406 protein-coding genes, 10 pseudogenes and 1 riboswitch (2 of these 417 cut by a window edge) are annotated in these 455,753 nt (G+C 62.5%); of the genes and pseudogenes, 220 read left to right on the top strand and 196 right to left on the bottom strand.

Annotated elements, in window-relative coordinates:
• The 3 genes from REH59_RS17420 to REH59_RS17410 form a co-directional block, all read left to right on the top strand.
• Positions 1-1,591 carry the 3' portion of an efflux RND transporter permease subunit gene (locus REH59_RS17420; protein ID WP_014860261.1) on the top strand. The gene continues 1,517 nt to the left of window position 1, outside the view, so 1,591 of the gene's 3,108 nt are visible here — the last part of the coding sequence; its start codon lies off the left edge, out of view; its stop codon occupies positions 1,589-1,591.
• Positions 1,588-3,078, top strand: a complete 1,491-nt coding sequence (locus REH59_RS17415) for an efflux transporter outer membrane subunit (RefSeq protein ID WP_012052084.1) — start codon at positions 1,588-1,590, stop codon at positions 3,076-3,078. The genes REH59_RS17420 and REH59_RS17415 overlap by 4 nt, the downstream gene beginning before the upstream one ends.
• Positions 3,079-3,208: 130 nt before the next feature.
• A complete protein-coding gene (locus tag REH59_RS17410) occupies positions 3,209-5,296 on the top strand; it encodes a putative bifunctional diguanylate cyclase/phosphodiesterase (RefSeq protein WP_064614243.1) in 2,088 nt (695 codons plus the stop codon).
• 51 nt (positions 5,297-5,347) lie between these two features.
• Here REH59_RS17410 and REH59_RS17405 read toward each other — a convergent pair whose 3' ends face one another.
• Positions 5,348-5,608 (bottom strand): DUF1652 domain-containing protein, encoded by a 261-nt coding sequence (locus REH59_RS17405; protein WP_003247746.1) that lies wholly within the window; start codon positions 5,606-5,608, stop codon positions 5,348-5,350.
• A gap of 274 nt (positions 5,609-5,882) precedes the next feature.
• Positions 5,883-6,530 (bottom strand): DUF1345 domain-containing protein, encoded by a 648-nt coding sequence (locus REH59_RS17400; protein WP_003247748.1) that lies wholly within the window; start codon positions 6,528-6,530, stop codon positions 5,883-5,885.
• A gap of 173 nt (positions 6,531-6,703) precedes the next feature.
• Here REH59_RS17400 and pgm point away from each other — a divergent pair, with 173 nt between their 5' ends.
• The 4 genes from pgm to REH59_RS17380 all read left to right on the top strand — a co-directional run bounded on the left by pgm (position 6,704) and on the right by REH59_RS17380 (position 12,346).
• Positions 6,704-8,341 (top strand): phosphoglucomutase (alpha-D-glucose-1,6-bisphosphate-dependent), encoded by a 1,638-nt coding sequence (pgm, locus tag REH59_RS17395; protein WP_012052086.1) that lies wholly within the window; start codon positions 6,704-6,706, stop codon positions 8,339-8,341.
• 78 nt (positions 8,342-8,419) lie between these two features.
• Entirely contained in the window at positions 8,420-8,932 is a 513-nt protein-coding gene (locus REH59_RS17390; RefSeq protein WP_320450334.1) for a sigma-70 family RNA polymerase sigma factor, read from the top strand.
• Entirely contained in the window at positions 8,929-9,873 is a 945-nt protein-coding gene (locus REH59_RS17385) for a FecR domain-containing protein (protein WP_320450333.1), read from the top strand. Before REH59_RS17390 ends, REH59_RS17385 begins: the two co-directional genes overlap by 4 nt.
• 67 nt (positions 9,874-9,940) lie before the next feature.
• Positions 9,941-12,346 (top strand): TonB-dependent receptor, encoded by a 2,406-nt coding sequence (locus REH59_RS17380; RefSeq protein WP_014860264.1) that lies wholly within the window; start codon positions 9,941-9,943, stop codon positions 12,344-12,346.
• A gap of 125 nt (positions 12,347-12,471) precedes the next feature.
• On the opposite strand, the gene REH59_RS17375 is transcribed toward REH59_RS17380, so the two are convergent.
• Positions 12,472-13,410 (bottom strand): LysR family transcriptional regulator, encoded by a 939-nt coding sequence (locus REH59_RS17375; RefSeq protein WP_014860265.1) that lies wholly within the window; start codon positions 13,408-13,410, stop codon positions 12,472-12,474.
• A gap of 148 nt (positions 13,411-13,558) precedes the next feature.
• On the opposite strand from REH59_RS17375, the gene REH59_RS17370 reads away from it, so the two are divergent.
• The gene (locus REH59_RS17370; protein WP_014860266.1) at positions 13,559-14,386 is read left to right on the top strand and encodes an amidohydrolase family protein; all 828 of its coding nucleotides are present in this window, start codon (positions 13,559-13,561) and stop codon (positions 14,384-14,386) included.
• A 177-nt stretch (positions 14,387-14,563) separates the two neighbouring features.
• Complete coding sequence (locus REH59_RS17365) at positions 14,564-15,304, top strand: SDR family NAD(P)-dependent oxidoreductase (protein WP_014860267.1); 741 nt, start codon at positions 14,564-14,566, stop codon at positions 15,302-15,304.
• 202 nt (positions 15,305-15,506) lie between these two features.
• Here REH59_RS17365 and REH59_RS17360 read toward each other — a convergent pair whose 3' ends face one another.
• A complete protein-coding gene (locus tag REH59_RS17360) occupies positions 15,507-15,923 on the bottom strand; it encodes a RidA family protein (RefSeq protein ID WP_014860268.1) in 417 nt (138 codons plus the stop codon).
• Positions 15,923-17,242 (bottom strand): flavin-containing monooxygenase, encoded by a 1,320-nt coding sequence (locus REH59_RS17355; protein WP_003247765.1) that lies wholly within the window; start codon positions 17,240-17,242, stop codon positions 15,923-15,925. The genes REH59_RS17360 and REH59_RS17355 overlap by 1 nt, the downstream gene beginning before the upstream one ends.
• Positions 17,243-17,559: 317 nt before the next feature.
• On the opposite strand from REH59_RS17355, the gene REH59_RS17350 reads away from it, so the two are divergent.
• On the top strand, positions 17,560-18,237 hold the full coding sequence (locus REH59_RS17350) for a DUF1028 domain-containing protein (protein WP_014860269.1): 678 nt from the start codon (positions 17,560-17,562) through the stop codon (positions 18,235-18,237).
• Positions 18,230-19,390: an acetylornithine deacetylase gene (gene argE, locus REH59_RS17345; protein WP_012052093.1), complete on the top strand. Its 1,161-nt coding sequence runs from the start codon at positions 18,230-18,232 to the stop codon at positions 19,388-19,390. The genes REH59_RS17350 and argE overlap by 8 nt, the downstream gene beginning before the upstream one ends.
• A 42-nt stretch (positions 19,391-19,432) precedes the next feature.
• Here the strand turns inward: argE and REH59_RS17340 are convergent, their stop codons facing one another.
• The 3 genes from REH59_RS17340 to REH59_RS17330 all read right to left on the bottom strand — a co-directional run bounded on the left by REH59_RS17340 (position 19,433) and on the right by REH59_RS17330 (position 23,832).
• Positions 19,433-20,701, bottom strand: coding sequence for a carbohydrate porin (locus tag REH59_RS17340; protein WP_003247771.1), 1,269 nt, complete (start codon positions 20,699-20,701; stop codon positions 19,433-19,435).
• A gap of 100 nt (positions 20,702-20,801) precedes the next feature.
• Entirely contained in the window at positions 20,802-23,219 is a 2,418-nt protein-coding gene (locus tag REH59_RS17335) for a glucose/quinate/shikimate family membrane-bound PQQ-dependent dehydrogenase (protein WP_014860270.1), read from the bottom strand.
• 262 nt (positions 23,220-23,481) lie between these two features.
• Complete coding sequence (locus REH59_RS17330; protein WP_003247774.1) at positions 23,482-23,832, bottom strand: cupin domain-containing protein; 351 nt, start codon at positions 23,830-23,832, stop codon at positions 23,482-23,484.
• Positions 23,833-23,949: 117 nt separating this feature from the next.
• On the opposite strand from REH59_RS17330, the gene REH59_RS17325 reads away from it, so the two are divergent.
• A complete protein-coding gene (locus REH59_RS17325) occupies positions 23,950-24,855 on the top strand; it encodes a LysR family transcriptional regulator (RefSeq protein ID WP_054889313.1) in 906 nt (301 codons plus the stop codon).
• Between the two features lie 106 nt (positions 24,856-24,961).
• Entirely contained in the window at positions 24,962-26,161 is a 1,200-nt protein-coding gene (locus REH59_RS17320; RefSeq protein ID WP_014860272.1) for an MFS transporter, read from the top strand.
• Between the two features lie 47 nt (positions 26,162-26,208).
• Here REH59_RS17320 and REH59_RS17315 read toward each other — a convergent pair whose 3' ends face one another.
• Entirely contained in the window at positions 26,209-26,820 is a 612-nt protein-coding gene (locus tag REH59_RS17315) for a LysE family translocator (protein WP_010954419.1), read from the bottom strand.
• A 104-nt stretch (positions 26,821-26,924) separates the two neighbouring features.
• Between REH59_RS17315 and REH59_RS17310 the strand changes: the two genes are divergently transcribed.
• Complete coding sequence (locus REH59_RS17310) at positions 26,925-27,902, top strand: GlxA family transcriptional regulator (protein ID WP_003247781.1); 978 nt, start codon at positions 26,925-26,927, stop codon at positions 27,900-27,902.
• Position 27,903: 1 nt separating this feature from the next.
• Here REH59_RS17310 and REH59_RS17305 read toward each other — a convergent pair whose 3' ends face one another.
• The 8 genes and pseudogenes from REH59_RS17305 to REH59_RS28800 form a co-directional block, all read right to left on the bottom strand.
• Complete coding sequence (locus REH59_RS17305) at positions 27,904-28,755, bottom strand: CAP domain-containing protein (RefSeq protein ID WP_014860273.1); 852 nt, start codon at positions 28,753-28,755, stop codon at positions 27,904-27,906.
• 206 nt (positions 28,756-28,961) lie between these two features.
• Positions 28,962-29,573 (bottom strand): cell wall hydrolase, encoded by a 612-nt coding sequence (locus REH59_RS17300; protein WP_014860274.1) that lies wholly within the window; start codon positions 29,571-29,573, stop codon positions 28,962-28,964.
• 34 nt (positions 29,574-29,607) lie between these two features.
• Positions 29,608-30,525, bottom strand: a complete 918-nt coding sequence (locus REH59_RS17295) for an AEC family transporter (protein ID WP_014860275.1) — start codon at positions 30,523-30,525, stop codon at positions 29,608-29,610.
• Positions 30,526-30,660: 135 nt separating this feature from the next.
• On the bottom strand, positions 30,661-31,524 hold the full coding sequence (locus REH59_RS17290; protein WP_003247790.1) for a LysR family transcriptional regulator: 864 nt from the start codon (positions 31,522-31,524) through the stop codon (positions 30,661-30,663).
• 93 nt (positions 31,525-31,617) lie between these two features.
• Positions 31,618-32,466, bottom strand: coding sequence for an ABC transporter permease (locus tag REH59_RS17285; protein WP_003247791.1), 849 nt, complete (start codon positions 32,464-32,466; stop codon positions 31,618-31,620).
• Complete coding sequence (locus REH59_RS17280; protein ID WP_014860276.1) at positions 32,463-33,479, bottom strand: ABC transporter substrate-binding protein; 1,017 nt, start codon at positions 33,477-33,479, stop codon at positions 32,463-32,465. The genes REH59_RS17285 and REH59_RS17280 overlap by 4 nt, the downstream gene beginning before the upstream one ends.
• 95 nt (positions 33,480-33,574) lie before the next feature.
• A pseudogene (locus REH59_RS28805) lies at positions 33,575-34,087 on the bottom strand (methyl-accepting chemotaxis protein); the annotation flags it as partial.
• Between the two features lie 393 nt (positions 34,088-34,480).
• Positions 34,481-35,398, bottom strand: a pseudogene (locus tag REH59_RS28800) (chemotaxis protein); the annotation flags it as partial.
• A gap of 568 nt (positions 35,399-35,966) precedes the next feature.
• Between REH59_RS28800 and REH59_RS17270 the strand changes: the two are divergent.
• Positions 35,967-37,286, top strand: a complete 1,320-nt coding sequence (locus REH59_RS17270) for a Na+/H+ antiporter family protein (RefSeq protein WP_003247798.1) — start codon at positions 35,967-35,969, stop codon at positions 37,284-37,286.
• A 14-nt stretch (positions 37,287-37,300) separates the two neighbouring features.
• Here REH59_RS17270 and REH59_RS17265 read toward each other — a convergent pair whose 3' ends face one another.
• The 3 genes from REH59_RS17265 to REH59_RS17255 all read right to left on the bottom strand — a co-directional run bounded on the left by REH59_RS17265 (position 37,301) and on the right by REH59_RS17255 (position 42,054).
• Positions 37,301-38,308: a FecR family protein gene (locus REH59_RS17265; protein WP_014860278.1), complete on the bottom strand. Its 1,008-nt coding sequence runs from the start codon at positions 38,306-38,308 to the stop codon at positions 37,301-37,303.
• A gap of 261 nt (positions 38,309-38,569) precedes the next feature.
• Positions 38,570-40,339, bottom strand: coding sequence for an acyl-CoA dehydrogenase C-terminal domain-containing protein (locus REH59_RS17260; RefSeq protein WP_014860279.1), 1,770 nt, complete (start codon positions 40,337-40,339; stop codon positions 38,570-38,572).
• 92 nt (positions 40,340-40,431) lie between these two features.
• A complete protein-coding gene (locus REH59_RS17255) occupies positions 40,432-42,054 on the bottom strand; it encodes an acyl-CoA synthetase (protein WP_003247805.1) in 1,623 nt (540 codons plus the stop codon).
• A gap of 193 nt (positions 42,055-42,247) precedes the next feature.
• On the opposite strand from REH59_RS17255, the gene REH59_RS17250 reads away from it, so the two are divergent.
• From REH59_RS17250 to REH59_RS17225, 6 genes are all read left to right on the top strand, one after another.
• Entirely contained in the window at positions 42,248-43,654 is a 1,407-nt protein-coding gene (locus REH59_RS17250) for a sensor histidine kinase (protein WP_014860280.1), read from the top strand.
• 9 nt (positions 43,655-43,663) lie between these two features.
• On the top strand, positions 43,664-44,296 hold the full coding sequence (locus tag REH59_RS17245; protein WP_320450332.1) for a response regulator transcription factor: 633 nt from the start codon (positions 43,664-43,666) through the stop codon (positions 44,294-44,296).
• Positions 44,297-44,476: 180 nt separating this feature from the next.
• Complete coding sequence (locus REH59_RS17240; protein WP_003247811.1) at positions 44,477-44,950, top strand: MarR family winged helix-turn-helix transcriptional regulator; 474 nt, start codon at positions 44,477-44,479, stop codon at positions 44,948-44,950.
• 30 nt (positions 44,951-44,980) lie between these two features.
• Complete coding sequence (locus REH59_RS17235; RefSeq protein ID WP_003247813.1) at positions 44,981-46,174, top strand: HlyD family secretion protein; 1,194 nt, start codon at positions 44,981-44,983, stop codon at positions 46,172-46,174.
• A complete protein-coding gene (locus REH59_RS17230; RefSeq protein ID WP_003247815.1) occupies positions 46,171-47,706 on the top strand; it encodes a DHA2 family efflux MFS transporter permease subunit in 1,536 nt (511 codons plus the stop codon). Before REH59_RS17235 ends, REH59_RS17230 begins: the two co-directional genes overlap by 4 nt.
• 903 nt (positions 47,707-48,609) lie before the next feature.
• Positions 48,610-49,356, top strand: a complete 747-nt coding sequence (locus REH59_RS17225) for an SDR family oxidoreductase (RefSeq protein ID WP_128573542.1) — start codon at positions 48,610-48,612, stop codon at positions 49,354-49,356.
• Positions 49,357-49,365: 9 nt separating this feature from the next.
• Here REH59_RS17225 and REH59_RS17220 read toward each other — a convergent pair whose 3' ends face one another.
• From REH59_RS17220 to REH59_RS17200, 5 genes are all read right to left on the bottom strand, one after another.
• Positions 49,366-51,432, bottom strand: a complete 2,067-nt coding sequence (locus REH59_RS17220) for a PAS domain-containing protein (protein WP_014859030.1) — start codon at positions 51,430-51,432, stop codon at positions 49,366-49,368.
• Between the two features lie 62 nt (positions 51,433-51,494).
• A complete protein-coding gene (locus REH59_RS17215; RefSeq protein ID WP_014859029.1) occupies positions 51,495-53,156 on the bottom strand; it encodes a PAS domain-containing sensor histidine kinase in 1,662 nt (553 codons plus the stop codon).
• Positions 53,157-53,213: 57 nt separating this feature from the next.
• Positions 53,214-54,623 (bottom strand): GntR family transcriptional regulator MpaR, encoded by a 1,410-nt coding sequence (gene mapR / locus REH59_RS17210; protein ID WP_003247831.1) that lies wholly within the window; start codon positions 54,621-54,623, stop codon positions 53,214-53,216.
• A gap of 49 nt (positions 54,624-54,672) precedes the next feature.
• Positions 54,673-56,076 (bottom strand): cytochrome c oxidase accessory protein CcoG, encoded by a 1,404-nt coding sequence (gene ccoG, locus REH59_RS17205; protein ID WP_012052113.1) that lies wholly within the window; start codon positions 56,074-56,076, stop codon positions 54,673-54,675.
• A 121-nt stretch (positions 56,077-56,197) separates the two neighbouring features.
• A complete protein-coding gene (locus REH59_RS17200) occupies positions 56,198-56,437 on the bottom strand; it encodes a DUF3203 family protein (RefSeq protein ID WP_003247835.1) in 240 nt (79 codons plus the stop codon).
• 169 nt (positions 56,438-56,606) lie between these two features.
• On the opposite strand from REH59_RS17200, the gene REH59_RS17195 reads away from it, so the two are divergent.
• On the top strand, positions 56,607-57,125 hold the full coding sequence (locus tag REH59_RS17195; protein ID WP_012052114.1) for an MgtC/SapB family protein: 519 nt from the start codon (positions 56,607-56,609) through the stop codon (positions 57,123-57,125).
• A gap of 532 nt (positions 57,126-57,657) precedes the next feature.
• On the opposite strand, the gene REH59_RS17190 is transcribed toward REH59_RS17195, so the two are convergent.
• The 3 genes from REH59_RS17190 to REH59_RS17180 form a co-directional block, all read right to left on the bottom strand.
• Positions 57,658-58,557: a hydroxymethylglutaryl-CoA lyase gene (locus tag REH59_RS17190; RefSeq protein ID WP_014859028.1), complete on the bottom strand. Its 900-nt coding sequence runs from the start codon at positions 58,555-58,557 to the stop codon at positions 57,658-57,660.
• A 19-nt stretch (positions 58,558-58,576) separates the two neighbouring features.
• On the bottom strand, positions 58,577-58,975 hold the full coding sequence (locus REH59_RS17185; RefSeq protein WP_003247847.1) for a MerR family transcriptional regulator: 399 nt from the start codon (positions 58,973-58,975) through the stop codon (positions 58,577-58,579).
• Between the two features lie 75 nt (positions 58,976-59,050).
• Entirely contained in the window at positions 59,051-59,929 is an 879-nt protein-coding gene (locus REH59_RS17180; protein ID WP_003247849.1) for a helix-turn-helix domain-containing protein, read from the bottom strand.
• 172 nt (positions 59,930-60,101) lie between these two features.
• Between REH59_RS17180 and pobA the strand changes: the two genes are divergently transcribed.
• The 3 genes from pobA (at position 60,102) to REH59_RS17165 (ending at position 64,156) form a co-directional block, all read left to right on the top strand.
• Positions 60,102-61,289: a 4-hydroxybenzoate 3-monooxygenase gene (gene pobA, locus REH59_RS17175; RefSeq protein ID WP_014753390.1), complete on the top strand. Its 1,188-nt coding sequence runs from the start codon at positions 60,102-60,104 to the stop codon at positions 61,287-61,289.
• A gap of 150 nt (positions 61,290-61,439) precedes the next feature.
• A complete protein-coding gene (gene ggt, locus REH59_RS17170; RefSeq protein WP_014859027.1) occupies positions 61,440-63,230 on the top strand; it encodes a gamma-glutamyltransferase in 1,791 nt (596 codons plus the stop codon).
• A 44-nt stretch (positions 63,231-63,274) separates the two neighbouring features.
• Entirely contained in the window at positions 63,275-64,156 is an 882-nt protein-coding gene (locus REH59_RS17165) for a LysR substrate-binding domain-containing protein (protein WP_003247855.1), read from the top strand.
• 152 nt (positions 64,157-64,308) lie between these two features.
• Here the strand turns inward: REH59_RS17165 and REH59_RS17160 are convergent, their stop codons facing one another.
• A complete protein-coding gene (locus tag REH59_RS17160; RefSeq protein ID WP_320450331.1) occupies positions 64,309-65,361 on the bottom strand; it encodes an ornithine cyclodeaminase in 1,053 nt (350 codons plus the stop codon).
• 187 nt (positions 65,362-65,548) lie between these two features.
• Between REH59_RS17160 and REH59_RS17155 the strand changes: the two genes are divergently transcribed.
• A complete protein-coding gene (locus REH59_RS17155) occupies positions 65,549-65,971 on the top strand; it encodes an Lrp/AsnC family transcriptional regulator (protein WP_010954389.1) in 423 nt (140 codons plus the stop codon).
• 74 nt (positions 65,972-66,045) lie between these two features.
• On the opposite strand, the gene REH59_RS17150 is transcribed toward REH59_RS17155, so the two are convergent.
• From REH59_RS17150 to REH59_RS17135, 4 genes are all read right to left on the bottom strand, one after another.
• Positions 66,046-66,645 (bottom strand): START domain-containing protein, encoded by a 600-nt coding sequence (locus REH59_RS17150; protein WP_014859024.1) that lies wholly within the window; start codon positions 66,643-66,645, stop codon positions 66,046-66,048.
• 89 nt (positions 66,646-66,734) lie between these two features.
• Positions 66,735-67,571 carry a bifunctional allantoicase/(S)-ureidoglycine aminohydrolase gene (locus REH59_RS17145; RefSeq protein WP_003247865.1) on the bottom strand — a complete coding sequence of 279 codons (837 nt, stop codon included), beginning with the start codon at positions 67,569-67,571 and terminating at the stop codon, positions 66,735-66,737.
• A gap of 133 nt (positions 67,572-67,704) precedes the next feature.
• The gene (locus tag REH59_RS17140) at positions 67,705-69,069 is read right to left on the bottom strand and encodes an LLM class flavin-dependent oxidoreductase (protein WP_014859023.1); all 1,365 of its coding nucleotides are present in this window, start codon (positions 69,067-69,069) and stop codon (positions 67,705-67,707) included.
• Positions 69,070-69,085: 16 nt separating this feature from the next.
• A complete protein-coding gene (locus tag REH59_RS17135; protein ID WP_014859022.1) occupies positions 69,086-70,066 on the bottom strand; it encodes an aliphatic sulfonate ABC transporter substrate-binding protein in 981 nt (326 codons plus the stop codon).
• Positions 70,067-70,326: 260 nt separating this feature from the next.
• Here REH59_RS17135 and REH59_RS17130 point away from each other — a divergent pair, with 260 nt between their 5' ends.
• Complete coding sequence (locus REH59_RS17130; RefSeq protein WP_014859021.1) at positions 70,327-71,211, top strand: hypothetical protein; 885 nt, start codon at positions 70,327-70,329, stop codon at positions 71,209-71,211.
• Positions 71,212-71,359: 148 nt separating this feature from the next.
• Positions 71,360-72,043, top strand: a complete 684-nt coding sequence (locus REH59_RS17125) for a TetR/AcrR family transcriptional regulator (RefSeq protein ID WP_003247872.1) — start codon at positions 71,360-71,362, stop codon at positions 72,041-72,043.
• A gap of 38 nt (positions 72,044-72,081) precedes the next feature.
• On the opposite strand, the gene REH59_RS17120 is transcribed toward REH59_RS17125, so the two are convergent.
• A complete protein-coding gene (locus tag REH59_RS17120) occupies positions 72,082-73,089 on the bottom strand; it encodes a GlxA family transcriptional regulator (protein WP_014590744.1) in 1,008 nt (335 codons plus the stop codon).
• Between the two features lie 161 nt (positions 73,090-73,250).
• On the opposite strand from REH59_RS17120, the gene REH59_RS17115 reads away from it, so the two are divergent.
• Together REH59_RS17115 and REH59_RS17110 are read left to right on the top strand one after the other, a co-directional pair.
• Positions 73,251-73,721 carry a hypothetical protein gene (locus REH59_RS17115; RefSeq protein WP_012052122.1) on the top strand — a complete coding sequence of 157 codons (471 nt, stop codon included), beginning with the start codon at positions 73,251-73,253 and terminating at the stop codon, positions 73,719-73,721.
• Between the two features lie 103 nt (positions 73,722-73,824).
• On the top strand, positions 73,825-74,037 hold the full coding sequence (locus REH59_RS17110; protein WP_003247877.1) for a PLDc N-terminal domain-containing protein: 213 nt from the start codon (positions 73,825-73,827) through the stop codon (positions 74,035-74,037).
• A gap of 44 nt (positions 74,038-74,081) precedes the next feature.
• On the opposite strand, the gene REH59_RS17105 is transcribed toward REH59_RS17110, so the two are convergent.
• Positions 74,082-74,408 carry a hypothetical protein gene (locus REH59_RS17105; protein ID WP_003247879.1) on the bottom strand — a complete coding sequence of 109 codons (327 nt, stop codon included), beginning with the start codon at positions 74,406-74,408 and terminating at the stop codon, positions 74,082-74,084.
• Positions 74,409-74,914: 506 nt separating this feature from the next.
• Between REH59_RS17105 and REH59_RS17100 the strand changes: the two genes are divergently transcribed.
• Together REH59_RS17100 and REH59_RS17095 are read left to right on the top strand one after the other, a co-directional pair.
• On the top strand, positions 74,915-75,337 hold the full coding sequence (locus REH59_RS17100; RefSeq protein WP_014859020.1) for a RidA family protein: 423 nt from the start codon (positions 74,915-74,917) through the stop codon (positions 75,335-75,337).
• 151 nt (positions 75,338-75,488) lie between these two features.
• A complete protein-coding gene (locus tag REH59_RS17095; protein WP_014859019.1) occupies positions 75,489-76,361 on the top strand; it encodes a DMT family transporter in 873 nt (290 codons plus the stop codon).
• Here REH59_RS17095 and REH59_RS17090 read toward each other — a convergent pair.
• Entirely contained in the window at positions 76,358-77,077 is a 720-nt protein-coding gene (locus REH59_RS17090) for a TorF family putative porin (protein WP_003247889.1), read from the bottom strand. The genes REH59_RS17095 and REH59_RS17090 overlap by 4 nt on opposite strands.
• An 81-nt stretch (positions 77,078-77,158) precedes the next feature.
• A complete protein-coding gene (locus REH59_RS17085; RefSeq protein ID WP_012052127.1) occupies positions 77,159-77,410 on the bottom strand; it encodes a hypothetical protein in 252 nt (83 codons plus the stop codon).
• A 245-nt stretch (positions 77,411-77,655) separates the two neighbouring features.
• Here REH59_RS17085 and REH59_RS17080 point away from each other — a divergent pair, with 245 nt between their 5' ends.
• Together REH59_RS17080 and REH59_RS17075 are read left to right on the top strand one after the other, a co-directional pair.
• Entirely contained in the window at positions 77,656-79,122 is a 1,467-nt protein-coding gene (locus REH59_RS17080) for a DUF3300 domain-containing protein (RefSeq protein WP_265536663.1), read from the top strand.
• Positions 79,119-80,012 (top strand): DUF2950 domain-containing protein, encoded by an 894-nt coding sequence (locus tag REH59_RS17075; RefSeq protein ID WP_014860990.1) that lies wholly within the window; start codon positions 79,119-79,121, stop codon positions 80,010-80,012. The genes REH59_RS17080 and REH59_RS17075 overlap by 4 nt, the downstream gene beginning before the upstream one ends.
• Positions 80,013-80,071: 59 nt before the next feature.
• Here REH59_RS17075 and REH59_RS17070 read toward each other — a convergent pair whose 3' ends face one another.
• From REH59_RS17070 to REH59_RS17055, 4 genes are all read right to left on the bottom strand, one after another.
• A complete protein-coding gene (locus REH59_RS17070) occupies positions 80,072-81,028 on the bottom strand; it encodes a helix-turn-helix domain-containing protein (protein WP_003247896.1) in 957 nt (318 codons plus the stop codon).
• Positions 81,029-81,176: 148 nt separating this feature from the next.
• Positions 81,177-83,261: a hydantoinase/oxoprolinase family protein gene (locus REH59_RS17065; RefSeq protein WP_014860991.1), complete on the bottom strand. Its 2,085-nt coding sequence runs from the start codon at positions 83,259-83,261 to the stop codon at positions 81,177-81,179.
• A gap of 13 nt (positions 83,262-83,274) precedes the next feature.
• Positions 83,275-84,954: a hydantoinase B/oxoprolinase family protein gene (locus REH59_RS17060; protein WP_014860992.1), complete on the bottom strand. Its 1,680-nt coding sequence runs from the start codon at positions 84,952-84,954 to the stop codon at positions 83,275-83,277.
• Positions 84,955-85,174: 220 nt separating this feature from the next.
• Positions 85,175-86,029 carry a LysR family transcriptional regulator gene (locus REH59_RS17055; protein ID WP_128573754.1) on the bottom strand — a complete coding sequence of 285 codons (855 nt, stop codon included), beginning with the start codon at positions 86,027-86,029 and terminating at the stop codon, positions 85,175-85,177.
• A gap of 92 nt (positions 86,030-86,121) precedes the next feature.
• Here REH59_RS17055 and REH59_RS17050 point away from each other — a divergent pair, with 92 nt between their 5' ends.
• Entirely contained in the window at positions 86,122-86,550 is a 429-nt protein-coding gene (locus REH59_RS17050) for a multidrug/biocide efflux PACE transporter (RefSeq protein WP_004577017.1), read from the top strand.
• Between the two features lie 467 nt (positions 86,551-87,017).
• On the opposite strand, the gene REH59_RS17045 is transcribed toward REH59_RS17050, so the two are convergent.
• The 4 genes from REH59_RS17045 to REH59_RS17030 form a co-directional block, all read right to left on the bottom strand.
• Positions 87,018-88,037, bottom strand: coding sequence for a branched-chain amino acid aminotransferase (locus tag REH59_RS17045; RefSeq protein WP_003247906.1), 1,020 nt, complete (start codon positions 88,035-88,037; stop codon positions 87,018-87,020).
• A 136-nt stretch (positions 88,038-88,173) separates the two neighbouring features.
• On the bottom strand, positions 88,174-89,751 hold the full coding sequence (locus REH59_RS17040) for an ATP-binding cassette domain-containing protein (protein ID WP_320450330.1): 1,578 nt from the start codon (positions 89,749-89,751) through the stop codon (positions 88,174-88,176).
• A gap of 171 nt (positions 89,752-89,922) precedes the next feature.
• The gene (locus REH59_RS17035) at positions 89,923-90,285 is read right to left on the bottom strand and encodes a hypothetical protein (protein ID WP_004577131.1); all 363 of its coding nucleotides are present in this window, start codon (positions 90,283-90,285) and stop codon (positions 89,923-89,925) included.
• Entirely contained in the window at positions 90,282-90,434 is a 153-nt protein-coding gene (locus tag REH59_RS17030; protein WP_004577132.1) for a hypothetical protein, read from the bottom strand. The genes REH59_RS17035 and REH59_RS17030 overlap by 4 nt, the downstream gene beginning before the upstream one ends.
• A 100-nt stretch (positions 90,435-90,534) precedes the next feature.
• A riboswitch (cobalamin riboswitch) is annotated at positions 90,535-90,752 on the top strand.
• 99 nt (positions 90,753-90,851) lie between these two features.
• Here REH59_RS17030 and cobW point away from each other — a divergent pair.
• From cobW to REH59_RS17010, 4 genes are all read left to right on the top strand, one after another.
• Entirely contained in the window at positions 90,852-91,919 is a 1,068-nt protein-coding gene (gene cobW / locus REH59_RS17025; protein WP_003247913.1) for a cobalamin biosynthesis protein CobW, read from the top strand.
• Positions 91,920-91,922: 3 nt separating this feature from the next.
• The gene (gene cobN, locus REH59_RS17020; protein WP_014860000.1) at positions 91,923-95,684 is read left to right on the top strand and encodes a cobaltochelatase subunit CobN; all 3,762 of its coding nucleotides are present in this window, start codon (positions 91,923-91,925) and stop codon (positions 95,682-95,684) included.
• Between the two features lies 1 nt (position 95,685).
• Entirely contained in the window at positions 95,686-96,699 is a 1,014-nt protein-coding gene (locus REH59_RS17015) for an ATP-binding protein (RefSeq protein ID WP_004577135.1), read from the top strand.
• A 77-nt stretch (positions 96,700-96,776) separates the two neighbouring features.
• Positions 96,777-97,367 carry a vWA domain-containing protein gene (locus tag REH59_RS17010; protein WP_012052138.1) on the top strand — a complete coding sequence of 197 codons (591 nt, stop codon included), beginning with the start codon at positions 96,777-96,779 and terminating at the stop codon, positions 97,365-97,367.
• 106 nt (positions 97,368-97,473) lie between these two features.
• On the opposite strand, the gene REH59_RS17005 is transcribed toward REH59_RS17010, so the two are convergent.
• A complete protein-coding gene (locus REH59_RS17005; RefSeq protein ID WP_003247923.1) occupies positions 97,474-97,740 on the bottom strand; it encodes a hypothetical protein in 267 nt (88 codons plus the stop codon).
• Between the two features lie 341 nt (positions 97,741-98,081).
• On the opposite strand from REH59_RS17005, the gene REH59_RS17000 reads away from it, so the two are divergent.
• On the top strand, positions 98,082-99,407 hold the full coding sequence (locus REH59_RS17000) for a sigma-54 dependent transcriptional regulator (protein ID WP_003247925.1): 1,326 nt from the start codon (positions 98,082-98,084) through the stop codon (positions 99,405-99,407).
• Positions 99,408-100,235: 828 nt separating this feature from the next.
• Here REH59_RS17000 and REH59_RS16995 read toward each other — a convergent pair.
• Both REH59_RS16995 and REH59_RS16990 read right to left on the bottom strand, forming a co-directional pair.
• Positions 100,236-102,236, bottom strand: coding sequence for a peptidase U32 family protein (locus REH59_RS16995; RefSeq protein ID WP_003247926.1), 2,001 nt, complete (start codon positions 102,234-102,236; stop codon positions 100,236-100,238).
• 213 nt (positions 102,237-102,449) lie between these two features.
• Complete coding sequence (locus tag REH59_RS16990) at positions 102,450-102,830, bottom strand: RidA family protein (RefSeq protein WP_014860143.1); 381 nt, start codon at positions 102,828-102,830, stop codon at positions 102,450-102,452.
• Positions 102,831-102,966: 136 nt separating this feature from the next.
• On the opposite strand from REH59_RS16990, the gene REH59_RS16985 reads away from it, so the two are divergent.
• Positions 102,967-103,659, top strand: coding sequence for a tRNA (adenine(22)-N(1))-methyltransferase (locus REH59_RS16985; protein ID WP_004577523.1), 693 nt, complete (start codon positions 102,967-102,969; stop codon positions 103,657-103,659).
• Between the two features lies 1 nt (position 103,660).
• On the opposite strand, the gene REH59_RS16980 is transcribed toward REH59_RS16985, so the two are convergent.
• The gene (locus tag REH59_RS16980; protein ID WP_003247932.1) at positions 103,661-103,921 is read right to left on the bottom strand and encodes a DUF2790 domain-containing protein; all 261 of its coding nucleotides are present in this window, start codon (positions 103,919-103,921) and stop codon (positions 103,661-103,663) included.
• A gap of 124 nt (positions 103,922-104,045) precedes the next feature.
• On the opposite strand from REH59_RS16980, the gene REH59_RS16975 reads away from it, so the two are divergent.
• On the top strand, positions 104,046-104,978 hold the full coding sequence (locus REH59_RS16975) for a LysR family transcriptional regulator (protein ID WP_003247933.1): 933 nt from the start codon (positions 104,046-104,048) through the stop codon (positions 104,976-104,978).
• Positions 104,979-105,079: 101 nt separating this feature from the next.
• On the opposite strand, the gene REH59_RS16970 is transcribed toward REH59_RS16975, so the two are convergent.
• Both REH59_RS16970 and REH59_RS16965 read right to left on the bottom strand, forming a co-directional pair.
• The gene (locus REH59_RS16970) at positions 105,080-106,231 is read right to left on the bottom strand and encodes an acyl-CoA dehydrogenase family protein (RefSeq protein WP_014860142.1); all 1,152 of its coding nucleotides are present in this window, start codon (positions 106,229-106,231) and stop codon (positions 105,080-105,082) included.
• A gap of 16 nt (positions 106,232-106,247) precedes the next feature.
• On the bottom strand, positions 106,248-107,321 hold the full coding sequence (locus REH59_RS16965) for an enoyl-CoA hydratase/isomerase family protein (protein ID WP_012052142.1): 1,074 nt from the start codon (positions 107,319-107,321) through the stop codon (positions 106,248-106,250).
• Between the two features lie 328 nt (positions 107,322-107,649).
• On the opposite strand from REH59_RS16965, the gene mnxG reads away from it, so the two are divergent.
• From mnxG to REH59_RS16870, 19 genes are all read left to right on the top strand, one after another.
• On the top strand, positions 107,650-113,487 hold the full coding sequence (gene mnxG / locus REH59_RS16960; RefSeq protein WP_265536662.1) for a manganese-oxidizing multicopper oxidase MnxG: 5,838 nt from the start codon (positions 107,650-107,652) through the stop codon (positions 113,485-113,487).
• 18 nt (positions 113,488-113,505) lie between these two features.
• Entirely contained in the window at positions 113,506-115,482 is a 1,977-nt protein-coding gene (locus REH59_RS16955; RefSeq protein ID WP_003247941.1) for a cytochrome D1 domain-containing protein, read from the top strand.
• Positions 115,479-116,135, top strand: coding sequence for an SCO family protein (locus tag REH59_RS16950; RefSeq protein ID WP_004577519.1), 657 nt, complete (start codon positions 115,479-115,481; stop codon positions 116,133-116,135). The genes REH59_RS16955 and REH59_RS16950 overlap by 4 nt, the downstream gene beginning before the upstream one ends.
• Positions 116,132-116,797 carry an SCO family protein gene (locus REH59_RS16945; RefSeq protein WP_012052145.1) on the top strand — a complete coding sequence of 222 codons (666 nt, stop codon included), beginning with the start codon at positions 116,132-116,134 and terminating at the stop codon, positions 116,795-116,797. Before REH59_RS16950 ends, REH59_RS16945 begins: the two co-directional genes overlap by 4 nt.
• Positions 116,798-116,982: 185 nt before the next feature.
• Positions 116,983-118,473: an ABC transporter substrate-binding protein gene (locus tag REH59_RS16940; protein ID WP_014859954.1), complete on the top strand. Its 1,491-nt coding sequence runs from the start codon at positions 116,983-116,985 to the stop codon at positions 118,471-118,473.
• A 12-nt stretch (positions 118,474-118,485) separates the two neighbouring features.
• Positions 118,486-119,127 (top strand): SurA N-terminal domain-containing protein, encoded by a 642-nt coding sequence (locus REH59_RS16935; RefSeq protein WP_014859953.1) that lies wholly within the window; start codon positions 118,486-118,488, stop codon positions 119,125-119,127.
• A 249-nt stretch (positions 119,128-119,376) separates the two neighbouring features.
• The gene (locus tag REH59_RS16930) at positions 119,377-119,910 is read left to right on the top strand and encodes a response regulator (protein ID WP_019437656.1); all 534 of its coding nucleotides are present in this window, start codon (positions 119,377-119,379) and stop codon (positions 119,908-119,910) included.
• Between the two features lie 183 nt (positions 119,911-120,093).
• Positions 120,094-121,767, top strand: coding sequence for a GspE/PulE family protein (locus REH59_RS16925; RefSeq protein ID WP_014859951.1), 1,674 nt, complete (start codon positions 120,094-120,096; stop codon positions 121,765-121,767).
• The gene (locus REH59_RS16920; RefSeq protein WP_004577514.1) at positions 121,751-122,530 is read left to right on the top strand and encodes a hypothetical protein; all 780 of its coding nucleotides are present in this window, start codon (positions 121,751-121,753) and stop codon (positions 122,528-122,530) included. The genes REH59_RS16925 and REH59_RS16920 overlap by 17 nt, the downstream gene beginning before the upstream one ends.
• Before the next feature lies 1 nt (position 122,531).
• Positions 122,532-123,074, top strand: coding sequence for a pilus protein (locus REH59_RS16915; RefSeq protein ID WP_014859950.1), 543 nt, complete (start codon positions 122,532-122,534; stop codon positions 123,072-123,074).
• Positions 123,061-123,624, top strand: a complete 564-nt coding sequence (gene pilO, locus REH59_RS16910) for a type 4a pilus biogenesis protein PilO (protein ID WP_014859949.1) — start codon at positions 123,061-123,063, stop codon at positions 123,622-123,624. Before REH59_RS16915 ends, pilO begins: the two co-directional genes overlap by 14 nt.
• Entirely contained in the window at positions 123,624-124,130 is a 507-nt protein-coding gene (locus tag REH59_RS16905; RefSeq protein ID WP_014859948.1) for a hypothetical protein, read from the top strand. The genes pilO and REH59_RS16905 overlap by 1 nt, the downstream gene beginning before the upstream one ends.
• Entirely contained in the window at positions 124,127-125,992 is a 1,866-nt protein-coding gene (locus tag REH59_RS16900) for a secretin N-terminal domain-containing protein (RefSeq protein ID WP_014859947.1), read from the top strand. The genes REH59_RS16905 and REH59_RS16900 overlap by 4 nt, the downstream gene beginning before the upstream one ends.
• The gene (locus REH59_RS16895) at positions 125,989-126,468 is read left to right on the top strand and encodes a type II secretion system protein (RefSeq protein WP_003247963.1); all 480 of its coding nucleotides are present in this window, start codon (positions 125,989-125,991) and stop codon (positions 126,466-126,468) included. The genes REH59_RS16900 and REH59_RS16895 overlap by 4 nt, the downstream gene beginning before the upstream one ends.
• Before the next feature lie 5 nt (positions 126,469-126,473).
• Complete coding sequence (locus REH59_RS16890; protein ID WP_014859946.1) at positions 126,474-126,848, top strand: type II secretion system protein; 375 nt, start codon at positions 126,474-126,476, stop codon at positions 126,846-126,848.
• Complete coding sequence (locus tag REH59_RS16885; RefSeq protein ID WP_003247967.1) at positions 126,823-127,350, top strand: type II secretion system protein; 528 nt, start codon at positions 126,823-126,825, stop codon at positions 127,348-127,350. Before REH59_RS16890 ends, REH59_RS16885 begins: the two co-directional genes overlap by 26 nt.
• Positions 127,347-127,748, top strand: a complete 402-nt coding sequence (gene csgE / locus REH59_RS16880; RefSeq protein ID WP_014859945.1) for a curli production assembly/transport protein CsgE — start codon at positions 127,347-127,349, stop codon at positions 127,746-127,748. The genes REH59_RS16885 and csgE overlap by 4 nt, the downstream gene beginning before the upstream one ends.
• Entirely contained in the window at positions 127,745-128,158 is a 414-nt protein-coding gene (locus REH59_RS16875) for a curli assembly protein CsgF (protein ID WP_003247970.1), read from the top strand. The genes csgE and REH59_RS16875 overlap by 4 nt, the downstream gene beginning before the upstream one ends.
• Positions 128,159-128,192: 34 nt before the next feature.
• Positions 128,193-129,044: a CsgG/HfaB family protein gene (locus REH59_RS16870; RefSeq protein WP_012052154.1), complete on the top strand. Its 852-nt coding sequence runs from the start codon at positions 128,193-128,195 to the stop codon at positions 129,042-129,044.
• Positions 129,045-129,225: 181 nt separating this feature from the next.
• Here REH59_RS16870 and REH59_RS16865 read toward each other — a convergent pair whose 3' ends face one another.
• Entirely contained in the window at positions 129,226-129,993 is a 768-nt protein-coding gene (locus REH59_RS16865) for an RHS repeat-associated core domain-containing protein (protein WP_240459521.1), read from the bottom strand.
• Between the two features lie 777 nt (positions 129,994-130,770).
• Here REH59_RS16865 and REH59_RS16860 point away from each other — a divergent pair.
• The 5 genes from REH59_RS16860 to REH59_RS16840 all read left to right on the top strand — a co-directional run bounded on the left by REH59_RS16860 (position 130,771) and on the right by REH59_RS16840 (position 136,903).
• Positions 130,771-131,007 carry a hypothetical protein gene (locus REH59_RS16860; protein ID WP_029380666.1) on the top strand — a complete coding sequence of 79 codons (237 nt, stop codon included), beginning with the start codon at positions 130,771-130,773 and terminating at the stop codon, positions 131,005-131,007.
• A 277-nt stretch (positions 131,008-131,284) separates the two neighbouring features.
• Positions 131,285-133,195 (top strand): sigma-54-dependent Fis family transcriptional regulator, encoded by a 1,911-nt coding sequence (locus REH59_RS16855; RefSeq protein ID WP_014859944.1) that lies wholly within the window; start codon positions 131,285-131,287, stop codon positions 133,193-133,195.
• A 1-nt stretch (position 133,196) separates the two neighbouring features.
• Positions 133,197-134,930, top strand: a complete 1,734-nt coding sequence (locus REH59_RS16850; RefSeq protein WP_014859943.1) for an ABC transporter ATP-binding protein — start codon at positions 133,197-133,199, stop codon at positions 134,928-134,930.
• Positions 134,920-135,597, top strand: coding sequence for a subtilisin-like serine protease QhpE (locus tag REH59_RS16845; RefSeq protein WP_014859942.1), 678 nt, complete (start codon positions 134,920-134,922; stop codon positions 135,595-135,597). The genes REH59_RS16850 and REH59_RS16845 overlap by 11 nt, the downstream gene beginning before the upstream one ends.
• The gene (locus REH59_RS16840) at positions 135,590-136,903 is read left to right on the top strand and encodes an NAD(P)/FAD-dependent oxidoreductase (RefSeq protein ID WP_320450329.1); all 1,314 of its coding nucleotides are present in this window, start codon (positions 135,590-135,592) and stop codon (positions 136,901-136,903) included. The genes REH59_RS16845 and REH59_RS16840 overlap by 8 nt, the downstream gene beginning before the upstream one ends.
• 61 nt (positions 136,904-136,964) lie before the next feature.
• On the opposite strand, the gene REH59_RS16835 is transcribed toward REH59_RS16840, so the two are convergent.
• From REH59_RS16835 to REH59_RS16825, 3 genes are all read right to left on the bottom strand, one after another.
• Positions 136,965-137,954: an RHS repeat-associated core domain-containing protein gene (locus REH59_RS16835; protein WP_082423820.1), complete on the bottom strand. Its 990-nt coding sequence runs from the start codon at positions 137,952-137,954 to the stop codon at positions 136,965-136,967.
• A gap of 356 nt (positions 137,955-138,310) precedes the next feature.
• A complete protein-coding gene (locus tag REH59_RS16830) occupies positions 138,311-139,624 on the bottom strand; it encodes a hypothetical protein (protein WP_014859939.1) in 1,314 nt (437 codons plus the stop codon).
• Between the two features lie 139 nt (positions 139,625-139,763).
• Positions 139,764-141,257, bottom strand: a complete 1,494-nt coding sequence (locus tag REH59_RS16825; RefSeq protein ID WP_014859938.1) for an aldehyde dehydrogenase family protein — start codon at positions 141,255-141,257, stop codon at positions 139,764-139,766.
• Positions 141,258-141,660: 403 nt separating this feature from the next.
• On the opposite strand from REH59_RS16825, the gene peaA reads away from it, so the two are divergent.
• The 5 genes and pseudogenes from peaA (at position 141,661) to REH59_RS16800 (ending at position 147,991) form a co-directional block, all read left to right on the top strand.
• Positions 141,661-143,226 carry a quinohemoprotein amine dehydrogenase subunit alpha gene (gene peaA, locus REH59_RS16820; protein ID WP_014859937.1) on the top strand — a complete coding sequence of 522 codons (1,566 nt, stop codon included), beginning with the start codon at positions 141,661-141,663 and terminating at the stop codon, positions 143,224-143,226.
• Between the two features lie 48 nt (positions 143,227-143,274).
• Positions 143,275-144,705, top strand: a complete 1,431-nt coding sequence (gene peaB / locus REH59_RS16815) for a quinohemoprotein amine dehydrogenase maturation protein (protein WP_014859936.1) — start codon at positions 143,275-143,277, stop codon at positions 144,703-144,705.
• 1 nt (position 144,706) lies between these two features.
• Complete coding sequence (gene qhpC, locus REH59_RS16810) at positions 144,707-145,030, top strand: quinohemoprotein amine dehydrogenase subunit gamma (protein WP_003248007.1); 324 nt, start codon at positions 144,707-144,709, stop codon at positions 145,028-145,030.
• A gap of 31 nt (positions 145,031-145,061) precedes the next feature.
• Positions 145,062-146,183 (top strand): quinohemoprotein amine dehydrogenase subunit beta, encoded by a 1,122-nt coding sequence (gene peaD, locus REH59_RS16805; protein ID WP_014859935.1) that lies wholly within the window; start codon positions 145,062-145,064, stop codon positions 146,181-146,183.
• Between the two features lie 134 nt (positions 146,184-146,317).
• Positions 146,318-147,991 (top strand): annotated as a pseudogene (locus REH59_RS16800) (fatty acid CoA ligase family protein).
• Between the two features lie 261 nt (positions 147,992-148,252).
• Here the strand turns inward: REH59_RS16800 and REH59_RS16795 are convergent.
• Both REH59_RS16795 and REH59_RS16790 read right to left on the bottom strand, forming a co-directional pair.
• A complete protein-coding gene (locus REH59_RS16795) occupies positions 148,253-148,846 on the bottom strand; it encodes a DUF4157 domain-containing protein (protein WP_014859933.1) in 594 nt (197 codons plus the stop codon).
• A complete protein-coding gene (locus REH59_RS16790; RefSeq protein WP_012052551.1) occupies positions 148,833-149,396 on the bottom strand; it encodes a TetR/AcrR family transcriptional regulator in 564 nt (187 codons plus the stop codon). The genes REH59_RS16795 and REH59_RS16790 overlap by 14 nt, the downstream gene beginning before the upstream one ends.
• Before the next feature lie 89 nt (positions 149,397-149,485).
• Between REH59_RS16790 and REH59_RS16785 the strand changes: the two genes are divergently transcribed.
• Both REH59_RS16785 and REH59_RS16780 read left to right on the top strand, forming a co-directional pair.
• Positions 149,486-150,217 carry an SDR family oxidoreductase gene (locus REH59_RS16785; RefSeq protein WP_014859932.1) on the top strand — a complete coding sequence of 244 codons (732 nt, stop codon included), beginning with the start codon at positions 149,486-149,488 and terminating at the stop codon, positions 150,215-150,217.
• A gap of 29 nt (positions 150,218-150,246) precedes the next feature.
• Positions 150,247-150,861 (top strand): 2-hydroxychromene-2-carboxylate isomerase, encoded by a 615-nt coding sequence (locus REH59_RS16780; protein ID WP_014859931.1) that lies wholly within the window; start codon positions 150,247-150,249, stop codon positions 150,859-150,861.
• On the opposite strand, the gene REH59_RS16775 is transcribed toward REH59_RS16780, so the two are convergent.
• The 5 genes from REH59_RS16775 to REH59_RS16755 all read right to left on the bottom strand — a co-directional run bounded on the left by REH59_RS16775 (position 150,834) and on the right by REH59_RS16755 (position 154,632).
• Positions 150,834-151,133: a DUF7693 family protein gene (locus REH59_RS16775; protein WP_245150120.1), complete on the bottom strand. Its 300-nt coding sequence runs from the start codon at positions 151,131-151,133 to the stop codon at positions 150,834-150,836. The genes REH59_RS16780 and REH59_RS16775 overlap by 28 nt on opposite strands.
• Before the next feature lie 2 nt (positions 151,134-151,135).
• Complete coding sequence (locus REH59_RS16770; protein WP_003248033.1) at positions 151,136-151,681, bottom strand: cupin domain-containing protein; 546 nt, start codon at positions 151,679-151,681, stop codon at positions 151,136-151,138.
• A gap of 81 nt (positions 151,682-151,762) precedes the next feature.
• Positions 151,763-152,968, bottom strand: coding sequence for an MFS transporter (locus tag REH59_RS16765; protein ID WP_003248036.1), 1,206 nt, complete (start codon positions 152,966-152,968; stop codon positions 151,763-151,765).
• Positions 152,969-153,049: 81 nt separating this feature from the next.
• Positions 153,050-153,583, bottom strand: a complete 534-nt coding sequence (locus REH59_RS16760) for a cytochrome b (protein WP_003248038.1) — start codon at positions 153,581-153,583, stop codon at positions 153,050-153,052.
• The gene (locus REH59_RS16755) at positions 153,580-154,632 is read right to left on the bottom strand and encodes a catalase family peroxidase (RefSeq protein ID WP_014859965.1); all 1,053 of its coding nucleotides are present in this window, start codon (positions 154,630-154,632) and stop codon (positions 153,580-153,582) included. The genes REH59_RS16760 and REH59_RS16755 overlap by 4 nt, the downstream gene beginning before the upstream one ends.
• A 124-nt stretch (positions 154,633-154,756) precedes the next feature.
• On the opposite strand from REH59_RS16755, the gene REH59_RS16750 reads away from it, so the two are divergent.
• Positions 154,757-155,278 carry a sigma-70 family RNA polymerase sigma factor gene (locus REH59_RS16750; RefSeq protein ID WP_014859966.1) on the top strand — a complete coding sequence of 174 codons (522 nt, stop codon included), beginning with the start codon at positions 154,757-154,759 and terminating at the stop codon, positions 155,276-155,278.
• Positions 155,275-156,027 carry an anti-sigma factor family protein gene (locus REH59_RS16745; RefSeq protein ID WP_012052546.1) on the top strand — a complete coding sequence of 251 codons (753 nt, stop codon included), beginning with the start codon at positions 155,275-155,277 and terminating at the stop codon, positions 156,025-156,027. Before REH59_RS16750 ends, REH59_RS16745 begins: the two co-directional genes overlap by 4 nt.
• Before the next feature lie 40 nt (positions 156,028-156,067).
• Here the strand turns inward: REH59_RS16745 and xthA are convergent, their stop codons facing one another.
• Positions 156,068-156,880, bottom strand: a complete 813-nt coding sequence (gene xthA, locus REH59_RS16740) for an exodeoxyribonuclease III (RefSeq protein WP_003248046.1) — start codon at positions 156,878-156,880, stop codon at positions 156,068-156,070.
• A gap of 162 nt (positions 156,881-157,042) precedes the next feature.
• Here xthA and REH59_RS16735 point away from each other — a divergent pair, with 162 nt between their 5' ends.
• The 3 genes from REH59_RS16735 to REH59_RS16725 are packed head-to-tail and all read left to right on the top strand — an operon-like array spanning position 157,043 to position 163,159.
• Positions 157,043-157,693, top strand: a complete 651-nt coding sequence (locus REH59_RS16735; RefSeq protein WP_004576713.1) for a GNAT family N-acetyltransferase — start codon at positions 157,043-157,045, stop codon at positions 157,691-157,693.
• Between the two features lie 52 nt (positions 157,694-157,745).
• Positions 157,746-159,488: an autotransporter assembly complex protein TamA gene (locus tag REH59_RS16730; protein ID WP_029380664.1), complete on the top strand. Its 1,743-nt coding sequence runs from the start codon at positions 157,746-157,748 to the stop codon at positions 159,486-159,488.
• Positions 159,485-163,159: a translocation/assembly module TamB domain-containing protein gene (locus REH59_RS16725; RefSeq protein WP_128573791.1), complete on the top strand. Its 3,675-nt coding sequence runs from the start codon at positions 159,485-159,487 to the stop codon at positions 163,157-163,159. Before REH59_RS16730 ends, REH59_RS16725 begins: the two co-directional genes overlap by 4 nt.
• A gap of 19 nt (positions 163,160-163,178) precedes the next feature.
• Here REH59_RS16725 and REH59_RS16720 read toward each other — a convergent pair whose 3' ends face one another.
• From REH59_RS16720 to REH59_RS16705, 4 genes are all read right to left on the bottom strand, one after another.
• On the bottom strand, positions 163,179-163,733 hold the full coding sequence (locus REH59_RS16720) for a DUF2589 domain-containing protein (protein ID WP_014861323.1): 555 nt from the start codon (positions 163,731-163,733) through the stop codon (positions 163,179-163,181).
• 74 nt (positions 163,734-163,807) lie between these two features.
• Positions 163,808-164,452, bottom strand: a complete 645-nt coding sequence (locus REH59_RS16715; protein ID WP_012052541.1) for a DUF2589 domain-containing protein — start codon at positions 164,450-164,452, stop codon at positions 163,808-163,810.
• A gap of 65 nt (positions 164,453-164,517) precedes the next feature.
• Entirely contained in the window at positions 164,518-164,898 is a 381-nt protein-coding gene (locus REH59_RS16710; protein WP_003248057.1) for a Mor transcription activator family protein, read from the bottom strand.
• Between the two features lie 251 nt (positions 164,899-165,149).
• Positions 165,150-165,608 carry a hypothetical protein gene (locus REH59_RS16705; protein WP_014861322.1) on the bottom strand — a complete coding sequence of 153 codons (459 nt, stop codon included), beginning with the start codon at positions 165,606-165,608 and terminating at the stop codon, positions 165,150-165,152.
• Between the two features lie 151 nt (positions 165,609-165,759).
• Between REH59_RS16705 and REH59_RS16700 the strand changes: the two genes are divergently transcribed.
• Positions 165,760-165,948 (top strand): hypothetical protein, encoded by a 189-nt coding sequence (locus tag REH59_RS16700; protein ID WP_003248064.1) that lies wholly within the window; start codon positions 165,760-165,762, stop codon positions 165,946-165,948.
• Between the two features lie 36 nt (positions 165,949-165,984).
• On the opposite strand, the gene REH59_RS16695 is transcribed toward REH59_RS16700, so the two are convergent.
• A complete protein-coding gene (locus tag REH59_RS16695; protein WP_003248065.1) occupies positions 165,985-166,359 on the bottom strand; it encodes a hypothetical protein in 375 nt (124 codons plus the stop codon).
• Between the two features lie 217 nt (positions 166,360-166,576).
• On the opposite strand from REH59_RS16695, the gene REH59_RS16690 reads away from it, so the two are divergent.
• A complete protein-coding gene (locus REH59_RS16690; protein WP_209019183.1) occupies positions 166,577-168,868 on the top strand; it encodes an acylase in 2,292 nt (763 codons plus the stop codon).
• Between the two features lie 81 nt (positions 168,869-168,949).
• Here REH59_RS16690 and REH59_RS16685 read toward each other — a convergent pair whose 3' ends face one another.
• A complete protein-coding gene (locus tag REH59_RS16685) occupies positions 168,950-169,672 on the bottom strand; it encodes a UDP-2,3-diacylglucosamine diphosphatase (RefSeq protein WP_004576710.1) in 723 nt (240 codons plus the stop codon).
• Positions 169,669-170,169, bottom strand: coding sequence for a peptidylprolyl isomerase (locus tag REH59_RS16680; RefSeq protein ID WP_010953805.1), 501 nt, complete (start codon positions 170,167-170,169; stop codon positions 169,669-169,671). The genes REH59_RS16685 and REH59_RS16680 overlap by 4 nt, the downstream gene beginning before the upstream one ends.
• Before the next feature lie 248 nt (positions 170,170-170,417).
• Between REH59_RS16680 and REH59_RS16675 the strand changes: the two genes are divergently transcribed.
• Both REH59_RS16675 and cysS read left to right on the top strand, forming a co-directional pair.
• Positions 170,418-172,121: a glutamine--tRNA ligase/YqeY domain fusion protein gene (locus tag REH59_RS16675; protein WP_003248073.1), complete on the top strand. Its 1,704-nt coding sequence runs from the start codon at positions 170,418-170,420 to the stop codon at positions 172,119-172,121.
• A 9-nt stretch (positions 172,122-172,130) separates the two neighbouring features.
• Positions 172,131-173,513 (top strand): cysteine--tRNA ligase, encoded by a 1,383-nt coding sequence (gene cysS, locus REH59_RS16670; RefSeq protein ID WP_014861319.1) that lies wholly within the window; start codon positions 172,131-172,133, stop codon positions 173,511-173,513.
• 129 nt (positions 173,514-173,642) lie between these two features.
• Here cysS and REH59_RS16665 read toward each other — a convergent pair.
• The 5 genes and pseudogenes from REH59_RS16665 to csiR form a co-directional block, all read right to left on the bottom strand.
• A pseudogene (locus tag REH59_RS16665) lies at positions 173,643-173,789 on the bottom strand (two-component sensor histidine kinase); the annotation flags it as partial.
• Positions 173,790-173,876: 87 nt separating this feature from the next.
• Positions 173,877-174,023: pseudogene (locus REH59_RS16660) on the bottom strand (two-component sensor histidine kinase); the annotation flags it as partial.
• Between the two features lie 87 nt (positions 174,024-174,110).
• Positions 174,111-175,502: a sensor histidine kinase gene (locus REH59_RS16655; protein WP_014859286.1), complete on the bottom strand. Its 1,392-nt coding sequence runs from the start codon at positions 175,500-175,502 to the stop codon at positions 174,111-174,113.
• Positions 175,480-176,160, bottom strand: a complete 681-nt coding sequence (locus tag REH59_RS16650; protein WP_003248078.1) for a response regulator transcription factor — start codon at positions 176,158-176,160, stop codon at positions 175,480-175,482. Before REH59_RS16650 ends, REH59_RS16655 begins: the two co-directional genes overlap by 23 nt.
• A 74-nt stretch (positions 176,161-176,234) precedes the next feature.
• A complete protein-coding gene (gene csiR / locus REH59_RS16645) occupies positions 176,235-176,930 on the bottom strand; it encodes a DNA-binding transcriptional regulator CsiR (RefSeq protein WP_003248079.1) in 696 nt (231 codons plus the stop codon).
• 195 nt (positions 176,931-177,125) lie between these two features.
• On the opposite strand from csiR, the gene glaH reads away from it, so the two are divergent.
• From glaH to proP, 6 genes are all read left to right on the top strand, one after another.
• The gene (gene glaH / locus REH59_RS16640) at positions 177,126-178,103 is read left to right on the top strand and encodes a glutarate dioxygenase GlaH (protein WP_014859285.1); all 978 of its coding nucleotides are present in this window, start codon (positions 177,126-177,128) and stop codon (positions 178,101-178,103) included.
• Positions 178,104-178,217: 114 nt separating this feature from the next.
• The gene (gene lhgO / locus REH59_RS16635) at positions 178,218-179,468 is read left to right on the top strand and encodes an L-2-hydroxyglutarate oxidase (protein ID WP_014859284.1); all 1,251 of its coding nucleotides are present in this window, start codon (positions 178,218-178,220) and stop codon (positions 179,466-179,468) included.
• Positions 179,469-179,618: 150 nt separating this feature from the next.
• Positions 179,619-181,010 carry a GABA permease gene (gene gabP, locus REH59_RS16630; protein ID WP_014859283.1) on the top strand — a complete coding sequence of 464 codons (1,392 nt, stop codon included), beginning with the start codon at positions 179,619-179,621 and terminating at the stop codon, positions 181,008-181,010.
• 87 nt (positions 181,011-181,097) lie between these two features.
• Entirely contained in the window at positions 181,098-181,991 is an 894-nt protein-coding gene (locus REH59_RS16625; RefSeq protein WP_003248085.1) for a PA4780 family RIO1-like protein kinase, read from the top strand.
• Positions 181,992-182,186: 195 nt separating this feature from the next.
• On the top strand, positions 182,187-183,161 hold the full coding sequence (gene hemB / locus REH59_RS16620) for a porphobilinogen synthase (RefSeq protein WP_003248087.1): 975 nt from the start codon (positions 182,187-182,189) through the stop codon (positions 183,159-183,161).
• 158 nt (positions 183,162-183,319) lie between these two features.
• On the top strand, positions 183,320-184,822 hold the full coding sequence (proP, locus tag REH59_RS16615; RefSeq protein ID WP_014859282.1) for a glycine betaine/L-proline transporter ProP: 1,503 nt from the start codon (positions 183,320-183,322) through the stop codon (positions 184,820-184,822).
• Here the strand turns inward: proP and REH59_RS16610 are convergent, their stop codons facing one another.
• From REH59_RS16610 to REH59_RS16595, 4 genes are all read right to left on the bottom strand, one after another.
• A complete protein-coding gene (locus tag REH59_RS16610) occupies positions 184,823-185,524 on the bottom strand; it encodes a YoaK family protein (protein WP_003248091.1) in 702 nt (233 codons plus the stop codon).
• Between the two features lie 9 nt (positions 185,525-185,533).
• Complete coding sequence (locus REH59_RS16605; RefSeq protein WP_003248093.1) at positions 185,534-186,163, bottom strand: riboflavin synthase; 630 nt, start codon at positions 186,161-186,163, stop codon at positions 185,534-185,536.
• A 172-nt stretch (positions 186,164-186,335) separates the two neighbouring features.
• Positions 186,336-188,402: a maltose alpha-D-glucosyltransferase gene (gene treS, locus REH59_RS16600; protein WP_014859281.1), complete on the bottom strand. Its 2,067-nt coding sequence runs from the start codon at positions 188,400-188,402 to the stop codon at positions 186,336-186,338.
• Positions 188,403-188,593: 191 nt separating this feature from the next.
• Positions 188,594-189,511 carry a LysR family transcriptional regulator gene (locus tag REH59_RS16595; protein WP_014861075.1) on the bottom strand — a complete coding sequence of 306 codons (918 nt, stop codon included), beginning with the start codon at positions 189,509-189,511 and terminating at the stop codon, positions 188,594-188,596.
• A gap of 120 nt (positions 189,512-189,631) precedes the next feature.
• Between REH59_RS16595 and REH59_RS16590 the strand changes: the two genes are divergently transcribed.
• From REH59_RS16590 to REH59_RS16580, 3 genes are all read left to right on the top strand, one after another.
• Positions 189,632-190,390, top strand: coding sequence for a 5-oxoprolinase subunit PxpA (locus REH59_RS16590; protein WP_004576703.1), 759 nt, complete (start codon positions 189,632-189,634; stop codon positions 190,388-190,390).
• A 92-nt stretch (positions 190,391-190,482) separates the two neighbouring features.
• Entirely contained in the window at positions 190,483-191,370 is an 888-nt protein-coding gene (locus REH59_RS16585) for a 5-oxoprolinase subunit B family protein (protein WP_014861076.1), read from the top strand.
• Entirely contained in the window at positions 191,367-192,338 is a 972-nt protein-coding gene (locus REH59_RS16580) for a biotin-dependent carboxyltransferase family protein (protein ID WP_014861077.1), read from the top strand. Before REH59_RS16585 ends, REH59_RS16580 begins: the two co-directional genes overlap by 4 nt.
• A gap of 61 nt (positions 192,339-192,399) precedes the next feature.
• On the opposite strand, the gene REH59_RS16575 is transcribed toward REH59_RS16580, so the two are convergent.
• Both REH59_RS16575 and REH59_RS16570 read right to left on the bottom strand, forming a co-directional pair.
• Positions 192,400-193,248, bottom strand: coding sequence for a TIGR03915 family putative DNA repair protein (locus REH59_RS16575; protein ID WP_014861078.1), 849 nt, complete (start codon positions 193,246-193,248; stop codon positions 192,400-192,402).
• On the bottom strand, positions 193,239-194,459 hold the full coding sequence (locus tag REH59_RS16570; protein ID WP_003248106.1) for a putative DNA modification/repair radical SAM protein: 1,221 nt from the start codon (positions 194,457-194,459) through the stop codon (positions 193,239-193,241). The genes REH59_RS16575 and REH59_RS16570 overlap by 10 nt, the downstream gene beginning before the upstream one ends.
• Before the next feature lie 141 nt (positions 194,460-194,600).
• Here REH59_RS16570 and mqo point away from each other — a divergent pair, with 141 nt between their 5' ends.
• Positions 194,601-196,220 carry a malate dehydrogenase (quinone) gene (gene mqo, locus REH59_RS16565; RefSeq protein ID WP_014861079.1) on the top strand — a complete coding sequence of 540 codons (1,620 nt, stop codon included), beginning with the start codon at positions 194,601-194,603 and terminating at the stop codon, positions 196,218-196,220.
• 9 nt (positions 196,221-196,229) lie between these two features.
• On the opposite strand, the gene REH59_RS16560 is transcribed toward mqo, so the two are convergent.
• A complete protein-coding gene (locus REH59_RS16560; protein WP_014861080.1) occupies positions 196,230-197,558 on the bottom strand; it encodes a UDP-glucose dehydrogenase family protein in 1,329 nt (442 codons plus the stop codon).
• Positions 197,559-197,802: 244 nt separating this feature from the next.
• On the opposite strand from REH59_RS16560, the gene REH59_RS16555 reads away from it, so the two are divergent.
• Positions 197,803-198,849: a class I SAM-dependent methyltransferase gene (locus REH59_RS16555; RefSeq protein WP_014861081.1), complete on the top strand. Its 1,047-nt coding sequence runs from the start codon at positions 197,803-197,805 to the stop codon at positions 198,847-198,849.
• Positions 198,850-198,994: 145 nt separating this feature from the next.
• Here the strand turns inward: REH59_RS16555 and REH59_RS16550 are convergent, their stop codons facing one another.
• From REH59_RS16550 to yghU, 6 genes are all read right to left on the bottom strand, one after another.
• Complete coding sequence (locus tag REH59_RS16550) at positions 198,995-200,239, bottom strand: saccharopine dehydrogenase family protein (RefSeq protein WP_003248123.1); 1,245 nt, start codon at positions 200,237-200,239, stop codon at positions 198,995-198,997.
• 32 nt (positions 200,240-200,271) lie between these two features.
• Positions 200,272-201,369, bottom strand: a complete 1,098-nt coding sequence (locus tag REH59_RS16545) for a carboxynorspermidine decarboxylase (protein WP_014756455.1) — start codon at positions 201,367-201,369, stop codon at positions 200,272-200,274.
• Positions 201,370-201,554: 185 nt separating this feature from the next.
• Positions 201,555-202,472 carry a pyridoxal-phosphate dependent enzyme gene (locus REH59_RS16540; protein WP_003248127.1) on the bottom strand — a complete coding sequence of 306 codons (918 nt, stop codon included), beginning with the start codon at positions 202,470-202,472 and terminating at the stop codon, positions 201,555-201,557.
• Positions 202,469-203,143, bottom strand: a complete 675-nt coding sequence (locus REH59_RS16535) for a helix-turn-helix transcriptional regulator (RefSeq protein WP_047604983.1) — start codon at positions 203,141-203,143, stop codon at positions 202,469-202,471. The genes REH59_RS16540 and REH59_RS16535 overlap by 4 nt, the downstream gene beginning before the upstream one ends.
• Positions 203,144-203,225: 82 nt before the next feature.
• Entirely contained in the window at positions 203,226-204,929 is a 1,704-nt protein-coding gene (locus tag REH59_RS16530) for an amidase (RefSeq protein ID WP_014861084.1), read from the bottom strand.
• Positions 204,930-205,513: 584 nt separating this feature from the next.
• The gene (gene yghU / locus REH59_RS16525) at positions 205,514-206,356 is read right to left on the bottom strand and encodes a glutathione-dependent disulfide-bond oxidoreductase (protein ID WP_003248134.1); all 843 of its coding nucleotides are present in this window, start codon (positions 206,354-206,356) and stop codon (positions 205,514-205,516) included.
• Between the two features lie 201 nt (positions 206,357-206,557).
• Here yghU and REH59_RS16520 point away from each other — a divergent pair, with 201 nt between their 5' ends.
• Complete coding sequence (locus tag REH59_RS16520; protein ID WP_128573764.1) at positions 206,558-207,604, top strand: alpha/beta hydrolase family protein; 1,047 nt, start codon at positions 206,558-206,560, stop codon at positions 207,602-207,604.
• Here REH59_RS16520 and REH59_RS16515 read toward each other — a convergent pair.
• From REH59_RS16515 to REH59_RS16500, 4 genes are all read right to left on the bottom strand, one after another.
• Positions 207,566-208,759, bottom strand: a complete 1,194-nt coding sequence (locus REH59_RS16515; RefSeq protein WP_004576697.1) for an MFS transporter — start codon at positions 208,757-208,759, stop codon at positions 207,566-207,568. The two genes, REH59_RS16520 and REH59_RS16515, sit on opposite strands and share 39 nt — an antisense overlap.
• 175 nt (positions 208,760-208,934) lie before the next feature.
• Positions 208,935-210,521, bottom strand: a complete 1,587-nt coding sequence (locus tag REH59_RS16510) for an ABC-F family ATPase (RefSeq protein WP_003248141.1) — start codon at positions 210,519-210,521, stop codon at positions 208,935-208,937.
• A gap of 32 nt (positions 210,522-210,553) precedes the next feature.
• Positions 210,554-210,973: an integrase gene (locus tag REH59_RS16505; protein WP_014756461.1), complete on the bottom strand. Its 420-nt coding sequence runs from the start codon at positions 210,971-210,973 to the stop codon at positions 210,554-210,556.
• A gap of 176 nt (positions 210,974-211,149) precedes the next feature.
• Positions 211,150-211,623 carry an OsmC family protein gene (locus REH59_RS16500; RefSeq protein ID WP_017147656.1) on the bottom strand — a complete coding sequence of 158 codons (474 nt, stop codon included), beginning with the start codon at positions 211,621-211,623 and terminating at the stop codon, positions 211,150-211,152.
• Between the two features lie 448 nt (positions 211,624-212,071).
• On the opposite strand from REH59_RS16500, the gene REH59_RS16495 reads away from it, so the two are divergent.
• Both REH59_RS16495 and REH59_RS16490 read left to right on the top strand, forming a co-directional pair.
• Positions 212,072-212,401 carry a hypothetical protein gene (locus tag REH59_RS16495; protein ID WP_080634978.1) on the top strand — a complete coding sequence of 110 codons (330 nt, stop codon included), beginning with the start codon at positions 212,072-212,074 and terminating at the stop codon, positions 212,399-212,401.
• Positions 212,402-212,487: 86 nt separating this feature from the next.
• Positions 212,488-212,745: a hypothetical protein gene (locus REH59_RS16490; RefSeq protein WP_004576696.1), complete on the top strand. Its 258-nt coding sequence runs from the start codon at positions 212,488-212,490 to the stop codon at positions 212,743-212,745.
• A gap of 270 nt (positions 212,746-213,015) precedes the next feature.
• On the opposite strand, the gene REH59_RS16485 is transcribed toward REH59_RS16490, so the two are convergent.
• Together REH59_RS16485 and REH59_RS16480 are read right to left on the bottom strand one after the other, a co-directional pair.
• Positions 213,016-213,681, bottom strand: coding sequence for an SOS response-associated peptidase (locus REH59_RS16485; protein WP_014861088.1), 666 nt, complete (start codon positions 213,679-213,681; stop codon positions 213,016-213,018).
• Positions 213,682-213,801: 120 nt separating this feature from the next.
• A complete protein-coding gene (locus REH59_RS16480; RefSeq protein WP_014861089.1) occupies positions 213,802-215,172 on the bottom strand; it encodes an HD domain-containing phosphohydrolase in 1,371 nt (456 codons plus the stop codon).
• Positions 215,173-215,369: 197 nt separating this feature from the next.
• Here REH59_RS16480 and REH59_RS16475 point away from each other — a divergent pair, with 197 nt between their 5' ends.
• From REH59_RS16475 to REH59_RS16465, 3 genes are read left to right on the top strand one after another with little or no spacing between them, the layout of a single operon-like run.
• A complete protein-coding gene (locus REH59_RS16475) occupies positions 215,370-216,368 on the top strand; it encodes a cytochrome-c peroxidase (RefSeq protein ID WP_014861090.1) in 999 nt (332 codons plus the stop codon).
• Positions 216,365-218,179 carry a DAHL domain-containing protein gene (locus REH59_RS16470; RefSeq protein ID WP_014861091.1) on the top strand — a complete coding sequence of 605 codons (1,815 nt, stop codon included), beginning with the start codon at positions 216,365-216,367 and terminating at the stop codon, positions 218,177-218,179. The genes REH59_RS16475 and REH59_RS16470 overlap by 4 nt, the downstream gene beginning before the upstream one ends.
• Positions 218,176-219,579, top strand: a complete 1,404-nt coding sequence (locus tag REH59_RS16465) for an ATP-binding protein (RefSeq protein ID WP_014861092.1) — start codon at positions 218,176-218,178, stop codon at positions 219,577-219,579. The genes REH59_RS16470 and REH59_RS16465 overlap by 4 nt, the downstream gene beginning before the upstream one ends.
• Positions 219,580-219,651: 72 nt before the next feature.
• On the opposite strand, the gene REH59_RS16460 is transcribed toward REH59_RS16465, so the two are convergent.
• The 6 genes from REH59_RS16460 to REH59_RS16435 all read right to left on the bottom strand — a co-directional run bounded on the left by REH59_RS16460 (position 219,652) and on the right by REH59_RS16435 (position 225,157).
• Positions 219,652-220,128 (bottom strand): GNAT family N-acetyltransferase, encoded by a 477-nt coding sequence (locus REH59_RS16460; protein WP_014861093.1) that lies wholly within the window; start codon positions 220,126-220,128, stop codon positions 219,652-219,654.
• A gap of 211 nt (positions 220,129-220,339) precedes the next feature.
• A complete protein-coding gene (locus tag REH59_RS16455) occupies positions 220,340-221,041 on the bottom strand; it encodes a VIT1/CCC1 transporter family protein (protein ID WP_003248160.1) in 702 nt (233 codons plus the stop codon).
• 69 nt (positions 221,042-221,110) lie between these two features.
• Positions 221,111-222,076 carry an FAD:protein FMN transferase gene (locus REH59_RS16450; protein ID WP_014861094.1) on the bottom strand — a complete coding sequence of 322 codons (966 nt, stop codon included), beginning with the start codon at positions 222,074-222,076 and terminating at the stop codon, positions 221,111-221,113.
• Entirely contained in the window at positions 222,066-224,246 is a 2,181-nt protein-coding gene (locus REH59_RS16445; protein ID WP_014861095.1) for a PepSY domain-containing protein, read from the bottom strand. Before REH59_RS16445 ends, REH59_RS16450 begins: the two co-directional genes overlap by 11 nt.
• A 25-nt stretch (positions 224,247-224,271) precedes the next feature.
• Entirely contained in the window at positions 224,272-224,742 is a 471-nt protein-coding gene (locus tag REH59_RS16440; protein ID WP_003248166.1) for a DUF2271 domain-containing protein, read from the bottom strand.
• A 91-nt stretch (positions 224,743-224,833) separates the two neighbouring features.
• Positions 224,834-225,157: a PepSY domain-containing protein gene (locus REH59_RS16435; RefSeq protein ID WP_003248168.1), complete on the bottom strand. Its 324-nt coding sequence runs from the start codon at positions 225,155-225,157 to the stop codon at positions 224,834-224,836.
• Positions 225,158-225,289: 132 nt separating this feature from the next.
• Here REH59_RS16435 and REH59_RS16430 point away from each other — a divergent pair, with 132 nt between their 5' ends.
• Both REH59_RS16430 and REH59_RS16425 read left to right on the top strand, forming a co-directional pair.
• Positions 225,290-225,949, top strand: coding sequence for a response regulator transcription factor (locus REH59_RS16430; protein WP_014861096.1), 660 nt, complete (start codon positions 225,290-225,292; stop codon positions 225,947-225,949).
• Positions 225,946-227,280, top strand: a complete 1,335-nt coding sequence (locus tag REH59_RS16425) for an ATP-binding protein (RefSeq protein ID WP_014861097.1) — start codon at positions 225,946-225,948, stop codon at positions 227,278-227,280. The genes REH59_RS16430 and REH59_RS16425 overlap by 4 nt, the downstream gene beginning before the upstream one ends.
• 128 nt (positions 227,281-227,408) lie before the next feature.
• On the opposite strand, the gene REH59_RS16420 is transcribed toward REH59_RS16425, so the two are convergent.
• Positions 227,409-228,791 (bottom strand): PLP-dependent aminotransferase family protein, encoded by a 1,383-nt coding sequence (locus REH59_RS16420; RefSeq protein WP_060544974.1) that lies wholly within the window; start codon positions 228,789-228,791, stop codon positions 227,409-227,411.
• Positions 228,792-228,912: 121 nt separating this feature from the next.
• Between REH59_RS16420 and REH59_RS16415 the strand changes: the two genes are divergently transcribed.
• Complete coding sequence (locus tag REH59_RS16415; RefSeq protein ID WP_003248175.1) at positions 228,913-229,779, top strand: DMT family transporter; 867 nt, start codon at positions 228,913-228,915, stop codon at positions 229,777-229,779.
• Between the two features lie 112 nt (positions 229,780-229,891).
• On the opposite strand, the gene REH59_RS16410 is transcribed toward REH59_RS16415, so the two are convergent.
• From REH59_RS16410 to REH59_RS16400, 3 genes are all read right to left on the bottom strand, one after another.
• Entirely contained in the window at positions 229,892-230,368 is a 477-nt protein-coding gene (locus REH59_RS16410) for a DUF1348 family protein (RefSeq protein WP_003248177.1), read from the bottom strand.
• A gap of 47 nt (positions 230,369-230,415) precedes the next feature.
• Positions 230,416-231,000: a TetR/AcrR family transcriptional regulator gene (locus REH59_RS16405; RefSeq protein ID WP_416146203.1), complete on the bottom strand. Its 585-nt coding sequence runs from the start codon at positions 230,998-231,000 to the stop codon at positions 230,416-230,418.
• Between the two features lie 112 nt (positions 231,001-231,112).
• A complete protein-coding gene (locus REH59_RS16400) occupies positions 231,113-232,003 on the bottom strand; it encodes a LysR family transcriptional regulator (protein ID WP_003248181.1) in 891 nt (296 codons plus the stop codon).
• A gap of 105 nt (positions 232,004-232,108) precedes the next feature.
• On the opposite strand from REH59_RS16400, the gene REH59_RS16395 reads away from it, so the two are divergent.
• Positions 232,109-233,116 carry a zinc-binding alcohol dehydrogenase family protein gene (locus REH59_RS16395; protein ID WP_003248183.1) on the top strand — a complete coding sequence of 336 codons (1,008 nt, stop codon included), beginning with the start codon at positions 232,109-232,111 and terminating at the stop codon, positions 233,114-233,116.
• 118 nt (positions 233,117-233,234) lie between these two features.
• Complete coding sequence (locus REH59_RS16390) at positions 233,235-233,621, top strand: putative quinol monooxygenase (protein ID WP_121784261.1); 387 nt, start codon at positions 233,235-233,237, stop codon at positions 233,619-233,621.
• Positions 233,622-233,933: 312 nt separating this feature from the next.
• On the opposite strand, the gene REH59_RS16385 is transcribed toward REH59_RS16390, so the two are convergent.
• From REH59_RS16385 to REH59_RS16375, 3 genes are all read right to left on the bottom strand, one after another.
• Entirely contained in the window at positions 233,934-234,689 is a 756-nt protein-coding gene (locus REH59_RS16385; RefSeq protein ID WP_003248187.1) for a DUF4239 domain-containing protein, read from the bottom strand.
• Positions 234,690-234,868: 179 nt separating this feature from the next.
• Entirely contained in the window at positions 234,869-235,780 is a 912-nt protein-coding gene (locus tag REH59_RS16380; protein WP_265536660.1) for a magnesium transporter CorA family protein, read from the bottom strand.
• 3 nt (positions 235,781-235,783) lie between these two features.
• Entirely contained in the window at positions 235,784-237,364 is a 1,581-nt protein-coding gene (locus REH59_RS16375; RefSeq protein ID WP_014861102.1) for a RimK family alpha-L-glutamate ligase, read from the bottom strand.
• A gap of 94 nt (positions 237,365-237,458) precedes the next feature.
• Here REH59_RS16375 and REH59_RS16370 point away from each other — a divergent pair, with 94 nt between their 5' ends.
• Positions 237,459-238,553, top strand: coding sequence for a GNAT family N-acetyltransferase/peptidase C39 family protein (locus REH59_RS16370; RefSeq protein WP_014861103.1), 1,095 nt, complete (start codon positions 237,459-237,461; stop codon positions 238,551-238,553).
• Positions 238,554-238,644: 91 nt separating this feature from the next.
• On the opposite strand, the gene grxC is transcribed toward REH59_RS16370, so the two are convergent.
• Together grxC and REH59_RS16360 are read right to left on the bottom strand one after the other, a co-directional pair.
• The gene (gene grxC / locus REH59_RS16365) at positions 238,645-238,899 is read right to left on the bottom strand and encodes a glutaredoxin 3 (RefSeq protein WP_003248196.1); all 255 of its coding nucleotides are present in this window, start codon (positions 238,897-238,899) and stop codon (positions 238,645-238,647) included.
• Positions 238,900-238,912: 13 nt separating this feature from the next.
• On the bottom strand, positions 238,913-239,431 hold the full coding sequence (locus REH59_RS16360) for a carboxymuconolactone decarboxylase family protein (RefSeq protein ID WP_010953859.1): 519 nt from the start codon (positions 239,429-239,431) through the stop codon (positions 238,913-238,915).
• A 129-nt stretch (positions 239,432-239,560) separates the two neighbouring features.
• Here REH59_RS16360 and REH59_RS16355 point away from each other — a divergent pair, with 129 nt between their 5' ends.
• Complete coding sequence (locus tag REH59_RS16355; RefSeq protein ID WP_014861104.1) at positions 239,561-240,382, top strand: AraC family transcriptional regulator; 822 nt, start codon at positions 239,561-239,563, stop codon at positions 240,380-240,382.
• Between the two features lie 62 nt (positions 240,383-240,444).
• On the opposite strand, the gene REH59_RS16350 is transcribed toward REH59_RS16355, so the two are convergent.
• Complete coding sequence (locus REH59_RS16350) at positions 240,445-241,323, bottom strand: LysR family transcriptional regulator (RefSeq protein ID WP_003248202.1); 879 nt, start codon at positions 241,321-241,323, stop codon at positions 240,445-240,447.
• 107 nt (positions 241,324-241,430) lie between these two features.
• On the opposite strand from REH59_RS16350, the gene REH59_RS16345 reads away from it, so the two are divergent.
• Positions 241,431-242,432 (top strand): zinc-dependent alcohol dehydrogenase family protein, encoded by a 1,002-nt coding sequence (locus REH59_RS16345; RefSeq protein WP_014861105.1) that lies wholly within the window; start codon positions 241,431-241,433, stop codon positions 242,430-242,432.
• A gap of 230 nt (positions 242,433-242,662) precedes the next feature.
• Here the strand turns inward: REH59_RS16345 and REH59_RS16340 are convergent, their stop codons facing one another.
• From REH59_RS16340 to REH59_RS16330, 3 genes and pseudogenes are all read right to left on the bottom strand, one after another.
• Positions 242,663-243,178, bottom strand: coding sequence for a GrpB family protein (locus REH59_RS16340; protein WP_014861107.1), 516 nt, complete (start codon positions 243,176-243,178; stop codon positions 242,663-242,665).
• Between the two features lie 118 nt (positions 243,179-243,296).
• Positions 243,297-243,428, bottom strand: a pseudogene (locus REH59_RS16335) (histidine phosphatase family protein); the annotation flags it as partial.
• A gap of 51 nt (positions 243,429-243,479) precedes the next feature.
• Positions 243,480-244,508: an SDR family oxidoreductase gene (locus REH59_RS16330; RefSeq protein ID WP_128573766.1), complete on the bottom strand. Its 1,029-nt coding sequence runs from the start codon at positions 244,506-244,508 to the stop codon at positions 243,480-243,482.
• Positions 244,509-244,817: 309 nt separating this feature from the next.
• On the opposite strand from REH59_RS16330, the gene REH59_RS16325 reads away from it, so the two are divergent.
• Positions 244,818-245,717, top strand: coding sequence for a LysR family transcriptional regulator (locus tag REH59_RS16325; protein WP_128573767.1), 900 nt, complete (start codon positions 244,818-244,820; stop codon positions 245,715-245,717).
• Between the two features lie 143 nt (positions 245,718-245,860).
• Here REH59_RS16325 and REH59_RS16320 read toward each other — a convergent pair whose 3' ends face one another.
• Entirely contained in the window at positions 245,861-246,421 is a 561-nt protein-coding gene (locus REH59_RS16320) for a winged helix-turn-helix transcriptional regulator (RefSeq protein WP_230623088.1), read from the bottom strand.
• On the opposite strand from REH59_RS16320, the gene REH59_RS16315 reads away from it, so the two are divergent.
• From REH59_RS16315 to REH59_RS16305, 3 genes are all read left to right on the top strand, one after another.
• Entirely contained in the window at positions 246,420-247,418 is a 999-nt protein-coding gene (locus REH59_RS16315) for an NADP-dependent oxidoreductase (RefSeq protein ID WP_014861112.1), read from the top strand. The genes REH59_RS16320 and REH59_RS16315 overlap by 2 nt on opposite strands.
• 46 nt (positions 247,419-247,464) lie before the next feature.
• Entirely contained in the window at positions 247,465-248,259 is a 795-nt protein-coding gene (locus tag REH59_RS16310; RefSeq protein ID WP_012052472.1) for an SDR family NAD(P)-dependent oxidoreductase, read from the top strand.
• A 137-nt stretch (positions 248,260-248,396) separates the two neighbouring features.
• Positions 248,397-248,876: a MerR family transcriptional regulator gene (locus tag REH59_RS16305; protein WP_004576673.1), complete on the top strand. Its 480-nt coding sequence runs from the start codon at positions 248,397-248,399 to the stop codon at positions 248,874-248,876.
• Between the two features lie 15 nt (positions 248,877-248,891).
• Here the strand turns inward: REH59_RS16305 and REH59_RS16300 are convergent, their stop codons facing one another.
• Both REH59_RS16300 and REH59_RS16295 read right to left on the bottom strand, forming a co-directional pair.
• The gene (locus tag REH59_RS16300; protein ID WP_128573935.1) at positions 248,892-249,818 is read right to left on the bottom strand and encodes an acetoacetate decarboxylase (ADC); all 927 of its coding nucleotides are present in this window, start codon (positions 249,816-249,818) and stop codon (positions 248,892-248,894) included.
• A 114-nt stretch (positions 249,819-249,932) separates the two neighbouring features.
• Complete coding sequence (locus REH59_RS16295; RefSeq protein ID WP_014861114.1) at positions 249,933-250,736, bottom strand: type 1 glutamine amidotransferase domain-containing protein; 804 nt, start codon at positions 250,734-250,736, stop codon at positions 249,933-249,935.
• A 301-nt stretch (positions 250,737-251,037) separates the two neighbouring features.
• On the opposite strand from REH59_RS16295, the gene REH59_RS16290 reads away from it, so the two are divergent.
• The 4 genes from REH59_RS16290 to REH59_RS16280 all read left to right on the top strand — a co-directional run bounded on the left by REH59_RS16290 (position 251,038) and on the right by REH59_RS16280 (position 253,782).
• Entirely contained in the window at positions 251,038-252,294 is a 1,257-nt protein-coding gene (locus REH59_RS16290; RefSeq protein WP_014861115.1) for an NADH:flavin oxidoreductase/NADH oxidase family protein, read from the top strand.
• Positions 252,266-252,490: a DUF6196 family protein gene (locus REH59_RS28670; RefSeq protein WP_128573768.1), complete on the top strand. Its 225-nt coding sequence runs from the start codon at positions 252,266-252,268 to the stop codon at positions 252,488-252,490. The genes REH59_RS16290 and REH59_RS28670 overlap by 29 nt, the downstream gene beginning before the upstream one ends.
• 211 nt (positions 252,491-252,701) lie before the next feature.
• Positions 252,702-253,463 carry an SDR family NAD(P)-dependent oxidoreductase gene (locus tag REH59_RS16285; RefSeq protein WP_128573769.1) on the top strand — a complete coding sequence of 254 codons (762 nt, stop codon included), beginning with the start codon at positions 252,702-252,704 and terminating at the stop codon, positions 253,461-253,463.
• 40 nt (positions 253,464-253,503) lie between these two features.
• The gene (locus tag REH59_RS16280; protein WP_128573770.1) at positions 253,504-253,782 is read left to right on the top strand and encodes a hypothetical protein; all 279 of its coding nucleotides are present in this window, start codon (positions 253,504-253,506) and stop codon (positions 253,780-253,782) included.
• Between the two features lie 105 nt (positions 253,783-253,887).
• On the opposite strand, the gene REH59_RS16275 is transcribed toward REH59_RS16280, so the two are convergent.
• From REH59_RS16275 to REH59_RS16235, 9 genes are all read right to left on the bottom strand, one after another.
• Positions 253,888-254,781, bottom strand: coding sequence for a LysR family transcriptional regulator (locus tag REH59_RS16275; RefSeq protein WP_014861117.1), 894 nt, complete (start codon positions 254,779-254,781; stop codon positions 253,888-253,890).
• 81 nt (positions 254,782-254,862) lie between these two features.
• Complete coding sequence (locus REH59_RS16270; RefSeq protein ID WP_014861118.1) at positions 254,863-255,915, bottom strand: alpha/beta hydrolase; 1,053 nt, start codon at positions 255,913-255,915, stop codon at positions 254,863-254,865.
• A 49-nt stretch (positions 255,916-255,964) separates the two neighbouring features.
• Complete coding sequence (locus tag REH59_RS16265; protein ID WP_176393446.1) at positions 255,965-256,909, bottom strand: alpha/beta hydrolase; 945 nt, start codon at positions 256,907-256,909, stop codon at positions 255,965-255,967.
• Positions 256,910-257,030: 121 nt separating this feature from the next.
• Positions 257,031-257,804 carry a carboxymuconolactone decarboxylase family protein gene (locus REH59_RS16260; protein ID WP_014861120.1) on the bottom strand — a complete coding sequence of 258 codons (774 nt, stop codon included), beginning with the start codon at positions 257,802-257,804 and terminating at the stop codon, positions 257,031-257,033.
• Positions 257,805-258,033: 229 nt separating this feature from the next.
• On the bottom strand, positions 258,034-258,501 hold the full coding sequence (locus tag REH59_RS16255; protein WP_003248227.1) for a (R)-mandelonitrile lyase: 468 nt from the start codon (positions 258,499-258,501) through the stop codon (positions 258,034-258,036).
• A 59-nt stretch (positions 258,502-258,560) separates the two neighbouring features.
• Positions 258,561-259,553 (bottom strand): aldo/keto reductase, encoded by a 993-nt coding sequence (locus REH59_RS16250; protein ID WP_014861121.1) that lies wholly within the window; start codon positions 259,551-259,553, stop codon positions 258,561-258,563.
• A gap of 24 nt (positions 259,554-259,577) precedes the next feature.
• On the bottom strand, positions 259,578-260,168 hold the full coding sequence (locus REH59_RS16245) for a flavodoxin (protein ID WP_014861122.1): 591 nt from the start codon (positions 260,166-260,168) through the stop codon (positions 259,578-259,580).
• A complete protein-coding gene (locus tag REH59_RS16240; protein ID WP_014861123.1) occupies positions 260,165-261,154 on the bottom strand; it encodes an aldo/keto reductase in 990 nt (329 codons plus the stop codon). The genes REH59_RS16245 and REH59_RS16240 overlap by 4 nt, the downstream gene beginning before the upstream one ends.
• A gap of 346 nt (positions 261,155-261,500) precedes the next feature.
• Entirely contained in the window at positions 261,501-262,400 is a 900-nt protein-coding gene (locus REH59_RS16235) for a LysR family transcriptional regulator (protein WP_003248234.1), read from the bottom strand.
• A 93-nt stretch (positions 262,401-262,493) separates the two neighbouring features.
• On the opposite strand from REH59_RS16235, the gene REH59_RS16230 reads away from it, so the two are divergent.
• The 8 genes from REH59_RS16230 (at position 262,494) to REH59_RS16195 (ending at position 268,961) form a co-directional block, all read left to right on the top strand.
• Positions 262,494-263,441, top strand: coding sequence for a ketopantoate reductase family protein (locus REH59_RS16230; protein WP_003248236.1), 948 nt, complete (start codon positions 262,494-262,496; stop codon positions 263,439-263,441).
• A complete protein-coding gene (locus REH59_RS16225; RefSeq protein ID WP_003248238.1) occupies positions 263,438-263,836 on the top strand; it encodes a VOC family protein in 399 nt (132 codons plus the stop codon). The genes REH59_RS16230 and REH59_RS16225 overlap by 4 nt, the downstream gene beginning before the upstream one ends.
• Positions 263,833-264,288, top strand: coding sequence for a MaoC family dehydratase (locus REH59_RS16220; RefSeq protein ID WP_004576665.1), 456 nt, complete (start codon positions 263,833-263,835; stop codon positions 264,286-264,288). The genes REH59_RS16225 and REH59_RS16220 overlap by 4 nt, the downstream gene beginning before the upstream one ends.
• On the top strand, positions 264,285-265,517 hold the full coding sequence (locus tag REH59_RS16215; protein ID WP_014861124.1) for a CaiB/BaiF CoA transferase family protein: 1,233 nt from the start codon (positions 264,285-264,287) through the stop codon (positions 265,515-265,517). The genes REH59_RS16220 and REH59_RS16215 overlap by 4 nt, the downstream gene beginning before the upstream one ends.
• Complete coding sequence (gene aroE, locus REH59_RS16210; RefSeq protein WP_014861125.1) at positions 265,514-266,332, top strand: shikimate dehydrogenase; 819 nt, start codon at positions 265,514-265,516, stop codon at positions 266,330-266,332. The genes REH59_RS16215 and aroE overlap by 4 nt, the downstream gene beginning before the upstream one ends.
• Before the next feature lie 4 nt (positions 266,333-266,336).
• A complete protein-coding gene (gene aroQ, locus REH59_RS16205; RefSeq protein WP_003248245.1) occupies positions 266,337-266,774 on the top strand; it encodes a type II 3-dehydroquinate dehydratase in 438 nt (145 codons plus the stop codon).
• Positions 266,775-266,914: 140 nt separating this feature from the next.
• A complete protein-coding gene (locus REH59_RS16200; protein ID WP_320450328.1) occupies positions 266,915-268,312 on the top strand; it encodes an MFS transporter in 1,398 nt (465 codons plus the stop codon).
• A gap of 391 nt (positions 268,313-268,703) precedes the next feature.
• Positions 268,704-268,961 carry a hypothetical protein gene (locus REH59_RS16195; protein ID WP_003248248.1) on the top strand — a complete coding sequence of 86 codons (258 nt, stop codon included), beginning with the start codon at positions 268,704-268,706 and terminating at the stop codon, positions 268,959-268,961.
• 53 nt (positions 268,962-269,014) lie between these two features.
• Here the strand turns inward: REH59_RS16195 and REH59_RS16190 are convergent, their stop codons facing one another.
• From REH59_RS16190 to REH59_RS16180, 3 genes are all read right to left on the bottom strand, one after another.
• Positions 269,015-269,707, bottom strand: coding sequence for an anti-sigma factor (locus REH59_RS16190; protein ID WP_014861127.1), 693 nt, complete (start codon positions 269,705-269,707; stop codon positions 269,015-269,017).
• Positions 269,704-270,252, bottom strand: coding sequence for a sigma-70 family RNA polymerase sigma factor (locus REH59_RS16185; RefSeq protein ID WP_104961796.1), 549 nt, complete (start codon positions 270,250-270,252; stop codon positions 269,704-269,706). Before REH59_RS16185 ends, REH59_RS16190 begins: the two co-directional genes overlap by 4 nt.
• A 103-nt stretch (positions 270,253-270,355) precedes the next feature.
• Positions 270,356-270,883 (bottom strand): DUF3455 domain-containing protein, encoded by a 528-nt coding sequence (locus REH59_RS16180; protein ID WP_004576661.1) that lies wholly within the window; start codon positions 270,881-270,883, stop codon positions 270,356-270,358.
• 217 nt (positions 270,884-271,100) lie between these two features.
• On the opposite strand from REH59_RS16180, the gene REH59_RS16175 reads away from it, so the two are divergent.
• The 3 genes from REH59_RS16175 (at position 271,101) to REH59_RS16165 (ending at position 272,668) form a co-directional block, all read left to right on the top strand.
• Positions 271,101-271,388, top strand: a complete 288-nt coding sequence (locus REH59_RS16175) for a hypothetical protein (protein WP_012052457.1) — start codon at positions 271,101-271,103, stop codon at positions 271,386-271,388.
• A 403-nt stretch (positions 271,389-271,791) separates the two neighbouring features.
• Complete coding sequence (locus REH59_RS16170; RefSeq protein ID WP_014859212.1) at positions 271,792-272,160, top strand: hypothetical protein; 369 nt, start codon at positions 271,792-271,794, stop codon at positions 272,158-272,160.
• 199 nt (positions 272,161-272,359) lie between these two features.
• Positions 272,360-272,668, top strand: coding sequence for a hypothetical protein (locus REH59_RS16165; protein ID WP_019438490.1), 309 nt, complete (start codon positions 272,360-272,362; stop codon positions 272,666-272,668).
• A 223-nt stretch (positions 272,669-272,891) separates the two neighbouring features.
• On the opposite strand, the gene REH59_RS16160 is transcribed toward REH59_RS16165, so the two are convergent.
• A complete protein-coding gene (locus tag REH59_RS16160) occupies positions 272,892-273,092 on the bottom strand; it encodes a hypothetical protein (RefSeq protein WP_014756518.1) in 201 nt (66 codons plus the stop codon).
• 167 nt (positions 273,093-273,259) lie between these two features.
• Between REH59_RS16160 and REH59_RS16155 the strand changes: the two genes are divergently transcribed.
• Positions 273,260-273,619 (top strand): hypothetical protein, encoded by a 360-nt coding sequence (locus REH59_RS16155; RefSeq protein WP_012052453.1) that lies wholly within the window; start codon positions 273,260-273,262, stop codon positions 273,617-273,619.
• A gap of 42 nt (positions 273,620-273,661) precedes the next feature.
• On the opposite strand, the gene REH59_RS16150 is transcribed toward REH59_RS16155, so the two are convergent.
• Positions 273,662-273,868, bottom strand: a complete 207-nt coding sequence (locus REH59_RS16150; RefSeq protein WP_003248274.1) for a hypothetical protein — start codon at positions 273,866-273,868, stop codon at positions 273,662-273,664.
• Between the two features lie 228 nt (positions 273,869-274,096).
• Here REH59_RS16150 and REH59_RS16145 point away from each other — a divergent pair, with 228 nt between their 5' ends.
• The 6 genes from REH59_RS16145 (at position 274,097) to REH59_RS16120 (ending at position 279,441) form a co-directional block, all read left to right on the top strand.
• Complete coding sequence (locus tag REH59_RS16145; RefSeq protein WP_014860242.1) at positions 274,097-275,077, top strand: quinone oxidoreductase family protein; 981 nt, start codon at positions 274,097-274,099, stop codon at positions 275,075-275,077.
• A gap of 13 nt (positions 275,078-275,090) precedes the next feature.
• Positions 275,091-275,939, top strand: a complete 849-nt coding sequence (locus REH59_RS16140) for a TauD/TfdA dioxygenase family protein (RefSeq protein WP_014860241.1) — start codon at positions 275,091-275,093, stop codon at positions 275,937-275,939.
• Between the two features lie 54 nt (positions 275,940-275,993).
• Complete coding sequence (locus REH59_RS16135) at positions 275,994-277,046, top strand: 3-keto-5-aminohexanoate cleavage protein (protein ID WP_014860240.1); 1,053 nt, start codon at positions 275,994-275,996, stop codon at positions 277,044-277,046.
• 127 nt (positions 277,047-277,173) lie between these two features.
• A complete protein-coding gene (locus REH59_RS16130) occupies positions 277,174-278,454 on the top strand; it encodes an MFS transporter (RefSeq protein ID WP_014860239.1) in 1,281 nt (426 codons plus the stop codon).
• Between the two features lie 4 nt (positions 278,455-278,458).
• Complete coding sequence (locus REH59_RS16125) at positions 278,459-279,112, top strand: DsbA family protein (RefSeq protein WP_014860238.1); 654 nt, start codon at positions 278,459-278,461, stop codon at positions 279,110-279,112.
• Positions 279,109-279,441, top strand: coding sequence for a Rieske (2Fe-2S) protein (locus REH59_RS16120; RefSeq protein ID WP_012052447.1), 333 nt, complete (start codon positions 279,109-279,111; stop codon positions 279,439-279,441). Before REH59_RS16125 ends, REH59_RS16120 begins: the two co-directional genes overlap by 4 nt.
• Here the strand turns inward: REH59_RS16120 and REH59_RS16115 are convergent.
• Positions 279,404-280,435 carry an AraC family transcriptional regulator gene (locus REH59_RS16115; RefSeq protein ID WP_014860237.1) on the bottom strand — a complete coding sequence of 344 codons (1,032 nt, stop codon included), beginning with the start codon at positions 280,433-280,435 and terminating at the stop codon, positions 279,404-279,406. The two genes, REH59_RS16120 and REH59_RS16115, sit on opposite strands and share 38 nt — an antisense overlap.
• Positions 280,436-280,682: 247 nt before the next feature.
• Between REH59_RS16115 and REH59_RS16110 the strand changes: the two genes are divergently transcribed.
• From REH59_RS16110 to REH59_RS16070, 9 genes are all read left to right on the top strand, one after another.
• Entirely contained in the window at positions 280,683-281,258 is a 576-nt protein-coding gene (locus REH59_RS16110) for an RBBP9/YdeN family alpha/beta hydrolase (protein WP_014860235.1), read from the top strand.
• 77 nt (positions 281,259-281,335) lie between these two features.
• Positions 281,336-283,291, top strand: coding sequence for a DUF1302 domain-containing protein (locus tag REH59_RS16105; RefSeq protein WP_014860234.1), 1,956 nt, complete (start codon positions 281,336-281,338; stop codon positions 283,289-283,291).
• 38 nt (positions 283,292-283,329) lie between these two features.
• Entirely contained in the window at positions 283,330-284,688 is a 1,359-nt protein-coding gene (locus REH59_RS16100; protein ID WP_014860233.1) for a DUF1329 domain-containing protein, read from the top strand.
• Between the two features lie 21 nt (positions 284,689-284,709).
• Positions 284,710-285,705, top strand: a complete 996-nt coding sequence (locus REH59_RS16095; protein ID WP_014860232.1) for a WD40/YVTN/BNR-like repeat-containing protein — start codon at positions 284,710-284,712, stop codon at positions 285,703-285,705.
• 15 nt (positions 285,706-285,720) lie between these two features.
• A complete protein-coding gene (locus REH59_RS16090) occupies positions 285,721-288,186 on the top strand; it encodes an efflux RND transporter permease subunit (protein ID WP_320450327.1) in 2,466 nt (821 codons plus the stop codon).
• Positions 288,179-289,957 carry an acyl-CoA dehydrogenase C-terminal domain-containing protein gene (locus tag REH59_RS16085; protein WP_320450326.1) on the top strand — a complete coding sequence of 593 codons (1,779 nt, stop codon included), beginning with the start codon at positions 288,179-288,181 and terminating at the stop codon, positions 289,955-289,957. Before REH59_RS16090 ends, REH59_RS16085 begins: the two co-directional genes overlap by 8 nt.
• A gap of 11 nt (positions 289,958-289,968) precedes the next feature.
• Positions 289,969-291,609 carry a fatty acid--CoA ligase gene (locus REH59_RS16080; protein WP_405124576.1) on the top strand — a complete coding sequence of 547 codons (1,641 nt, stop codon included), beginning with the start codon at positions 289,969-289,971 and terminating at the stop codon, positions 291,607-291,609.
• Positions 291,610-291,815: 206 nt separating this feature from the next.
• The gene (locus tag REH59_RS16075; RefSeq protein WP_014860227.1) at positions 291,816-292,616 is read left to right on the top strand and encodes a lipopolysaccharide biosynthesis protein; all 801 of its coding nucleotides are present in this window, start codon (positions 291,816-291,818) and stop codon (positions 292,614-292,616) included.
• A 70-nt stretch (positions 292,617-292,686) separates the two neighbouring features.
• Positions 292,687-293,187 carry a methylated-DNA--[protein]-cysteine S-methyltransferase gene (locus REH59_RS16070; RefSeq protein ID WP_004576657.1) on the top strand — a complete coding sequence of 167 codons (501 nt, stop codon included), beginning with the start codon at positions 292,687-292,689 and terminating at the stop codon, positions 293,185-293,187.
• A 4-nt stretch (positions 293,188-293,191) separates the two neighbouring features.
• Here REH59_RS16070 and REH59_RS16065 read toward each other — a convergent pair whose 3' ends face one another.
• Both REH59_RS16065 and REH59_RS16060 read right to left on the bottom strand, forming a co-directional pair.
• Positions 293,192-293,434 carry a hypothetical protein gene (locus REH59_RS16065; RefSeq protein WP_012052437.1) on the bottom strand — a complete coding sequence of 81 codons (243 nt, stop codon included), beginning with the start codon at positions 293,432-293,434 and terminating at the stop codon, positions 293,192-293,194.
• The gene (locus tag REH59_RS16060) at positions 293,431-294,174 is read right to left on the bottom strand and encodes a carbon-nitrogen hydrolase family protein (protein WP_014860226.1); all 744 of its coding nucleotides are present in this window, start codon (positions 294,172-294,174) and stop codon (positions 293,431-293,433) included. The genes REH59_RS16065 and REH59_RS16060 overlap by 4 nt, the downstream gene beginning before the upstream one ends.
• A 214-nt stretch (positions 294,175-294,388) precedes the next feature.
• On the opposite strand from REH59_RS16060, the gene REH59_RS16055 reads away from it, so the two are divergent.
• On the top strand, positions 294,389-295,114 hold the full coding sequence (locus tag REH59_RS16055) for a serine/threonine protein phosphatase (RefSeq protein ID WP_088512138.1): 726 nt from the start codon (positions 294,389-294,391) through the stop codon (positions 295,112-295,114).
• Here the strand turns inward: REH59_RS16055 and REH59_RS16050 are convergent.
• Together REH59_RS16050 and REH59_RS16045 are read right to left on the bottom strand one after the other, a co-directional pair.
• Entirely contained in the window at positions 295,062-295,676 is a 615-nt protein-coding gene (locus REH59_RS16050; protein ID WP_128573658.1) for a LysE family translocator, read from the bottom strand. The two genes, REH59_RS16055 and REH59_RS16050, sit on opposite strands and share 53 nt — an antisense overlap.
• Positions 295,677-295,758: 82 nt before the next feature.
• Positions 295,759-296,568: a helix-turn-helix transcriptional regulator gene (locus REH59_RS16045; protein WP_014860223.1), complete on the bottom strand. Its 810-nt coding sequence runs from the start codon at positions 296,566-296,568 to the stop codon at positions 295,759-295,761.
• Positions 296,569-296,699: 131 nt separating this feature from the next.
• On the opposite strand from REH59_RS16045, the gene REH59_RS16040 reads away from it, so the two are divergent.
• A complete protein-coding gene (locus REH59_RS16040) occupies positions 296,700-297,323 on the top strand; it encodes a LysE family translocator (RefSeq protein WP_003248288.1) in 624 nt (207 codons plus the stop codon).
• Here the strand turns inward: REH59_RS16040 and REH59_RS16035 are convergent.
• The 15 genes from REH59_RS16035 to REH59_RS15965 all read right to left on the bottom strand — a co-directional run bounded on the left by REH59_RS16035 (position 297,320) and on the right by REH59_RS15965 (position 314,971).
• On the bottom strand, positions 297,320-299,797 hold the full coding sequence (locus tag REH59_RS16035; protein ID WP_265536659.1) for an autotransporter outer membrane beta-barrel domain-containing protein: 2,478 nt from the start codon (positions 299,795-299,797) through the stop codon (positions 297,320-297,322). The genes REH59_RS16040 and REH59_RS16035 overlap by 4 nt on opposite strands.
• 112 nt (positions 299,798-299,909) lie before the next feature.
• Entirely contained in the window at positions 299,910-300,185 is a 276-nt protein-coding gene (locus REH59_RS16030; RefSeq protein ID WP_014860332.1) for a peptidylprolyl isomerase, read from the bottom strand.
• Between the two features lie 87 nt (positions 300,186-300,272).
• A complete protein-coding gene (locus tag REH59_RS16025; protein ID WP_014860333.1) occupies positions 300,273-302,225 on the bottom strand; it encodes an acetoacetate--CoA ligase in 1,953 nt (650 codons plus the stop codon).
• A 92-nt stretch (positions 302,226-302,317) separates the two neighbouring features.
• Complete coding sequence (gene eco / locus REH59_RS16020) at positions 302,318-302,797, bottom strand: serine protease inhibitor ecotin (protein WP_012052429.1); 480 nt, start codon at positions 302,795-302,797, stop codon at positions 302,318-302,320.
• Positions 302,798-302,852: 55 nt separating this feature from the next.
• Positions 302,853-303,623 (bottom strand): 3-hydroxybutyrate dehydrogenase, encoded by a 771-nt coding sequence (gene hbdH, locus REH59_RS16015; protein ID WP_014860334.1) that lies wholly within the window; start codon positions 303,621-303,623, stop codon positions 302,853-302,855.
• 10 nt (positions 303,624-303,633) lie between these two features.
• Positions 303,634-305,025 carry a GntP family permease gene (locus tag REH59_RS16010; protein WP_014860335.1) on the bottom strand — a complete coding sequence of 464 codons (1,392 nt, stop codon included), beginning with the start codon at positions 305,023-305,025 and terminating at the stop codon, positions 303,634-303,636.
• Between the two features lie 224 nt (positions 305,026-305,249).
• Positions 305,250-306,632 carry a sigma-54 interaction domain-containing protein gene (locus REH59_RS16005; protein ID WP_014756594.1) on the bottom strand — a complete coding sequence of 461 codons (1,383 nt, stop codon included), beginning with the start codon at positions 306,630-306,632 and terminating at the stop codon, positions 305,250-305,252.
• A gap of 59 nt (positions 306,633-306,691) precedes the next feature.
• On the bottom strand, positions 306,692-307,708 hold the full coding sequence (locus tag REH59_RS16000; protein WP_014860336.1) for an ABC transporter permease: 1,017 nt from the start codon (positions 307,706-307,708) through the stop codon (positions 306,692-306,694).
• On the bottom strand, positions 307,708-308,766 hold the full coding sequence (locus REH59_RS15995; protein ID WP_014860337.1) for a microcin C ABC transporter permease YejB: 1,059 nt from the start codon (positions 308,764-308,766) through the stop codon (positions 307,708-307,710). Before REH59_RS15995 ends, REH59_RS16000 begins: the two co-directional genes overlap by 1 nt.
• Positions 308,763-310,562 (bottom strand): extracellular solute-binding protein, encoded by a 1,800-nt coding sequence (locus REH59_RS15990; protein WP_014756595.1) that lies wholly within the window; start codon positions 310,560-310,562, stop codon positions 308,763-308,765. The genes REH59_RS15995 and REH59_RS15990 overlap by 4 nt, the downstream gene beginning before the upstream one ends.
• A gap of 142 nt (positions 310,563-310,704) precedes the next feature.
• On the bottom strand, positions 310,705-310,986 hold the full coding sequence (locus REH59_RS15985; RefSeq protein WP_003248318.1) for a peptidylprolyl isomerase: 282 nt from the start codon (positions 310,984-310,986) through the stop codon (positions 310,705-310,707).
• A gap of 80 nt (positions 310,987-311,066) precedes the next feature.
• Positions 311,067-312,128, bottom strand: coding sequence for a 3-deoxy-7-phosphoheptulonate synthase (locus REH59_RS15980; protein ID WP_014860339.1), 1,062 nt, complete (start codon positions 312,126-312,128; stop codon positions 311,067-311,069).
• A 554-nt stretch (positions 312,129-312,682) separates the two neighbouring features.
• Positions 312,683-313,234 carry a YbhB/YbcL family Raf kinase inhibitor-like protein gene (locus REH59_RS15975; RefSeq protein WP_014860340.1) on the bottom strand — a complete coding sequence of 184 codons (552 nt, stop codon included), beginning with the start codon at positions 313,232-313,234 and terminating at the stop codon, positions 312,683-312,685.
• A 48-nt stretch (positions 313,235-313,282) separates the two neighbouring features.
• The gene (locus REH59_RS15970; RefSeq protein WP_014591066.1) at positions 313,283-313,591 is read right to left on the bottom strand and encodes a hypothetical protein; all 309 of its coding nucleotides are present in this window, start codon (positions 313,589-313,591) and stop codon (positions 313,283-313,285) included.
• Positions 313,592-313,672: 81 nt separating this feature from the next.
• Positions 313,673-314,971, bottom strand: a complete 1,299-nt coding sequence (locus REH59_RS15965) for an MFS transporter (RefSeq protein WP_003248327.1) — start codon at positions 314,969-314,971, stop codon at positions 313,673-313,675.
• A gap of 427 nt (positions 314,972-315,398) precedes the next feature.
• Here REH59_RS15965 and REH59_RS15960 point away from each other — a divergent pair, with 427 nt between their 5' ends.
• Entirely contained in the window at positions 315,399-316,274 is an 876-nt protein-coding gene (locus REH59_RS15960; RefSeq protein WP_003248329.1) for an AEC family transporter, read from the top strand.
• 36 nt (positions 316,275-316,310) lie between these two features.
• On the opposite strand, the gene REH59_RS15955 is transcribed toward REH59_RS15960, so the two are convergent.
• The 19 genes from REH59_RS15955 to REH59_RS15865 all read right to left on the bottom strand — a co-directional run bounded on the left by REH59_RS15955 (position 316,311) and on the right by REH59_RS15865 (position 343,266).
• On the bottom strand, positions 316,311-316,913 hold the full coding sequence (locus tag REH59_RS15955; protein WP_014860341.1) for a hypothetical protein: 603 nt from the start codon (positions 316,911-316,913) through the stop codon (positions 316,311-316,313).
• A 103-nt stretch (positions 316,914-317,016) separates the two neighbouring features.
• Entirely contained in the window at positions 317,017-318,150 is a 1,134-nt protein-coding gene (locus REH59_RS15950) for an HlyD family secretion protein (RefSeq protein ID WP_014860342.1), read from the bottom strand.
• Positions 318,147-319,796 carry an MFS transporter gene (locus REH59_RS15945; RefSeq protein ID WP_014860343.1) on the bottom strand — a complete coding sequence of 550 codons (1,650 nt, stop codon included), beginning with the start codon at positions 319,794-319,796 and terminating at the stop codon, positions 318,147-318,149. Before REH59_RS15945 ends, REH59_RS15950 begins: the two co-directional genes overlap by 4 nt.
• An 84-nt stretch (positions 319,797-319,880) precedes the next feature.
• Positions 319,881-322,397, bottom strand: coding sequence for an excinuclease ABC subunit UvrA (locus tag REH59_RS15940; RefSeq protein ID WP_014860344.1), 2,517 nt, complete (start codon positions 322,395-322,397; stop codon positions 319,881-319,883).
• A gap of 167 nt (positions 322,398-322,564) precedes the next feature.
• Positions 322,565-323,650, bottom strand: a complete 1,086-nt coding sequence (tssA, locus tag REH59_RS15935; protein WP_014860345.1) for a type VI secretion system protein TssA — start codon at positions 323,648-323,650, stop codon at positions 322,565-322,567.
• 95 nt (positions 323,651-323,745) lie between these two features.
• Positions 323,746-324,264 carry an Hcp family type VI secretion system effector gene (locus REH59_RS15930; protein WP_012052417.1) on the bottom strand — a complete coding sequence of 173 codons (519 nt, stop codon included), beginning with the start codon at positions 324,262-324,264 and terminating at the stop codon, positions 323,746-323,748.
• Between the two features lie 143 nt (positions 324,265-324,407).
• Positions 324,408-326,903, bottom strand: coding sequence for a type VI secretion system membrane subunit TssM (gene tssM / locus REH59_RS15925; protein ID WP_014860346.1), 2,496 nt, complete (start codon positions 326,901-326,903; stop codon positions 324,408-324,410).
• Positions 326,900-327,808 carry a type VI secretion system-associated protein TagF gene (gene tagF / locus REH59_RS15920; RefSeq protein WP_014860347.1) on the bottom strand — a complete coding sequence of 303 codons (909 nt, stop codon included), beginning with the start codon at positions 327,806-327,808 and terminating at the stop codon, positions 326,900-326,902. The genes tssM and tagF overlap by 4 nt, the downstream gene beginning before the upstream one ends.
• The gene (locus REH59_RS15915; RefSeq protein ID WP_014860348.1) at positions 327,805-331,608 is read right to left on the bottom strand and encodes a type VI secretion protein IcmF/TssM N-terminal domain-containing protein; all 3,804 of its coding nucleotides are present in this window, start codon (positions 331,606-331,608) and stop codon (positions 327,805-327,807) included. Before REH59_RS15915 ends, tagF begins: the two co-directional genes overlap by 4 nt.
• Positions 331,609-331,638: 30 nt before the next feature.
• Entirely contained in the window at positions 331,639-332,355 is a 717-nt protein-coding gene (icmH, locus tag REH59_RS15910; protein ID WP_004576640.1) for a type IVB secretion system protein IcmH/DotU, read from the bottom strand.
• Complete coding sequence (gene tssK, locus REH59_RS15905) at positions 332,352-333,695, bottom strand: type VI secretion system baseplate subunit TssK (protein WP_003248343.1); 1,344 nt, start codon at positions 333,693-333,695, stop codon at positions 332,352-332,354. The genes icmH and tssK overlap by 4 nt, the downstream gene beginning before the upstream one ends.
• Positions 333,692-334,414, bottom strand: coding sequence for a type VI secretion system lipoprotein TssJ (tssJ, locus tag REH59_RS15900; RefSeq protein ID WP_014860349.1), 723 nt, complete (start codon positions 334,412-334,414; stop codon positions 333,692-333,694). The genes tssK and tssJ overlap by 4 nt, the downstream gene beginning before the upstream one ends.
• 24 nt (positions 334,415-334,438) lie before the next feature.
• Positions 334,439-337,036: a type VI secretion system ATPase TssH gene (gene tssH / locus REH59_RS15895; RefSeq protein ID WP_012052412.1), complete on the bottom strand. Its 2,598-nt coding sequence runs from the start codon at positions 337,034-337,036 to the stop codon at positions 334,439-334,441.
• The gene (gene tssG, locus REH59_RS15890) at positions 337,033-338,103 is read right to left on the bottom strand and encodes a type VI secretion system baseplate subunit TssG (RefSeq protein ID WP_012052411.1); all 1,071 of its coding nucleotides are present in this window, start codon (positions 338,101-338,103) and stop codon (positions 337,033-337,035) included. Before tssG ends, tssH begins: the two co-directional genes overlap by 4 nt.
• The gene (tssF, locus tag REH59_RS15885; RefSeq protein ID WP_003248352.1) at positions 338,067-339,887 is read right to left on the bottom strand and encodes a type VI secretion system baseplate subunit TssF; all 1,821 of its coding nucleotides are present in this window, start codon (positions 339,885-339,887) and stop codon (positions 338,067-338,069) included. Before tssF ends, tssG begins: the two co-directional genes overlap by 37 nt.
• Complete coding sequence (tssE, locus tag REH59_RS15880) at positions 339,887-340,369, bottom strand: type VI secretion system baseplate subunit TssE (protein WP_003248355.1); 483 nt, start codon at positions 340,367-340,369, stop codon at positions 339,887-339,889. The genes tssF and tssE overlap by 1 nt, the downstream gene beginning before the upstream one ends.
• 26 nt (positions 340,370-340,395) lie before the next feature.
• Entirely contained in the window at positions 340,396-341,898 is a 1,503-nt protein-coding gene (gene tssC, locus REH59_RS15875) for a type VI secretion system contractile sheath large subunit (RefSeq protein WP_003248356.1), read from the bottom strand.
• A gap of 14 nt (positions 341,899-341,912) precedes the next feature.
• Positions 341,913-342,452 (bottom strand): type VI secretion system contractile sheath small subunit, encoded by a 540-nt coding sequence (tssB, locus tag REH59_RS15870; RefSeq protein WP_003248358.1) that lies wholly within the window; start codon positions 342,450-342,452, stop codon positions 341,913-341,915.
• A gap of 64 nt (positions 342,453-342,516) precedes the next feature.
• Complete coding sequence (locus REH59_RS15865) at positions 342,517-343,266, bottom strand: hypothetical protein (protein WP_014860350.1); 750 nt, start codon at positions 343,264-343,266, stop codon at positions 342,517-342,519.
• An 817-nt stretch (positions 343,267-344,083) separates the two neighbouring features.
• Here REH59_RS15865 and tri1 point away from each other — a divergent pair.
• Complete coding sequence (gene tri1 / locus REH59_RS15860; RefSeq protein WP_014860351.1) at positions 344,084-345,199, top strand: ADP-ribosylarginine hydrolase Tri1; 1,116 nt, start codon at positions 344,084-344,086, stop codon at positions 345,197-345,199.
• A gap of 84 nt (positions 345,200-345,283) precedes the next feature.
• On the opposite strand, the gene REH59_RS15855 is transcribed toward tri1, so the two are convergent.
• From REH59_RS15855 to REH59_RS15830, 6 genes are all read right to left on the bottom strand, one after another.
• Complete coding sequence (locus REH59_RS15855; protein ID WP_014860352.1) at positions 345,284-345,592, bottom strand: hypothetical protein; 309 nt, start codon at positions 345,590-345,592, stop codon at positions 345,284-345,286.
• 141 nt (positions 345,593-345,733) lie between these two features.
• Positions 345,734-346,243 carry a hypothetical protein gene (locus tag REH59_RS15850; protein WP_014860353.1) on the bottom strand — a complete coding sequence of 170 codons (510 nt, stop codon included), beginning with the start codon at positions 346,241-346,243 and terminating at the stop codon, positions 345,734-345,736.
• Positions 346,244-346,677: 434 nt separating this feature from the next.
• Positions 346,678-346,974, bottom strand: a complete 297-nt coding sequence (locus tag REH59_RS15845) for an immunity protein Tsi6 family protein (protein ID WP_014860355.1) — start codon at positions 346,972-346,974, stop codon at positions 346,678-346,680.
• A 148-nt stretch (positions 346,975-347,122) separates the two neighbouring features.
• Complete coding sequence (locus REH59_RS15840; protein ID WP_014860356.1) at positions 347,123-347,254, bottom strand: hypothetical protein; 132 nt, start codon at positions 347,252-347,254, stop codon at positions 347,123-347,125.
• Positions 347,255-347,379: 125 nt separating this feature from the next.
• Entirely contained in the window at positions 347,380-347,643 is a 264-nt protein-coding gene (locus tag REH59_RS15835) for a hypothetical protein (protein WP_014860357.1), read from the bottom strand.
• 9 nt (positions 347,644-347,652) lie between these two features.
• Positions 347,653-349,077, bottom strand: a complete 1,425-nt coding sequence (locus REH59_RS15830; RefSeq protein ID WP_265536674.1) for a DUF6861 domain-containing protein — start codon at positions 349,075-349,077, stop codon at positions 347,653-347,655.
• A gap of 124 nt (positions 349,078-349,201) precedes the next feature.
• On the opposite strand from REH59_RS15830, the gene REH59_RS15825 reads away from it, so the two are divergent.
• From REH59_RS15825 to REH59_RS15715, 23 genes and pseudogenes are all read left to right on the top strand, one after another.
• A complete protein-coding gene (locus REH59_RS15825; protein WP_014861446.1) occupies positions 349,202-349,438 on the top strand; it encodes a hypothetical protein in 237 nt (78 codons plus the stop codon).
• Between the two features lie 351 nt (positions 349,439-349,789).
• Entirely contained in the window at positions 349,790-351,643 is a 1,854-nt protein-coding gene (locus REH59_RS15820; protein ID WP_014861445.1) for a type VI secretion system tip protein VgrG, read from the top strand.
• Between the two features lie 11 nt (positions 351,644-351,654).
• Entirely contained in the window at positions 351,655-352,239 is a 585-nt protein-coding gene (locus tag REH59_RS15815) for a hypothetical protein (protein ID WP_135007195.1), read from the top strand.
• 41 nt (positions 352,240-352,280) lie between these two features.
• On the top strand, positions 352,281-352,742 hold the full coding sequence (locus tag REH59_RS15810; protein WP_014861443.1) for a DcrB-related protein: 462 nt from the start codon (positions 352,281-352,283) through the stop codon (positions 352,740-352,742).
• 3 nt (positions 352,743-352,745) lie between these two features.
• Complete coding sequence (locus REH59_RS15805; RefSeq protein ID WP_320450324.1) at positions 352,746-356,942, top strand: RHS repeat-associated core domain-containing protein; 4,197 nt, start codon at positions 352,746-352,748, stop codon at positions 356,940-356,942.
• A gap of 13 nt (positions 356,943-356,955) precedes the next feature.
• Positions 356,956-357,486: a DUF4303 domain-containing protein gene (locus REH59_RS15800; protein WP_231138372.1), complete on the top strand. Its 531-nt coding sequence runs from the start codon at positions 356,956-356,958 to the stop codon at positions 357,484-357,486.
• Positions 357,487-357,601: 115 nt separating this feature from the next.
• Positions 357,602-357,727, top strand: a complete 126-nt coding sequence (locus REH59_RS15795) for a hypothetical protein (protein ID WP_014756626.1) — start codon at positions 357,602-357,604, stop codon at positions 357,725-357,727.
• Positions 357,728-357,889: 162 nt separating this feature from the next.
• Positions 357,890-358,300: an NTF2 fold immunity protein gene (locus tag REH59_RS15790; protein ID WP_320450323.1), complete on the top strand. Its 411-nt coding sequence runs from the start codon at positions 357,890-357,892 to the stop codon at positions 358,298-358,300.
• A gap of 139 nt (positions 358,301-358,439) precedes the next feature.
• Positions 358,440-360,290, top strand: a pseudogene (locus tag REH59_RS15785) (RHS repeat-associated core domain-containing protein); the annotation flags it as partial.
• Positions 360,291-360,389: 99 nt separating this feature from the next.
• Positions 360,390-360,665, top strand: a complete 276-nt coding sequence (locus REH59_RS28795; RefSeq protein ID WP_240459597.1) for an HNH/ENDO VII family nuclease — start codon at positions 360,390-360,392, stop codon at positions 360,663-360,665.
• A 9-nt stretch (positions 360,666-360,674) separates the two neighbouring features.
• Entirely contained in the window at positions 360,675-361,145 is a 471-nt protein-coding gene (locus REH59_RS15780) for an SMI1/KNR4 family protein (RefSeq protein ID WP_121783545.1), read from the top strand.
• A gap of 216 nt (positions 361,146-361,361) precedes the next feature.
• Positions 361,362-362,926 (top strand): annotated as a pseudogene (locus REH59_RS15775) (RHS repeat-associated core domain-containing protein); the annotation flags it as partial.
• Positions 362,927-363,293: 367 nt separating this feature from the next.
• Positions 363,294-363,722 (top strand): hypothetical protein, encoded by a 429-nt coding sequence (locus REH59_RS15765; RefSeq protein ID WP_014861437.1) that lies wholly within the window; start codon positions 363,294-363,296, stop codon positions 363,720-363,722.
• Between the two features lie 3 nt (positions 363,723-363,725).
• Positions 363,726-364,151, top strand: coding sequence for a tetratricopeptide repeat protein (locus tag REH59_RS15760; RefSeq protein ID WP_014861436.1), 426 nt, complete (start codon positions 363,726-363,728; stop codon positions 364,149-364,151).
• A 121-nt stretch (positions 364,152-364,272) separates the two neighbouring features.
• Complete coding sequence (locus REH59_RS15755) at positions 364,273-364,683, top strand: NTF2 fold immunity protein (RefSeq protein ID WP_240459517.1); 411 nt, start codon at positions 364,273-364,275, stop codon at positions 364,681-364,683.
• Between the two features lie 134 nt (positions 364,684-364,817).
• Positions 364,818-365,087: pseudogene (locus REH59_RS15750) on the top strand (hypothetical protein); the annotation flags it as partial.
• Between the two features lie 266 nt (positions 365,088-365,353).
• Positions 365,354-365,989: a PAAR domain-containing protein gene (locus REH59_RS15745; RefSeq protein WP_320450322.1), complete on the top strand. Its 636-nt coding sequence runs from the start codon at positions 365,354-365,356 to the stop codon at positions 365,987-365,989.
• 260 nt (positions 365,990-366,249) lie between these two features.
• Positions 366,250-366,939 carry a hypothetical protein gene (locus REH59_RS15740; protein WP_014861434.1) on the top strand — a complete coding sequence of 230 codons (690 nt, stop codon included), beginning with the start codon at positions 366,250-366,252 and terminating at the stop codon, positions 366,937-366,939.
• Between the two features lie 349 nt (positions 366,940-367,288).
• Positions 367,289-367,603 (top strand): annotated as a pseudogene (locus REH59_RS15735) (hypothetical protein); the annotation flags it as partial.
• A 171-nt stretch (positions 367,604-367,774) separates the two neighbouring features.
• Positions 367,775-368,950, top strand: a complete 1,176-nt coding sequence (locus tag REH59_RS15730; RefSeq protein ID WP_004374190.1) for a M20 aminoacylase family protein — start codon at positions 367,775-367,777, stop codon at positions 368,948-368,950.
• Positions 368,951-369,033: 83 nt separating this feature from the next.
• Positions 369,034-370,344, top strand: coding sequence for a citrate-proton symporter (locus REH59_RS15725; RefSeq protein ID WP_014862055.1), 1,311 nt, complete (start codon positions 369,034-369,036; stop codon positions 370,342-370,344).
• Entirely contained in the window at positions 370,341-371,798 is a 1,458-nt protein-coding gene (locus REH59_RS15720) for an amidase (protein ID WP_014862054.1), read from the top strand. The genes REH59_RS15725 and REH59_RS15720 overlap by 4 nt, the downstream gene beginning before the upstream one ends.
• A gap of 64 nt (positions 371,799-371,862) precedes the next feature.
• Positions 371,863-372,636, top strand: a complete 774-nt coding sequence (locus REH59_RS15715; RefSeq protein WP_004576295.1) for an IclR family transcriptional regulator — start codon at positions 371,863-371,865, stop codon at positions 372,634-372,636.
• A gap of 78 nt (positions 372,637-372,714) precedes the next feature.
• On the opposite strand, the gene REH59_RS15710 is transcribed toward REH59_RS15715, so the two are convergent.
• Positions 372,715-373,587: a helix-turn-helix domain-containing protein gene (locus REH59_RS15710; protein ID WP_128573949.1), complete on the bottom strand. Its 873-nt coding sequence runs from the start codon at positions 373,585-373,587 to the stop codon at positions 372,715-372,717.
• Positions 373,588-373,763: 176 nt separating this feature from the next.
• Between REH59_RS15710 and REH59_RS15705 the strand changes: the two genes are divergently transcribed.
• Genes REH59_RS15705 through REH59_RS15690 form a run of 4 tightly spaced genes read left to right on the top strand, consistent with a single transcriptional unit; the run spans position 373,764 to position 378,059 of the window.
• On the top strand, positions 373,764-374,591 hold the full coding sequence (locus REH59_RS15705) for an SDR family NAD(P)-dependent oxidoreductase (RefSeq protein WP_014862052.1): 828 nt from the start codon (positions 373,764-373,766) through the stop codon (positions 374,589-374,591).
• Positions 374,588-376,303 carry an FAD-dependent oxidoreductase gene (locus REH59_RS15700; protein ID WP_320450321.1) on the top strand — a complete coding sequence of 572 codons (1,716 nt, stop codon included), beginning with the start codon at positions 374,588-374,590 and terminating at the stop codon, positions 376,301-376,303. Before REH59_RS15705 ends, REH59_RS15700 begins: the two co-directional genes overlap by 4 nt.
• The gene (locus REH59_RS15695; RefSeq protein ID WP_004374204.1) at positions 376,303-376,629 is read left to right on the top strand and encodes an NIPSNAP family protein; all 327 of its coding nucleotides are present in this window, start codon (positions 376,303-376,305) and stop codon (positions 376,627-376,629) included. Before REH59_RS15700 ends, REH59_RS15695 begins: the two co-directional genes overlap by 1 nt.
• A gap of 44 nt (positions 376,630-376,673) precedes the next feature.
• Positions 376,674-378,059: an MFS transporter gene (locus REH59_RS15690; protein ID WP_014862050.1), complete on the top strand. Its 1,386-nt coding sequence runs from the start codon at positions 376,674-376,676 to the stop codon at positions 378,057-378,059.
• Here the strand turns inward: REH59_RS15690 and REH59_RS15685 are convergent.
• Entirely contained in the window at positions 378,056-378,739 is a 684-nt protein-coding gene (locus REH59_RS15685; protein WP_320450320.1) for an HAD family phosphatase, read from the bottom strand. The genes REH59_RS15690 and REH59_RS15685 overlap by 4 nt on opposite strands.
• A gap of 91 nt (positions 378,740-378,830) precedes the next feature.
• On the opposite strand from REH59_RS15685, the gene lexA reads away from it, so the two are divergent.
• Genes lexA through REH59_RS15665 form a run of 4 tightly spaced genes read left to right on the top strand, consistent with a single transcriptional unit; the run spans position 378,831 to position 384,570 of the window.
• On the top strand, positions 378,831-379,448 hold the full coding sequence (gene lexA, locus REH59_RS15680; RefSeq protein ID WP_014862048.1) for a transcriptional repressor LexA: 618 nt from the start codon (positions 378,831-378,833) through the stop codon (positions 379,446-379,448).
• Positions 379,448-380,068 carry a translesion DNA synthesis-associated protein ImuA gene (imuA, locus tag REH59_RS15675; protein WP_004374214.1) on the top strand — a complete coding sequence of 207 codons (621 nt, stop codon included), beginning with the start codon at positions 379,448-379,450 and terminating at the stop codon, positions 380,066-380,068. The genes lexA and imuA overlap by 1 nt, the downstream gene beginning before the upstream one ends.
• Before the next feature lie 6 nt (positions 380,069-380,074).
• A complete protein-coding gene (locus tag REH59_RS15670) occupies positions 380,075-381,493 on the top strand; it encodes a Y-family DNA polymerase (RefSeq protein ID WP_014862047.1) in 1,419 nt (472 codons plus the stop codon).
• Positions 381,490-384,570, top strand: a complete 3,081-nt coding sequence (locus tag REH59_RS15665; RefSeq protein ID WP_014862046.1) for an error-prone DNA polymerase — start codon at positions 381,490-381,492, stop codon at positions 384,568-384,570. Before REH59_RS15670 ends, REH59_RS15665 begins: the two co-directional genes overlap by 4 nt.
• A 402-nt stretch (positions 384,571-384,972) precedes the next feature.
• On the opposite strand, the gene REH59_RS15660 is transcribed toward REH59_RS15665, so the two are convergent.
• Positions 384,973-385,794 (bottom strand): aldo/keto reductase, encoded by an 822-nt coding sequence (locus tag REH59_RS15660; protein WP_012052390.1) that lies wholly within the window; start codon positions 385,792-385,794, stop codon positions 384,973-384,975.
• On the bottom strand, positions 385,782-386,687 hold the full coding sequence (locus REH59_RS15655) for a LysR family transcriptional regulator (RefSeq protein ID WP_004374224.1): 906 nt from the start codon (positions 386,685-386,687) through the stop codon (positions 385,782-385,784). Before REH59_RS15655 ends, REH59_RS15660 begins: the two co-directional genes overlap by 13 nt.
• A 140-nt stretch (positions 386,688-386,827) precedes the next feature.
• Here REH59_RS15655 and REH59_RS15650 point away from each other — a divergent pair, with 140 nt between their 5' ends.
• From REH59_RS15650 to REH59_RS15610, 9 genes are all read left to right on the top strand, one after another.
• Complete coding sequence (locus REH59_RS15650) at positions 386,828-387,526, top strand: CoA transferase subunit A (protein ID WP_004374230.1); 699 nt, start codon at positions 386,828-386,830, stop codon at positions 387,524-387,526.
• A 35-nt stretch (positions 387,527-387,561) separates the two neighbouring features.
• Positions 387,562-388,218 carry a CoA transferase subunit B gene (locus REH59_RS15645; RefSeq protein ID WP_004576290.1) on the top strand — a complete coding sequence of 219 codons (657 nt, stop codon included), beginning with the start codon at positions 387,562-387,564 and terminating at the stop codon, positions 388,216-388,218.
• Between the two features lie 154 nt (positions 388,219-388,372).
• Complete coding sequence (locus tag REH59_RS15640) at positions 388,373-389,791, top strand: short-chain fatty acid transporter (protein ID WP_004576289.1); 1,419 nt, start codon at positions 388,373-388,375, stop codon at positions 389,789-389,791.
• Between the two features lie 76 nt (positions 389,792-389,867).
• A complete protein-coding gene (locus tag REH59_RS15635) occupies positions 389,868-390,410 on the top strand; it encodes a helix-turn-helix domain-containing protein (RefSeq protein ID WP_004374236.1) in 543 nt (180 codons plus the stop codon).
• Between the two features lie 248 nt (positions 390,411-390,658).
• Positions 390,659-390,835, top strand: coding sequence for an EPS-associated small membrane protein EppA (eppA, locus tag REH59_RS15630; protein ID WP_004374238.1), 177 nt, complete (start codon positions 390,659-390,661; stop codon positions 390,833-390,835).
• A gap of 261 nt (positions 390,836-391,096) precedes the next feature.
• Positions 391,097-391,654, top strand: coding sequence for a polysaccharide biosynthesis/export family protein (locus tag REH59_RS15625; protein WP_004374240.1), 558 nt, complete (start codon positions 391,097-391,099; stop codon positions 391,652-391,654).
• 24 nt (positions 391,655-391,678) lie between these two features.
• Positions 391,679-392,794, top strand: a complete 1,116-nt coding sequence (locus REH59_RS15620) for a hypothetical protein (protein WP_121783539.1) — start codon at positions 391,679-391,681, stop codon at positions 392,792-392,794.
• A 19-nt stretch (positions 392,795-392,813) separates the two neighbouring features.
• On the top strand, positions 392,814-394,376 hold the full coding sequence (locus REH59_RS15615) for a GumC family protein (RefSeq protein WP_012052386.1): 1,563 nt from the start codon (positions 392,814-392,816) through the stop codon (positions 394,374-394,376).
• A gap of 11 nt (positions 394,377-394,387) precedes the next feature.
• Positions 394,388-395,194, top strand: a complete 807-nt coding sequence (locus REH59_RS15610) for a CpsD/CapB family tyrosine-protein kinase (protein WP_004374244.1) — start codon at positions 394,388-394,390, stop codon at positions 395,192-395,194.
• A gap of 63 nt (positions 395,195-395,257) precedes the next feature.
• Here REH59_RS15610 and galE read toward each other — a convergent pair whose 3' ends face one another.
• The 3 genes from galE to REH59_RS15595 form a co-directional block, all read right to left on the bottom strand.
• Positions 395,258-396,223 (bottom strand): UDP-glucose 4-epimerase GalE, encoded by a 966-nt coding sequence (galE, locus tag REH59_RS15605; RefSeq protein WP_004576286.1) that lies wholly within the window; start codon positions 396,221-396,223, stop codon positions 395,258-395,260.
• Between the two features lie 105 nt (positions 396,224-396,328).
• Positions 396,329-398,929, bottom strand: coding sequence for a cellulase family glycosylhydrolase (locus REH59_RS15600; RefSeq protein ID WP_014859602.1), 2,601 nt, complete (start codon positions 398,927-398,929; stop codon positions 396,329-396,331).
• Between the two features lie 5 nt (positions 398,930-398,934).
• Complete coding sequence (locus tag REH59_RS15595) at positions 398,935-400,461, bottom strand: O-antigen ligase family protein (RefSeq protein WP_012052382.1); 1,527 nt, start codon at positions 400,459-400,461, stop codon at positions 398,935-398,937.
• A 95-nt stretch (positions 400,462-400,556) separates the two neighbouring features.
• Here REH59_RS15595 and REH59_RS15590 point away from each other — a divergent pair, with 95 nt between their 5' ends.
• The 11 genes from REH59_RS15590 (at position 400,557) to REH59_RS15540 (ending at position 412,623) form a co-directional block, all read left to right on the top strand.
• A complete protein-coding gene (locus tag REH59_RS15590) occupies positions 400,557-401,933 on the top strand; it encodes an oligosaccharide flippase family protein (RefSeq protein ID WP_121783538.1) in 1,377 nt (458 codons plus the stop codon).
• Between the two features lie 236 nt (positions 401,934-402,169).
• Complete coding sequence (locus REH59_RS15585; protein WP_014859600.1) at positions 402,170-403,636, top strand: GMC oxidoreductase; 1,467 nt, start codon at positions 402,170-402,172, stop codon at positions 403,634-403,636.
• A gap of 103 nt (positions 403,637-403,739) precedes the next feature.
• A complete protein-coding gene (locus REH59_RS15580; protein ID WP_014756650.1) occupies positions 403,740-404,348 on the top strand; it encodes an acyltransferase in 609 nt (202 codons plus the stop codon).
• A gap of 1 nt (position 404,349) precedes the next feature.
• Complete coding sequence (locus tag REH59_RS15575) at positions 404,350-405,306, top strand: glycosyltransferase family 2 protein (RefSeq protein WP_047602871.1); 957 nt, start codon at positions 404,350-404,352, stop codon at positions 405,304-405,306.
• A gap of 8 nt (positions 405,307-405,314) precedes the next feature.
• Positions 405,315-405,839, top strand: a complete 525-nt coding sequence (locus REH59_RS15570) for a serine O-acetyltransferase (protein WP_014859598.1) — start codon at positions 405,315-405,317, stop codon at positions 405,837-405,839.
• Between the two features lie 5 nt (positions 405,840-405,844).
• Positions 405,845-406,822 (top strand): glycosyltransferase family 2 protein, encoded by a 978-nt coding sequence (locus tag REH59_RS15565; protein ID WP_014859597.1) that lies wholly within the window; start codon positions 405,845-405,847, stop codon positions 406,820-406,822.
• A gap of 9 nt (positions 406,823-406,831) precedes the next feature.
• Positions 406,832-407,836 carry a VirK/YbjX family protein gene (locus REH59_RS15560; RefSeq protein ID WP_014859596.1) on the top strand — a complete coding sequence of 335 codons (1,005 nt, stop codon included), beginning with the start codon at positions 406,832-406,834 and terminating at the stop codon, positions 407,834-407,836.
• A 49-nt stretch (positions 407,837-407,885) separates the two neighbouring features.
• A complete protein-coding gene (locus tag REH59_RS15555) occupies positions 407,886-409,088 on the top strand; it encodes a glycosyltransferase (protein ID WP_014859595.1) in 1,203 nt (400 codons plus the stop codon).
• Positions 409,085-410,272 carry a glycosyltransferase family 2 protein gene (locus REH59_RS15550; RefSeq protein ID WP_014859594.1) on the top strand — a complete coding sequence of 396 codons (1,188 nt, stop codon included), beginning with the start codon at positions 409,085-409,087 and terminating at the stop codon, positions 410,270-410,272. The genes REH59_RS15555 and REH59_RS15550 overlap by 4 nt, the downstream gene beginning before the upstream one ends.
• A complete protein-coding gene (locus tag REH59_RS15545) occupies positions 410,272-411,024 on the top strand; it encodes a WecB/TagA/CpsF family glycosyltransferase (protein WP_004374277.1) in 753 nt (250 codons plus the stop codon). The genes REH59_RS15550 and REH59_RS15545 overlap by 1 nt, the downstream gene beginning before the upstream one ends.
• Positions 411,025-411,201: 177 nt before the next feature.
• On the top strand, positions 411,202-412,623 hold the full coding sequence (locus tag REH59_RS15540) for an undecaprenyl-phosphate glucose phosphotransferase (RefSeq protein WP_004374281.1): 1,422 nt from the start codon (positions 411,202-411,204) through the stop codon (positions 412,621-412,623).
• 33 nt (positions 412,624-412,656) lie between these two features.
• Here the strand turns inward: REH59_RS15540 and REH59_RS15535 are convergent, their stop codons facing one another.
• Positions 412,657-413,598 carry a LysR substrate-binding domain-containing protein gene (locus REH59_RS15535; RefSeq protein WP_014859593.1) on the bottom strand — a complete coding sequence of 314 codons (942 nt, stop codon included), beginning with the start codon at positions 413,596-413,598 and terminating at the stop codon, positions 412,657-412,659.
• A 146-nt stretch (positions 413,599-413,744) separates the two neighbouring features.
• Between REH59_RS15535 and REH59_RS15530 the strand changes: the two genes are divergently transcribed.
• Positions 413,745-415,121 carry an L-serine ammonia-lyase gene (locus tag REH59_RS15530; RefSeq protein WP_014859592.1) on the top strand — a complete coding sequence of 459 codons (1,377 nt, stop codon included), beginning with the start codon at positions 413,745-413,747 and terminating at the stop codon, positions 415,119-415,121.
• A 69-nt stretch (positions 415,122-415,190) separates the two neighbouring features.
• Here the strand turns inward: REH59_RS15530 and REH59_RS15525 are convergent, their stop codons facing one another.
• The 4 genes from REH59_RS15525 to REH59_RS15510 all read right to left on the bottom strand — a co-directional run bounded on the left by REH59_RS15525 (position 415,191) and on the right by REH59_RS15510 (position 419,846).
• The gene (locus REH59_RS15525) at positions 415,191-415,868 is read right to left on the bottom strand and encodes a DUF3313 domain-containing protein (RefSeq protein WP_014756658.1); all 678 of its coding nucleotides are present in this window, start codon (positions 415,866-415,868) and stop codon (positions 415,191-415,193) included.
• Positions 415,869-416,008: 140 nt separating this feature from the next.
• Entirely contained in the window at positions 416,009-417,304 is a 1,296-nt protein-coding gene (locus REH59_RS15520) for an NAD(P)/FAD-dependent oxidoreductase (protein ID WP_014859591.1), read from the bottom strand.
• 13 nt (positions 417,305-417,317) lie between these two features.
• Positions 417,318-418,406, bottom strand: coding sequence for a polyamine ABC transporter substrate-binding protein (locus REH59_RS15515; RefSeq protein WP_014859590.1), 1,089 nt, complete (start codon positions 418,404-418,406; stop codon positions 417,318-417,320).
• An 81-nt stretch (positions 418,407-418,487) separates the two neighbouring features.
• Positions 418,488-419,846, bottom strand: coding sequence for a glutamine synthetase family protein (locus REH59_RS15510; RefSeq protein ID WP_004374294.1), 1,359 nt, complete (start codon positions 419,844-419,846; stop codon positions 418,488-418,490).
• A gap of 183 nt (positions 419,847-420,029) precedes the next feature.
• Here REH59_RS15510 and REH59_RS15505 point away from each other — a divergent pair, with 183 nt between their 5' ends.
• Together REH59_RS15505 and REH59_RS15500 are read left to right on the top strand one after the other, a co-directional pair.
• Complete coding sequence (locus REH59_RS15505) at positions 420,030-420,929, top strand: helix-turn-helix domain-containing protein (protein ID WP_014859589.1); 900 nt, start codon at positions 420,030-420,032, stop codon at positions 420,927-420,929.
• Positions 420,930-421,115: 186 nt separating this feature from the next.
• The gene (locus REH59_RS15500) at positions 421,116-423,026 is read left to right on the top strand and encodes an AAA family ATPase (RefSeq protein ID WP_004576279.1); all 1,911 of its coding nucleotides are present in this window, start codon (positions 421,116-421,118) and stop codon (positions 423,024-423,026) included.
• Positions 423,027-423,063: 37 nt separating this feature from the next.
• Here the strand turns inward: REH59_RS15500 and REH59_RS15495 are convergent, their stop codons facing one another.
• The gene (locus REH59_RS15495; RefSeq protein ID WP_320450319.1) at positions 423,064-424,449 is read right to left on the bottom strand and encodes an aldehyde dehydrogenase family protein; all 1,386 of its coding nucleotides are present in this window, start codon (positions 424,447-424,449) and stop codon (positions 423,064-423,066) included.
• A gap of 107 nt (positions 424,450-424,556) precedes the next feature.
• Between REH59_RS15495 and ptrR the strand changes: the two genes are divergently transcribed.
• The 3 genes from ptrR to REH59_RS15480 all read left to right on the top strand — a co-directional run bounded on the left by ptrR (position 424,557) and on the right by REH59_RS15480 (position 426,767).
• On the top strand, positions 424,557-425,423 hold the full coding sequence (ptrR, locus tag REH59_RS15490) for a putrescine utilization regulator PtrR (protein WP_004374302.1): 867 nt from the start codon (positions 424,557-424,559) through the stop codon (positions 425,421-425,423).
• A gap of 126 nt (positions 425,424-425,549) precedes the next feature.
• A complete protein-coding gene (locus REH59_RS15485; RefSeq protein WP_014859588.1) occupies positions 425,550-425,993 on the top strand; it encodes a hypothetical protein in 444 nt (147 codons plus the stop codon).
• A 252-nt stretch (positions 425,994-426,245) separates the two neighbouring features.
• Positions 426,246-426,767 (top strand): acyloxyacyl hydrolase, encoded by a 522-nt coding sequence (locus REH59_RS15480; protein ID WP_014859587.1) that lies wholly within the window; start codon positions 426,246-426,248, stop codon positions 426,765-426,767.
• 31 nt (positions 426,768-426,798) lie between these two features.
• On the opposite strand, the gene REH59_RS15475 is transcribed toward REH59_RS15480, so the two are convergent.
• Both REH59_RS15475 and REH59_RS15470 read right to left on the bottom strand, forming a co-directional pair.
• Positions 426,799-428,919, bottom strand: a complete 2,121-nt coding sequence (locus tag REH59_RS15475) for a TonB-dependent siderophore receptor (RefSeq protein WP_320450318.1) — start codon at positions 428,917-428,919, stop codon at positions 426,799-426,801.
• Positions 428,920-429,175: 256 nt separating this feature from the next.
• Positions 429,176-430,066, bottom strand: coding sequence for a universal stress protein (locus REH59_RS15470; protein WP_004374313.1), 891 nt, complete (start codon positions 430,064-430,066; stop codon positions 429,176-429,178).
• Positions 430,067-430,191: 125 nt separating this feature from the next.
• Between REH59_RS15470 and hisN the strand changes: the two genes are divergently transcribed.
• From hisN to REH59_RS15400, 14 genes are all read left to right on the top strand, one after another.
• On the top strand, positions 430,192-430,983 hold the full coding sequence (gene hisN, locus REH59_RS15465) for a histidinol-phosphatase (RefSeq protein ID WP_014859585.1): 792 nt from the start codon (positions 430,192-430,194) through the stop codon (positions 430,981-430,983).
• A gap of 186 nt (positions 430,984-431,169) precedes the next feature.
• Positions 431,170-431,901 (top strand): hypothetical protein, encoded by a 732-nt coding sequence (locus REH59_RS15460; RefSeq protein WP_012052361.1) that lies wholly within the window; start codon positions 431,170-431,172, stop codon positions 431,899-431,901.
• 300 nt (positions 431,902-432,201) lie between these two features.
• Positions 432,202-433,158, top strand: coding sequence for an AraC family transcriptional regulator (locus tag REH59_RS15455; protein WP_014859584.1), 957 nt, complete (start codon positions 432,202-432,204; stop codon positions 433,156-433,158).
• A gap of 159 nt (positions 433,159-433,317) precedes the next feature.
• A complete protein-coding gene (gene benA / locus REH59_RS15450; RefSeq protein WP_014859583.1) occupies positions 433,318-434,676 on the top strand; it encodes a benzoate 1,2-dioxygenase large subunit in 1,359 nt (452 codons plus the stop codon).
• A complete protein-coding gene (gene benB / locus REH59_RS15445) occupies positions 434,673-435,158 on the top strand; it encodes a benzoate 1,2-dioxygenase small subunit (RefSeq protein ID WP_004576276.1) in 486 nt (161 codons plus the stop codon). The genes benA and benB overlap by 4 nt, the downstream gene beginning before the upstream one ends.
• 72 nt (positions 435,159-435,230) lie before the next feature.
• Positions 435,231-436,241 carry a benzoate 1,2-dioxygenase electron transfer component BenC gene (gene benC / locus REH59_RS15440; RefSeq protein WP_014756669.1) on the top strand — a complete coding sequence of 337 codons (1,011 nt, stop codon included), beginning with the start codon at positions 435,231-435,233 and terminating at the stop codon, positions 436,239-436,241.
• A gap of 145 nt (positions 436,242-436,386) precedes the next feature.
• Positions 436,387-437,148 carry a 1,6-dihydroxycyclohexa-2,4-diene-1-carboxylate dehydrogenase gene (locus tag REH59_RS15435; protein WP_004374331.1) on the top strand — a complete coding sequence of 254 codons (762 nt, stop codon included), beginning with the start codon at positions 436,387-436,389 and terminating at the stop codon, positions 437,146-437,148.
• A gap of 57 nt (positions 437,149-437,205) precedes the next feature.
• A complete protein-coding gene (locus tag REH59_RS15430; RefSeq protein WP_014859580.1) occupies positions 437,206-438,534 on the top strand; it encodes an MFS transporter in 1,329 nt (442 codons plus the stop codon).
• Between the two features lie 29 nt (positions 438,535-438,563).
• A complete protein-coding gene (gene catA / locus REH59_RS15425) occupies positions 438,564-439,478 on the top strand; it encodes a catechol 1,2-dioxygenase (protein ID WP_014859579.1) in 915 nt (304 codons plus the stop codon).
• A 146-nt stretch (positions 439,479-439,624) separates the two neighbouring features.
• Entirely contained in the window at positions 439,625-440,824 is a 1,200-nt protein-coding gene (locus REH59_RS15420; RefSeq protein ID WP_014859578.1) for a benzoate/H(+) symporter BenE family transporter, read from the top strand.
• A gap of 54 nt (positions 440,825-440,878) precedes the next feature.
• Positions 440,879-442,129, top strand: coding sequence for an OprD family porin (locus REH59_RS15415; RefSeq protein WP_014859577.1), 1,251 nt, complete (start codon positions 440,879-440,881; stop codon positions 442,127-442,129).
• Positions 442,130-442,203: 74 nt separating this feature from the next.
• Positions 442,204-443,283, top strand: coding sequence for a metal-dependent hydrolase (locus REH59_RS15410; protein ID WP_014859576.1), 1,080 nt, complete (start codon positions 442,204-442,206; stop codon positions 443,281-443,283).
• A gap of 68 nt (positions 443,284-443,351) precedes the next feature.
• The gene (locus tag REH59_RS15405; RefSeq protein WP_004374343.1) at positions 443,352-444,263 is read left to right on the top strand and encodes a LysR family transcriptional regulator; all 912 of its coding nucleotides are present in this window, start codon (positions 443,352-443,354) and stop codon (positions 444,261-444,263) included.
• A 100-nt stretch (positions 444,264-444,363) separates the two neighbouring features.
• Positions 444,364-445,344 carry an LLM class flavin-dependent oxidoreductase gene (locus tag REH59_RS15400; RefSeq protein WP_004374344.1) on the top strand — a complete coding sequence of 327 codons (981 nt, stop codon included), beginning with the start codon at positions 444,364-444,366 and terminating at the stop codon, positions 445,342-445,344.
• Positions 445,345-445,386: 42 nt separating this feature from the next.
• On the opposite strand, the gene REH59_RS15395 is transcribed toward REH59_RS15400, so the two are convergent.
• The 4 genes from REH59_RS15395 to REH59_RS15380 form a co-directional block, all read right to left on the bottom strand.
• Complete coding sequence (locus REH59_RS15395; protein ID WP_004374351.1) at positions 445,387-446,484, bottom strand: alkene reductase; 1,098 nt, start codon at positions 446,482-446,484, stop codon at positions 445,387-445,389.
• Positions 446,485-446,579: 95 nt separating this feature from the next.
• A complete protein-coding gene (locus REH59_RS15390) occupies positions 446,580-447,590 on the bottom strand; it encodes an aldo/keto reductase (protein WP_014859575.1) in 1,011 nt (336 codons plus the stop codon).
• Between the two features lie 72 nt (positions 447,591-447,662).
• Positions 447,663-449,183, bottom strand: a complete 1,521-nt coding sequence (locus REH59_RS15385) for an apoptosis inducing factor family protein (protein ID WP_014859574.1) — start codon at positions 449,181-449,183, stop codon at positions 447,663-447,665.
• Positions 449,184-449,359: 176 nt separating this feature from the next.
• Positions 449,360-450,688 carry an MFS transporter gene (locus REH59_RS15380; protein WP_004374354.1) on the bottom strand — a complete coding sequence of 443 codons (1,329 nt, stop codon included), beginning with the start codon at positions 450,686-450,688 and terminating at the stop codon, positions 449,360-449,362.
• 163 nt (positions 450,689-450,851) lie between these two features.
• Here REH59_RS15380 and REH59_RS15375 point away from each other — a divergent pair, with 163 nt between their 5' ends.
• Both REH59_RS15375 and REH59_RS15370 read left to right on the top strand, forming a co-directional pair.
• Positions 450,852-451,949 carry a sugar diacid recognition domain-containing protein gene (locus REH59_RS15375; protein WP_014859573.1) on the top strand — a complete coding sequence of 366 codons (1,098 nt, stop codon included), beginning with the start codon at positions 450,852-450,854 and terminating at the stop codon, positions 451,947-451,949.
• A 141-nt stretch (positions 451,950-452,090) separates the two neighbouring features.
• A complete protein-coding gene (locus REH59_RS15370; RefSeq protein ID WP_014859572.1) occupies positions 452,091-453,230 on the top strand; it encodes a glycerate kinase in 1,140 nt (379 codons plus the stop codon).
• 19 nt (positions 453,231-453,249) lie between these two features.
• On the opposite strand, the gene REH59_RS15365 is transcribed toward REH59_RS15370, so the two are convergent.
• Positions 453,250-454,149, bottom strand: a complete 900-nt coding sequence (locus REH59_RS15365; RefSeq protein WP_014859571.1) for a LysR family transcriptional regulator — start codon at positions 454,147-454,149, stop codon at positions 453,250-453,252.
• Positions 454,150-454,276: 127 nt separating this feature from the next.
• Here REH59_RS15365 and REH59_RS15360 point away from each other — a divergent pair, with 127 nt between their 5' ends.
• A complete protein-coding gene (locus tag REH59_RS15360; protein WP_014859570.1) occupies positions 454,277-455,317 on the top strand; it encodes an SMP-30/gluconolactonase/LRE family protein in 1,041 nt (346 codons plus the stop codon).
• On the opposite strand, the gene REH59_RS15355 is transcribed toward REH59_RS15360, so the two are convergent.
• Positions 455,307-455,753: the final stretch of a site-specific integrase gene (locus REH59_RS15355; protein WP_014859569.1), read on the bottom strand. 534 nt of this gene lie beyond the right edge of the window; only the last 447 of its 981 coding nucleotides appear in the window; its start codon lies off the right edge, out of view; the stop codon is at positions 455,307-455,309. The two genes, REH59_RS15360 and REH59_RS15355, sit on opposite strands and share 11 nt — an antisense overlap.

The following is a 455,753-nucleotide window of genomic DNA, read 5'->3' as shown; positions in this document are numbered from 1 at the left end:
GCTGCATCAGCGCATGGTTGCTGCCTATGACCGCAGCCTGGGCTGGGCCCTGCGCCACAAGCGCCTGACCCTGCTCAGCCTGTTGGCCACCATCGGCATCAACATCGCCCTGTACGTGGTGGTGCCCAAGACGCTGATACCCCAGCAGGATACCGGCCAGTTGATGGGCTTCATCCGGGGTGACGACGGCCTGTCGTTCACGGTGATGCAGCCGAAGATGGAAATCTACCGCCGCGCCTTGCTGGCCGACCCGGCAGTACAGAGCGTTGCCGGTTTCATCGGTGGCAACAGCGGTACCAACAACGCCATGGTGCTGGTGCGCCTGAAACCGATCAGCGAGCGCAAGATCGATGCGCAGAAGGTGATCGAACGCCTGCGCAAGGAGCTGCCCAAAGTGCCCGGCGGGCGCCTGTTCCTGATGGCCGACCAGGACCTGCAACTGGGGGGCGGTGGGCGTGACCAGACCTCCTCTCAGTACCTGTATACCCTGCAAAGTGGCGACCTGGCGGCGTTGCGCGAATGGTTCCCCAAGGTGGTCGCGGCGCTGCGTGCACTGCCTGAGCTGACCGCCATTGACGCCCGCGATGGTGCCGGTACCCAACAGGTGACGCTGGTGGTCGACCGTGACCAGGCCAAGCGCCTGGGCATCGACATGGACATGGTCACCGCAGTACTGAACAACGCCTACAGCCAGCGGCAGATCTCCACCATCTACGACAGCCTCAACCAGTACCAGGTGGTGCTCGAGATCAACCCGAAATACGCCTGGGACCCGAGCACGCTGGAGCAAGTGCAGGTGATCACCGCCGACGGCGCCCGGGTACCGCTGTCGACCATCGCCCACTACGAGAACAGCCTGGCCAACGACCGGGTCAGCCACGAAGGCCAGTTCGCCTCGGAAGACATCGCTTTCGACGTCGCCGAGGGCTACAGCCCCGATCAGGCCATGGCGGCACTGGAGCGCGCGGTGGCCAAACTGGGGCTGCCCGAGGAGGTGATTGCCAAGCTCGGCGGCACTGCCGATGCCTTTGCCCAGACCCAGCAGGGCCAGCCATTCATGATCCTTGGCGCACTGCTGCTGGTGTACCTGGTGCTGGGCATTCTGTATGAAAGCTACATTCACCCGTTGACCATTCTCTCGACACTGCCTTCGGCGGGCGTCGGTGCCTTGCTGGCACTTTACGTCACCGGTGGCGAGTTCAGCCTGATCTCGTTGCTGGGGCTGTTCCTGTTGATCGGGGTGGTGAAAAAGAATGCCATCCTGATGATCGACCTGGCGTTGCAACTGGAGCGCCATCAGGGCTTTTCGCCGGAAGAGTCGATCCGCCGGGCCTGCCTGCTGCGCCTGCGGCCGATCCTGATGACCACCCTGGCAGCGATCCTTGGCGCATTGCCGTTGCTGCTGAGCCAGGCTGAAGGCGCAGAAATGCGTCAGCCGCTGGGCCTGACCATCATCGGTGGCCTGGTGTTCAGCCAAATCCTCACCCTTTATACGACGCCGGTGGTTTACCTGTACCTGGACCGCCTGCGCCACCGTTTCAACCGTTGGCGCGGCGTGCGCACCGACGCCGCCCTGGAAACCCCGCTATGACTTTTGCCCAGACCCCACTTCACCGTGCCCTGCAGGCACTGACCCGTGGCCGTGGCTCGCGCCTGCTTGGTGCCGGGTTGTGCGTGGCCTTGCTCAGTGCCTGTACCCTGAGCCCGGACTACCACCGCCCCGAGCTGAACAGCACGGCGGCGCAGTTCAAGCATGCCGAAGGTTGGACCCAGGCCTCGCCGTCCGACGCCATCGCCCGTGGCGCCTGGTGGGAAATCTACGGTGATGCCGGGCTCAACGCGCTGGTCGAAGAGCTTAACCGCAGCAACCAGACCGTGGCGCAATCAGAAGCCCAGTACCGCCAGGCCCAGGCGCTGGTGCGCAGCAGCCGTGCGGCGCTGTTCCCCAGCCTGGACCTGAGCGCCAGCAAGAACCGTTCGGCGCAGGGCACCGGCAGCTCCAGTTCCAGCCTGTCCAATAACAGCAGCGGCATTCGCAACACCTACAACGCGCAGTTGGGCGTGAGCTGGGAGATCGACCTGTGGGGCAAGCTGCGCGAAACCCTGAATGCCAACGAGGCCAGTGCCGAAGCGAGTTTCGCCGACCTTGCGTCGATCCGCTTGAGCCAACAGTCGGAGCTGGTGCAGAACTACCTGCAATTGCGGGTGATCGATGAGCAGAAGCGCTTGCTGGAAGCCACCGTGGCGGCTTATGAGCGCTCGCTGCGAATGAACGAAAACCAGTACCGCGCCGGTGTCGCCGGCCCGGATGCCGTGGCCCAGGCCCGTACGCAGCTCAAAAGCACCCAGGCTGACTTGATTGACCTGATCTGGCAGCGTGCGCAGTTCGAAAACGCCATCGCCGTGCTGCTGGGCAAGACGCCTGCCGACTTCGCCCTGGCCGACAGCAAGGCGATTCCCGCGTTGCCGCAAATACCGGTTTCGCTGCCTTCGCAGCTGCTGGAGCGGCGCCCGGACATCGCGGCAGCCGAACGCAACGTGATGGCGGCCAACGCCAACATCGGGGTGTCGCGGGCAGCCTACTTCCCGGACCTCAGCCTGAGCATGAGTGGTGGTTATTCCAGCAGCAGCTTCAGCAACTGGATCGAGTTGCCCAACCGCTACTGGTCGGTAGGCCCGCAGTTGGCGCTGACCCTGTTCGACGCCGGCAAACGCAGCGCCGAGGTCGACCGCACGGTGGCCGTGTATGACCAGACGGTGGCGCAGTACCGCCAGACCGTGCTGGACGGCTTCAAGGAAGTGGAAAACCTGCTGGTTCAACTGAAGGTGTATGGCGATGAAGCCGTGGTGCGCCAAGAGGCGCTTGACGCCGCCCGTGAGTCGTTGCGCCTGACCGAAAACCAGTACCGTGCCGGGCTGATCGGCTATCTGGATGTGGTCAACGTGCAAACCACGGCGCTGAGCAACGAGCGCAGTGTGCTGAACCTGCTGCAAGGGCGCCTGGTGGCCAGTGTGCAACTGGTGGCTGCGTTGGGCGGCGGCTGGGATGCAGAGCAGGCGTTTGCCGAGCAGAATTGACCAAACGCAGAGGGGGTGGGCTGGGGTTATTGGATCCATTCTCATTCGCAAAAACCCCGTGCGTTTTGCTTAAGCTTGAGTACAATCGTCAGCTTTTGCCGGGCCCCCTGTCCCGGCGCTGGAACTCTCAATGCTGACCGGTAGCTACTCCTCTTCGCTGGTGTTGATTTCGCTGTGCGTGGCGATCCTGGCATCCTATACCGCCCTTGACCTGACCGGCCGCATCGCCACGGCCAAGGGCCGCGCTGCCTGCCTGTGGATGGGCGGCGGTGCGTTGGCCATGGGCATCGGCGTGTGGTCGATGCACTTCATTGGCATGCTTGCCTTCAGCTTGCCCATCGACTTGGGGTACGACCTGGCCCTGACCGCGTTTTCGCTGCTGATCGCTGTGCTGTCCTCGGGCTTTGCCTTGTGGCTGGTCAGCCAGCCGAGCCTGCCAGCGCCGCAGTTGGGGTTTGGCGCGCTGATCATGGGCGCCGGTATCGCTTGCATGCACTACACCGGCATGGCTGCCCTGCGCATGCTGCCGGGCATCGATTACGACCCGACGTTGTTCGGCGCTTCGCTGCTGATTGCCGTAGGCGCCTCGGCGGCGGCATTGTGGATTGCCTTCCGCCTGCGCACACACACACCCTATATACGGCAGATCCGCGGTCTGGCGGCGGTGGTCATGGGCGTTGCCATCGTGGGCATGCATTACACCGGCATGGCAGCGGCAAACTTCCCCGAGGGCAGCTTCTGCGGCGCGCTGGGGGGCGGGTTGCAGGGGGACAGCCTGGTTTACCTGGTGCTGATCACCACGCTGGCAGTACTGGCAGTGGCTTTGCTGACTTCGGTGCTGGACGCGCGTCTCGAGGCGCGTACTGCCGAGTTGGCCCGTTCGCTGACCTTGGCCAACCAGGAACTGACCCAACTGGCCTTGCACGACACCCTCACCGATCTGCCCAACCGTACCCTGCTGGCGGACCGCATCGAACAGGCCATCGCCAAAGTGGCGGAGCAGGGTGGTTGTTTTGCCCTGATGTTCATTGATCTGGACGGCTTCAAACCCGTCAACGATGCCTTTGGCCATCATATCGGTGACCTTCTGCTCAAAGCGGTGGCGGCCCGCCTGCGCGGCCACCTGCACAGCCAGGACACGCTGGCACGGATTGGCGGCGACGAATTCGTGCTGCTGGTGGAACTGCAGGAGCCGAACGATGCCATGGACGTGGCGGTCAAGCAGGTCAACCTGGTGTCCCGGCCTTTCCGCGTGGCCGAGCACGACCTGCAACTGTCGGCGAGCCTGGGCATCGTTCTGTACCCGGGCAACGGCCAGGACCAGCATGAGCTGCTGCGTAACGCCGACGCTGCCATGTACCATGCCAAGAGCGCCGGCAAGAACGGTTACAGCTTCTTCGATGTGTCGATGAACAGCAACGCGCGCCAGCAGTTGCAGCTGCTGCAGGACCTGCGCCTGGCGCTGGAGCAGCGCCAGTTCCGCTTGCATTATCAGCCCAAGTTCGACGCCCAGGCCTGCCAGCCGATCGGTGCCGAAGCGTTGCTGCGCTGGGAGCACCCGCAGCAGGGCCTGCTGCTGCCTGACCGCTTCATCGGCCTGGCAGAAAAGACCGGCCTGATCATCCCCATTGGTGAGTGGGTACTCACTGAGGCCTGCCGTCAGATGCGTCAGTGGCTGGACCAGGGGCACCATGGCTGGCGCATGGCGGTGAACCTGTCGGCCATCCAGTTCTGCCATGCCGGTCTGGTCGACAGCGTGGCCCGCGCCCTGCAGCAGAACGGCTTGCCAGCCAACTGCCTGACACTGGAAATTACCGAAACCACCGCCATGCACGATGCCGACGCCAGCCTGACCGTGCTGCAGCGCCTGTCCGACATGGGCGTGGATTTGTCCATTGATGACTTTGGTACGGGCTATTCCAGCCTGATGTACCTCAAGCGCCTGCCAGCCAACGAGCTGAAAATCGACCGCGGCTTCGTACGCGACCTGGAGCAGGACAGTGACGATGCAGCGATTGTTTCGGCAATCGTCGCACTGGGCCAGGCGTTGGGCCTGCGTATCGTTGCCGAGGGGGTTGAAACCGACAAGCAGCAGGACTTCCTGACCCGTCTGGGGTGTGATTCGTTGCAGGGCTACCTGCTGGGCCAGCCTGTGCCGGCCGAGCAGTTCATGAGCAAATTGCAGGCCATGGGCCCGGAACTCACTGCTGCAGGCTAGGCGCTGTATGAAAAGCCTTGATACTCGGTGAGGCTGCGTTGAAAACAGAGCCTAGACTGCATCGCGCAAGGTAAAGGCGGGTATGAAGGCGTCCATTTCCGCCTCGACGGCCTCGATGATGCGCTCTACATCGGCGGCGGCCATGATCGCTGCACAGGGGATGCCCGCAATCGCCAGCAGGGTTTCACCGCTGGCGCGGTCGAACAGCCGCGCAACCATGCTGCGTGGCGCATCCATGCTGGCCTCGAAACCCAACGGATGGAAATGCCAGCGCATCACCTGGCAGGCGTTGGGGAACGTCATCTTGTTCATGCCAGCCTCCTTGTCCGTACCTGGACATGATGAGCGGGTGGCCACATCGATGCGGCCGCCGGGAAATTAAAGATAGCACCTGCTACGCGCGATTTTCGCTTGCAAGTACGACAAATGTGCGAATGCTTGACACTGGTCACACCCTTGTCATGGGCGCAGTGTGACGACTGGCTGCATGGCAAACGTTTTCCCGGCCGCAAGGTGCCAGGTAACCATCGGGTTTGGTGACTTTCGCGGACGTTCGACGCGCAGGTTTTTCAGACGAGCGGCTTGGTTAACCCAGCAACCCGGCGGCGATGTTGATAGTGAACCCCAGAATCGCCGTATTGAACACGAAGCCCACCAACGAATGCGCCAGCACTACCCGCCGCAACCCACGCCCGGCGACACCCACGTCCGAGGTTTGCACCGCCACGCTGATGGTGAACGAGAAGTAGTGGAAGTCCCAGTAATCCGGGTTGCGCTCGCCATCAGCGAAGCGCAGTGGGGGTTCGTGGTTTTGCCCGGTGTAGAACAGGCGGGCGTAGTGCAGGGTGAATATGCAGCCGATCAGCAGCCAGGAACCGGCGACGGTCAGGCCGGTGTAGAGATAGTGCACGGCCAGGGCCGTGCCTTGCAGGCCGCGGCTGGAGACCAGTTGCAGGGTGACCGCGGCAAGGCTGGCGATGGCGGCGATGCACACGGTCAGCAGGACCAGGCCTGCGTTCTCGTCTTCGACGCCGGCGACTTTGCGGACCTTTTCCGGGCTGGCTGTCCAGCTCAGGTAGAGCACCAGCAGCAGGTACAGCCACACCCCCAGGTTCCAGCCAGCGAGGATGTGCTGCACGGTATCACCGGCGGGGATCAGCCAGGCGCCAGCGAGGCCGACTGCAGCGGCGAGGCTCAGGCGGGGGTGTGTGCGGGTCAGGCGATGGAAAGCCATGGGGCCTCATTCACAAGGGGTATGGCTTGTACTCTAGACCGTCATAGGGTTGGGTGGGAGGCGCAATACCCTGCAGGGCCTGGGGTTTCTTTGAGTCCCCCATCGCACGGCATTGCAACTCTCAGTACACTGCACGTTCCAACACCAACATCCGTTGAACTCGAGGTTTTTGCATGACGCTCAGTCCTTTGGCAGGCAAGCCGGCTCCGGCCAGCGTGCTGGTCGATATTCCCCGGCTGCTTACCGCCTATTACACGGGCCGCCCAGACGCTGCCGTGGCGGCCCAGCGCGTGGCCTTCGGCACCTCGGGGCACCGGGGCAGTTCGCTTGAATTGAGTTTCAACGAGTATCACGTCCTGGCCATTAGCCAGGCGATTTGCCTGTACCGCCAGGAAAAAGGCATCGATGGCCCGCTGTTCATCGGCGCCGATACCCACGCCCTGTCAGCGCCGGCGACCGCCAGCGCCCTGGAAGTGCTGGCCGCCAACGGCGTGCAGGTGATGCTGTCCAAGGATGACGAATACACGCCGACGCCGGCGGTTTCCCACGCCATCCTCTGCCACAACCGTGGCCGCACGCAGGGCCTGGCTGACGGTATTGTCATCACCCCGTCGCACAACCCGCCGCAAAGCGGTGGCTTCAAGTACAACCCGCCCAACGGTGGCCCGGCCGACAGCGACGTGACCAAGTGGATCGAGGGCAAGGCCAACGAGCTGCTGGCGGCTAACCTGGCGGGCGTCAAGCGCATGGACCATGCCCAGGCGCTGCAGGCGCCGACCACCCACCGCCACGATTACGTCAGCAACTATGTGGCCGACCTGGAAAACGTCATCGATTTCGATGTCATCCGTGGCGCCGGGTTGCGCCTGGGCGTCGACCCGCTGGGCGGGGCAGGGGTACGCTACTGGTCGGCCATTGCCAAGCACTACCAGCTGGACCTGGAAGTGGTGAACACCGAGGTCGACCCGACCTTCCGCTTCATGACCGTCGACTGGGACGGCCAGATCCGCATGGACCCTTCCTCGCCGTATGCCATGCAGGGCCTGATAGGCTTGCGTGAGCGCTTTGACGTGGCCTTCGCCTGCGACCCGGACCACGACCGCCACGGCATCGTCACCCCTGACGGCCTGCTGCAACCCAACAACTACCTCGCCGTGGCCATCGACTACCTGTTCCGCCACCGCCCGCAGTGGCGCACCGACGCCGCCGTGGGCAAGACCGTGGTCTCCAGCGGCCTGATCGACCGCGTTACCCAACGCCTGGGCCGCGATCTGTATGAGGTGCCGGTGGGCTTCAAGTTCTTCGCCCAGGGCCTGTTCGACGGTTCGCTCGGTTTTGGTGGCGAAGAAAGTGCAGGGGCTTCGTTCCTGCGCCGCGATGGCTCGGTGTGGGCCACCGACAAGGACGGGTTGATCCCGGCCTTGCTGGCCGCCGAAATGACCGCCCGTACCGGGCGTAACCCGAGCCAGGCTTATGCCGACCTGACCGAGGCGCTGGGCAAGCCGTTCGCCACCCGTGTCGAGGCCAAGGCCGATGCGCGGCAGAAGGCGTTGCTGAGCAAGCTGGCGCCGGAGCAGGTGAAGTCGACCGAACTGGCCGGTGAGCCGATCGTGCAGATCCTCAGCCACGCCCCAGGCAATGGCCAGGCGATTGGCGGGCTTAAGGTGATGACGGCCAATGGCTGGTTCGCCGCGCGCCCGTCGGGTACTGAAGACATCTACAAGATCTACGCTGAAAGCTTCATCGACGAGGCGCATTTGCAGCGTCTGGTGCAGGAAGCACAAGTGCTGGTCGATGAAGCAATTGCCTGACCGGTAACAAACCGCTTGGTTCTGTGGCGTGATGTAAATTAGAATTAATCTTATTTACTCCGCCGCAGGACCCTCCTCATGATCGACGCCGCGCCGCCACCGGAGCCTGGCCTGCCTGCCCTGTACCGGGAGCATCGCGGCTGGCTTGAAACCTGGCTGCGCCGGCGTATGGGCAATGCCTGGGATGCCGCCGACCTCAGTCAGGATACTTTTCTGCGCATTCTGGCCAGCGCCCAGCCGCTGGCAGACATACGCGTACCGCGTGCCTACCTGCTGACCGTGGGCAAGCGTTTGCTCAGCAACTTCCACCAGCGCCGTAGCCTGGAGCGGGCCTACCTTGATGCCTTGGCGCAGTTGCCCGAGCAACACGTGCCGTCGCCAGAACAGCGCTGGGTACTGCTCGAAACCCTGCAAGCACTGGATGAATTGCTCGACGGCCTCAAGCCGCCGATACGCAAGGCCTTTCTCTGGAGCCAGCTGGAAGGCTTGGGCTACGCCGAGATTGGCCAGCGCCTGGGCGTCTGCCAGCGCTCGGTGAAACGCTACATGGCGCAGGCTTACGAACATTGCCTGTTGGCCGAGTTGCAATGAGCCCCCACCCCCCAGAAACCCGCGAGGCGCTGCGTGCTGCAGCCCGTTGGCTAGCATTACTGGATTCTGGCGACGCAAGCGAATCTGACCTGCAGCGTCTGGCGCAATGGCGCGCCAGCAGTCACCTGCACGAAGACGCCTGGCAAAAGGCATCGCTGCTGCGAGCGCGGTTTGCCGGGTTGCCCGGCGCATTGGCGATGGTCGCCCTGGATCGTCCGGATGCCGGTCGTCGGGCACTGCTCAAACAAGCCCTGGGTGTGACGGCGTTGTTGCCGGTGGCCTGGCTGGTGAGCCGTGAGCTGCCGCTGGATGCCTGGACCGCCGACATGCGCACCGCGGTAGGAGAGCGCAGGCAGGCACTGCTGAGCGACGGCACCTTGTTGCAGTTGAACACCGACAGTGCGGTCGATATCGAGCTGGGTGCAGGCCGCGTGGCACTGCTGCGCGGTGAAGTGGCCGTCAGCGTGCCCGCTAACCTGAGCCTCACCTTGCAGGTGCCTTACGGCCGGGTGGTGCTCAGTGAGGGCGAGGCGTGCCTGCGCCTGCTTGATGAGGCCTGCCGGGTGTCGGCGATCAAGGGGGCGGTCAGCCTGCAGCCGTTGCGGGGTCCAGCCGTGATGCTACAGGCCGGCCAACAGGCCAGTTTGCAGGCGGCCGGCGTTGGCCCTGTCAAAGCGTTCGACGCATGGCAACTGGGCTGGCGCGAAGGTGCGCTACGGCTGGACGACCGCCCGCTGGGCGAGTTGCTGCACGAACTGCGCAGGTATCGCCCCGGCGTACTGCGCTGGGCACCAGAACTGGAGCGCTTGCGTGTTACCGGCACGTTCCGCCTTGACGACACCGACCGGGTGTTGGCCCTGCTCGCCGCCAGCCTGCCGTTGCAAGTGCAGACCCGCACGCGTTATTGGGTGAGCCTGACCGCACGAGAACATCGAGCATGAGGCTGTCCCCTTTTTTTCACTCGCCGGTCATTACCGGTAGGAGAAAATAAAAGGGGAGCCTTGTTCAATGCCTGCAGTAAAAACTTGCCGCCTGCGCCCACTGGCGCGCGCAGCACATCCATTGTTCGCGATGAGCCTGCTGTTGTGTGCACCTGCCTGGGCCGATGAGCCGGCCCGGCGTACGTTCCAGGTGGCGCCAGCCAGCCTGGGTGCCGCTTTGACCCATTTCGCCGACCAGGCCGGTGTCAGCCTTTCGCTGGACCCGGCATTGGTAGAGGGCCGGCAAAGTAACGGCTTGTCCGGTCGTTACAGTGTCGATGAAGGCTTCAACCAGTTGCTGCGCAGTAGCGGCCTGCAGGCGCTACCAGTGGGTGAGGGGGCCTTCACCCTGATGCCGGCCCCCCAGGCCAGTGGCGCGCTGGAAATCGCCCCCACCCGCATCGTCGGCGGCCTGGCCGCAGGCAACGAAACGCAGCCGTATGCCGGTGGCCAAGTGGCACGCCAAGGGGCACAAGGTTTGCTCGGTTCGCGCGACTTCATGGAAACCCCGTTCAGCATCACCAGCTACACCAGCGACCTGGTCAAGAACCAACAGGCGCGCACCTTGGGCGAGCTGATTGCCAGTGACCCTTCAGTGCGTGCTACCAACCCGGCGGGCGGGCGTTTCGAGCAGTTCACCATTCGCGGCTTCAGCCTGTTCAACAGTGATGTGGCCTACAACGGTCTCTATGGCATCTTGCCGACCTATTCGATCGACATGGAAATGGCCGACCGGGTCGACATCATCAAAGGCCCCAGCCAGTTGATCAACGGCATTTCGCCGCGTGGCAGCGTGGGCGGCGGTATCAACGTGCAGCCCAAGCGAGCCGCTGACAAGCCGATCACCGAATTCACCGGCAGCTACGCCTCGGCCGGCCAGGCTGGCGGCGCAGTGGACATCGGCCGTCGCTTTGGTGAAGGCCAGCAGTTCGGCGTGCGCTTCAATGGCGTGAAGCAGGCCGGTGATACCGAATGGGACCACCAGCGCGTCGACCGCGAAATGGCGGTGCTGGGCCTGGATTTTCGAGGCGAGCGCCTGCGTCTCTCGGCAGACCTTGGCCACACCGAGCGCGATACCGACGCCCCGCAGGAGCGTGTGCTGGTTGGTGCCAATGCCAAGGTGCCCAATGCCAATGACGTACGCCACAACTACGCCCAGGCCTGGAGCAAGGCGCGTACCAACGACACCTTCGGTGCGCTGAACGCCGAGTACGATATCAGCGAATCGCTGCTGGCCTATGGTGCGGTCGGTGCGCGCAAGAGCAACCACGACTTCCTGCGCCATAACGTGTCGATCACCAACGATGCCGGCGACTTCACCGTGCAGCCGCGTGACTTTACCCGGGACGAGTCGGTGCGCACCGCCATGGCCGGTTTGCGTCACTGGCTCCATACCGGGCCGGTGAGCCACGAGCTGAACCTGGCCGCCACCTATTACTACATGGACTTCACCAACGGCGGGGCGCGCTATGCCTCGGCGCCGAGCAACCTCTACAACCCGGTGGCCGCACCGACACCCGGTACGCCAACCCGCCTCGACCCCGAGGTCTACACGGAAAACCGCTTCTCCGGCGTGGCCCTGGCCGATACCCTTGGCTTTTTTGACGACCGCCTGCTGTTGACCCTGGGTGCGCGCTGGCAACGGGTGCAGGTGGATGACTGGAGCGACGGCGTCAAAGGCGATACGGGCTATGACGAAGAAAAAGTCTCGCCTTCTGGGGGCGTATTGCTCAAGGTCACCGACCAGCTCTCGTTGTATGCCAACTACATGGAGGGCCTGAGCCAAGGCAAGATCGCCCCCTCGACCTCGATCAACGAAGACCAGATCTTCCCGCCGTTCACCAGCCGCCAGATCGAGGTGGGGGCCAAGTACGACCTCGGCCAGGTGGCCTTTACTGCCAGCGCCTTCCGCATTCGCCAGCCGGCCTACGAGACCAACCCCGCCTCGCGGGTGTTCGGCCCCAATGGCAAGCGTGACAACCGCGGCATCGAGCTGAGTGTGTTCGGTGAGCCGGTGCAGGGCGTGCGGGTGTTGGGTGGGGTGATGTATATCGACAGCGAGCTGACCGACACCGTCGGCGGTGCCTACGATGGCAACCGTGCGCCGGCCACGCCCGAATACAACGTCAATCTGGGGGCTGAATGGGACGTGCCAGGGGTGAGCGGGCTGACCTTCACAGCGCGCGGCATTCACTCCAGCTCGCAGTACCTGGACCAGAACAACAGCAAACGCATCGACGGCTGGGAGCGTTATGACCTGGGCGCACGTTACGCCTTCAAGGTGGACGCCACCGAGGTTACCTTGCGGGCCAGTGTCGAGAATGTGCTCGATGATCGCTACTGGAGCTCGGCAGGGGCGTCGGATGACAGTGAGCCGGGGTTGACCCTGTCCACCCCGCGGACCTATCTGCTCTCGGCCACGGTCGGCTTTTAAACCGAACCCTTGTATACCCAGCGGGAGCGGACGTGCCCGCGAATCTGGCGACTCGGTGCATGGCACCGGCTTCGGCAGTGTTCGCGGCTGAAACCTTTCCCACAGGGGGGCAGTTGCGTAGCTGATCAGCCCGGCGCAAGCGCCCGGCCCAGCTTCTGCGCCTGCCCCTGCAACACCCGCATCAACTGCAGCGCTGCATGCGAGGGCGGCTCGAAGCGCGAATAGACGAAGCTGATATCGAAGTGAATCTCATCGGCCAACGGCACCACCGCGAGCCCGCTGTCCTGTGCAACGAACTCGTCGATCACGCTGATGCCCATGCCTTGCTTGACCAACGCCACAGCCTCGTTGGCATTGGTGAACGACAACAGTGATTTCAGCTGTAGCCCGCGGCGCCCGATGTGTTCGGCCAACAGCTTGCCAAACGGCATGTCGGGCCGGAACAGCAGCAACGCATGGCCCTCCAGCTGCTGCAGGGTCAGCGCGGGCTGACCGGCCAAAGGGTGACCTGGCGGCATCACCACCACCATGCGTCCACGCATGAACGCTTGCGAATGCAGGTGGTCGTGCACCACCTGCAGGGCGGCGATCGACAGGTCGACCTTCTTCGACAAGATCTGGTTGGGCATTTCGCCCATCAACGAGGTTTGCCACTCGATATTCAGTGACGGTGATTCACGCTTGAGCTGGGCCAGGGCCATCGGGATCACCACCGTGGACAACGATGCACTGCACGAGATACGCAACTTGCGCTGGCCGCCAGCGCCCAGCGCCAGGGCACATTCGTTGACCTGCAACGCTGCCTGGTACACCCGCTCGACCTCGCGAAACAGCACCTGCGCTTCGGCCGTCGGCACCAGGCGGTTGTTGACGCGCTCGAACAGCGGGTAGGCCAGGCGCGCTTCGATGTACTGGATCAGCTTGCTCACCGCCGGCTGCGACACATACAGCAATTTGGCCGCCGCGCTGATCGAGCCCGTCAGCATCACCGCCCTGAACACTTCCATGTGCCGCAGCTTGAACACCATGGGGCTTGCGTCTGCGCCTTCGTTGCCAAGCAGCATATGTATTACCTTCGGTTATGGTTTTCGCCATCTGGGTATGAGCGTCAAAGCCGGCCACACAGTATCGTTAACCCCAGCCTAACTGCCCTTGCGGCGCACAATAACAAGATCTGCAGACAAGCGCAGTGGCGCTTGACGGGAGTGCTGCGTGAACATATTTGACGAAGCGAAGATCGATTGCCATAACCATTTGTTTGACCCCGCCCGTTTCCCCTATCACCCCGATGCACCCTATGCGCCCTCCGGCCAGGAGGTCGCCACCCAGGCGCAGTTCACCCGGGTGATGGAGGCTTACGGCGTGCAACATGCCTTGCTGGTGGGCCCCAACAGCGGCTACCTCACCGACAACCGCTGCCTGCTGCATGCCTTGGCCAGCGGGCAGGGGCGGTTCAAGGGGGTGGCGGTGGTCAAGGCGGACATCAACCTCGACGCGCTGGCGGCGTTACAGGCGCAAGGCGTGGTGGGTATCGCCTTCAATCCCGCGCTTTACGGGGTAGCCAGCCTCAAGGGCGTTGACGGGCTGTTCGGCAAGCTCGCCGAGCTTGGCATGTTCGCCCAGCTGCAGGTGTGTGACGACCAGTTGCTGGACCTGCACGGCCTGCTGCAAGGCTCGCAGGCTCGTCTGTTGATTGACCATTGCGGCCGCCCGGATGTCGCTGCCGGTGTGCAGCAAGCCGGCTTCCAGGCGTTGCTGCGGCTGGCCGACAGCGGCCGCGCCTGCGTGAAGCTGTCAGGCATGCAGAAGTTTGCCGCAGCGGATGCCTTGTTCGAACAGAGCAGTGCATACGTGCAGGCCCTGCTCGAAGCCTTTGGCGCCCAAGCCTGTGTGTGGGGTTCGGACTGGCCGTTCATTCGCCAGCCCGCGCGGGTGGACTACGGCCCGCTGCTGAAGTTGGCCGAGCGCCTGATGCCGGATGCCCGGCTGCGCCGCACAGTGATGTGGGACACCCCTCGGCGATTGTTCGGGTTTGCCTAGCCCCTCCGTTGTGTGCCCTTCAAACAACAAGCGCGCAATCGTGATGAACACTGAACAGAACACCCGTCCCGGGCGGCATCCTCCATGGCCTGGAGGATCGTCTCGGCTAGCGCCCCAAAAGGCATGTGACCTGCGTCGCTTGCCGGATATTCCTTCTGTCGAAAATGGAGCTGAACAATGAGCCAGTACCTGCAAGGCCAAACCGCTATCGTCACCGGTGGCATGCGTGGCATCGGCCTGGCGATTGCCCGCCGCTTGCATGTCGCCGGCGCCCAGGTGGTGATCTGGGACCTTGCCGTCGATGGCTGGAGCAGTACGGAAAACGGCTTCGAGCCGGTGCTGCGCCAGGCAGTGGATGTGTCGTCGCTGGCCTCGGTGGAGGCGGCTTTTGCCCAGACGCTGGCGCGTTTGGGGCAGGTGCAGATTTTGGTCAACAATGCCGGCATCAACGGCCCGGTGGTGGCGTCTTGGGAGTACCCGCCAGAGGCCTGGGACAAGGTCATCGCCATCGACCTGAACGGTGTGTTCTATTGCTGCCGCACCGCCATCACGCACATGCGTGAGCGCGGCTACGGGCGCATCGTCAATATCGCCTCCATGGCCGGCAAGGAGGGTGTGCAGTACATCTCGGGCTATTCGGCAGCCAAGGCCGGGGTCATCGCCTTCACCAAGGCGGCAGCCAAGGAGCTGGCGCAGGATGGCGTGCTGCTCAACTGTGTGGCACCGGCGATGGTCGAGACCCCGCTGATGGCCGAGATGACGGCCGAGCATATTGCCGCGAGCAAGGCCAAGATCCCCATGGGGCGCTTCCTCAAGGCCGAGGAGATTGCCAACATGGTCAGCTGGATCGCCGGGCCTGAGTGCAGCTTTACCACTGGCTTTGTGTTTGACCTCAGCGGCGGGAGGGCGACCTACTGAGTGGGCTGGGTGTGGTACGCCCGATGGCGTTGGAGCTGCGCCGGGTAGCCAGCCACGCGCGAACTGCGGGCGACGTCTCAGTGTGCAAGTGCCGTCGTCCGTTGGCGTGCCCGCACCTCAACGCTTGCAAGCAGCGGCACGGGCAACCCAGGCGTGGCTGGACGGGCAGGTGGCAGTCACCCGCCGTCATTCAGGCCTGTGGTTATTCATGATCGGGTACCACGGCGATCACGTCGATCTCCATCAGCCACTCGGCCTGGGCCAACCCGGCCACCACCAACCCGGTGGAAATCGGGAACACGCCCTTGAGCCACTTGCCCACCTCTTTGTACACCGGCTCGCGGAAGCGCGGGTCGGTGATGTAGGTGGTGGTCTTGACGATGTGCGACAGGTCCGAGCCGGCTTCTTCAAGCAGTTGCTTGACGTTCTTCATCGCCTGTTCGGTTTGTGCGCGCGGGTCACCCAGGCCTACCAGCTTGCCTTCGAAGTCGGTACCGACCTGGCCACGCACGTAGATGGTATTGCCTGCCCGCACGGCCTGGCACAAGTCGTTGTCCAGGGTCTGGTTGGGGTAGGTTTCCTTGGTGTTGAACATGCGGATGCGAGTATGGGTAGGCATCAGTGGGCTCCGAGGGTGCTGACATTGCTGATCTTGGCGGTTTGCTGCTCATCCGCTGCGCGTTGCTCGCGGTCGCGGTAGGCGGTGTAGGTACGTTGCGTGGCGATGTGGCCGGCGACGTGCTTGGCGTCGTGCCACACCCCCCAGATGAACGATGAACCACGGCGCGACAACCACGGCAGGCCGAGGAAGTACACGCCCGGTTCACGGGCCACACCACGCTGGTGCTGGGGCTTGCCGTTGGCATCGAAGGTGTCTACCTGCAGCCAGCTGAAGTCCACGCCGTAACCGGTGGCCCAGATGATGCTGCTGACGCCGGCCTTGGCCAGGTCCAGCTGCTGCAGCGGGTTGCGCATGCACTCCGGGTCGGCCAGTCGCTGGCGGGCTTCGGGCTCTTCCGGCAGGTCCAGGCCGTTGCGTTCGATGTAGGCATCGGCCGCATCCAGCAGGGCCAGGTAGTTGTCGTCGCCGCGGTTGATGTTCTCGACCAGGTTGTCCTGGAAGCGCGCGACGCCGTTCTCGAACGACTGGGTCAGGCCGACCAGGGTCATGCCCTGGTGGGCGAGGGCGCGGAAGTCCACGGTGTGGCCACCACGGGCGCCGCTGACCGCGATGGTCACATGCTCGCGACCGGGCTTGGCAATTTCCGCGTCCCACTCGCCCAGCACGCCCAGCCACCAGCAGAAGTCACGGTTGCGGTAGGCACGCGGCGGGCGGTCGTGGGCGCCGACCGACAGGTACACCTGGCGCCCGGCGCGCATCAATTCCTCGGCAATCTGCACACCGGAAGAACCGGCACCGACCACCAGTACCGCGCCTTCAGGCAACTGCTCTGGGTTGAAATAAGCGGCGGAATGAATCTGGTGCAGGTTGCTGTCTTTCGGCGCGATGGCTGGGATCACCGGCTTCTGGAATGGGCCGGTGGCAGCGACTACGCGGTTGGCGCGAATCACGCCTTCATTGGTGTCGATGGTAAAGCCTGGGCGGTCGCTGTTCCGCACCACGCGCTTCACTTCAATGCCGGTGCGCACGGGCAGGTTGTACTTGCGTACGTACTGCTCGAAGTAGTCGGCCACCTGGTCCTTGCCGGCGAATGCATCGGCGTCGAGGTTGAATTCCAGCCCCGGGAAGCGGTCGTGCCAGGCCGGGCCGTTGGCGACCAGCGAGTCCCAGCGGCCGGTACGCCAGGCCTGCGCGATGCGGTTGCGCTCCAGTACCAGGTGCGGCACGCCAAGCTTGCTCAGGTGTTCGCTCATGGCCACGCCGGCCTGGCCGGCGCCGACGACGAGGGTGTCGATTTCGAGGTTGTTCAGTGTCATGTCCGAGCCCTTGTTCAGGCGGTTTTTGTCAGGTCGGTTTGGAGGACCGCCGTTGCCTGGAGCCAGACTAGGGATGCCGTGGAAATGGCGAAAATAGTATTTAGCTGGTGCTTGCCGATAAAACGGCGAAGGCCTTGAGTTTTCTGGCCTGTGGGGCGGGTTGGCCGGGTGGGTGACGTGGTTTTTCGAGCGGGTGCAGAGAGCGGGCCCTAGAGCATAGTTTTTTCCTGCCTACCCCCTCGGAAAAAGGTCGTTTCGCCCGCTCGAAGGTTCCACTCAGAATGCCGTGTATCGCACAGCACAACAGGAACCATGACATGACGTTCTCCATCATTGGTCGTTGCCAGGAAACCGGCCAGGTCGGTATTGCCATCAGCTCGTCGAGCATCGCCGTGGGTGCACGTTGCCCCTGGGTGCGTGCCGGTGTGGGCGCGGTCTCGACCCAGAACATCACCCTGCCGGCGCTGGGCCCGCAGATTCTCGATGCCCTGGAGCATGGCCAGTTGCCGCCCGCCGCTGCGCTGGACAGGGTGCTCAGTGCCAATGGCTGGAGTGAGTACCGCCAGGTCACGGTGATCGACAGCCAAGGCCAGGTGGCCCTGTTCACCGGGCGGGAAGCCTTGGGCACACACCATGCAGTGGCCGGCGAACAATGCGCGGCGGCCGGCAACCTGCTGTCCTCGACCCAGGTGATCGAAGCCATGGTGCTGGCCTTCGAGCAGGCCGGCGGCCACTTGGCCGACCGCCTGCTGGCAGCCATGCACGCGGCGATGGCAGCGGGTGGCGAAGCCGGGCCCGTGCACTCGGCGGCGCTGAAGATTGCTGGCGAGCTGACCTGGCCGCTGGTGGACCTGCGCGTCGACTGGGCCGACAGCGACCCGATCGGCGTGCTCGATGGCCTGTGGCAAGCCTATCGCCCGCAGATGCAGGATTACGTCACCCGCGCCCTCAACCCGACCGCCGCGCCAAGCTATGGGGTGCCGGGCGATGAGTGAATTTGCCAGTCGCGCACTGCTGGCCCGGCTGATCGGCTTTGCCACGGTGAGCCGCGACTCCAACCTGGCGCTGATCGGTTTTATCCGTGATTACCTGGCCGAGCTGGGGGTGGCGTGCGAGCTGTTCCATAACCCGGAGGGCACCAAGGCCAACCTGTTCGCCACTGTCGGCCCCAGGGATGTGGGTGGTGTGGTGCTGTCTGGGCATACCGATGTGGTGCCGGTGGATGGCCAGGCCTGGACGGTCGAGCCGTTTGCCCTGAGTGAGCGTGACGGCCGTCTGTATGGCCGCGGCACGGCCGACATGAAAGGCTTTATCGCCTCGGTGCTGGCTGCTGTGCCCGCGTTTCTCGCGCAGCCGCTGCGCATGCCGGTACACCTGGCATTTTCCTATGACGAAGAAGTCGGTTGCCTGGGCGTGCGCTCGATGCTGGCTGCCCTCCAACAGCGCCCGTGTAAACCACGGCTGTGTCTGATCGGTGAACCCACCGAACTCAAACCGGTGCTGGGGCACAAGGGCAAGCTGGCAATGCGTTGCCAGGTACAGGGCGCAGCGTGCCATTCGGCGTACGCGCCGTATGGGGTGAACGCCATCGAGTATGCGGCGAAACTGATTGGCAAGTTGGGTGAAATCGGCGAGGCCCTGGCACTGCCGGCTCATCACGACGAGCGCTTCGATCCGCCGTTCTCCACGGTGCAGACCGGGGTGATCAAAGGGGGCAGGGCGCTGAACATCGTGCCGGCCGAGTGCGAGTTCGATTTCGAAGTGCGCGCGCTCCCTGGGTTCGAGGCGCAGGCGGTGGCCGACCAGTTACAAACCTATGCTGAAGCCGAGTTGCTGCCGCGTATGCGCAAGGTCAATACCGCCAGCGCCATTCGCCTGGCGCCGCTGAGTGCCTATCCGGGGCTGGCGACACCGGAAGACAGCGAGGCTGCGCGCTTGGTGGCGCTACTCAGCGGCTCGGATACGTTCGGCACGGTAGCGTTTGGTACCGAAGGTGGCTTGTTCGACCAGGCGGGCATCCCCACCGTGGTGTGCGGCCCTGGCAGCATGGACCAGGGCCATAAGCCGGATGAGTTTGTCAGTGTCGAGCAGTTGCGCGGCTGTGATGCCATGCTGCTGAGACTAGTGGACTACCTCAAACAGGCTTGAGGGTTGCGCCGGCGGATGGGGCCGCAGTGCGGCCCCGGCGGTTCAGAAGGTCGCCTTGACCTGCAGGCCGACCACGAGTGCATTGTCGATGTCTTTGCCCGAAAACGCCCCTGGCTCGATGATGTATTGCACATCCGGGCGCAGGTTCAGCCATGGCGTGGCCTGGTAGCCGTAGCTCAGTTCGATCAACTGTTCGGCGCTGTCGATATCCGGGAACTGCTGGCCCGCGTTGAACGCGGCATCTTCCAGCACATCGCGGCTACGCGGGTTGGGTACGGCCCGGCCGTAACCCAGTGCCACGGTATCCTTCGGGCGGCCTTCGAACGGCTTGTACAGCACCACGCCGGCGCCATACCACTTGGTGAACGGCGAAGCGGCCTTGCTCGACGCCGAGTACTGGCCGAAGGCGTGCAGGCTTCGGCCTGGGGAGGCCTGGTCGTTCCACACCGCCTGGTCGACCAGCAGGTAATGGCCACCCCGGCCGGACACTTCATCATCGCTGCCGATGCGTTTCACATCAGAGCTGTCGTAGTAGTAACCAAGCTTGTACTCGCCTGGCAGTTCACCCTGCAGCTTGTATACCAGTTCTACCGGTACCACGGTGCCGGTGGTGTGCTTGGGCCCCAGGTGCCAAGCGCGGCTGGAGTTGCCGTTGCTTTCGGGGTCGACGTTGAACGCCGCCACGCGCAACTGCCAGGCAGGTGACAGGTCGTACTTCACGCGCACGCCGAGGTGAGCGTTGGGGTAATTGGTCCAGCCACTGCCGCCGGACATGTTCAGCGGGTGGCCGCAGAAGCCGGCGTTCATGAAGTTGCACAGGATGCCGCTGTCCAGGCCGCCGAGGTCGTTGCCCATGGCCATGTAGCCGAGTTTTACGTTGAGCGCCGGGGTGAACAGCGTGCGCTCGTAGCTCAGCTCGGTCAGGCGGGTGTACAGGCCACCGTAGTTTTCCTGGATTGGCAGGCGGTTGCCGACCAGGTCTTCCGAGGCGCTGTTACCGCGGCGGTCGTTGATGGTCAGCTGGACCTTGCCGCCGTTGTCCAGACCGTACAGTTTCGACAGGTCGAACTGCACACCCAGCTTGACGTTCTGCGAATAGCGCGCCGAACGGTGCAGGCCACCGTGGGCGTTGTAGGCGGTTTCACCGCTGTAGTCGCCGGTGATCTTGACGCCGTCTTCTTCGAGTTGATGGCGCAGGCCGCCCCAGTCACCGGTCAGGGTGCTGCGGGTCATGAGGTCGTCGCTGGCAAGGGCAGTGGTGCTGGCCAGGGCCAGCAGCAGGGTGGGGGTGATGCGAGTTGCGGATGGCATTACAGAATCTCGGGTTGTCTTTGAGGGGCATTCGCGGGCAAGCCCGCTCCTACAGGGGCCTTGTAGGAGCGGGCTTGCCCGCGAAGCAGGCGACGCGGTCTTACGGCAGAGCGTAAGAAATCACATAGTCGCCGCGGTCAGTCGACTGGCGGGCGCCGCCAGCGGTGATCACCACGTACTGCTTGCCGGTCTTCGGCGAGACGTAGGTCATCGGGCCGCCCTGGCTGCCCACGGGCAGGCGAGCCTTCCAGATTTCGTTACCGTTGCTGCTGTCGTAGGCACGCAGGTAGAAGTCCTGGGTACCGGCGATGAACACCAGGCCGCCTTGGGTCGACAGGGTGCCGCCAAGGGTTGGCAGGCCGATCTTGATCGGCAGGTGCATGCGGATGCCGAGCGGGCCGGTGTCTTCAACGGTGCCGACCGGCACCTGCCAGGCCACCTGGCGGGTCTTCATGTCGATGGCGGTCAGGGTGCCGAACGGCGGTGCCTGGCATGGAATGCCGGCGACCGACAGGAAGCGGTTCTTGTTCACGGCATACGGGGTGCCCTTGAGCGGTACCGCGCCCATGCCAGTGTTCAGTGCTTCGCCACCGGAAGCCGCGCCACCTTTGTTCTGCGACGGGATCATCTGGATCCACAGGCCCAGACGCATGTCGTTGACGAAGATGAAGCCATGTACCGGGTCGGTAGAAATGCTGCCCCAGTTCATGCCACCCAGCGAACCCGGGAAGCTCAGCGACAGGTCGGTACCCGGCGCGGTGTACAGGCCGTCGTAGCGCATCTTCTTGAAGTCGATGCGGCACAGCAGTTGGTCATACGGGGTGGCGCCCCACATGTCCGATTCGGTCAGGGTCTGCGCGCCGATCTGCGGCATGCCCACCGACTTGGGCTGGGTAGGGGAGTACGGCTCGTTCGGGATGTTGCTTGGCTTGACCGGTACTTCGTCGACCTGAGTCAGCGGCTTGCCGGTGGCACGGTCGAGCACGTAGATCTGCCCGGCCTTGGTGCCGATCACCACCGCAGGTACCGACTGGCCGTCGTCCTTGGTGAAGTCGATCAGGCTCGGCTGCATCGGCAGGTCGAAGTCCCACAGGTCGTTGTGCACGGTCTGGAACACCCATTTCTGGTTGCCGGTGGTGGCGTCCAGGGCCAGCACCGAAGCGCCGTAAGTGTGGTCCAGTTTGCTGCGCTCTACGCCGTAGATGTCGGTGGACGACGAACCCATGGGCAGGAACACGGTGTTCATCGCCGGGTCGTAGGACATCGGCGCCCAGCTGTTCGGGGTGCTGCGCACGTAGGTGCTGTCGGCCTGTGGTGCCTGGCGATCTTCCGGGTTGCCCGGGTCGAAGGCCCAGCGCATTTCACCGGTGATCACGTCAAAACCACGGATCACACCGCCTGGCATGTCGGTCTGGACGTTGTCGGCAACACGGCCGCCGACCACTACGGTAGTGCCGGCCATCAGCGGTGCCGAGGACAGCTGGTAGTAAGAGTCCGGTACATCACCCAGGCCGGCCTTGAGGTCAACCTGGCCATTGTTGCCGAAGCCCTGGCAGAACTCGCCGTTGTCAGCGTCGACGGCAATCAGGCGGCCGTCGATGGTGTTGGTCAGCAGGCGACGCTGGCAGTTGGCACCGGCCGCTACGCTAACGCCGGTGACCGGCGAGCTGTTCGGCTGGGTCGGTTGGGCGATGGCGGCGGTGGCGTCGAAGTACGCCATGCCACGGCAGCGCTGCCAGACCTTGGACTGGGCGTTGATTTCGTTCTTCCACAGTTCTTTGCCGGTGTCGGCATCGAGTGCGATCAGGTTGTTGTGCGGGGTGCAGATGAACACCTTGTTGCCAATCTGCAGCGGGGTCAGCTGGTCTTCGGCACCGTTGCCGTCGCTGACCGCCACGTCGCCAGTGTGGTAGGTCCAGGCCACTTTCAGCTTGTTGACGTTGTCCCGGTTGATCTGGTCAAGCGCGGCGAAGCGGCTGCCACCTTCGGTGTTGCCGTAGTGGGCCCAGTCTTTCTGTTCTTTGCCGGCTTCGACCGGGGTCATGCCCGGGCCTTTGCCGGTGGGGGCGACGCTTGGGTGGGCAACGAACATGTTGCCGACCGCGATCACCAATACCACGGCCATTACCCCGGCTACGCCGTACGCACCGCGCCCGGCGCTGGCGCCGTTGGCACGCGCCAGCAGCGGGTAAACCAGCGCCACGACCATGCCGATTGCGCCGAACATGAACAGGCGCGAGAACAGCGGCCAGAACACCAGGCCGGCATCGATCAGTGCCCAGACGGCAGTACCGACCAGGAACGCGGCATACAGCCAGGCGCCCGCCTTCTTGCGGCGAGCAATGAGGACACCGGCGATGGCCATGGCCAAGCCGCCGATCAGGAAGTACCAGGAACCGCCCAGACCGGCGAGCTTGACGCCGCCAGCAGCGAGGAGGAGGCCGAGGAGGGCGATGATCACGCCCAGGCCGACGAGGATGAAGTGTGTGGCGCCAGAGGCGCGCGGTGTTTCTTTCATGCCAGGGATCTCAGCAGGTGGAATGCGCGCAGTTTAAGCCCTTAGCTTGCTAATTAACAAGTTGGTACATAATTGAGCGAGGCTGATTGTCGCAGGGCTGAACTTACGAAGATGTGGCTAAAAGTATAGATAAGGTGCTGAAAAACGCATTGAACGGGGCGTTTATGACGCCTCTTCGATTTGTATTCATGCTTTGGTCGTAAGCCCAACCTTGCACGGCGAAGGGACAACTGCGCCTTGTGCACGGGCCGGCATGGCCCCTTCAGGCCGGCCATGGGGTGCTGCTGCTATAAAACACCGCGAGCCAGATGGTGGCCGTGCCGGGCGCGGTCCATTCCACGCGGTGGCGGTCGTGCGGGGGGATGTCCAGACAATCGCCCGGCGCCAGCAGGCGGGTGTGGTGCTCGTGCTCGAAACGCAGGGCGGCAGCACCACTGAGCAACATGATCCACTCGCCTTCGGCCTGGTCGTACCAGAAGCCGGGCGGGCTGGCCTGCCCGCTGGAGACGATACGCTCCACGCGGATGCCCGGGCGGCTGAGCAATTCGTCGACACGTTCGGCGCTGGCGGGATCGCAGGGCGGCAGGGCGGTCAGCAGGTTGTTCAGGGTCATGGTAAGCCTCCTTGGAAATGGGGTGATTCCACTATGGACGCAATCGCCTTGACGCGCGCGGCTTGACCCGCCCGGCTGTTTGTAAGAACTTTCCGAGTTTTGGAAGACGGGCTGAACATGGACAAGCTGCTGGCGATGAAAATGTTCGTGGCCACTGTCGATGCCCAAGGCTTTTCTGCTGCCGCGCGCAGGCTAGGGCTGGCGACATCGTCGGTGACACGTCTGGTCGATGCCCTGGAAGCGTCGCTGGGTGCCACCTTGCTCAACCGCTCGACGCGCCAGGTCAGCCTGACCGAGGCCGGCGCCCGTTACTACCAGCGGGCACGGGGCATTTTTGAAGCACTGGACGAGGCGGATGCCAGCATCGCCGATCGCGGCGAGGAGCCTGTGGGTGTACTGCGCCTGAGCCTGCCAGTGGAGTTCGGCCGGCGGGTCATCGCCCCGCACCTGGGGCCATTCCTGGCGCAACACCCGGCGCTGGAACTGGACATCGACCTCAGCGACCGCCTGGACGACTTGCTTGACGGGCGCTATGACCTGTCGATTCGCCTGGGTGACCCTTCGCCCAATGACGAATTGGTGTGCCGCCGGCTCGGCCGTTTTCAGCGTTGGCTGGTGGCCAGCCCGGCTTACCTGGCCGGGCGTGAGCCACTGCAGCATCCCCGGGAGTTGCTTGACCATGCCTGCCTGCGCTTTCGCTATGGGCAGAAGGCGCGCCCCTGGCGCCTGACCTGTGGCCAGGACAGCCTGGAACTGGACGTAAGTGGGCCACTGCGCAGCGCCAATGCCGACATGTTGCGTGAAACGGCACTGGCAGGCAGTGGTATCGCACTGCTGGCCGACTGGCTGGTACGCGAGGATGTGTTGGCAGGGCGCCTGCAACGGGTATTCCCCGACTGGCAGGCCAGTCCTGGCGCAGCCAATAGCAGCATCAACGCCCTGTATATGCCCAACCACCGGGGCTCACGGCGGGTAAACGCATTCATCGACTTTTGCGAAAATTTGCTCATACACGGTCACTAGTGTTGCGCAGTGCGCAAAGCCGCATTGCGCCACCGCGGGATTCTCGGCGCTGACGTCCATGGGTAAGGTGGCCGGCATATACCCAACCCTTGTCGAGGAACTTCGCATGAACCCCTCCCTTGCGACAGCGCAACCGGCAGCCGCCAGCCTGAGCCGGGCTCTGGTAGTGCTGCTGGCGTTCTGCTGCGGCGCGATTGTCGCCAACATCTACTACGCCCAGCCCATCGTCGGGCTGATCGCCCCGGACCTGGGGCTGTCCACCGAGCATGCCAGCCTGATCGTTTCCCTCACTCAGCTGGGCTATGCCCTGGGCCTTTTATTGCTGGTACCGCTGGCCGACCTGCTGGAAAACCGCCGCCTGATGGTGGCCACCGCGGTCCTGGCCTGCGTCAGCCTGCTGCTGGCGGGCACCAGCAGCAGTGGCCAGGGGCAACTGTTCCTGGGTTACGCACTGCTGATCGGCTTCAGTTCGGTGTCGGTGCAGATGCTCATCCCGCTGGCGGCGCACCTGGCGCCGGAGCAGCAGCGTGGACGTGTGGTCGGTAACATCATGGGCGGCTTGCTGCTGGGCATCCTGCTGGCGCGACCGCTGTCGAGCGTGGTGGCCGACCACTTCGGCTGGCGTGCGGTGTTCATTGGCGCCGCCGGGGTAATGCTGGCGATCATCCTGCTGCTGTCATTGACCTTGCCGCAGCGGCGGCCCGAGCACAAAGCCAGCTATGCCGGGCTGATGCTGTCGCTGCTCACACTGCTGCGTCGTTATCCGCTGTTGCGCCAGCGTTCGTTGTACCAGGCATTGATGTTTGCAGCGTTCAGCCTTTACTGGACGGCAGTGCCGATGGCGCTTGCCGGTGAGCATGGCCTGTCACAGAGCCAGATCGCTGTGTTCGCCCTTGTCGGCGCGGTGGGTGCCGTTGCTGCGCCCATGGCCGGCCGCCTGGCCGATGCCGGGCATGCCCGGGCCGGCTCGCTGCTGGCGCTGCTGCTGGCGCCGGCGGCCTTGTTGCTGGGGCTGACAGTGCCGGGATACAGCGTGATTGGCCTGGGCCTTACCGGCGTGTTGCTGGACTTTGCGGTGCAGATGAACATGGTCATCGGCCAGCGTGAAGTGTACGCACTGGACCCTGCCAGCCGCGGGCGGCTGAATGCGGTGTACATGACCAGCATCTTCCTCGGCGGGGCGCTGGGGTCAGCGGTGGCCAGTGCGCTGTTCAGCCAGTTTGGCTGGCAGGGCGTGGCACTGGTGGGGGCGGGGTTGCCGGGTGTGGCGCTGGTTGTGTTTCTACTCAAAGCACGCCGGGGTTGAACCGTTACGCGGTGGTGGCACGGGTTTCACCCGTGTTCGCGGGCCCGCTATCGGCCAAGCGGCAGCGCCAGGCCAATCAAGGCAAACAGGCTCCCGCAGCAGCGATTGAAACCTTTGCCACCCTTGGCCAGCCATGGCCGAATGCGAAACGCCAGGCGCGCCAGCAGGTATTCGACCAGAAACTCGACGCTGGCAAAGGTCGCGGCCATCACCGCAAATTGCAGCACCAGCCCTCGCTGTGGGTCGATGAACTGCGGCAGGAAGGCACCATAGAACAGCAGCACCTTGGGGTTCGCCATGGCCGAAAGCAGGCCCTGGCGAAACAGCCCGGCATTGCCCAGCCGCGCGCTGTGCGCGGTCAGTTCCAGCTGCAGGCCTGGACTGCGCCACAGTTGAATGCCCAGCCAGATCAAATAAGCCCCACCCACCCACTTCAGGACGCTCAGCACTGCCGCCGAGGTCTGCAGCAGTGCGCTGAGGCCGAACATGGTCAAGGCGATGAGGGCGCTGAAACCCAATACCCCGCCCACGATGGTGAACAGCGTTCGCCGTGCGCCATAAAGCGCGCCATGGGTCAACGCCAACAGGCTGTTGGGCCCTGGGGTCAGCGACAGGCCGATGCTGGCCAGCAGGTAGATGAGCCAGGTGTCCAGTGCCATGTTGAAAACTGCCTTGTTCGAGAGAGGGCGACAGTCTATGGCGCAACGCTCACGCTGAAAGAGTACTATCTGGTCATACAAGAGTCTTTTCTGGACGTGGTTTCATGCCGCCCGACATTCGCTTGCTGATCATGCCGTTACCGGATTTTGCCTTGCTGCCGTTTGGCGCCTTTCTCGACAAATTGCGCTTCAGCGCCGACGACGAGGACTACAGCCAACAACGCTATTGCAGCTGGACGGTGGCGGGGCTCAGTCTTGAGCCGGTACCGTCGAGCAGTGGCGCAGTGCTGCAGGTCGAGGCCATTGCCGATCAGCTTGACCTCGCCCTTTTCGACTACCTGGTGGTGTTCGGCGGTCGCAGTGCCATGGCCACCGCGGCGCTGGCGCCACGTTACCAGGCGTTGCTCAGGCAGGCCGCCAAGGCGGGAGTCAAGCTGGTGGGGGTCGACAATGGCGCCTTCCTGCTGGCTGCCTGCGGCCTGCTGCAGGGGCACAAGGTGGTGGTGCACTGGCGTCACGAAGCCGAGTTTCGTGCTGCTTTTCCGCAGTTGCAGCTGCTGCGCGAGCAGTTGTACTGCATCGATGGCAACCGCATCACGTGCGCCGGTGGCACTGCCGCCATAGACCTGGCTGTTGCACTACTGTCACGCGCTTGCGGGCGAACCCGTGCGCTCAAAGGGCTGGCTGACATGCTGGTGGACGAGACCCGCGACAGCCGTCACGCCTTGCGCTCGCTGGAGCTGGGTGCTGGTCAGGGGCGCCAGGTGCAACGGGCGCAAGCACTGATGCGTCATCACCTGGGCACACCGTTGGCCGTGGAGCAGCTGGCTGCAGAACTGGGCATCAGCCGGCGTCAACTGGACCGGCAGTTCCAGGCCAGCCACGGGATGAGCACCAAGGCCTGGTGGCTGGAGATGCGCTTGCAGCAGGCGCGCTGGCGTTTGCTCAACTCCAGCCACAGCCTGGCGCAGATTGCCGATGAGGTGGGCCTGGGTGATGCCAGCTACCTTGGCAAGTGCGTGCGGCGTCGGTTTGGGTGTACGGCCCTGCAGTTGCGTGCAGGTCATTACCCGTTCACGTGATCTACTGCGGCGTCCCGAACAACCCTGTCCAGTAGATCCCTGCATCGCTCTTGGGGTCCATCGCATAGGCAGCGCCCAGTTCACGGAAGTCCGGATTCATCAGCGTGGCGCAGTGCCCCGGGCTGTCCAGCCAGCCGTTGACGACCTTTTGCGCGGTGTCACGCCCGGCGGTGATATTTTCGCCGATCTGCTGGTACAGGTACCCGGCCAGTTCCGCCCGGTCACCGGGTGTGCGGCCATCTTTGTCGATGTGGTCGAAGAAGTTCTGGTTGGCCATGGCCCGTGTGTGGTTGGCGGCGACCTCCGCCAGCACTGTGCTCCAGCTCAGTGCCGGGGCGGCGGCAAACGGCTGGCCACCGCATTGCCGTGGCACCTTGCGCGCGGCGTTGACCTCCTGCAGCACTTTCTGTCCCTCGGCCTGCCAGTCGCCCAGGCGGCCGCTGAGCAGCGGCCGTGCCAGCACGATGCGCCAGTCGCGGCCCTCCTGGCTGACGCCGATATCGACGAATTGCGGGTCGAGCACCACTTGGCAGAAGCTTTCCTCGATGGCATGCATGGCGGCGCGTGCGTCGCGTGGCCCCGACAGGCTGATGGCCTGGACGCTGACCATGGGGTAGGCGGCGCGGGTCATGGCCTGTTGCAGGTCGCGGGTGCCCTCTGGCGACAGCGCAAGGCGTGTGTCGCTGTTGAGCGGCGGCAGTTCCAACGACGCCTCGCCAGCGCAGGGCTGGGCCTTACTGCGGTAGACATTGATCGAATCGATCAACTGCGCCTCTTCGCCGGTGGCTGCCAGCGCCCCGGTCGAAACGACCAGGCCCAGTGACAAGGCGACAACGGATGTCAGGACGCGCATGTGGATCTCCCTATGACTGGCAGCGTCGTGGTGTGCGCTGCTCATCCTACACAAGCCCGGGGCTTTTGGCCCGAGGTCGTGCAAGGCAATGAAAACACCGGCAATCGTTACTGGCGGCAAAAGAGGGGGTAGACTCCAGGCCCGTGGAAAAGTGCGGTCAGGTGCCAGTCATTCGCATCGGGCCGGCGTTGTCAGCCGTTTACGCGTCAATGGGCCAACGCCTGGTTCGGCTTGTAGAACAGGAAGTGGGTGGTCTGCGCGGTCTTGCGATAAGCCTTCGCCCAGTCGGGGCGCACCGTGCGGTCGTGAAAGTACAACGCACCGCCGGTGGGGTCTTTCAACTGCTGGTTCAGCGCCTTGCGTGCGATCTCTTTGGCAACGTCGTAGCGTTGCGGTTCCTCGACCTGGTCCGGGCGCCCGTCACACCACCATGAGAACTGACAGGCCTTGGTCTCCACACCCTGTTTGACTACCGCGCAGATGGTGTCGGGAAAGCCATCGTGGCCCAGGCGGTTGAGCACCACACTGGCCACTGCGGTCATGTCTTTGGCGTCGGCGCCTTTGGCTTCCCAGTAGATGGTACGTGCCAGGCAGGTGATGCTGTCATCCAGCGGCGCCTGGCCAGCCGGGTCCACTGCCTGCGTTTCGCCTGGGGTCAGTTTCTCTGCCTTCTTGGGGGGCGGCGCATCTTCAACGACCTTTTCTTCAAGCACTTCGGCCTTGTCCTCGGCAACGGCGGCTTTGGCCGGGTCAGCGGCATACAGGGGGCCTGCGAGCAGGGCCGAGGTCAAGCCGATCAGCATCAAGTGAAGGCGCATGGGCACATTACCAGGCGGTGGGCAGAATTTCAGTCTAGCCAAGCGTAAGCATTAATACCAAAGGCAGGGTGGCGGCCGCAGCCACGGTCTGCAGGGCAATGAGGGTGGCCATCAGTGGCGCATTGCCGCCCATTTGCCGGGCCATGACATAAGATGACGAAGCGGTTGGCAGCGCCTGGAACAACACCGCCACCACAGCTGCCTGGCCACTCAGGCCGAGCAGCCGGCAAACGCCCCAGGTGGTCAGTGGCATGACCAGGAACTTGAACGCCGATGCTGCCATGAGCGGCCGTACCTGCTGGCCGAGGCTGGCGCCGCCCAGGGCAGCGCCGACACACAGCAGGCCCAAAGGCAGTGCGGCCTGGCCCAAGGCCTTGACCGTGGCGTCGATACCGGCCGGCAAGCCCAGCCCCGTGGCCCGTAGCATCAGCCCCCCTGCGCAGCCGATGATCAACGGGTTGGCGAAGATCGCCCGAAGCACTGTGGCTGGCGAACTGTGACGGGCGCTGAAGCGGGCGAACACCAGCACGCAGAGCAGGTTGACCAAGGGCACGATGGCAGCGTTGGCCACCGCCGCCAGGGCAATCCCGGCGCTGCCGTAGATGCCCGCAGCCAGGGTGGCACCGATGTAGTTGTTGAAGCGGATACCGCCCTGAAACACCGAGGTGAAGTCGGCACCCTCATGGTTCGCCGCGCCCTGATACAGCATCAGCAATACGGCACCGGCCAGGGTCGAGAGCATCAGTGCGCCGGCCATGCCCAGCACCGGTATGCCATCGAGGTTGGCGGTGGCCAGGCCATGGAGGAACAGCGACGGCAGCAGGACGTAGTAGCTCAGGCGCTCGGCGCCAGGCCAGAAGCTCTCGGCAAGAAAACCGCGAAGGCGCAGGAAGGTACCCAGCGCTATCAGCAGGATGATGGGGAGCAGGGTGGTCAGCAGCAAGTGCAGCATGGTCAGCATTCCGTGGTCGGGTACGTGCACAGACTACGGGGGCGGATCAATCTGTAAAAACGTTGTTTTCTTCAGTGACCGTTGAGGAAAAATGCATGTTGGTGGGTGCAGATCGCGCTTTGGAGCAGCCTGGTGTCAGGCTTCCAGGGCGGTCTTCAACACCGCACTCAAATGCCGCCGCTGGCTTTTTTCATGCTCCAGCAACACCACCCGCCGGGTCAGCTGCGGCTCGCCAAACGGTAGGCAGGTGGCGGGTGGCAAGCGTTGCAGGTCGTCATCCGCCATGGGGATGACCGCCACGCCCAGGCCCATCACCGCCATGCGCGCCAGGGCTTCCTGGCTGTCCAGTTCCATCAGTTCGCTCACCTGCACCTGCTGGCGGCGTAGTTCCTGCTCGATTTGCCGGCCGGCCCAGGCACGCTTGTCGAAGCGCAGGAATGGCTGGCTGGCCAGCAACTGCGGCACGCTATACCCGGCCAGCTCAGGGCTGGCAATGGCCCAGAAACGGTCCTCGAACAGCGGTGTGAAGTCCAGGTTCTGCGGGTAAGGGCTGACCGGTTCGGTGGTGATCGCCGCATCGAGCTCACCGTCTTCCACGCGCCGCGCCAGCTCCGCCGACATGCCCGAGGCCACGCTGATGTGTAGCTGCGGGTGATGGGCCTTGATCCACACCAGCGCCTTGGGCAAGCGCCGCGCCAGCACCGTGTGGATCGCCCCGAGGCGCAAGCGGCCGCGCAGGCTTGGGCCGCTGGCCAGGGCATCGGCCAGTTCGTCATAGGCAGCCAGAAGGCTTTCGGCGCGGGCCACCGCCAACTGGCCGGCTTCGGTCAGCACCACCTGCCTGCGGCTACGGTCGAACAAGGTCACCTTCAGTTCGTCTTCGAGGGTTTTGATGTGCAGGCTGACCGCCGAGGGGGTGAGGCTGAGCAGGTCGGCGGCGCGGGCAAAGGTGCCGTGGCGGGCGATGGTCACCAAGGTGCGCAGGGCTTTCAGGGACATGCGGTTGAGGTCCGGTTCTCAGCTGACAGAGGCATATTGTCAGGCCCGGCCCTCTCGCAGCACAAGGCTGCTCCCAGGCCGTGCCGATACGGCTCAGCGACTGCTACGCCCATAGGCCTGGCTGATCCGGTCGATCACCATGGCCAGGGCGACAATTGCCAGCCCGGCCTCCATCCCTTGGCCAACATTCAAGGTCTGGATCCCCGCCAGCACATCCTCACCCAACCCACGGGCGCCGATCATCGACGCCACGACCACCATCGACAAGGCCATCATGACCGACTGGTTGAGCCCGGCCATGATACTCGGCAGCGCCAGGGGCAGGGCGATGCGCCGCAACCGCTGCCAGCGGCTGGCGCCAAGGCCGTGTGCGGCCTGCAACAACGAGGGGTCGATCTGGCTCAGGCCCAGTTCGGTCAACCGCACCAGCGGCGGCAGGGCGTAGATCAGCGTGGCGAACACGGCAGGCACCTTGCCCAGGCCAAACAGCATCAGCACCGGGATCAGGTAAACGAACGCAGGTAGCGTCTGCATCACATCGAGTACCGGCAACAGCAGCCGCCTGGCCAGTGGCCGGGCGGCCAGCAGGATGCCCAGCGGCACACCCACCAGTACGCACAGGCCGGTACTGACCAGCACCAGGGCCAGGGTCTGCAGCAGCTTGTCCCAGAGCCCGAGCATACCGATCAAGGCCAGCAGCGCGACCAGCACGGCGCTGCGCAGCAGGCTGCGGCTGGCGTGCCAGGCCAGCAGGCCCACCAGCAACAACAACAGCCACCAAGGCAACAGGCGCAACAGGTTCTCCAGGCCGACCAGCAGTTGCAGCAACTGGTCAGAAAAACTGCGCAGGTGGTCGCCGTAGTTCAATACCAACCCGTCGACCAGGCGGTTGATGCTGTCGGCAAAGGAAAACTGCAGGGTCTGCGGGAAACCGCTGCTCACAGGCTGGCCTCGACCTTGGCGGCGATGTCCGCCGGCAGCCAGGCTTTCCACACCTCGCGGTGATCGCGCAGGAAGGTGAGGGCGGCTTCGCGCGGGGGCGTGCGTTTTTCGCTCATGACGGCCAGGGCCTTGTTCAGGCGATCGATGGGCAGGTTGACCTGTTCGAACACACTGACCAAGTCTGGGTAGTTTTCGCGAAAGGCTTTGGACACGCCGATCGACAACTTTGCCGGCAGCGAGCGGCTGCCTTTCGGGTTGGGGTTGGCGGGGTCGGTGAGGGTGGCCCAGGCCTGGGCATCGAACGGGGGTTCTTCCAGCCGGATGAGCTTGTAGCGCCCCATCAGCGGGGTCGGGTTCCAGTAGTAGAACAGCACAGGTTTGCCGCGCCGGATAGCCGAACCGATCTCGGCGTCCATCGCGGCGCCGGAGCCACTGCGGAAGTTGTTGTAGAGGCCATCCAGGCCATAGGCCTTGAGCTTTTGGCTGTTGACGGTTTCAGACGTCCAGCCGCTTGGGCTGTTGAGAAAACGCCCTTTACCGGGCGATTCGGGGTCAGAAAATACCTGCGGGTAACGCTTGAGGTCCTCGACACTGTGCAGCTCAGGCGCCACGGGCTTCAGGTTGCGTGCGGCATCGCCCTCGATCACATAGGCCGGTACCCACCAACCTTCCTCTGCATTTTTGACCGTATCGCCCAGTGCGAACACCTGGCCGGCCTGTTCGGCCTTGACCCAGGCAGGGCTGCGCCCGGCCCATTCCTCGGCGATCACTTGCAGGTCATTGCGCGCCAGGGCCACCTCCATGCTGACCGTGCTGCCAGGCAGGGTGTCGGTGCGGTAGCCGTAGCCGCGCTCCACGATCAGGCGCAGGATCTCGGTGGTGAGGGCGCCGCTTTCCCAGCCGATGGCACCAAAATGGATAGGCGCAGGTTGCTCTGCCGATGTGGCGCTGTCGGTGCTGGCCAGGCCCACCGTCAACAGCAGCCCGGCCAGCAGCGTTGAAATGCTCTTCATGTGAACCTCGTCGTTCGCCATGCCTTGGCGGTGGGGGCAAGTGTAGACGACGAGGTTTTGTCAGTTTCAGGGCCACTGGCGTGGCCCCGTTCGCTTCAGACGCGGAACTGGTCCATCAGCGCTTGCTGCTGGTTGGCCAGGCTGTTCAGCGACTGGCTGACCCGCGCCGACTCGTTGGCCTGGCCTGACAGGGATTCAGTGACATCACGAATGGTCGCCACGTTGCTGTTGATTTCCTCGGCTACCGCGCTTTGCTCCTCGGCGGCAGAGGCGATCTGCAGGTTCATGTCGGTGATCACCGTCACCGCCTGGCCAATGCGCTGCAATGCCGTGACGGCTTGGCCGACCTGCTCCACGCCACCTTGGGCCTGGCGGTGGCTGTGGTCCATGGCGCCGACCACTTCGCGGGTGCCGTTCTGCAGGGCTTCGATGACCTGACGGGTTTCTTCCACCGACTCCTGAGTGCGCTGGGCAAGGTTGCGCACCTCATCGGCGACCACGGCAAAGCCACGGCCGGCCTCTCCGGCGCGGGCAGCTTCGATGGCAGCGTTGAGTGCCAGCAGGTTGGTCTGTTCGGCGATCGAGCGGATCACTTCCAGTACCGAGCCGATCTTCTCGCTGTTCTGCGCCAGGCCTTCTATTTCGGCCATGGTGTCGCTCATGTTGGCGGCCAGGGCACCGATGCTGCTGGTGGTGCGGTCGATTACCGCCAAGCCCTCGCGGGTGGCCTGGTCGGCATCGCGCGCCGCCTGCGCAGCCTGGGCGGCGCTGCGGGCAACGTCCTGGGCGGTGGCGCTCATTTCATGGGAGGCGGTGGCTACCTGGTCAACCTGGCGGTACTGCTGCTCCATGCCGGCGCTGGTTTCAGTGGCAATCGCCGAGGACTGGTCGGCCGTGCCTCGGGCGGCCTGCACCGAGCGTTTGACCTCGGCGATGGTTGGCTGCAACTTGTCGAGGAAGCGGTTGAACCAGCCGGCCAGTTCGCCCAGTTCGTCCTGTTTCTGGTAGGTCAGGCGACGGGTCAGGTCGCCTTCGCCGCTGGCAATGTCCTTGAGCATGGCGGCCACGCCGAGGATCGGCCGGGTAACGCCGCGGGCCATCAGCCATACCAGCAGCAGGCCGACAATGGCGGCGGCCAGGCCCAGGCTCAGTTCCAGCAAGGTGCCGCTGGTATTGAGCGCGTCAAGTTCCTGCTTCAGGGTTTCGGCCGGCCCGGTCAGGGCGTTTTCCGGCACATCCAGCAACACGCCCCAGGGCTGGGCGTCCGGGATTGGCCGGAATGCCGCCAGCACCTTCAAGCGCTGCCGGTCGTGGAGGATGGTCAGCTTGCCATCAGCCAGCTTGCGCACCAGCTCGGCGCCTTTGACCGGGTCTACCTGGTCGAAGCGCTGGGCCAGCTTGCTGGCATCGGCGCTGTAGCCGGCCAGCAGGCCGACCGGGGTCAGAATGCCGACCGTGGTGCGGCCTTCATAGAGGCTGCGGCTGGCCTCCTGGCTCAGCGCCTGCAGGCTATTGAGGTTGATGTCGATGGACAGGGTGGCAATGATCTTGCCGTTGACCGCCAGCGGGAACACGATGCTGGTCATCAGCACCTGCTGGCCATCGATGTCGTAGAAGTACGGCTCTACCACGCACACCTTGCCGGAGGTGCGTGGGCATACCCACCAGGTGTTGGCCGGCTGGCCGCTGGGGCCGATCTCGGTGTTGGCCATGTCATGTTCGGGCAGGGCCATCGAGGTCAACTGGCCGGCGCGTGGCTGCGACCAGTACAGGGCAAAGCGCCCGGTTTCGTTGCTGCCCAATTCTGCCTTGCCGGCAAACAGGCTGTCCTTGTTGTCCAGGGCATTGGGCTCGAACACCAGTGACAGGCCGAGCAGGTCGGGGTTGGCTTGCAGTGCGGCGCGTACCTGGCGGGTCATGTCCTCGCGCAGGTCGAAGGCATCGAGAAAGCGCTTTTCGGCCTGCTCGCGCAGGAACAGCACCTGACGGGCGAAGCCGGCGCCGTACTGGTAGGCATCCATGAACTGGCGGCGAATGTTCAGCGCTTGCACTTCACCTTGTGACTCGATACGCGACTGCGCCGCCTCGGTCAGCATCTGCATGCTGCTGGCCTTGACCAGGTCCGAACTGTGATCCATGCGGTACAGCGACAGGCCGACGAGCAAGGTGACGATAGCGGCCAGACAGAGACCGGCGAGCAGGGTGATCTTCCACTGGATGGAAAGTTGTCGCAAAGGCATGGGGGCGGATCCCTTTTTTGGCATTAAGGGTTATGGCTTTATCTGCGGTGGGGCCGGGAGGTGCCAAAGCGCTGCGGCCAGGCACCTCGCTGCCTCCCTCAATATCGGCCCCTGCCGTTTTTTCTTTATTCAAACATTCAATTTAAATTTGACCGCCACTAACGCGCCGTATCAAGGCGCTTTTGACATCTGCCGCCTACTGCTTCAGAGTTCGCGCTTTTTTCTGTCGTAATGAGGTAAGCCAACCATGAATGCAGTGATCGCCGCGGTCGGCATCATGCTGATACTCAGCCTGTCCCGCGTGCACGTGGTCATCGCCCTGATCATCGGCGCCCTGGCCGGTGGGCTGGTGGGCGGCCTGGGCATCGAAGGCACGCTCAAGGCCTTCAACGGTGGCCTCGGCGGTGGTGCCACGGTGGCTTTGTCCTATGCACTGCTGGGTGCCTTTGCCGTGGCAATCGCCAAGTCTGGCCTGGCCCATGCGCTGGCCGACCGCGCCCTGGCCATGATCGACCGACAGGGCGACGCCAAGGGCGGCAAGGTCAAATGGCTGATGATCGGCCTGATGCTGGTGGTGGCCGTGTCGTCCCAGAACATCCTGCCCATCCACATTGCCTTCATTCCGCTGCTGGTACCCCCTCTGTTGTACGTGCTGACGCGCCTGCGTATCGACCGCCGGCTGATCGCCTGTGTGATCACCTTTGGCCTGATCACCCCGTACATGTTTCTGCCGGTGGGCTTCGGCAACATCTTCCTCAACGAGATCCTGTTGGCCAATGTGGCCCGCGCGGGTGTCGATGTGAGCGGCGTCAACGTCACCCACGCCATGGCCGTCCCGGCTGCCGGCATGCTCGTCGGCCTGCTGGTGGCGGTGTTCATCAGCTACCGCAAGAAGCGTGACTACGACCTGGCGCGGATCCAGCAGGTGGAGCAGGTGAGTGTGCAGTACAACCCGTTGACCTTGCTGGTGGCCGGGCTGGCGATCGCGGCAGCCTTCATTGTCCAGCTGTTGCTGGACTCGATGATCATCGGTGCCATGGTCGGTTTCCTGATCTTCTCGCTGTCGGGCATCGTCAAGTGGAAAGAGACCGACGACCTGTTCACCGAAGGCATGAAGATGATGGCCATGATCGGCTTCATCATGATTACCGCGTCCGGTTTTGCCGAGGTGATGAAGGCCACCGGTGAGGTGAAGAGCCTGGTGGAAACCTCGGCGCAGTGGATCGACCACAGCAAGGGCGTCGGTGCTCTGCTGATGCTGTTGGTAGGCCTTTTGGTGACGATGGGGATCGGCTCGTCGTTCTCCACCGTGCCGATCCTGGCGGCGATTTTCGTGCCACTGTGCGTGCAACTGGGCTTCGACCCGTTGGCCACGGTGTGCATCATTGGTACTGCCGGTGCGCTGGGTGATGCAGGTTCGCCGGCCTCGGACTCGACCCTGGGCCCGACCTCGGGCCTGAACGTGGATGGCCAGCACCACCACATCTGGGACACCGTGGTGCCGACCTTCATCCATTACAACCTGCCGCTGCTGGCGTTCGGTTGGTTGGCGGCGATGACCTTGTAAGGCGGGGGAGGGCGTCAGCCCTTGTCGGGCGGCGGCGAGATGCGATTGAGCACGGTGCTGCCGTCCTTGCTGCGGGTCAGGTAGACCGGCAGGACTTTGGGCAGGTTGTTGACCAGGCGCCCCACCTCACGGGTGTTGTAGATGCCGCTGATGCGAATGCGGCCGGTGCTGGCATCGGCCAGTCGCAGCGGGGCGTCGAGGTAGCGGTTTATCACCGGCAGCGCCTGTTCCAGGCTCAGGTTGTCGAGCACCAGCTTGCCGCTGCGCCATGCCAGGCTGTTGCCATAGTCGTCGCTTTGCTCCAGCTGCGGCTCGAAGTCGCCCTTGTGGTAGCTGGCCTGCATGCCAGGGCCAAGGCGGTAGCCACCGGCATTGCCCTCACTGGACACCAGCACTGAACCTTCCACCAGGGTGACCTTCACCTGGTCCTGGTACTTCCACACGTTGAACTGGGTGCCGGTGACCCGGGTCTGGCCACTGCCTGCACGCACGATGAACGGGTGGCTGCTGTCGTGTCGCACCTTGAAGAACGCCTCGCCGCGCTTGAGCGTGACCTGGCGCTGGTCCTTGTAGTTGAGGAAGGTGAGCTCGGTGTGCAGGTTGAGCTGTACCGTGCTGCCGTCGCTGAGCTCCACGGTCTGCATGCGGTCACCGGCTTCGACGTGCTGGTAGTGGTTGGGCAACCAGCCCTGTTCCCACCCCATCCAGCCGGCCAGCGGCAGCACTGCCAGGGCGATGGCCGCAGCAGACGCCAGCGGCCGCCAGTTGCGGGGGCGGGCGGCGTGTTTGGCAGGTGGGTTGAAGTCGATGACGGTGGCGCTGCGCGGCAGCAGGTCGGCTGTTTGCCAGATTTCCAGCATCGCCTGATATTCTTCGGCATGCCGCGGGTCGGCCGCCAACCAGCCAGCGAATGCTTTACGCTCGGCCTGCGTGCAATCGTCGGCGTGCAGGCGCATGCACCAATGCGCTGCGGCGTCGGTGATGGCATCGTCTGGGCTGGGATTGAGGCGGTCGTGGTTCATTGCGGCTCCGGGTTTTGCGCATTCTACCCTTGCGGGAGGGCTCCCGAGAACCAATGTAATGGCGAATGACTATCAGTTGTGCCGGTTTTTCGTCGGATTAGCCACGGTTTTTCAGTGTTTGAGAACCCTTCGCGGGCAAAAGACGATACCTGCAATCGCTTTCGGGGCAGCCTGGTGCTGCGAAGAGGTCAGTGTTTGCAGGTACCGGCCTCTTCGCAGCACACGGCTGCCCTTGCAACAAGCGCGTCGGCGACACACCGGTCAGAACTGTGCGGCCTCTAGCCCATAAAGGCTGCCACTACCGGCCCGAATGCTCGCCTCCAGCCCCAAGCTCCGCGGCAAGACCCGCTGGAAATAGAACGCCGCACAGGCAAGCTTCGCACCATGAAACGCCTCGTCCTCATCACGTTTGGCCAGCGCCACCGCCGCCATCCGCGCCCACATGTACGCATAGGCCGTCAGCCCGAACAGCTGCAGGTACTCAACCGCTACCGCGCTGACCAGGTTGGCATCCTCGCCAGCCTGCGCCCGCAGCCAGCTGCTGGTGGCCTCGAGCCGCGCCAGGCTTGCCTGCAGGGCCTCGCGGTGCAAGGGCGCATCCACACTGAAGGCCCGCACTTCGCTGGCAAAGCTGGCCAACGCCTGACCACCGTCGGCCAGCACCTTGCGCCCCAGCAGATCAAGGGCCTGAATGCCGTTGGTGCCTTCATAGATTTGCGCAATGCGCACGTCTCGCACCCGTTGCTCCTGGCCCCATTCGCGGATGTAGCCATGACCGCCGTACACCTGCTGGCCAAGCACGCAGCTTTCCAGACCGTTGTCGGTGAAGAATGCCTTGGCCACCGGTGTCAGCAGTGCCACCAGGCGCTGGGCATGCTCGCGTTCGCCAGCGTCCTCGGCATAGCGCGCCACGTCCAGTTGCTGGCCAACGTAGACGGCGAACGCCCGACCTGCTTCGGTGAGGGTGCGCATGGTCAGCAGCATGCGCCGGACATCACCATGGTGGATGATCGGGTCGGCCACCTTGTCGTGTGCCTGCGGGCCAGTCGCTGCTCGGCTCTGCAGGCGCTCGTTGGCATAGCGGGCGGCGCTCTGGTAGGAGGCTTCGGCACAACCGATGCCCTGTATGCCGATGGACAGGCGCTCGTAGTTCATCATGGTGAACATCGCTGCCAGGCCCTTGTTCGGTTCGCCCACCAGGTAACCGATGGCACCGTCAAAGTTCATGACGCAGGTCGCCGAGGCCTTGATGCCCATCTTGTGTTCGATCGAGCCACAATGGACAGCATTGCGCGCGCCCAGGCGGCCATCGGCCTCGACCAGGAATTTGGGGACCAGAAACAGCGATATGCCTTTGGCACCGGCGGGCGCATCCGGCAGCTTGGCCAGCACCAGGTGGACGATGTTCTCGGTCAGGTCCTGCTCGCCGCCGGTAATGAAGATCTTGCTGCCACTGATGCGCACGCTGCCATCGGCCTGAGGCTCGGCGCGGGTGCGGATCAGCCCCAGGTCAGTGCCGGCATGGGGTTCGGTCAGGCACATGGTGCCGGCCCAGCGGCCTTCGTACAGCGGTGGCAGGTAAGTGGCCTTGAGCGCTTCGCTGGCGTGGGCATCGATCGCCAGGCAACTGCCTGCGCTCAATGCCGAATACAGGCTGAAGCTGCAGTCAGCCGCGTAGAGCATCTCTTCGAACAGCACGCCGAGCATCTTTGGCATGCCCATGCCGCCGTGTTCCGGGTTGCCGCCCAAGCCGACCCAGCCACCTTCGCGGTAGGTGTTCCAGGCCTCGCGAAAGCCTTCGGGGGTGGTGACTTGGCCTGCGTCGAAGCACACACCTTGCTCGTCACCGTTGCGGCTGAGCGGGGCGATCAGCTGGCCGGTGACTTTGGATGCTTCCTCGAGAATGGCGTCGGCAGTGTCGGCATCGATGCGTTCGGCCAGGGCGGGCAGTCGGGCCCACAGGCCTGAAGCGTTGAACACGTCATGCAGGACGAAGCGCATGTCGCGCAGGGGGGCGGAATAGGTGGTCATCGGCAGCTCTTGCAATAGTGAGGGAGGGTTGGGCGTGCGCTGAACCTTCAGGCGCAGCCGTGTGCTGCGCCTGAAGGGGGGCGGCTACGGCATCAGAGGGCCTTGGCCCGGTCGCGCAGCACGTACTTCTGGATCTTGCCGGTCGAGGTCTTGGGCAGCTCGCCGAACACCACGGTCTTCGGCACCTTGAACCCGGCCAGGTGCTCGCGGCACCAACTGGTGATGTCGGCTTCACGGGTGTCCTCTCGGCCCGGCTTCAGGGCAACGAAGGCGCACGGGGTTTCCCCCCATTTTTCATCCGGGCGTGCCACCACGGCGGCTTCCAGCACTGCCGGGTGCTTGTACAGGGCGTCTTCGACCTCGATGGTGGAGATGTTTTCGCCACCGGAAATGATGATGTCCTTGAGCCGGTCCTTGATCTCGATATAGCCGTCGGCATGCCACACGGCCAGGTCGCCGGTGTGGAACCAGCCGCCACGGAAGGCTTCGGCGGTGGCTTCAGGGTTTTTCAGGTAACCCTTCATCACCGTGTTGCCGCGCATGAAGATTTCGCCCAGGGTATTGCCGTCGCGGGGTACTGGCTGAAGGGTTTGCGGGTCGGCGACCATCAGGCCATCGAGGGTCGGGTAGCGCACGCCTTGGCGAGACTTGATGCGTGCACGCTCCTCGAGCGAAAGCGCGTCCCATTCGTCATGCCAGGCACACACGGTCACCGGGCCATAAACCTCGGTCAGGCCGTAGGTGTGGGTGACCTTGATGCCCATTTCTTCCACGGCGCCGATGACCTTGGCCGGTGGAGCGGCGCCGGCGACCATGGCCTGCACCGGGTGCTCGATGGCTGCCTTGGCCGCCTCGGGCATGTTGACCAGCGCGTTGAGCACGATCGGCGCACCGCACAGGTGGCTGACTTTGTGCTCGCGGATCAGGGTCAGGATCTTCTGCGGGTCGACCCGGCGCAGGAACACATGGGTGCCGGCCAGGGCGGTGATGGTCCAGGGGTAGCACCAGCCGTTGCAGTGGAACATCGGCAACGTCCACAGGTACACCGGGCGGTGGCCCATGGCCCAGGTCATCTGGTTGCCCAGGGCGTTCAGGTAGGCACCACGGTGGTGGTAGACCACGCCCTTGGGGTTGCCGGTGGTGCCGGAGGTGTAGTTCAGCGATATGGCCTGCCACTCGTCATCGGGCCATTCCCAGGCAAATTCCGGGTCGCCTTCGTTGAGCAGGGCCTCATAGTCCAGCTGGCTGACCGCGCGGCCTTCGCCGTACTCTGGGTCATCCACATCAACCACCAGCGGCGGGTGTTCAAGCAGTGCCAGAGCGCCTTCGATGACCGCATGGAACTCGCGGTCGGTGATCAGCACTTTGGCCTCGCCATGCTGCAGCATGAAGGCGATGGCCTCGGCATCCAGGCGCACGTTCAGGGTATTGAGCACGGCACCGGTCATGGGTACGCCGAAGTGCGCCTCGAGCATGGTCGGGGTGTTGGGCAGCATCACTGCCACGGTGTCGCCACGGCCAATGCCACGACCGGCCAGGGCGCTGGCCAGGCGCCGACAGCGTTGGTAGGTTTCTTGCCAGTTGCGGCGGATGGCGCCGTGGATGACGGCCGGGTAGTTGCCGTACACGGCAGCGGTGCGTTCGATGAAGCTCAGCGGGGTGAGGGCGACATGGTTGACGGCAGCGGGCATCAGGCCCTGGGCATAGATCGACATGCGGTAATCCTGTAAGGGAGGCAGACGCAGCCTGTGCACCTGGCCCCCGATGGCTGATTGTTAGCTCTGTTCAGGGTGCAGGGGGCGGACGGTGGGCCGCCCCCTCTGTCGCAGTTTTACGCGAGTCGCTATGGTATTAGGAATATCGACTATAGCAATATAGTAAAACTACTATAAAAATAGGCCGCCTACTGTGGATGACACTGCTTACCCCTTGCTCGCCAAAGACCCACAACCCAGTCTGTTACTGGCCAGTGATGCAAGCCCGCTGGCACTCAACCCGGCACTGCAGGCCTGGGTCGCCGAAGGGCCTGAGCTGGCTCGCTGGCTGCCGGCCAATTGCGCGGCCCTGGTGCGTGCCTGTCTGCGCCAGCATCGGGCGATCAGCGATGTCGAAGTGCAGGTCGGCGAACGCATCGTGCTGTGGACGTTCATGCCGGACAACCAGGGCCAGCAGGTGCTGGGCCGCTGCCGCGATGCCAGCGAAGAGCGCCATGGCGCACGCGAAGCCAGCCGCGCCCGGCGCCTGTATCGGCTGATCATCGAAAACACCACCGACCTGATTTCCCGGCACAGCCCCGATGGCCGCTTTCTCGATGCCTCACCGGCAGCCTACCGCCTGCTCGGCCTGTGGCCCGAGCAGCTGCGTGGCATGCCTGTACATACCCTGCTGCATCCGCGCGAGCGGCGTCAGGTACTGCGCCAGGCCGCGGCCGCGCTGGACCAGGACGGCTACCACACGATGACCTGCCGGGTACGCCAGGCGACAGGTGACTACCGTTGGTTCGAAATTGCCAGCCGGGCGATCCGCGAGACCTACACCGGCGCGGTGGTGGAGGTGGTCAGCGTGTCCCGCGACATCACCTTGCGCATCGAAGCGCAGGAAAGCCTGGCGCACAGTGCCCGCCTCGCGACCTTGGGCGAGCTGGCCTCGGGCATCGCCCACGAGATCAATCAGCCACTGGCCGCGGTGGTCAACTATGCCAACGCCAGTCAGCGTTACCTGCAGGGCCTGGAACGTGATCCCCAGGCGCGCGAGCGGATTGGCCAGGGCCTGCAGCGTATCAGCGAGCAGGCCACCCATGCCGCCGAAGTGATCCGCCGTCTGCGTGCCTTTCTGCGCAAGGAACCGCGCCGCCTGCAGGCACTGGACGTGGCCGAGCTGGCCGGCGAAGCCATGCGCCTGTGCGCCTGGGAAGCCGCGCGGGACCAGGTGCAGGTGGAACTTCGCATGAGCGCTCAACTGCCCTTGGTGTATGCCGACCGGGTGCTGCTGGAGCAGGTGCTGCTCAACCTGCTGCGCAATGCCATCGATGCCAATCGCGAGCAGCAGGGTGAGCGGCCGTCACGTATCCTGCTCTGCGCGGCGCGCGATGGCGATGGGGTGCTGGTCGAGGTCGCCGACCAGGGCCCGGGCGTGGCACCCGAGCGGCTGGATGAAATCTTTACGCCGTTTACCACCAGCAAGGCCGACGGCCTGGGCTTGGGCTTGAGCATGAGCCGCAGCCTGATCGAAGGCTTCGGTGGCAGCCTGTGGGCGCGGGCGGGTGACAACGGCGGTCTGGTACTGTGCTGCCGGCTGGCGGTCAGCAGGGAATAAGGGGAGGCAGTGTTGCAAGCAAAAGTGTATGTGGTCGATGACGACCAGGTTATGCGCGACTCTACGGTCTGGCTGCTGCAGTCGGTGGGCCTGCAAGCCTTGCCATTCGCCAGCGGGCAGGCGTTTCTCGACGCCTGCGTCGATGATGGGCCCGCGTGTGTGCTGTTGGATGTGCGCATGCCGGGGCTGGGCGGGTTGGCTGTGCAGCAGGCGATGCGCGAGCGTGGCCTGATGGTGCCGGTGATCTTCGTCAGCGGTCATGCCGATGTACCGATCGTGGTGCGGGCGTTCAAGGCCGGCGCCTGCGACTTCATCGAAAAACCCTACAACGACCAGTTGCTGCTCGACAGCGTTCAGGCTGCGCTGGAGCACGCCGGGCTGGCGCGAGAGGGCGATCAGGCGCTGGCCTTGGTGCAGGCGCGCATCGACGGCCTGACGCCGCGTGAGCGAGACGTCTTCGTACCGTTGGCCCAAGGGTTGAACAACCGCGAGATTGCCGAGCAGTTGGGCATCAGCGTCAAGACCGTGGACCTGTACCGAGGCCGGGTGATGAAGCGGTTGCAGGCAGGCAGCCTCGCAGAGCTGGTGGGGATGGCGATTGCTTGCGGGGCGGTGGAGGCGCTGGGCCTGCGAGCGCGGTAGCCGCCTTTACGTAGCCCCTGGCAGGGGCGGCGTTGTGTGTCGCAATGGGCCGCAATGCGCGCCTGCTGGGGGCGGTGTGACAGCCAGAAAACACCCACTATTTCATAGCTAGCTAATGAAAGCTTTGACATTCACTGCCTAGGCAGTAATATTTCTACACACTTAACTGAGCAGCCAACGATGGCCCATTTTTCTCCCGAGAACTTCCAAACCTGCGCCATCGGCATGTTGCTTGGCCGTGCTGCGATTCTCAAAGACCGCATTCTTGACTGGCACCTGGAGTCAGAGGGCGTCACCGCCGCGCAGTTCAAAGTGCTGATCATCGTCACCCAGTACCAGGTGGATACCCCGGCCGAACTGTGCCGTTACCTGGGCCTGGACAGCGGATCGATGACCCGCATGCTCGACCGCCTCGAGCAGAAGGAGCTGATCGTGCGCAACCGCTGCGCCGACGACCGTCGCCAGGTGCGCCTGGCACTCACCGCTGACGGCCAGCGCCTGGCCAACCGCCTGCCGGAAATTGGCGCCGCCGCCATGAACGAGTTGTGCGGCGTGCTGGCACCAGAGGAGCTCAAGACCCTGGAAGGCCTGCTGGCAAAGGTGCTGCTCGGTGCTGGCGACCCGTTGACGATCCGCCGCTTCGGCGACCGTTGAACCCTGTAACGAATTATCCAAGGTATTGTCATGGCCACTCCCGCAGACACCCCGACTCCCTCCGTCTCGCCCGAGCCGTCGCGCAAGCGCAAGGCTTGGTTGCTTGGCCTGCTGTTGCTGCTGATCCTGGCAGGGGTCGGCACCTGGGCCTGGTACAGCATTGTCGGGCGTTGGCACGAAAGCACCGACGATGCGTATGTCAACGGCAACGTGGTGGAGATCACCCCGCTGGTCGCTGGCACCGTTATCAGCATCGGGGCCGATGACGGCGACCTGGTCCACGCCGGCCAGGTGTTGCTGCAATTCGACCCGGCCGACAGCGAAGTGGCCTTGCAGTCCGCCGAAGCCAAGCTGGCACGCAGCGTGCGGCAGGTGCGCGGGCTGTACAGCAACGTCGACTCGCTGAAGGCTCAACTGGAAACGCGCCAAGCCGAACTGCGCAAGGCGCAGCAGGACTTCAACCGGCGCAAGGTGCTGGCTGACAGTGGTGCGATTGCCGCCGAAGAACTGTCCCATGCCCGCGACGACCTGAGCGTTGCCCAGGCCGCCGTCAACAGCGCGCGGCAACAGCTCAGCACCAGCAGCGCGCTGGTCGACGACACCGTGGTGTCCTCGCACCCCGATGTCATGGCTGCAGCTGCCGACCTGCGCCAGGCCTACCTCGACCACGCCCGCACCACATTGGTCGCGCCGGTCACCGGCTACGTCGCCAAGCGTACCGTCCAGTTGGGCCAGCGCCTGCAGCCGGGCACCGCGACCATGGCGGTCATCCCGCTGGATCAGGTGTGGATCGATGCCAACTTCAAGGAAACCCAGCTGCGAGAGATGCGCATCGGCCAGCCGGTGGAAATCACCGCTGATGTGTACGGCAGCGAGGTCAAGTACAGCGGCACGGTCGACAGCCTTGGCGCGGGCACCGGCAGCGCCTTTGCCTTGCTGCCGGCGCAGAACGCCACCGGTAACTGGATCAAGATTGTCCAGCGAGTGCCCGTGCGCATCCACCTCAGCCCCGACCAGCTCAAGGACCACCCGCTACGTATTGGCCTGTCCACCGTGGTTGAAGTCGACCTGCATGACCAGAGCGGCCCGACCCTGGCCCAGCAGCCACCGCAGAAGGCCAGCTACACCACCCAGGTGTATGACCACCAGATGATCGAAGCCGACAACCTGATCGCCCGGCTGATTCACGAGAACAGTGCAACCGGCAAGACGGCGCAACGATGAGCAACAACGCCGCTGCCCAGTTCACGCCGCCAAGTCTGCTGCTGACCACCATCGGCCTGTCGCTCGCGACGTTCATGCAGGTGCTGGACACCACCATCGCCAACGTGGCCCTGCCGACCATTTCCGGCAACCTGGGGGTGAGCTACGAGCAAGGCACCTGGGTCATCACCTCGTTCGCGGTGAGCAACGCTATCGCCTTGCCGCTGACCGGCTGGCTGAGCCGGCGCTTTGGTGAAGTGAAACTGTTCATCTGGGCCACGCTGCTGTTCGTGCTGGCTTCGTTCCTGTGTGGTATCGCCCAGTCGATGCCCGAGCTGGTCGGGTTTCGCGTCTTGCAGGGTGTGGTCGCCGGGCCGCTTTACCCGATGACCCAGACCCTGCTGATTGCTGTCTACCCCCCGGCAAAACGGGGGATGGCACTGGCGCTGCTGGCGATGGTCACGGTGGTGGCGCCGATTGCCGGGCCGATTCTTGGGGGCTGGATTACCGATAGCTACAGCTGGCCATGGATCTTCTTCATCAACGTGCCCATCGGCCTGTTTGCAGCTGCCGTGGTGCGCCAGCAGATGCGTACGCGCCCGGTGGTCACCAGCCGCCAGCCGATGGATTACATTGGCCTGCTGACCCTGATTATCGGCGTTGGGGCCTTGCAGGTAGTGCTGGACAAGGGCAACGATCTGGACTGGTTCGAGTCGTCGTTCATCATTGTCGGCAGCCTGGTTTCGGTGGTGTTCCTGGCGGTATTCGTGATCTGGGAACTGACCGACCGGCACCCGGTGGTCAACTTGCGCCTGTTTGTGCACCGCAACTTCCGCATTGGCACCATCGTGCTGGTCGGGGGGTATGCCGGGTTCTTCGGTATCAACCTGATCCTGCCGCAGTGGTTGCAGACGCAGATGGGCTATACCGCGACTTGGGCGGGACTGGCGGTGGCGCCGATCGGTTTGCTGCCGGTGATCATGTCGCCGTTCGTGGGCAAATATGCGCACCGTTTCGACCTGCGGGTGCTGGCTGGGTTGGCGTTCCTGGCGATTGGCACCAGTTGCTACATGCGGGCCGGTTTCACCAGCGAGGTGGACTTCCAGCACGTGGCCTTGGTGCAGTTGTTCATGGGGATTGGCGTGGCGTTGTTCTTCATGCCGACCTTGAGCATTCTGCTGTCTGACCTGCCGCCGCACCAGATTGCCGACGGTTCGGGGCTGGCGACTTTTCTGCGAACCTTGGGCGGGAGTTTTGCGGCTTCGTTGACTACCTGGATCTGGATTCGTCGGGCGGATCAGCACCATGCCTACCTGAGCGAGCACATCAGCCAGTTCGACCCGACGACGCGGCATACCCTTGAGCAGTTGGGCGGGGCCAGCCCGCAGAGTTATGCGCAGTTGGAGCAGATACTCAACGGGCAGGCTTACATGATGTCGACGGTGGATTACTTCACCTTGATGAGCTGGGTGTTTGCCGGGTTGATTCTGCTGGTGTGGTTCGCCAAGCCGCCCTTTACCGCCAAGGCGGGGCCGGCATCGTCAGGGCATTGAGCTAAACAAGGCAAGATCCCGATGCTCTCGCTCTCGCTCTCGCTCTCGCTCTCGCTCTCGCTCTCGCTCTCGCTCTCGCTCTCGCTCTCGCTTCGGCTTTTGATTTTGCTTCTAAGCGCGCGATAGCCCAGGCGCCGCGGATTGCGACTTCAGGAGGCCGAGCGCAGGGCTTGCGAAGGGAGGTGACGGGCATGGATGCCCGTCAAGCGCTGGGCCCCAGGATGGGGCCTGCAGCGCGGTCCTCCCGGGAGCAAGCCCGGAGCGAGGGAACCCCGGAGCGTAGCGCAGGGGCCGGATGATAGGAGCCAGCGTTTTTTGGTTACTTTTTGTCGCGTTTGACAAAAAGTGACCCGCCGTAAGGGCGGAAGGGTGACTATGCGCCACCTGCGTGAATGAATACCTACTCGATGTGAATGCCCACATCCAAGAAGCAAGAAGCAAGAAGCAAGAAGCAAGAAGCAAGAAGCAAATTCGTCTGTTTTGACTCAGCGAACAGTCCATTCGCGATGGCGACGCTGACTCACCTTTTCGCCCTTACGGCGAGTCACTTTTTGTCAAACGCGACAAAAAGTAACCAAAAAACGCTGCGCTCCCATCATCCGGCCCCTGCGCTGCGCTCCGGGGTTCCCTCACTCCGGCCTTGCTCCCGGCAGGACCGCGCCGAAGGCCCCATCCTGGGGCCTCAGCGCTTGACGGGCATCCATGCCCGTCACCTGCCTCCGCAAGGCCTGCGTTCGGCCTCCTGAAGTCGCGAAGATCAAGATCAAGATCAAAAGCAAGATCAACAGCCAGATCAACAGCCACATCAACAGCAGAGGGTTGGCTGTGCTGATCTTCGTCATTCCAACGCAGCGCCATTTCGCCTATTGTCGATGCTCCCTTCCCCAAACCATTGGCAAACCCATGGAGAACGTCATTGTCATCACCGGCGGCAGCCGCGGTATCGGCGCCGCCACTGCGCTGCTGGCCGCCCGCCAGGGCTACCGCATCTGCATCAACTATCACGCCGATGACCAGGCCGCCGAAGCCATCCTCAGCCAGGTCCGCGCCCTGGGCGCCGAGGCCATCGCGGTGCGCGCCGACGTTAGCGTCGAAGATGAAATCATCCAGCTGTTCCTGCGCGTCGACGATGAGCTCGGCCCGATCACCGCACTGGTCAACAACGCCGGCACCATCGGCCAGCAAAGCAGGGTCGAGGACATGTCCGAGTTCCGTCTGCTGAACGTCATGAAGACCAACGTCGTCGGCCCCATGCTCTGCGCCAAGCACGCCCTGCTGCGCATGGCGCGCCGGCATGGCGGGCAAGGCGGGGCCATCGTCAACGTATCATCGGTCGCCGCACGCCTGGGTTCGCCCAACGAGTATGTCGACTATGCCGCCTCCAAGGGCGCGCTCGACACCTTCACCATCGGCCTGGCCAAAGAAGTGGCAGGCGAGGGCGTACGCGTCAATGGCGTACGACCAGGCTATATCCATACCGGTTTCCATGCGCTTTCGGGTGACCCGGATCGCGTCAGCAAGCTTGAACCTGGCTTGCCCATGGGCCGAGGAGGGCATCCCGAGGAAGTGGCCGAGGCCATCCTCTGGTTGCTTTCGGACAAAGCCTCCTATGCCACCGGCAGTTTCATCGACCTGGGCGGCGGGCGCTGAGCGCGCCCGTCAAGGTTCCAGCAGCTCGCGAACCCGCTCTGCCAGTGCTTCCAGTTCGAACGGCTTGGTCAACACCAACGTACCTTGCAGCGGTTGGCCGTCGCTGAGCGCCGCGCTCTCATCGTAACCGGTGATCAACAGCACCTTGAGGTCCGGGTAGCGCTCACGGCAGCGTTCGGCTACCTGGCGGCCATTCAGGCCGCCAGGCAGGCCGACATCGCTCAGCAGCAAGTCTGGCCGTTCGCCGCTTTGCAGGTGGGTGAGGGCAGACGGACCGTTCTCGAAGGCGTCCACCCGATAGCCCAGCTCTTCCAACACTTCGCCAATCACCAGGCGCAAGGCCGTCTGATCTTCAACCAACAGAATGCGTTTTGCAGTCTCGCTGCTTCTTTGTAAGAGCGCGCGCGGAGGTTTGCTGATTGGCGCCTGGGCTTGCTCGTGGTGGCGGGGTAACAGCAGCTCGATGCGGGTACCCTCGCCAGGCACCGACAGCACCCGTAATTGCCCACCCGACTGGCGCACGAAGCCATAGGTCATGGACAAACCCAGGCCGGTGCCCTGGCCCATCGGCTTGGTGGTGAAGAACGGCTCGACTGCGCGCTCGACAACTTCAGCCGACATGCCGCTACCGTTGTCGACGATGCTCAGCCGCACGAACTCGCTGGCCGGCAGTTCCAGTGCCACGGCCTGCTCGTCGTCAAGCTGCAGGTTGTCGCCAATGATCTCGATCACACCACCGGCAGGCATGGCATCGCGCGCGTTGATGCATAAGTTGAGCAAGGCGCTTTCCAGTTGGGGAGGGTCGATGAAGGTCGGCCACAGCTGGCTGGCAAAGCGGCTGCTCAGGGTAATCGCCGGGCCGATGGTGCGGCGCAGCAGGTCTTCCATGCCGGCCACCAAGGTGGCCACTTGCGTGGAGCAGGGTTGCAGGGTCTGCTGGCGGGAGAACGCCAGCAGCCGGTGCACCAGCGAAGAGGCCCGCTGCGCCGCGCTGCTGGACAGCTCCAGCAAGGGCGCCAGGGCGTCGAAGCGTGACTGCTCAAGGCGTTGCCGCATCAGCTCCTGGGCGCCCAGGATGCCGCCCAGCAAGTTGTTGAAGTCGTGGGCTATGCCGCCACTGAGCTGGCCTACGGCTTCCATCTTCTGTGCCTGGCGCAGCGCCGCTTCGGCCTTGGCCAAGCGTTCCTGCTCCTGTACTCGCTCACTGATGTCATAGGCGAACAGAAACGCGCCATGTACCTCGCCTTCTGGGTCGCGTAAGGCGTTGAAGCGCAACTCATAATGGCGCAGCGCGGGGGGCTTGCCGAAGGTGCCGATCTCGATGAACTGCTCGCCTGCCAGGGCGCGCTGCCACATCGGCAGAACAGGCGTCTGGCCGGCGGTGCCATCCTCGAACAACCCGGGCAGGTAGTCGCCGATTTCGGGTGTCCTCCCGTACAGCAGGTGGAAGTCATGCCTGGCCTGGCGATTGACAGCCAGCCAGCGCAGGTCCTTGTCGATCACATGCACATTGACCACACTGTGATCGACCAGTTCGGCAAACAAGCGTCGCTCCGCCAGTGCGGCATTCACCCGTTGTTCGAGCTCTTCGTTCAGGCGCTGCAGGGCCTGCTCTGCACGCCGGCGTTCGGTGACATCCTTGAACAGTACCGCTACCTGGCGTTTCTCGGCAGGTTCTATGCGAAAAGTGGTCACCGACAGCACGTGGCCCGTGGCAATCAGTTCCTGCTCGAAGTGCAGCGGTTCGCCGGTGCGAAGCACCGCGCCATAGCGGGCCACCCAGTCATCCGCCTCATCGGGCACCATCTCGCGCAGTTTTTGCCCGACCACGTTGGGGATGCCGGCGTGTTTGGCATAGGCTGCGTTGGCCAGCACGTGCACGTAGTCACTCAGGGGGCCATGGGGGCCATCGAAGAACTCGATGATGCAGAAGCCTTCGTCCATGGTGTCGAACAGTGAGCGATAGAAGTCCTGGTCGTGCGCCTGGTGGCTTGCAAGCCGTTGCTCCAGCAGTGTGTTCTGTCGCTGGAGGTCTTCGACTTGTTGGCGCAGTGAGTTCAGATCACGAGAAGGCATGCCTGCGTCCGGCCAATGAAAAGTCCTGACTTTAACGTGTTCACCTGCAGGCGAATAGCCACTCAGGGTGACTGGGCGGTGCTCCCCAGCAGCCGTTCAAGCGCCTGGGCAAGTGCTTGAAGATCGAATGGCTTGGCCAGCAGTTCGGTGCGCCGGTCGGGCCGCACTTTTGCCGTACTGTGCGCAAGGTCATAGCCTGTGATCAGCAGCACCGCTGCATGGGGGGCAATACTTCGACAGGCGTCCGCGAGTTGGTAGCCATCGATACCCCCAGGCAGGCCGACATCGGTGATCAGCAAGTCCGGTGCAGGGGCTTCCCGCAAGGCCTTGTATGCCTGCCGGCCATCTTCGAATGCCTGAACTTCATGGCCCTGATCTATCAATACCTCCAGCATGACCAGGCGCAGGGCCGGCTCGTCTTCCACCAGCATCACCCTGCACGCGCGCTGCTGAAGCGAGGCCGCAGGCGCAGGCCCCTCGACGTGGGGGCTGGGTGAAGCGGCGGCGATGCTTTCATCGCAGGGGAGATACAGGTTGATGGCCGTACCCTGGCCAGGCGTGCTATCGATGACCAGCTGGCCACCGGATTGCCGCACAAAGCCGTAGACCATCGACAGCCCAAGGCCAGTGCCCTGGCCGAGCGGCTTGGTGGTGAAGAAGGGCTCAAGGGCGCGCTGCATCACTGCTTTGGACATGCCCATGCCGGTGTCTTCAACGCGGATACGCAGAAACTGGCCAGTGGCCAGGCCCCGCTGTCTGGCTTCGGCGCCTTGCACGTCGACATTGGCGCAACCGATGCTCAAGGTGCCGCCAAGCGGCATGGCGTCACGGGCGTTGATGCACAGGTTGAGCAGCGCGTTTTCCAGTTGCTGTGCGTCTATTCGGATAGGCCATAGTCCGGCATGTGTCTGGTCGTGGTAGTCGACATAGGGGCCGGTGGAGCTGCTGATCAGGTCGTGCATACCGGCCACCAGTTGCTGCACATCGACCCGTTGCGGGACCAGCGTCTGCTGCCGTGAGAATGCCAGCAAGCGCTGCACCAAGGCTGCGGCGCGTTGGGCGTTGTGCCGGCTGAGTTCAAGCAGCTGCGCGGTGTCCGCCAGGCGTTGCTGCACCAGACGTTGCCCGGCCAGTTCCAGGGCGCCAAGGATGCTGGCCAGCAGGTTGTTGAAATCATGGGCAATCCCGCCGGTCAACTGGCCGACCGCCTCCATCTTCTGCGCCTGGCGCAGTGCTTCTTCGGCCCGCTGCAGGCGTTCCTGTTCGGTCACGCGCTGCGTGATGTCATAGGCGAACAGGTAGCCGCCCTGAATTCGCTGCTGAGCATCGAGCCACGGGTGGTAGCGAATTTCGTAGTGGCGTGGTGCGTCGTCCAGCCCGAAGGTGACGGTGTCGATGAACGCTTCCCCTGCCAGTATGCGCGGCCATATCGGGGCGAGGCGGCCCATGATGTCGGGTTGATCGGTCAGGAACTGGGGTACGTAGTCGCCAATCTGCGGCACGAAGCCTCGGTAACGTTCGAAGGTTTCGCGCGCCGTGCGGTTGATGGCCAACAGGCGCATCCTGCGGTCGGCAGCAAACACGTTGGCCGGGCTGTTGTCGAGCAGTTCTCCAAGCAGCCTGTCATGCGCCTGGACGCTGTCTTCGCGCTCTGCCAGGCGTGCTTCCAGTTCTGCGACACGCGCTTGCAACTGGGCAAAGGACGCAAGCGTATCTGGCTGCATGACGAAGGCCTGATGATCGGATCGAGCAACTATAGTCGCCCCTCGGGCCCCTCGCTATCAGAACGAGCGAATGATCCGCCCGAGGGTCTCCATGGCCTGTTCGGCGCCGTCATGCCAGGGGCTGCCGTAGTTCAGGCGGATGCAATTGCCAAAGCGTCGGGTGGGCGAAAAGATCGGCCCAGGGGCGATGCTGATGCCTTGGGCCAGGGCCATGTGGAACAGCTTGAGGGCGTCCATCTGCTCGGGCAGTTCCAGCCACAGGAAGTAGCCGCCGGAAGGCTGGCTGACCCGTGTCTGCGCCGGGAAGTGGCGGGCGATGGCTGCCAGCATGTTGGCCTGCTGGCCCTCCAGCGCGTAGCGCAGCTTGCGCAGGTGGCGGTCGTAGCCGCCGTGTTGCAGGTAGTCGGCGATGGCCGCCTGGGCCGGCATGGAGGCACACAGGGAGGTCATCAGTTTCAACCGCTCGATCTTCTGCGCAAAGCGCCCGGCGGCCACCCAGCCAATGCGATAGCCCGGTGCCAGGCTTTTGGCGAACGAGCCGCAGTGCATGACCAGGCCCTGAGTGTCGAAGGCCTTGGCGGGTTTGGGCGCCTGTTGCGAGTAGTACAGCTCGGCGTATACATCGTCTTCGATCAACGGCACCTGATGGCGCGCCAGCAACTCCACCAGGGCCTGTTTCTTGGCCTCCGGCATGCTTGCACCCACCGGGTTCTGGAAGTTGGTCATGCACCACACGGCCTTTACCGGGTGCTTTTCCAGGGTCTGCGCCAGCACCCCCAGGTCCATGCCCTCGCGTGGGTGCACGGGGATTTCCACGGCCTTGAGCTTGAGCCGCTCCAGCACCTGCAGGCAGGCATAGAAGGCGGGGGCCTCGATGGCGACCAGGTCGCCCGGCTGGGTCACGGCCTGCAGGCACAGGTTCAGGGCCTCCAGTGCGCCGTTGGTGATCAGCAGCTCTTCCATCGGCAGCATCAGCCCACCGACCATGTAGCGCAGGGCGATCTGCCGGCGCAGCTGCGGGTTGCCGGGGGACAGATCGGTCACCACCATGCGCGGGTCCATGCTGCGGCTGGCACTGGCCAGTGAGCGGGACAGGCGTTGCAGCGGGAACAGCTCAGGGCTGGGAAAGGCTGAGCCGAAGGCAATGGTGTTGGGGTCCTTGATCGAGTCGAGGATCGAAAATACCAAGGCGCTGACGTCGACATCGGTAGACTCGCTCACCGGCTGCAGCGCCTGCGGCTCGCTGAACTGACGCGGCACGTGGGCGTTGACGAAATACCCGGAGCGCGGCCGGGCGCGGATCAGCCCGCGGCGTTCCAGCAGGTAATAGGCCTGGAACACGGTAGACGGGCTGACCCCGTGGGTCTGGCTGGCGTAGCGTACGGACGGCACGCGCTGGCCGGGGCCCAGCACCCCGGAGCGGATCAGTTCGGCAATATCATCGGCGAAGCGTTCGTAGCGTTTCATTCTGGCCTTCTGTCCAGCCTGGCAGGCAAGGTGGCGTGAGTGTAAGGGATCAGCGGTTCATGGGGGCGACGAAGCGACTGTGCGCCACGCTGCGGATAGCGGGGTCGTCACGCTCGCTGATTTCAAAGCTCAGTGTCTGCGAGCTGCTGGTCGGGCGCTCGGCGAGCATCGCCACCGACACCGGCAGTTCGCTCATTTCGCCAGCAGGGATGACCAGTGCGCTACTGCCCTGCAGGGTGAAACCGTCAGCGTCCAGCAGGCGCAATTGATAGTGCTGGGTACGTTCGGTCTTGTTGATGACCTTGAGCAGGTAAATGTTCTCGATCTGGCCTTGGGCGTTTTCACGGAACAGGCCGCGGTCCTTGATCACATCCAGCGATACCATCGGGCGCATCTGCAGGGCCACCACCAGTGCCCCGATCATGACCAGCAGTGCGGCAGCGTAGCCCAACAGGCGCGGACGCAGCCAGTGCGTGGTACCGCCTTGCAGGCTGTGTTCGGACTTGTAGCCAATCAGGCCGCGGGCGTAACCCATCTTGTCCATTACCCCGTCACAGGCGTCGATGCACGCGGCACAGCCGATGCAAGCCATCTGCAAGCCATCACGGATGTCGATGCCGGTGGGGCACACCTGCACGCACAGGGTGCAATCGATGCAGTCACCCAGTCCCTGGGCACCGACATCACTGCCTTTTTTGCGCGGACCACGGGCTTCGCCACGACGCGGGTCGTAAGCGACCGCCAGGGTGTCCTTGTCGAACATCACGCTCTGGAAGCGCGCATACGGGCACATGTGCAGGCACACCGCTTCACGCAGCAGGCCGGCATTGATGTAGGTAGCGGCCGTGAAGAACAGCACCCAGAACAGTGCCACACCGCCCAGTTGCAAGGTGAGCAATTCTGCGGCCAGTGGCCGGATCGGGGTGAAGTAGCCGACGAAGGTCAGCCCCGTGAGCACGCCAATGGCCAACCACAGGCTGTGCTTGAGCGTGCGACGGGCCAGTTTGTTCAGGCTCCAGGGCGCCGCGGCCAGCTTGATGCGCTGGTTGCGGTCCCCCTCGGTAACCTTTTCGCACCACATGAATAGCCAGGTCCAGGTGCTTTGTGGGCAACTGTAACCGCACCAGACGCGCCCGGCGTAGACGGTGATGGCGAACAGGCCAAAGGCACAGATGATCAGCAGCGCCGACAGCAGGATGAAGTCCTGGGGCCAGAAGGTGGCGCCGAAGATGTGGAACTTGCTGTTTCCCAGGTCCCACAGCACGGCCTGGCGGCCGTTCCAGTTAAGCCAGGCCGTGCCGAAGAACAGCACGAACAGGGCGCCGGCAAAGCCGATGCGCAGGTTACGGTAAAGCCCGGTAAAGCTGCGGGTCTGGATGCCGCTGTCGGTGCGTCGCGCTTGGATGCTGGCTGGGGCGGTGGCGATCTCTGTAAAAGGGATTCTATCGTTCATGGTTCGGTGCTCATCAGGCCTCGATCAGGCATGAGCACTATGGCGCTGAAGCTGTTATCAGCACAGGTTCAGATTTTACGATAAAAACCATATCAGATTTGCCGCATGGCCCCGCCAGGCCTCATATCACCGAGCCTGGCGCGCTGGCCTTCAGATGCCTGCGGCTATCCACCGCACCCGCCACGGTCAGTGCATCGGCCTCGGTTTCGGTAATGGGCACGCGTTGGCCGGCCAGTATGGCCACCGACATGCGCAACTGTTCGTCGGTGATGATCTCGATATCCGGGCCTTCGCCCTCGATGCGCAGGCCTTCGCCGATCAGTGTGCAGCGGCGGGTGGTTTCGTCGATTTCAATGGGCATGGTGGGGTCCTCCCGGGGTGATTACAGGGTGGACCGCGGTCAGGGGCCAGTTGCTGCATCAGCAAGCTGAGCGGCACTTTGCAGTACGTGTGACGGTCAACCTTGCAGAGGGCAGGCCTGCTGACGTGGCGGGCGGATTCATGAAGCTCAAGCAGGGGACACAACTGCGATGGATGTCATCTGGCAAGCAATCCAGGCGGAATTCGCCGATGTCACCGATGAGCGCGAGGTCACGCAAATCCTTGTGCGCTTGCTGATGGCTGCTGTGCTCGGCGCAGTACTGGGCTTCGAGCGCGAACACAAGGGCAAGTCTGCCGGGGTGCGTACCCACATGCTGGTGTCGCTGGGGGCTGCCCTGTTCGTGCTGGCGCCCAGTATGGCGGGGGCCGATGAACAGGCACTCAGTCGGGTGATCCAGGGCATCGTTGCCGGTATCGGTTTTCTCGGTGCGGGTACCATTCTGAAGGGTAACGGCCAGGACACCAGCCATGTGAAGGGCCTGACGACCGCTGCCGGGCTATGGATGACGGCTGCCATTGGCACGGCGGCTGGCATGGGGCGCGAAGCCACGGCGCTGATCAGCACGGTACTGGCCCTGCTGGTACTGGGCACGATGCCGTTGCTGGTGGAGAAGGTCGAAGGACAGAATGAGGAGAAGCAGAAGGAGGAAGAGGGCAGGAAGCACTGAGGGGAGCCGAAGCTCCCCTCAAAGCGTTGTTGCCTGCTCTTTTTTTATTATTGGGACCGGCCTTTTGTTGTTTTTGTCGGCTTGTCCTGGTGTTGCGGGCGACCCCCATGCGGGGTCAAGAGCAAACGTATTTTTTTGAGCGCTGACCTGCTTTCATCATTGCTGATCCGAACCTGGCTGCCGCTACCTTGAGGTAGTTTTATTGTTCTGTGCCAGACCGCGGGGCGAACCCCTGAAAAGCGTGTCGACTCCAAAAAAATCTGCTTGCTACGCCTCTGCCGTGTTGTTCTTGTTATGTCAGAGCCGTTACCTGTTGTTTTTATTGGGTATCGCGTTTTTTTTGTTCTTGTACCAGAGATATAGCAGGGTGCGTGCCAACTTTTAAAAACCCTTTAAAATCAATGATTTAAGAATTTTGGTCGACACCGCCCAGCCTGAAATTCTGCCGATTTGTTTCCCTGTTACCCGATTTTTTGCTGTGAAATGTGCGGGAGGTAACACTTCACCCACACCAATGTGACACCGGTGTGACCTATTGTGCGCTGCACGCCCGTGCTACCCGCGACCCGTTGTCGCGGCCCAGCACGCCGCTGATGCGCTGGCCGGCGGCTATCAGCCGGCCCAGGTCGATGCCGGTTTCAATGCCAAGCCCCTGCAGCAGGTACACAACGTCTTCACTGGCGATATTGCCGGTAGCACCCTTGGCGTAAGGGCAGCCGCCCAGCCCGGCTACCGAGCTGTCGAATACGCTGATGCCCTCGAGCAGGCTGGCATAGACGTTGGCCAAGGCCTGGCCGTAAGTGTCATGGAAGTGTCCGGCCAACTGCTCGCGCGGTACCAGGGCCGACACCACCTCGAACAGGCGTCGGGTGTCGCCTGCGGTGCCGGTGCCAATGGTGTCACCCAGCGAGACCTCGTAGCAGCCCATGTCGTGCAGGGCGCGGGCCACCGGGGCCACCTGCTCGGCGCTGACCTTGCCCTCATAAGGGCAGCCAAGCACACATGACACATACCCGCGCACGCGCACGCCGTGGCTGCGCGCAGCGTCCATGATGGGTTCGAAGCGCTTGAGGCTTTCGCTGATCGAACAATTGATGTTGCGTTGCGAGAACGCTTCGGAGGCGGCAGCGAACACCGCTACTTCCTTGACCCCGGCAGCCAGGGCGTCCTCGAAACCGCGCAGGTTCGGCGCCAGTGCGGCATACGTCACACCGGGGCGCTGCTGGATGCCGGCGAATACCTCGGCAGAGCCGGCCATCTGTGGCACCCACTTGGGGGACACGAAACTGCCCACTTCTATATAGGCCAGGCCCGCTTCGGTGAGGTCGTTGACCAGGCGTACCTTGTCGGCGACGCTGATGGGCTGGGCTTCGTTCTGCAGGCCGTCGCGGGGGCCGACTTCGACCAGGCGGACGTGTTTGGGCAAGGACATGGCGGGTTTCCTGTGGCGTTCAGCGGTTGTCTTTGTTGTTCAGGGTGGCGGCCAGGGCTTGTTCGCAGCGCTCCTGGGCGGTGTCCAGTTCCAGTTGCATCTGGTGAATGTCCAGCATCTGCTGCTCCAGCTGGGCGCGGCGCTCGGCGATCTTCGCCAGCATGCTGTTGAGCTGTTTGAGGTTGCCGCTGGTGGGGTCGTACAGTTCGATCAACTCGCGGCACTCGGCCAGGGAAAAGCCAATGCGCTTGCCGCGCAGGATGAGCTTCAGGCTGACCTTGTCGCGCGGTGAGTAGATACGTTCCAGGCCACGACGCTCAGGGCTGAGCAGGCCCTGTTCTTCGTAGAAGCGGATAGCGCGGGTGGTGATGTCCAGTTCGCGGGACAGGTCGGAGATGCTGTAGGTCTGAGTGCTCATGCTCGGGCTCGGCGTGGGGTATGCGGATATCCTGAGGGCAGGATGACGTATACGTCAAGAAGAGGCCGCCAAGGATTATTCCGACAACCCTGATCTGCGATACGCATTGGGCGTTTGCCCACTCAAGCGCTTGAACCACCGGGCGAAGTAGGTCGGGTCGGTAAACCCCAGGCTATCCGACAACTGCCCAATGCTCATCCGCGTGTAAATAAGGTTGCGTCGCGCCTCCAGCAACAACCGCTGGTGCACCACCTGCAATGCAGTCTGACCGCTCAGTGCCCGGCACAGCTGGTTCAGTTGCAAACTCGGAATATTCAGCCGCGCGGCAAAGTCTTCAACCGACAGATGCTCGCGGTAATGCGCTTCGACCAAGCGCAAGTATTGCCCCAGCAACAGGCGGTCACGTTCATCACGGTTACGCGGTGCCTGCCCTTGCTGCTGACGGCGGCTGATCCACACCATCAGCGCGGTCACCAACGCTTCCAGCATCGCGGCGCGTGCCGGGGCATTGCCTTGGTACTCCCGCTGCAAGGTGTCGACCAGGCTGCGCAGGTGCACGCGGTCATGGCCCAACGGATAACACGCAGGCTGGGCCAGCACCGTCAGTGGCGCGCCCAGGCGCTGTTCCAGGTTCGCTACAAGGGCAGTACCAAAGGTCAGGACATAGCCCTGGATATCGGCGCTGAAGCGAAAGCCATGCACGGTCATCGGTGGCACGACCTGGATCGCCGCTTCGCCGATGGCACTGCGCACGCCCTCGATCTCCACCTGCGCCTGGCCACGCTGTACATACAGCAGCTGGAACAGCTCGGCATGCTGGTGCGGCTTGATCTCCCAGTGATGCAGGCGGCTGCGTGCCGGGATCGACTCGCAGTGCAGCAGGTCGGTGCCGGGCCAGGCCTGATTTTCGCCATACAGCTTGAACAACGGGACGCCGGGGAGGGTGGATTTCATCTGGGTTGGCCTGTCCGTTAATCGAACGCTTTTCGTAAAAGTGCAGGTTTTTTATGGAATAGCACACTTAAACGGCGTTTTCTGCCAGTAAAAATGCAATGGCAAACCCTAACAGCAGATGCCGCCCCGCTGCCAGTCCCGGGCCGGTATCGTCCGAACAGAGACAACAACAATGAAAACTCAGGTTGCAATTATTGGTGCAGGTCCGTCTGGCCTGCTGCTGGGCCAGCTGCTGCACAAGGCCGGTATCGATAACATCATCGTCGAACGCCAGACCGCCGAGTACGTACTAGGCCGCATCCGCGCCGGGGTGCTGGAGCAAGGCACGGTCGACCTGCTGCGCGAGGCCGGCGTGGCCGAGCGCATGGACCGTGAAGGCCTGGTGCACGAGGGGGTCGAGCTGCTGGTTGGCGGGCGCCGTCAACGCCTGGACCTCAAGGCGCTGACCGGTGGCAAGACGGTGATGGTCTACGGCCAGACCGAGGTCACCCGTGACCTGATGCAGGCCCGTGAAGCCAGTGGTGCGCCGATCATCTATTCAGCCGCCAACGTTCAGCCGCATGAATTGAAAGGCGAGAAGCCCTACCTGACGTTCGAAAAGGATGGCCGGGTGCAGCGGGTTGACTGCGACTATATCGCCGGCTGCGACGGCTTCCACGGCATCTCGCGGCAGAGCATCCCGGAGGGTGTGCTGAAGCAGTATGAACGGGTTTACCCGTTTGGCTGGCTGGGGCTGCTGTCGGACACACCGCCGGTCAATCACGAGCTGATCTACGCCCACCATGCGCGCGGTTTCGCGTTGTGTAGCCAACGCTCGCAAACACGCAGCCGCTACTACCTGCAGGTACCTTTGCAGGATCGGGTCGAGGAGTGGTCTGACGAGCGTTTCTGGGACGAACTGAAAGCCCGTTTGCCCGCCGAGGTGGCGGCGGACCTGGTCACAGGCCCCGCGTTGGAAAAAAGTATTGCGCCACTGCGTAGCCTGGTGGTCGAACCCATGCAGTATGGTCACCTGTTCCTGGTGGGTGACGCGGCGCACATCGTCCCCCCTACGGGTGCCAAAGGCCTTAACCTGGCGGCCTCGGACGTCAACTACCTGTACCGCATTCTGGTCAAGGTGTACCACGAAGGGCGCGTCGACCTGCTTGCGCAATACTCGCCGCTGGCCCTGCGCCGCGTGTGGAAGGGCGAGCGCTTCAGCTGGTTCATGACCCAACTGCTGCATGATTTCGGTAGCCACAAGGATGCCTGGGACCAGAAGATGCAGGAAGCTGACCGCGAGTACTTCCTGACCTCGCCGGCGGGGCTGGTGAACATTGCCGAGAACTATGTGGGGCTGCCGTTCGAAGAAGTGACCTGATCTGTCATTGTGCAAACCTGGCACTCATGCAGAGAGCAAGGGCTGCATTGGTCAGCGAATGGCTTGCCGGTAATTACACCAAGGCTTGAAGTCGAGACTGCGTATGACCGACAGTGCTTCGCTGAATAGGTGATGGCAGGATGCATGACGATGAAATATCCCACCCCGCTGATCGGCGCTTTGTGCCTGCTGGTTACCAGTAACTGGGCCGGTGCCGACCAGGTATTGCCCACGCCACCGGAACTGGCCTCCGGCTACCGCAGCGGTTTGCAGCCGGTGCACGCCAGCCGGCACATGGTTGCCGCAGCCAACCCGCTGGCCAGTGAAGCGGGGCGGGCGATGTTGCGTGCCGGCGGCAGTGCGATTGACGCCGCCATCGCCATGCAAATGGTGCTGACACTGGTCGAGCCGCAGTCCAGTGGGATCGGTGGCGGGGCGTTCATCCTGTACTGGGATGGCAAGCGCGTGCAGGCATTCGACGGGCGTGAGGCAGCACCTGCGGCGGTGACGGAAAAACTGTTCCTGCAAGCCGATGGCACACCCATGCCGTTCCGGGTGGCGCAGATCGGTGGGCGTTCGGTGGGCGTGCCCGGGGTGCTGCGTGCCCTGAAACAGGCCCACGAGCAGCACGGCAAGTTGCCCTGGCACGACCTGTTCGCCCCGGCCATCGCCTTGGCACGCAACGGCTTCGCGGTTTCCGAGCGCCTGCACACGCTACTGGCCGGGGACCCCTACATTGCCCGTTCACCCGCAATGGCCCGTTACTTCCTGGATGAACAGGGTAGGCCGTTGGCCGTGGGTACGATCCTGCGCAACCCTGAGTTGGCCCATACCTTGGAGCAGATCGCCGCACAGGGGCCCGAGGTGTTCTACAGCGGTGAAATTGCCGAAGCCATCGTCGCCACGGTGCGTGGCCATGCCAATGCCGGGTATCTGTCGCTGCAGGACTTGCAGCAGTACCAGGCCAAGGAGCGCGAGCCGTTGTGCGGTCCCTACAAGGCCTGGCAAATATGCGGCATGCCGCCACCCTCCTCGGGTGGGGTGACTGTGCTGCAGACCTTGGGCCTGCTCGAAGCCGTGCAGCGCACCGCGCCGCAACGCGACCTGGCAGCGCTGCGACCGCTGGTCACCTCGTCCCCGGCCCGCCTGGAAGCCCCGCCCTTGGCCGTGCACCTGATCGCCGAGGCCGAGCGCCTGGCCTACGCCGACCGCGCTCAGTACCTGGCCGACAACGACTACGTGCCCGTCCCGGTCAAGGCCCTGACCGATTCTGCTTATCTGGCCAGCCGCGCGGCGCTGATCGGCGAGCACAGCATGAAGCGCGCCCGCCCGGGCCAGCCGCAAGGAGCGGACCTGGCACTTGCGCCCGACCGCTCGCCACTGCGCATCTCCACCTCTCACCTCAGTGCGGTGGATGACAGCGGCCAGGCCCTGGCCATGACCACCTCGGTGGAGGCCGCATTTGGCTCGCACCTGATGGTCAAGGGCTTCCTGCTCAACAATCAGCTGACCGACTTCTCGTTCATCCCCCACGAGCACGGCAAGCCTGTGGCCAATCGGGTGCAGCCGGGCAAACGGCCGCTGTCGGCCATGGCGCCGACATTGGTGTTCTCGCGTGCCACGGGCGAGTTTGTCGCGAGCGTCGGTTCGCCGGGTGGTTCGCAAATCATCGGTTACGTGAACAAGGCACTGGTCGGCCTGCTGGATTGGCAGCTCGACCCGCAACAGGCCGCGGGCCTGCCCAACTTCGGCAGCCGCAATGCCGGCACCGAAGTGGAAGCAGGGCTGAGCAGCCCGGCGCTGATCCGCCAGTTGGCAGCCTGGGGCCATGAGGTGACACCGATGACCATGACCAGCGGCATGCAGATCATCCAGCGCAGCGGCGAGGGTTGGTCAGGCGGTGCCGATCCTCGGCGGGAAGGAGTGGCCCTCGGTGACTAGCCGTGATAGAACGCAGACTTGCCATTCAGTCGTTGAATATCTAGATGTCTATCAGCGTGAAATCGAATAGGGCTCTGTTCGACCTCGACCTGCTGCGCGCCATTGTCGTGGTGGCCGACTGCGGCAGCTTCACCACCGCTGCCGCGCGGCTGCATTCGACCCAGTCGACGATCAGCCAGAAAGTGCGCCGCCTGGAAGACATGGTTGGCCACCGCCTGCTGGTGCGAGGCAACCGTGATGTGCTGCCGACCGACGCCGGGCAGACCTTGCTCGGCTATGCCCGGCACATGCTGGCCCTGAACGATCAGATGCTTGAAGCCCTGGCCGGGGCGATGGTGGGCACCACGGTACGGCTTGGTGTGCCCGAGGACTTCGTGGGCGGGCGTACCACCAATGCGCTGTCGGCATTCAGCCGGCTGCACCCACAGGTGAAGCTCGAAGTGACCAGCGGCTTGTGCCGTGACCTGAGCCAGGCCTATGACAATGGCGAACTTGACCTGGTGCTGCTCAAGCAGCGGCGCAACAGCCGTGAGGGCGTGGCCTGTTGGCCAGAGCGTCTGCAGTGGATCGACAGCGCACATACGCCTGCCTTCGAGCTGGACCCGATCCCGTTGGTCACCTTTCCGCCACGCGGCCTGTACCGCGAGGACATGATCAACGCCATCGAAGGCATGGGGCGGCGCTGGCGCATCAGCTTTACCAGTTCCAGCCTCAGTGGCATCCAGGCTGCGGTCGCCGATGGCATGGGTATCAGCCTGCTGCCACCCAGGGCGGCCACCGGCGAGCACAGGGTGCTGGGGGCCGGGCAAGGGCTGCCGGAGGTCGACAGCTATGAGATCGTCATCGTGCACCGGCCGACGGCGGATGTGATGGTCAAGGCGTTGGCTGAGGTGATGACGCAGTTGCTGGCGGGCGGTGGGATCTGACGGTCAGTGGGAAATGCGCTTGCACACGACCCAACGCCAGTGCGATCACTGTGGGCTTTTCCGGCGAGCACGGGCTAAGCCCGTGCCATGCACCGTGCAGCCTGCTTAGCGGGCATGCCTGCTCCCACACGTTCGACTAAACCGATTCAATGTCAGGCAACCCGTCGGATGCGCCTTTTGCCAGCGCGGCCTCGGGTGTGGCTGAACAGGTCTTTCGGGTCGTCCTCAACCCACGGCACCAGGTCGATCTTGGCACCCATCCCGCGCTTTTCGGCTTGCTGTAGTACGTACCGTAGTACGGTGTAGTCTTCGAGGGCGAAGCCCACCGAATCGAATACAGTGACCTGGCTGTCGCTTTGGCGGCCCTCGGTTTCGCCGCGCAGCACGCGCCACAGGTCGACCACCGGAAAGTCCGCCGGCAACTGCTGGATCTCACCTTCGATACGGGTTTGTGGTTCGTACTCGACGAACACCCGCGCGTTGCGCAGCACATCGGCGTGCAGCTCGGTTTTGCCTGGGCAGTCACCGCCCACGGCGTTCAGGTGCATACCGGGCTCCAGCATGTCGGGGGTAATGATGGTGGCGTAGGCCTTGTCGGCCGTCACTGTGGTGATGATGTCCACGCCTTTCACTGCCTCGGCTACCGAGCTGGCTCGGCGGATGGTCAAGCCGCTGTATTCCTTGAGGTTGGCGATAAGCTTGGCGGTGGCCAGCGGGTCGGTGTCGTAGGCGACGATTTCTTCGATGCCCAGGTGCTTGTGGAAGGCCAGGGCCTGGAATTCGCTTTGCGCGCCGTTGCCGATCAGCGCCATCTTGCGCGCGTTCGGGCGGGCCAGTGCCTGGGCTGCCATCAGCGAAGTCGCTGCGGTGCGCAGGGCGGTGGCGATGGTCAGTTCGGACAGCAGCACCGGGTAACCGGAGTCGACATCGGCCAGTACACCGAAGGCCATCACCGTATGCAGGTTGCGTGCAGTATTGGCCGGGTGGCCGTTGACGTATTTGAAGGCATAGCGGCTTTTGTCGGCGACCGGCATCAGTTCGATCACGCCCACTTCCGAGTGGTTGGCAACGCGCGCGGACTTGTCAAACGCCTGCCAGCGTTTGAAATCGTCCCGCAGGGCAGCGGCAAGCTCGCCAATAAACGGCGCTACGCCAATGTCATGCACCAAGTCCGACATGGTTGGAACATCAATGAAATACGTCATGCTCTTGCACCTTGTTATTGTGCGCTTGCCCAGCAGTGCGGGGTAAGCGCTTGAGATTATCGAAGTGAAGCCGCATGAACATTTTGATGACAGGTTGCGCCAATCGGAAGCATACAGGTTGTCAGTTTCGTCAGGCTTCTGGACAATCTGCCAACCCAACGTAGCAATCTGATTATTTGGCAGGCTTATGGACACGATCGATCGGGAACTGATTGCACTGTTGCGGGACAACGCACGTACCCCTGTGCTGACCCTGGCAAAAAAGCTGAAGGTGGCCAGGGCAACGGTGCATAACCGCATCACCCGGCTTGAAGAGCAGGGTGTGATCATCGGTTACACGGTACGTTTGCGCTCCGATGCGCTGGACCAGGGGGTGCGGGCAATCACCAGCATCGGCATCAGCGGCCACCATGCCGCAGAGGTCAAGCACGCGCTGCGCGGGCATCCCAATGTGGTGGCCATCCACACCACCAATGGCCGCTGGGACCTGATGGCAGAGCTGCGCGCCGACACCCTCGAAGCGTTCGACCGGGCGCTGAACGCCATCCGCTCGATCCCGCATATCGAGAACACCGAGACCAGCATCCTGCTGTCGACCTACAAGATGTGACCGCTGAGCCAGAGAGGGGTATTGCATAAAAAGCTGCTGGCCCTGCTGCAGTCGGTCTGCGGCCTGGCGGCACTTCAAGGTTGGCGCTCAGCCACCGCTCGCAACGTACGCAACGTCACCACCGGTGTATCCACTACAAACCGGTTGGCCAGCCACCCCGGCACATCCCCGGCAGGGGCGGCCTGCAACTGGTAGGTCACCTCGGTCACGCGGTCACCCAGCGGTCTCATCTGCCACACGCCACTCAGGTGCTCTACCCGGATCAGGCCGTCAACCCTGGGGATCCTATCGGGATCGGCGCTCAGGTGGCGCACCAGGGTACCGTCGACCAGGCGTTCGCTGGTCACTTTAAGCACAATGTCCCGTGGCCTCGCCGGCCAAGGCAGCTGAGTGGTCAGGTACACCCAGGTGTTGTCACCCTCCACATCCAGCAGCCGCATCTGGTCACAGGCGTACAGCCACTTGCAGGCCACCCGCAGGTTATCCTGCAGGTCAGTGAGCGTGCGCACGCTGGCTTTCATGGTGCTGACACCACGAAACTGCTGGTAGGGCGAGTCGCCTGCATCTTTCAGGTACACGCGAATGCCTTCGCGGTCGTAGGCCAGGTGCCAGTCATCGGTGGCCGGGGCAGAGGCGCACAGCAGCAAGGCCGCGAGCAGCAGGCAGCGGTTCATGGCCGGTACCCTGCAGGGGTGGGTATTTCAGTATGCGCGGCAAACAGAAAGCCCGCCAGGTTGGCGGGCTTGCGGGCATCAGCCTGGGCTTAGCGCTTAGGGTTCAGCGTCAGGTGTACGTGACGGTTCACGTCCTTGTACAGCAGGTAGCTGAAGTTGCCTGGGCCGCCGGCGTAGCAGGCTTGCGGGCAGAAGGCACGCAGCCACATGAAGTCGCCGGCTTCCACTTCGACCCAGTCCTGGTTCAGACGGTACACTGCCTTGCCTTCCAGCACATACAGGCCGTGTTCCATCACGTGGGTTTCTGCGAACGGAATCACACCGCCCGGCTGGAAGGTGACGATGTTCACGTGCATGTCGTGGCGCATGTCGGCCATGTCGACAAAGCGGGTGGTTTTCCAGCGGCCTTCGGTGCCCGGCATCTCGATGACGGTGGCGTTGTCGCGGTGGGTGACGAAGGATTCCGGTACGTCCAGGCCTTCAACCTTCTGGTAGTGCTTGCGCAGCCAGTGGAAGGTGACGTTGGACTTGCTGTTGTTACGCAGGCTCCACTCGGCGCCCGGGGCCAGGAAGGCGTAGCCGCCAGGTACCAGGGTGTGGTGTTTGCCTTCGACGGTGATGTCCAGTTCGCCTTCGACGATGAACACCACGGCTTCCGCATCGGCGTCCAGCTCAGGGCGCTCGCTGCCGCCTTCCGGGGCCAGTTCGACGATGTACTGGGAGAACGTTTCGGCAAAACCGGTCAGCGGGCGGGCGATGACCCACATGCGCATCTTGTCCCAAAAGGGCAGGTGGCTGGTGACGATGTCACGCATCACGCCTTTAGGGATGACGGCATAGGCTTCGGTGAACATGGCACGGTCAGTCAGCAGCTCGGTTTGAGCCGGGTGCCCACCGTGGGGGGCGAAGTACGAATGGTTCGACATGGACGATCTCGACTTGTTGTTCTCTCCCCATGCCTTGAACCGCACCGGCCGGTGCGGCGCAGGGGATGTGGCCACAGAATAGGGTCGAGTGCGTGCCATCCACAAATTAAATGTTGGAATACCCGGTATTTGATCACTGAATGCTGACCTGACGCCCAACGTGCCGTTCGGGCAGCTGGCCGCCGCGGCCGAACAGCTTGTGGCGCAAGGGGCCCTCGGTGTACCTCAGCGGGTAGCGTCCGCGCCGTTGCAGCTCGGGCACCAGCAGGTCGACCACATTGGCCAGGTCGTCCGGTTGCACGGCGTAGGTCAGGTTGAAACCGTCGATGCCGGTATGGTCCAGCCAGGTTTCCAGCTGGTCGGCCACCTCGCTGGCAGCGCCGATCAGCACGGGGCCGCGACCGCCCAGGCCAACGAACTCGGCGGCTTCGCGTACGGTCCAGCGGCGAGTGGGGTCGGCGGCGGTAAAGGCTGCCAGGGCAGCACGGCCAGCATCGTTCTCGACGTACTCGATCGGTGCATCGGGGTCGAGGCCGGCAAAGTCGATACCGGTCCAGCCTGACAGCAGCGCCAGGGCAGCGTCCAGGTCGACATAGCGGCGATAGTCGTTAAAGCGGGCCTCGGCCTCTTCCCGCGTGGGGGCGACGATCAACAGCGCCTGGGCGTAGATCAGCACTTCGTCACGGCCACGCCCGGCCGCTTCGCAGGCCTGGCGGATGCCGTCGGCGTAGCGGCGCAACACCGTCGGCGTTGGCCCGCTGATGAACACGCATTCGGCATGCCGTGCTGCAAACTGCTGGCCGCGTGCCGACGCACCGGCCTGGAACAACACCGGGGTGCGTTGCGGCGACGGCTGGCACAGGTGCATGCCGGGCACCTGGAAGTGCTCGCCCACATGGTTGATCGGGTGTACCCGCGAGGGTTCGATATAGCGCCCGCTTTCACGCTCCAGCAGCACGGCGTCGTCGTCCCAGCTTTTCTCCCACAGTTTGTACAGCACTTGCAGGTATTCCTCGGCCAGGTCGTAGCGTTGGTCGTGGCCCAGTTGACGCGCCAGGCCGAGGTTGCGCGCAGCGCTGTCCAGATACCCGGTGACGATGTTCCAGCCGACCCGGCCATTGCTCAGGTGGTCGAGCGTGGACATGCGCCGGGCGAAGGGGTAGGGGTGTTCGTAGGTCAGCGAAAAGGTGACACCGAAACCCAGGTGCTCGGTCACCCCGGCCATCGCCGGCACCAGCAGCAGCGGATCATTGACCGGCACCTGCACGCCACCGCGCAGGGCGGCTTGCGGGCTGCCTTGATAGACGTCGTAGATACCCAGCACATCGGCGATGAACAGGGCGTCGAACAGGCCGCGCTCGAGCAGGCGGGCCAGGTCGGTCCAGTAACTCAGGCGGTTGAACGCCACACTGGTGTTGCGCGGATGGCGCCACAGCCCAGGGGACTGGTGGCTGGCAGCGTTCATGCTGAAGGCGTTGAAGCGGATCGGGCGAGGCATGGTCAGCGCGCTCCGTTCAAGGCAACACGGAAGCCGGGTAGACCGCTTCGGCCACCTGTAGCTTGCGTGGAATCAGGCCCAGGCCCTGGAAGGTGTCCGCCAGCTTCTGTTGTTCGGCAACGATCTGCGGGGTGATAGCGACGGCGTTGTAGTTGCGCCGTTCGCTGGCCACTTCCAGCACCTGGGTGCTGATCCCCAGCTGCGGTGCCAGCAGCGCGGCCACTTCGGCGGGCTTGGCGTTGGCCCACTGGCTGACCTTGCCCAGCTCGGCAAAGAAGGTTTTCAGCAGTGCACGGTGCTGGTCGGCATAGCGGGCTGTGGACAGGTAGAAGGTGCGGTTGTTGGACAGGCCGCTGCCGTCGCGCAGGTTTTTCAACCCTGGCTGGCTTTCTGCGGCGGCGAGGAACGGGTCCCAAAGGGTCACGGCCTGCACACTGCCCGATTGCAGGGCGGCCACGGCATCGGCGGCATTGTTGACGTAGGCGGGGGTAATGTCGTTGTAACTGAGGCCAGCCTGCTGCAGGGCTACGGCCAGCAGGTATTGGGCATTCCAGCCGCGGCCGGTGGCCACGCGCTTGCCTTTCAGGTCCTGCACACTGGCCAGGTGGTCCTGCTCGCGCACGACCAGGCCAATGCCGCGTGGGTAGGGTTGTTCGGCGGCCAGGTAGACCACAGGCTTGCCGGCGGCCTGGGCGAACACCGAGGGGGCATCGGCTGCGTGGCCGAGGTCGATGGCGCCGGTGCTCAGTGCCTCCAGGAGCTGGGGGCCTGCGGCGAACTCATGCCAGCTGACCTTCACACCTTGCGGTGCCAGGGCCTTCTCCAGGGCGCCGCTGCCTTTGAGGATGTTGATGCTGTTGAATTTCTGGTAGCCGATGCGCAGTGTCCTGGCGTCGTCGGCAATGGCTTCGGACCAGGGCAGCAGGGCGCTGGCGACGCTGGCCAGTAAACCGCCGATCAGCAGACGGCGTAATGGGGAGAAGGCATGTTTGGGCATGGGCATTGCTCCTTGAATCGGGTGAGAGGCGATCTGCCCAGACTAAGGAGGTGGCGTTTGGCTTTCAATTTATATATTCCAGTTTGTTAGATTGTTTAGTTATTTTTATATCATTTTGTTTTTAGTAGCGGGGTGCCTATCGTTGTTGGAGGCGCCATGGGCTGAGATCGGCGGGTCCTGCAGCACCCGTTTGTGCAGCTTTCGACATTTTTTTCACATTCGCTTGCTAGGATCCGCAACGATTCCGAGGAGCCCCCTTCATGCCGCACATCCTGCGCAAGCGCAGCGCCCGCATCGCCTTGACTGCCACCTCCGGCCTGCTCGCGGCCACCTTGGGCTTCTTCGCGTGGCAGAGTTTCTACCCGGTTCAGGCCGCTACCGGCTGGGATGTTGAGGTGTTGCATCGCGACGTAACCAAAGCCGCCTCGCTGTTACCGCAAACGGATGGCAGCCTGCTGGTCAGCCGTGAACTGGATGACGGCCGGGGCAGCATCCTCAAGATCACGGCTACGGGCGAGCGCGTTGTGCTGATCGATAACCTGTCCAAGCCCGACGGTATGGTCGCGGCGCAGGGCGGCTGGGTGTTCAGCCAGGAAGGTGGCCTGGCACCTGTCAGCCTGTCCCGCGATGGCCAGGTCACCCGGCTGTTCGACGGCGAGAGCGTGCAAGGCCTCTGGAACGAAGGCAACTATCTTTATGCCATCGAAGACCGCAAGGGCAATGGTCGCCTGATGCGCTATGACTGGAGCAGCGGGCAGCTGGATGTACTGCGGTCCGGCCTGACCGAAACCGAAGGCCTGACCCGCTGCAGCGACGGCCGCCTGCTGTACACCGAAAAGGCCAATGGCAGGGTCCGCTCCCTGTCCGACGATGGCAGCGACCCGGTGGTGGTCGACGGTCTGCGTAACCCTACATTCTTGTATTGTGATCAACGTGGCTTATGGATCAGCGAGGACAACACACACCGTGCGCGCCTGCTGCGCATCGATGCCGATGGCAGCCAGCAAACGGTGCTGACTTTCCTCAAGGCTCCGCAGGCGATCATCGCCGATGGTATCGGGGGTTATCTGCTCGCTGAAGGTGGGCGTAACCGCGTGCTGCGCCTGACGCCCGCGCCGGCGCCCGCGACTGCCCAGCGTAACTGACTGTGCGCCTGGCTGATGATCAGTGCCTGCAGGCTGACCGCGCTGCTCGAGCCCAAGGCATCATGGCTACCCGACCAACAGCGTGCTTCCCTGCATGGCCGCGCTAACGGATAATCCCGGCATTCCAATAAACAGCCTGTGAGTGGGTATGAGTGATTCCGTAGTCGGCCTCGGCCAGCCTGAAACCGAAGGGGTGCGCAAAACGCGCAAGAACAACCCTGAGAAAACACGCGAGGACATCCTCCAGGCCGCCATCAACGAGTTCGTTCAGCAAGGGTTGGCCGGCGCCCGCGTCGACGCCATCGCCGAACGCACCGCCACTTCCAAGCGCATGATCTACTACTACTTCGGCAGCAAGGAGCAGCTGTATTGCGAGTGCCTGGTGAAGTTGTACGGGGATATCCGCAAGACCGAACAGAGCCTGGACCTGGAGTCGTTACCGGCTGAGCAGGCGATCCGCCGGCTGGTGGAGTTCACCTTCGATCACCATGACCGCAACGTCGATTTCGTGCGCATCATCTGCACCGAAAACATCCACTATGGCGAGTACGTCAAGCAGTCGCCGGCCATTCGCGAAATGAGCAGCCTGGTGCTGGAGGCCCTGGGCAACACCCTGCGCCGTGGCGTTCAGGAAGGCGTGTTCCGCGCCGGCATCGAGGTCATCGACCTGCACATGCTGATGAGCTCGTTCTGCTTCTACCGGGTGTCGAACCGCCATACCTTTGGCGAGATCTTCCAGATCGACCTGTCTGATGAGCAGGTAAAGCTGCGCCACAAAGCCATGATCTGTGATGCGGTATTGCGGTATATCCAGCTCGAACCTCGTACCTGAGATTGCTCGAGCGCCTGGGCTGGCTCAAAGGGCCTCGGTCACTCGCCCAGCCGTTGCTCGCGCGATGGCGGGTAGCCGAAATACGCCGCATAGCACTTGCTGAAGTGCGACACCGAGACAAACCCGCAGGCCACTGCCACTTCCATCACCGACAGGTCGGAATACTGCAGCAGCCGGCGGCTCTTGGTGATGCGCAGCTCCATGTAATAGCGCCGGGGCGACGTGCCCAGCTGGGCCTGGAACAGGCGGTCGATCTGCCGCCGCGAGCGCCCGCTGTAGGCGGCCAACTGGTCGAGGCTGAGGGTTTCCTCGAGGTTGTTCTCCATCAGCTCGACAATGGTGCGCAGGTGCAGGCTCATGGACTTCTTCGCCCCAGGACCCACCTGGCGGTAGCGCGCACCGGAGAATGACAGGATTTCCTCGACGCCTTCGGCCAGGCCATCACCATACAGCCGGCGTACCAGGCCCAGCATCAGCTCCATGGCGCCATTGGGGCTGGCAGCGCTGAGGCGGTCACGGTCGAGGGTAAAGCTGGCCGGGGTGATGCGGGTTTGCGGGCTGCGCTCCGACAGGCTGGCACGTTGCTCGGGGTGGATGCTGCAACCGTAGTCGTCCAGCACCCCGGCACGGCCAAGGAACCAGGCGCCGTTCCACAAGCCGCCCAAGGCCATGCCGTGGGCCGCGCAATCGTTCAGCAGGCGATCGAGTTCCGGGTACTTGAGTGGTGTGCGCAAGCCGCCGCAGACCACCAACAGGTCCAGCTCCTTCAGCGCCGCAGCGGACAGCTCGGTGGCTACCAGTTCCAGTCCCAGGTCGCTGAGCACCCGGTCGCCGTCCAGCGACAGCGGGGTGAACCGGAAGCTGTCGGCACGTAGCAGGTTGGCCGTGACCAGTACGTCCATGGCCACCGTGAAACTGGCCATCGAGAAGTGTTCGAGCAGGATAAAGTCGACCCGATAGGGCGCCTGGGCATTGGCGCTGCTTGTTTTGAGCCGTAGCATGTTGCTGGTGCTGGTCTTTTGGCTGAACTGGCGTGGCGTGGGCACTCTGAACTCCGCTTCCTGGCTGGCCCGCAGAGTGTGGACGGTGCCCGGAGGAAAGACAATCTCCCCGGTGGCTGTGTCGTATTACAGGTCGTGTTCAGGCAAACCTGCCTGTCCTGGCGCTTTACCGCTATGCTGACCTTCCGTCATTGAGGATGCCCCTGATGAGATATGCCGCTGTAGTGTTGCTCAGCCTGTTGCCGTTGCTGGCCAACGCCCTGGAGCAGGGCGACAAGCTTGCCCCGTTCACACTGCTCGACCAGTACGACCAGGCCTACAGCCTTGCTGCCGACACGCAGATACTGCTGGTGGCGCGCGATATGGACGGTGCCAAGCTGGTCAAGGCGGCACTGGCCGAGCAGCCCAAGGGCTACCTGGAAGCACGCGCCGCTGTATTCGTGGCCGACATTCAGCGCATGCCTGCGCTGATCAGCAAACTCTTCGCTGTCCCGGCCATGCGCGATTACAGCTACCGGGTGCTGCTCGACCGTGATGGGCGAGTGGCCAGCCGTTACCCCGGGCAGGAGGGCCAGGTGCAGTGGTTACAACTGCAGCAGGGCGTGCTGGTCAGCCAGCGGGCGTTCACCGATGCAGCGGCGTTGAAGGCTGCGCTGGAGAATGCACCACGGCAATAAGGCCTTTTCGCCGCGCCTGCAAAGAGGCGCGGTGAGTCAAATCAATCTGAACCCTCAGCGCTTGCAGCAACCCAACCCAATACATGCCATTGGGAGAGCGCTCATGGAAATCGGTACGATCTGGATCATCATCGCAGCCTTGGTCATTCTGCTGGAGATCTGGGCCATCTGGCACATCATCGGCAGTGAACGGCGCGCCGAGCGCAAGATGCTGTGGATCGTCTTCGTGGTCTACGCACCCTTCCCCGGTTTGCTGTTCTGGGCCTGGCGTGGGCCGCGGGCGGTGAAGGGCAGGGCGGTGCTGCAGGAAAAATGACGGTTTGCGGCCTCGGGCGCGGGGGCGCCTGAGGCCGTCGAGGGTCATTTGGGCAGGATGTCGAAACGCATGGCTGGCCCCAGCCCGTCCACCATCAGGCAGCCGTAGAACTTCACGGTGGACAGTACGCGCAGTTCCTTGAGCGCGTCATGGATGTAATCGCGGACCAGCTTTTCAGCTTCCCGCTTGCGGTCAGCGAGGGTGGTGCCATTGAGCGTGATCATGCCAAGCAGCGTGGTTTCAATGTGCTCGACGGTGTCCAGGCCGAGCTTTTCCCGCAGGTGCAGACGTGCCTGTGCCGCATCGGTTTCATCGCGTGGAGCGCTGTGCGGCTTGATGGTATAGGCCAGCTGAAAATCAAATTTGCTCATCGGTTTTTCCTTGTTGGTTAAAGGCCTCCATGCCGGGCTTTGCAATCTAGTGTGGTGTTTCACAAATAACGACCATAACTCGCGGCGCTTTTTGCGCTCATGCGGCGTTGTCGCTCCTCGCCGTAGCTGGGCTACGACTCGTCGCGACGCCTTGCCTGAACGCAAAAATCGCTCGCGAGTTATTGGCCGTATTTGCAAAACACCACACTAGGCTCTGTACGAAAAGCCTTGATACTTGTTCATGCTGCGTTGAAAACAGCCTCGGAATGCTCATGTACTCCAGTACAGTCGGGCGCGACCCCGGCCGTTCCTCGGCTGTTTTCGCCTTGCCTGACCTGCGTCTCAAGACTTTTCGTACAGAGCCTACGGCCTTACAGCCACTGCGCAAACACACGCGTGGTTTTGACATGACGATGCCTTGTACGAAATTTCCTACTTTATGCTTGACCTCGAGTTAGCTTAAGGTCCGATACTCCGGCGCTCTTTCAACCGTGCGAGGGCTTGTCGTGACCCCATCAAGCGCATTCCAGCTAAGCAACCCCGAAGGCCTCTACGACCCCAGTGGCAATGCCTACTCCCATGTCGCCGAAGTGCGCGCTGACAGCCGTCTGCTGTTCATCGCCGGTCAGGGTGGGGAGGATAGCCAGGGCCAGTTGTCACCCGTGTTCGCCGAACAGGCCCGCCAGGCGCTGGCCAACCTGGAACGGGCCCTGGCGTCGAAAGGTGCCAGCCTGGCCCAGGTGTTCAAGCTGACCCTGTTGATTGTCGAGCATTCAGAAGCGCGCCTGCACCAATGGGTGGCTGAGGCCGACAGGGCCTGGGGGCGGCACATGAAACCGACCTGCACACTGATACCGGTGCCCCGGCTGGCGCTGGACGGCATGCTGGTGGAGATCGAAGCAGTAGCCGCCGTCTTGCTCAAAACCTGAAAAGCCGGCACGGTCGCCCGTAGGTGCGGGTTTACCCGCGAACACCGGCGTAGCCGGTGCCATCCTCCACGGTGGATTCTTCCTTGTATATCGGTGCCGGTCCTGACTAAATGCCGCTATAACAACAATCCCGCTCAGAGGTGACCACACCATGAGTACAGGCACGACCACGCTTACTGACCGCAAGACCAGCGCCTGGCTTTGGCCTGCCCTTTTCAGCCTGGTGGCGTTTGCCGCCAACTCGGTGTTCTGCCGGCTGGCGCTGAAGGACGGGGCCATCGACCCGGTGTCCTTCACCATGGTCCGCCTGGCCAGTGGTGCGCTGTTTCTGCTGTTGCTGATTCGCCTGCGCAGCCCGGTGCACACCATGGGCGGCAGTTGGTGGGGCGGCTTGGCCCTGTTCCTGTACGCGTTCCTGTTTTCTGCGGCGTACCTGCAACTGGGGGCAGGGGGGGGGGCGTTGTTGCTGTTCGGTGCCGTGCAGATCACCATGTTCGGCTTTGCGTGGTACAGGGGCGAACACATCACGGTACGCATGCTGCTGGGCATGCTGATCGCCTTTGCCGGCCTGCTGGTGCTGCTGTTGCCTGGCGTCTCGGCGCCGCCGTTGGCCAGTGGCTTGCTGATGGCCCTGTCCGGTGTGGCCTGGGGGGTATATACGCTACTGGGCAAAGGCTCGCCCAGGCCGCTGGCCGACACTGCCGGCAATTTTGCCCGCAGCTTGCCGTGCCTGGTGCTGCTGCTACCGATGCTGTTGCTGGGGGCCGGCCCGCACCTCACGCCACTTGGCTTGTTGTATGCCTTGGGTTCCGGTGTGCTGGCTTCTGGCGCAGGCTATGCCGTTTGGTATGGCGTGGTCAGGCAGATCAGTGCGCAACAGGCGGCGACCCTGCAGCTCAGCGTGCCGGTGATTGCCGCACTGGGCGGGGTTGCCCTGATCGGCGAGTCGGTGTCGTTGCGCTTGTTGATCGCCTGTGTGGTGGTGTTGGGCGGCATTGCCCTGGCGCTGGCGCCGCGCCGTTAAAAAAAGCTGCGCTGGGCCTTGAGTGTGACCACGCTGTCGCAATAGGTATTGATGCCCGAATAGGCATCGCAGCTCGCGCCACTCAGGCTGGAGTTGCTGTAGATCAGGTTCAGGTCGATGCCCAGCCAGGGCCGCGACAGCTCCAGTGACCAATCGGAAAAGGTATTCACCTGGCTGCCATCGCCAATGGTGAACGGCGTGCCCAGGCGGTGGTGGGCGAGCTTGACGGTGAAGTCGACGTCGAACATCGGCAGATGGCCGAAGTCGGCGAACAGCGTGCCCGTGCGGTTGTCGGGGTTGTCGCGCAGCGCCCCGCCGAAGCGGCTGCCCAGCACCGAAATCCCCCCATACAGGGCGTAGCTGTCGGGGCCTGCGATATTGGGCTGACTGTAATGGATCAGCCCTACCTCGTAGCCCAGGCTGCTGTCGAAATGGTGCTTGTAGCCCAGGTAGCTGTCCAGGCGCAGGGTCGAGTCAGGGGTGACGCCCATGCTTGGGGCGTACTGGCCCAGGTACCAGCCATTGGGGTGGCTGAGGTCTAGCCCGCCATGGAATGCGCCAACGGCACTGGGTGAGATAAGCCCTTGCGCCATGCTGCGTGAGGGGGTGGTGCCGAGTGTGAAGTCGAAATCGCCCAGTTGGCGTTTCATCTGCTGGGCTTGCGACGCGGGGCTTAAAAGCAGCGCAGCACTCAGCAACAGAAGGGGCCTGATCATGGTCTCCGTCCTGGAAGGCTTGCGGTTGAGCGGTAGAGGATACCTGCGCAAGTGGAGGGAGGGAACCGCCGGTTAGCCCGTTCAGCCTTTGGTCGAACGTTCAGCGTCGGCGGCCTCGGTCACGACAGGCAGGTTACCGGCACGCAGGATCACCCGCCGTTGCTGCTCGTAATTGTCCAGTGACAGGCCGCGGCGCTGCAAGGCTTCCAGTTGCAACTGGCGAGTTTCCTCGGCGGTGTACGGGCGCAGTTCAGGGTGGCTGGCACAGCCGCTGATCACGGCGATGGCAAAAGCGACAAGGGTGGCGGACAGCTGGCGGGCCAAGGTATTCATTGGTTAGCTCCAGGGCAGTCTAGGAAGCAGCGTGGGGATGGCGCTAGGTTATGCGGCCACAGCGTTCGTTAGAAATTGCCCCGCTCGATAGTGACTATCGACGGTTCCGGCGAAGCCCACCTATAGACTCAAATGCATCAACCATCCCACCGTTGAAGCGCGAAAAGTTAGCGTCCCCTCGTCTGGTCAAAAGCACTGCCATTGCTACCCTTAACCCACGCGGTCTGACCTTGTGGGGATAAGCGATGCGCATGCCATTGTTTGCTGTCCTGTCGGCACTGCTTTGCCTGAGCGCTGCCCCGGGCCTGGTGCTGGCCGAAGACGTGCCCGCGCCGGATCCGGCGCCATCCGCTGCCACGCCCGTGGCCAAGGACCCGGTGTTCTCCCAGGAGCAACTTGACCAGATGCTGGCCCCCATTGCCTTGTACCCTGATCAGTTGCTGGCTCAGGTGCTGATGGCGTCAACCTACCCGGGGCAGGTCAATGAAGCCGTGACCTGGTCCAAGGCCAACCCCAGGGCCACCGGCGACGATGCGGTCAGGCAAGTGGCCAAGCAGCCCTGGGACCCTAGCGTACAGGCACTGGTGGCCTTCCCGCAGGTGCTGGCAACGCTTGGCCAGGACCCGGTCTGGGTGCAGCGCCTGGGCGATGCTTTCCTCGCCCAGCCCGATGATGTCATGGGCAGCGTGCAGCGTTTGCGCCACCAGGCGCAGGCCGCCGGCAATCTGCAGAGCAGCCAGTACCAGCACGTCACCGTGCAGACCGCACCTGCACCGGCGCCAGCCGCAAGCGGCAGTAGCACCCAAGGGGCAGCGGCCAGCAGCCCGCCCACCACCATCGTCATCGCGCCGGCCGACCCGCAAGTGGTGTATGTGCCCAGCTATAACCCGACCACCACCTATGGTACGTGGGCCTACCCGGCCTCGCCGCCGGTGTATTACCCGCCGCCGCCCATGTACTACCCCGGTTCCGCGCTGGTGGCCGGCCTGGCCTTCGGTACCGGCGTGGCGATCGTCGCCTCGTTGTGGGGCGATTGCGACTGGGACAACAATGACATCGACATTGACGTCAACCGCTACAACAACCTCAACGTCAACAACCGCATCACCAACAACCAGAACAAATGGCAGCACAATGCCGCCAACCGCGACGGGGTGCCATACCGCGATTCTCGCAGCCGTCAGCAGTACGGCCGCCAGCTGGACGGTGCCACTCAGCGCACCGCGTTCCGCGGCGACGACGCCCAACGGGCCCAGGCCCGAGACAAAGCCCGGGCATCGATGGACCGCGCAGGTATCGAACGGCCGGCTACCAGTAACCGTCAGGCCCGCGAGCAAATGCGCGAGGCCAAGGCAGGCAATCCTGACGGCAACCGCATGCCGTCCCGTGATGATGGCGCGCGGGCGACTGACCGTCGGCAGGAAACCCGCACTGATCAAGGCCGCCAGCAGAACGGCAACCTGGCCAATCAACGCCGGCAGGGCGACGGCCAGGTGCGGCAGCCGGCGCAGAGCCGTCCTGCCAATACGGCAGGCCGTGCCCGCAACAATGCCTTCGACGGTGTGCGCTCGCCGTCGCGCACCAGCGTGCAGGCCAACCGCGGCCATACCAGCCAGTCGTTCGCTCAGCGGCCAGGTGCGTCTCGTGCCGCCGGGCACCCGATCTCCCGGCCCAGTGCGCCCGCGCGTCGCGGCGCAGGAGGCCGTCGATGAAGCGCCCAACACTGGCTGCATTGCTGCTGACGGCAGGTTTGGCCTGGTCGTTCATGGCCGCCGCCCAGCAAGCCTTCCCAACGCCGGAGAAGGCCGTGGAAGCCTTTGTCGCGGCGCTGGGCCAGGAAAAACCTGATGAAGCCCGCCTGGCCCAGTTGCTGGGCGATGACTGGCGCACCTATATACCGCGCGGTGGTGTGCAACGCAGCGATGTGGATACCTTTCTCGAGCAGTATCGCGCACAGCACAGCATCGACATGTCAGGCGAGGGCAAGGCCATCCTGGCGGTGGGCACCGGTCACTGGACCTTGCCCATACCGCTGACCAGGAGCAGCCAGGGCTGGCGCTTCGACCTCAAGGCGGGCAGTGCCGAAATTCGCGCCCGTCGCATCGGGCGCAACGAGCTGGGTGTTCTGCAGTCGCTGCTGGCCTATCACGATGCGCAAATGGACTACGCCACCCAGGACCACAACGGAGATGGTGCGCTGGAGTACGCACAGAAGATTTTCAGCGAGCCGGGCAAGCATGACGGGCTGTATTGGGATGACAATGGCGACGGTGACGTCAGCCCGTTGGGCCCGCTGTTCGGCCAGGATGTGGTCGGTGACGCCTGGTATGGCTACCACTTCCGCATCCTGGACGCACAGGGCCCATCCGCCCCGGGCGGTGCCTACAGCTACCTGATCGGCAACCAGATGAGCCGTGGCTTCGCCATGGTCGCCTGGCCGGCCAAGTACGACGACACCGGGGTGATGAGCTTCATGATCAGCCATGACGGCCAAGTGTTCGAGAAAGACCTCGGGCCGCATGGCGACAGGCTGGCGAAGGAGATGAAACGCTTTGACCCGGACGACAGCTGGAAAGTGGTGGATGTGGTGGCGGGGGATTGAGCCCGCCAAGCCAACGCGACGGTGCCCCTGTGGAAGCGGGCCATTTTCCGTTGTTGTGATCAGTGCGCACGCGTAGCCCGCACCTCGCTCGCCGTGCACCCATACTGCTGGCGAAATGCTCGGGTGAACTGCGCCTGATCGGCAAAGCCCCAGCGAAATGCCAGTTCGCCGATCGCCAGGTGGCAATGCGGGTCAAGCAGTTGCCGGTGCACGGCCTCCAGGCGTTGACGGCGTACCCACTCGCCAAGGGTGTAGGGCGTGATCGCGAACAACTTGTGCAGATAACGCAGCGACAGCCCACAGGCGCTGGCGATGGTTTGTGGCGACAGCTCGGGGTCACCCAGGTTTTGCTGCACGTACTGCTCGACCCGCGTCAGGTGCAGGGTGCTGAGGTTGCTGCCTTCGCTGCCCAGCACGCGCTCATCCTGTTGCAAGGCCAGCAGCAGGGTGGCGGAGGCCTGTTCCAGCAGTAGATGCCGGGCTGCCGGGGGGCTGGTGTCGAAATGGCGGGCACACAGGTCGAGTTGCTCGACGAAGATGCGCCCCAGGCCCTGACGGGCATCGAAGCAATGCCGGGTATAGCGCTTGTGCCCCAGCAGGTTGGCTTTGAGCGCACGCTCGGGCAGCTTGAGCACCCACAAGTCGTTCTGCGTGCCGTAGTGGAAGCGGTAGGGTGCATCGCCGCGCTCGACGATGAAACCGCCCGGGCTGCAACTGATCTGGTGGCCGTCCTGTTCGAAGTGCACCTCGCTGCCATGCGGTACGGTCACCAGGTAGAACGCTTCATGGTCCTGGCCGATATGCGCGTTGCTGCGCGAGTAACCCAGCTGGCTGGACCGCAGGCGCGACAGGCTGAGCGGCGTGCTCGGCGTACTCCAGCGCTGCAGGTGGCCATCGAATGGCTGTCCGGCAGCAAATTCAAGGCTCAGTGGGAAATAGGTGTCACTGATGGCTTCGGCCCAGCGTGCCTGGCGTTCAGGCTGTGGCCAGCCGTGGGTCGAGAGTTCTGTGGGCATGGTGGGTCCTTTTTCAAAGAGGGCAGCATTGAAAAAAGGAACTGCAGGCAAGCTACTCAAGCAGCTCTTGTTATTGTAAAAACCGCCCGGCAGCGCAAAACTGCCGGGCGGTTGTCAGGCCCATGATCGGCGCGCGCCGACCGCAAGATCAACCCCCGCGTGTCACTCGGTAGGTGGCCGAAGGCTCCAGGCGAGCTTGCCAGCCGGGTGGCAGGACAATGTTGGTGGTGTCTTCCTCGATCACACAGGGGCCATGCACGGTCTGCCCTGGCAACAGGTGGTTGCCGTTGAACACCGGTGTGGGCTGCCATTCACCGTCGGCACTGAACAGCATCGGGCGGACGGATTGCGCGGCGGGGGCGGGGGGCTCGGCCGGCCCCTGCAGCTCGGGTTGCGGCGGGCGTGGCAGGTGGCCGATCACCGAGCACTCCAGGTTCACCAGCTCCACCGGGCTGTCGGGTTCGCTGTACGAGTACAGGGTCTGGTGGCGGCTGTGGAAGCGGCTGACCAGCGCGGTCAGCCCTGCCTCGTCCAGGCTGTGCTGCTGCAGGTCCACACTGCACTCATGAATTTGCCCCAGGTAGCGCATCTCCAGGGTGTAGTGGCAGCTGCTGGCCTGGTCGCCAAAACCGTCTTCGCGCAGGTTGGCCAGGCCTTGCTCACGCAGTTCGGTGAGGGTCTGGTTGAGTTGCGCCAGGTCGACGTGCCCGGCGTCCAGGCGCATCGACAGGCTGGTGAGCTGGTCGTAGCGCACGTCGGACAGGATCTGGCCGAACGCACACAAGCCCGAGGCCACCTTGGGGATCAGCACGGTGTGCATGCCGATTTCTTCGGCCAGGCGCACCACGTGCATGCCCGCCGCACCGCCTGCGCCGATCAGGGCGAAGTCACGCGGGTCGTGACCGCGCTCGATCGATACGCGGCGGATGCCGTTGACCATGTTCAGGTTGACCAGGGTGGTGATGCCGAATGCCGCGCGTTCCACACTGATGCCCAACGGTTCGGCGATCGTGCTCCGGATGGCGTCCAGCGCGGCCTGGCGGTTCAGGCGGATACTGCCGCCCAGCAGTGCGCCGTCGGGCAGGTAGCCAAGTGCCAGGTTGGCGTCGGTGACCGTGGGTTCGTGGCCACCCTTGCCGTAGCACACCGGCCCAGGCATGGCGCCGGCGCTGCGCGGTCCGACCTGGAGCATGCCAAACTCGTCCAGGTGGGCGATGGAGCCACCGCCGGCACCCAGGGTCTCCACCTGGATCATCGGCACGCCGATGCGCTGGCGCAGGAAGTCCACGTCCTTGCTGAAGTTGGTGCGTCCGGCGTTGGTCAGGGTGATGTCGAACGAGGTGCCGCCCATGTCCACGGTAATGACGTTGTCGATACCGAACGGCCTCGCTACTGCCAACCCGGCTTGTGGTGCCGAGGCCGGACCGGAGTTGATCGCGTTGACGGCGCGCTCACGCATCAGGTGCCCGGGCGCCAACCCGCCATTGGACTGGAAGTAGCGTACTGGCTGCTGTGCGCCAAGTGCCTGAAACAGGCTGTCGATGCGCGCCACGTAACGTGCCATTACCGGGCTGAGGTAGGCGTTGACCACGGTGGTGGAGGTGCGGGTGTATTCGCGAATCTGCGGGAACACCTCGCAGCCGGTGCAGACGAACACCTCGGGCAGGGCAGCCCGTACCAGTTCGGCGGCCCGTTGTTCGTGGCTGGGGTTGCGCACCGACCACAGGAAGGAAATGGCCACGGCCTGCACGCCTTCGGCACGGAAGTAGTCGATGGCGGCATGGATGGCGGCTTCGTCCAGCGGGCTGTGCTCACGGCCATCGCCAAGGATTCGGCCACCGATCGGGCGGCGCAGGTGGCGTGGGGCAAGCATGTGTGCCGGCGGGTAGTGGGCGTCGTAGCGGTGGCCCTCTTCCTTGTGGCCCAGGCGGATTTCCAGGCTGTCCTCGTGCCCCTCGGTGCACAGCAGGCCCACCTTGACGCCGGTGCGCTCGATCAGCGCGTTGAGGGCCACGGTGGTGCCGTTGATGCACAGGTCACAGTTGGCGATCAGTTCGGCCGGGCTGCGCCCGGTGGCGTCGGCGATCTGTGCCAGGCCGGCGCGAATGGCCAAGGTGCCGTCCTGCGGCGTGGAGGGGGCCTTGAACAGCTGCACGCCGCCGTCGCGATCGGCCAGGATGAAATCGGTGAAAGTGCCGCCGGCGTCTACGCCCAGGCGATATTGGTTACGCATGCGTGTTCTCCGGTTAGCGCGGGGCGCGGGCAAGGCGGGTGGCTGTTTCGTCCAGTTGGCCATCGGCATCGAGGACCACGCCATATTCCAGGGCTGCGCCTTGTGGCGAGACCAGGCCGTTGCGCACGTCCTCCAGTACTGCTGCGACCCGACGGCGCAGTGGGTCGCCGTAGCCACCACCCCCTGGGTTGATGTTGATGATGCGTTCGCCGGGCTGCAGGGTGAGCATGGGGTTCTGCGTGTAGTGGTCTTCGCGGCCATCGGCATGGCGATGGATCAGCCGGCCCAGTTTGGGCTCGAGCAGGGCATTGCGAGCCCCGGCGGCACCGGCGGTGGGCAACTGGCGGCCCTCGCCGAAGCCGACCACGGTCATGGCGTGGTCCAGCGGTTCGATCTCCAGGCGGGTGCCCGAACCACCGCGCAATTCACCGGCGCCACCACTGTCGGCCATCAGGCTGTAGCGGTGGATCAGCACCGGATACGCGTGTTCGAGCAGCTCGATGTCACCGCTCATCAGCGCCCCGAAGCAGCACAGCGGGCCGCAGGCGTGCCAGCCATCCATCACCTTGTTGGCACCGGCTCCGGAAATGATCGAGGCCAGCACCATCGTCACGTACTCGCTATTGCCGTTGCGCGGGTCGCGGCCGGCAATGTTGATGCCGCTGGTATGCCCCCAGGAGGCCGTTACCCGCTGTGGCGAGGCCTGTTCCAGTGCCGTGCGCACGGCATCGGCGAGGGTTTCCATCGGCGTGGTGGTGCAATTGACGTGAGGCGCGGGTTCCTCGGCATTGCACAGCGTACCCCTGGGGCCGACATCGACCGTTACGCAGCGATACAGGCCTTCGTTGTAAGGCGGCGCCACCTGAGCGAACATCATCAGCCCCAGGTAAACCCCGGATACCGAGTTGCCCTCATAGGAATTGATGAAGTACGGCACCTGCGGCGGGCTTTCGATGCGCACATGGGCCTGGTCGCCACGGATCTGCACATGGGCGGTGATGGCCAGTTCACCCAGGCCGTGGCCGGCATCTTCGAGCACGGCGGTGCCGCTGTAGTCACCATCCGGCACATCGCGCAACAGCGCCCGCATGTGTCGGTCGGCCATGTTCTTCAGTTCGGCGATGCAGGCACGCACCTGTGCCACGCCGTACTTGTCCAGCAGCTCCAGCAAGTGCCGCTCGCCGACCTTGCAGGCGCCATACTGGGCATTGAGGTCGCCTTCCTGATAGGGGCGGGCGCGCATGTTGGTGAGCATGAAGTTGATCACGTCCTCACGACGCTTGCCCTTTTCCCACAGCTTGACCGGTGGAATGCGCAGGCCCTCGGCATAGATCTCCTTGGCATCGGGGTTGTAGCCCGCCGGCACCGGGCCGCCGATGTCGGTCAGGTGGCCCTTGCAGACGGTCCAGAACACCAGCTCGCCCTGGTAATACACCGGTTTGTACATGCAGCAGTCGAGAATATGGCTGCCCTTGTAGGCGGGGTCGTTGTGGTAGATCACGTCGCCTTCGGCGATGTCGTCGCCGAAGAACTCGGCCACGCATTTCATGGCCGGTATCAGCGAGCCCAGGTGGATGGGAATGTCCTGGCCCTGCAGGATCATTTCCGGCAAGTGGTCGAACAGCGAGTTGGAATAGTCGTGTGCCAGGTTGAACACACTGGAGCGCCCGGTCTTTTCCAGGGTCAGGGTCATTTCGCGTTGCGCTGTCTCCAGCGCACCCCGGACAACCGCAAGGGTGATCGGATCTACTGTCTGCATAGGTCACCAACGTTTGTTCTTGTGCTTTTTGGGTGCGTGCCGCAGCGGGGCGGCGCGTGGTGACAGGCTAAGGGGCGGGGTGGGGGGAAGGCTTGTCGCTGGGTGTACCGGTTGTTGTGTCTGGGCGCACTTCAAGTTCGGGCAGGCGACACAACTATTGCCCCAACATTTGTCGCACCAGCCATTGCCCGGCCGGCCCCAAGGCACGCCGGCTCGACCAGGCCACATCCATATCCACCCGCCGGGGGTAACCCGCTATCTGCAACTCCACCAGCTCGTTGCCAAACCGTTTTACCAGCGCCCTGGGCAGCTCGGCCCAGCCAAACCCGCGCACGGCGAACTCCAGCAGGGTAAGGTAATCCGGTGCCGACCACGCTTGGCCACGGCCATGGTGCAGGCTGGGGGCATAGGTCTTGATATACAGCTGTCGTACGTTCTCCAGATGCTGCGCCTTTACCTGCGCCAGGCTTGCCAACGGATGCTCGCTGGCGACATACACGCCGAACTCTGCCTGCTCCGGCAAGCGCGCCACGGCCACGTCGGCGGGGTAGCCGGGCTGTGTGGCAAGGATGCCGACATGGGCCAGGCCCTGCTGGATCATCTCGATCACATCAGCGTCCTCCGCCGGGCCGCAGCGTAGCTCGGTATGGGGGTAGTGCTGGGCGAAACGAGTCATCACCGCCCCCTGGAACGTTACGCTGTAGCTGTCCGACATCACCACAGATACCAGCGCCTCGACATTTTGCGCCAGTCGCACTGCCAGCGCATCGAGCTGGGCGCTGGCATCGAGAATCGCCTCGACATGGCTCAGCACCTGCCTGCCCGCCTCATTGAGCGTGGGGTGGCGGCCATTGCGGTCAAACAGCGGGCAGCCGATATCGGCCTCGAAATTGGCGATGGCGATGCTGACAGTGGACTGGCTTTTGCGCAGCTTGCGCGCCGCCGCAGAAAACGAACCGAGTGAGGCGGCTTCGGTAAAGGCGACCAGAGCTTCGGGAGAGTAACGCATGGTATTGATAAAACCGATGGTAGCTATGTCGCGAGTATCAGTTCTATCAAAGAAAATGGGAAGCACGACTCCCGCAATGGATGGAATGTGCAATGAAAAACGTGTCTTTCACCGAACGCCTGGTCCACGCCGTTGGCTATGAAGTTTTTGCGGTACTGCTGTGTGCGCCGCTGCTGTCCTGGATCATGGGCAAGTCGTTGGCAACGGCGGGCGCGCTGGCGGTGACCCTGTCGGTGATCGCCATGCTGTGGAACATGGTTTACAACGCACTGGTTGATCGCTGGGTGCAAACCGAACGCATCAACTGGAAGGCCAGTACGCGTTTCGTGCACGGTCTTGGCTTCGAAGCCGGCCTGGTGGTGTGGTGCCTGCCGGTGGCGGCTTGGATGCTGGAGATTTCGCTGCTGCAGGCGTTCATGGTGGAGCTGGGCTTCTTCGTGATCATCCTGCCCTACACCGTGGTCTACAACTGGGCGTTCGACAAAGCCCGGCACCTGCTGGTGCAGCGGCACCTGGCATGATTCTGCCACCTGGCGCGGTTCACTGATCGGAGGTGGACACAGGTCGGTGGTTGGGGACAGGCCGTCGTAGGAGCGGGTTCACCCGCGAAAGGGCCGGGCCTGCTGGCCAATCTCCACCCGCCGTTCACCGTCGCTGCCGCCACCGTATTCGCGGGTAAACCCGCTCCTACCATGGGGGGCACAGGTCGGTTGTTGGGCGCAGGCCGCCGTAGGAGCGGGTTCACCCGCGAAAGGGCCGGGCCTGCTGGCCAACTCCACCCGCCGTTCACCGTCGCTGCCGCCACCGTATTCGCGGGTAAACCCGCTCCTACCACGGTGGTGGACACATGTGGGGGGGTGGGCGCAGCCGGTGTCATGCCCCGCGTCGCCTGCTTTGCGGGTACAACCGCCCAAGGTGACCGTATAAACCCATGAAAAACGGGGCATGCCATTGCTGGCATGCCCCGTTTTCATACAGCTGATGCGCCTCAGGCGACCTTGACGATCCAGCCTGCCGGTGCCTCTACATCGCCGCTCTGGATACCGGTCAGCTCGTTGTAGAGCTTCTGGGTAACCGGGCCGACCTTTTCCAGGTCGTGGAACACGTGCAGCTTGCCGTTGTACTCGATGCCGCCGATCGGGGTGATCACGGCTGCGGTACCGCAGGCACCGGCTTCGACGAAGCGGTCCAGCTTGCTGATCTCGACATCGCCTTCGATCACGGTCAGGCCCAGACGCGATTGCGCCAGTTCCATCAGCGAGAGGCGGGTGATGCCTGGCAGTACCGAGGCCGATTTCGGGGTGACGAACTCGTTGTTGGCGGTGATGCCGAAGAAGTTGGCCGAACCGACTTCCTCGATCTTGGTGTGGGTCAGCGGGTCGAGGTAGATGGCGTCGGCGAAGTTGGCCTTCTTCGCTTCAGCACCCGGCTGCAGGCTGGCAGCGTAGTTGCCACCGACCTTGGCCGCGCCGGTGCCCTGTGGGGCAGCACGGTCGAAGCTGGAAATCTGGAAGTTGTGCGGCTTCATGCCGCCCTTGAAGTACGAACCAACCGGGATGGCGAACACCGAGAAGATGAACTCGGGGGCGGTGCGCACGCCAATGTTGTCGCCGGTGCCGATCACGAACGGGCGCAGGTACAGGGCGCCTTTGCCGTGCGGTGGCACGAACTTTTCATTCGCCTTGACCACTTGCTTGCACGCTTCGATGAACACATCGGTCGGCACGTGCGGCATCAGCAGGCGTGCGCAGCTGCGCTGCATGCGGGCCGCGTTCTGGTCCGGGCGGAACAGGTTGATCGAGCCGTCCTTGCAACGGTAGGCCTTCAGGCCTTCGAAGCACTGCTGGCCGTAGTGCAGGGCCGTGGAGCCTTCACTGATGTGCAGTACGTTGTCTTCGGTCAGGGTGCCCTTGTCCCACTCGCCATTGCGCCATACGGACAGGTAGCGTTTGTCGGTCTTGATGTAGTCGAAACCCAGCTTGTCCCAATTAATGCTTTCGTTGCTCATGACACCCTCATTGTCTTGCAAGTGCCCGATCGCTCGGGCTGCTGTTATATGCGCACCATGCCACCTTAAACCATCCTTGGCGGATCGGGAACGGCCAGTCACGAATTGATAGGCTGCGATGCTTTTTTTTCGGTGTCTACAACAGCAAGTACTCATCCAGCGCCAGGTTTTCCAGCAATACCGCATCATGGGACGCCACTATCAGCGCCCCGCGAAACTGCCCAAGCATACCTTCCAGCGCCGTCAGCGATGGCAGGTCAAGGTGGTTGCCGGGTTCGTCCAGCAGCAACAGATCGAGCGGCCGTTCGCGGTACAGCACGGCGGCCAGCGCCGCCTTCATACGCTCGCCGCCGCTCAGCAGGCTACTGGGCAGTTCGATACGGGCCGCATCCAGGCCCAGTTGCGCCAGGCGGCTGCGCAATTTTCCCTGGGCCAGCGTCGGGTTGGCTTGGCGCAGGTGTTCGAGCACGCTGCGGTTGCCTGCCAGTGTGCTGCAGTGCTGGTCGAGTAGGGCGGTCTCGCCACTGAGGCGCACATTGTCGGGCGATGCTGGCAATTCCCCATTCAGCAGCCTGAGCAGGGTGGACTTGCCACTGCCATTGGCGCCGATCAGCCCTACGCTCTGGCCCAGGCACAAGCGCAGGTCAAGCGCTTTGCGGGTGCCATGGGGCAAGCAAAGTGCCTGCAAGGCCAAGACCTCTCGGCCCGGATGACGCTGAGGAGTGGGCGCGTGCAAGGTAATAGCGCTGTCTTGCTCCACCTCGCGGGCGGCGTCACGCACTTTGCCCAGTAGCGTTTGCCGAGCATCGCGATGGTCGCGGCGCTGCTTGCCAGCAGTGGCCTGGCTGCGCTCCTGCTTGCGGTCGACCAGAATCTTGGCCTGGTTGGCGTGCTTGGCTTGGCGCCCGGCCCGGGCTTGATGGCGCTCCAGGTCTTCGCGTTGGCGCTGCAGTTCACGGGCCTGGCGTTGCTGCTCTTGCTTCAGCCGGGCAAGTTGCTGCTGCGCCTGCGCCGTCTGGTTGGCTTTTTGCGCACTATAGAGGCTGTAGTTGCCACCGTAGGCCTGCAAGCCCAGGCTGGATAATTCGACAATGCGTGCCATGTGCGCCAGCAGGCTGCGGTCGTGGCTAATCACCAGCAAGCCACGGTCCCAGGCTTCGATCATGCTCAGCAGCTGGGCACGGGCGTTGCTGTCCAGGTGATTGCTTGGCTCGTCGAGGATCAGGTAATCGGCATCGCTGAGCCACGCGCCAATCAGTGCCACGCGCATGGCTTGGCCACCGCTCAGGGTCCGTGCGGGCTGGCGCCAGTCGAGTTGACCCAGCCCGTGGCCCTCAAGCTGCAGCTGCAATTGCTCGCGGATATCCCAGCGCTCGCCAACGGTGTCGAAATCCTGGGGCTTGATGCTGCCTTGCTCGATGCGCTCCAGCGCCGCAATCACCGGCCCCACTTGGGCCAGGTCGGCCAGCGTGGCGCTGCGCGCGATGACTTGCTGGTCCAGCAAATGGACAGGCCCGAGGCGCCGACAATGGCCGCTGCTCGGTTCACGCCGGCCGGCAAGAATCTGCCCTAGCAGGCTTTTGCCCACGCCATTGCGCCCGACCAGGCCGGTGCGGCGTTGGTCGAAGGTTTCGTTGAGGTTGCTAAACAGCGGCCTGCCATCAGGCAAGGCCAAGGAGACGCTGTCCAGCGTCAGAATCGACGTGTTCGTCATGCACAACTCCACAAATGCCGCGACATCTCCGGAACGAACCGGAGGCTGAAGACTGGCCGTCGAACGGACGGCGGCATCAATGGCGCATTGGACGAACACCTCGTCATTTAGAGAATGCGTAGCCTAACGGACCGTCTGGGGCCGGGTAAAGCACCGGCTGCCGGTTGGGGCTCAGCGCTGCGTCTGCAAGCGCTTGGCCCAGTCTCCGCCGTGGCCGTGCGCGCAGGCTTCTTCACTGTCGAATCGCACATGCCAGGCCGGATGGTCCAGCTCAATGCCGGCTTGCTCCAGCGCCAGAGCGGTAAGTGCCAGCATGCGCGCCTTCGCATCACCGACCACGGCCGCTGCCTTGTCGGCCTCTTGCTCGAATACCCAGGTAATACGCAGGCTGCTCGGAAAGTCCTCCGGGTTGAGGCGATGGGTTAGCCAACAGAAGCCGACAATCTCCGCCTTGGCGGTTTCGCAGGCATCGGTCAGGCATGCCACCAACTCCCGCTCCAGGCGGCCTATTTCGCGTTTGCCCAGTGCCTTCATGGGTTGGCCTCGTCATCGATCTGCTGGCAAAAGCGCAGGTGGTTGTCTAACGGGGCCTGCCCCTGCACCTGCAGACAATCCAGGTAGAAAGCCTTGGCCTTGTCGGCCGAGAACATGCGCAGTACCGGTAGGGCGGGGGCGAGGGGCATGGGGCGTCCTTGTCCGTTGAAAAGGTGCCACTGTAGCGCAGTTGCTCCCCTTATGGTCGACCAGCCGGCAGCAATGGTTGACCACCCGCCAGCCACTGCGTAGCCTTGCCCACTTCGAGGTTCTTCGGCCTGGCCGAAGCTAAGACGGGAACGCGGTACAAGCCGCGGCTGCCCCCGCAACTGTAAGCACCGACAACGGATCGACACAGCCACTGCGCCAGCGCGCGGGAAGGCGTCATCCCGCCAGCCCGCTGTTCGACTGAACGGGGACATGGAACGGTGCAAGCCAGGAGACCTGCCTCGTCACGTTTTCGACTTTCAACCGGGCGGGGTGATCCGGTGGCGAACAAGCCCGGCCGGCCTGGCCTGCGGCTGTCGTCCTGCATGCCCGCGCCACACTGCCAAGGGCAATGCGACATGAAAACACTGGCCAAGCTCCCCGTCACCATCGTCACCGGCTTCCTCGGCTCGGGCAAGACCACCTTGCTGCGCCACATGCTCGACAACGCCCAAGGGCGCCGCATTGCGGTCATCGTCAACGAATTCGGCGAACTGGGCATCGATGGTGAAATCCTCAAGCAGTGCAGCATCGGGTGCACCGAGGAAGAAGCCAGCGGCCGCGTCTACGAGCTGGCCAACGGCTGCCTGTGCTGCACCGTGCAGGAAGAGTTCTTCCCGGTGATGCGCGAGCTGGTGGCCCGCCGTGGCGACCTCGACCACATCCTCATCGAAACCAGCGGCCTGGCCCTGCCCAAGCCATTGGTACAAGCGTTCCAGTGGCCGGAAATCCGTAACGCCTGCACCGTCGATGCGGTCATCACCGTGGTCGACAGCCCGGCCGTGGCCGCCGGCACCTTTGCTGCCTACCCGGACCAGGTCGATGCCCAGCGCAAGCTCGACCCTAACCTGGACCATGAATCGCCCCTGCATGAGCTGTTTGCTGACCAGTTGGCCAGCGCCGACCTGGTGGTGTTGAACAAGGCCGACCTGATCGACGCCGAAGGCCTGGCCAAGGTGCGTGCCGAGGTGGCCGAAGAACTGCCGCCGGCGGTGAAAGTGATCGAGGCCAGCAGCGGCAAGCTGCCACTGGAGGTGCTGCTGGGCGTGGGTGCCGAGTCCGAGGCGCATATCGATGGCCGCCGAACCCACCACGATTCGCACCACGATGGCGACGATCATGACGATCATGACCACGACGCTTTCGACTCCATCTCCATCGACCTGCCAGAAGCCGACGAAAGCCTGCTGCTCGATGCATTGACCCAGTTGGTGGTGGAGTTCGGTATCCTGCGCGCCAAAGGCTTCGCCGCCATCCCGGGCAAGCCGATGCGCCTGCTGGTACAAGGCGTGGGCACCCGTTTCGACAAGCACTTCGACCGCGCCTGGCGCGCCGATGAGCCGCGCATCACCCGCCTGGTGCTGATCGGCCAGGACCTCGATGCTGCCCAGCTGGAAGCGCGCCTGCGCCAGGCGCTGGGCGCCTGACCCATGCACCTGCTGCGGACCCAGCCCGGTGGTTTCGTACCGGATGACAGCATTGCCGACCTCGGCCAGACACCCGCCGAGCTGGTGATTCTCTGCAGCGGCGATTCACACCTGGCCTTGCTCGCCGACACCGCCGAGCAATTGCCCGAAGACTTTCCCAGCCTGCGCCTGGCCAACCCGATGCAGGTGCAGAACCATGCCTCGGTCGACCTGTATGTCGACCAGGTGCTGCGCCACGCCAAGGTCATCCTGGTGTCGCTGCACGGTGGCGTTGGTTACTGGCGCTATGGTGTCGAACAACTGGTCGAGCTGGCCGCCCGTGGCGTGCAGCTGATTCTGGTGCCGGGCGATGACCGCCCGGACCCGGAGCTGACCCGCCTGGGCAACGTCCGCGGTGAGCAGGCCGAGCGGCTTTGGCATTACCTGCGCCAGGGCGGCAAGGCCAACGCCATCAACCTGTTCAACTGCCTGGCCAGCCAGTGGCTGGGCCGCGATTATGCCTGGGACGAGCCGCAGCCTTTGCCGCGCACGGCGGTCTATCACCCCGCCAAGGGCAGCGCGACACTCGAGGACTGGTACCCGCACTGGCACCCCGAGCAGCCAGTGGCGCCGCTGCTGTTCTACCGTTCGCACCTGCAAGCGGCCAATACCGCGTTCATCGACGTGTTCTGCCAGCGCCTGCAGGCTGCCGGCCTGAACCCGTTGCCGATCGCCGTGGCCAGCCTCAAGGAAAGCGCCTGCCTGGAACAGGTCGAAGCCTGGCTGGACGAGGTCGGCGCCGAAGTGCTGGTCAATACCACCGGTTTCGCCTTGTCCAGCCCCGAGCGCCCCAACCTGCGCCCGTTTCGCCGCGACATCCCGGTGCTTCAGGCAATCTGCGCGCAGGACAACCAGCCAGGCTGGGAAGCCAGCGAGCAGGGCCTGGGCGCGCGCGACCTGGCCATGCACATTGCATTGCCGGAGCTGGACGGGCGCATCATCACGCGCCCGGTCAGCTTCAAGGACATGGCCTGGCGCAGCGAGCGCAGCCAGTCCGACGTTGTCTGCTACCGCGCCCACCCCGAGCGCATGGACTTTGTCGCCGAGCTGGCCCGCCGCTGGGTCGAGCTGGCCCGCCTGCCCAATGCCCAGAAGCGCGTGGCATTGGTGCTGGCCAACTACCCGACCCGGGATGGCCGCATTGGTAATGGCGTCGGCCTGGACACGCCCGCTGCCGCACTCAACATCCTCAAGGCGCTGCAGGCCGAAGGCTATCCGCTGGCCGAGTTGCCGGGCAGCGGTACGCAACTGATCCACCAGCTGCTCGGTGGCGTGACCAACGACCTCGACCATCTCGACCAGCGTCCCTGTGCCCAGAGCCTGAGCCTGGCCGATTACCAGGTGGCCTTCGAGCGCCTGCCGCAGGCCAACCGCCAGGCAGTACTGGAACGCTGGGGGCCACCCGAACAGGACCCGATGTTCCGCAGCGGCCGGCTGATGGTTGCCGGCCTGCGCTTTGGCTTGACCTTCGTCGGTATCCAGCCGGCGCGGGGCTACCAGGTCGACCCTAGCGCGGTGTATCACGACCCTGACCTGGTGCCGCCGCACGGCTACCTGGCATTTCACTTCTGGTTGCGTCACGCATTTGCCGCCGATGCGGTGATCCACGTCGGCAAGCATGGCAACCTCGAATGGCTGCCGGGCAAAGGCGTCGGGCTGTCGGCGCAGTGCTGGCCGGACGCGCTGCTGGGTCCGCTGCCGAACATCTACCCGTTCATCGTCAATGACCCGGGCGAGGGTGCCCAGGCCAAGCGCCGCACCCAGGCGGTGATCATCGACCACCTGATGCCGCCGCTGACCCGTGCCGAAACCTATGGCCCGCTGCGCCACCTGGAACAACTGGCCGACGAGTTCTATGAAGCGCAGTTGCTCGACCCACGGCGTGCCCGCGAGTTGCAGCGTGACATCCTCGAGCTGGTCAAGGCCAACCACATCGACCGTGAATTGCAACTGGAAGGGCAACTGGACGATGCGGCGCTCTGGCTGCCGCGCCTGGATACCTACCTGTGCGACCTGAAGGAGTCGCAAATTCGCGATGGCCTGCACGTGTTTGGTCAGTCACCTGAGGGGCGGCTACGCCTGGATACGCTGCTGGCGTTGTTGCGGGTCGAGCGTGGCGACGGCCGTGGCGGCAATGCCAGCCTGCTGCGGGCTTTGGCCAAAGCACTGGTGCCGGGCTGGGACCCGCTCGACTGCGACCTTGGGCAGCCGTGGCAGGGCATACGCCCTGAACAGCTGCAGGCCATGAGCAATGAACCTTGGCGCACCTGTGGCGACACCCGCGAGCGCCTTGAGCTGCTGGCACTGCAGGTGATCGGGCAGGCGCTGGAAGGCACAGCACAGTTACCCGACCTGACTGAGTGGCAACCGGTGCACGCTGTAGTGCAGGCCCTGCGTGAAGCGGTCGCACCCAGCCTGGACGCCTGCGGCACGGCTGAAATGCATGGCCTGCTGGCGGCACTGGCCGGGCGCTTCGTGCCCGCCGGCCCCAGTGGTGCGCCTAGCCGAGGGCGCCTCGATGTGCTGCCCACTGGCCGCAACTTCTATACCGTGGATGTGCGCAACCTGCCCACCACCACAGCCTGGCGCCTGGGCTTCGCCTCGGCCAGCCTGATCCTCGAGCGCCATCTGCAGGACCACGGCGATCATTTGCGTCAGCTCGGCCTGTCGGTGTGGGGCACGGCGACCATGCGCACCGGCGGCGACGACATCGCGCAGGCCATGGCGCTGATGGGCGTGCGGCCTGTCTGGGCCACCGGCAGCCAGCGCGTCGACGACTTCGAAATCTTGCCGTTGAGCCTGCTCGACCGCCCGCGGGTGGATGTGACGTTGCGCGTTTCCGGCTTCTTCCGCGATGCCTTCGGTAACCTGATCCGCCTGTTCGACGCCGCCGTGCAGGCCGTGGCCGCGCTGGACGAACCTGACGACCTCAACCCCCTGGCTGCCCGCGTGCGCAGCGAACGGGCCACGCTGCAGGCTCAAGGCGTGGATGCCGAGCAGGCTGCACGTCAGGCTGGCTGGCGGGTGTTCGGTGCCAAACCCGGCGCATACGGTGCCGGGGTGCAGAACGCCATCGACGGGCGCTTGTGGCACAGCCGCGACGACCTGGCAGAGGTCTACCTCAACCACGGCGGCTATGCCTACGGCGGCAGCGACGACGGCACCCCGGCCCGCGCCCAGTTCGCCCAGCGCCTGGCCAAGGTGCAGGCGGTGCTGCAGAACCAGGACAACCACGAGCACGACCTGCTCGATTCCAACGATTACTACCAGTTCCAGGGCGGCATGCTGGCGGCCTCGGAAACCCTGTCCGGGGCGGTGGTGGCCAGCTACCATGGCGACCACAGCCAGGCCGACCGACCGCGCATCCGTACCCTCAAGGAAGAGCTGAACCGGGTGATCCGCGCGCGTGCGCTCAATCCCAAGTGGATCGACGGGGTCAAGCGTCACGGCTACAAGGGTGCCTTCGAGATGGCCGCGACAGTCGACAACCTGTTCGCCTTCGACGCCACCACGCACCTGATCGACGACCATCATTACCAGGGGCTGGCCGATGCCTATGTGCTCGACCCGGCAACCCGCGATTTCATGCGCGAGCACAACCCCGAGGCCCTGCGCGACCTCACCGAGCGCCTGCTGGAGGCCCAGCAGCGCGGCTTGTGGCAGGCGCCGGGCGACTACCGCGAAGCCCTTGAGGACCAACTGCTCGATGGCGAGGAACAGGCTTGAAATGAGTGAACCCGTACAATTTCCGCTGGCGGCCGTGGTCGGTGCAGACGACCTCAAGCTGGCGCTGTGCCTGACCGCCATCGACCCCAGGATCGGTGGTGTGCTGATCGAAGGGCCGCGTGGCATGGCCAAGAGCACCCTGGCCCGTGGCCTGGCCGACCTGCTTGGCGAAGGCCCGTTCGTCACCTTGCCATTGGGCGCCAGTGAAGAACGGTTGGTCGGCACCCTCGACCTGGATGCCGCGCTGGGGCAGGGCAAGGCGCAGTTTTCCCCGGGCGTGCTGGCCCAGGCCGACGGCGGTGTGCTGTATGTCGATGAAGTCAACCTGCTGCCCGACACCTTGGTCGATCTGTTGCTTGACGTGGCTGCCAGCGGCACAAACCGTATCGAACGTGACGGTATCTCGCATCGGCACAGCGCCCGCTTCGTACTGATCGGCACCATGAACCCGGAAGAGGGCGAGCTGCGCCCGCAGTTGCTCGACCGTTTCGGCTTGAACGTGGCGCTGGAGGGCTTGCCGGAGCCCGAGGCCCGGCAGCAGATCATTCGCCGCCGTCTGGCCTTCGACAGTGACCCTCAGGCGTTCTGCGCACACTGGGCCCAGGCCCAGGCGCAACTGCGCGAGCGCTGCCACGCGGCGCGCCAGGCCTTGGCCGACATTGCCCTGGATGACCAGGCGCTTGCCTGGATTACCGAGCGCTGCTACGCCGCCGGCGTGGACGGCCTGCGCGCCGACCTGGTGTGGCTGCGCGCTGCGCGCGCCCACTGTGCCTGGCGTGGGGCTGCAGCTATCGAAGAAGTGGATGTCGAGGCGGTGGCCGAATTCGCCCTGCGCCATCGCCGCCGTATGACGCCCCAGGCCAGCCCGCCGTCGGCGCCACAGCCGCCTGACCAGCAGCCCGGCGCCGGCAACCCGGGCGAACAGGGTGGGCAGGGCGACTGGGGGGCATTACCGGCACAGCCGGTAGCCAGCGGCGCCCGCCGCGAGGTGCCGAACTGGGCAAAAAAGCCCTGAGCATCCCCCAGCCACCAGCCAACGGGGCGGATGCCAGAACGGGCATAGGCAAGCAGAACGGTACCCGCCGTGGCCTCGTGCGAAATGCGGCGGCCGGCCGGGTAGCCTGGCTGCCGACCTTGCTCAAAGGGCGGCCACGCCAGCGACAGGACCTGTGCTGGCAGCAGCGCCAAGGCAGGCCGGCAGAATTGTGGCTGGTGATCGTCGATGCCTCGGCTTCAACCCGGCGCCATCAGGCGCTGGCACAGACCAAAGGGCTGCTGGCGGCATTGTTCGACCAAGCCTATCGACAACGCGCCCGCCTGGCCCTGCTGACTGCCAGCGGGCGCACACCACAGTGGCAGCGCCACGGGCTGAAGGCATCCGCTGCCTTGCAACCCTGGCTGCAGGCCTTGGGAGCAGGTGGGGGCACGCCGCTGATCGCCGCACTGGAACAGGCGCGGCACTGGCTACAGGCGCGGCAGCGAGCCCATCCGCAAGAGGCCTTGCGTTGCCTGGTGTTCACCGACGGTCGCCTGCAGCACAGCAATACCGTGCAGCCGATGCCATGCGCCACGTTGTTGGTCGATATGGAACTGGCGCCCGTGCGCCTGGGACGCGCGCAGCGTCTGGCAGAACAATTGCAGGCTGATTACCAGCACTTGCAGCAATTCAAGGTGGTGGATTGAACTGGCAGGTTGCGACACGTTGTCGCAATTGGGAAAGTTGCCACAACAGCAACAGAGAAGTTGTACAAGTGCGTGACCATGCACGCACTTGTTGTGCTGGCCGATATTACTTCGGCATCGACCACGGTTGCAGGTCGTAGCCCTTTTCACACAATTCGGCGCGCACTTCTTCGATCAGGCTGGCCCACTGGGCTGGGTCGGAGTAGATGCGCGACGACACTTGCTTGGCGCCGATGCGGGTGCTGGTCCGGTCGATCACTGCCAGGCTCAGTTCACCAGTACCGTTGGGTGCATCCCAGGCTACGCACTGGAAAGGTTCGAAGGCGTGGTCGGCAATCAGCAGTGCTTCGTTGACACGGAGCGGGGCATTCATGGTTCGGTCTCTCTATGGTCCCAAACATCGAAGTGAAGTCCGCGTTGCTTCAAAGTCGCCTCATTGATCGCGAAGTGCAGCGCGGGGTTATGTCTACTGATGCTCGTTGTTCGTGGGTAAGTCACACATTGGCTGTAAATTTTTTTTCAGGGTCGACGCTGTTCTTGCCTGCGCCGCCATGTGATGTCGATAAAGTGCGAAAATTCCCGTGGCGGTTTGTAAAAAAATGATTCGGCAGACAGACGGTACTGGGAACCGTCAACTTCGTTGCTACTGTTAAACGGGCGCCACAACTTGCTGTTTTACTTCAAAAAACCAAAAACTGGCGCCAAGGATCGGTCATGCAGCAGCCTGCCGCTCAACGCCGTTTGCTTATCGTCGACCCCTGCGACGATTGCCACCGCTTGTTACCTGGCCTGCGCAACGCAGGCTGGGATGTGGACAGCTGTATGCTCGGGGCTGCGCTGGACCACACGTGCGATGTCGGGCTATTGCGCTTGCAGGCTTCGCACCTGAGGCACCCGGACGCGGTCAAGGACATGATCAAGCGCAGCAACACCGAATGGATTGCCGTGCTCAGCGCCGATCAGTTGCGCATGCCGGCGTTCGGTGATTTTGTGTGTGAGTGGTTTTTCGACTTCCATACCCTGCCGTTCGACGTCTCCCGCGTGCAGGTAACCCTGGGCCGGGCCTTCGGCATGGCGCGCTTGCGCGGCAAGGGGGCCATCAAGGTCGATGAGGCAACCCATGAGTTGCTCGGCGAAAGCCGACCTATCCGCGAGTTGCGCAAGTTGCTGGGTAAACTGGCACCCACCGAATCGCCTGTGCTGATCCGCGGGGAGAGCGGCACCGGCAAAGAGCTGGTGGCGCGCACCTTGCACCGTCAGTCGCAACGCAGCGAGCAGCCGTTCATCGCGATCAACTGCGGGGCGATCCCCGAGCACTTGATCCAGTCCGAACTGTTCGGCCATGAGAAGGGCGCCTTTACCGGTGCCCACCAGCGCAAGACCGGGCGTATCGAAGCGGCCGATGGCGGCACATTGTTTCTTGATGAAATCGGCGACCTGCCGTTGGAATTGCAGGCCAACTTGCTGCGTTTTTTGCAGGAGAAGCACATCGAGCGCGTGGGTGGCAGCCAGCCCATACCGGTGGATGTACGGGTGCTGGCGGCCACCCATGTGGACCTTGAGCGGGCCATTGAGCAAGGGCGTTTCCGCGAAGACCTGTATTACCGCCTGAACGTATTGCAGGTGGTGACCGCGCCGTTGCGCGACCGGCATGGTGACCTGTCGATGCTGGCCAACCATTTTGCCCATTTCTACAGTGTGGAGACCGGGCGTCGGCCACGGTCGTTCAGCGACCATGCCCTGGCGGCGATGGGGCGGCATGACTGGCCGGGCAATGTGCGCGAACTGGCCAACCGCGTGCGCCGCGGGTTGGTGCTGGCCGAAGGGCGGCAGATCGAGGCGCAGGACCTGGGGTTGCAACTGCTCGACCCGGAACAACAGCCGCTGGGCACGCTGGAAGAGTACAAGCAGCGCGCCGAGCGCCAGGCGCTGTGCGATGTGCTCAACCGGCACAGCGACAACCTGAGCGTGGCGGCCAAGGTGCTGGGCATTTCACGGCCGACGTTCTATCGGTTGTTGCACAAGCACCAGATACGCTGAGCGCTGCTGAGGTACGCTTGCGCTGTTCTTTGAAGCCGCTCTTACACAAGCCCGTGTAGGAGCGGGTTCACCCGCGAAAGGGCCGGGCCTGCTGGCCAATTTCCACCCGCCGTTCACCGTTGTCGCGGCTATCGTATTCGCGGGTAAACCCGCTCCTACCGGGGAACCACAAGCCTGCGTAGGCGCGGGTTTACCCGCGAAAGGGCCGGGCCTGCTGGCCAATGTCCACCGGCCGTTCACTGTTGTCGCCGCTACCGTATTCGCGGGTAAACCCGCTCCTACAGGGGAACCACAAGCCTGTGTAGGAGCGGGTTTACCCGCGAAAGGGCCGGGCCTGCTGGCCAATTTCCACCCGCCGTTCACCGTTGTCGCGGCTATCGTATTCGCGGGTAAACCCGCTCCTACCGGGAAACCACAAGCCTGCGTAGGCGCGGGTTTACCCGCGAAAGGGCCGGGCCTGCTGGCCAATGTCCACCGGCCGTTCACTGTTGTCGCCGCTACCGTATTCGCGGGTAAACCCGCTCCTACAGGGGAACCACAAGCCTGTGTAGGAGCGGGTTTACCCGCGAAAGGGCCGGGCCTGCTGGCCAATTTCCACCTGCCGTTCACCGTTGTCGCGGCTACCGTATTCGCGGCTAAAGCCGCTCCTACCGGGGAACCACAAGCCTGCGTAGGAGCGGGTTTACCCGCGAAAGGGCCGGGCCTGCTGGCCAATTTCCACCTGCCGTTCACCGTTGTCGCGGCTACCGTATTCGCGGCTAAAGCCGCTCCTACAGGGAACCACCAAAACCACAAGCCCGTGTAGCGAAGAGGCCCTGCCCGGCGAACTCAGTGCGGTCCGCGCGGGATGGTCTTGAGCAAGTCTTCGGGGCTGATATGCCCCACCACCTGGGCCACCGCGCTGCCCGGGGTCGGCAGGTCGATGATGTGGCTCTTCATCTTGCCGATCACATGCATCTCGCACGGCTTGCAGTCGAACTTCAGGGTCAGCACTTCGTCACCCTGAATCAGCTGCATCGGTGCCACCTTGGTACGCACGCCGGTCACGCCCTTGGCCTGCTTGGGGCACAGGTTGAAGGAGAAGCGCAGGCAGTGCTTGGTGATCATCACCGGCACTTCGCCGTGTTCTTCATGCGCTTCATAGGCCGCATCGATCAGTTGCACACCGTGGCGGTGGTAGAAGTCGCGGGCCTTCTGGTTGTATACGTTGGCCAGGAACGACAGGTGCGACTCGGGGTACACCGGCGGTGGCGTGGTCTCGGCCTTGCGCCCGCCACGCGGATGCGCCTGCACGCGTGCTGCAGTCAGTGCCTCGATGGCTTCGCGGCGCAGGGCCTTGAGCTGCGAGTTGGGAATGAAGTACGCCTGCGGGGCATCCAGTTCGATGCGGTCGGCGTGGTACAGGGTGGTGCCCAACTGGCCGAGCAGGTCGTGCAACTGCTCCAGTGCCTGCTGCGGCTTGTTGGCTACGCCGAATGGGCCGTCCAGGGCCACCTGCACGCTCACGCCTTCTTCACTGCTGAGGGTAAGCATCAGGCGCTGCTCGCGCAGGACAGCGTGCCACTCCACGCCGACCCGGCGTTCGGAGGAGGTGCGTTGCAGGGCCTGTTGCCAATTGTGGTCGAGGTTGCGCGACAGCGGGTGGTTGGGCCGCAGCTTGTGCAGGCCTTCGGGCATTTCGTTGGGCTCGACGCGATAGCGGTAGCGCTTCTGGCCGTCTTCTTCGAATTCGCCACGCGGTTCGGCGATGTTGGCGCGGAAGCCCACCACTTCGCGCTTGACCAGCACATTGAGGCCGTCGCCGTTGGTCAGCGGTACGTCGGTGACCACTTGCATGTCACGCTTGCCGACCTTTTCGACTACGCCCACCGGCAGGCCGGTGAAGGTTGGCGAGTCGAAGGCGCCGATATCGACCTTGCGGTCGGTCACGAAGTAGTCGGTGCTGCCGCGGTGGAAGGTTTTATCCGGGTCGGGCAGGAAGAAGTGTTCGGTACGGCCGCTGGACGCGCGGGCGTACTGAGGGCGGTCTTCAAGGATGGCATCGAGCTCTTTGCGGTAATGGGCGGTGATGTTCTTCACATAGCCCATGTCCTTGTAGCGGCCCTCGATCTTGAACGAGCGCACGCCGGCATCGACCAGGTCAGCCAGGTTGGCGGTCTGGTTGTTGTCCTTCATCGACAGCAGGTGTTTCTCGAACGCAACCACGCGGCCCTGGTCATCTTTCAGCGTGTAGGGCAGGCGGCAGGCTTGCGAGCAATCACCACGGTTGGCGCTGCGGCCGGTCTGCGCATGGGAAATGTTGCATTGGCCAGAGAACGCCACGCACAGCGCGCCGTGGATGAAGAACTCGATGGCGGCATCGGTTTCGGCGGCGATGGCGCGGATTTGCTGCAGGTTCAGCTCCCGCGCCAGTACCAGTTGCGAGAAGCCAGCCTGGTCGAGGAACTTGGCCCGTTCCAGGGTGCGGATGTCGGTCTGGGTGCTGGCATGCAGCTCGATCGGCGGGATGTCCAGCTCCATCACCCCAAGGTCCTGCACGATCAGCGCGTCAACGCCGGCATCGTACAGCTGGTGAATCAGCTTGCGCGCCGGTTCCAGCTCGTTGTCGTGCAGGATGGTGTTGATGGTGGTGAACACGCGTGCATGGTAGCGATGGGCGAACTCGACCAGCTCGGCGATATCGCTGACTTCGTTGCAGGCGTTATGGCGCGCGCCGAAGCTCGGGCCGCCGATATAGATGGCGTCAGCGCCGTGCAGGATCGCTTCACGGGCGATGGCCACGTCACGGGCAGGGCTGAGCAGTTCCAGGTGATTCTTTGGAAGGGACATGTCGTTATATTTTCGGGCTGTCACGGTTTAGGCGGGCATTGTAGCGGTGAAACGGGCTGGCGGCATCATTGGGGTGCCGAGAGGTGCGGGATTGGCTGCGGGTACGCGCAACTGTGGGAGCGGCCTTGCGTCGCGAAAGGGCCGCAGAGCGGCCCCGGCGATGTTGCGGTCAGTCAACGATGCTGGGGGCGCTACGCACCCAACAAGCGCAGCTCAGCGCTTGGCAGCCATCGCCGTCACTTCCACACGCATGCCTTCAAAGGCCAGTGAAGCCACACCCACCGCCGCACGCACCGGCCAGGGCTTGCTGAAGAAGCGCTGGTACACCTCGTTGAACGCCGCGCGGTCGGCCATGTCGGTCAGGTAGATGGTCAGGTGCAGCACGCGGTCCATACCGCTGCCGGCCTTCTCCAGGGCCACTTTCAGCGCCTGCAGGGTGCATTCGCTCTGCTCGACGATGCCGCCCAGTTCCAGGCTGCCGTCGGCGTGGGTCGGGATTTGCGTGGTGACCAGCACGCCGTTGTACTCGGCAACGTCCGAGGAAATCGACTCGGCGTCCGGGTCCGGGGTGTAGAGGATGTCTGCATGTGCCATGGTGTGTCTGCCTTGCAACGGAAGGAAAACGGCAAGCCTACGCGAGCACACCAGCCCGGTCGAGGGTGCCTCGGCGTTTGAAATGCGCGGCGTTCGCCGTCAGAATCGCGGGCGATTGCAAAACCAGAGGTTTACGTTGAACGAACAGACTTTGTCCAGGCGCCTGGAGCGCGTGGCCGCCCATGTGCCGCAGGGGGCGCGCCTGGCCGACATTGGCTCGGACCACGGCTACCTGCCGGTGGCCTTGATGCTGCGTGGCGTGCTCGAGGCCGCGGTAGCGGGTGAAGTGGCACAGACGCCGTTCGCCTCGGCCCAGCGCAATGTGCGCAGAAACGGCCTGCAAGCGCAGGTAACCGTACGCCTGGCCGATGGGCTGGCAGCGGTCGAACCGCAAGACCGTATCTCGGTGGTGAGCATCTGCGGGATGGGCGGCGACACCATGTGCGAGATACTCGAAGCCGGCAAGCAGCGCCTTGGCGGCGTCACGCGCCTGGTATTGCAGCCCAATGGCGGTGAGCGCGAACTGCGCCAGTGGCTGGCGGGCAATGGTTACCAGATCGTCAGCGAAGAGCTGCTACGGGAAAACCGCTTCGATTACGAGATCATCGTCGCCGAGCCGGGCAGGGGGGTGTATAGCGCTGAACAGCTGTACTTCGGCCCCGTGTTGATGCAGGAGAAAAGCGAGGCGTTTGTGGTCAAGTGGCGGCGCATGCTGCGGCAGAAGCAGCAGACCCTGGCCAATTTCCAGCGGGCCCGCGATGCGGTGCCTCAGGCGAAGATCGACGATTTCAATCAGCAGGTGGGCTGGATCACCCAGGTGCTGGCCTGACTCACTGCTGCGAGCAGTTGCCCATTTCCCGGTAGTCGATTTCGCGCTTCTGGCCCTGATGGTCGACGTACACCATGTGTGCGGTGCCTACCTGGCAGTCGGCTGCGTTGCTGGCCGGTGTGATGGAGATGACCTTGGCCACGTCCAGCGGCATGCCGTATTCATATTGGCTGCTGACTGGCTGGTTGTTGCCGGCATCGGCAAAAGCACCGAACGAGGCGAAGGCAGCGGCAATGGCAAGGACAGCGATCGAGCGTTTCATGACAGGCTCCTTTTTTAATGGATGGCTAATGATCTATTCATTGGTCATCCACAATAAATGGGCTAAACCGTGATAGATTCCTGCCTTTAACGCAAGAATAAGACAAAGAAAGGAGCACACCTTCATGGACATGCTGCATGCCATGCGTACCTTCACCCGTGTGGTGGAATGTGGCAGCTTCGCTGCAGCTGCCAATGCTCTGGATATTTCTGCAGCGCAGGTTTCGCGCATCGTTGCCGAGCTGGAGAACCAGCTGCAGACCCGCCTGCTGCACCGCACCACCCGGCGCTTGCGCATGAGCGAGGCGGGTGAGCGGTTTCTGGAGCGTGCACGGCAGATCATGCTGCTGACCGAAGAAGCCGTGGGCGAAGCGCGAGGGGCGCACCTCACGCCTCGCGGCCATCTGCGTTTGCACTGCCCGCACGGCATGGGGCTGTTGCTGATGCCGCTGGTGGCCGGCTACAACACGCTATACCCGGAAGTGGTGATCGAGCTGACGCTGTCGCAGCGCAACCCCGACCCGCTGGCAGAAGGGCATGACGTGGTGATCACCGTGGACGGTGCGCTGCCGGATTCGCAGCTGATCGCTGTGCCGCTGGGCAACATTTTCAGCATCCCCTGCGCGGCCCCCGGTTACCTGGATACCCACGGTGTACCGGAGCGCCCCGAAGACTTGCACGGCCATCGCTGCCTGCGCATGGCTTACCCGATGTACGAAGGCGACTGGGTGTTCCCGCAAGGGGTTGACCAGTGCGTGATTGCGCCGAATGACAGTTTTTCCACCAACGTTGCCGACGCCATGCTGGTGGCCAGCGAGCTGGGCATGGGCATTGGCCTGCTGCCGTTCTACACCGCCAGCGAGGCGATCGAGCAGGGGCGCTTGCGCCGGTTGTTGGCACCGTATCGGTTGAGGGAGAGTGCGCTGTATGCGATGTATCCGTCACGCCACTACCTGGACGCCAAGGTGCGCACCTGGATCGACTACCTCAAGGAGCAGTTGCCGGCGCTGTTCGAGGGGCATGCCAGGGTGGTGGATGACGCGCGGTATTGGCGCTGAGGCGAGAGGGTCCTGTGGGAGCGGGCGCGCCCGCGAACACCGGCAAAGCCGGTGCCAGCCACAGCGTCGCCCGCGCCCCCAAGAACCGCGTTGCCTTTGCGTTACAGCGGATAGTTTTTCAATTCCCGAGCAATCAGCATGCGCTGGATCTCGCTCGACCCTTCATAGATCTGGGTAATCCGCGCATCCCGGTAGTAGCGCTCCACCGGGTAATCTTCCAGATAGCCGTACCCACCATGCACCTGGATGGCCATCGAGCACACCCGCTCGGCCATTTCCGAAGCGAACAGCTTGGCCTGTGACGCTTCCGACAGGCATGGCTTGCCGGCGCTGCGCAGGCGGGCGGCGTGCAGGATCAGCAAACGTGCGGCGTTCACCTGCACCTGCATGTCGGCCAGCAGGTTGGCAATGCTCTGGTGTTCGTTGATCGGCTTGCCAAACTGTATGCGGTCACGCGAGTAGACCAGCGCCGCTTCGAATGCGGCGCGGGCGATGCCCAAGGCCTGGGCGGCAATACCGATACGGCCGCCTTCGAGGTTGGACAGGGCAATGGCGAGGCCCTTGCCACGATCACCGAGGATATTGGCGGCAGGAATGCGGCAGTTGTCGAAGGTCACTGCGCAGGTATCGGAGGCGCGAATGCCCATCTTGTGCTCACTGCGATCAACCTTGAACCCAGGGTTGTCGGTGGGCACCAGGAACGCCGACAGGCCTTTCTTGCCCAGCTCCGGGTCGGTCACTGCGAAGACGATCGCCAGGCCGGCACGGCGGGCATTGCTGACGAACTGCTTGGCACCGTTGATGACCCACTGGCCATCCACCAGCTCGGCGCGGGTGCGCAGGTTGTGCGCCTCGGAGCCGGCCTGTGGCTCGGTCAGGCAGAAGCAGCCAATTACCTCGCCGCTGGCCAGGCGTGGCAGCCACTGCTGTTGCTGGTCGGCGGTGCCGTAGGCCAGCAGCGGGCCGCAACCTACCGAGTTGTGGATGCTCATCATCGCCCCGGTGGCGCCGCAGCCGGCGGCGATCTCTTCCACGGCCAGGGCATAGGCGACATAGTCGGTGTAGCTGCCGCCGAAGTCCTCGGGCACCACCATGCCCAACAGGCCCAGTTCGCCCATCTTGCGCACCACGCCATCATCGATCCAGCCGGCCTTTTCCCAAGCCTGGGCATGGGGTGCGATTTCGCCACGGGCAAAGTCCCGGGCCATGTCGCGGATCATGATCTGTTCTTCGCTCAGTTCGAGGTCTTGCATCTGTGTACTCCCGGGCTCACAAGCCTTCGAAGAATTGTTCGACCCGCTGGCCTTGCAGCGCGGCCAGGGTCGGCGGGTTCCAGCGGGGCTGCTTGTCCTTGTCGATGATCAGGGCACGCACGCCTTCGATGATGTCGCCGTGCTGGAACCACTGGCGGTCCAGGTGCAGTTCCATGGCAAAGCAGTCGTCAATGCCCAGCTCGCGCCCCCGGCGCAGCATCTCCAGCGTAACCGCCATGGCCAGAGGCGAGCGGGTTTCCAGCTGATCGGCGGTGGCCACCGCCCAGGCGTGGCTGTCGCCGAGGCTCACCGCACGCAGTTGCTCGACGATGGCTGGCAGGTCGGGCAGGGCGAAGAAGTGGTCGATGGCCGGGCGCAGCTTTTCCAGTGGCGCATCATCCAGTGTCTGGGTGCCGAGCCTGGCCAGCAGGTTTTGCAGGTCCTTGAGCGGGTGGTCGCTGAAGTCGAGCTGGTCGAGGCCCCGGTCGAGGGCAGCGAGCTGATCGCTGGCCAGGTACCAGTCGGCCAGGCCGCAATACAAGGCGTCGGCCGCCTGGATCTGGGCACCGCTGACACCCAGGTAGATGCCCAGCTCGCCGGGGATGCGCGAGAGGAAGTAGCTGCCGCCCACGTCCGGGAAGTAGCCGATGCCGACCTCGGGCATGCCCAGCCGGCTGCGCTCGGTGACCACGCGCAGGTCGCAGCCCTGGGCCAGGCCCATGCCGCCCCCGAGGGTGAAGCCGTCCATCACCACCAGTATTGGCTTGCGGTAGCGGTGGATGACCAGGTCGAGGGCGTACTCTTCGACGAAAAAGGTTTCATGCAGCGTGTCGCCGGCCTTGAAGCTGTCGTACAGCGAGCGGATATCGCCACCGGCACAGAACCCCTTGGGGCCTTCGCCGCGCAGGACCACGGCGCGTACCTGCGGGTTGTCGGCCCACTGGTCCAGGTGCTGACGCAGGCTGCGCACCATGTCCAGGGTCAGGGCATTGAGACCGGCTGGGCGGTTCAGGGTCAGGTGGCCGATCTGGTTGCGGACCTCGGCCAATACATGGTCGGTTGCTGCCGGGGTATGAGCGTGTGCAGTCATTGCGTTCTCCCTGCTTTGTTATTGATTTTCCAAGTGAAGTCTGGAGTTCGCTGGAGGATCGCAGGATCCTGGCATGCGAATTTGCCTTGCACAATCGACAATTGTGCAAGGGTACCGTGCGTTTTTACCTTGTGTGAGGTTAGCGCGCGCCTGTGGAGCAGCCTTTGCCCCCACGGGATTTCGTCCCCCGATTCGGGGGAACCTGCTGGGGGATCCTCCCCAATCCGTTGCGGTTGATCGTACAAGTTATTGATTAATATTGGATTTTTCTTCTGGCACACACCTTGCTCCAGCTCCCGGCAGAGATCCTGTGTCCCGGAGGTGCAGCATGTCGACGCCGCTCAAAGGCCCCATCCTGTCATCACTTGTACTGGCCTTGCTTGGCTGGGAAGCAACCAGCGAGGCGGCTGTGCAGTGCCAGCGCACCCTGGTCGCCAACGTGGTGGCACTGGACCAGCCACTGATGTTCAACCGCCTTGGCGCGCAAAACGCCAACGGCATGATGTTTGCCCTTCGTGAGGACGTGGTGGACGACAAGCAGGTCCCCCTCAGCAAGGGCGGGGCCGCGGTACCGGGCAAGGTCACCCTGCGCCCGGACAAGCGCCCGCGGCCTATCGTGCTGCGCGTGGCGGCCGGTGACTGCCTGACGGTCAACCTGACCAACCTGCTGGATTACAAGGCGAACCCCAACAAGCACGGTATCGAGGCTGAAGAGCCCGAGGGTGAGGCAGAGGGGCCGGAGGTTGAAAACGAAGGCGGCGAAGGCTTTGTCGCCGACGAACAGGTGGCCGAGCGCATGGTCGGCTTCCAGGTCAACGGGATGCAGGCGGTGAACAGCATTGCCGATATTTCCGCCTATACCGGGCGTAACGGCAACTTCTTCGTCAGCCCCGGCAGCACCCGCAGCTACACCCTGTATGCCGAGCGCGAAGGCGCCTTCGCTGCCACCAGCAAAGCCGCTACGTTCGGCGGCGAGGGCACGGCGGGCAACGTCTCCAACGGCCTGTTCGGCCAGGTGGTGGTCGTGCCTAAACTGGGCCGTACCTACCGCAACACCCTCACTGAAGAAGAAATGCGCCTGGCCACCACGGGGCGAACCGCCACCGGCCAGCCCGTGATCGACTACGAAGCCCGTTATCCGCAGCTCGAACCGTGGATCGCCGAAGGCAAGGCCGGCAAACCGATCATTGCCATGGTCAACGGCAACGAGATCATCAGCAGCGAAACCGATGCCATCGTCATGGGGCCCAACCCTGACGGTAGCTTCCCCAGTTCCACTTACCCGCTGGAAAGCGTGGGCAAACGCAACCCGGCGCTGCCCAACCGACTGGAAGCATTCCGTGATTTCGCCTCGCAGTTCGCCGACGAGGTTGCCGGTACCCAGGCCTTCCCTGGCTACTGGGCCGACCCGGTGATGGGCCACGTGCTGGAGCCGGCGCGCGATTCGTTCATGATCAATTACGGCTCTGGTGGCATGGGTGCCGAAGTGGTGGCCAACCGCTTGGGGGTGGGCCCGATGCACGACTGCCTGTCGTGTGCCTATGAGGAGTTCTTCCTCAGCGCCCACACGGTCGGCGATATAGGCACCCTGGTGGATGTACCGGCCAACGTCGGCCTGGAACACATCCGCCCGGGCGAGGTGCCACCGGCCAGCGCCGTCGGGGTCAAGGCCAGCATGGCCCTCTACCCCTCAGAGCCTGCCAACGTGCACCACAGCTATATCGGTGACTTCACCAAGTTCCGCAACACCCACAACGGGCACGAGCAGCACATCTTCCACTTGCACGGCCATCAGTGGTTGTTCAACCCCAATGACGACAACTCCGACTACATCGATGCCCAAGGCATCGGCGCCGGCGTCGGCTACACCTACGAAATCGCCAACGGTGGTTCGGGCAACCGCAACCGCGTTGCCGGCGATGCCATTTACCACTGTCACTTCTACCCGCACTTCGCCCAGGGCATGTGGGCCATGTGGCGGGTGCATGACGTGTTCGAGGAAGGCACGCGGCTGGAGGTGAGCGGGCAGGGCGAGAATGGCTTCCACAGTACCCCGTTCGCCCTGCGTAGCGGTAAGCCGGCCGCTGGCGCCCGGGCCCTGCCCGATGGCGAGATCGTTGCCGGTACGCCGATTCCGGCCATCGTGCCGTTGCCTGGCAAGGCCATGGCGCCCATGCCCGGCAAAGTCGTCGTCGTGCCCAAGCTCTCCGAAGCGTTGGTTGCTGCCAACGATGATGACCACGAAGACGATGACGAAGCTGCCAGCGAGGCGCCCGTGCGCAAGGCCGTGGGCTCGCTGGCGCTGGTCGATCGCACCGAGGCCAACCGCAATGCCGACGGCACGCTGAAAAACCCAGGCTACCCGTTCTGGATCGGCGGCATGGAAAGCAGCGTGGGCAACCGCCCGCCAACCCCGCCCCTGGACATGCTCGACCCGGCCCTGGCCCGGCAACTGAAAGACAGTGGTAAAGCCCTGTGGGCCAACCTGGATGCGAACCAGGTCGATGGCTGGGACGGCGGCCTTGGCCGCCATGCACTGGACGGTGTGTCCGCCGGTGGCGTGGCGGAGACCACCACCACCAAACTGGACTTCACCAAGGTCGTGCACAAGGCCAAGCCCATCTACCTGCCGGAAGAGGGCACCGATGTCGAGCAGGCCGCCATGCAGTTCCACGCCATGGCTGAACACCCCAGCTATGCATTGATCCCCGGCAGCCAGCCAGTGGCCAGTGCGTTCCGCACCAACGGCGCGTTGCCGACTGCGGGTGCGCCGTTCTACGAGCCGTGCATGGATGACCGTGGAAAACGCCTGACCCAGTCTTCCGGGGTAGGGGAGTTCAACAGTGGAGAGAGCCTGACGGGCGTGAACTTCCGTGGCGCCTCGGCCTTCACTGCCGACCGCCCACGCATCTACAAAGGGGCCAACATCCAGTTCGACGCGGTGTACAACAAAGTGGGCTACCACTTCCCGCAGGCACGCATCATTGCCCTGTGGGAAGACGCCTGGCCGGTCATTACCAAGCAGCGCCCGCCAGAGCCGCTGGTGATGCGCATGAACACCTTCGACTGCGCGATGTACCAGCACACCAACCTGATCCCGAACATCTATGAGATGGACGATTACCAGGTGCGCACCCCGACCGACGTGATCGGCCAGCACATCCACCTGCCCAAGTGGGACCTGACCGCTGCCGACGGCTCGGCCAACGGCTGGAACTACGAAGACGGCATACTTTCGCCCGGTAGCGTGGTCGAGCGCGTGCATGCCATTCGTACTTACAACGGTTGCACTGATGGGGATAGCCGCGATGGCACCGCTGCCTGCCCGAAAGCCAGACAGCACCCGTACTTCGGCCGCTTTGGTCGCGCCGACTGGCTGGGCGCGCGTACAGCCATGCAGCGCTGGTTCGCTGACCCGCTGGTGAACGTGCATAACGTCGACCGTGGCCTGGGTACCATCTTCACCCATGACCACCTTGGCCCATCGACCCACCAGCAACTGGGCCTGTATGCCACCGTGCTGGCCGAACCGGCCGGCTCCACCTGGTACCACGCCGAAACCGGCGAGCAACTGTACAACCCGGCCACGCGCCAGGACGGCGGCCCGACCTCGTGGCAGGCGGTGATCAAGACCGGCGACCACGATGGCGACGGCAAGAACGACAGCTACCGCGAGTTCTTCCTGGAGTACAGTGACTTCCAGCATGCCTATGAAGCCGGGGTGTACGTAGGCGCAGGGCCGGACGGCATTCCCAATGCCCAGTCGTACCCGGCCACTGCCGACAGCTTCCGCTACGCCATCAACCCGCCCGTGCGCGGCAAGGCGTCGAACCTGCTCGAAGCCATCGTCGAGAAACGCGGCGGTCTCAACCCGGGCTGCCCAAGCCGGCCATGCCCGCAGGCGATCTCGGTTGATGACCCGGGGATGTTCGTCGTCAACTACCGCAACGAGCCGCTGGCCCTGCGCGTGTATGACCCGAACAAGGTCGGCCCGGACGGCAAGCGTGGCATGCAGGCCGACGGCCTGGCCGGCGACCTCAGCTATGCCCTGCAAACCCGTACCGACCGCGCCATCCCGGCGATGAACCTGTCGCCATCGGCGATTACCTCGGCAGTCGGCCCTACCGGCGGCACTACGCTGTTCCCGCCGCATATCAACACGGCTGGCGCCGAGCCGGGCGACCCGTTCACCCCGTTGCTGCGCACCTATTCCGGCGACAACGTGCGCCTGCGCATGCACGCCGGTGGCCATGAAGAGGAGCACAACGTCACCCTGCACGGCGTGAAATGGCTGCAGAACGGTTCTGGCTTCGGCAACAGCTCCAACTCGGGCTGGAAGTCGTCGCAAATGATCGGCATCTCCGAGCAGTTGGGCTTCATGGCGCCGGTGTCGATGATCTCCAGTTCGGCAGCCACCAACGGCGACTACCTGTACTCGCTGGACGCGGCCTTGGAGGGCTATTGGAACGGTATCTGGGGCATCATGCGCAACTACACCGCGCAGCGTGCCGACCTGTTCCCGCTGCCCAACAACCCGCAGCCGGTGGCCATGCGCAACACCGTGAACTTCAACGGCATCTGCCCGAAAACCACGGCCAACCCGAACGGCATCGGTACCCGCACCACGGTCAAGCGCAGCTACGAGATCGTCGCAGCGCTGGCCAACGACATCCTCGAAAACCGTAACGGCGTCAGCATCAATGACCCGGCGGGCGTCGGCCAGCATGTCGGTGGCGCGCTCAAGGCCAACGGCGGCACCCTGGTGTTCAACAGCCGTAGAACCGCCATCCCGCTGGTGAGCGGGGTAGACCCCGAAGATGGGGAGCCTTTCACCATCGGTGGCCACAGTGCGCCGCTGCATGACCCGACCGCGATCCTGTACGTGCGCAAGGCTGACCTCGATGCCACCACCGGCAAGCTCAAGGCGGGTGTCCCGGTAGAGCCGCTGGTACTGCGCGCCAATGCCGGCGACTGCATCAGCATCACCCTGGAGAACCGCTTGCCACTGGTGATGCCAGACCTGCCGAGCACTGCAGTGATGCACAACGTGGTCAAGCGTGACCGCTTCGACAGCGAAGGCTCCACCGCCTTTGCCAACAACCTGATGCGGCCGTCCAGCCACGTGGGCCTGCATGCGCAACTGCTGGCCTACGACATCACCAAGTCAGACGGTGCCAACGTTGGCCTGAACCCGGTGCAGACCGTGCCACCACGTGCCGGCACCAGCGGCGCTTACCCGACCAAGGAGTACCAGTACTACGCCGGCCACCTGGAGCGTGAAGGCAAACCGGTGTCGCAGCTGGGCCGCACAGTGGACAACATAAACACCACGCCTATCGAGTTCGGCGGCCTCAACCTGACCCCGTCAGACTTCATCAAGCAGCCGCAAAAAGGCCTGGTGGGCGCCATGAGCATCCTGCCGCAAACCGCCACCTGGACCGAGGATACTGCTACCCGTACCCAGGCCACGGTGAAGGTCAGCGGCCAGCCGGACTACCGCGACTTCGTCACGGTGTGGCAGCGTGCGCTGAACATGCGCTGGGCCGATGGCCGTCCGGTAGAAGGCATCAATACCGAAGGCAACGGTGCTGCCGGTGACCCGCAAGACAACGGCAACATGGCGGTCAACTACAAGACCGAACCGTTGTGGCTGCGCTTCGGCATGGCGCCCGACTCGCCATTCGGCCGCGCCGATGGCCTGGGCTTTGGTGATGTACCCAACGCCCACATGGCCTACGCCAACGCCCTGGTCGGTGGCGACCCGCAAACCCCGGTGCTGTACGCCAAGCCTGGCCAACCGGTACGCAACCATATCGTGATGCCCAGTGGTGGCAGCCGCGGCATGGTCTACCAGCTGGACGGGCACGTATGGCCACTGCACAACTACCAGGCCGAGAAGAGCGATGCGGACGGTTACCCAATTGGCCTGCCTGGTATCGGTTCGGTGCGCTTTGGCTACAACCCGATGGCCATGTACATCGGCGCGCAGGAAAGCGTACTGCCAGCGGCGCACTTCAGCTTCATGTTGCCGAGTGCTGGCGGTGCCAACGCGGTGGCGGGTGACTACCTGTTCCGCGACTACGCCGCCTACGGCAACCTCTCGGGGCTGTGGGGGATCTTGCGGGTGACCAATGAAGCGCCGCCGGCAACGGCCCCGGCGCAGTGACGGAAGGGGAACGCGAGCATGAACAAAAAGACTCGCCCTGCTTACTTGGGGGTAGTGCTGGGGGTAGCGCTGATCGGCCTGGGCGTGGCGTACGAAAAGCTATGGTGCGACCCGCGCGAGCTGTTGCAGGAACGGGGCGGCTCGCAGGCCTTGCACCGGCTCAGCCGGGACGGCGTGAACGTGGAGTTCGAGGCCCGGCCATTGGCCGGCGGCGAACTGAAGGAGGGCGGCTTCGCCAACATCCGCTTCAAGCTCAGCGACCAGACCAGTGGCCAACCGCTGTCGGGCATGGCCCCGGGGGCGTGGATCGACCCGGCGCAGTCGGCCCCGGCCGGGGACCGCGAGCAGAGCTGCAAGGCGCGGGTCGCGCTGTTTCTCAAGAGCAGCATCGGGGCCCGGCCGCTGCTCGACCTGAACAGCTACTTCTTGCTGATGTTGAACAATGACGCCAGCCTGACAGTGATCGACCCGACGGTGTCGGTGGGGGGCGTGACCAGCACCATGGCCCGCATCGAGCTGCCAGGGCGGCCCATGGACTGGGCGGCCACCAGCGACGACAAGCAGGTTTTCGTGTCGATACCCGAGCGGGGCAAGGTCTCGGTGATCGATACCGAAACCTTCACCCGCGTGGCCGACCTGGACGCCGGCGACCAGCCGCTGCGCGTGGCCCTGCAGCCGGACCAGCATCGGCTGTGGGTTGGCAACAACAGCAGCGACCCGGGCAAAGGCGGGGTAACAGTGATCGACGTGCCGGGGCGCAGCGCCATGAAGCACTTCAACACCGGTACCGGGCACCACGAAATCGCCTTCAGCGCCGACTCGCGCTATGCCTATGTCAGCAATCGCGACAGCGGCACCCTGAGCGTCATCGACATCCCGGAAATGCGCCTGGCCAAGACCATCAAGGTAGGCCCGCACCCGCTGTCGGTCAGCTATTCGGCGCTGTCCCAAGCCGTCTACGTGGTCGATGGCGAGGAGGGCAGCGTACGGGTGTTCGATGCCCGCAGCCATCAGTTGCGCCACACGGTCCAGGCCGAACAGGGCCTGGGGCCGATGCGTTTCAGCCATGATGGCCGCTACGGCATCGTGCTCAATACCCTTGAGAACCAGGCCCTGGTCATCGACGCCAGTACCGACAAGCTGATCCACCGCATTCCGGTGGCGGCCGAACCGTACCAGCTGACGTTCACCAAAGGCTATGCCTATGTGCGTGGCCTGGCCTCGCCGAAAGTGAGCATGATCAATCTGGCCAGCCTTGGCGAGGGGCGTGCGCCCATCGTGCAAGGCTTCGAGGCTGGCCCCGCAGCGCCGCGCCAGGCTGGCGACCTGCCACTGGCCCAGGGGCTGTCGGTATCGCGTGATGACAATTCGGTGTTCGTGGTCAACCCGGTGGACAACACCACCTACTTCTATGCCGAAGGCATGAATGCACCGATGTCCGGCTACAACAACCGCGGCCACCAGGCCCGCGCCGCCATCGTCGTTGACCGCAGCCTGCGCGAAGTGGCCCCCGGGGTGTATGGCTCGACGGTGAAGCTGCCCGCCGCCGGCAAGTTCGACGTTGCCTTCCTGCTCAACCAGCCGCAAATCATTCATTGCTTCAGCACCGAGGTGGCCGCAGGGAGCGATGCCAGCAAACGCAAAGGCGCGCGTGCCGAGTTCATCGGCCTCGACCAGCCGCTGCCGCAGCACAGCGACTTCACCGCGCGGGTGCGTATTGTCGGTGACGACGGGCAGCCACGCCTGGGCCTGAACGACCTGAGCCTGCGCTACTTCCTGGCGCCATCGTCGATGCCGCGCAACCTGCAGCTGCAAGAGGTGGGCGAGGGGGTCTACCAGGCAGCGCTGAACTTGCCTGAGGCCGGCGCCTGGTACCTGCATGTGCAGTCGCCCTCGTTGGGGCGCAAGTTTGCCGAAGAAAACTACACCAGCCTGCGCGTTCTGCCGGCTGCTGCAACCAACGCCTCCCAGACTGACGTGAGGAATGTGCGATGAACGCCAAGCCTGCTTGCACACTGTTGGCCCTGAGCCTGGCATTCGCCAGCCACCTGGCCATGGCCCACGCCGGTCACGCGCATGACGGCCATGCCGGGCAGCCCCCGGCGGCGCATCAGGAAAAGGCCAGTGTGCGTTTTGCCGATGTGTCGCTGCTGAACCAGGAAGGCATGCCGGTACGTCTGGAGAAAGACCTGGTGGGTGACCATCTGGTGGTCATGGGCTTCATTTACACCAGCTGCACCACGGTATGCCCGGTGGTGTCGTCAATCATGGGCAAGGTCCAGCAGCAGCTGGGCGGCCGGGTAGGCGAGGAGGTTCGCCTGGTGTCGATCAGTGTCGACCCTCAGCGTGACGACGCCAAGCGCCTGCAAAACTATGCCAAGGCATTCCAGAAAGGGCCGGGCTGGAGCTGGCTGACCGGTACCCCGTACGCCATCACCGAAACCCTGAAGGGGCTGGGCAGCTTCAACGCCGACCTCAGCCAGCACCCGCCGCTGATACTGGTGGGTGACGGGCGTAGCGGGCACTGGACGCGTTACTACGGCTTCACCGACCCGGGCGTATTGATCGAAGAAATCAACCGCCTCAGTGCGCGCCGGGTACATGCCAAGAGCACCGCCATTGCCGACCATCACGAGGTGCAACCATGAGCACTGCAACCTCCCACCGCGCTGGCATGCGCGCATTCGACTGGCTGGTACTGGGTGGCTGCCTGTGGATCCTCACGTCGGTGGCGTTCGCCCACGAAGGCCATGCGCCGCAACCCCCCGAGCCGCAGCCAGCACCGCAGGCGATGGCCAGTGGTGGCGGTACACGCGACGCCAAGACCTGGTTCACCGACACCGTGCTGAAGGACCAGAATGGCCGCGAGCTGCGCTTTTACAGTGACGTGCTCAAGGACAAGGTGGTGATGCTCAACGTGATCTTCACCCATTGCACCGATGCCTGCCCGTTGATCACCCGCAAGCTGCGCGAGGTGCGCGAGGCCATGGGGCCAGCCCTGGCCGCCCAGGTGACCTTCGTGTCGATCAGCAGTGACCCGCTGAACGACACCCCCGAGGCGCTGAAGGCGTTCGCCGCCAAGCAAGGGGTGGATGGGCCGAACTGGTTGTTCCTGACCGGTGACAAGGCCAATGTCGACCTGGTGCTTGGCCGTATAGGGCAGTTCCTGCCGAGTCCCGAGCAGCACTCGACGCAGCTGATTGCCGGTGATGTTGCAGGTAAACGCTGGAGCAAGATTCGCCCGGATGCACCGCCAGCGGCGATTGCCCAGCGCATGCAGCTGTTGACCCAGCCGCTGGCAGGTCGGTAAGTATCATGGGCCGCCTGGGAAACTGGCCTCTGTGGCATCACCTGTTGTGGGAGCGGCCTTGCGTCGCGAAAGGGCTGCGCAGCAGCCCCGGCAGTGGCAGCTCAAGCGCAGAAAGAGGCGAGCGCCTTTCGCGACGCAAGGCCGCGCCCACAGGGCTTGCGATATGGCTCACATGCGTGCTTGGCATGGCATCTTCGACCTCAGCCTTGGCCCTGGACCTGACCGACCACGAACAAGCCGGCAAACGCCTCTACCGCGAGGGCGCTTCCAGTAGCGACGCTCAATTGCAAGCCCGGGTCGGCGCCAGTGACATCACAGTCCCCGCCAGCGTGCTGCCCTGCGCCAGTTGCCATGGCAGCGACGGCCGTGGCCGTGCCGAAGGCGGTGTTCGCCCCCCCGGCCTCGACTGGCAACGCCTGGCACTCGGCCAGGGCCCGCGCGAGGCCAACGGCCGCCGCTATCCGGCCTACACCGACAGCAGCCTGGCGCGGGCCATCCAGCAGGGTATCGACCCGGCTGGCAATCGCCTCGACCCGGCCATGCCACGCTTCGAGTTGACCTTGGCCGACCAGCGCAACCTCACCGCCTATCTCAAACGCTTGGCCGAAGAACGTGACCCTGGTGTGGAAGAGGGCGTGCTGCGCCTTGGGACCCTGCTGCCCGCGAGCGGTCCGCTGGCTGAAGCCGGGCAGGTGGTGCGCGCCGTGCTGGAAGACGGCGTGGGTCAACTCAACCAGCAAGGCGGCATTCACGGGCGGCGCCTGGAACTGGTGGTGCTTGACCCAGGCTCCGACCCGGTCAGTGCCGAACGCGCCTTGCAACAGTTGCTCGAGCAAAAGCGAGTGTTCGCCCTGATCGCGCCATTGGCGCCCATGCTCGACCAGCGCCTGACGACCTTGCTGGCGCCACAGAACGTGCCGATGGTCGGCAGTACCCCGCGCAGCGGCGGCAGCGCACAGATCTTCGACCCGCTGCCCGGCTTGCCCGAGCAATTGCTGAGCCTGGCAGGCCATGCCCGTGTGGCGCTGGGCTTGGCGCCGGATGAGTTACGCGTGGTGTATGCCGGTAACGAACACGCCGCGTTGGCCGAGCAGGTGCGCGAGCGTTTACGACAGCAGGGCTGGGCGCCACCCGCTATCCAGGCGTTCGACGGCCAGGCGGTGGACGGGCAGGGCATCGTCTTCCTTGGCCGCGCCCAGGCCTTTGCCGAGTTGGCGGCGGCGTTGCAGGTGGCGGGCCGCGAGCCCTACCTGTTCGCCGCTTCCAGTCAGGTAGCCGGCGCTGTGGCGCGCTTGCCGGCGCAGTGGTCGCAGCGGCTGTTTCTGGCCTACCCCTACGTGCCAGAGGACTGGACCGAGCAAGGCCAGGCTACGCTCGCCGGGCTGCAGCAGCGCCAGGGCCTGGACCCGCGCCAGGTGTCGTTGCAGGTCAATACGCTGTGCGCGTTGCGCCTGCTGAGCGAAGCGCTGAAGCAGATTGGTCGGGATGCCAGCCGCGAACAACTGATCGCTGCCCTCGAAGGCCTGCACGATGTGCCCACCGGCCTGACCCCGGCACTGGGCTTCGGCCCTGGTCGCCGCCAGGGCATGGCAGGTGCCCATGTGGTGGCGGTGGCCCTGCCCGGGCCACGCTTTACTGCGGTCACCCCCTACCGGCCAGTGCCGGTCAGCCCTTGAGCGGAGGTTGTCATGCGGATCGTGTGGTTGTGCCTGTTGCTGGTGCTGACCAGGGTGAGCTGGGCCGATGTGCCAGCGGCGCGGGTCAATGGTGTCGAGATCGGGTTGATGCGCCTGGAGCGCTACTTCAGCGAGTACCTGGACGCCCAGGGTCGGGCGGTGACCAGCATCCGCAATCCAGGCCTGTATAAACGCCTGCGTGACCAGGCGCTGGACGAGCTGATCGACAAGGAGCTGTTGTGGCAGGAAGCGCAACGCCAAGGCATTGCCGTCAGCGATGAACACGTGTCGGCACAGGTTGGCGAGATAGAAGCGGCGTTTGGCAGCCCGGCGTTATTCGAAAGGCGACTGGCAGAGGCGGGCTTCGACAGGGCGCAGTACACTGAGTACACCCGGCATGAGATGGCGGCCCAGCAAGTGTACGCCCTGCTCAGCGCAGTCGACGCGCCGAGCCAGGGCGAAGTGGAGGCATTTTATGATGCCAACCAGGAGAGACTGCAAGGAGCGCAGAACCAAAGTGATAATCCATCGGTCATACGCGAACACGGCCTGGCCTTGGCCAGGGCAACGCTCATCGGTCAGCGGGAGGCGCAGGCGCGCCAATCCGTGCGCCAACGTTTGCGCGAGTCCGCTAAAGTGGAGATCGCTGACTGAGGCCGTTGATGGCGCTTGCCCCAATCCTGGGGAATTAAGGTTTGGCAATGTGCCATCATTTTCCCCGCTTGTGGGGAACGGGTGGGGTGCGCCTGCTCAGCGTATGTCGGTTACTGGCCGGCACCCTAGTAAAATCAGTGGCTTACAGTGGTGCAACATGACTATTCACGCCTGGCACGAAGCCTGCTCAAGTCTCTACAAGGGCGTACTTCGCAGACGGGGGAACCGGGCAGTATTGGGGAGTCGACCTTGGTGAACAGAGTATTGGTAGTCGATGACGAACAGACTCTTGCGCAGAACCTGCAAGCGTACCTGCAGGCGCAAGGCCTGGAAGTTCACGTTGCCCACGACGGTGCCAGTGGTATCGAACAGGCTGAAAGCCTGGCACCGCAAGTAGTTGTGCTGGATTACCGCCTGCCCGACATGGAAGGTTTTCAGGTTCTGGAGGCTGTACGCAAGAACAGGCAATGCCACTTCGTGCTGATCACCGCCCACCCCACCGTCGAGGTGCGTGAGCGGGCCGCCGAACTCGGTGTGAGTCACGTCCTGTTCAAGCCGTTCCCACTGATGGAGCTGGCGCGTGCGATCTTCGACCTGCTGGGCATCGAGCGCCGGCGCAGGGCCACGGACAACCCGGCCGAAGGGTTCGTCGAACGACGCCAGAACAGGAACGAATCGTTCCCCCTGCAGTTGTACGATGGAAGCTGGGTATTGGCCGACCGCCGCCGTAATGGCGCCAAGCCACCAGGGCCCGACGACGATCAACTGCTCACAGGGGAATAGCGGCGCCCGCACCCCTGGCCGAGCCAGCCTGCGACGCGCCCCTGAGCGGAGTCGCAGGCCATGCCAGAAGCATTCGATGCAACCCCGGAATCTGCAAAGCCTGCACCGACGTCTTCGCGCGCAGGCCCGCTCCCACAGGATGTATGCAGCCCACAGACCTGTGATGTACCTGTGGGAGCGGGCATGCCCGCGAAGAACCCAGCAAAAATTTCCGCCTACCCCCGCGAACTCCTGGCCCAGGCTCGTCTGCAAGCCACCGACGAGCGCCTGCTCGACTGCCTGGAACGCCTGGCCTGCGACACCCCCGACACCTTCACCCAGCGCCTGGGCCTGACCCTGCATTACCCGGTACTCGACAGCCACAGCCTGCTGGCCAGCACCCCACGCTTCGACAAGCTGGCCTTGGCCCAGTGCCTCAAGCGCGAATGTGTGCTGATCGAGCAAGGCGGCCAACTGCTGGGCGTGTTCGCCGACCCCTTCGACCACGCCCGCCTGGCCTGGATCGACGACGTACTGCAAGGCGCGCCGCTTTACCTGGCCCACGCCGCCGACCTGGCCACCTTCCTGGCCCGTCATGAAGAAAGCTTCCACGCAGTCGATGCCCTTGACCACGACGCCGACGCCAGCAGCGAAAGCGACCCGCTGCAACGCCTGTCGCTGGCCAGTATCAGCGAAGACCAGAGCCGCGTGGTCAAGCTGGTCAACTCCACCCTGTACGACGCCCTCAAGCTGCACGCCAGCGACATCCACCTGGGCATGACCGGCCAGGGCCTGACCATCAAGTACCGCATCGACGGCGTGCTCAACGGTGCCGGCAAGGCCAGTGGCAGCGCCTTCGCCGACCAGGTGATCTCGCGCATCAAGGTCATGGCCGAGCTGGACATCGGCGAAAAACGCGTGCCCCAGGACGGCCGCTTCAAGGTGGCCGTGGGCGACCGGCAAATCGACTTCCGGGTGTCGATCATGCCTAGCATCTTCGGTGAAGATGCCGTGCTGCGGGTGCTCGACAAGCAGGACTTGTCCGACCGGGTCAGCGGCGTGCAACTGCAAGCCTTGGGCTTTGCCGACGAAACCTTGCGCGCCCTGCGCCGGTTGGCGGCAGAACCCTACGGCATGATCCTGGTCACCGGCCCTACAGGCAGCGGCAAGACCACCACCCTGTACGCCATGATCAGCGAGATCAACCATGGCGTGGACAAGATCATCACCATCGAGGACCCGGTCGAGTATCAACTGCCCGGCGTGCTGCAGATCCCGGTCAACGAGAAGAAGGGCCTGACCTTCGCCCGCGGCCTGCGCTCGATCCTGCGTCACGACCCGGACAAGATCCTGGTCGGTGAAATCCGTGACCCCGACACGGCCCAGATTGCCGTGCAATCGGCGCTCACCGGCCACCTGGTGTTCACCACCATCCACGCCAACAACGTGTTCGACGTGATTGGCCGCTTCAGCCAGATGCAGGTCGACCCCTACAGCTTCGTTTCTGCGCTCAACGCGGTGCTGGCCCAGCGCCTGATTCGCCTGGCCTGCCCGCACTGCGCCACGCCCTGCGAACACGATGACGACACCCTGTATGGCTCAGGCCTGACCCGCGAGGGGGTGGCCGGCTGGACATTCGTCCGTGTCAAGGGTTGCGGCCACTGCCGTGGCAGTGGTTACCGCGGCCGCAGTGCCATTGCCGAACTGCTGCACCTGGATGACGACCTGCGGCAAATGATCGTGGAGCGCCGCCCGCTGGCGCAGATCAAGACGCTTGCCTGCCAGCGCGGCCTGCGCCTGCTGCGAGCCTCGGCCCTGGACCTGGTCCGCGATGGCCGTACCACCCTTGAGGAGATCAACCGTGTCACATTCATCTGACCGTTACTGCGCCGTATTGGGCGCCGAGGGTGTCGGCCTGGGTCGCTGGCACAACAATCACCACCAATGGCTGGGCAGCCGCGCGTTCAGCAGCGACGCCACCCAACCGACCTGGGATGCTGCTGTCGACGGGCTGGCGGCACTGCTGGCCGAGCATGCGGTACGTGGCGCCCAGTTGCGGGTGTTGCTGTCGGCCCGCTACAGCCGCTTCTGCCTGGTGCCCTGGAGTGACGCCATCGGCCACCCTCGCGAGCTGGATGCCTATGCCCGCGCTTGCTTCGAAAACCTCTACGGGCAGCCGTTGGACGACTGGCGCATCGTGCTGTCACCGGAGCCTGCCGGTGCCGCCCGCATCGCCACGGCGCTGCCCGAAGCCTTGCTGCAGCGGCTGCAGGCACTGGGCCGGGAAAGCCGCCTGAGCCTGCGCTCGGTGCAGCCATACCTGATGGCTGCCTACAACCGTTGCTGGTCACAGCTGGAGCAGGGGGACTTCCTGTTCGTGCTGGCCGAGCCGCGCCGCAGTGTATTGCTGCTGGCCGCCGGCGGTGCCTGGCAGCAAGTGCTGGCGCAAGGTTGCGCTGACAGCGACCAGGCCCTGCAAGCACTGATCGAGCGTACCTGTGAGCTGTACGGCGAGCACCTGCCGCGGGTGTACCTGCATGCCCCGGGCCGCTGCGACGTGCCGCAACTGGCGGCCGTGCAATTGTGCCAGCCGGCCAGCGAAGCCGACCCGCTGTGCGCCATGTGGCGGGCGGTGGCCTGACATGCGCCGCCTCGACCTGGAATTCCAGCCACGGCGCAGCGGACCGCTGGTTTGGTCGCTGCTCGTCCTTGCCAGCGCCATGGTCGCCGGCCTGGTGCTGCTGCAGCAACGCTTGCAGACCGAGCAAGTGGCACTGGAAGCCAGCGTCCATAGCCTGGAACTGCAACTGGGCCGCCGCCCGGCCATCGCACAACCCAAGAACAGCGCTGCCAGCCGGGAGCAGGCTGAGCGCCTGGCACAAATGCGCAGTGTGTCGCAGCAACTGCAACGCCCTTGGCAGCAGCTGTTCGCCATGCTTGAAGCCATGCCGCAGGACGACGTCGCGCTGCTCGGCCTGACGCCGGATGCGCGCAAGGGCCAGGTGCGCATTGCCGCCGAGGCGCGCAACCTCGAAGCGATGCTGCAGTACCACCAGCGGCTGGAAGCCAGCGACGAGCTCAGCGACGTGTCGCTGCTCAACCACGAAGTGCTCGCTGCGCGGCCCGAGCACCCGGTGCGCTTCACCCTCACCGCCACCTGGGAGATCGGCCATGCGCGCCCTTGAATCGTTCAGTAGCCTGATCCTCCAGGAGCGCCTGCGCGTTGTCGGCCCGGTAGGCCTGGCTGCCGTAGCCGTAGGCCTGCTCGCCATTGGCGTGGGGTGTGCCGGCGTGCTGCCGCAATGGCAAAGCGTACGCGAACTGCGCGCCAGCGAAGCGCAGGCCAGCGAACAGGTAGGGCGTGTCAAGCGGGGTGAGCTGAAGATTGCGGTCCAGCCCGAGCAGCAGGCCCTCGACAGCCTGCGCCAGCAACTGCCCGGTCAGCCCCAGGCCAGCGAGCTGATCGAGCGTCTGTACCGCCTGGCCAGCGCCGAGCGCATCAGCCTGGCCCGCGGTGAATACGCGCTGGGCATCGACCCCAAGACCCAGCTGGCCCGCTACCAGATCGTGCTGCCAGTGCGTGGCAGCTACCCGCAGATTCGCGGCTTTATCAAGGGCCTGCTCAAGCAACTGCCGACGCTGGTGCTGGAAGACCTTGAGCTGCAACGCAAACGCATCGGCGACAGCGAGCTCAATGCCCGCCTGCGCATGACCCTTTACCTGTCGAGGTCATGATGAACACACAACGTGCAGTCATCTGGGCCGGCTTCCTTGGCGTGAGCGCGGCGCTGGCCTGGGTACCGGACCATTGGTTTGGCCAGGACGATGGCGTCGCGGCCTTCGCGGGTAAACCCGCGCCTGCAACAGAAAGCGCTGCGTCCATGGTCGGCGCGGGCTTACCCGCGAAAGGGCCGGAACAGGCCTCCCGCGACCTGTTCCCAACCCAGCAATGGACGCCACCCAAAACCCTGGCCACGGTCACCGAACAACCGGTTATGACCGCACCTGTCGTCGCCGCGGCCCCGACGGCCCCGGAGCTGCCTTTCCAGTTCATCGGCCGCATGGGTGACCGCGACGACCTGCAGGTCTTCCTGCAGAGCGGCGAAAAACTCTACGTCGTGCGCCAAGGCGACGTGATCGAAGACACCTATCGCCTCGATCGGGTATCGGCCAGCGAGCTGAACCTGGTCTACCTGCCTTTGCACCAGTCGCAGACCTTGTCTGTCGGGAGCGCACCATGAAGTCGTCAAAGCTGTGCAAGCCTGCTCCGTTTCTGCTCGTGGCGCTGTGCGTGGCCATTGCCGGTTGCGGCTCCAGTGCAGTTCGCCAGGACAGCGACCAGTTGATGAAAGAGGGCCAGTACGAGGCCGGCATCGCCCGCCTGGAAGAGGCCCTGCGCGACGACCCGCGTGACACAGAGCTGAATATCGCCTTGGCCCACAGCCGCCAGGCGGCAGTCGAGGCCCTGATTACCCAGGCCGACAGCGACCGCGTCCGCCACGACTTCGCCAATGCCCGCATGGGCTATGGCCGGGTGCTCACCCTGGAACCGAACAACCGCCGCGCCCAGGATGGCATTCGCCAGCTGGAGCTGATCCGCACCCTGGACGAACGCGTAGCGCTTGGCCAGGCGGCGCTGCGCCAGGGCGACCTGTTCGGTGCCGAACGTTACATGCGCGAAGTCTTGCGTCTGGACCCGCAGAACCAGAAGGGCATAACCCTGCGCAGCGACATCGAAAACGTGCAGGCACGCACCGCGCAGCCGTACCCACAATTACGCAGCAAGCTCGAGCGGCCGGTCACCCTGGAGTTTCGCGATGCCAACCTGAAGACCATCTTCGAAGTGCTGTCGCAGGTGGCCGGCATCAACTTCATCTTCGACAAGGACCTGCGCCCGGACATGAAAGCCACCATCTTCGTGCGCGAGGTGCGCATCGAGGACGCGATAGCGCTGCTGCTGGAACAAAACCAGCTGCGCCAGAAGATCGTCAACGACAACACCGTCATGGTCTACCCCGATTCGCCGCAGAAGACCAAGGACTATCAGGAACTGGTCATGCGTACGTTCTACCTGACCAGCATCGACGCCAATACCGCGTTGAACATGGTCAAGACCATGCTCAAGACCCGCGACGTGTTCGTTGACGAGCGCCTCAACACCCTGACCATGCGCGACACGTCGGACGCGGTGCGCATGGCCGAGAAGCTGCTGCAGTCGCAGGACCAGTCCAACCCCGAGGTGGTGCTGGAAGTGGAGGTGATGGAGGTGGCCACCTCGCGCATCCTCGACCTTGGCCTGCAATGGCCGAACACCTTCGGCGTGCTGAGCGACGATGGCAACCCGGTCAGCGTGCTCGACCAGCTCAAGGGCATCAATTCCAGCCGCATCAGCATTGCGCCGGCGCCGCAGGCCAAGATCAACGCCCAGGACAAGGACATCAACACCCTGGCCAGCCCGGTGATCCGCGTCAGCAACCGCGAGCAAGCGCGCATCCACATCGGCCAGCGGGTACCGATCATCAGCGCCACCTCGGTGCCGTCGACCCAAGGGCCGGTCATTACCGAGAGCGTCACCTACCTGGACGTCGGTTTGAAGCTTGAAGTGCAGCCCACCGTGCACCTGAACAACGAAGTGGCGATCAAGGTGGCGCTCGAGGTCAGCAACGCCACCCCGCTGGAGGCCACCCGCCAGGGCACCATCCCGGTCCAGGTCGACACCCGCAACGCGCAGACCAGCCTGCGCCTGCATGACGGCGAAACCCAGGTGCTGGCCGGCCTGGTGCGCAACGACCACAACGCCAGTGGCAACAAGATTCCCGGCCTTGGCGATATCCCAGGCCTGGGCCGGCTGTTCGGCAGCAACAAGGACGACATGAGCAAGAGTGAGCTGGTGCTGGCGATCACCCCGCGCATCGTGCGTAACCTGCCGTACCAGAGCCCGTCGGACATGGAGTTTTCCACGGGCACCGAGTCGGCCATGCAGGTGCGCCAGATGGCGCCACTGCCGCCGATGGACGTACCCGGTAATGCGCCGACCACCGATGAACCGGTCGTGGACAGCCAGATGGCGGTCGCCCCGGTCAACGGGAGCCCACGGCCATGAACGCGCGGCGTCGCATGCACGGCTTCAGCCTGATCGAGGTGGTGCTGACCCTGGCACTGCTCGGGTTGCTCGCCAGCATGGCCGCGCCGCTGACCGAAACGGTGGTACGCCGCGGCAAGGAGCAGCAACTGCGCGAGGCGCTGTACCAGATTCGCGACGCCATCGATGCCTACAAGCGGGCCTTCGACGCCGGCTACATCGAGAAGCGCGTGGACAGCAGTGGCTACCCGCCGAACCTGCAGGTGCTGGTAGAGGGCGTGCGCGATGTGCGCAGTGCCAAGGGCGCCAAGTTCTACTTCCTGCGGCGCATCCCGCACGACCCGCTGGTGGCGGCAAAGGATGAAGACGAAGGCGGCTGGGGCCTGCGCGCCTACGACAGCAGCCCCGACAACCCGCGCGACGGCGAAGACGTGTTCGACGTGTATTCCAGGGCCCGCGGCAAAGGCCTGAACAATATCCCTTACGGGCAATGGTGACAGCCATGAAACGCCGCAAAGGCTTCACCCTGATCGAACTGCTGGTGGTGATGGCGATCATCGCCACGCTGATGACCATCGCCATGCCGCGCTACTTCAACAGCCTGGAAAGCTCGCGCGAGGCCACCCTGCGTCAGAGCCTGGCAGTGCTGCGCGAGGCGCTGGACCACTACTACGGTGATACCGGCCACTACCCCGATTCGCTGGAACAACTGGTGGAGCAACGTTACCTGCGCAACACACCGGTCGACCCGATCACCGAGCGCAGCGATGCCTGGCAGTTGGTGCCGCCGCCCGAGGGTGTGGCGGGTGGCGTGGCCGATATCAAGAGCGGTGCCACAGGGAGGGCGCGTGATGGCAGCCTCTTCGCTGAATGGTAAGGCCAACGGCGGCTTCACCTACCTGGGTGTGCTGCTGCTGATTGCGGTCAGCAGCGTGGCCCTGGCGGCCACCGGCACGATCTGGGCGAGCGCCGCCCAGCGCGACCGCGAACGCCAGTTGCTCTGGGTCGGCAGCCAGTACGCCCAGGCCCTGCGCAGCTACTACCGCGCATCCCCCGGGCTGGCCCAGTACCCGCAAGACCTGGCCGACCTGCTGCAGGACAACCGTTTCCCGCAGGCCAAACGGCACATCCGCAGGCTTTACCCTGACCCGATCAGCAACAGCGACGAATGGGGCCTGCTGCGCTCGATCGACGGTCGTATCACTGGCGTCTACAGCCGTTCGGACGCCACCCCTTTCAAGCGCAGTGGCTTCAGCGCCGAATGGAGCGGGTTCGAGGGGATGGAGCACTACAGCGACTGGCAGTTCGTCGCCGAGCAGGCCTTTACCGAAAGTGCACGCGGTGTGCAGACGAATGCGGGCCCGGGAGACACGCCATGAAGCGCCTGACTGCGCTGTGCCTGAGCCTGCTGCTGATGGCTGGGGGGACCACCTGCGCCAAGGCGGGTGCTGAAGACGAGATGCAGGGTTTTATCGTCGACAACACCATCTCGCACATTGGCCACGACTTTTACTACTACTTCGCCGACCGCCTGCGTGCCACCAGCCGTCTGGACTTCAACCTGGTGGTACGCGAACGCCCCGATGCCCGCTGGGGCAGCCTGGTGACGGTGGAGTTCGAGCGTGAAGTGGTGTACCGCCGCTTCCTGCCACCCAATACCACCGAGCTCAAAGACGAGGCCGTCGCCGCTGCCGACCTGGTCAAGCAGCAGATCATTCAACGCAAGCTGCAACGCCTGCTACAGGACACCACCGACTTGGAGAGGGACGAGCTATGAACCACCGCATTCCACGTTGCATTGCCGCCTGCCTGCTGGCCAGCGCCTGTGCTGCCCAGGCCACCGAGCTGGTGTACACCCCGGTCAACCCGGCCTTTGGCGGCAACCCGTTGAACGGCACCTGGCTGCTGAACAACGCCCAGGCGCAGAACGACTACGACGACCCGGACCTCAAGGACCGTGCCTCGGCCTTTACCGGCACCACAGCCCTTGAGCGCTTCAGCAACCAGCTGGAGTCGCGGATGTTGTCGCAGTTGCTGGACAACATCAGTAATGGCAACACCGGCAGCATGGCGACCGATGCGTTTCTCATCGACGTCATCGACGATTCCGGGGCCTTGAGCATCAAGGTCACCGATCGTGCCACAGGAGAAATTTCGATCATTGAGGTCAGCGGCCTGAACCCCTGAGAGGGAAGGGCTTTTATGTTGGGGAGAGAACACCATGAAACGTCTGCTGAGCGCGCTGCTGATCCTCACCGCCCTGGGCCTGCAAAGTGGTTGCAGCCTGCGCGAACCCATGTCGGCCGAACAGGACTCGGAAACCCCGACCCTGACCCCTCGGGCCTCGACCTACTACGACCTGATCAACATGCCACGGCCCAAAGGCCGGCTGATGGCCGTGGTGTACGGCTTCCGCGACCAGACCGGGCAGTACAAGCCGACCCCGGCCAGCTCGTTTTCCACCAGCGTCACCCAAGGCGCGGCCAGCATGTTGATGGACGCCTTGAGTGCCAGCGGCTGGTTCGTGGTGCTGGAGCGTGAAGGGCTGCAGAACCTGCTGACCGAGCGCAAGATCATCCGCGCATCGCAGAAAAAGCCTGATGTGGCGGAAAACATCATGGGCGAGCTGCCACCGTTGCAGGCCGCCAACCTGATGTTGGAGGGCGGCATCATTGCCTACGACACCAACGTGCGCAGCGGCGGCGAAGGCGCCCGCTACCTAGGCATCGACATCTCCCGCGAGTACCGGGTGGACCAGGTCACCGTCAACCTGCGCGCTGTGGACGTGCGCACCGGGCAGGTGCTGGCCAACGTGATGACCAGCAAGACCATCTACTCGGTAGGGCGCAGTGCCGGCGTGTTCAAGTTCATCGAGTTCAAGAAGCTGCTGGAAGCCGAGGTGGGGTATACCACCAATGAACCGGCGCAGTTGTGCGTGCTGTCGGCGATTGAATCGGCGGTGGGGCACTTGCTGGCGCAGGGGATCGAGCGGCGGTTGTGGCAGGTGGCGGGGGATCCAGCTGATGGCAAAGCCACGGTGGACAAGTTCTTGAGCCAGAATCAGCAGCCGTGATTGACTGTTAGGGAAGCTCTGATCAATTCAGCACAGGCCGCCTGACCTGTGCTGAATTTGCTTGAAAACATTGCGAATTTCAGGTTTCGGGCAACTTGATTGGAGTTTCCCTAAAGCATTTCGAGACTTTAGCTTATTCGATGCAGGCAATAGTATAAGCTACCGGCTAGGCGATCAGCTTTCATTGAGTTAGTGAGAAGTTGAAATGGGATGAGTGCATTCTGTTTCTTATTATTTTTACCTGCTCCTGATAGTTGCGCCCGTGAAGCACACTTGGCCCGCTGAGTAGAGTAGTAGAACCCACTGTAGGGGGCTCATATAGGTTACGGATCTCAAGCAGTCCACGGTATAGTGGTATGATTTCAGGGTCTGTCGGGGGTTTGCCAAGATATATCGCATCTCTAGCTTGGTCTCGTTGCTGTAGTGTAACTTCGTCGATGCCTGCTAATATTAAGCGGTCTCGGTGCTCCTTTATTACCAGGCGACTGAAATCTTTGCTTCTAACCGAAAAGTAAGCATCACGTGCCGACGCTTTGATCATGACATCTGTGTGTGGTCCCTTGAATATCTCGAGACTCTCCATGGTATAGAGGTTTGGCTTTCTTTTGTTTAATATGTTTATGTAATCATCATACATTAATTGAGATGACCGCAGGTTGGATGCTCTTAAATTTCCTGACCTTGACGAAGGCGGTAATTTTTGCGCGGCCAGAATTTGTAGTGGCAGAACGCCGGAATGGCCACTTGGATCAACAAAGTTGATCGGATCTCCTTGGCAGTAGGCGTAGCTGTTGATGCCGCCTGATTGAAATGGACTTAAATTGTCCGGCGAACAAAAGCGCATCAAGCGCGGCTTGTATCCGCGCCGACCATTCCCGAGTAAATATCCATCGGATGTTTTATCGAACGGCTGATCGTTGAATGCGAGGATTGAGTGGTTAGCCGCCATGTGCCAACCATAGGGGGTATAGCGTAGCATCGATCATTGCCCCTGGTTTATTTAATGTTGTAGGTATATGTAGATTAGTGAATGGCGCGCCGCAATCGTTATTTTTAACAGTTGACATATGCTGTTGGGGTGTGCGGGCGCCCGGATTAATCCATGCCAGTTTTACAGTTTTACCTAATATCGCCTCCTGCGCTCAAAGAGGATCTGGTAAGTATGGCCCGCAAGGGGGGACGGTCCCCGAATGAGATGGTGCGGATTGATAGGGAATCGCTCCGGCGTTTTCGTCCAGGCCTCACCGATCACCTTGAAAGGAGTGCGCCATCGCAGCCCTATCGCGACACAAGGCTCCCACATCGGCCGCAGCTGCCGACCAAGAGTGCGATCAGGCAACAGAAGTGTTACTGCGCATGCCCTCAGCTTGAAACCCTTCCCTGACCTCGGTAGTCTTTGCCCGCTGCTGTCAATCCAGCAGTCGGGTTTGGTCACCCGCAATCATCAAGGCGCACAAGCGCCCGCTCTGCGATACAGTTGGCGCTTTTTTGTGCCCGGCTGTTTCGTTTTATGGCGGCTGTGCGTGGGGCGCCTCCGTGCGCGCCGGTTTCCTTGATTCCCGGTTGACCAACCCGCGTACAGTCGCCACCCATTCGTTTGGTCACGTTGTGTGGCGACTCCAGTGAATCAAGGAGCGACACAATGACAAAAGGCTTACCTGATCCTCCTGTACGCGCCACCACGGCGGCCTCCAGTTTCTCCACCTGCGAATGCAGCCATCCACCGTTGTTCGCCGTTCGTTCCGGCGTGGATTACGAAGATGCGCTGGTGCACCTGTCCACGCTGCTGAAAGGGGCGTTTGCGACCAACCTCAAGGCGCTGGAACTGGCCAAGGGCACCTGCCGTGATCTGTTGTTGAGCAATGACCATGGGTTGGATTCGGCCAAGGCGGTGGTGGAGGCGTTGCTGGATGGGGTGGAGAGGCAGCAGCTGGCTGGGCGGAAGGCGGCGTCGAGTGCCTGACGGGGCTTGGCTATTGGCGATATCGATCGATATCCCTGATTGACCTCGAGGGCCTCTTCGCGGGCTCGCCCGCTCCCACAGGTACAGCGCAGTCCTCAGGGTTGGTGCGAACCCTGGCAAGCCAGCTTCCACAGGGATTGCACCCGCTTCAAGTAACCTGGCCAGCTACACCCCAATCCATCCACTACCAGATGACGGCCAGCCATTTCTCCCGCACACTGCGGAAAATTCCCAAGCCCGTACCCCGTCACATTGCGGGGCACAGCCGGAGTAGAAAATGGCGCGACAACTTATAACAAACGCCCACGACCCGCTGCACGAATCCCGCGAGGCCCGGTTGAAGCTGGCCAGCGAAGGCGAACTACCGCTGGGCATGCTGCGCGACGAGATCGACGCCTCCTGGCGCCGCAGCCTGGGCCACGGCCTGGACTGCCTGCAGGGCGAGCAGGTCGGCCTGGGCCTGGAACAGGGCCATGACCTGCGCCTGCTGCTGGAGCGCAACCGCCTGCTGATCGATGCCGTTACCCCCGAACTCGACTACCTGGTCGCGCGCCAGGGCAAGGCTGGCATCGTCATCCTCGGCGATGCCCAGGCCAACGTGCTGGCCATCGAAGGCCAGAAGCACGTGCTGCAACGCGAAGGCCTGCGCGATCTGCATCCGGGCAGTTGCTGGAGCGAATCGCTGCGCGGCACCAATGCCATCGGCACGGCCGTGGTCGAAGGCCGGCCGACGCTGATCAACTGCGGCGAACATTACCTTGACCGCCTGAGCCCGTTCTCCTGTACTTCCGTGCCACTGCGCGACCCGCGGGGCGAGGTGATCGGCGTGCTCGACATCACCCGCGAAGGGGTGATGGCGCAACCGCAGGACAGCCTGTCGACCCTGATGCTGGCTGCCGGCAACATTGAAAGCCGCCTGTTTGGCCTGTGCCACCCGGACCAGTTGGTGCTGGCCTTCCACAGCCGCCCGCAGTACCTCAACAGTGCCTGGCACGGCCTGCTGGCCCTGAGCCTGGACGGCGAAGTGCTGGCTGCCAACGACAGTGCCTGCCAGCTGTTGCAGGTGCCGCGTCACGAACTGATTGGGCGGCGTAGCACCGACCTGCTTGGCGAACGTTCCCCGGCCTTTATCGCTCGCCTGTGGCAGGGCGGGGTGAGCAGCGTGCAGACCGCCAAGGGCGAGTTCTATTTCCGTGCCCTACAGCTGCCGCGCCATGGCCGGGTCAGCCCCAGCACACCACCTGGCAAGCCGGCCTTGAGCAAACAGTCGCCTGCACTCGATGCTCTGGCCGGAGGTGATCAACGCCTGGCGCGCAACCTGCGCATGGCTCGCCAGGGGCTTGGCAATGGTTTGCCAGTGTTGCTGCTGGGCGAAACCGGTACCGGCAAGGAAGTGGTCGCTCGGGCCTTGCACCAGGCCAGCCCGCGTGCCGACAAACCGTTTGTGGCAGTCAACTGCGCGGCCATTCCCGAAGGGCTCATCGAGTCCGAGCTGTTCGGCTATCGCGAGGGCGCCTTCACCGGTTCGCGCCGGGGTGGCATGGTCGGGCGGCTGATGCAGGCCCATGGCGGCACGCTGTTCCTCGACGAAATCGGCGACATGCCGCTGGCCCTGCAAGCACGCCTGCTGCGGGTGCTGCAGGAGCGCCGCGTAGCACCCTTGGGGGCGGGCGACGAGCAGGACATCGACGTGGCGCTGATCTGCGCCACCCACCGCGACCTCAAGCGCCTGGTGCAGGAACAACACTTCCGTGAAGACCTGTTCTACCGGGTCAACGGCGTGTCGCTGCGCCTGCCGGCCCTGCGCGAACGTGATGACCTGGCGGCGATCATCCAGGGCCTGCTGGACAAGGCTGATGCGCGTGGCGTAACCCTCGACCCGGCGTTGACCGCGTTGCTCGAAGGCTTCGACTGGCCTGGCAACATCCGCCAGCTGGAAATGGTGGTGCGCACCGCCCTGGCCATGCGCGAGGATGGGGAGCAGGTGCTGACACTCGATCACCTTACCGACTGCCTGCTGGACGAACTCGCCAGCAGCGCAGCGCCCTCCGGCAGCCTCAAAGACAGTGAACTGGAACAGATCCGCGGTGCTCTGGCGCGCCACCAGGGCAACGTCTCGGCCGCCGCCGAGGCACTGGGTATCAGCCGGGCGACGCTGTACCGCAAGCTCAAGCAGTTGCGCGGCTGACGTGGGCGGCCTGTTCGCAAGGCTGGTGGATTCCAGCGACCCTGTACTCATGCGCCAGGCGTTGGCCTGGCTGTATGGTTTCGTGCGCCCACACCGGCGTGCCATCGGCCTGTTGCTCGGCTTGTCGCTGGGTGCATCGCTGCTGGCGCTGGCGCAACCCTGGCTGGTCAAAACCCTGATCGACGAAGGGCTGTTGGCCAAGGACTACCAGACCCTCTGGCACATGGCGGCAATCATGATCGGCGCGGGCCTGCTGGGCACGGTGCTGGCTGGGGTCAACCGCTACCTGCACACGCGCCTGTCGGGGCGCATCCTGTTCGCCTTGCGCGACGACCTTTACCGCCATCTGCAACAGTTGTCGCCGACCTTTTACGGGCGGCGGCGTATCGGCGACATTCTTTCGCGGCTGGATGGCGATGTGGCAGAGATCCAGCGCTTTGCCGTGGACTCGCTGTTCTCGGCGGTGTCGGCGGTGATCGGCCTGGTGGGCGCGGTGGCGTTGATGCTGATGCTGTCGTGGCAGTTGTCCCTGTTGTTGGCGCTGCTGGTGCCGATCGAGGTGCTGTGGCTGCGCTGGATGCGGCGCAAGGTGGAACGCGAAGTGCGCAACCTGCGTGAGCGCTCGGCGGATGTGTCGTCTTTTCTGGTCGAGACCCTGCCGGCGATGAAGTTCATTCAGGCGGCCGGCCAGCAAGGCCGGGAAGCAGGGCGCCTGGACCAGCTTGGGCAAGGTTACATGCGCCAGCTGCTGAAGGTGCAGGTGACCGAATTCTTCACCCAGGCTATCCCCGGCACGCTCACCTCGTGGTGCCGCGCCTGTGCGTTCCTGGTCGGTGGCTGGTGGGTGATCCAGGGTACCTGGCAGTTGGGCGCGTTGATCGCCTTTTCTACCTACATGGGCATGGCCGTGGGGCCGGTGCAGAGCCTGCTGGGCCTGTATGTGGCGGTGCAGCGCATGGCCGTGAGCCTGGGGCGGGTCATGGAGCTCAAGCGCGAAGCGGTGACCGTGCATCAGGCAGTCAATCCGCAGCCCATCCCCGATGGCCCAGGCGAGTTGCGCCTGGAGGCGCTGAGCTTTGCCCATGAGGGGCGCCAGGGTGCGGTACTGAACAACGTGCAGGTGAGCATCCCGGGTGGCCTGAAAGTCGCCATCAGCGGTGCCTCCGGCGTGGGCAAGTCAACCCTGATCGACCTGCTGCAGCGCTTCTACGACCCGGACGCCGGGCGCATCCTGCTGGACGGCGTCGACCTGCGCCACCTGGACCTGGCTGCGCTGCGCAGGCGAATCGCCGTGGTCAGCCAGGACATCGTGCTGTTCCGTGGCACCTTGGCGCAGAACCTGGCTTATGGCGTGCCCGAGGCCAGCCGTGATGAACTGGAACGGGTGGTGCGCCTGGCGCGGCTGGACAGCCTGGTCGACAGCCTGCCGTTGGGCCTGGACGGCCTGCTGGGCGAGCGTGGCCAGCAGTTGTCCGGGGGGCAGAAGCAGCGTATTGCCATTGCCCGCGCGGTATTGCAGGCCCCGGCGATCCTGGTGCTGGACGAGGCCACTTCGGCGGTGGATGAGGCAACCGAACGTGAAGTGATCGCGGCCATCGACCAGCTGTTCGCCGGCCGTACGCGCATCCTGATCAGCCACCGGGCTTCGACCCTGGCCGATGCCGACCTGCATCTGCAACTGCATGACGGTCAGTTGCAGGTGCTGGCGCAGGAGGTGATCAAGCATGGGCACTGACGTGCGCGTTGGCATCATCGACAGCGGCTGCTCGCCGGAGCAGGCCAACGGCTTGCGGGACGCCCGCCGTTTCTGGCTGGAAGACAGCCAGTTGCGCGAAGGTGAAATGCTCCCCGACCAGCTTGGGCACGGCAGTGCGGTGCTCGCCAGCTTGCAACACGAGGCCGGTCCGGTGTCGGTGCTGGTGGCCCAGGTGTTCAGTGCTCAGGCCAGCACCAGTGCGTTGCAGGTGGCTGCCGCATTGCTGTGGCTGGTGGAGTCGGGGGCGACGCTGATCAACCTCAGCCTGGGCTTGCAGCAGGACCGGCCCGTGCTGCATCAGGCTTGTGCCGAGGCGCTGGCGGCTGGCGTGCTGTTGTGTGCATCCAGCCCGGCACAGGGTGGGCCGGTCTACCCGGCCAGCTACCCTGGGGTGTTTCGACTGACCGGTGATGCGCGTTGTGCGCCCGGCCAGTGGTCCTGGCTTGGCACCCGGCAGGCGGACTTTGGTGGTTATGTGGGGGCGGGCGGCCGAGCAGGTGCGAGCTTGGGCTGTGCGGCTTTGAGCGGAAGGATTGCGGCTTTGCTGCGTGACGAGCCGGGTAGGGATCGCCAGCAGGTCCATGACTGGTTGCGCGATCACGCGGCGTTCATCGGCCCAGAGCGACGGGGGCCCAGCCATGGTTGAGCCGCGCATTGTGGTGCTGGGCGCCGGCCCTGCGGGTGCCGCCACGGCCATTGGCTTGCGGCGGCTGGGTTACACCGTGACGGTGGTGTCGGAGTGGCGCCGTTTCGCGGCAGTTGAAGGTGTTTCGCAGCGGGTGCTGGAGGGCTTGCGTCATGCAGGCCTGGGTGGGGCCTTGAGCCAGGCGGCCATGCCGGCCACTCGCCAGGTGCTCTGGAACGGCCAGCACCTGCACATGAACCAGGAGTTTTTGCTCGACCGGCAACGTTTTGACCAGGCGCTGCGCGAAGACCTTCAGCGCGCAGGCGTGAGTGTGGTCGAGGGGCGGGTGCGTGAGGTCGTGCCGGGGGGCGGTCATCATGTGCGCCTGGACGATGGGCAGGTGCTGACCGCTGATTTCCTGGTCGAGGCCCGAGGCCGTCAGGCGCCCCTGGCCACAGACCGCCTGCGTGGGCCGGAAACGGTCAGCCTGCTCAATGTCTGGCAGGGTAGCCCGGGTGCGCCTGCGTCGGCGGTGGAGAGCCTGGAGGATGGCTGGGCGTGGATGGCACGGCTGGAAGATGGCCGCTGTTACTGGCAAGTCACCCAGGACGCTGCCGGGCTGCCGGGGAAAGCTGGGTTGGCAGCTTACTGCGTGGCGTTGCGGGGCCGCAGCGCGTTGGTAGCCGAGCTGTTCGACGGTCAGGCATTGATACCGGCACAGGTGCATGCACGCAGCAGTACCGCCATTCTGGCGGGTGAATGTGTCGGGCAGGACTGGATCCGGGTGGGGGATGCCGCCATGGCCGTTGACCCGCTGTCGGGCAACGGGATTTTTCAGTCGCTCTCTTCGGCATTGCAGGCGCCAGTGGTGATCAATACGTTGCTGCGCAGGCCTGAGCGGGCCGAGCTGGCGCGGCAGTTTCACCAGCAGCGGGTCGAGCAGCTGTTCTTGCGTTTTGCCCGCATTGGCCGGGATTTTTATGCCCAGGAACAAAGCCGGGTGGGGCAACCGTTCTGGTCACGCCGCCAAGGCTGGCCGGATGCGCACCCCCTGCATCAGGCGGCTGATTGGCAAGCGGTGCGGGTTGAGCGGCGGCCGGTGCTGCGTGACGGGCTGGTGGATGAAGCCGAGGTCGTGGTGACGGCGGACCAGCCGCTGGGGGTTTGGCATTTGCAGGGGGTGGAACTGGCGCCTGTGGTGCGACAAATACGCAGTGGGCGGCCTGTTGAGGCGGTATTGTCGGGGCTTGCGGGTGAACAGCAGAGGAGCGTGCGGCGGTGGCTAAGGGAGCAGGGGTTGGCTTGGTTTGAGACCAGGAGGCGGTAAATCAGCCCTACTGGACACCGCACTTGAGGTCTGGGTCATGGGGGGGGGGGCACGTTCACTCTTACAGCCGTCTGATGTTATTGCTTAATGAGTAATTATCCCTGGGATGAAGAGCTAAGGCCTCCGTATTGCCTGGAGAAATTGTCACCGGATGGTAGAGAAATTTCTTATGGTTTTCTGAGCCTGGCTTGAAAGTGTTGGACTCGACAATTTCGATTGCATAGCGGTCAGGGGTATACACCTCACGGACGTGTACGGGGCCCTGATATCCCGTCACAGATGATTGAGTCTTGTTCATGAGTTGTTCCATCATCGAAAGTCCACCGCCATGAGGACGGTTTGCAGAGTAACAGGAGATTAGATGGATGGGTTGTTGGGAAGCATCGATGCCCAGCTCATCGTTGAGGGCCGCTAGCATCTTGGTACCCGATATCAGGTTACCCCGACTCATCTGAATTTTTCCTGGTGCTCCATGCCCGTAGATGTTCAAGACGAGCCCGGTGGGACTTGACAAGTCCGAGGTCCAGAAAACTGCAAGATCATCCAACCTCGCAGCCCAGCCTTCATAGCTAAAGGCTATTTTTCCGATACCGATGGGTTGATGCCCAGAAGGGTCTCGTAAGTTTATGGGGTCGCCCAACACGTAGGTATAGGCATTAATTCCACCCCGATCGAATGGAGCATCATGATCGGGACTTTGGAATCGCATAATAACCGGATTGTATAGCCTGTAGCCGTTGCCCAGAAGATAATTTCCCGTGAGTGTATCGCGGTATTCTCCTTTGAATCCGAAATGGATGGGGTTTTTCAGTCCGTCATGGCCATAAGGGGAATAGGCGATAGCTCTGCGTTCATGTTCAAAAACGGAGTTGGCCACGTCTGTTGGCATTAACGATGTACGCGGCAGCAAACCTGATTGCTGCAGTGCGAGCAGTTGCTCGCCCTGGCGAAAAGCTGTACGGGCAGTGGTTTTCTCGATGCAGCTATGTTGATGTGCGCCTTGATAAAAAAATCTCATGTCAATCTCCGGTTCTCTCAGAAAATCATCCATGGGAGATGAATGATGTGCAGCTTGAGAGACTAGAAGCTACTGGCAAAATTGACAGGGTCTATGGAGGCATTGCTTGCTGAAGCTCAGACCCCACTCGTTCGTGGCTCGATCAATACATTCACCCCGGTTGATTGTCGAGTGTTAAATTGCTACCTACATTGCCCGAAGATATTAAAGTCTGGGCGCGACAAGGCGGACCACGAGCGTATTACCCAATATATGGGGGGCTTCCTCGCGGTGTGCCGGTCAGGTACTGCAAGATGAAAAGTATGAGCAAAAAATTGGCGAGCCATTACGCTTGAGCGTCTGGTTTGGCAGATGTGCTGATGGGCCGCAAAGCGGCCCGGGATTTCTAATCAGAAAAAGGTCCCGACAATCAATTGCAGGTAAGTCCCGGTATCCCGCCCGCCCAACTGCGTACCGCCATTGGCCGCACTGCGCTCCGGCTTGTAGAACCCCACCACCGGGCTGATCAGCAGGTGGTCGTTGACCATCCATTCCACATACAGGTCCAGCTCGCGCCCACCAAGGTTGCCCTGGTCGGTGTCCAGCGTGTCGAAGTCGAAGTACAGCGCGCCGACGGTCAGGTTGTCCCGTGGCTTGCCCTTCAGCGCTACATGGTGCACTTGGCTGTTCTTGTTGAACGGACCGGCATAGTTGGCTGCCACTTCACCCTGGAACCAGGTGCCGTAACCCCGGCTCAGGCCATAGAACAGCGGGTCGAAGCCTTCGGAGAAGCGGCTGTAGCGGTAGGTGGCGGTGGGTGACCAGGGCAGTTGGGAGAAGGTCCAGTTGCCCTCCAGGTACCAGGCATTCTCGCGCCCGCCGGTCTTGTCCTGGGTCACGTACTCGGCGGCCAGCTCCAGGTCTTTGACGCCCAGGTTGCCGCGCCCGCGCAGGCTGGCGGTGTCCATGCCGTCGCGGTGTTCCAGGCCCATGATCTGCGCGTAGCGCTGGTCCACGTCGAGGCCGCGGATCCAGCTCAGGCCGACGGTACCGGTATCGGCGACGTGCTCCAGGTTGGCGACCGCCAGGGAAGTGTCGGCCTGGTAATGGTTGTCGGACTTCAACCACATCAGGTCACCGCGCCAGCCCTGGTTGCCACCCAGGCGCAGCACGGCGGTACGGTCGAAGGCCTTGCGTGCGGCCAGGTAGTAGGCACCGCCGCGATCGAAGTTGGCCCCCAGGTCGACCTTGCCCAGGTTGACCGGGTCACCCTGGATCAGAAAACCATCACCCAGGGTGACGACCTGGCGGCCACCGGAAATGTCCACGCCATCTTCGCCCAGCGCCGGGAACAGGTTGGCCGAGCGCCAGCCCAGGTACAAGTCCTCGATGGCGGTACGGCGTTCGTCGCCCAACGTCAGGCCGGCGGCGTCGCCATCGCCCCAGGTGGCGGAACTGAGCAGGCTGAAGGCGCCGTAGAGGGTGCCGCTATCGGCCAGGGTCTGGCTGCCGCTGAGGCCGTATTTGACGTAGCCTTCCTGCCAGGCGGTGCTGCCGGGTTGGCGGTTGCCGGCCTGGTTGAAGCTTTCGTCGCTGTGGAAGACGCCGAACAGGGCTTCGAGGTTGGCGTTGAGGCTGGTGCCATCGTGGTTGTACAGCTCGTAGGCTTGGCTGGCGGGGGCGGTTAACAGCAGGGCCAATGTGCAGGCGAGTGTGTGCCTCATGGGTTTGCTCCATGGTTTTTATTGTTGTTTTTGTGTCGCCTGTACCGGCCTCTTCGCGGGTGAATCCGCGCCCACAAGGCACGTGATACCGGGTGTAGGAGCGGGTTTACCCGCGAAGAGGCCGGTACAGGAAAAAGGATCAGAGCTTGATCAACACCGATTTCAGCTCGGTGTAGTGCTCGATGGCCGCTGAACCCATCTCACGACCAACGCCAGACATCTTGTAGCCACCAAACGGCAGCGCCGGGTCCAGCGCGCTGTGGCAGTTGACCCACACCGAGCCGGACTTGATGCGCGGGATCATGCGGTGCACGGCGGCCAGGTCGTTGGACCAGATACTTGCACCCAGGCCGTAGGGATTGTCGTTGGCCATGCCGATCACTTCGTCGATGTCATCGAATGGCATCGCCACCAGCACCGGCCCGAATATTTCTTCCTGTACCAGGCGGTGACGCTGGTCCACATCGACAATCACCGTCGGCTTGACGAAGTAACCAGGCCCGAAACCTTCACCCCCGCAGGCGATGGTTGCACCCAGTTCGCGGCCAAGCTCGATGTAGCCGGTGACGCGGTCCTGCTGCTTGGCTGAAATCAGCGGGCCCATCTGCACCGCCGGGTCCAGCCCGTTGCCCAGCTTCATGGCATTGGCAATTGCGGCGATGTCGGCCACCACATTGTCGAAGTGCTTGCGGTGCACATACAGCCGCGAGCCTGCGCAGCACACCTGGCCCTGGTTGAAGAAGATCGCCGTGGCCGCACCGACTGCGGCTTCCTGCAGGTTGGCGTCGGGCATGACGATGGTCGGCGATTTGCCGCCCAGTTCCAGGGTGACGCGGGTCATGTTGTCCATGGCCGCCTTGCCGATCAGCTTGCCGACCTCGGTGGAGCCGGTGAAGGTCAGTTTATCTACGCCGGGGTGGCGGCTGAGCGCGGCGCCGGCGTTCAGGCCGGTACCGGTAACCACGTTGAACACGCCGGCCGGGTAGCCGGCCTCGTCGACCAGCTCGGCCAGCTTGAGCACGCTCAGTGGGGTTTCATCGGCAGGCTTGAGCACCACCGTGCAGCCAGTGGCCAGTGCCGGGCCGAGCTTCCAGCAGGCCAGCAGCAGTGGGAAGTTCCAGGCAACGATGGCGCCCACCACGCCCACTGCCTCGCGGCGCACGAAGCCATGGAACTGGTCGTTGGGCATCAACGGCATGGACGCTTCGACGGTGCTACCCTCGATCTTGGTGGCCCAGCCCGCCATATAGCGCAGGAAGTCGATGGCCAGTTGCACGTCCATCATCTGGGCCACGGCGGCGCTCTTGCCATTGTTCAGGCATTCCAGTTCGGCCAGCTGACGCGCATCGCGCTCCATCAGGTCGGCCAGGCGCCACAGCAGGTTCTGCCGCTCGCGCGGGCGCATGCGGCTCCAGGGCGAGTCGTCGAAGGCCTGGCGCGCAGCGCGCACGGCGCGGTCGACATCTTCGGCCTCGGCGGCCGGCACTTCACCCAGCACCTCGCCGGTGGCCGGGTTGCGGAACGACAGGGTGCGACCGCTGGCGGCGTCCTGCCAGTCGGCACCGATGCGCATCTTCAGCTTGCGTTCGAGAAAGGCGCGGGTGGCGGGCAGGATGGGCAGTTCGGAAAGCATGGGGCTGTGCCTCTTGTCATTGGATGTGACGGGCACTGGCGCAATGGCCGTGCCAACCTGGGCAGATGGCCGCAAAGCGTTGTGGGCGTTGGGTTTTGCCTGAGCGCAAGGCTGCGTTTGCCAGGTTGCGCTGTTGCACATTGAGACGGTGTGAGACGGTGGTGAAACAGTGGCTGTTCGGCCTCTTCGCGGGCCCTGTCTCAACATGAAACACCCTGTCGCGAAATGGCACGCTGCAAATGGCCATCCCGGCTCCTGGCCAAGCCCCGAAAACCGCTTAAAGGGTTGAAAGGAAACGCTTTTACCCTAACTGGCACAGTTCCTGTATCACAACCGTCACATGCACACCTGCTGTACCAAAGCGTGCGAAAACGATAAGAACAACAACCGTGGAGGTCTGACCTTGAAGACGACTCGACTCCGGCGGCATGCGGGCAAACTGGCGCTGGTCGCCGCCGCGCTGCTGAGCACCCAGGCCATGGCGGCCGAGCAGGGCCCGAGCCTGTTGCAGAACAAGTGCATGGGGTGCCATATCCCCGAAGGCAACGACACCTATAGCCGCATCAGCCACCAGCGCAAGACGCCGGAAGGCTGGCTGATGAGCATCGCCCGCATGCAGGTGATGCATGGCCTTCAGATCAGCGACGACGACCGTCGCACGCTGGTCAAATACCTGGCCGACAAACAGGGCCTGGCGCCCAGCGAAACCGATGGCGTGCGTTACGCCATGGAGCGTCGGCTCAATACCGTCGAGCACTTCGACACCCAGCTCAGCGAGACCTGTGGCCGTTGCCACTCGGGTGCCCGTGTCGCCTTGCAACGGCGCCCGGCCAAGGAGTGGGAACACCTGGTCCACTTCCACCTTGGCCAATGGCCGTCCCTTGAATACCAGGCCCAGGCGCGTGACCGCGACTGGCTGCCGATCGCCCTGCAGCAAGTGGTGCCGGACCTTGCCAAGCGCTTCCCGATGGACAGCGCGGCCTGGGACGAATGGCAGAAGGCCAAACCCAAGGCGGACGTACTGCCGGGGCAGTGGGCATTCAGCGGCCATATGCTGGCCAAGGGCGATGTACGTGGGGTAATGAGCGTCACGGCCGGAGAGGGCGATACCTTCAAGGTCGAGGTCAAGGGCGCTTACGCCGACGGTACACCGTTCAACGGCAGCGGCTCGGCCATCCTGTACAACGGTTATGAATGGCGGGGCAATGTGAAGGTTGGCGATGCCAACCTGCGTCAGGTGTTCGCCGCGCTGGATGGCGAAATGAAAGGCCGTATGTTCGAAGCCGATCACGATGAGCGCGGCCTGGACTTCAGCGCCGTAAAAGAAGGCAAGGCGCAGTTGCTGGCGGTACAACCGGCGTTCATCAAAGCCGGAGGCGAAAGCGAAATCACCCTGGTTGGCAGCGGCCTGACTGGCAAGCCGGACCTGGGCGCCGGGGTGGTAGTGACCGAAGTGCTGGAGCAGACCCCGACCCTGGTAAGGGTCAAGGCCCGTGCCGCGGCCGATGCCAGGCCAGGGCTGCGCGAGGTGGCGGTAGGTGCGCTCAAGGGCGTGAACCTGGCGGTTTACGACAAAGTCGATGAAGTGAAGGTCGTGCCGGCGTTCTCCATCGCGCGCATTGGTGAGAACGGCGCCTCCGTGCCGAAAGTGCAGGGGCGGTTCGAGGCCGAAGCCTGGGGCAAGGATGCCAATGGCCAGCCGCTGCGTATCGGCTACCTGCCGGCCAGCTGGAAGGTCGAGCCGTTCAACGAGCGTGCTGTCGAGGATGAAGACGTCAAGTTCGCCGGGCAGATGCAGGCCGACGGTGTGTTCGTGCCAGGCGGTGCCGGGCCCAACCCTGAGCGCAAGATGATGACCAACAACGCCGGTAACCTGAAGGTCATCGCCACGCTGGCCGACGGTGGCCAGACCGGCGAAGGGCACATGATCGTCACCGTACAGCGCTGGAATAACCCGCCGCTGCCGTAACGGCAGGCTGCAACGGTTTTCCAACGGATCGATTATCGGGAGGTCGCCATGGGCGTACTACTGAACCTGGTCGAACGCAACCTGCACGAAGTACAGGTTGATGCCGACCGCATGCTGTTCCATATCCCCAGCAGTTCGCTGTTTACCGCTGACGCGGTGACCGGCGGCATCATCGACACCTTGCGCCAGCAAGGCTGCTCGGCCGAGGAGCTGATGCAGCGCCTTGGCCAGCAGTTTGCCGGCGACGATATCCAGGACACCCTGCGCGAGCTGATCGCGCTGGAGCTGGTCAGCGACGGCTCGCCGCTGACCCCGGAAATCGCCCTCAGGCAAGTCGAGCGCACCGCACTTAACACCGTGGTGCTCAACGTCAACACCGGTTGCAACCTCAGCTGCACCTATTGCTACAAGGAAGACCTGGACAAGCCTTCCGCCGGCAAGAAGATGAGTACCGCCACCGCCGAAGCCTCGGTGGAGATGCTGCTCAAGGAATCACCCAACGAGCAGCGCTACAGCGTGGTGTTCTTCGGTGGCGAACCGCTGTCCAACCGGCCGTTGATCGAACACATGGTGGCTTACTGCGAGCGGCGGTTCGCCGAAGCGGGCAAGCAGGTGGAGTTCATCATGACCACCAACGCTACTTTGCTGACCGAAGAAATCATCGATTGGCTCAACGCCCACCGCTTTGGCCTGTCGATCAGCATCGATGGCCCCAAGACCGTGCATGACCGCAACCGTATCACCGTGGGCGGGCAGGGCACCTATGACGTGGTGCGGCGCAAGGCCGACCTGCTGCTGTCGCGCTACACCAGCCGGCCGGTGGGCGCGCGGGTCACGCTGACCCGTGGCATTACTGACGTTGAAACCATTTGGAACCACCTGTTCAACGAAATGGGTTTCGCCGAGGTCGGCTTTGCCCCGGTTACCTCTGGCGACATGGCCGACTTCAACCTCACTGGCGACGAGCTGGTGCAAGTCTTCGCCAACATGAAGGCGCTCGGCCGGCGCTACCTGGAGGCGGCACTGGAGCACCGCAACATCGGGTTCTCCAACCTGCATCAGCTGATCACCGACATCCACGAAGGCCACAAGAAGGCCCTGCCGTGTGGCGCCGGGTTGAAGATGCTGGCAGTGGACCACGAAGGTGAGTTGAACCTGTGCCACCGCTTCACCGGCTCCAGCCTGCCCACCTTCGGTAACGTGCACCAGGGCGTGAAGCAGGTGCAGCTCAACGACTTCCTGTCGCAGCGCCTGGACCGCAGCAACACCGGCTGTGAAAGCTGTCGTATCCGCAACCTGTGCTCCGGCGGCTGCTACCACGAAAGCTATGCGCGCTACGGCGACCCGCAGCACCCGACGTATCACTACTGCGAACTGATGCGCGACTGGGTGGACTTCGGCATTGAAGTCTACAGCCGCATCATGGCCGCCAACCCGGCCTTCATCGATCGCTACATCACCCCGCGGAAGGCGCATTGACATGAAGCACTTGAAGCCCCTGAACAACAAGGCGCGCATCCTGGAGCAGGCCGCCGCCGAAGACCGTGTCGAAGACGTGATGGCGATGAGCGCGGTGGCCGGCTGCACGGCCACTACCGACCCCGGCTGGGAGGTGGACGCCTTTGGCGGCGTGAGCTCGCTGTGCCAGCCGATGGAGGCCGACCTTTATGGTTGTTCCGACCCTTGCTGGTGGCCGGCCCAGGTGCCGGACATGATGAGCACCTACCAGGACTGGAACGCCCAGGCGACCAACTCGGCAGAGGACTGGCGCAACCTCGGCACCGTGTTCCCGAAAGACAAGTGACGGCCCAACAAGAATGACAAGGGGAAACCGCATGAAAGCTGGACGCTGCGCGCCATTGGCGCTCACCATCGCCGCCATGGCTTGCGCCGGGCAGGCACAGGCCGACGACACTGGCCCGGCACTCAAGGCTGGCCACGAATACATGATCGTGACCAACTACCCGAACAACCTGCATGTGGTCGATGTGGCCAGTGACACGGTCTACAAGAGCTGCCGGATGCCCGACAAGTTCGGCCCTGGCACCGCGATGATGGCGCCGGACAACCGCACCGCCTACGTGCTCAACAACCATTACGGCGACATTTACGGCATCGACCTGGACACTTGCAAGAACACCTTCCACGCCAACCTGTCCAGCGTAGCCGGTGAAGTCGGCCGGTCGATCTATTCGTTCGCCATCAGCCCAGACGGCAAAGAGGTGTATGCCACGGTCAACCCGACCCAGAGGCTGAACGACCATTACGTGGTCAAGCCACCCCGGCTGGAGGTGTTCAGCACCGCCGATGGCCTTCAGGCCAAGCCCGTACGCACCTTCCCGATGCCGCGCCAGGTGTACCTGATGCGCGCCTCCGACGATGGCAGCCTGTACGTTGCCGGGCCGGACATTTACAAGATGGACGTGAAGACCGGCAAATACTCGGTAGCCCTGCCGTTGCGCAACTGGAACCGCAAAGGCTACAGCGCCCCGGATGTGCTGTACTTCTGGCCGCACCAGAGCCCGCGCCATGAGTTCACCATGCTGTACACCATTGCCAGGTTCAAGGATGACAAGCAGGACCCTGCCACCGCCGAACCGCTGTATGGCTACCTGAGCATCGACCTGAAGACCGGCAAGACCCACACCCAGGAGTTCGCCGACCTGACCGAGCTGTACTTCACCGGCCTGCGCTCGCCCAAGGACCCGAACCAGATCTACGGCGTGCTCAACCGCCTGGCCAAGTACGACATCAAACAGCGCAAGCTGATCAAGGCGGCTAATCTGGAGCACACCTACTACTGCGTGACGTTCGACAAGAAGGGCGACAAGCTTTACTTAGGCGGCACCTTCAATGACCTGGCGGTGTTCAACCCGGATACGCTGGAAAAGGTGAAGAACATCAAGTTGCCGGGTGGTGACATGTCTACCACGACGCCGCAGGTGTTCGTTCGCTAAACCGGTGTGTGCCTCTTCGCGGGTAAACCTACAAAGGACGGCGCCACATTTGAGGCCGGTGGAGGTTTTTGTAGGAGCGGGTTCACCCGCGAAGAAGCCAGCACAGAAAACACAAGAACAACAAGAGAACGCCTATGCCCCAGCCAAGCTACACCCAGGGCAACCAGGACAAGCCCCTGCTGAACCAATGCATCGGCGACGCCTTCGACGCCACCGTGGCCCGCTTCCCCGAGCGTGAGGCGCTGGTGGTTCACCATCAGGCCCTGCGCTACACGTGGCGGCAACTGGCCGACGCTGTCGACCAGCACGCCCGCGCGCTGATGGCCCTGGGCGTGCAGCCCGGTGACCGTCTTGGCATCTGGGCACCCAACTGCGCCGAGTGGTGCATTACCCAGTTCGCCAGCGCCAAGGTTGGCGCGATCCTGGTCAACATCAACCCGGCCTACCGTTCCAGCGAACTGGACTACGCCCTTGGCCAGTCCGGCTGCCGCTGGGTGATCTGTGCCGATGCGTTCAAGACCTCCGATTACCACGCCACGCTGCAGGGCCTGCTCCCGGGCCTGGCCAACGGCCAACCGGGCGCGCTGATCTGCGAGCGCTTCCCCGAGCTGCGTGGCGTGGTCAGCCTGGCGCTGTCGCCACCGCCGGGCTTCCTGGCTTGGCACGCATTGCAGGCCCGTGCCGAGGCCGTCAGCGGCGAGGCCCTGGCCGCGCGCCAGGCACAACTGCGTTGCGACGACCCGATCAATATCCAGTACACCTCAGGCACCACCGGTTTCCCCAAGGGGGCCACCCTTAGCCACAGCAATATCCTCAACAACGGGTACATGGTCGGTGAAAGCCTGGGCCTTACCGAGCACGATCGGCTGGTGGTGCCGGTGCCGCTGTACCACTGCTTCGGCATGGTCATGGCCAACCTTGGCTGCATGACCCACGGCAGCGCACTGATTTACCCCAGCGATGCCTTCGACCCGCTGGCCACGCTGCGGGCAGTGGCGCAGGAAAAAGCCACTGCGCTGTATGGCGTGCCGACCATGTTCATTGCCGAACTGGACCATCCGCAGCGTGGTGAATTCGACCTGTCGAGCCTGCGCACCGGGATCATGGCCGGCGCGACCTGCCCGATCGAGGTGATGCGCCGGGTGATTGGCGAGATGCACATGGCCGAAGTGCAGATTGCCTATGGCATGACCGAGACCAGCCCGGTGTCCTTGCAGACCGGTGCCGCTGACGACCTGGAGCGTCGCGTGACCAGCGTCGGTCGCACCCAGCCCCGGCTGGAGAGCAAGGTGGTGGACGCCGAAGGCAACACTGTCCCGCGTGGCGAGATCGGCGAACTGTGCACCCGCGGCTACAGCGTGATGCTGGGTTACTGGAACAACCCCAAAGCCACCGCCGAGAGCATCGACGCAGAGGGCTGGATGCACACTGGCGACCTGGCGGTGATGGACGAGCAGGGCTATGTGCGTATTGTCGGACGCAGCAAGGACATGATCATTCGCGGCGGCGAGAACATTTATCCGCGCGAGCTGGAGGAGTTCTTCTTCACCCATCCGGCGGTGGCCGATGTGCAGGTGATTGGCGTGCCGTGCAGCTAGTACGGTGAAGAGATCGTGGCCTGGGTGCGACTGCACCCGGGGCATGCTGTCAGTGAAGAAGCGTTGCGTGAGTGGGCGAGGGCAAGGATTGCGCACTTCAAGGTGCCCAGGTACTTCCGTTTTGTCGACGCGTTTCCGATGACGGTTACGGGCAAGGTGCAGAAGTTCCGGATGCGCGAGATCAGTGTCGAAGAGCTGTCTGCCAGATGACCTTTTACGTGCCCAAGGTGAACGCCTTGCTCAAGATTCGAACATACTGCGCGGTCGCCCGTAGGAGCGGGTTCACCCGCGAAAGGGCCGGCCCTGCTGGCCAATCTCTACCCGCTGTTCACCGTCGCAGCCGCCACCGTATTCGCGGGTAAACCCCCTCCTACGCGGTCGCGGACACACAGCGGGAGTTGAACACATGCCGTTGTAGGAGCGGGTTCACCCGCGAAAGGGCCGGCCCTGCTGGCCAACATCCCTGGCCAATCAGCGGGCCAGGCCTGAACGACGCTCGCGCAGCGCCTTGTCGACTTCGGCCTCGATCTTGTAGGCCGGCCCCTCCAGGTCGTCGTAGTTACGCGTATAGCGTCGGGCAAACGCCTCCACGCCCAGCTCCTGATACTGCTGCACATGCTTGAGCTCGTGCGCCCACAAGGCCACGTTGTCCTCGGCATCGGCGGCCCGGCGGAAGATGATCGTGTCGATCAGTGTAACGGCGTTCACATCGGGGTTCTGCAATAGCGCATTGGCTGCGCTCATCTGTTGCTCATCCCCCACCCGGAAGCGCGCCGCGTCGAGCACGGCAAAGTCATACCAAGGTTCAAGCTGCGCCCGAATATGCAACGGAATCGGCTGCACTCCGCTGGCCGTGGCTTCGTCGCGGGCCTGGCGCAAGGCGTAGGTCAGGCTGGACGAGGCCATGACCTCCACATCCTTGAGGATCTGCCCGGCCTGGCCTGGGTCGATCGGGGCGCAGAAGCAGCCCATCAGGCACACTTGATACTGCCCAGGCGGGCAGGCCTGTTCGGCAAGCGCTGGCAGGGCCAATAGCAAACCCAGCAGGGCACTAATCCGTCTCATGCAGGGCCTGTTCGACAAACTGGCGGCTGGCGCCCAGTACCTGCGTTTGCACGCTTTCACTGGCCAGCATGCGCCCGACCAGCAATGCTCCTACGCACTGGCTTATCAGCACCCAGGCCAGCTGCTCATCCTCCAAGGTTGTGCTCCAGGCCTGGTGCAGCTCTACCAGCCAGTGCTCAGCCACTTCACGCACCGGCGTGTCGGCCCGGGCGATTTCCACACCCAGCGGCGGTAGCGGGCATCCACCTTCGGCATTGCGCAGGTGGGCCAGGCTCAGGTACTGCTGCAGACAGCGGCCCAGGCGTTCGCGGTTGGCGCCTTGGCAAGCCAGGCGTGCCAGGGGGCTGTTGCTCAGCTCCTGGCGTACCACCTCGGTAAACAGGTCGTCCTTGGACGGGAAGTGGTTGTAGAAGGCACCGCCGGTCAGGCCGATCGCTTTCATCAACCCGGCCACGCCGGTGCTGGCAAAACCCCCGCGTTTGGCCAGCGCGCCGCTGCTGGCCAGCAACCGTTCGCGGGTTTGCTGTTTGTGTTCGTTGGAATAGCGCATTCACATGCCTCGGCAGACAGGCTTGACGATGACCGCGATCATAGCATAGCGTTCGTTTACTAAACGATCATTTACCCATGGAGGCAGGCATGTCAGAACAACAAAAAGTCGTGCTGGTGATCGGGGCGGGCGACGCCACTGGGGGTGAGATCGCCAAGCGCTTTGCGCGTGAGGGCTATATTGCCTGCGTAACCCGGCGCCAGGCCGACAAACTGCAGCCGCTACTGGAGGAAATACACGCCGCTGGCGGCCAGGCCTACGGTTTTGGCTCTGATGCGCGCAAGGAAGAGGAGGTGACCGCGCTGGTGGAGACTATCGAGCGTGATATAGGTCCGATTGAGGCATTTGTCTTCAATATCGGCGCGAATGTGCCGTGCAGCATTCTCGAGGAAACCCCACGCAAGTACTTCAAGATCTGGGAAATGGCCTGCTTTGCCGGTTTCCTCACCGCGCAGGCGGTGGCCCGGCGCATGGTTCAGCGTGAGCGCGGCACCCTCCTGTTCACCGGCGCTACAGCCGGTACCCGCGGCGCAGCCGGTTTTGCCGCCTTTGCCGGTGCCAAGCATGGCTTGCGTGCCCTGGCACAGAGCATGGCGCGCGAGTTGGGGCCACGCAACATCCATGTCGCCCATGTGGTGGTGGACGGTGCCATCGACACGGCCTTCATCCGCGACAGCTTCCCCGAGCGTTATGCCCTCAAAGACCAGGATGGCATCCTTGATCCGGCGCACATTGCCGACAGTTACTGGTTCCTGCACGCCCAGCCCCGCGACGCCTGGACGTTCGAGCTGGACCTGCGCCCCTGGATGGAACGCTGGTAAACCCCCGTTAATACGCAAGGACCGTCACCATGCACACGTCTGTCGATTTCTTTTTTGACCTGGGCAGCCCGGCCAGTTACCTGGCCTGGACCCAACTGCCGAACCTGTGTGCCCGCCACGGCGCTACGCTGCGCTACCGGCCAATGCTGCTTGGCGGGGTTTTCCAGGCTACCGGCAATGCCTCGCCGGCCATGATCCCGGCCAAAGGGCGCTACATGTTTACCGACCTGGCACGCTTTGCCGAACGCTACGGTGTGCCGCTCGGGATGCCGCCGGGCTTTCCGGTCAATACCCTGACTTTGATGCGCGGCGTGACAGGTACCCAGTTGCATTCACCGGATCGGTTCGAGGCATTGCTATCGGTGCTGTTCACTGGGCTGTGGGTACAGCGCCGCAACCTGAGCGACAGCGCTGTGCTGAATGAAACACTCGTGCAGGCAGGCTTCGACCCGCAGGTGTTTCATGCCCTGGCCGCTGACAGCGAAGTAAAAGCCGCGCTAAAGCAGGCGACCGAGGCCGCTGTGGCGCGCGGGGTGTTTGGCGCGCCCACCTGTTTTGTCGGTGATGGCATGTTCTTCGGCCAGGACCGCCTGGACTTTGTCGAGGAGGCGCTGCGTCAGGGGGCCAGTAGCCTCTCCAGCTGACTGCGCTCCCACAGGCTGAGCAGGTCGGTGGGGTTGGTGCCATAGCGCTGCCAGTGCTCGAGCCCAGCCTGTTCGCCGTCGGGGGCTTGGCAATGAACGCAATGCGCCAAGCCTTCAGTATCCAAGGCCAACGTCAGTTGCCAGCCCTGGATACCGACATCGACCAAGCCACCCTCGCGGCGTGCAGCCACCTCAAGGTGGTGCACGCCAAGGGCCACATTACGCAGGCACTGATAGACATCCCGGGCGCTCAGTGAAGGTCTGTGCGTCAAGATCAGAAATTCGCCGGCGTGTTGGCGCTGATGATCTCGGCCTCATCCGGGCCGATGTTCTTGAAACTGTGCGGCAGGGTCGTGGGGATGTAGTAGCCGTCGCCCGAATTGAGGACGCTGACCTGGCCGTCGACCCACAGCTCGACGGTGCCACGGGTGACCAACCCGCATTCTTCGCCTTCAGCGTGCACGATCGGCTCGCCAGAGTCGGCGCCGGGTGCGTACAGTTCACGCAGCATTCGCATTTGGCGGCCTTCGACGCTGGCGCCGACCAGCAGCATGCGCAGGCCATTGCGGCCCAGGTCGGGTTGTTCGCCACCACGGAATACGTAGCGTTCCTCACGCACCGGCTCGTCGAAGCTGAAAAACTCCGCCAGGCTCATGGGGATGCCCTCGAGTAGTTTTTTCAGGGAGCTGACCGAAGGGCTGACGCGATTCTGCTCGATCTGCGAGATCGTCGAATTGGTCAGCCCGCTGCGACGGGCCAGTTCCCGTTGGGAGAGGTTGTTGCGTTCACGCACCAGTTTGAGTCGCGTCCCCGTGTCCATAGCCGCCTTGTAATCAGAGGTGTCAATAATAATGAGCGATGCGCATTAAAACACACTCTGCGCCCTTGCGCGCTGTGCTTCTCAAACCCGCTGCTCACGCGGCATTGGCCACAGCCCGACCAGCAGCAACAGCACGGCCACGGCCAGGAATGGCAAGCGCGGATCAAGGGCATACACCAAGGTACCGGCGAGCGGCCCGATCACCGCGCCCATGCCTTGGGCGGCGCCAATGGAGCCGGCCGTGGCGCCTTGTTCGGAGGCCTGCATGGCATTGGCCGCCAGTGCCGAAAACGCCGGGAAGACGAAGCCCATGCCGGCCGCCGCAACAAAATAGCAAGCCCACAGCCAGGGGGCCGTGGTGGCCAGCGAGCCACAGGCAAAGCCCAGTGCCGATACCGTGGCACCCACCCGGATCATCTTCAGCGGTGGCCACTCCAGTTGGCGCAGTATCACCTGGGCCAGCATCAGTGCCACACCCACGGTGGTCAGGGCAATGCCAGCCGCCTGGGCCGCTTCGGCAGGGCCCAGATGCAAGCGGTCAAGGGCAAAGAAACCGACGATGATCTGCGACACGGTCACGCTGAGCATGGCGCTGAATGCCACCAGCAGCGGCCGGCGCAGGCGCGGGTCGTTCAGCCGCACCGGGCTGGGGGCGTGGCTGTGCGGCAGCGCCTGTGGTTTGAGGGTAAAAAACAGCACCAGGAAGGCAGTGGCCGGCAGCAGCGACATGATATGGAACGGCAGGCTCAGGCTGTGCCGCGCCAGCAGTGCGGCCAGCGCCGGCCCGACCACCAGACCGACGGCGTTGGCCGCCCCCAGTGAGGCCATGGCCCGCGCCCGGCGTTGCGGCTCGACATGGTCAGCGATCAGCGCATTGCAGCCTACCGGGATGGCGGCATAAAAGGCGCCGATGCAACCACGCGCGATCATCAGGCCGATGAACGCCAAGGTCGCCCCCGGCATCCAGCGCAGTGCGCCTTCGACGAACAGGCACAGCAGCCAGTAGGCCAGGGTGAAGCCGGCGCTGCCCAGCAGCAGGATGCGCCGGCGGCCCAGGCGGTCTGCCGCGCGGCCCCAGGGCCGGGCCAGCAGCACCCAGACCACGCCGGCCACGGTCACGGCGGCGCCGGCTTGCCAGGTGGCCATGCCAAGCTGGCGGGCTATCGGGCCGATCAGGGCGACGAAGGCCATCATCGACATGGTGCAGGCCATGTTGGCCAGCAACAGCGGGCGCAGGTTCAGGGTGCTGGCAGGCAGCAGGGTTGCAGGATCCTTTGCGACGTTCATGGGCAGTCCAGGGCAGAGTGGCAAACAAAACCGATATTATTAGGAATCATTATCGATTGTCGAACCCCGTGCTGCTACCGTTCACTCGCTGCGGTGCAAGGGGCCAGGCCACATGCTACGCAACACACCGTCGCGACGCACCCACGCATGCATCAAAGCGGCCCCCACATGCACCAGCACCGTGGCGAACAGCAGGTAGCCGGCCCAGCCATGGGCCTGGCGCAACACAGCATATAGCTGCAGGTTGTGGGGGGCGATGGCGGGCAAGCCGAGCGGGCGCGGGTAATCGCCTGCCGACAGCATGGCCCAGCCCAGCAGCGGCATGGCCAGCATCAGGCCATAAAGCAGCAGATGCGAGGCTCCGGCGGCCCAGCGCTGCAGTTTTGGCAGATCGTTCGGCAGGGGCGGGTGAGGTAGGGTCAGGCGCACAGCAATGCGCAGTACCACCAGCACCAGCAGGGCCAGCCCGGTGGCCTTGTGCAGGCTGATCAGCACCGGGTGGCGTAGCGACAGGTCGGCGACCATGCTTACGCCGATGAACAGCATGGCCAGAATCAGCACGGCCATCAGCCAGTGCAACACGCGGGCGAAAGGGTGGAAGGCTTGAGGTTTCATGGCTTGGCTCCGGTGCTGAGCGATTCGCGGCTACGGCGGTTGAACGATTCGGAATAGGCGGCCGAGCGGGCGGCGAGGATCGGGTCGGCTGACGCCTCTATGCCGCGGGGCAGGATCAGCGGGTCGAAGTTGAGATCGCGGCAGGCCCCTTGCTCGGGGGCGTCTACCTGTTCCAGTACCAGAGTGCCAGCGTCCACGCTGCGCCGCTCGGCGGGCCACGGCCGGGCAGGGTCGTCCACGGCATCGCCAGGTTCGGCCAGTACCAGGCGCAGCGTCCAGCGCAACGGGCCTTGGGCAAGGCGCTGCTGCAAGTCGTGTTGCAGGAATTGCTTGTCATCAACCTGCGCGGGTAATGCCGCAAATGCAGTTTGTGGCTCGAGCTGCCAACGCACCGGGTGGGCCGCACCCGCTGCGTCGATCAGGCGGAAGGCATTGATACTGTGGTACTGCGTGTTGGCGAAGCTGTCGCTGGGTTTGTAGCCCGCCGCCCATTGGCGAAACGCCGCGCTTTCCGGGTGAGCGGCGAAGAACGCCTGCAGCTTGCCAGGGTCCGGTTTGCCGGTTGCCGGGTCTGGTGCGCTCGCCAGTACTTGCTGGTAGAACCCTTGCGGCGTGCTGACTGCCAGCACCGGAGGGTTGTTCATGCCGGTCCGCCAGACCTGGCCATCGTCGGTGCTTAGCTCAATCGCCAGGCTGCGTACGGGTATACCCGTATCCGGGGCGAACGGGTTGGCGCCGCCGATGGCAAAACGGCCCACCACCGGCACCCGTTGCTGGCTGAAGGCGCGCGCCGTGGACAGGTTGGCGGCCTGCCCGCTGGCCTGGAAGTAGCCGCTCACGCACAAGCCCTTGGCGTGGTTCTTGCGGTAGCCGGGGTAATGCCCGGCCTGGGCTTCGAAGGTGTCGATGATGCGCTGTGGCGTCAGTCGGGGGGCGCCGAGCCAGCCAGCGGCATAGGCAAAGCCGGCACCTGCGGCCAGCAGCACGCCGCCAATGGCGGCCAGGCGCAAGGCTTTGGCCGAGCCGTGCAAGGGTGTGTTCATGGTCATCGTCCGGTTCAGTGAAGGTGCCAGTACGACGTGTCAGAGAAAAAGTTATTCCCTCATCGGGAATAGAATGTGTTCACAGGCGTCTGCCCTTTACACTGACAACCCCAGAGGCCGGGACCTAGCCATGCATGATTTGGACGACCACCAGTGGCACGAGCTGCTGGCCCGCCTGCGCCGCTTTGCCGTGTGGCTGACCCGCGAGCCGGGCAGCGCCGACGACCTGGTGCAGGCCACGGTCGAGCGGGCCCTGAGCCGTCGCGACCAGCAGCGGGACGCTGATGCCCTGCGTGCCTGGCTGTTCACCATCCTTTATCGACAGTTCCTCGACGGTAAGCGCCGCGAGCGATTGCATGCGCGCTGGTTGTCCTGGTTCGGCCGTAACGAGCACGACGATGAGCCGGTCGGTGACAACCTCGAAACCATCGTCCTGGCACAGGCCGACCTGCAGGCGTTTGCCCGGCTGACGGCGGAGCAGCGTGCCTTGTTGTTGCTGGTCAGCATCGAAGGCTTGAGTTACAAGGAGGCCGCCCAGGCCTTGGGCATCCCCATCGGCACTGTGATGTCGCGCCTGTCGCGCGCGCGCAATGCCTTGCGCGAACTGACCGAGGGCAACCCCCAGCCCCCGGCCTTGCGGAGACTGAAATGAAGCGCCTGATCCCCAGCGATGACGAATTGCACGCTTACGTCGATGAGCGCCTGGAACCTGTGCGCCGGGCCGAAGTGCAGGCCTGGCTGGCGGCCAACCCGCAAGCTGCGGCACGGGTGGAAGGCTGGCGCGCCGATGCCCGGCGGCTGCGCACAGCGCTGGCCGGATTGGGCGAGCTGCCCGGTGCGGCGCAGCTGGACCTTGGCCAGTTGCGTCGGCAATTGCGCCAGCGTCGGCAGCGGCGTTGGGCGGCGGCGGCGGTGGTGATGCTGGCGTTGGGTGTGGGGGGCTTGGGCGGCTGGCAAGTGCGCGATGCAACCTTGGCGCGGGTCGACCTGCCCATGGCTGATGCTGTTCAGGCGCACCGTTTGTTCGCCAGCAGTGAAGCACTGGATATCCAGGCCAGTGATCCTGGGCAGTTACGTGACTGGCTGGGCCGCCATTTCAGCCGGGTGGGCCAGTTACCGGACCTGGCGGGGTATGGCTTCAAACCGGTGGGCGCCCGCTTGCTCAGCAACGAGCAGGGGCCGGCTGCATTACTGGTATTCGAAGATGGCAAGGGCCAGCGCATCAGCCTGTTCCTGCGCTCGCCGGGCGACCTTTATCGGCGCATGCCGGACGGGCAGCGGGTCGATGGCCAGCTGGAGGCGCGGTACTGGTCGCATGGGGCTTATAACTTTGCCTTGGTCAGCGCGGCGGACGATGTGCGTGGGGCGGGGGTGGGGGAGGCGTTGAGGTTGGGGTTGTGAGTGTGGGCCCAAGGTGTGCACCTTGGGCCCGTTACCCGAATCAGCTCAACTCCAGCCAGATCGGCGCATGGTCCGACGGCTTTTCCATCCCGCGCAGCTCATAGTCCACGCCCGCTGCCTTGATGCGCGGCACCAGCGGCTGCGAGGCCATGATCAGGTCGATGCGCAGGCCGCGCTTGGGCTCGTCCTCGAAGCCGCGGCTTCGGTAGTCGAACCAGCTGAAACGGTCGGTCACCTCCGGGTACAGGTGGCGGAAGCTGTCTACCAACCCCCAGCCTTTCAAACGTTCCATCCACTCACGCTCCTCCGGCAGGAAGCTGCACTTGCCGGTCTTCAGCCAGCGTTTGGCGTTGTCCGGGCCAATGCCGATATCACAGTCTTGCGGCGAGATGTTCATGTCGCCCATCACCAGCACTGGCTGGTCGTTGCGGAACTGGCTTTCCAGCAGTGCCTGCAGGTCGCTGTAGAAGCGCTGCTTGGCCGGGAACTTGGTGGGGTGGTCGCGGCTTTCGCCTTGGGGGAAATAGCCGTTCATGATGGTGATCGGGCTGCCGTTGGCATCGGCAAAGGTACCCCAGATGAAGCGGCGCTGGGCATCCTCTTCGTCGGTGGCAAAGCCCTTGTGCAGGCTCAGCGGCGGCTGGCGCGACAGCAGGGCCACGCCGTAGTGGCCTTTCTGGCCATGGTAGTGCACGTGGTAACCCAGTGCCTGCACGTCGGCCAGCGGGAACTGATCGTCGCTGACCTTGGTTTCCTGCAGGCCGATCACGTCCGGCTGGTGCTTTTCGATCAGCGCCGCCAGCTGATGCGGGCGGGCCCGCAGGCCGTTGATGTTGAAACAGACGATCTTCATGGAAAGACAATCCCGGTAAAAGGCGCGATGCTAGCCGACATCGACCTGCATCACCAGCATGGCGGCCAGGCGAGCCTGCTGCTAACGTGCTGTTGGGGGTGAACGAAGCACGCTGGGGCACCTCCAAGGCACTGAACGCCCATTCCAGGAGGTCTGCCCGCAATGCCCGAAACCACAGCCGCCCCGGCCCGTGTCTGCCTGCTCGACGATGGTTACAGCCGCGAGGCACGTTCGCTGCTGTACAACGCCTACCGCCACGAGCCCACCTTCGCCTACATCTTCGAAGCCCAGCGCCCCGGGTATGAGCGGCGCCTGCGGGTGATGGTGCGCGAATGGGTGCGCCAGCACTTCTACCTGCAACTGCCCGCCATCGGCCTGCTGGTCGAGGACCGCCTGATTGCCCTGGCCCTGATCGTGCCGCCGCAGCGCCGGCTGGGCGTGGCCGACAGCTGGGCCTGGCGCCTGCGCATGATGCTGGGTACCGGCCTGCGCTGTACGCGGCGCTACATGGACTACCAGGCTGCATTGGCCAGCTGTCTGCCCACTGACCAGGTGCATGTGTTGCCTTTGCTGGGGGTGCACCCGCAGTTTCAGGGCAAGCACTACGGCGAGCAATTGTTACAAGCTGTGCACGACTGGTGCGCGGAAGACCCAGGCACCCAAGGGGTGGTGCTGGACACCGGTAACGAGCACTACCTGGCTTTTTACCAGCGTCAGGGTTATGAGGAAATTGGTGAAGTAGCTGTAGGACCAATCCGAGAGAGGGTGTTCTTTCATCCTAATCCAGTCTCTTCAAAACCCGCTTTTGCCTGAACAGGCCGCCGGGCGGCTCCCTTGAGCGCCTGGCTCTGGTAGCATGCGCCGCATGACGTATTCAGGAAGATTGACCTGGGGCCTGGTATTCTGGGTCGCCAGTTTCGCAGCATGGGGCCAGAGCGAGTTGTTGGTGAAGGTGAAACCGGCCAACAAGGCGCTCAAGGCCAATGTCGAAGGCTATATAGGCACATTGGGTGACCGCGACGAAGAAGCACTTTTACGCTTCAGTCGCGGGGCAGAGGAGCAGGCGCGCAAAGCGGCGCAGGCACTTGGCTACTATCAAACGCAGATCGATACTGAGGTCAAGCCTGCCAGCGACGCCGACCATCCCCCGCAACTGATCATCAGCATCAACCCGGGCGAACCGATTCGCCTGCGCAACGTGACCGTGCGCATCGAGGGCCCTGCCAGCGAGATGAAGGCCTTCCGCGTGCCTGACAGCAAGGCCCTGCGTGCGGGTGAACAACTCAATCACGGCCATTACGAGGATGCCAAGCGGTTGATCCAGAACCAGGCGTCGCGCTATGGCTTCTTCAGTGGACGCTTCAGTAGCCAGCGCCTGGCCGTTGACCCACAAGCGGGTGTGGCGGATATCGAACTGGTCTACCAGAGTGGCCCGCGTTATCGCCTGGGCGCCGTCACCTTCGGTGGCGACGCGCCGCTGGACGAGGACCTGCTGCAGCGCATGGTTTCGTTCAAACCGGGCACCCCTTACGACTCGGAACTGATCGCGGAACTGAACAACGACCTGCAATCGAGCGGCTATTTCGAAGGCGTGCGTGTGGATGCGGCACCCACTGCTGCTGTGGGCGAAGAAGTCCCGGTGGATGTTCACCTGGAAACCCGTAAACCACGCACCATGGGCCTTGGCCTGGGCTTCTCGACCGACGTCGGGCCGCGCGGCAAGGCCAACTGGACCCGCCACTGGGTCAACCCACAAGGCCACAGCTATGGCTGGGAAACCGAACTGTCGGCCCCGCGCCAGAACGTCGGCCTGTGGTATGACATTCCGCTTGATCCGCCGCTGACCGACAAGCTGCGCTTTGCCGGTGGCTACCAGAACGAGGAGCTTGCCGGCACCGACACGCTCAGCAAGCTGTTGACGGTCGGCCCCGAGTGGCACAGCAAGCTGCCCAGTGGCTGGCAGCGGGTGATTTCGCTCAAGTACCAACGCGAAGAATATCGCCTGGGTGACGACTCCGGTTTGAGCAACCTGCTGATGCCAGGCGTCAGCTATTCCTTCCTGCGCAGTGACAACCGCATCGATCCGCACAATGGCTATCGCCTGCAGTTCGATGTTCAAGGTGCCAAGGAAGGGCTGGTTTCCGACACCAACCTGCTGCACGGCAACGTATTGCTCAAAGGCCTGACCACGCTCGGCCACAACCATCGCTTTCTCGGGCGCGTACAGTTTGGTGGCAGTGCGACCAATGGCTTCAAGAACAACATTCCGCCGTCGCTGCGTTTCTTCGCGGGTGGCGACCAGAGTGTGCGCGGTTACGACTACCAGACCCTGTCGCCTAAGAACAGCGACGGTGACCGTATTGGCGGGCGCTACCTGGTGGCAGGCAGTGTCGAGTACCAGTATTCGCTGACCGAAAAATGGCGGGTCGCGACGTTCGTCGACCAAGGCAACTCGTTCAATGACCTGGAGCTGCCCAGCCTCAAGACCGGTGTCGGCTTTGGTGTGCGCTGGGTATCGCCGGTCGGGCCGCTGCGCCTGGACCTGGCCAAGGCGCTGGATGACGAAGGGGGCATTCGTCTGCACTTTTCCATGGGGCCCGAGCTGTGAAACGCGTAATCAAATTTACTTCACTGGGCCTGCTGGGGGGCGTCGCGAGCATGGGCCTGGTGCTCGGCTTGCTGCTGGGTACCCAGGCCGGCAGCCGCTGGGCACTGGGCAAGGTGCCCGGGCTTGAAGTGGCCGACTTCCAGGGTCGCCTGGCGGGCAGTTGGCAGGCCAGCCGGCTGACCTGGGCCGACGGCGGCAGCAAGGTAGAGATGCAGGCGCCGTCGCTGGCCTGGTCGCCTGCTTGCTTGCTGCGCGCTACCTTGTGCATTGACCGGTTGCAGGCAGACCGCATTGACATGGCCTTTGCGCCAAGCACCGAACCGACCGAGAGTGCCCCGCTGCAATTGCCGACCCTGCGCTTGCCGCTGGCCATCGAACTGGGTGAGGTCAAGGTCGGGCAGCTGCGCCTGGATGGCAGCGACCTGCTTGGCGATTTGCAACTGGCTGCGCACTGGACCAACAGCGGGATACGCATCGACAGCCTGCGGCTGCTGCGCGACGACCTGCAATTGAGCCTGCAGGGTGACCTGCAACCCGAAGGCGACTGGCCGGTAACACTACAGGCGCAATTACAGTTGCCTGCGGTAGACGAAAAACCCTGGCAACTGGCATTGACGGCCAATGGCCAATTGCAGAAGACGCTGGAGCTCGCCGGCACCAGCAGTGGTTACCTCGATGCCACATTGAGCGGGCAGTTGCAGGCATTGGCCGAGCACCTGCCGGCGACCTTGCACATCCGCTCCGAGGCGTTCAAGCCGGCTGGTGCGTTGCCTGACACCCTGCAATTGAACGCGCTCGAGCTCGATGCCAAGGGCGATCTGCTCGATGGCTATCAACTGTCTGGCAGGGCCAGCCTGCCGGCCGAGCAGTCACCGATCGCCTTGCTTCTGTCCGGCTTGGTTGACAGTAAAGGCGCCAGGCTCGATGCCCTGGACCTGACCGCCAGCGACAGCCAACGGGTCAAGCTGCAAGCCACGGCTGACTGGCAGCAAGGCCTGAGCGCCGATGCGCAGCTGGACTGGCAGGACTTCCCGTGGTTGCGTCTGTACCCACTGGAGACACCGCCCGAGGTCACCCTCAAGCGCTTCAATACCCAGGTGCATTATCGTGATGGCAATTACCAGGGGACTTTCACGGGGGACCTGGACGGCCCGGCAGGAGCGTTCAGCCTGGCCAGCCCGTTCGAAGGTGACCTCACCCAGGTGAAACTGCCGCAGTTGGCGCTGACCGCCGGCCAGGGCAAGGCAGCCGGCAGTGTCGCCGTCCGTTTTGCCGACACCCTGGCCTGGGATGTCGACCTGCAGCTCTCCGCGCTCGACCCTGCCTATTGGCTGGCCGAGCTGCCCGGTACCCTGGCGGGGCCACTGCGCAGCAAAGGCGAACTGAAAGGCGATGCACTTACCCTCGATGCCCAGCTTGACCTCAAAGGCCGCCTGCGTGGCCAGCCAGCCATGCTCAAGGCCGAGGCCCAAGGGGCAGGGCAAAGCTGGACCCTGGGCGCACTGGCTATCCAGCTGGGTGACAACCGCATCAACGGCAGTGGCAGCGTGCAACAGCGCCTGGCGGGGCAAATCGACCTTGACTTGCCGCGCCTGGGCCAGTTGTGGCCAAGGCTGCAAGGCGGGGTCAAGGGCCGGCTGGATGTCGCCGGCACCTTGCAGGCCCCGCAAGGTACGCTCACCCTGCAGGGCCAGCGCTTGGCTCAGGGCGAAAACCGCCTGCAGCAGTTGGACCTGGATGCCCGCCTGGACAACGCGCAACGCGGTGTAGTCGGGCTCAAGGCAACCGGTATCCACCTGGGTGATACCGCGTTGGGCACGTTGCAGGCCAACGGCAAAGGCGACATTCGCCAACAGGCCTTGACCCTGGCGCTGGATGGCCCGCAGCTCAAGCTCGACCTTGGCCTGGATGGCCAGTTGAACAAAGGTGACTGGCGCGGGCGCCTGGCCACTGGCCGCATCCAGGCCGGTGGCCAGGACTGGCAGTTGCAGGCGCCCGCACGCCTGCAGCGGCTGGCCAGCGGCCAGCTTGACTTCGGGGCCCACTGCTGGCGCTCCGGCCAGGCCAGCCTGTGTGGCGACGACCAGCGGCTGGCCCCCGAGCCGCGCCTGCGCTACCACCTCAAGCAGTTCCCGCTGGGCAGCCTGGCCCAGTGGCTGCCGAAGGACTTTGCCTGGCAAGGCCTGCTCAATGCCGATATCAACCTGGATATCCCGGCCAGCGGCCCCAAGGGCACTGTCGTTGTCGATGCCAGTGGCGGCACCTTGCGCGTGCGCGACAAAGGCCGTTGGGTCGATTTCCCTTACCAGGCCCTGCGCCTGGACAGCACGCTGGCACCGCGGCGCATCGATACGCGCCTGGCGTTTCGCGGTGAGCGCCTGGGTGAGCTGAACGTCAACGCCCGGCTCGATCCGCTGGGCAAGAACAAACCGTTGTCGGGTGATTTCCGCCTGGCCGGGCTGGATCTGTCGGTGGCCCGCCCGTTCGTGCCCATGGTCGAACGCCTGGCCGGGCAGCTCAATGGCAGTGGTCGGCTTTCAGGCACCTTGCTGGCACCTCAGGTCAACGGCAACCTGATGCTCAGCGGTGGCGAAGTCAGTGGCGCCGAGCTGCCGGCCAGCCTTCAGGACCTGTCATTGCAGGCGCTGATTGCCGGCGAGCAAGTGCAGCTCAACGGTAACTGGCGCAGTGGCGAGGCGGGACGTGGCCAGTTGAGCGGCAACCTCACCTGGGGGCAGGCACTGGGCATGGACGTGCGTCTGCAAGGCCAGCAACTGCCGGTCGCGGTCGAGCCCTACGCCACACTGGAAGTTGCCCCGGACCTGACCTTGCGCCTGATCGATGACAAGCTGGCGGTGACCGGCAAGGTGCAGGTGCCCAAGGGCAAGATCACAGTACGAGAGCTGCCGCCGTCCACGGTCAAGGTGTCGGATGACACGGTAATCGTCGGTCACCAGACCGAGGAAAGCAAACCACCCATGGCAATGGCCATGGACATCGATGTCGAAGTCGGCCGCGACAAGCTGTCGTTCAGCGGCTTCGGGCTGACTGCCAACCTGCTGGGTCATGTGCACATCGGCGATAACCTCGATACCCGTGGCGAACTGAGCCTGGCAGACGGCCGCTACCGTGCCTACGGCCAGCGCCTCACCATACGCCGGGCGCGTCTGCTGTTCGCCGGCCCGATTGACCAGCCATACCTGGACATCGAAGCGATCCGCAAGGTTGACGATGTGATAGCCGGCATCCGCCTGAGCGGCAGCGCCGAGCAGCCGACGACCAAAGTGTTCTCGGAGCCGGCCATGAGCCAGGAGCAGGCGCTTTCGTACCTGGTATTGGGGCGGCCATTGGGCAATACCGGCGAAGATAACAACATGCTCGCCGAGGCGGCCCTGGGCCTGGGCCTTGCCGGGAGCGCCGGCATAACCGGCAGCCTGGCGTCGAGCCTGGGGATCGACGACTTTCAGCTGGATACCGAAGGTTCTGGCAACAGCACCAGCGTGGTCGCCAGCGGTAACCTTACCGAGAAACTCAGCCTTCGTTACGGGGTGGGCGTGTTCGAACCGGCCAACACGATCGCGTTGCGTTACAAGCTGAGCAAGAAGGTTTACCTCGAGGCCGCCAGTGGGCTGGCAAGCTCTCTGGACATCTTCTACAAGCGCGACTTCTAGGCCCGCAGCGTGGCGGCCATCAACGGACGGTGGCCGCCTCGATGAACTCGTTGGTGTCGGGTGAGGGCGGTGGAGCGGTGGCGCGTACCGGGACGATCAGGTTGGTGTATTCCTCGATCAACCGGTTCAGGGCCTCTGGCGGTTCGCTCGCCTGGAACTGCATGCGGATCTGCACTTCGTCGGGGTCGCGGTTTTCGCCCTGGCGGCCTTGGCCACCAATGGTGACCTTGAAGCTCGCGGCCTTGCTCTCGCTCGCGGTCAGCAGTGCCTGCTGCGCCTCGGTGCCTTTGACCCTTACCGACAGGTCGACCTGCATGCGCTCAAGGGCCAGGCCTTTCGGTGACACCAGAGCAAACAGGGGGACGCGCATGATGTGCTGCCCATCCATGGCCACCTCGACCATCTTGGCTTTCATGGGGGCGCCCAGCGCTTCTGTGTCGCACTCGAAAAACTGGTCGAACAGGTTGATGTACTGCTGGGCAATCAGGCTGTTGGTGGCACTGGCGGCTTCTTGCAGGCCGCGGGTAATTTCACGCAGGTCAATGGAGGTCATGGGGGCGGGGGGCTTTTGCAACGATTCGACTCCTCAGGCCAGGGTGTGCCCCTCCGGCTACCGGCAGGAGGGGCTATGGGTCAAGCGCTAGCGTTTTACGGGGTCGGTAGGTTTGCAGGCGCGGCCCGTTTCAAGGTGTCCGCCTGGGATATTTCGTCCGGGCTTTCCAGTGCGGCGGTTCGGACAATGGTTGGCTTGGTTGCGGCGTCAGTGAGGAACTCGATTACCCTCATCATCGCTTCGGGCGGTTCCTGACGCTTCAGGGTCGTGTTGAAGGCATAGCGGGCACGGGTGTCTGTTTTACGGGTTTGCGTGGATTTGTGGCTCACGCTGCCTTTCACGTTAAGCCTGAACGGCCCCCATCCCAGTGAGCCGGTAGCTTCTGCACTCATGTCCTTGTTGGAAACATCTTCCGACATCTGGTTGATAACCAGCTCGAATTCAACATTACCCTCTTCGATGGAAATGTTCGGGTGGGTAATGGCCGCCATCAGCGGCACTTTCATGGTCTTGCTGACCACCCCTTTGTATTCGCCCTGTTCGTCGACGATGGTTTCGTCGTAGTCGAACTGGATGGCTACTGCCTTGCCATCCTGGACACATACCTGCATCAGGAAGTCGGCGTAGGATTTGCTGGCGGTGACCTGCGCCTGGACCATGGCCTGCAAGGGACCGGCGATCATGCGGTCCATCGGCAGGGCATTGATCACGGAGCCTATAAGGCTGTTATCTAACGACATATCGGGAAGCTCGCTCTATCTAGTGGGGTAAGGCCGCCGCGAATAGCAGCCAAGGTGTCCGGGCGTCAGCGCGTGCAAAGCTCCTGGCGCCGGATGTTGCCGATCTGTCGCAGGCTCAGGCCGTACTTGTTGGCCAGCAGGCTGCGGGACAAACCGTTGGCGCTTTCCTTCTGGATCTGCTGGTTGCGCAGCTGACGCAGAAAGTGGTCAGCCTTGGGGATCTCCAGGGCGACCCCGGCAAAGCGCTTGATCAGTGCGTCGAGCGCTTCGGCCGGCAGCACGTCAGCGAGCTTGGTGCGCTCGCGGTGCTTGGGGATGTACTTGGGCCTGCCGCCGTAGGCGCAGGTCAGTTGGTAGGCGTTTTCGATGCCGATACAGTCGATCAGTGCCTGCAGCGAGTGGGGCAGTTGGCTGATATCGATCTGGCTCAAATCTGGCATTTGCATATGGCGCTCCTTCGGGGTAGATGGGATGTGCGACCCGATCACCCGCGGCGTTATGTCGAAGGTGTGAGCAAATTCTGTGCGACAGCCGAGGCGCGTCGCTAGGCGGCATATGGGTTGGGGGTTGTAGCTTCGGTGAACAGGATTTGCAGGCAGCGATATCTGGCGCTGTAGGAAATGGCGTCGACATCTGGCTGTGCTTCCTGGTTTCCTGTCGGGTCGCTCGCGATGATGCGGAGCGGGTGCGGCACCCCTCAATCGCACGGGTAGCTGCTCAGCAAGCTGGCGCTACCCAGATAGGCTTGAGGGGTGGCGCGCATGCCCGGCGGCAACGTGCGCCAATCGACCAGCAGGCACAGCGCGTGCAACGGCTGGCCGTTGCGCTGGCCGATGACCTGGTCGGCAAAGTGGCGGCGGTACAGTACCTGGGTCTGATTCAGAGGCTGTGCCTGGTCGGCCTGCGCCAGCGTTTGTCGGGCCAGGTCGGGCAAGCGGGCTGTGGGCACGCTGAAATGTACCGGTGCAGTTTCGGTCTGCAGGTAACCGGCCTGGCGTACGCGTTGCCACAGTTGTTGCCATTGGCTGGCACCGGCATGGGTGGCCAACTCGCGGCCCAGTTCGAGCAGGTGCTCGGTCGGCGTCTGCTGGGTGTCCAGTGCATGAAGCGAGAGCGGGGTCAGTAACAGCGATGCGAACAACAGGGGTTTGTACATGGTGCCTCCGGCGTGGGTGCTAGGAAGCCCCATGCTTTCAGGCTGACGTCACCCCACCCAGCAGGAAATCCAGCGCCGGGGGCGGTGACCGTTGTATCATTGCCGCGGCTCGTTGCGAGCCATTTGCCCCTGATGTTGCAAGGAACATTCGATGACACACGTGCAGCGCCTCAAATATTCACTTCTGATCATCCTGGTGGTACTGGGCCTGATGCTGGGCCTGTCCCACCTGCAGAAGCAGGGCACGATCAGTGAGCAGACCTTCCAGATGCTGGCCATCGCCATTGCCGTGGTGGTCGTGGTGATCAACGGCATTCTGCGGCGCAAGGTCAAGCCCTGATCTGCGCGGGCCGGCCAGGTATGGCCGGCCATGCGCTCAGCGCGAGGGTGTTTGCTCCAGTACGGCGCGCGCCTGGGGGTTGAGCCTGTAGCACTTGTCGCTACCCAGTTGTATGACGCCTTCGGTACACAGGCGCTTGAGCACTTCACGCACGCTGAGGAACGACAGCGGGATATCCAGCTGTTCCAGTTGTGCGTGCACCCCGCGTACGCCAATACTGCGGCCATTGCGGTCGGCGGCGTGCAAGGCATCGATAACCTTGAGGCGGATCAGGCTGGTGCGCAGGCCGAAGGTGCGCAACAGCTCGCGGATCTGTTCGTTGCCGATTCGTTCTTCAGCAAATACGTCCTGTTCCTTGGACGCTTTGCCTGGCGCGCGCCCGGCCTGGATCGAGGTTTGCGGGTTGTACATGCGAATGCTCCTTTTCGTGGACGAACCCGAAATGTGGGTGGCTCACTTACTAGGACGAATGAGAACGCAAAAACTGCAACCCATTCGTGAAAAAAATGCCTGTTTCTCATCAAGACGTTCCATCGCCTTGTAATACGTAAAATATTCATCTGGCCATTCGTCTGATCGGGATGACCCCCGAACCCGAGGAGTGCCCGTGTTTCCACTTTGCCGTCCCATGACTTGCGCCGGCCTGGCCGCTGCCCTGGTGGCCTTCAGCGTCGGTGTGCAGGCGCAGCCCGCGATAGCCGACGCCAGTGCCCAGATCCGCTATACCCGATACGGCGTACCGCATATCGTGGCCAAGGATGAGCGTGGCCTGGGCTATGGCGTCGGCTATGCCTACGCCCAGGACAACCTATGCCTGCTCGCCAATGAAGTGCTGACCGTGAGCGGTGAGCGCTCACGCTATTTCGGCGCCAAGGGCAAGACCCTGGAGCAGCGTGACAACCTGACCAGCGACCTGTTCTTCACCTGGCTCAATAGCTCAGCGGCGGTCGATGCCTTCCTGCAGGCGCAACCCGCGCCGGTGCAGGCGTTGCTGGCGGGATACGCCAGCGGCTACAACCGGGCGTTGGTCGAACGCCGTCGTCAAGGGCTGCCCGCCGAGTGTGGCGATGGTGAGTGGGTGCGGCCCATCAGCAGCCAGGATCTGGTCAAACTGACCCGCCGTTTACTGGCCGAGGGCGGTGTCGGGCAGTTCGTTGAGGCGTTGGCAGGGGCGCAACCGCCAACGCTGGCCCGTCAGCAATCATCCGCGGGCTTTGCCAGCGCGTTGGCCCGGCAGGAGCGGTTCGCCGCGGAGCGCGGCAGCAATGCGGTGGCAGTAGGCGCGCAGCGTTCAGCCAATGGCCGCGGCCTGTTGCTGGCCAACCCGCACTTCCCGTGGATGGGCGGCATGCGCTTCTACCAGATGCAACTGACCATTCCCGGCCAGCTTGATGTGATGGGCGCGGCGCTACCGGGCCTGCCGGTGGTCAACATCGGTTTCAACCAGCACCTGGCGTGGACGCACACCGTCGACACCTCCAAGCACTTCACGCTCTACCGCCTGCAACTCGACCCCAAAGACCCGACCCGCTATGTGCTCGATGGCAAGTCGCTGCCGATGGCCCGGCAAACCATCCGTGTCGCGGTCAAAGGCACGGATGGCAGCCTGAGCCAGGTTGAGCGGCCGGTCTACAGTTCGCAGTTCGGCCCGGTGGTGCAATGGCCAGGCCGCCTGGACTGGGATGCGCAGGCGGCCTACAGCGTGCGAGACGCCAACCTCGAGAACTCACGGGTGTTGCAGCAGTGGTACCAGATCAACCGAGCCGACAGCCTGGCGGCATTGAAGGGATCGGTCGAGCAGTTGCAAGGTATCCCTTGGGTCAACACGCTGGCCGTGGACGAGGGAGGGCGGGCCTTGTACCTGAACCAGTCGGTAGTGCCCTATGTTGACCAGCAACTGTTGGATACCTGCAGCAACCCGCAGGCACAAGGGCGCCTGGTGGTGCTGGATGGCTCGCGGAGCGCCTGCCAGTGGAAGGTTGACGCGCAGGCGGCGCAACCGGGCATCTTCCCGGCGCGGCTGCTGCCAAGCCTGGAGCGTGGAGACTTCGTTCAGAACTCCAACGACCCGGCCTGGATGGCCAACCCGGCGCAGCCGCTGACCGGCTACTCTCCACTGGTCAGCCGTAATGATCAGCCGCTGGGCATGCGTGGCCGCTTTGCCTTGCAGCGCTTGCAGGGCAAAGCCCGGTTAGGTGTAGATGAACTGCAGCGCATGGTCACCGATGACGAGGTGTACCTGGCCAGCCTGGTGTTGCCAGACCTGCTGCAATGGTGCAAGGGTGCCAGCGCAGATGTGCAGGCTGTGTGCAGCAGCCTGACCGCCTGGAACGGCAAGGCCGACCTCGACAGTGGTATGGGCCTGGTGCACTTCCAGAACCTGTTCAATGCACTGGCCGAGCACCCGGAAAGTTGGCGAGTGGCATTCAACCCGGCCGACCCGCAGCACACCCCGCGCGGCCTGGCTGTCGAGCAGGCGGCGGTGAGCAGGTTGGTACATCAGGCAGCACTGGCGTCGCTCAAGCAGGTCAGTGAAAGTGGCGTGGCCGGGGAAGCGCGCTGGGGGCAGGTGCAACAGGCCCTTGATGGTACGCCGGTACCGGGCGGCCCGCAGGCGCTAGGGGTGTACAACGCGATCTACAGCGTGCCGCACGGGCAGGGCAAGCGGCTGGTGGTGAGTGGCACCAGCTACCTGCAACTGGTCAGCTTTACCGACAAGGGGCCAGAAGCCCGTGGCCTGCTTGCGTTTTCCCAGTCGAGTGAAAAGTCTTCGGCGCATGCCAGTGACCAGACCAAGGCATTTGCGGCCAAGCAGCTGGCGCTGATCCCGTTTACCGAGGCGCAGATCAAGGCAGACCCTGAGTACCGAGAAGTGGTGATCAGTGAGCGGGACAAGGGGGCGGTAGTCAGCCAGCCCTGAGGCGTCAGCCTGCGCCGGCCCATTCGCGGGTAAACCCGCTCCTACAGGGGCCTGCGGGCTTGCCCGCGAGACCCTGTAATGTCAGGAAAACTCGAACGGCGCCAACTGAAAGCCCTGCTCGTCAACCTGCAAGGCCCAACCGCGGCGATCCCAGTCGCCCAGCACGATACGCCGTGCCGGTTGGCCGTCGACCACCAGCTTGTGAATCGCCGGCCGATGGGTATGGCCATGCACCAGGGTGCGCACGCCATGCGCCGCCATCACCTTGGGTACTTCTTCCGGCGTGACGTCGACAATCTCAGTGGACTTCATCCGCGTTTGTGTACGGCTTTCATTGCGCAGCTTGCGCGCCAGCCTGTAGCGGGCCGACAGCGGCAGGTGGCGCAGGATCCACAAGCTCAGCGGATTGCGCAGCAGGCGGCGCATCTTCATGTAGCCCAGGTCGCGGGTGCACAGGGTGTCGCCATGCATCAGCAGCACCTGTTCACCGCCCAGCTCGATCACGCTGGGGTCGTGCAACAAGGTGCAACCAGCGGCATCGCAGAAGGCCTGGCCAATCAGGAAGTCACGGTTGCCATGCATCAGGTAGATGGCCGTGCCACTGTCGCTGAGCCGGCGCATGGCCTGGCAGATCGACTGCTGGAAGGGCGTCATGGCATCGTCGCCAATCCACGCTTCGAAGAAGTCACCAAGGATGTACAGGGCCTTGGCGTGGCGGGCGCGGCCGTCTAGCAGATCAAGAAACGCCCGGGAAATATCCGGGCGTTCTTCTTGCAGGTGCAGATCAGAGATCAGCAGAATCACTCAATGATCTCGGCTTTCTCGATGATCACGTCGTCCTTCGGTACGTCCTGGTGGCCAGCTTTGGAACCGGTGGCCACTTTTTCGATGGCGTCGACCACTTCACGGCCTTCGATCACTTCACCGAATACGGCATAACCCCAGCCTTGCACGTTCTTGCCGCTGTGGTTGAGGAAGTCGTTGTCGGAGGCGTTGATGAAGAACTGCGCCGAGGCGGAGTGCGGCTCCATGGTACGGGCCATGGCAATGCTGTACTTCTTGTTCTTCAGGCCGTTGTCGGCTTCGTTCTGGATGCTGGCGCGGGTTTTCTTCTGGCTCATGCCGGCCTCGAAGCCGCCGCCCTGGATCATGAAGCCTTTGATCACACGGTGGAACACGGTGCCATTGTAGTGGCCGTCCTTGACGTACTGAACGAAGTTTTCGGTAGTCAGTGGCGCTTTCTCGGCGTCCAATTGCAGAACGATGTCGCCGTGGTTGGTGCTCAGTTTGACTTTGGACATGCTGAAACTCGCTCTTTCAAGGCAATCAGAAATTGGGGTGCGCAGGGCGCGGGTTATCACCAGACGCAGGATCAGGCGATCGCGACACATGGCGCGCACTGGCCATTTTGCCAGGCTGCGGCAAAAAGCCGTGATAAATCACATCAGTTTGTCCGGGCGCGGCTGTCAGCAGCTTGACTGCTTCGGCTATGATAGGCCCTTTGATTCAATCGGCCTACCCAGGCTGGACACACGCATTCAAGGATCCTATGAGCAAGCCCACTGCCGACAACGCGCCCAACGCCGCTGCCAAAGGCGCCCCCGCTGTCCCTGCGAACTTCCTGCGGCCGATCATCCAGGCCGACCTGGACTCGGGCAAGCACAGCAGTATCGTCACCCGTTTCCCGCCGGAGCCCAATGGTTATCTGCACATCGGCCACGCCAAGTCGATCTGCGTCAACTTCGGCCTGGCCAAGGAATTCGGCGGCGTCTGCCACCTGCGCTTCGACGATACCAACCCGGCCAAGGAAGACCAGGAGTACATCGACGCCATCCAGAGCGATGTGAAGTGGCTGGGCTTCGACTGGGCCGGCGACGTGCGCTATGCCTCCGACTATTTCGACCAGTTGCACGACTGGGCGGTCGAGCTGATCAAGCGCGGCAAGGCCTACGTCTGCGACCTCACCCCTGAGCAAGCCAAGGAATACCGCGGCAACCTCAAGGAGCCGGGCAAGAACAGCCCGTTCCGCGAGCGTAGCGTGGAAGAAAACCTCGACCTGTTCGCCCGCATGAAGGCTGGCGAATTCCAGGACGGCGAGCGTGTGCTGCGGGCCAAGATCGACATGGCCTCGCCAAACATGAACCTGCGCGACCCTATCCTGTACCGCATTCGCCATGCCCACCACCACCAGACCGGCGACAAGTGGTGCATCTACCCCAACTACGACTTCACCCACGGCCAGTCGGACGCCATCGAGGGCATTACCCACTCGATCTGCACCCTTGAGTTCGAAGGGCATCGTCCGCTGTACGACTGGTTCCTCGACAACCTGCCGGTGCCGGCACACCCGCGCCAGTACGAGTTCAGCCGCCTGAACCTGAACTACACCATTACCTCCAAGCGCAAGCTCAAGCAGCTTGTGGACGAGAAGCACGTCGACGCCTGGGACGACCCACGCATGTCGACCTTGTCCGGCTTCCGTCGCCGTGGCTACACGCCGGCTTCGATTCGCAACTTCTGCGAAATGATCGGCACCAACCGTTCCGACGGTGTGGTCGACATGTCGATGCTCGAGTTCAGCATCCGTGACGACCTGGACCGCACCGCGCCACGCGCGATGTGTGTGCTGCGCCCGCTGAAAGTGGTCATCACCAACTACCCGGAAGGCCAGGTCGAGCAGCTTGAGCTGCCACGTCACCCGAAGGAAGACATGGGCGTGCGTGTGCTGCCGTTCTCCCGCGAGCTGTACATCGACCGCGACGACTTCATGGAAGAGCCGCCGAAGGGCTACAAGCGCCTGGAACCGGCCGGTGAAGTGCGCCTGCGCGGCAGCTACGTGATTCGTGCTGACGAAGCCATCAAGGACGCCGACGGCAATATCGTCGAACTGCGTTGCTCGTACGACCCGGACACCCTGGGCAAGAACCCGGAAGGCCGCAAGGTCAAGGGCGTGATCCACTGGGTGCCGGCCGAGGGCAGCGTCGAGTGCGAAGTGCGTCTGTACGACCGCCTGTTCCGCTCGCCGAACCCGGAAAAGACCGAGGAGGGCGGCAGCTTCCTGGACAACATCAACCCGGCTTCGCTGCAAGTACTCAGCGGGTGCCGTGCCGAGCCGTCGCTGGCCCAGGCGCAGCCCGAGGACCGCTTCCAGTTCGAGCGTGAAGGCTACTTCTGCGCCGACCTGAAAGACAGCCAGCCGGGCCGCCCGGTGTTCAACCGCACTGTCACCCTGCGTGACTCCTGGGGCAGCTGAGGAACCGCCGTGCTTACCATCTACAACACCCTGAGCAAAACCAAGGAAGTCTTCAAGCCGCTGGATGGCAACAAGGTGCGCATGTACGTGTGCGGCATGACCGTGTACGACTACTGCCACCTGGGCCATGGCCGCAGCATGGTGGCGTTCGACCTGGTCACCCGCTGGCTGCGCAAGAGCGGCTACGAGTTGACCTATGTGCGCAACATCACCGACATCGATGACAAGATCATCAATCGGGCCAACGAGAACGGCGAAACCTTCGACGCCCTCACTGCCCGCATGATCGACGCGATGCACGAAGACGAGCGCCGCCTGAGCATTTTGCCGCCGGACCAGGAGCCGCGTGCCACCGACCATATCGCTGGCATGCACGCGATGATCCAGACCCTGATCGACAAAGGGTACGCCTACGCGCCAGGCAATGGCGATGTGTACTACCGGGTCGGCAAGTTCGTCGGCTACGGCAAGCTGTCGCGCAAGAAGATCGAAGACCTGCGTATCGGTGCACGCATCGAGGTCGACGAAGCCAAGCAGGACCCGCTCGACTTCGTCCTGTGGAAGGGTGTCAAGCCGGGCGAGCCAAGCTGGGAATCGCCATGGGGCCCGGGTCGCCCGGGCTGGCACATCGAGTGCTCGGTGATGTCCACCTGCTGCCTGGGCGAGAGCTTCGACATTCACGGCGGCGGCAGCGACCTGGAGTTCCCGCACCACGAGAACGAGATTGCCCAGAGCGAGGCGGCCACCGGCAAGCAGTACGCCAACGCCTGGATGCATTGCGGCATGATCCGTATCAACGGCGAGAAGATGTCCAAGTCGTTGAACAACTTCTTCACCATCCGCGACGTGCTCGAGAAGTACCACCCGGAGGTGGTGCGCTACCTGCTGGTGGCCAGCCACTACCGCAGCGCGATCAACTACTCGGAAGACAGCCTGCGTGACGCCAAGGGCGCGCTGGAGCGCTTCTACCACGCCCTGCGCGGCCTGCCACGGGTGGCGGCCAAGGGTGGCGAAGCGTTTGTCGAGCGCTTCAGCGTGGCGATGAACGACGACTTTGGCACCCCGGAAGCCTGTGCCGTTCTGTTCGACCTGGTGCGCGAGATCAACCGCCTGCGCGACAGCGACGTGGAGGCTGCTGCTGGCCTGGCCGGTCGACTGCGCGAGCTGGGTGATGTGCTGGGTGTGCTGCAGCTGGAGGCCGATGACTTCCTGCGTGCCGGTGCCGAAGGCAAGGTCGATGCGGCTGAAGTCGAGGGCTTGATCCAGGCGCGCCTGCAGGCGCGTGCGGACAAGAACTGGGCTGAGTCCGACCGCATTCGCGATCAGCTGACCGCCATGGGTGTAGTGCTGGAAGACAGCAAGGGCACGACGACCTGGCGCCTGGCTGACTAAAGCAACTGGGGCTGCGTTGCAGCCCTTCGCGGGCATGCCCGCTCCCACAGGTTGGCGCGACATTTCAAGTGTGCGCTATCCCTGTGGGAGCGGGCGTGCCCGCGAAGGGTCGCAAAGCGGCCCCTGCTTTTACTTCGCTAGACCCGCAAGCGGGCAGTGCAATACCAGCCTGGCCCCACCCAATTCGCTTTCGCCAATCTCCAGCCCGAACCCATGCAGGTCGACGATTGCCGCCACGATCGACAACCCCAGCCCGAAGCCGGCATGGTGGTGGCCTCCCACAGGTTGGCGCGACATTTCAAGTGTGCGCTATCCCTGTGGGAGCGGGCGTGCCCGCGAAGGGCCGCAAAGCGGCCCCTGCTTTTACTTCGCTAGACCCGCAAGCGGGCAGTGCAATACCAGCCTCGCCCCACCCAATTCGCTTTCACCAATCTCCAGCCCGAACCCATGCAGGTCGACGATTGCCGCCACGATCGACAACCCCAGCCCGAAGCCGGCATGGTGGTGGCCTCCCACGGGTTGGCGCGACATTTCAAGTGTGCGCTATCCCTGTGGGAGCGGGCGTGCCCGCGAAGGGCCGCAAAGCGGCCCCCGCTTTTACTTCGCTAGACCCGCAAGCGGGCAGTGCAGTACCAGCCTGGCCCCACCCAATTCGCTTTCGCCGATCTCCAGCCCGAACCCATGCAGGTCGACGATTGCCGCCACGATCGACAACCCCAGCCCGAAGCCGGCATGGCGGTGGCCTTCATCGCTGCGATAGAACCGTTTCAGTACGGCCGTCCGCTCTTCTTCGGGAATACCTGGCCCGCTATCCTCGATCGCCATGTGCACGCCGTTGTCATCCAGCGTGGCGCTTATGCGCACCCGACCACCCTCGGGCGTAAACTTGATCGCGTTGCCCACCAGATTCGCCAACGCCTCGAACAGCAGCTCGCGATCGCCGTGCAGTGCCGGTAGCTGCGCAGGTTGGTGCAATTGCAGATGAATGCCGCCATCTTCGGCCAATGGCAGGTAAAAATCGTGCAGTTCTACCAGCAGTTCATGCGGGTCAAGCTGGACGAAGCCGGCGCGGCGCTGGCGGTCTTCCAGCTCGCTGATGCGTAACAACCCGCGAAAGCGCGCCATCAAGGTGTCGGTTTCGCCGATGGCCTGGTCCAGCGCTTCGGCTTGCGCAGAATCCACGTCGCTTTGCTGGCGAATACGGTACAGCTGGGCGCGCAGACGGGTCAGCGGTGTGCGCAGGTCATGGGCAATGTTGTCGCATACACCCTTGACCTCATGCATCAGCCGTTCGATACGGTCGAGCATGGCATTGACGATCGCCGCAAGCATGTCCAGCTCGTCGCGACGGGCCGACAGTGGCAGGCGGTGGGTCAGGTCGCCGGCGACGATCAGTTCGGCCTGGGCCTGGATCGCCCGTATACGCTTGAGCGGCCTGCGCCGTAGCAGGTACCAACCGGCAAAACCCGGGATCAGGGTCAGCGAGATGCCCCAGAGCAGGGCGTGCAGGATGATCCGGGTAACCACGAACAACGAGCCATTGTCACGCACCAGCACCAGCCACCGGCCATCCTGTACCTTGATTGCCACCGCGTCGCAGCTGTCGCGGGGCATGCGTGGGTCGTCGGCATCCAGACAGCGTTCCAATTCATGGATCTTGCCGTCCAGTCTGAGCTCTGGGGGCAAGGCTCGCACGGTGCCGCCAATCGGGTTGAGCTGGCTATCGAACAGGCCGTAGGCGTCAAAGCTGCGCTCCTCGAAGGCCTGGCTGGCAATCAGGGCGTCGTCCAGTTGCTTGCCGCTCATGTGGGCGAACAGGTGCTGGCGTTGCAGCATGGAGTGACGGGTGAGTTTGTTCAGGTAGCTGGATACCTCGAAGTACAGCACCCCCATGAGGATGCTGCTCCAGGCCACGAACAGAAAGCTGTACAGCGCCAGCAGGCGGCTGGTCGAAGAGCTCCAGCCTTTAGACGGGTTCAGCAATGGCATAGCCGGAGCCCCGTACCGTACGGATCAGCGGCGACTGGCCGGGTGAGTCGATCTTTTTGCGCAGGCGGCCAATGTGCACGTCGATCAGGTTGGTGCCCGGGTCGAAGTGATAGCCCCAGACCTCCTCGAAAATCATCATCCGCGTGATCACCTGGCCGCTGTGGCGCATCAGGTACTCCAGCAGCTTGTATTCGGTGGGCAACAGGTTGAGGGTGTTGTCACCGCGGCGCGCTTCGTGGCTGATCAGGTCCAGCTGCAGATCGGCAACCTGCAAGCGGGTCTGGGTCATGGGGACGCTGTTACGGCGCAGCAGTACCTCGACTCGCGCAGCCATTTCGTCGGAGGCGAACGGCTTGGTCAGGTAGTCGTCCCCGCCGGCACGCAGGCCGCGCACCCGCTCATCGACGTCGGAGAGGGCGCTGATCATCAGGATCGGCGTAGCGATCTTGAGGTTGCGCAGGGTGGTGACGATGGTCAGGCCGTCGACCTCGGGCAGCATGCGGTCCAGGGTGATCAGGTCGTAGCCGCCCGCAATGGCTTTGGCCAGGCCTTCGCGGCCATTGTCGGCCCAATCCACTTCCAGACCGTGGCTGGTCAGTTCGGCGACGATTTCCTGGCCGGTGACGGCGTCGTCTTCGATGGTCAGTACGCGAGGCATGCTGGTTCCTGGGCATCTAATGGAGAACTGATTGTGCCAAAGAATAGACAACCGGCGATTTAAGAAAAATTCATCTAGCGGGCACCGATGCCTTCGGCATGCATGATCTGCGCAATGATCGGTACCGGTGTCATCAGGTGCGAGCGCATCATGGCGCTGGCAGTTTTGGCATCCCGGGCGAGGATCACCTCGACCAGTGCCGCATGCTCCTGGCGCTTGAGCGCCAGCGCCTGTTCGGAAAACACCGTCTGCGTCAGCCACAGGTGGCGGTAGCGCTCGGCCTGATCGAACAGGTAGGTGCGTGCCTGCAGCAGGTGCTTGGAGCCGCAGCCCGAGGCAATGGCAGTATGGAACGCCTTGTGCCGCTCGTCCCACACATCCAGCCGCTGCTCGCGGGTTTTCACTTCCACCACCTTGGCCAAAGTATGCGAGTGGGCCAGCACCGACGCCTCCCAGGCATCGTCACCGCGCTCGATGGCCAGGGCAATGATCATCGCTTCCAGGTTGGCGCGGGCGTCGTAGATGTCGTTCATCTCATCCAGCGACATGGGCGCTACCCGGTAGCCTTTCTGACTGATCGCGTTGACCAGGTGCTCGGCCACCAGTTGCGACAGTGCTTCGCGCAGCGGGCCCACACCGAGGTCGTAGCGTTCCTTGAGGGCGCTCATCAATAGCTTTTCACCGGGCTTGAACACCCCGCGGATGATGTCCTTCTTGAGCCTCTCATACCCGCTGAATGCTGAGTTTTGTCGGGGGGCGAGCGCTTCCAAGATCCTGTTCCTCAAAACGTTTTGCCGATCATACCGAAACCCTCTGCCGACGAAAAACAATGGACAAACGCGGCTAGTGTCGTTGAAACATAAAAATGTAGACATTTTTACTTAGTGGCGATATTTTTACCTCGCCCGCACTGATCCAGGTCATGACCGGACGGCGCCACCTACTTTTTTAGCCAGGACACTGCCATGAACGCCTTTACGCAGATCGACGAACTTGTCATGCCACTGCCGCTCGAACCGCAGGGCTACACCATCGCCCCCTCGAAACAGTCGCCGCGCCTGCTTGAATTGACCTTTGCCCGGGAAACCGTCGAAGCGTTCGTGCAGGCCGTTGCCCAATGGCCGGTGCAGGCATTGGAGTACAAGTCGTTCCTGCGTTTTCGCGTAGGCGAAATCCTTGACGAGCTGTGCCAGGGCACGCTGCGCCCTGTGCTGCTCAACACCATCCTCGACCGCGCCACAGGTGGCATGCTGATTACCCCGATCGGCCTGGACGACGTGAGCCAGGCCGAAGACATGGTCAAGTTCACCACCGCCTGTGCACACCTGATCGGCCGTTCCAACTATGACGCCATGAGTGGCCAGTTCTATGCGCGCTTCGTGGTGGTCAACAGCGACAACTCCGACAGCTACCTGCGCCAGCCGCACCGTGTGATGGAGCTGCACAACGACGGTACGTTCGTGAACCAGATCACCGACTATGTGCTGATGCTGAAAATCGACGAAAAGAACATGGAAGGCGGCAACTCGCTGCTGCTGCACCTGGACGACTGGGAAGAGTGCGAGGCGTTCTTCCGTCACCCGATGGCACGTCGCGAAATGCGCTGGACCGCACCGCCGAGCAAAAAGGTTGCCGAAGATGTGTTCCATTCGGTATTCGACACCGATACCGAAGGCCGGCCGACCATGCGCTACATTGACCAGTTCGTGCAGCCGGAGAACTACGAGGAAGGTATCTGGCTGAACGCCTTGTCCGAGTCGCTGGAAGGCAGCGGCAAGAAGGTCTCGGTACCGGTAGGCGTAGGCAGTTTCCTGCTGATCAACAACCTGTTCTGGCTGCATGGCCGCGATCGCTTCACCCCACACGAGGGCCTGCGCCGCGAACTGATGCGCCAGCGTGGTTACGTCGCCTTCCCCAAGCCGCTGTACCAGCGCGGGCAATAATGACAGGGCGCGGGGCGGGCGCTCGCCCACGCGTTTTTGCACAAAACAATGCCACCAGGCCCCGTGCGGGCCTTGGTGAGCCTGCCAGGCAATGCCTGCGTGTGAGGTAAGGCTGTGTACGATTTCATCATTATTGGCGGCGGGATTGTGGGCATGTCCACGGCCATGCACCTGATCAAGGTCTACCCGGACGCGAAGATTCTCCTGCTGGAGAAAGAGTCCGGCCCGGCCCGCCATCAGACCGGCCATAACAGTGGCGTGATCCACGCCGGCGTGTATTACACCCCCGGCAGCCTCAAGGCGCGTTTCTGCCTGGAAGGCAACAAGGCGACCAAAGCCTTCTGCACCCGGCACGGCATCCGTTTCGATGAGTGCGGCAAGCTGCTGGTCGCCACCAACGATCTGGAAATGCAGCGCATGAAGGCGCTGTGGGAGCGCACGGCGACCAATGGCCTGGAACGCTACTGGCTGTCGGCTGACGAGTTGCGCGAGCGTGAGCCCAACATCGTCGGTATGGGGGGCATCTTCGTGCCGTCCAGCGGCATCGTCAACTACGCGCAGGTCACCGCTGCGATGGGCGCAGAGTTCCAGCGTGCCGGCGGCGAAATCCGCTATGGCGCAGAAGTGGTCGGCCTGCAGGAACAGGCAAATGAAGTGATCGTGCGCACCCAGCGCGATGAATTGCGCAGCCGTTTCCTGGTGACCTGCTCGGGGCTGATGGCCGACCGCGTGGTGAGCATGCTCGGTCTGCGTACCGAATTCGTGATCTGCCCGTTCCGTGGCGAATACTACCTGCTGCCCAAGCAGCACAATCAGATCGTCAACCACCTGATCTACCCGATTCCCGACCCGTCGATGCCCTTCCTGGGGGTGCACCTGACCCGCATGATCGACGGCACCGTCACCGTAGGCCCCAACGCCGTGCTGGCGATGAAGCGCGAGGGCTACCGTAAGACCGATGTCAGCCCCAGCGACCTGTTCCAGACCCTGACCACGCCCGGCATCCTCAAGGTGCTGGCGAAGAACTTCCGCCCGGGCCTGATCGAGATGAAGAACTCGCTGTTCAAGGGCGGGTACCTCAAGCAGGTGCAGAAGTACTGCCCGAGCATTACCAAAGCCGACCTCACGCCTTACCCGGCCGGCGTGCGTGCCCAGGCGGTGTCGCGCGACGGCAAGCTGATCGACGATTTCCTGTTCGTCAACACCGCACGCAGTGTCAACGTGTGCAACGCACCGTCGCCAGCTGCTACCTCGGCCATCCCGATCGGCGCCTACATCGTCGAGAAGGTGTGCGAGCAGGTCGGCCTGCAGGGCGGCAGCTTCCCCAAGGCCGACCTGTCGGCCAACCAGAGGGCTGCCAGCTGACACCCCGGTAACACCTCCTGCGGTTTCGTTTTACTCAACCCGTACTGCCCTGCTCACCATTCAGGGCAGGGCGGGCTTTTTCGCGCCTGCGTCGGTGACGTGCAGCCGGCGGCCCCTGCGTGGGCATGACAAAAACAACAAGGTAGCGCCATGCAAACCCACAAGAACAATTTGAGTCATGGATTGAAATCACGGCATGTCACCATGCTGTCCATTGCCGGCGTGATCGGCGCCGGGCTGTTTGTCGGCTCTGGCCGCGCCATCGCCGAAGCGGGGCCTGCCACCATCCTGGCTTATATCCTGGCGGGCGGCCTGGTGGTGCTGGTGATGCGCATGCTGGCCGAAATGGCGGTTGCCTCCCCGGACACCGGCTCGTTCTCAACCTACGCTGACCTCGCCATCGGCAAATGGGCCGGTTACACCATCGGTTGGCTGTACTGGTGGTTCTGGGTGCTGATCATTCCGATCGAGGCCAATATCGCCGCTACCATCATCAACTCCTGGGTCCCGCAGATGGAGATCTGGGTGTTGTCGTTGGTGATCACGTTGCTGCTGACGGCCACCAACCTGTTCAGCGTGAAGAATTACGGTGAGTTCGAGTTCTGGTTGGCACTGGTCAAGGTGGTGGCCATCGTCAGCTTCATCGCCCTGGGTGTTTGCGCCATTTTCGGCCTGTTGCCGGGGTCCGGCGTCAGCGGCGTCTCGCGCCTGTGGGATACGGGGGGCTTCATGCCCAACGGCTTTGGTGCGGTGCTGAGCGCGATGCTGATCACCATGTTCTCGTTCCTCGGGGCCGAGGTGGTGACCATCGCTGCGGCTGAATCCGACGAGGCGGGCAAGCATATTTCCAAGGCCACCAATTCGGTGATCTGGCGGATAACGCTGTTCTACATCCTGTCGATCTTCATCGTCATCGCATTGGTACCGTGGACCGACCCACGCCTGGCGACCGAAGGCTCTTATGTCACGGTGCTGGACACCCTCGGCGTGCCAAATGCCAAGGCCATCATCGACTTCGTGGTGCTGACGTCGGTGACCAGTTGCCTCAATTCGTCGCTGTACACCGCCTCGCGCATGGTCTATTCGCTTAGCCGCCGTGGTGATGCCCCGGCCTGTGCCCAGATAACCAGCCGCAGTGGTACACCCGTGGTGGCAGTCTTGTTGTCGACGGGGGCTGCCTTCCTGGCGGTGATCGCCAACTACCTGGTGCCGGCTCAGGTGTTTGGCTTCCTCATGGCCAGCTCCGGTGCCATTGCCTTGCTGGTGTATCTGGTCATCGCCATTTCCCAGCTGCGCCTGCGCCAGCGCCTGGCGGCACAGGGTAAGACACTGGGTTACCGCATGTGGCTGTTCCCGTGGCTGACCTGGGGCGTGATCCTGTTCATCAGCGGCGTACTGGTATTGATGCTGTTCCGCCCGGATCATCGCCTGGAAGTGGTCTCGACGATGGTGCTGGCGGTGTTGGTGGTGTGCTCGGGGGTGCTGGTGACCCGGCGCCGGGCACGCGGCGGGGCGGTGGCTGGCGTAGGGCAGGGCGCCTGATTCGTCCGGTCTGAAGACAGACGAGCAAGTCGCATCAGGCTGTGAGAGGATGTCCGCCAACAAAGCCAGGACCCTGAACGCAGCCTGATGAAGACACCTAAAAGAATCGAACCGTTGATCGAAGACGGCCTTGTCGACGAAGTACTACGGCCGTTGATGAGTGGCAAGGAAGCCGCTGTGTACGTGGTGCGCTGTGGCAGCGAGGTACGTTGCGCCAAGGTCTATAAAGAAGCCAACAAGCGCAGTTTCCGCCAGGCCGCCGAATACCAGGAGGGCCGCAAGGTACGCAACAGCCGTCAGGCCCGGGCCATGGCCAAGGGCAGCAAGTACGGCCGCAAAGAAGCCGAAGATGCCTGGCAGAACGCCGAAGTGGCAGCGCTGTTCCGTTTGGCCGCCGCAGGTGTGAGGGTGCCCAAGCCTTACGACTTCCAGGATGGCGTGCTCCTGATGGAGCTGGTCACCGATGCCGATGGTGATGCGGCCCCGCGCCTGAACGACGTTCACCTCGAAGCGGAGGATGCCCGCGCGTTCCACGCCTTCGTCATTCGCCAGATCGTGCTGATGCTGTGCGCCGGAATGGTGCATGGCGACCTGTCCGAGTTCAACGTGCTGCTCGGCCCGGACGGGCCGGTGATCATCGACCTGCCGCAGGCAGTGGACGCAGCCGCCAACAATCACGCCTTCAGCATGCTGCAGCGCGATGTGGACAACATGGCCCATTATTTCGGGCGCTTTGCCCCGGAGCTGAAAAGCACCCGCTATGCGCAGGAGATGTGGGCGTTGTACGAGGCCGGCGAGTTGCTGCCCGACAGCCCGTTGACCGGGGTGTTCGAGGATGACGAACATGAAGCTGACGTAACCGGGGTGATGCGCGAGATCGACGCCGCCCGGATGGACGACGCTCGCCGCCGTGCAGCACGCGCCGAGGCTGAGCATGGGCCGGCCAAGGCAGAGGAAGTGACGCCGCCCTGGCTGCAGTAATTTATTCCTGTACCGGCCTCTTCTCGGGTAAACCCGCACCTTCGGGATTTGTGGGCGCGGTTTTGCCCGCGAAGAGGCCAACACAGGCAAACCCCGGTCGTTGCCATTGACGCAAGACACAATCTCGTCATTTAGCCTTTTCACTGGCGCGCGACAGGCATAAGGTATACGCCGTTCAAATTCCCTGGAGCTGTCATGTCCAACCAATTCCCGTCCGTTCGTCCCCGCCGCCTGCGCCAGAACGAGTCCCTGCGCACGATCTTCCAGGAAACCGAGTTCCGCCTTGAAGACCTGATCCTGCCGATTTTCGTCGAAGAGGGCATCGATGATTTCGTGCCGATCACCAGCATGCCCGGTGTCAATCGTATCCCCGAGAAGCTGTTGGCCCAGGAAATCGAGCGCTATGCCCGCGCCGGTATCAAGTCGGTGATGACCTTTGGCGTATCGCACCACCTGGATGCCGATGGCAGCGACACCTGGAACGAAAACGGCCTGGTTGCGCGCATGTCGCGTATCTGCAAGGACACCGTGCCGGAAATGGTGGTGATGTCCGACACCTGCTTCTGCGAATACACCAGCCACGGCCACTGCGGCGTGCTGCATGACCATGGCGTGGACAACGACGCCACCCTGGCCAACCTGGGCAAGCAGGCCGTCATCGCCGCTGCTGCCGGTGCCGACTTCATTGCCCCCTCGGCGGCGATGGACGGCCAGGTGCAAGCTATCCGCAGCGCGCTGGACGGTGCCGGTTTCCACGACACCGCGATCATGGCCTACTCGACCAAGTTCGCCTCGTCGTTGTATGGCCCGTTCCGTGAGGCCGGCGGCACTGCACTGAAGGGTGACCGCAAAAGTTACCAGATGAACCCGATGAACCGCCGCGAAGCGGTGCGCGAGTCGCTGCTCGACGAGCAGGAAGGCGCGGACGTGCTGATGGTCAAGCCGGCCGGTGCCTACCTTGATGTGATCGCCGACATCCGCGCCGCTTCGCGCCTGCCACTGGCGGCGTACCAGGTGAGTGGCGAGTATGCGATGATCAAGTTCGGTGGCCTGGCCGGTGCCATCGACGAAGGCCGGGTGGTGCGCGAAAGCATTGGCGCAATCAAGCGTGCCGGTGCCGACCTGATCCTGACCTACTTCGCCATGGACCTGGCGCGCGACGGTATCTGAAGCCAGGCCTTGGGCATGAAAGCCGCTGCCATTGCAGCGGCTTTTCTTTGGGCGCCGTTGGGGGGGGCCGCAAACACACAAAAAAACAGTAAGCGCTGAATTATTTAGTGTCCCGTTGTATCTGATCCCTTAGAGCATTCATCGACAGGGATACGGGTATGAAACCTCGCAAGAAAAGCGTCCAGCCAATCGGCCTGAAGGACATCACCATCGTCGACGACGCCAAGATGAAGAAGGCGATCACGGCCGCCGCGCTGGGCAACGCCATGGAGTGGTTCGACTTTGGGGTATATGGCTTCGTCGCTTATGCCTTGGGCAAGGTGTTTTTCCCCAACGCCGACCCCAGCGTGCAAATGATCGCGGCTTTGGCCACCTTCTCGGTGCCGTTCCTGATCCGGCCCCTTGGCGGGTTGTTCTTCGGCGCCTTGGGCGACAGGTTCGGGCGGCAGAAAATCCTCGCCGCGACCATCGTGATCATGTCCCTGAGCACCTTCGCCATCGGCCTGATACCGTCCTATGCAAGCATTGGTATCTGGGCGCCCATCCTGTTGCTGCTGGCCAAGATGGCCCAGGGCTTTTCGGTGGGTGGCGAATACACCGGTGCCTCGATCTTCGTTGCCGAGTACGCGCCTGACCGCAAGCGCGGCTTTCTCGGCAGCTGGCTGGATTTCGGTTCGATTGCCGGCTTTGTGCTGGGCGCAGGGGTGGTGGTGCTCATTTCCACGGTGCTGGGTGAAGAACAATTCCTCGAATGGGGCTGGCGCCTGCCGTTCTTCCTGGCCCTGCCGCTGGGCATCATCGGCCTTTACCTGCGCCATGCGCTGGAAGAAACACCTGCGTTCCAGCAGCACGTCGACAAGCTGGAACAGGGCGATCGTGAAGGCCTGGCCTCCGGGCCCAAGGTGTCGTTCAAGGAGGTGGCCACCCAGCACTGGCGCAGCCTGGTGACCTGCATCGGCGTGGTAATCGCCACCAACGTCACCTACTACATGCTGCTTACCTACATGCCCAGCTACCTGTCGCACAACCTGCACTACAGCGAAGACCATGGCGTGCTGATCATCATCGCGATCATGGTCGGCATGCTGTTCGTGCAGCCGATCATCGGCCTGCTCAGCGACAAGTTTGGCCGACGGCCGTTCATCATCGTCGGCAGTGTCGGCCTGCTGGCCTTGGCCATTCCGGCATTCATGCTGATCAACAGTGGGGTGCTTGGGCTTATTTTCGCCGGCCTGCTGATCATTGCCGTGTTGCTGAACTTCTTCATCGGCGTCATGGCCTCGACGCTGCCGGCCATGTTCCCCACGCACATCCGTTACAGCGCCCTGGCCAGCGCCTTCAATATCTCGGTGCTGATCGCCGGCCTTACTCCAACCCTCGCTGCGTGGCTGGTGGAGACCACAAACGACCTGTACATGCCGGCCTATTACCTGATGGTGATCGCTGCTGTCGGCCTGGTCACCGGCCTGACCATGAAGGAAACCGCCAACAAGCCCCTGCGCGGCGCCGCCCCTGCGGCGTCAGACATCGAAGAGGCGCGTGAACTGCTGCAGGAGCACCACGACAACATCGAGCAGAAGATCGAGGACATCGATGCGCAGATCGCCGAGTTGGAAACCAAGCGCGAAAAACTGGCACAGCAGCACCCGCGTATCGAATGATCAGCGCGGCATGTAGCCACGCTGCCAGGAGCGCGGTATGAACCGCGATACCAATGCCAGCACGCAGGCCAGCGCACAACTGCCGGCCAGCGCCTGCAGGCCCAGGTGTTGTTGCAACCAGGCGCCGAGCGCGGCGCCCAGCAACATCCCGGCCCAAGGTATCAACTGGACCCGCCAGCCATTGCGCCGCTCGCCCAGCAGCCAACGCCCCAGACCGCGGCCGAAACGCGACAGGGCGCCCGTCACGTAAGTCAGGCCGATGGGCAGGCCATTCACCTGTTCCACGACCGCATTGATCATGCCCATGGCCAGCGTGGCCGCCAACAACGCAGGGAAGGTGGCCGGCAACGGCCACGCTGCCGCGAAAGCCAGCAGTGCGGCAACCACCAACAGCACCGGCCAGGCTCGACGGCGCAATCCGCGAGCCAGGAGCACACCCAGCGCATTGCCCGCAACGAAGCCCAGTACGGCGCCACTGAGGCGTAGCACAAGGGCCAGGTCAGCTTCACTGATGGCCACCGCCAGGCGTGTGGTGTTACCACTCATGAACGACACGAAATCGCCCAGTGCCAGCAAGCCGATGGCATCGGTCATGCCGGCCAGCACCGACAGGGCGGCGACCAGGCCAAGGCCGACGCGACCGCGCATTACCTGCAGGCGCAAACGCCTGGCTGTGCGCGCGGGGAGGGCGTTAGGGAGCATGTGCAGGCCTCAGGGCAACAGGTTTTCGCGGGCCAGGGTACCTTTGATGGTGCGCTCTACCACATCGACCAGCACCATGGTCTGGTGGTCGACCTCGATGTTGAGCAGTTCACCTGTGTGGTAGCTGGCGAAGGTAGTCTGACGCAGGGTTTCCGGGATCAGGTTGATGGTGATCACGTTATCCTCCACGTCAGCGACCGTCAGGCTGCAGCCATTGACCCCGATGAAACCGCGCGGGAACACGTACTTGCCCCATCGCGGCGGCATGCGGAACTTGATGAAGGCGCCGGTTTCCTTGATCGACAGCTCGACGATCTCGGCGGTGGTGGCGATGTGGCCGGCCATCAGGTGGCCGCCGACTTCGGCGTTCATCTTCGCTGAGCGTTCGATGTTCACGCTCCGGCCAGGCTTGAAGCTGCTCAGATTGGTGCGTTCGAGGGTAGCGGTCATGGCGTCGAACCTGACCTGGCTGCCGTCGATTTCGGTCACGGACAGGCAGGTACCTTCGACACTGACGCTGGCACCGATTTTCAGTTCGTCGAGCAGTTCCGGGGTGAGGTCGATGGTGAATTGGTTGTGGCCCGGGTAGGTGGTCACATCAAGCAGAGGGCGGACGGCCTGGACGATGCCGGTGTACATGGAGTTGCTCCTGGGCACGGAAAAGAAAACTTCCGAACGCTATGCCCGTAGCGCCGTAAATGCAAGACCGGCTTCTTGGCTGGCAAGCCGGCTTGCGAGTCTGGCGCCTGCGCGGGGCAGGCGGCGTGCTTGCGGGCGAAACCGGTTTGCCGACGGCAGGGCCACGCCAGATTCAAACATGCCCGCTGCTGTTGACGATCCTCAGGCACAGCGCCTCGTAGGGGTCCAGGTTCACCATCAGGCGCCCGTCCTCGGTCAAATCGCCTTCGACCGTCTCGTTGATCATGTCGACCACCGGCCCAGGTGTGAAGCCGGTCAACAGCAGTTCCTCGGCAATTGCCTCCTGGCCGAAGTTCAGCGCAGTGATCTGGATACCGCGCCCGGCTGGCAACTCATGCACCATCACCAGCAGCCCTGGGCTGCGTACCTCAGGTACCAGCACCTGACGGCTGGTGGCGATGCCGTAGGCCTGGCGCACAGCCAGCAGTTTCTTCACCTGGCAGGCAAATGAATCACCCTCGTCCAGCTGGCTGTCGAGGCTGCCGTAAAGCGACCGGGCACGCGGCATGCCACGCACCGAAGCCGCCGCCTGTGGGTCAAGCCCGGCCAGGTCATAGCCGCCTCGGTGAATCCAGCGGGTATCGCCGTCGAGCATGCGTTCGGCCACCGCTTCGGCGGGCAAGGGCAGGGCACCGACCAGGTCCCAGCCGGACAAGGCGACTACCCCCGGCTGCATGGCGTTGTACATGACCAGCAGCAGGTGCACCTTCTTGATCAATTCGATATCCGTTGCGCCAATCTGTTCGAGGTCGCGAATACCCAGTGCAGCGGCGATCAGGCTGGCGGTGGTGCAGGCAATGCCGTTGGTCACGAAGCGCAGGTTGTACGGCGCATGCTCCCCCGACAGCCGTTCGTAGATCTCTTCGCGGATATGTTCGCGCAGGATGCTGCCAGGCAGGGTCTGGCCCTTGTACAGGTACATGTCGTGCGCGTGCAGTGTCCAGAAGTGCACCAGCTCCACGGTCAGCTCGTCATGGTTTTGCAGGGCATGGATCAGCGAGGCCGGGTCGATGCCGAAGGCGTGCATCTCCTTGAGCATCAGGCGCAGGAACTCGGTGTCGCCGGTCAGCAGCGCATGCTGGTAGGCCGGCCGGGTAATGAAATCGTAGGACAGGTCGGCACCGCCCCTGGACATCTGTGCGATGTCGTCGAGGGTCAGGTTCAGCTCCTGGAAGCTGAAACCGCCGGCCTTGCGGATCATGCCACCGATCAGCTGGTTGCCGACGAGCGACAGCGGGTGGCTTTCCGACCAGGCGGTGCCGCTGGCGCGGGTTTCCACGCCGAGAAAGCCGTTGGCGTCCAGGCGCAGGCCGCGTGCACCCAGGCAGTCCAGCGCGTGCAACGCGTCACCAATGATCATTTGTTGGGCGGCGAAGGTAGGGTCCAGCCAGTTCAGCGAGGGCTGGCCTTCCTTGAAGTAATGCAGGTACACCCAGCGGCGGGTCTTGCCGTCGACGCCTGTGATCGGCGGCGTGGCGCTCCAGTCGGTTTCCTTCACGCCCGGCTCGAAGAAGATTACCCGCTGCAGCTGGCCAACGATGTAATGGCGCGCCTTCAGTTCGTCACACTGAGCTGGCAGTAAATTGACCGCATCGCGCCCGGCGGGCACCTCGGGCAGCAGCGTCCAGTCTTCTTCGCGGATCTCGACCATGTGGTACAGCCCCGGGTAGGGGCCATGGGCGATCTCGGCCAGGCGGAAGTCGGCGCCCTTGCCGGTGTGCGAGGGGATCAGGTCGTCGATGGTCACGGCATTGTGCGCAGCGGCCATGCGGCTCATCTGGATCAGTTCCTGCTCGCTGCCGTACAGCGGGTCGATGTCGAAGCTGATGCGGTCGAAGTTGCCGTCCACACTGGGGGTGAGTTCGCGGCCGCGGATGCCACCAGACAGTTTGATCGGGCCCGTGTGCAACCCCTGCACGCCAATCTCCGACAGGCGCTTCCACAACGCTTCGTGGGCCAGGGCACCGAGTACCGAGCAGCCCTCGGGCGCGATGATGGCGTCGGGGTAGACGGTCAGCCACACCGAGGCGATTTCGGTGGCGCGGCGTGGCTGGGCCTCGGCGTACGGTTGTTGCCACAGGCGCGACTGGCCTGAGTACAGGCTGGCGCGCGCCTGGGAGGCCTTGAGCATGGCGCGGTCTTCGAGCCATTTGACGTACGACGGGTCGGGCTGGGTCATTTCGCGTCCTCTTTGCGTGTCGGCACCGGCTCAGGTTATGACGGCGCTGCGGCCTGAACGTTCGGCCCGAGATGGGTGTTGGTTTCTTCGCGGGCTTGCCCGCTCCCACAGGCTCCCATACCGCTGAAGATTTGCGCTGCACCTGTGGGAGCGGGCGCGCCCGCGAAGAGGACGGGCTTGCAAAGGCAGGCTCAGCGCCGGGCCGACAACTGCTGCGGTGCCAGAAACGCATCATGAAAGTAATTGCGCACCGCCTGCATCGCCGGGCTGAATGCCCGTTCCCGATGCCAGGCCAACCCCACGCTCATCGGTGTGACCGGGTCGCTGATGGTCACCGTCTCGATGCGCTTGCCCTCCAGCGACCACGGCCGGTGCACCAGGTCCGACAGGATCGCCACACCGCTGCCATTGGCGACCATGCTGCGCACGGCCTCCACCGAGCTGGTCCGCACCCTTACGCTTGGCCGTTGCCCGGCCTGCTCCCAGTAGCGCATGGCACTGTGCTCGGCCTCATCCACGGTCAACAGGATGAACGGCTCACAGGCCACCTCGGTCAGGCTCACGGCCGAGCGCTCGCACAGTGGGTGATGCCCGGGCAGCCACAGCCGGCGCTCGGAGTTGAACAGGGTTTCCGAGACGATGTCGGGGTGGGTGAGGTTGGCGGTGAGCACCACCGCCATGTCGAAACGCCCCTCCAGCAGGCCTTGCTCGATGGCGCTGCGCTCCTGCTCGTACAGCTCCAGGGTCACGTCCGGATGCCAGTGCTCCAGGCGCTGCAAGTGGTGCGGCAGGAAGTAGCCGATCACCGTGTAACTCGCCGCCAGGCGCAACAGGCCACTGGCGCGCACGTCCGGAAGCGGGCTGTTCAACGCATCGTCGACACTGCGCAGGATGACGTAGGCCCGGTTCAAGAAGTGCCGGCCGGCTTCGGTCAGGCTCATGCCTTGGGCCGAGCGCTGGAACAACAGCACGCCGAGCATCGCTTCCAGCTCCTTGATGGCCGTGGTCACTGCCGACTGGGAGATGTTCAGGTGGATTGCCGCTTGGGAGATCTGGCCGATTTCAGCGGTGGCAACGAAGTAGCGGACCTGGCGCAAGGTGAGTGACACGGTAGGCTCCCGGGGTATCTGATTTTCAGAAGGTACCCCATCTGTTTATAGATCTTCCCAAGGGGGTGTAGAGAATCTAACGTGGCTTGCATGCAGTCACAAGTGCCAGGAGACGCGGTCATGCAAGCAGTGGATTTCAACTCGGACATGGGTGAGGGCTTTGGCCCGTGGACGATTGGCGACGGCGTCGATCACGAACTGATGGGCTACATCAGCAGCGCCAACATCGCCACCGGTTTCCACGCCGGCGACCCCGGCACCATGCGCCGCACCGTCGAGCGCGCCAAGGCCCTTGGGGTTGCGGTGGGAGCACACCCGGGTTTCCGCGACCTGGTCGGCTTTGGCCGCCGGCACATCAATGCCTCGGCGCAGGAACTGGTGGACGACATGCTCTATCAATTGGGCGCGCTGCGTGAAATCGCTCGTGCCCAGGGCGTGCGCCTGCAGCACATCAAGCCGCATGGGGCGCTGTACATGCACTTGGCGCGTGACGAAGAAGCGGCGCGCTTGCTGGTGCAGAACCTGCGGGTGATCGAGCCCGAGTTGCTGCTGTACTGCATGCCGGGTTCGGTGATCTGCCGCATTGCCCAGGAAATGGGGCAGCCGGTGATTCGCGAGTTCTATGCCGACCGCGAGTACGACCTGAGCGGGTCGATCGTGTTTACCCGCAATGTGCGTGGCTATGAGCCCCAGGCCGTCGCCGAGCGGGTGCTGCGTGCTTGCCGCCAAGGCGTGGTGCGCACGGTCGAAGGCCAGGACCTGGCGATCGAATTCGATTCCATTTGCCTGCACAGTGACACCCCGGGCGCGCTGGACCTGGTCGAGGCCACGCGCAAGGCACTGGATGCGGCCGGCATCGTGGTGCGTGCACCGCGCTGAACCCGTCAGGCATCCGGCAAACAGACACGCCGGAGCCCGTGCATTTTGTTTTCGCCTGCCTTTCTATAAAGATTCCAAGAAAAGGAACTGTCATGGCCGAACCGCTTGCTACAACCCCGATCCGTTACAGCTTCGGCGCCGACGAGCACCTGTTTGCCGAAGTCAGCGAAAGCATGTCGCTGGAGGCCTTTTTCAAGGGTATGGCCGTCACCCGTGCGGTGGAGCGCATGGCCCTGGATGGCGTGCTTGATGTGTGCCTGGCCAATGCGTCGTTCCAGGTCCGCTTCGACCCGGACCGTATCGCCCCCGAGGCACTGCTCGAAGCCGTGCGCGGCGCCGAAGCGCAGGCGGTGGCCGAGCGTTCGTTGCAGACGCGGATCATCGAGATCCCGGTGCTGTACAACGACCCCTGGACCCATGAAACCCTGATGCGCTTTCGGGATCGCCACCAGGACCCGACCAGCACTGACCTGGAGTACGCTGCGCGCATCAACGGCCTGGCCGATGTCGAGGCCTTCATCGCCGCCCACAGTGGCGCGCCATGGTTCGTGTCGATGGTCGGCTTTGTTGCCGGCCTGCCGTTCATGTTCCAGATGGTCGAGCGCCAGCGGCAGCTGCAGGTGCCCAAGTACCTGCGCCCCCGTACCGACACGCCCAAGCTCACCCTGGGCCATGGCGGCTGCTTTGGTTGCATCTACTCGGTGCGCGGGGCCGGGGGCTACCAGATGTTTGGCGTCACCCCGGCACCGATCTACGACCCGCAGCAGACCTTGAATTACCTGAAAGAGCACATGGTGTTCTTCCGCCCGGGTGACATCGTGCAGTTCAAGCCTATCGACCGCCGCACCTACGACCAGGCGGTGGCGGAGGTGGAGGATGGCTGCTTCGACCTGCGCATTCGCCCGGTGACGTTTTCCCTGGACGCCTTCCTCGCCGACCCGGTCGGCTACCCCAAATCGTTGCAGGAGGTGCTGGCATGATCAAGGTACTCAAACCGGGCTTGGCCACTTCTGTACAGGACCTGGGCCGCGAAGGTTACTACCACCTGGGCATTCCACCGTCCGGCGCACTCGACCAGTACGCCTTGAGCGCAGCCAACCACCTGGTGGGCAACCCGGCCGGCGCTGCGGGCCTGGAGTGCGCGCTGGTGGGGCCGGAGCTGGAGTTCCAGCAGGACGCACTGGTCGCTGTGTGCGGCGCGCAGATGCCAGCGTTGCTCGATGGCCGCGAGCAGCGCCCGGACACGGCGTTTGCCGTGCGGGCCGGGCAAGTGTTGCGTTTCGGCTTTCCAACAGCGGGCGCCCGGGCCTACCTGGCAGTGGCCGGAGGCATCGATGTGCCCGAGGTACTGGGTAGCCGGTCCACCTACGCGCTAGGCGCGTTGGGTGGCTTTCATGGGCGCAAACTGATGGCGGGCGACCTGCTGCCGGTCGGCGTGCCCAGCGGCAAGACCCGTGCCGGTGCAAGCTTGCCCATGGCCCTGCGTCAGGCCTTGGGGGGCGAGGTGGTGTTGCGGGTGGTGCCTGGGCTGTACTTTCACCGCCTGACCGAAGCTGCAGCACAACGTTTCTTCACCGATGCCTGGACCGTTGGCTCCGAAGCGGACCGCATCGGTTATCGCTACAAAGGCGGCAGCGCCTTGAGTTTCCAACCGCGCGAGCAGCCGTTCGGTGCGGGGTCGGATCCGTCCAATATCGTCGACAGCTGCTACCCGATCGGATCGATCCAGGTGCCGGCGGGGTTGGAACCGATCATCCTGCATCGCGATGCAGTGTCGGGGGGCGGCTACGCCATGATCGGCACGGTGATCAGTGCCGACCTCGACCTGATCGGGCAGATGCAGCCCAACCAGCAAGCGCGGTTCCTGCCGGTGAGCCTGGAGCAGGCACTGGAGGCGCGGCGTTCGTACAAGAAGAAGCTGGCCTGCCTGGCCAGGCTCTTCAGTTGAGCATGATGTTTTCGCTGTAGCAGCGGCCTTGTGCCCGACGGGGCCGCAACGGGCTCCGCGGCTACGCCGAGCGCGCAGGTTTGCTGATGGTCTTGCCGGTTTGCGAGGCCACCTCAAGGGCTTGGCCGTCCCGCTGTTTGCCTTGGCGCGCCAGGCCTTCAAGCTGCGGTATCAGCATGCCTTCCGGCAAATGCCGCCAGAACCGCCCAGGCATGTGCAGGCGCAAGGCGTCCGGGTTGAGGCGGGCCGGGTTGAAGGTGTGGCGGTAGTAGGTGCGCCAGAGTTCGGCGCCGGGGTCTTCGGCATTGCGGGCCCACTGGCGCCAGGGCTCGGGGCACTGTCGCTGGTAGTCGAACGACTGGCCGTCGAAGCGAATGCCATCCTGTGGCGTGGCAATCAACCAGCGCAAACGCCCCAGGCGGTCGGCAAAATGCGCGCTGGCACTGTGCAGAATGTCGTGTGCCGGCTCGTGATAGGCCACCAGCTCCAGTTGCAAGTGCTCAGCCAGTTCATCAGGCAGCGGCACGAAGCGTACAAACGCGTGCAAGTGATGTGCCTCGCGGGTTACCTGCTTGATGCGCCGTTGCAGCTCACTGCCCAGCCGGTCACCGGCCAGCATTGCCGTGCGGTCGCCATGGGCGACGCGCCACAGCACTTCATACAGCAGGTTCCAGCGCTGTTCGCCACGGTAGCGAGAGGCCTGCTCCAACTGGCTCAGCAGTGCGGCCGGGACTTTGGCCCGGAAAGGGCCAGGCCCTTCAGGCGGCGCTGCCGGCACGGCCAGCAGGTCCGCCATCGGGCCTTGCGACCAGGTGACTTCCGACGGGTCGATGCCATGGCTCAACAACACCCGGGCCTGGTCGCGCCAGGTGGCGAACAGGTCGTCGCAGTCGAGTGCGATCACCCCCATAACCCCATCTGCACGGGCGCTGGCGGCTCACTCAAGCGCGCGCGTAGCAAGCCGCTGCGCAGCTCGGCCTGGGCGGGGCGGTAGTCGCTGGTGACGATGAACGGCCGTGCCTTGTCCAGCACGCAGCGCAGCTGGATCAAGTCGTCATAACGGATGCGCCGCTCCCGGCGCAGGGCGACCAGGCGCTGTACGCTGCGCAGGCCGATGCCGGGGATACGCGCCAGTAGCGCAGGTTCGGCGCGGTTCACGTCCAGCGGGAAGACTTCGCGGTTGGCCAGCGCCCAGGCCAGCTTGGGGTCGATGTCCAGTGCCAGGTTACCGCTGTGGCCCAGCAGCTCGCCAGCCTTGTAGCCATAGCCACGCAGCAGAAAGTCGGCTTGATACAGGCGGTGTTCGCGTAGCAGCGGTGGTGCGGCGAGGGGCACGCTGCCGGGGCTGTCGGGGATCGGGCTGAAGGCGGAGTAGTACACGCGCTTGAGGCCGTAGCCCTGGTACAGCGACTCGGCATTGCGCAGCAAAGTACTGTCGTCGGTGCTGTCGGCGCCGACGATGACTTGGGTGCTCTGCCCGGCCGGGGTAAAGCGCGGCGCCCTGGGCTCGTTGGCCACGGCCTGCTGGCCCTGATGAATCACGCCCATGGCCTGGCGAATGGTGCGCCCTTGCTTTTCCGGCGCCAGGCGCTTGAGGCTGGCGTCGGTGGGCAGTTCGATGTTGACGCTGAGGCGGTCGGCCAGGCGCCCGGCTTCTTCGATCAGCAGCGGGTCGGCATCGGGGATGGCCTTGAGGTGGATGTAGCCGCGGAAGCTGTGCTCTTCGCGCAGCAGCCGGGCCACACGGATCAGCTGCTCCATGGTGTAGTCCGCCGAGCGGATGATGCCGGAGCTGAGGAACAGGCCGCTGATGCAGTTGCGCCGGTAGAAGTCCAGGGTCAGGCGTACCACTTCCTCGGGGCTGAAGCGCGCGCGTGGCACGTTGCTGGAGCGGCGGTTGACGCAGTACTGGCAGTCATACAGGCAGAAGTTGGTCAGCAGTACCTTGAGCAGTGATACGCAGCGGCCGTCGGGGGTGTAGCTGTGACAGATACCCATGCCATTGGTAGCACCCAGGCCGTCAGCGCCGCGCGAGTTACGCTTGGGCGCGCCGCTGCTGGCGCAAGATGCGTCGTACTTGGCGGCATCGGCCAGGATGCCGAGTTTGGCGATGAGTTGCATGGCGCTGCCTCGCAATACTGAATATTCATACAGTATTTTGAGATTTGATGGATTGCAAGCAGTTTGCGCCAGCCATGCCCGACCCTAACCGTCAGCTAAGCTTTGGCTGAGTCTTGCAGGCAACGAGGCATTGGAGAGGTTATGACGATCACCATCAAGCCAACATTGGCGCTGGCCGGTCTGGCGTGGGCAATCGCTATGCTCAATGCCCAGGCTGCAGAAACCCGAAAGGTCGATGTGCTGCTGGTAGGCGGCGGCATCATGAGTTCCACCTTGGCTGTGTGGCTCAACGAACTGGAACCCGGCTGGTCGATGGAAATGGTCGAGCGCCTGGACAAGGTGGCCGAAGAAAGCTCCAACGGCTGGAACAATGCGGGTACCGGCCACTCGGCCCTGGCTGAGCTGAACTACACGCCGGAAAAAGACGGCAAGATCGACATCAGCAAAGCGGTGGAAATCAACGAATCTTTCCAGGTGACCCGGCAGTTCCTTGCCTGGCAAGTGAAACAGGGCGTGCTGAAAAACCCGCATTCGTTCATCAACACCACCCCGCACATGAGCTTTGTCTGGGGCGATGACAATATCCGCTTCCTGAAGAAGCGCTACGAGGCGCTGCAGGCCAGCCCCCTGTTCAAACCCATGCAGTATTCCGAAGACCACGAGCAGATCCGCAAGTGGGTACCCTTGATGATGGAAGGGCGTGACCCCAATCAGAAGCTGGCCGTGACCTGGACGCCGATCGGCACCGACGTCAACTTTGGCGAGATCACCCGGCAGTATGTGGGTTACCTGCAGACGCGGCCGAACTTCGATCTCAAGCTGTCGAGCGAAGTGCAGGACATCACCCGTAACGACGACGGTTCCTGGCACGTCGAGTACAAGAACCTGAAGAATGGCAGCAAGGCAGCCACCGATGCCCGGTTCCTGTTCATCGGCGCTGGCGGGGCGGCACTGCCGCTGCTGCAGAAGTCGGGTATCGACGAGGCCAAGGACTATGGCGGCTTCCCGGTCGGTGGCTCGTTCCTGGTCACTGACAACCCGGCTATCGCCCAGCGTCACATGGCCAAGGCCTATGGCATTGCCGCAACCGGTGCGCCGCCCATGTCGGTGCCGCACCTGGACACCCGGGTACTTGATGGCAAGCGCCTGATCCTGTTTGGGCCGTTCGCCACCTTCTCGACCAAGTTCCTCAAGCAGGGCTCATTGCTTGACCTGCTCGCCAGTACCAGCGTGCACAATGCCTGGCCGATGGTGCGGGTAGGGGTACGCGAGTTCGACCTGGTGCAGTACCTGATCGGGCAGGTGCTGCAATCGGACGATGACCGCTTCGAAGCGCTGCGCACCTACTTCCCCGGGGCGAAGAAAGAAGACTGGCGGCTGTGGCAGGCGGGCCAGCGGGTGCAAATCATCAAGAAAGACGAAGCGTTGGGCGGTGTGCTCAAGCTCGGTACCGAGGTGGTGACGTCCAGGGACGGCAGTATCGCCGGCTTGCTGGGGGCCTCTCCCGGTGCGTCGACCGCTGCGCCTATCATGCTCGACGTGTTGAACAAGGTGTTCAAGAACAAGGTGGCGTCGCCCGAGTGGCAGGCCAAGATCAAACAGATCATCCCGTCCTATGGCATCCGCCTGAACGACCACCCGGATCAGCTAGAGAAGGAGTGGGCATATACCAACGAGGTGCTGCAGCTTGAGCCGCCTGTCAGTCCACAGCGCCCTGAGTCCATAAGACCGGCTGACAGCCAGGGAGTGGCCAGCCGGTAATCATTGCAGTCAAGCTGGCGCAATCTTGCCACGTCCGATGCCGTAGTAAGTCAGCCCTGCCGAGGCCATGTGCTCGGGTTCGTACAGGTTGCGGCCATCGAACACCACCCGGTCGGCCAGCTGCTGCGGCACCTCGTCCAGGTTGAGCACACGGTAGTCCTGCCATTCGGTGACGATCACCAGGGCATCGGCGCCCCGCAACGCATCGTCCTTGCAGGGCACCAGTTGCAAGTCGGCACGCGGGCCGTAGTGGCGCCGGATTTCTTCCATGGCCTGAGGGTCGTGGGCCTGCACCCGTGCGCCCGCGGACCACAACGCTTCCAGCAGGACCCGGCTGGAGGCTTCGCGGATATCATTGGTATTGGGCTTGAACGACAACCCCCACAGGGCAAACACCTTGCCCCGCAGGCCGCCAGGGTAGTGGCGCTGGATCTTGCTGAACAGCCGGCCCTTCTGCTGCTCGTTGACCGACTCTACTGCGCGCAGCAACTGCGTCTCGAAGCCCTCTGCCTCGGCACTGTGGCGCAGGGCTTGCAGGTCTTTGGGGAAGCACGAGCCGCCAAAACCGCAGCCGGCGTAGATGAAGTCATAACCGATGCGCGGGTCCGAGCCGATGCCACGGCGCACCATTTCGATGTCGGCCCCCAGGTGCTCGGCCAGGTTGGCGATTTCGTTGATGAAGGAAATCTTGGTGGCCAGCATGCAATTGGCTGCGTACTTGGTCAGCTCGGCACTGCGCGCGTCCATGACCATGAACTTTTCGCGGTTGCGGTTGAACGGCAGGTAAAGCTCGCGTAGCAACTCCACTTCGGCCGCTTCTGCGCCGCCGATGATAATGCGCTGGGGGCGCATGCAGTCATCCACCGCAGACCCTTCCTTGAGAAACTCCGGATTGCTGATCACCTGGAAGCGGCTGGTATCGGCCACGGCCTGGGCGATGCGTGCCTTGATGCGGTGTACCGTACCCACCGGCACGGTGGACTTGTTGACGATTACTTTGGGCCCGTCAGCATGTTCGAGGATGCTGTCGACCACGGCGAAAACGTGCTTCAGGTCGGCGCTACCATCGGCTTGCGGCGGAGTACCGACGGCAATGAATTGCAACCTGGCATAGTTGGCAGCCATTGCGGCATCAGTGGTGAAGCGCAGCCGACCGCAGGCGAGGTTCTTCTCCAGCAGCGGCGCAAGGCCGGGCTCGAAGATCGGGCAATGGCCTTCACTCAGGCTGGCCACCCGATCGGCATCGACATCCATGCACAACACCGAATGGCCCACCTGGGCCAGGCACACCGCCTGGGTCAGGCCGACATAGCCGGTTCCGAAAACCGTGACCTTCATTTGACAGCTCCTTGATAGGAAAGCTGAAAAAAAATGTCACATCCTTGTTTAGGAATTGTTACCTGAAGGATGTTTTCGTGGGCCATGAGGCCTTTATTCCACTTCGCCCAGGCAGAGCATCTAAACTTAATGACAGCTCGCGTTAGCGCGTTGTACCGCGAACGAAAACCCTTGAACCGACCACCGCCTTCCCGGAGCGGATGTCCCTCGTTGGCGATGGCCTTCTTGCAGAGGAGGGCAGGTCATGGACGAGGCAAGGCTTCACGATTTCATGGGCAAGCTGGTGGGCGACATGGGCGCGGCGGCGACGCTGGCCAATGTCATTCTCGGCGATGAACTGGGGCTGTACCGGGCCATGGCCGACAGCCAGGCGGTCACCCCTGAGCAACTGGCGGAAAAGACCGGCTGCCACCCGCGGCTGGTGCGAGAATGGTTGAATGCCCAGGCGGCATCGGGCTACATGGTCCATGACAAGGGCCGTTTTGTGCTGCCTGAAGAACAGGCCATGGCCCTGGCGCTGGAGGACTCTCCGGCCTACATGGCCGGCGGCGCGTCAGTGGTGGCGGCGCTGTTCCATGACAAGGACAAGCTGGTAGCCGCCATGCGCGGCGATGGCGGGTTGGCCTGGGGCGATCACCACCCGTGCATGTTCAGCGGTACCGAGCGGTTTTTCCGGCCGGGGTATCGCACCTTCCTGGTAGCGGATTGGCTGCCGGCACTGGAGGGTGTGTTGGCCAAGCTGCAGGCGGGCGCCAAGGTGGCGGATGTGGGGTGCGGTCATGGTGCCTCGACGCTGGTGATGGCGCAGGCGTTTCCGGCGTCGACCTTCGTGGGGTACGACTATCATCAGCCTTCGATCGTCACCGCCAACGCGCGTGCACGGGAAGCGGGGTTGGAGGGGCGGGTGAGCTTCCAGCAGGCCAGCGCCAAGGAGTACCCGGGGCATGACCATGACCTGGTGTGCTTCTTCGATTGCCTGCACGACATGGGTGACCCGGTCGGGGCAGCCAGGCATGCCTACCATGCTTTGAAAGCGGATGGCACGGTCATGCTGGTGGAGCCTTATGCCGAGGACTCGCTGGAGGGTAACCTGACACCGGTCGGGCGCTTGTTCTATGCGGCGTCGACGTTTATCTGCACGCCCAATTCGTTGTCGCAGGAAGTGGGGCTGGGGTTGGGTGCGCAGGCCGGGGAGGCGCGATTGCGGGCGGTCTTCGAGGAGGCAGGGTTCAGCAGGTTCCGGCGGGCGACGCAGACGCCGTTCAACCTGATTCTGGAGGCCCGCAAGTAGAGCGTGATCCTGCACCGGCCTCTTCGCGGGCTCGCCCACACAGGTTACGTGCTTGTTTCAGGCCTGTGAGCGCCTGGGCTGCCCGCGAAGTGGCTGGGCCTGGAAAGCAGAAGGGGCGCCATGTGGCGCCCCTTCTGTTTGTTGCTTAGGCTTCAGCGTCCCAAGGACGATCGCCTTTTTCATCTTTGACGCGGGTCGGCAGGCCCATCACGTCCAGCGCCTTGAGGAACGGCTCGGCTGGCAGCTCCTCGACGTTGACCATGCGCTTGGCATCCCACTCGCCACGGGCTACCAGCAGGGCGGCAGCCACTGGCGGTACGCCGGCGGTGTAGGAAATGCCCTGGCTGTCGGTCTCGGCGTAGGCTTCTTCGTGGTCGGCCACGTTGTAAATGAACACTTCGCGCGGCTGGCCATCCTTGGTGCCTTTGACCAGGTCGCCGATGCAGGTCTTGCCGGTGTAGCCAGGGGCCAGCGAGGCCGGGTCTGGCAGTACAGCCTTGACCACTTTCAGCGGTACCACTTCCAGGCCTTCGGCGGTTTTCACCGGTTGCTCGCTGAGCAGGCCCAGGTTTTTCAAAACCGTGAACACGTTGATGTAGTGCTCGCCGAAGCTCATCCAGAAGCGCACGTTCGGGACGTTGAGGTTCTTCGAAATCGAGTGAACTTCATCGTGGCCGGTCAGGTACAGGTTTTGCGAGCCTACCACTGGCAGGTCGTCGGTACGCTTGACCTCGAACATGGTGTTGCTGGTCCACTGGCTGTTCTGCCAGCTCCACACTTGTCCGGTGAACTCGCGGAAGTTGATTTCCGGGTCGAAGTTGGTGGCAAAGTACTTGCCATGTGAACCGGCATTGACGTCGAGAATATCGATCGAATCAATGCTGTCGAAATACTGTTGCTGCGCCAGCTTGGCGTAGCTGTTCACCACACCCGGGTCGAAACCGACGCCGAGAATGGCGGTAATGTTCTTTGCCTGGCACTCTTCGAGGTGTTTCCACTCGTAGTTGCCGTACCACGGTGGGGTCTCGCAGATCTTGCCCGGCTCTTCGTGGATGGCGGTGTCCAGATAGGCGACACCCGTATCGATGCAAGCACGCAGCACCGACATGTTGAGGAAGGCGGAACCCACATTGATCACGATCTGCGATTCGGTTTCGCGGATCAGCGCCTTGGTTGCCTCGACATCGAGGGCATTGAGCGAGAAGGCCTGGATGTCGGCGGGTACCTTGAGGCTACCCTTGGCCTTGACGCTGTCGATGATGGCCTGGCATTTGGAGATGTTCCGTGACGCGATGGCGATACGACCCAGTTCGTCGTTATGCTGCGCGCACTTGTGGGCCACCACCTTGGCGACACCTCCTGCACCAATGATAAGAACGTTCTTCTTCAATTTACCCTTTGCTCCTTACTTGAAAGCCGGTCTTACGACAGGCTGGAAACGTAGTCTTCGAAACCGAACTCGCGGACGACTTCGACGCTGCCGTCGAGCTGCTTGACCACGATGGAAGGCATCTTCAGCCCGTTGAACCAGTTTTTCTTGACCATGGTGTAACCCGCCGTGTCGATGAACGACAGGCGATCGCCGATGGCCAGCGGACGGTCGAATTGGTACTCGCCGAAGATGTCACCGGCCAGGCATGACTTGCCGCAGACCATGTAGGTATGCTCGCCGTCATTGGGGGCCATCTTGGCGTTGAGGCGGTAGATCAGCAGGTCGAGCAGGTGCGCTTCGATCGAGCTGTCGACCACGGCCAGGTGCTTGCCGTTGTACAGGGTATCGAGCACGGTCACTTCCAGCGAGGCGCTGTTGGTGATGGCGGCTTCGCCCGGCTCCAGGTAAACCTGCACGCCGTATTTTTCCGAAAACGCCTTCAGGCGCGCGCAGAAGGCGTCTACTGCATAGTCTTCACCGGTGAAGTGAATGCCACCACCCAGGCTGACCCACTCGACCTTGTGCAGGAGGTGGCCGAATCGCTCTTCGATGTGCGTGAGCATCTTGTCGAACAGGCCGAAGTCACCGTTCTCGCAGTTGTTGTGGAACATGAAGCCGGAGATGTGTTCGATCACCTGCTCGATCTTGGCCGGGTCCCATTCGCCCAGGCGGCTGAACGGGCGGGCCGGGTCGGCCAGCAGGTAGTCGGAGCTGCTGACCTGCGGGTTGACGCGCAGACCACGCACCTTGCCTTCGGACTGTTCGGCAAAGCGTTGCAGCTGGCCGATCGAGTTGAAGATGATCTTGTCGCAGTTCTCAAGCATCTCCTCGACCTCGTCGTCGGCCCAGGCCACGCTATAGGCATGGGTTTCGCCGGCGAACTTCTGGCGGCCGAGCTTGAGCTCGAACAGGGAGGACGAGGTGGTACCGTCCATGTACTGCTGCATCAGGTCGAACACCGACCAGGTGGCGAAGCATTTGAGGGCGAGCAGCGCCTTGGCACCGGAGTGTTCGCGCACGTAGGCGATCTTCTCCATGTTGCTGAGCAGCTTGGTTTTATCGATGAGGTAATACGGCGTCTTGATCATTTAAAGGCCCCCGGCCAGGCCGGCCAAAAAAAGGACACGCATTGTGCCTTCACTTGCCGCAGACCGAAAGGGCGGGATACGCATTTCGTCAGGGTTGACGCTATTGCGAGGGCTTTTTCGGTTGCGGCGAGCCTAGTAGATCAGGTGCATGTGACTGTCGTAATCACCCCCGACAGATGGCAGCTTCAGTCTGCCTGCTGCAGCCAGGCCTGGATCTGCTCCAGTGTTGCGGTAGCGCCGCCACAGACCACCACCAGTACATTGCGCAAGGCGCCCAGTGCCTTGGCATCATAGGCCACTGCCAACGCCGCCCCGCACGCGGGCTCGACCAGCACACGGTGGTCCAGCAAGAACCGCTCACAGGCCTCCAGCGCTGCGCGATCGCTGACCAGATGGCTGTGCACCGGATGCTGCTGCACGCACGTCAGCGCCTGATCAGCCACACGCTTGGCCCCCAGCGACGTGGCCACCGAGGCGATGCGCTCCAGCTCCACCGAATGCCCAGCCTGCATGGCCGCATGCAGCGACGCCGCGCCCTCGGTTTCTACTGCCAGCACCGGCACATCGCCCCAGCCATTGCGCTTGAGCCCCTCTACCACGCCACTGAGCAAGCCGCCCCCGCCGACTGACAACACCACCGCGTCCGGCTTCAGGCCGGCTTCGGCCACCTCATCCACCAGGCTGGCATGCCCGGCCCACAGCAGTGGGTCGTCGAATGGGTGGATGAAGGCATCGTTCGGGCCTACCAGTGTCTGTGCCAGGGCGTTGGCCTCTTGCCAGGAACTGCCGTGCACCACCACCTTGGCGTCTTCCAGGTGCAGCAGCTGCTTGGCCCGTTCGGTGGTGGTTTCGGGTACCACCACGGTCACCGGCACCCCCAGCTTGCGTCCGGCGTAGGCGACTGCCAAACCGGCATTGCCACCTGACGAGGACACAAAGTGCCGGGCGCCACGCGCGTGGTGTACCTCGCAGGCGTAGCCTACACCGCGCAGTTTGAACGAACCGCAGGGTTGCAGGGCGTCGAGCTTGAGCCAGATATTACGACCGGCCGCCAACGACAGCGGGCGCGACTCGATCAGGGGGGTATGAATGTGCAAGGTCATTGGCTGGCTCCGCGTAGTTGCTCGAGGTAGTTGTAAATGGTGTAGCGCGTCACGCCTAGAGCGCTGGCAGCCTTCTCGACGCCGCCCTTGACGATGAACAGGCCGCGCTCCTGCATGACGCGCACGGCCTCGACCTTGGCCTGTTTGTTCATCCGCCCCTGGCCGCTGCGCTGCAGGGCAGCCTGGATGATCTCGCTCATCAGCAGCTCCATGTCGGCCGGTTCGTTGACCGCCGGTATGGCCCCCAGCGGCTGCAACTGCTGGAGAAAGCTCATGGCAGCATCCAGGCCGGTGACGTCGGTGTTGACGCACAGGCTGGCGAAGGGGTGGCCGCTGCTGTCACGGAAGATTGCCGTGGCACTCCGTAGCGTGCGGCCTTTGAGCGTAGTGGGGTAATCGGGCAGCACCACCGGCTCACAGCCGTGCTGGTCGGCCGAGGCCTGCATCAGTGCCTTGAAACCCTGGTCCTGCTCCGGTGCGGCGAGGATCGGGCTGCCCACGCTGCGGCCGGAAAGATGACCGTTGACGATCGCCACCACCGAGTGTTCGGGGTGGTCAAGGTCGTGCAGGAGTATTTCCATGTTGCGCGCGGCAACGCTGCCCAGTGCCTGGATCGCGGCCTTGAGCACGGTGAGGGTGAGTTGGCGTTCTTCGCTGGGGGTGATAGACATGGCAGACCGCAAAATCAACTGTTTGTGCATTTTTACACATATGGTTGAAATTAGCGATCTGCTTTTGCGGCCCCTGTAAGACTCAGCCGAGCGCCGGCGTGCGCGGCGGAATCATCCGGCGCGAGCCGGTGGCCTCGAACGCGGCAGCACAACTCAGCAGCGCGTTGTCGCTATAGGCCTTCCCGGCAAAGGTCAGCCCCACCGGCATACCGATATCGGCCATCACGCCCATCGGCACGGTCACGGTCGGCACGCCCAGGTGACGGATTGCCAGGTTGCCGTTGGCTACCCAGACACCGTTGCTCCAGGCGATGTCCGCCGATACCGGGTTGATATCGGCATCGGCCGGGCCAACGTCGGCTACGGTGGGGAACAGCACCGCGTCCAGGCCCAGCTTGTCCATCCAGTCTTCCAGGTCCAGCTTGCGGGTCTGCTCCAGCCCGCGCAGGCCGTCGGGCAGGGTCTCGATCTGGTCCCAGGTCTTCAGGCCACGTTTGGCCATGTTGACGTACTCGTCCATGCCGGCAGCCAGGTCATCTTCACGGTTGGGCAGGGTGCCCGGGTCGTGGGGGAAGATCTTCAGCCCGTCGACATCGGCCAGGCGGTTAAGCTTGGGGTCATCGTTGGCGCGCAGGAAGTCGTCAAAGGCCCAGCCCGACAGTTCCCACAGTTCGTCATGCAGGAATGCCTTGCTGACGATGCCACGGTTGTACACGGTCGGCGCGCCTGGGCGGTCGCCTTCGCAGTTGGACACCAACGGGAAGTCCACTTCCAGCACTTCGGCACCCGCCGCTTCCAGGGCCTGGCGTGCTTGTTGCCACAGGTCGATCACCGTGGCGCGGGTGTTGATGCGTTGGCCGGTCGGCCCGCCGATGCCTGGTTTCTCGGCGGTGCCCGCTTCGGGATCGGCATTTATATACATGCGTGGTACGCCAAAGCGCTTGCCCTTGAGCGCGCTGGCATCTACCGCCAGTTCAAGGTACGAAGCCGGACGTACCGTCGAGGCAGCGGGGATTGGCACCCACGGCTGCAGGCGCCACAGGTCGCCGCGCTTGTCGGCGTCATCGGCGACCACCACGTCGAGGATTTCCAGCAGGTCGGCCATGGTGCGGGCGTAGGGCACCACCACGTCCATGGTCGGCGTCAGCGGCCAGTTGCCACGCACCGAAATCACCCCGCGCGACGGGGTATAGGCGCACAGGCCGTTGTTGGACGCCGGGCCACGGCCGCTGGACCAGGTTTCTTCGGCCAGGCCAAAGGCGCTGAAGCTGGCGGCGGTGGCGGTACCGGCACCGTTGGACGAGCCCGAGGCGAAGGGCGCGGTCAGGTAGTTGGCGTTGTACGGGCTTTCGGCGCGGCCATAGACGCCGCGCTGCATGCCACCGTTAGCCATGGGCGGCATGTTGGTCTTGCCCAGGCACACGGCACCGGCGGCGCGCAGGCGCTCGATGGTGAAGGCATCGCGCTGGGCGACCAGGTCCTTGAAGGCAGGGCTGCCGGAGGCAGCAGTCAAGCCTTTGACCAGGTAGCTGTCCTTGGCGGTGTAGGGGATGCCGTCCAGCGGGCTAAGCACCTGGCCCTTGGCACGACGGGCATCGGAGGCCTCGGCCTCTTTGAGCGCCTCCGGGTTGCGTACCACTACGGCGTTAAGGGCTGTGGCCGTGTCGGCGCCATCGTAGGCGTCGATGCGCGCCAGGTAGGCCTTGACCAGCGCGACCGCTGTCGTGCGGCCCGACTCGAGCGCGTCGCGCAGCTCGGCAATGGAAACCTCGGTTACCTCGATCATGCGTTCACCAAAAAATGTGCAGGTGGGGGCTAATGCGAGGAGTGTACAAGAAGGGCTTGGCGGACGCAGGTTTGCGCAGGGGCAAATGGTTTTATGCAGGGGGGCATTGTCGGGGGCATTCACAGGCATTACCCGGCCCATTGTGGGGGCGGCCTTTCAGTCACCCAAGGGCCGCCCACAGGCTGGTGCTCAGCCTCAGCCCTGCGCGATATCGAGAAACATCATCACCGCAAACCCACCCACAACCCCAGGGTCGCCGTTGTTTCCCACAGGTATGAACTGCAGATGGTCATGGTAGGGCAGCAGGAACTGGCACGGGTAATGGACCTGGGGGCAGTGCTGGGCATCAAGGTCGAACCGGCGCTGGAAGTCCTGAAAGTCGTCGTCCACATCTAAAGCCTGGCGCAGTCCCTGTGGGAGCGGCCTTGTGTCGCGAAAGGGCTGCACAGCAGCCCCAGGATTTCAGCGTCGATGCAAATAATGCTGGGGCCGCTTCGCGGCCCTTTCGCGACACAAGGCCGCTCCCACACGGATCGCGCCAGCTTATGGAAATTGAGCAAGACAGTTGCTCCACACGGTTTGCGTCAACCTGCCAGGTCGGCGGCGCTATGGCGCTCCGGCACCTGGCTGTGTTCATCTCCCCAGGTACGGTTCACGCGTGTACCGCGCTGCACAGCAGGGCGCTGGGCGATGTCCTCGGCCCAGCGCTGTACGTTCGGGTACTCGTCAACCGCCAGGAACTGCGCCGCGTCATACAGGTTGCCGCGTACCAGCTGGCCATACCACGGCCACACGGCAATATCAGCAATACTGTATGCCTCGCCGCCCAGATAACGGCTTTCGGCCAAGCGACGATCAAGTACGTCCAGCTGACGCTTGGCCTCCATGGTGAAGCGGTTGATGGCGTACTCGAACTTTTCCGGTGCATACACGTAGAAGTGGCCAAAACCACCGCCCAGGTAAGGCGCCGCACCCATCTGCCAGAACAACCAGTTCAGGCATTCGGTGCGCGCAGCCGGCGATTTTGGCAGCAATGCTCCAAACTTTTCTGCCAGGTACAGCAGGATCGAACCTGATTCGAACACCCGCACCGGCGGCTCCACGCTGCGGTCGAGCAGGGCGGGAATCTTCGAGTTGGGGTTGACCTGGACGAAGCCACTGGAAAACTGATCACCCTCGCCGATGCGGATCAGCCAGGCATCGTATTCGGCACCGGCGTGGCCCAGGGCAAGCAGCTCTTCAAGGGCAATGGTGACCTTGACGCCGTTGGGCGTAGCCAGGGAATACAGCTGCAGCGGGTGTTTGCCCAGCGGCAGGTCCTTGTCGTGAGTCGGGCCGGCGACCGGGCGGTTGATGCTGGCGAACTGGCCGCCGGAGGCTGCGTCGTTGCGCCAGACTTTGGGTGGCACGTAGGCAGGCTTGCTCATGCATGAATCTCCTTCAAAGGCGCGAAAACGGTCACGTGAAAACGTTGACCTGCATCTATGCCATGGGTTCGACGCAATGCGCAAATGCACAGGGTGCAGGCGCAGCTTGCATGACGGCGGTTTCATCCAGTTTTCATCCGGCACAACGCCGGCCGGTTTTATGCTGGGTTATCCCTCCGTCCTGCAAGGAACCGCTGGCCGATGACCCTTGCACGCTGCGTGTTGGCGCTGGTCCTGCTCGGCGGCCTGTTGGCCCGCGCCGAGGCCGCGCCGTGGGTTGCCGGCCTGCACCTTATGACCTTGACCGACCCGGTCGATAGCCGCCCGATGCAAGCGCTGGCGTTCTACCCGGCCGTTGGCAAAACCCGTATCAGCCGTATAGACGGGTATCCCGTCGACGTGGCCGAAGAGGCGCCCGTCGCCATGGGGCGATTCCCGTTGCTGGTGCTGTCTCACGGCAATACGGGCAGCCCATTGGCTTTGCATTACCTGGCCACGTCGCTGGCGCGGCAAGGGTTCGTGGTGGTGGCGGTGGTGCACCCGGGGGACAACGTGCGCGACCACAGTCGCCTTGGCACCCTGAGCAATCTTTATGGGCGGCCGCTGCAAGTCAGCGCGGCGATCACCGCAGCGCGTGATGATGCAGTGGTCGGGCCTTATCTGAATGAAGGCAAGGTGGGCGTGATTGGCTACTCGGCCGGCGGAGAAACCGCGTTGATCCTGTCTGGCGCACGCCCCGACCTGGACCGTCTGCGTCAGTACTGCCTGGAGCGCCCGCATGACACAGACGCCTGCAAGACCCACGGCATCCTGATTGCCGACCGTAGCGAACTGGCGCCCGAGACCGACCCGCGAGTGGGGGCGGTCATGTTGATGGCGCCGCTGAGCCTGTTGTTCGGGCGCCATGCGCTGGCCGGGGTGCAGGTTCCCGCACTGATCTACAGTGGCGACAGCGATCAGCTTGTGGCCGTAGACCGTAATGCCGAGGCCCTGGCCCGCAAACTGCCGGTCACACCGGACTACCGCCTGTTGGCCGGTGCCGGGCATTTCGTGTTCATGGCCCACTGCGATGCCGAGCAGTACGCGCGAATGCCGGCGCTGTGCAAGGACGCCGACGGCGTCGACCGCCGGCATATCCATCATTCGCTGCAGCGAGAAACGGCAGCGTTCTTCAGCCAGGCGCTGGGGGCGCCGGCGCCGGCTGAGCGTTCAGCTACGACGGGCGCGCCGCGCCAGCCACAACGTTAGGCCGACCCCGGCCAAGGCGAGCAGGGCCGCCACGCAGAAGATCGAGGCATACCCCAGGTGTACCGCCACGGCGCCCATCACCGGGCCGGCAATGGCCAAGGCCATGTCGAAGAACACAGCATAGGCACCCAGCCCTGCGCCGCGGCTGCTGCTGGGGACGTGCTTGATCGCCTCCACGCCCAATGCCGGGTACACCAGCGACAGCCCGAAACCGGTCAGCCCGGCGCCAACCAGCGCCCAGGGCGGCGAGGGCGCCAGCCACAGAAGGCCCAGGCCCAGCACTTCGGTGGCCATGCAGGCGACCGCCACGTTGTAGCCACCAAAGCGGTTGACCGCGTTGACGAACAGCAGCCGCGAAATGATGAAGCACACACCAAACGCACTCAGGCACCAGGCCGCACCGGCCCAGCCGCGCTCGAGGTAGTACAGGGTGACGAAGGTGGTCAAGGTGCCGTAGCCGATCGAGGCCAGGGTCAAACCCAGGCCACACGGGGCAACCCGGCCGAACGCCGACCAGAAGGGCAGGCGCTCGCCGCGCACCACGACCACGTCGGGGCGCTTGCGAAGCACCAGCAGGGCAAGGGTTGCCAGCACCAGCAAAGCCGGCCCCAGCACGCTGAAGTCCAGCCCGTCCACGGCCAGCACGCCGATCGGCGCACCGATGGCAATCGCGCCATAGGAGGCGATGCCGTTCCACGAGATCACCCTGGCAGTGTGTTCGGGGCCGACCTGGCTGATGCCCCAGCTCAAAGTGGCCACACCGATCAGCCCTTGGGCGATGCCCAGCAGCAAACGTCCACCGAGCAGCAGTGCCAGGCTCAGCAGCGGTAAGGTGAGGGTCCAGGCTGACAGCAACGTCAACACCCCGCAACCGGCAATCCCCAGCAGGCCAAAGCGGATGGCCTGTTTCCCTCCCAAGGTGTCCGCCACCCTGCCTGCAAACGGGCGGCTCAGCAGCGTGGCCAGGTACTGCAGGCCAATGGTTACACCGGCGATCACTGCGCCAAAGCCGAGCTGGTCGTGCACATAGCTGGGCAGCACCGCAATCGGCAGGCCGATGCAGAGGAAGGCAATGAAGGTATAGAAAACGATCGACAGGATCTGCAGGGTGATGTGCAGCGTGTGACTGGCGGGGGCAGGTTGTTGCGCGGTCATGGGCTCTTTCGCGGGCGGGCGGTTGGGCGTGGTCCCATCATGGCCGTTGCGCAAAGGAAAAGAAAGCAGGCTAACGAATTATTCGTCGGGCAGTGTCAGTCGGTGGGAGGGGGGCTTCGCGGGCAAGCCCGCGAAGAGGCCCAGCCACACAAGGTGGCCAGGCCTTGGCCTTCAATCAGACCAGCACACCCTGGCTGCGCAGGTAGTCATCGTAAGTACCGCTGAAGTCCACCACACCATCGGCCGACAGCTCGATGATGCGCGTGGCCAGCGACGACACGAACTCGCGGTCGTGGCTGACGAACAGCAGGGTGCCCGGGTAGTTTTCCAGCGCCAGGTTCAGCGCTTCGATCGATTCCATGTCCAGGTGGTTGGTCGGCTCGTCCATCACCAGCACGTTCGGCTTCTGCAGGATCAGCTTGCCGAACAGCATGCGACCTTGTTCACCACCGGAAATCACCTTCACCGACTTGAGAATTTCGTCGTTGGAGAACAGCATGCGCCCCAGGGTGCCGCGGATAACCTGCTCACCAGAGGTCCACTGGCCCATCCAGTCGAACAGGCTCATGTCGTCTTCGAAGTCGTGGGCGTGGTCCTGGGCGTAGTAGCCCACTTCGGCGCTGTCGGTCCACTTCACCGAGCCCGCATCCGGGGTCATCTCGCCGACCAGGGTGCGCAGCAGGGTGGTCTTGCCAATACCGTTGGGGCCGATGATCGCAACGCGCTCGCCCGCTTCGACGGTGATGTCGAAGTTCTTGAACAGCACTTTGTCGTCGAAGGCTTTGGCCATTTTTTCGACGACCACGGCCTGGCGGTGCAGTTTTTTCGTCTGTTCGAAGCGAATGAACGGGCTGACGCGGCTGGACGGCTTGACCTCGGCCAGCTGGATCTTGTCGATCTGCTTGGCACGTGAAGTGGCCTGCTTGGCTTTGGAGGCGTTGGCCGAGAAGCGGCTGACGAAGGTCTGCAGCTCGGCGATCTGGGCTTTCTTCTTGGCGTTGTCCGACAGCAGCTGCTCACGCGACTGGGTGGCTGCGGTCATGTACTCGTCATAGTTGCCCGGGAACAGGCGCAGCTCACCGTAATCCAGGTCAGCCATGTGGGTGCAGACGCTGTTGAGGAAGTGCCGGTCGTGGGAAATGATGATCATGGTGCTGTTACGCGCCGTGAGGATCGTTTCCAGCCAGCGGATGGTGTTGATGTCCAGGTGGTTGGTCGGTTCGTCGAGCAGCAGCACGTCCGGGTCCGAGAACAGCGCCTGGGCCAGGAGGACACGCAGCTTCCAGCCCGGTGCCACTTCGCTCATCGGGCCGAAGTGCTGGTCCAGCGGAATACCCAGGCCCAGCAGCAGTTCACCGGCGCGGGACTCGGCGGTGTAGCCGTCCATTTCGGCGAATTCGGTTTCCAGCTCGGCGACGGCCATGCCGTCTTCTTCGGTCATTTCCGGCAGCGAGTAGATACGGTCACGCTCGGCTTTGACTTTCCACAGCTGGCCGTGGCCCATGATCACCGTGTCGATCACGGTGAATTCCTCGTAGGCGAACTGGTCCTGGCGCAGTTTGCCCAGGCGGGTGTTCGGCTCAAGCATGACCTGGCCTGCGGACGGCTCCAGGTCACCGCCGAGGATTTTCATGAAGGTCGACTTGCCGCAACCGTTGGCGCCGATCAGGCCGTAGCGGTTGCCGTTGTTGAATTTGACGGAAACGTTTTCGAACAGCGGCTTGGAGCCGAACTGCATGGTGATGTTAGCGGTAGAAATCAAGTGCTTGTCCTGCGGGGGTTCCAGAGGTGTATTTAGGCCCTGTCGTCAGTCTTGGGCCATTTTTGGGCCAATTCGACTCGGGGCGGCAGCTTCTCCAGCTCCCTCCAGTCCGAGGAGGAGCTGATCCATTTCGCGTAGGTAGAGAGCAACATCTCGACGCTGTGGCCAAGCTGGCTCGCGATGAACGCGGGGTTCATCCCAGGCATCAGGCATAGGGTGGCGTAGGTGTGGCGGGTGTCGTACTGACGGCGTTCACGGATGTTCAGCGCCTTCAGCGCCGATTTGAAGGGGCGGATTGTAACACTTGGCTCGTTGATCCACAGCCCACCTTTGCTAGGTTGGAACACGAAGGGGCTAGTCGGGTGGGCCGACTTGGACGCCATGCGACGAAGGGTAGCGATTGGCTGGGCATGGTTGATGGCGTTCAATGCGCGCTCGTTTAACAGGACCACCCGATGATGCTTGGTTTTCGTCTGGTCAGGTTTTCGCTTCAGATTGATCGCGGTCGGTTGTGATTATCAGCTTTCGACCCTTATCGGCCTCTCGTGAAAGAGTGCCTCGCCCCTTCTATTGATAGCGTCGATTAGAAGCCATTGTTAAACAACGGAAGCAGTTGTATTCAAAACATCTAGTCTTGATGCTTGATAACAGCACTGCATCTGATAGGGAAGTTGACTGAGTTGGCAATAAAACATTCGTGGTGAGCATCGTCATGCAGGCGTCTTGCAAGATCCAGATTTGACTGGCTGCTGATAATGACCTGAGGCCTTAACTCAGCGTCTTTGAAATGGCCCTTGCGCTGGCCATCCCCTTCAAGCATCCGGCCCACCGGGTAGTCGACATATTCCAAGACGTTCACGTTGTTGACTGCGCACAGATGAAGATACCAAAGCTTGTGGCAGGCCGAGATCGAGGCCAGCAACATGTCTTCAGGGTTCCAGCGTTCAGGGTTCCCGCGAAAGGCGGGGTCGGCAGAGCCAAGGATAGGTGCCTTGCCTGGAGCCTCCACGTTGAAGTCTCTCTGGTACGCCGTGTAACTGGCAGTACCTTCACCCGTGTTACCTATCCAATTTACCGTGACAGCGTAATGGTGTTCTTTCATGGTCACTCCTGTGTCGAAAGACGGCCGGAAAATCTTGCCCATCGCTTGGGTGCGGTTATCTTGCTCTCGATTGAGGGCTCTCCACCAGCATCTAGTGTTTGCAGCGACGCATGAGCAATCCGAGCACATGCAATGAACCGATGGAACTCCAAGGCCGATACCGACGCCAAGGCTGCGGAACGTGATGCGTCATGCGCCAGGTTGCCTGTCCGCTAGGCCAGGTGGTCCATCCGCCGGTAATTCATGGCGCTCGCCTAGCGGAACACCGTAGCCACTTTCCTTGAGCGACCGTGCGCTGATCGCGCGGCGCTTGAAGGAGGGGGCGATCACGGCTGTTAAATGAAAAGCAGCTGTAAAAAAATGTAACACACACCTTAAGCAGTGAATTCATTGGAACAGCTGTGTATTCTGTCTCTCCAGTCAAGAATATGAGTTCAAGGTCCGTTCCATGCGTAATCGCGGCAAAATCTATTGGGAATGGGCCAATTCTGCGTTGCATTCCCGCAATTACGATGAGCGCCTTCCCTGCGGCACTTTAATCAACATCCAAGCCCGACTCTCACTTGAAAACGTCACTCAACTTTTCCTGGGTATCTACGGGAAAAAAGGCGTGCTCTTGCTCGAAGAGGTACACCCTGACTGCCGTGGACAGAAACTGTCCGCGGCGATGGCCTGGGCGCTCGAGCGTGCTCACGACTGGGTCGCCAAGGCGTTTCCTGCGCCCAAAGCACCAGGGCCTGAACCACTCCCGCGCAGAGGCTCGCGTCTTCACGGATAACGATGCAGGGAAAACGGAACGCTCGTCAGATCGCTTGAGTCGTATCTCCATCAAAAGCGCATTGAGGCGCCCAGTTGGAGAAAGTGATGAGCCTTCAGTCCACCAGTCATGACCTTTACGTGCATGCCTACCTTGGTTACCAGGCATCGATTTACGTGCTGTGGGAGTCGAGCGTCGAATTTCCCACGGGGATGTTGGTCGAGGTAGGGAAGCCGGGCGCAACGGCGCGAACCCTGCGTGTGAGTCGACCATTCTCCTCTTCGACAGAAGCCATTCTCGAAGGGAAGGTTATGGCTGAACAGTACGTGGAAAGTCAAAAAAGCGGAGCTTGTGCTGCCAGGTGAGTTCGCCGAGGTCTGATCGGACCCACCGCAACCACGGGCAGGTCGACCACCTGCGAATCTGTGCAGCTGTTGATAACGGTATTCCCTGTTCGTCGAGTCGAGCCATTTCAACAGTAACCGCTTGCGCAAGTGCCATTGTGGACGGTGGTGTTACCAATCGTCGTGCTGTGCGGGTTCCAAGTCGACCCGGTCCCCGAGTCGAAACCCTGCACATCAGTGGTCGATGATGTTGCGCTACCGGTACTTGGGCCGGCATGGTCTACTACCGCTTCACTGAAGCGGCTCTATCAGCTCGGCGCCTTGGTTGCGCACATTGCCAATGGCTGTGCTCACTCGATACCACTCGAAGGCCTCGGCTGGCTCGCCCAGGTTGAGCGCCATCTGCTCGGCTTGTTCGCCCGGCGTCGCGGGTTGCATCCACTCACGCGCGAGGTCTGGGGCCAAAACCACTGGCCTGCGGTCGTGCACATCCACCATTCCGCCCTGAGCATCGGCCGTAATGATGACGAACCCATCATGCTCGCTGCCAGCGAACTGGCCGATGCTGGCGCAAAGGGAAGGGCGCCCGTCCCGGCGTCGGATGTAGTACGGCTGTTTCTTCGGTCCGCCTTCATCGACCCATTCATACCAGCCGTCGATCGGCGTTATGCCTCGGTGCGGCCAGATCGCCCGGAAGAAGGGGCCGTGTGCCACCTTTTCGACCCTGGCGTTGATCGGCGCGGCACGGTCGGTCGCCCAATGCGGCCGCCAGCCCCATCTCACCAGGTCCGCCCGCGGGCCTGCTTCATCCACTCGCAGCACTGCCACCGGCGTGGTCGGCGCGACGTTGTACCGGCCAAGTGGCTGGTCGCCGACGTTGTTCCGCCAGGCCTCTGGCAGGCTCAGGGTTTCGACAAAGTCGTGTATGCCTCGGTACTGACTCAACCTTCCACACATGCGCAACCCTCCTGCCAGAGCAAGCATAGCGCTTGGGTGTATTGCCGGTGTGGATGACGCCGACGTGGTGCTGTACGCGCAGTTCTGATGGTGCCGGGCTGAATGAGCGCCCCACCTCCTTCAACACGGCGCCAAGTCTGATCTTCCAGGCGTTATAGGGTCGTTCGAGGGAACCCGAACGAAAATGCAGTACTTACCACCCTCCATCGATTCAAAGGCCACCAGCTTTTCCACCAGCGCGGCGCTCAAAACCTTGCCGGCGTTAAGCAGCAACATGCCGTTGTCGGCGTTCAGGTTGCGCGCAAGCACCATTCCCGGCGCCAGGTCACGGGTGGTACACACCTGGACTTCAGGGTCCACCAGGGTGAGATCGCTGTGGAACGAGGCGCAAACCTGGACGAAATCCTCAAGGAGTGCCGGGTCATACAACCGGCCGGCGTACTTGCGCAGGTAGAGCAAGGCCTCATCGCTGTTCATCTGCCGTTCAAGAATCAAACCCCGTTGCAGCTCAACGAAGTCCACGGCCAGCTTGAGCAAGCGAGCGCCGAACGGGATAGCTTCACCCTTGAGCCGGTCGGGGAAACCGCTGCCGTCCCAGTGCTCCTGGTGATGCAGGATCAGGCGCGCTGCATCTTTCATGGGCTCAAGGGTCATCAGCAGCGCTTCACTTTGGCGTGGGTAGTCGCGATAGCGGTCGCGGTCGCTGTGCATCAACTGGTCCGAAGGGGCAACGATCATGCTATCCGGCCAACTCAATTTGCCTATGTTGTACAGCGCCGCAGCCATGGCCAGATCGCGGCTGATCGCCTCGTCCAAAGCGTGGACCCGACAGTAGCAACGCACCAGTTCGATGATCTGTCGATTGGTCTGCTTGGCTGGAGGCAGCCGCAGATTAGCCAACATCGAGAACACCTCGGTCCCGGTCACATAGCTGTGTTTCAGTTCTTCGTAGGCCAGATCGAGCATGTCAGCGGTCTGCTGCAGCTCCGCGGTACGGGCTGCAACGCGTTTCTCCAAGTCGTTATTGAGCAGTCTCAACTGGGCGTTCTGCCGACGTGCCAGCAGCTCCAGGCGTTGGCGCTCGCGTTCGGAATGCTGGTGGTCCAGGGCCTGGCGCAAGGTCATCAGCAATTCGTCGTCGTTCCAGGGCTTGCTGATGTAACGGTGGATTTGACCGTCATTGACGGCCTTGATAATTGCGCTTGGGTCGGCATAGCCGGTCAGCAAGATCCTGACGGTCGATGGGTGATGCTGATTGATCTGTGCCAACAAGGTGGCGCCGTCCATCCCGGGCATGCGCGCATCGCTCATCACCAGATCAACCGGGCCCTCGGCCATCTGCGCCAGTGCCTGCTCTCCGCTGGTCGCCAGCTTCACGTCATAGGGTTGGCCACGCAATAGCCGACGCAGACTGTTAAGGATCGACTCCTCGTCGTCTACCAGCAACACGGTCGGCCGATAGGGTGAAATCAGGGGCGGTTGCACGTCCATGGCAGGCCTCACGTGGTCGATCGATGGAGGCACTCGAGCTCAACGAGCGCTTAGGTCAAAGGCTAGTTCATTTTTCCGTGACAGGTGCCGGGCAAGGTGTGGCGGGTGGCAGGCAAATTGTCTGGAAGGCATCTAACCTGACGGCATGGCACCACCCTTCTGTAAGTCCGTCAGCCCAGGGAAAAGGATTCTCCCGGATGTCAGCGCGCACAACCTGTCGTTATCGTTCCGCTCTTCACCTGCAGCGCTTGCGCCGTTGTCTGGGCCTGTGGGTGCTGCTCGTTCTGAGCGGAGGCAGCGGGGCGGAGCCGCTGGACGAGCCGCTCAAGCCGCTGCCTCCGATACCCACTCTGGCACCTGGGCGTGTCGAGTTGGGCCGCCAGTTGTTCAACGATCCGCGGTTGTCGCGCAACGGCACACGGTCCTGCGCCAGCTGTCACCGTCTGGACAAGTACGGGGCCGATGACCGGGCGTTTTCCATGGGGGCAGATGGCCTGCCGCTTACGCTCAATACGCCAACGGTACTCAATGCCAGCCTTAATTTCCGACAGTTCTGGAATGGCCGGGTCGAGTCACTCGAGGAGCAGGGGGAGGCCGTGATCACCAGCGCTCACGAGATGGGCGGAGACTGGCGCGTGATCGAGCAGCGCATCGCCGCAGACGTGCATTACCGTCAGGGGTTCAAGGATGCCTACCCGGACGCGGTGACAAAGGACAACATCCTCAGCGCGTTGGCCGATTACCAAAGGACGCTTCTTACCCCTGGCGCACGCTTCGATCGTTACCTGCAGGGCGATACCGAGGCGCTTACCCTGGAGGAAAAATACGGCTACCAGCGCTTCAAGGACTATGGCTGCATCGCCTGCCACCAAGGGGTGAATATTGGGGGCAACATGTTCCAGAAATTTGGCGTGTTCGGCGACTACATCGCGGACCGCGGCCACCCCACCGAGGCGGATCAGGGCCGCTTCAACGTGACCGGAGAGGAGGCCGACCGGGGCGTGTTCAAAGTGCCGAGCCTGCGCAATGTGGCGATGACCGCGCCCTATTTTCACGATGGCTCGGCGCCTACACTGGAGCGTGCGATCGATGTGATGTTTCAGTATCAGCTTGGACGAATCCCAAGTGATGAGGACCGCAGGCTCATCATGCTGTTCCTCAAAACCCTTACTGCTGAAAAGGCGGGTCAGCCATGAGGGTGATTTCCCGGCGCACAAGCCTGATTCTATTCAGTGGGTTGGTCCTTGTACTGGCGTCGATGCTGCTGTACCTGTACCTGAATTCCGGGTCAGAGCAGACCCAGACCTACAACGAATCCCGAGATCTCATTCGTCAGCTCAAGCAACAGGATGCTGTGTGGGAAAACGAGGTGCTCAAGGCCCGGGTAGCCGTCTCTCATAACTATGATCCACTCGTGACCCCCCTCAAGGAGATGAAGCGGCTGTGGGCACGATTCGACAGCCGGGAAGCCGAACAAGGGCGCGTTGACGCAGACCAGTGGCGCGATGCCTATGACGGTTTTCTCTCTGCGTTTGGGGAAAAGGCTCGGCTCGTGGAGCAATTCAAATCGCACAATGCCTTGCTGCGAAATTCGTTGGCATTTCTACCCACAGCCGAGGACGGTATTCAGGCCCAGATCAACACCATGCTGGCCCCGAATCGGCCGGAGGTACACGTATTCGTTGCTGACACTTATGACCTGTTGCTAAGTGCCCTGGAGTTCGCGCAGGTTACCTCTGTGGAAAGGGCTGCCGAGATAGAGGTGGGGTTAGGTAACCTGGCTGTTAACGCGGAGAACCTGCCCAAAGAATTCCACACGCCCCTCAATTTGTTGAGTAATCACGTGGCGTTGATCCTGCGCGAGCAACCTGTCGTCAACCGCCTGCTCGAACAGATCGAGGCGATCCCGGTTGCCGAACGCCTGGATACGATCACCAGCCTCCTGGACAGGGATCAACAGCAGGTTGAAAGGATCAACCGTAAAAACCATCTCTACACGTTATGGCTATCCGGCTTGCTGATGTTCTCGGTCATTTGCCTGGCTGCGCTGCTGGTGCGCAGCTTCGCCGAGGTGAGACGGGTCAACAATGCGTTGCAAAGCGCCAATGATGTCCTGGAACAACGGGTCGAGGATCGCACCCTGGAACTCAGAAACGCTCAGAGCGAATTGCTTAACGCGGCGCGCCAAGCAGGCATGGCGGAGATCGCTACCAATGTGTTGCACAACGTGGGCAACGTGCTCAACAGCGTGAACACATCCTCTGATCTGATCGCTCGAACGTTGCGCAGCAGCAAAACCCAGGGTTTGGGCAAGGCCATGCAACTGTTCCGCGAGCATGCCACTGACATCGGTCGGTTTCTCGACGAGGATCCCAGAGGCCGGTTGCTTCCCGGCTACCTCCACCAGCTGACCGAGGCGATCGCCGAGGAGCAGAAGGAGATGGTGATCGAGCTGGAGCGGATGAACAAGAGCATCGACCACATCAAGGAAGTGGTGGCCACCCAGCAATCCTACGCCGGGGCTAAAAATGTGCCAGTGCCGCTGTCGGTCAACGACCTGGTCGAGGACGCGCTGCGCATGAACGCAGGCGCGTTGATCCGGCATCAGGTGAGGGTAGTGCGCGACTTCGCAGATCTGCCTCTGGTGATGGGCGACCGGCATCGGCTGTTGCTGATACTGATCAACCTGATCAGCAACGCCAAGTACGCCATGTCCGGCCCCGGCAGCGACCCACGGACGATGATCCTCAGGACGCGCATCATTGAGGGGGGCTTGCTGGAAATGAGCGTGCTGGACGAAGGCGAAGGCATTGCGCCCGAAAACCTGCAGAAGATCTTTGCCCATGGCTTCACCACGCGCAAAGACGGGCATGGCTTCGGCTTGCACAGTTGCGCCTTGGCCGCCATCGAGATGAATGGTCACCTGACCGCATACAGCGACGGCCCTGGCCTGGGTGCTGTCTTTACCCTGAGGATCCCGCTGATCGCGGTGACGGAGCCTGCATGAGTGACCTGACCAATCGCCGGATCCTGCTGATCGATGACATGCCGACTATCCACGAGGATTTTCGCAAGATCCTTGCCCCGGCCAAAGCGCAGAACACAGAACTGGACGAGATGGAAGGGTTGTTGTTTGGCGAGCAGATCAAGAACGACCGACCGGTATTCGAACTCGATTCAGCCTATGGCGGTGAGGAAGGGCTCGACCTGCTGAAGCGTGCGCTGCAGGCCAGCAAGCCTTACGCGTTAGCCTTCGTCGACATGCGTATGCCAGGTGGATGGGATGGCGCTCAAACCATTGAGCACCTGTGGGAAGAGGACCCGCTGTTGCAGGTAGTCGTCTGCACCGCCTACTCGGACTATTCCTGGGATGAGTTGTTCGACCGGCTGCAGGCCCACGATCGCCTGCTGATCCTGAAAAAACCGTTCGACAACATCGAGGTCCAGCAAATGGCCAGCACCTTGCTGACCAAGTGGGAAATGACCCAACGAGCCTCGCTGAAAATGCACCAGCTCGAACAGCGGGTAGAGCGGCGTACCCAGCAACTGACCCAAGCCAGCGAGGCGCTGCAGCAGGAGATCGAGGAGCGCAAGCAGCTGGAAAGCCAGCTGGTGCAATCGGAGAAGCTCGCCTCGTTGGGGCAGATGGCCGCCGGCGTGGCGCACGAGATCAACAATCCGATCGGTTTCGTGTCCTCCAACCTGGGCACTCTGGGAGGGTACTTTCAACAACTGTTAGCGATGCTCGACGCCTATCGCGAGGCCGAACTGATGCTCGGCGCAAACGAAACCACTGGGCGCTTGCAAAGGCTTCGTGAGCAGACTGAGCTGGAGTTCCTCATGGAAGACATCCCGATCCTCATCAAGGAGTCCAAGGACGGAATCGGTCGAGTGGCGCATATCGTCAAGGACCTCAAAGACTTCTCGCGCGTTGACAACGCTCAGCAATGGCAATTAGCCGATTTGCAGCAGGGCATTGACTCCACGCTCAACATCGTCGCGAGCGAGCTGAAACATAAAGCCGACGTGGTAAAACGGTACCAGCCGTTACCCCCTGTCGAATGCCTGCCGTCGCAGATCAACCAAGTGATAATGAACCTTGTGCTCAATGCCGTCCAAGCCATGGGCCCCGAGCGGGGCACCATCACATTGGGCACTGTTCATCAAGGCGCCTGGGTGTGCATCGACGTTGCGGATACAGGCGCTGGGATAGCACCGGAGAACATCAAGAAAATCTTCGATCCTTTTTTCACCACCAAGCCCGTCGGCCAAGGAACCGGGCTAGGCCTGTCCCTTTCCTACGGCATTGTAAAGAAACACGGAGGAGAGATATCTGTATCAAGCCAGGTCGGAGTGGGAACAACGTTTCGTGTACAACTGCCGGTTAAGCAGAGCGCAACGCTGTGACAGGGCACACAAGGTGGGTATACCACAACCCAACTAGGGCAGGGGGCGTGCCCCGGCGATCCCGCCAACCAGTCAATGTTTTGCGGTGGCGAGTAGCCGATAGCGTGAGAAGGGCGTGCCGTCGATATCCACCTCTGCGTCAAGGCAAAACCCCAGGCGAAGAATACCTTTGATTCGAGTTCTGGTTAATGGAAGCAATAGGGTAATGGACGCTAGCCCCATCTCCTGGAAAGCGCGCCGTACGATCTCATCGAAAATCACTCTGCCAAGCCCCCAGTAGTCTGGATGAAGCACCAAGGCAAGATCAGCGTCGCCGTCTTCCTGCTGCAGGCCACCCCAGCCGGCGAATTGACCGTCAACGAAAAAAGCCCAGGGACCATAGCCATTCAGTGCCCATTGGGCCTCTTTTTGGGCAACCCACACCTTGCATTTGCGTTCGTCAAAGTCGGGACGACCCAAGGGCATTTGGCGCAAGACATCGGGGTTGTTGTTGAGTGCGATGATGTCGGCGATGGGGGCGTCGCTCAGACGCCGGAAATGCAGCTGCATGATGTGCCTTGTCGAACGGCTTTGAACCTGATTTATAGCGCCTGCCATTGCCCCTTTTCAATCTTCAGATTCGTACCCGCTGAGACAATTCATGACATCGAAGAAACTGGGCCGAATACTCCGACGCTGAGTTCTGCGCCCTGGCCGAACGGTATTAGGCAGGATCGATGCATAGGCCGCCAATGGCGCGGCCTGAGGCCCGATTCTCGCGCTAGACCACCGCGCCAAACAAGTGCCCCACCAGTGCCGTGACGCCCATGGCCAACGCCCCCCAGAAGGTCACCCGCCAGGCGCCCGTCATGATGCTGGCCCCGCCAGCCTTGGCGGCAATAGCCCCCAATGACCCGAGAAATACCAATGACATGCCCGATATCCAGGGGCCCACGCTGTGCTCCGGTGCGACAAACGTCACCGCCAGCGGCAAGGCGGCGCCCACCACGAAGCTCGCGGCGGACGCCAGGGCGGCCTGCAACGGTTTGGCGGTGAGCGTGGCGCTGATGCCCAGTTCGTCGCGGGCGTGGGAGCCCAATGCGTCATGGGCCATCAATTGATCGGCCACTTGATGTGCCAGCTCGGGTGCTACTCCACGCTGCATGTAGATGTTGGCGAGTTCGGCGTGCTCAGCTTTCGGGTCGCTGGCCAGTTCTGCCCGTTCGCGGGACAGGTCCGCCCGCTCGGTATCGGCCTGGGAGTGCACCGAAATGTACTCGCCAGCGGCCATGGACATGGCCCCGGCCATCAGCCCCGCCATTCCGGTGACCAGCAACGTGGCGTGGCTGGCGTTGGCCGCCGCGACCCCAATCAGCAGGCTGGCGGTAGAGACAATGCCGTCGTTGGCACCCAGGACAGCGGCGCGTAGCCAGCCGATACGATCACTTCTGTGTGCCTCGGTATGCCTGTGCATGAATTTCATTGTTTGACGCGGCTCCCTGTCATCAGGCGGTTCACGTTGCACGGGTGCCGAGCGGGCCGGCAGCCGGCGTCAGCGGGCTTCAATTTGCACCTGCAGCTGTCCGCCGACAATGGATATTTCCCTGAATTGCTCACCTTCGCGCAGCACGAACAGTGCGTCCATCCCGCGTTCCTGAGCCAGACGAGGGCCCTCGGTTTCGCCCAGGACCATCAGCGCCGTGGCCCAGGCATCGGCGAGCATGCACGAGGTCGCCACCACGGTAACGGCGGCGAGCGCGTTGCACAGTGGTGCGCCGGTGGCCGGGTTCATGGTGTGAGCATAGGACTGACCGGCTATGTCGACCCACTGCCGGTAGTCCCCGGAGGTCGCGATTGACATATCGCTAAGCGCCATGACGCCCATGACTTCCCGCACGCCCCTTTTGGGCTTTTCCAGCGCCACGACCCAGCATTGTCCGTCAGGTTTGACGCCCCGGGCGCGCATCTCGCCATCGATACCGACCAAGTACCGCGTGATACCTGAACCTTCCAGGCAACGGGCCAGTTCATCCACGCCAAACCCTTTGGCAATCCCACTCAAGTCAAGGCTCAGCGGCACGCGCTTGCGCACCTGGTTGCGTTGTGGCTCAACCTCCAATGCGCCGCTGGCTAACAGCCGGGTGCGCGGCGCAGGGGAATCGATCACCTGCGTTGTGACCTGCCGCGCCGCTGGGCCGAAGCCCCACGCGTTCACCAGGTCACCGACAGCGATGTCGAAGGCGCCACCGGATTGCCGGCTGACGCGCAATGCAGCAGACAGCACCGTGACCAGTTCCTTGGGCACCGATACCCATTCCTGCTCGGGGGCGGCATTGAGGCGGTTAAGGTCCGACTCGGGTTTCCAGGTGGACATTTGCTGGTCCACCCGGGCCACGGCGCGGGCCAGCTGCTGGCCAAGTTCGTCGGTATCCATCCCGGCCCCGGCATAAAACAGGGCGGTGTAGCGGGTGCCCATGGTTTCGCCGTTCAGGCTATAACGCTGCAACTCAGTAGACATCTTCACGGTAGCGTCCTTGTGCCTTGAGGATCAGCACGCTGAGGTGGAGGGGCGCCAAGACTTCATCCAGGGCCTGCATCACGCCTTTGGCCATTTCGCGACTGCCACACACCAGCACTTGGGCACCTTTTTCAATCAGCCGGCGCAAGGCGAGGGCATCACTGATCAGCCGGTCTTGTACGTAGCTGCGCTCCTGGACTTGAGAAAAGGCGGCGTGCAATTGCGTCAGGCGGCGGTCCGACAAGTATTGGTTGAGCTCCGGTTCGTAGAGAAAGTCCGAGGCCGGGTTGCGCCCGCCCCAATACAGGTGCATCGGGTGTCGGGCCTTGTTGTTGCGGATAAAACCGGCCAAAGGACCAATACCGGTACCGGCGCCGATCAGGATTACCGGGTGCGTGCCCGATGCCGGACGAAATTGCGGGTTGGGCTGAATGAAGGCGTCAATCTGCGCGCCAATGTCCAGGCCGTGAAGAAACTCCGAGCACATGCCCCCGTTGTGTTTACGCACACAGATCTCCAGCACGCCGTCCTGGGCGCCACTGGCCAGCGAGTAGAAGCGCGGGATTGGGCTGCCCGGGGGCAGAATCCCGACCAGGTCGCCGGCCAGAAAATTCGGCAGTCCGCCGCGAGCGTTGAAGCGCAGGACATGGGTCGGTGCATTGACCTGTTCGCCATAGGCAATCCGCTCTGTCAGCTCCAATGAATGGGTGCGCGGCTGCTGCGGGGTGTGAACCAGCGCCAGCGCCTGCCCCAACACGTCGCCCAGCGCGTGGCCCCAACGCGCAAACGCCTGAGGGCACTGGCGGTTGACGGTCTCCAGCCCCAGCAATGGCGAGCCACCGGCCTGCAACATCGCATGCTGCACTTGATGGGCGTACCGACAGAATCGCGCAAATTGGCGGTCGCCCAGGCCCAGTACCGCAAAGGGTAGGCCGGGCTTGACGCCGGTTTTGGCCAGCCGCGTCAGGAACTGCGAAGCCGAGGCCGGCGCATCGCCGTCACCGTGGGTCGCGGTGAGGATGAACACTCGTTTGGCATTAGGGTAATCGCCCAACCAGTCATTCATCGCCGCGCTGTGCACCTGATGGCCGCTCTGGTGCAAGGCGTCATGCAAGGTTTTGGCAAAACCCCAGGTGCTGTTGTTTTCACTGCCCACCAGAATCACGCTGTCGGCGGCATGAGCAGGGCTGTTGTGGCGGAGGCGCGGGCCAGCTTTGCGGCGGCGCCACCATAACAGAATGCCGGTCACGCTCATCAACGGCACGCAGAGGGCGCAGAGCCCGAGCAGCAGGCCCAGCCACCAGAGGCCTTCGCCAGTGTGCAACTGGTAGATCAATTCATAGAGGTTGAGCATTGGGTCGTGGGCTTGATAGGACAGCAAGGCGCCGCTGGCCTGGTCCACGTAGCCATCGCCCTGTGCTGTGCGCAGGGAAAACACATCGCGAGGGTTGCCGGGGCTCGGGTAGACCAGCTCGCGCAGGTCGTTCAGGTCGGTGGCCTGCAAGGCCTGCAGTTTTGCCACCGGCAAGGCCGGGCCGGCGCTGACGTGGGCAGGGAAGGCGGGTTCACCTTGACTGCCGTCGGCGATAAAACCAAACGTGGTGGCGGACAGGTAGGCCCCGCTCAGTGCCGACAACAACAGCCCTAGCAAGGCCAGTCGCCCGACTTCAGCATGCCAGCGCTGGCTGAAAGTGCCCCGCAGCGGCCGCAGCAGGTTGTGCCAGCCACCCAGGCGTCGGGCCAGCAATAGCGCGCCGGACACTGACAGCGCCAGCATGAGCAGGGCACCAACACCCGATACGCCATGGCCCGGCGTGCCAAGGAACAGCGAGCGGTGCAGGTCTTTCACCCAGCGGGTGAACGCGGATGGCTCGTAAGGGGCGAGCCCTTGGCCGGTCAGTGGGTCGACCTTCTCCGCCCCGGCCTTGCCGTTCTGGTTGTAGTAGACGATCACCGTGCCGGACGCTGAGCGCTGGATCTGCTCCACCCCCGTAAAGTGGTTGGCCACGCGCCCGGCAAGTTGGCCGACGTTGAGTTGCCCGGCAGAAGTGGACGTGTTGTGCAGACGCTCCAGCGCCGGCTCGACAGACAGAATCGCGCCGCTGATGGCCAATACCATGACCAACAGGGCGGCGATCAGGCCAGGAAGGGAATGGAACTGACGAAGCATGTTCAGCCTCCGGAGGTGGCGGGTGCTACAGGTCGTAAGTAAAGGCGTCGACGTAGGCATTGCCGGTCGCGGGCTTGCCTGCGCCCTTGGAGGTCAGCGGCACGCTGACATCGCCGCGGGCGTCGCGTTTGTCCTCGACGGCGCTGTCGATGCGGATCTGATACCCGGCATCAATCAGCGTGTCCGCCAGTTCTACGCTGACTTTCAGCGTGCCCCCACTGCCGACGCTGGCGCCGCTGACCCCGTCGAACTCGCTCGGGTTCATCCCGCTGCCACGGGCCCAGTCGGCCAGGTGCTTGTAATATTTGGCCTTCTTGCCGGCCACCCAGAGGGTTTTCTGGTACTGGCCATTGGCGTCGGTGACGTAGATCGCCAGGTAGGCATCATTGCCGCTGTAGTCCTTGAGCTGCGTGGTCAGGGTCACTTCACGGGCCTGGGCCAGCGCCGGTAGGGTAATGGCGCCGATGAGGCAGGTTGCTGCGATGATCTTCTTCATGAGCGTGTCCTCTTGATCGTCAGGTCGAGAGCCTGGACCTGCTGGCTGACAGCAACCTGAAGGGCAGGAAAATTGATAGACAGGTGAGTTGTCATTCGGCGAGCGGGCTGCCGAGATAGTCATTGGCATCGCCGTCATTGCGCAAATGGACCTCGAGTGTCTTCAGGCGCAGCGATGCCGGGGAGTAGCTGGCTTCGATGTCATTGCCCTTGCGGTCCAGGCCCTTGAGTTCGTAACAGCCGTCGTCGACCTTGATGCGCTGCACGCGCCAGCCGTATTGCCGCTCTACCTGCTGACGCAAGGTTTCGCGAGGCTGCCAGTCGCTTACTGGGTCGCTGCAGTCGTCACCGGCCAGGGCGTAACCGCTGACCAGCAAGCCCAACAGCGTGGCATTGGCAATAAAACCGGATTTCATGACTTGTCTCCTGTCGAGGGCGGCGTCTGTGGCATAACCTAAAGTGCCTACCTGAAAGCCAGCTGAATCTTCAGATTCACATCAGGCAACGCAATTAAGGTGCTGCAAGGCAACCATCTCAGGAGATGTCAGATGCGGGTTCTATTGGTTGAGGACGCTCCAGGCCTGGGTGAAGCGGTGCGCGAACAAATTGCCGATGACGGCCACGCCGTCGATTGGGTACAGCGCCTGGACCACGCGCGCAACAGCGTCCGCAGCACGCCTTACGACCTGATCTTGCTGGACCTGATGCTTCCGGACGGGCGCGGGTTGGACTTTCTGCGTCAACAACGCGCGGCAGGAGACGTGACCCCCGTGATTATCCTGACCGCCCAGGATCAGATTTCCGATCGTATCGCCGGCCTGAACGCTGGCGCCGATGACTACCTGGTCAAACCGTTCGACCTGTTTGAACTCTCGGCCCGCGTGGCAGCGGTGGGCCGCCGTTATAGCGGCAACCCCAATCCACAGATCAAACTCGGTGATTTGCAGGTCGACATGAGTGCCCGCACGGTGCAGCGGGGCAGTGCGACGGTGGACCTCACGGCGCGGGAATGGGCGCTGTTCGAGGCGTTTGTGCAGCGCCCCAGCGCACTGCTGTCAAAGTCGCAGCTCGAAGAGCGGCTGTATGCGTTCGGCGCTGAAATCGAGAGCAATACCATCGAGGTATACATCAGCCGTCTACGTAAAAAACTCGGACGCGAACTGATCGAAACCGTGCGAGGCATGGGCTACCGGTTAATGTCCGCATGAAGCCGTCTTCGAGCCTGCAGATACGTCTCGGCCTGGGGCTGACGCTTGGTATGACCATACTCTGGCTGGTAGCGACAGTGGGGGCCTGGCTCGTGGTGCGGCATGAGTTGAACGAAGCGTTCGATAGCGCCTTGGAAGAGACAGCACAACGCATCCTGCCCTTGGCTGTGCTGGAAATCAGCAATCGGGAAGAATCCCGGACTGCACAACACGTCGCGACGCTGAAGATGCACAAGGAGTACCTGACTTACCTGGTGCGCGACGCCAAGGGCAAGATCCTGATGCAATCTCACGACGCCAACCCGGAGATTTTCAACCGACAACCGTCTGAAGGCTTTTCCACTTCTGAAAAATACCGATTGTATGGCGCTAGCGCATTGCGCCAGACACTGTTCATCGAGATGGCCGAACCGCTTGGTCATCGTCGTGAAGCCGCGCGGGAGGCCTTGTTTGCGTTGTTGTTGCCTCTAATGGTGTTGATTCCTGTCAGCCTGGCGGGCACTTGGTTGTTTGTACGTTTCAGCCTGCGCAGCGTGCGGGCTTATCGTCGTGCCATTGAAACGCGCGGTGTGGGTGACTTGTCGCCAATCAAGGTGGCGCACCTGCCAGCAGAAATCGATCCGTTGGCGGAGGCGGTCAATCACCTGCTGGAGCGCTTACGCAACGCCCTTGAGGCCGAGCGCAGCTTTACCGCCAACAGCGCTCACGAGCTGCGCACACCATTGGCCTCGACCCTGGCGCAGATCCAGCGGTTACACCACGAAGCGCCGGAAGGTCCGCTGCGACTGCGTGCGCAGAAGATCGAGCAGGCGTTGCGCGAGCTTTCAAGGCTTTCAGAAAAGCTCATGCAGTTGGCCAAAGCGGAGGGCGGCGGGCTGTTGTCCGAAACGCCACAAGACCTGATTCCGTTGCTTGCCCACGGCGTCGACGAGTGGAACCAGCGCAGCGGGCAGCGCATCGAGTTGCAGTTGCCAAGTCAGGCCGGCGTGTACTCGATCATTGACCCGGACGCGTTTGGCATCCTGCTGCGCAACCTGATTGAGAATGCGCTGAAGTATGGTGCAACGGACCAACCGGTCGAAGTCAGTCTCACCGATCAGGCACAGCTGCGGGTAGTCAACAGCGGCCCGGCAGTGCCGCAGTCTGTATTAGAGCACCTGACCGAGCGTTTTGTGCGCGGTCACAGTGAGATCAGTGGTTCAGGGCTGGGCTTGGCGATTGCCAAAACCATCGTGCAGGGGGTAAACGCGCGTATGGCATTGTTCTCCCCGGCAACAGGTCGACGCGATGGGTTTGAAGTCTGCATCTGGTTACCGCTTGCCCCATCCTGAAAGACCCTGGAACTCACCACGTTCAACAGTGCTTTCCTGATACCCGAGCCTCGGCCAGGTTGAATGTAAGGAGATGAAGGCCTGCATCTAACGATCCTTGCTCAGGCAGAACGGGGATGGTCACGCGACTAAGCACTCAGCGCCCGTTTCAACACTTCGTAAATTTTGGCATCACCTGATTGGGCAACGTTGAAACGGAGGAAATCACCCGCAGCCATCGACTGGCTGAACGCATTACCAGGCGCCAGCACTACACCTTCATTCAAGCAAGCCCGAGCCAGCGTTGCTGCATCCTTGCCTTGAGGGAGTTGGCACCAGACGTACATGCCTGACTGGGGCGTTATCCAGGGCTTGATGCCAATGGCGCGAAGCCTCGCTACCGTTCTGTCCATAGCCTCGGCCAGCCTGAGGCGAACACTCTCCATGTGTTTCCGGTACCCGCTATCGGTAATCGCCAGATGGATGATGTCCGCGGCCAGGCGGCCACCCCCGAATGTGGTCGCAATCTTGAGATCGACCAGGCTCTCGATCCAGTCACTGCGAGCCGCGATGTAGCCGCATCGAATCGAAGCGGAGATGGTCTTGGAAAAGCTACCGATCTGGATGACACGAGAGAGGCCATCGAAGGCTGACAGCCGTGGCGCTGGCGCACTCTCGAAATCCCCGAAGATGTCGTCCTCTACAATCACCAGGCTGGAGTTGTCGGCCAGCTTCAGCAACCTGTGTGCCGTGACCGGAGACAGGGTAGCGCCGGTCGGGTTGTGGATGCCTGAATTGGTTATGTACAACCGGGGAGAATGCGCGAGCAGCGCTGCGCCGAAAGCATCGATGTCCGGGCCCGTCGCGGTGTAGGGAACGCCTACGATGTTCACCCTGTGCGCTTTCAGCAATGCGTGAAAATTGAAATAGCAGGGGTCGTCGACCAGCACAGTGTCCCCCGGCTCCAGCAGAAAACGGCAGATCAGGTCGATGGCGTGGGTGCCGGATTCAGTGAGCATGATCTGTTCAAGAGGGGCTTCGATCCCGATGCCTGTCAGCTTGCGTGACAGGAACTGCCTGAGCGGCAGATGCCCAAGTGGCGAGGCGTACTCCGTCAGCTTCGACGTGTCAGAACGGGCAACGGTGCGAAGCGCCTTGCGCAAGCCGGCTTCGAACATCCAGGAGGCCGGTAGCCACCCGCACCCCGGTTTCAACGCATCGCTAGCGGTGTCTAGAGACTGGCGCGAGATCCACAGCGGGTCCACTTCACGATCAAGCCTTGGGCCGAGTTCGGTGAGCACCAGAGGTGCCACTGGCCCGGCTACGTAAAAGCCGGAGCCAGGGCGAGAGTTGAGTACACCCTCTGCCATCAACCTTTCATAGGCCTCAAGCACCGTAGAAACCGACACTTGCATGGCCTGAGCCATCGCACGCACCGAGGGAATTCTCGCGCCTGGTGTGTAGGTTCGAGAGGCTATCCGCGACTGGATTTCACCCATGACAGTTCGAATTCGCGTTGCGCTCCGTTTCATCACACCCTCAACTGTGCTGGATAAATATGCCTAACAGTTCGGTTTAAGTGTATTGGATTGTACATGGCCTGGGCGAGCCTGTCGGTGATGTACTGAACCTTGGCTTATCGAGGACTTACCGATGGAAAAATCAGCAAGCGGATGGCTCAATGGTTTCATAGGCGTCGCCATCTTTGCAGGCTCGTTGCCGGCCACCCGAGTGGCAGTCACGGCTTTCGAACCTACGTTCCTGACCTGTGCCAGGGCAACAATTGCCGCCATGCTGGGTGCGCTTTTCCTGATCGTGCTACGGCAGCCTCGCCCCAAACGGGGGGATTTGTCGCCATTGGCCGTAACAGCGCTCGGCGTCGTTATCGGTTTCCCGCTACTGACAGCATTCGCCCTCCAGCACATCACCTCTGCTCATTCCATTGTTTTTGTCGGGCTCCTGCCATTGTGTACCGCAGTATTTGCGGTTCTGCGGGGCGGTGAGCGACCTCGGCCACTGTTCTGGTTGTGCTCGTTGACAGGTGCCGGGCTGGTCGTTGGCTATGCCTTGATGAACGGAGGCGAGGCATCGGCGGTGGGCGATCTGCTGATGTTGGCTGCGGTTGTGGTCTGTGGTTTGGGCTATGCCGAAGGGGCGCGCCTCTCGCGGACATTGGGTGGTTGGCAGGTAATCAGTTGGGCATTGCTTGTAGCGTTACCGGTCATGCTGCTGCTGACGGTGGTCAATCTTCCAGCCCCTGATGACTTTGCCAGGGTAAGTGCTCCTGCATGGCTCAGCTTTGGCTACGTTTCACTGTTCAGCATGCTGATCGGGTTTGTCTTCTGGTACCGAGGGCTCGTCCAGGGGGGGATTGCGGCTGTGGGTCAACTGCAACTCTTTCAGCCGTTCATGGGGCTTGGGCTGGCAGCGTTGCTTTTGCACGAGCATGTCAGCTGGACGATGCTTCTCGTGACGCTGGGGGCTGTCATCTGTGTTTACGGGGCCAGGAAATATGCCTAAGCACAGCGTCATGCCCAGTCAAACAGTTGGGTATAGCCCCCGCCGTCTGACCCCGGGCTGAGTTGCACAAAACACCTGATCCTTTATGTAAAAGGATCAGGTTAAACCTGAATTACAGGCCCAGTTCACTCAGACCTGGGTGATCATCCGGACGGCGACCCAGTGGCCAGTGGAACTTTCGCTCGCTTTCCTTGATGGGCATGTCGTTGATGCAGGCAAAGCGGCGATGCATCAAGCCGTCGGCTTCAAATTCCCAGTTTTCGTTGCCGTAGGAGCGGAACCAGTTGCCCGAATCGTCGTGCCACTCGTAGGCGTAACGGACGGCGATGCGGTTGTCGGTGAAGGCCCAGAGCTCTTTGATCAAGCGGTAGTCCAGTTCTTTCTTCCACTTGCGAGTGAGGAAGTCCCGAGCTTCTTCACGGTTGTTTGCAAACTCGGCACGGTTACGCCATTGGGTGTCCACCGTATAGGCCAGGGCAATCTTTTCGGGTTCGCGGGTATTCCAACCATCTTCAGCGAGTCGGACCTTTTCAATCGCCGATTCGCGAGTGAAAGGAGGAAGTGGCGGACGAGCGTGTTCGTTGGACATGGTGGTGCCTCCAATCGTTTGGATGGTTCAGTTGGGTGGGTATTTCTTTAACTTAAAGCGCTTGCGCGCTGCACATCTTTGAGCAAGACCCTTGCGATTTCTCGTGCACTGTCGAGCGCGGTGTGATCACCCATGACGTGGGCCACGGTTATCGTGCCCTCTATAATCAAAAGAAGTTGCTTGGCCAAGCCAGTCGGATCGTTAACACCTAATGCGCTGGTCAGTTCTAGCGTGTAGTCCAGCAGCTTTTGTTTATGCAGTTTTGCGATCTGTCGAACAGGGTCGTCTGCGTCACCCACCTCTCCGGCGGTGTTGATAAAAGCACATCCGCGAAAACCCTCAGACGCGAACCAACTGTTGAGTGCATCAAAAATGCCAAGGATGCGCGCTTCTGGCGTTTGCGCTTTTTCGCATTCACTTCTGAACCACGTCATCCAACGTATATCGCGTGCATTGAGTGCCGCTGCTGCGACCTCGTCTTTATTCGCAAAATAGCGATAAATACTTTTACGTGCGACGCCCGAGGTCTTTACCAACAGGTCCATGCCCGTGGCGTGAATCCCGTTTTCGTAAATCAGCTTCTCGGCAGTCGCCAGGATTTTTTCGCGTGTGTCAGTCATTGGCTTATCCATGTCGTCAGAGTAGAACGATCGTTCTCCCTGGTCAAGCAGCGCTTGAAATTATTCGATTGCGTGCAGCGGGGTGCCGGCGTGCTTTCGATCAGGGCGGCTGGCTTCCCGCTGATCAGTCGCGCTCCAGTTCGGCGAAGCGGCTGGACAACCAGGCGTGCAGGTGCCTTACCGCAGGCGACAACTGCTTGCGGTGCGGGCACACCAGGCTCAAAGGCATGGTCGGCCCGGGGTAGTCCTGCAATAGCACGACAAGTCTTCCCGCCAGCACATCGTCGCTCACATCCAGCCACGACTTGTAGGTTATCCCTTCGCCGCCCACGGCCCAGCGCCGGGCAATATCGGCGTCGTCGCAGAGCAGGGCGCCACGCACCTGGACGGTCTGCGTACCCAGTTGCCACTTGTCGTAGATCCGGCCCTGTTGCATGTACAGCAGGCACTGGTGTTCGAGCAGATCTTCGGGGGCTTGCACGGTGCCTTCCCGCGCCAGGTACTCGGGCGAGGCCACCAGTACCTTGCGGTTCCAAGGTGCCAGTGGCAGGGCTACATAGTTGGCGTCGGCGTTCAGGCCATAGCGGATGGCGATATCCACCGGATCGCGGAACAGATCGGCGATCTGGTCTGAGAGGAAGAAGCGCAGGTTCAACTGGGGATGCTCTCGGCGAAACGCCGTGAGCCAGGGCAGCAGCACGTTGCGCCCCAGATCGGAGGGCGCGGCCACCTGCAACGTTCCGCTGAGCTGGGCGCTTTCCTGACGCAGGTTGTCGCGCCCGTGCCTGAGGGCTTCCAGGGCAATCAGGGCCGAGGGCAGGTACTGCTCGCCTTCGGCTGTGAGGCGCAAGCTGCGCGTGGTGCGGGCAAACAATCGCACATCCAGCTCACGCTCCAGGCGCTTGACTGCTTCGGCCGCCTGGCCGGGTAGCAGGTCGGCCTCGCGGGCCGCCGCGGTAAAGCTGCCCAGCGCGGCGCTGCGAACGAAGATGCCCAGGTCGTCGAGACGGATCATTATCACTCCTGCAATGAAAGTGTTGACGGGCAGGGCCCGTTTTTCCCGGACGCCAGGCACGCCAGACTCAATGCCAAATCAAACCACATTCAGCAGCGAGTGCCCATGAAAGCGATCAGTTTCATCCACAAAGGTTTGCCTATCGAAGACCCTGCGTCTCTTCAAGACATCTTCATGCCCAAGCCCAGCCCTGGGCCCAGGGACCTTCTGGTCGAGGTCAACGCCGTGTCGGTCAACCCCGTCGACACCAAGGTGCGCGCCGGCACTTTCACGCGTGAGCCGAAAATACTCGGCTGGGACGCGGCCGGTATCGTCCGCGAAGTCGGGGCTCAGGTGACCCTGTTCAAGCCCGGAGACCAGGTGTACTACGCCGGCTCCATCGCCAGGCCCGGCAGCTACAGCGAATATCACCTGGTTGACGAACGTATCGTCGGGCATCAACCGCGTAGCCTGGGTGCAGCACAGGCAGCCGCGCTGCCGCTGACGGCCATCACCGCCTGGGAACTGCTGTTCGATCGCCTGGGCATCGTGGAGGGCGGCGGGGAGGGCGATGCCCTGCTGATCGTTGGCGCTGCCGGTGGCGTCGGTTCGATGCTGGTGCAGTTGGCCCGGCAACTGACCCGCCTGACGGTTATCGGCACGGCCTCCCGCGCCGAGACCAGCAACTGGGTACGCGAACTGGGCGCCCATCACGTCATCGATCACAGTGCGCCGCTGCAAGGGCAGCTGCAGGCCTTGGGGATCGAGTCAGTCAGCCATGTCGCCAGCCTTACCCATACTGATCAACACTTTGCGCAACTGGTTGAAGTGCTGCGACCACAAGGTCGCCTGGGCGTGATCGACGACCCGCAGACCCTGGACGTCATGCCGCTCAAGCGCAAGTCGCTGTCGCTGCACTGGGAGCTGATGTTCACCCGCTCGCTTTACGAAACCGACGACATGGTGCGCCAGCACGAGCTGCTCGAGCGCGTGGCCGGGCTGATCGATCAAGGTATCCTGCGGACCACCTTGGGCGAGCATTTCGGCGCCATCAATGCCGCCAACATGCGCCGTGCCCATGCGCTGGTCGAGAGTGGCAAGGCGCGCGGCAAGATCGTCCTGGAAGGCTTCTGAAACCTGTTTGACAGACAACGGCGGACCGGTCGATCCGGTCTGCCAGGAGCATGCATGCTTGAACGAACCGTGTTTCTCTGCGCTGCGCACATTCCCGGCGCTACGCCCGGTGAAACGCATGCACACATTGAAGCAGGCACTACCGTGCCTGCTCTTTGCAACTGACCAGGAGCTTGATGTGAACCGACAAGATTACCCCCTCGTTTCCCTCGCCATGCTCAAGGCCAAACCAGGCCAGGCACCAACGCTCAAAGCGGCCTTGCTGGCGTTGATCGAACCGACTCGGTCGGAGCCCGGTAACCGCGACTACATGCTGTTCGAACGTCGTGACGAGCCAGGGACGTTCTACATGCGCGAGGCGTTCGATAACCAGCAGGCCCTGGATGCTCACCTGACCACTGCTCATTTCCAGCGGTTTGCCGAGCAGGCTGAACAGCTGCTGGCAGAGCCCTTGCAACTGATCTTCCTTGACCCGGTGTCATCTGCCGTTGCGCCCTGTCCCTGAGGTCATTCATCCAGGCCCTGGCCACTGTGGCATTACTGCCAGCAGCATTGGCACGTAGGCTCACCCAAGCGTGGCGGGCAAACAGAGCCAGGCCATGCTGCGTTGAAAACAGCCTCGCCTGACCTGCGTCTCAAGACTTTTCGTACAGAGCCTAGTGTGGTGTTTTGCAAATACGGCCAATAACTCGCGAGCGATTTTTGCGCTCAAGCAAGGCGTCGCGACGAGTCGTAGCCCAGCTACGGCGAGGAGCGACAACGCCGCATGAGCGCAAAAAGCGCCGCGCGTTATGGTCGTTATTTGTGAAACACCACACTAGAGCTGCATCACGGCGAGCGCTCTACGCAGGGGCTCGTCGGATATCTGGATAGGACCGTGAAATGGTATGTCCATGTCCAATACGAGGTACACGGAAGCCGCAATAAGCAATGAAGAGAGGATGAACATGCCTTTTACCATCGAGTTACGAGGCGCACGGTATCCAAAACTGGCGAAAATGAGCGTCAACCAAGCAGCAAGCATCCCAATAAGCGGGCCAGGAATTGCCCCCTCTGACTGCTCGACGATTCTCCAGCGTTGCTCAATGAGCGAGTGATATTGCTGACGAATATCCTGAAGCATCGTTTCATGGTAGCGGTCCACAGGCCTTATAACGGCCAGCGCTTTGCCTATGTCATCCAAGTATTTAGCCGCCTCGCTGTTACGGTGTTGCAGCGCCTCGTCCCCCCGATAGGGCGTCTCGATAGCGTGCTCTAGATAGGTGATCAGACGATTGCGCGTGTCTTGGGCCGCATCGCCATAGCCCCGCAGTGTCCGATCAAAAATGATCATGCTGGTTGCGTACCCATGGAAGTTTGCGTCGATGGACTCGAAGGTATTTTTGGCGGAATTGATCATCAAGCCAAAGACCAGCGATGTCATGACCACAAAAATGTTAGCTACCAGGCGAATTACCGTGTTCGTGTCCTCATCCCTGTGGTGGGATGCCAGCTTTGGGTACCACTGCATCATGAGCAGCGAGGCGGCGACCAAGCAGCCAAAAATGGCCAGTGCGATCCAGAGGGCGTTCATGCATCAAGGCTCCGATCAATCTGAGTCAAGTCTTAGAAGATAGACCGCGTTCAAACAGACTTATCAGGGTGCCTGTAATTGCAATCAGCGCCAGCATGAATAACCCGATGTATGACTGTTCCATGATCTCGTCCTGCGGGGTGATGGTTAGACGTCGACGAAAGTTCCTGGGCGGCGGGTCATGTCATACGCCGTAACGCCACGACCATGGCCCCCCCGAGTACCGCCATGGCCAGCAGCAGCGCGGGGAACGTCCACCACCAGGGCAGGCCGGCGGTCATCATGCTGAACTCCGACATGCCGCCGATGCTGGCGAGCAGGTTCAAGGGCAGGAACACCACATTGATCATGGTCAGGTTGCGCAGCGCGTGGTTCATGCCGTTGTTGGCCAGGTTGCCGCGGGCCTCGATCAGGTTGGTAAAGACCTGGGCATGGATCTTCGCCTGCTGGTAGCTTTGCTCGTTTTCGATGATCAGGTCATTCAGCATTTCCAGTTGTTCGGGCCCGAAGCCGTGTTTCTGGCCATGGCTGCGCAGCAGGGCTAGCACGGCGCCATTGCTTTGAATGGCGTTGACGTAATACACCAGGCTTTCGCTCAGGCTGTACATCTGCACCAGGTGCTGGTTGTCCATGGTCCGATCGAACTGCAGCTGGATTTCGCGGGCCACCTGCTTTACCACCCGCAGGTGGCCCAGGTAGTGATGCACGCTCTCCGCCAGCATCGCCATCAGCACATCCAGTGGGGTGCTCATGCCGGTCTGCCGGTCTACCCCGGCGAGTAGCGAGTTGGCGGCGCAGATCACCACCAGGCGCTTTTCGCTGAGTACGACGCCAAATGACGAGACATTGAATACCCGGCCATCAAAGTTTTCCGGGCGCTTCCAGATCAGGAACAGGTGATCGGGCTTGATCTCGATACGCGCCACTTCATCCGGGTCCAGGGAGGACTCCAGCGACTGGGCGCTGACCCCCAGGCACTTGCACAGCCTGGATTGCTCCGCGGCGTCTGGCGCGACACACAACCAGACGCTGGCTCGTTCCTCGGGGGCTTCAAGAAGCGCACCGTCTACGGCGAGGTAGTGTTCGATCATCGTTTACCAGGCCTGGCCGAGGTGTTTACGTTCAAGCCGCTGCACGAAAGCCTGCAGCACTCGCAGGTAAAGCGCGTTACCCAGCACGGCGTCTTCGGTGCCGGCATCGAGGTTGGGGTTGTCGTTGACTTCGATCACCAGTACGCGGTCGCCGGTCTGCTTCAGGTCCACACCGTACAGCCCTTGCCCGATCAGCCTGGCGGTGTCGACGGCCAGCTTTACGACTTCGGGCGGTGCCTGTTCCACCGGGACCGCGCGGCACAGGCCGTTGACTTCGCCGGCCTGGGCCTTGTGGTTGTAGATCTGCCAGTGGCCCTTGGACATGAAGTACTGGCAGGCGTACAGCGCCTCACCGTTGAGTACGCCGATACGCCAGTCGTATTCGGTGTAGCAGTACTCCTGGGCCAGCAACAGTACCGAGTGTTCGAACAGCTCCTGTGCCGCCGAGGCCAGTGCCTGGGCGTCGGCGACCTTGATCACGCCTTTCGAAAAGCAGCCGTCGGGAATCTTCAACACCAGCGGAAAACCGAGGCGCCGGCCCACAAGCTCGAGTTCCTGCGGGCGGTCCTTGTACAGGATTTCCGTGGCCGGTGCGCCGAGGTTGTGGCGTTTGAGCAGATCGGCGAGATACACCTTGTTGGTGCAGCGCAGGATGGAGGAAGGGTCGTCGATCACCACCAAGCCTTCGCTTTCGGCCTTTTTGGCAAAACGGTAGGTATGGTCGTCCACCCGCGTGGTCTCCCGAATGAACAAGGCGTCAAATTCGGCCAGGCGTGCATAGTCCTTCTTTTCGATCAGCTCTACATCGATGCCCAGCTGTTTGCCGTTTTCGATGAACTGCTCCAGCGCCTCAGGATTGGAAGGTGGCAGCGCCTCGGCCGGGTCATGCAGAATCGCCAGGTCGAACCGGGCCAGGCGTTTCGAGGCGGGCTGGCGCCACGTCCGGCGGTTGAAGGCATCCAGCGCGTCGGCAAACAAGTGCTGCTGCTCATCCCGCAGTTTGTGCAGCGCGCCGGCCTTGATCCCGTCGATCTGCCAGGTGTCACGCCTGCGAAACTCCACCAGCAAGACAGGGCAGGGGAACGACTCGAACAGCTGTCGGCCGATATCCTGAAGGGGTTCAATGGCGGTCCGCCCGAAATACAAGGTGAGGGTGAAGGCCTCGGTGCTGCCATAGGGGTGATCGGCCAGGGCTCGCTCCAGCGTGCGTTCCAGGTCATCCAGCCCCACGCCATAGAGCGCCTTGCGGGTAAGCTCGCTGATGGTTCGCACCGACGGGAACACCTTGTGGCCCCGTGCCTCGGCGAGCAGCGAGCAGTAGTAGCCTTGCCCCAGATACTTGTAGCTGCGGCACAGGTTGATTACCTGCGTACGCCTCGCAACGTCGTCGCTGTGTTCAAAGTAATCCTGGGCCAGCATCAGGCTCTCGCTGGGAAAGTAGCTGGCCCAGTCTTCCTTGCGCTCCACCACGATCAACAAGCGGTTACCAGCGCTCCGCTTACTGGGTGGCTCCTCGGAGAGGGTTATTGTGGAAACGTCGGTTTTGGCCAATACTTCGGCCACGTTGGCTTGCACCGCTGACATGAGTATTCGATCCCTGTTGAAGAAGACGCCCCTTCAATAAATCACGGGTTTCCCGACCTGTCCCGGTTCGTTACTCAAACATTACGGTGTTGCCATGGCTTTTGATTTTCGCTTTGCATCGGTGGCCGATATCGATGCGCTGGTTGCCCTGGAGCAGGACTGTTTCACCCTCGACCGCCTGAGCCCGCGTAATTTCAACTGGATGGTGCGACGCGCCAATGCCTGCCTTATTGTCGCTGAACAACAGGGCCATCTGGCAGGCTATGCGCTGCTGCTGTTCCATCGCGGTACATCACTTGCCCGTTTGTATTCAATTGCCGTAAGCCCGGCCTGGCGCGGCCATGGGTTGGGCCAGCAGTTGCTGGACCAGGCCCAGGCCAGTGCGCTGGAGCGTAATTGCGCCTGGCTGCGCCTGGAAGTACGCGCGGACAATCCTGCGGCCATCAGCTTGTACGAAAGCAATGGCTATCAACGCTTCGCTGTGGTTGAGAACTACTACGAAGACCACAGCCAGGCGCTGCGTTTCGAGAAGCGTATCCTGCGCAGTGCTCCGCCCCCTGCACGGCAAGTGCCGTACTACGCGCAAACGACCGAGTTCACCTGCGGAGCGGCCTGCCTGCTGATGGCCATGGCTGCGGTCGAACGGGAGCGGGCCATGCACCGCAGCGAGGAGATTCAACTGTGGCGAGAGGCGACCACCATCTTCATGACGGCAGGCCACGGCGGTTGCAGCCCGCAGGGGCTTGCACTGGCGGCTTGGCGACGCGGGTTTGAGGTGTGCATGGTGGTCAGCCAGCCTGGATCGCTGTTCCTCGATGGGGTGCGCAGCGCGCAGAAAAAAGACGTAATGCAATTGGTCGAGGACGGCTTTGCCGGGGCGTTGGCCGAAACCGACGTGCATCAGGTGCTGGCGCCCGGCCTTGATGTGCGTTCAGCGTTGCAAGCCGGGTTCAGGCCGGTGGTGCTGATTAGCAGCTACCGTTTCACCCGTCTGAAGGCCCCGCACTGGATTCTGGTCACGGGTTGCGATGACGAATTCGTGTACCTGCATGATCCTGATGTGGATCACAGCCGCCAGAAACGCATCCTGGATTGCCAGCATCTGCCCGTAAGCCATGCCGAATTTCAGCGCATGAGCAGTTTCGGCAGGCAGCGGGTAAGGGCCGCTGTGCTGTTGCGCGGGCGATAGAACGGCTGCACAGGTGAGTACGCATGGCATGGGCATTGAGTGAACGCAAGCAGTGCTCCGGATAGGGTCACATGCCGGAGCACTCTACGCTTCAAGCGTGAAGCAATGCCTCGAGCTGGCCCTTGCTGTCGAGACGTGCCAAGTCATCGAAGCCGCCGACATGCACCTGGCCAACAAATATCTGTGGGACGGTTCGGCGTTGGGATCGCTGCATCATTTCCGCCAGGTGCAGGGGTGACGCTTCAACGTTGATTTCGTCAGGGGTGATGCCCTTGCTCGACAGCAGTCGCTTGGCGCTCAGGCAGTATGGGCAGTGCGGGGTGGTATAGATAGTCACAGGGCTCATGGCGGTTACCCTCCTAGTTTGCCGATGGCGGAAAGTCGATATCGGTAGCGGCGATGTTGTTCAGGTAGTTGGTCAGGGTTAACAGCGTGACCTGTGCCACCACCTCCACGATCTTGCTATCAGTAAGCCCTGCCTCACGCGCGGCAGCGATCTGCTCGTCACTCAACTGGCCGCGCCTTGCCGTGATCTGCTGCGCCAGTGCGGCAACCGCGCTGAGTGTGCCGGCTCGGGCTTGGCTTACGGCCTCATCGCTCAAACCCGCCTTGCCGCCGAAGAAGGTGTGTGCGGCCAGGCAGTAGTCGCACCCGTTGATTTCCGAGGTGGCGAGGGCAACGACTTCACGCTCGGCGGCGCTCAGTGAGCTTTTACCCAACGCTTGGGCGAGGCCCAGGTAACCATTGAGCGCGACCGGAGCGTGCGCCAGGGTCCTGAATGCGTTGGGAATGAAGCCGAGACCTTTTTGAATGCCTTCGAGAGCTGCGCGCGAGCCAGTAGGCGCCTGGTCCAGCGAGAGAGCGGTAATACGAGTCATGGTCGTTCTCCAATAGGTTGAGTAACCGGCTTGTCTATCAAGCTTGGGGTCCATACTAGAGAGGCAGACTTTTCTTTCGGCTTCAGATCGTCGAAGTTATGCAACAGATCGTCTAAACCTGAGTGCGCTATGGACCGACTGTCGACACTGCTTAAGCACTTCAACCTGCACGCTAGTGCGTTTCACCAGGGTGGGTTCTGTGGAACGACCCAACTTGGGCAACACAGTGTCGGGCACGCCCATCTGTTGCGCTCGGGGCGTCTGTCCTTCAAGGACAAGCGTGGGCAGCGTATCGAGTTGACCGAACCCACCCTGATTCTGGCGGTGCGCCCGCAGGAGCATCACTTGCTTGCCACCGACGCCGATGAAGCGGAGTTAGTGTGCGCCACCCTGCAATTCGATGGCGGCGCCAACAATCCGCTGACCCTGGCTTTGCCGGACTTCATCATCAAGCCCCTCGGCGAATTGCAAGGCCTTGATGGCACCCTTGACTGGCTGTTCGAAGAAGCCTTTGGAGATGAGTGTGGTCGTGATGTCATTCTCAATCGCTTGTTCGAGCTGATGATCATTCAGCTGCTTCGCCACCTCATCGCCAGCCGCAGCATCGCCTCGGGAATGATGGCGGGTCTGGCCAACGCTCAGCTGTCTCGCGCGCTTGTGGGGATCCACGATGAGCCGCAGCGCAATTGGTCCGTGGCGGAACTGGCGAATCTTTCGGGCATGTCGCGGGCAAGCTTCGCTTCGCACTTTCGCGAGATCGTGGGTATTACGCCTGCGGACTACCTGGCGAACTGGCGCATCAGTTTGACGCAAAAACGCCTTCGCGAAGGGCGCCCCATTGCCCTGATCGCCGATGAGGTCGGCTACGAAAGTCCTTCTGCGCTAGCCCGAACCTTTCGCCGCAAGGTGGGCGCGAGCCCGAAACAATGGCTGCAGCAGGGAACGGTGTGACGCCTGGTCGACCGACTTGCACGCCAGGGAATGAGCAAGGTCCTGCGCCTCATCGGGGTGGCTTACACGTTCTCCCGAAGAAAATCGATGAACGCCATCGTCCTTGCCGAGCGGCGCCGCTCACGGCTGAACACGGCGCTGACCGGCAGCGCGGTCGTCTGGTATTCGTCGAGCAGGCTACACACGCTACCCTGCTCGAAGTCTGCAGCAAACAGCCATTGCGGAGACAGGGAGATGCCCAGGCCACCGAGGACCATTTCACGAATGGCCTCGCTGTTGTTGCTGGTGACGTTGCCTTTGATTGCAACCTCAAGTGCTTCGTCACGACGGGTGAAGTGCCAGCGGTCGTAATGCTCAAGCAAGGTGAAGGCGATGCAGTTGTGGCCTGCCAGTTCGGCGGGCTCGCGTGGCTGGCCATGGCGATCGAGATAGGCCGGTGCAGCATAGACTCGCCGTGTGCTGGTGCCCAGGGGCACGGCCACCAGCCCCTCGCTCTTCACCACACCAATGCGGATGGCCAGGTCGATGTTTTCCATGAGCAGGTCTTCGTTGTAATCGTTCAGGCGCAGGTCGATCTGCACATCGGGGTGGCGCTGTAGAAAAGCCCCGATCAGGGGCGCTATGCACAGCCTCCCATAGCTGACCGGTGCGGCTATTCGCAGGGGGCCGGCGATCTGCTCCTGGCCGCTGGCGAAGCTGCGCGTGGCATGCTCTAGCTGGCTGAGAATCTCCTGGCAGTGGCTGTAGAAGCGTTGCCCTTGATCGGTGAGGGCGAGGTGCCGGGTGCTGCGGGCGAACACGGCTCCGCCCAGGTACTGCTCCAACGCACGGACCTGCTTGCTGACTGCCGGCTGCCCCATGTTCAGCTCCCGAGCCACTGCGGAAAACGAGCCACGCTCCACGACGCGCACGAAGATGCGCATGCTGTCGAACAGATCCATCGCTATTGGGCCTCTTTGGGGAATAAGTAATATCCAAATTTAGTTTCTTATCGGAATGAGGAAGGCGGTGCAACCTGTAAGCGTCCATTCATTCAGAGGTTTCCGTCATGAATCAGACCATGCTTGCCGCTATCGCCGAATCCGCCCAGACCCCGCTGGTCGTGCGCCACATCGCCCGCCCTGTGCCCGGTAAGGGGCAGGTTTTGGTGCGGATTCACGCCGCCGGGGTCAACCCGCTCGACACCAAGATTGCAATCGGTGCGGGTGCTCACGCCCGCCAGGAGTTACCGGCCGTGCTCGGCCTGGATCTCGCCGGTACGGTCGTCGAACTGGGCGAGGCAGTTGATGGCTTCACGCCTGGCCAGGAGGTCTTCGGCATGGCCGGCGGAATCGGCGGCGCCCAAGGCACCCTGGCCGAATACATCGCCGTGGATGCCAGGCTGATTGCATCAAAGCCGCATGCACTCGGCATGCGTGAGGCTGCCGCGCTGCCGTTGGTATTCATCACCGCCTGGGAAGGTTTGGTAGATCACGCAAATGTTCGTAGTGGTCAGCGTGTGCTGATTCATGGCGGCGCAGGTGGCGTCGGCCAAGTTGCGGTGCAATTGGCCAAGGCTCGCGGTGCCGAAGTCTACGCCACCGGTTCCGCGGGCAGTCTAGACTTCATTCGCTCGCTGGGGGCCACGGCAATTGACTATCAGGCGCAGGGTGTAGAGGCCTATGTCGAACAATATACGGCCGGGGAAGGTTTCGACATCGTTTATGACACCGTCGGCGGCAGCACGTTGGACGCGTCATTCAAGGCAGTAAAGCCTTATACCGGGCACGTACTCAGCTGCCTCGGTTGGGGTCAGCACAGCCTCGCGCCTTTATCCTTCAAAAGTGCCACCTACTCGGGCGTATTTACCCTGGCACCGCTGCTAACCGGCAAGGGACGCGAACACCATGGAAGTATCCTGCGCGAGGCTGCCGTTCTGGCCAATGCCGGGCAACTGGCGATCCGGGTGGACCCGCAACAGTTTGCATTGGATGAGGTCAACGACGCATTCCGACAGGTCGCGGAAGGTCGCGGCAGGGGCAAGACGGTTATCCAGTTGGTAAGTGAATAGTCTCCCGAGCTTTATTAATCAGCAATTACCTGCCAGAAATGCCCGTTTCCAGCCTTGGCTGGCCTTCACAAACAACTGCCAAAGGGGGACATGGCAAGTGATCATGAAAGTGGTTCCTTGATATGAGGGGCTTTGTTCCAGGCGTTGCCGGCGGCCGGTCAAGCTGGCCGCAATCGAAGTGGTGACTTCGTCGCTACTGTCGGGAGGAAGGGGAGTGCCAGAAGAATCGATCATTCACGCGTGGTTATACCGGCATGAAGCAGCGCCGCGATAATGAAAGGCGCCTTCTTCTCTAGATACTCAGCCATCCCACCCGTATTGCTCGACTCCAACTGAAGCTTCAGCGTTTCATACTGTTGGCGGATCGAGGCATCGCGCCTAAGCAAATCTCTGAACCCCAGCATCTGAGTGATCGTCAGGTGGTCGCGGGTACAAACATGGAGCTTGTGCGTACGAATCCCATCCACATTGCGCCGGTAGAAATGATGGCCCTCTGACAGATCACTTCCCCGTACATACCCCAGAGCCATCAACACCCCGTCCCGCGCCGAGGTATTGCGATGCGCGTGAACCTCAATGAGCACATCGAGTTCGGGCTTCGCCGCCAGCCCTGGGACAGACGTGCTTCCAACGTGGTGGATAGCAATCAGTTCAGCGTCGAATGCCGAGGCAATGAGTGGCTTGTCTGTCAGGAAGCGGGCGGGCCATGTGGGATCGTAGGGGGTAATCTTGCTGGTCAGTGCCATGTCCGTTCCTTGGCGATAAATCCTCGAGGCGCCGGATTGTCCATCAAGGCGTGTGCTTTTGCCACTCACTTACAGGTCAATCACTGTCGCCGATATGTGTATTCGGAATCCGGGCGATTCACGCTTCAACACCTGCATATCGATAGACCGTCGCACTCCAATACTGGCTGCCGTTACGCGTTTGATGTTTCCATCCGTCTGCCATCAGGTGTTTGGAGATCATCCGATTCATGAAACCGTGACCGAACAACGGCTGTGACTCGTTTTGGCTGGCCGTGGCGCATCAGGATTATTTCCCCGCTCACAGCAGGCTGCCTTTTTCAAACCCGCCATGATCACGGTACCACGCCACGGTGTCGGCGATTGTCAGCTCGAGTGCCCGGAAACTCAGCCCAAGCTCCTGTTCACTCTTGCGGTGGTCGAAACGGGTGCGGTCCTGCTCTCGAACCAGTAGACGCAACGTGGCCATGCTCAGCAGAATGGGTCGGCCGGTCAGGCGCGCATAGATCTCCTGCACAGCCGCCAAGGTGTATAGAAAGGGCAGCGGTATTTGTCGGGCGGGTGTCTTGACGCCCGCCATGCGTCCTAAAACAGGCATCAGTTCGCGCATTGTCATATGTCGACCCGCCGCGAGATAGCGCTCACCTCGGCGCCCATGTCTGGCTGCGGCAATGTGTGCCAATGCCACATCACGGGCATCGACAATGGAAAAACTGCCAGGGATCAACCCGGGCAATTTGCCCTGTACCACATCGTTGACCAATTGCCCCGACGAGGTTGGGCCAATGTCGCCAGGCCCCCACATCCAGCCAGGCAGGACCATACAGGCATGCATCTGGGGGTGGCTCTCAAGGAACGACAACACGACACGGTCAGCGAGGATCTTGCTGCGGTAGTAGTCATCTGCGTCGGCGTCGGCCCTCAGGCAGTTCTCCTCGATGGACGTGCCAGGTGCGCCGTTGAGCACAGCAATGGAAGACGTATGGATGAACCGTCGTATGCCGGCCCCGTAGGCCTGCTCAAGCAGGCGCCGCGTACCCGACACGTTTATCTGTTCGAGTTCGTTCCCGTGGCTGCCGCCCTTGTAGTTATCGCGAAAGAACGCCGCTGTGTGAAATACCGTATCGCAGCCTTGCAGCGATGCTGAGAATGCGTCGACCTTGGCCATGTCCCCAACGACCAGTTCCACGCCCGGCAGATTGTTGAACTGCTGTTCACCTTTGGCTTTTGAGCGGACCAGGCCTTTGACCGTGTAGCCGCGAGCGACCAATTCACGCACCAGGTTGTTGCCCAGCAAGCCGGTTGCTCCGGTCACAAATACGTTGCGCATGGCTCAACACGCTCGCTGTTCGGTTAACGGCAGCAACACGGCCCTGTCGAAAAAGGCCTCGTCGCTGACGATCAGACCCCTGCTATCGAGGTGGATGCAATCGTCGCCAAGCACTGCAAGCAACGCCTCTGGATCTGGTCGATTGAAAGCGCCAGAAGCGTGTTGCGCATAGACGTTGGGGGGGAGAGTCATAAAGTCCGGTCCATTCGTATCGAAGGGCTATAGATATACCTTTGAGGGTGCTTTCGAAAAACAGCAATCACTGCATAATGGCTTTGCATATTCGCAAAGCCGGGAATGACCGACAGTATGACGTTGCACGCAAATTGGGATGATCTTCGCCTTCTGCTGGCCGTCTCGCGACGTGGCAGCTTTCTTCAGGCTGGACAATTGCTCGGTATCGCAGCTTCTACATTGTCACGCCGCCTGACTCAACTTGAGGTTGCAGTGGGCGAGCCACTTGTCGAGCGCGGCGTTGAAGGATGCCGGCTGACGTCCCGGGGGCAATCCCTGGTGGAAGTTGCTATCACTGCAGAATCAGGCTTGAGGCGGCAAACCCTTTCTGGCACATCGCAGCAGCCTACCGAGCTGTCCGGCAGTGTGTTGGTCAGTGCAGGGGAGGGGTTCTCGGATTACATTCTGGAGGCGATAAGGCGCTTTACATCCCTGCACCCGCGTTGCTCAGTGGAGCTAACGGTGGCAGCCGAGTTTCACAAGATCGCCCGCGGCGTGGCAGATGTTGCTGTGCGCACCGCCCATCTGGGGGAACCGTCACTGATTTATCGACCCATTGGCCGGCTCGCCTACGGCATCTTTGCTGCCCCGGGTTATCTGAAGCAATTTCCAGGCGTGACGCTTACCACGGCGGTCAGTGTTTCCTTGCTTCCCCCGCTGGATATCTTGCCGCAAATGCGAGCGGCAAAGGCCGCGGGTCTGGACCGCGCGCAGATCAGCGTGAATTCGTTCGCCGTGCAGCTCCAGTCGGTGAAGCGAGGGATGGGGGTGGCTGTGCTGCCCCGTATAGCGGCTACCGATTTGGTCGAGCTGTTCCCGCATCTCCAACTTCCCGATATGGAGATCTATTTGGTGACCCGGCCTCAGGCCTTGAAGCAAGCTCACATCAAATGCTTTTTTGACACCTTGGAGGGGGTTCTGCTCGAAGCCGTGTCCTCGGCAAATGCGACGGTTGTTCCACGAGCCACCTGTTAACGCAATAAAGCCTGCAGTTTCAGGGTGGATGTCGGCGCGACGATCCAGAGCGACAGCGGATCAGCAAGTGACCCGCAGGCATTCTTCGGCGCAAGACGGCATGTTGCTGTACGACTACCGGTTCTAAGGCTGAACAGGCGGTGTCAACTTTCGTCAGGTGTGACAATACGCATGGGGCGCGTGCCGATCTTTGCCCCCGTAATCTCGTCCACGGCGACAGCTTTGATTTCTGTGCCGGTTTGCGCATCGAAGAAGCGCGTCAGCTTACCACCGCCTCGGTATTGCCGGCCCCATGCACCAATCATGAACAGCACAGGGAGAAAATCGCGACCCGCAGCGGTCAGCAGATACTCCTCCCTAGGCGGGTGCTCCGAGTAGCGCCGCTTCTCCAGTAATCCTTCCTCCGTCAGTGCCGCCAGCCGGCGGGTCAGCATTGTCGGTGCAATACCCAGGCTCTTGCGGAATTGGTCAAAGCGAGCGATGCCAGCATGGGCATCGCGCAGGATCAATATGCTCCAGGCGTCACCGGCAACAGCCAGGCTGCGGGCGATCGGGCACGGGTCATCACAACTATTTTTCACGTCCATACTATTTTGATAGTGACCTGCCTTCAAAAGGGGAGTATTGTCTGTATCAAATTGATAGTAACACCTCGATGATGAGCCATCCACCCGAAAAAAACCAATGATGAATAGCCGAACCATGCAAGCACTGACCTTCAAGCGCTACGGCAAGTCACCCGACATCGGGTTGGCCGATGTTCCCCGCCCCACGCCAAAGGCTGACGAATTACTGGTGCACGTCCACGCTGCCGGCCTGAATCCGATCGACAACATGATTCCAACGGGGATGTTCAAGCCAGTATTGCATTTCCAGCTGCCAGCCACCCTGGGCAGCGATCTGGCCGGCATCGTGACCGAGGTGGGTAGCAATGTGACCCGCTTCAAGCCAGGCGATGCTGTCTTCGCCAGCCTCTTCGATCTTGGCACAGGGGCGATTGCTGAATTCGCGGTTGTGCCGGAAAGCGCCGCCGCGCTGAAACCGGCCAATCTGAGCTTCGAGCAGGCGGCGTCCATCCCGATGGTCGGCCTCACCTCATGGCAAGCGCTCAAAGAGCGCCTCACGCTTCAGGCCGGGCAGAAGGTGTTCATTCCCGCCGGGTCCGGCGGCATCGGTACGTTCGCAATCCAGTTGGCCAAACACCTCGGTGCAAAGGTGGGCACCACCACCAGTACAGGCAACGTTGACCTGGTGCGCGCTCTGGGGGCGGACGAGGTTGTGGACTACAAGACGCAGGATTTCGAGACCGTGCTGCGCGACTACGACGCGGTGCTCGGAACCGTAAGGGGGGATGCGATTGAAAAATCCATGTCCATCCTCAGACCCGGAAGCCAGATTGTCTCGCTCATTGGCCCACTGGATGCTGCGTTCGCCCGGGCCAAACGCCTGAACGTCCTCCTGACCTTCGTGTTCGGCCTGATGAGCCGCAAGATCATGCGCCTGGCAAAGAGGCGCAATGTCAAATACTCGTTTCTTTTCGTGCAGCCCGACGGTGCCCAACTCGCCGAAATCGGCAAACTTCTGGACGCCCAGCAAATTAAGCCGGTGATCGACCGGGTATTTCCGTTCGAGGACGCAAAGGGTGCGCTTGAGTACCTTGCTCAAGGGCGCTCCAAGGGCAAGGTCGTAATCAAGATGTGACTGCCGCCGTGTTTCTCACACAACTATCGACATAAAGGTAACTTCCATGACCACACGTCCGACCGTACTCATTACCGGCGCCTCCAGCGGCATTGGCGCCACCTACGCCGAGCGTTTCGCCCGTCGTGGCCACGATCTCATCCTTGTGGCGCGCGACACATCGCGCATGGAGTCGCTTGCATTACGCTTGCGCAAGGAAAGCCATGTGGCCGTTGAGGTGCTGCCCGCCGACCTGACAAGCTCGGCAGACCTGTCCGTACTTGAAAGTCGACTGCGCGACGACGCCAATATCGGCGTGTTGATCAACAACGCGGGTATGGCCCAATCGGGTGGTTTCCTGGACCAGTCCGCTGAAGCTATTGAGCGCCTTGTCACGCTCAACACCACCGCGCTGACGCGGCTCGCTGCTGCAATCGCGCCGCGCCTCGCGCAGTCGGGCACTGGTGCAATCGTCAACGTGGGTTCAGTGGTGGGTTTTGCGCCCGAGTTCGGCATGTCCATCTACGGCGCTACCAAAGCCTTCGTGCTGTTTCTGTCACAGGGGCTGAGTCAGGAGCTGTCACCCAAGGGCGTGTACGTGCAAGCGGTGCTGCCAGCAGCGACCCGTACCGAGATCTGGGCGCGGGCCGGCATTGACGTCAACACACTCCCGGAGGTGATGGAGGTCGGTGAGCTGGTCGATGCTGCACTTGTCGGTTTCGACCGTCGCGAGTTGGTAACCATCCCGCCACTTCATGTTGCCGAGCGCTGGGATGCACTGGAAGGTGCACGTCAAGGGCTGATGTCTGACATTCGACAAACCCACGCGGCTGAACGATATCAGCGCCCACTGAACGCGTGATTGTGTACGAATGATCGAATTCGCGGCCTCCGCTTCGCTATGAAACCAAGGCGACCAAGTCACACGTTGTGCTTGGCCGCCCGATGACTTTAGACTTAAAGTCAACTTTAAGGTCAATAGGTTTTTCAGGGTGAGGTATGAGAATAGGCGAACTGGCAAAAATCAGTGGGCTGGCTCCGTCACGCATCCGTTTCTATGAAGCCAGTGGCTTGATCAGCGCCGTCGAGCGCAAGGCCAATGGATACCGGGACTATGCGCCTGATACCGAATGGGTGCTGCAACTTATAACCAGCGCACAGGCGGCAGGTTTTTCTTTGGAGGAGATCCGGCAATTGATGCCGATGGACGCCAGTGGCTGGCGGCACGACGAGTTGCTCACTGGGCTCAAGCAAAAGGTTGAGGAAATCAGTGCGCTGGAGGAACGGCTAGCACAAAACAAAGCGCAACTTCTGCTCGTCATCGAAGGCATCGAGGGTAAGCCCGAAGGCATGGCGTGCGCGGACAATGCGCAAATGCTGATAAATCGTTTGCGTGAAGAAGGGGTTGGCCAAGCGTCCGGCAAGCGTGCGGTAACGTCTTCAACGAGAAAAAACACCCGCCAGGCTTCCGGGGCCTGACAGGCGCAAAAGGTCTCAGCGCTCGCCAATCAGGCCGGCGAGCGGTTTGGGGGCATAGAGCGCACTCTGAAACGCTGGCACGTATTCGTACTTCATCATTTTCCCAAGCTTCAGGGTGCGGAGGTAATTCGACAGAGCGCCGTCGCCTAGTGTGAGGATGGCTGAATCTGCGTCGCGGCTCGAGCCGTGACGCAGTTGGCGGGAAACCGCATAACCGTATGCCAACTGGCCCTGATGATCGAGATTGGTGAAGCTGCTGGTGACGATATCGACTTCGCGAGAGAGCTTGTCGAGTTTCTTCGCTTTGAAGGACACGTCGACTTTTCCGGTCTGGCTGTCGGTGATGTCATAGACCACAGACTGGGCATCTTCTTTGCGGTCGATACCGGTCAGCCATTTAGGCAGGTTGTAACCGACGACACCACGCACCCGTGCAAGCTCGGTATTGACCGGCAGCTTGAGTACATAGCCCCAGAAGTCGCCGGACATCGACTGGCCAATCAGTGTGAACGGACCCAGATTGGCTTTGCCTGGCGTGTTGGTAATGATCGACACGGCCACTTCGTTATAGGCGTCGTTATCACAATGCTCATAGGTGTATGCAGTAAACGCAACCAAGCCCCGGCCTGGCCAGACTTGCAGGGGGGATGCGGTTGCTAGTACTTCCGGCGGCATCAATGCCCGAAGTGCGTCCAAGTCGGCCGTGTAGACAGCCGTTACCCGACTGTTCTGGTAGTAGAAGTTCGGGGAGTATGACTCGAAGCCGATGTCGACCTTGTGCTTTTGCAGTCCTTTGAACCAGCTCAAATCAACACCCGGCAGCTCTGCTGCAATCACCGACAAGGGCGGGTTCGAGCGATAACGGTCGTACAGGCCGCCTTTGACGACCGGCACTGGGTGGCCTGCGATTTCGATTGTGCTGGTTTCAGTCGGCGTGAGCATTTCAGGCGTCCCCGCCAACCCTTGGTTGGCAATTGAGCTGAACAGCAATCCTGTTAATACGGTGCGTGCGAGTTTCAATCGGTCTTACTCCGCGGGTGGGAACTGCTTGAGGGGTCAGCGAGCGACGTTGTTGCCAGAGAGCACCGCCACCACGGCTTCAGCTACGGCTTTGGGCGATTGAGGGTTTTGGCCGGTGACAAGCCTTCCATCCGTGATGGCAAATGACGTGAATGGCAGCCAGCCTTTGCGGTACCGAGCACCCTGACTCACCAACTTGTCCTCAAGGAAGAAGGGCACCTGGCTTTTCATGCCGGAGAACAGCTCTTCGCGATCAGAGAAGCCGGTGATGTTCTTGCCCTTGATGATCAACTGGCCCTTTTCATCCTTCAGATCCAGCAGGCCCGCTACGCCATGGCAGACGGCCGAGACGATGCCACCCTGGTTGTAGATGGTTTCGGCGACACGTCGCAGGTCGGGATTATTGGGGAAGTCCCACATCACGCCATGGCCCCCGGTGAAGTAGATGACGCCGAACTGGGACGGATCGATATCGGCGATCGGCAGCGTGTTTTGCAAGCGAGTGCGAAAGGCCGGGGACTGCAAATGCTCACGCGCGGCTTTGTCCATGTACAGCCAACCGAGACTGCGCTCGTCCAGTGGCACTGCACCGCCTTTGGGACTGGCAAAAACTGTGCTGTAGCCAGCCGCCTCCACCACATCGGTGAAATGCGTCAGCTCAGTAAGCCACAACCCCGTGGAATCGGTGCGTGAGGGATATCTGGCGTGATTGGTCAGAATCACCAGCATTTGGCGATTCTTGGCAGTCATTGTGGAAGCGGCGGTGCCAGCATTTGCAAATGTCATGAAAGCGCTACCTATCAGTACCAACGCATAAGAAACAAAGGTGTTGAGCATCATCCGAGCTCCATCACTCAAGCAGGTCAGAGCATGCTCACCTTAAACCTCGCTTTAAGGTCAATCCCCCTGCTGCAAATAATGTCCGACGCATCTGGCGCTGGGGTTTGATTCGCGCTCAAGCTTTTCACCCGGTACGGCCAAGACCTCGATTGAACACTCCCCACTCGGTTGTTGGGCGCCCATCGGGTGACGCACTTGCCAGGTGCCGGCGTGTTGAAAATCGACTGATCTTGAAAAAGGTATTGACCTTAAAGTTGACTTCAAACTTAAGGTGACCTCATACCCAGTTGAGGACTGCTCCATGAATGTGTTCGACACCCTGATGCTTCCCAACGGTTCGACCGTCAAGAACCGAATCGCCAAAGCCGCCATGGAAGAGAACATGGCGGATGCCGACCAGGCGCCTTCCGAAGCACTCATGCGTCTCTATCAAGCGTGGGCCGACGGTGGTGCCGGCCTGATTATCACCGGCAATGTGATGGTCGACGGCCGCGCCATGACCGGACCGGGTGGTGTGGTGTTACAGGACGATCAGCAACTGGACAAGTTCAAGCGCTGGGCGCGTATTGGTCGATCCGGCGGCGCGCAGTTCTGGTTGCAGATAAACCACCCAGGGCGGCAGATGCAGTCCAATCTTGGGCAAAAAACCTGGGCACCGTCAGCCGTGCCGCTGGAACTGGGCACAATGTCCAAGCGTTTTGCCACGCCTCACGCGATGCCCTCCGGCGTCATCGAAGAAGTTATTCAGCGCTTTGCGAACACCGCACGCCTGGGCGAACAAGCCGGATTCACAGGTGTGGAGATCCACGCGGCCCACGGCTATTTGTTGAGCCAGTTCCTTTCGCCACTGACCAACCAAAGGAAGGACGAGTGGGGTGGCTCTCTGGAAAACCGGGCGCGCCTGTTGCTCGAAATCGTCAAGGCAGTCAGGGCAGTGGTTTCTGTGGATTTTGCAGTGGCGGTCAAACTCAACTCCGCCGATTTCCAGCGTGGAGGGTTCACTACCGAAGACGCGAAAAAGGTCGTTGAGTGGCTCAACGACCTGGGCGTAGACATGGTGGAATTATCGGGAGGCAGCTACGAAGTCCCCGCCATGCAGGGTGACGCGCGCGATGGTCGCACCCTGGCTCGCGAAGCTTATTTCGTCGAGTTCGCCCGTGATCTCCAAACCGTCGCCAAAATGCCGGTGATGGTCACTGGCGGTATACGTCGCCGCGCGGTGGCCGAAAGCGTCGTGCAGAGCGGTGTGGACATGGTGGGTATCGGCACGGCGTTAGCCATCGATCCGCACTTGCCTCGTGACTGGTTGCAGGGCAAAGACAACGCCCCTCAATTGCCGGCGATCACCTGGAAAAACAAAGCCATCGCATCCTTGGCAAACATGGCAGTAGTGAAGTTTCAACTGCGCAAACTCAGCCGGGCTAAAAAGCCTGACCCGAGCGTTTCGCCGTTGCGCGCGCTGATCGTGCAACAGCTCTTCATGGCTTATCGCACGCGCCAGTATCGAAAATGGATTGAAACGTCTGCGCATGACAAGGGCCTGGGAGACGCAAGATGACGATCGCTGTAGAGGGCTCGTTGGCTGTTTGGCAATGCGCCTGAAGCAGAAGTTTGGGACCGGTGTTTTTGTGACTTGTGGCCAGAATCGAGAGGAGGGCGGGATGTTTGATTATTGGGTCGTCCCGGCTAGCCTGGCTTCAGATGTCTTCGCAGAGATCCAGACGTTGGTAGATGGCCAAGCAGATTCCCGGTAGCGGATACGTTCGCGTGTCCCACGATATCAGCTTCTGAGCGGCTGAAGGGTCATGACCCATGCGCGTAGCTAAACGATGTGCTGACGCGGCTGCCGACGCAGTGAGCCAGTGAGACCGAGCAACTGCTTCCGCATCTGTGGATGGCTGACTGATCTGTGCAAGGTGTGTACGCTGGCCGCTTACTCTTTAGCACTCCATTCGAGATACCCATATGACACCCAATCCGACAACTGATAACGCATTACGCGTTGCGTTGGTGACAGGATCAACTTCCGGTATCGGCGCAGCCATTGCACGTGTCCTTAGCCGGGCAGGCTATGCGGTGGTGCTCCATTCGCGAAATTCTGCGGATACGGGACACGCTATGGTTGCCGAAATGAAGCAGGCTATTTACTTGCAAGCTGATCTTGCTGTCGAAGCGGACAGGGTCAGGCTTGTTAACGAGGCTATCGCCGCGTGGGGGCAGCTCGACGTACTGGTCAATAACGCCGGTATTAGCAGAGTCATTGCGCACGGCGACCTTGCCTCTGCCAGTTCGACGGTGTGGCACGAACTTAACGAGGTTAATGTCGTGGCACCGTTCCATCTGGTTGCTTTGGCCGAGTCGGCACTGCGCGATGCCGCCCGTTACCGTCGAGCAGGTTGCGTCGTAAACATCAGTTCGCATGCCGGTACGCGTCCTAAGGGCACATCGATTCCCTATGCGGTAAGCAAAGCTGCGCTTAATCACATGACCCGCTTGCTCGCGCTAACGCTGGGGCCAGACATTCGCGTAAACGCTGTGGCGCCTGGCTTGGTCGACACGCCTCTGACCGCAGAGTGGACAGAGGCCCAAGAATTGTGGCGAACTCGCGCACCCATGCGCAGGGCCGCCAGCCCAGACGACATCGCAAAAGCTGTTGTCATGCTGGTCGAGTCGGACTACTTGACCGGCGAGATACTCCTTTCAGACGGTGGGTTGAATCTGACTTAGGTTTAGCGTGTTCCGGTGGAGCAGAAGAGAAGAAGGCCATATGCGCCGCTTGCTGGCCCATATGCCTGTTTACGGGCCAGCAAGCGGCGGGATTCACGCCCTGATCGCCTCAAGTAGCCCTATGATGTCGAAGATGCTCAGCCTTGGCCTCGGTCACTTCCGGCGCTGCTCGATCCGCTGGGTCTTGCGTCCGAGACTCACCCTCAATGAATCGCTTCATGATCGTCCCCGCCACGATCTCGACGATCAGAAGGTTAGACAATCGCAGGCGTTTTCACACAGCCTGGACCCAAAGCAGCCCTTCACGAAGGACTTCTAACGACCGATTGCAATCGGTCGCGTACGCCTGCAGTCGATCAAAGATATCTACTCATTCGCGGGTTTGTGGGGCGGGTAAAAGTCAGACGCCTTGAAGGTCGATGACTCAGTGCTTGTAGAGTAACGCTTCAACTACAACGCCAAACGCTGACGAATGTTCTCGGCGATTGGGGTAGTAGAGATGGTAACCGGCAAAGGGTTGGCACCAATCTTCCAATACCCGCACAAGGCTACCGTCCGCTAGCTCCTTCGCCACCATGTCCTCCGGCAGGAACCCCAAGCCACATCCCGCCACGGCCGCACGCAGGATCGGCAGGCTGCTGTTGAACGTCCATTGTCCATCGACACGGGCCTTCAGTTCGTGACCATCCTTCTCAAAATCCCATTGCATCAGGCTGCCATGGGTGGGTAGGCGTAGATTGATGCAATTTTGCGCGGCCAGATCACCGGGCTCCTTCGGCACCGGCCGCTGTTTGAAATACTCGGGTGAGCCCACGACCGCGATGCGCAAGGGTGGGCCGATAGGAACGGCGATCATGTCCTTAGCCACCTGATCTCCCAAACGTACTCCGGCGTCATAGCGTTGCGCGACGATGTCGGAGAGGGCGTAGTCGACAGTGATTTCGACTTTGATGTCCGGATAGTCGGGTAGCACCTTCAATAGCTTGGGCCACAGAATATTGTTGGCGGCATGTTCGGATGCTTGAATCCGCACATTGCCTGCTGGGGTGTCACGAAACTCGCTGACCGCAGCCAGTTCGAGTTCAATTTCATCGAACCTCGGCGCCATCGATTGATACAGCCGCTGACCCGCCTCGGTGGGCGACACGCTGCGGGTGGTACGTGTCAGCAGGCGGACGCCCAATCGGCTTTCCAGCGCGCGCATGGTGTGGCTCAGCGCTGACTGCGAGACGCCAAGCTGAGCGGCCGCGCGGGTGAAACTGCCTTCGCGAGTGATGACCACGAAGGCTTGCAGGTCGTTTAGATTGGCGCGTGACATTGATGAGAACCTCTCATGAGGGGCGCGGGATTAATCCATGAAAGCAGGTTACACACGGAAGCGCGACCCCAAGAGCGGTAATTACAAGGTGCGGGCGTAAAACGCGGTCAGTTTGCCAATTGCGGCATCGACATAACGCGGCACCCAATAGGTTTCGATGTGCGTCGCGCCGTCGAGGATAAACACTTCCTTGTCGGTGGTGCCGGTGGCTTTGGGAAAGGCGTCCTGCGTCATGTACAGGCTATCGGCTTTGCTGCCCGCGATCATCAGCAACGGTTGGTTGATCAGCTCGATATGGTCAGTGGCGTCGAAACGCATCAAGTCGATCAGGCTGCTGGTGGTGTATTTGAAGGTCGAGTTCGGGTGCGCGTGGGTCTTCCAGTAGTATTCATAACCTTGGCGATACAGCTCGAAGGGCAGTTTGGCAATCTGCTCGTCGGTGAGGTTGGCATCGCCCGAGTACAGCACCGCGCCGCCGGCCGCTTCTTGCGCGCGGGCTGCTGACGCCTGTTGCAGGCGTTGCTGAATGCTGTCCAGTTGCGAGTCGTTGTAGCCGTTGCGACGTACCCGGCCCGAATTGAACATGCTCACGGTTGCCAGCGATTTGAAGCGTTTGTCGGTTTGCGCTGCCGCCAACGAATAACCACCGCCACCACAGATGCCGAGCAGGCCCAGACGCTTGTCATCGACGCCGGCAAATTGGCTGATGAAGTCGGCCATGCCGTGAATGTCTTCGATGCGATACGCCGGTTTATCGATGCTGCGCGGCTGACCACCGCTGGCACCCTGATAAGCCGCATCGGCCGTGATGGTGATGTAGCCCTGTTCGGCCAGGCGTTGGGCATACAGACCGGCGACTTGTTCTTTCACGCCGCCATTGGGGTGGGCAACGACCACGGTCGGGTAGGTCTTCTTCGCATCGTAGTTGGCTGGAGTGTAAACGTTGGCGGCGATGTCCAGACCATTGAGTTTGTAGCTGACCGGGTGGATGTTGACCTTGCCCGGTTCGTTCTTGCTGATCGCGCCGTCGTAGGAGAGGGTGAACGGGTTCTTTTTGTAATCGGCGGCCAAGGCTTCGCCCGCCGAGAGGCCGACCAATGCCGACATGAGCGTGGCTTTGAGAGTGTTTTTCACGTGAAGCTCCTGAGCAATCAAAAGGGCGGCAGTTGCAGATGTGTTTGGGTCAGTCCAGCTGTTTATCTCTGAGGAATTGCGCGACCAGGTCAGCAATCTGCACGTTGTTCAGATCCGACATGGGGAAGTGGGTATTGCCGTGAATGCCGATCTCCGGCAGGTGGATCAGTCTCACATCACCGCCGTGGCGATTGACCGCGTCACGCCAGAGCCGGGCCATTTTCAGGCGTGCGCGCCAACTGTCCTGAGCGGGCAGGTCGACCGCCTGCTCCGGGATGTTGTCGCCGTAAAGGATCAGGATCGGAATGCGCGTGAGGGCCATGAATTGCTCCATCGGCACCGCCGCGCCTTGCACCGTGTCGAACGCGCTGGGAATCGGCGCAGGCACTTCACCATCTGCAAACACGAAGCTGCTGCCCGGCTCGAACGCCACGATGGCCTTGACCTTGTCGTTCTTGATCGCCGTCAACCAGCCCGGGCCGCCACCTTGCGAGTGTGTGAATAAAATCCCTGGGCCGATTTTGTCGAAAAGTGCTGACACGCCATCAGCGACCACGCCCATGTCGAACGGCCCGGTGTTCGGCGTCATCGCCCGGAAAAACTGCTCGCGGGTCTGGGCGTCCTGTGCCACTTGTACGCCCTTGAAGTAGTTGGGCCACAAGCCGATGCGGAACTGGTTGAACCACAGTTGTTCGTCAGGCACAGGCTTGATTGTGGTCTCGACCATGCTGCGTCCAGCATCGCCACGCCGGGGCTGATCGATCAGATAGACGCCGTAATGGCGGCGCAGAAAGATGTTCTGAAAGCCTTCGCGACCATCGGCGGTGGTTTCCCAGGTCTTGGAAAACTGACCCGCACCGTGCCACATGACGATGGGCAGCTTTCGCGCATCCACCGGGATTTGATAGAAGGCGTAGGCATGGTCACCATGGTAGGTCTGGCCGTTGGGCGTCATCGGTTGGTGCGGGTTGAAGGTGCCCGGTGCAGTGGTCACCGTTCCGCCTGCGGCGAAGCTGCCTTGTTGTTGAATCAGCAACGAGCCATCGGGGTGGTTCGCGCAGGCCGCCAACACGCTCAACAGCGTGATGCTCAGCAGGTACTTTGCAGATTTCATGTCATTTCCCCGACGCCGCGAGGGCTTGGGCCAACGCGGTGTTGGCGCGTTCAGCCGTCTGCGCATCGCCGTGTTTTTTCAGCAGTTCCGTGACCTCGTGCAACTGTGCCGGGCTCAGACCGACGCGCAGGCTCGCCGCCATGTGCGCGCGTAGTTGCGGCTCGACCCCAGGCGTTGCCGCCAGGGCCCCGACGGTCGCCAGTTCGCGGCTTTGCCAGTCGAGGTTGTCACGCTCGAAGATGTCGCCGAACAGGTGGGTTTGCAGGAAACGGTTGATCACTGGCGCGAACTCGAACACCGGGCCTTTGACCGGGGCGCCGGAGATCCGGGTTTGATTTGCAGTGCCGGCGGCCAGCAGCTCATCCCCGATCGGGGTCGGCCGGCTCGGCTCACGCCCCGGTGCGTCTTCGATACCGCGCTTTTTGCGCGCCTGCACCACGGTCATCAGCTCGTTCAAGGCGTTAAGGCTACGCGGGAAGCCCACATAGGCGTACAGCTGCACCAGAATTTCCCGGGTTTCGCTGATGGTCAGGCCGGCATCGAGCCCTTGATTGAGCGCGGTGTTGAGGTTGGGCATGTCGCTGGTCGCCATGAACGCGGCGATCAGAGGGATCGTTTGTTGTTGGCGCGACAAGGTGGCTGCGCTGGCGGGCTTGCTGGCCATGGTCTGCGATGCCTCGGTTGCTTGAGTGGTAACGCTGAACATCGCCCCGATGCCCAGACAAAGCGCCATGAGTGTGGGGAGGGTAGCGTTGTTGCGTGTGTCAATGGTCATCGTGAAAGGCTCCATCCATTGCAGGTCACCGGGGTGTCGCTGGATCGTACGGAGGATGGTTGTATCGATTAACCCCGAAATTGCGCATGGACTTCTGAGCAGAGCTCATGAGTCGACCTTGACCTTACCGCTGCAATTCCGGCGCGACCCCGCTGATGCGGGGCCTGCAGGGCGGATGACGGACTGCGATAAAGGTGCCGGGCGAGCAACTTCGACACATTCCGTAACTTCATTGGCCGGCGTATTGCGCCTCCGAGACCTGTTCTGCCCAGGTGACGGTGTTGCCGTCCTCGGCTTCAGCGATGGCGATGTGGGTCATGCCGTTGCTGGCCGTGGCGCCATGCCAATGACGGGTGTGCGGCGGAATCCAGACAGTGTCGCCCGGCCGGATTTCCTGTCGCGGGCCGCCCTCTTGCTGCACGTAGCCGACGCCGGCGGTGACGATCAGCGTTTGCCCCAGCGGGTGGGTGTGCCAAGCCGTGCGTGCGCCGGGCTCGAAGGTCACCGTGCCGCCGCCGATGCGCGCCGGCGCATCACCGTTGAACAGGCCATCAACGCGCACCGTGCCGGTAAAGTTTTGAGCAGCGCCCTTGACCGAGGGCTGCGAGCCGTTCGGCGTAACGCGGATTTCGCTGGCGGCCTGGGATTCTGCCGCCATGAATGACAAAGCAACGAGTGGTGCAATCAATCGGTTCATCGGGTCAACTCCATTCAGACGCGAAAGTGGCGCCGCACGTGGCGCCGCGTTGGGCAGACTCAGAGTCCGGTCATCTTCAGTGCCGATTCCGGCAGGCGTTCACCGTGCACTTGAATCTGCGCCATCTGTTGGTTGATCTCGCGCAGATCGTCACCGGTCAATTGCAGTTCGACTGCGCCCAGGTTCTCTTCCAGTCGATGGGGTTTGGTCGTGCCTGGGATCGGCACAATCCACGGTCTCTGTGCGAGCAACCAGGCCAGCGCCACTTGCGCCGGCGTGGCGTGTTTGCGTTGCGCGACGGCTTTCACCACCTCGACCAATGCCAGATTGGCCTTGCGCGCTTCAGGGGAAAAACGCGGGACGAAGTTGCGGAAATCGCTGGCATCGAACTGCGTGTGCTCATCGATCTGGCCGGTGAGGAAACCGGCTCCGAGGGGGCTGAACGGTACGAAACCGATTCCCAGTTCTTCCAGTACGGCCAGCAGCTCCAACTCCGGGCCTCGCCAGAACAGCGAATATTCGCTCTGCACCGCCGTGACCGCTTGCACCGCGTGCGCCCGGCGAATGGTTTGCACACCCGCCTCAGATAGGCCGAAATGCTTGACCTTGCCCTCAGCGATCAGATCCTTGACGGTGCCGGCGACGTCTTCGATGGGGACCTGCGGATCGACGCGGTGCTGATAAAACAGGTCGATGCAATCGGTGCGAAGACGCTTCAACGACGCCTCGGCCACGGCGCGTATATGTTCCGGGCGGCTGTTGGTTCCACCGCCGCGTGCACCGGTGATCAGGTCGATATCGAAGCCGAACTTGGTGGCGATGACGACCTGCTCGCGGATCGGCTGCAAGGCCTCGCCCAGCAGTTCTTCATTGGCGAACGGGCCATACGCTTCGGCGGTGTCGAACAAAGTGATGCCTTGCTCGTGGGCCGAACGAATCAGCTTGATCATGCCGGCTTTGTCGGCAGCCGGCCCATAAGCCGAGGTCATGCTCATGCAGCCAAGGCCCAGTGCAGACACTTCCAGGCCATTGCCCAACGTGCGGATTTTCATGATGTCACTCCGTACAGAATTCGATTAACGCGTGCTGGGTTGATTGCTCAACCAGCCGTTCACGCGTTCCATGGTCTTGCGCTCCTGCTCACTCTCCATCACAAAACCTTCGAGAACCCGAACCTTCGGCGCGTGCTCGACCAGCACGCTGCGGCTGTTGCCCAAGCCATAACCACCGTGGGTATTGAAGGGGATGAGGGTCTTGCCGGTCAGGTCGTGGGCGCTGAGAAAGGCGCGCACGATGGGCGGGGCGGTTTCACCCCAGATCGGAAAGCCGAGATAGATCGTGTCGTAGTCGCTGAGGGCGTGAACCTTGTTTTGCAGCTCGGGCTCGAAGCCGCTGTCACGCTCCTGACGCGCTTGCTCCACGGTTTGCAGATAGTCCTCGGGGTAGGCGTGGGCCGGGCGAATCTCGAAGAGATCGGCACCCAGTCCACGCTGGATCAGCCCGGCGACCACGCGGGTATTGCCCGAGCGCGAGAAGTACGCGACCAGAATCCGCGAGCCTGAACGCGGTGTTTGACGGACGCCTTGCGTGTCGGCGAGCGACAGCAGCGGGGCGCTGGCCAGTGCGGCGATCACCGTGCGCCGCAGCGGGTCGTGATCGTTGCTCATCGACCCACGCGCGCCTTAAGGGCCTCGGGATAACGCTCGCCTTCGACGCGAATCTGCGCCAGCGCTGTATCAATTGCCTTAAGTTCGAAGGCGTCAAGCGTGATGTCCGCGCCGCCGAGGTTTTCTTCCAGGCGATGCAGTTTGGTTGTCCCCGGAATCGGCACAATCCATGGCGCCTGCGCGAGCAGCCATGCCAGTGCGATCTGTGCGGGTGTCGCTTGTTTCTGCGCGGCGATCTGACGAATCAACACCACCAGTCCCTGATTGGCTTGCAGCGCCGACTGACTGAAACGGGGGACGATGCTGCGGAAATCGTCGCTGCCGTAAGTGGCCTGCGCCGACACCGCGCCGGTGAGAAAACCTTTGCCCAATGGGCTGAACGGCACGAGGCCGATGCCTAACTCCCACAGCGTCGGCAGGATTTCCTGCTCAGGCTCGCGCCACCACAGCGAGTATTCGCTTTGCAACGCTGCGACTGGCTGTACCGCGTGCGCACGGCGAATGGTCTGCGCACCAGCCTCTGACAGGCCGAAGTGCTTGACCTTACCTTCGCCAATCAAGTCTTTCACCACCCCGGCGACTTCCTCGATCGGCACATCCGGATCGACGCGGTGCTGGTAAAGCAGATCGATGTAATCGGTCTTCAGTCGACGCAACGAACCCTCGACCGCGACCCGGATGTGCTCAGGGCGGCTGTTGAGAATTTGTTGTTTATTGTCGTCGCCGAAGGTGAAGCCGAACTTGGTGGCGATGACCACTTGATCGCGCACCGGGGCGAGGGCTTCGCCTACCACTTGTTCGTTCAGGTAAGGGCCGTAAACCTCGGCGGTATCGAAGAGCGTGACGCCTCGGTCAACCGCCGATCGGATCAGCGCAATGGCTTGTTTTGTGTCAGTCGCCGGGCCGTAGCCATGGCTCAGTCCCATGCAACCCAAACCCAGGGCTGACACTTCGAGTGAACTGTTTCCGAGTGTGCGCTTGTGCATTTGGATCTCCCGACATTTGGCGTTGGGAGCACAGTAAGCGAGCTAACGAGCGGGGACTAGACGGTGAAATCGGCAAGGGTTCATGAGGTTTGCTCATCAGTCCCAGAAATCGGGAGGTGGCGACTGTGTCCTCATGGACGTCTAGACGCCCTAAGCAAGTGCTCAGAAACAGGCCGTTCGCGTTTAATAGTAAATAATCGAGCGACCGCTTATGGTCGAAAGCGGCCGGTCGTGAATGCCAATTTACGACCCAAGCCCATCCTTCGCGAAGATAGGCGTGCGGCCAGAGCGGATGGCTTGAATCAGACCTGCTATCCAAGTCGAAACGGGAGCCTGCTTGGCGGGCTTACTGAAACAATCCGCGAACGACTTCCCTCAACCATCGATTTCCATTGTCCTGATGATAGCGGGCATGCCAATGCTGTTTGACCGTGAACCCCTCCACTTCGAACGGGCAGTCATGGACCTGTAGCCCATGCATATCGGCCAGTGTCTGCCCGATATGCCGCGGCAAGGTGCCCAGGAGATCGGTAGTCCCGATTATCATCCCTAACCCGAGAAACGCTGGCAGCTCGAGCATGATCCGCCGTTCGATCCCGGCCCGCGCCAATCCCGCTTCCAGCAGCTTCTGCCCGGTGCCGAAACTGATCTGCACATGCCCCTCGGCCCGATACCGCTCCAGGCTCATGCCATCGCCCAGGCGCGGATGCTGCGGGTTGCTCAGGCACACCCAGTCCTGCTCGAACAGCACCTGCTGATACATCCCCCCTCCCAGCCAGGGCACGAAGCCGATGGCCAGGTCCGCTTCGCCCGACTCCAGCGCGCTCTCGGTATTGCCGTCGATCCGCGCCGCCTCCAGGCGGATGCCCGGTGCATGGCTGCGCAGATGGTTGAGGATGCTTGGCAGCAAGGTGATGTGGCTGGCATCGCTGACACACAGGCGAAAACGCCGCTGCGCTGTGGCGGCGATGAACTGCGGCTCCCAGGCGGTCAGCCGGCGCAGCGATTCCAGCACCTCACGGCACGGCCCTATCAGCTGATCGGCGCGGGGGGTAGGGGCCATGCCGCCCGGCGTACGCACGAACAGCGGGTCGTTCAATTGCTCGCGCAGGCGCGCCAGCCAGATGCTGATGGTCGGCTGGCTCTGCCCTAACTGTTCGGCGGCGCGGGTCACGCTGCGGCATTGGTACAGCACGTCGAACAGCTGCAGCAGCTTGGGTTCGGGCAGGGCCTCCAGGGTAGTCATTATTGAGATTCTCAATAGCTGTATTGAGGTCATTGTATAGCGCAAATAAACCCCGCTGCATAAGGTGATCGCAAATCACAGGAGGTCTGCGACGTGAAAATCTGCATTCTGGGCGCCGGTGCACTGGGGTGCGCCATTGGCGCAGCCCTGAGCGAGGCAGGGCATGAAACCTGGCTGCTGAACCGCGGCCGCGCGCATGTCGAGGCGATGAACCAGCATGGGCTGCGGGTGCAGGACGAACGGGGCGAGCGCTATGTACCGGTCAACGCGGCCATCGAAGCCGAAGACGTTGGCGTGACCGATTTGGTGGTGGTGCTGGTGAAGTCGTTTCACACTGCCGAGGCCATCGCCGGTGCCCTCGCGCTGATAGGCCCACAGACGTTGGTGCTGTCGCTGCAGAATGGCCTCGGCCACGAGGATATCCTGGCCGAAGTGGTGGGTCGCGAGCGGGTGCTGGCTGGCAAGACCTATGTCGGCGGCGTGCTCCTCGCACCGGGCTCGATCCGCGCCGGTGTGGCCGGCAAACAGACTTTCATCGGTGAGCTCGACGGCCAGCTGACGCCCCGCGTGCAGGCCATCGCCGAAGCGTTCAACAATGCCGGGCTGGCCACCACGGTCAGCGACAACATCCTCGGCACCATGTGGGACAAGCTGCTGGTCAACGTCGCCACCGGTGCATTGAGCGGCATCACCATGCTCAGTTACGGCCAGCTGTACAGCGAGCCGCTGCTGGAAAGCACCGCCAAGGCCGCCGTGGCCGAGGCCATTGCCGTGGCCGAGCGCGCGGGCATTCGCTTGAGCCTGACCAGCCCCGAGGCTGCCTGGTCACTGGCCGCCGAGGGCCTGCCGGCGAGCTTCCGCACCTCGATGCTGCAGAGCCTGGAAAAAAACTCGATCACCGAAATCGACTTCATCAACGGCTCCGTCGTGCGCTGGGGCCAGCGCCATGGCGTGGCCACGCCGGTCAACGCGACCCTGGTGGCCTGCATCAAGGGTATCGAGCGCGCCATGGCCGATCACCAGAAGAGGGAAACCCCATGAGCCAGTCAAAAGCCTACCTCGAACACGTGGCGTTCTGGGTGCAGGACATTCAATGGCATATCCGCTTTTTCAGCGAGGTGTGCGGCATGACCATGCGTGAAGTGCAGGGTGACGTCGAGCAGCCGGCACAGTACTGGACCCTCGGCGGCCTGCAGTTCATTCACCAGCCGGACTTCGCTGGCCCGGAAGGGCGCCTGGCGCACCTGGGCATCATGTGCGAAGACCTGGAAGCGGCACTGGCCGCTGCCCAGCGCTTTGGCGTCAGCGAAATGCCCCAGGGCCGTAACTGGTTACGCCTGCCTGATGGCCTGGCGGTGGAGTTCATCCAGGCGCTGCCGGCCAAATGCGTAGCCCAGGCACTGGCCATCGACCCGCGCGCGGAGGTGCAGGCATGAGCGTGATTGAAAAGTACTGGGACGATGCCCGCGAAGGCGATGAGTGCATCAGCCCGACCTACACCGTGACCCGCGAACGCATCCTGGCCTACGCCGACCTCACCGGCGACCACACCCCGGTACATGTCGATGAGGCCTACGCCAACGCCAGCCACTTTGGCTGCCTGGTCGCCCACGGCCTGTTCGGGCTGTCGATCGCCGACGGCCTGAAGACCCAGTGCGAGTACCGCTTCCTACCGGGCATGTCGCTGGGCTGGACCTGGGACTTCGTGCTGCCGATCAAGGTCAACGACGTGCTCCACGTGCGCATGCGGGTGGGGGCGATGCGCCCGAGCAACAGCCGACCTGGCTGGGGCATCGTGGTGCTGCCTTCGGAACTGATCAACCAGCACGGCGAAGTCGTGCAACGTGGCGAGCACCGGTTGATGGTGCCGCGGAGGGCAGCAGCATGAGCCAGGCATTGCCATTGGCGGGTATCCGCGTCATTGACTACAGCCACTTCCTCGCCGGCCCCTATGTCGGCCGTTGCCTGGCGGCGCTCGGCGCAGAGGTGATCAAGGTCGAGCGGCCGGGTAGCGGCGACGCTGGCCGCCAGCATGCGTTCACCCTGGACGACCAGCAGAGCGGCTATTTCCTGCAGCTGAACATGGGCAAGCAGGGCGTCAGCGTCAACATGAAGGACCCGCGCGGCAAGGCGTTCATGCAGCGCCTGACCGATTCGGCCGACGTGTTCATCGAGAACTACCGCCCCGGCGCCCTGGACAAGCTGGGCCTGGGCTACGCCGAGCTGTCGGCGCGCAACCCGCGCCTGGTGTACTGCTCGATTTCCGCCTACGGCCATACCGGACCGGACGCCCACCGCGCCGGCTTCGGCCTGATCGCCGAGGCCAAGAGCGGGATCATGCAGATGGTGGGCGTGCCGGGCGAGGCACCGCCGCTGCTGCGTATTTCCCTGGGCGACATGTACACCGGCATCCACGCGGTGGCGGCGATCAATGCCGCGCTGCTCGGCCGGGTGAGCAGTGGCCGAGGCCAGCACATCGACATGGCGCTGTACGACACCCTGGTGTCGATGCACGAATACGCGGTGCAGTGTTACACGCTGTCCGGTGGCACTGTGTTGCCCCAGCAGACCGGCCACGACATGCCCACTTCGACCCTGTACGGCGTGTTCCGCGCCACCGACGGCGACCTGGTGATCGCCGCCCAGGTCGACGATGCCTGGCAGCGCTTCGCGGCCATGCTCGAAGCCAACGGCGGCCCGCCCGGGTTCGGCAGCGACCGCCGCTACCACAGCCTCAACGGCCGCAATGCCCACCGCGAGGCGATCCTGGCGGTGGTCCGCGACTGGGTTGGCGCGCGTCGGGTGGCCGAGATCCTCGCGTTGCTCGATGGCATCGACATCCCCAGTGCCAAGGTTCAACGCATCGACGAAGTGCTGGCCGACCCGCAGATCCAGGCACGCAACATGGTCATCGAGCAGCAGCACCCACGCTACGGCACGCTGCGCCTGGCCAACCTGCCGTTCCGCTTTTCCGACTGCGATACCACGATTCACCAAGTCGCCCCGGACCTTGGCCAGCACAACGCCGAAGTGGCCGCCGGGCTTGGCTTCAGCCTTGAAGAAATCACTGCCTTGCAGGCGGATGGCGTGTTGTTTACCCACGGAGATGCACGATGAGCGACCGCTACGCAGTGATCGGCCGACCGATCAACCACACCAAGTCCCCACTGATTCATGGCCTGTTCGCCCAGGCCAGCAACCAGCAGCTGGAATACGGGGCTATCGAAGGCTCGCTGGACGACTTCGAAGCCCAGGTACTGCAGTTTCGTAGCGAAGGCGGGAAGGGCATGAACATCACCGCCCCGTTCAAGCTGCGTGCTTTCGAACTGGCCGACCGGCGCAGCGAGCGGGCGCAATTGGCACGGGCGGCCAATGCGCTGAAGTTCGAGGATGGCTGCATCGTCGCCGAGAACTTCGATGGCATCGGTTTGCTGCGGGACATCGAGGAGAACCTTGGCGAGCCGCTGCGCAACCGCCGTGTGCTGCTGCTGGGCGCTGGCGGCGCGGTGCGCGGGGCGTTGCTGCCGTTCCTGCAGGCGGGCCCACGCGAGCTGGTGATCGCCAACCGGGACATGGCCAAGGCGCTGGCGCTGCGTAACGAGCTCGATCACCCGCGTCTGCGCATCAGCCGCTACGAAGCGCTGGAAGGGCAATCGTTCGACATCGTGGTCAACGCCACCTCGGCGAGCCTGACCGCTGACTTGCCGCCACTGCCGGCTGATGTGCTGGGGGAGGCGGCCTTGGCCTACGAGCTGGCCTATGGCAAAGGCCTCACGCCTTTCCTGCGCCTGGCTCGCGAGCAGGGCCAGGCGCGCCTGGCCGATGGCGTCGGCATGCTGGTGGAGCAGGCCGCCGAGGCGTTTGCCTGGTGGCGCGGGGTGCGGCCCGACACACGTGCCGTGATCGATCAGCTGACGATTCCCCTGGAGTAGGTCGATGGTCGCCAATGTACTGATGCTGCATGGCATCAACCACAACATGTTCGGCAAGCGCGACCCGCGCCAGTACGGCACAGCGACCCTGGCCGACATCGACCAGGCGTTGCAGGCCCTGGGCGAAGAGCTGGGGGCGCAGGTCGTGAGCTTCCAGAGCAACTTCGAGGGCGCCCTGTGCGAACGCATCCATCAGGCCTATGAGGACCGGGTGGATGCGGTGCTGATCAATGCCGGTGCCTGGACGCATTACAGCTACGGCATTCGTGATGCATTGGCCATTATCGAAGTGCCGGTGGTAGAAGTGCACATGTCCAACATCCATGCCAGGGAGCCATTCCGCCATCACTCGGTATTTGCCGAGGTGGTGCGCGGGCAGATCTGCGGGTTTGGTGTCGAAACCTACCTGCTGGCACTGCGTGCGGCGATGAGCATGGTCTGAGCAGGGCCGCATGGCTCGGCGCTCTGAGCGGGTTTACCCGCGAAGCAGGTGACGCGGGGCATGGCACCGGCTGCGCCGGTGTTCGCGGGTAAACCCGCACCTACAATCGAGACTCTCCTTTTGCAGAAGGAACTGAACCCTTGGCCACCCCCGCAGTCCCCAACACCGGCATCGCCTTGCTGGTCGCCGTCACCTTCTTCATGGAAAACCTCGACGCCACCGTCATCGCCACCGCGCTGCCGCAGATGGCCCGTGACTTCGCCGAGAACCCGGTCAGCCTGAACATCGGCATCAGCGCCTACCTGCTGGCGGTGGCAGTGTTCATCCCGCTCAGCGGCTGGGTCGCCGACCGCTTCGGCGCGCGCCAGGTGTTCGCCGGGGCCATTGGCCTGTTCACCCTGGCCTCGTGGCTGTGCGGATTGGCACAAACCTTGGAAACCTTCGTCGCCGCACGGGTGCTGCAAGGCATCGGTGGCGCGCTGATGGTACCGGTCGGGCGTCTGGTGGTGCTGCGCACCACCGAGAAGCAGAACCTGGTCAAGGTGCTTGCGGTGATCACCTGGCCCGGGTTGGTGGCGCCGGTGCTCGGCCCACCGATTGGCGGGTTGATCGTCACCCACCTGTCGTGGCCGTGGATCTTCTACCTGAACATCCCGCTCGGCCTGCTGGCCATCGCAGCGGCGTGGTGGCTGGTCCCCAACACGCGTGCCAGTGAAGCGCGCCGTTTCGACTGGCTCGGCTTCGTCTTCCTCGCTTCGGCCTGCGCGACCTGGTTGCTGGGCCTGGAGATGCTCGGCTCGCTGTCGGGCGGCAGCCTCGGCACAGGCGCTACACTGGTGGCCGTGGGGGCTCTGCTGACCTGGCTGTCGATCCGCCATTGCCAGCGTCACCCGGCGCCACTGCTACCGCTGGCTACCCTAGGCATCGCCACGTTCCGCGCCAGCATCATCGGCGGCACGTTGTTCCGCCTGTCGATCAGCGCCTTGCCGTTCCTGATTCCGCTGTTGCTGCAGATCGGTTTCGGCTATTCGCCGGTGGATGCCGGGTTGCTGGTGCTGGCGATCTTCGTCGGCAACCTCGCGATGAAACCGTTTACCACCGGGCTGCTGCGCCGCCACGGCTTTCGTCGAGTGCTGCTGGTCAATGGCTTGATCGGCGTCGGTTGCATTTTCGCGTGCTTGCTCCTGCAGCAAGACATGCCGTGGTACTGGGTGGCGCTGGTGCTGTTCATCGGCGGGCTGTCTCGTTCCATGCAGTTCACCACCTACAACGCCATCGGTTTTGCCGAGGTGCCAAAAGCACAGATGGGCCAGGCGTCGACGCTGTTCAGCATGTTCTTCCAACTGGCGATGGCGCTCGGGGTTGCGATTGCGGCCCTGCTGCTGAGGGTATCGACGATGCTGCGTGGGGGGGAAAGCGAGATGACGGTGGGCGACTTTCGCTGGGCGCTTGTCGGTATCGGCCTGATTGCTTGCGCCGCGTTGGTTGATGCAGTACGCCTGCCGGCCAATGCTGGTGAACAGGTATTGCGTACTTAGCTGTGTTGGGTTCACGGCCACGTCATCAGGGGGACAGGTGTTGGGATCGGGATCCTTTGGGCCATTAACGACCTACAGCGAACGGACAACCGATAACGGGTCGATAGCGGTCATTCACGATCGGCAGCTTTTCGCCCCAAAGCGCACGGGCGTAAAGGGCAGCGGGCACTGAACAGGACGACGCAGATCAAGGCCGTAAGCGTTCCGCCGCCAGCGACGGCTCTTGAAGTGACCGTAGGTGTGGCGGGTGTCGTGCTGCCTACCCATCCAGCATGGATGGAAAGCCAGTAGCGACTTCCGTGACTGCATAGTACGGTCCGCCTTCAACAAGCCACCCGGTTCGTTGCCTTCACCCCCCACGGACCGGGGCTCTCATGACCTGGGAGGTCGAATGGAAGTCGCTACAACGATCAGTCAACAAGAACTGGATAACGCCTTGGTCGCGTTTGCACGCTACAAAATCGGAGAGATCAAGATCTTCGACCTGGAGCAGGCAATGCGCTTCGAAGCAGGCCAAGCCTTGTCCCAAAGCGGGCTGGTCAGGTTCTCAATTACCAAAATGGTGTCAGGACGTTATCGCATCAGCGATGAAGGGGAGAACGCCATCACAGAGGCTGGGCGGGATCGCCTTGAGGTGATCCGCGGCTGACCCTGGCTTCCAGCCTTGCGAAGGCCGCAGTCATGTTCTGCGGCCCTTTCGTGTCATATCACTTTCACCGCGCGACCAATGAACTTCACCGGCCCTGTCGGCAGACCGGTCGGCGAGCCACCGGCTTTCTCCAGCGTCAGCTCGAACAATTGATTGGCCTCCAAAGGGGGCAGGCTTTGCAGCGGAACTCGATAGGGTTCGCCCGGTTTGACCAGGCCAAGCGAAACCGGGGCACGCCATTGCTCGCCCTTGGTCCAGAACTGCAGGGCCATGCCGTCGGGGACCGTGTCCTGGCCTAGCGGCAGCAGTTCGATCATGTGGCTGTCGCTGGCCTGCACCACCCAGCCGGGGGCCTGGCTGTTCGGCGCCACCAGCACCACCAGGTATTGCGTGGTAGAGGGGGGCGTGGTCAGCAAGGTAAACGCCAGCAGCAGGCTTGCAGCCAGCCCTGCGGCGCTGAGCCCTTGCCACAGGCCGAGGCGTTGCCACCAGCGAGCCTGCGTGCGCGGTGCGGGCAGCTCGTCGAGGCTGCGCTGGATACGGCGCCACAGGCGGGGGCTTGGGGGCTGCGGGGTAGACAGCGCGGTCAGCTCCAGCAGCCGGGCCTCCCAGGCATCCACGGCGGCGCGAAGCGCGGGGTCGGTACGCAGGCGTTCGGCCGCCGCGGCATATTGCTCCGGCGACAAGGTCCCCAGCACATATTCCCCGGCGAGGCTGTCCAGTTTTTCGGCAGAATCGGGCTTCATTCCAGGCACTCCCGTAGCGCTTTGAGGCTGCGTTTGATCCAGGCCTTGACAGTGCCCAGTGGCGCGCCCAATAAACCGGCTATCTCGGCGTGGCTGCAGCCGTCCACGTAGGCGTGCAGGATGCAGCGTTGCGGTGCGGGCTGCAGTTGTTCAAGACAGCGGTAAATCTTTGCTGAGCCGGACCAGAGGTCAAGGTCATCAACCCTCCCGTGCAATGTTGACGCAGTTTCGGTGTCGGCATCGGTCAGTACAGTTTCACGGCGGGTATCACGTATCGAATTCAGCGCCAGGTGGCGGGTAATGCTGTAGATCCAGCCTCGAGCCGAGCCGCGCGCCGGGTCGTAGCTGGCAGCGCGGGTCCAGATGCGGATGATCGCATCGTGGACGATGTCTTCTGCGGTGGCGTCGTCACGTGCGATACGTCGGGCAACGCCCAGCAGGCGCGCGCCTTCGTGATCGTAGAGCGCCTGCAGGGCCCGCCGGTCACCCTGTGCACAGGCTAACAGGCAGCGGTGGAAGTCGAAGGGAGTGGCCGGCGAGTTCAACGTGTGTGGCTTCCTTGTGTAAGGCAAGTACCCCGGCCATCCAGCCGGGGGGCTTGCCATCGAGCGTAGATCATCACTCGCAGGGCGTTGGGTCAGGTGCGTGTCACTTGGCTGTCCAGAACACATAGTCAGCCTGGTACTGGACGACCTGCCTGGCACCTTTGTTCTGCGCCGTGCAGTCGACTGAAGGCGCCACACCGCCGCGGGTGGCCAGGCGCTGGATGTAGCTGACCCCCTGCATGGCGCCTTTGCCTTCGGCCGGGTTGGCCTTGACCAGTTGATAGGGGATGGCGCCTTTGTCCGCCGGTGCCACTGCCAACTGGGTGCCAGTGACTTTCGAGCCATCCTTGGCCTGCCAGGTAGCGGGTGGGCCAAAGTAGTCGCCCACCTGTTTACCGCCACGGTCATTGAGCACTGCCTTGGGGCCGACGAAAGTCCATTCGGTCTGACCGGGGGTGTTGGCCTTGTCGCGGCACTCGTAGGTGATCTCGCCGACGCCGACGGTTTCGAGCAGGACGCGATGGCCATCAGGGACTTTGACCGCTTCTGGCAGCGTGGTCTGGGCGTGGGCGGGCTGCAGCGCAAGGGCGAGGCTGCAGGCGAGCAGGCAGGCGGAGTATTTGAAGTTCATGGGCAGTGCTCCTGAAAGTCATTGGGCTGGGCAGTCAAAGGCCGCCCACTAGCAATACCCGCCAACGGGCGGACTGGATGCACTGAATGAAAAAAAATGCGTAGCGAGATGAGCCTGCATGTGCTTGCCTACCCTCTCGAACGCGCGATGAGCCTCTTTGCTATCGCAGGACTGCTTTAACGCGCGCACCCCCGACAACCCCACGAGGACACTGCAAATGAAGCGTTTGTTACTGGGCCTGTTGCTTGCCGCATCGGGCGCTGCCCACGCCGGTATTCCGCTGTTGAACGCAACATGCCCCGGCAATATCGAGGTCCATGCCGATAAAGGTGGGCCTGTCTACATCAATGGCAAGGAAGCCACGCTGAAAAAATTCAATGACAACTATTTCGAGGCCAAAGGTGGCGGGGTAACGGTATCGTTGTCGATCAACCCGGACGGCTCGCCTGACGTCTCGTATACCGGTAAGAACAAAGCCAATGGCGTATGCCAGATCAAGGACTGACTGCGCGATTGCGCTGTTTGGCGGGCGCGGTGTCAGCGGGCTGCACCTGGGCGCTGGAACGAGAATTGCTGTGACCCCTGAGACATTGATCATGCGGAGTACGCAGAGATGACTCAGGATGACCGCTATTACATGATTTTCAGCGTGGTTGCTGTGCTGGTACTGGATCTGGCGGCGACTTATGTGTTTCTCAATGCCATTCCCTGACCCCGGTTATGGGTCAGGCCTTACGCGTAATCGGGGCCAACGCAGGGTGTGAGGAAAACGCCCCGAACCCTATATAGCAAACAAACCTGATGCCCTGTTGTCGTTGCGCAGTAACATGGGCAGGACAAAACTAAAAAAAGGGCAGGCTGCTTGGCAACATTTCCCAGTTTTCGATGGGGCTGCAGGAGCGTGTCGCGTGAAAAACTCAAGTTCGCGAGCAGGTGCAATACTGGTAATTGGGGCAGCCTCGTTGTTCGTCGCAGGCTGCGCACAAAACCCTGATGTGCGTGACAGCCACGATTATACCGCTGGCACTACCGTGAAAAGCCCACCCGCTTATCTGGGCTGCGTCAAAGGCGAGCTACAAGGGAATGTGAAAACCTATGAAGTCGAGGGTGATAACGCGGTCAGGCTTTTCGTCGAAAGCACTGACCCCGACAAGGCAGAGGGTCTTGTAGAGTTGCGGGACACGGGAAACGAGCGCCACTTCACGGCCTATCAACGTGATGCCTGGTACGACCATGGCAGGTTGCTGGATGCTGCACTGATGTGTTCAAAAGCGTAATCATCCAACCCCACACCAATAGCCCGCCGTCGAGAGCGGGCTTTTTGTCTGCCGATCGCCTGCCCGGCAACGTTCAAAAAGGGCGGGTGGAGCCGGTATGGCCTGAGCAGCGTTGCTTTGCATTTGCCGGCCCCGCCCGTAATAATCGTTGTATTTGGATGGAGAGTCGCAGGTGGAAGCAAGAAGCGTAGTCGCCGAAATGTTCATTGGGATTCCGACGCATTTCTGGGTTTTGCCTGTTGCCGGCCTGGTTGCCTACTACGGGCTGAAGTGGTCCGCCAGATCCAGTAATCGTGCCACCCTGCTACAAGCCTCGACTTACCTGTTGCTGCTGGTACTGGCAGTTCTGCCCAACGGCTTTTATGCACTGTTTCCTCCCGCGCCCGAGCCGGATGTGCTGTTGAATCAATCACCGTTGCCCAACTATGCAGGGCGCTTCTACCTGGATGCGTTCTATGTCTTCAGTGGCTGGGCGCTGAGCAAAGTGGTCAAGTTGAAGTTCAGCTGAGTCGCAGCTCGCTACCTGATGCGCTGACGGGATCAGTAATTGCATACCCCATTGAAACCGGCGCATCTGTGGGATACGGCAATGCTCTCTGAAGATCTGTACATCATGTTCCTGGTTGTCGGCAGTGTGTTGGCCCTGGATATAGCAGCCATCGTGTTGTACAGGGGAGCCAAGCCCTGACCCCGGGTTTGGCTCGCAATGGCGCCGGAGTATCCTCAGGGCTTCAGCTTTTCTCCTGTACCTGCAGCACCGAACCCTTGTCGTCAGTTGCCAGCAATCCGCCGGCGTCGGTGTCGTCTGATTGTCGCTCGGCAAGGGGGACGTCCGGCGAGCGAAAGATACTATGGCCCTGTTCACCGGTTTTAAGGGTGACGAGTTTGCCGTTCTGATAGAAGAACTGAGTGTGGTTGGCGTTCGTTTGCATGGTATGAAGCCCTGCCGAGTCGTGGTGTGATGTCCCTCGGGAGTTTCACTGTTGCGGCGTGCCCCGGCTACTGGCAGAAATATCAGGTGCGCTGCACGGATCCCGCTTGGGCGTCGTCCTGCAGCAAGACTTTGGTTGATTAGTAACGCGGCGTCACGCCCGTTAGAATGCAGCGTATCCATAACGGTCGATTGCAAATGCCTGACATTCGTATTTTTATCGCCACTGTGTTGGTTGCCAGCCTCGCCGGTTGCGCTACCCCCGGCAAACCCACTGCCAGCAAACTGACCCAAAAATCGCCGCAGCAGTACGCCGCCTGTGTCCTGCCAAAATGGCAGGCGCTGGCCCCACAGGCCACGCAGAAGTCGATAGCCCATGGCTACCGGCTCACGGCGCCAAGCGCCGTGGCAAGCGACGATGTGCTTGATGTGGTTGACGCTCACGAGGGCAGCCGCGCGACCTTCTACAAGGGCAGCTTTCTGTCTGGCGACAAATTACGCCAGGCTGCCAAGCAATGCCTGGATTGAACCCGTGCCCCGAGCGGGTTGAGCCGCCCCGATCTCCTGCAGTTACCCCAACTCATCCCGCTTGTTCAAATGCTCGCATTTCACCTGCGCCTCCGTGCGGCTCGGATAGCTCGGCTTGAGCCGCTCCTTTGCCTGATTGTCATAAATGTCGAACCCTCCACACACGGTAGCGGCGTAGTAGCGGCTGCCAACGCGGAACGATTCCTTTTCGATCGGTACAGCGGGAACGATAACGAATCTTGGTTGCATTTTTCGTGCCTCCCCAGGCAGAGATTTAAGTATTAGTCTCGCAAGAGGTAACCATCAAGCAGCCTCATGAATAAAGGCGCTGGTCCGAACACCGGTGCGTCGACACGTGCTGTCATCAAATGAAAACCCGCTGTCGTCCGATGCGAAGCACCCCGCAAGCCAAGGGCATACAGTCCAATCACCCAACACTGACGCCTGACGTCCAGATCGATGATTGGAGAGACAAGCATGTCCAAAGTGGTACGTTTCCATCAGACCGGTGGCCCCGAGGTATTGCGCTACGAGGACGCCGAGGTTGGCGAGCCCGGCCCCGGGCAGGTTCGTTTGCGCCAGGTGGCGGTGGGCCTGAACTATGCCGACACCTACTTTCGTAACGGCACTTACCCAATCGCGCTGCCCAATGGCATCGGCGTTGAAGCTGCCGGGGTGGTGGAGGCGGTGGGCGAAGGCGTGACCCAGGTGGTGGTCGGTGACCGGGTCACCTATACCGGTTTCCTCAATACCTTGGGTGCCTATTGCACCGAGCGCCTGATCCCCGCTGCGGCGCTGATCAAGCTGCCGGAAACCATTGCCTTCGAGACTGCTGCCGCCATGACCATGCGCGGCCTGACCTCGGCCTACCTGTTACGCCGGCTGTATGACTTCAAACCCGGTGACAGCGTGCTTCTGCATGCGGCTGCTGGCGGGGTGGGCCTGATTGTCGCGCAGTGGGCGCGGCTGCTTGGGCTGAACGTGATCGGCACAGTATCCACCGAGGCCAAGGCCGAGGTGGCCCGCGCTCATGGCTGCAAGCACATCATCAACTACAGCGTCGAAGACGTCGCCAGCCGCGTGCGCGAACTGACCGACGGGGTAGGGGTGAACGTCGTGTTCGACAGTGTCGGCAAGACCACCTTCACCGGCTCGCTCGATTCGCTCAAGCGCCGCGGGCTGATGGTTTGCGTCGGCACGGCGTCGGGCACCATCCCGCCGTTCGACCCGCAGTTGCTGGCAATCAAGGGTTCGCTGCAGCTTACCCGCCCGGCACTGGCCGACTTCATCGCCGATCCGGCAGAAAAGGCTGACCTGGCCGGCGAATTGTTCGACCACGTCAGCAGCGGGCGCATTCGTATCGAAATCAATCAGCACTACGCCCTGCAGGACGCGGTACAGGCCCACCGTGACCTGGAAGCCCGCAAAACCACGGGCTCGTCGATCTTCGTCATCTGAAGAGGGCAACAGCATGCACATTGAACAACTGACCTGCGCGATTGGTGCCGAGGTGAGTGGCGTCAACCTGGCCGATGCGATTCACGATGACGAACTGTTCGCCCAGTTGCGCCAGCAGTTGCTCCAGCACCGTGTGCTGTTCCTGCGCGACCAGCACTTCAGCCGTGCCGAGCACGTGGCCTTCGCCCGCCGCTTCGGCGAGCTGGAGGATCATCCGGTGGCCGGGAGCGACCCGGAGCACCCGGGGCTGGTGCAGATCTACAAGCGCCCGGACCAGCCCAACGACCGCTATGAAAATGCCTGGCACACCGATGCCACCTGGCGTGAGGCACCGCCCATGGGTTGTGTGCTGCGCTGTGTGGAATGCCCTCCGGTAGGCGGCGACACCTTGTGGGCGAACATGGTGCTGGCCTATGAGAACCTGCCAAACGATGTAAAGGCCAGAATCGAAGACCTGCGCGCCCGCCACAGCATCGAGGCCAGCTTCGGCGCTGCAATGCCGCTGGACAAACGGCTGGCACTCAAGGCGCAGTTCCCCGACGCCGAGCACCCGGTCGTACGCACCCACCCGGAAACGGGCGAGCAGGTGCTGTTCGTCAACGCCTTCACCACCCACTTCAGCAACTACCACACCCCGCAGCGGGTGCGTTTCGGCCAGGATGCAAACCCGGGCGCCGGCGACCTGCTGCGTTACCTGATCAGCCAGGCCTATCTGCCCGAATACCAGGTGCGCTGGCGCTGGAAGCCCAACAGCGTGGCGATTTGGGACAACCGCAGCACCCAGCACTACGCCGTCATGGACTACCCGCCATGCCATCGCAAGATGGAGCGTGCCGGGATCAGGGGCAGCCGCACGTTCTAAGCCTGCCGCCGTCCCTGGCGGTAACCCCACAATAACAATAGCGAGGACTACAGCATGCAATTCTTCGACGATTCGTTGCACCCGGAAAACATGGAAAAGGTGGTCATCACCGTCGCCCCTTATGGCCCGGAGTGGATGCCCGAAGACTTCCCTGAAGACATTCCGCTGACCATGGACGAGCAGGTGCAGAAGGCCGTCGACTGCTACGAGGCAGGTGCCACCGTGCTGCACTTGCATGTGCGTGAGCTGGACGGCAAAGGCTCCAAGCGCCTGTCCAAGTTCAACGAGCTGATCGCCGGGGTACGTGAAGCTGTGCCGGAGATGATCATTCAAGTTGGCGGTTCGATTTCCTTCGCCCCGGAAGGTGAAGGCGAGGCGGCCAAATGGCTGTCGGATGACACCCGGCACATGCTTGCCGAGCTGACGCCGCGGCCCGACCAGGTGACCGTGGCCATCAACACCACGCAGATGAACATCATGGAGTTGCTGTACCCCGAGTACCTTGAAGGCACCTCGCTGGCCAGCCCCGCAATCCATGCTGCCTACAGCGAAATGACCGTGCCGGCCGGCCCGGCCTGGGTCCGCGAGCACTTGCGTCGCCTGCAGGCCAGCCATATCCAGCCGCATTTCCAGCTGACCGGCATGCATGCCCTGGAAACCCTCGAACGCCTCGTGCGCCGGGGTGACTACATGGGGCCGCTGAATTTGACCTGGATCGGCATTGGCGGCGGTTTCGACGGCCCCAACCCGTTCAACTTCTTCAACTTCATCCACCGCGCGCCGGACGGCTGCACCCTGACTGCCGAATCGTTGCTCAAGAACGTGCTGCCGTTCAACACCATGGCGCTGGCCATGGGCCTGCACCCGCGCTGCGGCAATGAAGACACCCTCATCGACCAGCACGGCAAACGCTTTACCTCGGTGCAGCAGATCCAGCAGACCGTGCGCGTGGCCCATGAGCTGGGGCGCGAGATTGCCAGCGGCAAGGAGGCCCGCGCCATTTACCGCATCGGGCAGCAGTACGACAGCATCGAGCAGACGCTGAAAGCCAATGGCATGGCGCCGAACCGCCAGGCGGGTGAGAAGGGCGTGCCGCAGCGCACTTGAGGCGGTTATGGCAGGCCCGGTCTCTTCGCGGGCATACCTGCGAAGAGGCCACAAAAAGCAACGTGAGTTCTGGCGGTTACCCATAACAACAAAAACAACACCCACGCTTCACACCCAAGGAGGCAACATGGCCACCTATCTCGTCAGCGCCGAAGACTCCGGCACCGACACTGCCAACAGCATCCCCCGGCGCTATGCCTGGGTCGTCTTCGCCTTGACCTTCGGCCTGTTGATCTCCGACTACATGTCGCGCCAGGTGCTCAATGCGGTGTTTCCGCTGCTCAAGGGTGAATGGGCATTGACCGACAGCCAGTTGGGCTTGCTCAGCGGCATCGTCGCGCTGATGGTCGGCCTGCTGACCTTCCCGTTGTCGCTGCTGGCCGACCGTTTCGGCAGGGTACGCAGCCTGGTGCTGATGGCCGTGCTGTGGAGCCTGGCCACGCTCGGCTGTGCCCTGGCGGAAAACTACCCGCAAATGTTCATTGCGCGCTTTCTGGTCGGGGTCGGCGAGGCCGCCTATGGCAGTGTCGGCATTGCCGTGGTGGTCGCGGTATTCCCCCGCGACATGCGGTCGACGCTGGCCGGGGCGTTCATGGCGGGCGGCATGTTCGGCTCGGTGCTGGGCATGGCCTTGGGCGGGGTGTTGGCTCAGCACCTGGGCTGGCGCTGGGCATTTGCCGGCATGGCATTGTTCGGCCTGGTGCTGGCGATGCTCTACCCCCTCATCGTTAAAGAGGGGCGCATTGCGCCCAAGTGCGCGCAGCAGGCGCTGGACAAGGCCAGCCACCCGCTGCGCACCCTGTACAGCAGCCGTTCGGTCATCGCCGCCTATGTCGGCAGTGGCCTGCAGTTGTTTGTCGGCGGCACCCTGATCGTGTGGATGCCCAGTTACCTGAACCGCTATTACGCCATGGGCACCGACCACGCGGGGGCGATCGCCGCCGTCATCGTGCTGTGCAGTGGTATCGGCATGATTCTCTGCGCCATGCTCTGCGATCGCCTTGGGCGGCAGCGCCCCGACCGCAAGATCAGCCTGGCCATCGGCTATTGCCTGGGCAGTTGCGCGCTGCTGAGCATAGCCTTTGCGTTGCCTGCCGGTACCGCGCAACTGGTGCTGATCTGCCTGGGCATGATGATAGCCGCCGGCACCAATGGCCCGTCCAGTGCCATGGTCGCCAACCTGACCCACGCTGCTGTGCATGGCACGGCATTCGCCACCCTGACCTTGGCCAACAACCTGCTGGGCCTGGCCACCGGGCCGCTGATCACCGGTCGGGTGTCTGACCTGATCGGGCTTCAGGCGGCGCTGCAGTGGGTGCCACTGACAAGCATTGCAGCGGCGGCCGTGTTCTGGGTTGCCAAACGTCACTACCACCGCGACATGGATCGTCTGCGCTGCAGGAGTTGAAACCGTGAAACAGCAATTGTCCGTCGAAGTGTTCTTCGATTTCGTCTGCCCCTGGTGCCTGATTGGCCAGCGGCACTTGCAAGCTGCGCTGTTGCTGTTGCAGCGTGAGCAGCCACACGTGCAAGTGCAGGTTCACAGGCAGGGCGTGCAGTTGCTGCCGGGGCTGCCAGCCAATGGGGTACCCTTCAAGCAGTTCTACCTTCAACGCCTGGGCAGCGAGCAGGCAGTGCGCGAGCGCCAGGCTCAGGTGCGCGCCGCTGCCCGTGTGGTGGGCGAGGACATCGACTTCTCGCGCATCTGCCGCATGCCAAACACCGGCAACGCCCACCGGTTGATGCAGCGCGCCGGCAGTCTGCTTGGCGCGTCGCAACAGCAAGCGTTGCTGGAGCGGCTGTTCATTGCCTATTTCCACCAAGGCCGCGACCTCGGCGATGGCCGCACGTTGCTCGGCATCGCCGAGAGTTGCGGGCTCAAGGCCGCGCAGGTAATCGATTGTTTGCGTGATGATGGCAGCCCGTTCCTCGACGGTGCAGGGCGTGCAGGCAGTGCCGTGCCACGTTATCGCTTCAACCTGGGCCCTCTGATTGCCGGGGTGCGGCCAGCCGAGGCGCTGTTTGCGGCGATGACCGACGCCTTGTCAGAGGGGGGGCAGGCATGAGCCTGCGTATCGCCCTCAACCCCAGCCAACTGCCGGAGCGCAATGGCCGGGTGCTGCTGGCTTGCGAGGGCCGCAGCGTAGCGTTGTTCAATGTCGCCGGTGCACTCTATGCCATCGACGATAGCTGCCCGCACCAAGGGGCGTCGCTGTGTGGTGGGCGCCTGGAAGGGCGGGTGATCCAGTGCTGTGCCCACGGCCTGCGCTTCGACCTGGCCAGCGGGTACCTGGTCAATTCCAAGGCGTTGAAAGTTACCTGCTACCCGGTGCAGCAGGAGGGTGATGCGGTGTTCATCACCCTCGATAGTGACGGGTTTGGGGAGCAGGGCTGACACTGCTTGCCCGCCAGCTGGCCGGCGGCATGCCGTACTGGGCGATGAACCAGCGGGTGAACGAACTGGGCATCGAGTAGCCGAGCATATCGGCAATGCGACCCAGCGAATAGCTGGGGTTCTCCAGGTAGCGCATCACCAGGTCACGTCGCACGCTGTTGATCAGGTCCTTGAAGGTCAAGCCGCTGTCTTCCAGCCGCCGCTGCAGCGTGCGTACGTTCATGCCCTGGGTTTGCGCCACTTGCTCGAGGGTGGCCCGCCCCATGGGCAGCAGCAGGTAGATGGTCTTGCGCAACTCCAGCTCCAGCGATGGTTCGCTGCCTGCTGGCAGCGTGTCCAGGTAGCGCCGCGCCAGGCGGGCCATGGCTTCGTTGGCTTGCGGGCTGGCACTGTCGAGGTCGGCGGCAGGGCAGACGATGCCGTTGAACTCGCTGCCAAACACCAGCGTGCAGCCGAAAATGCGCCGGTGAATGGCGGGGTCGGCGGGGGCCGCATGGGTGAAATTGGCGCTGATCGGGTGCCAGTGCGTGCCTAGCAGCGCCGCGCACAAGCGCATCATCACGCCGATAGCCAGCTCGGTGGCCTGGCGGCTACAGGGCGCGCGCTCGCTGATCACCTCTTCGCGAATGACCACGGTCTTGCCAGCTTCTTCGATATGAATGGCCAGCGCGTCATTGAGCAGATGGCGGTATTGCACGATCACCTGCAGCGCATCGCGCAGGTTGCGTTGGTGGCTGAGCAGCAGGCTGATTTCGCCGAAGTCCGACAACTGGCGCAGTTCGGCCATGCGCAAGCCGAAGCTTTCGCATTGGCTGGCGCTGGCGGAAGCTTCCAGCAGGTTGATCACGCTGGCCACCGGGATACGCCGGTTGGGGTCGTCAAGCAACGCCGCGCTGAGGCCCACCTGTGCCAGCAGTTTGTGGGGGTTCAGACCCAGGTGGCGAGACACCTCCAGGTAATTGGTCAAGCTGGCGGCGCGGACGAGGGCAGGCATTTTTTATTGTTATCCCTATTGTTCAGGCAACCTGGCGCTTTCAGGCAGCAGCACAAGGCTGTTGCGACAAAAAGCACTTGGCTTGCAGGTGCACGGGTTTTATAGCCTGCGTGTCATCAATTGAAAAGCAAAGCCCTGTTCGGGCCATTGTCATCAAATGAAAAGTACCTGACGCCCAATGTGAAGCACCCGGGGGGAGGGCTGTTTACTGTGAACCTCAACAGCTACACCGCACACGAGGTTCACCGTGGAAAAACTGCAAACCACTGCCACCGTGTTGATCGTCCCTGGCCTGCGCGACCACGTTGCCGATCATTGGCAGACGCTGCTTGCCAGCCGCCTGGCGAAGGTGCGCAGCGTACCGCCGCTGAAGCTTGACGGCCTTTGCTGCAACGCCCGGGTAGAGGCGATCCAGCGCGAACTGGAGCAGATCGACGGCCAGGTGCTGCTGGTGGCGCACAGTGCCGGCGTACTGATGGTCGCCCACTGGGCCGCACGTTACCGGTGGCCGATCAAGGGGGCTTTGCTGGCTGCACCGCCAGACCTCAACGCCCAATGGCCGGCGCACTACCCAAGCCCAGCCAGCCTGGCCGCCCAGGGCTGGTCGCCGTTGCCAACCACGGCGCTGCCGTTCCCGAGCATTGTCGCGGCCAGCAGCAATGACCACCTGGCCAGCTACGCCGCCGTTAGCGAACTTGCCCACCGTTGGGGCAGTGAGCTGGTCAACCTGGGCGCCGTCGGCCATCTCAACCCGGCTTCCGGTTTCGGCCCTTGGCCGTTGGCCGAGGCCCTGATCCGCCGTCTGGACGCCGAAACCCTGTAGTAACGCATGGACGCCCCAGCCACGCCCGCAACAGACGGGCGGCGTAAAAAACAATAACAATACGTGGAGCCATCGTAATGCCAGAACACCGCATTCACCATGCCGTGAAGCCACAGCGCTGCCTGCTCGCCTGCGCCGTCGCCCTGCTCACGCTGCCCGCCGCCCAGGCCGTCGAAGTCGAGACCGGCAATGAAGACTGGGCCGTGCGCTTGGACAATACCGTCAAATACAATTATGGCGTGCGCACGGAAAGCGCCGACAAGCGCATGCTGGGCACGCCCAACAGCAACGACGGTGACTACAACTTCCGCAAAGCCGGCACCAACATCACCAACCGGGTCGACCTGCTGACCGAGCTGGATGTGGTGTATCAGGGCAACACCGGTTTTCGCGTCAGCACTGCCAGCTGGTACGACAAGGCCTACGACAATACCGGCTCCAACAGCAACCCGTTCGTCAATGGCAACGGTGATCAGTCGGGCATCAGCCCCAGCCTCAATGGCCTGCCGGGTACTGGCATACCCCTGGGCAGCCCGCACCTGAGCAACTACGCCCAGCGATACTACAGCGGCCCATCAGGCGAAGTGCTGGATGCGTTCGTATTCATGAGCCGTGACGTGGGCGAAGCGTCGCAGGTCAGCGCCAAGCTGGGCCAGCACAACCTGTTCTGGGGGGAAACCCTGCTCAACCCCGTGCATTCGCTGAGCTATGGCCAATCCGGCCTGGACCTGGCCAAGCTGGCGGCCTCGCCAGGCACCGAGGCCAAGGAGCTGTTCGTCCCCCGCAACCAACTGTCGACCTCGTTCCTGGTCAACTCCGAACTCACCTTGGGTGCGCAGTACTTCTTCGACTGGGATGCTGCCCGCTTGCCCGAAGCGGGCACCTACTATGGCGGCGCCGATGTGGTAGGCGAGGGCGCGCAGAGCTTCCTGCTCGGCCACACCGGCACCCCGGGCTTGATCCCGGTGCGCGGAGCGCTGACCACCCTCCGTCGCGGTCATGACCTGACACCCGGCAAGAGCGGCGACTGGGGCATCATGGCCAGGTGGTCGCCGCAATGGCTGGGCGGCACCCTCGGTTTCTACTACCGCAAGACGTCCGAGATTTTGCCCCAGGCTTGGCTTGATGCGCGCGGCATGACCGTGGCCAGTGGCCCTTTCGGCAACCCGCCGGGCAGCCGCCAAGGGGCGGTCGGTAACCTGTACAACTCGCTGCAAAGCACCACTTACCAGTTCGCCTACGCCGACAACATCGACATCTATGGCCTGAGCCTGTCCAAGGATGTGGCCGGCATCAGCGTCGGCAGCGACCTCAACATCCGCCACAACATGCCGCTGGCGAGTATCCCGGCAATCGTCAGTGCCCCCGGCCAAGGTGGCCTGGGTGGTGGCTTCGGTTTACTGCCGTCGCGCCTGCCCAGCAGCGGGGTGGTCTACGACGTGCCCAAGGATGGTGACAGCCTGAGCGCCACTGGCGACACCCTGCATTTCACCGTCAACGGCCTGATGACGATGGGTGACACGCCGCTGTTCGACTCGGCAACCCTGCTGGGTGAGCTGTTCTACAGCAACCTGCTCAAGCTCGATGGCCACAACGAGGCTTTGTACAAAGGCAAGGGCAGCTACCGCGGCATCGACAAGGCGACCCGCGACAACTGGGGTATCGCCGTCAACTTCACCCCCACCTGGTACCAGGTGTTGCCGGGCATGGACCTGAGCATGCCGTTGTCGGTCAACGTCGGCCTGGACGGTGTCTCGCCAGTGCAAGGCGGCGGCGCCGAAAACACCGGCAATTACGCGGTGGGCTTGAGCGCTGCGATCTACAACCAGTACTTCGTCGACCTCAAGTACGTCGACAGCTTCGGTGAGACCAAGGCCTGCAAGGACGGCCAGACCGACGGCAGCACCCCCAATGCCCTGGACGGCGAACAGGATTACACCTGCTACGGCGGCGGCTACGCCTCCTTCTCCGGCGGTGGCGCCACTACCGAAGACCGTGGCGCGCTGTACCTGACCGTCAAGACGACCTTCTGAGCCCTGTTTCCTACCGCCTACACAGGAAGACAACCATCATGACCTTCGTACGTACCCTGCTGGCCTCGTGCCTGTCGCTGGCCGCGCTCAACGCCGCCCAGGCTGCCGTTTCCCCTGACCAGGCTGCACACCTGGGCACCAACCTGACCACCCTCGGCGCCGAAAAGGCCGGCAATGCCGACGGCTCTATCCCGGCCTACCAAGGCGGCCTGCTTACCCCGCCGGCCAGCTATCAGAGCGGCGCCAGCATGCGCCCCGACCCGTTTGCCAGCGAGAAGCCGTTGCTGGTCATCGATGGCAGGAATGCCGATCAATACAAGGGGCAACTGACCGCCACTACCCTCGAACTGCTCAAGCGCTACCCCAGCTACCACGTTGATGTGTACCCGACGCACCGCAGCGTTGCGCTGCCGCAGGCGGTGCTGGACAACACCCGCAAGAACGCCACCGGCGCCAGAAGCCAGGAGGGCGGCACTGCCGTGGACAACGTGCTGCCGGGCATTCCGTTCCCCATTCCGCAGAACGGCGCCGAGGCCATGTGGAACTTCCTGCTGCGCTACCAGGGCGTGAGCATGACCGCCAAGTACGACTCGTGGAACGTCGATGCTGCCGGCAAACCGTCATTGTCGACCACAGGCCAGGCGCACATCAGTTACCCGATCTATGAGGACATGGCCAAGCCGATCGGCGCCAAGGACACCTATTACCAAATGAAACTGGTGTACACCGGGCCCGCACGCCGTGCCGGTGAAGCAATGATGCTGCGCGACGCTGCCAACCCGCTGGTGCAGCCGCGCAGCGCCTGGCAGTACCTGCCGGGCCAGCGCCGGGTCAAGCTGGCACCTAACCTGGCCTACGACACGCCCAACCCGGGCACCTCCGGCTCTGGCACTTACGATGACGTGTTCGTCTTCAACGGCGCGCTGGACCGCTACGACTGGACCCTGGTCGGCAAGCAGGAGATGTACGTGCCTTACAACACCTACCAGCTGACCTACAACACCGATGTCAAGCAGTTGATCACCCCCAACCACCTGGCGCCGCAGTTTGTACGCTGGGAAAAACACCGCGTGTGGGTGGTGGAAGGCAAGCTCAAGGACGGCGCGCGTCACATCTACCACAAGCGCCGCTTCTACCTTGATGAGGACAGCTGGATCGCGCTGGCCTCGGACCAGTACGACGCCCGTGGCCAGCTGTACCGGGGGTCGTTCGCCTTCCTCACCCAGAGCTATGACAAGCAGACCCCGGACGCCACGCCGTTCATGATCTACGACCTCATCGGCGGCACCTACAACCTCAACGGCGTGGTCGGTGCCTACGGCGGCATCCGTTACATCGACCCGTTGTCGAAAACCCAATGGTCGCCCGATTCGCTGGCCGGCAACGGCATTCGCTAAACGCACGGAGCAGAGGTTCCAATGCCTGTCTTCAAACGATGCAGCGTGGTGATGCTGGCCCTGGTTGCGCTGCATGGCGCGGCCCAGGCAGCGCCATTCACCGATGTGCTGGATGTGCCCGCCATGCCCAGCGCCCTTGCCAGCAGCAGCGCCCTGCGTGATGTGACCTTGGCCGGGCAGCGCCTGGTCGCGGTCGGCCCGCGCGGGCACATTCTGTATTCCGATGACCACGGCGGGCACTGGCAGCAAGCCCAGGTGCCGGTCAGCGCCGACCTGAATGCGGTGAGCTTCGCCACGCCCGAACTGGGCTGGGCGGTGGGCCACGACGGCGTGGTCCTGCACAGCCGTGACGGTGGCATGCACTGGCAAAAACAGCTGGACGGCCGGGTACTGGCCGAACAGCTGCCAGGCGCGGACACCGACAATGCCTTGCTCGACGTGTGGTTCGGCGATGCCCGCACGGGCTACGCGGTGGGGGTGTTCAACCTGCTGCTTCGCACCACGGATGGCGGCAAGCACTGGCAGCCGTGGCTCGACCACAGCGACAACCCGCAAGGCCTGCACCTGACCAGCCTGGCCGCGGTGGGCGACGAGTTGTTCATCACGGGCGAGCAGGGCCTGTTGCTGAAGTGGGACGGCAAGCGCTTCGCTCGCGTTGGCACACCCTACGCCGGCACCCTGTTCGGTGCTGTCGGCAAGCCCGGCGTGCTGCTGATATACGGCCTGCGCGGCCACGCCTACCGCAGTACCGATGGCGGCCAGCAGTGGCAACTGATCGACACCGGGATCAACGCCAGCCTCACCGCCGCCGGTATCGACCGTGACGGGCAATTCTGGCTTGCCAGCCAGGCCGGTGACCTGCTGCTCAGCCGCGATGACGGCGCCAGCTTCAGCCCGGTACCCCACAGCCCCCGCAGCCCAGTCACCGCACTCGTCAGCGATGCCGGTAACGGCCTGGTGCTGGTGGGCGAGCGGGGCACGCGCAACCTGGCCGGTAACCCCACGCTGCACCCCTGACAAGAGAAGACCCTGATGGCCGCTACCCGCCAAGATACGCTTCCGGTAATCCGCAACCTCGCCGATTTCGACCCACGCTCGGGCAATTGCCTGGAACGCCTGGTGTTCAACCATCGCTGGCCATTTCTGCTGTGCATGCTGCTGGCAACGTTGGTGCTGGGCTTCATGGCGGCGACGCGCCTGGAGCTGCGCCCCAGCTTTGACAAAATGCTGCCGCAGAGCCACCCCTACATACAGAACTACCTGGAAAACCGCGCTTCGCTGCGCGGATTGGGCAATGCGGTACGGGTGGTGGTAGAGAACACCCACGGTGATATCTTCGACCCGGGTTACCTGCAGACCCTGCGCCATATCAACGACGAACTGTTCCTCAGCCAAGGCGTGGACCGGGCATGGGTGAAGTCCTTGTGGAGCCCGGCGGTGCGATGGACCGAGGTTACCGAGGAGGGTTTCCAGGGCGGGCCGGTCATGCCTGACGGGTATCAAGGCGCAGCCGGTGATATCGAACAGCTAAGGCAGAACATCGAGCGTGCCAACATCGTCGGCAGCCTGGTAGCGCGCGACTTCAAGTCGAGCATGCTGGTGGTGCCGCTGCTGGACCAGGACTCAGGCACCGGCAAAGGCCTGGACTACCATGCCTTTTCGCAAAAGCTCGAACAATTGCGCAGTCAGTACCAGGTCAGCGGCCAGTATCGCATTCATGTGATCGGCTTCGCCAAGCTGATGGGTGACCTGATCGACGGCCTGATCCAGGTGATGGCGTTCTTTGCGCTGGCTGTGCTGACCAGCCTGGTGATCATCTACTGCTATACCCGCTGTGTACGCAGCACCTTGCTGGTGGTGGTGTGTTCGCTGACTGCGGTGGTATGGCAGCTGGGTATCGTTGCCTGGCTGGGCTATGCCATCGACCCGTATTCGATCCTGGTGCCGTTCCTGATCTTTGCCATCGGCGTGTCGCACGCGGCGCAGAAGATGAACGGCATCCTTCAGGACATAGGCCGCGGTACGCACCGGCAGATTGCCGCCCGCTATACCTTCCGCCGCCTGTTCGTGGCCGGGGTCACCGCACTGCTGGCCGATGCCGTGGGCTTTGCGGTGCTGATGCTGATCGATATTCCGGTGATCCAGGACCTGGCAATCACCGCCAGCATTGGTGTGGCGGTGCTGATTTTTACCTCGTTGCTGTTGATGCCGGTGGCACTGTCCTATGTCGGTGTGGGCCGCAAGGCGGCCGAGCGAGCGCTACGTATCGATGCCCGCGCGGATCAGCACCGTGGCTTCGGCCGGCTGTGGGCCCTGCTTGACCGATTCACCGAACGCAAGTGGGCCAGCGCTGCATTGCTGGCTGCCCTGGTGCTGGCCGCCCTTGGCACCTGGGGTAGCCTCCAGCTGAAAATCGGTGACCTCGACAGTGGCGCCCCCGAGCTGCGTGCGGACTCGCGCTACAACCTCGACAACGCTTACATCACCCAGCACTACGCACTGTCCAGCGATACCTTCGCGGTCATGGTCAAGACGGCCCCCGAAGGCTGCCTGCAATACCAGACACTGATCCTCGCCGACCGCCTGGCCTGGGAGCTGCAGCAACTGCCGGGTGTGCAGACCACCGTGTCGCTGGCAAACGCGGTGCGCCAGATCACTGCGGGTACCTACGAAGGCAACGCGCGCCTGAACAGCCTGCAGCGCAACCAGGACGTGCTCAACTACGCCGCCCAGCAAGCCTCGGTCAACGCCCCGGAGCTGTTCAACAACGACTGTTCGCTGATGCCGGTGATCGCCTACCTCAAGGACCACCGCGCCGACACGCTGGCCCAGGTGGCTGTAGCGGCTGAGCGTTTCGCCCAGGCCAACAGCAATGCTGACCACCAATTCCTGCTGGCCGCCGGCAGCGCCGGCATCGAGTCCGCCACCAACGAGGTGGTGCGCGAGGCCAACCACCGCATGCTGTTGCTGGTGTACCTGGCGGTGACCCTGTTCTGCCTGGTCACCTTCCGCAGCTGGCGAGCGACGCTGGTGGCAATCCTGCCGCTGATGCTTACCTCGGTACTGTGCGAGGCGTTGATGGTGGCCATGGGCATCGGCGTCAAAGTCGCCACCTTGCCGGTGATCGCCCTGGGGGTGGGCATTGGCGTGGACTACGCGCTGTATCTGCTCAGCGTGCAGTTGCACTACCAGCGCGCCGGCCTGAGCCTGGCCCACGCCTACCAGAAAGCCCTGGCCTTCACCGGTCGGGTGGTGGGGCTGGTCGGTATCACCTTGGCCGCTGGCGTAGCCGGCTGGGCCTGGTCGCCAATCAAGTTCCAGGCCGACATGGGCTTGCTGCTGACCTTCATGTTCCTGTGGAACATGCTCGGCGCGCTGGTGCTGATACCCGCGTTGTCGCACTTCCTCCTGCGCGGCCAGGGCGCCCCGGCAGCTGCCGATGCCCAGGCGCCGGCGCTTTCGCAAACCCAAGCAACCGAGTGCTCGCCTCATGTCTGATTACCTTGCGCCACTGCGCGACATGGATTTTCTGTTCAACGAAGTGTTCGACATCCCGACCTGGTGGGCGCAAACGCCCGAACTGGCCGAGGTGGTCGATGGTGACACTGCCCGGGCCATCCTCGAGCAGGCCGGCAAGCTGATTGCCGAGCGAGTGGCGCCGCTCAACCGCAGTGGCGACGAGCAGGGCTGCCGCTGGGAGGCTGGCCAGGTACGCACGCCTGACGGCTTCGCCGATGCCTACCGGGCATTTGCCGCTGACGGCTGGGTCGGTGTGGCCGGCGACCCGGCCTACGGCGGCATGGGCATGCCGAAGGTGATCGGCGCTCAACTCGAAGAGATGCTCAATGCCGCCAACCTGTCGTTTGGCCTGTACCCGATGCTGACCGCCGGGGCCTGCCTGGCACTGCTCAACCATGCCAGTGAGGCTTTGCAGGCGCTGTACCTGCCACCCATGTACCAAGGGCGTTGGGCCGGTTCGATGTGCCTGACCGAGCCCCACGCCGGCACCGACCTGGGCCTGATCCGCACCCGGGCACAACCCCTCGCCGACGGCGGCTACCGCATCAGCGGCACCAAGGTCTTCATCACTGGCGGCGAGCAGGACCTGACCGAGAACATCATCCACCTGGTGCTGGCGCGGTTACCGGATGCCCCGGCCGGCCCCAAAGGCATCTCGCTGTTCCTGGTGCCAAAGGTGCTGGTCGACGCCGACGGCGTGCTTGGCGAGGCCAATGCAGTGAGCTGCGGCTCGATCGAGCACAAGATGGGCATCAAGGCCTCGGCCACCTGCGTGATGAACTTCGACGGCGCCATCGGCTACCTGGTCGGCGAGCCGAACAAGGGCCTCAATGCCATGTTCACCATGATGAACTACGAGCGCCTGGGCGTGGGTATCCAGGGGCTGGCGCTGGGCGAGCGGTCTTATCAGGGGGCCATCGCTTATGCCCGTGATCGTCTTCAAGGCCGCGCGCCGTCGGGTGTCGAAGCGCCGTCGCAGTCTGCCGACCCGATCATCGTCCACCCGGACGTACGCCGCATGCTGCTGACCATGAAAGCGCTGAACGAAGGCGGGCGGGCATTTTCCACCTACGTGGCGTTGCAGTTGGACCTGGCCAAATACAGCGACGACCCGGCTACACGCGCCAATGCCGAGGCCAAGGTGGCGTTGCTTACGCCGGTAGCCAAAGCCTTCCTCACCGACATGGGACTGGAGACTACCCTGCACGGCCAGCAGGTGCTGGGTGGCCACGGCTATATCCGCGAGTGGGGCCAGGAGCAGTTGATTCGTGACTGCCGCATTACCCAGATCTACGAAGGCACCAATGGCATCCAGGCGCTCGACCTGGTAGGGCGCAAGCTATTTGGTGATGGCGGCAAGGCCTACCGTGGCCTGTCTGACGAAATCGTCAGCTTTGCCCAGGCGCTGCCAGTGGCGCACGCCGAGTTCAGTGCGCCACTGCTGGCGGCCGTGCACAACCTTGACGAACTGAGTGCGTGGCTGCTCGACCGCAGCCAAGGCAACCCACGCGAGCTTGGCGCGGCGGCGGTGGAGTACTTGCACGTGTTTGGCTACACCTTCTACGCCTACCTGTGGGCGCGCATGGCCGTGGTGTGCCAGGGCCAAGCGGCACCTGAGCCGTTCCACCTCAGCAAGCTCGGTACCGCGCGCTTCTACTTTGCACGCCTGCTACCACGCATCCACTCGCTCAGCGCCAGTGTCAGGGCCGGCAGCGATAGCCTGTACCTGCTCGAGGCCGTGCAACTGTGATGGCCGCCAACATGCTCACCACTCGCGTCATGCCCCGGGCCGAGCAGGCCTATGCCTATCCGCTGCTGATCAAGCGCCTGCTGCTGTCGGGTGTGCGCTACCAGCCCAACCAGGAAATCGTCTACGCCGACAAGCTGCGCTACACCTACACCACGTTGCTGGAACGCATCCAACGGCTGGCCAACGTGTTGACCACGGCCGGGGTCAAGCCTGGCGACACGGTGGCATTGCTCGACTGGGACAGCCACCGGGCACTGGAGTGTTTCTTTGCCGTACCGATGCTGGGCGCGGTCTTGCATACGGTGAACGTGCGGCTGTCCACCGAGCAGGTGCGCTACACCATGAACCACGCCGAGGATCGGTGGGTACTGGTGCATGACGACTTCCTGCCATTGATACAGCAGCTGCGTGGCGACCTGCCGACCGTCGAGGGCATCATCCGCCTCAGCGACGGCGCTGCCGCCGCGCAGACTGTGCCTTTGCTGGGCGAATACGAAGCCATGCTGGCGGCTGCAGCGCCACAGTTCGAATTTGCCGACTTCGACGAAAACTCGCTGGCCACACTGTTCTACACCAGCGGTACCACCGGCAACCCCAAGGGGGTGTACTTCAGCCACCGGCAACTGGTGCTGCATACCTTGGTCGAGCAGGGCACCTTGGCCGCGTGTGGGGAGGTGCCGCTGCTGCGCACCGGCGATGTGTACATGCCGATCACGCCCATGTTCCACGTGCATGCCTGGGGCGTGCCCTATGTGGCCACGGCGCTGGGCATCAAGCAGGTCTACCCCGGGCGCTACGAGCCCAACCGCCTGGTGCGCCTGTTCCATGACGAGGGGGTGACGTTCTCCCATTGCGTACCGACGGTGCTGCAGATGATGCTCGACAGCGAGCAAGGGCGCTGCACCGACCTGACCGGCTGGAAGATGCTGCTGGGCGGCAGCGCCCTGACGCTGAGCCTGGCCCAGCGTGCCAGCGCACGCGGCATCAGTGTGCATTGTGGCTACGGCATGTCGGAAAGCTGCCCGCTGCTCAGCATCACCCACCTTAGCACCGACTTGCTGGCACAGCCCATGGCACAGCAACTGCCGCTGCGCATCGATGCCGGTGTGCCGATTGCCTTGGTGGACCTGCGCATCGTCGATAGCGAGGGCAGGGAAGTACCGCACGATGGTGCGAGCCTGGGCGAAATCGTGGTGCGCGCGCCTTGGCTGACCCAGGGTTACCTGCACGAACCGGAGCAAGGCGCGGCGCTGTGGCTGGGGGGCTGGATGCACACCGGTGACCTGGCCTGTATCGACCCGCTGGGCGTGGTGCGCATCCGCGATCGCATCAAGGATGTGATCAAGACCGGTGGCGAGTGGATCAGTTCGGTGGCGCTGGAAAACCTGATCAGCCAGCACCCGTCCGTCGCCTCGGTCGCGGTAATCGGTATTCCTGATCCACAGTGGGGGGAACAACCTTTGGCTCTGGTGGTCTGTCATGACGGTGTGCAGTTGGACCAGTCGGCATTGGCCAGGCACCTGCAGCCGTATGTTGACAGCGGGCACCTGGCCAAATGGGCCGTACCGCGGCAGGTGCGGTGTGTGGACGAGATGCCCAAGACCAGTGTCGGCAAGATCGACAAGAAACGCATTCGCCAGACTGCATTATAGAAGTGGCTTGCGATGCTTGGGGGCGCCTTGCGCCCCATCCTGTTGCTGGCGGGGTCTTTGCCCGCGCGTTCAGCAGCCCCAAAACCCCGCCAAACAAGGGAATGGCGGTTGACTTAAGTTCACCCACGTAAAGTTAGGTAAAAGCGGCCACGGCATATACACGGATCAGTATTGTGGTTTGTACTGTCCAGTTAAAGATGCCATTGATGAACACACTTCCGTCGCAGCCAAGCGCTGAACGCGGGGCGTTCTCCGGTTTCGAGGCGTGTCGCAATTCCCAGCAGGGCCCCGTGGTGATCCTTGCCTCCGGCGCTTCTGCCAAACATTTTCCGCTGGGCGAGTTTGCGCACTTGCCCATCATCGCCATGAATGGCTCGGTCGCCATGACCGCCGAACACGGCATCAAACCCTTCTTCTACGTGTGCACCGACAAAAGCTTTTGCCAGCAACAGCCGGCCTTGTTCGCCACTGCCGTGCGCGACAGCGAACGCCTGGCCTTGTGGCCAGAGCAGTATGCGCGTACCGATGTGCCAGCTCACACCCAGTGTTATGCCTTGCACAAAGCCGATATGCCGAGCCTGCTGGACGGTTTGCGCGGCCATGGTGACAGTTGCGTGTGCAACCGGGCACTGTGGAGCAAACGCAGCCGCTCGATCGCCTTCAGTAAAGACATGGGCCATGGCTTTTTCGATGCCCGCACGGTGGCTTATGTGGCCTTGCAGTTGGCCTATCACCTGGGCTTCGAGGAAGTGTTGCTGGTGGGGGTTGACCTCGACCAGAGCGTCGGGCGCTTTTACGAGGACGGCCAAGGCCCGTCTTCGCCGTGCGGGCTCGATCAGCATTGGGACAGCCGCATCCTGCCGTCGTTGAAGCTGATGGCCAGGGAAGTGGTCAGCGAGCATTTCCACGTCTACAACCTGTCGGCAACATCACGCATTCCCGTTGAGCTGATCCCCAAGGTCACGCTCAGCCAGGCGCGGCACATTGCCGGCTGCGCAATGAACTGAGCAAGAAAGCGGGTGCATCAAGGACTGTGGATGCGTACAGTGGGCCGATCGCAACTTGCAGGAGCCCGCTATGTCCAGCGCATTCACGATCATGCCATCGCCCGTCGGCATGCTGACCCTTGTGGCCCGTGGCAATTGCCTGGCAGCCGTATTGTGGGAAGAGGAGCGGGAAAACCGCGTACGCCTGGGCGCACTGCACCGGGACGACCAGTGCCCGGTATTGCGGGAAACCGCTCGCCAGCTGGGCGAGTACTTTGACGGCAAGCGCCAGCGTTTCGAGCTGGCACTGGACTTTGCCGGTACTGAGTTCCAGCGCCAGGTGTGGGCCGCGTTGCTGGCGATACCGTTCGGCGAAACCCGCAGCTACAGCGACATTGCCCGGCAGCTCGGCAACCCCAGGGCGGTACGCGCGGTTGGCGCTGCCAATGGCCGCAACCCGATTTCGATCATTGCTCCCTGTCACCGGGTAATCGGCGCGTCGGGCAGCCTGACCGGCTTTGCCGGTGGCCTGGCGGCCAAGCAGTATTTGCTGGCGCTGGAAGGGCGGCAAAGCCTGGCACTGGACCTGTAAGGCGTCAACCGAACCCGCTGGCGATCAGGCAAGCCAGCACAGCCAGCACCGAACCGGCGATCAGGGTGTATTGCCGCCGGGCCTGACGTGCGCGGGGCCCGACCTCACGCAGGTACTCGCCGGGCGTAGGCGCATCGGGCCGATGGCGCAAACCCTCGGCCACATCGGCAAGTTGACCCTGAATCAGCAAGCCGACCAGGCAGTAGGTGCTGGCGTAACTCAGTAACGCTAGAAACAGATAGATCATGCAAGGTACGGGGCCAAGGGCAGGGTGATCGCGCTGGCACTGCGGGTGTCGAGTACGATCAGCCCTTCACTGTGGTCATCCAGGCTGGCCAGCAAGTGCCCCTGGCTGTCCCATGCTGCAGAACCGCCGGCACCGATGAAAGTGTCGGCCGGCCCCACGCAGTTGGCCATCAACACCGGCATGCCCAGCTCGCGTGCCACCTCTGGATAGTGCGCATATCCCTCGCGGATACCCTTGGCGGTTTTCGCAACGCTGACCAGGTACAGGTCGGCACCGCGCTCGCGGGCCACGGCGGCATGCGCCATGAACATCGATTCGTAGCAGATCGCCGGTGCCACCCGGTGCTCACCCACCTCCAGCAGCAATGCCTGATGACCTGGGGTGAAGTAAGGCAGTTCATCATCATGCAAGCGCTGCTTGGCATAGGCCTGGCGCGGCGCCTCAGGGCAGAAGATGGGCATGCCGATGCGTATGCCATCGGGCGTCGGCAATGGCAGGCCCACGGCAACCGTAATACCCAAGCGGTCGCAGGCTGCCTGCAGCGGGTCCAGGCGTGCGGAGGTGACGGGCAGGGCGGACTGGCGCGCCACACTCGGCTCATAGCCGGTCAGCGACAGCTCGGGGAACACCACCAGTTCGGCACCCAGGGCCGCAGCCTGCTCGATGCAAACCAGATGGCGCTGGAGGTTGCCTGGCAAATCGCCCTTGAGCGACGCCAGTTGTACGGCGCACAGTTTCATCAGAACCATTCCCTGGTGAAGATTGACGTGCCGAGCATACTATCGGCACCAACGCCTGTTCCAGTGAAGGGTTTTTCAGGAAGCCTGGGATGCGCAGCAAAACGCCCCCCGACCTGCGCAGCCACGGTACCTTGTGCCATGCTGTCCAGTGACAGCGCCATGCGCACGGCCCGCGCAAAGGCGGGCAGGGTGCTACCAGCGGAGGAACACTGTAATGGCACGGTTTCGGCGGATGATCGCCAATATCCGGGGACGGGATCTGGCCGTGGGCGATATCCATGGCCACTTCCAGCGCCTGCAACAATGCCTGGATGCGGTAGGGTTCGATCCGGCGGTGGACCGCCTGTTCAGCGTAGGTGACCTGGTCGACCGTGGGCCGCACAGCGAGGCAGCGCTGGACTGGCTGGCCCAGCCTTGGTTCCATGCCGTCCAGGGCAATCATGAGGCCTTGGCAATCACCCGCGTGCGTGGTGGGCGGCTCGACCTGGGCATGTACCGCGCCGCCGGGGGGGGCTGGTTCCTCGACTTGCCGCGGCGCGAGCAACTGCGTTTCGTGGAGCGTTTCGAGCAGTTGCCGATTGCCATGGAAGTGGAGAGTGCGGACGGGCTGGTAGGCCTGCTGCATGCCGACAGCCCGTTTGCCGACTGGGCAGTATTACGCTCCTGGCTGGAGCTGGATGACGACCCTGACGTGCGCCAAGTGTGCCAGTGGTCGCGTCGGCGCCTGAAAGAGGGTGACACCCAACCGGTGCAGGGCCTGCGGGCCCTGCTGGTCGGCCACACCCCGGTGCTGGAGGCCAAGCTGCTGGGCAATGTGTGGCACTTGGACACGGGGGGCTGGGCCAGCGGCCATTTCACCTTGGTCGACATGCGCACCTTGCAACGGGTCAGCCCAGAGCCAGATGCAGCAACAACGCCCCCGCCAACATCACCAGCATGACCCCCGAGGCCCGCTCCAGCCACGCCAGGCTGCGGGCGAATCGTCGCAGTACCCGCTGGTTGCCGATGGCCACGGCAACCAGCAAGTCCCAGAGCAGGACGATGCTGAACATCCATAGGGCGTAGGCCGTTTTCCAGCCGGGGCTGACGCTGGCGACCATGCTGGCCAGGCTGGCATAGAACAGCGCGTTCTTGGGGTTGAGGATGCCGGACAAGAAGCCCATGCCCAAACTGCGCCACCAGCCACGCACCCGCTGGCTACCGGCGACTGTGCCCAGGCTGGTTTGCCCGGCATGGCGCAGGAACAGCACGCCGATGTACAGCAGGTAGCTGGCGCCGGCCAGTTGCAGGGTGGTGAACAGCAGGCTGCCCTGCTGCAGTACCGAAAGCCCGGTGAAGGCGATGACGATGAACGCGCCATTGGCCAGCGCTATGCCCAGGCAAGCGCCGCTGGCGATGCGCCAGCCGCTGTTGATCGCGTTGCGTGCGACCAGGAAAAAGTCCGGGCCAGGTGAGAGCAGGGCAAGGAAGTGGGCCAGGGCGATGATCATGAATTGTTGCATTGGGGGCGGCTCTGCGGAAAAACCGCAGTCTGCTGCCGGGCCCGTTCTGGCGTATTGAACAATATTGCACCTGCAGCGGCCTTCAGTTTCCGCGGTACTGCCCCGGCGTAACCCCCACATGGGCCTTGAACACCCGCTGGAAATGGCTCTGGTCAGCAAAGCCAAGCTGGTAGGCCACTTCCGCCAGGGCCAGCCCTTCACTCAACAGTTGCCGCCCGCGATTGACCCGGGCATTGAGCAGGTAGGCATGCGGGGTAAACCCGGTAGCCGCTCGAAACGCGCGGATCAGTTGATAGCGCCCAAGCCCGGCCTCCCGCGCCAACACCTCCAGGCTCAATTGCGCAGGGTCCTGGTGTTCGATGCGTGCAAGCAACCCGCTCAAGGTGGCGGCTTTCAGGACGGGGGCCGCTGCCAGCGGTGGGTGCGCGGCAACGTCCAGGTCCCCCAGGAAGGCAATCAGCGCCGCATCTTTCTCGCCGTTGCAGGCACTGGAAAACAGCAACCTGTTCAGCGCGCAGAACTGCCGATACACCTCAGCCTCCCTGCAGATGCGAACCGGTTCGCCGGCTTCGATACCGCCAAAGCCCGACTCCAGGCGTAACTGCGTCAGCCAGTCGGCATCCACATGCAGCATCTGATAGCTCCACGCCAGGCCGGGGGCCGGGTTGCAGGCATGCACGCGGTGGGCCGGGACCAGTACCAGCGTGCCGGGCGCCAAGTGATGCTGCCCGTCGGCAGCCCCGGTGAAATGGCTGCGGCCAGCATCCACCGCACCGATGGAAAACGTCGGGTGGCTGTGGGCCTTGTAGCAGGCCCGGCTGTGGCAGGCGCGCCGGCTTTCGACATGTGCCAGGGCCGGGTCGCGCCACAGGTCGGCGTGGGAACGGGGCATTACAGGCTCCTCGGTATTGCCGGCAGGGTAACAGGTACCGTGAACCCGTACAGTTTTTATCGCTGGCTGTTACTTGACCGCAGGGCCCGGAACCCACCGAAATAGAGGGCTGTTGTCAGAGGAAAACGAGAATGGACCTTTCAAGCCTGCTGCTCTTCATCCCCGCCTGCTTCGCCTTGAACATGGCGCCAGGGCCCAACAACCTGTTGTCACTGCACAACGCCAGCCGTTATGGCCTGCGCACCGCCTGTGTGGCCGGCGCCGGCCGTATCCTTGCCTTCTGCGGCATGATCGCCCTGGCAGCGATGGGCCTGGCAGTGGTGTTGCATACCAGCGAATACCTGTTCCTGGCCATCAAGGTGGTGGGCGCGGCCTACCTGTTCTACATCGCCTGGCAACTGTGGCGCGCACCCGTGAGCGAGGCCGTGGTGGCAAGCGATCACCCAGGCGGCACTTGGCGCCTGGCGCGCCAGGAGTTCTGGGTGGCGGCCGGCAACCCCAAGGCCATCCTGATCTTTACCGCCTTCCTGCCGCAGTTCGTATCGGTCGGTAGCAGCACCCCGGTAAGTGAGCAGTTCCTTTGGCTGGGTGTGTTGTTCCTGCTGCTGGAATGGGCGGCCATTGCCATCTACTCAGGCCTGGGCGCCTACATGCAGCGCTGGTTCAGCCAGCCCGGCCCACGCCGGATGTTCAACCGGGTCAGCGCCTCCTTGCTGGGCTGCGCGGGCCTCGGTCTGCTGGCTGCGCGCCGCTAGAACTGCCAGCGCACGCCCAGGTTCACGCCGCTGGCTTCCTGCTGGCGGCTGTCCAGGTTGGCGGTGTACTGCACGCCGCCATGCAGGCTCAGTGCTTCGTTGACCTGCGCTACCACACCGCTTTCCAGTTGCATTGAGGTATAGCGGTAATCGGTCTTGATCCTGTCTGCGTCATCGAAGCTCAAGGTGTCGCGCCCACCGTCGCCGTGCCACAGGTTGACCTGCGCATAGGGCTGCAACAGGCGCCCGCTGCTCCCCGTGAACGCACCCTCCAGGCGCAGGCCCAAACGGCCGGTCAGCTCGACCTGGGCGTCATGACGGATACGCGAGACGCCGTCGCTGGCGCTGTCCAGCGCGACCTTTTGCGCAATCAGCTGAGCTTGCGGTTCCACGCGCCAGTGCTCGGACAGGGTGATGGGGTAGCCCGATTCCAGTGAAGCTGTCCAGGCGTGGCCGTCGAGGTTCAGCGTGTCGCCACGCTCGGAGCGGGCGCGGCCATCCAGGCGGGTGTACTGCAACACCGCGTCCAGGTACGCGCCCTGTGGCCCGACCAGCGTCCAGTAGGTGCCCACGCTGTCGCCATCGAGCTTCAGGTCGCCCACGCTGCGGTCGTGAACGGCCAGGGCAAACCCTTTGACGTCGGCGTCCAGGCGGCTATGGCTTACGTAGATACCGACATGCTGGCGGTAACCGTTGTCGCCAACCTTGGCATACAGGTCCTGGCCCACCTTGAAACCGTACAGGTCGCCATCCAGGCTCGGGCTGACCGTGCCGCTCCATTGCTGGCGCAGCGTGCCGCCGTAGGCTTGCCCCCAGCTGGCGGGCAGGGCGCTTTCACCCTGCAGTAACAGCTGGTCGCCCTGGCGTTGGTGGAAGGTGCCCAATGCCTGACGGGCGATGATCGCGGCACCCCGTGGCGCTGAGGCATACACCGGGACCTCGGGGCGGTACAGCGGCAGGCTTTGGCCCTGCACCGGCGCCGGCAGCTCGGCCTGGCCGGGCGCAGGCGCAGCGACGGGCGGGGTGACGGCCGGGGCGATCACTGGCGGCTCGCCCGGTGCCGGCACAGGGGCTGGAGCGGGTGGCGCAACCAGCGTCGAGCGCAGGTACCAGCTGTTTTCACTGCCGGCAGTGACGCCCCCTTTGAACAGCCGATAGTCGTAGGCACCGGCCGACAGCCTTTGGGTCTGTACAAAGGCGGTGGCCGTGCTGGTGGCGCCGTCACGGGCTTCGACCACCTGGATGCCGTTCTGCGCCGTCGCCGCGCCTGCGCCGTTGAGGTTGTTGATGAGCACCTGGGTAGAGCCGGCGATGGCGCCGCGGCTGACCACCAGGCGATCGGAAGCAGCGCCATCGCCGGCCAGCACGCTGTTCAGGCGCAGGGTGCCGTTGTTGCCGGTGTAATCGCCCTCGATGCGCAAGCGGCCCATGGCATCATTGCCGGCGGTGAGGTCAAGTGTGCCTGCGTTGCTGATTGCGGCGCGCTGGCCAGGGGCAAACGCAGTGATCACCCCTTGGCGTGAAGTGATGCTGCTGCTGGCGTCGAGGGTGAGGCTGCCCGTGCTGCTGTCACTGTCGCCCAGTACCAGCGTGTCATCCAGTGCCAGCCGGCTGCCGTTGTTCAGCGCCACGCGTTCCCAGTTCACATAGTGGGCACCGCCTGCCGGCTGGCTGGCATCGAACGTCAGGCTGTCGTTACCTTCGCCGCCGTCCAACGTGATACTGAGCACCTCGGGCGTAAGGCCTTTGAGCAGCGCCGTGTCATCACCTGGCCCGGCATCCACGCGCCCGCCAATACGGCCTCCGTCCCAGGTGAAGCGGTCGTTGCCAGTGCTCAGCAACACATCGCCGCCAACCTGGCCACCGTGCACCAGCACCTGGTCGTCGCCACCGCTGACGCTGATGTTGCCACCGATGTTGCCCTCGAAGACTTCGATGTAGTCCTTGTCGAAGGCCGTGATGACATTCCGGTCGACGCTGCCGCCACGCATGATGAAGGTGTTCTCGTCCAGCCGCATGTTGACGTTGCCGATACGCCCGTCGTCCATTTCGGCATAGTCGCCGCTGTCGAACGTGCCCTTGATCCAGCCGCCGCTCATGTGAAAGGTGTCCAGGCCATCACCCTGGTTGAGGTTGCCTTCGATGACGCCGCCGCTCATGACGAAGTCATCGATGCCAGCGCCTTGGTTGACGTTTCCGCCGACGCTGCCAGAGGCCATGTCGATGCTGTCTCTGCCGGCGCCAAAGGTTACGTCGCCGGTGATGGCGCCGCTACCGGATGCCGGGAATACCAGTCGGTTATCACCGCTGGTATCCACCAGCGAGGGCGCAGTGCCGCTGTCACAGGTGTAGGTGTCGTTACCCGGGCCGGGTGAGAAGGTACAAGCCGCGTGTGCAGCGGGCGAGGCCATGCCCAGCAGCGGGAGCGAACCCAGGGTCAGCATCAGGCGTAGACGCATCAGGAAAACCTCCATTCTCCAGGGAGACCTGCGCACCACGTGTGGTGCACAGGGTTACCGGGGTTGTATAGAGGAGTGCGTCACGACCACAACTGGCAAAAATGTCAGGTGGCAAAGGGCTAGCGCGTTAGTCGCGGTAGAACGTTTGCACCAGGTGGTAGCCGAATTTGCTCTTGATCGGCCCGTGCACCACTCGCAGAGGCTTCTTGAAGATCACCTGGTCGATGGCGCCGACCATCTGCCCCGGGCGAATTTCGCCCAGGTCACCACCACGCTTGCCGGATGGGCAAAGAGAGAACTTTTTCGCGAGCACGTCGAAAGCCTCGCCGTTGGCGATGCGCTGCCTGAGCTTTTCGGCTTCGTCAGCGGTCTTGACCAGAATGTGGCGGGCTTGGGCTTTCATGAGCTACCTGTGCATCGGGGAAAAAGGCGGCATTATGCCTGATTGAGTCCCGTTGAAGCGATCGCGCCCAAATGGCCGCGATGAATGTCAGCTCTTCAGCTCAGCGCGATCGCGAAACTGCTCCAGCGCCTCCGGGTTGGCCAGGGCATCGGTGTTCTTCACCGGCCGCCCATGCACCACATCGCGAATCGCCAGTTCCACCAGCTTGCCACTGATGGTGCGCGGTATGTCGCTGACCTGGGCGATCACCGCCGGCACATGGCGGGGCGTGGTGTACTGGCGTATCACCTGGCGGATGTGCTGGCGCAAGGCTTCATCCAACTGCAGGCCGTCGTGCAGGCGCACGAACAGCACCACCCGCACATCCCCGTTCCAGTCCTGGCCGATGGCCACGCTTTCCACAACCTGTTCGACCTTTTCCACCTGGCGGTAGATCTCTGCCGTGCCAATGCGCACACCGCCTGGGTTGAGCACGGCGTCGGAGCGACCGTGGATCACCATGCCCCCGCTGGCACGCTGCTCGGCGTAGTCGCCCTGGGCCCACACCCCCGGAAACTGGCTGAAGTAGGCATCGTGGTAACGGCGACCGTCCGGGTCGTTCCAGAAACCGAGTGGCATCGAGGGGAAGTTGCGCGTGCACACCAGTTCGCCTTTTTCGTCCACCACGGGCTGACCCTGCTCGTTCCACACCTCCACCGCCATACCCAGGCCCTTGCACTGGATTTCGCCGCGACGCACAGGCAGGGTCGGGTTGCCCAGCACGAAGCAGGAGACGATATCCGTACCGCCCGACATGGACACGAGCCACAGGTCGGCCTTGATCTTGTCGTACACATAGTCATAGCTGTGCGGTGACAGCGGCGAACCGGTGGACAGCAGCAGCCGCAGGCTGGTCAGGCAGTGGCTGTCGGCAGGTTCCAGGCCTGCCTGCTCCAGTGCCGCCAGGTACTTGGCGCTGGTGCCGAAGGCGTGGATGCCCTCGGCGTCTATCAGGTCCAGAAGCCGCTCGGGGCCTGGGTGGAACGGCGAGCCGTCGTACAGCACCAGCGTGGCACCCACCGCCAGGCCGCTGGCCAGCCAGTTCCACATCATCCAGCCGCAGGTGGTGTAGTAGAACAGCACGTCATCGGCCTTCAGGTCGTTGTGCAGGCCGTGTTCCTTGAGGTGCTGCAACAGCACGCCTCCGGCGCGATGGACAATGCACTTGGGCACGCCAGTGGTGCCACTGGAATAGAGGATGTACAGCGGGTGGTCGAACGGCAGCGGGGTGAAACGGGGCTCGCCGCCGGGCTGGAAGAAGTCATCCCACAGGCTGACGTTGGCTGCCTGGAATTCATCGGCACGCGTGCCTTTGCGGGTATGGGGCACCACGATCAGCTGCTCCAGGCCAGACAACTGCGCGCACACCTGGTTGACCTTGGTCACCTGGTCGATGGCCTTGCCCGCATACTGGTAACCGGCGCAGACGATCAGCAGCTTGGGTTCGATCTGGCCGAAGCGGTCGATGATGCCGTGCACGCCGAACTCGGGCGAGGAGGTAGACCAGACCGCGCCAAGGCTGGTGCAGGCGAGCATGGCCACCAGTGTTTGCCAGGTATTGGGCATGATGGCGGCTACCCGGTCGCCCGGGACGATACCTACCGCCTTGAATGCCGTTTGCAGCCCGGCCACCTGTGCGGCCAGTTCGGCATGGGTGAACACTTCGCGTTGGCCGTCTTCGCGTACGGCGACCACAGCCGGGCGGTCGTCGCGGCGGCGCAGCAGGTGTTCGGCAAAGTTCAGGGTGGCATTGGCGAACCACTGCGCATCGGGCATTTGCGGCCCTTCGCTAAGCACCTGGCTGGGCGGAGTATGCCAATGAACGTGGAAATACTCGGCCAGGGTTTGCCAGAAGGCGGGCCGCTGTTCGATGCTCCAGCCGTGCAGGGCCTGGTAGTCGTTGAGTTGCAGGTTGTAGCGCAGGTTGACCCGGCGGCGGAAGGCATCCATCCGGCTGGCCTCGATCTGCGTTGTGGACGGGCGCCAGAGCACATCGTTCATGCCGAATCTCCTTTACCGGAACAAAAGCAGGCTCAGGGCAGAATCAGCCTCGTGTTGCGAAGAGGCTGACCCTGCAGAGAAAGCGGTCCTGCCTACTCTACTTTAGCCTTCTGCACATCCTGCGATGCCGACCACACGCGGTAGCGCACTTCGACATCCTTGGGCACATACACCACCACCGGCAGCTTGCTGTTGTAGCGCAGCAGGAAGCCATCGCCGACCACCGGCACGAAGGCCTCGGTCTTCTTGCCGTCCGGGCAGGCCATCAGCGTGCTGGCCGGGCCGCTGACGTTGTCCAGGCGGTAGTAATTGTAGCCCCAGCCTTCCAGGGTGCGTGCTTCAAGGTTGCCGCCCAGGCGCTGGCGATTGCAGTCGACCTGCAGCGTCTTGCCAGCGAGGATTTCCAGTTTATAGGCCGACTCGTCGGCCTGCGCCGGCAGGTGGATAACCTGCCGGGTGAAGCCTTTTTCCGCCTCGGGGTAGGGCGCGATGTCCTTCAGGCTGGCGGCCATCGCAGGTGCGGCGGCGGCCAGGCTCAGGGCCAGAATCGCGGTCATTGGGGTAGGGCGCATAAGGCCTCCTTGCTGATAAACGAATGCGGGGCCGTCGCCAGGCCCAGGCCGCCCGTCACTGGGCCAACCAGCCACCGTCGACGTTCCAGGCGGCGCCGCGAACCTGGCTACCGGCCTCGCTGCACAGGAAGAGTACCAGCTCACCGAGGTGTTCGGGGGTGACGAAGGCCAGCGACGGTTGCTTTTCTGCCAGCAGATCGTGCTGCGCTTGCAGCCGATCGCCACCCTTGGCCGCACGATCGTCGATCTGCTTTTGCACCAGCGGTGTCAGCACCCAGCCCGGGCATATGGCATTGCAGGTGACATGACTGGTGGCGGTTTCCAGGCCGACCACCTTGGTCAGGCCGATTACACCATGCTTGGCTGCCACGTAGGCTGCCTTGCCAATCGAGCCGACCAGGCCATGCACCGAAGCGATATTGATGATGCGCCCCCAGTTGCGCGTGCGCATGCCCGGCAGCGCCAGGCGCGTGCCATGGAATACGGCCGACAGGTTCAGGGCGATGATCTTGTCCCAGCTTTCTGGCGGGAACTGCTCAACCGGTGCCACATGCTGGATACCGGCGTTGTTGACCAGGATGTCGACGCCGCCGAATTCACGTTCGGCCAGGTTGAACAAGGCCTCGATCTGGATCACCTCCGACAGGTCGGCCGGGTGATGCACAGCCTTCACCCCGTGCCGGGCGATTTCCGCCATGGCGGGGCCCGGGTCACCAAAGCCGTTGAGCACGATGTTGGCGCCAGCCCGGGCCAATACCTGGGCGATGCCCAGGCCAATGCCGCTGGTGGAACCGGTGACGAGTGCAGTTTTGCCTTCAAGGGTCATGCCATGCTCCTTAGACGATGCCAGTGGCGTAGAACGTGGCGATCACCACGAACACCGCCAGGGTCTTGATCAGGGTAATACCAAAAATGTCCTTGTAGGCCTCGCGGTGGGTGAGGCCAGTCACCGCCAGCAAGGTGATCACCGCGCCGTTGTGCGGCAGGGTGTCCATGCCGCCGCTGGCCATGGCGGCTACCCGGTGTAGCACTTCCAGCGGGATATCGGCCGCGTGGGCGGCGGCGATGAACGTGTCGCCCATGGCCGCCAGGGCGATGCTCATGCCGCCCGAAGCGGAGCCGGTGATGCCGGCCAGCAAGGTCACGGTGATGGCTTCGTTCACCAAGGGGTTGGGGATGCCGCGCAAGGCATCGGCCAGCACCAGAAAACCCGGCAGCGAGGCGATAACCGCGCCAAAGCCGTATTCCGAGGCGGTGTTCATGGCTGCCAGCAAGGCACCACCCACCGCGCTTTTGGTGCCTTCGGCCAGGCGTGTACGAATGGCGCCAAAGGCGCACACAAGGACCATCAGGATGCCCACCAGCAACGCGGCCTGCACAGCCCAGATGGCCGTCAGCTTGGTCACGTCGCTTTGTACCGGTGCACTCATGCCTGGCAATTGCAGGCTGTGACTGGGGCCGTACCAATGCGGTATCCAGTGGGTGAACACCAGGTTCATCACCCCCACCAGTAGCAGCGGCGACAGCGCCAGCCAAGGGTTGGGCAGGCTCAGGTCGGCAGCGGTTTCCGGTTCGTTGCGCAAGTCGGTGCCATAACCTTCACCGGCGCGCAGGGCCTTGTTGCGCTGGCGCTGCAGGTAGGCCATGCCGGTAAAGAACACGAACAGCGTGCCGATCAGGCCCAGCCACGGTGCGGCCCAGGCGGTGGTGTTGAAGAAGGTGCTGGGGATGATGTTCTGGATTTGTGGGGTGCCGGGCAAGGCGTCCATGGTGAACGAGAATGCGCCCAGGGCGATGGTGGCCGGGATCAGGCGTTTGGGGATGTTGCTCTGACGGAACATTTCGGCGGCGAACGGGTACACCGCGAACACCACCACGAACAGCGAAACACCGCCGTAAGTGAGCAGGGCACAGACCAGTACGATGACCAGCATCGCCTGACGGGTGCCGAGCAGGCGGATGGCCGCGGCGACGATCGAGCGGGAGAAGCCGGACAGCTCGATCAGCTTGCCGAACACCGCGCCTAGCAGGAATACCGGGAAGTACAGTTTGATGAAACCGACCATTTTCTCCATGAACACCCCCGTGAACGCAGGGGCGACGGCAGCAGGGTCGGTGAGCAGCACAGCGCCGAGGGCGGCGATGGGGGCGAAGAGGATTACGCTGTAACCGCGGTAGGCGGCCAGCATCAGCAAGGCCAGAGCGGCGAGTGCGATGAGCACGGTCATCGGGGTGGGTCTCCTGGGTGAGTCTTGTTTTTATCGTTGAACAGGAGATAGCGGGAATCGTGCCAACTATGTAACTGGCTGATTTGTAAGGGTTAAAGGGTTTTGTTAGAAGTCTGTGTCTACCTTCAGAGACGCCAGGGGCTGCGTTACAGCCCATCGCTGGCTTGCCCGTGATCGAGGGCGGGCCTTCGCTGTAATCTCAAATCAGAAACAAAAGTCTCCAATCAGAGACCAAGTGCCGCCATCTTCTTGTACAGCGTCGACCGGCCCAGCCCTAACGCTGCTGCTGCCTCTGGCACGTTTCCCCCCTGTTCGGCCAGCGCCCCGGCAATCAGGCCGCGTTCAAAGGCCTCGCACGCGTCACGGTAGCGCTGCCGCACGGGCGCTTCAGCCAGCGGGCTCAATGGCCCCAATGCCGCACGCAGGTCCGCCACCCCCAACCGGGGCTGATCCGCCAGCAGGGTCGCGCGCTCCAGCACATTGCGCAGCTCGCGAATGTTCCCCGGCCACGCATGCCTGGCCAGCAGTTGCTGCGCTTCAGCTTCCAGCTCGTACTGGCTGCCCAGCTCAGCCAATATGGCCTCGCACAGCGCGGGCAGGTCCTCAAGCCGTTGTCGCAACGGCGGGACTTCGATCGGCAGCACATTCAGCCGGTAATACAGGTCGGCGCGGAAGGCCCCGCGGGCCATGGCTGCCTGCAGGTCGATGGAGGTGGCGGCAATGATGCGCACATCGCTGCGCAGCATCTGGTTCGATCCTACCGGTTCGTATTCCTTTTCCTGCAGCACCCGCAGCAGCTTGCTCTGCAGGGCCAGCGGCATGTCGCCGATCTCGTCGAGGAACAGCGTGCCGCCTTCGGCCAGTTGCAGCTTGCCGCTGCGGCCTTTGCGGTCAGCGCCGGTAAAGGCACCCGGCGCGGTGCCGAAGAATTCGGCTTCCAGCAACGTCTCGGGGATGGCGGCGCTGTTGATGCTGACAAAAGCTTTGTGTGCCCGTGCTGACGCTGCGTGAATGGCGTGGGCCAGCAGCTCCTTGCCTGTGCCGGTTTCGCCCAGCAGCAACACGGGCGAATCACTGCCGGCGCCACGCCGGGCGCGTCGCTTGGCTTCCAGGCTGGGCGCGCTGCTGCCTACGAACTGGGCGAAGCTGTATTTGGCCTGGCGGGCGCGCAGTTGCGAGCGGGTCGAGGCCAGTTCCTGCTGCATGCTGGCGTAGCGCTTGAGCAGCGGCGACAGGCTGCGCAGTTCGTCGAACAGGGCAAAGCCAATGGCGCCGATCAGCGCGCCCTGGTCATCGTGGATGGGCAGGCGCATGACCACCAACGGCTCGTTCGGCGTGTCGAGCATGTCCAGCAGGATGGGGCGGCCATTGCTCACCACGTCGCGCATCAGGCTGCCGGGGATCACTGTTTCGCACGGCTGGCCGATGGCACTGGCAGCGTCGGCCAGGCCAAAGCGCCGAGCGTAGCGTTCGTTCATCCAGACGATGCGCGCCTGGCGGTCGACGATCACCGTGCCTTCGCTGGACTGTTCGATGATCTCGAACAGCGAGCGGATTGCCAGTTGCCGTACCTGGGGGTAGTCCTTGAGGCTGTTGCTGTCGTGCATGGGTGAACATCCTGAATCATGTATTGGCACAAGCCTGCGAAAAGGCCTGGCCTGAAAACTCATCGTCGGGGGTCAAACGCCTCACGCAAGGCATCCCCGATAAACACCAGCAGTGACAGGATCACCGCCAGCGCAAAGAACGCGGTAAAGCCCAACCACGGCGCCTCCAGGTGCTGCTTGCCCTGGGTCACCAGCTCGCCCAGCGAGGCGCTGCCCGCTGGCATGCCAAAGCCCAGAAAGTCCAGCGCGGTCAGTGTGGTGATCGCCCCGGTCAGCATGAACGGCACATAGGTCAGCGTGGCAGTCATGGCATTGGGCAAGATATGCCGCAACATTACCTGACTGTCCGGTAATCCCAACGCCCGCGCTGCCTTTACATACTCCAGGTTGCGCCCACGCAGGAACTCGGCGCGCACGACGTCGACCAGGGTCAGCCAGGAGAACAGCGCCATGATCCCCAGCAGCCACCAGAAATCCGGTTCGACAAAACCGCTGAGGATGATCAACAGATACAACACTGGCAACCCCGACCATACCTCCAGCAAGCGCTGGCCGAACAGGTCGACCCAGCCGCCGTGGTAGCCTTGCAGGGCGCCCGCCGCCACGCCAATGAGCACACTGACCGCGGTCAGGGCAAAGGCGAACAGCAGCGATACCCGCGTGCCATAAAGCACCCGCGCCAGCACGTCACGGCCTTGGTCGTCGGTGCCTAGCCAGTTGCTGGCACTGGGCGGGCTGGGGGTGGGCACCTGCAGGTCGTAATTAGGTGTGTCGGCACTGAACGGGATAGGTGCGAACAGCATCCAGCCACCCTGTTCCGCGATCAGTTGGCGCACATAGGCGCTGCGGTAGTCGGGCTGAAACGGCAGTTGCCCGCCGAACTGCTGCTCGGTATAGCGTTTGAGCGCCGGCACGTACACATTGCCCTTGTAGCCCAGCAGCAGTGGCTTGTCGTTGGCCACCAGTTCGGCGCAAAGGCTCAGCAGCAGAAGGCCGGCAAACAACCACAGCGACACCCAGCCCAGGCGGTGGCGGCGAAAACGTTGCAGGCGACGGCGCGACAGGGGCGATAGCATCAGTGCGCCCTCGTATCGAAGTCGATGCGCGGGTCGAGCAACGTGTAAGACAGGTCACCGAGCAGGCGAATCAGCAGGCCCGCCAGGGTGAAGATGAACAGCGTACCGAACACCACCGGGTAGTCCCGCGACACCGCGGCCTCATAGCTCATGCGGCCCAGGCCATCGAGCGAGAAGATCACCTCGATCAGCAACGAGCCGGCAAAAAACACCGTGATCAGCGCCTGTGGCAGCCCGGCCACTACCAGCAGCATGGCGTTGCGCAACACGTGGCCATACAGCACGCGGCGTTCGCTGAGGCCCTTGGCCCGGGCAGTGACCACGTATTGGCGGGAAACCTCGTCGAGGAAGGCATTCTTGGTCAGCAACGTGAGGGTGGCGAACCCACCGATCACCAGGGCCGCGACCGGCAGCACCAGGTGCCAGAAGTAGTCGGCGACCTTGCCCAGCAGGCTGAGCTCGTCGAAATTGTCCGAGACCAGGCCGCGCACCGGGAACCAGTTGAGCGAAGTGCCGCCGGCAAACAGTACGATCAGCAGCAATGCGAACAGGAACGAAGGCAGGGCGTAACCGATCACGATCAACGCGCTGCTCCAGGCATCGAAGCGGCTGCCGTGGCGCATCGCCTTGCGGATGCCCAGCGGAATCGACACCAGGTAGGTGATCAGCGTGGCCCAGAAGCCCAGCGACAGGGTGACCGGCAACTTGTCGAGAATCAGGTCGGTGACTTTGGCGCCGCGGAAGAAGCTGTTGCCAAAGTCCAGCCGGGCATATTGGCCGAGCATCAACCAAAGCCGCTCGGGGGCGGATTTGTCGAAGCCATACTGGCGCTTGATCTCTTCGATCAGTTTCGGGTCCAGGCCGCGTGTGGCCCGGGATTCGCCATGGACCACTTCAGTTCGCGCGCCGGGTGCGCCGCCACCGAGGCCCTGCAGGCGCGCCACGGCTTGCTCCACCGGCCCACCCGGCGCGGCCTGGACGATGGCGAAATTGACCAGCAGGATTGCCAGCAGCGTCGGGATGATCAGCAACAGACGGCGCAGGATATAAGCGGTCATGGCGAGGCCTTCTGGCGTTCGGCCATCTGCGCGTTGGTCAGCGGGGTAGGGCTGACCTCCCACCAGGTGTCCAGGCCCTCGTCATAGGTGGCCTGGACCTTGGGCAGGCCGAAGCGGTTCCACCAGGCGGTGGAGCTGCCTGGCGGGTAGTAGTTGGGGATCCAGTAATAATTCCATTGCAGCACGCGGTCCAGGGCATGGGCGTGGCGCAGCATGTCGGCCTGGGTGTCGGCGCGGACCAGGCCGTCGATCAGGTGGTCTACGGCCGGGTCCTGCAAAACCATCAGGTTGTTCGAGCCGGGGTCGTGAGCGGCCGCCGAACCAAAGTAGTTGTACAACTCGGCACCGGGCGACAGGGTGACCGGGTAGCCGGTGACGATCATGTCGTAATCGCGCGCCATCAGCCGGTTGACGTACTGGGCTGAGTCGACGTTGCGGATGTTCAGGGTCACGCCGATCTGGGCCAGGTTGCGCTTCCACGGCAGCAGCAGGCGTTCAAGGCCCGCCTGGCCATTGAGGAACGTGAACGCCAGCGGCGTGCCCTGGCTATTGACCAGGCGGTCGCCTTCGGGGTGCCAGCCGGCTTGTTCGAGCAGGGCCAGGGCCTGCAACTGCTGTTTACGGACGATCCCCGAGCCGTCGGTGACCGGGGCAGTGAACACCGTGGTGAACACTTCATCTGGCACCTGGCCGCGCAAGGGGGCGAGCAGCTTCAACTCACCCGCATCCGGCAACTGGCGAGCGGCCAACGGGGTATTGGAGAACACGCTTTGCTGGCGGATGTACAGGTTGCGCATCATCTGCCGGTTGCTCCACTCGAAGTCCCATAACATACCCAGCGCCTGCCGCACACGGCGGTCCTTGAACTGCGGCTGGTCGAGGTTGAACACAAAACCCTGAGCCACTTGCGGTTTGGCCGGGCCCAGGTGGGCGCGCTGCAGGCGGCCGTCGTCCAGTTGCGCACCGTTGTAGCCCAAGGTGTAGGCCGTGGCGGAGAACTCACGGTTGTAGTCGTAGCCACCGCCTTTGAGTACCTGGCGCGCCACTTCGGTGTCGCCGAAGTACTCGATGCGCAGCTTGTCGAAATTGTAGCGGCCACGGCTGGCCGGCAGGTCACGCGCCCACCATGTCGGGTCGCGTTCGAAGGTGATGCTGCGGCCGTTGTCGATGCGCCCGATGCGGTATGGCCCGCTGCCAACCGGCTTGTCGAAGCCGGCACCGTTGGCAAAATCGCGGTGCTGCCAGTCGTGCTCGGGCATTACCGGCAGGCTGGCGAGGTCCAGCGCCAGGGTGCGGCCGTGCTCGGGCTTCAAGTCGAATCGCACGCTGTGCAGGCTTTCTACGGTCACGCGGGCCACGTCGGCGAACTGGGTCCGGTACTTCAGGCTGCCCTTGCTCATCAGCAGTTCGAAGGTGAAACGCACGTCTTCGGCGCGCACCGGCCTGCCATCGGCGAAGGTGGCGCGTGGGTCGATGTCGAAACGCAGCCACTCATCATTGGGGCCGCGCTCCATGCGCCGGGCGATCAGGCCGTAAACGGTATAGGGTTCATCGTAAGAGCGTACCGCCAGTGGCGCGTACAACAGACCATCGACTTCGCTGACACCGATGCCTTTGTCGATGTAGGGGAGGATATGGTCGAACTGGCCGATCTCGATGGCCGAACGGCGCAAGATGCCGCCCTTGGGGGCGTCGGGGTTTACATAGTCGAAATGCCGGAAGCTGGCGGCGTAGCGGGGGGCTTCGCCGTAGACCGTGAGGGCGTGGGTGGGAGCGGCCTGGACCGTAAAGCCCATGCACGAAAATACAAGCCCCCACAATACTTGTGGGAGCGGGTTTACCCGCGAATGCGTCGGAGCAGGCAACGAGGTTGTCTGGTCTGGCCTCTTCGCGGGCAAACCCGCTCCCACAGGGGGGCTGATCACCGGGAGGGGTGAATCAGTCCTGGCGGCTGGTCACTTCCAGCAGGTGGTAGCCGAACTGGGTCTTCACCGGGCCTTGCACAGTGTTGACCGGGGCGCTGAAGACCACGGTGTCGAATTCCTTGACCATCTGGCCTGGGCCGAACGAGCCCAGGTCACCGCCCTGACGGCTGGACGGGCAGGTGGAGTTGGCTTTGGCGATTTCAGCGAAGTCGGCGCCTGCTTCGATCTGGGCTTTGAGTTCGTTGCACTTGTCTTCGCTGCTGACCAGAATGTGGCGGGCGGTTGCACGGGCCATGGGTACTGCTCCTTGGGGGTAAAAAGGCAAGCCTAGCGCACTTGTCCGGGGTATGTCTCGCCAGGCTTACAACCTTCGGCCTACAGTTTTTGTGCCGCCTCACGCAACAGGGTTTCGGTCGAGGCCCAGCCCAGGCAGCTGTCGGTAATCGACACACCGTATTTCAGTGTGCCCTTGCCCAGTGCCTGGCAGCCATCGAACAAGTGCCCTTCGATCATGACGCCGACCAGCGAACGGTCGCCGGCCAGGCGCTGTTCCAGCACATCATTGAAGACCGCTGGCTGGCGCGCCGGGTCCTTGCCGCTGTTGGCGTGGCTGCAGTCGACCATGATCCGTGCCTGCAGGCCGGCCTTGGCCAACGCCTGACGGGCCATGGCGATGCTGTTGGCATCGTGGTTCGGGCCTTTGTGGCCGCCACGCAGTACAAGGTGTGTGTCCGGGTTGCCCAAGGTCTCGATGATCGCCGGGTGGCCCTGTGCATCCATACCGAAGTGGCGGTGCGGGTGGGCCGCGCTGCGCATGGCGTCGCTGGCGATGGCGATGCCGCCGTCCGTACCGTTCTTGAAGCCGACCGGCAGCTCCAGGCCACTGACCATTTCGCGGTGGATTTGCGATTCGGTGGTGCGTGCGCCGATCGCGGCCCAGGCCAACAGGTCGTCGAAGTAGCCGGCGGCCATCGGTTGCAGCAACTCGGTAGCAATTGGCAGGCCGCGTTCGATCATGTTCAGCATGAGCCCGCGGGATAAGGCGATACCCGAGTGCATGTCGTCACTGCCATCGAGGTGCGGGTCGTAGGCCAGGCCTTTCCAGCCCACAGTAGTACGCGGTTTTTCGACGTAGGCGCGCATCACCAGCAGCAGCTTGTCGTTGACTTCGCGGCCAAGGGCGGCCAGGCGGTCGGCGTATTCCAGGGCCGAGCGTGGGTCATGAATCGAGCAGGGGCCGACGATGACCAGCAGGCGCGGGTCGCGGCCTTCGAGGATGTTGCGGATGGCCTGGCGATGGGCCTGGACTTGCTGGGCCAGTTCGCTGGACAGTGGCATCTGCTGCTTGAGCAGGTGCGGGCTGGGCAGGCGTTTGCTGACAGTGGTGTTGGCCGCTTGCGGCTGGGTCAGGGGCAGGGCGAGGCTGGAAGCGTGCATGGCGTTTTTCCCTGGGCGGACAGCGGGTTCAAGCCCGCATGGTCGGCCCTATCGAGGTGTTCGACAGATCGTTGAGTTCGTATTGGCTGCTGCATTGCCACCTGTAGAAGACCGATCGGAGGCGGCAGGCTGGCCCGAACGGGATTGGCTAAATCGCCAGGCGCAGGTGTTTGCGTAGTAATAAGTGGCGTAGTTCATGAATCTGTCCTCAAAGTGAATCGGTGTTGGTCAAAGGCCTGAAAAACAAAACCCCCGGTCGGGAAGCCGACCGGGGGTTTGAGTATTCTCATGTTCGGCGGCCCCTCGAAGGTGGACGCCGGGTGGGTATCGGCGCCTAGTGGCTAAACCAATACCCAAAGTAATAGCTGGCAGGTGCCACGCAGCCGGCAACGGCCAGCACAGGGCGCGGGCTGCGACCGGTGTGGTTGGCGTGGTTGCGGGTGTGTTTCGGCATGTTGCTCTCCAGTGAATGAGCCCGAGCTTACTTCAGTTCGTGCGGGCCATTCAATGGATAAATGCTATAGGGCCGATCATTTATTTTTGTACTGACTGGTTCAATGGCCGTAGCGCCCGACCAGGCTCTGCGCCCCCAGGGCGTGGCCTTGCAGCAGTTGCAGCAGGCCGCTGCGGTCCAGCCCCTCGGGCAAGGTACCCAAGGGCAGGTCGGTGGCAATCAGGGTCAGGGCGTAATGATGGGGGTTGTCGCCGGCGGGTGGACAGGGGCCGCGGTAGCTCTCGGTGCCACGGGAGTTGCGGCCCACTGTCACGTAGGGCCCGCTCAACCCCGCCATGCCTTCCTTGAGCCCATCGTGTTCGGGATCGATGTTGTAGGCCACCCAGTGCACCACACCCACACCCTTGCCACCGTCCGGGTCGAACATGATCAGGGCCAGCGACCGCGTACCTGCGGGCAGGTTGTCCCAGCTCAGTTGCGGGGTCCGCTCTTCACCGGCCCCGCATGCCGGGTCCTGGCCGACCTGTTGCAGGGCAATGACGCCGCCATCGGTGAACGACGAGGAACTGACCGACATCGCGCCTTGGCCGCCTGCGGCGGCCAACGCTGTGCAGGGCAGCAAAGCAGCGAACAGCCAGTGTCTGAGGTGCATGGTCAATCCTTGGCAGGGCGTCAGGGCTCAGTCTAGCCCAGGTCTGCTTCAGCGGCTGTCCTGGTCCTCGGCAGTACCTCCGCTGGCCCCGGCACCAGAGCCAGTGGCTTCGCCGGTACTGTTGGAGCCGCCAGTGGCACCGTCGGCGGCATCGGCGTTGCTGCCGGTGTCACTGCTGTCGTTACCTTTGCTGCTACCGGGGCTGTTGACGCTGCTGCCTTCACCGGCGGTCTTGCCGCCGGATTGGTCAGTTTGCGGATGGCTGTCGGTATGGGTGTCGGTGGCGGCGAAGGCAGCGCCGGTGAGGCTGGTCAGGGCCAGCGCCAGGCACAGGGACAGCGGGCGAATGCGGATCATGGGACTTCTCCTTTGTGCAAGATCTGTCATTCGTTTGGCTGGCAGCGGCTGGCGGGGTGCCTTCTAGGCGACGAGTGGCAATCAACAAGATTCCGAGCGCTGTGCGGGTGCCGGGGTTTCGACCGGCTCCAGCGGCGGATGCTCCTGCGCCGCATGCATCAGGTCTTCGGTCACCCGCAACTCGGCACCGGTTGGCGAGAAGGTGGTCGAAGCGGTGAACGGCGCAGGGTGCTCTGCCGCCGGGCGCTTGCCGCGGCGCCACATGAAGAAGCACACCATGGCCAGGTTGACCACGGCAAACGCCCAGAACAGCCCAGCCTCGCCAAACTCGGTCATCATCGGCGAAATGGCCACCGGTGCCATGGCCGAGCCCAGCGAGTTGATCAGCAGCAGGCCCTGGATCATCGGCACCAGCGCATCGGACGGCGCGCGGTCGGCCGCATGGCTGACCGCCACCGGGTACAGGGTGAACACGCCACCACCCAGCAGGAACAGCATGGCCGGCAGCAGGAACGAGTCCGATGGCAGGAACACCGTTACAAGCGACAGGACAACGCACAACGCGGCCAGCGCGAGCAGCACATCGAGGCGGTCCTTGCGGTCGGACCAGCGCCCGACCGGGTACTGCAGCAGCATCGCGCCAAGGATCACCCAGGCCATCATGTTGCCGACCTCACCCACCTCCAGGCCGATGCGCTGCAAGTACAGTGGCAGCAGGGCATAGATGCCGGCAATCGCTACGCCCGAACCGAAGCAGCCGACCAGGCCCGACGGTGCCACGCCCAGCAACTGGCGGGGTTTGAGGGGTTCGACCTGGTCCAGCAGCGGCGACACCCGCGGCAGGATCACGATCGGCAACACCGACAGGGCGGCCAGCACGCCGGCCAGCATGAACGGGGCGGTATCGCCTAGCTGGGTGATTTCGCCAAGGCCGGCCTGGGCGATTACCCCGGCGCCGTAGAAGGCGATCATGTACAGCGCCAGTAGGCGGCCGCGGATTTTCGCGTCGCCGGCCAGCAGCAGCCAGCTTTCGATCACCAGGAACACGCCCACTGCGGCCCAGCCGTTGATCAGGCGTAGCACCGACCACCAGGTGACCTCGTAGAACAACCCTTGCAGCAGGATGGTCACGGCGATCAGCGAGGCGAAGCTGGTGTAGGCGCGGATGTGGCCGATGCGCAGGATCAGCCGGTCGTTGAAGATGGCGCCGAGGGTCAGGCCGATGAAGTAAGTCGACGAGACGATACCAATGGTGGTTGCAGACTCACCGGCGGCGCCCAGGCGCAGGGTGGTCAGGGAAGACATGAAGCCGTTGCCCAGGGCAATGATGAACAGCCCGAGCAGGGGCGCCAGCGCCATGGCCAGCAAACGCGGAGACATACGTACCTCTAGTTGGATGAGCGGAATGAGCACCTTCTCGGCGCGCACACCGGCTCGACCCGGCAAGGGGCGAGTGGCGACACGGATGCGACCTGGGCAAGACTCAACCGCTGGGCGTTATGGGAGATGGGCCGGGCGGGGAGGGTTGAGCCTACTTCACATGTGCGTTCATGTGTTCAGGCGCTGACTCTGTCATTGCTACTGGTTGCCACCGTTCAAGGCGACGGGCGAAAAGGAAGCGGGATTCTACGGGCTTGGACGCTTTTGCCCAAGGGGCCTGGGTATGCGACGAGACGCCGCAGTCTCAGCGCGACATGAACATGTCTTCCACAGACATTTTCGATGGCGGCGCCTGCGTGCGGTGAGATCGGCCCGGTACTCTCACTGAGTGCGGCATAATGCTGAACCCCACCAAGGAAGGCCCCCCATGTTCGCGTCGCTGTTCGCAGTCCTGGCCCCGGTTTTCATCGTCGCCGGCATTGGTTTTGCCTGGGCCCGCAAGGGCCTGGATTACCCCACTGATTTCATCGCCCGGGTGGTGATGACCGTCGGCACACCTTCGCTGGTACTGTCCACCCTCAGTCGTACCGACCTGGACCCGAATGCCTTTACCAGCATGGCCGTGGCCTGCTTGCTGTGCACCTTGGGGATGGCCTTGGCCGCTTTGCTGGTGTGTCGCGCGTCGGGCATGCACTGGCGGGTACTGCTGCCGGCATTCATGTTCCCTAACACCGGCAACATGGGCCTGCCGATCAGTCTGTATGCCTTCGGTGAGCATGGCCTGGCCCTGGCCGTGGCATTTTTCCTGACCCTGTCGATCGTGCAGTTCACCATCGGCATGGCCATCTCCGGCACGGCGGCTTCGCTCAAGGCGTTGCTGCGCAACCCTATCGTCATCAGCCTGGCCGGCGGCATGCCCATCATTTTTCTCGATTTCGAACTGCCGCGTTGGCTGGCCAACACCGCAGACCTGCTGGGCGGCATGACCATTCCGCTCATGCTGCTGACCCTGGGGGTGTCACTGGCCAGCATTCGCCTGCGTCACGTGGGCAGCGGCATGCTGCTGGGCGGTTTGCGCATTGGCCTGGGGGCTGCGGTGGGCTGGGCAGTGGGCGCGGTACTGGGTATGGACAGCCTGGAGCGTGCGGTGCTGATGGTGCAGTCGGCGATGCCGGTAGCCGTGTTCAACTACCTGATGGCGGTGCGGGCCAACCGTGAGCCAGAGCAGGTGGCGAACCTGGTGATGTGTTCTACGGTGCTGTCGTTTGCCTGGTTGCCGGTGGTGCTGGCTTGGTGGATGTAGGCCTTTACCGACGATAGTGCCGGTACAGGCTTCGGGCTACTGGACCGACAACTGGTCATCCACCCAGCCTTGGCTGGTCAGCACCAGGGTTCGGGTTTCCTTGAGCGGGGCAGCATGGCTGGCCACCGCCTGGCCCAAGCCGGCGATGCTGGCTTTCACCTGATCATTGGCGGCCCACGCCGGCAACTCGATGATCTTGTAGGCATAGGTCACATTCGACAGCTTCTGTCCGGTTGCCTCGCTCGGCTCACTGAACTGCTCGATTGCCGTCACTTGTGCCTTGCCGAAACACAGCCCGGCGCCTGCCTTGTAGTATTTGCGGCCTTCATCGGTCAGGTCGTAGGCGTAGTAGATATCCGTGCGTGCCGGCGACCACAGCCGTGCCGGTATTTCGGTGCGCGAAATTTCCTTCTCGCTGACCACGCCTACCTGCGCCAGGGCGTGCAACGCCTTGTTGGTGCCGTGCACGTCGAAGTCCTGGGTCTTGGTAGGGAACGAACTGATGACGAAACAGTGTGGGTACCGGGTATCCAGGGAGGCCTGGATAGCCTTGTGGAAACGGGCCTTGATGGTGTCCTGGCTGTCGGAGCAACCGGCCAGTGTTGCCAGCAATGCCAGTGGCACGATCTTCCTGTACATGGTGAAACTTCCTTGGCGACGGATCGTGCGCGATTAAAACCCACGGGTTAGAGCGGCGCAATCGTGGCACGACGGCATCCCTGCAGGGGCTGCCGGGGTTACATCACTGTTCGCCCCGGGTATCGATACTGACCACCACCGACATCCCTGGGCGCAGATGCCTGGCAGTCGGCTGGTCGGCATCCACCGTGATGCGCACCGGTATGCGCTGGGCGATCTTGACGAAGTTGCCAGTGGCGTTGTCCGCCTGCAGCAAGGCGAATTCAGAGCCGGTGGCCGGCGAAATCTGCTGTACATGGCCCCGTAGCTTCCGGTGGTTCAGCGCGTCTACGGTAAAGCTCACGGGCTGGCCGATACGCACATTGGCCATCTGGGTTTCCTTCATGTTGGCAATCACCCAAAGGGTGTCGGGCACCAGCGCCATGAGCTGCGCGCCGGAGTTGACATAAGCACCCAGGCGGGTGCCGATCTGCCCCAGCTGGCCATCGCGCGGGGCCGTGACGCGGGTGTTGTCGAGGTCGATGCGTGCCAGCTCCACGGCGGCCTTGGCGTTCTCCACCGAGGCCTCGAGTGCGGCCCGGTTGACCACCACGGTCTCACGGTCCTGGCGGGCGATTTCCAGCGCCGCCCTGGCTTGGGCCAGGCTGGCGACGGCAGCGGCCTCGCTGGCACGGGCCAGGTCCAGGTCGCGGCGCGACACCGATCCATCGTTGACCAGCGCCTGGTTGCGGCCGAGGTCAGCCTTGGCCTTGGCCGCCTGGGCCGCAGCATCGCCGATGGCGGCCTGGCGCTGGGCAATGGTCGCTTCGGCGCTTTTGCGCTGCTGCTGGTTGTTGGCCAGGGCCGCCAACTGCTGTTGCAGCTGGGCGCTGGCCTGGGCAAGGCGTTGTTTGTAGATACGGTCGTCCAGTTGCACCAGCAAGTCGCCGGCCTTGACGAACTGGAAGTCGTGCACTGGTACATCGACGACGTAGCCGCTGAGTTGCGGGCCGATGATGGTCACCTGGCCCCGCACCAGGGCGTTCTCGGTGCTTTCGATGGCGCTGCTGAATGGCGGCAGGCGCCAGGCATACAGCACCAACAGGATGCCGGCCAACGCCACGGCGGCGAAGCTGATGGATGACAGGATGCGCACCCGCCGCGTGCGTACCGGGCTGGTTGGTTCACTGGGCGGTTTGACGCCCTCCGGGGTTTCGGCGATGGCGGTGGTGGTCGTGGTGCGGGTGTCGTCGGTCATCGGGTGGGCGCGCCGGGGGTAGAGTCGGTAAGGGTGGCCTGACGTTTCACATGCCAGAGCCAGGTACTGCGGATACAGATCCAAATCATGGTCAGGATGGCGATGCTGCCGATCAGCACGAACACATCGTTGTAGGCCATGACGTTCGCTTCACGGGTAGCAGCGCTGGCCAGCAGGCGCATGCCGGCTTCACTGCGCAAGGCAGGGTCGGCAATGATGCCGCCGTAACCGGCACCCCCACTTTGAACGCGGGCATTGACCAGGGGTTCCAGGTAGCTGAGGCGATCCATCAGGTGGCTGGAGTGAAACTTTTCCCGCCAGGTCTGGAAGGTGCCCAACAACGCCGCACCAATCAGGCCGCCGAGGTTGTTGCAGATGCCGAACAACACCGAAAAACTGACCAGGTTGCGCGGGTTGGCGCGCACATGGCTGATGCCCAGGGCCATCGACGGGCCGAGGAAGAACGTGCTGCCGAACGCCAGCAGGAACTGGCTCAAGTACATTTGAGCCGGGCGTGTGAGGTTGCTGGAACTGCTGTCCATGAAGGCGCCGGCGGCCATGGCCAGCAGCGAGACGAACAGCGGGATCACCAAATGGTTGGGGTTGATGGTGAGGGCGCTGCTGGCCAGGCCCGTGACAGCGCCTGACAGCATGATCCAGTACAGCGTGCGCATCTGCTCGCTGCCCATGTTCAGCGCCTGCAGGAAACCGACCGCGCCGGTGGACTGTTCCGAGGTCACCATGCGGATCAGCACCACGCACAGGGCCAGACGTATGATGGCGCCACTACCCAACCAGTGGGTCATCAACAAGGGGTTGCGGCGATTGTGCTCGATGGCCAGGCCGCTGAAGACCAGCGCGATCGACACCGCCAGTGCCACGCCGATCCACGGCGCCTCCAGCCACCAGTCGATGCGCCCCAGTGACAGTACGGCGCAGAGCAGTGCGGTACCGCTGGCGATCAAGGTGAAGGTCAGGAAGTCGAGGGGTTCGAACGTTTTAAAACGGTCACCGGGCGGCAATTTCAGCAGCAGTACGCAACCCAGTGCGGTGAGTGCCAGGCCCAGCTCGAACAGGTACAACCCGCGCCATTCGGCAATTTGCAGAAGGTCTTCAGAAAAGATCCGTGCCAGCGGTAGCGCCAGCTGCGAGGCACCCAGGCCCAGTACCATCGCCTTGAGCCGCCATTGCGCCGGGAAGGCCTGAATCATGTAGTACAGCCCCAGCGAGCTGAGCGCCGCGCCGACCATGCCGTGGGCCGCGCGTACAGCGATGGCAGAGTTCAGGTCGTTGACCAGCAGGTGGGCGAAGGTGACCACCACGTACAGCACCAGGAACACTTCGGTGAAGGCTCGCAGGCCGAACTGTTGGCGGAACTTCACCAACAGCAGGTTGATGGAGACGTTGGTCATCACATAGGCGGCCGGCAGCCAGGCCATTTCCGCGGTGGTTGCACCCAGGGCGCCTTGCAGGAACACCAGGTTGGCGGTGACCAGCGCGTTGCCCAGGCCACCGGTGATTGCCACCAGCAGGCCGACCACGCCGTAGGCCAGACGCTTGGCTGGCGAATGCAGGGGCGTGGAAGGGGAGCCTGGCAGGCTGGGCTTTTCGTGGGGGAGCCACTGGCGGGGGGCGTATTTATCCATCGGCAGACTTTACTTTAGCGGCGCTTGATGCTGCTAGGCGCGTCCTTTGGTTTTTGGGGGGGTGTCAAGATTTAGCGCCGCCCGCTACAACGCTTTGGCCAGAAACTCGGCCGTGCGGCTTGCCTTACACCCGGCCACCACCTGCGGGGTGCCGCTGACCACCACCTTGCCCCCGGAATCCCCGGCCCCCGGGCCAATATCGATCACCCAGTCACTCTGCGCCACCACTCGCATGTCGTGTTCGACCACCACCACGCTATGCCCGCTTTCTACCAGGCGGTTCAACTGTACCAGCAGCCGGTCGATGTCCTGCGGGTGCAAGCCGTTGGTGGGCTCATCCAGCACATACAGGGTCGCCCCGCGGGCCATGCGCTGCAGCTCGGTCGCCAGCTTGATCCGCTGCGCTTCACCACCGGACAGCTCGGTGGCCGGTTGGCCCAGACGCAAGTAGCCCAGGCCGATATCCTGCAGCACCTGCAGGCAACGGCGGGCAGGCGGTTGCTCGGCAAAAACCTGCAGGGCCTGGTCGACGGTCAACTGCAGCACTTGCGCGATGTTCATGCCTTGCCAGCTCACCGCCAGGGTTTCGGGGTTGTAGCGGGCACCCTGGCAGGTCGGGCAGGGCGCGTACACGCTGGGCATGAACAGCAACTCGACGCTGACGAAACCCTCTCCCTCGCAGTTGGCGCAGCGGCCCTTGGCAACGTTGAAGGAAAAGCGCCCGGCGTCGAAGCCCTGTGCCTTGGCCTGCTCGGTCGCCGCGAAGCATTTGCGCACGTGGTCGAACAGGCCTGTGTAGGTGGCCAGGTTGGAGCGCGGGGTGCGGCCGATCGGCTTCTGGTCAACTTGCACCAGCCGCTTGATGCTGCCAAGCCCGGCGCTTACGTGGCCGCTGCTGGTCTGTTCAGGTTCGTCTTCCAGGCTTTGCGCTTCGGGCTCGCTAGGTTGCTCGGCATGGCCCAGGTGTGCCCCCACCAGTTCCAGCAGGGCCTGGCTGACCAGGCTGGATTTGCCCGAGCCGGAAATACCGGTAACGGCGGTAAAGCAGCCCAACGGAAATGCGGCGCTCAGGTTATCGAGGTTATTGCGCGTGATGCCTTCAAGCTTCAGCCAGTCGCGTGCTTGGCGGGGGGCGCGTGTGGCCTGTACCGGGGCATCGAACAGGTAGGTGCGGGTGCATGACTGTTGCACCTCGGCCAGGCCGGCGGGCGGCCCGCTGTAGAGGATGGTGCCGCCGTGTTCGCCGGCAGCTGGCCCTACATCCACCAGCCAGTCGGCGCGGCGCATGGTGTCCAGGTCATGCTCCACCACATACACCGAGTTGCCAGCCTGTTTCAGGCGCTGCAGGGCTTCGAACAGCGCTTCACTGTCGGCCGGGTGCAAGCCGGCCGACGGCTCGTCGAGTACGTAAACCACCCCAAACAGCTGCGAATTCAGCTGGGTGGCCAGGCGCAGGCGTTGCAGTTCTCCAGAAGACAAGGTCGGGGTGCTGCGCTCCAGGGCCAGGTAACCGAGGCCGAGGTCAAGCAGCGTGTCAATGCGTTCGAGCAGTTCTTTGGCGATACGTTGGGCCGCCAGGCGTTTTTCCAGTGTCAGCTCGTCCTGCTGCTGGGTCAGGTAGTCGGCTGCCGCCACCTTGCGGAACACCTCAGCCAGCGCCTGCAACGACAGGTGCGACAGTTCGGCGATGTCCAGCCCGGCGAAGGTCACGGCCAGCGCTTCGCGCTTCAGGCGTTTGCCCTGGCACAGCGGGCAGGGGCTGGGGTGCATGTACTGGGCCACACGCTTGCGCATCTGCGCGCTCTGCGAGTGCATGAAGGTATGCAGCACGTAACGCCGGGCACCCATGAACGTGCCTTGATAGCTGGGCTCCAGTTTGCGCTTGAGCGCTTCGCGGGTCTGCGCCGGGGTCAGGCCGGCATACACGGGGGCGGTGGGCGTCTCTTCAGTGAACAGGATCCAGTCGCGCTGCGCCTGGGGCAGATCGCGCCAAGGGATATCGACGTCATAGCCCAGCGTGACCAGGATGTCGCGCAGGTTTTGCCCTTGCCACGCCATTGGCCACGCCGCCACCGCACGCTCACGAATGGTCAGCGCCGGGTCGGGAACCATGGTCGCTTCGGTCACCTCGTAGACACGGCCCAGGCCATGGCACTGCGGGCAAGCGCCCTGGGGCGTGTTTGGAGAAAAGTCTTCGGCGTACAGCATCGCTTGCCCGGCCGGATAGTGGCCTGCGCGTGAATAGAGCATGCGGATCGAACTGGACAAGGTGGTCACGCTACCCACCGAGGAACGTGCACTCGGCGTGCCGCGTTGTTGCTGCAGGGCCACCGCCGGCGGCAAGCCATCGATGGCATCGACATCCGGCACGCCAACCTGGTCGATCAGGCGCCGGGCATAGGGCGCCACCGATTCGAAATAACGCCGCTGGGCTTCGGCATACAGCGTGGAGAACGCCAACGAAGACTTGCCCGAGCCGGACACGCCGGTGAACACCACCAAGGCATCGCGGGGAATATCGACATCGATGTTCTTCAGGTTGTGCTCGCGGGCGCCACGGACGCGGATGAAACCGCTTGGGGTGGTCGGGCTTGGAGGCATGAAGCAGTCCTTGTCTGAAGCTGAGCAGTGCGCTCAAGTTAACAGCAATTGCAGCGCCCTTGCGTGGGCAGCAGTCAAGGAATCTACCCGATGGAGCCGTTGGGGTGGCAGGGCGCCGGCTGTTTTCGCCTTACCTGACGTTCGTCTCAAGGCTTTTATTGCAGACCCTAGCGGGTACCCAGCACATCGCGGATGTTGTCCACCACATTGTTGTCCTTGATCACGTCACTCAACCAGCCTTCCAACGGCATGTTGCCCCACTTGATCGCACGTTCGATCAGGTAGGGTACCGGGCTTTGCGGTTCGCTCTGCTTGAAATACTGGGCGATGCCCGCAAGCATGGTGAATGCCTCGTCGCGGGTCAGCGGGGTGGTGCGCAGGGCGGCAGGCGCGGTCGTCGGGGGCGTGGCATTCATCGGTTCACCTGCTTCGTGGAGGTTGGCAGCCATGGCCTGTGGCTGTGCTTCTTCCGGGATGGCGGGGTGAAGCTCTACGCCGCGGTCCTTGAGCAGTTTTTCCGCCAGCTGGCTGGCACGCGAAAGCATGTCGGCAAGGCTGGCAAAGCTGGGCGCCTCGTGGCCGAACAGGCGGTCGGCGCTGGCCTGCAGGCGTTTGCATGCATTCAGGCTGGTAGCGATCTGCTGGGCCTTGGCGCGCAGGTAATCGGTGTCGGTAAGCGCTACCGAGCGCTGGAAGATCTCGGCGTTGATCTTGCCTTCGTTCAGCGCTGTCTGCATTGCCTTGGGGTTTTGCAAGGCGAGGTTTTCTACATGGCGTGACTCGTCATAGCGCAACACGCCAAAATGCTGCCCTTGGATAATGGGCAAGCCACCGGCAATGTCGGTGAGCGTGGTCTTCAACCAGGACAGTCGCGCCGCGCGCTCGTCCAGGCCGTCTTCGAGGGTGGGATACAGCGTTTCCCAGAACGCAACCAGGAGCTGTTCGGTCAGCTCGAGGCCAAAGGTGATGCCTTCGAAGTGTTCACGTTGGGCCAGCCCCTCGCAGAGCCAGGCCACCAGCATCAGGTCTTTGCTTTGCTGCGCAAGCCCTTGAGCCGACAGGTTGATCACCTGCTCCCAGTCGGCAGTCTTCAAGTCGGTTTGCCAGTCGCCCTGGGTCAGGTAGTCAGGGTCCGCCCGGCGTGCCTCCTTGATCTGGTCGAACAAGGCAGAGAAGCTCAAGTCTTCACCACTGCCACCCTCGATAGGGGCGACCAGTGTGGCCAGCGAGAGGTCATTGAGAATTTCAGGCATAGAACACTCTGGACATGGCTAGTGAACAGCGCGCCAGAAAACCCGGCGCGCTGCGGAACGCAGGCCGCCGAAGCGGCCCATGGTTCGGTACGTGCTTAGGCAAACACTTTGTTCGCGGTGCGGTCCCAGCCACCTACGATGTTGCCGCCGGCCTGGCCGTCGGTGCGGTTCTGCTGGGTGTAGGTGGTTTTGATGCGGGCAAAGTTGAAGCTGATTTCTTCAACGGGCAGGTCGCTGACCGCCTTGTCTTCACCATTCTGGTTGCCACCGGCGACAAACTTGACCGAAGAGACCACCACTTCTTCCATGTCGATGGTCAGGTAGGTGACCTTGTCGCCACCGGCGCGGTTCACGTTCAGCTTCAGCTTGGCGATGTGCTTGCCGGTGCAGCAGTGTTCGAACAGTTTGGCCGATGCCTTGTCGACTGCCTTGCGGATCTTGAAGTCGCTCAGGGCAACGCGCTCGGAGGACGCACCGCCCGAAGAGCTGGCGGTTGCCGACGTAGCCTGTGTGGCGCCGTACTCGTAGCCCAGCACTTCGATCCAGTCCTTGTGTTTTTCATCCAGTACTTCACCTGGGATGCCGTCGATTTGGATATACGCGTCAAATGCCATTGTGAAACTCTCCATTAACAACATGTAAAGGGTTGCTCATGCGCCCCTTGGTTTTGACCTCGCCGGGCGTGCCGGCAGAGGTAGCTTGCCGCCGCCCGGGCCTCATCCTGTGAGGCCCCGGCGACCGGTTATTGTGGCGTGGCTCAGTTAAGCCCACGCACTTCGATTTCCACCCGGCGGTTGGGCTCCAGGCACTTGATCAACTGCGTTCGCGGTTGTTGCATGTCGCAGTTGACCAATGGCTTGCGGCTGCCTTCGCCCTGCGCGACCACCAGCTCGGCAGGTACGCCCTTGCCAACCAGATAGGTGCGGATGGTTTGCGCCCGTTGTTTCGAAACCTGCAGGTTGCCCTGGCTGTCACCCAGTTGGTCGGCGTGCCCCGAGATGATGATCTTGCCGATATTCGGGGTGTTCAGCAGCTTGCTGGCAATTGCGCTCAGCTGATGCTGGCCTTCGTTTTTCAGGCTCTGGAAGTCGGCGCGGCCGAAGGCGAACAGGGTGTCGGACTCCAGCGTGATGGTCTCGATGGCACGCAGTGACTGGGCCCGCAGGCTATCGATGTAGTTGCGCGAACTGGACATCAGGAAGGCGTTGTCGAGGATGCGCGGTACATCTGGCTCTCGAATCTGGTCGCTGTAGAACGTGATCTGGCGGCTGGCGTACAGGTAGTCCTGGTTGCCACCGGCCTCGCTGCCAGCGGCGGCCATGCTCTTACCGGTATGGCGGGCGATGGCCGGGTACCAGTAGTCCGGCAGGTGCGCCTTGAGAAACGCCGGGTCGGCATGCTCGCGCTGGCCCGGAGAAAGCATCACATAAGTGTCCAGCGCCGCCTTTCCGAAATTGGCGATCGACTGGGCGCGGTTGTCATGGGGCAGCGCCTCGGCCTCCACGCTGTCAATACCGCTCACTGGCTGCAGCTCACGGGTGTTGCGCTGGTAGACCTTGAGCGTGGTCAGCAGGTACAGGGTGCGGGTCAGATTATCGGCCGTGGGCTTTAGCATCACATTCTGCAACGTGGCGAAGTAGCGGTCGCGCAGCAGCGGCTCGACCTCATGGCCCTGGTACAGGCCCAGGCGCATGCCGAGGGGCACGCCCTTTGCGTGGTGTTGCTCATGGTAGTGAGCAGCCCAGAAGCGCAGGCGGTCTAGGCTTCGCCAGGCGGTGTACTGGCCGCTGGCCGCCTGGTCGTCGGCCTTGGCCTGGGCCAGTTCGCCGGCAATGCTGGCCAGGGTGGCGCGGTTGTTCAGGTACGACCAGCCCCACAGGCTGCACAGCACCAGTGCCGCCAGGCCGGCGGCGCCAACCCACCCGGCCTTGCGCCGGCGTTCACGGTGGTTGCTGGTGTACAGCGCCACCAAATGCTGGTCGGGAATGATCACTTTGCGGAACAGGCTGTTGATGAACAGCGGCGCCGGCTGGCTGCCGGCAGTGCCCGTTCCTTCTGCGTGTTCGAGCGCGAAGCGTTCGGCCACATGCTGGCCGTGGCAGCCCCACTGAGCCTCGTCGGCCTGCAGCGCCGCGGTGAAATAGAAACCGCGCAGCATTTCGGCATTCTGGTAAGGGTTGGCACGCAGCAGGCTGTCGACGAACTGATGCAGGCGCGGCTTGAGCGCGGCCAGTTCCAGCGGGAAGCGGTAGGCAGCGTTGTTCTGCCGAGTGACTTGTATGTCCTGCTGCACCAGCTGCTGGCTCGCCATCTGCCCCCAGTAACGGGTCAGCTCGTCCATCGCATTGCTGAAGCGCTGGCCCCAGTCGGCTTGCTCATACCCCTTGTGAGAGAAGGTTTTACCCATCACTTCACCACGCGCGGCGTCGTCCAGCTGGCGATAGAACGCGGTGAAACCAGGGATCAGGTCGCACTTGGTGAAAACCAGGTAGATTGGCAGGCGCACTTCAAGCAGCGCGCAGCTTTCCTGAATGCGTTCGCGCAGGCGCTTGGCCACGCGCTCCTGGTCTTCGACCGAGCCATGCAGGATATCGGCGATGCTGACGCTGACGATCAAGCCGTTAAGGGGACGGCGCTGGCGGTGCTGGCGCAGCAGTTGCAAAAAGCCGCGCCACTTGCCGGCTTCCTCGGGGCTGTTCATGTAGCGCCCGGCAGTGTCCAGCAGTACCGCTTCAGAACTGAAGAACCAGTCGCAGTTGCGCGTGCCGCCCAGGCCCGCGACCCGCACGCCTTCGCGCTCGGCATAGGGGAAGTTCAGGCCTGACTGCAGGATCATCGTGCTCTTGCCGGCGGCAGGCTGGCCAATGACCAGGTACCAGGGCAGGGCATACAGGGCATCCTTGTTCGAAGTACCGCGCGGCTTGTTGCTGTGCAGGCGCTCGATGCCCTGCAGCAGGCGCTCGCGCAACAGGCTGACTTCTTCCCGGTCGGCCGGGGCTGCACTGAGTACGGCCTGGTCGGCGTCGTCGCGCAGCAGGCCTTCAAGGTTGTGGTGCTGACCCACGCCGCGGTACAGCAGCAGTACATAGCCCGCCGACAGCAGCAGAAACACGCCGATCCCGGCCAGCAGGCTGTGCAGCGAGGCGAAGCCGAAGGCTCGGCCGATGGCCCAGACCAGGAAGATCGCCAGGAAGAATGCCACGCCCAGCAGGTAGGGTTGGTAGCGCAGGCAGTAGTACTTGAGCTTGTTCATACAGGCGTCGCATCCAGTGCATCGACGAACTGGTCGATGACATGTTCAAGGGGGCGGTCGTAATCGTGCAGCCGTGGCACCGTTGTCAGCGGGCTGAGCAACTCCAGGTGCTGGCACGGGTCGGCACAGCCACTGAGCAGGCGGTAGGCACAGCTGGCGTGGCGCGCCGGGAAGCAGTACAGCTGCGGGTGCATGAAATCGTCGGCCAACAGGCTCACTGCCGGTAGCGCTCGGTGTTCGCTCATGCGGGCCAGCCAGGTCAGCCACAGGTCGGCAGTGGGGTTTTTAAGGCCACGTTCGGCCGGCAACGGCAATTCGATGCCGCCTGCAAAGTCACCCTGAAGCGAGGCACGGCCGAGCTGCAGGTGGGCGAGGGCAGTGGCACTGTCGAAACCTGGCCAGGACCCATGAAGGGCACGGGCCACATCCGTGAAGCTGAAATCATGCAGGAACTTGGCGTGCACCCGGCGGAACAGGTCCAGATCCTGGCCCTGCAGCGGGCGCAAGGCCTTGATCCGTTCGAACAGGCGGGCGCAGTCGGCGCCTTGCACGGCCTGGTGCAGCATCGGCTTGATCTGCGCGCTGAACAGCTCGCCAAGGGTGAACGGGTTGACCAGCACAGTACTGTCTTCACCCTTGAGCAGCTGGAAGATGAAGAACGGGTAGCGCCGCTGGCTGGCATCGCGCGAGCTGAGCAGGCCACCCAGTAGCCAGTTGCCGTTGCGTGCGCGGTAGGTGAAAAAACACATCGGCAGCGCGTCGAACAACGCCTGCCAGTCATCGCGGTAGCGCATGGCTGCCAGCGATGACTGCAACCAGGCGTCGAACTCGCAGACTTCTTCCGCCGCCCCATGCAGGCTGACGAAATCTGCGCTCGACGGCAGCTTGCCGAAGCAACCGATCATTGCGCGCCCCTGCTGTTGAGGGCGCTCAGGGCCTTGACGTCACCCAGATCGGTGAGCTTGACCCCGCCGAAGTTGCGCACGATAAGGCTTACGCGGCCACTGGCGGTGTTCCAGCTAAAGCGTTGCTGAATGCCGTCCAGGTCGTCGACCCGAGCGCTCTCGTTCATGCGCAGCAGGCCCCACCGCCCTGGGAAATCGAACACGGTGACCCGTGTGCCGCTCAGGGTGACGACGTCCAGGCGCGCGCCCGGCGCGGTGCTGGTGCCCGGCCAGGCGAAGCGGTTCCAGCTGCTGCGGCCGTTGCGGTAGTGCTGCTCCTGGCCATCGAGGGTGAAGACGATGTCGGTGAAGTTGGCTGAAGGTTCCAGCATGATTTCGAAGCCGTTGTCACGGTCCGACAGGCTGGCGATCACCTGGCCCACGGAGCTGGCCTTGTCGATGCTGTTGAGCATGCCAGGGTTGACCAGCGCCGGCCCCTTGCCATCGCCCACACCCAGACCTTCACCACCGGCCAGGTTGCCGATTTCGTTGCGCTTGAAGGCCGGCAGCAGGCCGCTGTCGGGATCTACGAAGCGTTGCAGGTCTTTCACCGAAGCCTCGTTGCGGCTGCTGCCGGCAATCGGGTAACGGTGTGCCATGACCTGCTCCCAGGGCTTGGCGATCTGCTGCGCCCAGGCCTTGGCGATCTGCTCGCCGGCCGGGTCGCGCAGGGTCGCCCAGGCATACTGGATGGGCAGGCTGAACAGCCCCTGCAGCGAGCGCGACAGGCCATCCTGGCTGGTGTCGACGCTGCTTTCCACGTAGTTGCGCACGGTGGTGATCTCGCTCGGCTGGCCTTCCAGGGTCTCGCTGATCAACTGTTTGCTGCTCTTGCCCACATCCTGCGAGCGCTGGATGTTGTTCATGCGCACCTTGAGTTTGCGCAAGGCGGCCAGGTAGCGGTCCATGATGGTGCTGTCGGCACCTTCGGCGTTGTTTTCAGCGAACACCCGCGCCACCGGCTCGAAGCGCTTGGCCAGGCTGCCGTCGTCCACCGCCGGCAGGGCCGGCGCGACGTTGGCAGGCAGGGTGTCGTTGGCGTCGAACAGACCGGTGACCTTGCTCCAGAAACCGTCATCGCGGCTGGTGCCGGGGGCCGGGATGGCTTGCTTGACCGGCAGGTCCCACTGGGTATTGTCGTTGACGGCCTGCAGCAGGTTCTTCACTGGCGAGTTCTGCACGTCGCTCAACAGCCCCAGTTCCCGGGTCGCCGAGGCCAGGTCGGCGAAGTGGCGCACGCCAACGCTGCTGACCATCTTGTACCAGGCCTGGGTGTAGTCGCGCTTGTAGCGGGTCATGAACTCGCGTACGAAGTTGGCCTTCTGCACGATGGCATCGCCGCCTTCGCCGTCCAGCACCCAGTCCGACTCGTTGCGCAGGTTGCCCGACACCAGCTTGATCAGCTCGGGCTTGACGAAGGTGTCCCAGCCCTGGCGGGTGTAGATCGCCGGCACACCCGCGGTTCCGTACAGCAGCGCGCGGCCTGGTTGCGGGACCAGGTCGTTGAGGCTCAGCGCCGGGAACTGCCGGCTCGACTCGAGCTGCAGGCGCAGGTACTCGCGATCGACCAGCGAGCTGGAGATCATGAACGACTTGAGGTTCTGCCGGGTTTCGTTGATCAGCTGTTCGTTGCGCGGCAACGACGGCGCCTGGCCCTGTTCCAGCAACTGCACGTACAGCGGGGCATTTTCCGCGATCACGCCAGCGTCGGCCGGGGTGCCTTCGGCGGCGGCGCTGGCCCACGCCTGGGGCAGGCTGGCAGCGACGAAGGCCGGGTCTGGATGGGCCTGTGGCTCGGTCAGCAACAGGTACAGCTTGAGGGTGTTGTAGGCCTCGATGATCGAGGCCACCTGCTGCTCGTCCAGGCGCCCGAGCATTTCTTCGGACAGTGACAGCCCACCGGTGGCGGCGGACAGCTCGGCGCCATCGCTGGCAGTGGCCAGGTTGACCTTGGCGGCATAGGCGCCAGCGCGGGTGTTGCCCAGCGCGGCCTGGGCCCTGGCCGCAATGGCAGGGGCAAGCGGCTTGCCATTGCGCTTCTTCGGCTGCGGGGCCGGGGTGAATTCCAGCTCCTGATTGATACCGTTGGCGAAGGTGTTGAACGCCCGCATCTGCACCTGCAGGCTGCGTGCGATCGGTTCCAGCGCCTGGCTGCGCAGCTGCGCCAGGTAGGCGCTGCGGGTCACCTGGTGAATCGCCTCGCCCTGGTACAGGCCGCCACCCAACTGCAAGGGCACTCCCTGCAGGCGATGGGCCTCGACGTTGGCCATCTGTTCACGCAGCACTTCCAGGCCCTTGCCTGCGGCCAGCTGCTGCTCGCGGTCTGCTGCCTGTTCGATGTGCGCCAGCTGCCCGCGCAGGCTGTCCAGCCACTGGCGGTTATTGGCGAACGACAGCGCTTGCCAACCGATGAACAGCAACCCGGTGGCGGCGGCCAGGCCCAGTAGCAGCGGGCTGAACGCAGCCTGGCGGCCCAGGCGCGACTGGTAAAGGATCAGGTCGCGGTCGGGGAAGATCACCTGGCGGAAGGTGTCGGTGATGAAGTAGCTGCGGTTGCCCAGGGCCTTGCCGACGTGCCCGGCCTGTTCATCGTAGGCGGCCTGCAGGGCGAATTCGTCGGCGATGACGTCTTCATAGACCTGCCCCAGTTGCTGCCCGTTCTGCAGTGCACTGGTGAAGTACAGGCCACGTAGCAGCAGCGGGGCACCGCCGCGATGGCCGCGGGTGAAGTGGTCGAGGAATTGCTCGAGCACACCGCTGAGGGCGGCGAAGTACTGCGGGAAATTCAGCAGGGTGCTGTCGGCTTCGGCACCGAGGGCGATCATCTGCGCGTCGACGTGCTGGCGAATATGAGCCTGCAGCTTCTTCAGGCGCGTCTGCAGCACGGCGTGCAGGCCGTTGGTGCGGATTTCCGAAAGGCCAAAGGTCATGCCCAGCGGCTGCTGGCGTTCGTGCAGGTCGAGGCCGTCGAAAGCCTGGCTGAAGCCCGGCAACTGGTCGGTCTTGCTCAGCATCAGGTAAACCGGCGGGTTGGCATCGAGGCATTCGGCGTATTCTTCCACCCGTGCCACCAACTGGGCCGCCAGGGCATTGCGCTCATCGCTGTTGGCCGCCAGCAGCTCGGGCAGGCTGACCACAAGCACCAGGCCATTGATCGCCGCTTTGCCGCGCTGCTTTCGCAGCATGCGCAGAAAGGCCGAGAACTCGCTGGCCGACTGGTCGTCGCGCAGGTAGCGCCCGGCGGTGTCGATCATCACGGCGTCGGGGCTGAAGTACCAGTCGCAGTGCTGGGTGCCGCTTTCGCTGTCGTTGGCCGTAGCGATGCTGGCCGACAGGCCGGAATGGGTCAGCAGCGAGGTCTTGCCGGCCGCCGACATGCCGACCACCAGGTACCAGGGCAGGTCGGACAGGGCCGCCTTGCCGCCGCCACCCGCGGAGCGGTCGGTGCGCAGCATGGCGATGGCGTGCTTCAGGCGCTCACGCAGCACCTGCTGGTCACGGAACTCGCCAGTGGCATTCCACGAGCGGTCGACCTCGATCTGCAGCAGGTTCTCCAGGTTGTGTTCGGCACGAATGCGCTGGTATTGGCGCAGCACGATTACCAGCAGGAAGCAGGCACTGATGATTGCCAGCGCTTCAGGCACGTGATGACGCAGCCCCGGCACCAGCGGCGCGGCCAGCCAGCAAATCAACAGGCTAGCCAGCCACAGCAATGGCAGCAGCACCCAGAAACTTTTCAACAGACGCAGTAATGTTTTCATGTCTTCCTGACTCGGCTACCGGGCATGTGCTCAGGCACTGAACAGCTGGCGGATTTGTTCGGACAGGGCGGCGACGTCCTTGTCCAGCAACCAGTCCAGCGTCAGGTACACGGCGACGCAGACCAACGCGATCAGCGCCAGATACACCCACAGCGGTACTTCATGGCGCAGCATCTGCGACACCTGGTCGGGCAGTGCCCAGTCCGGTGACAGGGCTTTGGGCGCTTTGCGGTAGCGGGCGATATCCTGGCCCAGGGTATTGGCCAGGTAACGCAGCTGGTCTTTCTGCCCGAGGCTGAACTTGCCCTCGAAGCCCAGTGCCAGGCAAAGGTGGTAAACCTCGAGCACGTCGATGTTCTGCTTGACGTCGGCGCGCAGCGCATCGACCTTCTCGAAGAAGCCTTCGCCGGCCAGGTGCACGCCGAAATAGCGGAACTGCAACGGCTGAAGTTCAAAGTGCCGACGCAACGCGTTGTCGTCCGAGCGCAGTACGCTTTCGTCGAGGAAGGCGCACAACGCGTATTGGGTGTCCTTGACCTGCTCGACGCTGTAGTTGGCGGCACGGGCATCACGTTCCAGGTTGGCGAAGAAGCGTTCGACGCTACCTTCGAAGGCCTGCACCGAGGTGACCTGGCGGCCGCGACGTACGATCAACGCCATGCTGATGAAGTCCTGGACCAGGTCCTTGAGCGTCGGTTTGTCGCTGGCGGCCGGGACGGCGCCCTGTTGCAGTACGGCTTCGGTCATTTGAGCACCGCCATCAGTTCAAGCTTGAGGTTGGTAAAGGCGCTGGGCGCATAGAAGCAGATGGCCTGGGCGCTGATCATTCGCTCATACACAGTGCCGTGTGGTTCGATGGCGAAGTACTGGTTGTCCAGGCGCACCGGAATCGCGTTCGGCAGCCGCGCGGCATGATTGAGGGTGACACCCGGCATGGCGCTGTTGACCACCACTTCAATGTCTTCCGGCGAACCGACCTTGAAGGCACGGGGCACCAGCTCCAGCAGGCTGGCGCCGGGCATGTCGGCGTGCACGGCGATATAGAAGTCGGCTTCGGCCAGGCGCGGGTCGTGCAGTTGGCCTTGCCAGTGCGATGGCTTGGTCTGGGTCAGGTTGATGACAATGCACTGGTTGGGCACGACGTTGTCGAGCATCACCCGGATCATTTCGTCGAGCTTGACCAGCGACGCGGCCGGGTCGTGGTGGTCGTACTCGGGGATGTCGCTGAGCTGGGTGTCCAGGGTGAAGGTCAGCAGGCCGCCGGCAAGGTCCGCCAGGAACAGGTACAGGCGCTCTGGGTGCAGGCGCGGGTGGGCCAGTAGATGAGCCAGCTGCGGGTGGGCACGGTTGACCGTGTTCAGCAGCCAGAACAGGGTCACATCGCTGGAGCCGAACTCGGCGATCTGGTCGGCGCGCTCGCGGCGCCGGCCGGAAAGCGCTTTGCTCTTGGCCTGCAGGGCACCGAGCAGGCGCTTGCCGATGCCTGCAATGGTCTCGTGGCTGCCCAGGTGCAAGGTGGGGTGGACGAAATGCGGGTCAACGTTGAAACCGCCCATGCTGTTGCGTGTCAGCTTGGCCAGTGGGCAGTGGCTGTAACCGTCGAGGCTGTCACCGTCGACCAGCAGTACGACGTTCAGGCGCAAGCTGGTGATTTCGTTTTCCAGCTCGCCTTCATTAAGGTCGGGCAGGGTGTCGAACTGCTTGCGGAAACGCCGTGCGGCCTTGTGTTCGTGGCCATCCTCGACGTAGTTGAGGCCGAATGGCTCGGGCAGCTTGAGCGCGGCATACACCTTCAGGTCGTTGGCCTTGAGCAGGTCCTTGAGGTCGCGCGCGGCCGGCAGCGGATCGTGCTGCGGCGCGTCGTAGAGGCTGCCATCGGGGAACACCAGCTTCAGGCGCTTGAGCTGCAGTGAACCATTGGCCAGGGCGTCCTCGTCCACCTGCAGCGCCTGAACCCCCCAATGGAAAGGGGTGCTGCGCAGGGTCGCCTCAGCCAACTGGTGCTGATGGAATTCGTCCTGATACTGGAAGTGCTGGGGCAGCAGGAACATGCCTTCCGACCACATCACCCGGCTCTGCTTGCTCATTTGACGCTATCCACTAAAGAATTGAAGGTTGAATCCATGGCGTTGCTGGCCGACTGGCTGGCGGCGTCGGTGGCTTTGTCGATGGCCGCGTCCTGCACCTTGTCGGTGAGGGTCGCGTCGGCATCCTTGGCCTTCTGCGCAGCGGCAAGCTGGTCGGCGGTCGGCGGTTTGTTCAGTACGTCCACGCCCCGCATGGCGCTGATTTCGGTGTTGTCCACCAGCACCCGCAGGCCGTCGGAGGAGAACCAGATACCGTCCTTGCGCAGCGAGTTGGCGTCGAAGGCGACTTTCCAGCGCGCGTCCTGCTCGTCGCGGAAGAACGCCGCCACGCCGACGTAGCGCGCGTTCTTGGCCAGCGGCCACTGGTCGATCTGGCCAATGCCAGGCAGCAGGGTGATCTCGCGGGTTTCCACCAGGGTGTTGCCCAAGGCTTTTTCCGGGGCGTCCCACAGGGTCTCGGCATCGGTAGCCGCGAAGCGCTCGAGGTCGGTCAGCTGATACACGCGCATCACCACCGACAGCGGCTTGCCCTCGGCGTCGGGGTTGAGCTGGTTGCCGCCGTCGGAGGTCAGGATGACCTTTTCGCTGTCGGCCAGCATGTCGGCCGCCCAGCTGTCTTCCATGCGCTTGCCGATACGGTCGGTGACCCCGCAGCCGGCCAGCGCTACCAGCAAGGCGGCTGCGGTCAGGCGTTTGAGGACGATGTGCTTGTGTTGCATGACGGCAAAACCTCCGGGTACTGGTCAGGCCAGGCGATAGGCGAAATCGCCATCGCTGCCCAGCTCGATCGCAAGGTGCTGGATCGGCGCGTCCTGGGCCATGCGCTCGAGCACGCGCTGGGCGAGTTCGGGCATCAGGGTCTGGGACAGGATGTTGTCGATGTTGCGTGCACCGCTGTCGACCTCGGTGCAGCGCGCGGCAATGGCCTTGACCAGTGCCTGGTCATAGCTGAGCTCGGCCTGGTGGTTGCGGGCGAAGCGCTTGGCGATGCGTTCGAGCTTGAGGGCGACGATGCGCTCGAGAATCTGGTCCTGCACCGGGTAGAACGGCACGATGCTCAGGCGACCGAGGAAGGCCGGCTTGAACACATGGTTGAGCTGGTCGCGCAGGTCCTCGACGATCGCCTCGGGCGTCGGCAGCTCGGTGGCGTTCAGGCAGGTCTGCATGATGCGCTCGGTGCCGGTGTTGGAGGTGAGGATGATCACCGTGTTGCGGAAATTGATCTCGCGGCCCTCGCCATCGTCCAACACGCCCTTGTCGAACACCTGGAAGAACAGTTCGAGCACGTCGGGGTGGGCTTTTTCCACCTCGTCGAGCAGCACCACACTGTACGGCTTGCGGCGCACCGCTTCGGTCAGCACGCCGCCTTCGCCGTAGCCGACGTAGCCGGGTGGCGAGCCCTTGAGGCTCGACACGGTGTGGGCCTCCTGGTACTCGGACATGTTGATGGTGATCAGGTTGCGCTCGCCGCCGTACAAGGTGTCGGCCAGGGCCAGGGCGGTTTCGGTCTTGCCGACGCCGCTGGGGCCGAGCAGCAGGAACACGCCAATCGGTTTGTTCGGGTCTTCCATGCGCGCTCGGGAAATCTTGATGCGCTTGCCGATCTCGTGCAGGGCGTGGTCCTGGCCCAGCACGCGTTCACCAAGCAGGGCCGGCAGGCGCTGCACGGTATCGATTTCGTCACGCAGCATCTTGCCCAGCGGGATGCCGGTCCAGCCGCTGATGACCTGGGCGATGGCGCCGCTGTCGACCAGCGCATGGACCAGTGGCTGGTCGCCTTGCACGCGCGCCAGCTCGGCACGCAGGGTATTGAGCTGCTGAGCGTCGGCATCGTTGGCGGCGTCCAGCGCCTTGAGCTGTTCGACCAGCTCCAGCTCCTGCTGCCACTGGGCATTGAGTTGCTGTTCTTGTTGCTGCTCGGCCTGCAGGGCAGCCTGCAGCGCTTCCAGGCGGCGGGCATGGTCGTGCCCCTTGCCGGCTTCGTGGCCGAGCACGCCGATTTCTGCCTGCAGGTTGTCGATCTGCCGGCGGCAGTCTTCCAGTGCGCCGGGCAGCGAAGATTGCGCCAGGGCAATGCGCGCGCAGGCCGTGTCGAGCACGCTGACCGCCTTGTCGGGCAGCTGGCGGCCGGTGATGTAGCGGTTGGACAGGCGTACCGCCTGCACCAGCGCTTCGTCCATCACCGCCACCTTGTGGTGCTCGCGCATCTTGCCGAGCAGGCCGCGCAGCATGTGAATGGCCTTGTCTTCGTCGGGTTCTTCCACTTTGACCACCTGGAAGCGGCGGGCGAGGGCGGCGTCCTTCTCGAAGTACTTCTTGTATTCGGCCCAGGTAGTGGCAGCGATGGTGCGCAACTCGCCACGGGCCAGGGCCGGCTTGAGCAGGTTGGCGGCATCGTTCTGCCCGGCCTGGCCGCCGGAGCCGATCAGGGTGTGGGCTTCGTCGATGAACAGGATGATCGGGTGCAGGCTGCGCTTGACCTCTTCGATCACAGCCTTGAGGCGGTTCTCGAACTCGCCCTTGACCCCGGCGCCGGCCTGCAACAGGCCCAGGTCGAGGGTGTGCAGGGCAACGTCCTTGAGCACCGCCGGCACGTCACCCTGGGCGATGCGCAGCGCCAGGCCTTCGACCACGGCGGTTTTGCCGACCCCGGCTTCGCCCGTGAGGATCGGGTTGTTCTGCCGGCGGCGGGTGAGTATGTCGACCATCTGCCGTACTTCGAACTCACGGCCCAGCACCGGGTCGATGCGGCCCTCGCGGGCGCTTTGGGTAAGGTTGACCGTGTACTGGTCCAGCGCTGGGGTCTTGCCGCTGGCCTTGCTCGACGTGCTCACTGGCGCCGCTGGGCTGGCCAGTGGGCTGGCCTGCCTGGACTCGGCGCTACCCTCCACCAGCGCGGCAAGGTTCAGGCGCAGGTCATCGGCGTTGATTTTTTCCAGCTCCGGCGCCGAGGCGATCACCACGCGACGCAGTTCAGCATCGTCAAGCAGAGCCTGCAGCAGGTGAGCGCTGCGCACCTGGCCTACGCCGTATTCGATCGAGGCCAGCAACCAGGCTTGCTCGATCATGCGGGTAATGTGCGGCGACAGCGCCGGGGTGCGGGTATTGCCTTTCTTGAAGGTGCCCAGGGCGGTGACCAGTTGCGCTTGCAGGCGTTCGGCGACGACTTCGTAGTGGCGCAGGATCGGGGCCAGGTCGCTGTCGTTGTTGTCGAGCAACTGCAGCAGCAGGTGCTCCACTTCCACGTCGTAGTGGTGCTCCGACAGGCACAGGGCCGCCGCGCTTTCGGTGGCCGTGCGGCTGGTTTCGTTGAGCTTGGCGAACAGAGACTTCAGGTTCACAAGGCGACCCCATCGTAAGGAATGTGGAAAACGGCGCAACGCGAAGGCTCCGCGTCACGACCCGGGCGTTTGAGCCAACCCAGCCAGCCCAGGGCGACATTGCCGCTGCGGCCCAGTTGGGCGCGTGGCACCGCCTCGCGCTTGAGGCGCGGGGCAATTTCGAAATCCAGTTCGGCACCTATATAGAAGCGCACCAGCTCGACCAGCTTGCGGTAGCAGGCGGTGCCCGGCTGGAAGCGCTGGTAGTCGGCCAGGTTCAGCGGGCCCAGCTCGATACGGATGCACGACTGATAGTCCCAGACCCGGTTGCCGGCGACGGCGCTGTGGCCGAGCTGGGCATTGCGGCGGCCAAGCTGGGTGCATTGTTCGGGCTGCAGGTGCAGCCAGCGCCCGGCGAACGGCTGGACCTTGATCGGCAGCGAGAAATAGAAACCGAGCATGCGTTCAAGGTTCAGCGCATTGCGCGGTTTCTGGCTGAGCAGGCCGGCAAAATAGCTGAACAGCTCACGACGCAATGCTGACGGTTGCTCTTCGAACTTCAGCTTCTGGGCGCGCGGCCCGAGGCCAACCAGGTTGAGCAGGTAGCCGTCGAAGCCCGAAGTGCCATTGCGCTCGTGCTCGATGTGGAATTTGTATTTTTGCCAGGCCTCGTAGAACAGCGTGGTCATGCGGTGCGAGAAGATGTCGAGAAACGCATGGGCGGCATCGTCGCGATACTGCACGTGGCGCTCGAGCAGCAGCTCGGTGTACGGGCGTGGCAGCACGCCTGACGGCCCGACCAGGCCCATGAAGGTGACCTGCACTTCCGACAGCGGCAAGCCGGCCGGCGACACCTTGCCTTCGCGCTCGAAGTGCAGGTCGCTGACCTCGCTGGCCGGGAACGCCAGCGACAGCTGGGTACGAAAACGCAGCGGGTCTTCGTGCGGCCGGGTTGCCAGGTCCATGCGCCCGGTGCGGCTGTAATGCAGGCGGAGCAGGCGCACCAATTGGAAGAATTCGAATCGGTGCGGCTCGGCTCGGGCCTGATCGATCAGACCAGGGGCTGATCGCCGGTGCGTGCTGGCCATTGTACGACTCTCTTTTCTCGTTGTTGGGTGCGCAGGGTCAGCTGGGTGAAGCTGTTCATTGAGCAATACTGGCCGAAGAAGTGGTCCAGCACCTTGCCGAACAGAAACACGCCACTGCCGATGAACTGGCTTTCGTCCAGGGTCAGGGTGATGCCGACGCCGCGCACGAAATTTGGCCGCGGGTGGCCAATGCGCGCGACCACCGGTTCGCTGCTGATCGCCTTGATGCCGTTGATCTGTTTGCGAATGGCGGAAACATTGCGGTAGTTGTACAGCGACAACAGCTCCAGCAGCACTTCCCGGCCCTGGCTGACCAGGGACAGATGGTTCAGCGACAGGTGGGCGATCAACCGCCAGATCAGGCCCTTGCCCAAGGGCACACGCACCGTGGCGGTGGGCTTGCGCAGGCAGCGGATATCCTTGATCACCGAGTTGGCGGGAATGGTGAAATCGCCCCGTTCGCCACCGAACGGCAGCATCAGCGGCACGTCGCGGTTGCTGCAGGTAAGGCCGATACTGAGGGTGTCGCTGCTGGCGTCGATCAGTTCCAGATCGCGGTCGACCACGCGGATGCTCATGGCAGTGGCGTCACCCTGGTTTCGCCGGCGCGCGACCCAGAAGCTGCTGTGTGGGTCTTGCTCGCCCCGGGGTTCGAAAAACGGCTGGCAGGTGGCGACCTGGTCGATACCGCCGAGTTTGCGCACCCGCCGTACCCGGTCGATCGATACCACTTCTGCAGCGTTGTGCAGCCGTGTGTCAGGGGTGACCGGGTATTCGTGCTGGGTGTGGGTCAGCTTGATCGGCTCGGCCTGCTGGCGGAACAGGTTGATGATCGGCGTGCAGTTGAGCTTGAAGTTGTTGCGCCCGATGTTCTGGGTCAGCCGCGCCAGGCGCTCGCTGAGGTCGTAGTCGGAGAAATAGAAGTTGACCTCTACCTGCTCGATGGCCTTGCCCTGCAGGATGCGGGCAAATCCACTGAGGTCGAAGAACATGAACTTGTCGGGGAAGGTGAAATACTCGTGCAGCAGGCGGTAGCCCAGGAATGAGCGCTCGGAGTAGTCCACCAGGCCTTCGTCACGGGCGTAGCCCACGGTGTTCAGGGCATCGGCCGGCAGCGCCACTTCGCGGCGGCGGCCCTGGTCGTCGAAGCTCAGCGTGGCCTTGGCCAGGTTGTTGAACAGCAGCTCGTACAGCTGCAGCATCAGGGTTGCTTCGCCGTCGAGGAAGAACCGCAGGCGGTTCATGTCCATCTGCCCGAACAGGGCATCGCCCGTGGCTGCCAGGCGGATGCGCAGACGAGCGACCAGGTCGGCGCTGTGCCCGTTGAAGGCCGAGCGTTCCATTTCTGTGAACGAGGCCTGCTGCACGGCAATCGGCCACAGCTCTACCGGGTAGCAGGTGCGGAACTTGCACACCACGCCTTCCACGGGATTGGCATGCATCTCGGTATGGCGCGCCACGCGGTAGGCTTCGGTGACTTTTTCGTGCCTGCCCAGGCTCAGTTCGACAATCGACATCGACGGAGTAGGGCGCAGGTAGTGGGGGTACAGCACCTCGAGGAAGGATTCGACGATTTCCGGAAACTCGTCATCGAGTTTCTTGTGCACCCGCGCAGACAGGAACGAGAAGGCCTCGATCAGGCGCTCGGTGTGCGGGTCTTCGCAGTTGTCGCCTTCGATCAGCAGCCGCGAAGCGATCTTCGGGTACTGCGCGGCAAACTCCTGGCCGAGAAAGCGCAGGTGCGACAGTTCCTTTTCGTAGTAGGGCAGCAGTTCGTCGAGCATCAGTTGAGGTTCTGCACTTTGTATTCCTGGGTGTTGACCTGCAGCACGGCGTCGAATGACACCTGGCGGCTGATGTCCTGCAGACGCAATACGGCGTCCACGCGGAAGGTCAACATGCGATGGCCGTTCTGCTGGGCCAACAGCTGAACACGGACCCGGCGAAAGCGCCGGTCTCCGGTGCTGATCGCCCGCTCCAGCTGTTGCTGGATCAGGCGACGATCGTGCGGGTCGAGCACGCTGCGGCTGATGAAGTCCGGCATGCCGTATTCAAGGATGGAACCACCGAGCTGGCTGAAGCCGTCGAGCTCTTCGGCGACCAGGGACTGGCGGGTGTTCACCAGGACTTCGAGGTCGCGGACGATGCTGGCCTTGTACTCGGCCAGCGAGCAGGTGCGCTGCGCTGCGGGCTCGGCCGACTGGTAGGGACGGTCGTCCAGCAGTCGGTCGAGCAGCGAGGGCAGCAGGCGGGCCTGGTTACTCATGTGTCATCCCTGTACACAACGGCCTGTCAGCCGCGCGCGCCCTGTGGCAGCTCGGCAACCAGCCGCAGCGAGGCGGTCAGTTCATCCAGCTGGTAGTGCGGGCGCAAGTAGGTCACGGCCTTGTACACGCCTGGCTTGCCGGGCACTTCGAACACCTCGGCGCGGGCTTCACGCAGCGGGAACTTGGCCTTGGCCTCCTGGCTGGCGGTGTCGTCGAGCAGCACATAGCTGGCCAGCCACTGGTTGAGGAAGCGCTCGACATCCATGCGCGAGGCAAAGCTGCCGATCTTGTCGCGCATGATCGCCTTCATGTAGTGGGCGATGCGCGAAGTGGCGAAGATGTATTGCAGCTGGGCCGACAGGCGTGCGTTGGCGTTGGCGATGTCGGTGTTGTACTGCTTCTGTTTCTGCGCCGACTGGGTGCCGAAGAACGCGGCATAGTCGGTGCCCTTGCAGTGCACCAGGGGGATGAAGCCCAGGTCCGACAGCTCTTTTTCGCGGCGGTCGGTGATGGCGATTTCGGTCGGGCACTTGAGGGCGATTTCGCCGTCGTCGGTCTTGAAGGTATGGGTCGGCAGGCCTTCGACCAGGCCGCCGCCTTCCACGCCGCGGATGGCCACGCACCAGCCGTAGCGGGCGAAGGCGTCGGTGACGCGGGTGCCGAGGGCGTAGGCGGCGTTCATCCACAGGTATTTGTTGTGGTCGCGGCCATCGACGCTTTCGACGAAGTTGAATTCTTCCACCGGGGTGGTATCCGGGCCATACGGCAGACGACCGAGCACGTGGGGCAGGGTGAGGCCGACGTAGCGCGAGTCTTCCGAGGCGCGGAACGACTTCCACTTGGCGTATTCCACGGTGTCGAAGATCTTCGCCAGGTCACGCGGGCCGGACATCTCGGTGAACGAGTCCCAGCCGAACAGCTCGGACGAAGCGGCCGAGATGAACGGCGCGTGCGCCGCCGCCGCGACGTGCGAGATCTCTTCGAGCAGGTACATGTCTTCGGGGTTGCGGTTGAACTCGTAGTCACCGATCAACATGCCGAAAGGTGCGCCACCGAAGGTGCCGTACTCTTCTTCGTAGACCTTCTTGAACAGTGCGCTCTGGTCGAATTCGCTGGCGGCCTTCAGGTCGCGCACCAGGTCTTTCTTCGAGGCATTGAGCAGGTGGATCTTCAGCGTGGTGCTGGTCTCGGTCTGGTCTACCTGGTATTTCAGGCCGCGCCAGGAGGCTTCCAACTGCTGGAACTCGCGGGCGTGCATGATCTCGTTCATCTGCTCGGAGAGCATCGCGTCGATTTCGGCGATGCGCGAATCGAGCACGGCGATCAGGTCCTTGCTCGGGGTCATCTCACCCTCGAGCACCTGGTTCACCAGTTCGCCAATCAGGTCGCGGGTGCGGTTGCGCTCGGTGTCGGAGCGGGCCACGCGGCTTTGCGAAATGATGCTGTCGAGCAGCGAGGGCTGTGGTGCGAAGTTTTCCACTTCGACCAGGTCGCCGGCCTGTTGCGGTGCGGTTTGCTTGTCGGTCATGTTCGGGCTCCTGCTCAGGCGCGATCGTCGCTGGACGGGTCTTTCACTTCGGCTTCACGGCCGAACTCCTTGCCCAAGGTCTTGAGCTTTTCGGTGTTCTGCAGCACATCCATCAGCAGCTCTTCGAGCTTGTCGTTGCCGCCCATCTTGTTGCGCAGGTCGGCCAGCTTGTTGCGCACTTCCAGCAGCTTGCGCAGCGGCTCGACCTGCTTGACCACGTTCTGTGGCTCGAAGTCTTCGAGGCTGTTGAAGTTCAGTTCCACGCCCAGCTGGGTGCCGTTCTTGGCCAGGGTGTTGTCGACGCGGTAGGTCAAGCGTGGCTTGATACCCTTGAGCACACCGTTGAAGTTGTCGCGGTCGATGTACACGAACTTGCGGTCCTTGAGCTTGGGCAGCGGCTCCAGCGGGTTGCCGGAGAAATCACCCAGTACGCCGACGACGAAGGGCAGCTCCTTTTTCTCGATGGCATCGCCGATGTCCACGTCGTAGGTGATATGAACCCGAGGCGCGCGAACGCGGTCGAGTTTGTGCTGAGTGCTTTCCTTCTTCGCCATCGTGTTCTCCAGTGCGAGCAATTCGCTGCGAATCATTGCGCGGCCCGGTGCCGGGCGCTGCGCGTTACAGTCCTTCGATCGTCAGCAGCAGGCGCTGACGGATTTCGTCGTTCATTTCCAGGATGTTGTCGCGGCCTACCAGTTCTTCGAAGCTGGTGTTGCCGGCAATCTGCGTGCTGCTGCGGATGACCGAGTCGTCGGGAAGTTCCGAGCGCACCGGCGAGCTGATGACGCAGAACGGCAGGTCGCCAAAGCCCTTCAGGCGCTCGAAGCTCAGGCCGTAGCGCAAGCCCTCGAACAGCCGCCCAAGGCCAGGCGACTTGCTCAGGCAGTAGAACAGCACCAGGTAGTGCACCACGAAGCGGTACAGCTCGGCGCTGCTGCGGTTGGGGTCTTTGATGACATTGCGAAACCGCGCCAGGTCAAAGGCGTGGAAGCCCACTACCCAGCGGGTCGGGCTGGTGATGCGGATGACCTGGCCGCTGTGTTCCAGGGTCCTGTCGTATTCCAGCGGGAACAGTTCGGGGGTGGTGCTGATCAGGTTCAGCGGTACTTCCAGCTCGGTGACCAGCTGGAACGGCGCGGCCGAACCGATACGTTCGTAGAGTTCGACCAGGGCCTGGAAGTGGCCCTGGGTTTCGCGCCCGCTGCTGCGCTGGGCGCCTTGCAGGTATTCGCCAAACAGGGTTTGCGGACGGATCAGCGGTGCCACGGTGGCAAGGTAATCCGCCGCCTGCGCCTTCAGCGCATCGGAGATCGCCCGCGTCTGGCTACGCAGCTTGATCAGTGCTTCGACATCGAATGTCTGTGTCATTGGTGCATCGTCCATGTGCCTGCTTGATCGTCCTGAAACGCCGGTGGCGTGGACTTGAAAAATCGCCTTTCGGCTACAGCGAATTTGAGTGCTGGCATATGAATATTGTGTTGCCAGCAATGCCGAGTAGGGCACCTCGCTGCGGAAGAAGTTCCGGCGAGGGGGGTGATTTTTTCCCCGTTTTGAGACGCGACGCAATAATGGCGCGATGATATTGACAGCGTGTCTTGGGCGCAGAATATGGGGGGGCAAGCCCTAAAGACTGGGTACGAAAGGGGCTGGAAAGCGATGAGAATCGTTGGCAAAAGATTTTTTCAAAAAGTGAATCCGGTCTCATTTTTTGCGCTGACCGCTTTCTCGCGGAGGTGTTGGCGAGGCGCCTCAGGATGATGGCAATGCGACGGAATGTGCCGCGCGGAAAGAGTGTTATCAGGCGTGATTCATCCGTTTGGATGGTGACTTTTGAAAGCTCGCGCGCTCCCTCGGAAATAGCGTCGACCCCCGGGCCTGTGCCGCACCTGCAGAGGCAACGGTCCCACCGAAAACCTTGAAAACGTGCGCGATCACTGTGGGAGCGGGCACGCCCGTTCCCACAGGAACAGCGCCGGCGCCAGGGTTTGTGCCCTATCTGCAGCAACAATTGCCTCAGCCAAAACCGTGAAACCTGCACGGCCCCTGTGGGAGCGGGTTCACCCGCGAACACCGGCGTAGCCGGTGCCATCCTCATGGTCGGCGGCCTGCTCGGGTCATTGCCGGGGTAGTGCAGGTCAAGCAAAATGAGCGCATGGACGAGAGCAACCTACTGCAAGGAATCAGCATGATCGACCTGAGAAGCCCGGATGCAATCCTGAGCGACTACGCAAAGCGTTACGCCCATTTGCTCCCCGAACTATCGCCGCAGTTGCAACAGCGCATGGCCTACATGCCGGAGCCCGATGCACCGAGGCTGCCGCGGACAAAGCCCGTCTGGCTGAGCGACCGATCCTGCACGTTGACACCAGGCCAGGCGATAGACCGCGCGCAGGGTGCATTGCTGGGCCTGGCGATTGGTGATGCGGTAGGCACCACCCTGGAGTTCCGGCGCCGCGATCAGGGGCAGGTCAGCGACATGGTCGGCGGTGGGCCGTTCCGCCTCGCGCCAGGTGAGTGGACCGACGATACCAGCATGGCCCTGTGCCTGGCAGACACCTACGCAAGCCAAGGCAAGTTCGATTTCGCGACCTTTGCCGATGCCATGGTGCGCTGGTACCGGCAGGGCGAAAACAGCGCCAATGGCCGCTGCTTCGACATCGGCAATGTCACCCGCCGAGCCCTGGAAGGGTGGGAGGCCCAAGGGCTTGCGTGGATGGGCAATCTCGAGGCCTCGACAGCGGGCAACGGTTCGTTGATACGGCTCGCGCCTACGGCCATTTTCCGACGCCACTCGCTGTCGGCAACCTGGTGGGAGAGTGTGACGCAGAGCAGCGTGACCCATCGCGCGATTGAGGTCTCGGAGTGCTGCAAGTTGTTCGGTGCACAGCTGCATTTGGCGCTCAATGGCGCGGACAAGGAAGAGGCGTTGTCGCCGAAGGTGCGCCCCCTGCAGCCCCGGGCCTTGATCATCAATGCCGGGGAGTACAAGCACAAAACCCGTGAGCAGATTCGCTCGTCAGGGTATGTGGTCGATACCTTGGAAGCTGCGCTCTGGGCGGTGTGGAATACGGACAATTTCAGGGATGCGATTCTGTTGGCTGCCAACCTTGCCGATGATGCCGACAGCGTGGCGGCGACGGCAGGGCAGATTGCGGGCGCCTTATATGGGGTGTCGGGCATGCCGCCGGAATGGGTGGCCAAGGTTGCCTGGTCGCGGCACATTTGTGAACTGGCAAGCCGGTTGTTTGAACTCGCGCCTCAGGGGGATGAAATGGACGAGCTGCTATCTGGCAGTGAGTGATAGCACCTTTGATCAGGTAATGGCTCTCAACGCGTCAACTGCAGCTCGGCAAAATCGAAGTAGGTCGAGCGTTAACAGGTCAGTTTATGCTGAGTGGCTTTTAGCCTGGAATTTTTTAAATGAACTCCATTCTTGTCCATTGATTAACGCCATATAGAATTTGGCAAAAGCCTCGCTAAGTTCATGGTCGTCTTGTAAGTTTGTTTCCTGTAGATAACGATACCAGGAGATGTCTCGCGCCTCTAAAGGTGCGTGGATTTCACCGTTCTCAGATTTCAACAGAAGGTCGCGAAGTAGCTTGAGCATGGTCATGGCGTCAGGATTCTGGTCCTTGATAGTTTCAAGCTTTTCGCGAAGCGCTCTGGCTGTAATTTTCAGTGTGTGCTTGTCCATTTAATGCCCGAGTATGCATAGTCCAGAGGGGCGCCGCTGTACGTCCACGTCGCCCCGTCTCCAAGTTGCTGCGGCTTATCAACTGTCACCTTGTCGGTTTTCTCCGCCGTACTCGCTTTGAGCCTGACCAAGGTAGGCAACTCACCGCCCATCGACCTGGACGCAAATGTCCTTGCCGTCGATGACCTTGCATGGCCAGTTGTCGTTGATGTAGTGATCCGGCTTGAAGCACACCCGATCATCATTGACCCAGAACAACTGCCAGGCAGAACCCGATATCAGCAGCTTCGAGCAGGGCGTATAACCCCTGGCCAGCAAAGCCCCCGTAGTCAGAATCATCACCGCAGGGACGACATGGATCAGCGTTTTAATCGATATCCCGAACATCAACGCCTGGAAGCGGTGCAGCCGGGATGCAGGGGGTGGGTCGAACTTCTTGCCGGTCCAGGCGCAGATCGCGCTGCCAACGAGCAGGATGGCGAGTGCCGGTGGCGCCATGAGCAGGCCGAACGCGAGGTACGGTGTTTCCACGACCGGAGCGCCACGAAGCAGCCTGCCGTACAGCGGGAACAGGTAGTTGGTATAGGCATAAAGCGAGACGGCCCCTACCAGGAGCAATGCGATGAACATGGCGACGGCCAGCAGCCTCATCTTGAGAGGCGTAAGCCCGGGTGACATTTGTGAGGAGCGTGTATTCATTCGCAGAGCTTGGGCAGGTTGAACGTGGGGGCGATGGCAGTGAGGGCATCGATGGCAGCCTGAGGGCGCTTGGCCAGGTAGGCAAGTCTATTCCGTCGGGGCGCAGCTTGCGGATGACCCACCACTTGGCTTCATCGTAAAGCTCGTCGGCAATTCTACCCGCGATGTTTTTGGATGCCATAGCGTGGCGCATTGAGAGTCCTGCGCGCTCGACCTCGATTGGCGCTTGGCGGGTAGATCAACTCATGTCCATCTGGCGTTTCCGGCCCTTGCTGACCATCGCAGGGGCGATGCTCGGCCGCTGCCGCTAGGCAACGAACGGTGCCTGTTCGGTCCAATAGTACTCTTCGTAATCAACCAAGGTATGAACTCGCGAGTGGCCGAGTTCAATCAGGTAGTTGAATCGTCAAGCCGCGGGCCGACTGAATGGCCACGTAGTAAGCGTCCTTCAATACCCTGGCCAGCTCCGGGTCATTTTCCTCGAATTCCTTCGATGCAACAGCTCCAATCGTTAGCCTGTGCAGCTTGGATTTATCCTTTTCGGTACCGTCGAAAACTGCCCTGATGTACTTTAACTGGTCGACTATAGTCGCGTAAACCGTAAAGCCAGGAATGCGCTTTTGTCGGTCAATCGCCAGCGCAATTGCGTTATCTACATACTCCAGTGGTGTGGCTGGTTTCATCTCTCACCTGCTCATATTAGTTTGAAAGGTTATTTCCGATACAGGTTATTTGCATCGTTCCACGGAATGGATTTCGGTCCACGTGATGTGCATGAGTTGTATCGATATGTGTACGATTCTTGGCCGTTTTCACTTGGAGGCATGGGGCCTAATGGCCTGCGGCTTTCAGCAGTGGCTCCAGTTCGACGCTCAGCTTCATCGCGGCAGGGTCTTGCGCCATCAGGCTGTCGATGATCAAGCGAAGCTTGAGTAATTTTTGCTTGAGTGTTTCGGTGTTCATGGTCAGTCCTGATTGGGGTAAGGAAATGCACCACTTCACCGCAACGTAAGAGGGCGCCACTCATTTGTTGGCAGGGTCAAACGTTCATGCAATGTCGGATTTAGTCAGCATTTATCTATGTGGCACTAGATGGCCGTGCCCCGATTTTTTCCTGGCTTGATGATTAGTAATTCATCGAGTTGTCTTTTGCGGCATTTTATCACGAAAGCCAGCGCCGCATCAGGATCATCCATGAAGGCATCAAATGTAGCTGGAGCGATGGCGTAATATTCTTCGTAGTCAACCATGCCGTTGCTGACGGGGAACGAAACGTAATACTGGCCAGCGTCTTCTTCGATGCCGATTGAGTACATGTGTTGACGACTGATGAAAAGATCTTTGAATTTCATAGGGGGCCTTCAAAAAAGGGGAGAGGTGCTGAACATCTTGGCGGAAATACCCGCCGCGTCTATGACGGCTTCACTGTTGCCGTCAGGTAGCTTGCCACCAGGGATCCAGAATTCGTTTGCACCGGCTTCATTTCCTGATGGAATCCGTAGATTCAACTGCTTCGGATCAGGGATGTCTACCCGGACCAGTGCATTGGTATCAAGAAAATTCTCAGGCAAGCCAAGGGCTTGCTCCAACGCGCGCTTGTCACCTGCTGTCTTGGCAAGTAGTTCGGTTGCTTCGTGGCCTGGCATGATGAACGACGTACCATCTCTCTGTGCGATGCCGTATTTCTCAAGGTTGGTCTGGGTCATGAAGCGTGAGGCGCCATTTTCGAATTGGGCCAAGTGTTGCGCGACATAATCTGGGTCTAGATAAGTGGTGGGGTCGGGCCTTTCGCCTTTGGCGATTGCAAGGATATCTTCTTCGGTGAATCCAGGTTTGTATTTGGGTTTTGGCGGCTCAACAGCCTTCTGCGATAGCTCGCGAGAGCGTCCGTTGGCAGGTAGTGGTTCAGTCTCTGCACGCTTGAATGGTGTGGCGTCACGTGCTTGAAGTTCAGCATGTGCCAGCAGCTTTTGCTCGTTCTTTGCCAGCCAGGCGGCCAGTTGCTTGTTGGACATTTCCGCCTGCAGCCGGGCACTGCGTATGGCGGGCGTTTCCATATTCCTCTGAATGCCCGCCTTTATCTGCCCGCGGGTCAGGTAGGTTACAATGGCCGTCAGCAGCAGCAACACCAGTTGCTCCTGGCCGCGGGCCAGTTGGCGCGCCGCACGCTCGACACGCTCCTGGGCCTGCGCCGCGGAACCGCCGCTCGGGTCCAGGCCAGCGGGCTTGAGGCCATCCTCGGCGAACCAGGCCGTGGCCATGCCTTGCTGAAGGGTCGACAGGCAGGCAGGCAGGCCCTGATAAAAATACTCGGCGATGGCGGACAGCCCCAGGCCCATGAGGATCAGGTTGCCGACCTGCAGGCCAATGCCGGCGCCGGCCACCGCGCCCGGCGCCGCGCCGACGCCAAAGGCGAACGCCCCGGCCACGCCACCGGCGAGCGAGCCAACCGCCACACTGCCACCGAGGATCATCGACACCTCTTTGACCAGTTGCAGCAGTACCGGCAGGATTTGCCCGATACCTATCGAGGACCACTTGCGCTTGAGGTTGTCCTGAATGATCGGGTAGGACAGGGCCATGGCCTGGCGCACGTTGTCGATACGCTGGCCACCGAGGTTGCCATAGGCCTGGTTGGCGCCATTGCTCACTCGCCGGCTGAAACCGTCCCAGGCCTCATGGGCGCTGTTCAGGCCGCTGTCGACGCTCTGGTTGAGCTCGCTGAATTTCTGCTCGAGATTGCGTTCGATGTCTCCCCAACTGGGGATGTTGGCTAAAAGATCCATTTTCGCTTCACTGTCCATGGAAGTGGCGGCGCTCGGCGGCGAGCGCAGCATGTCGCTTCAGACCTCAGGATGGGGGCGAAGTCCGGCGGAGAGCCCATTGTTCTCATGACAGGCGTGCGCGGCAATGATGGCAATTGAGCATCGCTGCACGGCTTTGTGGCTGACCGCATCCCGCAAGTGCCATTACGGCCGCGTTCGCGATGGCCATTTGGCGGAATTGGCCAGTGGCAAAAAATTTGAACCAATCCACGTTATGAAACATTTTTCTCCGCCAGTGGAGTTGATGCGTCAGGTAGCGAGACAGTTCGAGTGGGAGCTGTCAGGCATGGGCTCTGATCGATACCTCAAAAACCTTCTGTGACGGGCCGTTCGGCGATTGCCGGGGGCGCTTCCGGGCGCCAGTGAGGAGGATGAAGGATGGCGATATGACATTGCCTTGCAGGGCGGTATTGCCCGGTTTTCCTAGGCCTGTAGTGAGTTGACAGGGCAGCTTTTGCCGGTGTTTCCTTTGGGCCTTTCTGCCTGCCTGGCATTTGGGAATGTGAACCCTGTCGCATTTATTTCAATGCATGATGGCACTTTCCTTTCTGTAGGCAGTCGCATGATTCCGCAAGCACGCGCGTTATGCGCGCATGCAGAATACGCCCGCAAGATCAGGGTTGCAGCTGAGCATCGCAAGCGCGTGCTGGCCGTGTTTTCAAGGAGATTTCGCATGATCATGGACTTGGCCTCCGCGCTGCTGTCGCCACAGAACCGCCGCCTGTTCAAGTTTCACAACCTGGCCAACCCCGAGCAGGAGCTGCTGCTGGAAACCTTCAAGGGCACCGAAGCCCTGTCGCGGGCGTTCAACTACGAACTGCTGCTGGTCTGCGAAGACTCCGGCGTGCCGCTCAAATCCATGATGGGCCAGCACGTCAGCATCGAGATCGAATTGGCCGAAGGCGGCCCGCGGTACATAACCGGCTACCTCACACGCTTTGCCAGCATCGGCAGCGACGGCGGCATGGCACGCTATACCGCCACCCTCAACCCGTGGTTCTCGATGCTGAAGAACCGCTTCGACACGCGGATCTTCCAGGGCAACACGGTCGAGGAAGTGGTCACCGAAGTGTTCGCCCTATGCCCGGCGTTTTCCCGCCACGAGTTTCGCCTGACCCGGCCACAGAAGCGCTACACCTACATCACCCAGTACCGCGAAACCGACTTCAACTTCGTCCAGCGCCTGCTGGAGGAAGAGGGGATGTTCTACTACTTCGAGCACACCGCCGAAGGCCACACCATGATCATCTGCGATGACTCCAGCACGCTGGTGGCCATCCCCGAGCAACCGCAAATCCGCTTCCACAGCGCCTCGGTCACCGAGACCGCCGACTCCATTACCCAGTGGAGCGGTAACCGTCAACTGCAATCCGGCAAGATGGCCACGCAAACCTTTGACTACCGCCAACCGAACAACCGCCTGCCGGTGGCGCTGAACAGCGTGAACAATCAAGGCGATGTCGAGAACTTCGAGATCTACGACTTCCCCGGCCAGTACACCCACGGTACCTATGACGAAGGCGAAACCCTGCTGCGCCTGCGCATTGAGGCGCTGGAGCTGCGCGGCAAAAAGTTTGAAGGTGCCAGCAACTGCCGGGCCATGAAGCCGGGCTACACCTTCGAACTGCTGCAGCACTACATCCACGACCAGGGGCCGGTAGAAGACCGTCAGTTCCTGCTGATGAGCGTGGAAAGCGAAGGCCACAACAACTACCTTACCGGCCAGCAGGCCAGCTACTTCAACACCTTCAGTTGCGTGCGCAAGAAGATCCCGTTCCGCCCGCAGCTGAGTACGCCCAAACCGACCATTGCCGGCCCGCAGACCGCGATCATTGTCGGCCCACCGGGTGAGGAGATCTTCACCGACGAACTGGGCCGGGTGAAAGTCCAGTTCCACTGGGACCGCAATGGCAAATACAACGATCACAGCTCCTGCTGGGTACGTGTCGCCCAGTCCGGCGCCAGCGGTGGCTTCGGCAGCATCCAGATCCCACGTGTAGGCGACGAAGTGGTGGTGGTGTTCCTTGATGGCAACCCGGACCGGCCGCTGATCATGGGCAGCCTGTACAACAGCACCAACACCCCGCCATGGTCGCTGCCGGCGAACAAGACCCAGAGTGGGTTCCTGACGCGGTCGATGAAGGGCGACGGCGGTACCGCCAACTTCTTCCGCTTCGAGGACAAGGCCGGCGCCGAGCAGATCATCATGCATGCCGAGCGCAACATGGATACCGAGATCGAGCTGGATGAGACCCATGATGTGGGGAATAACCGCGTAATCAAGGTAGGCGGAACCCACTCTGAGGTCATCAAGAAAGACACGCTGGTAAATGTCACGGAAGGTAGTTACACGTTGAAGGTGGACAACAACCTCATTCAGGTGAGCGCCATGGAGAGCATTTTGCTTGAGGTCGGCACCAGCAAGATCACGATCAAGCCAAACAAAATCACCATCGAAGCAGACAGCATCGACATTCTTGGCAAGAACACCTTTGTCAAAGGTGACCGTGTCGATATCAACGAATAAGGCACCGTGTGATGGTCAGAGCAAACATTTACGACAGGCTTTCGCAGCGGCGGGAAGCCGCCGAGGCAGCGGCTCGGCAGCAGGCAGAGGAGGCACGCCGCGCAGCGGATTGTGCAATGGAGAGTGCTCCGCCGCCATCAGTGCTGCCACTGAACGCCGAGCAGAACGCCTTGCACATCGCGGGCTTGAACCTGCAAATGCCCGAGAGCTTCGCTTTTCGCGATATTGATACCACGCTGGAATTCGCCGGTTGCCATGTGCAATTCAGTGTTCGCCGCCGCAATGCGCCCGAAGGCCTTGAACTTAGGGATGCAGTCGAGCTGTTTACCAGGAAGTTGCGCGAACGCCACACCGACATGACCGTCGTGCGCCAAGCTGAAGCCATATTGGCCGGCCACTCGGCGATCAGCCTCGACTACCAGTTCAGCGCTGGGCAAGAGCGACGTCATGGACGCGCCGTGTGCACGATTATCGTATCCGCCGATGGCAATGGACGGCAGTGGTTGAACATGTCTACGGTAATCGACCCAGACAAGTCGCAGTTGGCCAACTGGCTGATCGAATTCGACGCCATGCTCGCTGGTATGACCGCGTAGTAAAGCGAAAATTTCTCACGTTTTCATGGAACATACATTCAATGGACTATCAGCTGCAGGAAGGGTCTATCACATTGCCGGAAGGCTTCCAGGATCGGACAGTCAACATGTTCATCCTTGGCAACAGTATCCCTGCGCCCCTGAATATCACCGTTTCGCGTGACAATCTGTTGTCCGGCGAAGATCTGGGAGCATATATCGAGCGCCAGGTAAAGCTGATTGCATCTAAATTGCGCGGCTACACCATTCTGGGCAAGAAGCCTGCACAACTTTCGTCCAGCCAGCCCCAGGCCGGTATTCAGGTTGATGGTTATTACCTCAAAGACGGTAGACCTATTTATCAACGCCAGGCGGCATTCGAGATTGCGCCTGGGCGCATTCTGGTTTTCTCCACTACCAGCCAGGCCGACTTCAGCGGCAAGCAGAACGACAGTTGGCTAGAGTTGTTGGGCAGCTTCGAGCCTCGCCAAGCCCCTGCCACAGAAAATACAACGCAGGGTTGACCTATGTTCGAAGCCGCGCGGCTGCATGACGAGATTGAACACACCAGTGCCTTGGCAGGGTTTCTTGCGGGTGCGGTGATTGGCTTGGCGATCGCTACAGCGGCTACCTTTACCCTCTGTACCGCCGGGCTGGGTGGTTTTTTGCTGGCAGCAGTCATTGGCATTGGTGCAGGTATGCTGCCGATGCTTGGCGAGAAGCTAGGATCAATGTTCAGTTCACCGGCTGGGCAGATAGAGCTTGCCGGTTGTTCGCCGGATGTGTTCATCAACAACCGCAATGCAGCTCACGCGACATTAAGTACTGCGAAGTGCGACAAACATCCTGCGCCTGTTTTGGTTGCAGAAGGCTCGTCTAACGTATTCATCAATGGTGTCGCCGCATCACGCAAAGGTGACAAACTGACTTGCGGGGCCAAGATTTCCGGCGGCTCGAACAATGTCTTCATTGGCGGCGGCACTGAGCGCTACCTGCCCGTCGATGAAGAAGTGCCGGAATGGCTACGCGTCACGGTCGATATCTTGATGATTGTTGCGTCGATGGGGCGATCAGTGGCTTCGGTTGGTCGCTTGGGGCTGCAGGCCGGTCTCAAGGCTGCTGGCCCGTGCGCGCTTCAAATTGGTGCCACCGTTGCAGCAAGCTATCTCGCCGGGCGCTTCATCATCGGCCCCGCAGTGGAGCGGGCCATTGGTGGCTTGATCGGCAATCCTGTGGACATGACCAACGGCCGCAAGATTCTGCCCAACGAGACAGACTTCGTTCTGCCAGGGTTGATGCCTATCGAATGGTCTCGCTTCTATGCCAGTGACCTCACCGTAGCGAGTGTTCTAGGGCAGGGGTGGATACTGCCTTGGGAGCAGAGCCTGCGTCGTAGCGGCGGTTTTGTCTATCACACGGACAATCAAGGCCGCAGCGTTCCGTTCATCGACCTGGAACCCGGCGAAAGCATCTACAACCCTCATGAGCGCATCCACCTCGTGCGCACCGAGGGTGGGCATTACATCCTGCAGACGCTCGACAACGTCTTCTTTTACTTTGGCGAAGTGCCGAATGACAATACAGGCGTCCCTTTGCAGCGCCTGGAAAATGCGCTGGGCCACTATCTCCACTTCACTCGCAGTGCTGACGGCTGCCTGACGGATATCACTGCGCCAGGTGCCGTGCGTGTCCACTTGCACTACGACAATCCGCTCGGTCGCCTCACCGAGGTCAAGCGGGTGGTCGGTGAGAGCGCCGTCGAAACGCTGGTGCATTACCGGTACGACGATAACGGCCAGCTCACTGAAGTGATCAACCGCAATGGCGATTCGGTCCGCCATTTCGGTTATGCCGAAAATCTCATGACCCGCCACAGCAATGCCCTGGGCCTGCTCTGTGATTACCGTTGGGAAACCTACGAGGGAAAACCGCGCGTTGTCGAGCACTGGACCAGCGACGGCGAGCACTACCACTTCCGTTACGACTTCGCCAAGCGCATCAGCTGGGCGACGGATGTGCTGGGCCGCGAACTGGAAATCCAGTACAACGAGGACAATCGGGTCATCGCTAGCCGCGATTTTGGCGGCGAGCGATATGGCATGGACTTCGACGCTTCCGGCAATCTCGTAGGCATCAAGCTGCCCGATGGCAATCGCCTCGCACTGAAGTACGACGAATTCTCCCGGCTGATCGAGGAAACCGACCCGCTGGGCCGCAAGATCAGCTACAAGCACCACCTTGCCACGCCACTGATCACCGAAACCCGCTTCCCGGACGGCAGCGTGTGGCAGTCGCGTTACGATGACAAAGGCAACCTCATCACCGAAATCGACCCGCTGGGCAACAAAACCCAATACCTCAACAGCGACGACGGCCTGCCGCATACCATCATCGATGCCAACTTCAAGTCCAAGTACCTGTGGTGGAACGCCTACGCTCAGGTCGAGCGCTTCGACGACTGCTCGGGCAAAAGTACCCGATACCGCTACGATGATCGCCAGCACCTGATAGCCGTGACCGATGCGCTGAACCAGACCACGTCGCTGGAGCGCAAACCCGACGGCGAAGTGCTGCGCATCAACCACCCGGACGGCACTACGGAAACCTTCACCTACAACACCCTTGGTCAGGTACTGAGCCACACCGACGGCAAAGGCCAGACCACCCGTTTGCAGCGTACCTCGCGCGGGCTGCCAAGCAGCCGCCAGGACGCCAAGGGTGAGTGGATCCGCTATGAGTACGACAAGGCCCTGCGCCTGACCGCACTGGTCAACGAGAACAGCGCGGCCTACTGCTTTGCCTATGACGCGTCGGACCGGCTAAGCGAGGAAGTGCGGGTGGACAACCTGACCCGGCGTTTCAGCTACAACGTCGGTGGCCATCTCACACGACTGGATGAAATTGGCTATGGCGAGAATGCCGAACGGCCCGAGCGCCATACGCTGTTCGAACGTGATGCCATTGGTCGCCTGACCGCCAAACTGAATAGCGACGCACAACAGCGATTCACCTATGACGACGGTGACCGTTTGCTGAGCATCGAGCGGCAACCGACCGGGATCGGCAAGCAGCTTGGGATCACGGAAGAAAAGCTGGAATACACCTACGATCTGCTCGGTCGGCTGACGAAAGAAATCACCCCTGACGGCACGCTCAGCTACGAGTACGACCCGCTCAGCGACCTGACCACGCTGACCCTGCCGGATGGCCGCAAGGTCAATCACCTGTACTACGGCAGCGGCCACCTGCACCAGCTGAACCTGGATGGTCAGGTGATCAGCGACATGGAGCGCGATGACCTGCACCGCGAGGTGTACCGGACCCAGGGCAAGCTCACCAGTTGCTTCGGTTATGACGCCATGGGGCGCAAGGCCTGGCAGTTTGCCTCGACCTTGCCGGCCGACAAGCTTTCGCAGGTGCACAACACCGGCATCAATACCTCGTTGCTGGTCGAGCACGCCTACAACCCGATCCACCGCCGTTACCAGTACGACCCGGCCGGTGAACTGGTGCGTACCCTCGACAAGCTACGCGGCGAGATTAAGTACGAGTACGAAGCCAACGGCCAATTGCGCAGTCGTGATACCGGCTCGTTGATCGGCAGCGAGGAATTCCGCTACGACCCGGCAGCCAACCGCCTGGACTTCAATGCGCGGCAGTTCGACAAGGTCAAGGACAACCGGATCAAACAGTGGCGGGATCAGGAGTATCGCTACGACCCGTGGGGCAACCTGATCGAGAAGCGCTCGGGGCACAGCAAGCTGCAGAGCTTTAGCTATGACTGCGAGAACCGGCTGGTGCGGGCGGAGACGTTGGTCAATGGCAAGCTGGAAAGCCGAGGCGAGTACCGGTACGACAGCCTTGGGCGGCGGGTGGCCAAGCAGGCTGAAATCAAGAGCGAGGTCGAACAGAAGCGCTTCCTCTGGCAGGGGCTGAGGATGCTGCGGGAGGAAACGCCTGCGAAGAGCATCTTGTACCTGTACGAGCCGGGTAGCTATGCGCCGTTAGCGCGGGTCGATCAAGTTGAAGGGGAAGAGCAGAAGGTCTATTACTTCCATACGGATCAGATTGGTACGCCGTTGGAGTTGACGGACAGTGAGGGCAAGATTGTTTGGCAGGCGACGTATCGGTCTTGGGGTTCGATAGAGCAATTGGTTGTCGATGATGTCGAACAAAATTTACGCTTCCAGGGGCAGTACTCAGATAATGAAACTGGACTGCAATATAATACTTTCAGGTACTACGACCCTGAAATAGGCCGTTTCAATAGCCAAGATCCCATCGGTATATTAGGTGGTTGCAATTTTTACGGCTACGCTAGCAACCCCGTCAGTTGGGTAGATCCATGGGGGCTTTGTGCTGACAAGGACTGGGGCGCTTATTACTCGAGCAGGACGGGTACTCGCCCACCAGTTACCATGGAGAGACCTCATGCTCACCACATAGTATTCAAAGGTGAGTTCGCCCGCTCTCCTGCAATGCAGAAGGCGCTTGAGCGTAGTAGGGCTGTTCTCTCGAAGTATAAGATTGATCCCGTACATGATACATCTGCGATGATGTGGGCTGAAAACCAAGGCCACACCATTGCAAATGCAAGAATGGTAGCTAGTAAGCTGGAGGCTGCAGATAAAGTAATCATGGCGCAAGATATGTCTTTTAGTAAAGCTGTTGCTGCCATGAAAGGCGAGTTGCAAAAAATTGGTGTAGAAGTTTTTGGTGGATGAACAGGAGAGCGCAATGAATTGGCATGCATTAGAGAGCACAGCTTTAACCTTAGTTACGAAAGCTCTGCAAGATTTGAGTGCGGAACATCCGGATGAGCAGTTCTACGCTTGCGCGCTTTATACGGATAGTAGCGCTATGACCATGGCGGTCGCGGTTAATTCCGTTGAGGCACTCGAGGAGAAACTTGAGGGGGAAGGTGAAGAGGAGCGTGAAGAGCTGATGCCCTACTATAAGTGGGCTTCTTCGGAATGGAAATACGAGGGGTGGAAGGGGGAGTATTTCAAAGATGTTTGTAAGGACCTGAGAGAGGCAAGTGATCGAAGCGATATCTCACGTTTTAAAGAAAAGCTGCACTCCCTCATGGTCAATATTTTAAGTTCTCTGCGGAGGGAAGGTTTCTTCACCTCCTTCAAGATTCAGGAGCCAATTCTCTTTGTCACCGTTACGGATGATGATAATGCAGAAGAGCTTGAAAATAAAACAGCTGAACTTCTCAATTCTTCAGAAAAATATAACTATTTTATCAGAAGGTTTGATGGTTGAGCGCTGTTGCTGGGGCGCATAATGGCGGGCGGGCTTCACAAAATCGGGAACATAGTATCGAGCATTAACATTCGGCTTTGAATTTAGTGAGAGCGCTCACGGCCAGCTGAGCGCGGTGATCAACTGCAACGGCGACACCGTGCGCAGCTTCAGCTACGCCGACGGCTTGACGGTGACCCACAGCGACGCGCTGGGGCTGGGCTGCCACTACCGTTGTCAAACCCAGGGCGGCAAGCCGTGAGCCCACCACCGCGTGGTCGCCTGCCGCGACTACGGTGGCGAACTTTACGCCATCGAGCTGGGGGGCGCGACCGACTTCCATAACCTATGACGTGTATCGTCAAGGTGAGAAAATCCTTGAAGGTATTTTTGCGAATTAAAATGACTAAGGGAAAATGTAGTTATGAATCCTCCTAGTGAACTAATAGCCTTCATGAGGGAAATGAACTGCTGGGAGACTGAGTTCTTTGACCAGCGTAAAAAAAACATGGCTCATGGGATAGAAGATTCTCAGCTAAAAGAAAAGTATGCAAAACAACTTGAAGAGATACTTGATAAATATGTCGTTAAGGATAAGTCTAACTATGGGCGGCTTGTAGATCTTGGGTGCACTAAACCTGCCGCTTATGATCCTGCCACTGATGAGTTAGAGGTTTTGGATGGGGGTGGAAAAACGCTGACAATTCAAGTGCGGCAAACTAAAGGTGCTGAAACATGCTCCAAGATGTATTTAGTGTCTAAAGATGGTGTCTGGAGAATAAAGAAAAAAGAAGTTTTAAGTTTTGATGATAAATGGCGCCGCTCGCCACTGTAAAGTTTCGTGCTTTTGGTTTGGTAAGAAGGTTAATTGGTTTTTTGCTGCAAGCTTTTGTTTTTTAACAATTAATATTATGTAGTCGCTTGGAGAGAGCTATCATCTTCTTGCAAATTCTTATTTTGTATGTGATCAGACTGCCGTAACTAATGCGCTGAACCAAACCACGTCGCTGGAGCGCAAACCCGACGGCGAAGTACTGCGCATCAACCACCCGGACGGCACTGCGGAAACCTTCACCTACAACACCCTTGGTCAGGTACTGAGCCACACCGACGGCAAAGGCCAGACCACCCGTTTGCAGCGCACCTCGCGCGGGCTGCCAAGCATTCGCCAGGACGCCAAGGGTGAGTGGATCCGCTATGAGTACGACAAGGCCCTGCGCCTGACCGCACTGGTCAACGAGAACAGCGCGGTTTACCGCTTTGCCTATGACGCGTCGGACCGGCTAAGCGAGGAAGTGCGGGTGGATAACCTGCCCCGGCGTTTCAGCTACAACGTCGGTGGCCATCTCACACGACTGGATGAGATTGGCTATGGCGAAAATGCCGAGCGGCCCGAGCGCCATACGCTGTTCGAGCGTGATGCTATTGGGCGTTTGGTTGCCAAGATCAACCGTGATGCGAGCCAGACATTCGCATACGACGACGGTGACCGGTTGCTGAGCATCGAGCGGCAACCGACCGGGATCGGCAAGCAGCTTGGGATCACGGAAGAAAAGCTGGAATACACCTACGATCTGCTCGGCCGTCTGACCCAAGAAATCACCCCTGACGGCACGCTCGGCTACGAGTACGACCCACTCAGCAACCTGACCACGCTGACCCTGCCGGATGGGCGCAAGGTCAATCACCTGTACTACGGAAGCGGCCACCTGCACCAGCTGAACCTGGATGGCCAGGTCATCAGTGACATGGAGCGCGATGACCTGCACCGTGAGGTGTACCGGACCCAGGGCAAGCTCACCAGTTGCTTCGGTTATGACGCCATGGGGCGCAAGGCCTGGCAGTTTGCCTCGACCTTGCCGGCCGACAAGCTTTCGCAGGTGCACAACACCGGCATCAATACCTCGTTGCTGGTCGAGCACGCCTACAACCCGATCCACCGCCGTTATCAGTACGACCCGGCCGGTGAACTGGTGCGTACCCTCGACAAGCTGCGTGGCGAGATCAAATACGAATACGAAGCCAACGGCCAGTTGCGCAGTCGCGATACCGGCTCGTTGATCGGCAGCGAGGAGTTCCGCTACGACCCGGCAGCCAACCGCTTGGATCTCAATGCGCAGCAGTTTACCAAGGTCAAGGACAACCGGATCAAACAGTGGCGGGACCAGGAATACCGCTACGATCCGTGGGGCAACCTGATCGAGAAACGCTCTGGGCACAGCAAGCTGCAGCACTTCGCCTATGACTGTGAGAATCGGCTGGTGCGGGCGGAGACGTTGGTCAATGGCAAGCTGGAAAGTCAAGGCGAGTACCGTTACGACAGCTTGGGGAGGCGAATAGCCAAGCAGGCTGAAATCAATGGCGAGGTCGAACAGAAGCGCTTCCTCTGGCAGGGGCTGAGGATGCTGCGGGAGGAAACGCCTGCGAAGAGCATCTTGTACCTGTACGAGCCGGGTAGCTATGCGCCGTTGGCGCGGGTCGATCAGGTTGAAGGGGAAGAGCAGAAGGTCTATTACTTCCATACGGACCAGATTGGTACCCCGTTGGAGCTGACCGATAGCGAGGGTGAGATTGTTTGGCAGGCTACTTACCGTTCTTGGGGGGCTGTAGACCAGCTAGCTGTTAGTGAGGTTGAGCAGAACCTTAGATCTCAAGGGCAGTACTTTGATTGTGAAAGCTATTTGCACTACAATACTTTCCGATATTATGACTCCGAAGTAGGAAGATTTACGACCCAAGACCCAATTGGTTTAAGTGGGGGGATTAATTTTTATGGATTTGCCCCTAATCCTAATTCTTGGGTTGACCCGCTTGGGTGGGCATGCTGGACACCGAAAAGTGTAGCGGGCCGGAAAGTTTATCAGCGTAATGATATATTTGATCCGCATCGTGTGGATGAGCTGGGACGTACTAACATACAGAGAATGAAGAAGGGGGACGCGCCTATCGGTAAGGATGGGAAAGAAGTAAATCTTCATCATCTTACCCAAGATGAACCTGGTCCGATGGCTGAGGTTCTAAGCAGTTTCCATTCTAAGCACGACAGGGTGGTGCATATATATTCTAACCAGTGGGATAAAAGTTGGGTGGGAAGTGATGGATTAAGACGTGTTTATAACAGCGCGCCGCCAAGCATGAATCGCGGTCCATTCAATACTTGGAAGAAATCTTATTGGAAAGCCAGAGCCTTGGATTTTTGAGGATATAAAATGAGCTATATAGATATTATAGAATCTGAAATCAACGCCAGCGGGGAAGACCCCGCATACGCAGGGGGGGCATCGGATGAAGCGATAGCAGACTTTGAGAAAGCTCTTGGTGTTAATTTTCCATTATCATATAAACTGTTTTTGAAGAAATATGGTGCGCTGTCGTTTGCGGGTGATACTTACTATGGTATAACCAAGAGCGGTATTGGTGCAACGTCTGTTCCTAACGTGGTTTTTGCCACAAAAAGTGCTAGAGCTGATGGCGATGCAAATGAGTCGATGATTGTAGTGAAAGCTTCTGGCTATGGTCCGATTTATTCCATAGATGTCTCGACTCTCGGAGCTACTGGAGAGCCGGTCATAGTTGAAACTCAGCTTTCGTTCAAGCGAACCAAAGAAAAAAATGTAATTTATCAAAGTTTTGAGGAGTTTTTTGTTGACTCGATTAGGCAAGCGATTAGGGAGCTTTGAGTTGTAGTGAATTTATTTTGGCTGGCTTCTATGTAGGTGTATGTTGGTTGAAAGTTGTCGAATAAGTGGTTTGTAGTTGTATCGTTGCGCAATTTTTATGAGTTGGGGCAAGGTTTGCTATCTTTAGGGCTTAGGTGAAGATGATTAATGTCTTGTCTCAGGTGTCATTTATAAGTGAAGTAGGCATGGATCTGAATATTGGTTTCCTATCCCAATAATAACCTCAGCCAAGTACTGGGTCCCCGCGATGGCAAAGGCCAGGCTACTCGATTGTAGCGTATCTCGCGGGGGCTGCTAAGAGCCGCCAGGACGCCACGAGCGAGTGGCTCCGCTATGAGTACGACAAGGCCTTGCGCCTGACCGCACTGGTCAACGAGAACAGCGCGGCCAACTGCTTTGCCTATGACGCGTCGGACCGGCTAAGCGAGGAAGTGCGGGTGGATAACCTGACCCGGCGTTTCAGCTACAACGTCGGTGGCCATCTCACACGACTGGATGAGATTGGCTATGGCGAAAATGAAGAGCGGCCCGAGCGCTATACGCTGTTCGAGCGTGATGCCATTGGTCGTTTGGTTGCCAAGATCAACCGTGATGCGAGCCAGACATTCGCATACGACGACGGTGACCGTTTGCTGAGCATCGAGCGGCAACCGACCGGGATCGGCAAGCAGCTTGGGATCGCGGAAGAAAAGCTGGAATACACCTACGAGACCTGCACCGCGAGGTGTACCGCACCCAAGGCAAGCTCACCAGTTGCTTTGGCTACGACGCGATGGGGGGCAAGGCCTGGCAGTTTGCGTCGACCCTGCCGTCCGACAAACTCTCGCAGGTGCATAACACCGGTATCAATACCTCGCTGCTGGTGGAGCATGCCTATAACCCGATTCATCGCCGTTATCAGTACGACCCGGCGGGAGAACTGGTGCGAACGCTCGACAAGCTGCGTGGAGAGACCAAATACGAGTACGAGGCCAATGGTCAGTTGCGCAGCCGCGATACCGGCTCGCTGATAGGCAGCGAAGAGTTTCGCTACGACAGCGGAGAACCGCCTGGATTTCAATGCGTGGCAGTTTGCAAAGTTCAAGGACAACCGGATAACGCATTTGCGGGACCAGGAATACCGCTACGACCCGTGGGGCAACCTGATCGAGAAGCGCTCGGGGCATAGCAAGCTGCAGAGTTTTAACTATGACTGCGAGAGCCGGCTGGTGCGGGCGGAGACGTTGGTCAATGGCAAGCTGGAAAGCCGAGGCGAGTACCGGTACGACAGACTTGGGCGGCGGGTGGCCAAGCAGGCGGAAAATAACGGCACCACCGAGCAGAAGCGCTTCCTCTGGCAAGGGCTGAGGATGCTGCGCGAGGAGACGCCTGGGCAGAGCATTCTATACCTGTATGAGCCGGGTAGTTATGCGCCATTGGCGCGAGTCGATCAGATGGAATGGAAAGTGCAGAAGCTTTATTACTTCCATACTGACCAGATTGGTACGCCGTTGGAGTTGACGGATAGCGAGGGTGGGATCGTCTGGCAGGCGACGTATCGGTCTTGGGGGGCGATTGAGCAACTGACGGTCAATGAAGTCGAGCAGAATCTACGGTTCCAGGGCCAGTACTTTGATGTTGAAACGGCGCTTCATTACAATACGTTCCGATATTATGATCCTTAAATTGGACGATTTATTTCTCATGACCCTATAAGCTTGCTCGGTGGTGATAATTTATACATTTTTGCACCTAGTACCACTGGATGGATTGATCCTTGGGGGCTATGCTGTCGAACAGAGTATCTGGGCAGAACTCCGGGCAAATCTAGCAGGACCGGCCGAAAAGTAATTGAAAATATGAGGGGCGAGGGTCGAATTAGAGGTAAAGGTGACTCGATGGAATTTAAAAGCTCAACCGATAAGCATTGGTATCCGGTTCGATAGGCCGATATGGCACATAAGTATGATGCGGTAACATATTGGAATGATAGAGGTGGGTTCTTTGGAGCTAAGTCTAAGGAGGTTGGAAAGTGGATGCTTGATCCGAAGAACTATGAGCTAGAGCATTATTCGTACAACAGGTCGGCAGGTGCAAAATTAAATCAGTTTTGTCGGTCGCCAGATAATATTGTTGGTCCGCACGAAAGTTTTCAGTATTGAGGTGTTTATGAAAGATTTGTCGGAAGTGAACTTGCAGTTGTCTCAAAGAATAGTAGCGGCTATGGAGTCTGGAAATGAACTGCAAGAGAAAGGGGCTTATCAGGCTGCTTTAGAAAAGTACAAAGAAGCGTGGAGTATGCTTCCCGACCCAAAAAAGCAGTGGGATCTTTCCCACTGGATCGGAAAATGCAGTTCCGAGGTCTATTTAAAGCAGCAAGATTATGAAAGTGCGAAGATATGGGCGCTCAAGGCGGTTGAGTCGAAACCACCTCGAGAAACGTCCAGTTTTATTATTCTTGGTGCATGTTTTCTCGGGTTGGGTGAGGAGGGATATGCATTTGACGAAATGAAAAAAGCTTTCGATATGGGCGGCGAAAGAGCATTCAAGGGATTTGATAAAAAATATCTCGCCTTCTTTGCTGGTTTCAAAGGTTAAAGAATGGGATTTTTACCAGATCAGGTTCATGAGGAGATACTGGTTCTTAGTGAACAGGGTGATCTGCTGATGGAAAAAGGTCGATATCCTGATGCTGTCGAAGCGTTCACGGCTGCCTTGGTCAAACTGCCTGAACCCGTCGAGCAGTGGGAGGCGTTCGTTTGGTTGAAGGCCAGTATTGGGGACGCTCTATTTTTTATGCAGGACTATAGTCGGGCCTTGAGCGAGTTTTTTGAAGCTGCCAACGGCCCGGACGGCGCACAGAATGCGTTCGTAATTCTACGTCTAGGCGAGTGTCTATACGAACAAGAAAATTCAGATGCGTTGGATTATTTATGCAAAGCATATTTTTTGGAAGGGGTAGATATTTTCAGGGGCCAAGATAAAAAATACTTTAGCGCCGTTGAATCTGTATTAGGTATGGCATGAATGTAACGTCTGTTTTTTGGGGCTAGATTTTATCATTGTCAACCTATGACGAGTATCGTCAAGGTGAGAAAATCCTTGAAGGTATTTTTGCGAATTAATATGACTAAGGGAAAATTTAGTTATGAATCCTCCTAGTGAACTAGTAGCCTTCATGAGGGAAATGAACTGCTGGGAGACTGAGTTCTTTGACCAGCGTAAAAAAAGCCTGGCTCAGGGGGTAGAAGATTCTCAGCTAAAAGAAAAGTATGCAAATCAACTTGAAGAGATACTTGATAAATATGCCGTTAAGGATAAGTCTAATTATGGGCGACTTGTCGATCTTGGGTGCACTAAGCCGGCCACTTATGATCCTGCGACTGATGAGTTAGAGATTTTGGATGGGGGTGGAAAAGCGCTGACAATTCAAGTGCAGCAAACTAAAGGTGCTGAAACATGCTCTAAGATGTATTTGGTGTCTAAAGATGGTGTCTGGAGAATAAAGAAAAAAGAAGTTTTAAGTTTTGATGATAAATGGCTTCGTTCGCCGCTGTAAGGTTTCGTGTTTTCGGTTTGGCAAGAAAATCGAATTGGTTTATTTGCTGTGTGATTTTGTTTTTTAACAATTAGTAGCATGTAGTCACTTGGAGAGAGCAATCATTTCTTGCAAGTTCTTATTTTTTATGTGATCTGACAACCGTCACTAATGCGCTGAACCAGACCACTTCGCTGGAGCGCAAACCCGACGGCGAAGTGCTGCGCATCAAGCACCCGGACGGCACTGCAGAAACCTTCACCTACAACACCCTTGGTCAGGTACTGAGCCACACCAACGGCAAAGGCCAGACCACCCGTTTGCAGCGTACCTCGCGCGGGCTGCCAAGCAGCCGCCAGGACGCCAAGGGCGAGTGGATCCGCTACTCATACGACAAGGCCCTGCGCCTGACCGTACTGGTCAATATCGTTGATCAAGATTTGTTCAGATTAATTATCGTACTACCTGCTACGTCCACATGGTGAACGGGCCTTAAGCCTACAGGGGGCACGAACAAATTCCGCGTAGCAGCACGCCGAAATTATTAGGCAAGCAGTGCTGAGTGCTGAAGGGCAGACGATTCATCCTGATTTCAGATATCCTGGTAATTGGTGCTCACTCATGATGAACTCAGGTCGGTCTGATGTAATTTATAAACCTGGCACTAAAGACTAAGTTGCCAGCTGAGATATTGGCCCAGGGTAGTGACTCGGTTTATATCAATGGTCAGCCTGCGGCTCGAGTCGGTGATCGGAGAGTTTGTGATGCAAAAATAAGTGCTGGCTCCCCTAATGTGTGTATAGGAGGAGGAACAGCGACGACTGATGCAATTGACCCGGAAGTTCCTGTTTGGCTTGTGCGTTCGGTGGTGGCGTTGGGGCTGGCTAGTGCTTTTGTACTGGCAAGTCCAGTGTTGGTGATGGCGGGGTTGGCAGGTGGTATTGCTGGCGGAATGGCTGGACATTGGGCTGGCGGCGAGCTTTTTGGTGAGGGCTCTGATGGCCAGAAGCTGATGGCGTTTGGTGGGGCTCTGTTAGGAGGTGGGCTAGGCGCGAAAGGCGGAAAAGCATTTGACGCCCGATATGAGATCCGGTCTCATGGTTTCGGTTCTAACCTCGGGAATGTTAAAGTTGTTAGACGGGTTGCATCTCCACTTACACCTGAGAAAGGAGTATCTCCACAGCTTTACCAGAAGTTGCGAGCGAAGACGCCCAGCAGAGAAATCCAGACGATGGTGAATAAGGATGTTGTATTACCCATGAAGGATCCAGCGCTGCCGGCCTGGAAGTTACAAAGCCGCTGCATGCTGATCATATCGTCCCGATGAAGACGATTACAGAAGTGAAAGGATTTGATAAATTGACATTGAATAGCAAGTCGAGAAATTGAATTACAAGCCCAATTTTCATGGGTTGAGTGAAACTGCTAATACCTCGCGCGTCGCTAAAACCTACTCAGAATGGACTCAGTATAAAAAAGGTGGAGTAGATGTTGATCCTGGTTTCAGAAGTAGTATGATGGATCGAGCGATGAAATTGGAAGTTTGGTTGCAAGAAATGATATCTGGTGTCTTGTAGGAGAAATTAAATGATTGCTCTTGATGATATTTTGCAAGATCTCAGTGTTGAATTTTCTGGCCGTAAGTTGTGCTTTGAACTCAAAGACATTCCTCAAGATGTCGTCTTGCCCGCAAGTTGGGAGGGTTTTGGTCTTGGTCTTGCGCCTGTATATCCTGAAGGTTGGAATTCATTTTTAAATGAGTTTCCAACAACGCTCGCGCTGTTCAAGGACTGCCTGCTGGGCACCGTATTATTGATAGATGCTGAGATTGAAATGGTGTATGTCTTTCATGATGGCGCCAGTTTCTACTATTATGTAGGAGGGAGGCCTGTGGAAAGGGCTGAGGCTGGGGAATTCAAGCACCTTCCCAGTAGGCTTCAAGATTTTTATCGTGAAGTGCATGATGGGTACACTTTCTTTCCAGCGCGCTCAATGGGGCCGCAATGCCTTAGTGACCAGTCACGTGTTTCCGACTTAGTTGATGAGGAGGACGACTCTTTTGCTGATAAGTGGATTACGGTATTCTCGAATGGCGCCGGAGACTATGTCGCGGTAGAGGCCGACAAGCAAGATGATACGGAAGGCTTGATATGGTGGCATGAAGATCCTGTGACTCCAGAAATGGGGATTGATATTTTTGAAGTTATGGATGCATGGATGGCAATATTCCTAGAGGATACTAAGTCTCGTAATGAGTTGATAGTTAAATTTCATTGATTATTGTTAATTATGGCGATGCTGAGGTGTTGATTGAACTACTGGCTTCGCCCCGTTTTCAATGTGCCGTGATTTTTCTTGCTTGCCGAAGCCAGGGTTGACATTGGCTACGGCTCGAACAGAGAGTGCCGTAAGGCCGCAGTCTGTTCGCGCGCGCCACCATTGGTCGCTTGATTATCAAGCTCAATCTGGAAACCCATTAGCAATTCACCTACGACGATGGCTTCGTGCTGTTGTTTTGAAATAAGGTTTAATTAGTTCGTATGCTGTGTGGTTTTGATTTTTAAAAATTCGTAGTGTGTAATCGCTTGGGGAGAGCTATCATTTTCTTGCAAATTCTTAGTTTTTACGTCATCTGACTAACTTAACTAATGCGCTGAACAAGACCACCACGCTGGCGCGCAAGCCCGACGGCGAAGTGCTGCGCATCAGCCACCCGAACGGCACCACGGAAAGCTTCACCTACAACGTCTACGGTCAGGTGCTCAGCCACACCGACGGCAAGGGCCAGACCACTCGCCTGATGCGCACGGCCCGTGGCCTGCCGAGCAGCCGCCAGGATGCCAAGGGCCAGCGGGTTCGCTACGAGTACGATAAGGCCATTCGCCTGACCGCGCTGGCCAACGAAAACAACGCCACGTACAGCTTTACCTACGACTCCAGCTCCGCACCCATTCCGCTTCTCCCCCCGACTGGTTCCGCTGGGCGGAACCACATTCGTTTGTGATCCCGCGTCACTCGCGCTTATCTGTGAGCCAAGCACGACCTGCCTCACCTGTCGTGACCTGAAGGCGAACAACAAGAACGGGAAACCACCCGCGCGAGGAGACTCCACATGTCCCGACATCAGCATATCCAGGCCTGGCTCGCCGACGTGGCCAGCGACCTGCACGCGATCCGTCACGATATCCACGCTCACCCGGAACTGGGCTTTGAAGAAAGCCGCACCTCGGCATTGGTCGCCCGACTGCTGGAGGCATGGGGCTATGAAGTGCACACCGGTATCGGCAAGACCGGCGTGGTCGGCGTGCTGCGCAATGGCAGCAGCCCCCGCCGGCTGGGCCTGCGCGCCGACATGGACGCGCTGCCCATCCACGAAGCAACGGGTGCGGCATACAGCAGCCAGCACCCAGGCTGCATGCACGCCTGTGGTCATGACGGGCACACTACCATGCTGCTTGGCGCCGCGCGCTACCTGGCGGCCACCCGGCAGTTCGACGGCACGCTGACACTGATCTTCCAGCCGGCCGAGGAGGGCCAGGGCGGTGCCGAGGCGATGCTGGCCGACGGCCTGTTGGAGCGATTCCCATGTGATGCGCTATTCGGCATGCACAACATGCCAGGGCTGCCGGCCGGGCACCTGGGGTTTCGTGAAGGGCCGATGATGGCTTCGCAAGACCTGCTGACGGTGACCCTGGACGGGGTGGGTGGCCATGGCTCGATGCCGCACCTGACCGTCGACCCGCTGGTGGCGGCCGCCAGTGTGGTGATGGCGCTGCAAACCGTGGTGGCGCGCAATATCGATGCGCAGGAGGCGGCAGTGGTCACCGTCGGCGCGTTGCAGGCCGGCGAAGCGGCCAACGTGATTCCGCAACAGGCGCTGTTGCGCCTTAGCCTGCGCGCACTGAACGCCGAGGTGCGGGCGCAGGCCCTTGAGCGGGTGCGGGCAATCATCGTCAGTCAGGCCGAGAGCTTTGGCTGCCGCGCCAGCATCGAGCACCGCCCGGCCTACCCGGTGCTGGTCAACCATGCCGCTGAAAACGCCTTTGCCACCCAAGTAGGGGTCGAGTTGCTGGGCGCCCAGGCTGTGGATGGCAACACCCGCAAGCTGATGGGCAGCGAAGACTTCGCCTGGATGCTGCAGCGCTGCCCGGGGGCCTACCTGTTCATCGGCAATGGTGTATCGCGGCCGATGGTGCACAACCCGGCCTACGACTTCAACGACGACATCCTGCTGACCGGCGCCGCCTATTGGGGCGCGCTGGCAGAGCGCTGGTTGGCACCTGCCTGATTGTCCCTTTTTGACCACTGCCGCTGGAACCCGGGCGCGACTGCGCCTGGGCGATCACCCAATCATTGTGTGGAGTGTTCCCTATGCAGACTTCGAGCACCGGCGTGTCGCGTACCCGGCAAGTGGTGGCCGCCGTTATTGGCAACGCCCTGGAATGGTATGACTTTATCGTGTATGGCTTTCTGGCCAGCATCATCGCCCGGCAGTTCTTCCCGTCCGACGACGCGTACGCCTCGCTGCTGATGGCCCTTGCCACCTTCGGCGTCGGGTTTTTCATGCGCCCGGTGGGCGGCGTGCTGCTGGGCATGTATTCCGACCGCAAGGGCCGCAAGGCGGCCATGCAGATGATCATCCGCCTGATGACCGTGTCCATCGCCATGATCGCCTTCGCGCCCGACTACCTGGCCATCGGCATGGCTGCGCCGCTGCTGATCGTGGTGGCGCGCATGCTGCAGGGCTTTGCCACCGGTGGTGAATATGCCAGCGCCACGGCATTTCTGGTGGAAAGCGCGCCTGCCCACCGCAAGGGCCTGTATGGTTCGTGGCAATTGGTAGGGCAGTGCCTGGCGGTGTTTTCCGGGGCGGCAATGGTGGCGTTGGTTACCCACCTGTGCTCGCCTGAGGCGCTGGACAGCTGGGGCTGGCGCATCCCGTTCGTGCTGGGCCTGCTGATCGGGCCGGTCGGGCTGTGGATTCGCAAGCATATGGAGGAGCCTGAGGCGTTTGTCGAGGCGCGTCGCCATGCCAAGGGCCAGTCGCCCAGCCTGTGGCAGGTGCTGCGTGAACACCGGCGCAGCCTGCTGGTGTCGATGGGGTTGGCCTGCGGCGCGACGGTATCGTTCTACGTGGTGCTGGTGAACATGCCGACCTTCGCCCACAAAAGCCTAGGCCTGCCGCTGGACCAGGTGCTGCTGGTGCAGATGCTCGCCGTGGGGCTGATGACCCTCGTGATTCCGTTGTCCGGGGCGCTGTCTGACCGGCTGGGGCGGCGCCCGGTGCTGATGGCCTTCACCCTGGCGTTCTTCGTGATGGTTTACCCACTGTATGTGTGGGTGGCCGCTGCGCCTTCCCTGGAGCGCCTGTTGGTCATGCAACTGCTGTTGTGCACGGCCATCGGTGGCTTCTTCGGCCCGGCACCTACTGCCCTGGCCGAACAATTCCCGGTCCAGGTGCGTTCCACCGGCGTGTCGGTGGCCTACAACGTGGCGGTGATGGTGTTCGGTGGCTTTGCCCCGTTGATCGTGACCTGGCTCACCCAGGTGCTCGGCACCCCAGTGGCGCCGGCGTTCTACGTGCTGTTTGCCTGCGTGCTGACATTGCTGGGCACCTATTGCCTGAAAGAAGCACCGCGGGCAGTCAAGCCTGCCGCCTTCAACCTTGGAGTAAAACCGTGAAGCCGCTAGCCATCGACCCCATTGTTGCCCTCGATGCCGAGGCACTGTCCCAGGCCATCCATGCCCGCCAGTTGTCATGCCGGGAGGTGATGCAGGCTTACCTGGGGCATGTCGAGCGCTTCAATCGGCAGGTCAATGCACTGGTCTCGCTGCGCCCGGCCGAAGTGCTGCTGGCCGAGGCCGAGACGCGTGACCGCGAACTGGCCTGTGGCCATTCGCGCGGCTGGATGCATGGCATGCCGCAGGCAATCAAGGACCTCGCCGCCACGGCCGGGCTGCGTACCACGCTCGGCTCGCCGCTGTTTGTCGAGCAGGTACCCGAGCAGGATGCGATCAGCGTGGCGCGGGTGCGGGCGAGCGGGGCGTTGATCATGGGCAAGAGCAATGTGCCTGAGTTTGGCCTGGGCTCGCAAAGCTACAACCCCTTGTTTGGCACCACCACCAACGCCTACGACCCGTCGCGGGTGGCGGGTGGCAGCAGTGGTGGGGCTGCAGCGGCGCTGGCCATGCGCTTGCTGCCGGTGGCCGACGGCAGCGACATGATGGGCTCGCTGCGCAACCCGGCGGCGTTCAATAACCTGTTCGGCCTGCGCCCATCGCAGGGCCGCGTGCCGCATGGGCCGGCGCCCGAGCTGTTCGTGCAGCAGTTGGCCACAGAAGGGCCGATGGGCCGCAGTGTGGTCGACGTGGCGCGGCTGCTGTCGATACAGGCGGGTGTTGATGCCCGGGCGCCGCTGTCGCTGAGCGAAGGCCGGCGCGATTTTACCGTTGGCTTGCCGCGCGATTTTCGCGGTGTACGGGTGGGCTGGCTGGGCGACTACAACGGCTATCTGCCGATGGATGACGGGGTAATGAGCCTGTGCGAGTCGGCGCTGCCCGACTTTGCCGAGCTGGGCTGCCAGGTCGAGGCCTGCCAGCCGGCATTCGACCTGGCGCGCTTGTGGCAATGCTGGCTGACCCACCGCCACTTCCTGGTGCATGGCAACCTCGGCGCAGCCTATGCCGACCCTGGCAAGCGCGCATTGCTCAAGCCCGAAGCACAGTGGGAGGTGGAAGGTGGCTTGCAGCTGAGTGCGGCGGCGCTGTACCAGGCTTCGTTGGACCGCAGTGACTGGTACCGCGCCATGGGCAAGCTGTTCGAGCGTTACGACTTCCTGCTGTTGCCCTCGGCCCAGGTGTTCCCTTTCGATGCACGCCAGCCATGGCCAACGGTGGTCGGGGGGCGGCCAATGGACACCTACCACCGCTGGATGGAAGTGGTGATCGGGCCGACCCTGGCCGGTTTGCCGAGCATCAGCGTGCCGGTGGGGTTCAATGCCGCCGGGTTGCCCATGGGCCTGCAAATCATAGGCCCGGCGCAGGCCGACCATGGCGTGCTGCAGCTGGCGTATGCCCACGAACAGCTCACCCGCTGGGTGGTGCGCTGCCCGCCACAACGCCTGCTTGCGCCATGAAAGCATGGGCAGGCGCGGATCTTGCTGGCTATCCTGACCATCCCGCTACAAGGAGGTCATACCCATGGGCATCACGGCAGACAGCGGCGGCGTGCGTTCGGTGGAGCGGGCGCTGGCCATTGTCGACCTGCTGGGCGAACACCAGGCGTTGGGCCTGGAAGAACTGCACTACCTGACGGCGCTGCCCAAGGCCACGGTGTCGCGCATGATCGCCACCTTGCAGGCGCAAGGCTGGGTGTACCGCGGCCTTGCCGACCGGCGCTACCGGCTGTGCGCGCGACGCCTGTTCGGTGACCGCCAGTTGCGTTTCAAGCGGCGCCTGGTGGAAAGCGCAGCGCCCATGCTGCTGGAACTGAGTGAGCGCACCGGGCTGGTCGCTGACCTGTCGTGTTTCGACGGCCAGCGGCTGGAGGTGATGGAAAGCGCCATTCCCCAGGTGCTGCGCAAGCGCTATCCGCTCACCAGTCAGATCGTTGGGCAGCATGCCAGCCTGTTTCATTCGGCGATGGGGCGGGCGTGCCTGGGGGAGCTGGCGGTGGACGAAGTGCAGCGCCTGGCGGCCCATGAGCGGCTGGGTGACGACGGGTTGTTACGCGATATCGAAGAGCAAGCGCACAAGGGCTTTGGTCAGCGCACCGAAGGCTACTGGGAATACCCGGTGCGCCTGCCGTTCCTGATCCGCGCCATTGCCTTGCCGGTACATGCCGAAGGGCGCCTGGTCGGCAGCATTGCCTTGCAATGGCCGCTGGATCAGGCGCCGGTGGAGCGGGTGTCGAGCCTGCACCTGAGCAGTTTGGCGACCACGGTGGGGGAAGTGCAGCGGGCCTTGGCTGTTTGATGTTTCCTGCACGGGTTTCTTCGCGGGCAAGCCACAGACGCGTGCATTGCCAGTAATGCCCACAGAGCCTGCGGGGCGTTACTGGCCGTCCCGAAATCCGCTAGGGCTCACCCCCGCCTGCTTGCGAAAGAACCGGCTGAAATACCCCACATCGGCAAACCCCAGTTCATGAGCGATCTCTTTCACGCTCAGGCTCGAATGCCCGAGCATGCGCTTGGCCTCCAGCACCAGTCGGGCATGGATCACATTCATCGGCGTCATGCCCAGGTGTTCCTGGCACAACCGCCCCAACGTCACCAGGGTCATGCCCAACTCGGCGGCGTATTCTGCCAGTGGCCAGTGCGCGCGATAGTGCATGTCTACCAGCTCGCGAAAAGCAGTCAGTTGCTGGCTGCGTCTTGATACTGGGCGCTGCTCACCTGCGGGCATGTACGGCTCATGGCGCAGGACATGGATCATCAGTGCCAGCAATAGCGCCATGCTGCTGGCCACATGCTCGCGGGCGCGGTTGTGGTATTCCTCGCGCAGGGCCCGAAACAGGGGCAACAACGGGTCTTCATCGGCGGCCCAGTGGGGCAGGGCAATCACCTGTGGTTTGCGCAGTTGCACCCGCACGTTGGGTGCCAGCACCTGGGCGATGCTATCCAGCGGGTGCTGCGCAGCCGTGATTACCTGGCCTTCTACCTGGCTGGCCCAATGAAATCCATGCACCACCTGCGCCGGGACGTACACCACGCAGGGCGCATGAACCTGAAACCGGTCACTGTCGAACAGCACCTCGCCGCCACCGCTTTGCAGGTACAACAGCTGCAGCAAGCCTTCGTGACGGTGTGCGGCAATCTCCCAGTTGTGCGCGCCAGAGCGCTGGGATATCTGCTCCACATGCAAGGCTTCGTGCCACACCGGCTGCGCGGTTTCACCGTACAGGGCGTAATTGGGGATCTTGTTCATGGTGTTGTAATTGTTCTGTTCAGTACCCGCTACTGTGCCATAGCTGCCCGCAGGCTTCAGGGCGCAGTGGGCAAATTGACGGGAATGTGGGGCTGGTTGCAGGTTTTGTCCATTCTGCCGGTGGGCCTGCCGGCCATAGCCTGTTGCCCAGAACAAGCAACGCTCTGGAGAGCAGCATGCACAACAACAAGATCCTTTCTCAGTGGCTAGGCCTGGAGTCGGCCGTATGCGTGGTGACCGGCGCGGCCGGCGGCATTGGCGCAGCGTTGGCCGCAGCCTTGGTGGAGCAGCAGGCCCACGTGGTGCTGCTTGACCGCGACCTGGACAAATGCCGCAAACTGGCGGCCACCCTGGGGGAACACAGTGCAGGCGAAGTCAGTGCCCTGGCCTGCGACATTGCCGACCCGGCCAGCGTGGAGCAGGCCGCGGCCCAGGTACAGGCGCTGCATGGGCGCTGCGATGTACTGGTCAACAATGCCAGCGTGCTGCGCCCCGGCGCGCTGGACACGCTAAGCCTGGAACAATGGAACCAGGTGCTGGCGGTCAACCTCAGTGGCTACCTCTTGTGTGCCCAGGCCTTTGGCCGTTCCATGCTGGACTGCGGCCAGGGCCGTATCGTGCATGTGGCCTCGATTGCAGCACATTACCCGCAACCCAACAGTGGTGCCTACAGCGCGGCGAAGGCAGGCGTCAGCATGTTGTCGCGGCAGATCGCCGTGGAATGGGGGCCACGCGGTGTGCGCAGCAACGCCGTATGCCCGGGTTTGATCCGCACGCCATTGTCGGCGGCGTTCTATGCCGACACACAGGTGGAGCGCCGGCGTAGCGCCATGACCGCCAACCAGCGCATCGGTGAGCCGCAAGACATCGCCGAAGCTGTGCTGTTTCTGGCCAGCCGCCGCGCCGACTATATCAACGGCGCCGAACTGACCGTGGATGGCGGACTGGAAAGCATGCCCATGGCATTGATCCCGCGCCCTGGCTTCGAGGGGGCAGGCCAATGAATACGCGTAGCTGCGATGTACTGGTCATCGGTGCGGGTGCTGGCGGCCTGGCGACAGCCATCACGGCGAAAAAGCTTGGCCTGGATGTGATCGTCATCGAAAAGGAGGCGTGCTTCGGCGGCACCACGGCGTTTTCCGGCGGCGTGCTGTGGGTGCCGGGCACCCGGCACGGGGGCAATGACAGCCAAGCAGCGGCCATGACCTACCTGCGCAACGAAACCGGTGCCTGCTTCGATGCGGCCGGGGTGGAGGCATTCTTGCGCTACGCGCCGCAGATGGTTGAGTTTTTCGAGCGCGAGACGGCAGTCAAATTCGTGCCCACGCTGTACCCCGATTATCACCCGCAGGTGGAAGGCGGCGTCGATGTGGGCCGCTCGATACTGGCCGCACCTTACGACATCCGTGGTCTGGGGCCCGACATGGCGCGGCTGCGCCCGCCGCTGAAGACCATCACCTTCATCGGCATGATGTTCAACTCGTCGAATGCCGACCTCAAGCACTTCTTCAATGTCACCCGTTCGTTGACCTCGTTCGCCTACGTGGCCAAACGCCTGCTGACCCATTTGAAGGAGCTGGCCTTGTACCGACGCGGCACCCAGGTCACCAGTGGCAATGCCCTGGCGGCAAGGCTGGTACGCTCGGCACTGGACCTGGGCATTCCGATTCTCACAGGCACCCCGGCGCGGCAGTTGCTGCGCGAAGGGGCGCGGGTAGTGGGGGCGGTGACCGGGCAGGCCGGCAGCGAGCAGCGCATCGAGGCCCGGCGCGGGGTGGTGCTGGCCTGTGGCGGTTTCTCCCATGACCTGCAACGGCTGCGCCAGGCCTACCCGCATGTACGGCGTGGCGGCGAGCATTTTTCACCGGTGCCAGCGGGCAACACCGGCGATGGTGCGCGCATGGCCGAGGCGCTGGGAGCAAAGGTCGATATCTGCCTGCAGGCACCTGCAGCCTGGATGCCGGTGTCGAAGGTGCCGGTGGGTGGTGGGCGGCATATTGCCTTTCCGCATTTGCTCGACCGCTACAAGCCGGGTGTGATCGGCGTGCTGCGTTCGGGGCAGCGATTCACCAACGAGTCGAATGCCTACCACGACGTAGGCGCAGCGCTGATCGAGGCGTGTTCCGACCAGGCAGAAACCGCCATGTGGCTGGTGTGCGACCGCCGCACACTGGCCAAATACGGGCTGGGCTTTGCCAAGCCTGCGCCGATGCCGCTGGGGCCATTGCTGCGCAACGGTTACCTGCTCAAGGGCCAGACCCTGGCGGAGTTGGCCGGCAAGGCCGGTATCGATGCGCAAGGGCTGGAGCAGACTGTGCGCGAGTACAACCTTGGCGCTGTCCACGGCGAAGACCGTCAGTTCGGCCGCGGCAGCACCAGCTTCAATCGCTACCTGGCCGACCCGCAGCAACAACCCAACCCGTGCGTAGCGCCGGTTGGCGAGGGACCGTACTTTGCCGTGAAAGTGATCATGGGCGATCTGGGCACTTTCGACGGGCTGCGCACCCGTGTGACCGGTGAAGTGTTGGCGGCCGACGGGCAAGTCATCGACGGCCTGTATGCGGTGGGTAACGACCGCGCCAGCATCATGGGCGGCAACTACCCCGGGGCGGGCATCACCCTGGGGCCGATCATGACCTTTGGCTACATCACCGGGCGCCATCTGGCGGGTGTCGAGCAGGGGCTGGCGGCGGGCAACGCACGGGAGGTGGCGTGATGGACAAGCCTGTGGTCGACCACCGCATCTACACCATTCGCCCGCGCGGCATGGCGGCCTTTCTCGAGGCGTTCGACCAGCTGGCGATGCCGATCCTGCTGCGCCACCTCGGTGCACCCCTGGCGTTTTACACCAGCAGCATCGGGCCGTTGAACCAGGTGGTGCACTTGTGGGGCTATGACAGCCTCGATGACTTCGAGAAGCGCAGCGCAGCGCGGGATGCCGACCCGGACTTTGCCGCGTACCTGCATGCCACCCGCGACCTGGTGGTGGCTCAGGAAACACGCATCATAAGGCCTGTGCGCTTACCCAGCCTTTTCCACTAGGGCTGCGACAAACACCGTCATAACAACAACAACAGGTGATACCTATGAACAACACACTCGACGTGCGCCAACTGATCGACCAGCAACCCATCGGCCGCTACCAGAAATGGGTGGTGTTCCTCGGCTTTCTCATCATCGCCCTGGACGGCCTGGACGTCGCCATCATCGGCTTCATTGCCCCGCAATTGAAAAGCGATTGGGGCCTGGATGCGCAAAGTCTGGGCCCGGTATTGAGCGCCGCGTTGATCGGCCTGGCACTTGGCGCCTTGATTGCCGGCCCCTTGGCGGACCGTTACGGGCGCAAGGCGGTGTTGCTGTGCAGCGTCCTGCTGTTCAGCCTCTGGACACTGGCCTCGGCCTTTGCACCCAACCTGGAAGCCCTGGTCGCGTTGCGCTTTCTGACCGGCCTGGGCCTGGGCGCAGCCATGCCCAATGCCAGCACTCTGGTCAGCGAGTATGCCCCGGCACGCAGCCGCTCGCTGCTCATTACCCTGGCATTCTGCGGGTTCTCCCTGGGCGCGGCGGCAGGTGGCTTCGTCAGCGCCTGGATGATTCCGAACCTGGGCTGGCGCAGTGTCTTGGCATTGGGTGGGGTGTTGCCGCTGATGGTCCTGCCGTTGCTGTATTGGCGCCTGCCGGAATCGGTGACGTTCCTGGTCAGCAAGGGGGCGGACCGCAAGCGCATTCTGGCCATTGTCCGTCGCCTGGCACCTGAGCATGTCAACGCCGACACGACCTTTGTCTTGCCCGGTAAAGCCCAGGCCGCAGGCGGTGCAATCGGCACCATCCTCTCTGCGCGGTATCGCTTTGGTACCTGCATGCTCTGGGGCGGGTACGTGCTGGCGCTGTTCCTGGTCTATCTGTTCAGCGGCTGGTTGCCGACGCTGGTAAAGGAGGGGGGCGGGTTTTCGGTGGCCGAAGCGGCCATCGTCACCGCCTGTTTCCAGATTGGCGGCCCGTTGGGCGCGATTTCGGTGGGTTGGGCCATGGATCGCTACCCGGCGCAGCGCGTGCTGGTACTGACCTTCCTGTTCAGTGGTGCGGTGATTTTTGCAATTGGTCAGGTCGCTGCGGACTTCGCCTGGTTGTGTGCGGTTGCGAGCGCTGTGGGCTTTGGCCTTAATGGGGCAAGTGTTGGCATGAATGCACTGGCGGCGGTTTTTTACCCGACTGAAGCACGGGCGACCGGCGCCAGCTGGATGAGCGGCATCGGGCGCCTGGGTGCGATTCTCAGTGCCTTTGCCGGGGCACAGATGCTGGCACTGGGCTGGAGCTTTGCCCAGGTATTCGCTTCGTTGTTGCTACCCGCAGGGTTGGCGGCTTTGGCGGTATGGCTGCAAGGGCGAAATGCGGCGTCACGGCTTAGCGTTCCAGGTTGTACATCCGGCACCCCGGCTGCAGCGCCAGCAGGTTCGGCTCCCACTCCCTAGCCTTCGGGAACACAGCCCCTGTCTGAAGCCATACGCTCGATCAACGCCCACAACGCCGCATCATTGAAATCGTCGACAACCAGCCTGGCGCCCGCCGCCAGCAACCGCTCCGGGGTCTGCGTCGTGGCCACGCCCACGGTAAAGATCCCCGCGCCACTGGCCGCGGCCGTCCCCGGCAATGAGTCCTCGAAGGCCAGCGCTTGCCCCGCCTCGGCACCTATCCGCTGCAGGCCGGTGAGGTAGGGCAGCGGGTCCGGTTTGGGCCGTGCCAGTTCTTCGGCCACCAGCACATGTTCAAAGTGCTGGCCCAGGCCCATGGCGTTCAGCATGTGCTCGGCGTTCAGCCGCGGTGCGTTGGTCACCACGCACATGCCGATGTCATGGGCCTGGGCATGCTCCAGCAGGCGCAACAGGCCTGGCATCGGCTCAAGCGACGGCGACATCGCGCGGAACAGCGCTTCCTTGCGGTCGGCCAACGCCTGGCACTGTTCGACGCTGGCGCCACTGAACAGCTCGGCGAACAGCTCGGCGTTGGCGCGGCCGCTGACCTGGGCGTCGAACTGCGCCTGGCTCAGCTCGCGGCCGTCGTGTTCGCGCAGCAGTTGGCGAAAGGCCTGCAGGTGCAGGGTGTCAGTGTCGGTGAGGGTACCGTCAAGGTCGAACAGCAGGGCGGTCAGCATGGGATATCCAGATGAAAAAACACAAGCCAGGGGATCATAACCAAAGCTGACGACGAAGGGGGCTGTTCAGCGTGCTCCGAAAAGAGTACAAATGTGCTCCATGGACACTCTTACCCCCAAACGCCGCGCCATTTTCGAATTCATCCGTGAGCGCATTGCCGAGCATGGTCAGCCGCCGAGCCTGGCCGATATCGCCACGCGCTTCGGTTTTGCCTCGCGCAGCGTTGCGCGCAAGCACATCACCGCCCTGTGCCAGGCCGGTTACATCGATGTCACGCCAAACCAGGCCCGGGGCATACGCCTGGCCGAACCGCTGCGCCGGCCGGAAATCCTCGAAATACCCGTGCTGGGCCAGGTGGCGGCGGGTGCCCCCATCGGCCCGGACCTGGACATCCACGAGCAGTTGCTGCTCGACCCCAGCCTGTTCCGCCGTACCCCCGACTACCTGCTGAAGGTGCGGGGCGACTCGATGATCGGCGACGGCATCTTTGACGGTGACCTGGTCGGCATCCTGCAACAGGCCGACGCCCGCGACGGGCAAATCGTGGTTGCGCGCCTGGACGGCGAAGTGACCATCAAGCGCCTGCAACGCCAAGGCGGCACTTACCGGCTGTTGCCACGCAACCCGGCCTACGCGCCGATCGATGTGCAGCCCGAACAGGACTTTTTCATCGAAGGCGTGTTCTGCGGCTTGCTGAGGCGCGACTGATGGGCGCCGTGGTCGACCTCGACAGGCTGCTGGAACAGCGCCGGGTATGGCGCGGCCGGCAGGCCCAGGCGCGGCCACTCGGGCTGCAGCCCACCGGCCATGCGGCCCTCGACGAACGTTTGCCGGAAGGTGGCTGGCCGGCGGCAGCACTGAGCGAGCTGTTGCTGGCCAACCCCGGCTGTGGCGAATTGCAGTTGCTGTGGCCAACCCTGGCCCGGCTGAGTGCAGAAGCCAGCAGAGTGGTGCTGGTGGCTCCACCCTTCATCCCTTTTGCACCCGCCTGGCAGGCAGCGGGGGTGGACCTGCGCTGGCTGGTACAGGTGGATGCCGAGCCTGCCGATGCCCTGTGGGCTGCCGAACAGTGCCTGCGCTCGGGCAGTTGCGCGGCGGTGCTGTGCTGGCCGGAACGTGCCGATGACCGCGCCCTGCGGCGCTTGCAGGTAGCGGCCGAAACCGGGCAGGCACTGGCGTTCGCCTGCAGGCCGCAGCAGGCGTCGCACAACCCTTCACCCGCAGCGCTGCGCATTGCAGTCGACACGCGCCCGGCGCAATGGCGTGTGCTGAAAAGCCGGGGTGGCATGCCTCCAGCGCTGCCTATTCCCTGCCCGGGGCGGGGCTGATGCACCATGCTCTGGGCCTGCATCCTGCTCCCGCAGCTTGCGCTGGACACCGTCCTGCGTGAGCGTGACGACCCTGATACACCCTTGGTGCTGATTGGCGGGCCGACCCAGCGTCGCGTGTTGCAGGCAGTCAACCCGGCGGCCGCTGCACTGGGCCTGCGGGCCGGGCAAACCCTGACCGCAGCGCGTGCCCTGGCCGATGGCTTCACCTGCGTCGAAGCTGACCCCAAACGCATCGATCAGGTGCAACAGTTGCTGGCGGCCTGGGCCTACCGCTTCAGTGCCCAGGTCAGCCTGCATTACCCTCGGGCGCTGCTGCTGGAAGTGGGCTCCAGCCTGCAACTGTTCGGGCCCTGGCCCTTGTTCGAGGCACGTCTGCGTCAGGAACTGGCAGATCTGGGCCTGCGTCAACGCATTGTCCTGGCCAGCAACCCGGTGGCTGCTCGCATGCTCGCCAATGGCCACGATGGCCTGGCCGTGGGCGATGTCGACGCCACCCGAGCGGCGCTGCTGGGCATGCCCATCACGCGCGTCGGCCTGCCGGCAGAGGCGGCCGAAGCGTTTGCCCGCATGGGCTTGCACCAGCTGGGCCAGGTATTGGCCTTGCCGCGCGATACCTTGGCCAGGCGCTTTGCGGCCCAGGTGCAGCTGCACCTCGACCAGTTGCTCGGCCTGCGCAACCTGGGGCTGGACTTCTACCAGCCACCGGACCGTTTTGAAACCCGGCTGGAACTCAATTTCGACGTCGAGTCGCACCAGGCGCTGTTGTTCCCGCTGCGGCGCATGCTCAACGACCTTGCTGCATTTCTGGCCGGGCGAGACTGTGGCGTGCAGCGCTTCTGCCTGCATCTGGAGCACGCCGAGGGGCCGGATACCCTGCTCAAGGTGGGCCTGCTGGCGGCCGAACGCGATGCTGCGATGCTGTTCGAGCTGGCCCGTGGGCGCCTTGAGCCGCTGCGCATACCCGCACCGGTGCGCAACCTGCGGCTGGTTGCCGAAGACTTGCCACCCTTCGTGCCACAGCATCAGGCGTTGTTCGACCCGCGGGCGCAACAGGCGCAACCCTGGGCGCAATTGCGCGAGCGGTTGCGCGCCCGCCTGGGGGATGAGGCCGTCAAGGGGCTTGGTGCAGCCGCCGATCACCGCCCCGAATGCGCCTGGCAGTTGGCGGAGCAGGGTGCCCAAGGCAACATGCCCGTTGCACCGGGTAGCCGCCCGGGGTGGCTGTTGCCGGCACCGATCGCGCTGGATGACGCCGCCTACCAGGTGCAGGGCTATGCCGAACGCATCGAATCAGGTTGGTGGGATGGCGGCGATGTGCGTCGCGACTACTACCGCATCGAAACCCGCGACGGCCTGCGCGGCTGGGCCTACCGCGACCTGAGCCAGGCCGGCCCGCTTTGGCTGCAGGGTTGGTTCGCATGAACACCCCGGGTTATGCCGAGCTGCATTGCCTTTCCAACTTCAGCTTCCAGCGCGGTGCATCGAGCGCCGACGAGCTGTTCCGGCGTGCGCGCGAGCAGGGCTACCAGGCCTTGGCAATCACTGACGAATGCACGCTGGCCGGTATCGTGCGCGCCTGGCAGGCAGCCAAGGTGCACCAGCTGCGGCTGATCGTTGGCAGCGAGGTGCAATTGTGCGGCGGGCCCAAGCTGGTGCTGCTGGTCGAGAACCTGACCGGCTACCAGAACCTGTGCGCGCTGATCACCCGTGCCCGGCGGCGGGCAGAGAAGGGTGCGTACCAGCTGTTTCGTGATGACTTGCTGCTGCACCACCAAGGCCTGCTGGCCTTGTGGGTGGCCGCTGACAGTGGCGATACCGCTACCGGCGCGTGGCTGCGCAGTGTGTTCGCTGAGCGCCTGTGGCTGGCCGTGCACCTGCACCGGGGCAGTGACGATGCCATGCGCCTGCAACGGTTGCGGGCATTGGCGGCTGATGTGGGTATCCGCGCCGTGGCCTGTGGCGACGTGCACATGCACGTGCGTGGTCGCCGTGCCTTGCAGGACTGCATGACTGCTATCCGCCAGCATTGCCAGGTGAGCGAGGCCGGGCGCTTTCTGTTTGCCAATGGCGAACGGCACCTGCGCAGCCAGGCGCAACTGGCCGAGTTGTATCCGCTCGACCTGCTGGCCGAGACCTTGGTCATTGCCCGGCGCTGCCAGTTTGACCTGAGCGAACTGAACTACCAGTACCCACGCGAACTGGTGCCCGAGGGGCATACCCCGGCAAGCTGGCTGCGCGAACTGTGCGAGCAAGGCATGCCGCTGCGCTGGCCAGACGGGCCGAGTGGCAAAGTGCGGGCTGTGCTTGCCAAGGAACTGGGGCTGATCGAAGAGCTGGGTTACGAAAGCTACTTCCTGACGGTGCACGACATTGTCGCCTTCGCCCGCAGCCAGCGCATCCTATGCCAGGGCCGGGGGTCGGCAGCCAACTCGGTAGTGTGCTTCGTGCTGGGCATCACCGAGCTTGACCCCATGAAACACCACCTGCTGTTCGAGCGCTTCCTGTCGCGCGAGCGCAACGAGCCGCCGGACATCGACGTGGACTTCGAACACGACCGGCGCGAGGAGGTGATCCAGTATGTGTTCCGTCGCTATGGCCGGCACCGGGCGGCGCTCACTGCGGTAGTCAACACCTACCATGCCGCCGGTGCGGTGCGGGATGTGGCGCGGGTGCTGGGGCTACCTGCCGACCAGGTGGATGCCCTGGCCAAATGCTGTGGCCGCTGGAGCGATCGCATACCCGATGACCAGCGCCTGGCCGAAGCCGGTTTCGAAGCGGGCAGCCCTTCGCTGCGGCGGGTGCTGGTGCTGGCCGGCGAACTGATCGGCTTCCCCCGGCACCTGTCACAGCACCCGGGCGGTTTTGTCATCTCCCAGCAACCGCTCGACCAGCTGGTGCCGGTGGAGAATGCCGCGATGCCGGAGCGCACGGTGATCCAGTGGGACAAGGATGACCTGGACATGGTTGGCCTGCTCAAGGTCGACGTACTGGCGTTGGGCATGCTCAGCGCCTTGCGCCGCTGCTTCGACCTGCTGCAGCACCACCGTGGCCGGCACCTGACCCTGGCGACCATCCCCAGCGAAGACCCGGCCACCTACGCCATGATCAGCCGTGCCGAGACCATGGGCGTGTTCCAGATCGAGTCACGCGCGCAAATGGCCATGTTGCCGCGGCTGCGGCCCCAGAAGTTCTACGACCTGGTCATCGAGGTCGCCATCGTCCGCCCCGGGCCGATTCAGGGCGACATGGTGCACCCGTACCTGCGCCGGCGCCTGAAGCAGGAACCGGTGACGTATCCGTCGCCGCAACTGAAGGAAGTGTTCGAACGTACCTTGGGCGTGCCGCTGTTCCAGGAGCAGGTGATGGAACTGGCGATGGTCGCGGCCGACTATACCCCGGGCGAGGCCGACCAGTTGCGCCGCAGCATGGCAGCCTGGAAGCGCCACGGCGGGCTTGAACCGCACCGCGAACGGCTGGTGCAGGGCATGTTGCGCAATGGTTACACGCTGGCGTTTGCCGAGCGCATCTTCGAGCAGATCAAGGGGTTTGGCAGCTATGGCTTCCCTGAGTCGCATGCGGCCAGCTTCGCCTTGCTGTGCTATGCCAGCAGTTGGCTGAAGTGCCATGAGCCGGCGATCTTCACCTGTGCGTTGGTCAACAGTTGGCCGATGGGCTTCTACAGCCCTGATCAGCTGCTGCAAGAGGCTCGCCGCCAAGGTATCGAGGTACGGCCGGTTGATGTCTGCCACAGCGACTGGGACTGCACCCTGGAGCCTGATGCTGAAGGCACCCTGGCCATTCGCATGGGCCTGCGACTGGTACGTGGCCTGGCCGAAGCCGATGCCAGGCGCGTGCAGCAGGCGAGGGCGCAGCGGCCGTGGCGCAACGTCGAAGACCTGTGCCTGCGCGCCGGCCTGGACGCACGGGCCCGTGCCCGCCTGGCTGATGGCGGGGCGCTGCGCGCCTTGGCCAGCGATCGGCATCAGGCGCGCTGGCAGGTGGCGGCGGTGCAGCCGCAGCTGCCGTTGTTCGCCGATGTGCAGGCCCTGCCTGAAGAACCGGTGCAATTGCCCGTGCCAACCGTGGGCGAGGACCTGATGGCCGATTATCAAACCCTCGGCACTACGCTTGGCCCACATCCGCTGGCCCTGTTGCGCGCTCGCCTGAGGGCGCTGGGGTGTCGCAGCTCCAGTGAATTGCAGGGTGTGGAGCATGGCGACAACATTGCCGTGGCCGGGCTGGTGGTGGGCCGGCAACGGCCTCAAACCGCCAGCGGTGTGACCTTCGTTACTCTGGAAGACGAACATGGCATGGTCAACGTGGTGGTGTGGCGTGCGCTGGCCGAACGGCAGCGGCGGGCGCTGGTGGGTTCGCAGTTGCTCAAGGTCAGTGGGCGGTTGGAGCAGGAGAATGGGGTGCGGCACCTGATTGCGCGGCGGTTGGAGGATGTGAGTCCGCTGCTGCAAGGGCTGGATGTGCGCAGCCGGGATTTTCACTGACCCCCAACGCTCGGTACTTGCGCGGTTCCCTGTGGGTGCGAGCGAGCCCGCGAAGCAGCCACCGCGTTGCAGGGCACCGGCCTTGCCGGTGTTCGCGGGCATGCCCCACATTGACCGCCTGCAACCTTGAGCCTGCCCCAACCATTCATTGGCCACGGTGCGTTATTCCTTGGTCGACGGCCACGTTTGCCACTAGGCCTGAGCCCCCCCTGTGGGAGCGGCCTTGTGTCGCGATAGGGCCGCGCAGCGGCCCCAGGATCTCGGCATCATGCATAGATTGCTGGGGCCGCTTTGCGGCCCTATCGCGACACAAGGCCGCTCCCACAGGGATCGCGCCGCCTTTTAGAAATTGAGCAAGACAGTTGCTCCCAAAGGTCGCGTCCTGGTCCCGCTTGTGCTCGCCTACACCATCGCCAACCGCTGCTTGCGCGTCGGTGCAGGGAACGCCCGGTCGATCGCCCGCAGGTCTTCACCGGTCAAGGTCAGCGCTCCCGCCGCCGCATTGAGCCGCACGTGCTCGGGCGCCACCGCCTTGGGGATGGCGATCACGCCGTCATCGCGGGTCACCCAGGCCAGGCAGACCTGGGCCGGTGTGGCGCCATGGCGCTCGGCGATTTCCGCCAGTACCGGGTGCTGCAACAAGCGCCCGGCCTGAGCCAGCGGGCAGTAGGCCATGGTTGGCAAGCCACGTTTTTCGCACCACGGTAGCAAGTCGAATTCGATGCCGCGTTGGGCCGGGTTATACAACACCTGGTTGGTGGCACAATCAGGGTTGTGCAGTTCGCGCAGGTCGTCGACGTCGAAGTTGGACACGCCCCAACGCTTGATCTTGCCTTGCTCGCGCAAGCGCTCGAAGCCTTCGACGGTTTCCTCCAGCGGGTGCTGACCACGCCAGTGCAGCAGGTACAGGTCGATGCAATCAGTGCCCAGGCGCGTTAGGCTGCGTTCGCAGGCAGCCGCCATGCCGCGCAGGCCGGCATTGTGCGGGTAGACCTTGCTGACCAGAAATACCCGGTCGCGGCGCCCGGCAATGGCTTGGCCAACGACCTCTTCTGCCCCCCCTTCGGCATACATCTCGGCGGTGTCGATCAGGTTCAGGCCCAGCTCGATGCCCTGTTGCAGTGCCGCGACTTCGGCAGCCTTGCGACCTGGGTCTTCGCCCATGTACCAGGTGCCTTGGCCGATGGCTGGAACGCTCGTGCCTGCCAGATTTACGTAACGCATGTCACCTCCGGGATCCGGGTATTGGAAAGAAGCACCTCAAGCAGTGCCTGCGCTGCGGTGGAAAGCTTGTGCTCGCTGAGGGCAATCACGCCGATGCGCCGCTCGACAGTGGGCTCGACCAAGGTTACGCAGCGGGCACCCAGCTCCTGCATCTGGTTGATGCACAGCGCCGGCACAGCACTGACCCCCAGGCCGCTGGCCACCATGCGGCCGATGGTCGTCAGCTGGTGGCTTTCGAACGCGACTGCCAGCTTGCCGTGGCGGGCCGCCACATTCTGCTCCATCAGCAGGCGCACCGCCGAAGGGCGCTGCAGGGCCACGAAATCTTCGGCCATCAGCTGTGCCCAGCTGACCTGGGGCAGCAGCGCCAAGGGCGAGTCGGCGGCCACTACCGCAACGAAGCGGTCCATGTACAACGGGTGGAAGTCCAGCCCATCGATGTTATCCGGCTCGAAGCCGATGCCCAGTTCGACGCGGCGATGGCGTACCAGTTCCTGTACCTGTTCGTTGATCACGTCGTGCACCGTGACGTTGACCTTGGGGTAGCGCTGGCGAAACACCTTGAGCGCGTGGGGCAACAGGTTGCCGGCAAAAGCCGGCATGGCCGCCACTGACACACGGCCCAATTGCAGGGTAAAGCGCTGGCGCAGCATCTCTTCGGTATCGTCCCAGTCGGCCAGCAGGCGGCGTGCCAGTGGCAGCAGCACTTCGCCTTCGGCAGTCAGGCTGACGCTGCGCGTGGTGCGGCTGAGTAGGGCGCCGCCGAGGTTTTCTTCCAGCGCCTTGATGGTCAGGCTCAGTGCCGGTTGCGAAACGTGCAGGTGTTCACCGGCCTGGGCGAAGCTCTGGTACTTGGCCACGGCGACAAAGGCGCGCAATTGTTTGACGTTCATGTCGGGCCTATCGTTTGTTTTGTAAAAATTATCAATCGATGACGAAAACAAAATTAACAAATCAGTCGCTTGCGGTGAAGATGTCTGCACACGCTCACCGACAGCCTCGTCGGTTAAACAACTACAAAAGGCGGATCAGCATGGCCGGACTGGACAAGCGCGTTGCAACCTATGAGCAGGCCCTCGAAGGCCTGACCGACAACATGACGGTACTGGCCGGTGGTTTCGGCCTGTGCGGCATCCCGGAAAACCTTATCAGCGAAATCAAGCGGCGCGGCGTCAAGGGCCTGACCGTGGTCTCCAACAACTGCGGCGTTGACGGTTTTGGTCTGGGCGTGCTGCTGGAAGACCGGCAGATTCGCAAGATGATCGCCTCCTACGTGGGCGAAAACGCCGAGTTCGAACGCCAGTTGCTCAGTGGCGAGCTGGAAGTGGAGCTGACCCCACAGGGCACCCTCGCCGAAAAAATGCGCGCAGGTGGTGCCGGCATTCCGGCGTTCTACACCGCCACCGGCTATGGCACCCCGGTTGCCGACGGCAAGGAAGTCCGCGAGTTCAAGGGCCGCAAGTACATCCTGGAAGAGTCCATCACCGGTGACTTCGCCATCGTCAAGGGCTGGAAGGCCGACCACTACGGCAACGTGGTGTACCGCAACACTGCGCAAAACTTCAACCCGCTGGCGGCCACCGCCGGCAAGATCACCGTGGTCGAAGTGGAAGAAATCGTCGAACCCGGCGTGCTGCTGCCAAGCGAAATCCACACCCCGGGCATCTACGTGGACCGTGTCATCGTCGGCACCTTCGAAAAACGTATCGAAAAGCGCACCGTCAAGGCCTGAGCGCCATCCACCCGAACAATAAAGAGATCCTGACCATGGCACTGACCCGCGAACAGATGGCGCAACGCGTTGCCCGTGAACTGAAGGACGGTTACTACGTCAATCTGGGCATCGGCATCCCCACCTTGGTGGCCAACTATGTACCCGCCGACATGGATGTGATGCTGCAATCGGAAAACGGCCTGCTCGGCATGGGCGAATTCCCCACCGAAAGCACCCTCGATGCCGACATGATCAATGCCGGCAAGCAAACGGTCACCGCCCGCCGCGGCGCCTCGATTTTCGATTCGGCACAATCGTTCGCCATGATCCGTGGCGGCCACGTCGACCTGACCGTACTGGGGGCTTTCGAGGTGGACGTGCAGGGCAACATCGCCTCGTGGATGATTCCGGGCAAGCTGGTCAAGGGCATGGGCGGGGCCATGGACCTGGTGGCCGGCGCCGACAACATCATCGTTACCATGACCCACGCCTCCAAGGACGGCGAGTCCAAGTTGCTGCCACAGTGCAGCCTGCCGTTGACCGGTGCAGGCTGCATCCGCAAGGTGCTGACCGACCTGGCCTACCTGGAAATCGAAGACGGCGCCTTCATCCTGCGCGAGACCGCGCCTGGGGTCAGCGTCGAGGAAATCATCGAGAAAACCGCCGGCAAACTGATCGTGCCGGACGATGTGAAGGAAATGACCTTCTAAGGCATGACGTGATCTCACCCTGTAGGCGCGGGTTGACCCGCGAATGCGTCGGTACATTGACCGCCGCATTCGCGGGTCAACCCGTTCCCACAGGTTTTTTGCGTTGCCTGGCAATACCGCTTCATCCCATAAAACCAATAAAAGGAATTCAACCGTGGCCGCTGAAATTCAAGACAGCCGCTCCGCGCGCTTTGCCTTGCGCTGCTCCAACTGGGCTGAACGCTGGTTCCCCGACTCCTGGGTGTTCGCCGCGCTGGCGGTGCTGCTGGTGTGTATCGGCGCACTGGCCATGGGCGCCAAACCGACCGACACCGCCAAGGCGTTTGGCGACGGCTTCTGGAGCCTGATACCGTTCACCATGCAGATGGCCTTCGTGGTCATCGGCGGTTATGTGGTGGCCAGCTCGCCGCCCGCCGCGAGGCTGATCGATCGCCTGGCGCGCATCCCCGGCAATGGGCGCTCGGCAGTGTGCTGGGTAGCACTGATCTCGATGCTGGCCTCCTTGCTCAACTGGGGGCTGTCGCTGGTGTTTGGAGGTTTGTTGGTGCGCGCCCTGGCAAGGCGCACCGACCTGAAGATGGACTACCGCGCTGCGGGTGCGGCCGCTTACCTGGGCCTGGGTGCGGTGTGGGCGTTGGGCCTGTCATCCTCGGCGGCGCAGCTGCAGGCCAACCCGGCCAGCCTGCCACCTTCAATCCTGTCGATAACCGGGGTGATCCCGTTTACCGAAACCATCTTTCTCTGGCAGTCCGGCGTGATGTTGGCGGCACTGGTGGTGGTCTCGCTGGTGATCGCCTATGCCACCGCTCCGGGCCCGAACAGCGCACGTAGCGCAGAAGACTGCGGTGTCGACCCCAGCTTCACAGCGCCACCCGCGCCGCAACGCACGCGCCCGGGGGAGTGGCTGGAACACAGCCCGATCCTGATCCTGCTGTTGGTGGCCTTGGCTGCTGGCTGGCTGTATCAGGAGTTTGCGACAAAACCTGCGATTACCGCCATCTCGGGGCTCAACACCTACAACCTGTTGTTCATCATGCTCGGTGCTTTGCTGCACTGGCGCCCACGCAGCTTCCTTGACGCGGTGGCACGCGCGGTACCGACCACCACCGGTGTGCTCATCCAGTTCCCGCTGTATGGTTCGATCGCCGCTATCCTCACCCAGGTGAAGGGCGTCGATGAACAGACGCTGGCCCACCATATTTCACTGTTCTTCACCCAGATTGCCACCCATGACACGTATGCCGTGCTGATGGGCGTGTATTCGGCGGTGCTGGGCTTCTTCATCCCTTCAGGTGGCGGCAAGTGGATCATCGAGGCCCCTTACGTGATGCTGGTGGCCAACGACCTGCAGTACCACCTGGGGTGGGCCGTGCAGATCTACAACGCGGCCGAAGCTTTGCCGAACCTGATCAACCCGTTCTACATGCTGCCGCTGCTGGGCGTGCTGGGGCTCAAGGCGCGCGACCTGATCGGTTTCTCGTTCGTGCAATTGCTGGTGCATGTGCCGTTGGTGCTGGTGTTGCTCTGGGCGCTGGGTACAACGCTGCAGTACGTGCCGCCCGTGATGCCTTGATTCGAGGCCCCTGGAGACTTGGCGCCAGCTTTCAGACGCGTATCATGGCTGCCTCAGCCTGGGAAACCCGCGTCACATGTCTATCCGATTGAAACTGCTGCGTAAGAAACTGGGGATGACCCTGGAAATGCTGGCCGAAAAGACTGGCATGACCAAAAGCTACCTGTCCAAGGTCGAGCGCGGCCTCAACACGCCCTCGATCGCTGCGGCGCTGAAACTGGCGAGGGCACTGAACGTCAATGTCGAAGAGCTGTTCGCCGAAGAACAGCCCGGTCAGAGCCGCTACAGCCTGGTGCGCCGTACCGAGCGCCAGGCCTTGGTGGGCGATGGGCAAGGGCCGGGGTACGCGGCCCTCACCAGTCAGGTTGGCCAGCGCAGCCTGCTGCCGTTTCTGATTCAGCCGCCGTCCGAGTTCAGCGACCCCACGTTCAAGGAACACCAGGGCGAAGAGTTCCTGTTTGTTCACGCAGGCCAGGTGGAAGTGGATTTCATGAGTGAGCGGGTGTTGCTGGAGCAGGGCGACGCCCTGCATTTCAATGCCCAGACGCCGCACCGCCTGCGCTCGGTAGGTGCGACACCGGCGCAGTTACTGGTTGTGGTTCACCACGCAGACGAATGAAACCGCAGGGGGCAATCATGCCCCCACGTGTTCTCAGCTGTGAAACGCCATGTTCATCGCATCATCCCTCCCTTGCATAATCTGCATGCCGTTTTTTTGACGAATGCGCCCATCGCTCATTGAATTTTATTATGGTGTCGGATCATTGACGTAATGTCATTGTGCCCATAAGCTCAAGTCAACAACGAAACAACTCCCGCAGCACAGCGCCAATAACTAATTGATTTTCCTGTTTTTAGGAGGGGAGTATGCGCACGACTCTGATAATCAAATCGATGTTCTTGCTGGTGATGCTAAGTGGTGCTGCCCGCGCAGCGGATTCGTATATAAATCAGAACAGTATCATTCCTGTTTCAACTGCAGGCTGGTTCTTTGCCTTTGCTGTGGTCGGTTTTGTTGCCGTTGCCAACCGCAGAAAGATCTGAGCCGTATACCGGGTACCTAAAGTGACCCATTGCTGCGAGGCCACAAGCATGGCTTGTGAATTCTCCAACCGTTGCTATATTCCCAGTAGCCCGTAGGACCAACATTTACAAGGCGTTGCAGCCACGTCTGCAGCGTCAAGGCAAGGGCCTCCAGGAAGGTCGAGGCCATCGCGGCAGCAGTGCGCCGTGAAGCGGAGCGAGAGTTGGTGTGTTGTTCTCATTCAGTGCTCTTTGTCGGGCCATTTGGCCGGAGGGACCCTCATGGTGCGTTCAATGTTTGCCGCTTTCTGCATGCTGACGGTGTGGTCTGGCGCCGGTAACGCCGACCAGAGCAGTGCTGCCTACCTGCTCAGCCCCGGCGATGTGGTGATGGTATCGGTGTGGCAGGAAGACAGCCTGCGTCAAGAAGCCACCGTACTTCCCGATGGCAGTATCACCTTCCCCTTGGCCGGGCGCATCAATGTTGCCGGGCTGGATGTGACGGCAGTGGAAAAGCAGGTCGCTGCCAAACTCGAAAAATTCCTCCCCGACCCTAACGTCAGCGTTGTCGTCAAAAGCATTGCCGGCAATATGGTCTATGTGCAGGGCAAAGTGATCAAGCCTGGGCCTGTGCAAATGGCAGGCCCCACGGCGGTATTGCAGGCGCTGAGCATGTCGGGCGGTCTGGACAAGTTTGCGGATGAAAGCGAAATCAAGGTGGTCCGCGGCACCGGTGCTTCCCAAAAGATCCTGCCCGTGCGATATAAGGACCTGGTGTCTGGGCGGGACATGTCCACCAACATCCAACTTCAGGCTGGCGATACGCTGGTCGTTCCTTGATCTTGCCTTTAATAAGAACATTTAATGCCTCTTCTTAGAACAACTCGCATTGCAACGGCAATCCTGGTCTTGCCGTTCACGGACGCGGTACTGGCGGCAAATTGGCAGTCTACGGTGGTGGTACCGACATCCGTCGAATACGACAGCAACCCATTGCTGCTGACCTCGGGGGAAAAGGGCATAACGCGCACGATCATCGCGCCGGATTACACCCTGATCGGCACTTTTGACCGCGACGAATTGAGGTTGGGGCTTGGCATGAATCTGCTGCGCTCGTCCGATACGGATATCGTCGATGACCGTGAAGACCCTGATATCAGCCTGGGTTGGCAGCGCACCACCGAGCGGGGGCGGTTCGGCCTGGTGGGGCGCTACAACGAAAGCTCGACGTTGTCGGGGACAGTACTGGATACCGGGGTGATTACCACCGACGGTACGCAGAAGCTTTACACCTTGACTGGCAACTGGAGCCAGGCGGTGACCGAGCGCAGTACCTTGAGCAACGAAACCACCTACAGCCGTGCCCGTTACGACATCAGCACGCTGACGGGCTACGACGAACTGGCGAACGTCTTTACCTGGACTTACGGCTGGAGTGAGCGGGCTGACCTGTATACCCGTTTTGGTGCCCGGCGCTATGAGCCCGAAGAGGACCTTACCGCCACTGCTTCCAACAGCTACAGCCCGGCAGTCGGCATCAAATACCAGCTTGCCGAAGGCTTGAGCGCCGATGCCCATGTTGGCGTCAACCAAGTGTCAGGTGACGACGGCGGCCGGCGCGGGGAGGGTGGGGTTGCGTTGCTGTACACCGGCCCGCGTGCCGACGCCAGCTTCACCGCCGAGCGCAGCACGGTGGCAAGCGCTGAAGGCGGCTTCGCCGAACTGGACCAGGTGCGCGGTGTGTGGAGCTATGCGCTGACCGAGTTGTCCCGGGTCGGCGCCGACGCCGCGTGGCAAGACAGCAAAGGGCAGTCGCCCAACACGCTGCAGACTTACAGCGTATGGGCCAGCCGCCAGTTTTCGCCTTACTGGGACCTGCGCCTGTCGCTGATGTACAAGGAACGGCAGCAGGACCATGTACCGGATGCGACCGCTACGATCGTTGGTTTGACGTTGACGTACAGGTACCCCGACATCTGAACTGCAGGCAGGTGGCCCTATGAAGTCTGACTACGAGCTCTCCCTCAGAGATTACATCGCCATTATCAAGGACAGGGCCCTGGTGTTAGGGGTGAGTGCCGCAGTCATTCTCGCCGCGACCGTGGCCGTCGCGTTGATGGTGCCGCCGATCTACCAGTCGACCGGCACCATTCTGGTGGAGTCGCAGCAGATTTCGCCTGAACTGGTGTCGACCAACAACACCAGCTTTGCCGATGAGCGCATCGAGGTGATCCGCCAACGGGTGATGACCCGCGACAACCTGCTGCGCATCATCGGCAAGTACGACCTCTTCGCCGACAAGCGCTTCAGCGAAAGCGACAAGATCGACCAGATGCGCAACGCGATCGTGGTCGAAACCCTGACCACCTACGTGCGCGGTCGTGGTGAAGCGACCGTGGCGTTCAATGTGTCGTTCGAGCACAAACAGGCACAAGTAGCCAAGGAAGTCGCCGATGAACTGGTGACGCTGTTCCTCAATGAAAACCTCAAGCAGCGCACCGAACGGGCCAACGAAACCACCGAATTCCTCACCCAGGAAGCCAACAAGCTGGGTGCCGAGCTGGCCAGCCTGGAGAACCAGCTGGCCGATTTCAAGCAGGCCCATGCCAATGCCTTGCCCGAGCACCAGACCCTGCGCATGAACATGCTGTCGCGGGCGGAGCTGGAATTCCGTGAGGTCGACCGTGACTACAAGGCTGCCCAGGAAGAGCTGCGCTATCTGGAACTGGAGCTGTCTGCGGCCAATGCCGGCCTTGCCACCAAGGTTGTCGAGGGCGCCCGGCCAACCCGTGCCGACCTGCCCGAAGACCTGCCAAGCCTGAAAGCCGAATACGCGCAGCTGCTGACCCGCTACAAGGACGCCCACCCGGATGTCGTGGCGGTCAAGCGCAAGATCCAGGCGCTCGAAGCCAGTGGTGGCCGCACTGCGGCAGCGTCCACGGTCAGCCTCGACGCGGCCCGTGTCCGCGCCAAGATGAGTGCCGCGCAGGTGCGTATTGCCTCGCTGGCAGAGCAAAAGCGTGAGCTGACCCGGAAAATGGAAGGCTATGAAGCCGAGATCCTCGAGGCACCGCAAGTCGAGCGTGGCCTGGTGACCTTGATGCGTGACCACGACAACGCGCGCAAGAAATACGAAGAGATTCGTGCCAAGGAAATGGGCGCAAAGATTACCGAAAGCCTCGAGCAGGAAAACAAGGCTGAACGCTTTGTGCTGCTGGAGCCTCCTCTGTTGCCTGAGAAGCCGATCAAGCCTAACCGCAAGAAAATCGCTGCGCTGGGCCTGGTACTGGCACCGGCCGGTGGCGGTGCGCTGGTGATGCTGCTGGAAATGCTCAATCAGCGCGTGCGCGGCGTTGGCGCCCTGGAAAACCTGCTGGGCAAACGGGTGCTGGTGGCACTGCCCTATATCGATACCCGGGCCGACGTGGCCCGCCGCAAGCGCTGGCGCAATCGTCTGATCCTGGCGGCACTGGCGTTGGCAGCTATCATGATAGGGCTGGTGCACGTGTTCTACATGCCACTGGATGTGCTGTTGTACAAAGTCATGTCTCGGTTTGTATAGGGAAAGCAGTGATGGACAGGATCAAGCCGGCTGTTGGCAACAATATTCATCAGGTTACCCCGGGTACCCCCCAGGCACTGTCTCCCGCCCCCGGTACGGCGCTGGCCGAAGTGCCGGGTCAGTTCGATTACGTGAACACCAAGGTGGTGCCGCTGCGTGCAGACCACCTGGAGCGTAACCGCATCGTGGCGTACAACAAGAACTCCAACATGAACGGGCCGATCGACCTGTTGCGTACGCAGGTGCTCAGGGCCATGGACGAGAACGGCTGGCGTACCTTGGCTATCACCTCGCCAACGCCGGAAGCGGGCAAGACAATGCTGGCGATCAACCTGGCCATGAGTATTGCCCACCACACCACCAAGACTGCGTTGCTGGTGGACTTCGACCTGCGTCGGCCCAAGGTCGGCAGTTACCTGGGGCTGCCCATGGAGCAGGCACTGAACGAGTTTCTGACGGACAAGGCCGAGTTGCAGGACTGCCTGGTCAACCCCACCTTGCCGCGCTTCGTGGTGCTGCCAACGCGGGTACCCGTGCCCCTGTCGACCGAGATGCTGTCCTCGCCCAAGGTGAACAACCTGATTGGTGATTTGCGCAACCGCTACGAATCGCGCATCTGCATTTTCGATTTGCCACCGCTGCTCAGCTCGGACGATGCGATCACCGTGATGCCCAAGTTCGACTGCGTGTTGCTGGTGGTGGCCAACGGGATGAACAACAAGAAGGAAATCGAGGATTGCCTGCATCACCTGGCCACGGTGAACCTGATCGGGACAGTGTTGAACAAGGCTGACGAACAGCCGCGCACCTATTACTGAGCCTTCAGCCAATGCGCCTGTAGGCGCAGCCTTGTGCTGCGCCTACAGGAAGCCGAGGGCAACTCAGCGCTCCCAGGGATACTGTAACTCCCATTGCCACGCATGCCGCACAATCTGCTCCAATGAGGCGAAGGCCGGGCGCCAGCCCAGCACCTGCATGGCTTTGCTCGCATCCGCCACCAGCCGTGGTGGGTCGCCGGCGCGGCGCGGTGCGTCAAGGGCATTGATCTGTCGCCCGGTCACTGCCCGGGCCGTATCGATCACCTGCTGCACCGAAAAGCCCAAGCCATTGCCCAGGTTGAACGCGGCACGCTCGCCACCGTCCAGTAAATAATCCACTGCCAGTGCATGGGCCGCCGCCAGGTCTGCCACATGCACGTAGTCGCGTATGCAGGTGCCATCCGGTGTGTCGTAGTCGCGACCAAACACTGTCACCGCCTCACGCCGGCCAGATGCAGCCTGCAGGATCAACGGGATCAGATGGGTTTCCGGTTCATGACGCTCGCCTAGCTGGCCTTCCGGGTCAGCGCCCGCTGCATTGAAATAGCGCAGGCATACCGACTTCAAACCATAGGCCCGGTCGAAGTCCTCAAGAATCTGCTCGACCATCCATTTGCTCAACCCGTACGGGTTGATCGGCCCCTTGGTGTGCGCTTCATCGATCGGCACGTACTGCGGGTTGCCGTAAACGGCGGCACTCGAAGAAAACACCAGGTGCCTGATGCCGGCATTGACCATGGCCTGCAGCAGGGAAAGGGTGGCTGCGACGTTGTTCTGGTAGTACTTGCCGGGTGCACTGACCGACTCGCCCACTTGAATGAACGAGGCGAAGTGAAACACCGCATCGAAGTGGCACACGCCAAACAGCACATCCAGTGCGGCTTCGTCGGCGATGTCGAGCTTGGCCCACTGGATACCGGGGCCAGGTGAGACCAGGTCCGCCACCAGCACTTCATGGCCGGCGGCGAGCAGGTGCTTGACCATGTGCGAGCCAATGTAGCCCGCACCACCCACAACCAGATATTTCATCCCCACCTCCTGGAATCTGCTGTTTACAGACGCAGTGAACACTCCCTGACACGTGCAGGTGGGATGATCAGCTACAGGTGACCTGAGCGTAGATGGCCATATGCTCTATTTCAAGAATAGCCAATTGGACATGTAGGTACCGTCGAAGGTAATGGTGTATTGCCCATCCTTGTAGGCCACTGGCAGCGGCTTCAGCTGTTCCCGTGCATCGCGGGCGAACAATTTCAGGCCGGCGGGTGCCTTGATGTCCAGGCGGCCTTCAAGGGGCTCGACATTGAACGGCGTCTTGTCATCGGCCTTGGGCATGGCACGGGTGCCCAGAGACAGCAGAAGCTCGCGCGACTGGCCCAGTGGCTTGCCGTCCAGGCTCTGGACCACGACGCTGGCGTAAGGCGTTTTCGCTTGTACCTGAATGGCACCCAGGTTGACCGGGCGGCCGCCCAGCCAGCCGCTGGCGGCCTGGGTCAGTGGCGTGTCGATGGTGTAGATGCCTTGTTGCCAGTTGCGCCTGAGCTCGCCCGTATCGGTCACCGACTCGGTGGCATCGGCGGCCAGCAGCGATTGCCCCGGGTCATGCAGCACCTGCGCGCCTGCCGGGATGGGCGCGGGTTTTAGCCAGGGCAATTGCGGCGTGTGTGGCAGGGCGATCTGCAACTGGCCCTTTTCCATGGCCGTGCGCAACAGCGGTGAGTTACGCGGGGTGATTTCCTGGTTGTACAGGGTGTCAGGTGTCGGTGCGAACACGTAGCGAGTGGTGGCGGGTTTCACGTCCGCACGGCGATAGAGCAGGGCAGCGGCGGGCAGGGTGGCGATCATCGCCGGGTCGTTGTACGCGTGCCAGTTGTCCGCCGTGCGCCAACCCGGGTTGAACGCCTGTTGGCTGTAGGCGTATTGCAGCATGGCGTCCCAGCCTTGGTGGCTGGCGGTGCCGGCGATGTAAATTGGCAGCGAGTGACGGTCAGGCAGCGGGAAGGGCTCGGCGTTCCACTCGGTGACGGTCAGCGGTTTGCCGACGACCTGGGCGGCAGCAATCCAGTCGATCATGCCGTCGCTGGTCAGCGGGTTCTTCTCCAGTTGGCCTGTGTCGCCGTAGCTGTGGGCGTCGATGACATCGCCAACGCTCAATGCCGGCAGTGCGCTAAGCCCATTACCGCCCCAGGTGCTGGTGGTAGCAATGGGGACTTTCACGCCCACGCTGCGCAAGTGGGCGATCATGTCGGCATTGAAGCGTTGTTCCAGCTCGTTGAGCAACAGCTTCGACGGACCATGCTCCCAGGCACGCCAGGTCAGGTCGGCGGGCAGGTCAAACTGTTTGGCAAAGGCCTTGGCCGCCGTCATGTAGCGCGCGCTGTGGCGGGGTACATCCTTGTTCGGCATCAGGGCGTTGCCGTAATGCTGGGTCAGGTCATTCTCGTTGGTGATCAGCACGGCGGCGATGGCCGGGTCGTCCTTGTAGGCCAGGCCCGTGTACTCGTTCACATGGGTCAGGTACTGCTCGGCGAAGCGTTTCATCGCTTGCCGGATACTGTCGTTCACGTAGGCGTAACCTTTCAGGTCGACGCGACCGTCCTGCTCGGGCAGCTCCTTGAAGTCTTCGATGTGGTCGTTGGCGGTAAACGCACGCTGCACATGCATGTCCAGCCAGATGTAGATGCCTTCGTCCTTGAGCGACTTGATCCACAGGTCGAGCTTGCGCAGCGATTCGGCGCTGAGCTGCTGGGTATCCCGCACCAAGGTGCCGTCGCCAAATACGTTGGGGCTGACCCAGGGCGAGTCGTGGTGATGCAGGCGCACCAGGTTGAAACCCAGTGCCGAAAGGCGTTTGGCCTGTTGACGGATTTCGTCGTCGGGGCTTTTGAACAGCGAGTAGGCCGACAGGTTGGTGCCCCAGAAGCGTACCGGGGTGTTGTCGGCGAACATCAACTGGTCGCCGACCGCCTTGACGAAGCCACGCTTGCCGGCGGGTTTTTCCGCTGCGTTGAGGAACGACAGGTCCACCGGCGAGGTGCGCCAGTCCAGTTGGTCATCAGGCCACTTGGCGGGGTCTGCCAGGCCGAAGCGCTCGGTGGGCGTCGGGCCGAGTTCGATGTCGCCGGTCACGTTGAGCACAGCCTTGAGCTGCTGGCGGCCGGCGCTGATCGGGTCCTTGTAGAGGAATGCGCGCAGCTCGGACGGGTTGCCGCGCTCGAAATAGACCTTGGCCAGTGGCGGGTCGAAGCGCATTTCGATGCGTCGACCCTGGTCGGCCTTGCCCCACGTCCAGCCGCGGTTGTCGGGCAGCAACTGCGGGGCGCCCATGTCGCCGGCGATTTGCGCCGGGTCGAACTGGAACACCAGGCCGCCACCCATGACACCGCTCTGGCGGCTGTGGGCGTCGAGGTCGAAGGCCCAGCTCAGGGTTTGCGCCTGTTCCTTGCGGATGTCAGCCTGCAGGTCGAAGTCCAGTTCCTTGTTCTTGCCCCGCAGCGTGTAGTGGTAAGGGCCATTGACCTTGAAGTCGGTATAGAAACCGGTCCAGCTCCAGTTGGCAGCCCAGAAATCGAATTTGGCCTTCATGACCGGGCCACCGCCGTGTGTCACGGTAGGCAAGCCATTTTGCTCATCGACACTGACCTGCCAGTCTGAAGCCCAGCTGGCCAGCGGCAGCAGGGCCAGGCCGGCAATGGCCGAAAGGCGCACGTAATGACGCAGGGACAGCCTATTCATGAACATTACCTGGGTTGTAGGTCGGGTTCTGCCAGCTCCACGGCCGGGCTGTTGTGCAGGCGGCGAACCATCTGGATGTAGGCCACGCCCAGCCCTGCGATAGACCAGTACACCACCGGGATGAAGGTGATGCTGCTGACGGTGAAGATGATGACCAGAATGCCGGTCAGCGTTGCCAGCAACACCCGGCCGAGCTGTCGTCGCTCGTCATCCTTGTCGGCAAAACTGAGCATGGCCCTGCGGATACCCAGCAGCAGCACGGCAAAGAACGCCACGAACAGGCCTAGCCCGACCAGGCCGGCCCGCAGCGCCAGGTTGATGTAGGTGTTGACGATATCGATGATGCCTTCGCCCTGGATCATCGCCTGCATTTCGGGTGTGTTACGGAAATCGAAGGAGCCGAACAGCGGGTTGCGCTGGATGACGATCCAGGCGTTGTCCATCAGCCGCTCGCGGTAGGTGATGTTCTCTTTCTCGAGGTTGCCGATGAACGGCAGCAGGTCCAGCACCTTGTCGCCGCCAGGCACGACGGTCAGCAAGGGCAACGCCAGCATGCCAGCCGCACCCAGCAGCGCCAGGCGCTTGACGGCGCCTTTGCCCAGGGCAATGAACACCACCACGATGACCACGGCGCCGATCCACGGGCCACGCGACAATGGCGCGAACAGCCCGGCGGCCAGCAGCAGGGCGCCCATGGCCCTGTGCAGCGGACGTTGCACATAGCCTTGCACGAACAGGAACAGGCCGATGGCCACGCTCATCACGTAACCCAGTACGATCGCCTGGCCGGTGGTGACGCTCGCCCGCAGCGCACCGCCGCGGCTCAGGTAACCGGACATGCTCCATGGCACGCCCATGGCGTCGACCAGCGCGCTGTACAGTAACCAGTGGCGCACATACTCGGCCACAGCGATCAGCGCCATGACGAAAGAGACGAGTACGAAGGCCAGCAGGGTGTCCTTGAAGTCGCTGATCTGACGCAGGCCACGGCTGGCCACGTAATACGGCAGGAGTACGTCGACATACAGGTACAGCGCCTGGCGCAGCGTGTCGGTAGGGGTGGTTTCGCGCAAATAGAGCACGCTCAGCAGCAGCAGGCCGGCCGCCAGCAACTTATCAGTCCAGGTGCGGCCAAAGCGCAGGGTGTCACCTTGGCGGCGCAGGTGCAGCGCGGCCGGCAGCAGCACGCACAGGCTCAGCAGGCGAATATGGTTCAGGTCAACGAGGTAATTGACCACGCCAAACCCGGGCACCTGTACCGACGCTGGCGGGATCAGGAACAGCAGCATGTAGAACAGCGCCATGGGGTTGTGCTCGCGGCGCCCGGCCAGCAACAGGACGACCGCGCCCACGCCCAGGTACAGCCAGAAGCTGTGCGAGAAAAAAGCCAGCAGGGTCAGCAGGAACCACAGATTACGCCGGCGCTTGTAGTCGCTGAGCGGAATCAGGTCGGTGGCAGGCCGCCGGGCCATCAGGAAGACCACGCTCGCCAAAAACAGGATGACGATCAACGCACGAAAATGTTCAGGCATCGGCTATGTACACCTTTCCCTTGGTGGGCAACGGCTAGCATCGTGGCTAATTGAAACTATAGTGACTTTTAGCCAATCAGTCAGAGATTGAAGTCATGCCGTCGATTGATGTGTCAGCCGCCGCGAGCCTGCGCAAGCGGGCCCTGAGGGCCGGGTCATGGAACCTGGTCTCGCAGGTGGCTTCACAGGTGATGCGCCTGGGCGGCAATCTGATCATGGCCCGCTTGCTGCTGCCGGAAATGTTCGGCGTGATGGTCATTGCCACCACCGTTTCGATACTGCTGCATTTGCTTTCCGATGTGGGCCTGCGCCAGAACATCATCCAGAGCCACCGTGGTGACGATCCAGATTTTCTCAATACCGCCTGGACCGTGCAGATCATCCGCGGTTTCCTGCTGTTTGCCCTTACTTTGTTGCTGGCCCTGGGGGCTTGGTTGGCGCAACTGGCTGAGCTTTGGCCGGCAGACTCTACCTATGCCGCGCCCGTACTGCCGATGGTACTGGCGGTCACCGGCCTGTCGGCGGCCATCTGGGGTTTCCAGTCCACCAAGATAGATGTGGCGGTACGCACTTTCCAACAAAAGCGCGTGGTGTTGGTCGACCTTGCCTCGCAGTTGGCTGGCCTGGTGGTGATGCTGGTGCTGGGCTTGCTGACCCATTCGATCTGGGCGCTGGTGTTATCAGGCCTGGTTTCGGCGGTCGTCTGGACCGTGCTGGGGCATACCGCCCTGGAGGGGCCCAACAACCACCTGCGCTGGGACCGTTCGGCGCTGACCGAGCTGATCGTGTTTGGCCGCTGGATCCTGTTGTCGTCGATGGTCGGCGTGCTGGCGATGTACGGCGACCGCATATGGTTTGGCGCCAGCATGTCGGCGGCGCAACTGGGTGTGTATTCGATCGCCGTGCTGATCCTGGGTGCGGTGCAGACCGCGCTCATGAAAATTGTCGGCGCGGTGGCGCTGCCTGCTTTCAGCGAGGCGGCCAGGGCCGACGACAAGCCGCGCCTGAAAGCGCTGTATTTCCGCTTTCGGCTGTTGGTCGACCTGCTGGTGCTGTTCATCTGTGGCGGTTTCCTGACCGCCAGCCCGCTGCTGATCGGCTGGATGTATGACGATCGCTACCGCGAAGCCGGACCGATGCTGGCGATTCTCTCGCTATCGTTCATCGTATTGCGCTATACCTTGGCTCATCAGGTGTGGATTGCCTTGGGCCTGACCAAGTACCAGGCCATGGACAACATTATCCGCCTGGTCTCGTTATGGGGGCTGTTGCCGCTGTTACTGGCGATTGGCGGGGTGGAGTGGGCGATCTGGGGGGTTGCCCTGCATGCTGTGCCAACGCTGGTGCTGGTTGTGTATGTGAACTGCAAACTGGATATCTTCAGCCTCAAACGTGAGCTGGTGGTACTGCCGATGTTGCTGGTCGGGGCGCTGTGCGGGGCACTGTTGACGGCCTTTTTCAACTGGCTGTAGCGCAGTTTGCTGGGTGTAACTTTCATGGCTACAGGTCACGGGATCATGGAGAAGCTCACTTTTTGTAATGCGCAGTTGGGTCGTAGAGGTTTTCTCCAGAGTTGTGTCTTGCTCAGTGTGGGGGGGGCGGTGTTCGGCGCCTCGGCGGCCGTTGCCGGCAAGCCGGTCGAAAAGCCCGGGTTCGTGGTAATCAACGGTTGGGTATTACCGTCCCGTTACTTCCGGAACGCGTCAGTATGATCAAGGACTTTCAGCAGCAGAAGGCGCTGCGCGACCACTATGACTTCTGCATCATCGGGGCCGGCCCGGCGGGTATAACCTTGGGCTTGCGCCTGGCAGCCGCCGGCTGGAGCGTCATGATCGCCGAAGGCGGGGGGCGCGAATATGCGCCGTACTCGCAAGACTTGTACGCGTGCTCATCCACTGGCCTGGAACTGTATGCCGAGGAAGCCCGCCTGCGTTACCTGGGTGGCACCTCCAATCACTGGGCTGGCCGTTGCCGCCCATTCACCCCCTCGGATTTTGCCGTCGCCCCGCCAGGCAACTTGCCGGGTTGGCCAATTCCCTACTCGGAGATCGAAGGCTTCCTGCCGGCAGCGATGGAGATCGTCGATCTGGCGCCTGGCTCGGATTTTCGCGCGATGAATGCCGGCCTCAATGGTGGTGACTTCGAGGCGGACCGTTTTCTGCTAAGCACACCGACACGCTTTGCGCAAAAGTACGCTTCAGCACTGGAGCAGACGCCAGGCCTGGACGTATTCATCCACTGTAATTGCGTTGACCTGGAGTTCGACAAGGCTTCCGGCCACCTGGCTGCGGTGGTGTTGTCCGACTATGAGCGCAATCGTCAACGCCTGGTGGCAAGCAACTTCATTCTGGCCACAGGTGCCATCGAAAATGCCCGGCAGTTGCTTAACAGCGAGACCTTGGTGGCCGCAGGCGTGGTGTGCAAGGAAGGGCTGGTCGGCGGGTGTTTCATGGAACACCTGAATATCGAAATGGGCACATTCATCCTTAAGTCCGGGCAGGACCCAGAGCCGCGCCAGTACTACACCACCGATGCTTTCGTCGACGAGTACAAGGCCGGTAAAGGCAATGTCACTGCTGTTTTGCTGGCCGATGTGCAGACCTATGGCCGCACTGCCGAGGTGAAGTATTTTCTCGAGAGCCTGGCCTGCGACATGGGGTTTGCCAACAAGGTCGCCTTCGTCGCCAAGTTCAGTTGCCCGGGTGACGGCGTGATCAGCACCATGATCGAGCAGTTCCCCAACCTGCACAGCCGTATTTCGCTGCTGGACGAGAAGGATGCGCTGGGCGTGGCCAAGGTCAATGTCAATTGGGTGCTGAGCGCCGAAGATCGGCACACCATCAAGTGCATTGGCAGCGAACTGGCCAAGCAGTTCGCCGACATGGATCTGGGGTTCGTCAAACTCAACGATTTCGTCTACGACACCTCGATTCCGCTGAAAATGGCGCCCCATGCCCATCACATGGGCACCACGCGTATGGCCGCCTCGCCACAGTTCGGTGTAGTCGATGCCAATTGCAAGGTGTTCGGTACCGAAAACCTGTATGTCGCCGGCAGCAGCATTTTTGCCAAGGGCGGCGCCTCCAACCCGACCATGCCGCTGTTGCAATTTGCCTTGCGGCTGGCCGACCACCTCGATAACAAGATGAAAGCGGCCAGCAGCGCCGCTGCTTGATGCAGGTTGTACACGGGTGAGTGCGATGCGGTCAGCACCTAGAAGAACGAGACCGGAACGCCTCAGGATACTCCAGATTGTTCAGATCGCGAGGCCAGGCAGTATGAAGGGATGGATACGCAAGGCAGTGGCGCACTACGCCCATGCAACCGGGCGAGGGGGCAAATTTTACAGGAGGTTCTGCAACCCTTCTGGTCTCGAATGGGGGGCCTATCTGGCCCGATGGGGCAACTTTCATTCGGTCGGCAGCAATTTCTACGTCAATACAGGCTGTAAGTTTCTCGACCCGTCGCTGGTCCGTATCGGTAACAGCGTGGGCTTGTCCGACTGTACGTTGATCGGTCATGACGGGGTGGTATTGCTGATCGAGCATCGCTTTGGCAAGCACCTGGATTCGGTCGGATTCATCGACATCAAGGACAATTGCTTCATCGGCCATGGTGCGATCGTGATGCCTCGCGTGACCATCGGGCCCGAATCCATCGTGGCCGCAGGGGCGGTCGTGACCAAGGACGTGCCGCCAGGCACCGTCTATGGTGGCAACCCTGCGGAGTTCATTTGTACCACCGAGCAGTTGATCAAACGGGTCGAGGCACGTTGCGAAGCCTACCCATGGATCGATCTGGTGAAGCAGCGCAACGGTGCCTACGACCCGGAAGTGGAACCGTTACTGATGGCGCAAAGACGCCAGTATTTCTTCGGGGACAGCTAAAATGGCTAGCAAACCAGTGGATGTCATGGTGGTCAACTTCAATACCGCTGGACTGCTGCAGCCGATGTTCGATGCACTGCGCCGGGCCGACAGCGAGCGGCTGGCCAGCTACCTGGTGGTCGACAATGCCTCGCGCGATGACTCGGTGCAGCGCATGGCCCAGGTGTGCCCCGAGGCACTGCTGCTGAGCAACAAGCAGAACGTGGGGTTCGGCCGGGCCAACAACCAGTTGTTGGCGCACCTCAAGGGCAAGTACGCCTTGCTGCTCAATACCGATGCCTTCGTTGCCGCCGACTCGCTGCAAAAAACGCTCGACTACATGGACGCCCACCCGGAGTGCGGCGTACTGGGGGTGCGCCTGGAGGGTCGCGATGGCGACCTGCAACCAAGCTGTCGCTACTTCCCCACGCCGCTCAATGTGTTCGTTGGGCGTACCGGGTTGGGGCGGTTCTTCCCAGGGGTGAAGATGGTTGACGACATGAACTGGGACCACGCCTCGGTGCGCGAGTGTGACTGGTTGCCCGGCTGCTTCTACCTGGTGCGCCGCGAAGTGCTCGACAGGGTGGGGCTGTTCGACCCGCGCTACTTTCTTTATTACGAAGAGGTGGACCACTGCAAGCGGGTGAAGGAGGCTGGCTGGAAAGTGGTGTTCTACCCGCATACCACGGTGGTGCATATCGGTGGCGAAAGCTCCAAGTCGGTGGCGGAGCTGGAGGCCGCCAGCCGGCAGATCTCGTCCTATCAGATCGAAAGCGAGTTGCTGTACTTTCGCAAGCATCACGGGGTGGCGGGGCTTGCCCTGCACATGCTGCTGGTGACGCTGGGCGACTTGGTGCTGGCACTCAAGGCGCTGTTGAAACGACGCGGCTGGGGCGCCATACAGGCCTGCTGGCGTCATTGCCGGGCAACCTGGTCTTTGCTGTTCAAGACCCGGTACGCCAGCCAACCGACAAGGTAGGTGGAGCCATGTTCGAGAATATTCGCGCCGACCTGCGTGCCCATGGCGGGGACTGGGGCGCCCAGGGCTTCTGGGTATTGCTGGTGTACCGCTTTGGCCGCTGGCGCTATACGCTGCGCCCGGCACTGCTGCGCAAACTGTGCTCGCTCATCTACAAGGTGCTGTTCAAATTCGTCCAGATCATCACCGGTATCGAACTGCCGTGCGAGGTGGTGATCGGGCGCAACTTCGTCATCGATCATTTTGGTGGCATCGTTGTCAGCGGCTATGCCCGCTTCGGCGATGACTGCCGTATCCGCAACGGCGTGGTGGTGGGCCTGAAGAATGTCGACGAGCCGATTGCCCCGGTGTTCGGCAATAACGTCGACATCGGCACCGGGGCCAAGGTGCTGGGCAGTATTCGCATCGGCAACAACGTGATCATCGGCGCCAATGCCGTCGTGCTGGTAGATGTGCCTGACAATTCACTGGCAGTGGGGGTGCCGGCCATCATCAAGGCCCGACAACCGGCCGCCGCGGCATCGGTCGAGTGAGGCCTATGGCAACGGTGATCGGGGTGGTGGTAATCGGCCGCAATGAAGGCCAGCGTCTCGAGCGCTGCCTTGTTTCGCTGGCGCACGGGGCGGACAAAGTCATCTACGTCGACTCGGGCTCCACCGATGGTTCGCTGCAGTTGGCCGCCAACCTTGGCGTGGCGGTGCTGGCGCTGGACATGAGTATCCCGTTCACCGCCGCACGCGCCCGCAATGAAGGCTTTGCCGCCTTGCAGCGCCTCTTGCCATCGATGCAACTGGTACAGTTCGTCGATGGCGACTGCGAGGTGAATGCCACCTGGCTGGCCACGGCGCAGGCTTTTCTTGAGCAGCACCCCGCCGTGGCAGTGGTGTGTGGTCGCCGGCGTGAGCGCTTCCCGCAGCGTTCGGTGTACAACTTGCTGTGCGACCTGGAGTGGGATACCCCGGTCGGTGAGGCCAAGGCCTGTGGCGGCGATGCGCTGATGCGGGCAGACGCCTTTGCTGCTGTGGGTGGCTTCCGGCCTGACCTGATCGCCGGAGAAGAGCCTGAACTGTGCGTGCGTTTGCGGGCCAACGGCTGGAAGGTCTGGCGACTGGCTGCCGAGATGACCCTGCACGATGCCGGCATGACCCGTTTCAGCCAGTGGTGGCGGCGTAGCCTGCGTGCTGGGCACGCCTATGCCGAGGGCGCCTACCTGCATGGCCAGCCACCCGAGCGGCATTGGCTGCGTGAGTCACGTCGGGCCTGGTTGTGGGGCCTGGGCATACCCTTGGTGATCGTGCTGGCCTGCCTGCTGCTGGGCGGCTGGGGCCTGCTCTTGCTGTTGATCTACCCACTGCAGGCGGTGCGCCTGGCGCGCCGCGGCGGCAAGTGGACGCGCGAGAACTGGCTGCAGGCTGTGTTTCTGGTGTTGGGCAAATTCCCGGAAATGCTCGGCCAGCTGAGGTTCCTGCGCCACCGCCTTGCGGCTGGCAAATCGGCTTTGATCGAGTACAAGTGAGAGAAACCCATGATGCTCGGCACCCTCGTGAAAAGCGTGTTTACCTTGCAACCGGGTTACTCGTTGCGGGCGATGCACAACAAGTACAAGTTGGCACGGCAGATCGCCAGGCAGTGGCCTGAGCTGAACGGGTTCATGCAGCGCATGACGGCGGCGCTGGGCCCACATGGTTTGCAGCGCCTGGGTGTGGATTGTATCGGTGTCGTGCAATGGCCTTACATCAGCCGATGCTGGGAGGCGCCACAGCGTCTGGAGGTGGTGGCTTCGCACTTTGAACAGGTAGCTGGGCAGTTCCCGGCGTTGCTGTTGCTGGGGCGCGACGAAAACCTGAAGTTGTGTGACCTGTCCAGCCACTCGCCGGGCTGTTGCCTGGTACTGGACCGGCCAATCTGGTTCAAGCGCGAAGGCGAGCTGGTGCTGAACCTGTTCCAGGCCGACCTGCGTGTGGCATCCCTGGCCTTCACCCTGGGCTGCAGCCAAGGTGAGACCAGCCTGTTCATCGGTGCGGTGCAGGGTATTCACAAAGGTATCGACAGCGAAACCTCACTGGCTATCTACCGTGACCTGACCAAGGACTTCGAAGGGTTGCGGCCACGCAGCCTGTTGCTCGAAGCGTTGAAATGCCTGGGCAGGACCCTGGGTGTGACGCAGCTGTATGCCGTCAGTGACGCCTGCCGGCACCATCGCCATCCCTATTTTGGCAGCGACAAGGGCCAGGACCTGGCGGCCAACTACGACGCGATCTGGCAGGAACATGGCGCCACAGCGTCTGACCGTGAGGACTTTTTTACCCTGCCTCTAGCGCCGGCTCAACGGGCGGAAGCTGACATTCCGGCCAAGAAACGGGCGATGTACCGCCGCCGCCAGGCATTGCTTGACGATGTTTTCACCCGCTTGCAGGCAGCATTGCCAAGCAGCAACCACAACCTTGGACTACAAGGAAAACAGGGGGATGCATTTGCTGTGAGTGCATCGGCAGTAGACAGGCCGCCCGTAGTCGACAGCCTGAAGTGAAGGTTGCCAGGGAAGGTTGGTCATCAAGCGGGTTTGGATCTGGATTCGTATGCATATTGCTTACTTCATCAATCAGTACCCGAAAGTCAGCCACAGTTTCATCCGTCGCGAAATTCTGGCGCTGGAGCGCCAGGGGGTTGAGGTGCAACGTATAGCCCTGCGTGGGTGGGACGCCGAGGTGCAGGATGCCGAGGACGCAACCGAACGGGGCAAGACCCGCTACGTATTGCAAGGTGGGCTCAAGGGGTTGTTGGCACCGACGTGGCAGGTACTGCGTACGCAGCCGCGGCGGTTTTTCCAGGCGCTGGGGCTGGCCATGCGCCTTGGCCTGCGGGCCGACCGTGCCTGGCCCTACCACCTGGTCTACCTGGCCGAGGCCTGCCTGGTGCTGCAATGGTTGCAGGCCGGGGAGGCGACACATGTGCACGCGCATTTCGGCACCAACTCTACTGAAGTGGTCATGCTGGCCAACGTCCTGGGCGGGCCGGCATACAGCTTTACCGTGCACGGGCCGGAAGAATTCGACAAACCACAGTTCTTGCACATGGGTGAGAAGGTGCAGCGCGCCGCCTTTGTCGCGGCGGTGAGCTCGTACGGGCGCAGCCAGCTGTACCGTTGGGTGGCGCACGAGCACTGGGGCAAGGTGAAGGTGGTGCATTGCGGACTGGAGCGTGGTTTCCATGAGGTGGCGCCAGTCGATGTGCCATCGGCGCCACGGCTGGTGTGTGTTGGGCGCCTGTGCGAACAGAAGGGCCAGCTGCTGTTGCTCGAAGCGGCGCGCTGTCTCGCTGCCCGGTCGATCACCTTCGAGCTGGTGCTGGCGGGTGACGGTGAAATGCGCGAGCAGATCGAGGCCTTGATTGCCCGGCACGGCTTGCAGCAGCAAGTGCGTATCACTGGCTGGATCAGCAGTGCGCAGGTACGTGAGGAAATCCTGGCCGCCCGTGCGCTGGTGCTACCCAGTTTCGCCGAGGGCTTGCCCGTGGTCATCATGGAGGCCATGGCCTTGCGCCGGCCCGTGCTTACCACCTATGTAGCGGGTATCCCCGAGCTGGTGCGGCCTGGCGAGAACGGCTGGCTGTTCCCTGCCGGCGCCGTGGACGAGCTGGCAACAGCCATGGCCGACTGCCTGGCGCAACCGGCCGAGGTACTGCAGCGCATGGGCGAGGTGGCCTACCAGCGTGTGGTGCAACGGCATGACATCGACACCGAGGCGGCCAGGCTGGCCGGCTATTTCAAGGCATACGCATGATAAGTGTATTGGGTTGGTTACTGGGCCTGTTGGCGATCATCGTCCTGGTACCGGTGTTGGTGCTGGTGCTGCAAGTGTTGCTGGCTTGCCTGCCGGCGCGGTCGAGGCCCAAGGGCATTGGCGAGCGCCCGCGAGTGGCGGTGTTGGTGCCCGCCCACGATGAGGCGTTGGTCATTCGTGCGATGCTGGCCAGCGTTACGCCGCAACTGCTGGACGGCGACCGCTTGCTGGTCGTGGCGGACAACTGTTCGGATGACACGGCCCAGTTGGCACGTGAGGCCGGCGCCGAAGTGGTAGAGCGCCACGATACGCGGTTGCGCGGCAAAGGTTACGCATTGGATTTCGGCGTGCGCCACCTGGCTCAGCGGCCACCCGAGGTGGTCATCGTGGTGGATGCCGACTGCCAGGTGGGCGAGGGGGCGATCGATTGCCTGGCGCGCCGCTGCCACGCACTTGCCCGCCCGGTACAGTCGCTGTACCTGATGCGTGCACCGGCAGGTGCCGGGTTGCGGGTGCAAGTTGCCGAGTTTGCCTGGCGGGTCAAGAACCTGGTGCGGCCACGCGGCTGGGCGCGCCTGAGCCTGCCATGTCAGCTGATGGGCGCGGGCATGGCGTTCGGCTGGCACGATCTGAGCCTGATCAACCTGGCCAATGGTCATCTGGTCGAGGATGTGAAGCTGGGCCTGGACCTTTGCCAGCAGGGTAAACCGCCTGCTTTCTGCCCCGAGGCACTGGTCACTAGCCAGTTCCCGCTCAGCCAGCAAGGCCTCAACAGCCAACGTACCCGCTGGGAGCATGGCCATCTGGGCTTGATGCTTGCCGACGCACCCAAACGGGCGATGGCTGCAATCACCCAGCGCAACGCTAGCCTGGCGGCCTTGACCCTGGACCTGCTGGTGCCGCCCCTGGCGTTGCTGGTACTGACCTTGCTCGGGCTTAACCTGGTGACCTGGCTGGCGTACCTGCTGTTCGGCCTGGCGGCGCCCGCGTGGCTCGCCTTTGCCGGTTTGGCCTTGCTGGCCTTCGCCGTGATGTTGGCCTGGGCGCGCTTCTGCCGTGAAGTGATACCGTTCTCGGTGTTGTTGTACGCGCCGTTTTACGCGGCCAGGAAAATGCCCTTGTACCTGAGTTTCCTGATCAAGCGCCAGGTTGAATGGGTGCGTTCAAAACGGGATGACGACTGATGGATCAGTGGCAGAATCGCTGGAAGCGTGTGATCGACCAGCTGGAAGTGATCGCTGATGACGCCGCTGTGCAGCGTCTTCTCGACCGCCTGGCTACGCCGGATACGGGCACCGTGCTGGGCTTCGTCAACGCCCATGCGATGAACCTGGTGGTGCGCGATGGTGGCTACAGCCAGGCACTGTCGGCCGCAGATGTGCTGCTGCGCGATGGCGCCGGCATGGCGATTCTGTATCGCCGCCTGGGCCTGGAACCCGGGCTGAACATGAACGGCACTGACTTCATTCCCAGGCTCATGGCTGCTTACCGAGGGCGCAAGGTCGCCTTCTGGGGCACCCGGCAACCCTACCTGGACCAGGCCGTGCGGCGCTGTGAAGCCGAGTTTGGCATCGTGCCGGTGTCGGTTCACGATGGTTTCGCCAGCCTTGAAACCTATTTGCAGTTGGCCCGCGAGCAGCAACCCGAGCTGATCGTGCTGGGCATGGGCATGCCCAAGCAAGAAGCGGTGGCAGCGGAGTTGGCAGTCACTGGTGGGCCATGCCTGATCGTGTGCGGTGGGGCGATCCTGGACTTCCTCGGCGGCAAGGTCAGCCGTGCCCCCGAATGGCTGCGGCGTTTGGGGGGCGAGTGGCTGTACCGCCTGCTGCGCGAACCCAAGCGCCTGTTCATGCGTTACGTAGTGGGCAATCCGCTATTCCTGTTGCGCACCCTGCTGTACCGGCGGGCGGCGGTTTCGGCCAGGCGGGCCCTATGAATCGGTCAACGATCGCACAAGCGGTGATTCCGGGTACGCCAGCAGCGGGTGGCTGCTACAGTGATATCAATCGCTTGAGAGCGCCACGCGCCTGCTGCACGGGCTTTGCGTAACCTGTTTTCAAGACTTGCTGTTTGATGGAAGGCACTTGCTACGCTCATTTTGATGAGGTCTGAAATGGTTTTCGAACCCAGAAGCAGTCGTTCCTTACTCCAGAGAAGAAGCAGTGTCAGTAACGCCATTCAGGCCGGCCTCGATGGTATTGCCGTCACCGGTATTGCCTGGTACCTGATCTACGACCAGTTCGGCTATATCACATCCGATTACGTGATCATGCTGCTGTTGCTGATTGGCGCACTGGCAGTCATTTATGATCATTACGCCATCTACCGCACCAACGTCGGGCTTTCGATCAAGGCGTTCCGCCTGTTCAAGGCCTGGTCGGCAACGTTTTGCTTCCTGGTCGTCATGGCGTTCCTGACCAAACAGAGCGAAACCTATTCACGGCTATTGGTGGTGCAACTGTTCGTCATTGGTTATGTCGCCCAGCTATTCTTGCATTTTGCCGTGCGCGAACTGCAAAAGCGCTTTAGCGCGCATGCGCGCCTGGACAATGCCCTGATCATCGGCAACGGTGACCTGGCCAACTTCCTGTATCAGAAAATCAGCAACAACCCGTGGTTTGGCGAGCGGGTGCTGGGCTGCGTGCTGCTCGACAAAGGCGATGGGCAGGGGTTGGAGAGTGCCGAGGGCAAGCAGCGCCTGCCAGTGCTGGGGCATATTGGCGACCTCGACGAGCTGGTGGCCCAACACGGCATTCGTACGGTGTACCTGGTGACGCCACTGGGTGGCTCCGAGGTCATCAACGACGTGTACTTCAAGTTGCTCGACAAGTGCATTGCGGTGAACTGGGTGCCGGATATCTTCTCGTTGCGCCTGATCAACCACAGCGTGCGGGAAATTGCCGGCATTCCGGTGCTGACCTTGTCGGAGACACCCTTGACGGGCATGAGCCTGTTCTTGAAAAACCTTGAGGACCGGGTGCTGGCCGCGTTGATTTTGCTGTTTGCATCACCCGTATTGCTGGCTGTTGCGCTGGCCATCAAGATTGACAGCCGCGGGCCGGTGTTCTTCCGCCAGGAACGTACCGGCTGGACAGGAGAATCGTTCCGTATCTGGAAGTTTCGCAGCATGCATGTTCACCAACCGGAAGCAGGTGTGGTCAAGCAGGCGCAGAAGAATGACCCACGGTTGACCCGGGTCGGCGCCTTTATCCGGCGTACAAGCCTTGATGAACTGCCACAATTGTTCAATGTGCTGACCGGGGAAATGTCCCTGGTAGGGCCGCGGCCGCATGCCTTGCAACATGACACCTTGTATTCGCAGGATATAGTTGACTACTTTGCCCGCCACAATATCAAGCCCGGCATGACAGGTTTGGCGCAGGTGCGCGGGTTCAGGGGGGAGACCAAGGATATCGAGCAAATGATCCAGCGAGTCGACTCGGACATCGAGTACATCAACAACTGGTCGTTGTGGCTGGACTTCGTGATCCTGGTGCGCACGCTCAATGCCTTCACCGGTAAGCAGGCCTATTGAGCGAAGCGCTCCTGCTCAAGCGCGCCCAGGTGGCTATTCCTTGTTCAACGGATGCAACGCCCTGAACCCCCGCGCTTCTTCCACCAGCCAGTCATGCACCGCCCGCGCACCTGGCTGGTTCAAGCCGCCTGGCGGGTAATGCACCACATAACGCTTGTGGTTGGCGATCGGTACACCAAAGGGCACGATCAGTGCGCCGCGCTCCAGTTCGTCATTGAGCAGCGTGCGTCGTGCAATCGCCACGCCGATACCGGCAATCGCCGCCTCGATGGTCAGGTGGTTGCGGTTGAAAGTGTGCCCGCGCCGCACATCCAGGCCGGCGGCGCCGATGCCTTCCAGGTAGAACTCCCACTCGGCATATTCCGAACTGCCACGCCAGGCGGTGATGTCATGCAGCAGCGGGTAGTGCGCCAGGTCAGCGGGGCCGTGCAGCGGCGGGCGCCCGCGCAGCAGGCCAGGTGAGCACACCGGGAAGATCTGCTCGTCCAGCAGCGGCGTCGAGAGCATGCCTGGGTAGCTACCATCGTTCAGGTCGATGGCCAGGTCGAAGTCACCCGGGGTCAGCGCCTGGGCGCTGTCTTCGGCGACCAGGCGCAGTTCGATGTCCGGGTAGCGCTGTTGAAAACGCGGCAAGCGCGGCGTGAGCCATTTGGCCAGGAACGAGGGGATCGAACGCACACGCAATGTGCCGCGGATTTCCCCCGCGTCCAGCCGCAGCAGCTCGGCTTCGATACTGCCGTAGGCCTCGGCCACCGTCTGGGCCAGCCGTTGCCCCTCGGCGCTCAGCTCCACGCCGCGCGCCCGGCGCAGGAACAGCCGGTAGCCCAGGCGCTCTTCCAGTTGGCGCATCTGCTGGCTGACCGCGCCCGGGGTGATGTGCAGCTCTTCGGCACAGCGGGTGAAGGACAAGTGCCGGGCTGCGCAGGCAAATACATGCAGCCAGACGAACATCTGACCATTGAGTTGTCGTCGCATCGTTTAGTACCGCTAAAGGCTTGCTTAGGAAGTTTCGTTGGTCATCCGTGAGCCAGCGCGGCAGTATCGCGCAAATTCGCAATAACGCTCAATTTCTTCAGACAACCGTACCCTGGATGCATATCAGGGTAGGCTCAGGCATTAGCATGGCTATCAGTGTTTTCGACCTTTTCAAAATTGGCATCGGGCCGTCCAGTTCCCACACCGTGGGCCCGATGCGGGCGGCGGCCACCTTTGCCCAGGCCTTGCGTGAACAGGGGGTGCTGGCGCGGGTAACGCGCGTGCAAGTGCGGCTGTATGGCTCGCTGTCGGCTACCGGGGTTGGCCATGCCACCGACCGCGCGTGCCTACTAGGCTTGATGGGCCAGTGGCCGGACCGCATCGACCCGGCCACGATCGAGTCGCGCATCGGCCAGGTCCTGCAAGAGCACTGCCTGATGCTCGACGGTAGCCATCCGCTGGCCTTCGACTATGGCCGTGACATGCTGCTGCTCGACGAGAGCCTGCCTTATCACCCCAATGCCATGAGCCTGGAAGCCCTGGACGGGCAGCACAGCCTGTTGAGCCAGACCTATTTTTCGGTGGGCGGCGGCTTCATCGTCGAGCAAGCCGAGATCGATGCGCCGGCAAGCGACACGAATGCCGTGATGCTGCCTTATGAATTCGACAGTGGTGCCCAACTGCTGGCTTTGTGCAAGGCCCACAACCTGAGTGTGGCGCAACTGATGATGGCCAACGAATGCGCCTGGCGCCCGGAGGCCGAGGTGCGCGAAGGCTTGCTGCGCATCTGGGCGGCCATGCGTGAGTGCGTGGCGAACGGCTTGCGCAACGAGGGCGTCCTACCGGGTGGCTTGCAGGTCAAGCGCCGCGCCGCGCGGTTGCATCGCAGCCTGCAGGAGTTGGGCAAGCCCAACGTGATCGGCTCGACCCTGGGCGCCATGGAGTGGGTCAACCTGTTCGCGTTGGCGGTCAATGAAGAGAATGCTGCCGGTGGGCGTATGGTTACCGCGCCCACCAACGGGGCAGCCGGCATTATCCCGGCGGTGCTGCACTATTACATGAAGTTCAACCCCGGTGCCTGCGATGCTGATGTGGTGGACTTCCTGCTTGGCGCAGCGGCGGTTGGCATCCTGTGCAAAAAGAACGCCTCGATTTCCGGTGCCGAGGTGGGTTGTCAGGGGGAGGTGGGCTCAGCCTGTTCGATGGCTGCTGCCGGCTTGGCGCAGGTACTGGGCGCTACGCCGCCACAGCTTGAAAACGCCGCCGAAATTGCCTTGGAGCACAACCTTGGGCTGACCTGCGACCCGGTGGGCGGCCTGGTGCAGGTGCCGTGCATCGAGCGCAATGCGATTGCTGCGGTCAAGGCGATCAATGCTGTGCAGATGGCGCTGCGGGGGGATGGCGAGCACTTCATCTCGCTCGACCGGGTGATCCGCACCCTGCGTGATACCGGGGCGGACATGCATGCCAATTACAAGGAAACCTCGCGCGGCGGTTTGGCGGTCGCTTTTGTCGAGTGCTGAGTTTTAACGCGGTCAACTGGAGCGGCCTTGTGTCACGATGGGCCGCTCCTGAACCAGGTTGCGACGGACTCAGCGGCCTTTCTGCTTGGCTGCCAGGAAGCTCGCACGCATGTCTTTGGCCCAGCCATCGAGCACCGGCTTGACGTCATTCAAGGTCAGCTTCTGGGTATCGTTCTCCAGTTCCTGGCCCGCGCCCTTGCGGACCACCTGGGCCAGTACCTTCTGGCTGGCGCCGTCCAGGAACGCCGCCTCCACACCGACATCCACGTCCTGGTCACGGCCACCCATGGCGGTATTCACTCCTGCCGCGATAAGCGCGATAGGGATCACCTCGTAAGGTTTGAGGCCCTCGTTACTGGTGGACACTGCCGTGATCGCCGGGCGTACCACGATCACGCCCGGGCCAGGCCCCTTGGCCAAAGGCATCACGCTGCCCATTTCGCGGCGCAGGGCCTCGTTGAAGTAGCGGGTGATTTCCTGCAGCGTCTGCTGCGAGATAACCGTTGTGGGCTGCGGCTTGGGGTAGAACTGGCTTGGCTCGACGAACACCTGGCTGTACTGGTTGATATTGACCTTGGGGTCGATCCAGCGCATGACCGGGTCACCCGACGGGCTCTTGGCCTCTTGCAGCCGGCTGTAGTCTTTGAGGAAGCCGGAGTAATCCTTGGGGTCCACGCGGTTGCTGGAGCAGGCGGCCACGGCAAGCAGCGCGGCGCACAACAGGGTAATGCGAGGCAATGATTTCATGATGAAAAGGCATCCATGAGAGGTCGGCCTCAACAACGCTAGCAGGTGCGAGGCAGTTGGCCAGTGGACGGGGCAATCCTCGTTGAAAAGAACACAGAGCGTGGCTCGCCCTGAGGGGCGCTGCAAACGTTGCTGCCCACTCAACCCAGGGCCTCACGCAAGCGGTACCACAACATGCCCAATGCCAGCAGGGGTGAGCGCAGAGCCTTGCCGCCGGGGAAGGTCAGGTGCGGCACGGCGCTGAACACATCCAGGCCGTGGCTGTGGCCGAGCGCGATGCTTTCGGCCAGCAGTTTCGCCGTCCAGTGCGTCACGTTCAGCCCGTGGCCTGAATAGCCCTGGGCGTAATACACGTTGGGGTGCTGGTTCAGGCGCCCGACCTGGGGGAAACGGTTGGCGGTGATACCGATCATGCCACCCCACTGGTAGTCGATGCGCACGTTGGCCAGTTGCGGGAACACTTTCAATACCTTCGGCCGCATGTACGCGCCGATGTCTTTAGGGTCGCGCCCGGAATAGTGGCAGGCGCCACCGAACAGCAAGCGGCGGTCTGCGGTGAGGCGGTAGTAGTCCAGGCCGACCTTCTGGTCGCACAGCGCCATGTTCTGCGGGATCAGGCTGCTGGCCAGCGCTTCGGGCAAGGGTTCGGTGGCCACCACATAGCTGCCGGCCGGTAGTACCTTGCCGCTCAGGCGCGGTTCCAGTTCATCAAGGTGGGCATTGCAGCCCAGCACCAGGCTGCTTGCACGCACCTTGCCGCGCGCCGTGTGCAGCGTCAACCTGGGCCCGTGCTCAATACGCAGCACCGGGCTTTGCTCGAAAATGCGCACGCCCAGGCTATGGGCCGCGCGGGCTTCGCCCTGGACCAGGTCAAGTGGGTGCAGGTGGCCCGACCCCATGTCTACCAGGCCGCCAGCGTACTGGTCGCTGGCGACGATCTCGTTCAGTTGCCCGGCGCCGACCAGGCGTGTTTCATGGCGATAGCCCAGGGCGGCCAGGTCGTCCTGTTCCTCCTTGAAGGCTGCAAACTGCGCCGCAGTGTTGGCCAGTTCGCAGAAGCCCCAGCGCAGGTCACAGGCAATGCCGTAGCGGGCGATGCGCTCGGCCACCAGTTCCACTGAGTCGATGCCGGCCTGCTTCAGGTAGCGCACACCGTCCTGGCCGACATGCCGGGCAAAGCCGCTGACATCATGGCCGATACCGCGAATCAGCTGGCCGCCATTGCGCCCACTGGCGCCCCAGCCGATGCGTCGGGCTTCCAGCAGTACCACCGAGAGGCCGCGCTCGGCCAGCTCCAGGGCTGTATTGACCCCAGTCAGTCCGCCGCCGATCACGCATACGTCGGCCGTCAGTTCACTGTCCAGGCTGGGGTAGGGTGCCGCGTCGCGCGCGGTGGCGGCGTAGTACGAGGCGGTGTGTTGGGTATTGAAAGACATGAGCGTTCTCGACTCAGCGGTTGGACTTGATCTTGCTCCAGGAGCGGGTCATGACGCGCATGATTTTTGGGCTCGGGGTGCTAGAGATGTACAGCTTGTCCAGCACCTCCTGGGGTGGGTAGATCTCGGGGTTGTTCACCAGCGATGCATCCATGTAGGCCTTGGCGTCCGGGTTGGCGTTGGCATAGCCGACCGTGGCGCTGACCTTGGCGATCACTTTGGGGTCGAGCAGGTAGTTAATGAACGCCAGGGCCTGCTCGGGGTTGTTGGCGTCCTTGGGGATGGCCAGCAGGTCGAACCACAGGTTGCTGCCTTCCTTGGGAATGCTGTAGGCGACCTTCACGCCGTTTTTCGCCTCTACGGCGCGGTTGGCGGCCTGGAACACGTCGCCGGAGTAGCCGAACGCTACGCAGACATCGCCGTTCGCGAGGTCAGAGACGTACTTGGAGGAGTGGAAGTAGGTGATATAGGGGCGCAGTTCGAGCAGGCGGGCCTCGGCCTTGGCGTAGTCGCCCGGTTTTTCGCTGCGCGGGTCCATGCCCAGGTAGTTGAGCACGGCCGGGAACAGTTCGTCGGGCGAGTCCATGAATGCCACGCCGCACTGCTTGAGCTTTTTCAGGTTCTCGGGCTCGAACAGCACCGCCCATGAGTCGATATGGTCCACACCCAGTGCCGCCTTGACCTTGTCGACGTTGTAGCCGATGCCATTGGTGCCCCACAGGTAAGGCACGGCGTACTGGTTGCCGGGGTCGTTCTTTTCAAGTTGCTTGAGCAGTTTGGGGTCCAGGTGCTGCCAGTTCGGCAGCTTGCTGCGGTCCAGCGGCAGGAAGGCGCCGGCCTGGGCCTGGCGGGCGAGGAAGTGGTTGGACGGTACCACCACGTCATAACCCGTGCGCCCGGCCAACAGCTTGCCTTCAAGGGTTTCGTTGGAGTCGAACACGTCATAGACCACCTTGATTCCGCTGCTGGCCTGGAAGTCGGCCAGGGTGGTGTCACCGATGTAGTCGGTCCAGTTGTACACACTGACCGTGGGCGCGGCCTGGGTGGTGGTGGCGAACAGCAGGGTGAATGCAGCGGGGATCAGGGCTTGCAGATGACGCATGGGAACACCTCGTTGGTCTTGTTCTTGGAGTTCAGAGCAGGCTTGCCTGTGCATGGGGTGCAAAGCACCCCTCGCGGTGGATCAGACACTCAGCATCAGGAATTCACGCTCCCATGAGCTGATGACGCGCTTGTAGTTCTCGTGCTCGGCGCGCTTGACCGCCACGTAGCCCTGGACGAACTGCTTGCCCAGGTACTGCTGCACGGTTTCGCAGTCTTCCATGTGCTGCAGCGCATCTTCGATGGTGATCGGCAGGCGCAGGTTGCGGCGTTCATAGGCGCGGCCCTGCACCGGTGCGCTAGGGTCGATCTGCTCAACCATGCCCAGGTAGCCGCACAGCAGGCTGGCAGCGATGGCCAGGTACGGGTTGGCATCGGCGCCCGGCAGGCGGTTTTCCACCCGCATCGCCTCAGGGCTGGAGGTGGGCACGCGCAGGCCGGCCGTGCGGTTTTCTTCGCCCCACTCGACGTTGACCGGCGCCGAGGTATCCGGCAGGAAGCGGCGGAACGAGTTGACGTTGGGCGCGAACATCGGCAGCAGCTTGGGGATGTACTTCTGCAAGCCGCCGATGTGATGCAGGAACAGCGGGCTCATGCTGCCGTCTTCGTTGGCGAAGATCGGTTTGCCAGTGGCGATGTCGACCACGCTCTGGTGCAGGTGCATGGCACTGCCTGGTTCATCGGTGATCGGCTTGGCCATGAACGTGGCGGCCACGTTGTGCTTGAGCGCGGCCTCGCGCATGGTGCGCTTGAACACGGTGATCTGGTCGGCCAGGTCCAGCGCGTCGCCGTGACGGAAGTTGATTTCCATCTGCGCCGGGCCGTCTTCGTGGATCAGCGTATCCAGGTCCAGGCCCTGGATCTCGCACCAGTCGTAGACGTCCTCGAACAGGGGGTCGAATTCGTTGGCGGCGTCGATCGAGAACGACTGACGGCCACTTTCAGCACGGCCGGAACGCCCCAGTGGTACCTGCAGTGGCAAATCCGGGTCTTCGCAGCGCTTCGTCAGGTAGAACTCCATCTCGGGCGCGACAATAGGCTGCCAGCCCTTGTCGGCGTACAGCTTGAGCACCTTCTTCAGCACGTTGCGTGGCGAAAGCTCGATAGGGTTGCCTTGCTTGTCGAAGGTGTCATGGATCACGATCGCGGTTGGCTCGATCGCCCACGGGATCTGGTAAACGGCGGTGGGATCGGGGCGGCAGACCATGTCGATGTCGGCGGCGTCGAGCAGGTTGTAATAGATGTCATCGTCGACGTAGTCGCCGGTGACCGTCTGCAGCAGCACGCTTTCTGGCAGGCGCATGCCTCGCTCATGGAGGAACTTGGCGGTGGGCGCAATCTTGCCGCGGGCGATGCCGGTCAAGTCGCTGATCACGCATTCGACTTCGGTGATCCGGTGTTCTTTCAGCCAGGTGGACAGCTGATCGAAGGGGGCGTTCATACAGACCTCTTGGTTGGGTTTTAGTGGGGGAGCGTGGGCGCTTGCGAAAACCGTTGAACAGTTGCGAAGGCGTTACGCTTCCCAGGTGACGCGCTGCAGACTATCTTGGGCGCAGCCCCCCGGGGCAATCTATCCACTTTCTTCAGTATCGAATGCACCAAAAGAGTGCATACAGGACGATGTGTGACAACCGCCAATGCGTTGAAGGTCCAGGCTTTCCACACCACTGACGTCACCGAGCAAGTGCGCGCCACCCCTGGCTGGCAGCAGCAGTACCGGCAGATGTCGCCCGGGTACTTCAGCGGTGAGCTGCGTTGTCTGGGGCTGGAGGGTGTGGAGGTGTACGAAGAGCGCCTGAACACCCGGGTGGAGCAGTTTTTCCGCGCGCCAAGCGGCTCGCTGGCGTTTTGCTTCGACCGCAGCGAGAACAGCCTGTACCTGCTGAACGAACAAAGTCGCAATATCTGGATCACACCGGAGAACTACCACGAAGTGGCGGTCGTGTTCGACCAGGCGTTCCTGGCCCGCCATGGGCTAGACCCGCAGCGTCTGGAAGGGTTGTTCATGGTGCCATTGGGCAGCGGCCAGAATGCGTTGTTCGGCAGCTGGCTCAGCGCCACCTTGACCCGGCTGGGCGAGGAGGGTTGCCCGTTGCAGGGGCAGGCCCTGGCTGAGCAGTTGCTGGAGGACTGCCTGTTCATTCTTGACAACGCCAGCCAGCGTTTACAGGGCGTGGCCCTGGGGCGGCGGGACGAGGAAAGGGCGATCATGCACCGGGTCAGCGAATGGGCGGCCGACTGCCCGGAAGAAACGCTGAACCTGGTGGGGCTGGCGGAGGTTGCCGGGGTTTCATTGCGTCAGTTGCAGCAGGCGTTCAAGGCGTTTACCGGCATGCCGCCGGCGCACTGGCTGCGCCTGCGCCGGCTCAACGGTGCGCGGCGTGATTTGTTGCGCGGTGGCGGCGTGACCGTGGCCGAGGTGGCGATGCGTTGGTCGTTCTGGCATTTAGGAAGGTTTTCAGAGAGTTACCGGCAGTTGTTCAAGGAGTTTCCCAGTGAAACATTGAAGCGCTGCAGGGTTTGAGGTGGAGGCGGGGCTGCCGGCCTCTTCGCGGGCTCGCCCGCTCCCACAGCGCCAGCATGGTTTCGTGAATCGCACGTAGCCTGGCGTCCAGGCAAGTCCGCGAAGAAGCCAGCCCAGGCAACACTGAGCCCAGCATTCCACGCCGAAAGTTGCTATCGTGCCGCCCTGATTTCACCCGAGGTGCCGATGTTCTACCTGCCTTTGCCCAGCGACCAGGCCGACCGCCTCGCCAGCGCCGCCGTAACCGAGTTCTTCACCACCGCCAGTGTGCTCGATGCCGCTGCCGTACTGTTCGTGCAAAACCTGCCACGCCAGCCTGCCACCGCGTCGGCCGACGCGCAGGAGCGTCGTTTCGCCGAAATCGTGCGCATCGCAAACGAAGTCGAAGGTGTCGCCCCCGGGCGCTTCCAGGCCCAGGTAGCGCAGCAATTCGATCGCGAAGCGTTCGCCATGGGCCTGGGCATGCTGGGCGAAAATGGCATTGCACTGCTGTCGGCCGAAGTGGAGTACCAGGCGGACGAATGGCTGGACGACGAAGGCCAGTGGAACTTCCAGTTCGCCGACCGCTACCGCCAACGGGCCACGCCGCTGCACCCAGTGTACCTGCCGTCGCTGGCCAGTGACTTGATGCTCAGCGACCAGCAGAACCGCCTGCTGCGTGAATTCCTCAGTGGCGTAGACGAGTCGGTGGCTGTGCAAGGTTTCGCCGGCACCGGCAAGACCTTCCTGATTCACCAGTTCGCCCGGCTGCTGGAGCCACAGCGCACCTTGCTGCTGGCCTTGACCGAAGGGCAGTTGCGCGCGCTGCAGGCGCGGGTCAAGGACGCTGCCGCCTATACCGCGCTGACCTTCGGCCAACTGGCTGACGAGCTGCTCAACCGTGACCTCACCAGCAACGGCTGGCGATTGCGCGATCCATACCGCACCAAGCTGTCCTGGCGCCCCCAGGAAGCGCAAGTGGTGCGCTGGCTGGCCATCCCTGATATCGGCCCGCTCGCAGCGCGTGACGTGGTTGCCTTGTGCATCCGCGCCGTGCGCACGTTCTGCCACAGTGCCGATACCCAGCTTCAGCTGCATCACTTGCCCTGGGCCGGGCCTGGCACCTCGCCGCTGGATCAGGAGGTGCTGCTGGAAAAGGCGCGTCTGTACTGGCAAGAGCTGATTCGCCCGTCGGCGCGGGACATCCAGCTACCGGTGCGTGACTACCACCGGGTCAAGCTGCTGTCGCTGACCGAGCATGTGATCGACAGCCGTTACACCCATGTCATCGTCGACGAGGCCCACGAGCTGTCGGCACCGATGCTGGCGGTACTCGATCGCAGTCCGCAGTCGATCATTACCCTGGGTGACGAACTGCAGAACCTCAACGGCCTCAGCCCGCACCATGGCAGCTTCATCCGGCAACGCTGCATCGACCATTCACTGCGCGCCGGGCCGGCAATGGACAATGTGCTCAACCCGCTGATCCAGGCGCACCCGGCCACGATCCAGGCGGCCTTCAGTGGCAACGCCGAGCACTACACCCGGGTCAGTTTCTTCGATACGGTGATGGTGCCGGAACAGCCCACGGCGCTTATCGTCGATGATGAATGGGGCCTGTTTGGCTGGTTCCAGCGCCTGACGCATCAGGGGGTGCCGTTCTTGTTGCTGAAAAGCGCTCGCAAGGACTTTGAACTGTTCGTCGAGGACTGCATCGAGCTGTACCGCTACGGCACCCGGCCGCGCCACCCGATGCTGTTCCGCTATGCCAGCTGGCAGGCGCTGGAACAGGACAAGGGCGATGACAAAGCGTTCGTCGCCGTGGCCAATATGCTGCGCAAGGGCTACACGCCGGAGCACTTTGCCAAGGCCAAGAGCCGTTACCGCTGGGACAAGGCGCCGAAGCTGTTTCTGGGGCGAGTACGGGATGTGAAGAACATGGAGTTTGCCCGGGTGATGGTGTCGCCGGAGCTGATGGTGGCGCCACAGGTGGCGGGTAACCGCAATGAGCGGGCGCGTATGCTGGCGGGGTTATATACCGCCTGTTCGCGGGCGCGGCATGAACTGATCGTGCCGGGGGGGATGCTGGACTGGGTCAAGGACCAGGTTCGGGATTGACGCAGCTGGGGCTGCAAAGCAGCCCCAGGGTCATGAATCAGTTACGGTCCAGCCACACGGTCTGGGCATTGGTGAACTCGCGCACACCAAAGTGCGACAGCTCACGGCCGAAACCGCTCTTCTTCACACCACCAAACGCCACGCGGGGGTCGGAAGCGCAGTAGCCGTTGATGAACACGCCGCCGGTATCCAGTGCGGCGGTCATGCGTTCGGCCAGCGCATAGTCGGCTGTGTAGATGGTCGAGGCCAGGCCAAACTCGCTGTCGTTGGCCAGTTCCACGGCATGGTCGGCATCGCGTGCAGTGATGATCGCCGCTACCGGGCCGAACAGCTCCTGCTTGAACGCGGTCATGTCCGGGGTGACATTGGCGAACACGGTCGGCGCGTAGAAGTTGGCCACGCCTTCGACCTTGTTGCCGCCCAGCAGCAACGTGGCGCCTTCGGCCAACGTCGCCTGAACCTGGCCGTCCAACTCGTCGCGCAGGTCATAGCGGGCCATCGGGCCGATATAGGTGTCGTCCTCCAGCGGGTTGCCGACTTTCAACTGGCGAGTGGCTTCAACGAACTTGTGGGTGAACGCATCGACGATGCTGGCTTCCACGATCAGGCGCTTGGCGGCGGCGCACACCTGGCCGGTGTTCTGGTATCGGCCTATCACCGCGGCCTGGACGGCAGCATCCAGGTCGGCATCGGCCAGTACGATGAAGGGATCGGAGCCACCTAGCTCCAACACGCACTTCTTCAGCGCGGCACCGGCCTGTGCACCAATCGCCATGCCGGCACGCACGCTGCCGGTCAGGGTCACGGCGGCGATGCGCGGATCGTCGATGGCGCGGGTGACGCCATCCGGGGTCACGTTCAACACTTCGAACACGCCTTCCGGCAGGCCGGCATCCTTGAACAGCTCACCCATCAGGTAGGCGCTGCCCATTACGTTCGGTGCGTGCTTGAGCACGTAGGTGTTACCCGCCAGAATCGCCGGCACGGCGCCGCGCAGCACCTGCCAGACCGGGAAGTTCCACGGCATCACGGCCAGGATCGGGCCCAGCGGGCGGTATTCGATACGGGCTTTTTCGACCTGGGTCGGCTCGGCGGCGAGCATGGCCGGGCCGTGCTCGGCGTACCAGCGGCACAGGCCAACGCATTTGGCGACTTCACCACGGGCCTGGGCGATCGGCTTGCCAATTTCACGGCTGATCATGTGCGCGAAAGCTTCAGCCTTGGCTTCGAGGGTACCGGCCAGGGCCAGCAGGTACTCGCTGCGCTGACCCAGCGACACCTGGCGCCACTGGCGATAGCCAACCTTGGCACGTTGCAGCGCCGCTTCCAGTGCGGCGTCGGTGTCGAACGGGTAGGCGCCAATCTGCTCGCCGCTGTACGGGTCGAGGGAGATGGCGTGGGTCAGGCTGCTGATCGCGCTCATGGCGGGACACTCTCGTTGTTGTTAATCAATGAGGCCAGACTAGTGGGCTATGGCTTTAATGAAAACTGAATAATAATGAGCGAAACATTCACGTTTGGAGAATGCCTGTGGACCTGGTGCAACTGGAGATCTTCAAGGCCGTGGCAGAGCAGGGCAGCATCAGCGCCGCCGCGCAGCACATCCATCGGGTGCCGTCGAACCTGACCACGCGCATCAAGCAACTGGAGGAGGACTTGGGTGTAGAACTGTTCATTCGGGAGAAGAGCCGCCTGCGCCTGTCGCCTGCGGGTTGGAACTTCCTCGAATACACCCGGCGCATCCTCGACCTGGTCCATGAGGCGCGGCTGACCGTGGCGGGTGAAGACCCGCAGGGCACCTTTGCCCTCGGATCGCTGGAAAGCACGGCGGCGGTGCGCATCCCGGCGCTGCTGGCCGCCTACAACCAACGCTACCCCAAGGTTGACCTTGACCTGTCCACCGGGCCCTCCGGGACCATGCTCGAAGGCGTGCTGTCTGGCCGCCTGGTGGCCGCGTTCGTCGACGGCCCGGTGCTGCACCCGACGCTGGAGGGCATACCGGTGTTCGAGGAAGAGATGATGGTCATTGCGCCGCTCAACCATACACCGGTGACCCGCGCCCAGGACGTGAACGGTGAAAGCATCTACGCCTTCCGCGCCAACTGTTCATACCGCCATCACTTCGAGAACTGGTTCGTGCAGGACCAGGCGGTACCGGGCAAGATCCACGAAATGGAGTCGTACCACGGCATGTTGGCCTGCGTCAGTGCGGGTGCCGGCCTGGCCATGCTGCCGCGCAGCATGCTCGACAATATGCCCGGGTGCAGCACCGTCAGCGCCTGGCCAATGTCGGAGGACTTCCGCTATCTGAAAACCTGGCTGGTATGGCGACGGGGGACGGTCTCGCGCAGTTTGAGCATGTTCGTGAAGTTGCTTGAAGAAGGCCGCGCAAGCTGATGTTTTCACTCGATAACCTGATTATCTGAAGTGACTTTCATCTCCATGACCAGGCATCAGCACGAACACCCCTTCGCTGGGAGGATCAAATGCTAGGTAAGCCATCCTCGAAAGGAGGGTCGTACCATGCGTAACCATCACTATGCGCTCGGCGCAGCCTTACTGATCACCCTGGCCCTGCCATGGACCCTGGCCGCCGCCGCCGACCTCAATGCCCCCATCGACATGCAGGCCGTGCAGTTGCAACCGCAGGAGCAGAATGGCGTGCGCTACCTGCAGGGCGGTATCGGCCAGGACGAGGCCAATGCCCTGCGCAAGACCACGGGTTATGACCTGCACGTAGAGCTTTCGACCGGCCCGGAAGGCAAGTTCCAGAGCGGGGCCACCGTCGATATCCAGACTGCCCAGGGCCAGCCCGTGATCAGCGTCAGCGATGCCGGGCCACTGCTGTATGTGCAGCTGCCTCCCGGCAAATACAAGGTCATTGGCAATGCCCAAGGTCAGGCGGTGCAGCAGTGGGCGGCCGTCACGGGCAAGGCCCCCACGACCGTTAGCCTTAACTGGCGTTGATGAAGAGACAGGCAGGAGTACGGATGTGCTCCTGCCTGGGGTAAGGTCACGCCTCGCGAATGCCTGTGCCCGGCAAGCACATCTTTACCGAGTGTTTTAGCCAATAGTGGCAATATACTTCCAACTTTCTGATTATCTGGACAATAATCAGAAAAGTATTACTCGTATGACCGGTCTGGATGCACCGGTCAGCGCAAAACATCGAGGGGCCCAAGCCCCCGCTTGCCGTGTAGACCATCAGGAGAGTCGTTGATGAAAACCCGTCTAGCCGCTTCGCTGGCCGTTGCAGTGCTGGCCTTTGCCGGGGCCGATCTGGTTCAGGCTGCGCAGATATCAGGCGCCGTGGGCGCCACTGGCCAAGGTGACATGACGTACCGTATCGGCCTGTCGTTCGACTGGGACAAGACATGGCTGGAAAGCAGCACCGGCCATGTGAGCGGTTACTGGGATGCGGCCTACACCTATTGGGAAGGTGGCGATGCCAGTGGTGCGCACTCGCTGTCGTTCAGCCCGGTGTTCACGTATGAGTTCAGCGGCTTTACCTACACGCCTTACATCGAGGCAGGTATTGGCCTGGCAGCGTTTTCAAAGACCGACGTGGGCGACCAGCGACTGGGGTCGGCGGTCAACTTTGAAGACCGTATCGGCTTTGGCCTGAAGTTGCCGGGAGAACAGAAGGTAGGCATCCGTGCCATGCACTACTCCAACGCCGGGATAAAGCAGCCAAACGACGGCATAGAGTCGTACTCGCTGTTCTATAGCACAGCGTTCTGACATGACGGGGCCGCGGCGCGGCCCCGGCAATTCAGAAGGTATAGGAAACGCCGGCCTGCACCGTGCGCGGTGCGCCGGGGTATACGTAGCTGTTGAACGCCCCCTCGTCATACCCCTTGTTGAACACGTTTTTCACGTCCAGATTCAATCGCACGTGTTCGTTGACCTTGTAGAACGTCAGCAGGTCAACCACGGTGTACTGGTCCATGTTGTAGGTGACCGCCTCGGTCTGGCCATTGCGGTCATCCACATACTTCACCCCAAGTCCTAGCCCAACACCTTTGGCAAAACCGTCCTGGAACTCATATGTGTTGAGCAGGCTGAAGCTGTTGCGCGGGATGTTGGCCAGTCGCGTTCCCGTCGGCAGGCGGTTGTCCTTGGTAACTTCGGCATCGACATAGGCGTAGCCACCGATTACTCGCCACTCAGGCGTGATATTACCGGCGATGTTGATATCCAGCCCGCGGCTGCGCACTTCCCCGGCGGCCAAGCTGTAGTTGGTATTCACCGGGTCGCGCGTCAGGACGTTCTCCTTGACGATGTGGTAGATCGCCGCGTCGACACTCAACTGGCGGTCGAGTGACTCCCATTTCACACCCAGCTCGTAGGACTTGCCCTTTTCCGGGTCGAAACCACCGCCACTGGCCGGCGTGCCCGTATTGGGTTTGAACGAACGTGCGGTGTTGGCGTAGACCGCCAGGGTATCGGTCAGGTCATAGATCAAGCCAAGGCGGGGTGTGACGCCGTTTTCGCCCTTGCTGAAATCGCCGGCATTGTTCAGCTTGTTGTCATAGTCATGCTCGAAACGCTCGAAGCGCACGCCTGCCAATGCCTTCAAACGCTCGGTCAGGGCCACTTGGTCCTGAATGAAGAACGCCCACGTCTGCAGGTTTTCCTTGTCCCAAGTGGTGGTGCGGTTCAGGGCCGGACGCGGCTGGCCCAGTACCGGGTTGTAGATGTCGATCGGGTAGGCTGCCGAGGAACGCTGGATGATCGAGTTGTAGTCGTAGTTCTCGTATTCGACCCCGGTCAACAAGGTATGGCTGAAATTGCCGGTGTCAAAATGCCCGGTCAGGTTCAGCTGCCAGTCGCGGTCGGTCCACTCCAGCTTGCGGTAGTTGAAGTTGCGCTGCAGCGTGCGTCCATCTGCCGGTGCGCCGTCGGCTTCGACAGCGTTGCCCTTGAGCGAGCCATCGAGGACCTGGAACCCGCCAGCCAGCGACCAGTTGTCATTGAGCAGGTGCTCGAAACGCACCTGGGCCATGTTGTTGTCATTGTGCAGCAGGTTGTCGCTGCCTTTTTCCCAGATATAGGTATCGCGCGAGGCGCTGCCGGTCTGGGTGGGGTAGCGGGTCAGGCCGCGATCGAGGGGGTGGTTGTTGCGCATGAAATCGCCTTCGAAGGTGATCTTCGTGGCGTCATTGACCTGCCAGCTGATGACCGGAGCGACATCGTAGCGCTCGCTTTCGACATCGTCGCGGAAGCTGTCGCCGCCTTCACCCAGTACGTTCAGGCGGTAGGCCAGCGAGCCGTCCTGGCTCAGCGGCCCGGTGGCATCGAGGGTGGCACGGTGCATACCCTGGTCATCGAACTGGCTGCCAAGGGTGACCTTGGACTCGGGCAACGGCTGCTTGCTGACCACGTTGAACGTACCGCCGGGGTCGCCACGGCCGTACAGGCTGCTGGCCGGGCCACGGATGACCTCCAGGCGCTCGACGGTGTTGGCATCCGGAGCATTGGGGTAGCCGCGGTTGATCGGAAAGCCGTTGCGATAGAACTCTCCGGTCGTGAAGCCACGCACGGTGAACGTTGTCAGCCCCTGGCCGCCGAAGTTGTTGGCGCGGCCGACACCCCCGGCGTAGTCCAGGCCGTCCTGCAGGCGCGTGGCGCCCGTGTCTACCAGCACATCCTTGGGCACCACGCTGACCGATTGCGGGGTTTCGTGCAGCGCCGTGTCGGTGCGGGTGGCACTGGCCGAGCGGGTGGCCTTGTAGCCATCGACCGGGCCGTCGGCGCGTTCACCGTCGGCAGTACTGGTGATGCTCAGGGCCTGGAGTTCGATCGGGTTAGGGTCGCTGAGCGGTTCAGGCTCGGCAAAGGCCAGCGGGGAGACAGCATGAAGCACACAAAGCGAAACGAACGTGCGGCGCATCGACAGTACGGTCCTTGAATAGGGCGCTGAGGGGCTGGGTCGGGAAACGCCGCGAACATACTACGAATCATTATCAAATGCATTAATTTTGAGTGGCACTGGTGTACCAGATACCAGCGACGATAAAGCGTCAGTGACAACAGTGCCTGCAGGGCACTGCGAAGGGGCCGACAGGTTAGAAGCTGCTCTGTGGGTGCAAGTGCCTCTTCGCAGTACAAGGTTATTCCTGCCTGGCCCCTGGGCAGGCTGCTGAAGCTCAGCGAACAGCCTTGATCGCCAGCACATTGCACAGCGGGTGTTCCAGCACATGCGCCGTTGTCCCGCCCAGGAATGTCTGCATGGCGTCATGCCGGTGGCTGCCCATGACGATCACGTCCACCCGGTTGTGGCCGACGAACTGGGCAATGGCCCTGATCGCGGCCCCTTCGAGGAAGTGCCGGCGCTCCAGCGGGATCTGGTGATGGTCGCCCAGGCGGTTGAACGCCGCCCGCTGCGCGGTTCGCACACTGCTGTCGAAGCCGGGCATGGTGACCGTACCGGCGCCGAAGTCGGCGATGTGGGTCTTGGCCGCGTCGCACACATGCAGCAGGTGCAGTTCGGCGTTGCACTGCAGGGCCAGGTCATGGGCGCACTGGATGACCTGCTCGTCCAGGTGTTCGCCAGCGCCGTGGCTGTTCAGGTCCACCGCGGCGGCGATCTGCCGTGGCAGGGGCAGGCGAATGTCGCTGACCAGGTGCACGGCGACCGGGCTGTCCTTGAGCAACTGCCAGTCCAGCGGCGTGACCAGCAGGCGTTTGAGTACGGGCTCGTGCTGTACGTCCTTGACCAACAGATCGCAGCCCAGCCGTTCGACCCGTTCCAGTACGCTGCCCAGCGGGTCGCGGGTCAACAACAGCTCGGTGGACACGTCCACACCGGCATCGCTCAGCTGTTCGGCCTCATCCGCCAGCCACTGGCGGTTGTCGCTGAGCAGCCGCTCACGCTCACGACCATCGCTCATCAAGCCAAAGGTGTCGACGTCGTCGACGAACACATTGATATCCAGCAGGGCACCGCTGGACTCTGCCAACGCCGCCGCGCGTTGCAGCGCAGGCGTATGACGCATTTGCGGGCCGAGCATGACGAACAGACGTTTGAACTGGCTCATCGCACACCTCCACGTGTGGCAGCCCCCCGGTAACCTGATCATGTTCAGTCTAGACTGCCGCAGCGTACACCGGGGCGATGTGTCGGGTATGATGCGTGCCCCATCATTGTCACGAGGCCCGTCCCATGTCCCTGAGTGCTGAACAGATCGTTGCGTATCGCGCCTTTGCCGAGCAATTGGCCGATGCTGCCGCTGCAGCGATCGCGCCGTACTTCCGCGCCAGCCTGGATGTCGAGGACAAGGGCGGGCGTCTGTATGACCCGGTGACCGTGGCCGACAAGGCCGCTGAAGACGCCATGCGTGAGTTGATCCAGGCACGTTACCCCGAACATGGCATTCTTGGCGAAGAGGCCGGTGTTGCAGTGGGCAGCAGCCCGTTGACGTGGGTGCTGGACCCGATCGATGGCACCCGCGCCTTCATTACCGGCTTGCCGCTGTGGGGCACCTTGATTGCCCTGAATGACGGCACCCGCCCGGTGCTGGGCGTGATGAACCAGCCGTTCACCGGCGAACGTTTCGTGGGTACCCCGGCAGGCGCCTGGCGCAGTGGCACGCCCCTGAAGACGCGTGCCTGCGTTGACCTGTCTGCCGCCACGCTGATGTGCACCACGCCGGACATGTTCGACACCGCCGAGCGCAAGGCGGCATTCGAAGCGGTCGCCGGCAAGGCGCGATTGATGCGGTACGGCGGTGATTGCTATGCCTACTGCATGCTGGCCTCGGGCTTTGTCGACGTGATTGTCGAAGCGAGCCTTCAGCCGTATGACGTACAGGCACTGATGCCGATCATCGAAGGGGCGGGTGGCGTGATCACGGCGTGGGATGGCAGTTCGGCGCAGGATGGCGGGTGCGTGGTGGCCTGTGGTGACCCTGCGCTGCATGCGCAGGTGCTGGAGATGCTGCGCCACGCCATGTGATCCGGGCTCGTCGGCCCTGGCCTCTTCGCGGGCGAGTCCCTTTTTGGGGGAGCGGGTTCACCCGCGAAGAGGCCGCCACAGGTTTGCATTCTCTCCAGCCACCGCACTTTTTCCCATTTTCGGGCTCTATGCTTGGCCAGGCCGCGCTGACTCCCAGCGCAGCCGCCGAATATCGACCCGGTGCCGATGGTTGCAAGCTACCCGAATTTCCTCCCCCGCCTGCTTCTGACAAGTGCCCTGGCATGCCTGTGCGCCTGTACGCAGCAGCAGGGCCGTGACATGGTCAACCAGCTCGGCAACGGTAAACCCAGCGAGCTGTTCCAGACCAGCGTCGACCGCCTGGCCACGCTGTCGATGCGCGACAACCTGCAAAGCCTGTACCTGCTGATGAACAAGCTGTACCTGCGCAACCCCAGCCAGTGGAAGATGTCTGGTTACCTGGACGCCGCCACTGCCGAGCGACAGATCCGCATTGCCATCGAACAGCGCCGGCCGCTGCCACAACTGGGCAACCGCCGTGACCTTGCAGCCTTGAGCTACGCCCTGAGCCCCGAGTTTCGCGGGGACCGGGTCGGCGCCTTCATCTACGCCATTGGCAGCATGCTGATCACCGCGCATGGCGGGCGTACCGAGTTCTACATGACCGATACCATCGACCCCCTGTTCGTCAACAACGCCGCGCGCAATATCGAGAAGGCAACATGGATGCTCAGCCAGCGGCAAGATGCCAATGGGGTGTTGCTGCTGTTCTCGAACGAGATCTCGGAGGAGGGCAGCAACCTGAGTTTTGCCGTTGAGTTTGGCAAGATCGTCGCGCGGCTGGACTTGCTGGCCGAGTTGCTGGATGAACGTTATCGGCGCATAGGCTTGAATTACGCGCAGAGCCTGTTGCTGATGAACTTCCTGCCGGTGCAGTGAATGACGGTCGTTGCAGGAGCGCTTGTTCCGCCGTCACGTGCAGGCCACGCGAGTACCGGAAGATACTGTTCGATAAACGAACACGCATGACGCCTGACCTGTCCGCTATCCGCCCAGCCAATCCCATCGTTGCATTGCCCAACCCCCGCCTTTTTGCTGTAGTGTCCCCTATCCGCCGGCTGTCGCCTGCCCCTGCGACGCGCTGCCAGCCCGATAGAATGACCGTGATGACCGCAACCACAGCCCACAAGGCGGTAGGGCGCGGCGACCAGAACAATAACGATACCGAGTGCCTTGCCTATGGAAAGCCGCCTGCTGAGCGAGCGCAGTAGCGTGTTTCACCACGCCGACCCTTACGCTGTGTCCGATTATGTGAACCAGCATGTAGGCCAGCATTGCATCGGTCTGTCCCGCACCACCCACCCCCAGGCCAGCCTCAGCCATCGCAAGTTCGCCGAGCTCGACCTGTGCCGTATCAGCTATGGCGGCAGTGTTCGCGTGACGTCGCCCGCGCTGGAAACCATCTACCACCTGCAAGTCTTGCTCAATGGCAACTGCCTGTGGCGCGGGCACAAGCGCGAGCAGCACCTGGTGCCGGGCGAATTGCTGCTGATCAACCCGGACGACCCGGTTGACCTGACTTACTCGGAAGACTGCGAGAAGTTCATCCTCAAGGTGCCGACCCGGCTGCTGGACTCGATCTGCGATGAACAGCGCTGGCAGCGGCCTGATGGGGGCGTGCGGTTCTTACGCAATCATTACCGGCTGGAGGAGCTGGATGGCTTCGTCAACCTGCTGGCCATGGTTTGCCACGAGGCGGAAGTGAGCGATTCGTTGCCAAGAGTGCAGGGCCATTACAGCCAGATTGTCGCCAGCAAGCTGCTGACCCTGATGAGCACCAATATCCGCCGGGAGAGCCTCAGCTCACCGGGTGCAAGCCTGGAGCGGATCATCGACTACATCGACCGCAACCTTAAGTTCGAGCTGACAGCGGAGGCGCTGGCGGAGCAGGCGTGCATGAGCCTGCGCTCGTTGTATGCGCTGTTCGACCGGCACCTGCAGACCACACCCAAGCAGTACGTGCGACAACGCAAGCTGGAACAGGTGCGTGCCTGCCTGGGCGATGCCAGTTGCTCGGTACGTAGCGTGACCGAACTGGCCATGGATTATGGTTTTCTGCACCTCGGGCGCTTCTCCGAGGTGTATCGACAGCAGTTTGGCGAATTGCCGTCCGAAACCTTGCGCAACCGGCGTTAAACGGTACCGGTCTCTCGCGGGTACGCCCGCGAAGAGACGCTTGAACCTGTCACCTCAACCTGCACAAAACGGATAGCACCCCGCACAAACCGGATATTGCGACCCAATCCCAGCCTCTAACCTGACCAGGTCTAAACAATAACAAGGGAGACCCTGGCCATGTCCCTGGGATTCGACTACCTCAATGCCATGCTTGAGGACGACCGTGAAAAGGGCGTCTACCGCTGCAAGCGCGAGATGTTCACCGACCCACGCCTGTTTGACCTGGAGATGAAACATATCTTCGAGGGCAACTGGATCTACCTGGCCCACGAAAGCCAGATCCCCGAGAAGAATGACTTCCTCACCCTGACCATGGGGCGCCAGCCGATTTTCATCGCGCGCAACAAGGACGGTGAACTCAATGCCTTCCTCAACGCCTGCAGCCACCGCGGTGCCATGCTGTGCCGGCACAAGCGCGGCAACCGTTCCAGCTACACCTGCCCGTTCCACGGCTGGACGTTCAACAACAGCGGCAAACTGCTGAAGGTGAAAGACCCCAGCAACGCCGGCTACCCCGACAGCTTCAACTGCGACGGCTCCCACGACCTGACCAAGGTGGCACGCTTCGAGTCGTACCGGGGCTTTTTGTTCGGCAGCCTGAACGCCGACGTGAAACCGCTGGTCGAGCACCTGGGCGAGTCAGCGAAGATCATCGACATGATCGTCGATCAGTCGCCTGAAGGCCTGGAAGTGCTGCGCGGTGCCAGCTCGTACATCTACGAAGGCAACTGGAAGCTCACCGCCGAAAACGGCGCTGACGGCTACCACGTAAGCTCCGTGCACTGGAACTACGCTGCCACCCAGAACCAGCGCAAGCAGCGCGAGGCGGGTGACGAGATCAAGACCATGAGTGCTGGCGCCTGGGCCAAGCAGGGCGGCGGTTTCTATTCCTTCGACCACGGCCACCTGCTGCTGTGGACCCGCTGGGCCAACCCGGAAGACCGCCCGGCCTATGAGCGCCGCGACCAACTGGCCGCCGACTTCGGCCAGGCACGCGCCGACTGGATGATCGAAAACTCGCGCAACCTGTGCCTGTACCCGAACGTGTACCTGATGGACCAGTTCAGCTCGCAGATCCGCGTTGCCCGGCCGATTTCGGTGAACAAGACCGAAATCACCATCTACTGCATCGCGCCGAAAGGCGAGAGCGCCGATGCCCGCGCCAAGCGTATCCGCCAGTACGAAGACTTCTTCAACGTCAGCGGCATGGCCACCCCGGACGACCTGGAAGAATTCCGCTCGTGCCAGACCGGCTATGGTGGCGGCACCGGCTGGAACGACATGTCTCGCGGCGCGAAACACTGGGTCGAAGGCGCCGATGAGGCGGCCAAGGAGATTGAACTCGAACCCCTGCTGTCGGGCGTGCGCACCGAGGACGAAGGCCTGTTCGTGCTGCAGCACAAGTACTGGCAGGACACCATGATCCAGGCCCTCAAGGATGAACAGCAGCTGATCCCCGTGGAGGCCGTGCAATGAGCCTGTATGACACCGTGCGCGACTTCCTGTACCGCGAAGCGCGCTACCTGGACGATGCCCAGTGGGACCAGTGGCTGGAACTGTACGCCAGCGATGCCAGCTTCTGGATGCCGAGCTGGGACGATGACGACACCCTCACCGAAGACCCACAAAGCGAAATTTCGCTGATCTGGTACGGCAACCGTGGCGGCCTGGAAGACCGTGTGTTCCGCATCAAGACCGAGCGCTCCAGTGCGACCGTGCCCGACACCCGCACCTCGCACAACATCAGCAACATCGAGATCGTCGAGCAGGGCGAGGGCAGCTGCCAGGTGCGCTTCAACTGGCACACCCTGAGCTTCCGCTACAAGACCACCGACAGTTACTTCGGCACCAGCTTCTACACCCTCGACTTGCGCGGCGAGCAGCCGCTGATCAAGGCCAAGAAGGTGGTGCTGAAGAACGACTACGTCCGCCAGGTCATCGACATCTACCACATCTGATACAGGGTTTTGCGAGCATTGCCCGGTGCGTCTTGTGACGCGCCGTGGCCCGGCTCGCCCGCGAGGTGCAACATGAGCTACCAGATCGCACTGAATTTCGAAGACGGGGTTACCCGTTTCATTGAAGCCACCGGTCAAGAAACCGTGGCCGACGCCGCTTACCGCCAAGGCATAAACATTCCGCTGGACTGCCGTGACGGCGCTTGCGGGACCTGCAAGTGCAAGGCTGAGTCCGGTCGTTATGACCTTGGCGACAACTTCATCGAAGACGCCTTGAGCGAAGACGAAATCGCCGAAGGCTACGTGCTGACGTGCCAGATGCGCGCCGAAAGCGACTGCGTCATCCGCATCCCCGCTTCGTCGCAGCTGTGCAAGACCGAGCAGGCCAGTTTCGAGGCCGCCATCAGCGATGTCCGCCAGCTGTCGGTCAGCACCATTGCCCTGTCGATCAAGGGTGAGGCCCTGAGCCGTCTGGCCTTCCTGCCGGGGCAGTATGTCAACCTCAAGGTGCCGGGCAGCGAGCAGAGCCGGGCCTACTCGTTCAGCTCGCTGCAGAAGGACGGCGAAGTCAGCTTCCTGATCCGCAACGTACCGGGTGGGCTGATGAGCAGCTTCCTGACCAACCTTGCCAAGGCTGGCGACAGCCTGAGCCTGGCCGGGCCGTTGGGCAGCTTCTACCTGCGGCCGATCCAGCGCCCGCTGTTGCTGCTGGCGGGGGGTACCGGGCTGGCACCCTTCACCGCGATGCTGGAGAAGATCGCCGAGCAGGGCAGTGAGCACCCGTTGCACCTGATCTACGGCGTGACCAACGACTTTGACCTGGTCGAACTCGACCGCCTGCAAGCGCTGGCGGCACGTATCCCCAACTTCACCTACAGCGCCTGCGTCGCCAACCCGGACAGCCAGTACCCGCAAAAGGGCTATGTCACCCAGCACATCGAGCCACGCCACCTCAATGACGGCGATGTGGACGTATACCTGTGCGGGCCGCCCCCCATGGTGGAAGCGGTCAGCCAGTACGTGCGCGAACAGGGCATTACCCCGGCCAACTTCTACTACGAGAAGTTTGCGGCTGCGGCCTGATTCCTTTCATTTCGAACATGACACCGCCCCTGTAGGAGCGGGTTCACCCGCGAAGAGGCCTGCAGGTACAGCAGCGTTGTCTTGTCGGACGCATTCGCGGGTAAACCCGCGCCTGCAGGGCGCGCGGGAAGGCGGAGATTTGCATATGAACAACAGATTCCAAGGCAAGGTCGCCCTGGTCACCGGTGCCGCTCAAGGCATCGGCCGGGGTGTGTGCTGGCGGCTCAAGGCCGAAGGTGCGCAAGTGGTGGCCGTAGACCGTTCCGAACTGGTCCACGAGCTGGCCGGCGAAGGCATGCTCACCCTCACCGCCGACCTGGAGCAACACACCGATTGCGCCCGGGTCATGGCCAGTGCGGTGGAAACCTTCGGCCGCCTCGACATCTTGGTCAACAACGTCGGCGGCACCATCTGGGCCAAGCCTTTCGAGCACTACGATGTCGAGCAGATCGAGGCCGAAGTGCGCCGTTCGCTATTCCCGACACTGTGGTGCTGCCATGCCGCGCTGCCCTACATGCTTGAGCGTGGCAGCGGCGTCATCGTCAACGTTTCGTCCATCGCCACCCGTGGCGTCAACCGTGTGCCCTATGGCGCGGCCAAAGGCGGCGTCAATGCGCTCACCGCCTGCCTGGCCTTCGAAACGGCTGGCCGTGGGATCCGTGTCAACGCCACCGCGCCGGGTGGCACCGAAGCGCCGCCCCGGCGGGTACCGCGCAACAGTGCAGCGCAAACCGAGCAGGAAAAGCACTGGTACCAGCAGATCGTCGACCAGACCCTCGACAGCAGCCTGATGCACCGCTACGGCAGCATCGACGAGCAGGTGGGGGCCATTCTGTTCCTCGCGTCCGACGAAGCCTCGTACATCACCGGCGTGACCCTGCCGGTTGGGGGCGGCGACCTCGGCTGAACTGCAACCTCAAGGCAAAAGTTTTCTTCCAAAACAAAAACAAGAGCGACAGATGCCATGCGAACCCTTGATGTACACCCGATCATCGACAATGCGCGCTTTTCCCCGTTTCACTGGATGGTCATGGCCTGGTGCGGCCTGCTGCTGATTTTCGACGGCTATGACCTGTTCATCTACGGTGTGGTACTGCCGGTCATCATGAAAGAGTGGGGCCTGACCCCGTTGCAAGCCGGTGCACTGGGCAGCTATGCGCTGTTCGGCATGATGTTCGGCGCCCTGGCCTTCGGCAGCCTGGCCGACCGCATCGGGCGCAAGAAGGGCATTGCCATCTGTTTCGCCTTGTTCTCGGGGGCGACCATCCTCAACGGCTTTGCCAGCAGCCCGAGCGAGTTTGGCATCTACCGCTTCATCGCCGGCCTGGGCTGTGGCGGCCTGATGCCCAACGCCGTGGCACTGATGAACGAATACGCGCCCAAGCGCCTGCGCAGCACGCTGGTGGCGATCATGTTCAGTGGCTATTCGCTGGGCGGCATGCTGTCGGCAGGTGTCGGCATTTTCATGCTGCCGCGTTTTGGCTGGGAGTCGATGTTCTTCGCCGCAGCGGTGCCTCTGCTGCTGTTACCAGTGATTCTTTACTACCTGCCTGAATCCATCGGCTTCCTGGTGCGCCAAGGCCGTATCGAGGAAGCACGCACATTGCTCAAACGGCTGGACCCGGACTGCGATGTCCAGGCCGATGATGTGCTTCAGGCGGCCGACCGCAAAGGCAGCGGCGCTTCGGTGCTGGAACTGTTCCGCAATGGCCTGGCGATTCGCACCCTGGCGCTGTGGGTTGCGTTCTTCTGCTGCCTGCTGATGGTCTACGCCCTGAGTTCCTGGCTGCCAAAGCTGATGGCCAACGCCGGCTACAGCCTGGGCTCAAGCCTGTCATTCCTGCTGGCCCTGAACTTTGGCGGCATGGCTGGGGCAATCCTCGGCGGCTGGCTGGGCGACCGCTACAACCTGGTCAAGGTGAAGGTGGCGTTCTTCATTGCCGCCGCACTGTCGATCAGCCTGCTGGGGGTGAACAGCCCGATGCCGGTGCTGTACCTGCTGATCTTCATTGCCGGCGCCACCACCATTGGTACGCAGATTCTGCTGTATGCCGGCGCGGCGCAGATGTACGGCCTGTCGGTGCGCTCTACCGGCCTGGGCTGGGCCTCGGGCATCGGCCGTAATGGCGCCATCGTCGGCCCGCTGCTGGGCGGTGCGCTGATGGGCATCAACCTGCCACTTCAACTCAATTTCATCGCCTTCGCCATTCCTGGCGCCATCGCCGCGCTGGCCATGGCCGTGCACCTGGCCAGTGGTCGGCGCCACGCCCAGGCCCTGGCGGCGCAGGCCTGAACCGAACAGAACAAGACGAGGTAACCCCCATGACCGTGAACATTTCCCATACTGCCGAGGTACAGCAGTTCTTCGAGGAGGCCGCAGGCTTCGGTAATGCGGCCGGCAACCCACGCCTCAAACGCATCGTGCAGCGCCTGCTGCAGGATACCGCGCGGCTGATCGAAGACCTGGACATCAGCGAAGACGAGTTCTGGCACGCCGTCGACTACCTCAACCGCCTGGGCGGTCGTGGCGAGGCCGGGCTGCTGGTGGCGGGGCTGGGCATCGAACACTTCCTCGACCTGCTGCAGGATGCCAAGGACCAGGAGGCAGGGCGCGTTGGCGGTACCCCACGCACCATCGAAGGCCCGTTGTACGTGGCTGGCGCACCGATTGCCCAAGGTGAAGTGCGCATGGACGACGGCAGCGAGGAGGGCGTGGCCACGGTGATGTTCCTGGAAGGCCAGGTGCTGGACCCGCACGGACACCCGCTGCCGGGTGCCACGGTCGACCTGTGGCATGCCAATACCCGTGGTACCTATTCGTTCTTCGACCCAAGCCAGTCGGCGTACAACCTGCGTCGGCGCATCGTTACCGATGCCCAAGGGCGTTACCGCGCGCGCTCCATCGTGCCATCGGGCTATGGCTGCGACCCGCAGGGGCCAACCCAGGAATGCCTGGACCTGCTGGGTCGTCATGGCGAGCGCCCGGCCCATGTGCACTTCTTTATCTCGGCGCCCGGGTACCGGCACCTGACCACGCAGATAAACCTGTCGGGGGACAAGTACCTGTGGGATGACTTTGCCTATGCCACACGGGACGGGCTGGTCGGGGAGGTGGTGTTCGTCGAAGGGCCGGAGGGTCGGCATGCCGAGCTGAAGTTCGATTTCCAGTTGCAGCAGGCCCAGGGCGGTGCCGATGAGCAGCGCAGCGGGCGGCCGCGGGCTTTGCAGGAGGCCTGATCCACCGAGTGGGCTGTTTCGCGGGCATACCCGCTCCCACAGGTGAAGCCTGTGCAGTCGTTGTGGGAGCGGGCAAGCCCGCGAAGCAGCCAACACCCAAACAAGAGCCCGCCACAAAGGCCGGCCGCTGGCTTGCGAGAAGCTTCATGAAAACGCTGATCAAGGACTGCTCTGTGTCGGCCATCGTCGCCGGCAGCATTGCCACGACGATCTCCTACGCCGGCCCGTTGGTGATCATTTTCCACGCCGCCGAAGCGGCCGGCCTGTCGCACCAGCAGTTGTCATCCTGGGTCTGGGCCGTGTCCATGGGCAGTGCGGTACTCGGTGCGCTGCTCAGCCTGCGCTACCGCGTGCCGGTAGTGATCGCCTGGTCGATCCCGGGGTCGGCGCTGTTGGTCACCGCCTTGCCGCAACTGGGCCTGGCGCAGGCCGTGGGCGCCTACTTGGTGGCCAACCTGGTCCTGCTGCTGATCGGCATCAGCGGGGCCTTCGACCGCATCATCGCGCGCCTGCCGGGTTCTATCGCTGCCGGTATGCAGGCCGGGATCCTGTTCAGTTTTGGCATCGAGGTGTTCCGCGCCTTGCCGGTGCAACCGCTGCTGGTACTGGCGATGTTCGTCACCTACGTGCTGATGCGTCGGGTGCAGCCGCGCTATGCCGTGGCTGCGGTGCTGGGCGTGGGCATGCTGGTGACCGTGGCCAGCGGTACGTTGCGCAGCGAGGCACTGGTGCTGGAACTGGCCTCACCCCAGTGGGTTACCCCCCAGTTCAGCCTGTCGGCGGTATTCAGCCTGGCGCTGCCGATGGTGCTGGTGGCACTGACCGGGCAATTCATGCCGGGTATGGCGGTACTGCGCAACGCTGGCTATGCCACGCCGGCCAGCCCGCTGATCAGCGCCAGTGCCCTGGCTGGGGCGCTACTGGCGCCGTTCGGTTGCCACGGGCTGAACCTGGCGGCGGTTACCGCCAGCCTGTGCACCGGCCATGAAGCCCATGAAAACCCGCAACGGCGCTATGTAGCGGCGGTGGCTGGCAGTGTGTTGTACCTGCTACTGGGCATTGCCGGGGCCACCTTGATGTCGCTGTTCGCCGCCTTTCCCGCCGTCCTGATCGCGGCCCTGGCCGGTTTGGCCCTGTATGGCGCCATCAGCGAAGCCCTGGTCCGCAGCCTGGCAGAACCGGCCGAGCGCGACGCCGGGCTGTTCACCTTCCTGGTCACCGCTTCGGGGGTGGCTTTCCTGGGCCTGTCGGCGGCGTTCTGGGGGCTGCTGTTCGGCCTGCTGGCGCACGCGCTGCTGAGGCTGCGCCAACCACGTGCCCGGGAGGTGCTGCGCCGTACCCCATGAACTGCCGTTTTTCCAACGCTTTACCCATAAAAACAAGATCAAGAGAGCTTCGGAATGAACCACACCCCTTGCGTTGCCCTGGGCCTGACACTGCTCAGCCAGCCACTGCTGGCTGCCGAAGGCGGCTTCTTCGAGGACTCGAAGGCCACCCTGAGTGCCCGTAACTACTACTTCAGCCGCGATTTTTCCGACATTGTCGGGGCCAACAAACAGTCCAAGGCCGAGGAGTGGGCCCAGGGTTTCATCCTCGACTTCAAAAGTGGCTACACCCCGGGCCCGGTCGGCTTTGGCGTGGACGCCCTGGGCTTGCTGGGCATCAAGCTGGACAGCAGTCCAGACCGCACCAACACCGGCCTGTTGCCGGCGCATGGCGACGGCCGCGCTGCCGACGAGTACAGCCGCCTGGCGCCGACCTTCAAGGCGCGGATATCAAAAACCGAACTGCGTGCAGGTGAACTGCAACCGAACCTGCCGGTGCTGACTTTCAGTGATATTCGCCTGTTGCCACCCACCTATCAGGGCCTGAGTTTGAGTTCGTCGGAAATCGACGGGCTGACTATGCAGGCCGGGCACTTGAAAAGCACCCACCTGCGCAACGAAGGTGGCGACGGCAAGATGAACGCGATGCTCGGCCATGTGCCGATGCGACAGGCCGAAAGCGACGCGTTCAACTATGTGGGAGGGGACTATGCGTTCAATGCCAATCAGAGCAGCGTCAGCCTTTGGTACGGTCAGCTGGAGGACATCTACCAACAAGGCTTCGTTGGCCTGAAGCACAGCAAACCCGTCGGGGACTGGGTACTCAGCGCCAACCTGGGTTATTTCACCGCGCGTGAGCAAGGCGATGCGCTGCTGGGCAACATCGACAACCAGGCGTTCTTCTCGCTGTTCACTGCCCGGCATGGCGGGCACAGCTTCCACGCCGGCTACCAGGGCATTTATGGCGATAGCCCGTTCCCACGGGTATTCGCCAACATCTCGCCGCTGGGCAACGAGGTGCCGACCTATGAGTTTGCCTACACCGATGAACGCTCGTATCAGGTGCGCTACGACTACAACTTCGCCGCCATGGGCGTGCCGGGCCTGACAGCGACTGTGCGCTACATAACCGGTAACAATGTCGACACCGGGCTGGGTTACGAAGGGCGTGACCGCGAGCGTGACCTGGATATCGGCTATGCGGTGCAGAGCGGGGCACTGAAAGGGTTGGGGATACGGGTGAGGAACGCCATGGCGCGCTCCAACTACCGCAGTGATATCGACGAGAACCGCCTGACGCTGGTGTACACCTGGCAGCTGTTCTGAGCCTTCCAGGAGAATTGCGCATCAGGGGTGTATGGGGGTAGCGTGCGGAAACGACTCTTTCAGGAATCCCCACCTTGGACTCCATCACCCAAGCCGTACTCGGCGCGGCGCTGCAAGGGACCGTGCTCGGGCGCATCCAGGGCCGACGCTCGCTGCTGTATGGTGCAGCACTGGGCACGCTGCCGGACCTGGATGTGATCATTCGCTATGCCGACCCGGTGTCGCAGATGACTTATCATCGCGGCTTCTCTCACTCGTTGTTCGTGCTCACCGGCCTGGCCTTGCTGTTGGCCTGGCTGGTCAACAGGCGCTGGCCCGGCAAGGGGTATACCTTGCCCAGGCTTTTTGTGGCGTTCTGGCTGGTATTGGTAACCCATCCGGTGCTCGACGCCTTCACGGTTTACGGCACGCAGTTGTTCTGGCCTTTGCACACCACCCCGGAAAGCTGGGCGGCGGTGTTCATTATCGACCCGGTCTACACCGTGCCGCTGCTGGCTGCGGTGGTCTTCACCCTCATGAAGGGCGTGACCCGCAGGGCTACCCGCCTGCTGACCATGGCCCTGGTGTTCAGTACATGCTACCTGGGTTTCGGCCTGGCGGGGCGCATGGCTGCCGAGCAGCGCTTCCAGTCGGCACTGGACCAGCAAGGTGTCGTCGTGAGCGAGGTGCGTGCCGTGCCGATGGCCTTCAACAGCCTGGTCTGGCGGGTGTTGGCCAAGACCCCGGATGGCGATTACTACGAAGGCATCAGCAGCGTGCTCGACCAGCAACCACCCGAAATGCAACGCTTGTCGCGCAACCTGGAACTGGCGCAAGCACTGAACAATGACCCTTTGCACCAGCGCTTGCGCTGGTTCACCGATGACTGGCTGCGTTATGACCAGATTGGCGACGCACTGGTGGTCACCGACCTGCGCATGGGTATCCCGGGGAATTACACCTTCCGTTTCAACATGGCTCAGCGCGATCATCAAGGGCAGTGGAGGGTCGGTGTCCCTTCGCCGTGGCGAGGCAGCGGGCCTGGCTCGCTGTTCAACGCTCAAGAGCTGATGCTTATCTGGCGACGCATTGTCGACCAGCAGCCGCCACTGCCGCTGGCTAACTGGACCGATCGCTACCTCGGGCAAACGGAAGCTGCAAGGCAGCCCCACTAGATCAGGAACCTTGCATTGCCTGAAATCGCACCCATCTATGGCGGTTCGATCAGCGTCAGGAAAACACCATGGAACCCAACCGCTTCGGCGATATCGCCGCTTTCGTCAGCGCCGCGAAGGCCGGTAGCTTCACCGCTGCGGCTGCCAGCCTGGGCCTGACGCGTTCAGCGGTGGGCAAGAGCATCGCCCGCCTGGAAGCCCGCATGGCGGTGCGCCTGCTCAACCGCACTACGCGCAAGCTGAGCCTGACCGATGAAGGCCTGGTGGCGTTCGAGCGCTGGCGGCAGATTCTGGATGACCTGGACGAGGTCGAAAGCACCATGGCCCTGCGCCGCGGCAAGCCCACTGGCACCCTGCGCCTGACCGCACCGCTGTCGCTCGGGCAGCGCCATGTATTGCCTATCCTCGACCAGTACCTCAAGCAATGGCCCGAACTGCGGGCGGATATCCGCTTCACCGACCGTTTCGTTGATCTGGTCGAAGAGGGCGTGGACGTCGCCGTGCGCATCGGTGCACCTAAGGAAGACTCGCAATTGCTGACGCGCACCGTCGCCTGGCAGCAGTTCGTGACCTGTGCATCGCCTGCGTATCTGGAGAAGCGCGGTGTGCCGCAGATGCCCGGCGACCTCTATGGCCATGACAAGATCGCCTTCCTAGCGGGCGAGAAGGCCATGCCCTGGCGCTTTCACACAGAAGCGGGGCTGCACCTGTGCGAAGATCCCGGGCGGCTGAACATCGACAGTTCCGAGGCCATGCTTGACGGCGCCCGGGCCGGTTTCGGCCTGATTCACCTGCCGACCTATATCACCGGTGACGACCTGCGCGCTGGCAATCTGGTGGAGGTACTGCACGCCTACCGACCCCCGGCAGACCCCATTCGCATCGTCTACCCAAGCAAGCGCCACCTGTCCCCTCGGGTACGCGGCTTCATCGACTTGTTGGTGGCCAGCTGGGAGCCGGGCGTGCCTTGGGAATACTGATTGGGGAATGCCAGGCCCCTATGCCGGGCCTGAAACCGGGTTTATCGCTGGCGGCGCAGCATGGAAACTGGCAGCCACTGATAATCCCTCTGGAGACCCCATGACTGCACTGTCCGTACTGGATCTGGTCATGATCGGCGAAGGCAAGACCTTCGCCGATGCGATCGAAGAATCCCGCCAGCTGGCGCGGCATGTCGAACAACAGCACTACAGCCGCTACTGGATCGCCGAGCACCATGACATGCCGGGCATTGGCTCGGCTGCCACTTCGCTGGTGATCAACGAAATCGCCAACGCCACCCGACACATTCGTGTTGGGGCTGGCGGCATCATGCTGCCCAACCATGCGCCGTTGGTGGTGGCCGAACAGTTTGGCACCCTCGATACATTGCACCCGGGCCGTATCGACCTGGGCCTGGGCCGTGCGCCAGGCACGTCCGGGCCGACCGTGCGTGCATTGCGCGGCGCCGCGCCAGAGCGAGATTTCAGCCAGGACATCGCCGAGCTGCGTGATTACCTGGCGGACAACGGCAAACGCCGGGTGCGCGGCGTACCGGGTGCGCACGATGTGCCGGTGTGGATCCTCGGTTCCAGCCTGTTCGGTGCTGACCTGGCGGCGAAGCTGGGCCTGCCTTATGCCTTCGCCTCGCACTTTGCCCCGCGTTACCTGCTGCAGGCCATTGCCCATTACCGCGCCAACTTCCAGCCTTCCGCGCAACTGGCCAAACCCTATGTGATGGTTGGCATGAACCTGTTCGCCGCTGCCAGCGATGCTGAGGCGGACTACCTGGCCAGCTCCCACCGCAAGTGGATGCTGGACCTGCATGTCGGGCGCTTTGGCTTGCTGCCCAAGCCGCAAGAGGGTTACATCGAACGCTTGCCGGACCACGAGCGCGCCGTGCTCGAGCAGGTGATGGCCTGCACCGTAGCCGGAGGGCCTGAACGGGTGAGGGAAGGGCTGCGCTCGCTGATCGAGCAGACCGGGGCGGACGAGCTGATGATCGACTGCCGCATCCATGACCCGCTGGCGCGGCAGCGGTCACATGCCTATGCCGCGCAGGCGCTGGCTGAACTGGGCTGACACGACAAAAACCGGGCGCCCGCAAGAGCGCCCGTTTTTGCATCAAGCCTGCTTCAGGAACGGATAATCCGTATACCCTTCAGGCCCATTGGCGTAATCGAACTTCGCCCGGTGCTCATTCAGCGGCGCTTGCAGCCGCAGACGCTCCACCAGGTCGGGGTTGGCAATGTAGGCGCGCCCGAACGCCACGGCATCGATCAAACCCCGCCCGATGAGGTCTTCGCCTTTCTCGGCGGTATAGGCACCGGCCGCGATGATCACCCCGGGGTAGGCGGCGCGAATGGCCTGGCGGAACTCGTCACGCAGTGGCTTGCCACCGGCCCAGTCCGGCTCGGACAGGTGCAGGTAGGCGAGGTTTCGCTTGGCCAGTTCGCGGATCAGGTACAGGCCGGCGGCTTCCTGGTCTTCGCCATTGTCCACACCATTGAAACCACCCAGCGGGAACACGCGAATACCGACCCGGTCGGCGCTCCAGTTGGCAATGGCCGCATCCACCGCCTCCAGCACAATGCGCGCACGGTTTTCAACGCTGCCGCCGTAGCGGTCTTCGCGCTGGTTGGCACTGGGGGTGAGGAACTGGTGCAGCAGGTAACCGTGGGCGGCGTGCAACTCGATGAAGTCGAAGCCGGCTTCACAGGCATTGATCGCGGCCTGGCCAAAGTCGGCGACGATGCCAGCGATCTCCGCTTCGCTGAGCGCCCGGGGGGCGGAGGTTTCCACGCGTGTCAGGTTGCCTTGCGCGTCACGCAGGGTGGTGCGTGCGTCCGCCGGCAGCGCCGAAGGGGCCACGGGTGCCTCGCCGCCAGGTTGCAGCGAGGTATGCGACACCCGCCCGGTGTGCCACACCTGCACGGCGCTGTGGCCGCCATCGGCATGGATGCCTTGGTTGATGTGCTTCCAGGCAGCGATCTGTTCGGCGCTGTGAATGCCGGGCGAGCCAGAATAGCCCTTGGCCTGGAAGGAGATTTGCGTGGCTTCAGTGATGATCAGGCCAGCACTGGCGCGCTGACGGTAGTACTCGGCCATCAGCGCGGTGGGTACATCACCCGGCTCCAAGCTGCGCAGGCGGGTGAGGGGGGCCATGAATACGCGGTTGGGCAGGGTGAGTGGGCCGATTTGCAGCGGTTGCAAGAGTTTCATTGCAGCTCCAGAGGTGGAAAACCAATGGTGCGCACGATACCGAGGTGATTGGGGAAAGGGGGGACCGGGAGCCCGGCTCAGGGCTCCCCAATGCGTCAGCTGCGTGCCAGCCGCCCAGTCACATAATGCGCCACGTCATTGAAGCCCGGCGTGGACGCATGCCCTGGCGTTACCAACGAATCGATGAACGCCTCATCCTCTGCGGTAATCTTCACCGCCAATGCGCCGCCATAGGTATCCCACTGCTCCTCGGTCCGCGGCCCGACAATCGCGGAACTGACCCATTGGTTATTCAACACCCAGGCAATGGCGAATTCGACAATACCCACCCCCTTGGCCTCTGCATACGTCTGAATCTGCCGGGCAATGGTCAGCGACTCCTGGCGCCACTCCACTTCCATGATGCGTTTGTCCTGCCGCCCTGCGCGGCTGCCGGCGTCCGGCACCGCGCCCGGCGCATACTTGCCGCTGAGCACGCCCCGGGCCAGCGGGCTGAAGGGTACGACGCCCAGACCATGGGCGGCGGCGGCCGTGAGCTGTTCGGGCTCGGCCTGGCGGTTGACGATGTTGTACAGCGGCTGGCTGACTACCGGCCTGGGCACGCCAAGGCGCTCGGCAACATGGCAGACCTCGGCAATGCGCCAGCCACGGAAATTGGACACCCCCCAGTAGCGGATCTTGCCCTGGCGCAACAAGTCGCCAATGGCCTGCACGGTCTCCTCCAGCGGTACCTTGTGGTCTTCGCGGTGCAGGTAGTAGATGTCCAGATAGTCCATGCCCATGCGGGTCAGTGTGGCATCCACGGCATTGAAGATGTGCTTGCGCGACAACCCGCTGCGGTTAGGCAGGCCGTCGGCCGGGCCGAAGCCGACCTTGCTGGCGACGACCCAGTCATGGCGATGGCGCGCCACGGCTTCACCGACGATTTCTTCCGAGCGCCCGGCGTTGTACACGTCGGCGGTGTCGATGAAGTTGATGCCTTGGTCCCAGGCCTTGTCGATGATGCGCAGGGCATCCTCGGTACGGGTCTGCTCGCCGAACATCATGCTGCCCAGGGTAAGGGCGGAAACCTGCAGGCCACTGTGGCCGAGGGGGCGGTAGATCATGCGCGTGGGTCCTTATGCAGTCGGCTGACCTGCCTGTTTTACACACAACCGGGATGCATTGAAAGGCACCCCTCAGCCAATGAGCGCCAAAGCCTCCTGCAGGCTCAAGGGGCGCTTCAGGCGTTGCGACAGCGTCGCCATGGCATCGGAGTAACCCTTGGCGATAACGGCCTCGACGCGTTCATCCACACACTGCAGGGCAACAAAATCGCCGTTTTCCGGGTCACCGACGAATTCGATCCGGTTCCAGTCTCTGGCATGGCCTAGCACTTCATAGGTACGGCCATGCTGGTAGGTCCAAAAGAACGGTACATCGGCATAACGGCGTTGTTCGCCAAGCATGTTGGCGGCGGCGATCACCCCGTGTTGCTGGGCCAGGCGCCAGTGCTCGATGCGCACCGGGCGCCCCGTGAGCGGGAACGTGGCGATGTCACCGGCGGCCCACAAACCGTCAGCTGCGCGCATTTCGGCGTCGACCCTCACCGATTTGTCTTCGCCAAGCGGCACCCCTTGAAGGAACGCGGTGGCGGGTTTTACCCCGGTGCCGAACAGCACCAAGGGGGTCTGCAGCCGTTCACCATTGGCCAGTTGCACCGCTTCGACCTTGTCCTGGCCTTCGATCCGCTCGACCTCGGTGGGGCCGTGGAAGGTGATGCCTTTTCGTTCATGCAGCGCGCGAATGCAGCGCCCGATACGCTCGCCCAACTGTCGGGCCAGAGGGACTTCGTGGCGCGAGACCACGTGCACCTGCACGCCATACTTGCGCAATGCCGAGGCTGCCTCCAGGCCGATGAAGCCGTCACCGACGATGACCACCGGTTGGCCAGGCTCGGCTGCGTCGAGCAACTGTGCAGCATCTTCCAGTGAGCGGAGGGTGAACACCCCGGGCAGGTCGGCGCCGGGAATGTCTGGGCGCAGTGCTTTACCGCCGGTTGCCAGCAGGCAGGCGTCGTAATCGATCTGCTGACCATCGGCGAGGGTGACCTGGCGCTTCTGGCTGTTCAGGGTGCGCACCTTGCCGTGCTTGCGCTGCAGTTGGCCCTTGCGCAGGGCGTCGGCTTCGAGCAGCGCGGGGACCTCATCGGGCGGCATCTGCCCGGCAATCACGAATTTGCTCAGTGCTGTGCGATCGTAGGCCGGCTGGCGCTCCTGGTCGATCCATACCAGCCTGCCCGCGAAGCCATGAGCCAGCAGCGTGGCGACGGCGGCGCTGCCGGCGGCCCCGGCGCCGACCACCACAAAACAGCGGGCATCGCTGTGCCTGGGCGGTTCGGTTGCCGACAGGGGCTGGTCATCGACCCAGACTTCATCGCCCTTGATCCACGCCTTGTAGCGGCGCAGGTCGGCGAGTGCAGGCGGCTCACAGACCACGCCATCGTCAACGGCGAATGCAGCTTTGTGCCAAGGGCAGACCAGCAAACCACCGCAAACCACGCCTTCATCAAGGGGGGCGCCTGCGTGGGGGCAGTTGCCCTGGTAGGCGTGTACCTGATCGCCTTGGCGGATGAGGATGAGTTCTTCGTTGCCGGCCTGGACGCGCAGGGGGCGGTGCTCGTCGAGCTGGGCCAAGCGGGCCACGGCGTACTGGGTCATGGGGGCTTCTCCAAAGGGGCCTTTGGAACCATTTGACGCCTGGGGCGGGAAGGGGATGCGTTGAGCTGACGATCGGTGGCGGGTGTGGATTTGGTGTGGCTTGGGTGGGCATCATTGCAGGCTTGCCCGTGCCCACAGGCTTGAAACTTGTGGGCGTGGGCAAGCCTGCGAATGCCTCAACTCACCCGTGCAGTACTCAGCGAACCCGCTCGCGTAACACGCAAGGCCACCAGGCTACCCAATACGATCAACGCCGCGAGCGAATACAGTGCGGCATCGGTTGAACCGGTCTGGTCCTTGATGAACCCGACCAGGTACGGGCTGAGAAACCCCGCCATCTGGCCTACCGAGTTGATGATCGCCAGACCTGCCACGGCGGCTCCGGCACTGAGCAGCGCAGTCGGCATTGGCCAGAACATCGGCAAACCGGTAAGCGCGCCCATGGTGGCGATCGACAAGCCAAGAATGGCAATGCTCGGGTTGCCGGCGAAGTTCACCGCAATCAGCAGACCGACGGCGCCCATCAGCATTGGCACCACCAGGTGCCAGCGGCGCTCGTTGCGCAGGTCGGCTGAGCGCCCGCAAAGAATCATGAACACACCCGCCAGCAGGTACGGGATGGCGCTGAGCCAGCCGATCAGCAGCGGGTTGTCGAAGCCCATGCTCTTGATGATCGAGGGTAGCCAGAAGTTGATCGCGTATACGCCGCTCTGAATGCAGAAGTAGACGAAGCCGAAGGTCCAGATCAGCGGGTTGGTCAACACGGCCAGCACGCTGTCGCTGGTGGTGCTCGGTTTGCTTGCGGCATCGGCCTGCAGGTCGGCAGCGATCAGCTGACGTTCAGCCGGGCTCAGCCAGGCGGCTTTCTGGTAGCCGTCACTGAGCAGGAACACCGCCAGTACGCCCAAGGCCACGGTCGGCAGGCCCTGGATCAGGAACATCCACTGCCAGCCGGCCAGGCCGTGCTGGCCGGCGGCAAAATGTTCGAGGATCCAGCCGGAGAACGGCCCGCCAAGCAGGCCCGATACCGGGATCGCCGACATGAAAAGGGCCATGATGCGGCCGCGCCGGGCCGCCGGGAACCAGCGCGAGAGGTACAGCACCACACCCGGGAAGAAGCCGGCTTCGGCAGCGCCGGTGAGCAGGCGCAGGGTGTAGAACTCGGTAGGGGTGGTGACGAACAGCAGGCAGGTGGACAGGCTGCCCCAGGCGATCATCATCAGCGCGATCCAGCGCCGTGGGCCGAAGCGGTTGAGGGCCAGGTTGCTCGGCAGGCCGCACAGTACGTAGCCGATGAAGAAGATGCCGGCGCCAAGGCCGTACACCGTTTCGCTGAATTTCAGGGCGTCGAGCATCTGCAGCTTGGCAAAGCCGACGTTGACGCGGTCCAGGTAGTTGAACAGGTAGCAGATGAAAATGAACGGAATCAGCCGCAAGGTGATACGCCGGTACAGCGCGTTGCGGGTGGTGTCCGTGCCTTGGTCAGGGGCGGGGCTGTGTGCCATGATCGGGTTCTCTGTTGTTATGGTTTTCGCCGCGTCGCCTGTTCCGGCGCTCGCCCTGACGAGTCTCGGGGACTGCGGCAAGCCTGTCTTTGTGCTTTTGCACAGCGCTTGGCCCAGGCTGCTGTGCCCGAGCCCAAAAGCCAAACACCTAAAGGACCCCGCAATGTTCGAACTCGACCATGACCTGGCGCAGGATATCGTTGACCGGGCAATGGCCATCTTGCCTTGCAACGTCAATGTCATGGACAGCCAGGGGTTGATCCTGGGCAGTGGTGAGCCGGAGCGCATCAACACCCGTCACGAGGGCGCGCAGCTGGTCTTGGCCAATGGCCGGATCGTCGAACTGGATACCGACGCGGCCAAGTGCCTGAAGGGCGTGCAGCCCGGCGTGAACCTGCCATTGATGCTCGATGGGCGGCTGATGGGCGTGTTGGGCCTGACCGGCGACCCGCAGCAGGTGCGCACCTATGGCGAGCTGGTGCGCATGACCGCCGAAATGCTGCTGGCCCAACGCAATTTACAGGCTGACCAGCAATGGCGAAGGCAGCGCTGTGACGACCTGCTGGCGCTATTGCTCGGCGGCAGCGGTAACTCGCCGCGCTTGCTGGACGAAGCCCGTCAGTTGGGCTTGAAACCTCAGCTACCGCGGATACCGTGCCTGTTCGAGATTGCCTCGGGGCCACCTGCCGAGGCGCTGGCCGCATGGTTGATGAGCCGTTATCCGGATAGCTGGTGCGTCAGCCCGGCCCGCCAGTCGTTGCTGTGGTGCCGCCCGGCAGGCGTGGCACTGGATGAACTGCGCCTGCTGGAACGCCTGCAACGCCACGGCTGGAACATTGAGCGACTGGCCCTGGGCAGTGCAGCGCAGAGCCTGGAGCAGTTACGCCGTGGGTACCGCCGGGTGCGTGACTTGCTGGCCTATGGCCGCGAAGTGTTGCCCAGCGAACGATTGCTCAGCCTGCAGCGCTACCGGCTGCCGGCGCTGCTGTGGCGCCACCGTAACGACGACGCGCTGGACGAGCTGCTGGAGCCGTTGCAGCGCATCCGCGCCAAGGACAGCAGTGGCCAGTTACTCGCCACCCTGCGCGCCTGGTGTGCCCATGACGGCCAGAGCCAGTCCTGTGCCGATGCCCTGGGCATCCACCGCAACAGCCTGCGCTATCGACTGGAGCGCATAGCCGAGCTGGGTGAGGTCGACCCGCTGCGCCTGGAAGGGATGCTTAGCTTGTATCTGGGGTTGCAGCTGTTGCCCGCTGACTGAAGTATTCACTTGCCGGCGGTTGGGCCAGAACAGGCAAAAAGGCATCTGCCCAAACAACCCGGCCGGCGTTTTGTGCATTTGACCGAGGCCACCTGCGCAGCCACCTGTCAGCATGCCGCTCATCAGGACAGGAGAAACCCCATGAAGATCGTCATTGCCCCCGACTCGTTCAAGGACAGCCTAGACGCTGTCGGTGTCGCCCGCGCCATCGCTGCGGGCCTGAGCGAAGCGTGGCCGGAGGCTGAACTGGTCGAGTGCCCAATGGCCGACGGTGGCGAAGGCACCATGGAGGTGATCCTGGCCGCCAGCCGCGGTGAATTGCGCCGCCAGACCGTGCGCGGGCCATTGGGGCAGCACGTCGAGGCTGGCTGGGGCTGGTTGCCGCAAAGTCGCACCGCAATCATCGAAATGGCCCAGGCCAGTGGCCTGCAACAGGTGCCAACAGGCCAGCGCGATGCTTGCCGCAGCAGCACCTGGGGTACCGGCGAGCTGATTGCCGCAGCCCTCGACGCCGGCGCCCGGCGTGTGGTGCTGGCCATCGGTGGCAGCGCCACCAACGATGCCGGCAGTGGCATGTTGCGAGCGCTTGGCCTGCGCCTGCTGGATGCTGACGGGCAAGCGCTGGAAGAGGGCGGCCTGGCCTTGGCCAAGCTGGCCCATATCGACGCCAGCGGCCTCGACCCGCGCCTGGCCGGGGTGCAGTTTGAAGTCGCAGCGGATGTCGACAACCCCTTGTGTGGCGCCAACGGCGCATCGGCGATCTTCGGCCCGCAGAAAGGTGCCAACCCGCAGCAAGTGGAGGCGCTGGACCACGCGCTGAATCATTTTGCCGACCATTGTGCGCTGCTGTTGGGCGAGGATGTGCGCGATTACCCTGGTTGTGGCGCGGCCGGTGGCATGGGCTTCGCTGCCCGGGCATTCATGGACGCGCAGTTCCGCCCTGGGGTGGAAGTCGTGGCTGAGCTGGCTGGCCTTGACGCCCTGGCGCAGGGGGCAGATCTGGTGGTGACGGGCGAGGGGCGTTTCGATGCCCAGACACTGCGCGGCAAGACGCCGATGGGGGTGGCGCGGGTTGCCAAGCGCCATGGCGTGCCGGTGGTGGTACTGGCCGGGACCTTGGGGGAGGGGTATCAGCAGTTGTATGCCCATGGGGTCGACGCTGCATTTGCCCTGGCCAGTGGACCGATGAGCCTGGAGCAGGCGTGTGTGAATGCTGCCGAGCTGTTGCAGGCCAGGGCTTGTGATATAGGTCGGCTGTGGCGCTGCGCGAAGCGAGGCTGAACACCGTGCAGAAATGGCCTTATTGCTGCGTCTCGAACATGGCAATGAAGTTGGCCAGCGCTGGCGAAGTATTTTGGGCGCTCCATTTCATGTACAGCCCAAGCCCTGGGGCGGGCTGGTCATCGATAGGGCGGATCGGGCAAAACCGCACGCGTTCGCGCGGGGTCGAGCGGACGAACGACGCCGGCACCAGGGCCACGCCAAAGCCGCAGGCCACCAGACCCAGCAGGGTGTGGATCTGCGCCGCCTCCTGCACGACCTTGGGGTAGAACCCGGCCGACTCGCACAGCGCAACCAACTGTGCGTGGTAGCCCCCGCCCAGCGCTTGCGGGGTGAACACGAAGTCCTCATCGGCAAACTCGCGCAAGTCGACGGCCTCGTGCCGCGCCTTGGAATGGCTGGCGGGCAGCGCCATGACGATCTGCTCGTCAAGCAGCAAGCGTGCCTCCAGGGTGCCGGCCGGCAGCGGTAGCCTGCGCATGAAGCCGATGTCCGCCTCACCGGCCAGCAAGGCCTTGGCCTGGGAAGCGGATGGCATCTCGCGGATGGTCAGCTGCACGTTCGGATAAGTCTCCCGAAAGCGGCGCAAGCGGTTGAGCAGCGAGTCGTAATAAGCGATGGAAATGGCCGTGATGGTCAATTTGCCGCTGACCCCCGCCGAAACGCTGCGCGCGTACTCGATCCCTTGCTCCAGTTCAGCAAGCGTGCGGTAGGCGGTGTCGAGAAACGCTGCACCCGCTGCGGTCAGGCGCACCCCGCGCTTGTTGCGCAGAAGCAGGCCGAAACCGAGCTTTTCCTCGAGCCGGTTGATCGCCTGGCTCAGCGGTGGTTGCGCCATGTGCAGGCGCTGGGCGGCCTTGTGAAAGTGCAGCTCTTCGGCCACGGCGATGAACTGCCTGAGCAAACGTGTTTCGATCATCCAGCAATCCTGCAGCGTGGCGACTCGGCGGTGATATCCATGGGATATCAAAGTTGCATGCTTTTAATATTAAGTCATTGATTTTTTTGTTGATATCGTAAGAAAGGAGAATTGAAGGTAGCTAGAAATGCCCGTTACTCACCTGGCCGGTGCGTTGTGCCATCCCACTGATTGCACCTTGCGCGCCAGCAATAGCCAGCACATCGCCATGCGCTTCAACGAATACAGCAGTGTCAGCTACCCTCGGGACCTCGGCCGTGTGCAGGTGGCCGAGCGCTGGCGCCGCATCAAGGAATGCAATTACGTGCCGGTCAAAGTGGCCAACACGCGCGCGGACCTTGGTGAAAGCCTGGTCTGGGATGAGCGCAGCGGCGTATTGTATTTTGTCGATATCTCTGGCGGGCGCATCAACAGCCTGACACCCGATGGCGAAGTCGAGTGCCTTTACGAGTCTGCCGCGCGTATTGGCGCCCTGGCGCTGACCGACCGGGGTAACCTGATTTTCACCGAGGATGCCAGCGTGGCCATCTTCGATGTGCCAACACGCAAGGTGAGCCAGCATTCGGCATCAGTGCATCCGCGCTCGACTTACCGCTTCAACGACGGCGCCTGCGACCCGCAGGGACGCTTCGTCACCGGTCTGATGGACGAGGCCCTCAGCGGCAATACCGGGGCGCTCTTTCGTTTTGACTGGCAATTGAGCGACCAGGTGATCCACGATGACATGGCTTTGCCCACCGGCCTTGCCTGGTCTCAGGACGGCCACACGGTGTACTTCGTCGACTCGGCGGCGCGTGCGATCTACCGCGCAGAATACCTCATCGAAGGCCGGCTGGGCGCTGTTACGCTGTTTGCCGAAACCCCCGCCGAACTGGGCCGGCCGGATGGCCTGGCGCTGGACCGCGACGGCGGGCTGTGGGTGTGCCAGTACCATGGCAGCTGCCTGCTGCGCTACGACCGCCACGGGCACCTGACCGACCAGGTGTTGATGCCAGTACCGTGCCCCACCAGCTGCTGCTTTGGCGGGCCCGGGATGAACACCTTGTACATCAGTACCGCGCGTTACGACATGACGCCAGAAGACCTGCACCATTATCCGGACGCTGGCGACCTGTATGCCATTCGCCCGGAAATTGGCGGCGTCGCCAGGTACAGCTTCAAGGAATAAGCGGTTGCACCTGACTGGCCGGTAGCACGGCCAGATCGCCAAAACGCTGCGCCGAGTCGATGTAGCGCAGCGCCGACTTGGCGTCTTTCCAGCCCACATAGCTCATCAGCGACTTCAGTTCCCAACCATTGGCCGTGGCCCAGGTGGCGAAGCCACGCCGTAGCGAGTGGCCGGTATACAGCGCCGCCGGCACCCCGGCACGTTCCAGCATGCGCCGCAGCAGGCCGACCAGGCTGTTGCTGTTGAGCGCGCTGTCACCAAGGTTGCCCCAGCGGTCGAGTTTGCGGAACACCGGCCCATGGGCAATACCGGCGACTTCAAGCCATTGCAGGTAGGCAGTGACAGGGCACAAGGCCTTGAGGGCAGGGGTGCGGTGCTGGACGCCCAAGGCTTCGCGGTCGCCCTTGCTGCGCGGCAGGAAAAGCGTGATGCCGAC

The sequence above is a fragment of the Pseudomonas sp. BO3-4 genome (genome assembly GCF_034044115.1).
In the GTDB taxonomy this organism is placed as follows: domain Bacteria; phylum Pseudomonadota; class Gammaproteobacteria; order Pseudomonadales; family Pseudomonadaceae; genus Aquipseudomonas; species Aquipseudomonas alloputida.
Note: the sequence above shows the minus strand (reverse complement) of the source record. Positions and strands in the feature narration are given on the sequence as shown.

What these genes read in the sequence shown, in the direction of transcription:
- REH59_RS17320 (WP_014860272.1), top strand. Translation starts at nt 24,962, where the DNA reads ATGAACCCCTCCCTTGCGACAGCGCAACCGGCAGCCGCCAGCCTGAGC.
- REH59_RS16250 (WP_014861121.1), bottom strand. Translation starts at nt 259,553, where the DNA reads ATGAAAATCCGCACGTTGGGCAATGGCCTGGAAGTGTCTGCACTGGGC.
- REH59_RS15725 (WP_014862055.1), top strand. Translation starts at nt 369,034, where the DNA reads ATGCAGACTTCGAGCACCGGCGTGTCGCGTACCCGGCAAGTGGTGGCC.
- REH59_RS16545 (WP_014756455.1), bottom strand. Translation starts at nt 201,369, where the DNA reads ATGATCAAGACGCCGTATTACCTCATCGATAAAACCAAGCTGCTCAGC.
- REH59_RS16275 (WP_014861117.1), bottom strand. Translation starts at nt 254,781, where the DNA reads ATGTCACGCGCCAATCTAAACGACCTGCAAGCCTTCGTGGTCATCACT.
- REH59_RS15475 (WP_320450318.1), bottom strand. Translation starts at nt 428,919, where the DNA reads ATGCGCCGCACGTTCGTTTCGCTTTGTGTGCTTCATGCTGTCTCCCCG.
- REH59_RS16395 (WP_003248183.1), top strand. Translation starts at nt 232,109, where the DNA reads ATGAAAGCGATCAGTTTCATCCACAAAGGTTTGCCTATCGAAGACCCT.
- REH59_RS16345 (WP_014861105.1), top strand. Translation starts at nt 241,431, where the DNA reads ATGAATCAGACCATGCTTGCCGCTATCGCCGAATCCGCCCAGACCCCG.
- REH59_RS16085 (WP_320450326.1), top strand. Translation starts at nt 288,179, where the DNA reads ATGTCTGATTACCTTGCGCCACTGCGCGACATGGATTTTCTGTTCAAC.
- REH59_RS17075 (WP_014860990.1), top strand. Translation starts at nt 79,119, where the DNA reads ATGAAGCGCCCAACACTGGCTGCATTGCTGCTGACGGCAGGTTTGGCC.
- REH59_RS16165 (WP_019438490.1), top strand. Translation starts at nt 272,360, where the DNA reads ATGTTCATTGGGATTCCGACGCATTTCTGGGTTTTGCCTGTTGCCGGC.
- REH59_RS15855 (WP_014860352.1), bottom strand. Translation starts at nt 345,592, where the DNA reads ATGGACAAGCACACACTGAAAATTACAGCCAGAGCGCTTCGCGAAAAG.
- REH59_RS28670 (WP_128573768.1), top strand. Translation starts at nt 252,266, where the DNA reads ATGACAAGGGCCTGGGAGACGCAAGATGACGATCGCTGTAGAGGGCTC.
- REH59_RS16450 (WP_014861094.1), bottom strand. Translation starts at nt 222,076, where the DNA reads ATGTCTACTGAGTTGCAGCGTTATAGCCTGAACGGCGAAACCATGGGC.
- REH59_RS17190 (WP_014859028.1), bottom strand. Translation starts at nt 58,557, where the DNA reads ATGTCCTTGCCCAAACACGTCCGCCTGGTCGAAGTCGGCCCCCGCGAC.
- REH59_RS16975 (WP_003247933.1), top strand. Translation starts at nt 104,046, where the DNA reads ATGGACATGCTGCATGCCATGCGTACCTTCACCCGTGTGGTGGAATGT.
- REH59_RS17265 (WP_014860278.1), bottom strand. Translation starts at nt 38,308, where the DNA reads ATGAACCACGACCGCCTCAATCCCAGCCCAGACGATGCCATCACCGAC.
- REH59_RS15400 (WP_004374344.1), top strand. Translation starts at nt 444,364, where the DNA reads ATGACTGCACTGTCCGTACTGGATCTGGTCATGATCGGCGAAGGCAAG.
- REH59_RS15780 (WP_121783545.1), top strand. Translation starts at nt 360,675, where the DNA reads ATGAGCTATATAGATATTATAGAATCTGAAATCAACGCCAGCGGGGAA.
- REH59_RS16885 (WP_003247967.1), top strand. Translation starts at nt 126,823, where the DNA reads ATGGCAGCCTCTTCGCTGAATGGTAAGGCCAACGGCGGCTTCACCTAC.
- REH59_RS15670 (WP_014862047.1), top strand. Translation starts at nt 380,075, where the DNA reads ATGCTCTGGGCCTGCATCCTGCTCCCGCAGCTTGCGCTGGACACCGTC.
- REH59_RS16490 (WP_004576696.1), top strand. Translation starts at nt 212,488, where the DNA reads ATGAGCCTTCAGTCCACCAGTCATGACCTTTACGTGCATGCCTACCTT.
- gabP (WP_014859283.1), top strand. Translation starts at nt 179,619, where the DNA reads ATGCAAACCCACAAGAACAATTTGAGTCATGGATTGAAATCACGGCAT.
- pilO (WP_014859949.1), top strand. Translation starts at nt 123,061, where the DNA reads ATGCGCGCCCTTGAATCGTTCAGTAGCCTGATCCTCCAGGAGCGCCTG.
- galE (WP_004576286.1), bottom strand. Translation starts at nt 396,223, where the DNA reads ATGAAATATCTGGTTGTGGGTGGTGCGGGCTACATTGGCTCGCACATG.
- REH59_RS16590 (WP_004576703.1), top strand. Translation starts at nt 189,632, where the DNA reads ATGCAAGCAGTGGATTTCAACTCGGACATGGGTGAGGGCTTTGGCCCG.
- REH59_RS16680 (WP_010953805.1), bottom strand. Translation starts at nt 170,169, where the DNA reads ATGTCCAAAGTCAAACTGAGCACCAACCACGGCGACATCGTTCTGCAA.
- REH59_RS15555 (WP_014859595.1), top strand. Translation starts at nt 407,886, where the DNA reads ATGCATATTGCTTACTTCATCAATCAGTACCCGAAAGTCAGCCACAGT.
- REH59_RS16050 (WP_128573658.1), bottom strand. Translation starts at nt 295,676, where the DNA reads ATGCAACAATTCATGATCATCGCCCTGGCCCACTTCCTTGCCCTGCTC.
- REH59_RS16780 (WP_014859931.1), top strand. Translation starts at nt 150,247, where the DNA reads ATGCACACGTCTGTCGATTTCTTTTTTGACCTGGGCAGCCCGGCCAGT.
- REH59_RS16460 (WP_014861093.1), bottom strand. Translation starts at nt 220,128, where the DNA reads ATGCAGCTGCATTTCCGGCGTCTGAGCGACGCCCCCATCGCCGACATC.
- REH59_RS16240 (WP_014861123.1), bottom strand. Translation starts at nt 261,154, where the DNA reads ATGCACAAGCGCACACTCGGAAACAGTTCACTCGAAGTGTCAGCCCTG.
- REH59_RS15365 (WP_014859571.1), bottom strand. Translation starts at nt 454,149, where the DNA reads ATGATCGAAACACGTTTGCTCAGGCAGTTCATCGCCGTGGCCGAAGAG.
- REH59_RS17415 (WP_012052084.1), top strand. Translation starts at nt 1,588, where the DNA reads ATGACTTTTGCCCAGACCCCACTTCACCGTGCCCTGCAGGCACTGACC.
- REH59_RS15990 (WP_014756595.1), bottom strand. Translation starts at nt 310,562, where the DNA reads ATGGGCTTTACGGTCCAGGCCGCTCCCACCCACGCCCTCACGGTCTAC.
- tri1 (WP_014860351.1), top strand. Translation starts at nt 344,084, where the DNA reads ATGATCGACCTGAGAAGCCCGGATGCAATCCTGAGCGACTACGCAAAG.
- REH59_RS16235 (WP_003248234.1), bottom strand. Translation starts at nt 262,400, where the DNA reads ATGACTACCCTGGAGGCCCTGCCCGAACCCAAGCTGCTGCAGCTGTTC.
- REH59_RS15550 (WP_014859594.1), top strand. Translation starts at nt 409,085, where the DNA reads ATGATAAGTGTATTGGGTTGGTTACTGGGCCTGTTGGCGATCATCGTC.
- REH59_RS17255 (WP_003247805.1), bottom strand. Translation starts at nt 42,054, where the DNA reads ATGTCGATCTATGCCCAGGGCCTGATGCCCGCTGCCGTCAACCATGTC.
- REH59_RS17270 (WP_003247798.1), top strand. Translation starts at nt 35,967, where the DNA reads ATGAATGCAGTGATCGCCGCGGTCGGCATCATGCTGATACTCAGCCTG.
- REH59_RS16160 (WP_014756518.1), bottom strand. Translation starts at nt 273,092, where the DNA reads ATGCAAACGAACGCCAACCACACTCAGTTCTTCTATCAGAACGGCAAA.
- REH59_RS15480 (WP_014859587.1), top strand. Translation starts at nt 426,246, where the DNA reads ATGAAAACCCGTCTAGCCGCTTCGCTGGCCGTTGCAGTGCTGGCCTTT.
- REH59_RS15420 (WP_014859578.1), top strand. Translation starts at nt 439,625, where the DNA reads ATGAAAACGCTGATCAAGGACTGCTCTGTGTCGGCCATCGTCGCCGGC.
- REH59_RS15930 (WP_012052417.1), bottom strand. Translation starts at nt 324,264, where the DNA reads ATGGCATTTGACGCGTATATCCAAATCGACGGCATCCCAGGTGAAGTA.
- mnxG (WP_265536662.1), top strand. Translation starts at nt 107,650, where the DNA reads ATGTCGACGCCGCTCAAAGGCCCCATCCTGTCATCACTTGTACTGGCC.
- REH59_RS15380 (WP_004374354.1), bottom strand. Translation starts at nt 450,688, where the DNA reads ATGGCACACAGCCCCGCCCCTGACCAAGGCACGGACACCACCCGCAAC.
- tssA (WP_014860345.1), bottom strand. Translation starts at nt 323,650, where the DNA reads ATGCCTGAAATTCTCAATGACCTCTCGCTGGCCACACTGGTCGCCCCT.
- cobW (WP_003247913.1), top strand. Translation starts at nt 90,852, where the DNA reads ATGAAAACACTGGCCAAGCTCCCCGTCACCATCGTCACCGGCTTCCTC.
- REH59_RS17005 (WP_003247923.1), bottom strand. Translation starts at nt 97,740, where the DNA reads ATGAATGCCCCGCTCCGTGTCAACGAAGCACTGCTGATTGCCGACCAC.
- REH59_RS16555 (WP_014861081.1), top strand. Translation starts at nt 197,803, where the DNA reads ATGGACGAGGCAAGGCTTCACGATTTCATGGGCAAGCTGGTGGGCGAC.
- REH59_RS15960 (WP_003248329.1), top strand. Translation starts at nt 315,399, where the DNA reads ATGTTCGCGTCGCTGTTCGCAGTCCTGGCCCCGGTTTTCATCGTCGCC.
- tssM (WP_014860346.1), bottom strand. Translation starts at nt 326,903, where the DNA reads ATGAACAAGCTCAAGTACTACTGCCTGCGCTACCAACCCTACCTGCTG.
- REH59_RS15850 (WP_014860353.1), bottom strand. Translation starts at nt 346,243, where the DNA reads ATGAGGCTGCTGGCCGTCGCCATGTTCATCGCATTGCTCCTGGTAGGG.
- REH59_RS15945 (WP_014860343.1), bottom strand. Translation starts at nt 319,796, where the DNA reads ATGGATAAATACGCCCCCCGCCAGTGGCTCCCCCACGAAAAGCCCAGC.
- REH59_RS16520 (WP_128573764.1), top strand. Translation starts at nt 206,558, where the DNA reads ATGACCCTTGCACGCTGCGTGTTGGCGCTGGTCCTGCTCGGCGGCCTG.
- REH59_RS28795 (WP_240459597.1), top strand. Translation starts at nt 360,390, where the DNA reads ATGAAGAAGGGGGACGCGCCTATCGGTAAGGATGGGAAAGAAGTAAAT.
- REH59_RS16055 (WP_088512138.1), top strand. Translation starts at nt 294,389, where the DNA reads ATGGCACGGTTTCGGCGGATGATCGCCAATATCCGGGGACGGGATCTG.
- benB (WP_004576276.1), top strand. Translation starts at nt 434,673, where the DNA reads ATGAGCCTGTATGACACCGTGCGCGACTTCCTGTACCGCGAAGCGCGC.
- REH59_RS15385 (WP_014859574.1), bottom strand. Translation starts at nt 449,183, where the DNA reads ATGACCCAGTACGCCGTGGCCCGCTTGGCCCAGCTCGACGAGCACCGC.
- REH59_RS17350 (WP_014860269.1), top strand. Translation starts at nt 17,560, where the DNA reads ATGACGTTCTCCATCATTGGTCGTTGCCAGGAAACCGGCCAGGTCGGT.
- REH59_RS16495 (WP_080634978.1), top strand. Translation starts at nt 212,072, where the DNA reads ATGCGTAATCGCGGCAAAATCTATTGGGAATGGGCCAATTCTGCGTTG.
- REH59_RS15575 (WP_047602871.1), top strand. Translation starts at nt 404,350, where the DNA reads ATGGCTAGCAAACCAGTGGATGTCATGGTGGTCAACTTCAATACCGCT.
- ccoG (WP_012052113.1), bottom strand. Translation starts at nt 56,076, where the DNA reads ATGAACGATAGAATCCCTTTTACAGAGATCGCCACCGCCCCAGCCAGC.
- REH59_RS17330 (WP_003247774.1), bottom strand. Translation starts at nt 23,832, where the DNA reads ATGACCCTGAACAACCTGCTGACCGCCCTGCCGCCCTGCGATCCCGCC.
- REH59_RS16905 (WP_014859948.1), top strand. Translation starts at nt 123,624, where the DNA reads ATGAACACACAACGTGCAGTCATCTGGGCCGGCTTCCTTGGCGTGAGC.
- REH59_RS16300 (WP_128573935.1), bottom strand. Translation starts at nt 249,818, where the DNA reads ATGCTCACGCCGACTGAAACCAGCACAATCGAAATCGCAGGCCACCCA.
- REH59_RS16610 (WP_003248091.1), bottom strand. Translation starts at nt 185,524, where the DNA reads ATGCTCCCTAACGCCCTCCCCGCGCGCACAGCCAGGCGTTTGCGCCTG.
- REH59_RS17095 (WP_014859019.1), top strand. Translation starts at nt 75,489, where the DNA reads ATGAGTACAGGCACGACCACGCTTACTGACCGCAAGACCAGCGCCTGG.
- REH59_RS17185 (WP_003247847.1), bottom strand. Translation starts at nt 58,975, where the DNA reads ATGAGCACTCAGACCTACAGCATCTCCGACCTGTCCCGCGAACTGGAC.
- REH59_RS15705 (WP_014862052.1), top strand. Translation starts at nt 373,764, where the DNA reads ATGCACAACAACAAGATCCTTTCTCAGTGGCTAGGCCTGGAGTCGGCC.
- REH59_RS15980 (WP_014860339.1), bottom strand. Translation starts at nt 312,128, where the DNA reads ATGCACGCTTCCAGCCTCGCCCTGCCCCTGACCCAGCCGCAAGCGGCC.
- tssC (WP_003248356.1), bottom strand. Translation starts at nt 341,898, where the DNA reads ATGACCGACAAGCAAACCGCACCGCAACAGGCCGGCGACCTGGTCGAA.
- REH59_RS16990 (WP_014860143.1), bottom strand. Translation starts at nt 102,830, where the DNA reads ATGGCACATGCAGACATCCTCTACACCCCGGACCCGGACGCCGAGTCG.
- REH59_RS17160 (WP_320450331.1), bottom strand. Translation starts at nt 65,361, where the DNA reads ATGACGTATTTCATTGATGTTCCAACCATGTCGGACTTGGTGCATGAC.
- REH59_RS17085 (WP_012052127.1), bottom strand. Translation starts at nt 77,410, where the DNA reads ATGAATACCTTGGCCCGCCAGCTGTCCGCCACCCTTGTCGCTTTTGCC.
- REH59_RS16225 (WP_003248238.1), top strand. Translation starts at nt 263,438, where the DNA reads ATGAGCCAGTCAAAAGCCTACCTCGAACACGTGGCGTTCTGGGTGCAG.
- REH59_RS16340 (WP_014861107.1), bottom strand. Translation starts at nt 243,178, where the DNA reads ATGGCACTGACCAGCAAGATTACCCCCTACGATCCCACATGGCCCGCC.
- REH59_RS17110 (WP_003247877.1), top strand. Translation starts at nt 73,825, where the DNA reads ATGGAAATCGGTACGATCTGGATCATCATCGCAGCCTTGGTCATTCTG.
- tssB (WP_003248358.1), bottom strand. Translation starts at nt 342,452, where the DNA reads ATGGCGAAGAAGGAAAGCACTCAGCACAAACTCGACCGCGTTCGCGCG.
- REH59_RS16795 (WP_014859933.1), bottom strand. Translation starts at nt 148,846, where the DNA reads ATGAGACGGATTAGTGCCCTGCTGGGTTTGCTATTGGCCCTGCCAGCG.
- REH59_RS17410 (WP_064614243.1), top strand. Translation starts at nt 3,209, where the DNA reads ATGCTGACCGGTAGCTACTCCTCTTCGCTGGTGTTGATTTCGCTGTGC.
- imuA (WP_004374214.1), top strand. Translation starts at nt 379,448, where the DNA reads ATGGGCGCCGTGGTCGACCTCGACAGGCTGCTGGAACAGCGCCGGGTA.
- REH59_RS16140 (WP_014860241.1), top strand. Translation starts at nt 275,091, where the DNA reads ATGCACATTGAACAACTGACCTGCGCGATTGGTGCCGAGGTGAGTGGC.
- hisN (WP_014859585.1), top strand. Translation starts at nt 430,192, where the DNA reads ATGTCCCTGAGTGCTGAACAGATCGTTGCGTATCGCGCCTTTGCCGAG.
- REH59_RS17290 (WP_003247790.1), bottom strand. Translation starts at nt 31,524, where the DNA reads ATGTCCCTGAAAGCCCTGCGCACCTTGGTGACCATCGCCCGCCACGGC.
- peaD (WP_014859935.1), top strand. Translation starts at nt 145,062, where the DNA reads ATGAAAGCTGGACGCTGCGCGCCATTGGCGCTCACCATCGCCGCCATG.
- REH59_RS15760 (WP_014861436.1), top strand. Translation starts at nt 363,726, where the DNA reads ATGGGATTTTTACCAGATCAGGTTCATGAGGAGATACTGGTTCTTAGT.
- REH59_RS15500 (WP_004576279.1), top strand. Translation starts at nt 421,116, where the DNA reads ATGTTCTACCTGCCTTTGCCCAGCGACCAGGCCGACCGCCTCGCCAGC.
- REH59_RS17360 (WP_014860268.1), bottom strand. Translation starts at nt 15,923, where the DNA reads ATGCCTACCCATACTCGCATCCGCATGTTCAACACCAAGGAAACCTAC.
- REH59_RS16745 (WP_012052546.1), top strand. Translation starts at nt 155,275, where the DNA reads ATGAAGCGCCTGATCCCCAGCGATGACGAATTGCACGCTTACGTCGAT.
- REH59_RS16445 (WP_014861095.1), bottom strand. Translation starts at nt 224,246, where the DNA reads ATGCTTCGTCAGTTCCATTCCCTTCCTGGCCTGATCGCCGCCCTGTTG.
- REH59_RS17405 (WP_003247746.1), bottom strand. Translation starts at nt 5,608, where the DNA reads ATGAACAAGATGACGTTCCCCAACGCCTGCCAGGTGATGCGCTGGCAT.
- grxC (WP_003248196.1), bottom strand. Translation starts at nt 238,899, where the DNA reads ATGAGCCCTGTGACTATCTATACCACCCCGCACTGCCCATACTGCCTG.
- REH59_RS15950 (WP_014860342.1), bottom strand. Translation starts at nt 318,150, where the DNA reads ATGACCGACGACACCCGCACCACGACCACCACCGCCATCGCCGAAACC.
- REH59_RS15620 (WP_121783539.1), top strand. Translation starts at nt 391,679, where the DNA reads ATGCCTCTTCTTAGAACAACTCGCATTGCAACGGCAATCCTGGTCTTG.
- REH59_RS15765 (WP_014861437.1), top strand. Translation starts at nt 363,294, where the DNA reads ATGAAAGATTTGTCGGAAGTGAACTTGCAGTTGTCTCAAAGAATAGTA.
- REH59_RS17400 (WP_003247748.1), bottom strand. Translation starts at nt 6,530, where the DNA reads ATGGCTTTCCATCGCCTGACCCGCACACACCCCCGCCTGAGCCTCGCC.
- REH59_RS16950 (WP_004577519.1), top strand. Translation starts at nt 115,479, where the DNA reads ATGAACGCCAAGCCTGCTTGCACACTGTTGGCCCTGAGCCTGGCATTC.
- REH59_RS15435 (WP_004374331.1), top strand. Translation starts at nt 436,387, where the DNA reads ATGAACAACAGATTCCAAGGCAAGGTCGCCCTGGTCACCGGTGCCGCT.
- REH59_RS17375 (WP_014860265.1), bottom strand. Translation starts at nt 13,410, where the DNA reads ATGCTGCTTGGCAACGAAGGCGCAGACGCAAGCCCCATGGTGTTCAAG.
- REH59_RS16735 (WP_004576713.1), top strand. Translation starts at nt 157,043, where the DNA reads ATGCCCGAAACCACAGCCGCCCCGGCCCGTGTCTGCCTGCTCGACGAT.
- REH59_RS16155 (WP_012052453.1), top strand. Translation starts at nt 273,260, where the DNA reads ATGCAGCGTATCCATAACGGTCGATTGCAAATGCCTGACATTCGTATT.
- REH59_RS15685 (WP_320450320.1), bottom strand. Translation starts at nt 378,739, where the DNA reads ATGCTGACCGCCCTGCTGTTCGACCTTGACGGTACCCTCACCGACACT.
- REH59_RS16770 (WP_003248033.1), bottom strand. Translation starts at nt 151,681, where the DNA reads ATGGACACGGGGACGCGACTCAAACTGGTGCGTGAACGCAACAACCTC.
- tssK (WP_003248343.1), bottom strand. Translation starts at nt 333,695, where the DNA reads ATGAGCAAGCAGAGCCGGGTGATGTGGTCGGAAGGCATGTTCCTGCTG.
- pobA (WP_014753390.1), top strand. Translation starts at nt 60,102, where the DNA reads ATGAAAACTCAGGTTGCAATTATTGGTGCAGGTCCGTCTGGCCTGCTG.
- REH59_RS17145 (WP_003247865.1), bottom strand. Translation starts at nt 67,571, where the DNA reads ATGTCGAACCATTCGTACTTCGCCCCCCACGGTGGGCACCCGGCTCAA.
- REH59_RS16760 (WP_003248038.1), bottom strand. Translation starts at nt 153,583, where the DNA reads ATGAAACCTCAAGCCTTCCACCCTTTCGCCCGCGTGTTGCACTGGCTG.
- REH59_RS15545 (WP_004374277.1), top strand. Translation starts at nt 410,272, where the DNA reads ATGGATCAGTGGCAGAATCGCTGGAAGCGTGTGATCGACCAGCTGGAA.
- REH59_RS16585 (WP_014861076.1), top strand. Translation starts at nt 190,483, where the DNA reads ATGGCCGAACCGCTTGCTACAACCCCGATCCGTTACAGCTTCGGCGCC.
- REH59_RS16260 (WP_014861120.1), bottom strand. Translation starts at nt 257,804, where the DNA reads ATGACCATTGACACACGCAACAACGCTACCCTCCCCACACTCATGGCG.
- hemB (WP_003248087.1), top strand. Translation starts at nt 182,187, where the DNA reads ATGTCCAACCAATTCCCGTCCGTTCGTCCCCGCCGCCTGCGCCAGAAC.
- yghU (WP_003248134.1), bottom strand. Translation starts at nt 206,356, where the DNA reads ATGAGCAAGCCTGCCTACGTGCCACCCAAAGTCTGGCGCAACGACGCA.
- REH59_RS16285 (WP_128573769.1), top strand. Translation starts at nt 252,702, where the DNA reads ATGACACCCAATCCGACAACTGATAACGCATTACGCGTTGCGTTGGTG.
- REH59_RS15535 (WP_014859593.1), bottom strand. Translation starts at nt 413,598, where the DNA reads ATGCGACGACAACTCAATGGTCAGATGTTCGTCTGGCTGCATGTATTT.
- REH59_RS15965 (WP_003248327.1), bottom strand. Translation starts at nt 314,971, where the DNA reads ATGTCTCCGCGTTTGCTGGCCATGGCGCTGGCGCCCCTGCTCGGGCTG.
- REH59_RS16560 (WP_014861080.1), bottom strand. Translation starts at nt 197,558, where the DNA reads ATGAAGGTCACGGTTTTCGGAACCGGCTATGTCGGCCTGACCCAGGCG.
- REH59_RS15520 (WP_014859591.1), bottom strand. Translation starts at nt 417,304, where the DNA reads ATGTCTTTCAATACCCAACACACCGCCTCGTACTACGCCGCCACCGCG.
- REH59_RS16115 (WP_014860237.1), bottom strand. Translation starts at nt 280,435, where the DNA reads ATGCCTGCCCTCGTCCGCGCCGCCAGCTTGACCAATTACCTGGAGGTG.
- REH59_RS16970 (WP_014860142.1), bottom strand. Translation starts at nt 106,231, where the DNA reads ATGCAAGACCTCGAACTGAGCGAAGAACAGATCATGATCCGCGACATG.
- REH59_RS17365 (WP_014860267.1), top strand. Translation starts at nt 14,564, where the DNA reads ATGAGCCAGTACCTGCAAGGCCAAACCGCTATCGTCACCGGTGGCATG.
- REH59_RS15585 (WP_014859600.1), top strand. Translation starts at nt 402,170, where the DNA reads ATGATCAAGGACTTTCAGCAGCAGAAGGCGCTGCGCGACCACTATGAC.
- REH59_RS15955 (WP_014860341.1), bottom strand. Translation starts at nt 316,913, where the DNA reads ATGTACAGGAAGATCGTGCCACTGGCATTGCTGGCAACACTGGCCGGT.
- REH59_RS17055 (WP_128573754.1), bottom strand. Translation starts at nt 86,029, where the DNA reads ATGCGTTACTCTCCCGAAGCTCTGGTCGCCTTTACCGAAGCCGCCTCA.
- REH59_RS16150 (WP_003248274.1), bottom strand. Translation starts at nt 273,868, where the DNA reads ATGCAACCAAGATTCGTTATCGTTCCCGCTGTACCGATCGAAAAGGAA.
- argE (WP_012052093.1), top strand. Translation starts at nt 18,230, where the DNA reads ATGAGTGAATTTGCCAGTCGCGCACTGCTGGCCCGGCTGATCGGCTTT.
- REH59_RS16410 (WP_003248177.1), bottom strand. Translation starts at nt 230,368, where the DNA reads ATGTCCAACGAACACGCTCGTCCGCCACTTCCTCCTTTCACTCGCGAA.
- REH59_RS16430 (WP_014861096.1), top strand. Translation starts at nt 225,290, where the DNA reads ATGCGGGTTCTATTGGTTGAGGACGCTCCAGGCCTGGGTGAAGCGGTG.
- REH59_RS17135 (WP_014859022.1), bottom strand. Translation starts at nt 70,066, where the DNA reads ATGCCCAAACATGCCTTCTCCCCATTACGCCGTCTGCTGATCGGCGGT.
- REH59_RS16940 (WP_014859954.1), top strand. Translation starts at nt 116,983, where the DNA reads ATGGCATCTTCGACCTCAGCCTTGGCCCTGGACCTGACCGACCACGAA.
- tagF (WP_014860347.1), bottom strand. Translation starts at nt 327,808, where the DNA reads ATGATCGGTTGCTTCGGCAAGCTGCCGTCGAGCGCAGATTTCGTCAGC.
- REH59_RS15430 (WP_014859580.1), top strand. Translation starts at nt 437,206, where the DNA reads ATGCGAACCCTTGATGTACACCCGATCATCGACAATGCGCGCTTTTCC.
- REH59_RS17030 (WP_004577132.1), bottom strand. Translation starts at nt 90,434, where the DNA reads ATGCCCCTCGCCCCCGCCCTACCGGTACTGCGCATGTTCTCGGCCGAC.
- REH59_RS16330 (WP_128573766.1), bottom strand. Translation starts at nt 244,508, where the DNA reads ATGCGCAACGTATTTGTGACCGGAGCAACCGGCTTGCTGGGCAACAAC.
- REH59_RS16845 (WP_014859942.1), top strand. Translation starts at nt 134,920, where the DNA reads ATGGGCACTGACGTGCGCGTTGGCATCATCGACAGCGGCTGCTCGCCG.
- REH59_RS15360 (WP_014859570.1), top strand. Translation starts at nt 454,277, where the DNA reads ATGCCCGTTACTCACCTGGCCGGTGCGTTGTGCCATCCCACTGATTGC.
- REH59_RS16405 (WP_416146203.1), bottom strand. Translation starts at nt 231,000, where the DNA reads ATGGATAAGCCAATGACTGACACACGCGAAAAAATCCTGGCGACTGCC.
- REH59_RS16075 (WP_014860227.1), top strand. Translation starts at nt 291,816, where the DNA reads ATGAACACACTTCCGTCGCAGCCAAGCGCTGAACGCGGGGCGTTCTCC.
- REH59_RS15655 (WP_004374224.1), bottom strand. Translation starts at nt 386,687, where the DNA reads ATGAACGTCAAACAATTGCGCGCCTTTGTCGCCGTGGCCAAGTACCAG.
- REH59_RS16925 (WP_014859951.1), top strand. Translation starts at nt 120,094, where the DNA reads ATGCCCGCGAAGAACCCAGCAAAAATTTCCGCCTACCCCCGCGAACTC.
- REH59_RS16030 (WP_014860332.1), bottom strand. Translation starts at nt 300,185, where the DNA reads ATGAAAGCCCAAGCCCGCCACATTCTGGTCAAGACCGCTGACGAAGCC.
- REH59_RS15615 (WP_012052386.1), top strand. Translation starts at nt 392,814, where the DNA reads ATGAAGTCTGACTACGAGCTCTCCCTCAGAGATTACATCGCCATTATC.
- REH59_RS16305 (WP_004576673.1), top strand. Translation starts at nt 248,397, where the DNA reads ATGAGAATAGGCGAACTGGCAAAAATCAGTGGGCTGGCTCCGTCACGC.
- REH59_RS15865 (WP_014860350.1), bottom strand. Translation starts at nt 343,266, where the DNA reads ATGACACAGACATTCGATGTCGAAGCACTGATCAAGCTGCGTAGCCAG.
- REH59_RS15825 (WP_014861446.1), top strand. Translation starts at nt 349,202, where the DNA reads ATGATGGCAATTGAGCATCGCTGCACGGCTTTGTGGCTGACCGCATCC.
- qhpC (WP_003248007.1), top strand. Translation starts at nt 144,707, where the DNA reads ATGAAGCACTTGAAGCCCCTGAACAACAAGGCGCGCATCCTGGAGCAG.
- REH59_RS16040 (WP_003248288.1), top strand. Translation starts at nt 296,700, where the DNA reads ATGGACCTTTCAAGCCTGCTGCTCTTCATCCCCGCCTGCTTCGCCTTG.
- REH59_RS17215 (WP_014859029.1), bottom strand. Translation starts at nt 53,156, where the DNA reads ATGCAGCCAGATACGCTTGCGTCCTTTGCCCAGTTGCAAGCGCGTGTC.
- REH59_RS15740 (WP_014861434.1), top strand. Translation starts at nt 366,250, where the DNA reads ATGATTGCTCTTGATGATATTTTGCAAGATCTCAGTGTTGAATTTTCT.
- peaB (WP_014859936.1), top strand. Translation starts at nt 143,275, where the DNA reads ATGGGCGTACTACTGAACCTGGTCGAACGCAACCTGCACGAAGTACAG.
- REH59_RS16870 (WP_012052154.1), top strand. Translation starts at nt 128,193, where the DNA reads ATGAAACGTCTGCTGAGCGCGCTGCTGATCCTCACCGCCCTGGGCCTG.
- REH59_RS16650 (WP_003248078.1), bottom strand. Translation starts at nt 176,160, where the DNA reads ATGCCTCGCGTACTGACCATCGAAGACGACGCCGTCACCGGCCAGGAA.
- xthA (WP_003248046.1), bottom strand. Translation starts at nt 156,880, where the DNA reads ATGAAGATCGTCTGTTTCAACATCAACGGCCTGCGGGCCCGCCCGCAT.
- REH59_RS16625 (WP_003248085.1), top strand. Translation starts at nt 181,098, where the DNA reads ATGAAGACACCTAAAAGAATCGAACCGTTGATCGAAGACGGCCTTGTC.
- REH59_RS16120 (WP_012052447.1), top strand. Translation starts at nt 279,109, where the DNA reads ATGAGCCTGCGTATCGCCCTCAACCCCAGCCAACTGCCGGAGCGCAAT.
- REH59_RS16005 (WP_014756594.1), bottom strand. Translation starts at nt 306,632, where the DNA reads ATGCACGACAGCAACAGCCTCAAGGACTACCCCCAGGTACGGCAACTG.
- REH59_RS16465 (WP_014861092.1), top strand. Translation starts at nt 218,176, where the DNA reads ATGAGTGACCTGACCAATCGCCGGATCCTGCTGATCGATGACATGCCG.
- lexA (WP_014862048.1), top strand. Translation starts at nt 378,831, where the DNA reads ATGTGCTCCATGGACACTCTTACCCCCAAACGCCGCGCCATTTTCGAA.
- REH59_RS16825 (WP_014859938.1), bottom strand. Translation starts at nt 141,257, where the DNA reads ATGCTTTCCGAACTGCCCATCCTGCCCGCCACCCGCGCCTTTCTCGAA.
- REH59_RS16180 (WP_004576661.1), bottom strand. Translation starts at nt 270,883, where the DNA reads ATGAACTTCAAATACTCCGCCTGCCTGCTCGCCTGCAGCCTCGCCCTT.
- treS (WP_014859281.1), bottom strand. Translation starts at nt 188,402, where the DNA reads ATGACCCAGCCCGACCCGTCGTACGTCAAATGGCTCGAAGACCGCGCC.
- REH59_RS16470 (WP_014861091.1), top strand. Translation starts at nt 216,365, where the DNA reads ATGAGGGTGATTTCCCGGCGCACAAGCCTGATTCTATTCAGTGGGTTG.
- catA (WP_014859579.1), top strand. Translation starts at nt 438,564, where the DNA reads ATGACCGTGAACATTTCCCATACTGCCGAGGTACAGCAGTTCTTCGAG.
- REH59_RS15940 (WP_014860344.1), bottom strand. Translation starts at nt 322,397, where the DNA reads ATGCCTCCAAGCCCGACCACCCCAAGCGGTTTCATCCGCGTCCGTGGC.
- REH59_RS16570 (WP_003248106.1), bottom strand. Translation starts at nt 194,459, where the DNA reads ATGCAACTCATCGCCAAACTCGGCATCCTGGCCGATGCCGCCAAGTAC.
- REH59_RS16175 (WP_012052457.1), top strand. Translation starts at nt 271,101, where the DNA reads ATGAAGCGTTTGTTACTGGGCCTGTTGCTTGCCGCATCGGGCGCTGCC.
- REH59_RS16655 (WP_014859286.1), bottom strand. Translation starts at nt 175,502, where the DNA reads ATGCCATTGCTGAACCCGTCTAAAGGCTGGAGCTCTTCGACCAGCCGC.
- REH59_RS15915 (WP_014860348.1), bottom strand. Translation starts at nt 331,608, where the DNA reads ATGAAAACATTACTGCGTCTGTTGAAAAGTTTCTGGGTGCTGCTGCCA.
- REH59_RS15610 (WP_004374244.1), top strand. Translation starts at nt 394,388, where the DNA reads ATGGACAGGATCAAGCCGGCTGTTGGCAACAATATTCATCAGGTTACC.
- REH59_RS16890 (WP_014859946.1), top strand. Translation starts at nt 126,474, where the DNA reads ATGAAACGCCGCAAAGGCTTCACCCTGATCGAACTGCTGGTGGTGATG.
- REH59_RS16695 (WP_003248065.1), bottom strand. Translation starts at nt 166,359, where the DNA reads ATGTACAACCCGCAAACCTCGATCCAGGCCGGGCGCGCGCCAGGCAAA.
- REH59_RS16900 (WP_014859947.1), top strand. Translation starts at nt 124,127, where the DNA reads ATGAAGTCGTCAAAGCTGTGCAAGCCTGCTCCGTTTCTGCTCGTGGCG.
- REH59_RS15755 (WP_240459517.1), top strand. Translation starts at nt 364,273, where the DNA reads ATGAATCCTCCTAGTGAACTAGTAGCCTTCATGAGGGAAATGAACTGC.
- mapR (WP_003247831.1), bottom strand. Translation starts at nt 54,623, where the DNA reads ATGAAACGCTACGAACGCTTCGCCGATGATATTGCCGAACTGATCCGC.
- REH59_RS15985 (WP_003248318.1), bottom strand. Translation starts at nt 310,986, where the DNA reads ATGGCCCGTGCAACCGCCCGCCACATTCTGGTCAGCAGCGAAGACAAG.
- REH59_RS17260 (WP_014860279.1), bottom strand. Translation starts at nt 40,339, where the DNA reads ATGACCACCTATTCCGCCCCCCTGCGCGACATGCGCTTCGTCCTGCAT.
- aroE (WP_014861125.1), top strand. Translation starts at nt 265,514, where the DNA reads ATGAGCGACCGCTACGCAGTGATCGGCCGACCGATCAACCACACCAAG.
- glaH (WP_014859285.1), top strand. Translation starts at nt 177,126, where the DNA reads ATGAACGCCTTTACGCAGATCGACGAACTTGTCATGCCACTGCCGCTC.
- csgE (WP_014859945.1), top strand. Translation starts at nt 127,347, where the DNA reads ATGAAGCGCCTGACTGCGCTGTGCCTGAGCCTGCTGCTGATGGCTGGG.
- REH59_RS15805 (WP_320450324.1), top strand. Translation starts at nt 352,746, where the DNA reads ATGTTCGAAGCCGCGCGGCTGCATGACGAGATTGAACACACCAGTGCC.
- benA (WP_014859583.1), top strand. Translation starts at nt 433,318, where the DNA reads ATGTCCCTGGGATTCGACTACCTCAATGCCATGCTTGAGGACGACCGT.
- REH59_RS16855 (WP_014859944.1), top strand. Translation starts at nt 131,285, where the DNA reads ATGGCGCGACAACTTATAACAAACGCCCACGACCCGCTGCACGAATCC.
- REH59_RS16100 (WP_014860233.1), top strand. Translation starts at nt 283,330, where the DNA reads ATGACCTTCGTACGTACCCTGCTGGCCTCGTGCCTGTCGCTGGCCGCG.
- REH59_RS16370 (WP_014861103.1), top strand. Translation starts at nt 237,459, where the DNA reads ATGGCTTTTGATTTTCGCTTTGCATCGGTGGCCGATATCGATGCGCTG.
- REH59_RS16325 (WP_128573767.1), top strand. Translation starts at nt 244,818, where the DNA reads ATGACGTTGCACGCAAATTGGGATGATCTTCGCCTTCTGCTGGCCGTC.
- REH59_RS15530 (WP_014859592.1), top strand. Translation starts at nt 413,745, where the DNA reads ATGGCTATCAGTGTTTTCGACCTTTTCAAAATTGGCATCGGGCCGTCC.
- REH59_RS15970 (WP_014591066.1), bottom strand. Translation starts at nt 313,591, where the DNA reads ATGATCCGCATTCGCCCGCTGTCCCTGTGCCTGGCGCTGGCCCTGACC.
- REH59_RS16105 (WP_014860234.1), top strand. Translation starts at nt 281,336, where the DNA reads ATGCCAGAACACCGCATTCACCATGCCGTGAAGCCACAGCGCTGCCTG.
- REH59_RS16295 (WP_014861114.1), bottom strand. Translation starts at nt 250,736, where the DNA reads ATGATGCTCAACACCTTTGTTTCTTATGCGTTGGTACTGATAGGTAGC.
- REH59_RS15710 (WP_128573949.1), bottom strand. Translation starts at nt 373,587, where the DNA reads ATGAACAAGATCCCCAATTACGCCCTGTACGGTGAAACCGCGCAGCCG.
- REH59_RS15570 (WP_014859598.1), top strand. Translation starts at nt 405,315, where the DNA reads ATGTTCGAGAATATTCGCGCCGACCTGCGTGCCCATGGCGGGGACTGG.
- REH59_RS16715 (WP_012052541.1), bottom strand. Translation starts at nt 164,452, where the DNA reads ATGTCGTTAGATAACAGCCTTATAGGCTCCGTGATCAATGCCCTGCCG.
- REH59_RS16980 (WP_003247932.1), bottom strand. Translation starts at nt 103,921, where the DNA reads ATGAAACGCTCGATCGCTGTCCTTGCCATTGCCGCTGCCTTCGCCTCG.
- REH59_RS17385 (WP_320450333.1), top strand. Translation starts at nt 8,929, where the DNA reads ATGAGCCCCCACCCCCCAGAAACCCGCGAGGCGCTGCGTGCTGCAGCC.
- REH59_RS17200 (WP_003247835.1), bottom strand. Translation starts at nt 56,437, where the DNA reads ATGCCCATTGAAATCGACGAAACCACCCGCCGCTGCACACTGATCGGC.
- REH59_RS16605 (WP_003248093.1), bottom strand. Translation starts at nt 186,163, where the DNA reads ATGTACACCGGCATCGTCCAGGCCGTCCGCCCTCTGCTTGATGTGACC.
- REH59_RS16700 (WP_003248064.1), top strand. Translation starts at nt 165,760, where the DNA reads ATGACACACGTGCAGCGCCTCAAATATTCACTTCTGATCATCCTGGTG.
- REH59_RS15975 (WP_014860340.1), bottom strand. Translation starts at nt 313,234, where the DNA reads ATGCACCTCAGACACTGGCTGTTCGCTGCTTTGCTGCCCTGCACAGCG.
- REH59_RS16690 (WP_209019183.1), top strand. Translation starts at nt 166,577, where the DNA reads ATGACTTGCGCCGGCCTGGCCGCTGCCCTGGTGGCCTTCAGCGTCGGT.
- REH59_RS16380 (WP_265536660.1), bottom strand. Translation starts at nt 235,780, where the DNA reads ATGATCGAACACTACCTCGCCGTAGACGGTGCGCTTCTTGAAGCCCCC.
- REH59_RS16080 (WP_405124576.1), top strand. Translation starts at nt 289,969, where the DNA reads ATGCTCACCACTCGCGTCATGCCCCGGGCCGAGCAGGCCTATGCCTAT.
- REH59_RS16000 (WP_014860336.1), bottom strand. Translation starts at nt 307,708, where the DNA reads ATGCTATCGCCCCTGTCGCGCCGTCGCCTGCAACGTTTTCGCCGCCAC.
- REH59_RS16865 (WP_240459521.1), bottom strand. Translation starts at nt 129,993, where the DNA reads ATGGCGGCTAACCACTCAATCCTCGCATTCAACGATCAGCCGTTCGAT.
- REH59_RS15375 (WP_014859573.1), top strand. Translation starts at nt 450,852, where the DNA reads ATGTTCGAACTCGACCATGACCTGGCGCAGGATATCGTTGACCGGGCA.
- REH59_RS16995 (WP_003247926.1), bottom strand. Translation starts at nt 102,236, where the DNA reads ATGTCCCTTCCAAAGAATCACCTGGAACTGCTCAGCCCTGCCCGTGAC.
- REH59_RS17130 (WP_014859021.1), top strand. Translation starts at nt 70,327, where the DNA reads ATGCCGCACATCCTGCGCAAGCGCAGCGCCCGCATCGCCTTGACTGCC.
- ggt (WP_014859027.1), top strand. Translation starts at nt 61,440, where the DNA reads ATGAAATATCCCACCCCGCTGATCGGCGCTTTGTGCCTGCTGGTTACC.
- REH59_RS16875 (WP_003247970.1), top strand. Translation starts at nt 127,745, where the DNA reads ATGAACCACCGCATTCCACGTTGCATTGCCGCCTGCCTGCTGGCCAGC.
- REH59_RS15390 (WP_014859575.1), bottom strand. Translation starts at nt 447,590, where the DNA reads ATGATCTACCGCCCCCTCGGCCACAGTGGCCTGCAGGTTTCCGCCCTT.
- REH59_RS15650 (WP_004374230.1), top strand. Translation starts at nt 386,828, where the DNA reads ATGGCCGGACTGGACAAGCGCGTTGCAACCTATGAGCAGGCCCTCGAA.
- REH59_RS15730 (WP_004374190.1), top strand. Translation starts at nt 367,775, where the DNA reads ATGTCCCGACATCAGCATATCCAGGCCTGGCTCGCCGACGTGGCCAGC.
- hbdH (WP_014860334.1), bottom strand. Translation starts at nt 303,623, where the DNA reads ATGACCCTTGAAGGCAAAACTGCACTCGTCACCGGTTCCACCAGCGGC.
- REH59_RS15700 (WP_320450321.1), top strand. Translation starts at nt 374,588, where the DNA reads ATGAATACGCGTAGCTGCGATGTACTGGTCATCGGTGCGGGTGCTGGC.
- REH59_RS17340 (WP_003247771.1), bottom strand. Translation starts at nt 20,701, where the DNA reads ATGCCATCCGCAACTCGCATCACCCCCACCCTGCTGCTGGCCCTGGCC.
- mqo (WP_014861079.1), top strand. Translation starts at nt 194,601, where the DNA reads ATGACGATCACCATCAAGCCAACATTGGCGCTGGCCGGTCTGGCGTGG.
- REH59_RS16755 (WP_014859965.1), bottom strand. Translation starts at nt 154,632, where the DNA reads ATGACCATGAACACACCCTTGCACGGCTCGGCCAAAGCCTTGCGCCTG.
- REH59_RS17090 (WP_003247889.1), bottom strand. Translation starts at nt 77,077, where the DNA reads ATGATCAGGCCCCTTCTGTTGCTGAGTGCTGCGCTGCTTTTAAGCCCC.
- REH59_RS16255 (WP_003248227.1), bottom strand. Translation starts at nt 258,501, where the DNA reads ATGAACCGATTGATTGCACCACTCGTTGCTTTGTCATTCATGGCGGCA.
- REH59_RS17015 (WP_004577135.1), top strand. Translation starts at nt 95,686, where the DNA reads ATGAGTGAACCCGTACAATTTCCGCTGGCGGCCGTGGTCGGTGCAGAC.
- proP (WP_014859282.1), top strand. Translation starts at nt 183,320, where the DNA reads ATGAAACCTCGCAAGAAAAGCGTCCAGCCAATCGGCCTGAAGGACATC.
- REH59_RS16915 (WP_014859950.1), top strand. Translation starts at nt 122,532, where the DNA reads ATGCGCCGCCTCGACCTGGAATTCCAGCCACGGCGCAGCGGACCGCTG.
- REH59_RS17305 (WP_014860273.1), bottom strand. Translation starts at nt 28,755, where the DNA reads ATGCGCGTCCTGACATCCGTTGTCGCCTTGTCACTGGGCCTGGTCGTT.
- icmH (WP_004576640.1), bottom strand. Translation starts at nt 332,355, where the DNA reads ATGACCGAAGCCGTACTGCAACAGGGCGCCGTCCCGGCCGCCAGCGAC.
- REH59_RS16375 (WP_014861102.1), bottom strand. Translation starts at nt 237,364, where the DNA reads ATGTCAGCGGTGCAAGCCAACGTGGCCGAAGTATTGGCCAAAACCGAC.
- tssG (WP_012052411.1), bottom strand. Translation starts at nt 338,103, where the DNA reads ATGGCCAGCACGCACCGGCGATCAGCCCCTGGTCTGATCGATCAGGCC.
- REH59_RS17335 (WP_014860270.1), bottom strand. Translation starts at nt 23,219, where the DNA reads ATGAAAGAAACACCGCGCGCCTCTGGCGCCACACACTTCATCCTCGTC.
- cobN (WP_014860000.1), top strand. Translation starts at nt 91,923, where the DNA reads ATGCACCTGCTGCGGACCCAGCCCGGTGGTTTCGTACCGGATGACAGC.
- REH59_RS16320 (WP_230623088.1), bottom strand. Translation starts at nt 246,421, where the DNA reads ATGGTTCGGCTATTCATCATTGGTTTTTTTCGGGTGGATGGCTCATCA.
- REH59_RS15415 (WP_014859577.1), top strand. Translation starts at nt 440,879, where the DNA reads ATGAACCACACCCCTTGCGTTGCCCTGGGCCTGACACTGCTCAGCCAG.
- REH59_RS16830 (WP_014859939.1), bottom strand. Translation starts at nt 139,624, where the DNA reads ATGAGGCACACACTCGCCTGCACATTGGCCCTGCTGTTAACCGCCCCC.
- REH59_RS16515 (WP_004576697.1), bottom strand. Translation starts at nt 208,759, where the DNA reads ATGACCGCGCAACAACCTGCCCCCGCCAGTCACACGCTGCACATCACC.
- REH59_RS16935 (WP_014859953.1), top strand. Translation starts at nt 118,486, where the DNA reads ATGCGGATCGTGTGGTTGTGCCTGTTGCTGGTGCTGACCAGGGTGAGC.
- REH59_RS16580 (WP_014861077.1), top strand. Translation starts at nt 191,367, where the DNA reads ATGATCAAGGTACTCAAACCGGGCTTGGCCACTTCTGTACAGGACCTG.
- REH59_RS17355 (WP_003247765.1), bottom strand. Translation starts at nt 17,242, where the DNA reads ATGACACTGAACAACCTCGAAATCGACACCCTCGTCGTCGGCGCCGGC.
- REH59_RS16035 (WP_265536659.1), bottom strand. Translation starts at nt 299,797, where the DNA reads ATGGAGGTTTTCCTGATGCGTCTACGCCTGATGCTGACCCTGGGTTCG.
- REH59_RS16895 (WP_003247963.1), top strand. Translation starts at nt 125,989, where the DNA reads ATGAACGCGCGGCGTCGCATGCACGGCTTCAGCCTGATCGAGGTGGTG.
- REH59_RS15790 (WP_320450323.1), top strand. Translation starts at nt 357,890, where the DNA reads ATGAATCCTCCTAGTGAACTAATAGCCTTCATGAGGGAAATGAACTGC.
- REH59_RS17300 (WP_014860274.1), bottom strand. Translation starts at nt 29,573, where the DNA reads ATGCGCCTTCACTTGATGCTGATCGGCTTGACCTCGGCCCTGCTCGCA.
- REH59_RS15800 (WP_231138372.1), top strand. Translation starts at nt 356,956, where the DNA reads ATGAATTGGCATGCATTAGAGAGCACAGCTTTAACCTTAGTTACGAAA.
- REH59_RS16145 (WP_014860242.1), top strand. Translation starts at nt 274,097, where the DNA reads ATGTCCAAAGTGGTACGTTTCCATCAGACCGGTGGCCCCGAGGTATTG.
- REH59_RS17240 (WP_003247811.1), top strand. Translation starts at nt 44,477, where the DNA reads ATGGCCCATTTTTCTCCCGAGAACTTCCAAACCTGCGCCATCGGCATG.
- REH59_RS15715 (WP_004576295.1), top strand. Translation starts at nt 371,863, where the DNA reads ATGGGCATCACGGCAGACAGCGGCGGCGTGCGTTCGGTGGAGCGGGCG.
- REH59_RS17035 (WP_004577131.1), bottom strand. Translation starts at nt 90,285, where the DNA reads ATGAAGGCACTGGGCAAACGCGAAATAGGCCGCCTGGAGCGGGAGTTG.
- REH59_RS16705 (WP_014861322.1), bottom strand. Translation starts at nt 165,608, where the DNA reads ATGTACAAACCCCTGTTGTTCGCATCGCTGTTACTGACCCCGCTCTCG.
- REH59_RS16765 (WP_003248036.1), bottom strand. Translation starts at nt 152,968, where the DNA reads ATGAACGTCGCAAAGGATCCTGCAACCCTGCTGCCTGCCAGCACCCTG.
- REH59_RS16435 (WP_003248168.1), bottom strand. Translation starts at nt 225,157, where the DNA reads ATGAAATCCGGTTTTATTGCCAATGCCACGCTGTTGGGCTTGCTGGTC.
- REH59_RS16785 (WP_014859932.1), top strand. Translation starts at nt 149,486, where the DNA reads ATGTCAGAACAACAAAAAGTCGTGCTGGTGATCGGGGCGGGCGACGCC.
- REH59_RS17325 (WP_054889313.1), top strand. Translation starts at nt 23,950, where the DNA reads ATGGACAAGCTGCTGGCGATGAAAATGTTCGTGGCCACTGTCGATGCC.
- REH59_RS16575 (WP_014861078.1), bottom strand. Translation starts at nt 193,248, where the DNA reads ATGGGGGTGATCGCACTCGACTGCGACGACCTGTTCGCCACCTGGCGC.
- REH59_RS17310 (WP_003247781.1), top strand. Translation starts at nt 26,925, where the DNA reads ATGCCGCCCGACATTCGCTTGCTGATCATGCCGTTACCGGATTTTGCC.
- REH59_RS15485 (WP_014859588.1), top strand. Translation starts at nt 425,550, where the DNA reads ATGCGTAACCATCACTATGCGCTCGGCGCAGCCTTACTGATCACCCTG.
- REH59_RS16060 (WP_014860226.1), bottom strand. Translation starts at nt 294,174, where the DNA reads ATGAAACTGTGCGCCGTACAACTGGCGTCGCTCAAGGGCGATTTGCCA.
- aroQ (WP_003248245.1), top strand. Translation starts at nt 266,337, where the DNA reads ATGGTCGCCAATGTACTGATGCTGCATGGCATCAACCACAACATGTTC.
- REH59_RS16730 (WP_029380664.1), top strand. Translation starts at nt 157,746, where the DNA reads ATGACGTATTCAGGAAGATTGACCTGGGGCCTGGTATTCTGGGTCGCC.
- REH59_RS15840 (WP_014860356.1), bottom strand. Translation starts at nt 347,254, where the DNA reads ATGAACACCGAAACACTCAAGCAAAAATTACTCAAGCTTCGCTTGATC.
- REH59_RS16290 (WP_014861115.1), top strand. Translation starts at nt 251,038, where the DNA reads ATGAATGTGTTCGACACCCTGATGCTTCCCAACGGTTCGACCGTCAAG.
- REH59_RS16400 (WP_003248181.1), bottom strand. Translation starts at nt 232,003, where the DNA reads ATGATCCGTCTCGACGACCTGGGCATCTTCGTTCGCAGCGCCGCGCTG.
- REH59_RS16530 (WP_014861084.1), bottom strand. Translation starts at nt 204,929, where the DNA reads ATGATCGAGGTAACCGAGGTTTCCATTGCCGAGCTGCGCGACGCGCTC.
- REH59_RS17230 (WP_003247815.1), top strand. Translation starts at nt 46,171, where the DNA reads ATGAGCAACAACGCCGCTGCCCAGTTCACGCCGCCAAGTCTGCTGCTG.
- REH59_RS15995 (WP_014860337.1), bottom strand. Translation starts at nt 308,766, where the DNA reads ATGACCGCTTATATCCTGCGCCGTCTGTTGCTGATCATCCCGACGCTG.
- REH59_RS16215 (WP_014861124.1), top strand. Translation starts at nt 264,285, where the DNA reads ATGAGCCAGGCATTGCCATTGGCGGGTATCCGCGTCATTGACTACAGC.
- REH59_RS16190 (WP_014861127.1), bottom strand. Translation starts at nt 269,707, where the DNA reads ATGAAGCCCGATTCTGCCGAAAAACTGGACAGCCTCGCCGGGGAATAT.
- REH59_RS15665 (WP_014862046.1), top strand. Translation starts at nt 381,490, where the DNA reads ATGAACACCCCGGGTTATGCCGAGCTGCATTGCCTTTCCAACTTCAGC.
- REH59_RS17000 (WP_003247925.1), top strand. Translation starts at nt 98,082, where the DNA reads ATGCAGCAGCCTGCCGCTCAACGCCGTTTGCTTATCGTCGACCCCTGC.
- REH59_RS16070 (WP_004576657.1), top strand. Translation starts at nt 292,687, where the DNA reads ATGTCCAGCGCATTCACGATCATGCCATCGCCCGTCGGCATGCTGACC.
- REH59_RS17195 (WP_012052114.1), top strand. Translation starts at nt 56,607, where the DNA reads ATGGATGTCATCTGGCAAGCAATCCAGGCGGAATTCGCCGATGTCACC.
- REH59_RS15510 (WP_004374294.1), bottom strand. Translation starts at nt 419,846, where the DNA reads ATGAACGCCCCCTTCGATCAGCTGTCCACCTGGCTGAAAGAACACCGG.
- REH59_RS16455 (WP_003248160.1), bottom strand. Translation starts at nt 221,041, where the DNA reads ATGAAATTCATGCACAGGCATACCGAGGCACACAGAAGTGATCGTATC.
- REH59_RS16280 (WP_128573770.1), top strand. Translation starts at nt 253,504, where the DNA reads ATGCGCCGCTTGCTGGCCCATATGCCTGTTTACGGGCCAGCAAGCGGC.
- REH59_RS16945 (WP_012052145.1), top strand. Translation starts at nt 116,132, where the DNA reads ATGAGCACTGCAACCTCCCACCGCGCTGGCATGCGCGCATTCGACTGG.
- REH59_RS17065 (WP_014860991.1), bottom strand. Translation starts at nt 83,261, where the DNA reads ATGCGTAACCAATATCGCCTGGGCGTAGACGCCGGCGGCACTTTCACC.
- REH59_RS16710 (WP_003248057.1), bottom strand. Translation starts at nt 164,898, where the DNA reads ATGCAAATGCCAGATTTGAGCCAGATCGATATCAGCCAACTGCCCCAC.
- REH59_RS16965 (WP_012052142.1), bottom strand. Translation starts at nt 107,321, where the DNA reads ATGACTGCACACGCTCATACCCCGGCAGCAACCGACCATGTATTGGCC.
- REH59_RS16310 (WP_012052472.1), top strand. Translation starts at nt 247,465, where the DNA reads ATGACCACACGTCCGACCGTACTCATTACCGGCGCCTCCAGCGGCATT.
- REH59_RS15565 (WP_014859597.1), top strand. Translation starts at nt 405,845, where the DNA reads ATGGCAACGGTGATCGGGGTGGTGGTAATCGGCCGCAATGAAGGCCAG.
- REH59_RS16540 (WP_003248127.1), bottom strand. Translation starts at nt 202,472, where the DNA reads ATGACCTTGCACATTCATACCCCCCTGATCGAGTCGCGCCCGCTGTCG.
- REH59_RS15370 (WP_014859572.1), top strand. Translation starts at nt 452,091, where the DNA reads ATGAAGATCGTCATTGCCCCCGACTCGTTCAAGGACAGCCTAGACGCT.
- benC (WP_014756669.1), top strand. Translation starts at nt 435,231, where the DNA reads ATGAGCTACCAGATCGCACTGAATTTCGAAGACGGGGTTACCCGTTTC.
- REH59_RS16675 (WP_003248073.1), top strand. Translation starts at nt 170,418, where the DNA reads ATGAGCAAGCCCACTGCCGACAACGCGCCCAACGCCGCTGCCAAAGGC.
- REH59_RS17180 (WP_003247849.1), bottom strand. Translation starts at nt 59,929, where the DNA reads ATGAAATCCACCCTCCCCGGCGTCCCGTTGTTCAAGCTGTATGGCGAA.
- REH59_RS15525 (WP_014756658.1), bottom strand. Translation starts at nt 415,868, where the DNA reads ATGAAATCATTGCCTCGCATTACCCTGTTGTGCGCCGCGCTGCTTGCC.
- REH59_RS17380 (WP_014860264.1), top strand. Translation starts at nt 9,941, where the DNA reads ATGCCTGCAGTAAAAACTTGCCGCCTGCGCCCACTGGCGCGCGCAGCA.
- REH59_RS17080 (WP_265536663.1), top strand. Translation starts at nt 77,656, where the DNA reads ATGCGCATGCCATTGTTTGCTGTCCTGTCGGCACTGCTTTGCCTGAGC.
- tssJ (WP_014860349.1), bottom strand. Translation starts at nt 334,414, where the DNA reads ATGCAACACAAGCACATCGTCCTCAAACGCCTGACCGCAGCCGCCTTG.
- REH59_RS17125 (WP_003247872.1), top strand. Translation starts at nt 71,360, where the DNA reads ATGAGTGATTCCGTAGTCGGCCTCGGCCAGCCTGAAACCGAAGGGGTG.
- REH59_RS16195 (WP_003248248.1), top strand. Translation starts at nt 268,704, where the DNA reads ATGGAAGTCGCTACAACGATCAGTCAACAAGAACTGGATAACGCCTTG.
- pgm (WP_012052086.1), top strand. Translation starts at nt 6,704, where the DNA reads ATGACGCTCAGTCCTTTGGCAGGCAAGCCGGCTCCGGCCAGCGTGCTG.
- REH59_RS15460 (WP_012052361.1), top strand. Translation starts at nt 431,170, where the DNA reads ATGGTTGCAAGCTACCCGAATTTCCTCCCCCGCCTGCTTCTGACAAGT.
- REH59_RS17105 (WP_003247879.1), bottom strand. Translation starts at nt 74,408, where the DNA reads ATGAGCAAATTTGATTTTCAGCTGGCCTATACCATCAAGCCGCACAGC.
- REH59_RS15810 (WP_014861443.1), top strand. Translation starts at nt 352,281, where the DNA reads ATGGACTATCAGCTGCAGGAAGGGTCTATCACATTGCCGGAAGGCTTC.
- REH59_RS16390 (WP_121784261.1), top strand. Translation starts at nt 233,235, where the DNA reads ATGCACACATTGAAGCAGGCACTACCGTGCCTGCTCTTTGCAACTGAC.
- REH59_RS16485 (WP_014861088.1), bottom strand. Translation starts at nt 213,681, where the DNA reads ATGTGTGGAAGGTTGAGTCAGTACCGAGGCATACACGACTTTGTCGAA.
- REH59_RS16095 (WP_014860232.1), top strand. Translation starts at nt 284,710, where the DNA reads ATGCCTGTCTTCAAACGATGCAGCGTGGTGATGCTGGCCCTGGTTGCG.
- REH59_RS16220 (WP_004576665.1), top strand. Translation starts at nt 263,833, where the DNA reads ATGAGCGTGATTGAAAAGTACTGGGACGATGCCCGCGAAGGCGATGAG.
- REH59_RS15820 (WP_014861445.1), top strand. Translation starts at nt 349,790, where the DNA reads ATGATCATGGACTTGGCCTCCGCGCTGCTGTCGCCACAGAACCGCCGC.
- REH59_RS16535 (WP_047604983.1), bottom strand. Translation starts at nt 203,143, where the DNA reads ATGTCTATCACCCCCAGCGAAGAACGCCAACTCACCCTCACCGTGCTC.
- REH59_RS16025 (WP_014860333.1), bottom strand. Translation starts at nt 302,225, where the DNA reads ATGAACGATGTGCTCTGGCGCCCGTCCACAACGCAGATCGAGGCCAGC.
- REH59_RS15625 (WP_004374240.1), top strand. Translation starts at nt 391,097, where the DNA reads ATGGTGCGTTCAATGTTTGCCGCTTTCTGCATGCTGACGGTGTGGTCT.
- REH59_RS16135 (WP_014860240.1), top strand. Translation starts at nt 275,994, where the DNA reads ATGCAATTCTTCGACGATTCGTTGCACCCGGAAAACATGGAAAAGGTG.
- REH59_RS17220 (WP_014859030.1), bottom strand. Translation starts at nt 51,432, where the DNA reads ATGCCTTCTCGTGATCTGAACTCACTGCGCCAACAAGTCGAAGACCTC.
- REH59_RS16385 (WP_003248187.1), bottom strand. Translation starts at nt 234,689, where the DNA reads ATGAACGCCCTCTGGATCGCACTGGCCATTTTTGGCTGCTTGGTCGCC.
- REH59_RS16440 (WP_003248166.1), bottom strand. Translation starts at nt 224,742, where the DNA reads ATGAAGAAGATCATCGCAGCAACCTGCCTCATCGGCGCCATTACCCTA.
- REH59_RS16245 (WP_014861122.1), bottom strand. Translation starts at nt 260,168, where the DNA reads ATGAGCAACGATCACGACCCGCTGCGGCGCACGGTGATCGCCGCACTG.
- REH59_RS15560 (WP_014859596.1), top strand. Translation starts at nt 406,832, where the DNA reads ATGATGCTCGGCACCCTCGTGAAAAGCGTGTTTACCTTGCAACCGGGT.
- REH59_RS15580 (WP_014756650.1), top strand. Translation starts at nt 403,740, where the DNA reads ATGAAGGGATGGATACGCAAGGCAGTGGCGCACTACGCCCATGCAACC.
- REH59_RS15600 (WP_014859602.1), bottom strand. Translation starts at nt 398,929, where the DNA reads ATGAATAGGCTGTCCCTGCGTCATTACGTGCGCCTTTCGGCCATTGCC.
- REH59_RS16475 (WP_014861090.1), top strand. Translation starts at nt 215,370, where the DNA reads ATGTCAGCGCGCACAACCTGTCGTTATCGTTCCGCTCTTCACCTGCAG.
- tssE (WP_003248355.1), bottom strand. Translation starts at nt 340,369, where the DNA reads ATGAGTAACCAGGCCCGCCTGCTGCCCTCGCTGCTCGACCGACTGCTG.
- REH59_RS15540 (WP_004374281.1), top strand. Translation starts at nt 411,202, where the DNA reads ATGGTTTTCGAACCCAGAAGCAGTCGTTCCTTACTCCAGAGAAGAAGC.
- REH59_RS15845 (WP_014860355.1), bottom strand. Translation starts at nt 346,974, where the DNA reads ATGAAACCAGCCACACCACTGGAGTATGTAGATAACGCAATTGCGCTG.
- tssF (WP_003248352.1), bottom strand. Translation starts at nt 339,887, where the DNA reads ATGCTCGACGAACTGCTGCCCTACTACGAAAAGGAACTGTCGCACCTG.
- REH59_RS17060 (WP_014860992.1), bottom strand. Translation starts at nt 84,954, where the DNA reads ATGACCCTGACCCTGGAAAAGACCGGGCGCTCCAGTGTGTTCAACCTG.
- REH59_RS17280 (WP_014860276.1), bottom strand. Translation starts at nt 33,479, where the DNA reads ATGAAGAGCATTTCAACGCTGCTGGCCGGGCTGCTGTTGACGGTGGGC.
- REH59_RS16090 (WP_320450327.1), top strand. Translation starts at nt 285,721, where the DNA reads ATGGCCGCTACCCGCCAAGATACGCTTCCGGTAATCCGCAACCTCGCC.
- REH59_RS17070 (WP_003247896.1), bottom strand. Translation starts at nt 81,028, where the DNA reads ATGCCCACAGAACTCTCGACCCACGGCTGGCCACAGCCTGAACGCCAG.
- REH59_RS15495 (WP_320450319.1), bottom strand. Translation starts at nt 424,449, where the DNA reads ATGAGCGCGATCAGCAGCCTGACCCACGCCATCTCCCTCGACCCGTAC.
- REH59_RS15830 (WP_265536674.1), bottom strand. Translation starts at nt 349,077, where the DNA reads ATGGATCTTTTAGCCAACATCCCCAGTTGGGGAGACATCGAACGCAAT.
- REH59_RS16355 (WP_014861104.1), top strand. Translation starts at nt 239,561, where the DNA reads ATGGACCGACTGTCGACACTGCTTAAGCACTTCAACCTGCACGCTAGT.
- REH59_RS17295 (WP_014860275.1), bottom strand. Translation starts at nt 30,525, where the DNA reads ATGCTGCACTTGCTGCTGACCACCCTGCTCCCCATCATCCTGCTGATA.
- REH59_RS16425 (WP_014861097.1), top strand. Translation starts at nt 225,946, where the DNA reads ATGAAGCCGTCTTCGAGCCTGCAGATACGTCTCGGCCTGGGGCTGACG.
- REH59_RS15470 (WP_004374313.1), bottom strand. Translation starts at nt 430,066, where the DNA reads ATGAGCCAGTTCAAACGTCTGTTCGTCATGCTCGGCCCGCAAATGCGT.
- REH59_RS15455 (WP_014859584.1), top strand. Translation starts at nt 432,202, where the DNA reads ATGGAAAGCCGCCTGCTGAGCGAGCGCAGTAGCGTGTTTCACCACGCC.
- REH59_RS15815 (WP_135007195.1), top strand. Translation starts at nt 351,655, where the DNA reads ATGGTCAGAGCAAACATTTACGACAGGCTTTCGCAGCGGCGGGAAGCC.
- REH59_RS16415 (WP_003248175.1), top strand. Translation starts at nt 228,913, where the DNA reads ATGGAAAAATCAGCAAGCGGATGGCTCAATGGTTTCATAGGCGTCGCC.
- REH59_RS15690 (WP_014862050.1), top strand. Translation starts at nt 376,674, where the DNA reads ATGAACAACACACTCGACGTGCGCCAACTGATCGACCAGCAACCCATC.
- REH59_RS16420 (WP_060544974.1), bottom strand. Translation starts at nt 228,791, where the DNA reads ATGAAACGGAGCGCAACGCGAATTCGAACTGTCATGGGTGAAATCCAG.
- REH59_RS16130 (WP_014860239.1), top strand. Translation starts at nt 277,174, where the DNA reads ATGGCCACCTATCTCGTCAGCGCCGAAGACTCCGGCACCGACACTGCC.
- REH59_RS17050 (WP_004577017.1), top strand. Translation starts at nt 86,122, where the DNA reads ATGAAAAACGTGTCTTTCACCGAACGCCTGGTCCACGCCGTTGGCTAT.
- REH59_RS15515 (WP_014859590.1), bottom strand. Translation starts at nt 418,406, where the DNA reads ATGCGTCATCTGCAAGCCCTGATCCCCGCTGCATTCACCCTGCTGTTC.
- REH59_RS16840 (WP_320450329.1), top strand. Translation starts at nt 135,590, where the DNA reads ATGGTTGAGCCGCGCATTGTGGTGCTGGGCGCCGGCCCTGCGGGTGCC.
- REH59_RS15635 (WP_004374236.1), top strand. Translation starts at nt 389,868, where the DNA reads ATGTCTATCCGATTGAAACTGCTGCGTAAGAAACTGGGGATGACCCTG.
- REH59_RS15595 (WP_012052382.1), bottom strand. Translation starts at nt 400,461, where the DNA reads ATGCCTGAACATTTTCGTGCGTTGATCGTCATCCTGTTTTTGGCGAGC.
- REH59_RS16835 (WP_082423820.1), bottom strand. Translation starts at nt 137,954, where the DNA reads ATGGATGATTTTCTGAGAGAACCGGAGATTGACATGAGATTTTTTTAT.
- REH59_RS16480 (WP_014861089.1), bottom strand. Translation starts at nt 215,172, where the DNA reads ATGGACGTGCAACCGCCCCTGATTTCACCCTATCGGCCGACCGTGTTG.
- REH59_RS17140 (WP_014859023.1), bottom strand. Translation starts at nt 69,069, where the DNA reads ATGCCTCGCCCGATCCGCTTCAACGCCTTCAGCATGAACGCTGCCAGC.
- REH59_RS15835 (WP_014860357.1), bottom strand. Translation starts at nt 347,643, where the DNA reads ATGAAATTCAAAGATCTTTTCATCAGTCGTCAACACATGTACTCAATC.
- REH59_RS15660 (WP_012052390.1), bottom strand. Translation starts at nt 385,794, where the DNA reads ATGCGTTACGTAAATCTGGCAGGCACGAGCGTTCCAGCCATCGGCCAA.
- REH59_RS17150 (WP_014859024.1), bottom strand. Translation starts at nt 66,645, where the DNA reads ATGAACCGCTGCCTGCTGCTCGCGGCCTTGCTGCTGTGCGCCTCTGCC.
- REH59_RS16790 (WP_012052551.1), bottom strand. Translation starts at nt 149,396, where the DNA reads ATGCGCTATTCCAACGAACACAAACAGCAAACCCGCGAACGGTTGCTG.
- REH59_RS17165 (WP_003247855.1), top strand. Translation starts at nt 63,275, where the DNA reads ATGTCTATCAGCGTGAAATCGAATAGGGCTCTGTTCGACCTCGACCTG.
- REH59_RS16360 (WP_010953859.1), bottom strand. Translation starts at nt 239,431, where the DNA reads ATGACTCGTATTACCGCTCTCTCGCTGGACCAGGCGCCTACTGGCTCG.
- REH59_RS17315 (WP_010954419.1), bottom strand. Translation starts at nt 26,820, where the DNA reads ATGGCACTGGACACCTGGCTCATCTACCTGCTGGCCAGCATCGGCCTG.
- REH59_RS17045 (WP_003247906.1), bottom strand. Translation starts at nt 88,037, where the DNA reads ATGAGCAACGAAAGCATTAATTGGGACAAGCTGGGTTTCGACTACATC.
- REH59_RS16010 (WP_014860335.1), bottom strand. Translation starts at nt 305,025, where the DNA reads ATGACCGTGCTCATCGCACTCGCCGCTCTGGCCTTGCTGATGCTGGCC.
- REH59_RS17040 (WP_320450330.1), bottom strand. Translation starts at nt 89,751, where the DNA reads ATGACGAACACGTCGATTCTGACGCTGGACAGCGTCTCCTTGGCCTTG.
- REH59_RS15590 (WP_121783538.1), top strand. Translation starts at nt 400,557, where the DNA reads ATGCCGTCGATTGATGTGTCAGCCGCCGCGAGCCTGCGCAAGCGGGCC.
- eco (WP_012052429.1), bottom strand. Translation starts at nt 302,797, where the DNA reads ATGCGCCCTACCCCAATGACCGCGATTCTGGCCCTGAGCCTGGCCGCC.
- REH59_RS15405 (WP_004374343.1), top strand. Translation starts at nt 443,352, where the DNA reads ATGGAACCCAACCGCTTCGGCGATATCGCCGCTTTCGTCAGCGCCGCG.
- REH59_RS17115 (WP_012052122.1), top strand. Translation starts at nt 73,251, where the DNA reads ATGAGATATGCCGCTGTAGTGTTGCTCAGCCTGTTGCCGTTGCTGGCC.
- REH59_RS16315 (WP_014861112.1), top strand. Translation starts at nt 246,420, where the DNA reads ATGCAAGCACTGACCTTCAAGCGCTACGGCAAGTCACCCGACATCGGG.
- REH59_RS16350 (WP_003248202.1), bottom strand. Translation starts at nt 241,323, where the DNA reads ATGGATCTGTTCGACAGCATGCGCATCTTCGTGCGCGTCGTGGAGCGT.
- REH59_RS16065 (WP_012052437.1), bottom strand. Translation starts at nt 293,434, where the DNA reads ATGATCTATCTGTTTCTAGCGTTACTGAGTTACGCCAGCACCTACTGC.
- eppA (WP_004374238.1), top strand. Translation starts at nt 390,659, where the DNA reads ATGCGCACGACTCTGATAATCAAATCGATGTTCTTGCTGGTGATGCTA.
- REH59_RS16750 (WP_014859966.1), top strand. Translation starts at nt 154,757, where the DNA reads ATGCATGATTTGGACGACCACCAGTGGCACGAGCTGCTGGCCCGCCTG.
- REH59_RS17235 (WP_003247813.1), top strand. Translation starts at nt 44,981, where the DNA reads ATGGCCACTCCCGCAGACACCCCGACTCCCTCCGTCTCGCCCGAGCCG.
- REH59_RS15645 (WP_004576290.1), top strand. Translation starts at nt 387,562, where the DNA reads ATGGCACTGACCCGCGAACAGATGGCGCAACGCGTTGCCCGTGAACTG.
- REH59_RS17225 (WP_128573542.1), top strand. Translation starts at nt 48,610, where the DNA reads ATGGAGAACGTCATTGTCATCACCGGCGGCAGCCGCGGTATCGGCGCC.
- REH59_RS15395 (WP_004374351.1), bottom strand. Translation starts at nt 446,484, where the DNA reads ATGAAACTCTTGCAACCGCTGCAAATCGGCCCACTCACCCTGCCCAAC.
- REH59_RS17390 (WP_320450334.1), top strand. Translation starts at nt 8,420, where the DNA reads ATGATCGACGCCGCGCCGCCACCGGAGCCTGGCCTGCCTGCCCTGTAC.
- REH59_RS16955 (WP_003247941.1), top strand. Translation starts at nt 113,506, where the DNA reads ATGAACAAAAAGACTCGCCCTGCTTACTTGGGGGTAGTGCTGGGGGTA.
- REH59_RS16045 (WP_014860223.1), bottom strand. Translation starts at nt 296,568, where the DNA reads ATGCCCCGTTCCCACGCCGACCTGTGGCGCGACCCGGCCCTGGCACAT.
- REH59_RS17155 (WP_010954389.1), top strand. Translation starts at nt 65,549, where the DNA reads ATGGACACGATCGATCGGGAACTGATTGCACTGTTGCGGGACAACGCA.
- REH59_RS16500 (WP_017147656.1), bottom strand. Translation starts at nt 211,623, where the DNA reads ATGAAAGAACACCATTACGCTGTCACGGTAAATTGGATAGGTAACACG.
- REH59_RS15695 (WP_004374204.1), top strand. Translation starts at nt 376,303, where the DNA reads ATGGACAAGCCTGTGGTCGACCACCGCATCTACACCATTCGCCCGCGC.